Here is a 454,588-nt window from a genome sequence, read left to right on the forward strand (position 1 = left end):
TCACTTTGAAACGAATAATCCGCTCTTTTGTATCAGTGATACTTGGGTATTCCGCCGTGATTATGCCGTTGGTTTCTTTCAAGCTGGTTGGTTTTGGTTCATCACCAACACTTGTTAGGCTATCTTTGACATATGTCAGTCCTTTTGGTAGTTGGTCTGTGATAACCACTTTGTTTAAGACGCCATTTTCGACAGTGTTGCGGAAGCTAATTGTGTACTCGATTGCTTCCCCTAGTTTTGGTTTAGCGTTATTAACGGTTTTTGTTGCGGCTAGTTTGCCTGCGTTCGTTTCTGGTACCACAGGCACCTCTGGTTCTTCTGGTGGATTAACTGTGTCATCTACTTTGGCTTTGTTGAGAATTGTTTCGCCCGCTTTGGCTTCTTCGTTAACGATCACTTTGAAACGAATAATCCGCTCTTTTGTATCAGTGATACTTGGGTATTCCGCCGTGATTATGCCGTTGGTTTCTTTCAAGCTGGTTGGTTTTGGTTCATCACCAACACTTGTTAGGCTATCTTTGACATATGTCAGTCCTTTTGGTAGTTGGTCTGTGATAACCACTTTGTTTAAGACGCCATTTTCGACAGTGTTGCGGAAGCTAATTGTGTACTCGATAGTTTCGCCTAGTTTTGGTTTAGCGTTATTAACGGTTTTTGTTGCGGTTAGTTTGCCAGTTACTTGTTCGTCTGCAATTTTCGCTTCTACTATATTAGAAGTTTCGTTGACTTTTGCAGATGTTAAAATATCTACTGCCTCAACGGTTGCGCTATTAGGCACTAATTCATTTGCTTTTGCTCGTTCATTTATCCGCGCTTTAAATTCGTAAATTGTTTCAGCTGTATCAGCTTTGTAGCTACCTCCTTGTGTAGCAGTTGCACCATTGCCGACACGGACTATAATTTGTTTATTGGTTTCATCATATTCAGCTTGATCATCGCCTGAAGCATCCGTTTTTTCACCAGAATTTGGTCCACTAATAATTTTTAAAGAGCCTGGCAAATAATTTAAGCGACCATCTAGTGCATCCTTCGAGACTGAATTTATCGCTTCTGAATCAGCTTTTGTATTTTTTAGTGAGACACGATACGTGATTGTTTCACCAACTTTGTAAGTTTCTTTTGGTTCCACAATTTCTTTCTTAATTTCAAATTCAGGCGTTTCTGCGTTTACAGCAAAACCAATCGCATTCGTAGAATAATCGTCACCACTACTTGTTGTTCTAAAATTAATTTGGTTTTGTCCAGCATTTAAAACACCTTCGGGAATTGCCATACGATCGATATCAATATCTAAAAAATTAGGATGATCCGGCGCAAATTTTCCTGGATACTTATCTACCATATGTTCATCGTTATCTGTCACAGTTGCGTTCATAGCATTATTAACTGGATTGAGCGTGTTCGAAATATTTACCCAAGTTCCTGCGCTATTTTTAATTTGTGCGTTGTCTCCAGTCCAGTATTTATCTCCTTGAACAGTAAACCAGGTCACAATTGGATCAAGATTTCCTTGTTTTGCTGTTAAAAAGTTGCTCATAGTAAATTCATTATTGGTTCCAGCAGCATTACCACGTGCTCCATAGTAAATACTAAAAGCTCTTGACTTACTTGCCTGATCCTTTGTAACAACAAACAAACTCCAACCACTAAAGTTATAATATTGATATTGACCATTTAAACTACTTGTCATAGGAATATCTGCCAACGTATAACTCCCTGTCGCACTTTTATCCCCTTGTAAAATTGAAGTTACATCTGCATAATTAGAAAATCCAGTGTTATTGTACCCGAAACGTTGTCCTGGGTTTGTTGCATCTTGATCGATACGATGGTACCTTTGGGGCGAAACACGCTGTACGGTTCCATTTGGTGTTGTAAATTGAACTGGTGCACTAATTTCTTCATCAGAAAGATTTGTTCCGTAAGCAGGGCCTTTATATCTAGATGCACTCCAAAATAAGCCCGCCCAAGCAATCTCTTTTGCACCATTTAAATCAATATAAGCCCGACTAGAGTTATACGTATTTGGATCATTGTCAACATCTGCAAATTCTAAAGGAAAATTGTTAATTGCATAACCACTACTTGCTCCTCGTGTGTTTAAAAATGTTTGCGCAGCCGCCGTATTTTCATTCGCAATTTTTAAGTTGGTATTTCCCGTTGAAAAAAGTTCTCCTCTATGAACGCTTTGATAAATCGGTGTATTAAACCCCCGACCAGGTGTTGGTGGCACTAACGGACCAGTAGGTTGCGCCTTTAATGGAGGTTGCTCAGGACTTTCGGTAGCCTGCGTTAGTGCAGTCTCTTGAATACTTTCTGTCGCCTTTCCTGCTTCAGGCTTTGTTTCGTTACTAGTAGTTGCGGTCATTTCATTTGTAGAAGAGGCTGTTTCGTTTGCCTGATTTTCTACTTTTGTTTCTGAAGTTTCCTGTTTTTCCTTCGAAACCGACTCTTTATCTGCTAGCATACCTTTACTAGGTAAATCAATTACTAGTGTTCCTTTTTCATTATCTTCTATTAGTACGCTGACCAATAACTTGCTCGACGCTTTTGTAGTTATTTGCCCATTTATGGTAATCTTTCTTGTCGAATTTGGTTGAAGGTTAAGCAGTTTAATATCGGTTGTTTGATCTTTCTCATTTGTTTCAACCTTTGCTTGTTCTTCTAAAGACGTAGGTCCTCGCTCTTCGCTTAAAGTATCTAAAACAAATTTGATTGGACTATCATTGGTATTTTTTTGTTTTAAAATGAGATCTTTGATTGGTACATCTCGCGTATTTGTTACTTCGTAAGTGACCGTTTTAATATCTTCTTGAGACGATGTATCTTCTATTTTCCCTATTACTTTGAGCCCGTCTTTTTCAACAGTATTCTCAGCATCACTTGTTACTTCTTGAGCAAACGCGTTCATCATTGGTAACAAATTTAAAATAAACAGCATGGTAATCATAAGGTAACTCACAAAATTTTTAACTGCTTTATTCATTTACATTCTCCTTCGTTCTTTTCATTTACTTAAACAAATCATCTTCAAACAACTTTTACAATTACTAATTGTTTCTCAACATCCACCTCCATAAAATACTTTTCAACCTTCAATTCTTTCTTTATTTAGCTACAACAACTTTTTTTAACGTACGATTTTCCGTTTCTCCTTATAATCAAAAAGTAACACATTATATTAGCTAAAAAAAGAAAAAAACCCGATATTTCAACAAAAAATCGTGAATTAAATAACACGTTTTATATGAAGCAAATATATTGACTTTCCCTAAAAAAATACAAACATAGGTAAGTTCTAGCTTTAAGAGTAATTTTTTTATTGTTTTCCCTTTAATAACATTCGTTCTAAATTGTTTTAAAAACTAAAACTTTTTTCATGTAATTTTCATTACATTTACCAAAAAAAGAAACTAGCTTAGCTACATTTGCTATTGCTAGTTCCTTTTTTTAATTGTTTTACTTTTCCCCTAAAATTTCAATCCAACCATAATAATATTCAATATATTGGTTTTCCTCTTCTAGTTGTGTCAAGATATGCTCTCCGACAACGATGCCTGTTTCAAATCCTTGTTTTGCTAAACGCTTTTTTACTTCTTCGATATTATTCAAACGGGTATCTTGTGTATTGACTTTTAAAATAAAGCCTTTGTATTGGCTACTTGATTCTTTGACCCAAATCACTTTATCTAAACTTTTTTTATTCACATGATTTGCCAAACAAATCCCATACGTCAGTTCATTGGATTCACTTAAATCCCCGTAAATACCTAAAGTTGAAATGTGTTCCATGTAAACTTTCATCTCTTCTGGATCCTCAATATCAACAACAACAATTTTATCAAAAGGAATTGGTTCATCTGAAAAAACCAATGTTTCTAAATCAATTAACGCATGTAAATGTAATTTTCTTTTCTTGATTTCTTTGTATTTATGTTGAAGCCTTTTTATTTCTTGCCCCAGTTGTTCTTCTGTTGCTTCCATGGTGGCATAGAGATCGGTAGGTGTCTTTTTATATAAATTCAACATATCTTTGATAGGAATCCCCATTTTTCGATAAAAATCAATATCATATATTTTGAACAAATCTTCTAAATCAAAGGTTCGATATCCGTTTTCTTCATTGCGTGTTGTACTAATCAACCCTTGCTCGTCCCAATAACGAATCGTGGACTTAGGGATATTTAACAACTCAGAAACATCTTTTATTGTGTAATTTTTTTCCATACTGTTCCCTCCATCAAAAAGTTTAGCATTTCTACTGTTGACATTCAAGTTACTTGAACGTGTACAATGACTCTTTGTAACAGCTAAAACGGTATTGTTTAAGGAGGAAATTTCATGAAATTAATGAAAGAGTTTATTAAAGAAAATAAATGGATTGTTCTTGCGACAACTTTAACCATCTGTTTGCAAATCGCAGGAACCCTTGGCGTCCCTAAATTAGTTGGCAAGTTGATTGATGTGGGCATCGTTAGCGGTGACCAACAAGTAATTAAAACGATTGGCATACAAATGTTTCTTGTGGCATTCATTGGAACAATTGCCGCAATTATTTCTAGCTATTTGTCTGCTTTAGTAGCTGCTAAATTTGGTTTTCAAGTTAGAGGATTGTTCTTTAAAAAATTTCAACAATTCTCGATGAAAAATGTTGATAAATTTGGTTCAAATTCTTTGCTAACTAGAATGACCAACGATGTAGATAATGTTCAAACAATGATTGTGCTATTTTGCCAATTAATCTTTCCAGCGCCTATTATTAGTTTATTTGCCTTAGTGATGACATTTTCTTATTCAGTTTCACTCGCTTGGGTAACATTGGCTTCCATCGTATTTTACTTAGTCGTTGTTTATTTTTTAATGAAAAAAGGTACCCCTTTATCTTTAAAAATTCAACCAAAAATGGATCGAATTACTACGACTTTACGAGAGTTCTTTACTGGAATTAATATGATTCGTGCGTTCAATAATCAAGATTTTGAAGAGCAGCGAACCAATCAAACATTTAAAAATTATGCTGAACGCATGAGCAAAGTGAATCGAATCTTTGCTTGGATTACTCCCGTTGCCTTTTTATTAATGGGCGTTGTGTATGCCTCTATTTTGTGGTTTGGCGGTAATTTAGTGGCGGTAGGCACCCTACAAATTGGCACCGTTACAGCTGTGATTGAATATACGCTTCTAACTTTGGCCTACTTAATGATCGCGGCTATGGTATTAGTTGTCATTCCACGGTCCGTTGCTTCCTTGAATCGCTTGCAAGAAGTTTTGTCAGAAGAAATTGAAATTAGCGATCCTCACACTGAAGCAACCATTGCTTATCATCCTGAGAAAGCCTTGATTTGCTTCGATCACGTCACGTTTCAATACACAGAAACAGCTGATCCTGTTTTAGAAAGTGTTAGTTTTGTCATTCCTAAAGGAAAAACAACGGCGATTGTTGGTGCAACTGGCGCTGGTAAAAGTACTTTAGTTAAGTTACTTTTACGAATAAATGATGTCACAGCCGGCACGATTAGCTATTCTGGCACAGATATCCGCTCATTATCTCAGCAAACGATTCGCCAAGTCATCAGTTATGTGCCACAAAAAGCCTTTCTTTTCAGTGGGACAATCTTATCAAACTTATTAATGGGAAATGCCGAAGCAACTACAGAAGAAATAAGAACGGCACTAGAAATTTCACAATCTTCTGAATTTATCGATTCCTTACCACAAGGGATTGAAAGTTTCGTAGCACAAGGCGGGTCCAACTATTCTGGTGGTCAAAAACAAAGAATGTGTATTGCACGAGCCTTAATCAAACCGGCAGACGTTTATATTTTCGATGATAGCTTTTCCGCATTAGATTACAAAACTGATGCCGCTCTACGTGCCGCTTTACATGCACAAATGGCGGACAAAACTTTACTCATTGTTGCTCAACGGTTAAGTACAATCATGAACGCTGACAATATTATCGTCCTAGATGAAGGAAGGATTGTTGGTCAAGGCACCCACGCTGATTTACTTACCACTAATAGCTATTACCAAGACTTTGCTAAATCGCAAGGTATCTTACCCAAGTAATTAAAGAAAGGATGTGACTGCTTGAAAGAAAGTTTTCTTTTCAAGCCATACAATGAAAAAAACAATGAATCTTCAAAGCTTTAAACGTTTCTGGAAAATGATTAAACCTGAGCATCCAATCTTTTATGGTCTAATGATCTGCAGTTTAATTGGAAACTTATTAATTGTTGCCATGACCTATATTATGGCAATCGGGATTGATAACCTCTTAGAAGCTATCAAGCGTGTCGGGCTCAAAGGCATGACACTTTCTTTAGTTGAAGAAGCGCTCTTAGGTCCCGTCTTACTTTTAATTCTCTTTTCAATCATTAGTAGTATCACTTCTTTTATTCAGGAACGAGCAATGGCTTCTTTAAGCGAACGGGTTACTTTAAGAATTAGAAAAGAAGTGACAAAAAAGTTTAAAACTTTACCAATGGCCTTCTTTGACAATCACCAAGTGGGCGATATCATTAGTCGTTCAACAACTGGCTTAAACCAATTGTCACAAGTTCTTTTAACAGGCATCAACCAATTTTTCACTTCCGTCGTGACTATCCTTTTTGCAGGAATCATGTTGTTCTATATTGATGCAAAATTAACCATTTTAGTGTTGCTGCTAATTGGCGGCAGTACTTTCATGACGACAAAAATTGCGAATAAAAACAAGGTGTTTGCTGATCAAAGTCAAGCTGAATTAGGTCAATTAAATAATAAGATGGAAGAATATTTAGCAGGAAATTTGGTCACAAAAACCTTTAATCAACAGCAAAATGCTGAAAAAACAATTGATGCTGTTAATCAACAACATTATCGTGCCTTTAAAAAAGCACAGTTTCTAAATTTTGCGATTTATCCAGCTATTCGTTTTATTAATCAGTTGGCTTTTATTATTAGTGCTATCTTAGGCGCAATGCTCGTTTTATCTGGTGGTATTACGATTGGTTTCTTGCAAGCGTATTTGCAATATATCAACCAAATTTCTGAGCCGATTTCTACCGCTTCTTATGTCATTAACTCAATTCAAGCAGCGATGGCTTCCATTGATCGGATTTTTGTTATCTTAGATGAAGCTGATGAACAGCCAGAAGCAACTCATTTAGAAACTATTTCTTCTCCTAAAGGAGCCATTGAATTTAAAAATGTTCAATTTGGCTACACACCAGAAAAAATTTTAATGAAGAATGTTGATTTTTCTGTTCAACCGAAAAAAACAGTGGCCATTGTGGGACCCACCGGCGCTGGTAAAACAACATTAGTCAACTTATTAATGCGTTTCTATGAAATAAATCAAGGCGCCATTACTTTTGATGGGATTGATATTACGAAACTTTCTCGACAAAATCTAAGAAATTTATTTGGCATGGTTTTACAAAACACTTGGCTATTTGAAGGAACCGTAGCAGATAATATTGCCTATGGAAAAAAAGATGCTTCTCGTGAAGAAATAATTGAAGCAGCTAAAATTGCTCAATGTGATCATTTTATTCGGACCCTTCCTCAAGGATATGACACAATTATTTCTAGCGAAAATGGTGCATTATCACAAGGGCAACAACAGTTATTAACCATCGCCCGAATCATTTTAGCAAATCCGCCCGTTGTTATTCTCGATGAAGCAACTTCGAGTGTGGACACACGAACAGAAGCCCATATTCAAAAAGCGATGGAAACTGTCACAGAAAATCGAACAAGCTTCGTTATCGCTCATCGATTATCCACAATTGAAAATGCTGATTTAATTTTAGTGATGAAAAATGGCGATATTATTGAAAAAGGAACGCATCAGGAACTATTACAAGCTCCGACTCTTTACGCCAGCTTATATAATAGTCAATTTCAAACCACTTAAAAAGAACTGGAACAAGTCATTCTTCTTTTGACTCGTTCCAGTTCTTTTATTGCTTAGAAATATTGAATTCCCATTGCTTTTTTGACTTCTGTTAAGGTTTGTGCTGCCACTTTTTCAGCAGCAAGACTTCCTTTATGCAACATTTCCATAATCGCTTCTGGATTTTTAGCCAGCTCTTCACGACGTCGACGAATCGGTGCGAGTTCTTCTTCTAGGACATCAATTAAGTAACGTTTAATTTTCACATCTCCTAAACCGCCATGACGATAGTGCTCTTTTAATTCTTCAATATATTCTTTATTTTTCCCAAAAACATCCAAGTAAGTAAAGACCATATTTCCTTCAACTTGTCCTGGGTCCTCTATACGAATATGATTTGGATCGGTATACATACTCATTACTTTTTTCTGCACCACTTCAGCTGGATCTGAAAGATAAATACCATTGCCTAAAGACTTACTCATTTTTCCGTTGCCATCAATTCCTGGCAAGCGTCCCATGCCTTTTGGTGGTAACACAGCTTCCGGTCTAACTAAAACTTCACCGTACGTCTGATTAAAACTATGCACAATTTCTTGCGCTTGTTCCAACATTGGTTTTTGGTCTTCCCCAACCGGGACTAAATTCGCTTGAAAGGCAGTAATATCAGCTGCTTGTGAAACGGGATATATAAAGAATCCTGTCGGAACACCTTCCCCAAATTTTTTTTGCTCAATTTCTGCTTTGACCGTTGGATTCCGACGAACACGTGACGTGGTCACTAAATTTAGATAGTACATTGTTAATTCAGCTAACTGTGGAATTTGCGATTGGATAAAAATTGTTGTTTTCGTAGGGTCTAAACCAACTGCTAAATAGTCCAAAGCAACTTCTAAAACATTGGCTGAAACTTTTTCGGGATTTCTTGCATTATCTGTCAATGCTTGTAAATCTGCAATCATGACAAATAATTGATTTGTAGGGTCTGCTTGCATTTCTACTCGTTTTTTTAAGGAACCTACGTAATGTCCTAGGTGCAATTTACCAGTTGGACGATCACCTGTTAAGATAGTATTCATTGTCTACACACCTTTATCGTTTACTTTCATTTATTATTTTACCTTGTTTTAAAAAGAATGAATAGTAGGCAATAGAATATTTATTGATTCTAGATAATCGAAGAGACTAGAAAGATTGCAAGGTACAGCAATTCTTGTTCCAGCCTCTTCAAACAGTTTATTTATTTTGTGACTTTAATTGAAAATTGTACAGTCACTACCGGTAAAACTTTGCTTGTTACTTTGATTTGATAATTTCCTGCAGCAGTCGTTGCTTCTGTCCTAATCAGACCGTTTTCATCTACACTTACTGTATTGCCAGCATCTGGTGTAACCAACTCATACGTTACTTGCGAGCTCCAAGCATCCGTTTCTGTGTGCGGCGCTTGACCAATCACTTTAGATTGAATTTGATAATTTTCGCCTGATTTTATAGTGGCTGTTTCTGTAGCAAATTGAATTCTTTCAGGAATCGCATGAGTTTGCACGACTTGGAAGATTTTTCGTTCATCGGGATTCGCAATTCCTATTTTTTCTTCTACTGCAGCAGGGAACTGGTAAGTACCTGGCGGGCTACTTGGCGAATAATTACTAACATCGTCATCCCAAGAAATAACCTTCAATTTCGTTTCGCTACCATCATCTAATTTTGCAATTACTTCAGTTGGCAAATTCAGTTCGCCTCGCGAGGTGCCTGTTAGTCGATCCAGCGTAGGCAATTCCTTGAATCCAACAATATGTTTAGCGGTGACTTTTACATTGGCAATAATTGGCAGTGAAACACCTGCTGCTCGTCCTACAACAGTGAATGTTCCTTCTTTTTGATAAGAAGATGCTGGAACTTCTGACCAATTGACAGTCACTTCTCGTTGTGAACCATCCGAATAAAAAATAGTTGTTTTTTCTGGTAGATTAGGGGCTTGACCCGCTTCTGTCGTGACCTCAATCGACTCATGTTTGACTTCGAAAACATTCGATAAAACAATTTTAGGAGCTAAACTATCCTCTGCTAGTTGTTGACCAGTTGGCAAGGTCAATTTGCCTGCTAAAAAGTCTTGATAGGCCTTTTGTGCGCCTTCTTTTGAAAAAGCATCAAACCCAGCATTATCAGAATCATAACCAGGCAAACGACTGTCTGTAATCGCTAATAAGAAACTTAACTTGGCTGGAATTTTCTCACCACTTTGAATTAGCTTCCGTAGATAGTTACTAATATCGATAGAGATTGTATTTTGATTATTCATAATTGAGCTATTTGTAAAAGATTGTCGAGCAATAAATTCTTCATTTGGTACATTTAAATTATTTGGACCATTGTTCCAAGTAATGGTGTTACTCATCCAATTAGTATCTGTTCCATAAACATCTACTTGGAACTGCGTATTTTTCAAACGTTCATCATTTGTATTTCCAGCACCATTCCACGCATCATAACGCATCACATTTAGTTCTAAATTGGCACTTTTTAGTGATTGATAGTTCTTCAATTCTTGTGTATCAATTTCAACGTAAATCCGGCGATTATACCCCGCAGAACTAGCATTTTTTAATTTTAATGCGTAATTGCCCGTATAGTTTACTCCATAAGGATATTTATAAGCGTCTCCTGAACTAATGGCAGCGGTACCGCCTGCTATAGCAGAGTATGCTCGGTTACCATCACTCTTTTGAACATAGGCAGTTTGAGCTGTTTTTAGTTTAACGGTGTCTTTTCCTTCACCAAGTTCACCCTCAAAAGAGACCTTGGCTGTTACTTTGACAGCATCTATCGGTAAGCCGATAACTGTTGCTGCAACTTCAACTGTGCCTGCTGTATTAATTTTTTCTTGAGGGATTGCTTCCCATTGTAACTTAAATTCTTTTTTGCCTGTCGCAACCACTTCTTCATTAACGACTTCTTCGTACGTTAATTCAACTTGCTCTGGCAAATTAGGATACACACCTGTTGCCGAACTAATTTCTAACACTTGATTTTGATAACGAATACTTTTTTCAATTGTGGATGCTTGTTGCGCACCAATATCTAAAACTTTATTTTTCAAGCTATTTCCAAAGAAGTCTTCGGCCGCACTGTTCACTTCCGACAAGCCTTTACCAATCGCTGGAGAGGTTTCTTTTAATTGGAACATTTGTGCTCGCTGACGTAAGCGTTCTTTGGAAGTAAATTCAACCACATTATCTTTTGTTGGTTTCAATGTCGTAAATTCTTGCTCTGCCAACTCTTTCACTTTTTCAGGGTTATCTGTGATTTCTAATTGTGGTTTTTCAAAAATGTTTCCACTTGATACTAATTTTTCAACAGTTGCACCACTTTTTTCTGTAGCAATTTCTTTTGGCCAAATAACATTATTTTTGAAATATTTTTCTGGATTATCGACCATTTTACGTTCAATTGGTTGTGTCCCATTTGTTGGATAATTAGATAAGAATTTTAATTGTCCGGTACCTTCTTTGTATAAAATATTATTGTAAAAATTGGCTACTGTACCACTGTTGTCAGAACTATTTCCTTCACCAAATAATGACGTTGAAATACCGTCGCCAACATAAATCGTATTATTGTGGATAGTTGGCATTGCCGCTCCATCATTTTTCACCCAATAATGGAAAATGCTTTGTTCTTTATAATTGTAGCCACCAGCTCCTCCTGGATTGTCTTTACCTGTTCCTCGGTTACCACCGCCGTCATTAGCTGAGATATTGTAACGAATAACCGAATTTTTTTGATCAGACATAAGCAATAAAAAGCCGCCAGTATTATGATGTGAATAGTTATATTGATAAATAACATTGTTTGACTGCATGTCCACATCATAAGCTTCGGCATCGTTAAATCCATATTTGATTCCGTATACTTCGTTATATTGGAACAGTCCGTCATCTACAGACATTGCCCAAACGCCCGCGTAATTTTGTGTACCATAATCGGCATTGCACATTCGGACAGCAACATTTCCTTCGACGACACCGCCACTTTTGGCTTCTGACAAGACAATCCCGTCGCCAGCAATATCTTCTAAATAGTTATTACGAATCGTAATATTAGAAAACGTTTTGTAGAAAGTGTTGCCTCTTGAGGTATCTGAATCAGCTTTTGTTCGAATTCCTTCAAGTCCCACTCGTTGAATCACATTATTTTCAATCAAAATATTATTAAATCCAGTCGTTGTTCGATGATCATTGGCTGCTGTTACTACATTGCCATTCTCATCAAACCAACTTCCTAAAACAATAATTCCACCTACCGCTTTTAATCGTTTGGTTGCAGTATTCCCACTTAGATTCAAATAATATTCTGTTTGAACGTCATGAACATAGTTATTCCGTATCGTGACACTATTGAACGTTCGATTTTGTTCATATCCTAGGACTAATATCCCCGCTCTTTGAGCATCTCCTGGTTTCTTATAGCCTTCGAGATTATCTAGCTCTGGTGTATTTGTCACTTCTAAATTTGAAATATCCCAATATTCTTGGTTCACTAACTGCACGGCCCCTGAGATTGCACGTTTGAAAGTCCCTGTGCTGTAGGTGCCACCACCGTTAATAATCGGACGCCGTGTTGTTTCAAAAATGGTTTCTCCTTTGTCATTCGTATCATAAAAATCAATGACAATCTTTTGTGCCGCTGTCCCATTCCCTTTTGGATGCAACAATTGGTTATTCCAGGTACTTTGCGCATTCAGCAAAAGATGGTCGCCTGGCTGAAACTCCGTCTGATTCACTTTTTCAAAATCACGCCAAGCACTGGCTGGAGACTGCCCATCATTGGCATTATTTCCTCCTTCCCCATCCACATAGTAGGTCGTTCCATTTTGAGCGATACCTACTGAACGAAAAAGTAACGGTTGATCACTCACTGTTTCCCCATAAGCAGGAAGACTAAATAATTGAAGCTGGGAAAAAACAAGCAAAATAGAAAGGAAAATGGTTACACTTTTAAAATACGCTTTTTTTCTCATTTTCTGCTCCTTAACTGTTTTTATTTTGATAATTTTGAAAAAACTTTTCTCTGTCTTTCTCCAACAAGTCTACTTTGGTTGCTTGTTGATACGTAGCTAATTTCTCTTTGTAGCGTGTGTTGATATAGGCATTTTTGCCAAATTGTGGTGCTTCTTCAAACTGTAAAAGTTGCCCTCCTTCCTTATTAAAAATATAAAAGTATTGGTTTTCGTGGTATCCTTTCACCATGGTACCAACAGCTTTTTCACTAAGAATCTCCCCAACAGACAACGAATAAATATCCTCTTTTTGGATTTCTGCACTCTTCAATTGATACGATTCAATAACAAGATTAGGTAATTTATTTTGCCACTCCAATAACGTCTCCTCATAAGATAGGTTCGGAGAGATTGCTTCGGCTATTTTTTCTAATTCTGCTTGCTTACCTGAAAAAGTTGGAATTTCAATTGCTTCAACAAAGTAATCGGTCTTTTTATATTTATCATCCAATTGCTCAAAGGCCTGCCGCAATTCTTTTTGCGTTGGCTTTTCTTTCTCCATTAATTTCTCTTTTATTTGGTCCTGTAATTGTTGATCTTTTGCATCTAAAAATTGCCAGAGCGTTAAACTGCTCTTTTGGTCTTGCCATTCTTTTTTTTCTTGCCCAAATGTTTGTGAGTGGGCTATTTCTAACTCCGTTGCCAGCTGTTTAATCATTTTATGTTGTACTAAATCCTCCGTTGCAACCTTCAGTAGTTCCTGAGTGGGTGATTTTCCGTTATACGTTTTGCGCCAGAAATTTTTCCCAAACGAAGTTAAATTATTCTGATCAGAGAATTGCTTCGCTACACGATTCATATTTTTATCGCCATAAACAATTAATTCTTCGACTTGGATTGCTTCGTTATTAATTATACTTTGCTGGCTGGTAGTAAAAATAACGAGCACAAAAATAGCACCTATCAAAAAGCTACTTAAAATAATTATTTTTTTCTTCATTCGTTCGCTCCCTCCACTTTAATAAACAAGGCAAGAACAAAATAAGCAATCCCACCTTCATTCATTTTCCTGAAAATCGAGATTACTTATTATGTAAAAATTATTTATTCTTTTTTTGCTTTTCATGCAATTTCCCAGTATTTAAATAAATAATCCCTAGGAACAGGACAGGGGTTACAACAAACCCAAACTGTGGCTTCAAAAACATCATTGCAAACATTGAGAATAGTAAAAAAACATTTAGACAGCTGACATACCATTTCCGCAGTCCATAGTAAACAGAAATCCGAAACACATCTTTAAAAGAAGCTTGCGGGTTTCGTACTTGAAAATACCAAGCATTCAGCATAATAGCTAACCCAAAAATTAGCAGAAGGACCATCAACGGAATAAACCATTTACCAATCGTTGTTTTGGCAAAAAAGAATATATCTGTCACACTGATGATGCTACTTCCTAAGCCTAGCAAGCTGATAAGAAAGCCTCTTAACCCAAACTGACGAAACTTTTGAAAAAAAGTTTTAAATGGATCCAGCTCCTTTTCTTCTTTAAAAGTATCGATTAAACCTAAAAGTGCAATCATCCCTGCCCCCATCGGCAGCAACGTTACTACAAAAAGTGGGAGGTTTCGTGGATCAATGTCTAAGCTAATCACCGCTATGAAAAAAGGAATGTTCACTAAGAGAAGCCCTAGATTACCGATAAATAAAATGTAAAGCCAGCGAAAAATTTTCATATAGATATTATTATCAAAGGTTTGCTTAGTAAACATTCAAACTTCCTCCTAATTCTTCATTCCAGATGTAGCAATACCTTCAACAAAGTATTTTTGCATTGCTAAAAAGACAATCCCTACTGGTAAAATAGAAACCACTGATGCGGCCATGATTAAGGCATATTCAGCATCAAATAAACCGACGAACATTTTCAAACCTAACTGAATTGTTTTATTCTCAGTAGAAGATAAATAAATGAAAGGTCCCATATAGTCATTCCATGTATTCACAAAAGTAATAATCGTGAGACTAGCTAAAGCTGGTTTAGTTAATGGTAAAATAATTTTCCAATAAATTCCCCACTCACTTAACCCATCAATCCGCGCGCTTTCACATAGTGAATCTGGAATACTGCTGTAATATTGTTTCAGTAAAAAAACCCCAAATGCATTAAATGCTTGTAATAAAACAAGTGACCATAACGTGTCAGTCAAACCTAATTGACGCATCATAATAAATTGTGGAATCATATACGATTGCCAAGGAATAGCAATTGTTGCGATGTACGTAATAAAAAGTGTATCTCTTCCTCTAAAATTCATTTTTGAAAAGCCATATGCTGCAAAGCTTGAAGTAAATAGTTGAATAATCGTAATCACAATACTTAAAAATAACGTATTTTTAAAGAAAGTTAACAATGGAATGCGTTCCCAAATAACGGAATAGTTTTCTGGATGCCAACTTTTAGGAATCCATTGAATTGGAATGGTGAAAACTTCATTGTTTGTTTTAAATGATGCTGAAACCATCCAAATGAAAGGCACCAAAGTAATTAACGCAAGTAAAGTTAAGAGAATGATTACAAGGATCCCACCAGGTGTGACTTTTTCTGCTTTTTTCGTTTTTGCTTTTCGAGTATTTTCTTTTTTTGAAAAAGTTGCTTCCATCTTTTCTCCTCCTAAACTTTCTCTTGATGTTGATTCCATTTAAATTGGGCCACAGTAATCGCTAGGACGATGATGAATAAGACCATCGCAATGGCTGATGCATAACCAAAATTAAATTTGACAAAGGCTTCATTGTAAATTTCATAAACTAACACATTCGTTGCACGTCCTGGTCCACCACCAGTCATAACTTGAACTAAGTCAAACACTTTGAAACAGTTAATTACAAGCATGATAGTCACGAAAAAGGTCGTTGGTCGTAATGAAGGTAAGGTAACATTTAAAAATTGATTCCATTTACCCGCGCCATCCATTGACGCTGCTTCATATAATTCTCTTGGCACACTTTGTAAACCAGCTAAATACAAAATCATATAATACCCCATAAAGCGCCACACACTAACGATGATAATTGCTGGTAAAGCCCAAGTAGAACTAGATGTCCAGCCAGGAGGATTTTCAATAAATAATTTCAAAAATTGATTAATTGGTCCCATCGTTGGATGAAATAGCATATTCCAAACGACCGCAATCGCAACTAATGACGTTACATAAGGAAAGAAAAAAGCCGTTCTAAAAAATTTCATCCCTCTAATTTTACGATTCAACAAAATTGCTAGTCCTAATGAGCAAATCAATGTTAACGGAACAACACCAATCGTATAGATAAACGTTTGTTTTAACGAAATCCAAAACGTATCATCATGAATCATTTTGGTGAAATTTTTCATTCCGACAAATTCAGGAGTTGAAAAAGAATCCCAACTCATAAAAGCTAAAATCAGTGAACAGATAACCGGGATTAAAGTGAAGAGGAAAAAGCCAATAAAGTTTGGTGCGATAAAAGATAACGCAGTCCACGTATTTTTTCGTCTCAATTTATTTGCTGTTTTTGTTTTTGAAGTAATTTCCATAATTGTATTCTGTTAAGTGAACTTAACAGGCCCTCCTTCCAAACTCAAGCTACATTCTTTATTTAAAAAAATAAGCTGAAATTCATTGTAGGTTACTCATTTCAGCTTATTTTTTTCATCAATCTTTTGTGTTTTTGCAGGAAATAATAGTTAGTCTATCTCTGCTTTGACACGTTTTTCCATGTTAGCAATACCATCTTTTGGTTTTTCGTCGCCGACCATAATTAAATCATGTTCTTCTTGTAATACTTTATCAATTGCGGCACCGTTTTTATCAGATGGGAATTCTAAATTAATTGTATCTGGGTTAAAGGCTTTTTGTGAGACTTCATCTGAAGGCATTCCTTTTCTTGCAAAGTAGATTTTGTCAATTTCATCTGTTTTATAAGAAGGAACCACTCCTACTTCTGCTAAAAGTTTTGCACCTTCTTTACCTGAAGCAAAGTCTAAGAATTTTTGAGCAGCTTTTTGTTTTTTACTGTTTTTATTAATTGCAAAACTTGTCGGTGAGCCAAAGGTAGTTGCTTTGCCTTTTTCTTGTTGTGGTATTTCAGCAATTCCCCATTCGACATTTGTTTTGCCATCATCAATGTTGGTTAATAAAGTCCCCATGTACCAGCTACCCATGTACATCATCGCCGCTTTTGAATTTTCAAATTGTGATTGATACGTTACTTTTGTTGATTTTGCTGTTCCAAAATCCATTTGTGATTGATCTTTTTGCATTCTCAATGCGCGATCATAGTAAGTTTCCATATAATTGTATTTCGGTTCAATTAAATTGGCATTGTTTTGAGCAGCGGCAATTGCTTGAACCGTTGAGCGCCAAGTATGTTGATAGGCACCATATACTTGTTCTTCTGGTTTAGATAATTTTTTCGCTAACGCTTCATATTCATCCCAAGTTAAGTTATCGGGATAGGCAATTCCGGCTTCATCAAACATTTTTTTATTGTAATACAATACCCAGAAATCTGTACGGTAAGGCTGAGCATAGGTTTTACCATCGATTTCATACATCTCGTAACTTGCTTTGGCAGGTTCGATATCTAAATCTTTAACGTGATCGGTTAAATCCACCAATTGATTGCGTAGCGCGTAATTAGAATATGAAAGTAAGTTTTTCATGGTTAAAATATCCGTCGTATCTCCTGATGAAAGCATCGTTGTTACTTTTGTGTCATAATCATCTGAAGCAATGTCCACCGGTTCAATAGTGATATCAGGATTTTCCGCTTCAAAAGCTCTGAATAATTTCTCAAATTCTGGGGTCGTGTCATAATTCCAAGTAGTTACTGTTAATTTTGTTTTGCCATCTTCACTCTTTTCAGTTGCTTTCTTTTCACTTGAACCACCACATGCTGTTAAAGTTACTGCCGCCACCGCTAACAACGCTGCCGCTGTTAAGCCTTTTTTCCAAAATTTCATTTGTACTACCTCCGCTATTTATTATTTTTTAGGAGTTTTCCTCCATGAATTACCAAAAAGAATACCAGCTTTTCGCTAAACGAGTTAACGCTTCCAAATAAAAGTAGTCGCCCCAAATCATGCATTCATCGACTCCTGTATTTGTTTTTTTATCATAGACACCATGAAGCAATAGGCCGTTCGACTCTGGTCGTAAAACCGTTGTATACTTTTCCGCTAATGCTTGTAATAGTTCTAGCGCAACCTTTTCATAATAGCCATGTTTTTCATCATTTAATGGAAGCTGACGAGATAATTCTAGTAAGCCACATGCAGCAATTGCAGCAGATGAGCTATCACGTTCTTCTTCACTCCCTTCATTGAAAATTAAATCCCAGTAACAGATTTTGTCCTCTGGTAATTCTTGAATAAAGTAATCAGCAACATTTTTGGCTGTTTCCAGAAAACTACTATCTCCTGTATATAAATAACTTAACGTAAAGCCGTAAATTCCCCAGGCTTGGCCGCGAGCCCAACAAGAATCATCTGAGTATCCTTGCTGTGTCTTTCCGTACAAGGCTTCGCCTGTTTCCGTATCAAAATAATACGTATGGAACGTAGTGTGATTTTCTCGCACAATATATTTTTGTGTTTGTTTCGCATGATTGTAGGCAGCTTCATAATACTCTTGCTTGCCAGTCATTTTTGCTGCAAAGTATAATAATGGTAAGTTCATTAAACAATCAATAATCATTCTACCTCGTTGCTCTGGATCGTCTAAATTCCCCCAAGCTTGAATAATCTTGGCTTTTGGTGAATAACGTTTCATTAATAAGTCCGCAGCTTGCAAGGCCATTTCTTTTGAGGCCTCATGACCATTGACTTGATAATCTGCAATGGCTGTTAAAATATACAAAAAGCCTATATCATGTGTTTCCAGCTCAATTTGTTCATCCAAGCGATGTTGAAAAGAAGCCATCTGTGTGGTAATCACTTCATCGAACTCTGTTGAATTTGTTAATTCCTTTGCTAAAAATAACATTCCTGGCCAAAAGCTGGCCGTCCAGTCAATATTTTCTTCAGGATAATAAATTTGATTTAAACTTGCCGCGGGTGGAACTAATTCTTTAAATGTCTCTAAATTTCCTCGAACTTTGTTTAAAGCAAAACTGATTTGCTTCGGCAACCACTCAATCTGTCCATTTTCTGTCATTGTGTATTTCTCCCCCTAATTCCCCAAAATTACAACTTTTTCTTCAACTAAAAGCTGATTTTCTTTTAACCTAACTTTAACTGGCTCAATTTGCTCATTCGGTAGTACGCCTGTCACCAATGAAATTAAAAGATGTTTCCCTTTCGACAAGTTTGCTTTCAAATATGGCAACTCCGTTAATGGATAAAGTAAATTTGTATTCGGTTCTGTTCGAATAATCGCAGCTTCAGAAAAGCCGTTGATATTTTCTACTTTTGACACACCTTTTGCATTTTTTACCTCAGCCATTTGATCAGAAACACAAGTGACCTTTTCATCGAAGAGCGGGATTGAGAAGCCACCTTCATAAGCCACTAATGCACGTTGTGTCTCAATTTCGTGGATCCGTAAATGTTGGCCTTCTAATGGTACAATTGTCGTTTTGATTGCTACATCGGACCAAGGATGCCATTGATGAATGATACGATCATCAAGAATTTCGTACTGATCATCTAATCCTTTCGTGCGGAAATAGTGGTCGTCTTCAGCTAAAGCCAAGCAATTATCATAAGCACCTTCGTAATACCAATAATCACTCTTTATAGTACTGAAACCAAAATGGGAAGAATAAACAAATTTACTATATTTATCATGCGCATGAGCTTGATAATTAATAAATTGTCCCGCTGGAAACATTAAACCATGTGTCCCTGCATCATTTACTTGATAGTAGTTCCGACTTTCTGGTGAAGGTAAGTGTTTTTCTGGAAAACTAATAGGCTGTGTTTCTGCTTGCCAATAAGGATGATCTTTTGGAACCGCTAACAAAATGAATGTTTTAAAGGCCCAATAAGGTGAACCAGGACCATTATAGCCTTCGGCAAAGACCATATTTTGATAATCATAACCTACCGACAATAATCCATCTGTTGTAAAAATATCTTTGTTCATCCATTGATGAAGATGTCGGCTGATTAGACCTTTAATCTCACCCCACGGCAATGCTTCAACATCTGCAAAAACTAAAGCACTAAAAAATGACACTTGAGCAAAACGATACGTTAAGCTACGTCCAAAGGGAATCGCTTCTCCTGGCTGAGTAAACCAATATTTAAACTCTTGCGCGAACAAAGTTGCTCGTTCCTTCATAATAGCCACTCTTGCGGTATCTTCCGGGGCAAAACGACAATACAATAAACTATAATAATGAATAGCGAAAGAAACATAATAATCAACTTGTGTCTCGACTCCGTCATAATACCAACCATTACCGACATAAAAACGATCAATTACAGCCAAATCAACAGCGATCTGTTCTTTTGAATACGGCATTTCACAATGTTTCATCGCTAAATTCAGCAACACTCTAAAGAAATGCCAATTATTTGGCGGAATAATGTTTTCATTGGCTTGTATCAGCCAACTGTGTAAATTGTTTTGCTGTTCTTTTGTTAATTGGTCCCACGTTTTTTCTTTGTTTAACAAAAGAAATGTACTTAATGCTGCCATCTCAACAATCAATTGATCATAATCTTTTGTTTTTCCCCAATAAGATGAACTCTCAGGATCGGTTCCTTCGATAATTCCCGTTAGAAAGTCATTCAAATACTCACTTTCATTTTGCGTTACATAAGGACCTAGTCCCCATAATGGTCGTAAAAATGCCTCCGCATCACGTGTCCCTTTAGAATAAACCGTTCCGTGTGTCCCTAAATCCAGATGACCTTGATACTCTCGATCAAAAAACAATTCCAGTGGCGCTAATAAATCTTCAAATCCTTCTGCAACTTCTTCGTATGTTTCAAAAGGATTCTGTCTAATTCGTGGCTGAATCATGATTCTCCTCACTTTCAATTAATGTCCCTTTCAAAAAGCCGTAATATTCTCCGTAAACTGTCACTTCGTCACCAATCTTCAATTTTTTCTTTTGCTCATTAAAAACTTGATATTTACTAGAACCACTTTTCAAAATAAAACGATCACCTTTTTTTATTAAACTGGAACGACTGTCGCTCTCAACAATCTCCCCTTTCAAAGAAATATATTCATTTAAACGAACGTCACCATTTTGTAATTCTGTTTCTGAATAAGACTGTGCCGTTTCCTTTAGATTTTGAAGAGATTCTTCATCAAATTCTTTTTCACCGGATTTACAACCTGTTAAAGCAAGTAAAATTAGTAAAAAAAGTGAAAATCTTTTCACTAAACCACCTTCTCCATCGAATTAAAGCGCTTTCTTTGACTTTATAGTATATTTTTTTAGTCAAAAAATCAATAGTTTTTGCTAAAAAAAAGTAAAAAAAGCTTTTTCTTGCTTTTTTTTACTAAAAAGAAATATACTATATGCTATAATAGTACTTGAGAAGGAGGCATTTAGAATGGCAACTATCACAGATATCGCAAAAGTCGCGAATGTTTCAATTTCAACTGTATCGCGAGTTCTGAACTATGATCCAAACTTATCCGTTACAGAGGAAACCAAGCGAAAAATTTTTGAAGCAGCAGAAACCCTGAATTATACGAAATATAAAACTAAAAATAAAAACAAACAGCAGGAGCAACTGACACCTAACCTTTCCGTACAAACAGCTCCGCAAGAGCCTTCGATTGCCGTCGTTCAGTGGCGTTCAGATGACGAAGAACTAACGGATATTTACTATATGTCGATTCGTTTAGGCGCTGAAAAACGGGCCGAAGAGTTAGGTTACAATATTCTAAAAGTTTCTCAATTGGAACAACATAACCTTCAAGGGATTGATGGCATTTTGGCAATTGGCAAATTCACTCAAAAGACGTTACAAGAGTTGCAGCAACTGCATCCCAATCTTTGTGTAATTGGCAGTAATTTCCCACTGGAAGAATTTGATTCTGTAAATACTGATTTTTATCAAGCAACCGAGATTGCCTTAACCCATCTTTTGGAATTGGGCCACGAAAAAATTGCCTTTATTGGTGCCGAAGAAAGCGAAAACATGTATGGTTTCCGTCGCTATAAAACGCCGACAACCAATGCTTATCTTGACATTATGCAGCATTATCACTTGTTTAACGAAGATTATTTTATCTTAAAAGAAAATGGCATGTTGGATGTCAAAACGGGGGAACAATTGACAGAAGAAGCGTTAGAGAAATGGGGAAATGATTTACCTACTGCGATTCTTGCTTATAATGACGCCTTTGCAATCGGTGTGATACATACGTTAGCCGCACACGGTATAAAGGTTCCTGAAGAAATTAGTGTCATGGGGATCAATGATATCTCTATTTCTCAATATGTCTCACCACCGCTATCCTCTGTCCATGCCTTTACTGAAGAAATGGGCGAGACAGGCATTAATTTATTGCACAAACGAATTCAAATGCCTAGCATTCCTCGTAGAGTCCTGTTAAACACAGAATTGGTTGTCCGCCAATCAACAACTAGCCCACGCCAGAAATAAAAAATAAGGACCGCTCCTATAAAGGAACCGTCCTTATTTTTTATTTGTTTTGACCAAATAATTCAATTTGTGTTAATGCTGGAAATGGTGATGGTTCATCTGCTTGAATTAACTCTGTTAGTATCACCCACTCCGCTGCCCGTTTCGCAAAGGTAAAGCTCTGGCGTTGCTCAGTCTTAACAGTTTTAAAGACCTCATGTGTACCGTCGGAAAATTTTAAAGTCACTTGTTGCCAATAATTATCATGAGGAAAGTCCGCTCGTAATGTTAAGATCACTTTATCCAACAAGACTTCACGCCCAAATTCAATTTTTAATGCGGCATCTAATTGCTGATTAATCCCCCATGATTGATAAGGATACGGCCCATGATAAAGATTAGCAAAGGTACCGTCAATCGCATTGCAAGCAAAAAAAGTGGCATCATTTCGCGTTTCCACGTTGGCAGATGCATGAGGATACGCACCAGTAAAATGTTGTAAATCATGCGGATTTAACGCCCAATTACGATAACTCTTAATTTCTTCTTTAGTGGCAATACGCACACTTATATAAGGTTTCTTGGTTTCAAAACGATACGCTGCTCGCGCTTCGATAGCGTTTTCATTTTTTGTGATTGGAAACGTCCATTTTTGTTCTGGAACATAAATCAAACTGCTGTCAAGCGTAGCATCTAACTTCACCATTAAATAAGTATTGGGCGTATCTAAACAAACTTGAATCACATCGCCGTCTTGTAATTGACAATCCCGAGCAGCTAAACAAACAAAATCTTTTCCTGTAATAGTTAACTCTTTCAAAGAATCTGAATCATCTATCTTAGCTTTTCTAACTTCTTGTTCTTGATTTAAAATCGATAATGAAATACACGTCATATGCTTCCCTCCTAGTTTTACCTTTATTATATATTATTTTAGTAAATTAATCTATTTTTTACTAAAATAATAGCTGATTAAAGAATAAATGTTTAGATCAAAAAAATAAAAAGGCTTTTCTTAAAAGTCTTCTTTTGTTCAAACTGATTATCTTAAGAGTTAAAAAGTGGGATATAAGTTGAGCCGACCCTCAAAAGTTAGATTTCTAGGTCTAACTTTTTGGAGTCGGCTCAAGTCGAAATGACTAATGTCCCACTTTCAATAAAAAAGAATAAATTTATGGTTGTTTCTGATTATCTTCATGACTTATATTACAACAAACATTTTCACTTAACCAAGCTTATTTTAGATAAGTAAAGAATTATTATATATTATTTTGTTAACTTTTCAATAAATATCTTTTCATTTTTATTGATTTTAATAACAAACTCCTTATAAGACTCCACATCATTTGGAATAGTTAGTCCACATTTGATAATTTTGATATCTTCTCGCGGAAAAACATTTTTCTCATATGTTATTCCCTGATTCATTTTTAGCTGAACATTATTTTCTTTGCTTTCATCTGGATATAAGTAAAAGCCTTTTCTTGCCTCAAATCTAAACATATACGCAAGAACTTGTAAATAATCCTTATTTCCAATATTCCCTCTTGGTTTATATTTGGCATCAGCAATTACTCTATTAGCAGAATTTTTGCTAATAAAATCTGGATAAATCAAACCAATCTTCCTGGAGTTAGACGAAAATAGTCGTTGAGCTCCCTGACCACCTTTATTCATAGGATGATAAAAATCAGTATGAATCAAGGAATTTACATACTCTTCCCATAGCCAAGCACCGTCGAAAAGGACTCCATGAACTTGGCTCATTCCAGACCCAAGTTCATGTCTCTCTTCTTGTAAAATCAAGATACACAGTCTTTGTAAAGCTCGATACTCATGATAATATGCATGAATTATTGGTTTTTTCTTGTTCTGTTGGATAATCTTTCTCTTGTCTTGTATAGTATACTTTCCAGTTGCTGCAACAACAGAACTCACCTCGTCTTTTACCTTTCTAAGTAGCATATTTCCATAAGGCTTACGTTTAATAAACTCAATTGTATGTCGGAGTAGTTCCATCACGTAGTTATCATAAGAAAATTCACGCTGTTTATATGAAATATTCCCAATAAATGGTGTATTTTTCTTAATATGTCGTGAAATATTAATTGTTCCTTTAATATGGTCATCATTGTATTCGTTACAAGTATATTTTTTGAAAGTACCTTTCCTCATTGCTTTTTTTAAATAATATGGAAATAAGTATAATAATAAATTCAGCAAACGTTTCTCTTTATTTACATTTGTGCTAAGTTTTAATACATTAGGAAAATCCAGTACTTTTTCAAGCATATATTGTATGAAGTAATCTTGCTGATTAGAATTAAAACGAGACTCAATAACTAATCTCTCATTTCCATATCCTAAAAAACCCATTACATTAGTCATAGCGTAGTAATCATTGATACTCCGTAGTACCATCTGATCCTCTGTGATGTCTGTTGCTTCTTTCAATAATTCAGGAAATATAAATACTCCTTCTTTTTCAAGTTGTTCCAATGTTTTATCAGCAATTAGATTCACAATATTTTTTACAGGTGCAAAGTCTTCTTTCAGATTCATTGTATTATCTTTAACTGTCAATATGTTCATTTTTATCACCTATCGTTGACAAGTATCCATACGCTTGCGCAAATTTTTTCAAGATACGTTCTTCATCATATATCCCACGAATATAGTCTTGAAGTAATGGTGATAAATAGTCTGTCCATAATTGATCAAAGCTTATTTTTTTGATTTTCAAGAAATATGATGCTCCAATGTAATAATTTTCATTTAGTTCAGCTACTTCAGAAATTGCAGTATTCAGTGATTCCATCCGCTTAATGGATTCTTTCTTAAGTTCTTCACCTAAACTTTCCAACATTTCTAATCTATCTTCTGCTCTAATTTCAATAAAACGAAAGCGACGACGCATAGCAAAATCAAAGGTATCAACCGAGCGATCGATATCATTCATAGTTCCTATAATATATACATTATCAGGAATTGAAAATTTTTCATCCGGATTCTCATGTAGATTTGCATATTGGGTCGCAACTTCTCCCACACTTCCTCTATAACCAGGATCGATCGCAAAGAAAAGCTCACCAAAGATTTTAGAGACCTCTCCTCGATTAATTTCATCAATGATAAAGATAAAAGGTTTTAGTTCCTCGTGTTCGACAACTACTTTTTTTGCTTTAAAATTTCTTGCCTTTAAATCCCTAAATATTGCCAAATCGTAAGAGTACCCCTGCGTTCCATTCTGTTTATTGAAAAAAGCAGTAACATCTCTAACCTTATTAAAATTTTCCCCTGATTCAAGCATTTCAAGTAATTCATTTTTATTGAGTTTTAGGGACTTAACTGTTGGATTATCTGGAATAGAAATCTGAATATGCGTTTCATTAACATTCATGATATAAAATTTAGTCCCACGAGTGGTATTTAATTCCTCTATACCAAATTCAATATCTGACAGATAATCATTCAGAAGTTCCAAAGCTGATGCTTGTTTTGCAATTAACTCTATATTTTTCTTTGAGTTATTAAAGTTTTTTTGCGCTTTTTTTATAAACTTAGTAAAAATTCCATCTTCCAACTGAAAATTCATTGAACCATCTTCGTTTGGTTTAGGACGTAATCCTTCAACAAAATCAGAATAATCATAACTTGGATGGAATTGAACAAATTCAATTTGTTTTTTTTGCTCATCGTTCAATAACGTATAATCACAAAAATAACCATTACTTATAATATCTGTAGCAATTTCTTTAGCAAGATATGATTTACCTGTCCCTGGTGCACCACGAAAAATCACATTTTTTGATTCAATTAGAGCATTTGAATATGAGCTATGATAATCTTTAGATTTTTGCTTTACTTCAATAGATTCTATCTGTTGTTCATTTTCTATTTGTTCTTTTTCTTGATATATGAGCACAAATTTATCATCCTTCTTACCAAAACGTTTTAAACATTCCTGAACGAATAAAATAGTAGAAAAAATATTCCAAGAATAAAAAACAAACTTTTTTTCTTCAGAAACATTATAAATCAAATATTCAATGGAATTTCGATGTTGCTTAAATACATCAACACTCGGAAAAATACCACGAATTATTTCAGAATCCCATTTATACTGGCAAATCGGAAAACTTTCTTTTTCATCTGTAGATAGCCTTGTTAACTGACTTTCAAACACCTGACAAGCAATTCGAGGTAACGTTTGATTGGAGCTATTTCGCTCCTTTTTCTCACGTTTACGGATAATTTTTTTGCCATTCGCTTTTTGAAAATATACATCCAATGGTTTATAATTATCACCTATATATAAATTATTCATTGTAAATCTTTCATCAGTAGATATTACATTTTCTGAACTAATAACTAATTCAAACTTTTTTTGTTTCTGATTAATCATGAAATTTAATCTCCTCAAATAATTTTTTCACACAATAACAGACAAACGTAATGACTCTCTTTTACTTTCTTCTCTTACTTTACAAAATACATTATATCATGAAATATACGTTTAAATATGAACTATAATGTAAGTCAAATATTCCTATAAAACCTCACACAAAATCTTTTTTTAATACTAAACTAAATAGGAGGATAAACTTTATAAGTTTATCCTCCTACTTTAGTATTTTTTTAATAGGTCTATAATCCTTCCAAGATAATAATTTTTTTGCTCAATCCACAAATAATCACACTATGCTAAAAAATATCATCTTAGACAATAGTTACATTTCAATCAATACACATATTATTCTTATTTTTTCTGATCATCTTCATCCATTTTCAGAACCGCCATAAAGGCTTCTTGAGGAACTTCCACGGATCCAATTTGTTTCATCCGTTTCTTCCCTTCTTTTTGTTTCTCTAACAATTTACGTTTACGAGAAACATCGCCACCATAGCATTTAGCCAGTACGTTTTTGCGTAAGGCTTTAATATCTGAACGAGCCACAATTTTTTGACCAATCGCCGCTTGAACTGGGACTTCAAACTGTTGACGTGGAATTAGTTTTTTCAGTTTCTCAACAATCGCTTTACCACGCTCAAATGCGAAATCTCGGTGAACAATAAAGCTTAAAGCATCCACTTTTTCAGCATTTAATAGAATATCCATTTTTACTAGACGGCTGGTACGATAGCCAGCCATTTCGTAATCTAAGGATGCATAGCCTTTTGTACTTGATTTCAATTTATCGAAAAAGTCAAACACGATTTCAGATAACGGAATTTCATAAACTACGTTTACACGATAATCGTCTAAGTAATCCATTGTAATGAATTCGCCACGTTTACGTTGTGATAATTCCATTACTGCTCCTACATAATCGTTTGGCACCATGATTTGCGCTTTAACATAAGGTTCTTCCACAGATTCAATCGTTACTGGTTCTGGAAATTCAGCTGGGTTGTCAACAACAACGGTTGTTCCGTCAGTTTTATTAACGTGATAGATTACAGACGGTGCTGTTGTAATTAACTCTAAATTAAATTCTCGTTCCAAACGTTCCTGAACAACATCCATGTGCAGCAAACCTAAGAAACCACAACGGAAACCAAACCCTAAAGCTTGCGATGTTTCTGGTTCAAATTGTAACGCCGCATCATTTAATTGTAATTTTTCTAATGCTTCCCGTAAATCATTGTAGCGCGACGTATCAATTGGATATAAGCCACAATAAACCATTGGATTCATTTTGCGATAGCCTGGTAGTGCTTCTGCTGCTGGATTGTCGGCCAAAGTCACTGTATCCCCGACCCGTGTATCTTGAACCGTTTTAATGCTAGCGGTGATATAGCCCACATCACCAACCATTAAATAATCACGAGCAATTGGTTTCGGTGAAAAAACGCCGACTTCTGTTACATCAAACGTTTTACCGTTACTCATCATTTGGATTTTATCCCCAGGACGAACGACACCGTCAATTACACGGATGTTTAAAACGACCCCCCGATAACTATCGTAAATAGAGTCAAAAATCAAAGCCTTTAAAGGAGCCTCAATATCGCCTGATGGAGCTGGTACATACTCCACCACTTGTTCTAAAATATCTTCAATCCCAATCCCTGCTTTTGCACTTGCTAAAACAGCTTCCGATGCATCAATTCCAATTACGTCTTCAATCTCTGTCCGAACACGCTCTGGATCAGCGGCGGGTAAATCAATTTTATTAATAACAGGTAAAATTTCTAAGTCATTATCCAATGCCAAATAGACATTTGCTAGCGTTTGCGCTTCAATTCCTTGCGCCGCATCAACAACTAGAACAGCCCCTTCACAAGCTGCCAAGCTACGAGAAACTTCGTAGGTAAAATCGACGTGCCCTGGTGTGTCAATCAAATGGAAAGTATAGGTTTCACCATCTTTGGCTGTATAGTTTAATTCAATTGCGTTTAATTTGATGGTAATGCCGCGTTCTCTCTCTAAATCCATTGAATCAAGTAATTGATCTTGCATTTCTCGACTGCTAACTGTATTTGTTTTTTCCAAAATCCGGTCGGCTAAAGTTGACTTCCCATGGTCAATGTGGGCAATGATCGAGAAATTACGAATTTTCTCTTGTCTTGCTTTCATTTCTTTATTGTTCATTTTTTGCCTCATTTCTTTTAAGAAAAGCTAGCTCCCTGCTAGCTTCATCAATCAATTGTTATATTTTAGTTGCCTTTTTTATCAAATTATCATGTTTAAAGGTCTAGGATAATCAGCACTTTTCATTATACCAATTTTTGAAGAAGATTTAAAGCACTTCCCTTTTATTCTTTTGGTTTCGAAAGGCTAACAGAGTTTCGAAAAATTTGGTATACTAAAAACAGTAAATTTATTGGAGATGGAAAAATGGATGAACAAGAATTTCGAAAGCAACTGACTTTAAAGCCTGTTGAGGAAGAACACATTGATCAATTTAATGAACTTCTTTCCTATGTTTTTCAAGTGACTGAAGCAGATATTGAAGAAAGTGGTTTTGAAAACAAGCGGGCATTTATCAAATCAAAACAACCGATTTTAGAACTTTCAAAAGTATTTGGCTGGTTTCACGAAAATCAATTAATTTCACAAATTGCTATCTATCCATGCGAAGTCAATATCCATGGCGCTTTGTATAAAATGGGCGGCGTTACTGGTGTCGGTACCTATCCTGAATATGCCAACCACGGTTTAATGAAAGACTTGATTCAAACAGCATTAGAAGAAATGCGCCAAGATAAACAGTGGATTTCTTATCTTTTCCCTTACAACATCCCTTATTACCGACGTAAAGGTTGGGAAATTATGTCCGACAAGTTATCTTTTAAAATTCGGGATACGCAATTACCAAAAACCGTTCCTGTTCCAGGAATGATTGAACGGTTAGCTGTCGATCACCCAGATGTCTTTGATGTCTATGCGCGATTCGCTCGTCAAAATCATGGCGCGCTCATTCGTAGTGCCTTCAACTGGGAAGAATATTGGCGTTTCGAAAACGAGGAAGAACGGACTGCTGCTATCTATTATGGTGCCAATCAAGAACCTTTAGGAGTACTTTTCTATTGGGTGGCCGATGAGGTATTTCATATTAAGGAAATGTTTTACTTGAACCAAGAAGCCCGAAATGGCTTGTGGAATTTTATTACTGCGCATTTTTCGATGGTTTATTGGGTCAAGGGCGATATCTATAAAAACGAACCATTAGCCTTTCTTTTAGAAGACAGCCAAATTAAAGAAAGCATTGAGCCCTATTATATGGCGCGAATTGTTGATGTCAAAGCCTTTTTAGAAAACTTTCCTTTTGAAAGTACAGCTAAGCCATTCCATTTTGTCGTTAAAGATCCTGTTGCTGAGTGGAATAATGGTATTTTTGGCTTAATTTGGGATGAAAATGATCAAGTAACCATTACGGATGAACCTCTAGGCACCGCCGTTCACTTAGATATTCAAACACTAACTTGTTTAGTCATGAATTACCGACGCCCTTCGTACTTACATCGAATTGAGCGCATTGATACAGATAAAGAAACTTTAAATTCTTTGGAACGGATTTTTCCTGACCAAGAAGCTTATTTTAGTGATTATTTCTAAACCCTTGGATTGGAGACAGACAAATGACAAAAATTTATTTTGCAGGACCTTTATTTTCGCAAGCTGACTTACGTTATAATGACTATTTAGTCGAACAAATTCGACAATTGGATAAAACAATCGATCTTTATTTACCACAAGAAAATGCGGCGATTAACGACAAATCTGCTTATGCCGATAGCAAAATGATTGCCTTAGCAGATACAGAAAACGTCCTTGCTAGCGACTTATTGGTTGCTTTATTAGACGGACCAACCATTGATGCGGGCGTAGCTTCCGAAATTGGTGTTGCTTATGCCAAAGGAATCCCGGTGGTTGCCCTTTACACAGACAGCCGCCAACAAGGTGCTGATAATCACCAAAAGCTTGATGCTTTGAACGAAGTCGCTGAAAATCAATTCCATTATTTAAACCTTTATACAGTTGGTTTGATTAAATTGAATGGTCGGGTTGTTTCTTCAGAAGAGGACTTGTTGGAAGAAATTAAGCAACGATTGTCATAATAAAAAAAAAGAACGAGCGAATTCGCTCGTTCTTTTTTTTACACTTCTTCTATCGGTTCATTTTCAAAAACTAATTGATTGTCTAATAGACTAATCGTGACTTTTGTTTTTGGCATTACTCGGCCAGAAACAATTTCTTTTGCTAATGGTGTTTCGACTTCACGAGTAATGAAACGTTTTAACGGACGAGCTCCATAAGCTGGCTCATACCCATTTTCAGCAATCCATGTTTTAGCTTCATCAGTGATTTCCAACACAATTTCTTGTTGCTCTAAACGATGAGCAAGTTGTGCGGTCATTTTACCAATGATTCCTTTCACATTATCCAAGCTTAATGGTGTAAATAAAATAGTATCATCAATTCTGTTTAAGAACTCTGGTTTAAAGTGTCCTTTTAGAATATTCATGACTTGATTTTCAACTTCTTCTGGAATTGTTCCTTCAGGTGTCACACCTTCCAATAAAAGCTGAGAGCCGATGTTACTTGTCATAATTAAAACCGTATTTTTAAAATCAACGACTCGACCTTTAGAATCTGTCAAACGACCATCATCTAAAACTTGTAATAAGATATTAAAGACATCTGGGTGCGCTTTTTCAATTTCGTCTAATAAGACAATTGTATAAGGGTTTCGACGAACAGCTTCCGTTAACTGGCCACCTTCTTCATAACCAACATAGCCTGGAGGGGCACCAACCAAACGAGACACGGCATGTTTTTCCATGTATTCACTCATGTCAATCCGTACCATATGATCTTCAGAATCAAACAAATCTTCAGCTAAGGCTTTAGCAAGTTCTGTTTTACCAACACCAGTTGGTCCTAAGAAAAGGAACGAACCGAGTGGGCGATTTGGATCTTGTAAGCCTGCTCTTGAACGAATCACCGCATCACTAACAGCATCGACGGCTTCATCTTGACCAATCACACGTTTGTGTAATGTTTCATTCAGTTTCATTAATTTTTCTCGTTCGCCTTCAACTAATTTTGTCACAGGAATGCCGGTTAAACGACCGACCACTTGCGCAATTTCGTTTTCAGTAACCGATTCTTGTACCATTTTGACGTTATCTTTAGCGTTCTTTTCTTCCAATTCTTTCAATTCATGTTCTAATTGTGGAATTGTTCCATGACGCAAAACAGCAGCTCGTTCTAAATCATAATTATTTTCAGCATCTTCTAATTCGTGTTTTGCTTTATCAATCTCTGCACGTTTGTTGGAAACCGCATTAACTTCTTCTTTTTCCGTTTCCCATTGCATTTTCATTGAGTTGGCTTCTTCACGCAAATCTGCTAATTCTTCTTGCAAGTTGGCTAACCGTTTTTTACTTGCATCATCTGATTCTTTTTTCAAGGCCGCTTCTTCAATTTCTAGTTGCATTAACCGACGGGTTACTTGATCGAGCTCTGTTGGCATCGAATTCATTTCCACTCGAATCGTTGCGCTTGCTTCATCGACTAAGTCAATCGCTTTATCTGGTAAGAAACGATCAGTAATATAGCGATCGGATAAAGTAGCAGCAGCAACTAAAGCATTGTCATGAATATTCACGCCGTGGTGAATTTCAAATCGTTCTTTTAAGCCACGCAAAATAGAAATTGTATCTTCTACTGTTGGTTCTTTGACTAATACTTTTTGGAAACGACGTTCTAAGGCTTTATCTTTTTCCATATATTGGCGATATTCATCAAGCGTTGTGGCACCGATTAAATGCAATTCACCACGTGCTAGCATCGGTTTTAATAAATTTCCAGCGTCCATACTGCCTTCTGTTTTACCAGCTCCGACGATATTATGAATTTCATCAATGAATAAAATGATTTTGCCATCACTTTTTTTCACTTCTTTTAAAACAGCTTTTAACCGTTCTTCAAATTCGCCACGGAATTTTGCTCCCGCAATTAAGGCGCCCATATCTAAAGAAAAAATGGTTTTATCTTTTAAGTTTTCGGGGACATCTTTACGAACGATTCGTTGTGCTAATCCTTCAACAATCGCTGTTTTACCAACACCTGGTTCACCAATTAAGACTGGATTATTTTTAGTTTTTCTTGATAAAATCCGAATAACGTCACGAATTTCTTCGTCACGACCAATGATTGGATCTTGTTTTCCTGCTTTTACTTGTTGTACTAAGTCAACACCGTATTTTTCTAGTGCTTTATATTGTTCTTCCTGGTTTTGAGAAGTCACACGATCTCCTCCTCTCATCTCTTCAATATTTTTTCTTAACTCTTTTTCCGTAATGCCTTGTTGCATTAAATATTTTGTTAAACGATAATTTTTCAATTTCATTAAAGCTAAAAGTACAATTTCGGTTGATAAAAATTCATCTTGGAATTCTTCTCGAAGTGAATCAGCTTCTTGCAATAAATGGAACAAATTTTGACTTAAATTTTGACCATATTGCACATTACCGCCCGCCACACTTGGATATTCATCTAACGCGTTATCTACTTCTCGTTCAAATGCGTCAACATCTAAACCAGCATCTGTGTAAAAATTACGTCCAAAATGGTTTGGTTGAAGAAAAATTTTCCATAAATGTGCGATATCAATTTCTTGATGTTGCCGTGTCACCGCAACTTTTTGAGCTTCAGCAATCGCCTCTTGAAGCGTGGTTGTCATTTTTTCAATATTCATAAACGATCCCTCCCGTTTATTATTTTGTCTTTTTTATTTTAACATTCTTTACAATTATTATTATCCGACTTTTGATGGATTTCTTCAAAAGTTAAGGTATCTGTAAACCTTATAAATTTATTATACTCCATTGGTCAGTAAAGGTCAATAAATAATTTGACCTTTTTTGACCTTTTTGATAAAAAAAACCTAAAACAACTAAATATCACTGTTTTAGGGCTTTTTTCGCAATCACAACTAGTTTGACCAACTCTTTATTGCTTTGATTTATTAAAAATAAAGTTTTAACGTAAGATACTTTTTATCGGCATAGCTAACCAAAATAGCCAAACTGGTTATCGCTAAAAATAATTCGTACTCATAACCACTAAAACCACTTGCCAAACCAAAAGAAAAAATAGCTCCGACTAAAACTGCTATGAATCCTACTGATACCAAAGGAATTAAAAAGCCAATAATCATAAATAATCCACCAATTAATTCAATTGCTGCTACACCATAAACAAAAAGACTTGGCAAACCAATACTAGCAAAAAACGCTAAAGTATCTTCCAATGACGTTACTTTCATCACTCCATGAATTAGCATCGTCACCCCTAGCCAAATTCTAATCACTTGAATGCCTCGCTGTTGTTTATCCATACTTCTCCTCCTTTGTTTGCATTAAATAGTTAATGTAACTATTTAAGTTACATTATAAAGGATAAATCGAAAAAAGTATAGAAAAAAACAAACGTATTTAACAATACGTTTGTTTTTTAATCCTTCATTTTATAACATTATAAGAGAAAAGCGAGAAGAATCATCCTTCTTCTCGCTTTCTTTTTATCCTAAACCAACACGTTCAAAAATCGTGTCAACATTTTTTAAATGATAATGGTAATCAAAGGCATCATCTAGCTCTTCTTTTGATAAGACAGATGTAATTTTTTCATCCGCATCTAGCAACGGACGGAACGCCGTTTGATGATCCCATGCGTAAGCTGTTTTTGGTTGGACCAGATCATACGCTTCTTCACGTGTCATGCCATGATCAATCAATTTTAACAAGACACGTTGGCTATAAATTAGTCCATAGGTCGCATCCATGTTACGCTTCATATTTTCTGGGAAGACCGTTAAGTTTTTGACAATATTACCAAAACGATTCAACATGTAATTTAGCAAAATCGTCGTATCGGGAATAATAATCCGTTCAGCAGACGAGTGAGAAATATCTCGTTCATGCCATAAACTCACATTTTCAAAGGCAGTAATGACATGACCACGAATCACACGTGCCAAACCAGTCATATTTTCAGAACCAATTGGATTCCGTTTATGCGGCATTGCCGAAGATCCTTTTTGTCCTTTTGCAAAAAATTCTTCTACTTCACGTGTTTCTGATTTTTGTAGACCACGAATTTCTGTTGCAAATTTTTCAATACTTGTCGCAATTAATGCCATGGCAGAAACATACTCTGCATGTAAATCACGTGGTAAAACTTGTGTCGAAATCTCTTGAGCACGGATCCCCAAATGTTCGCAAACATATTCTTCAACAAATGGTGAAATATTGGCAAAGGTACCTACGGCTCCACTGATTTTACCTGCTTCGACACCTTTGGCTGCATGTTCAAAACGTTCAATGTTGCGTTTCATTTCAGAATACCACAACGCTAATTTCAAACCAAATGTAGTCGGTTCTGCATGAACGCCATGCGTTCTTCCCATCATGACCGTATGTTTATACTCTTTGGCTTTGGCTCCGACAATCTCCGTAAATGTTTGTAAATCTTTCCGTAAAATATCATTCGCCTGTTTCAATAGATAACCATAGGCAGTATCCACAACATCTGTGCTGGTTAACCCATAGTGTACCCATTTTCGCTCTTCACCAAGCGTTTCTGAAACGGCACGAGTAAAAGCGACAACATCATGACGTGTTTCTGCTTCAATTTCTAAAATACGTGCAACATCAAATGATGCATTTTCTCGGATTTTTTGTACATCTTCTTTAGGAATCTCGCCAAGTTCTGCCCAAGCTTCATCCGCCAAAATTTCAACTTCTAGCCATGCCTTGTAGCGGTTCTCATCTGTCCAAATTGCGCCCATTTCGGGTCTTGTATAACGATCAATCATTGTGCCTTATCCCCTCTTTACTCCTCAATTTTTGAAAAATAATTACGACCAAATCTTTGTTTCTTTAATTTCTTCCAGTGTTTCATCGATTTCTTTGGTTAATATAGTAATATGCCCCATCGCTCGTTGCGCTTTTGCTTCACTGTGCCCATAATAGTGGAAATGCCAATCTGGATGTTCATTAATAATGTCCATCGTTTCATAGGCTTCATTCCCAAGCACATTGACCGTAACCGCTTCTGACAACAGTTGAATCGTTGGCATTGGCCAATTACATAAACCACGAATATGCGTATCATATTGGCTAAAAGAACAAGCATCTATAGAAAAATTCCCAGCATCTTCTGGACGAGGTAAAATTTTATTTACATAAATCCCGCCTGTTTCTGTATAAAACATTTCAATTGAAAGGGTGCCGACTAAACCAACTGCTTTAGCAATCACCTTAGCAATTCGTTGCAACTCACCACTGACTTCTTCATCAATTTGGGCTGGTGCAATGGTTTCATGTAGCTTACGCTCTTTTTTAATTGTTTCCACAACTGGAAATGTCGCAAATTCGCCACGACCATTACCAGAAATCAGAACAGATAATTCTTTTTCGTAAGGAATCCAAGCTTCCAAGACACAGGTTCCTTCTCTCAGAAGATTCATGGATGGCGCTAAGTCTGAAGTACTATGTAGTACATAACGACCTTCCCCTCGCGTGTTCTTCAAGATACACGGGTAGCCAATGCCATCAATTGCTTCTTGAATATCAGTCGGACTAACAATCGTTGCATAAGGGGCAATCACAATATTATTATCTTCCAAGAAACTTTTTTCCATTAAGCGATCTTGCGTAATCGCTAAAATGTCTGTTCCTTGCGGTATATTCGCCAAATGTTGAATCGCTGTTAACGCATCAACATCTGCATGTTCAAATTCATACGTAATCACTTGGGCACGTTTTGCCAATTTCTCTAACGCTTCAGGATCATTATATGCTCCTAATAATTGCCAATCGGCAACTTGTGCAGCAGGACAATCAATTTGTGGATCTAGCACACCCACTCGAAACCCCATTTCTCTTGCACTAAGGGCCATCATTTTTGCTAAATGTCCGCCACCAATGATACCAATCACTTGACCAGGTAATAGTGGTTTATCCAAGTTCATCACAACTTTCCATCACAGTTTTATCCTTAAAATCCTTCTGCGGTTTCTCGTCGCAGTCTAGCCTTTAAGAGTGCTCTTTTTACATGATACAAGGAAAAAGGCTCAACTTCAAGTGCCAGCAGTGTTTCCATTAGGTTTTCTCATCAGAATTTATTAACATACTTTAGGATAAAACAGCGGTAACTTACTACTCGTCTCTTTGTAACCAAGCTTTTTTCTCTTTTTCTCTTCAAATTGATGAAAACATTAAATTTTTCTAAACGATGATGAGGTCAAAAAAGTATGAAAGAAAAGCCACCTGACCTTATCTATCATACTTTTTTGAAACTATTCGTTACTTTCTGAGGTTTCTTTTAAACCATTGAATAAAAGATTTAAAATAATTGCGGTAATGCTGCTCATGACAATTCCATTACCAGTAAACATGCTAACAGTTTCTGGTACTTTATTAAAGAGCGTCGGCATAATATTAAAGCCTAAACCAAAGCCAATCGAGATGGCAATAATTAATAAATTTTTGTCATTTGAGTAGTCAACTTTTGACAACATGCGCATTCCTTGGACAGCCACCATTCCAAACATAACCAGCATTCCGCCGCCTAAAACCGGCTCTGGGATAATTTGAGCCATCGCACCAATTTTTGGTAATAAGCCTAAAATAATTAAGAAAAAAGCAGAAAAATAAATTGGTCGACGTGTTTTGATCCCAGATAATTGAACTAACCCGACATTTTGAGAGAAACCTGTATAAGGAAACGTATTAAAAATCCCCCCTAAAATGACGGCTAAACCTTCTGCATGATACCCACGACGTAAATCATCTTCGCCAATTTTCTTCCCTGTAATGTCTCCTAAGGCAAAATAAACACCTGTTGATTCAACCATACTAACAATTGAAATAATAATCATCAACACAATAGAAGAAAGATCAAACGTTGGTTTGCCAAAATAAAATGGCTGTGGAAAATGAAACCACGTAGCTTGACCAACAGGAGATAAATCCACTAATCCCAGAAACGCAGCTAAAATTGTGCCGCCGACTAGGCCGATTAACACGGCAATTGACTTGATAAAGCCACGTCCCCAAACTTGCACAACAATGATTAAGGCAATTGTTACAAATGCGAGGAGCAAGTTTTTAGGATCACCAAAACTTTTGTCCGTTGCTAAGCCGCCACCCATTTTTTCAACAGCAACAGGAATTAAGGTCAAACCAATAACTGTAATGACTGTGCCGGTGACTAAAGGCGGAAATAGACGTTTAATTTTTGAGAAAAATCCTGCAATAAGAACGACAAAAATGCCCGAAGCAATAATTGAACCGTAAATTGCACCAACCCCTTTGTTCGTACCAATCATGATTAAAGGCGCAACTGCTTGAATGGCACAACCTAAAACGACTGGCAAGCCAATCCCAAAAAACTTATTCACCGTTAATTGTAAAAGTGTCGCAACGCCGCACATAAAAATATCGATTGAAATCAAATACGTCATTTGTTGCGAATCAAAATTCAAGCCGGTTCCGATTAATAAAGGTACGGCAACTGCTCCAGCATACATCGCTAATAAATGTTGCAATCCTAAAACGGCGGCTTTCCCATTTGGTGTTTCCGTCTGTTGTGGTGTATTCAATTGTTTTGTTTCCAAGATTATGCATCCTCCTCTAAAAACGTCACCGTTCCTTCACTTAATGAAGCAATACGTGCTAAAGAGACTACATTTAAGCCCATGTCTTCTAATAACTGACGACCATCTTGGAATGATTTTTCAATTACGATACCAATTCCTTCAACCTTTGCACCAGCCTGTTGGCATAATTCTACCAATCCTTTGGCAGCTTGTCCGTTAGCTAAAAAGTCATCAATAATCAACACTTTATCAGCATCAGATAAAAATTTTCTTGAAATGGAAATTTGACTTGTCACTTGTTTTGTAAATGAATAAACTGAAGCCGTTAAAAGCTCTTCATCCATGGTTAAACTTTTTGCCTTACGAGCGAAGATCATTGGCACGCCTAATTTTTGCGCTGCGTATAAGGCAGGAGCGATTCCTGATGCTTCAATTGTAATTACTTTGGTAATGCCTGCTTCTGCGAAAACCTCAGCAAAACGATTACCCATAGCCTCCATTAATTCTGGATCCACTTGGTGCGTAATAAAACTATCTACTTTTAAAACACCTTCACCTAATACACGGCCATCATTTTTAATACGTTCGACTAATTCCTTCACAATATGAACTCCTTTACTTATTTTTCGATAGATGCTTTGTTCTCATCCTGAGGAAAGGACGGTTCGTTAAAAACGAACGAAATAAAACAAAGTGCTATTTATATTCGTGTTCTAACAAAAGAAAAAAGCCCATTTTGCCAAAGCAAAAAAGGGCTATCCGCTCTTCTTCACTTATAGACCAGCATTTACGGTGCTGGGTAGAGACGGTCAACCGTATTTTGACCTTATACAAGCTTCTATGTTTCTCTAGGATAGTACAAAAATCTCTAACTTTCAATGGTTTAACAACTTTTTTTCATTAGAATTTTCAAATAATTGGTTCATTCTTCCATTGTTCCGTAAAAGCGAACATTAAATAGCCAAAAACGCTTTGGCAGGATCGGCTGCCAAAGCGTTTTTTATTCTTCATCGGTTGCTTTTTCTTGTTCACGATATTTTTTCATTTTTTTGCTGAATAATTCACCGTTACTAGGGGGCGTATATGTAATAGCATTCGCTCCGGCGATAATGGTTTCATGGATACTCGATTCAGTTGGTCCTCCTGTTGCAATAATCGGTAATTCTGGATACTTACCACGGAAATAGCGTACGGTGGCTGCAGTGTCTTTTCCTGCACTGATATTAATCATATCCACGCCAGCCGCAAGTTTTTCATCAATTGGTGTATGAATAGAAGTTACTGTGCTGATAATAGGAATATCGATTGCTTCATCCACCATTTTAATTGTTTCAATTGGTGTAGGACCATTCAAAACGACACCCATTGAGCCTTGTGCTTCTGCAAATAAACTCATATAAGCAGAACGCATGCCTTGCGTTAAACCGCCGCCGACTCCTGAAAAGACAGGAATATCCGCTGCTTCAATAATGCCTTTTGTAATCGCTGGATGCGGTGTAAAAGGATATACAGCAATCACTGCCTGTGCATCCGTATTGCGGATAATCGCAATATCTGTCGTAAAAATAATTGATTTTATTTTACGGCCAAAAATTTTAATGCCACTGGCTTGCCGAATAATCTCTGGCATTTTTACAATATCTTGTTTCAGCGGCGTCATAATTTCTGGAATCCACTTTTCGCTCATTGTCATCGTTCCTCCATGCTTAACGGTCGTATTTATTTAAATTGTATTCTTCAATTACATGAATGATCTTATCAGCGTATGTAGGATCCGTTGCGTATCCAGCATCTTGAAGCGCTTGTGCAGCCTCTTTATAATTTTTGGCTAACAAGACTTTTTCATATAAATTTGGATCCCAATCGACCCCATCAACAAATAACTTGGTATGATCTCGCATGGATTCTTCCCAATTGTCATAAACTCGAAAATCACCCTGAATCGTAATCCAGACCTCATTGACATACTCTTTTGTTTCTAAATTGACTTTTGGTTGATTGCCATATGCTTTAATCCCAAAAAGATTGTTATATTTCGATGCTAATTGACTTTGTCCAAAATTTGATTCTAAAACTGCTTGCCCCATAATAATACTTGGTAATACCCCGTAAGATTCTTGTAATTCACGTGCATACGGTGTGATTTCAGCAACAAATTCTTCTTTTGAGATGTTTTCATTTTGGCGATTGACTGACTCGCTTTGTCCCTTATCTGAATCAGAAAGGACAGATAACGAAAAGACAAAGGCCAAACCGACGACAACTACGCCTAAGAATAACTTTGGCAAATTCAGCTGCTTTTTTCTTTTTTTCTGATAGTTGCTCACTTCATTAATTCCCCACTTCATCTTTTATTTTCCGATAAAATGTTTCACTATCTTTCACTTTCGTGATTGATTTCATTTGTTACTATAACCGAATAATTGTATCATTTTCACAGAAAATTATCAACTTTCATCACTGCTTACGCTCGTGATTTCAGTACTTGATTCAGTGGTAGCAGTTGAAGAAACTGTACTACTTTCAGAAATTTTAGTGGATGATTTCACTGTTGTTTCAGTTGATGTGTGAACAGATTCTTCAACTGGCTTTTTGCCAAAAAAGACAAAAATTACCGCACCAAACATAATAATCACAGATAAAATCCCAGCAATTGTGTATTTCAAAAGACCATCCTTCCTATTCGTTATTCACCTACGTAAGTATCCATCAGATTTTCATTGACCCAATCTAATAATTCAACTTTTGAACCTTCCAATTGTCGTTGAATCGTAGCTGGTAACCGGAATGTAATAATGTCATCAAAACCCCATTCGCCATAGGCCAGCGTCACTTTCAAATCAATATAACCAGCAGCAATTTCTTGTTCCTGTTTATTGTTAGGAATCAATTCTACAACGCCCAAATCAGATTGTAGCCATTTTTTGGCAATTGTTGTTTTTAACCGTTTATATTCCGAAACAGCTAGGTTACGTTTTTCCGGAAATAAGATGGTTTGGCGGAGTATTTTTTGAGTCAGCATCCACTCATAATCCGTAAACAAATTCTTAATTTTTTGCATGACTTCATTGTCCAAACCAAATTGGCCTTCTTTCCAAGCTTGCCAATCGGCTGCTTGAATTTGATAAGCGGAGTAAAAATTTTCTTCTGTTTGGTACTGTTCAATAATTGCGTCAACAATAATATCTACATAAACTTGATGCATAATCATTCGCCTCCATTTTCTATTTTACTGAAATTCTCTAAAAAAAGCATCTTTTTATCTCTGGATTTTATCATATTTACAAAATTGTCCTTGTTTTCTAATTTCTCTTGTTTACAGTATAATAAATAATGAAGAAGATTTGAAGAAATTGCATAGATTAGGAGGACTTCTTTTGACAAAAAAATTATATCAATGGGGCATCGTAGGATTAGGTGGGATTGCCCACGAATTTGCTTCAACGTTTAAACAAGAAACTAGCCAACTTGCAGCTGTTGCTTCACGGACATTGTCTAAAGCAGAACAATTTGCCGCTGATTATTCAATCCCTAAAGCCTATGGTTCTTATGAAGAATTGCTAGCAGATGAAACAATCGATGTTGTCTATATAGCAGTGCCAAATAAACAACATGCTGAACACATTTTAAAAGCGCTCCAGGCCGGAAAACATGTGTTGTGTGAAAAAGCTATTACGATGAACGCGGCAGAATTAAAACAAGCCTTGGCAGTTGCAGAAAAAAATGACCTTATTTTAGCAGAAGCCATGACTATTTTTAACATGCCACTATACGACGAATTACGTCGCTTGATGGATGCTGGCAAATTTGGTCAGTTAAAAATGATTCAAGCACCATTTGGAAGTTACAAAGAACCCGATCCTAAAAATCGCTTTTTTAATCCTGACTTAGCAGGCGGCGCATTGTTAGATATTGGTACTTATGCGGTTTCGTTTGCTCGTTGGTTTCTCAGCTCACAGCCAGACGTTTTAGCTTCTAGCATGGTTCCTTTCTCTACTGGCGTTGATGAACAATCGGTGACATTGCTTCGGAATAAAGAAAATGAGTTGGCTACTATTTCATTAACATTCCAAGCAAAAATGCCAAAGCAAGGAATTGTTGCTTTTGAAGATGCCTATATTACCATTACAGATTATCCACGTGCAGATGAAGCGATTGTTCACTACAATGACGGTACGGTTGAGACCATCGTTTCTGGGTACTCAGCTGAAGCCATGAATTATGAAATCTACAATATGGTTGAAGCAATCAAAGGTACACAACCCAACCGCTCCTTATTTTTCACGACAGAAGTCATTGATATTTTGGACCAGATGCAAAAATTATGGCAGAATTAAAAAAAGAACTTCGGCTTTTGCTGAAGTTCTCTTTTTTATTTGTTCTCTATGGATAAATACGGTTTAACATACGTGGGAACGGAATCGCTTCACGAATGTGTTCATTACCAGTAATGAACGTAACAGCACGTTCTAAACCTAATCCGAAGCCAGAATGTGGCACAGAACCGTATTTACGTAAATCTAAATACCAGCTGTACTCTTCTTCTGATAAGCCAAACTCAGCTACTTTTTCTTTCAAATAATCATAATCAGTTGCACGCTCTGAACCACCGATAATTTCACCATAACCTTCTGGTGCAATTAAATCGGCACAAATTACAACATCTTCACGTGTTGGATGTGGTTTCATATAGAAGGCTTTAATTGCTTTTGGATAATTTAAAATGAATGTTGGAACGCCATAGTAATTTGAAATAAAGGTTTCATGTGGGCTACCAAAGTCTTCGCCCCATTCAATGTGATCATAATCATTGTTTGCTTCTTCTTTTTGTAATAACTCAATCGCATCATCGTAAGTAATACGTTTGAATGGCTCCGAAACATATTTTTCCAGTAACGCTGTATCACGTTCTAAAACATCCAATGGATATTGTTGATTTTTCAATACCGATTTAATTAAATGTTTTACGTAGGCTTCTTGAATATCTAGTGATTCTTCATGAGTTGTGTATGCCATTTCTGGTTCAATCATCCAGAATTCCGTTAAGTGACGACGAGTTTTGGATTTTTCCGCACGGAAAGTTGGTCCAAAAGTAAAGACTTTTCCAAATGCCATCGCACCAGCTTCTGCATATAATTGACCTGTTTGTGATAAGAATGCTGGTTGTCCGAAGTAATCTGTTTCAAATAATTCTGTTGTGCCTTCTGGTGCTGAGCCTGTTAAAATTGGGCTATCAATTTTAATGAATCCTTGTTCGTTAAAGAACTCGTAAGTAGCACGAATAATTTCGTTACGAACTAACATGATCGCATGTTGTTTGCTTGAACGTAACCATAAATGACGATGATCCATTAAGAAATCTGTGCCGTGTTCTTTCGGCGTAATTGGGTAATCTTCTGAAGCGCCAACGACTTCTAAATCAGTGATATCCATTTCATAGCCGAATTTAGAACGGCTATCTTCTTTGATAACACCAGTAACCATGACTGCTGTTTCTTGTGATAAATGTTTAATTTCTTGGAATTTTTCTGTACCAGCTTCTTCACCAAAGGCTTCAATGAAGTTTGGTTTGAACACGACACCTTGGAAAAAGGCTGTCCCGTCACGTAATTGTAAAAAGGCAATTTTCCCGCTTGAGCGTTTGTTAGCAATCCAAGCGCCAATTTTTACTGTTTCTCCAACATGTTTGTTTGAATCAATAATTTGAATTTGTTCCACGTTTGTCTCTCCGTTCATTTCTTAGTTTATTCTTTTAGGCGTTGTGCTGAATTCGTTTCTTTTCTATAAAGTCATTCATTCGCTCAATCGCTTTTTCTAACGTCATTAAATCTGTCGCATAGCTCATCCGCACATGTTCTGGTGCACCAAAGCCCTCTCCCGTTACCAGAGCAACATGCGCTTCTTGTAATAAATCTTCCACCCAGTTAGTCACGTTATCATACCCACAAATTTCTAACGTTTTTTTGACATTCGGGAATAGATAAAAGGCGCCTTCAGGTTTTATTAGCGAAACACCTGGCAAAGCTGCTACTTTTGGATAGATATGATTCAGGCGTTTTTCAAAGGCCTGACGCATGTCTTCAACTGTCGACTGTTCACCTGTTAAAGCCTCAATTGCCGCATATTGGCTAACTGCGACTGGATTACTGGTGGATTGTGAAGCGAGTTGTGTCATTGCTTGAATAATTTTTTCATCACCGACCGCAAAACCAATGCGCCAGCCTGTCATTGCATATGTTTTGGAAACACCATTAATAATGATTGTCTGTTGACGAATTGCTTCTGAGATGGTTGCAATTGGTGTGAACCGATGTCCATTGTACACCAAACGACCATAAATATCATCTGCAATAATGAGGATATTATGAGCAACTGCCCATTCACCAATTTGGCGTAATTCTTCTTCCGTATAAATAACACCAGTTGGGTTAGATGGTGAATTTAAAATGATTGCTTTTGTTTTGTCCGTTCGTACAGCTTCTAATTGTGCGACTGACACTTTAAATGATTGCTCTTGCGTGCTTGATACAAATACTGGCTTGCCTTCTGCTAATTTGACTTGTTCACCATAACTTACCCAATAAGGAACAGGGATAATCACTTCGTCCCCAACGTTCAAAATGGCTTGAAATAATAGATACAGCGCATATTTGGCACCATCTGTCACAATAACTTGCTTGGGTTGATAACGAAGTTGATATTCTCGTTCCACATAAGAGACAATTGCTTGCTTTAATTCAGGAATGCCGCCAGAAGGTGTGTAATAACTTGCTCTTCCATCCTCAATTGAAGCAATTGCTGCTTTTTGAATATTTTTCGGGGTTACAAAATCTGGTTCCCCAACCGTTAAGCTTAAAACATCTACACCTTTTGCTTTTAATGCTTTCGCCTTGGCGGCAGCTGCTAATGTAACAGAAGGAGTCAATTGCTGTGCTCGATTTGATACGTTCATACACCTTTCACTCCCACTTTCATCAAAACCTATCTAAATTAAATATCTTTGACAACGTTGATCTCTTCGCCTTTATCAAAGCTCATAAGATAATATGTTAGTACTCCTTGATCATTTTCGGTGACCACTTCCCATGCAGGGCGCTTATCATAAAGCCCTAACGTAGCTTTCATCACCGATTCATCGGGATGTGCTTTAGCAACAATGTCTGTTATTTGTTGTTCAGTTTGACCATCTTTTTGATTTAAGACCGTGACTTTTTCTCCCGATTTAGGGACAATCACGATAATCTCTGTGCCTTTATCATTTTTGCCGGTTAAAGTAAAATACGTATTTTTGCGTGTAAACCAGTAAAATTTATCAACTGTTTCTAAATTAGCAGAAGTTTTGGCAATTGCGGTTGCTTCTTTTTTGGCTTGGGCCATTGGTTGATTGGTTCGTACAAAAAAGATAATTATTGTTACAAGAATTGCTAAAAGGATTGCCAATAGGGTTAAAAGGACAGTAATCCGTTTCTTCTCTTTCTTTTCTTCTAATTCCTCCAAAAATCCTTCCATCCTCTCTAAACTTACTGGGTCTTATTATAGCAGAAAAATAGCGGCCTTTCACAAATATGACCTAAAAATAATCGATTATTTGTTTAAAAATTCCTTTAATTCTTCTAAAATTTCAGGCATGGGCGCTTCTTTTACTGAGAGTCCCTTGGGAAACGCTTTGATTAATCGTTTGCCATATTTTGCAGTGACTAAACGACGATCCAGAATCAGCAATGCCCCTCTGTCTTCTTCAGAACGGATTAAACGGCCCAGTGCTTGTCGCAAACGTAAGGCTGCTTTCGGTACCGCTTCTTGAGCAAATGGTTGTATCCCTTCTGCTTCTAAATACGCATATTTTGCTTGCACAAGTGGTCGTTTCGGGTTTTCAAAAGGTAAACGCGTGACTATCAATAACTGTAAAGCTGTTCCTGGTAAGTCCACACCTTCCCAAAAGCTATCGGCTCCTAGCAAGACATTCGGTTTTCCATTAGAAAACCGTTTAAGAATTTTTTCACGACTGCCGCTAATCCCTTGGGCGAGGACCTCTTGTCCTTTTTCCAATAATCTCGGCTGGACTTGATGATACACGGTGGACAATAATTCATGCGAAGTAAAAAGAACCAACATCGAACGTTCCTCTTGCGCCATCAATTTTTCAATGGTATCTGAAATGTATTGACCCATTTCATAGGAAGAGGCATTTTGAATGGCTACTGCTTCTTCCGGTACATAGACTCGCGCATTTTCTGCATAGTTATATGGCGTTGGCAGGGTTTTGAACGTCACCTCTGTTAAACCTAAGCGTTGCGGTAAATACTTTTTATTGTTGCCAAACTTCAATGTGCCGCTTGTATAAATAATTCGTTCATACCGCGGATACCACTTTGTTTCAGGAAGTAAACTAGCTTCTAAGTCATGAATTTCAATCAAGCCATGGTCTTCATTTTGTGGTAAATATTCTTTTACCCAACGTGGACGCCAATCATCAAGATAAATGGTAAAACAGTGGTGAATACGTTCAATTTCATCAAAAAATTGAAACAAGCGAACAAAAACGATGCGATCAGCCAAACTAAAGGTTTCCAACTGACTCATAATTGTTTGCTGTAACTTACTTTGAATAGTTAACAGCTCCTGCAGTAAAAGCTGGAGCGTTTGACTATGTTTTTCTCCCGCAGCAGATAAATAATCAATACGTTCTTTGGTTAAAAGCAACTCCTGATGGTCTATTCGCTTCTGCGTTTTACTAAATAAACGATGCAATTCAAAAAGAAAATCTTGCCATTCATCCACAAAATCCAATAAACCTTGCTGATAAATTTTTACAAGCCGCTGCTCTTCAGAAAACTGTTGAAAAATTTGCTGTAAAGCAACAAAAAGTTGTTCTTTTTCAATAAAATGCGTGACTTGTTTTTTTAGTATCACACTGTTTACTCGTTCGCTTGCCATCCGACTAGCGATGTCTGGTAAATGATGTGCTTCATCAATAATTAGCCACGGACTTTCAGGTAATAACGGTTGTTTTCTTAGCGACTCTTGCGCCAAAAATGCATGATTAACAATCAACACGTTACTTTGAGCGACTTTTTTATACAGATGTCTTAAAAAGTCAACTTCATAAAGTTCATCTTTTTTTGAAAGAAAATCCAATCCGCGATGTGTAACTTCTTTCCAGAATAAATGATTTAAATTCGTCAATTGTAGTTCATCTAAATCGCCCGTTTCTGTTTCTAGCAACCAGACGAGAACGCCCATTTGATAAAGAGCGTATTGTTTTTGCGGAGTTGGCTGATTCAACGTTGCCTTAAAGCGTTGTAAATCAAGATAGTGTCGATGGCTTTTAATAACAATGCCTCGTAATTTCCCTTGGCAGATTTGATTGGCTAACGGTAAATCTTTTTCCACTAATTGATTTTGTAAAACAATCGAAACTGTTGAAATGATGACTGGTTTTTCTGGCGTTGCTAAATAGCTCATCGGCAACAGATAGCCTAATGTTTTTCCCGTTCCAGTCGCTGCTTCAATAAATAAATCTTTTGTCGTTCCTTCTGTAAAATGATCATAGACTAAATTCATCATCCGACTCTGTTCCGCACGATAAGCGAAACGTTCGCCAAACAGTTTTTCTTTGGCTTTTTTAGTTTTGGGATACGTGCTAGTCTGATAGAACGTTTCTTCAAAAAGAGGAACTTCTTTTTTGCGTAAAGCAATGCCACTGACCACTTGATAAGCTGGATTTAATGGTGTGACTTGTTTTTTCATTTGTTCATACGTTTGTTGAATAAAAGTACTGGTTTCCCGCGCTGTCTGTTGACTTAATTCCGCAATTTTTTCCATAGTGACTAATGGTAAAGATTTCATTTTTTCTTGAATTAATAACAAAAGTTCGGCTGTAACCTGCGCATCACTATCTGCTTGATGGGGATTCTCATGAGACAAACCTAAGCTTTCCGACAAATCACTTAAACGGAAACTTTTTTCTGTCGGTAAAAAAATCTGTGCCAATTCCACTGTATCAATGGCTGGAATGGTAAGTGGCGGCGTGCCACACCGCACCAGTTCACGAGCTAAAAAATTATAATCAAAGTGGACGTTATGTGCCACAAAAATAGTATCTTCCAGATAATGATAAATTGTATGTGCTACATCTTCAAAATAAGGCGCTTTTTGAACTTGCGTATTACTAATCCCCGTTAAACTTTGAATTTGTTTTGGTACTACTTGATTGGGATTCACATCTGTCGCAAAGTTCGCAATAATCTTTCCATCTTGAACGAGAACGCATCCAAACTGAATGATCCGATCACTTGTAGGATCTGTTCCAGTCGTTTCAAGGTCAACTACTGCATACACTTGTTTGTCTTTCAATGACTTCACGCCTTTCATTCATCTTTGAAAATTATACTACAATTTATAGGATTTTCACTAGTATTTCAAAAATTCTCTTGAAATCTTTTCCAGAAATAATAAGAAAGAGCCTGAAACAAAAATCCAAAGTGATTTTTGTTTCAGGCTTAAAAGCTGATAAACTGAACGGTTTTGTCTTACCTTCTCCTAAATAAACGATTAATAACAGTCAAGGATTTTCTGCATATACTGGTTTAATTGCCCATAGCCTTCCAATTCTCTGATTACTGGGAGCGGACAACGAACCTTTTTATTAAATAGCGTCCGCTTTTCAACATATTCTGTAACTTCGTCTAAAAATTTATCTAATCCTTTTTCTAATTTCATACAACTTAACTGATTGCAAATTCGCACGTCTCCTGCCTTTTTCTTTTGAACTTGTTTAAATGATAGTGAGAATGCTTTTGCTTCAAACATTTGTGCTTCTAACTGTCTTTTTTCAATCGTTATTTTCGGTACTGCTTGATTTCCATCAGTATCCTCTAACTGGCGACTCATAAAGCGACGATAAATTTCCTCTTCTAATTCGTCCAATTGTCGTTGAAAGTCTGCAGGAATTGTCCGACTTGATGAATTTTCTTTCTCACTTTCCATAGAGGCAGCTTCTTTTTCTGGCTTCTGCTCCTCTTCTTTTTCGGCAGACTCATTCATTGAATTTAGCGAGCTTTTTTCTGTTTCTTGTAGAAAAGTAAATAAAGGTTTTGCCGCGGTGCTCTGCTGGTTTTCTTGTTTTTTTTCTGGCTGTGCTTCTTTAATTGGCGCTGGTTCAGATAACACTGGTTCTTTCGCTGGTTCTTCAAGTACTAGTTTGTTAACGGGAAGCACTGCTTCACTTGTTGCTACAGTTGTTTCACCTTCTTGATTTTCCAGATTATCAGGCGATAGATTGACGTCTGGTTGTTCCAGATTAGTATCCTCTGATACTTTCAGCGATGCCTGTTCTGCGGCTATTACAGGAGAAGCTCTTTTCAAATGGATCGTTTTTATTTGTCTAGAAATGACGGGATTTCTCGTTTGATTAACGGCTTCATTTAAGGAGGCTAAATTTTCTTTTAAAAGTGTCAACATTTCACGTAAGACAGCAATTTCACCAGCTAATTCCGTTAATTGATTTTCTTGCGGCACTACTTGCACATTGGTTTCATTCATACGGACTGTTTTTTTATTTTTAGTTGTTGGTATTTCATACATCCATTGCTTCAGTGCGGATCGTAAGTCACGAGTGGTCGGCTCAAAACTTCCAAAATAAACAGTGTAGTACATTAACTCCGTTTCAACATAAACATAAATCTTTTTAACAATTAACTCTTCAAACTGTTCTGATTCATCCCAACTTTCACATAAAGCCTCAAAAAATTGTTCCCCTTCTGCTAAATTTTGATACTCTTTCGCTAAATAAAGCTTGCGAATTAAGTAAAAATTATACGGTGTTTCAACATTATCTGCATAAATTTCTCGTCCTAAAAAATCTGGATTCGTTTCTTTACAAAGAAAGACCGTTTTCTCTTCTGGTTGTGTTTCAAGTGTTTTAGTCATGAGATTCACTTCCTTTTTCTCCGTTAATAACCATTTTTTAATGATAGATACTTTTAGTATACAGGAGAAATTCTTCTGATTTTCTCATATTTTTAAGAGACCATAGAAATTTTAGAGAAAAATCGACAGAAAAAAACGTGAGACAAACAGTCCTATTGACCATTTATCTCACGCAAAATACTTAAACTGACTATTTTGTCCTTGAAACATGCAACCAATTATTCTGCTGAATCAATTGGCAAAATCGTGTCTTTTTTCTCGCGACGTGCAATTGCTGGTAAAATCATTCCTAATAGAATTAAGACGATTGGTGTCACAATGTTAGAAGCTAATTGGAACAACCAGCCTTGAGGGTCTGAAGCATACTCAAATTTAGGCACCATTCCTAGGATACAAGCAAAGGCTGTAAATAGGAAACACCAAAGACCAAACACAAAACCAATTTTAGGATTTTTAACAAATTTATATTCTGAATTAAATTGTTTGTATGCTTTGTTTAGAAGCATATAGGCAAAGAAGACCCACAAGTAACGCATTGGCATAACTACAGAATTTAAGTTAGTTAGCCATTTAACCACTTCGTTCATGTCCTTCAACCCAAACATTGGTAAAGCGATAATAATACTTACTAAAATACCTGTTAATAAGTAACCATTAATTAACGTACCTTTTTTCGTACGTTTACGTAACCAACTTGGAACAAATTCTGGATCTGCTTCAGCTAAAAGAATTTTCAGTGGAGCATCAATTGAAAAGGCTAACGCAGCCACTTGACCCACTGTATTCGTTAACGCATAAACAATCATTAAGAGATTACCGACACCATAATACGCGCCTAATTTTTGGAAGGCACTATAGGCACCATTTGCCATTAAATCTTTAGGAATATTGTCACTTGAGAATAACATTCCCATTGCAAATGAACCTAAAACAGCCGATAAACCAACCATTGCTGCTAGGAAAATCATTCCTTTAGGGAACTCTTTGGCTGGATTTTTAGTTGCATTTACGTAAGGAGAAATTTTTTCAGCGCCACCTACCGCAAAAACTAACATTGATACGGTTGTAAAATAACTAAAGTCAAATTTAGGAATATAGGTGCTGACTTGTGACATGTTTGGCGTCGCAAATTCAACCGTTGAATTAATAAATGGTGCGCCTACCGCTAATAAAATGAATAAAATAGACATCACAAACATGGCGGTTCCAGCTAAACCACCAATAACTTTTAAGGTGGTTAACCCTTTTGTTGATAATAACAAGAAAACCAAGAAAATTATTAATGAAATAAATGATACCGTTACAATTGGCATCGTATTGACTAAGTTTCCATTCCCTTGAACTGCCCAACCTAAGGCAATTAAAATTGCTTGTGGTTTTTGTGCCAAGTAAGGAATGTGCACTACCCAATAAGTCCATGCTGCATAATAGGCTAGACGTTTAGTACTGGTATTTTGCACCCACGAACTAACCCCACCATTACTGTCTTTAAATGTTGAACCTAACTGTCCTACGATTAACGCATAGGGAATAAAATATAAAACTAAAATCAAAAGCCATGAAGTGACCACTGAAATCCCTTGTTGTGCATAATTATTCACAACATTTCCAAGACCCCAGACCATGTTAAAGGCAATTAACCCGACGGTGAACCATCGTAATTGCTTTTTGTCCATATAACCAATTCCTTTCTTATTAAAAAAATAAAGCTCTTCATTTATCATAAGCATTTTACTTTTTATGCACAAGCTCAACATAATTAAATAAAGATGGCTTTTTAATAAGTAATTAAAACGCTTCTAGCAATGATTTTCTAATTTATTTGATGACTAAAAAAGGCCGGTGAATAAGTTGCTTCACCAGCCTTTTTCTAAGAGATTTTTCTTTTATAACATATCAAATAATGATAATTGGTTTTCATCTGGCAAGTCTTTTAAGACACCATTTTCATTCATGTATTCAATTAACGTTTTAGAAACTTTGCCTCGTGTTGCCAAATCTTCTTTCGATAAGAACGGTTGCTCTTCTCGCGCAGCAACAATGGCTTTCGCTACGTTGAGGCCTAAACTTGGCACTGCTCGGAAAGGTGCAATCAAGGTATCCCCTTCAATCACAAAATTTTCAGCATCTGATTTGTACAAATCAATCATGCCAAATTTATAGCCCCGTTCCAACATTTCATTACATAATTCTAAAACCGTTAATAAGTTTTTCTCTTTAGTGGAGGCGTCCATCCCTTTGTCCGTAATTTCTTTCATTCGTGCTTTCACAGCTTCTTTCCCTTGTGACATTGCCACTAAGTCGAAGTCATCCGCCCGAACGGAGAAAAACGCACAGTAATATAAGATTGGGAAATAAACTTTAAAGTAAGCGACCCGCAACGCCATTAATACGTATGCTGCCGCATGGGCTTTCGGGAACATATATTTAATTTTAGAACAAGAATCAATATACCAGTCAGGGACGTTGTTTTCTTTCATCGCATTTAAATACGTATCCCGTAGTTCATCAGGAATCTTATTCCATTGTCCTTTACGTACCGTTTCCATAATCTTAAAGGCCATCCCACTGTCCAAACCAGCATGAATTAAATAAACCATGATATCATCCCGACAACCAATTACTTCAGCAAGATTGGCTTCGCCACGACGAATCAATTCTTCTGCATTCCCTAGCCACACATCGGTTCCGTGAGACAGTCCAGAAATTTGAAGTAATTCTGCAAAAGTTGATGGATGGGTCTGTTCTAACATACCTCGAACGAAACGTGTCCCAAATTCAGGAATTCCTAAAGTTCCTGTTTTAGAATAAATTTGCTCTGCATCCACACCTAGAACATCAGGTCCTTCAAAAATACGCATCACTTCTGGATCGTCTGTTGGGATGGTTTTTGGCTCAATCCCAGATAAATCTTGTAACATCCGAATCACGGTCGGATCATCATGTCCTAGAATATCAAGTTTTAAAATATTATCGTGAATGGAATGGAAATCAAAGTGCGTCGTTTTCCATTCTGCCTCTTGATCATCTGCAGGGTATTGGATTGGCGTAAAGTCATAAACATCCATGTAATCAGGAATTACAATAATACCGCCGGGATGCTGCCCAGTCGTCCGTTTAACCCCTGTTGAACCTTTGGCTAAGCGATCAATTTCAGCACCACGCAAATGTAAATTATGATCTCTTTCATATCCTTTAACAAAGCCATACGCTGTTTTGTCGGCTACTGTACCAATGGTTCCTGCCCGGTAAACATATTCTTCACCAAAAAGAACTTTCGTGTAGTTATGGGCTTCGGCTTGATAATCGCCAGAAAAGTTCAAATCGATATCGGGAACTTTGTCGCCATGGAATCCTAAGAACGTTTCAAAAGGAATGTCGTGACCATCTTTAAACAATCGAGCGCCACATTTTGGACAGGCTTTTTCAGGCATATCAAACCCTGAACCATAGGAACCATCTTCATAGAACTCAGAATATTGACACTCAGGACAATAATAATGTGGCGCTAAAGGATTTACTTCAGTAATCCCTGTCATTGTCGCAACAAAACTAGAACCGACAGAGCCCCGTGAACCGACTAAATAGCCGTCTTCATTACTTTTATGCACCAGTTTTTGAGAAATTAAATAAATAACCGAGAAACCATTCCCGTTAATCGAATTCAGTTCCTTTTCTAACCGTTTTTCGACAATTTCTGGTAAAGGATCGCCATACAATTCGCGCGCACGATTGTAGCTTAAATCAGTGATCTCTTGTTCAGACCCAGGAATTTTTGGCGTATACAAATCGTCTTTTACTGGAATAACTTCTTCACATAAATCAGCGACTTTGTTGGGATTTTCTACTACAATTCGCTTAGCGACGTCTTGTCCTAAAAATTGAAATTCCGTTAACATTTCATCGGTGGTTCGGAAATGAACCTTTGGTAAACTATGGCGATTTAACGGATTAGCGCCACCCATAGACCCGACTAAAATTTTCCGATAGATGGCATCTTCTTCATTTAAATAATGAACATTTCCAGTGGCGACAACCAGCTTGCCAAGTTCGTCACCGATTTTCACTAGATTACTAATAATTTCTTCTAAATCTGCTTCATTTTTCACCAATTCTTGTTCAATTAATGGCGCGTAAACTGGTTTGGGCATAACTTCAATATAATCGTAGAATTTGGCACGATTTTTTGCTTCTTCGACACCTTTTTGCATCATTGCTTCAAAAATTTCGCCGTTTGAACATGCGGAACCGATTAAAAGTCCTTCTCTTAACTTCGATAATTGCGAACGAGGAATCCGTGGTACTCGGAAAAAATAATCTACATTGGACATCGAAATCAATTTAAAAAGATTTTTTAATCCTGCTTGAGTTGTTGCTAAAATCGTTGCATGGAAAGGTCGAGCTCGTTTGTATGAATCACCTTCGCCAATATGACGATTCAAATCATCATGGAAATGCATATCATGATTCTCTTTCGCTTCTTTTAAGAAAATCCAGCACAAATGACCTGTTGATTCCGAGTCATAGATGGCGCGGTGATGTTGTTCTAAGTTGACGCCAAATTTTTTCGATAAGGTATTTAGACGATGGCTTTTGAAATGTGGATACAAGAATCTGGATAATTCTAATGTATCGATGACGGGATTAGCCGCTTCAGGTATTCCATGTTTGCCATAACTTGTATTTAAGAACCCCATATCAAAAGAAGCGTTGTGGGCCACTAAAATAGTTCCTTCTGAAAACTCTTTAAACATGCGTAAAACTTCTTCTTCGGACTTTGAGCCGCGCACCATTTCATCTGTAATCCCAGTTAAATTGATCGTCGTTTGAGATAATGGATGGCCAGGATCAATAAACTGCTCAAAAGTCTCAATGACATTTCCTTTGTGCATTTTGACTGCGGCCAATTCAATAATGGTATCATAAACAGCGGAAAGCCCCGTTGTTTCCACGTCAAAGACCACATAGGTAGCATCTGTTAATTCAATATGTTCTTCGTTGTAAGCAATAGGTACACCATCATCAACAATATTGGCTTCCACGCCGTATAAAATTTTAACGCCTGCTTTTTTACCTGCAGCATGGGCATCAGGAAACGCTTGGGCGCCGCCATGATCCGTAATTGCGATGGCCTTGTGCCCCCATTTCCCCGCTTGCGCCACCAAGTCACCGACTTTATTGGTCGCATCCATTGTACTCATGTTACTATGCATGTGTAATTCTACACGTTTTTCACCTTCTGGCGCGTAGTCTTTTCTTGGCGCATGGGCGACTTCCATCAAATCTTGAGCATTCATGACTAAATCACGCATGAAGGTATCTTCTTGTACACTACCACGAACACGAATCCAACTTTGTGGTTGAATCGCATCAAAAACTTGTTCATCTTTTTCCCCATTCGAAAATTTCTTCACCACGAAAGAGGAAGTATAATCAGTTATTTTCAAAATTAAAATTTTTCGTTTAGAACGCAATTCACGCACTTCTTTATCAAAAATAAAGCCTTCAATCGTTATCCGACGTTCTTCTTCCAGTATATTTCCCATTGGCATAATGGGTTCATCATTGGGAATATTCCGACCTAAACGAATTGGACCATCAAACGCAGGCGCTTGTTGTTGTTTTTCTTTTTTCATTTGTTCATGTTTAACAAGCGATTCAGCAGCTTGTTGTTGAAAGGCTGCGGCTTGTTCTAATTTTTGCTCTTCAAACTTTTTCAGCACTTCTGCAGCTTGCTGTTGATCCATTTTTGGTTCAATATGAAATTTAGGAAACCCGTAAGAGAAATAAAGTTCCTCAATAATTGGTAAATATTGTTGCTTCAAATAAGGAATAACTGCTTCATTATCAACAGGTAAGATAATTTTCCGATCTTCAAATTGTGGTGTCTGTGTTTTTAAGACTTTCTGAACTAACGGCGTATTGCATTGACTATTTAACAAGGCCAATTGCCAATAATCCGTTAATTGTTCCTCTGTAAATGTTGTCTGATTTGTGGTTATTTGAACGGAAACCTGCGCAATTTGTTGAAAAGCTAGTTCCAATTGTTGCATAAATGTTTGATATAGCATCACTGGCATCAATTCATCAAAACTTAAATGAAATTCCCATAAGCGACTTTGTTGGTGAACAATGACCTTGTCAATCCGGCCATTTTGAATTAAGGGATGTTCTTTCGCAGTGTCATCTAACTGAATTTGCGTCATCAGTTTATCAAATAAATCGCGTGCTTTTTCTGTCACAAAATGAACCTCCTTCTATCATTGAAAAAAGGCCCTCAGACAAATCTGTCAAGTGCCTTTTTTCGGTTTCTCTGCATTCGCTTCTCTATTAAGTATACTCGTTTTTTGTAAAAAAACAATCTTGTTTCTTTTCTAAAAAGAGCTAAGAAGAGCTTGAAGCAAAAATCACTTTAGATTTTTGCTTCAAGCTTAAACGCTGATAAGTGGCGGAAACAGTTTATCCTAATCATTCTGTCCGCCCTTTTCATTATTATTCCACTTCTGATGTTGTGTTCATCAAAATAGAAAGTGTACTTTCTAATTCTTCTTTGCGTACTTCCAACATTTCACCAGTACGTTTGATTTTGACTTCTACCACACCATCGACTGCTTTTTTCCCGACTGTGATACGGATTGGACAACCAATTAAATCAGCATCAGCAAATTTTACGCCTGCGCGCTCGTTGCGGTCATCAACTAATACTTCGTAGCCCGCTTCGGTCATCATTGCTTCAACTTCTTGTGATAGTTTTGTTTGGTACTCATCTTTCACATTCATTTGGACCACGTGTAAATCAAATGGCGCAATTCCTGTTGGCCAATTAATACCACGCTCGTCTGCATTTTGTTCAACGATTGCTGAAAGTAAACGACTAACGCCGATGCCATAGCAACCCATGATCACTGATTTTTCACGACCGTTTTCATCTAAAACTGTTGCGCCCATAGCATCACTGTAACGCGTTCCTAATTTAAAGATGTGACCAATTTCGATTCCTTTGGTAAAGGCTAAGACACCATTGCCATCAGGAGAAGGATCGCCTTCTTGAACAAAGCGTAAATCTTCGTAACTAATTGGTTGGAAATCACGATCTGGATTTACATTTGTCAAATGATAGCCATCTTCGTTAGCTCCAACAATGGCGTTGGCTAAATCTTGAACAGCTAAATCTGCATAAATTTTAACATCTTCGGAAACATTGACTGGACCAATTGAACCAAAGCCAGCTCCTAAGACACGGCGAGCATCTTCTTCTGTTGCTTCATCTAGGAAATCAGCGCCTAAGAAGTTTTTCAATTTGACATCATTGACATCATGATCGCCACGAACCAAGACCATTACTGGCTCTTCATCGGCAATAAATAGTACTGATTTAATAATTCGTTGTGGCTCAACTTCAAAGAAGTTTGCCACTTCGGCAATTGTACCCACTTCTGGTGTTGCAATTTTTTCTAAATCTAATTGTGTTTCATGTGATTTTTTCGGCGTATAAAGACTTGTTGCCATTTCTAAATTGGCAGCATAATCACTTTCTGTTGAATAACAAATAGTATCTTCCCCAATTTCAGAAATCGCCATAAATTCTTTAGAATCTTTACCACCCATGGCACCACCGTCCCCAATAATGGCACGGAATTCTAGTCCACAGCGTTCAAAAATGCGTGAGTAAGCTTTTTCGTAATCACGGTATGATTGATCTAAACTAGCTTCATCGGCATGGAAAGAATAGCCATCTTTCATGATAAATTCACGGCCTCTTAATAAGCCAGAACGAGGGCGTTTTTCATCACGATATTTTGTTTGAATTTGGTATAAATTCAAAGGTAATCGTTTGTAAGAATTGATTTCATCACGAATTAATTCTGTGAAGGTTTCTTCATGCGTTGGGCCTAAGATATAGTCACGGTCATTGCGATCTTTTAAGCGATACAAGTTAGGTCCATAAGTTTCATAACGGCCTGATTCTTTCCAAAGTTCTGCTGGTAATAACGCAGGCATTAACATTTCAACTGCATCAATTTTCTCAAATTCTTCTCGCATAATCGTTTTTAATTTTTCTAAAACACGATTGGCTAAAGGTAAATAAGAATAGATCCCTGCAGCGACTTGACGAATATAGCCTGCGCGCAACAGAATTTGATGACTTAAGACTTCTGCATCATTTGGTACTTCTCTTAACGTTGGAATTAACATTTTTGACTGTTTCATTAAAACTCTCCTCTATTTTAAAATCAACTATTTTTGATTTCTTTACACACTTTTTTACTTAAGCTTTCTCCTTAAAAGAAAAAGCGTTGAATATCGTTCCAAGTAACTAACACCATTAACACCATGACAAACCCAAAGCCAATTAACGTAATGATGCCTTCTTTTTCAGGACTAATTGGTTTTCCACGTACACCTTCAATAATGTTTAAGACAATTTTCCCGCCATCTAAAGCTGGGATCGGCAACAAATTAATAATCCCTAAGTTCATTGACAACATGGCCATTAAGAATACAACTGTACTTACTCCAGCATTGGATGCTTCTTCCGATAATTTAAACATCATGACTGGCCCACCTAGTTTGTTTAAACTAAAGCCTGTGAATAGTGAGCCGAGTGCTTTAAAAATCTGTGTCGTACTATTTAAAGTATCCTGAATACCGCCCATCAATTTTGACGGTAAATCGGTTTTCATATAAGGATAAACGCCGACTTTACCAATTGTTTGTTTTTCCACTTTTTGTTTTTCTGGTGTCACTGTTAGTTGCTCTTCTTTGCCGTTACGCTCAACTACGAACGTTAACGGCTTTTCGGGGTTCTTCTGCACAATGGTTGTAAAATCTTCGTATTTTTTGATTTTTTGATTATTAATCGATAAGACTTTATCGTTTTCTTTCAACCCAGCTTCTGCGGCTGGGCCATTAGGAATCACTTGTCCAATTTGATTCGTGTTTAAATCAGTAACGCCTCCTTGTAGAAAGACCGCTAACGTAAACAGAATAAACCCTAAGATAAAGTTATTCATGGGTCCCGCAAAGTTCGTTAAAATGCGTTGCGATAATTTCGCTGATTGAAATTGAACGTCAAGTGGCGCAATCCGCACCTCGGTTCCATCACTTTCAATAATCGTTGCATCATGGTCAACTTTATAAACGGTTTCTTCTTCCTCGTTTCCATTGACATAGCCCTTGATGAATAATTCTTTTTCAAGATCAAAATCAACGACTTCCATCGGAATACTATGAGGTAATTGTACTTTTTTACTTGTATTAATTTTAACCACATTACCCACGGCATTTAACTCAACAGATAGAGGCATACCTGGTGTGATTTCTGTCATGTCTTCGCCCATCCCAGCCATTCGCACATAGCCACCAATTGGCAATAAGCGAATCGTATAAGTGGTGCCATCTTTTCCACGATGCGCAAAAATCTTTGGTCCCATTCCGATTGCAAACTCACGAACTAAAATACCCGCTCGTTTTGCAAAATAAAAGTGGCCAAATTCATGTACGAGGACAAGAATACCGAAGACAATAATGAATGTGATAATTGTTTTCATAGATGTCCTTCTTCCTTCATTCACTGACGTTCAGTGCTTTTTATTATTACATGGGAAAGTCTCGTAAAACTTGCTCTGTTCCCTTCCCGATAAACCAGTGCAACTGTTTACTGAGAACAGTCGCCACTGTTAGTGAACAAATCTTTCCTTATGTAAGACAAGTTTTATTTTAGCATATTCACTCATAAATAACCATTGGACTTGACCACTTCGCCTAGATATTTTGTGTTTTTTTAGAAAACTCTATAAATGAGAGGAATTGATTACTACGACCAGTATTTATTTTAAAGACCTTCAACAATAGTAGCTAACTTTAGACCATAAACTTTTCCGACAGTTTGTCGTATTTTATCAACACGCTGATTGACATGTGCTACCATGAAAGTATTAATAGTAATTTTAGGGGGAATGAATCAATGTATGGAGAATTACATGGTAAAGTAGCCGTTGTCACTGGTGCAGCTACGGGTTTAGGATTATTTATTACTCTGCGTTATATCTTAGAGGGCATGAATGTTGTTGCTGACTATGTCGGTGAGCTGCCTAAAGAATTTGAAGATGTCCAAGCCAAGCACGCAGATCGCGTAAAATTCGTGAAGGCTGATGTCTCTAATGAAGAAGATATTAAAGCGTTAGCTGAAACCGCTTTAAAAGAGTTTGGTCATGTTGACATTTGGGTAAATAACGCCGGTGTGGAGGCTTCTTTTCCGACAATTGATATGCCATTAAAAGAATGGCAACGTGTCATTGATGTCAATTTAAACGGTGTCTTTTTGGGTTCTAGAGAGGCACTCCGAATATTTAGAGATCAAAAAATCAAAGGTTCAATCATTAATATGTCCTCCGTACACCAAAGAATTCCTTGGCCAACGTTCGCCCACTATGCGGCAAGTAAAGGCGCAACCGAAATGTTCACGAAAACAATCGCTTTGGAATATGCGGAATATGGTATTCGTGCCAACTGTATTGCACCTGGAGCGATTAACACACCTATTAATGCTGAAAAATTTTCCGATCCCGAACAGTTAAAACAAACAACGAGCATGGTTCCTATGGGCATTATTGGTAAACCAAATCAAGTAGCTGCTGCGGCCGCTTGGTTAGCTTCTGATGAATCCTCATACGTAACTGGAACAACACTCTTTGTAGATGGCGGGATGTCTCTATACCCTTCGTTCCAACACGGAGCTGGTTAAAAAGTAATCTGCAACAAAAATTCATAGAGAATTTTTGTTGCAGATTTTGTACTATCACACACAAAATCTATTCAGGAGGCTTACCATGAAACTAGTCAAAAATGTTCTTTTAATTTTAATTGGTTTAGTTATTATCGGGATTGGCGCATCCACTTTAAGAGTGGCAGGTTTAGGAGTTGATCCTTTCACTGCTATGAATATCGGACTTTCTTCGATGTTTGGTATGCAATTAGGTATTTTTCAAATTATTGTCAATGCGTTTATTCTATTCTATGTCTATTTAAAAAACAAAAAAGCCATTGGTCTGGGAACTATTTTAAATATGCTTTTAGTAGGGATTTTGATTCAACAGATTTCTACTTGGCTTCAACCTTACGCCGATAGTTTAGGAGGCTCAACAATTGGCAAACTACTTTCTTTATTCGTCGGAGTCCTGATTTTTACATTTGGCTGCGCCTTATACATGGCTACAGATCAGGGCGAGTCCCCCTATGATGCGATTGCGCCAACCATCTGTCAACAAATCAACAAACCTTACGCTTCTGTTCGAAAAGCACAAGATTTGTTGGTCCTATTAATTGGCTTTATTGCTGGTGGTCCAATTGGGATTGGTACAATTATTTGTGCATTTGGTGCTGGCCCACTCATTAGTTTCTGGAACAAGTTACTTCAACCTTTAGTAAAATAATTTTTTAACTAAAATATAAGAAAAAGCGATGACTCCATAGAGATTTTCTTCTCGAGTCATCGCTTTTTTATTTGTGCTTCTTTGAAGAAGCATGATTAGTATGTTTCTTGTTTGGCTTTCCGTTGTTGTTTTAGTTGATTATTTGTTGGTAGAGTGAAAAACTAGCCGACAGAGCCTTCCATCTCATAACTAATCAACCGATTCAACTCAACCGCATATTCCATCGGTAATTCTTTCGTAAATGGTTCAACAAAGCCCATAACAATCATTTCTGTCGCTTCGGCTTCAGATAAGCCGCGACTCATTAGATAATATAATTGTTCTTCAGAAATTTTTGAAACTTTGGCTTCGTGTTCTAAGGACACTTGGCTGTTATGGATTTCGTTAAACGGAATCGTATCTGATTTTGATTTTTCGTCCATGATAATCGTGTCGCATTCGATGTGGGAAATCGAGCCTGCGCTGTCTTTGCCAAAAGTAACTTGGCCACGGTAGTTAACCTCGCCGCCGTCTTTAGCAATTGATTTTGAAACAATTGAGCTAGAGGTATTCGGCGCATTGTGAATCATTTTGGCCCCAGTATCTTGGATTTGGTTAGCGCCAGCAAAGGCAATCGATAACATCGTGCCACGGGCACCTTTGCCATCTAAGTAAACGCTTGGGTATTTCATGGTTGTTTTAGCTCCTAGGTTCCCATCAATCCATTCGACAGTGGCACCTTCGTAAGCTTTAGCACGTTTGGTTACTAAGTTGTAGACGTTATCTGACCAGTTTTGAATAGTGGTATAACGACAATAAGCATCTTTTCTTGTAAAAATTTCTACGATGGCCGCATGCAAGCTGTTACTTGAATACGTGGGTGCCGTACATCCTTCAACATAGTGAACGCTGGCCCCTTCATCGACAATAATCAAGGTCCGTTCAAATTGGCCGGTATTTTCAGCGTTGATTCGGAAATATGTTTGTAATGGTACATCAACTCGAACGCCTTTTGGTACATAAATAAAGGTTCCACCTGACCAAACAGCTGAGTTTAAAGCGGCCAGTTTATTATCTGTTGGCGGCACAAGTTTTGAAAAATACTCTTTGAATAGGTCAGGATATTCTTTTAAAGCAGAGTCAGTATCTGTAAAAATGATGCCTAATTTTTCAAATTCTTCTTTCATGTTGTGGTAAACAACTTCTGATTCATATTGAGCAGAAGCCCCAGCTAGATAAGCACGCTCAGCTTCGGGAATCCCAATTTTTTCAAAGGTTTCTTTGATTTTATCAGGTACATCATCCCAATCGCGTGCGGGTTTGTCACTCGGTTTTTGGTAATATTTAATTTTACTAAAGTCAATATCTGACAGGTCTGGACCCCATTCTTGCATGGGCATTTTATTGAATTGTTCTAACGATTTTAAACGGAAGTCAAGCATCCATTCTGGTTCGCCTTTCACGCGAGAAATTTCGCGAACGACGTCTTCGGTTAGGCCGTCTCCGGTACTAAAGACTGGTTCCACATCGTCGTGAAAGCCAAATTTATATTCTTCTAATTCAGGTACTGTACTCAATTCGTCGTCACCCTTTCTTTATTTTTCACAATGTAAATGACCGGCTTCGCCTTGGCCGTTATTAGCAACAGCCTGCTCTAAGGCTTTCCAAGCCAGGGTTGCACATTTAATCCGAGCTGGAAATTTAGCTACGCCGCTTAACATTGCTGCATCGCCTAATTTTTCATCTTCGGCCACTTCATTTCCTTGAACAAGTTGAGAGAAATCCTCTGCTAAGGCCGTTGCTTCGGCGATTGTTTTTCCTAAGACCGCATCAGTCATCATACTAGCACTTGCTGTACTGATTGAACAGCCACTTCCTTGAAAGGCGATATCTTTAATCACACCGTCTTCAATGGCCACATCCAGTTCAATCACATCTCCACAAGTAGGATTATTCAGTTCAATTGTTTGGCTAGACGCATCTAGCGTTCCGTGGTGATGTGGGTGGCTAGAATGGTCCAAAATGACTTGGCGATATAAGTTATCTAATTTAGAAAGTGCCATGCTGGAAAAACTCCTTTGTCGCTTTAATCGCTTCAACTAAGCGATCTGCGTCTTCTTTGGTATTGTATAAATAAAAACTTGCCCGTGCGGTTGCTGGCACGCTCAAATAGTTTAATAACGGTTGCGCGCAATGGTGACCCGCTCTGACAGCGACCCCTTCCATATCTAACGCCGTAGCCACATCATGTGGATGTAAACCTTCAATATTAAAAGCAATCACACCTGTGTGGTCTTTTGGATTCTGTGGACCATAAATCGTCAAGCCCTCGATAGCTTGCAACTTCGGCAAAACATAGTGAACAAGGGCTGCTTCATGTTGATGAATGGCCTCTAAACCAATTTCTGTTAAATAATCAATGGCGGCACCTAAGGCAATTGCCCCAGCAATATTAGGTGTGCCAGCTTCAAATTTCCATGGAAGCTCTTTCCAAGTACTTTCTTGAAGATGAACAAAGTCAATCATTTCGCCACCAAATTCCACAGGTTCCATTTGTTCCAATAAATGACGTTTGCCATAAAGGATACCAATTCCAGTTGGTCCACACATTTTGTGACCACTAAATGCATAAAAATCAGCATCGATGGCTTGAACGTCCACAGGCATATGAGGAACTGCTTGCGCGCCGTCTACCACCATCACAGCGCCATTTTGATGAGCTAATTGTGTTAATTCTTCGATTGGATTAATGACCCCTAACACATTTGAAACATGAGCAATCGAAACAATTTTCGTTTTTTCTGTAATTTGTTGACGTGCACTTGCCATGTCTAAAAAGCCGTCTTCAGTGACGTCTATATACTTCAAAATGGCTCCTGTACGTTGGGCTAATTGTTGCCAGGGAATAATGTTTGAATGATGTTCCATGTAAGATATGACGATTTCATCCCCGGCTGTAACTGCCAAGTCACCATAACTTTTGGCAATCCAATTCAAACTGGTTGTTGTTCCTCGTGTAAATAAAACTTCCGCTGTTTCTTTGGCATGGATAAATTGGCGAACCTTTTCGCGGGAGGCCTCATAGTCCTTCGTTGCTCGTTCGGCTAACGTGTGCACCCCACGATGAACATTGGCATTATCGGTTTCATAATAATGTCGTAAAACATCTAACACCGCCGTTGGTTTTTGGGTTGTCGCAGCATTGTCTAAATAAACTAGCGGTTCATCATTAACTTCTTGAAACAAAATAGGAAACGATTGACGAATGGTTGCTGCATCCATCATGCGTTTAACTTCCCTTCAATTACTTCTACAAATTCATTTTGTACTTCTTTAACTGGAATTGCTGTAATGACAGAACCTAGGAAGCCACGAATCACCAAACGTTCCGCTTCTTCTTTACGCAAGCCGCGGCTCATTAAATAATACATTTCTTCTGGATCTACTCGACCAACGCTGGCTGCGTGTCCGGCAGTCACTTCATTTTCATCAATTAAAAGAATTGGATTGGCATCACCACGAGCTTTATCAGACAGCATTAAAACACGACTTTCTTGCTGTGCGTCGGCTCCTTTTGCTCCTTTTAAAATGTGGCCAATTCCGTTAAACGTTAAAGTACCACGTTCACGAATAACTCCATGTTGTAAAATATGACCAATTGAATGTGGCGCTTTGTTTGTCACTCGTGTGTCGATGCCTTGTGTTTGTTTACCTGCACTAATTGCAACAACTTTAACTTCTGAATGAGCGCCTTCGCCAACTAAATCAGAATCAAAATCAGCCACAACATCGCCATCATTCATGACGCCTAGAGCCCAATCAACAGAGGCATCCCGCATAATATAGCCACGACGATTCATATAAGTCGTTACAGTTTGCCCTAATTGATCCACGGCTGAGTATTTAACTTTTGCGCCATCTTTCGCAATCACTTCCACAACGATATTTCCAGAAGCTTTCTCTGCGTGATGACCAGTTGATTGAAAACGTTCTAAATAACTGAATTCACTATGATTATCTGCAACGATTAAAACATGTTTAAAGAAAGGTTGGTTGCTATCTGAATCCTGAATAAACAAAGATTCAATGGGCTCTTCAATCACTACGTTTTTAGGAACGTATAAGAAAACGCCACTATTCATGAAAGCTGCATGAGCTGCTGTCAGCTTATCTTCTTCTGGTAATACAGCTTTAGTCATATAGTATTCTTTAACTAATTCTGGGTGCTCTTGTAAAGCAGTAAAAATGTCTGTAAAAATTACCCCTTGTTCCGCTAATGAGGCTGGCAATTGCTCAAAAGCATGAAAAGATCCTTGTTGAACAATTAAAGGATTGTCTTTCATTTGATCAAAACTTGCGACATTTCCTTCAGAAGGCACATAACTTTCCATGTGAACATTTAATAAAGGCCAACGATGAAATTTCACACGATCAATATGTGGTAACTCACTTTCGTCAGCGTTTCTTAAAGCCGTTGTTCGCAATTCAGTCATCCAAGCTGGTTCTTCATGTTCTAGTGAAAAAGCGGTGACTTCGTCAAGATAATCCATTAGATTTACTTTTTTCATTTATCTTGTCCTCCTTACGCTTCTTCTTTGTAATCAATACCTAATTCTTGGCTGATACCAGCATAGCCTTCTGTTTCTAAACGTTTTGCCAAATCAGCCCCACCGGTTTTCACAACGCGGCCTTCCATCATGATATGAACAACATCTGGCGTGATATAGTTCAATAAGCGTTGATAATGGGTAATAATTAACGCACCAAAGTTCTCGCCGCGCATTTCATTAACCCCTTTAGAAACTACTTTTAACGCATCGATATCTAAGCCTGAATCAATTTCATCTAAAATGGCAAACGTTGGCTCTAACATCAATAATTGTAAAATTTCATTTCGTTTTTTCTCGCCGCCAGAAAAACCTTCGTTTAAGTAACGCTCAGCCATTTCTTCAGGCATATTTAATAATTCCATTTTGCTATCTAATTTTTTTAAGAACTGCATAACTGACATTTTGTTGTCTTCGTCACGTTTTGCATTGATTGCTGCACGCATGAATTCAGCATTGGTAATCCCTGGAATTTCACTTGGGTATTGCATTGCTAAGAATAAGCCTAAGCGAGCGCGTTCGTCTACTTCTAAATCTAAAACGTTGACGCCGTCAAACAGAATTTCTCCTTCTGTGACTTCGTAGTTAGGATTTCCCATAATTGCTGCTGATAAAGTAGATTTACCAGTTCCATTAGGTCCCATAATTGCATGGATTTCTCCAGTATTAATTGTTAAATCGACCCCTTTTAGAATCTTTTTATCTTCAATTGATACGTGTAAATTTTTGATTTCTAACACAGACATGTACAATTCCCTCCAACTTGTTTTAATCGTTTTTCCGTTCTCACTCATTTTAGCCTAATTGAGAATGAATCGCAAATTACAATTGCTAAAAATAACAACTCTTATCATCAAATTTTAGGATTCAATTTGTGAAGGAAAATTTTAAAAGGCTGATATTTCAAAGTTTCTCTATATTTTTAAGTGATCGTCCCTACACAAAGAAAAATATTCTGGTAGAATAAAAAAATTTATTCAAGAAAGCGTTTTCTTAAATAATTACTTTAGAATGACTTTCGCAAAGAGAGCCTTGAGATACGCCTTCCTCATCTATACAAAAAAATCCAGAGCATTTGCTTCTCTGGATTCAATAATTTTTATTAGTGATTGGTTTTATACTTCTAAAAGTTCTTGTTCTTTTTCAGCAGTAATCGCATCGATATTTTTGATGCTATCATCTGTTAATTTTTGAACATCTTTTTCAAATGAACGTAATTCATCTTCGGTGATGTCGCCATTTTTTTGAGCTTTTTTCAACTCATCCATTGCATCACGACGAACGTTACGGACAGCAACTTTTGAGTTTTCCGCTTCTTTTTTCACGTCTTTGGCTAATTCTTTCCGACGTTCTTCCGTTAATTGTGGAATCACTAAACGGATGACATTTCCATCATTGGTTGGGCTAATGCCGATATCACTCATTTGAATAGCTTTTTCAATGTCAGCGATAGAATTTTTGTCAAACGGTGTAATCATTAATACACGTGCTTCTGGGATATTGATACTTGCTAATTGGTTAACTGGTGTTGGTGCACCATAATATTCTACTTGAATACGGTCTAATAGACTTGCGTTCGCACGACCAGCACGAATTTGACCTAATTCACGGCGTAAGCTTTCTTCCGCTTTTGTCATTTTTTCTTTGGCTGTTGCTAAAACTTCTTTAGACATTCTTTATTTCCCCCTTACAGTTGTTCCGATATTTTCACCAAGGATGGCACGACGGATATTTCCTGCTTCATTTAGGTTAAAGACAACTAAAGGAATATCGTTATCCATACTTAATGAGCTTGCTGTTGAATCCATTACTTGTAGCCCTTTAGAAATAACATCTAAATGTGTTAGTTCTTCAAATTTTGTCGCTGTTTCATCCACACGTGGATCCGCAGAATAAACACCATCAACATTGTTCTTCGCCATTAAGATGACGTCCGCATCTACTTCTGCAGCTCGTAACGCAGCCGTTGTATCTGTCGAGAAGTAAGGATTTCCTGTTCCTCCGGCAAAAATAACAACGCGGCCTTTTTCTAAATGACGTTCTGCACGACGACGAATGTATGGTTCTGCAATTTGACGCATTTCAATTGATGTTTGAACACGTGTAGGCACACCAAGATTTTCTAATGTATCTTGCAATGCTAAGGCATTCATCACAGTAGCTAACATGCCCATATAATCAGCTTGTGCACGTTCCATGCCCATTTGAGCACCAATTTGTCCACGCCAAATGTTTCCGCCGCCAACCACGATGGCCATTTCGATACCTAATTCATGGACCTCTTTAATTTCTTGGACGATTTCTTTAATGACTGGTGGTTTAATGCCAAAACCGTCTTCTCCGGCTAGCGCTTCTCCACTTAACTTTAATACGACACGTTGATACTTAGGTTTAACCATCATAATTCCCTCCAAGATTCTCTAAAAATCATTCAATTCCTCATTTAGATGACTTTTCACCAAAATGATTTTTTAGACCAAGCAGTGCGATCCACTGGTTTTGCCTAAAAAAAGGGAGCGCATATCAAAGTTATGCGTTCCCAAATGGCTGAAAGACTGCCTTGAATCAAGCAGTAATCAATTTATGCAGCTTCCTTTGGGGATCGCTGTCTGTTTAGATACTTATGATTCACGGCTTTTCAACCGAGCGTTTGATGCTCTTAGTTTTTCATTTGGCTCATTACTTCATCCGCAAAGTTATCTTCACGTTTTTCGATACCTTCGCCAACTTCAAAACGTACGAATGATTTTACTTCGCCGCCTTTAGAAGCAACAAATTTTTCGACAGTCATATCTGGATCTTTAACAAATGGTTGGTCAACCAAAGCGATTTCTGCTTTGAATTTTTGTAGACGACCAACAACCATTTTTTCAACGATATTTGCTGGTTTACCTTCGTTTAATGCTTGTTCAGTTAACACAGCTTTTTCGTGTTCTAATTCTTCTTGAGGAATTTGAGATTCGTTGACATAGCGAGGGTTGATTGCCGCGATGTGCATAGCAACATCTTTCGCTACTTCTTCGTCAGTTGTGCCATCGATAACTGTTAATACAGCAATACGGCCACCCATGTGTAAGTAAGCGCCAAATGCAGCATTGTCAGCTTTTTCGACAACTTCAAAACGACGGAAGCTGATTTTTTCACCGATAACAGTTGTTGCTTCGATTAAATCAGATTCGATTGTGCCTTTTTCAGTTTTAATAGCCATTGCTTCTTCCATCGTAGCTGGTTTGTTTTCAGCAACTTTAGTCGCAATATCTTTAACTAAATCTTGGAACATTTCGTTTTTAGAAACGAAGTCAGTTTCTGAGTTTACTTCAACGATTGCTGCAACGTTACCTACAGTTGCTACGTTTGCTAAACCTTCAGCCGCAATGCGGTCATTTTTCTTCGCTGCTTTAGCCATACCATTTTCACGTAAAAAGTCTACGGCTTTTTCCATGTCGCCTTCTACTTTTACTAATGCTTTTTTAGCGTCCATCATTCCAACGCCAGTCATATCGCGTAATTCTTTTACCATTTTAGCTGTAACGTCTGCCATTATTTGTGTCCTCCTCGGATATTATCAATTCTTTTTAAAAAAGCTATCTCAAAGGAGAATCAGGCTTTTTGTCGCCTAGCCTTTGAGACAGCTCCGTAATCATTATTATTCAGCTGATTCGTTATTTCCTTCAACAACATCAACGATTTCTTCGATTGAAGTTGCTTCTGGTGTTTCTTCAACGAATAACTCTTCAGTTGCTTGGTCTTCCCCTTGGTTACCTTCGATGAAAGCGTCAGCCATTTTAGCAGTGATTAATTTCACAGCGCGGATTGCATCATCATTTGAAGGGATTACAACATCGATCTCATCAGGATCACAGTTTGTATCAACCATTGCAACGATTGGAATGTTTAATTTGTGTGCTTCTTGAACAGCAATGCGTTCTTTACGTGGGTCAACGATGTACATTACATCTGGAATTCTTGGCATATCAGCGATACCACCTAAGAATTTTTCTAAACGTTCACGTTCTTTGTTTAAACCAGCAACTTCTTTCTTAGGTAAAACTTCGAAAGTGCCGTCTTCTTCCATTGCATTGATTTTTTTCAAGCGAGCAATACGTTTTTGGATTGTATCCCAGTTAGTTAACGTACCACCTAACCAACGATGGTTTACATAGTATTGACCAGCGCGGATTGCTTCATCTTTGATTGCTTCTTGTGCTTGTTTTTTAGTTCCTACGAATAAAGCAACGCCGCCTTCTTCTGCAACGTTTTTCATGTAATCGTAAGCTGCATCTACTAATTTCACTGTTTTTTGTAAATCAATGATGTAGATACCGTTTCTTTCTGTGAAGATATATTTCTTCATTTTTGGGTTCCAGCGACGAGTTTGGTGACCAAAGTGTACGCCGGCTTCTAGTAATTGTTTCATAGAAATTACTGCCATGTTGTGTTTCCTCCAGTTTGGTTTTTATTTTCCTCTTCTTTTCGTCAACTCCTTGAAGAACTACCGTAGTAGCACCACTTCGCAGATGGAAAAGAATGTGGATTTCGTGTGTGAAAATCACACCTTTAACAGTATAAGATATTTTCAGAAAAATAGCAAGCCTTAAAACTAGAAATGTCGCTCCTACTGCGCTTGCCAAACAAGATGACATTCTTCGTTTCCTGTTTCATCGATGGTTCGCTTTTGTTGGACAAAGCCTTGTTTTTGATAAAAGGCGTACGCTGCTTGATTTTCCCTGTAAACAGCCAAAGATAAGATGTCCTGTTCTTCTTTTGCTACTTGCAGTAATTTCTGACCGATGCCCTTCCCTTGAAACACTTTTTTTATAAAAATTCCTGCGATATAGTTATCCATTAAGCCTAAAAACCCAATTATCTGACCCTCTTCTTCTGCTAAGATCAGTGTTGCTTTTGGTAACGCAGCGCGGACAAATGCCTTATTTTCTTGCCAATAAGTTGGTGCGACAAATGGATGAGCTTCTAGGTTCGTTTGCAGCCAAATAGTCATAATGGTTTCTAATTCTTTTTCTGTTAACTGGGTTGTCTTTTTGATAGTCAGCATTTTTTGACACTCGTTTCTGTTATTGATTATTTTCAAAATAAAACATTAACACGCCCGCTGCGATAGCGACATTCAATGATTCTGCTTGACCTTTCATTGGAATATAAAGATTTTTCGTGGTTTCTGCTAACAATTCTGGCGAAACCCCGCTACCTTCATTGCCTAAAATCAACGCATAATTTTCCACTGCCTCTTGTTCATAATAAGCAATCGCAGCTTCATTTAATTCTGTACCGAAAACTGGTAGTCCTTGCTTCTTGAATGCCTGAACCACTTCAGTCAACTCTCGTTGGAGAACCGGCAAATGATAGTGGCTTCCCTGCATTGAGCGCAACACTTTTGTATTGTAAATATCTGCTGTGCCCTTACCTAAAATCACGCCTGCTAAACCTGCTGCATCAGCTGTGCGAATCATCGTACCAACATTACCAGGGTCTTGGATATTATCTAAAAGTAACCAACCACCTTTAAAAGAAAGCGACTGCTCTTGTTGCGTTTCCAAGGTGACAATTGCCAAAATTCCTTGTGAAGTTGGCAGCTCCGACAAGCTATTTAAAACCTCATCACTAACAAAAATTAATTTTTCTGTTTCTTGTTCAGCTAACCAAGTTCCCCATTCTTGTTGACCTCTTTGGTTAAACAAAATCCACTGGACATCGGCATTGGCCTTCACAGCTTCTTCAACTAAATGAAATCCTTCTATTATATATTGGTTCAGTTCTTCTCGGTACTTCTTTTTGTGTAATTTTTTCCATTCTTTTAATTGGTTATTTTTCGTTGATGTAATTTCTTTCATAAGTCACCTCGCCTTTGTATTATAGCATGCTTCTAGCTTGCTTGGATACTTGCTAGAACCAAGAAAAATCGCTATCATAAAGAAAAAAGCAAAGGAAGTGTCTCTCATGGAAAAACTAAGAATGAATGTACAAGGACGTGTCCAAGGTGTTGGCTTCCGCTACATGACAAAAATGGTGGCAGATCAATTAGGTGTCACTGGTTCGGTGAAGAACGAAGACGACGGGTCCGTTTCAATCACAGCAATTGCACCTGAAGACATAATGGAAACATTTATCAAAAAAATCAAAGATTCCCCCAGTCCAGCGGGACGTGTAACGTATGTTGATATTCAAGAAGACCCTTTGTTAGAAGAAACGGAACAATTTAAAGTGATTCAATAAACTTACTTTCTAACGATTGATTTCTTTGGGAAGAAGCCTTGAACAGCAAGTAGTTCCTGCTTTTTATTGATTTTTGTAAGAGCTTCTTTTCGATTTTGATTGAAAAAGAGCGCTGTTTCAAGTATAGTTAACCATGTAAAAATTTTTTAGAAAAGGACCGAATTACATGCGTAAATTAAACCGATGGCTTTACGGCTCTGGCTTACTATTTTTAGTAATGTTTTTATCAGGCTGTGTGAAAACAGGAGCAGATGGACAACCAACTGGTGAAGGTTTTGTCTATAACTTCCTTGTTTTACCGATGAGTAATGCAATTACTTATCTTGTCGATAACTTTAATTGGAACTATGGTTGGGCGATTATTTTTATCACCATTATTGTACGGATCATTATTTTACCGTTAGGCTTACATCAATCGAAAAAAAGCTTTATCCAAACGGAAAAAATGCAAGCAATCAAACCCCAAGTGGATGTTGCACAAGCAAAAATGAAACAAGCAAGTACGCGTGAAGAACAAATGGCCGCACAAGCAGAACTACAAAAGATTTATAAAGAAAACAATGTGAGTATGGTTGGCGGAATTGGTTGTTTGCCTTTATTAATTCAAATGCCTATTTTCTCTTCTCTGTTCTTTGCTGCTCGTTATACAAAAGGTATTGCCACGGCAAGCTTCTTAGGAATGAATTTAGGGCAACCAAATATGATTTTAGTGGCATTAGCTGGTTTAGCCTATTTAGCTCAAGGTTATATTTCAATGATTGGTATTCCTGAAGAACAAAAGAAAACAATGAAATCAATGCTGATTGTTTCACCATTAATGATTGTTTTCATGTCCTTTAGCTCACCTGCAGGCGTAGCGCTTTACTGGGTAGTTGGTGGTATTTTCACATGTATTCAATCTGCCATCACAAATATCCTCTTACGTCCAAGAATTAAAAAACAAGTACAAGAAGAATTGAAAAATAACCCACCAAAACAAGTGGTTACTCCTATTAAGGATGTGACACCAAAAGAAACAAACAAAGTAACGCAAAAAACGAACCAACCAAAAGCAAACGGCAATAAAGGTCGTAATGCTGGAAAACAAAAACGTAAATAAAAAAAGGATCGCCTCTAAACGGCGATCCTTTTTTTACTTCAATTCTTTCCCAGTCATCTCTTCAATAGTTCGAATAGACTTTGGACCAAAGCCATGCAACGAAAGTAACGCTTTTCGGCCTCGTGCGTAGAGTTCATCCACACTGTCGATTTTTTCATTCGTTAGCGCACGAACAGCTGGCTTTGATAATTGTGTTAAAATTTGTTCAAACGTTGTTTCTAGCATGCTGTCGGTTCCTCCTTAGCGGTCGAAAAACAGCGCTTTTTATTTTACAATTAATAAATCTAAGCTAGCAATTGATAACGCCATTTTAGCAATTTGCATTAATTGTTTTAATCGGTTTTGTTTGACTTTTTCATCCTCAACCATAACCATCGTTTCATTGAAGTACGCATCAATTAACGGACGTAGATTTACTAGTGCTTCATAGTTTTCTGCAATCGTGCGTGTCGCAAATGCTTCAGATAAATCGTTAACTGCTTGATACAGTTCTTTTTCTGCCTTATTTTCAAACAGACTTGGATCAATCCCTTCTTCAGTATCACCTAAAAGTTCTTGACCTTTTTTCGCTAAATTAATAACACGCGTTAAGGCTTCCATTGATGGTTTAAAATCTTGATCTTCAAAACGGCTTTTTAAAATATTCGCTGAAGCAAATAATTTCGATAAATCGGCTTGCTCAGCAGACACCACTGCATCGATAATGTCATGGCGAACATTTTTCGTCATTAATAATTGACGTAAGCGAGCTTTCACAAATTCAACGACTTCTGCTTGTCCTTCGTTTAGTAAAACGCCATATTTCTCAACATCTTGATTCACTGCTTCATCAACTTCTGTTTGTAATTGAACTAATGGGAAGGTCCAGCCTTTATCTTCAATAATTCGGATAACGCCATAGGTTTGACGACGAAGTGCATAAGGATCGTTAGAACCTGTTGGAATCATACCAACTGAGAAGAATGAAAAGACGCTGTCAAGCTTATCGGCTAAGGCTAAAACAGCCCCGATTGCTGTTTCTGGCAATTCACCTTCACTGGAAGTTGGTAGATAATGTTCTCGAATCGCCGTTGCTACGGCTGGTTTTTCGCCTTGTAATAAGGCATATTTTTCTCCCATAATTCCTTGTAATTCTGGGAATTCACCAACCATATTTGTTACTAAGTCAAATTTATAAATTTCAGAGGCACGTTTTAAATCTTCCAATTCCTCCTCAGATAAGCCAACTTTTCGACCAATGATTTGTGCAATTAAAGCAACCCGTTGCATTTTTTCATAAATTGAGCCAATCTTTTCATGGAAAGTCACATTTTTTAGTTTTTCAACACATGCTTCAATCGTTAATTTTTTATCTTCATTGTAAAAGAATTCTGCATCTTCTAAACGAGCAATTAACACTTTTTCATTTCCTTTAATCACGTTTTCAAGGTGAACATTATCCCCATTGCGAACAGCGATAAAATGCGGCATTAATAAGCCTTGGTCGTTACGAACTTCAAAGTAACGTTGGTGTTCTTTCATAGAAGTCACTAATACTTCATCTGGAACAGATAAATATTTTTCATCAAAACTGCCTACAAATGCAGTTGGATATTCCACTAAATTCGTAACTTCTTCCAATAACTCTTCATCTAAAGCTAACTGCCAATTTTTTTCTGCAGCGAGAGCGTTCGCTTGATCAACAATCATTTGTTTCCGTTCATTCGGTTGAACCACTACAAATTGTTCTTTTAATTTTGCTTCATATTCATTAGCATGTTGGAACGTCACATCGTCTCCCAAGAAACGGTGGCCACGAGAAGTTTGCCCTGTTGTCACGTCTAACACTTTGAAAGGAATTACTTCATCATCAAGTAGTGCCACAATCCAGTGAATTGGACGAATATATTCGAAATCATAGTTTGCCCAGTGCATTGTTACCGGGAAAGTTAGACTTGTAATCACGTCATTTAATTTTGTTAATACCTCTTTGGCACTTTGGCCTTTGGTAAACTTCGTCACATAGACATATTCGACACCATTTAATTCTTTGAAAACAATGTCCTCAGTTGTGACTCCTTGGCCGCGTACAAAACCTTGTGCAGCTTTTGACCAATTTCCTTCAGCATCTAAAGCAATCTTTTTCGCTGGACCCTTTACTTCTTCTTCAACATCTGCTTGTTTTTCAGGAATCGCAGTTACTTTCACGGCTAAGCGACGAGGTGTGGCAAAGGATTGCACTGTTTCATAGTCTAAATGATGTTCATCTAAAAATTTGATTACTTTTTCTTCAAGTTGGATACGGCTTGGTGTGACAACATGTGCGGGCATTTCTTCTAAGCCAATTTCTAATAATAAATCTTTTGCCATGTTATTCTGCCTCCTTGGATACACTTTGATCTTTATTTAATAATGGGAACCCTAATTTTTCACGTTCAGCCACAAAAATTTTCGCTACGGAACGAGCCATATTCCGAATGCGGGCTAAATATCCTGCACGTTCCGTTACAGAGACAGCACCGCGAGCATCTAATAAATTGAATGTATGGCTACATTTTAAAATATAATCATAGGCTGGATGAACTAAACTTTCTTCAATACAGCGTTTAGCTTCTTTTTCAAATTTGTCAAAGTTTTCTAAAAGCATTTCTTGGTTACTAATTTCAAAGGAATATTTTGAATGTTCATATTCAGGTTGAACAAAAATTTCACCATATTTAACGCCTTGTGTCCATTCTAAATCATAGACACTTTCGACTTCTTGGATATATGATGCCAAGCGTTCTAACCCGTAAGTAATTTCAGAAGTGACAGGATGACATTGTAAGCCCCCGACTTGTTGGAAATACGTAAATTGGGTAATTTCCATGCCATCTAACCAAACTTCCCAACCTAAACCAGCACAACCCATTGAGGGATTTTCCCAGTTATCTTCTACAAAACGAATGTCATGTTCTAATGGATCAATTCCTAATAATTTCAAACTTTCTAGATAAAGTTCTTGGATATTTTCAGGAGAAGGCTTCATTACAACTTGGAATTGATGATGTTGGTATAGACGGTTCGGATTTTCACCATAGCGTCCATCAGCTGGACGACGAGAAGGTTCTACGTAGGCAGCATTCCATGGTTCAGGTCCAATGGCACGTAAAAACGTGTAAGGACTCATGGTGCCGGCTCCCTTTTCTGTATCATAGGCTTGCATTAACATACAGCCATTAGATGACCAAAATTTTTGCAAGGTTAAAATCATTTCTTGTACGGTTAACTTGTTTTTCATTGTTTTCCTCCTTGGAATATTTTTTATAGACATAGGGATTGGCTTTGCTTCGGGAATGTAAATTTAAAAAGGGATACAGAGAAACAATTTTGTAGAATGGGATAATTTTTATGCTGTTATAACGTTCCACATCTGCTCCATGTTTTTGGCTAAACAGTTTGTTTTAGCACAGAGGAGACAACGTTCCCTTTGGTCACCTTGTGCTGTTCCACATCTGCTCTGACACTTTGTGTCAGTCGCAGTGAGGAACATGCAAAAAGTCCCCATGCCTATTAATAGACATAGGGACGAATAATTATCGCGGTTCCACCCTACTTCCGATGTGTTCATCGGCAGCTTCGTTTGTCGTACTCCAAAGTGCCTTTCAAAAGTTCCGTGCTTCTGGCTCCCACTCTCCCAGATTCGCTTAACAGAGGGTTCTTTTTACTTCTCTTTTTCTTCGTACGTATTTAACTTCTCTATCATAATACGGTGTCTGAGGGAAGTTGTCAAATTTTTTTTAGAAAAACGTCTGCTTGTTTACGTTTATTTTTCTTCCTTCTTTCGTGGCGGAATTTTTAACGTATTTTCCCACGTTTTCATTTGATCAATAAATTTTTTACTTTTTAAGTGCAAACCAACATATTCATCGTATAACATATCAATCGTTTCTCGAATACTTTTCTTAGTTTCTTCTTTTACTTGAATGTTTTGGACTTTTTCATAGGAGACTTGCGCAAATAAGCGAATAAAATGAATCGCTCTAGGATCTGCATGGTAGCGCTGTTCATCTAAATGCCAATGTTTTTCACAAAGCACACCGCTATACTTTGAAGAGTAGTCAAATTTCCCTTGTGTTTCGCCACAAGCCACACAATGATGCCATTCTGGTCGTACACCAAACCGTTCTAACAATTGAATTTCAAAAATATTTGTAATGATTTCCGGATCTTTTTGCTCATTTAAAGCGGATAATGCCATGTGGGTAAATTGAAATAAGTTCGGATCATAGTGCTGATCTTCAATTGCTGCATCGACTAAGTTTAAAATATATGTTCCATATGCGTTAATAAATATGTCTTGTTGAATGTTTCGAAAAGGTTGAACTTCTTTGCTGCTATTGAGAAAAGATAAGCCTTCTTCTCTAAAGTTCCCGATGTAGACGGCTTCTGTAAATGGCAGAATCGCTGGCAAAAGAGGATTATTTTTTCGATGCGCGCCTTTCACAAAAAACATCAATTTCCCATAGGATTCTGTAAAAATTTTGACGAGTTTATCCTTCTCTTTAAAATCCTTCGTAAATAAAATAATGCCTTTGGTCTCCCCTAATGCCATTCAATTCACTTCCATTTCTTATGTAAATTAGTGTAGTGTTTGGAAAGTTCGTTTATACACTCACTTCCCAAACACTACTTTCTTAATATTCTTCTTTGCGATAACCAAAATCTTGTAAATAGATTTTTTTGTCACGCCAGTCTTTTTGGACTTTTACCCACAGCTCCAAATACACTTTGTCATCTAATAAATATTCAATATCTTGACGCGCCTTGGTACCAATTTGTTTCAGCATTTTTCCGCCTTTGCCAATAATGATACCTTTTTGACTGTCCCGTTCCACAATAATGGTTGCTTGGACATGGACTTTATCGTTTTCATCCCGTTTCATTGAGTCCACAACGACAGCGACAGAATGAGGAATCTCATCTCTTGTTAAAAGTAACACTTTTTCACGAATTAATTCGGAAACGATAAAATATTCTGGATGATCCGTAATTTGGTCATCAGGGAAATATTGTGGTCCTTCTGGCATTTGCTCAACGAGAACATCCATCAAATGCTCAAAATTATTTCCTTCAGTGGCAGAAATGGGAATAATTTCTTTAAAGTCCATTTGTTTCGAATAGTCTTCAATGATACTCAATAAATCATCTGGATGGACTTTGTCAATTTTATTAATAATCAAGTAGACTGGACTATTATTATTTTTCAATCGTTCAATAATAAAGTCGTCACCTTTCCCGCGTTTTTGATCAGCACTTACCATAAATAAAGTAGCATCTACTTCACGCATCGCATTATAGGCACTTTCCACCATGAAATCGCCTAAGCGGTGTTTAGGTTTGTGAATCCCTGGAGTATCGATAAAAACAATTTGTGCTTCAGGAATTGTATAAATTCCTTGAATCTTATTACGAGTTGTTTGTGCTTTGTCACTCATAATTGCAATTTTTTGGCCGACAATTCGATTTAACAATGTTGATTTTCCAACATTTGGTCTGCCGACAATGGCTACGAAACCAGATTTATGTTCAGTTGTCATTGTATTTCTCCTCTTATTTCCACATTTGAATGATTTGTAAAATTTTTGGTACAAATAGAATTAGTCCTACTAGCACTGCGAAACCGGCTGTTAATAAAACAGCTCCTGCGGCCATGTCTTTAACTTTTTTTCCGATTGGATGAAAGTGAAAATCCGTAAACATATCTACGACATTTTCAAAAATTGTGTTGATAATTTCTGCCAACCAGACAAGAAAAACAGCCAATAACAACCACAGCCATTCAGCAAGTGTTAAGGAAAACAAGAAACCAAACACAATGGCCGTGACACCAAACGCCACATGTTTGCGCATATTACGTTCTTCTCGAAAAACTGTTTTGATTCCTTGCCAGGCAAATTCTAATGAATTAATAAAATGTTTATTTTTTCCTGTTTGCTCATCTTTTAAGGCCATACGCATCTAAAATCTCTTTCTGTAAACCAAACATTTCTTTTTCATCTTCAGGTTCCATATGATCGTACCCATTCAAATGTAAAAAGCCATGTACTGCCAAAAAGCCCATTTCTCGCTCCAATGTGTGCCCATATTCAACTGCTTGTTCTGCTGCTCGCTCTGTTGAAATAATTAAATCACCTAGATTACGTGGTAGCTCTGCCAACTCTTCATCATCAAAAATAATTGGCAATTCGTCTTCCCCTTCATCCTCTAAAGCAAAACTGATGACATCTGTAGGCATATCTTTGCCCCGATAGTCACGATTAATCACTTGGATACCTGCGTTATCTGTAAAAGTCACCGACATCTCCGTATCTTCGGCAATTTCTAGAAAACCCGCTGCAAATTGCAGCAAGTTTTCGATTTCTTTGATTTCTTCTGTTGGTACTTTCTCGGTTTCATCAATGAAAGTAATATCCATTAGTCATCTCTCTTTTCTTGTTCATCTTTCATTTCTTCTGCTTCAGCTTTCATTTTTGGATACTTAATCCGTGAATGGAAGGTACTGCATAATCCATTAATTAATGATTTTTCAATGATGCGAATCTCTTTCATCGTTAACCCACATTCATCTAATTGGCCATCTGAAATTCTGTCTTGAATCACATTATGCACAAAGGCTTGAATTTTTTCGTTGGTGGGATGATCCATCGCCCGCACAGCAGCCTCACAAGTATCAGCAATACTCACAATCCCTGCTTCTCGTGTTTGTGGACGTGGTCCAGGATAACGGAAGTCGGATTCTTTAATTTCAGGATTGCGTTCTTTTGCTTTCACATAGAAAAATTTCATCAATGTTGTGCCATGATGTTGACGACAAATGTCAATCACCATTTGCGGCATATTGTACTCTTCTAAAATTTTGGCGCCATCAATTACGTGGCCAAAAATAATTTGTTTACTATCTTCTGGTAATAAAAAGTTATGTGGATTTTCTGCTCCAGCAGGTAAGTTTTCCACAAAGAAATTGGCGTGTTTAATTTTGCCAATGTCATGGTAATAACAAGCAACTCGTGTTAATAGCGACCGCCCGCCAATCTCAGCAACAGCGTTAGCGCTCAAACTAGCCACCATCATGCTATGATGATAGGTACCTGGCGCTTCTTCTAACAGTTGTTTTAACAACGGATGGTTCGGATTACTTAATTCATTCAAGACAATCATACTATCATCGGTCACTAATAATTCGATATATGGATGCAAGCCCATTGTTGCTAAAAATGAAAGTACCGTTCCTGCACTTGCACAAATTAAAGCTGTCCACGTTTTACCATCTGTTAAACTCATCCCTTGATAAATCATTAAGACAACCGCCATGAAAACAGGAAAGACCACTACCCACATTAAAGCTGGGAAAACTTGCTCACTCATCCGTTTCCGTTTAACAACTGTTGCTAGAAATCCTGAGAATAAGTACATAATCAGAATAACCGTCAACGAGTTTGTGCCAATAGAATTATAAAAGATAAATAACGCAAAAACGACTTGGAAAATGGCAGCGATTATCCCTGAACGACGATTCACAAAATGATTTAGAATCAGCGGTGCAAAGGCTGCTGGATAGAACAAGGGAATATACATCAACTGCTCTGTTTGGAAAATCTGGAAGAATTTCATTAAAATAACACTGATTAGCATAGCACCCGTGTAAAAGATAATAAACGAGCGTTGTCGCGAAGGCTCAGTCACTTGTTTTGTAAAGAAAATCAACACTTCAACTTGAAGTAAAATAGCTAATGCTAATGCCACCATCGGAAAAATAGAGGTATTTTGACTAGTCATTCCTAGTAGCTCAAGTTTTTCGACCGCTTTTGCATCAATTTGAGTACCTTCACGAACAATAATTTCGCCTTGATAAATCATTGCGGGTTGAACAGCATTCATCGCTTTTTGGCGTAGCTCTTCTGTTCGTTTTTCATTGGCAATATCGTTTACCACAATCCCTTGGTTAACAATGTAACGAATAACTTGTTGCATGGTACTCGTAATATCTAAGTATTGAATTTTACCGTTAGCTTCTTGGCGAATTTTATCTAAATCAGATTCTCGAACGTGATTTTGCATTGCGTCGTCCACCAACATCAAACTTTCTGAACGAACCTTATCCAATTGCTCAGAGGTTAATGTAAAGATTGTTTGATAAAAAACATTAGGAAAACTTTGATAAAACGTAACTTCATCTTGCGGTAAAGATTCAAACAATGATTTTAAGCTAGCTACTCGTTCTTCCACGGTCGGCGCAGGAATCGTTTCTTCCTTTTTGGCCTTCGCTTGCTTGTTGCTGTACTCTTTGTCTACTTTTTCATTCGCAGAATCAATCAATTTAAATAATTTATCAATACGATTATGTTGGACAGATGCCGTATCTTCTTGATAAATATATTCGGGTGTGACAGCTTCTGCTGCCAATTTTTTTCTTTGTTCTGTTTCGTAGGTATTCTCGATATTTTTATTTGCACGAATGGTTTTCTCGGCCAGTTGACCTTCTTTAATTTCTACTCTTTTCTGATGGACACTGCCAAACATAATCATAAATAAAAGAAGAGAAAAAACGGCTAATAAAATAGGTAAATAGGCTTTACCTAAACGATCCCCTAACTTTGTAAGTACTTTTTTCAAAAGGTACTTTCACTCCTTCCCTAACTGCTTAGGAATGCTTTTGTTGTTCTTTTTCATAGGCTTGAATAATTTGTGCTACAACCGGATGACGCACAACGTCACTGGCTTCAAAATTTACAAAGGCAATTTTTTCAATGTCTTTTAACGTACGCTCGGCGTTAACTAAACCACTTGTTACACCACGTGGCAAGTCAATCTGACTAGTATCTCCATTAACAATCATTTTTGAACTAAACCCTAAACGAGTTAAAAACATTTTCATTTGGGCAACCGTGGTATTTTGTGCTTCATCTAGAATGACAAAAGCATCATCCAATGTACGACCACGCATATAAGCAAGCGGGGCAATTTCAATAACGCCGCGTTCCATTAAACGATTTGTATGATCCATACCAAAAATTTGATACAAGGCATCGTAAACTGGACGTAAATAAGGATCGACTTTTTCTTTTAAGTCACCTGGTAAAAAGCCCAAGCTTTCGCCAGCTTCCACCGCTGGACGAGTTAAAATAATTTTTTGTACTTCGCCTTTTTTTAAGGCTGCTACTGCCATCACCACGGCTAAAAAGGTTTTTCCTGTCCCCGCAGGTCCCACCCCGAAAATGACGTCATGAGTTTTAACTGCATCGATATATTTTTTTTGACCAACATTCTTAATTCGGATGGCCCGACCATGATGGTCCTTCATAATTTCTTCTTCATACATGGCAATAAACGCCTCTAAATTTCCAGCTTTGGCCATTTTTAAAGCAGAAACGACATCTGGCGTATGCACTTTGATGCCTCGTTGAATTAATGTTTGTAGCGCTCTTAACACGGAAGCGACTAACTCTACCTCTGATGATTCGCCAATTAACTGAATAACTTCGCCACGACTATTAATCGTTACGTGAGTATTCTCTTCTAAAAATTTGATATGTTTATCATGTGTTCCTAAAAGCATGTGTGCATCATCAGAATCAGTAAGTATTAATTCCAAAGATTTTGACTGATTATCTGTCAAAAAACGTCCATCTCCTTTATTATATAGTCCTTTACAATGATACCACATTCTTATCTGTTTAAAAAGAAGTCGTACCTGATTTGACTTTGAAAGTCAAAAAAGAGAAAACCGTAAAAAGCTACCGGTTTTCTCTTTACATAAAAAAACTAGGACAGTATACTGTCCTAGTTTCGATAACGCTCTTAGTTTTCTTGTAATAATTCTTTCACAATTGCGTTAACTTGGTTGCCATCGGCTTTGCCTTTGACTTTCGGCATCATAGCGCCCATCACTTTACCAAAATCTTTTGGTGAAGTGGCGCCAGTTTGCGTCATTACCTCTTGAACTAGTTGACGAATTTCTTCCTCCGTTAGTTGTTGAGGCATATATTTTTCAACAATTGCTATTTCAACTTTTACTTTTTCAACAAGATCGTCGCGTCCCGCCTTTTCAAACTCTGATAAAGAATCTTTTCTCTGTTTCATCTCACGAGACAATACAGTGAGTTCTTCTTCTCCGTTCAATTCACGGCCCGCTTTAATCTGATCATTTTGAATGGCAGTCTTTAACATACGAAGTACGGCTAAAGTTTCTTTGTCTTTAGCTTTCATCGCTGTTTTAATGTCGTCATTCAATGTGGTTAGCAATGACATACCACCAACTCCAATTCATTCAAAACTAGAATTTTTTACGTTTTCTAGCTGCTTCAGATTTTTTCTTACGCTTTACACTTGGTTTTTCGTAGAATTCACGTTTACGTGATTCTTGTAAAGTACCCGCTTTTGAAACGGAACGTTTGAAGCGACGAAGAGCATCATCAAGAGATTCGTTTTTACGAACGACTGTTTTTGACATGTTATTCCCTCCCTCCGAGCTTAAAAAGTAACCGTTTTTCTTATTTGTGGGAAAAACCCACAAATTAAAATACTGTCCTTGTTATATTATAGCTAAAGCATAAATAACCGTCAACCACTCTACTGATAAAATACGAAATTTTTGTTTGATTTTTCGTCTTATTCGCTATTTTTCGCAACAATCGGCACAACGACCAAGTATTTCAAAGCGATGTCCTTCAATTGAACAACCTTTTAACTGTTCTTCGAAAAAATTCATCGGACACATGTGAATTTCTTCCGTTTTGCCACAAACCGTACAAATAAAGTGATGATGATGTTCCACCTCTTGGCAACAACGGAAGCGAAACTTTTGCTCGCCATTTAATTCTGTTTTTTCTAGCAATTCTAAGCGCTCAAAGTCATGCAAGTTACGATAAACCGTATCATAACTGACTCCTTTAAAGGTTTCATTCATAAATTCATACACTTCACGTGCAGAAACATACCGATTTCGCTTAATCAAATAGCTCATCAGTAATTCTCGTTTTTTAGTATATTTTAATCCACTGGCTTTCATGGTTTCTAAGGCTTGTTCAATATTGGTTTTTACTGGTGCCATCGCCATTTCCTCCCTCACCAACCTAAATCAGAATCATTACGAAATAGATTCTGGACTTATGGTATAATAAAATTATTAAAAATGCAAGAAAGGACTTACCCTCTATGACTATTTCTGAAGAAAAAAAATGTGTGACGATTTTTGTCATCTCAGATTCTGCTGGCGAGACCGCTTCAAAATTGGCGGCTGCTTCAATGGCCCAGTACCCCACTGTTGATTTTACTTTGATTAGACGAACATTCGTTAAAGACGAAGATAAACTGGTGCAAGCGTTAGAAGATGCCAAAAAAGCAGAAGCCATGGTACTTCATACTATCATTAATGATCATCTCGTGGCGATTGCTAATCAATTTTTCAATGAGCATCAATTGTTCCATTTTGACATTTTGACACCACCAGTTGCGGAAATCGAACGATTAACAGGTGTCGCACCTATGCGGGAACCAGGTGCCTTACACCATCTGAATGAAAATTATTTTAAACGAATTGAAGCAATGGAATTTGCTGTCAAATATGACGATGGCAAGGACCCACGAGGCTTTTTAGAAGCGGATGTGTTACTTCTTGGCGTTTCCCGAACTTCTAAAACACCGCTAAGTCTCTTTTTAGCCAACAAGAACTTAAAAGTTGCTAATTTGCCACTAATTCCTGAAGCACATTTACCGAAACAATTATTCGAAATGGACCCTAAAAAAATTGTTGGCTTAACCAACGATCCCAATGTTTTAAACGGGATTCGTAAAGAACGAATGCGCGCATATGGATTGCCTGAAAATACTTCTTATTCAGATATTGAAAAAATTCGGCGAGAACTGGCTTTTGCTAATGATCTTTATCAAAAATTAGGTTGTATCGTTATTGATGTCGCTTCTCTTTCAATTGAAGAAACTGCCTCAATGATTCTTAATGCTTTGAACTTAGAAGATCATAGTTATTATTCCACGGAAACATCCGAGGATTAAAAAAAACGAGAAAAAATCACTAGTGATTTTTTCTCGTTTTTTTAAAAGACTTGAACGCCTTCTTGATCAATATTGAAAATTTGGATGCTCGCTTTGGTAGATAATTTCTCCAAACTTTGAACAATTTCGTTGGTTCGTTCTTCTGGCGACAAGATTAGCACAGTTGGACCAGCACCGCTTAAGAAAGAGCCATAAGCACCTTTTTGCTGAGTTAAACGACGAATTTCTTTTAAGTGAGGAACCAATGAACGACGATACGTTTCATGCCATTTATCTTGTTCCATCATTTTGCCTGCTAAAGGTAAATCCCCGTTTAAAATTGCGGCAATCATAACATTGGCAATTGAGCTGGCCGCGACCGCTTCTTTATAAGTCAATTTTTCGGGCAAAACAGCGCGACTTTTTTCGGTAAATAACGGTTCCTCTGGAATAAATGCAATGACATCACACATTGGAAAGTGATGTTTGACATGGTAGACTTGGTTTTCTACATGGCTAGCCACCACGAAATCTCCTAAAATAGCTGGGGCCACATTATCCGGATGTCCTTCCATCTCTGTGGCCAAACGAACTTTTTCTTTAGGGGACAAATTTAAATGTGCTAGTCGGTTAGCTAATTCAATGCCTGCTACAATCACACTTGAGCTACTGCCTAGTCCTCTTGCAAGGGGAATGTCAGAAACCATCCGAATAACTTTTGGTGTTAATTCTGGTGCAATTTTCAATGCCGTTTGAATTAATAAATTCTCTTCATTAGTAGGAATCTCTTCTCCCAAAGTATGTTGAATTTCCCAAAATTCACTTTCACCTAAAACGTTGATTGTTAAATAAGCGGATAATGCAATGCCACATGAATCAAAGCCAGGTCCTAAGTTGGCACTAGTGGCAGGTACTCTTATTTTCATAGTGTTGCGACTCCTTTTCGTAAGTGCAGACGCATTTCTTCCACGTCACTCATTTTTGAAATAGCTACTTCTGTCTCCATTGCTGTATCAGGATCTTTCAGTCCGTTACCAGTAAAGACTGCCACGACGGTTTCACCTGCTTTGATTTTACCGCTTTTAACATGTTGAATAACTCCAGCTAATGAAGCAGCCGAACCAGGTTCAATGAAAACCCCATCTTGAGCAGCAATTTTTCGGTAAGCCGTTAAAATTTCTTGATCTGTCACGGCATCAATGAAACCACCGGATTCATCCCGTGCCTGTTCTGCTAGTTGCCAACTAGCAGGATTTCCAATCCGGATCGCTGTTGCCACGGTTTCAGGTTGCTCAATCACTTGGCCTTTCACGATCGCTGCGGCACCTTCTGCTTCAAAACCATGCATTCTTGGTAAAGTTGTTCCTTGTTTTTCATGCCATTCTTTAAAGCCTTTCCAGTAAGCGGAAATATTGCCGGCATTTCCAACTGGAATCGCTAAGACATCGGGCGCTTGACCTAATTGTTCACAAACTTCAAAAGCTGCTGTCTTTTGCCCTTCTAAGCGATAAGGATTCACTGAATTAACTAGCGCAACTGCCTCAGTTTTCGCAATCTCTCGCACCGCTTTTAATGCTTCATCAAAGTTACCTGGAATCGAAATAATGTCTGCCCCATACATAATAGCTTGCGCCAATTTTCCCAGTGCGATTTTCCCTTCTGGAATCACTACATACGCTTTAATACCTGCTCTTGTGGCATACGCAGCAGCGGCGGCACTAGTATTTCCTGTAGAAGCACAAACAATCGCTTTGGCACCTTCTTCTACCGCTTTTGCTACAGCCATCACCATCCCGCGATCTTTGAATGAGCCAGTGGGATTTAAGCCTTCGTATTTTCCATATAATTGAATACCTAATTCTTTGGATAAATTAGGTAAAGGAATCAGTGGCGTATTTCCTTCGGCTAAAGAAATCATTGGTGTTTTTTCTGTTACGGGCAAATACGCTTGATACTGTTTTAACAAACCTTCATACATGTTTACTCATCTCCTATAACCTTCATTACATTCAATAACTGAAAGGCTTCCGTATTTTGAATAGCTGTCACAACTTGTTGCATTTGTGCTTTTGATATCTGGTGTGTAATGGCAACAATTCTTGCTCGCTGTCCATCTGATTTCTGTTGAACTAATTGATCAAAGCTGACTTCTGCTTTAGTCATTAATTGCGTCAACTGCAAAAATTGTCCTGGTGTATCTGGAACATCTAATGAAAAATAGTACTGCCCAAATACATTTTCGGAACTCGTCAATTGGGTTTTATGTTGATACGAATTGAACATATGGCCAGTCGTTGCCAAGCGAATGTTTTTAGCAATCGTAATTAAATCACTGACCACACTGGTTGCTGTCGGTTTAGCGCCAGCTCCTGGACCGTAATACATTGATTCCCCCACGCCTGCACTTTTTATAAATACTGCATTGTACTCATTCCGAACAGATGCAATAGGGTGCTTTTGATTGACTAGCATAGGCGCCACTTCCACCGAGATACTATTCTCATTTTGTTCAGCAGAGCCAATCAATTTGATTTCATACCCCAGTTGTTTAGCCATAGCGACATCATCTAAAGACAATCCGCGAATTCCACGAATATCAACTTGTGGTAATGAAACATTCATCCCAAAAGCAAATTGACTTAAAATAACCATTTTATAGGCTGCATCGATTCCATCGACATCATTTGTCGGATCCGCTTCAGCAAATCCCAACGCTTGCGCTTCTGCTAAAGCTTCTTCATAACTTTTATCAGCAGAAACCATTTGCGTAAGCATATAATTCGTCGTACCGTTCACAATTCCTAAAACTTTTTGAATATTGTCTGCCGCTAAGCTATTAGCAATTGTTCTTAAAATAGGAATCCCGCCAGCAACACTTGCTTCATAATATAAATCACAATGATGTTTTTGGGCTAACGCTACTAATTCACTCCCATGTTGCGCCAGCAAATCTTTATTAGCAGTCACAATATGTTTACCATTTTCTAAAGCTTTCATGATATACGTTTTGGCTGGTTCAATGGTTCCCATTAATTCCACAACGATTTGAATCTCTTTATCTTCTAAAATATCATCAATTGAAGTTGTTAAAGAAAGACCGTATTCTTCCGCTTGCGCTTGTTTCGTTTCAAGATTTCGGACAAATGCTTTTTCAATGACTACATTCATTCCTGTCACTTGTGAAATTTTCTCTTGATGTTCTTTCAAGAGAGTTAAAACGCCAGTGCCTACAGTCCCTAATCCTAGTAACCCGATCTTTAAGGTATCCTTCATTTTTACCTCCATCAACAGCGCTATTCTAGTTACGCTATTTTTTCCTACTTTTTATCGGTGTTCAATATGCTCAAAGGTCTGATTTAAAATATCTATTACATGATGATCATCTAATGTATAAAAAATCGTTTTTCCTTCGCGACGTGCCTTGACAACCCGGCTATCTCTTAATAATTTTAGTTGATGAGAAACGGCGGACTGTTCCATTCCCAATTGTTCACTAATCGCCGTTACATTATGCTCGCCTTCTTTTAAAAGTAGCAAAATTCTTAAACGTGTTGGATCACTTAATACTTTATATAATTGACTTACTTGTTTGATTTCTTCCATTTGTTTCATTATAGTCGCCTCACTTTGCACTCATTATAACACAGAGTTTTTTAAAATAAGAACTGCGATTGTTCTTTCCTACGAAAAATATGGCACAAAGAAAGTTGGAAAAATGACAAACTTGTCGATTTTCCAACTTTCTTCATCTATTCGTGGTTGGCTTGCTGAACTGCATCCATCACGGCATAACGGAAGCCATTTTTTTCTAGAGCTACGACACCGCGAATCGTACTTCCTCCTGGAGAAGTCACTTCATCTTTCAATGCTCCTGGGTGTTTTTTCGTGTCTAAGGCTAAGGTCGCCGTTCCTTTTATCATTTGAGCGACAATTTCATAAGATAAGTCTCTTGGTAACCCTTCTAAGACTGCTGCATCTCCCAATGCTTCCATAAAGATATCAACAAAAGCTGGACTGCAACCAGCCACAGTACCAAAAGTTTCCAGTTGCGCTTCACGAATTTCTTTGACTAACCCTAAAGTAGCAAGAAGTTCCATTACCAGTTCCTTCGTTTGGCCTTCAATTGTTGGTGCCAAGGCTACGCCAATCACGCCTTGATTCACGCTAACTGGTGTATTAGGAATGGCATGAACAACTTTGGCTTCTTTATTGCCAAGGGCCATTTGTGCTTCTTCTATGGTATGACCTGTTGCAACAGAAATCAATAGACTTTCGTTGGAAAAATGAGGGGCTAATTCCTGAAGGACAGGTAACACGACCTTTGCTCCTGTCGCAATAAAAATAACCTTACATTCTTGGAAAAGTGCATAATCTGTGACAAGTTGAAAGCCCCACTCTTTTTGAAGTGCTTCTGCTGTTCCACTTGATCCGCCTTTCACATATAAATGTTCCTTCTTGACTGCCTCAGCTTTCAGTAACCCTTTAATCATGGCACCGCCCATACTGCCAGCACCGATAAAGCCAATTTTCATAGCATTCCCTCCTTAGTTAAATAAAGTGTTTGTGTCAAAAGTCAATTAGCTTTTGACACAAACACTAACATTCGTACTTTTTTCCGTACAGCCTGTTTCGTTTATTTTATTTTGTTAATTCATTAACGACTGCTTCAAACGCAGCAATTTTTTCAGAAGCTTCTGAACTACTTGTTGCTTTTGTTGCTAGATAGAATTTAATTTTTGGTTCTGTTCCTGATGGTCGGATAGCAATCCAACTGCCATCTTCTAAATGATATTTCAACACATCAGAAGGAGGCGTTTGTAATTGTTCTGTTTGACCATCTGCAAAAGTGCGTGTTAATTCTTTAAAATCTTCCGTTTGAGCAACTTGAATCCCGGCAAACTCAGTTGGCGCTTGTTCACGACATTTTGCCATTAAAGCTTTGATTTTACCGCTTCCTTCAATTCCGCTCATTGTTACGGAAATAGTTTTTTCTTCAAAGTAACCAAATTCTTCAAAGATATCTTGTAAGCCATCGTATAATGTTTTTCCTTGTTTTTTATAGAAAGCCGCTACTTCTGCTAATAAAACTAACGCTTGAATTGCATCTTTATCACGAACAAAAGGTTTCACTAAGTAACCATAACTTTCTTCAAAACCAAACATAAACGTTTGACTGTGGTCTTCTTCGTATTGTTGAATTTTTTCAGCAATAAATTTGAAACCTGTTAAAACATTAAACATCTTCGTATTATATTTCTCAGCAATCGCTGTAGCAAGTTCACTAGAAACGATTGATTTTAGAACCGCAGCATTTTGAGGCAACGTGCCTGCTTGTTGATGGGCTTCTAAAATATAATGAATCATAATTGAACCTAATTGATTTCCTGTTAATACTTGGTAGTCTCCGTTTGGCATCCGCACAGCGGCACCTAAACGATCAGCATCTGGATCTGTTGCAATCAATAAATCAGCGCCTTCTTTTTCCCCTAAACGAATCGCGTATTCAAAAGCTGAATGTTCTTCAGGGTTTGGTGACTTAACTGTAGTAAAGTCAGGATCAGCAACGGCTTGCTCAGGTACTAAAACAAATTTTTCAAAACCGGCTTGTTTTAATGCCTTTTCTCCTAACATTTTCCCAGTTCCATGTAAGGGAGTGTAAACTAATTTTAATTCTTTACCCATTTCGTTAATTAATTCTTGATTAATCGTAACTGTTTTAATTTCTTTCAAATACGCGTTATCGACTTCTTCACCAACAATGTTAATTAAACCGCTGTGGGCAACTTCTTCATCTGATAAGACATCAATTTTCAAAGGATTTTCGATACTACGAACATATTTAGTTAATGCATCTGCATCAGCTGGCGGCATTTGACCACCGTCTTCACCATAGACTTTGTAGCCATTATAGGCAGCTGGATTGTGAGAAGCCGTAATCATGATTCCCGCAAAAGCTTTAAAGTAGCGGACCGCAAAAGATAATTCTGGTGTTGGTCGTAAGCTTTCAAACACAAAAGAAGGAATATCATGTTTAGCTAATGTTTTAGCTGCTTCCATTGCAAATTCTGGAGACATATGACGTGAATCATAGGCAATAGCTACACCGCGACGTTTTGTTTCAGGATCTTGCGTATCCATAAAACGTGCAAGTCCTTCTGTTGCTTGACGAACCGTAAAGATATTCATCCGATTAATACCGGCGCCTAAAATCCCGCGCATCCCGGCAGTCCCAAATTCTAATGGTGCGTAAAATGCATCTTCACATTTTTCAGGGTCTGTATTTAAGTCCTTTAATTCATTTTTTAAATTTTCTGGAATATTTTCTTCATTTAACCATTGTTGGTAAACTTGTTCCCAAGACATGGAAAACACCTCATTTGTTTTTTTGTTTTTACTTTTTAAGTATAGCATTGGATATTCGTTTAGAAAAGGGAAGTTGTAGCGTTTTCTCTCAGCAAATGATTTTTATAAGAAAAATCTTACTTACTGTTCTATTTTTGTTTGTCTATTTTCAGAAAGCTGTCGTGTAATCCGTACCATTCGCTCACAAAAAAGAGGCATTTCTTCTGGTGAAATTCGGGAACAGTTCAAGCGAATACTTCCACGTTTTTCACTAAAAGCGACACTTGGTGCTACCAAAACACCTTCTCGTAAAAACACTTGCCAATCTTCTGGCTTAAGTGCCCCTTGACGCCAATGTGCCCATAAATAAAAGCCGCCCTTTACTGGCGAAACTTCCCATTCTGGCAACGATTTAAATACTTGATATACAGCTGTTGCTCGTTGTTCCACTTGTTTATTTAATAACGTAATTTTTTCAGAAAAAGAAGGATCTTCAATCGCCATTTTAGCGAGCATCTGCGGAAAAATACTCAACGAAACATCCATCATTTTTCTGGCTTCTGCAATTTGTTTCGTCACGGAGGCGGGCGCACTCAACCAACCAATTTTCGTGGTCGAACCTAAAATTTTTGACAACGAACCGATATACAAGACATTATCTGGATCTAATTTTTTTAAAGGAGGAATTTCTGTTTTCGGGATAAAACTTAGCTGCCCAAAAACATCATCTTCTAAAATAGGAACTTGATACGTTTGACAAACTTTCACGAGCTGTTCTCTTTTTCTCAAAGGCATCACTGTCCCAGTGGGATTTTGAAAGGAAGGATTAACCATAACCATTTTGATGCGATGTTGTCGGATTGTTTGTTCTAGCGCTTCAAGATCAATCCCTTCCTCTGTCATGGGCACACCAAATAAGCGCACACCAGCAGCTTGGAAAATTGGTAAGGCATAGAAGAAAGATGGATCTTCTACGGCAACACTATCTCCTTGTCTCAATAAAACTTGCAAAACTAAAAAAAGTGCTTGTTGCGCACCTGAAGTAAGCAATAAACTTTCACTTGGTAAATGAAGCTGATATTCCGTTGCTGTAATGGCTTGGATTTCTTTTCTTAACGGCAAATAACCTAATTCATCTTGTGCTTCCTCTTTTAAAAATTGTTTCCAATTTAATGCTGGAAAATCGAAACTGGGAATTAAATCTAACGGCAACTCGCCTGTATACATATCTAAGTCAGTCGGCAAATTTTGTTTAGCTCGTAACTCAATCTCTGCCACCAAGGGATGAACTTGTTTGAACACATTTTGTTCTAAATAACGATGCCAATCCGTTCGTGGCGTCATCATTACCCCCCATTTTCCTTCGTTGACAATCGTTCCACTCCCTCTTTTTCGCACAATCCAGCCTAAGTCCACCAGTTCGTCTAATGCATGAACAACGGTTGAACGATTGACAGACAAGTACTCTGCCAGTTTACGTTCCGAAGGGATTTTTTCGCCTGGTAATAATTCGCCTGTTTGAATCTTTTGAACAATCACTTCCATAATACTGCGATAAATGGGAACATTTTGTTCTTTTTTAAGTTGCCACATAGCAATCACCTCAACAATTGGATGAGTTAAAAGTAATCCAGTTTAATGCTTTTGTCAATCGAAAATACAAGAAAAGTGAGACAGCCGTTTTGACGAATGTCCCACTTTTCTGTTTTACTATTAACAGGTTTGTCTCAATGTTTGTGTAAAAATGCTTGGATGGTGTTATAAAAGATTCCTGCGAACATAAAGATTAACCAACTAAACCGCCAATCCCCTAAAACAAAACTAATAAATAGATAGAGTGCCACAACTAAGGGCCAATAAACGGATGCAATAATTGCACCGACAGGATTTCCCACAGGTCCTTCCTCTGTTTTTGTTTGTTGAGGGGCAAAATCAGGATGACCAACATGTTCTGAATAAAAATAAGTTTCATTCAACAATTTATTAAAACTTCCTTTAATTACTCCACCAAATATAAACAAGAAGACACCAACCGATACTAAAAAGAAGAGCCAACTAATCCCCATCGTTCCATTATAATATTGTCCGCCCATCATTTGATGCATGGAACGGCGCATCATCAGATGAAGGCCACTACTAAAGACAACAACTGGGATTAAACCCAAAATACAAAAAACGACGCCCGCTGCCATACAAAAAATAAATGATCGTTGAAAACTTTGTTCTCTTTGTGCAACTTCTTTTTTTAACTTAATCGGAATCAATCGTTGCCCCAGTTGTTTGTCCATTGCAACAAACCGATTACCAGCAACAATAAATAATGGAACGCCGATTGCCACACCTATGAAAAGACAAACTAAACCAAGACCGTTAGAAAGAACACCACGCATACCAACCAGCAAGCCAACACCCACCATGATTGCAACAACGCCAAGACCAATTTGAATCGCACCTTTACGTTGGACAGCTAAATAGTCAAGTCCTTCCTCCACTGAAATTTCTGGCAAACCGTTCATTGAATCGTTTGTTTCATCCACTTGTTTATTTTCTAAATTCAATTCTTCCATTAATTCATCAATAGTACCAAATTCAGAAATAATTGTACCAATTGCTTCATTTTCCGATTTTCCTTGGCTGAGCAAATCTTCATAACGATCCTCAGCATTTGCTAATAAGTCCGCCTTTAATTGTTTTGTTTCAGTTGTTTCAACAACGCCTGAAAATAAGCTATCAATAAATTCTTCTATAATTTTCATTTTCCCATCTCCTTTACAAATGCTTCGACGACGTCTTTTGTTACTTCCCATTCTAGTAACTTTTCCTCTAAATAACGCTCTCCTGCATGGGTTATTTGATAATAGGTCCGCTTTTTGCCATGCGTTACTTCTCCTGGAAATGATTCAATGTAGCCATTTTTCTCTAAACGTGTAAAAGCAGAATAAAGTGTCGTTTCTTTAATCGAATATTGTTCTTTAGAAATTTCACGAATGCGTTTAGAAATCGCATAACCATATGAAGCGCCGGATTGTAAGATTGAGAGAATAAAGGTATCGTTGTATCCTCGAATTGCATCACTACCAATCACATAAATTCCTCCCTCAAGTACTTCAACTATCGTACTACGTCTGTCGTTGTAATTATCTTAACACGATTACTACGATAGGTAAAGTAAAAAAAGCACGTAATGCAGAAATCATTTTAATTTCTGCACTACGTGCTGTCTTCTTTTCAGTCTATAGTTGAATGTTAAATGGTATCACCATTAAAAATAGAATTTTTTACAATCACATAATCAACTTTACGAATCGCTTCTAAATCACGACCTCCCGCGTATGAAATGGAAGATTGTAAATCTTGTTGCATTTCGACTAAAGTATCTGCCAACTTCCCTTTATGGCGTAACCAGATTTTTTTGCCTTCAACGTTTTTCTTTTCGCCTTTTTGGAATTCAGAGGCGCTACCAAAGTATTCTTTGTAAACAACACCATCTTCCACTTTTGTTTCACCTGGTGATTCTTCATGTCCAGCAAATAGTGAACCAATCATGACCATAGTTGCCCCAAAACGCACAGATTTTGCAATGTCTCCATGGGTCCGAATCCCACCATCTGCAATAATTGGTTTCCGAGCAGCTTTGGCACACCAACGTAAAGCCGCTAACTGCCAGCCACCTGTCCCAAAGCCAGTCTTAATTTTAGTAATACATACTTTTCCTGGTCCAATCCCCACTTTGGTGGCATCGGCTCCAGCGTTTTCTAATTCGCGAACGGCTTCTGGCGTTCCAACATTGCCCGCAATAACGAACGTTTCTGGTAAAAATTTTTTTAAGTGTTGAATCATATTAATCACCGCATTTGAATGACCATGGGCGATATCAATTGTCACGTAGTCAGGAACTAAACCTTCTCGGGCTAACGTTTCAACAAAAGCGTATTCCCCTTCTTTCACACCCACACTAATTGACGTGATTAAGCCCTTTTGTTGCATTTTTTTAATAAATGGCACTCGCGCCTCTTCATCAAACCGATGCATGATATAAAAATAACCATTTTCAGCAAGGGTTTCCGCAATCGTTTCATCAATAATTGTTTGCATGTTCGCTGGAACGACAGGCATTTTAAACGAATGTTTTCCTAAAGTTACTGTAGTATCACATTCAGAACGACTATTCACGATACATTTATTGGGAATTAATTGGACATCTTCATAATCAAAAACTTTCATACTTACTGCCTCCTAGTTATTTACAAAAATAACGTAAAAACCGAACATTCGGTCATTTAACGTTCGTGTTTACAAACACCATTGTTAATTTACACTATTTACCGCCACTTGTCAAAGGCGTTTTAACGAAAATTAATCTTTTTACCCTTCTTGAACGTTTGGTAAAATGGCCTGCAATAAAATAGCAACAATTGAGGCAGTTGCCACGGGTGAACTAAATAAATATTGTAAAAATTGTGGTAGAGTTTCCAAAAACTCTTTTGGTAACAATGTCAACGCTAACGTCATAATAATCGGAACGGCAATTACATACATCTCTTTTTCATGAATTGTTACATCACTCATGACTTTCATTCCGCTTACAGAAATGATGCCGCAAACAACCACAAAAACACCGCCGATAACTGGTGCCGGAATGGCCGAAATCAAGGTGGAAAGTTTTCCAGATAAGCCAAATAAGACAAACCACGCACCTGCAGCCACAAAAACCTTGCGACTAGCAACTCCAGTGATTGAAATAATCCCAGCATTTGTAGAGTAACTAGTTACTGGCGTGCCGCCAATAAATGAAGAAACTAAGCAACCTAAGCCTTCACCAATTACGCCGCGATTAATTTTTTCTTCGGTCAAAGGTTCAGCGACAACATGACTCACAGCAAACCAAGTGCCTGTTGTTTCCGCCATTAAAACCAGATAAATAACTAACATCGTGGCAATAGCTGACCAATCAAATTGGAAAGAAAAGTTAACTAATGGTAACTGAGGCAAACTAAACCAAGCCGCTTCACTAACGGCTGATAAATCAAGTACCCCTAATAATTGTGCCGCGATGCTCCCAAATAATAATGCCAAAATGACAGAAGAAACGCGGAAAATCCGCCCTTTTTTCAAAGCAGAACCTAAGAGCGCAAAGAAGATCAACGTACCCGCTGCTATAAATGCTAATAAAATATTTTGTCCTAATTCCCCTTTTGCGTGGTAAATATTATCCGATAAAGCGACTGGCATTAACGAAAGCCCCACCACAAAAATAATTGTTCCTCCCACAATTGGTGGAACAAATTTAGTGATTAAACGATTAAAGATACCAGTAAATCCTAATATAATAACAACAATTGCCCCCACTAAACTAGCACCTAAAACTGCGCCCCAGCCATTTCCTTGTTGGTTATTGGCAAAATAAATTCCTGCAATTGCCCCGATTGGAATAAATGAAGGGCCTTGCGCAACTGGTAATCTCATACAAAAATGAGATTGAATAATCGTGGCAAGTCCTGCTGCTATGAATGTTGCTTGGATTAAAGAAGACGTTTGTGCTGTGCTAATCCCAATAATTGAAGCAATGATCACAGGTACGACGTACACGTCCATTGCTAAGACATGCTGAATCCCTAACATAGTGGCCTGCCCAAAAGATACTGAATCTTCTGGCCCCACTGTTAAATGAAGATTATTTTGTTTCTTTTCACTCATTTTTTATACTCCTTTAGTTGCTGACATTAAATTTTTATCATGTACTTTTTCACCTTGTACCCAGACTTCTCGAATATTTTCTGGTCGTGCTAAATATAAGATTTTTTGGAAAATATCAAGCAATGATTCCCCTGGATTTTTAGGGATTCGTGCTTGTGACAAGCTTGTATTAATAATTTGAACATCCCAAGCATACCCTTTTTCTAATTTTCCAATTGGCAAACTTAGCGCTTGACCACCACCAACAGTAGCTAAATAAAACGCTTCATTTACGGTAATACGTGCTGTTTTAACACCTCGTACTTCTGGTTTTTTTGTAGCATCGACGCCATCTTCTAACATTCTAGAAGAAATAACCGCTTGCTTTAAATTGTCAAAAAGACTTGGTGAAAAACCACCTGAAAGATCACTACCTAAACCAACTTCTACTTGATGTTGATGTACTAATTTTGCAATCGGTGTTACTGCATTGCCAAAATAAGCATTAGAGATTGGGCAGTGCGCCACAGCCGTCCCTGTTTCATGGAATAAATTCATATCTGCTTCTTCTAAAAAGCCTGCATGTGCCATCACTGCTTTTTCTGTCAATAAACCAAAATCATTCAATGCTTGAGCATCATTTTTTCCAAAACGTTCTTGAACAAATTGATGTTCCCAATCACTCTCACTACAATGACTTTGAACATGGACTTGATATTTCGCTGCTAATTCTCCTAATCCTTTAAGTGCTTCCTCTGTACAACTTGGAATGAAACGCGGAGTTACAACGGGATACACGCCTTGTTTTGTTTGCTGCGCTAATGTTTGAATTTCTTGAATAAACCGTTCCGTTTCTTCTAATGCTTGTTGCGTTGTTTGATCACGATAGTATTCTGGATTCTCATTAAGATCATCCATTACAACTTTACCAATTAAGCCACGCTGCCCTTTTTCCGCACAAATCTCTGCCAAACGACGGCTAGCTTCATAATGAATGGTTGCAAAATAAAGGGCTGTTGTTGTCCCATTAGCTAACAATTGGGTTACCAATTCATCATAGACTTGTTGGGCAAATGTTAAATCTGCAAATTTGGACTCCAAAGGAAACGTGTACGTATTCAGCCATTCATACAATGGAATATCCAAGGCGGTCCCTGATTGTGCCCACTGAGGTGCATGGACATGTAAATCAACAAAGCCGGGTAAAAGATAAGAATCTTGGGGCAATTCTTGAAAACGTTGCGCCTCTTTTTGTTCTGCTAGCACAGTTTCATACGCTTCAGCATCTGGTTCAATTATTTCCTGAATTACTCCGGCCTCATCTATACAAAAAAGTGTTTCTTCATAAACTTTAATCTCTTGCAAATTTTTACTAGAAAAACCTGTTCCTTTTATTACAAAATGAAACATTTAATACTCCTCCTTACTATCACATGAAGATTATACATAAACTTTCGCTTAATAACTATAAAAATGTGATTTTTTTAAAAAAAATACGTGTTAAAACAAGCAAAAACCGAACATTCTAAGAATGATTTATTTTTTCTTTGAATAAACAAGAAAACTTTCTATTCTTAAGATTCTTCGGTATACTTGAAGAGAATCGTTAGAACTTTAGGAGGTCCTGAGATGATACAGATCGAACAAATTAGAACAGGTGTTATTCAAGAAAACTGTTATCTTGTTTATAATGAAGAAGCATTATTAATTATTGATCCAGGTGCAGAAGGAGCAAAACTAATTCAAAAAATTACCCGTTTAGGGAAGAAACCAGCCGCTATTTTATTAACACATACTCACTATGATCATATTGGTGCGGTAGAAGAATTGCGCCATCATTATCAAATCCCTGTTTATGTTAGTCCATTAGAACAAGCGTGGCTTTCCAATCCTATTTTGAATCTTTCAGGATTAGGCAGACATGATGATATAGCAAATATTATTGTTCAACCCGCCGAACATGAATTTAAACTAACCGATTATGAAATTGGCGGCATGAAATTTTCCGTAGTCCCAACACCTGGTCATTCAATTGGTAGCGTCAGCTTTGTCTTTGATGATTTTGTTGTTGTTGGGGATGCATTGTTTAAAGGTAGTATTGGTCGTACTGATTTACACACTGGTGATATGCAACAATTATTACACAGCATTACGACCTATCTATTCACTTTACCAGAAGAATTTCCTGTTTATCCAGGCCATGGTGATGCCACGACCATTCAACATGAAAAAGCCACAAACCCATTTTTTAATTAGAGATTTATTCACTATTTAAAGAAACTTAGGAGGAGTAGCAATGACTGAAGCAACGACACTTTATATTATTCGTCACGGAAAAACGATGTTTAATACGATTGGCCGTACCCAAGGCTGGTCAGATACCCCCTTAACCAAACAAGGAGAAGAAGGCATTTATCATTTAGGCTTAGGTCTTAGGGACATAGACTTTAAGGAAGCCTATAGTAGTGATAGTGGTCGTGCCATGCAAACCGCTCAGATTATTTTACAAGAACATCAAAACCACCAAAAGATTCCTTACCTAACCGATAAACGAATTCGTGAGTGGTGTTTTGGTTCTTTAGATGGTGGCTATGATGGTGAACTTTGGGGTGTGGTGCCACGCATTTTAGCTTTTAAAAGTTATGAGGACATGATGACCACGAAGATTACCTATCGTGACCTAGCAAATGCTATTATTGAAGCCGATACCGCTGACTGGGCGGAGCCTTATGAAGTTATCCGTGATCGTGTTTGGTCTGGTTTCGAAGATATCGCTCATCATCGAGAAAAAAATGGTGGCGGCAAAGTCATGGTGGTTTCCCATGGACTAACAATTTCCTTTTTACTTTCCTTAATTGATGCAAGTTTGCCTATGCAGATGGCGCTGGAGAATGGTAGCGTGACGACCTTAACTTACGAAAAAGGAACATTTACCATTCAAGGAATTAATGATATTTCTTATATTGAAAAGGGAAAAAAGATCGCTGAAAAGCGCCGTTTGTTGTAAAAAAAGAGAAGGTTATCTGTCAAAATGACAGATAACCTTCTCTTTTTATTTATTCTTTTAAACGTTCTACATTTTTTCTTGAGATTTGAATTTTTTCTAAGGTTTCCTTATAGTTTTTTGCTGCATAAGCAAAAAATAAAACATCAACTACATACAATTGTGCCACCAAGGAAACAGTAGCCGCACTTCTCAATGGCACGTCTTCCCCACTAGAGGTTTGAAGGACGATATCACTTTTTTCACCAATCACTGATTTTTCATCTTGTGTGATACTAACAATAGGAATCCCTTGCTGCTTCGCTAAATCAGCTAAAGTACTTGCTTCTTTATTCGTTCCAGAATTAGAAATAACAATAAAAACACTAGGCTTTTCTGTTGAGCCTAACATGGAAGCAAATAAATGATGATCCAATGTTGTAAATACCGTTCGGCCTAATCGCGTAAACTTTTGATAAATATCTTGAGCAACCAACGAAGAGGCGCCCAACCCATAGACAAAAATTACTTCTGTTTTTTCCAACAAATCAACGGCTTCATTCACTGCGACATCCTCTAATGTCTGACCGCTTCGCTCAACCACATGAACAAAGCGCGCCTGTAACTTTTGTTTAATATCAGCTGTTGATTCCCCTTTAGTAACTTCAGTGTACATTTGCTGCTTCATTTGGCCAAGATTTGCAGATAATAAAAGTTTCAACTCTGTGAAGCCATTCACATCCATAGAATGACAAAAGCGAATAATTGCCGCTGGACTTGATCCTGCTTGTTTCGCTAGCTCTTGCGCATTCATTGAAATAACTGTTTCTGTATTTTTTAAAATATATTCTGCGATTTTTCGTTCTGATTTTGGTAATTGTTGTAGACGATCTTGGATAGATAAAACAATATTTTGTTGCATAAACATCCCTCCTGATACACCATTTCCTACGCAATTAAATTTTAACAAAGAAAAAGGGAGAAGCCAAGTTCTCCTTTTTCTATTTATTATTTAGTTGTTTGCATATCTTTAGGAATCCCAAAGAATAACGTTGCTACAAACCCACCTGCGTAAGCGGCCAATAAACCTAATACATAAGCAAGCCATTGGTTGTTGGCAATTAATGGAATTAAAGCCACCCCACTTGGTCCAATAGCAATCGCACCAACATTACCGAAGGCACCGATTACTGCACCACCAATACCACCGCCGATACAAGCAGTAATGAATGGACGTCCTAATGGTAAAGTAACTCCGTAGATTAATGGTTCACCAATACCTAAAATTCCAACTGGCAAGGCACCTTTAATCATTTCAACTAATTTTTTATCTGATTTACAACGAATCCATAATGCTAAAGCTGCACCAACTTGTCCCGCACCAGCCATGGCCAGAATTGGTAATAACAAAGTCATCCCTGTTTGATTAATCATTTCAATGTGGATTGGCGTCAAAATTTGGTGTAAACCAAACATTACCATTGGCAAGAAGGTTAAACCAAGAGTAAAGCCAGCAACCATGCCACCTTTTTCTAAGACAACATTGATAATACCAACTAAGCCATTAGAAATAGCTCCGGCTACAGGCATGATTAAGAAAATAGTTGCTAAGCCAATCACTAAAAGTGAAATGGTTGGCGTTACGATAATATCAATTGATTCTGGGACAATTTTATGCAATTGTTTTTCTAACAATGATAATAACCATACGGCAAAAATAACACCGATAATTCCGCCTTGTCCTGCAGATAATGTTCCCCCAGTGAAAATATTACTGATTGGAGCATCCGGATTCATTCCTGTCAACATTGTGACTGCCCCAATAACACCACCCAACGCTGGCGTTGCACCAAAAACGCTGGCACTGTTAATCCCAGTGTAAAGAGCTAAATAAGCAAAAATCCCATTTTTAATGATATTTAAGACATCAATATATTGTTGCCATGAAGCTGAAATATCACCAGCAACAACTAAGTTAGACATAACAGCTGCAATCCCGCCAATAATACCAGCCCCAACAAAGGCAGGAATCATCGGAACAAAGATACTAGAAATGGCTTTTAACACTTTTTTAAATGGTGAAGTGTTATTTTGTTTCGCTTTTTGTTGTGCTTTCATTTGAGCGGCTTTTTCTTCTACTAAATCTTTTCCAGATTTGCCTGCTGAAGCATCAGTTGCGGTGTCATGATTAAATGGTTCTCCCAATTTGACACCTGCTTGATCTACCATTTCTTGTGCAACCTTGTTAACAGTCCCTGGACCAACAACTACTTGCAACGTATCATCTTCTACGACGCCCATAACGCCATCAATTTTTTTCAATCCTTCAATATCCACTTTGTCATAATCGCGGATATCCATACGAACACGAGTCATACAATGAATGACTTTGTCCACGTTTTCTTGACCACCAACTTCTTTATAAATCCCATCAGCAATGCGTTTAATTCTTTCTTCTGCCATGTTAAAACACCCTCCTAATTCCTTAATTTAATGTATTCTTGATAAATTGATTCCCGTCAATTAATTTTTGTGTTGCTTCTTCTTTAGTACTATCAGTTAAAATCATTACAATTGCTAACTTCACATTTTCTTCTGCTTCTACAAATTTTAGTTCGGCAACTTCATAACTACAACCCGTTGCTTCCATAATAATCCGTTTGGAACGCTCCACTAATTTTTCATTGGTTGGTTTTACATCAACCATTAAGTTATTGTAGACTTTCCCAATACCAATCATGGAAATAGTTGATAACATATTTAAAATTAATTTTTGAGCTGTCCCAGATTTCAAGCGAGTCGAACCTGTTAAAAATTCAGGTCCTGCATCTACTTCAATCGGCATTTGCGCATATTTACTAATTTCGGCATTTTTATTACATGCCACAGTTGCGGTAGCTGCTCCCACCGTTGTAGCATATTCTAAACCGCCAATTACATAAGGCGTCCGACCACTGGCTGCAATCCCAACAACAATGTCATTTGCTGATAATTTTAGATCAACTAAATCTTGACGACCTAGTTCTTTTGAATCTTCAGCACCTTCTACTGCGACAGTCATTGCTTTTTGACCACCAGCGATGAGGCCTTGAACCATCTCTGGCTCGACGCCAAAAGTTGGTACGCATTCGGCTGCATCTAAGACACCTAACCGACCACTCGTACCAGCGCCCATGTAGATCAAGCGGCCGCCTTGATTGAAGCTTTTGATGATGGCTTCTACCACTGGTTCAATGGCTGCTAATTCTTGACCCACTGCAATTGCAACTTTTTGGTCTTCTTGATTCATTTTTTGTAAAGCTTCTTTGACACTCATCTCATCTAAGCCCATTGTATTTTCATTTCTACGTTCAGTTGTTAAGTTTTCTAAATTCATTCTCTATCGTTCCTTCCGTGACTAGCGTAAATTGATTGCCTGCCTTGATTAACGGCAATATCGTTTGATCTTTTTCAATAATTCGTGTAATCGTATTGACTTTTTCATCTTTCGGCAAGTCCACAAGTGTGACTTGAATTTCTCCCATATAGCGACCATATTTTTCATTATCAATCGTTACGGTTCCCACTGGACGGGCTTCAGTCTGCTCTGACTCAATCGTTGCAATTTCATCTTTTCTGAACATTTCACTCGTTCTTGATAATTCACTTCGCAAAACATCTCTTGCAGCATCTAAACGATTGGTATGAGTCCCAAGTATTCGCTTCAAATAGCGGCTCTTGCTAGGTGCTACTTCTAACAGAAATTGATTGGTTTGGTAATAATAACCAAATTGAGCCATGGTTCGCTCACTAATTGTAGGATCACCAATATAAACAGCATCGACATAAGGATCAGCCATCAAACCGACGGCAGCGGCGAAAGGATTTTGCCCACGATGTTTTTCTAATGTTGGTAAACCAGCAAAAATTGGGCCTCTTGTTTGCCCATCTCCTGGCACAAAAGTAAAAACTTGTAAGCCTAATTCTTTAAGCCAGCGGTTCTTTTCATTAAAAAATGTTGTTCCAATGCCGGTTTCAGGTCTTGGATAATAATTATGCCAAGCTTCTAAGCGAGAAAAGTCCGCTTGGTGAGCCTTTAACTCAGCCACTTCTTCCAGTGTAATGGTACTAGCATTCAATCCTATATCAATCTTATGTGAAGCATGAGCCATTTGTTCTATCGTAATGCCATAGTCCATCCGAAGGCCAGTTACGCCCAACTCGATTAAAGGCTCTAATTCATCGAAAGAAAAACCCGCTCTTTTTAACGCTTCACCTGAAATATCTACCATAATTTTCATTTTTTCTGCCTTAGCAATTGCCCCTAAATCAGTCAAGCGTTGGCGGTAAAGGGAAGTATCATCTTCTGGAATGTGTAAAGAAGTGAAAATACCATCAAATCCAAGCGCTTTCATCTTTTTGATATAAATAATTGTATCGTTTGTAATCTCTTCACCAAGAAAAACTGAAATACCATACATCTTTTTAGCTCCTCTCTAATACGCTTTCATTATAACTTGTTTGAAATAAAATTTCAACTATTTTTCTAAATATTTTTTAATTCCAAAATAAAATTTTATTTCTGTTCAAAAAAAAACGAGCGTGGAACAAAAATCACCTTGGATTTTTGCTCCACGCTCAAAAACTGATAAACGGCGGGAACAGAACCAACTCCTTCGGAAATAAGCCGAAATTCTCCAAAAATCAAAGATCAATTTTCGGAAATTTCTTCTTATTTCTCGGAGCTAAACGGTTCTGTCCCGACCTCGTCTAATGCATTAATTGGCTGTGGCAGAGCCAACTGGTGTACCAGCTGTAACCACGCCAGTTTTCTCTAACGAAAATTGTGCTACTTTATCCATGTTGGTAATAATGACAACCATTTCAGTTCCTTTACCAGCTGCTTTAATTGCTTCTAAATCAGCAATTGCGACCACCGTATCTGCAGTCACTTGGTCGCCTTCTTTCACTTTAATAGTGAACGGTGCCCCGTTTAACTCCACCGTATCGATACCCATGTGTAATAAAATTTCAAGACCGTTTGTCATTTTTAAACCAATGGCATGTTTTGTTTGGAAAACGCTTAAAACTTCTCCTTCAATAGGTGCATAAATTTCACCATTTTCTGGAACTACTGCATAGCCATCTCCCATCATTTTTTGTGAAAAAACAGGATCATTCACTTCACTGATTGGGATAATGGTTCCATTGGCAACGGCATACATTGTATTATTTTCGACAACTTCATTCTTTTTCTTCAAAAATCCAAACATTTCTCTTCCCCCATTTTTTAAAGTATCACTAGTATAGAAAAAAGTTTCATGAATTACAAGTGGCACCTTTGTATAATTCTAAAATTTATTTTAAAATAAGAATTTGCATTGGCATTTACTTTGTCAGCGGGTATACTTATACTTGATGTATTTTGCATTTATTTCAGAAAGGAATGGTGACATGCTTTTTGCTAACCTATGGAAAGCAATTATTCTTGGTATTATCGAAGGAATTACCGAGTGGCTTCCAATTAGTAGTACCGGACATTTAATTTTAGTGGATGAGTTTATTAAACTCGATCTAAGTAAAGATTTTATGGAAATGTTCAACGTCGTTATCCAATTGGGAGCGATTATGGCGGTTGTTATTTTATACTTCCACAAATTGAATCCTTTCTCACCAAAGAAAAATGGCGAAGAGAAAAAAGATACTTGGATTCTTTGGTCTAAAGTCTTAGTCGCTTGTTTACCAGCGGCAGTTATTGGTCTAAAATTTGATGATTATTTAGATGCACATTTTTATAACTTTTTAACAGTATCGATTATGTTAATTGTTTATGGGATTGCTTTTATTATCATTGAAAAACGAAATAAAAATGTTGCACCGAAGTGTACTAATCTAAAAGACTTCACTTATAAAGCCGCTTTAATCGTTGGTGCTTTCCAAGTACTGGCATTAATTCCAGGAACTTCACGTTCAGGAGCGACCATTTTAGGGGCAATCTTAATTGGGGCCTCACGTTTTGTTGCAACAGAGTTTTCATTTTTCTTAGGAATTCCAGTAATGTTTGGAGCAAGTTTTTTAAAAATCTTTAAATTCTTGGCCAAAGGAAATACGTTTGGGTCAGAAGAAATCATTATTTTATTAACTGGCTCTATTGTTGCCTTCGTTGTTTCCATCATTGCGATTAAATTCTTATTGAATTACTTGAAGAAAAACGATTTTACAGTTTTCGGTTGGTATCGTGTAATTTTAGGTGCGATTTTAATTGGCTACTGGTTATTCTCATAAAAATAAAACCGTTGCTTTCACTGTTGAAAGCAACGGTTTTATTTTTTTAAATCGCCAAACGTTATTCGCTCAATCCCCTGTTCTTCAAACCACTGACGAACACGAGGATCACAAATCGTTGCTAATTCTTTGCAGCGTAAAGTGGTATAAGAAGAATTGTCTAACACAAATTGATCCAAATACCCAACATCAAAATGCATCTCAGCAATTGCCGATTCCGGCATCCGTAATAAACCAAAGTCATCTTTTAAAAAATTCTCCACTGATACGCCTTCGTGAATATAAGATAACGCCCCAGACTCTAACAAATGTGTCACCTGGAAATAACCTTGTTGCGGTGGATATTCTTTTTCCCCACTATATTTCAGGGTTGTATGAAGTCCGTACTCTTCTGCTAATTCTAAAAATACTTGATCAACCACTTCATCACCAATCGAATGGCAATCAAAATGTTCAGGATAATGTCCAGTTAGTTCCTTAAAGCGCGTCAATTGCGCAATCGTTTCAAGTCGTACTTCTTCATATACGAAGGTTACTTGCTTTTGTTGACGATAATAAGAAGAGCGATGAAAATTGCCTTGTTCATCTACCAGTGAAGGAATCATACATGGGTCCGCACAAGGTTTCCCTAATAAAAAATTCGTATGCTGACCTACAAATAATCCTGGATAATTTTTTGCTAACGCAACGGCATGTTCTGCTGTTGGTAAATTGGGCATCAAAAGTGTCGACGTCGTTAAACCATCGACATAACTTTTGATAATGCCATGATTAATCGCTTCTGACATCCCAAAATCATCAGCATCAATAATTACTTTAACCAACAGCTCCCCCCTCTTTTCTTTACGTATTTTTGATGACAATTCCGACAATAATATTAACAGCTGATTCACAATCATTAATCGTGCGCTCAAGCTGATCATAAACATCTTTCCACTTGATAACTTTTAATAAATCTTTTTCGTTAGTCATCAAATCTTTCATGGCGCTACTGTATAATTTATCGCCTTGAGATTCAATCGTATTCACTTCATCAATAAATGAAACTAACGTTTTAGAATTTTTAAATTTTGCAAATTCCTTCGTTGCTGATTTAACGCCTTCTGTCGCTTTAACAATATAAGCAGTTAATTCTAGCGCGGGCGCAATCATTTCTTCGACAACTAAATGATCAAGTAAATAAGACAAACTATTAATGCTATCGATAATGTTATCTAAGTGATCCGTAATATCGACAATATCTTCTCGATCAATCGGCGTAATAAAGGAAATATAGAGTTCATTTAAAATTTTGCGAACAATTTCATCATTCTCTTTTTCCAATTGATGAATCGCTTCTGATTTTTTTACTAAGTTTTCTAATGAATAATTGTCTACAATTTCTTGCAAAACCTTTGCCGCTTCATAAGCATTTGTTGCTAACTGGTTTAATTCTCCAAAATAATCAAATTGTTTTTTACGTGCCATGTTTTTCTCTCCTTAAAAAATTGCAATAAATAATTTTGACATCACATAAGCGATCAGCCCACATCCTGGGAAAGTTAAAATCCATGCTATCAGCATTTCTTTCACGATACGCCAGTCAACACTTGAGATTCGCTTAGAAGCACCTACTCCCATAATCGCTGTCGTTTTTGTATGAGTAGTTGAAACTGGAATCCCAAAAGCCGATGCTAAAAATAAACAAATAGCCGTGCTTAAATCTGCAGTGAAGCCTTGATAGCGTTCGAGTTTTACCATATCCATCCCGACTGATTTAATGATTCTCATGCCGCCCACAGAAGTTCCGATGCCCATTGTAATGGAACACAGAACCATAACCCATAACGGAATCACAAAACCGCCACCTGTTTTTTCGACTAAATTATTATAAAAAAGCACTAACATGAACACGCCCATAAATTTTTGCCCATCTTGCGCACCATGTAAAAAAGCATTAGCTCCCGCACCAAAGGCTTGCCCAACTGTAAAAAATTTGTTGGCTTTTCTTCTAGGCACAGCCGAGAAAGCTTTCACAACAAGTTTGGCAATTAAATAACCGCCGCCAAAGCCCATAACGGTAGAAACAACTAGACCAACAAGCACTTTGATCCATTCCGAGCCATTGACTGCACCCAAACCACCTAATGCCATTGCCGAACCAGTCAAGCCGGCAATTAACGCATGGCTTTCACTTGTGGGAATACCAAAATACCACGCAGCAACTGCCCAAACCACAATTGAAAAAAGCGAAGCAGCCAAAGCCACCTGTGAAGCGTTTCCATTTGCGTCAAAACTAACAATGTTGCTAATCGTTTCAGCTACTTGGGCATTAAAAAAGGTCATGACTAATGCACCTAAAAAGTTCATCACAACAGCCATCCAAATTGCGACATTCGGTTTTAACACCCGAGTCGAGACAGCGGTTGCAATTGCGTTCGGCGCATCCGTCCAACCGTTAACAAAAATTACACCCATTACCAAAGTAATCGTTACCAATAATGCAATACTCACAAAGACACCACCATTTTTCATTTATCTATTTTATCATAGCATGTTTTAAAAAAAATGTATGCTTTTTTCTTAAGGCTCTGGCAAATTTTCTTATTTTTTTCTTGAAATTGTCTGTTAAGGAAAAAAACTTGTCGTCTTTTATTGCAATGGAACAATGGATTAGGTATAATGATTACTGTTGAATTACATTGGCTGACCAGTGTAAAACCTAAATCATCGGAGGTGAAACAAATGCCAAATATCGAATCTGCAATCAAACGCGTACGTACAAGTGCTAACGCGAATGCGAAAAATTCATCTCAAACAAACGCAATGCGTACAGCAATCAAGAAATTTGAAGAAGCTGTAGCTGCTGGAGCTGATAACGTCGATGCTTTATACAACGAAGCTGTTAAAGCTGTTGATATGGCTGCAACTAAAGGTTTAATCCATAAAAACAAAGCTAACCGCGATAAAATTCGTTTAAGCAAATTAGCTAAATAATGTGAGATAGAAGTTAGCATTCATGTTAGCTTCTTTTTTCATCAAAAAATGTCCAAGTCTGTTTTCACAAAGACTTGGACATTTTTTTATAAAGGTGAATCAATCCACGGTAAATCCGTTGTGAGATGTTGACTAAATAATTTAGTCTCTTCTCGCAAAGCTAAACGTTGTTGTCGTCTCGTTTCATAATTGGAACAAATCAACTTTTCTTCTGCAGTTTCTGGGACGACTGCCGCTAATTGGAAGTCACTTTCGGGATTCATATGAGACGGAATGGCTACAAAAGTTGTAAAACAAGTCGCCGCTAAATAACGCTCTCCAGTTGTTAAATCTTCTCCTACAACTTTAACAAATACTTCCATCGATTTATGATGCACGCCAGAAACAAACGTTTCAACACACACTGAGTGATTTTCTTTTAAAGGTTTTAAAAAATTTAAGTTATCTAAAGATGCTGTAACTGCCCCTCTCCGACAATGTCGTGAAACGGAAATGGATGCGGCATCATCAATTAAAGACATTAATTTCCCACCAAATAGTGCACCAAAGGGATTTAAATCAAAGGGAAATACACGATGTGTTTGAATCACTCGTGATTCTCGACAAAATTTTTCTTTCGTCATTAACGATTCCTCTACTTTCATTTATAAACTTTTCCACGCTTTACTTTAGCTTACTTTACCATTTGATGCAATCCTTACTTTTTAGGAAACATTTAAAAAATAACAAATTTGCAAGTCCCATTTATTCATTTTTAGGAAAGTTGCTGTATAATAATAACGGTTAAAGAACTTTTAAGGAGATGGATACACATGAAAATTGCAATTGCTGGTGCTGGCGCTATGGGCAGCCGTTTAGGAATTATGTTGCATCAAGGCGGAAATGATGTAACTTTAATCGATCAATGGCCCGCGCACATTGAAGCTATTCGTAAAAATGGTTTAATCGCTGATTTTAATGGAGAAGAAGTTGTCGCGAACCTACCAATCTTCTCACCAGAAGAAATTGACCATCAAAATGAACAAGTAGATTTAATTATCGCTTTAACTAAAGCACAACAATTAGATGCAATGTTTAAAGCGATTCAACCAATGATTACTGAAAAAACGTATGTACTATGTTTATTAAATGGCTTAGGTCATGAAGATGTACTAGAAAAATATGTGCCAAAAGAAAACATATTGGTTGGCATTACCATGTGGACAGCTGGTTTAGAAGGACCGGGACGTGTTAAACTTTTAGGTGATGGCGAAATTGAATTAGAAAATATTGATCCTTCTGGTAAAGAATTTGCTTTAGAAGTCGTTGATGTCTTCCAAAAAGCTGGTTTAAATCCAAGCTATAGTAGCAATGTTCGCTACTCTATTTGGCGGAAAGCCTGTGTCAATGGCACGCTAAACGGTTTGTGTACAATCCTTGATTGTAATATTGCCGAATTTGGTGCACTACCTGTTAGTGAATCCCTTGTTAAAACATTAATCAGTGAATTTGCAGCAGTCGCAGAAAAAGAAGCCATTCATTTAGATCAAGCAGAAGTCTATACACATATTGCTCAAACTTATGATCCAAACGGTATTGGCTTGCACTATCCGTCTATGTATCAAGATTTAATTAAAAATCATCGTCTCACAGAAATTGATTACATCAATGGTGCCGTTTGGCGCAAAGGACAAAAATACAACGTAGCAACACCTTTCTGTGCCATGTTGACACAGCTTGTTCACGGAAAAGAAGAACTATTAGGAGCTAAATAATAAGAAAGTACCAGAGACAATCGTTGTATGACGATTGTCTCTGGTACTTTCTTATTTTGCTTGTGCAGTCAATTTTAAAATAAATAATTGGAATAGTAATTCTTTATCCATTTGGCCCGTTTTCATGCGGTAATCATTTTCAACTAATTCATCATAAAGTCTTTCTAATCGAGACAATTCAAATCGTCGGACTTGTTGTAACGCTAACTTGACTCGATAAGGATGAACCTTTAATGTATCAGCAATATTCGCTTGTTGATAGCCCATCTTAGCCAAAATTTTTGTTTGTAGAAAAAGGCGAATCTGATTCAATAAGATTGCATTTAACTTAATGGTTTCTTCTCCTTGTAAAAGTAAATCTTCATACAATTGAACAGCTTTTTCACTGTTTCCAGAAAGTACTTCGTTGGTTAAGTCAAAAACATTATGTTCCAAAGACTTAGGGACTAATTCTTGAACCGCACCTCGTGTAATTATCTTCGTTTCAAGGGCATATAAATACAGCTTCTGTAATTCTCCCATAATTTTTGATAAGTTCAAGTCTGTCAATTGAAGTAATAAATCAAAAGCATCGGAGCGAATAGTGTACCCTTCACTCTCAATCGTTTGAGAAATGTACTGACGAATAGCCTTTTCATCCATTGGATTGACGTCAACTACTGTGGCATTTTTTTTCAATGCTTTGGTAATTTTTTTGCGTTCATCTAATTTTTCATAAGAGGCCATAAAAACAAGAACAGTTGTTGGTGATGGACTTTCCAAATAATTCAATAAAAGATTGACATCATGTTCCACACCGTTTGTTTTTCTTTCGGCAGTTAAAAAGTAAGGATTTTCCACAAAGACAAGGCGATAATCACCAAAAAACGGAATTGTTTCCGCTTCAGCAATCGCTGCACTTAAAGGTGTTTCCTCCATATCAAATGAGAAAAAGTTAAATTGATCATCCTCTTCCGTCAACAATTCTTTCATCAATGTTGTTTTAAATAATTCAGTTAAATAAAGTTCTGTTCCTATTAATAAATACACTGGAGCGATTTTTTGCTCTCGCACTTCTTTCAAAGCTTTTTGTAACTCCATTGGCTCGCTCCTTTTCTCGTTTCTCTTGTTTATCCTATCATGTTACTTCTGGAAATACTAGTCTTGTTCTTTAACAAATTTGGCTTTAGAAAGCCCTTGCCAAGGTAACCATTGATAATAAATCATTCCTTGAAGATCGGTCCGATAATAATTTATTTTTTGCTCCTCCAGCGTCGCTAATGTCTCCTGATGAGGATGTTTAAAACGATTATTCAGTCCAGCTGAAATCAATGCTTCTCGCGGATTAAGCTGTTTGATAAATCTTTTAGTAGACGACGTTTTACTACCATGATGACCGACTTTCAAGATGTCGATTTTCAACTGGGGATAGCGAGCCAACACTTGTTCTTCTCCTTCGGCTTCCAAGTCACCAGTAAATAAAAAATGCCGTCCGCCTAATTGTGTGGAAAACACTATCGAGTCATTATTGCCCCCAATACTGCTCTTATTTGGTGATAAAATTTGAAAAGAAACGGGCCCATTAATTCGCTTGGGCGCTAAAATCGGCCGACAGTCTGTCCCGCTTTTTTGGAGTTGTTTCAAGACTTGGCGAAACGAAAAATTGGCTTCAGCTGCTCCTTTAGGGAAATAAAGAACAGAAATTGGAACCTTCTGCGCAATGGCTAATAAATCGCCAAAATGGTCTTCATGTGCGTGTGTGATGATCACTTCATCTAAACGTTTGACTCCTTGACTTTTGAGAAAAGGAATCACTGAATATTCCGCTCCTGATCGACTATTTTTCCGTTGCCGCCAAGCTTCTTTGTCAAAAGACAACCGACCACCTGTATCGATTAGTGTATTTTTTCTGTGAAAAGGCGCTTGGATAAACAAACTATCCCCTTGGCCTACATCGATCATTGCAACAATGCCAATTGGCGAAAGGTATTTACTATTTATCAAAACAATTAGTAGTCCGATTGAGAAAAGAATTTTTTTAGACTTGTCTGCTAAATAAATCATTGAAAGTCCGATTAGTAATAACAAACTAATTTGTATCCAAGAATTTAAATAGCCGATGGTCAGCTTCGGATTTAAGTGAACTAGCACCCACTCAAATAAGCCATTCATTGTTAAAAATAGTGGTTCGAGCAAGGCTGCTAAATAACGTGCTGGCATAATAATCACTAGAAAAAAGCTCAACGTCAAAAGCGGTAACAAGAACCGTTCAAAAATTGGTAACAAGAGAAATGTTAAGAAACTTCCTAACAAGGGCCATTCATAAAATGATTGGACTAAAATAGGTAAGGAAGCCACAGCCAATAGGAAAGAGCCTAAACAATTTTTAATGAAAGGCGAAGAATAACCAACCAATGTTTGCTCTAAAAACAGCAGAACAAAAGAAAGTAAGTAACTAAATTGACCGGCGACTGAAAAAAAGAGGGTTGGCTGAACAATCAAGTGCACTAAGAGAGTTAAACTCCAACAATCGAGGGCCGGAACCTGCCAATTAAACCGTCGATTGAACGTATTGAGGTTTGTTTGTAAAAGCGCCCGCATGACACTGACTGAGAATCCTGTTAAACCAGCATATATCAGTGAAAAACCGCATTGCCACAAAAAATAACTTTCTTGCGTTCGGCGAGCAATTCTTAGCATTAGCAAGCGAAATAAACGAAGGAAAAAAGAAACATGCATCCCTGACAAACTAAAAAGATGCAAAATGCCTAATGCTGAAAATTTATCGCTTATTTCAGCAAATTCTTCATTACGAAAACCTAAGAGCAACGCATTCATATACATTGCACTAGTCTCAGCAAAATTTTTCTGAATATGTACCATCGCCCACTTCCGCCAGCCGCTAATGATTTCTTTAAACCGCCAAGAAAAAAAAGGACGCGGTTGTCCTATCTCCTCAATGAATAAAATAGCTTCGATTCCTTGATTCTTTAAAAATAGTTGATAATTGAAGCCATTTTTGTTGGTTTGACCTTGGGGCGAGTCTAAAATACCTACAGCGGTTGCCTGAATGGTTGTGGTTAGTTGTTGCCATTGCTGTTTTTCTTTCACACTTTTTAATTGATAAAATGCCATCACTTTCTGCCTTTTGCCTTTTACGATACAATTGGCAGGAAATTTTACTTGATCACCATCGACTTGTATTTCATCTGGTAATATCGTTAGCTGTCCTGACAAGCGGACTTCTTTAGGCAACAAAGAGACTGGCTTTAACCACTGGAAAATCAATATGCCCCCTACTATTAAAAAACTGCACAAAAAACCTCCCAATATAACAGGAAAACTTTTTGTACAGACAATACGGATAACAGTGATAGAAAAAAGAAGAGCTCCTAATAGACTAGGTGCGAAAAAACACCACAGCCCACAACTAGTCAGCAGAGCTATGAAGAACCAATTATTCCTCAGCTGAGGAAGGATTGTCCTCAAGTGTGGCAAATTCTTCTCCCCATTGTAATTCGGCAAAATATTTTGGTACTAAAATCACTTTTTCAACCGTGGCTCCTACTTGTTCAATTAAATTTAGGGCGTACGCATCATTACGGTAATCCTTTAAATAATAAATCTTTTTAATCCCTGCTTGTAAAATCATCTTTGTACATTGCAAGCAAGGGAAATGTGTCACATAAATTTCTGCCCCTTCTGTAGGGACGCCAAACTTCGCACATTGTAAAATTGCATTCATTTCTGCGTGGATTGTTCGAACGCAATGATTATCAACAACATAGCATCCTTCATCAATACAATGCGTTCCGCCACTGACTGAACCATTGTAACCTCCTGCAATAATTCGTTTGTCGCGAACAATGGTTGCTCCGACAGTTAAACGTGTGCAAGTACTTCTTAATGATAATAAGACGCTTTGTCCCATAAAATATTGGTCCCATGGAATTCGTTCCATAATAAACCTCCTTTATTTTTAATGACTCCTGTGTTCGATTTGCCAAATCATTTAATCTTATTACAAATAGTATGTTATCCGCATCCCATAGTCAAGAATTCTCAGGAATTTTCTGTTAAAAGTTAGCCAGTCACTGTCAACATGTCTTTTAAACGATCTACTGTTTTCTCTCCAATACCGGGAACATTTTTCAGTTCCTCGACGGTTTTAAACGGTCCTTGTTCGTCACGAAATCGAATAATCTCTTGTGCTTTTTTCGCACCGATTCCTGAAATCGTTTGTAGCTCTGCTTCTGTTGCCGTATTAAGGTTGATCTTTTCCTCCTGATTTTGCTGAGCAGGTGCTGATTCCTGCAGCGTTTCTAATGACTGTGCCACTGATTCTCCTTTTTTGGGCACGTAAATAATCATTTGATCTTTTACTTTTTGAGCGTAATTGACCTGGGCAGTATCAGCTTCCTCGCTCATGCCTCCAGCTAAAGCTAAAGCATCCCAAATCCGCTGCTGATTTTTTAGTTGATAGATTCCTGGTACTTTCACTGCGCCTTTAATATCAACATAGATCATTGTTTCTGCCCTTTCTTTTGTGGCATCTGTGGCGACCTCTGTCGTAGTGGTCAAACTTGTTTCTTCCCACATTGTGGTGTCTACTTGTGGCTCCTTATTAACCATCAAATAAATGCCCACTAATAGAGTTATCAAAATGACCATGAACACGCCACTACCTAGCAATAGCCACTTTTTGGGTAACTGTTTCAACCAATCCATCGTTTGCCCTCCCTTCAAAATATAATTACGCATTTTTTAACAAAAAAATGCGCCTGGACCAAAAATCACTAGTAATTTTTGGTCCAGGCGTACTTTTATTTTAATTTCTCTAGATAGTTCAAGGTATCTTGAACCGTTTTTACTGGGACAATTTTCATTTTTGTCCCAATTTTTTTCGCAGCTTCTTGTGCTTCTTGATAATTCGATTTGATTTTCGGTTCAACTTTTTTCATTTCTGAAGTTATTTCATCATCGGGTGCAAAGAAAATTTCTGCACCGTTCTCACTGGCAGTTACAACTTTTTTATCAATGCCTCCGATTCTACCAACGATTCCTTGACTGTTCATCGTACCTGTTCCAGCAATTTCATGACCTTTACGTAAATCTTTATGACTTAATTGTTCATAGGTCTGCAAAGTAAACATTAACCCAGCCGATGGCCCACCAATATCACCCGCTTCAATAGATACTGGGATAGAAGAATCAATTTCTGTATGATCAGTCAAACCAATACCAATCCCCGCTTTTTTATCTGTTGGCAATTCAATTAATTTGCCGGTCGCTTCTTTTGTTTTGCCATCTTGAATAAATTGAACAGTGACTTTTTGATTCACTTTTTGTGCTTTAATGTAATTCATTAATTCTTCACTGCTTTTAAAAGATTTACCATCCACGCCTGTCACGGTATCGCCAACTTCAATTTTTCCTTTAAAACTTGAGTTGTCTTCCATCGCTAACACATAGACGCCTTTAAATTTCATCTCATATGGAACCTTCGCTAATTTTAAGGCTTGCTCAATTGCGGCGTTTTTTGAGGAATCCATATAGTATTGTTGAATTCGATTATATTCGCTATTACTACTATCTCCCATTAATTCTTTTTTAGACATAACTTCTTGAAAATCCGAAAAGTTTGCTTTTATGGCAGAAAAAATAGTGGCCGAACGAATGCCCACCGTTGTTAAATAAAAAGCACCAGACTGCGTATCTTTTTTTCCATCAACAGTTACAAACTCTTTTAAATTTTCTGTCGTTCCTGGTCCTTCAATATAATAAGGAATTGGGACGATAAACAAACCAATTAGCAGCAATGCCAATACCATTGGAATGAGTGATTTAAACGAAAATTTTTCTGTTTTTTTATTCATAATTTTAGCTCCAGTCATTCTTCTTTTGTTTTAACGCATGATAAATATTGGGAGGAAGATAGTCAGACACATCGCCCCCAAAACGTAAAACTTCTTTTAGTAAACTGGAACTTACATGTGCATATGGTTCTTCTGCTAATAGAAAAACCGTTTCAATTTCTGGCGCCAGATGTTGATTCATTTTAGCAATGTCTTTCTCGTACTCGTAGTCTTTGACGTTTCTAATGCCACGAATCAAAAAATTAGCCCCTAATGATTTTGCACTTTCCACAGTTAACTGGGTTTCTTGCATGATAACACGCACATTTGGCATTTCTTTAGTTGCTTCTTCAATTAAATATTTTTTCTCTTCTGGCGTAAATAATGTTTGCTTACTTGTATTTATAAAAACGCCAATGATGACTTCGTCAAATAACTTCGCACTGCGTTCAATCAAATTTAAATGACCATTTGTCATCGGATCAAAACTTCCGGGAAATAGAGCAATTTTACGCATCTTACGCCTCCTGACGATAAATCGTTACTTGAGTGATTCCGTAAACGGTTTCTCTTGTTTTTTCTAGTGTACCAATCGTTTCCGGTAATTTGACAGTTTTATCTGTTTCACAAACGATAACGGCTTCGTTTGTTAATAACTGCCGTTCTAACATCTTTTCTAATTGTGAAACAATTTCTTGTTTGGCATAGGGCGGATCCAATAAGACCAAATCAAATTGTAGCTTCTCTTCATAAAACTGTTCTAAGGCACGATTAGCATCCATTTTTCTAACTTCAAATTTTTCTGGTTCTTTTGTAATCGCAATATTTTCTTTAATTACTTTTAGTGCAGCAAAATTCTTTTCAATACAAATACTTTTGTCCATTCCACGAGAAACGGCTTCAATCGCTAACCCGCCACTTCCTGAATATAAATCCAGCGCCATTCCACCTTCGAAATATGGACCAATCATATTAAAAATAGATTCTTTTACTTTATCTGTTGTGGGCCTAGTATTGTCGCCATCTAACGCTTTCAGGCGCCGGCCACCATATTCTCCAGAAATAACACGCATTGTTTCGACTCCTTTATCAATCATTCTTTTATAATTCATTATAACAAAAAGAGTGAAAAATGTTTGAAATTTCTCATAACATTTCTCACTCTTTTGCATTAGACATTCTCTGCTAAGCGAATCTCTGTAGATAATTCCTCTACTACATAGCCGTCGTCTTCTTGTTCTTGATAAGCCGCTTTGGTACCAATTTTTTCAGCAAAATTCATTTCGACATCTGGTCGATACGATTTATCGACACTACGAACAAAATGTAACTGATTAATTTTTTCCATGTTACTTTCAATATTTTCTTCATTCATGTAAATCACCACATATTTCATTTTTCGTGAAACATAGTGAATCAGTCCATATCGGCGTAACTGTTTTAACGGTTTTAATGTGTATACCCAAACAATTAGGCAACGACGCTCTTGAAGCGTAAATTCTTTTTCTTCTTTAGCTTGCATGGCAGCTTCCTCCACAACCTGAATGTTTCTTTCCTCGTTCAAAGAAAGGATTTCCAGCATCTACTTTAATATCTTCAGAAATTAGTTGCGCAATCTTTAAACCAATTGTATCTAGCAACGTTTGAACGTTTGTCTCAGCAAAACGATAGTTTGCAACGATTTCATTTAAATCAAGCGCCCGCTTTGCTTTACGTAGGGCTCGTTGTTTCTCCCGAAAATCGGGTGCATGAATTCCATAAGCCTCTACTCGCTCAAAAGCTGACTTAGCTTCTAAAAATGCTTTTTGTAACTGAGCAACTTCCGTCGAAGCATACATAGCTTTTTTTGTTTCTTTATAGTTTTGAACAGCATCACTTTCTAAAAGTGCTGAAATTAAGCATTCTGTTTGATCTTCAATTGCAAATAAATGTTCTGTCACAATCATAACTTTTCACTACTCTCCGTGATTTGCCTATTTTCTGGTCGTTTCTCTAATAAGACTAACACACCTTCATTGGAAAAGGCAACGCCCAATTCTGTCGTTTCTGACTCAGCAAAATAGCTATCATATTGCGGGTCCGAAAACCATGACAAAATAGTAAAGGTACTATCATAAACAGGTTCTTGGAAAATACCTGTCGGTTCTCTCAACGAAAGTTTGCTCGTTTTAACTAAAAAAGAAAATTCGTCCTTAGTCAAATGAAAGGGATGAATGGCTGTATGTTCCTCTCTCGTTTGTAACAATTCTGCTTGTCGATTTGCCGACAAAATTGTTGGTGTATGATGAGCCAGCGTTTGATACAATGTTTGGGCATCTTTTTGACTTTGTGTGGAAACTGAAAAAGCAGCTTGCTTTTCTTGCTGTTTAACCAGATTCATGACATAAATCGCTTGGTTACTTTGAACAGGATCGAAGGTCATTGACTGCGTTATATCAACTGGCAAAGGAGAACCTTCATTTAATTGATACGGCATTTCCGTGAGCAACGTTTCTTTATTGACATAATTAACTGCCATCAAACCACCTGTCCGCTGATTAAAAAATAACACTGCAAAACTGCCATTATCAAAAGCAACCAATGGTCGATAGTTCATATCTTCTTCCATCAGCTCGACATCGTAAGCTTCATGATGAAAATTAAATGCAAAATTCGAATAAATCGTCATTAAATCAGACAAGTCAGCAAGCTTCATATCTATCTTAAACGGTTCTATCATTTTGTCATTGTTAAAGGCCTTAATTGCGATGACTTTATTTTCTCGAACGTTGACTTCTAAGTAATCATTCATCGTCAAACCGAACGTCCATAATTCATACGTACGACCTGTTTTAATTTTTTCTTTAGGATTGCCAAACTGGCGGATAAAGGTTTCCACATCTTTCCCTATGTATGCTGCGTAGCCAGAAGCTGGCAATTCTTCATGAGGAACAGCGGTGTGAGCGCTGGATAAGCGCCCACTTTGAGCTGTTTCGGTTGGTTTTTCAGCAGGGAAAAAAACTGGCTCTAAATATCCAATGAGTAGAACTGTTAAAAAAACAGCAGTAAAGGCCCAAAATCGCTTCATTTTTTCCCCTCTCATCTTATTTTTCTTTCACTTCTAATAACAAATCACCTGAGCTGATTGCTTCGCCTTCTTCAACATAAATGTGATCTACCGTGCCCGCAAAACGTGCTTCGATAGTCGTTTCCATTTTCATGGCTTCTGTAATCAGCAACGGCTGACCTTTTTCTACTTTATCGCCACGTTTGACCAATACTTGTAGAACAGAACCAGACATCGTTGCGCCGATTTGTTCTTTATTAGTTGGTTCCGCCTTTTGTTTTACTTGAACAGCAGACTTAATGGAGGCATCTTTAACTAAAACCTCACGACGTTGCCCATTCAAATTGAAGAACAAGACACGGTTTCCGTCAATATCAGGTTCGCCAATTTCATCTAAACGAATAATTAACGTTTTTCCTCGTTCAATTTGAACTTCCAATGTCTCTCCTTGACGAATACCATTAAAGAATGTTGGCGTATCTAATAAGGTTATATCTCCAAAGGTTTCGTATTTTTGACGATACTCTAAAAATACTTGTGGATACATTAAATAACTTAAAACTTCTTCCAATTTAGGTTGATACCCAATTTTTTCGGCTAATTCTTCTTGTACTTTCGCAAAATCAACAGGTGCTGCTAAGTCACCTGGCCGCTCTGTGAAGGCTGGTCGACCTTTTAGAATAATTCGTTGGAGCTCTTTCGGGAACCCACCAACTGGTTGACCTAAATCACCTTGGAAAAAAGTCACAACTGATTCAGGAAAACTTAGTTCTTCACCACGCGCATAAACATCTTGTTCTGTCAGATTATTTTGAACCATGAAGAGTGCCATGTCTCCCACGACTTTTGAAGATGGCGTCACTTTTACAATATCACCAAACATCAAATTCACTGTGTGATACATTTTTTTGATTTCATCCCAACGGTGCCCTAAGCCTACCGCTTTTGCTTGCTGCTGTAGATTAGAGTATTGACCACCAGGCATTTCATGCATATAGACTTCTGTTTGCGGGGCATTTAACCCATTTTCAAATGGTTGATAATACATGCGCACATCTTCCCAATAATGATTGATTTTCTGTGCATTATCAATGTTAATAGTTGGCGTCCGTTCACCATTGACTAAAGCATAATATAGACTGTTCATACTTGGCTGGCTAGTTGCGCCACTCATCGCACTCATTGCGACGTCAACAATATCAACGCCTGCTTTAGTAGCCGCTGAATAAGTGATGATCCCATTGCCACTAGTGTCGTGAGTGTGGAGATGAATTGGTAAATCCGTGGCTGCCTTTAATTCACTAATTAAACGATAAGCAGCTTGTGGCTTCAATAAGCCAGCCATATCTTTAATCGCAATGATTTGTGCACCTAAATTTTCCAATTCTTTAGCCATATCAAGGTAATATTGAACATTATATTTTGCTCGGGCTGGATCATTGATGTCCCCAGTATAACAAATTGCTGCTTCCGCAATTTTTCCGGTATCCCGAACGACTTGAATACTTTTTTCCATTTGAGGAATCCAGTTTAAGCTATCAAAAATTCGGAAAACATCGACTCCTTGGCGAGCGGATTCTTTAATAAATTCTTCAATAACATTATCAGGATAATTTTGATAGCCTACCGCATTAGATCCTCTGAACAGCATTTGTAAAAGTGTGTTTGGCATCAACTGACGAATTTTTCTTAAACGTTGCCATGGGTCTTCGGTTAAGAAGCGATAGGCAACATCGAACGTAGCGCCACCCCACATTTCACTAGAAAACAGCTCAGGCAGGGCTGCATCAGTTAGACCAGCAATTGCTTTAAAATCTTGTGTTCTCACACGAGTCGCTAATAAACTTTGGTGCGCATCACGGAACGTGGTATCTGTCATTAACACACTTTCTTGATTCTTAACCCAATCGATGACGGCGGTTGCTCCTTGAGCGTCTAGAATATTTTTAGCTGTGATCACTTTTTCTGGAACTTCAATATCTGTCGGCACGCGCGGGGCTTCAAAATATTTTTTCTCCGTTCGTTCAATGCCAGGGAACCCATTGACCGTTACTTCTCCAATGTATTTCATCGTTTTATTGCCACGATCGCGCATACGAGGAAATTCAAATAATTCAGGTGTATTATCAATAAAGGTTGTTTTGGCTTCGCCAGATTGAAACGATGGATAGCTCACAACATTTTGTAAAAACGGAATATTTGTTTTCACGCCACGAATCCGAAATTCTTTTAAGCAGCGTTGCATTTTACTGATTGCCTGTTCAAAAGAGAAACCATGCGTACAGACTTTAACCAATAAAGAATCAAAGTAGGGCGTCACAGCGTAGCCAGAATAAGCATTCCCTACATCTAAACGCACACCAAAACCACCTGGTGAACGATACGTATCGATTTTCCCTGTATCTGGCATAAACTGGTTCAGTGGATCTTCAGTCGTAATCCGACATTGAATAGCCGCGCCTTTTAATGTCAATTCGTTTTGTTTTGGCAAATGCATATCTTTATGCAAATCAAGCCCTTGCGCAATTTGTAATTGAGAGATCACAATATCAATATCTGTAATCATTTCTGTGATAGTATGTTCTACCTGAACACGAGGATTCACTTCAATAAAATAAAACTGATCCCCTTCTACTAAAAACTCAACCGTTCCCGCATTCACGTAGCCGACATGCGCCATTAACTGCACAGCAGCCGAACAAATGGCTGCTCGTTGTTCTTCATTCATTGATACACATGGTGCGACTTCTACCACTTTTTGGTGGCGCCGTTGAACGGAACAATCACGTTCAAATAAATGCAAGACATTCCCATGATGATCGCCTAAAATTTGTACTTCGATATGTTTAGGATTAGAAATATACTTTTCAACATAAACCTCGTCAGAACCAAAGGCTGCTTTCGCTTCGCTTTTGGCTCTTTCGTAACCTTCTCGTGCTTCCTTGGCATCGTGGGCAACGCGCATCCCGCGACCGCCGCCACCTAAAGCAGCTTTAATCATGATAGGAAAGCCATGCGTTTCACCAAAAGCTACGACCTCTTCCACCGTTGCTACTGGCCCATCTGAGCCTGGAATCGAAGCAATCCCCGCAGCTACAGCTGCTTCTTTCGCTTTAATTTTATCGCCAAAAATATCTAAATGATGTGTTTTAGGTCCAACAAAAATGATTCCTTCTTCTTCACAACGTTCGGCGAAGCGTAAGTTCTCTGATAAAAAGCCATAACCAGGATGAATGGCATCTGCTCCCGATTTTTTGGCAATTTGGATAATATTTTCAATGTCTAAATAGGCTTCAATTGGTTTTTTCCCTTTACCAACTAAATACGCTTCATCTGCTTTGAAACGATGAACAGAATACTCATCTTCTGCAGCATAAATCGCTACTGTCTGGATATCTAATTCTGTACAAGCTCTAAAAATTCGAATCGCAATTTCACCACGATTGGCAACTAATACCTTTTTCATAACGTCACTCCTACCATCAATTTCCTTCAAATTTATTGGTTCTGTTCTAAAGATAAATAGTACTCATTTTCTAATTTCTGACGTGTTTCATCTGCACTGATATTCAGGACAAAGGCCACAGCAATCGAAATAATCAGCAAACTATTCCCACCTTGACTCAAGAACGGGAAAGTAATTCCTGTTAATGGAATAATCCCAGTAATCCCACCAACATTAATAAAGACTTGAATTAATAACATTGTACCAATTCCAATACACATTAGTGAATTAAAAGGTTTCTTCGAGCGTACACCGACTAAAATAATTCGCGCAATCATAAACATCAACAATCCTAAAATCGCTAGACCGCCGATAATGCCTAACTCTTCTAAAGTAATCGCAAAGATAAAGTCCGTATGTGCTTCTGGTAAAAAGCCTTTTTTCTGAACACTATTCCCTAGACCTTTGCCAAACCAGCCGCCATTACTGATTGCATAATAAGAATTAGCTAACTGATGGCCTAAGTTCCGTTCATCTAAAAATGGATTTTTAAAAACAGCAAAACGATTATAAATATATTGATAACGCGCTGGGAAAATTTTTCCTTTAGACATAATTAATAACTGAATAGCCGTGATACTACCTAAAATGCCCAAGCCACCGACCAAGTAGGTATACATATAATTAATCCCACTTGCTAAAACCATCACGATGGTAATTAATGTTAGAATGGCCGCATTCCCGAAGTCAGGCTGGATTGCAACTAGAGCAATTAATACAAAAACGAGCATCAACGGGCGCCCGGCAGCTTGTTTAAATTGATCCATGCCTCCATTAATTGTCTTTTGTCGCCGTGCTAAAATATAAGACAAGTACCAGACAACCATGATTTTTAAATACTCAGCTGGTTGCATCGAAAATCCACCAATCTCAATCCAACCACGTGCGCCGTTAATTTCTTTCCCGATACCAGGAATCCGAACGGCTAAAACCATAACCGTAATTACTGCAATGGCAAACATGATAAAACTTCGATTCTGAAAAACGGATGTTTTCATCTTATAAATAAAAAACATTGCAACTAACCCTACTACCCAAAAGGCAACCTGGTTAATAACGAATGAGGTAGGTGAAAAACCTTTCATTACTTGTAATGCGGATGTGGAACTATATACCATAATCAATCCCACGATGCTTAAAATTAAATATGGAATAAAAATACTATAGTCTAGCAAATGCCGTTTCTTTACTTTGTTTGGCAAAGCTTAACCCTCCTTGCCAATCTCGTTTTTTTCTTGTGTTTCTTCATAAACATCTGTATATAATTGATTCAATTCGCGTTCTAAATCACTTAGTAAGCGATGTCCTTCATCATTAGTTAAAATCCCCAAACGGGTCGCATAGGTCACTTGTCTTGAAAAACCATACATTTGTGTATCCACCACTTCTTCAAATGCTTTACATTGAGAAATGCACAAACTGTTTTTTTGATTACGAATAAGCATTTTAATGCGTTCTGCATCGTCTTCTAATAATTGAATGGCAAATTTCTTTGAAATTCCTTCGTCCATTTGTACAGAACCTCCCTATCTTAATTAAATAATTATAACATAATTCTCAGTTAGATACATGATGATTTCAGAAAATTTCCTTTAAGAAATTTTCTAAAACCAAGCGATATATTAAGTAAGAAATCTCTTTATATAACAAGCTTATTTTATCAATACAACAACAAATACATTAAAAGACTTTTTTCTTATTTTCTGCTTTTAATTTTAAATAAAATAACAAACTATATCATTTTTTTGTCTCTTGATATTCTTTAATTACTTCTAAAAAGGCGGTGCCATATTTATCTAATTTATTTTGGCCGACCCCTTTTATTTGCAATAATTGAATCGTTGTTTGCGGTAATTTTTCACACATTTCTTTAAGTGTACTATCGGAAAAGACTACATATGGCGGCACGCCTGCCTCTTGAGCCATGTCCATACGTAATTCGCGTAATCGTTCAAACAAGGCATCATCCACTGCTACTTTTCGAACTTTTTGGTCTTCTTTTCGGAAGACTTTCCGTTCCCCTAAAAGCACCTGAACACCTTCTGTCGAGACTGATAACAACGGAAATTGCCCATCAGAAGGAATTAAATAACGTTCTGCTGTCAAATAATCAATCAGCTGTGTGACTTCTTTTTGCGTGCGACCTTTCATTAGTCCGTATGTTGGCAAACGATCAAAATGCCATTGATCAATTTTTTGATCTTTTGAGCCAGTCAAGACTTTACCAACTAAGCCCTTACCGAAACGTTCTCCCATACGTTTTACACAAGACAAGACTTTTTGGGCATCGACCGTAATATCGACTAATTCTCGATTATCCAGACAATTCGAGCAGCGACCGCAGTCCGTCCCTTCTTCACCAAAATAGCGTAAAATATATTTTTGTAAACACATTTGTGCATTCGCATATTGTGACATTTCCCGTAATTTCAAGTACTCTTTCTGCTTATAATCAATGGTCATTTCAGATTGTTCAATAAAGTATTGTTGAATTTGCAAGTCTTGTGGAGCAAACATTAATACAGCATCACTAGGCAGACCGTCACGACCAGCTCGGCCGGCTTCTTGGTAATAAGATTCAATATTCCCTGGTACTTGTGCGTGAATGACAAAACGAACATTACTCTTATTAATCCCCATACCAAAGGCATTTGTTGCTACCATCACTTGCACTTGATCATACAAGAATGCTTCTTGATTTTCACTACGTAACTGTTCACTCATGCCCCCATGATACATCCCAGCTGCAATTTTTTTACTTTCTAATAAATGATAAATTCGTTCAACTTCCTTCCGCGTGCTTGCATAAATAATACCTGATTGTCCAGTATTCATCTTTAAATATTCCAAAAGAAAAACGTCTCTATTTTGATCTTTCACGACTTGAAAAGATAAATTTTCTCGAGCGAATCCTGTTTTGATTTCATTTTCTGATGGAATTCTTAATTGCTTGACAATATCCTCCGCTACTTGTGGCGTTGCTGTTGCTGTTAGTGCAATCACAGTTGGTTGCTGTTGAAATTGATCGATAATCTCTGCTAAACGCAAATAGCTTGGACGAAAATCATGCCCCCATTGTGAAATACAGTGTGCCTCATCTACTGCCAATAAATCAATCGGTACATGTGTCAGCATCTGTTGAAAATCATAAGATTCTAATCGCTCTGGCGCAACATACAATAGCTTGACTTCTTTGTTAACCGCTAATTGAATACGATGATTCATTTCTTGATAGGAAATGGTACTATTGATATATGTAGCTGGAATCCCCATTAAATTCAGGGCATCTACTTGATCTTTCATTAAAGAAATTAATGGTGAAATCACCAATGTTAAATTATCCAGAAGTAAGGCTGGCAACTGATAACAAATCGATTTGCCTCCACCTGTTGGCATAATGCCTAAGACATTTTCTTGTCGCAATACATGACGAATAATCGTTTCTTGTCCTGGCCGAAAATCATCATAGCCAAATGTATCTTTTAATAATTCTTGTAATGCACTCATTTATTGCGCTCCAATCTTTGTTCTACAAGTCATTTTAACACGCTAATCTAACAGGAACAAGGTGTGTTAAAACAAGACACAATCGTGAAACACCAGTTAACGTGAAACATCAAAAAGAATGAAAAATTGTGAAAGCTTGCTATCAAAAGCTTTCAAAAATAGCGGCATTTGCTTGTTGTGGATAACGAGTAGTTATCCACACATAAAAAAATAACCTTATCTTAAAATACGCATTAATTCGTTTTTGCCATCAAAAAAACCAACTATTTTCGTAGTAAAACGAGCATAGTTGGTTTAAATGTTTATTTGTCGAAAAATTATTCAGCTTTTTTCTTTTTCTTGCTTGCTTTTTCGCGTTCGTTTTTGTTAAGAATTTGTTTTCTTAAACGGATGCTTTCTGGTGTTACTTCACAGTATTCATCTTCATTCAAGAATTCTAATGATTCTTCTAACGTTAATTTTTTCGGTTTTTTGATGACTGATGTTTGGTCTTTCGTTGCCGAACGAACGTTAGTCATTTGTTTAGCTTTTGTGATGTTCACAGTTAAATCGTTGTCGCGGTTGTTTTCCCCAACAATCATTCCTTCGTAAACTTCTGTCGTTGGTTCAACGAAAACTGTACCACGTTCTTCAATACTCATAATTGAGTAAGTCGTTGCTTTACCAGTATCGATTGAAACTAATGCACCTTGATGACGGCCACCAATCGTTCCTTGAATCATTGGTAAGTATTGATCGAAGGTGTGGTTCATAATACCATAACCACGAGTCATTGATAAGAATTCTGTTGAATAACCAATTAAGCCACGAGCTGGTGCTAAGAAGATTAAACGCATTTGTCCGTTACCGGCATTAATCATATCTTGCATTTCGCCTTTACGTAAACTTAGTGATTCAATCACGCTACCCATGTATTCTTCAGGTGTGTCAATTTGAACACGTTCAAATGGTTCACATTTAACCCCGTCAATTTCACGCTCAATAACTTCTGGACGAGAAACTTGTAATTCATAGCCTTCACGACGCATGTTTTCAATTAAAATTGATAAATGCAATTCGCCACGGCCTGATACAGTCCAAGAATCTGGGCCAATTGGATCAACACGTAAAGATACGTCTGTTTGTAATTCAGCCATTAAACGTTCTTCGATTTTACGAGCGGTGATGTATTTTCCTTCACGTCCCGCAAATGGAGAATTGTTAACTAAGAAAGTCATTTGTAAGGTTGGCTCATCAATGTGTAGAATTGGTAATGCTTCTTGATTGTGAACATCTACAACTGTTTCCCCAACGAAAATGTCTTCCATTCCAGAAACGGCAATTAAATCGCCCGCTTTTGCTTCATCAATTTCCACACGTTGTAAGCCAAAGAAACCTAAAATTTTCGTTACACGGAAATTTTTCACGCTGCCATCTAATTTCATCAACGCAACTTGGTCGCCGACTTTCATTGTGCCACGGAACACACGGCCAATCCCAATACGTCCAACGTAATCGTTGTAGTCTAGTAATGAGACTTGGAATTGAAGTGGTTCGTCTGAATTGTCAACTGGAGCTGGCACATGTTCAATAATTTTATCAAAAATTGGGGCCATTGTTGGCTCTTGATCTGCTGGATCATCTGATTCACTTGAAGTTCCGTTTAAAGCAGAAGCATAAACAACTGGGAAATCTAATTGATCGTCGTCTGCGCCTAATTCGATGAATAACTCTAAAACTTCATCTACTACGTGTTCAGGACGAGCAGAAGGTTTGTCAATTTTGTTAACAACCACGATTGGTGTTACTTTTTGTTCTAATGCTTTTTTCAATACGAAACGTGTTTGAGGCATTGTTCCTTCATACGCATCGACAACTAAAACAACACCATCTACCATTTTCATGATACGTTCTACTTCACCACCGAAGTCCGCGTGTCCTGGTGTATCTAGAATGTTGATACGTGTACCGTTATAATCTACGGCTGTATTTTTTGCTAAGATAGTAATTCCACGTTCACTTTCAAGTGCATTGGAATCCATTGCACGTTCTTGTAATTGTGTGTGTCCATCTAAAGTGTCAGATTGTTTTAAAAGTTCATCTACTAAGGTTGTTTTACCATGGTCAACGTGGGCGATAATTGCCACGTTACGAATATCATCTCTGTATTTCAATTTAATTGCTCCTTATCTATATACGCTTATGTTACTTAAGTCCATAAAAGCCGACTGCTTATTATAGCAAACTTTTTTCATTAAAAAAAGGCTTTCGCCTGCAAAAATAATGAAAGTTTTAGAAATTATTCGGCTTTTTCTGAAAACAAGGACATTTTTTTACAAATCTTTCTCTTTTAAAAGAGGAAGAGCCTTACCTTTCAGCAACGCTCTTCTTTGATTATTCCGATTCATTTAAATACCGGGTAAATACTTCATCATAGGTTTCAGGAGTTGCTGCAATAAAGTATTCACGACCCGCAAAAGTTAATGGTTTTCCTGTAATACCAGAGTATTTAAACCCAAATTCTTCCAAAAGTACTAAGCCTGCTGCATAATCCCAAGGACTTAGATTAGATAAATAGCCATGATGGTTGCCTTTTAACATGGCAATAATTTCCAAACCTGCACAACCGCTAATACGCACGCCCATACTTGCTTGTCCGATTTCCGTTGCGTGATGAATATTTTTTCCATGCATGTAAGCATTCATGCCCCATAATCCATCTGCCAAGGCTTTCATAGTAGGCGCTTTTAATAATTGATTATTCCGATAAACGCCAAGCCCTTTGCCGCCCCAATAAAGTTCTTCTCGCATCACATCATAGATAAAACCTAATTTACCAATGCCGTCTTCATAAACAGCTAACATAATACAAAAATTTTCTCTTTCCATCACGAAATTCATTGTGCCATCAATCGGATCGATGATCCACACGCGACCAGCAAAACTTTTTAAAGTATTGTAGCCTTTTTCTTCCCCTAAAATTTGATCTTCGGGAAAATTTGTTTGAATTTTATTCATTAAAAATTCTTGGGTTTGTTCATCCATATTTGTCACTAAATCAGTGCGGCCATTTTTCTGTTGAACGGTTAACTCTGATTCCAAGTTCATTCGAATCACATCGGCTGCTTCAAAAAGCCAACTTTGAATTGTTTGAACAAATTTTTGCGTTTCAGTCATCTAATCATCCCCCAGCTTTAATTTACCGCTTCCCTGTTTTTTAGCTTGTTGAAGCGTACGATATAACGAATATCCTGAAGCATTTTCAAATTCACGACCTAAGCGTTTTTCTTCGCCGATACTTTTAACGACCGTTTTAAATTGTTGATAAGTTGTTAAAAATTTGTCAACAGGCAAGCCTGTTTCGTTGGCTTGCTCAACTGCTGTCCACATATTAGTGACAATCACCATTTCCTCTGTCGTCCAATCTAAATCTAATGGATATTGATAGTCTTTCATGTCTTCACCTCATCTTCTCTAGTTTAGCATATTTTCATAAAAAAACATCTTATTTACGTCGATTTTTTAATGCATTAAAGAGAGGATACTCTGCTGTTCCTTTGCGATACAAACTTTGTTGCGAAGCATAAATACCGCTATTTCCTGAACACATAAAACTGATTAAGCAGACCATGAAAAAATAGACTGCCGCTTCACTACCAAATAGTTCAATGCCCATAATGAAACAAGCAATCGGCGTATTCGTGGCGCCAGAAAAAACACCAATAAATCCTAAACCTGCTAAAAAAGGAATTGACAGATGTAACAAAGGGGCCAAAGAACTCCCTAACGTAGCCCCAATTTCAAACAATGGCGTCACTTCTCCTCCTTGGAATCCGGCACCCAAGGATAACACCGTAAAGAATAATTTCCCAACAAAATCAAAAGGCTGCGCATTGCCTGCAAAAGCATCTTCTAGTAAAGGTAAACTCAAGCCTAAATAACGTTGGTTGTTTAAGACGAGCACAAACAGAACGACAATGGCAGCGCCAAGAAACGCACGAAGGTAGACATTAGCAAACCAATTTGCGTAGGTCTTTTTTAAAAAGACAATGGAACGACTAAAAACCCAACCTGCCAAACCAAAACAAATCGATGCCAAAAATAATTTTACAAATAGTTCAACCGACCAAGTCGGAATTTTGCCCATCGGATAATGCGTATGTGTTACACCAAAACTTTCAGTCACAAAATTAGCAAATAAGCCTGCAAAAAAACTTGGGAAAAGTGCCTCTGCACGAACTTTTCCAATCGCCAAAACTTCTAATCCGAAAACCGTTCCCGCTAATGGTGTGCCAAAAACAGAACTAAAACCTGCACTAATTCCGCTAATAATAATTACTTGTCGTTCCAAAGCGGACAGTTTAAAGACTTTTCCTACAGCATTCGCGATTGCGCCCCCCATTTGCACCGCCGTCCCTTCACGACCAACAGAACCACCAAATAAGTGCGTAGTAATCGTGCCAAACAATGTTAAAGGAATTAAGCGCAAGGGAATATCTTCTTCCCCGCCATTGCCTTGTTCAATCACTAAGTTATTTCCTCGGCTAGCATTTTTCCCAAAACGCGTATAGAAATACGTAAAAACGACACCGCTAATGGGGAGGATAAAGAGTAACCAAGGATTTGCTAAACGAACATCTGTTACATAGGTGAGACTCTTTAAGAAAAAGGCGGATAACGCCCCCATAAATAAACCAATAATTGCGGTAATGAGCAACCATTTTGCCATATAACCGCCGATTGATAGTAGTTGCTTTGTTTCTTTTTTCACTTTACATGCTCCTTTACAATTTTCTTATCGCCAATCCTAGCGTACAGAAAAAGCCTACCAAAGGGTACACTTCTCCCGTTTGGTAGGCGTCATTAATTTATTCGTCCAATAAATAGTTCGTGGTGAACACCATCACCATGTTGCTATTAAACTATTAAAAATAATACCACGCAACTCTGGAAAGTGCAATAAAAAATCAATTGCGTTCCGTTTTTATCCACGTGCTATTACCTTTGATAAACCGATAATAAGCCATCACCACACTAACGAATAAAATTAAGTACATGTAGGAAATAGTAAAAGGCAAAATAATCATCCCCAGTTTTGCAGGTACTTTTAGTTGAAAATTTTTCAACTCGCGATAATAGTTGATTGTAAAAAAAATGCCGAAAACTAACGAAATACTGACGGCCAAAACAAAACTAATGACAAGCGATAACGAAAAGCCTAACCTATACAAGTGTTGCAGTTGAAGCCCAGTTAAAACAAAAACGAGCATCCCCGCTACGAGATTAATAAAGGGTTGCGCTAAAAAATAATAGATTCCACACTTCTGCCTTAGCGTTAATGACTTTGATTTAATCACCCTGGGTAAATACGCTAAACAATCTAAATTTCCTTGAACCCAACGACTTCGTTGACGAATAAAACGTTTCACATCTCTCAGTGCTTCTTGAGCCATAAAGGCCTCGTCAATATAAGCAATCGATAACTCTTTCAGCATTAATTTAATGGTTAACTCATAGTCATCCAATAAAGCATTTCCCCAAGGCTGATAGCCTAAGTGTTCGGTAATCATTGATAATCGAAAAAACTGACCATTGCCACCAAGTCCGATGGTTTTTGTTGCTCGACGCGCCTTTTGAATAAAATTATTAATCGTAAAAAACTCAACATCTTGTGCAATAAACATAAAATTTGTGACATCTTTCATTTTGATTCTTGTTTGCGCAGCACAGACTGTTTTATCTGTGAAAACAGCAGTTAGCTCATTGACAATATTTTCACTAAAAAAACCATCTGCATCTACCACACCCACTAAAACTTGATCCCAAGAATAGTGTCCTTTTTCTGCATCTGTTAATACAATTTGGAAAGCGTGGTTCAAAGCGGCTCCTTTGCCTTTTTGCGCATTGGGAAATTGACGAGACAGAACTTGGATTGGACCAGCAATACTGTCCATCATTGCTTTGGTTTGGTCCGTTGATCCATCATCAATCGCAATTATTTTTTTCTTAATTGGTAAAGCAACCAGTTTTTTTAATGTTTCTCCGATGACTTTCTCCTCGTTTACACACGGTACAAGAAAGTAGCAGAAAAATTCTTCTGCTACTTCGACTTCTCTTCTTGTTTTTTTTCTTGTTCGAAAACTGAGAAATAAACTTGTAAATAAATAGGTTAAGAAGATGAACATAATTACTTTGTATAACTGATACAAATAAATCATGTAATTTGACCTCTTTTAAAAAAATAACGGTATAGAATGTAGGCAGTGACAATCGAAACTAGAATAACGCCAATTAAATCAACCACAAAAAAGGCGCCTGTTGAAATTACCCCAAGTTTTGGTAAAGCTGATTGGCTCATTAAATACCCCTTTCTCTCTATTTGTTTTTTACCAACACACCACCACGATGACCATCACACACCCCCTATAATAATACTTTGGAGGATTATAGTACACAGGTGGATTATAGTACGTAACTGGTGGAATATATCCTGGCCAATATGTTGGTGGTGGCGGATTATAAACCGGTATTTTTCGGTTTTCTCGAACAATTGCAATTGTTTGACCCGCATGATTTTGCGTCAGACTGACGCGTGTTGGCGTAGTATTTCGTGAATAACCAGCCGGCGCTTGAACTTCTCTAATTTCATATACCCGGTTGACAGATAGCCCACTAATAGTGACTGTACCATCCCAACCTGTTGTTACTCTTTGTGTATAGCCATTAGTTGTATCTTTCCATTCAAAAACAGCGCCCGCTAAACGTGCTTTTGTTTCAACATCTTGTTTAATAATTCTGATAGCACCATAGTTTGCTTTATTGTTTAACACTAACGTATACGTTTTTGTGCCTTGACCTCGTAAATCAATCCGATGGACCCTACTATCCAACGCATACCCAGTTGGCGCTTGTATCTCGGTGATTTCATAAATACGATCCGACGATAATCCTGGAATCAGTACTTCACCATTTCCATTTGCTGTAAATGTTGCCGTATAGTTATTGGTAGTATCGCGAAATCTGAATTTCGCTCCTGCTAAACGTTTTCTTGTATCCGTATCTTGCTTAATAATTTTGATGGCGCCTTTTTGTGCTTGATTATTTAAGACTAATGTATAGGTTTTACCACCTTGTCCACGTAAATCAACTTTATGAACACGTCTATCTATGATATAGCCATTCGGTGCTTTGATTTCTGTGACCTCATAGATACGATCACCGGCTAATCCAGTAATCAGTACTTCACCGTTCCTATTCGCTGTAAACGTTGCAGTATAATTATTGGTTGTATCTCGGAATTTAAATTGTGCGCCTGCTAAACGTTGTTTCGTATATCCATCTTGCTTAACAATTTTGATGGCGCCTTTTTGAGCTTGATTATTTTTGGTGAACGTGTAGGTTTTGCCAGCATAATTCGCAGGTAAAAGAATTTTATGCACCGTTCTGTCAAGTATATAACCATTTGGTGCTTTTATTTCTGTAATTTCATAAATCCGGTTGACGGAAAAATTATACAAAGTTGCTTCACCATTAGCATTAGCAGTTACTACGCCTGTATTCCCATTCACTGTGTCACGCCATCTAAATTGTGCGCCTGCTAAACGTTGTTTTGAGTAACCATCTTGTTTAATTAATTTTAAATTGCCACGTAGCGCAACATTTTCAATGGTATAATAACCAATCTTGTCAGCAAAATTAGTCGTTAAGATAACTCGGTAAGTCTTGTTATTTAAGATATAGCCGTTTGGTGCTTTAATTTCTGTAATTTCGTATACACGATTGACTGGCAAATTCGTTATCAGGGCTTGTCCGTTTTTGTCAGCTACAACTGTTCCTTCTTTTCCTGTCACCGTATCACGCCATTTGAACTCTGCACCTGCTAGACGTTTTCTTGAATCTTTGTCTACTTTGATTATTGCTAGACTACCTTCTTGCGCTGTATTTTCAATGGTATAATAACCAATTTTATCTGCAAAATTAGTCGTTAAGATAACTCGGTAAGTCTTGTTATTTAAGATATAGCCATTTGATGCTTTAATTTCCGTAATTTCGTATACACGATTGACTGGCAAATTCGTTATCAGGGCTTGTCCGTTTTTGTCAGCTACAACTGTTCCTTCTTTTCCTGTCACCGTATCACGCCATTTGAACTCTGCACCTGCTAGACGTTTTCTTGAATCTTTGTCTACTTTGATTATTGCTAGACTACCTTTTTGCGCTGTATTTTCAATGGTATAATAACCAATTTTATCAGCAAAATTAGTCGTTAAGATAACTCGGTAAGTCTTGTTATTTAAGATATAGCCGTTTGGTGCTTTAATTTCTGTAATTTCGTATACACGATTGACTGGCAAATTCGTTATCAGGGCTTGTCCGTTTTTGTCAGCTACAACTGTTCCTTCTTTTCCTGTCACCGTATCACGCCATTTGAACTCTGCACCTGCTAGACGTTTTCTTGAATCTTTGTCTACTTTGATTATTGCTAGACTACCTTTTTGCGCTGTATTTTCAATGGTATAATAACCAATTTTATCTGCAAAATTAGTCGTTAAGATAACTCGGTAAGTCTTGTTATTTAAGATATAGCCATTTGGTGCTTTAATTTCCGTAATTTCGTATACACGATTGACTGGCAAATCTGTTATCAGTGCTTGTCCATTTTTGTCGGCTACAACTGTTCCTTCTTTTCCCGTCACCGTATCACGCCATTTGAACTCTGCACCTGCTAGACGTTTTCTTGAATCTTTGTCTACTTTGATTATTGCTAGACTACCTTTTTGCGCTGTATTTTCAATGATTACTGTCACTACTTTATTTGCCTGTGCAGTTGTTAAAGTGACTTTATGCACGGTTTTGTCTAGTACATAACCTGTGGGTGCTTTCGTTTCTGTGATTTCATACGTACGATTGACGGATAAGTTGGGAATTGTGATGGTTCCATCGGTTCCAACTGTCACTGTTCCTGTTTTTCCTGTCACTGTATCTTTCCACTGAAATTCTGCGCCTGTTAAACGTTTTTTGCTTTCTTTGTCTTGTTTAACAATTTTGATGGTGCCTTTTTGCGCTACATTGTCAACAGTTACTGTCACTACTTTATTTGCCTGTGCAGTTGTTAAAGTGACTTTATGCACGGTTTTGTCTAGTACATAACCTGTGGGGGCTTTTGTTTCTGTAAGTTCATACGTACGATTAACTGCTAAATTGGGAATTGTGACCGTTCCGTCGGTTCCAACTGTCACTGTTCCTGTTTTTCCTGTCACTGTATCCTTCCACTGAAATTCTGCGCCTGTTAAACGTTTTTTGCTTTCTTTGTCTTGTTTGACAATTTTGATGGAGCCTTTTTGCGCTGTATTTTCAATGATTACTGTCACTACTTTATTGGCTTGTGCACTTGTTAGAGTGACTTTATGCACGGTTTTGTCTAGTACATAACCTGTGGGTGCTTTCGTTTCTGTGATTTCATACGTACGATTGACGGATAAGTTGGGAATTGTGATGGTTCCATCGGTTCCAACTGTCACTGTTCCTGTCTTTCCTGTCACTGTATCTTTCCACTGAAATTCTGCGCCTGTTAAACGTTTTTTACTGTCTTTGTCTTGTTTGACAATTTTGATGGAGCCTTTTTGCGCTACATTGTCAACAGTTACAGTCACTACTTTATTGGCTTGTGCAGTTGTTAAAGTGACTTTATGCACGGTTTTATCTAGTACATACCCCACTGGTGCTTTCGTTTCTGTGATTTCGTACGTACGATTGACGGATAAGTTGGGAATTGTGATGGTTCCATCGGTTCCAACTGTCACTGTTCCTGTCTTTCCTGTCACTGTATCTTTCCACTGAAATTCTGCGCCTGTTAAACGTTTTTTGCTTTCTTTATCTTGTTTAACAATTTTGATGGACCCAATTTGTACTTGCTGCTTATTCTTCACCCGATATGTTAAAGTGTAGTCGGCTTTTCCAGCAAATGAAATAGGATGTTTAGTTTCGTCTAATTCATAGCCATTAGGCGCCTTCGTTTCAACTAAATAATATTCTCCATCAGGTGATAAATTTGAAAATAACAGCTCGCCATTTTCATTCGTGACACCTTTTTCTATTAGATTATTTTTTTGGTCATACAACGAAAATTCAGCACCTGCTAAACGTTTCACCTCATTATTTTCATCTACTTTTTCTACTTTTAACTGGTTTTCTAAACGCGTATTTTCTTTTTTCAAGCGAATCGTCTGTGTTTGTTCTAACTTAATTTCAAATGGAACTGGCGTTGCATCTAACTTGTAACCAGTTGGTGCTTTTGTTTCAATGAATGCATACTGACCAGCTTCCAAACCAGCTAAACGAATTTGACCTGCTTGATTGGTGGTTAATGTTTCTTGAACAACTTGTTGTGTTTTTGTGTTCACGACTTTGAAAACAGCACCTTCTAAAACTTTAGCAGTTACTGCATCAATTTTTTCTAAAACGACACCCCCTCGACCTGTTCCATCACTACTCTCGTCTGCTGTGATGTAGGCAATATCATCATCTTCCCAAGCATCGAATCCCTCACTAGAAATACGCATATACGTGTAATTTGATAGCACGGCATCACTTGGAATATTTTCATTTGGAATCGTTTCTAAATAAATATAATAGGCATTTTTATTGGAAAGATAACTGCCCGTGGTCGTTGGTATTCCTTCAAATTTTTCTGCTTCATAATTAAATCCAGATTCAGAGGCATTTTTTTGGAAAAATTGACTGGCATCATAACTATATTCGTCATGTTCCAAATTCCGAATCATTTCACCATTTGTTTCTAAAATAGGCTGCTTGGTGAGATATGCAGCAATACTGTCAATAGCTAATGTTTGGTTTGGACCTACATTATCTAAAAATTTAAAGGTTGTTTTTTCTGAACCTGAAAGACCTGCTTGATTATAGTTAAAATAAATGACCCAGGCAATTCTTCCCTCTGAGGTAAATCCTAACGGGACTTTTCGAACCAGTTCAGTTGGCGGAACTTTCTCCACGTATTGCCCGATATTAATTTTGACAATTTTTTGTGAATCACCAAAAGTAAAAACGACTTGATCTTCAAAATCTTCTGATAAATTTTGATTATATCGTAGCTTCAGTTGCAAATCTGCTGAGTAATCTGTAAGCGTTTGTAAGGCTTTAATCGTCCAAGTACCATCATCGTTTGGAATCACTTGAAGTGCGTCTCCAATTTCAAAAGGTGTCATTGAATAGGAATATTTTTCGCTAGCCATCCTTAATGTCATCGTCTCTCCGCTTGCTAATTCAGAGATTCCTAATGACAAAGAAACTGTCGCCCAATCTTTTGTAGCAACAATTTCCGTTTTTTCCCCCGGATATTCAACAGCTATAGACCGGATTTGTGTGCCACTTTCATTATCCATTGCATAAGAAATAATACTTGTATTAGATCCTATAATAGTAAAGATAATTAAACAAATCGAAAATAACTTATTAATACTTTTTTTCATTCATCACAATCCTTTCAACACTAATATGTGTCTTTTTAGACACTAGCTCACTAAAAAAAATAGTCATAATTTCTTCATTATTCAAATCCAACAATTGTGAAATCAATTTAATATCCGATGCTTTGAAAACAACTTCTCCTTTTAATTTTTTGTAAATCGTTGAAGCGGATATTGGTTGCCCGTATGCAGTCATTTCATTTGCCAACCACTCAACATTTTTTCCTTTCATTTTCAATTTTGAGTGAATTAAATTTGATTCCATTTTACTCTCCCCCTTTTCAGTGTCTAATAAGACACTGAAAATTATATCATTTTGTGAAAAAAACGTCAATATCATTAAAAAACGCTGATTTTTCTATTATATTCGTTACTTTCATTTTGAAAAAAACATGTTTCTTTTGCGACACTTTTTGTGCTAGAATGTTTTTACGGAGGTGGTTTTTTTGAAAGAAAATTTTTTGAAGCAAAAAAGGATGGAGAAAAATCTTACATTAGAACAAGTTGGAAATTTTGTTGGTGTTGGAAAAAGTACCGTCAGGAAATGGGAAACTGGAATGATTGAAAATATGGGGAGGGATAAAATTGTCGCCTTATCTAAAATTTTAGATGTATCACCTCTTGAAATCTTAGGTATTCCTGAAACGGAAGAAACGCCATTTGTTGTCCCAACCAATATTATGAACATTTACAAACAGTTAACAACTGAAAATCAAGAAGCAGTCTTTCGATACGCTCAAAAGAAATTAACAGAACAAAATTACTTTTAATATTTATTTTAAATAGATGAATGCTAGACTTTTTAGTCAACGTCAAACAAAAAAAGCTTATCCTTACGGATAAGCTTTTTTTAGATTGACTGTTGACCAAAATACTGACGCCATTTGGTTTTCATGGCTGTCGTCATCGGCAACGCCGCTTCTTTGACAGCACAATATTTGTCAACAAAGGTTACAATGTAACTTTCTTTGTATTTTGGTGGTGCAATAGTTGCGCCCCACATATGTTTAATAATAATGTCTCGTTCTAAATCAGACAACTCTGTAATTTTTTCAGCATTTTTGGCTGCAATTCGTGGATGAACATAGGCATGAGAGCCTTCGTCAAACTTTGTTGTGCGCCAATCATAGTAAAACAAATCATGTAATAAACCAGCACGAGCTGTTGCACGAGCATTGCCGTTCCAACGCTTTGCTAATTTATAGCTATGATAGGAAACACTAATTGAATGTTCTAAACGAGTTGAATGCATATGTTGTGTGTATTCTGCTAATTTTTGGACTTCTTCGGTTGCTAATAAATCTTCTACATAAGAAAGATATTCTTCGTCTTCACGCCATTTTTCTGTCATATAATTGGGTGCCACCTTTTCTAATCCTTTTATAACTTGACTCGAGTATAGCACCCCAGCTATTTAATTACTATGAATTTCTCAATCTGTAACTTAACTTTAATATTTGCTTAATAAGTTTAGCGTTCAACGCAGTAAAATTTTCACAAAAACTTCTACATTTCTTCTGGTGCATGTAACCCTAGTAAACGTAAATCTTCTTTTAGAACAGTAGCTACTGCATAAACTAACGCTAAGCGTGCCTCTTTTTGAGCATCTTCATCCAAAATCCGAACATGGGCATAATATTTATTGAACGCTTGTGCTAAATGAATGCTATGTTTCGCAATAACAGATGGTTCATATTTTTCAGCAGCTTGCATCACAGTTTCAGGGAATTTTTGTAACAACTTCACGACTTCCCAGCTATCCTTGTCATTTAGTGCATAACGTTGTGTAGCGTCTGGTGTAAAGTTTGCTTTACGTAAAATACTCATCGCACGAGCATGTGTATATTGAACATATGGCCCAGTTTCGCCTTCAAAACGAACAACTTCATCTAATACAAAATCGAAATTATTTAGACGATCATTTTTAAGGTCATGGAAAATAACTGCACCTACACCTACTTGTTTCGCCACTTCTTCACGATTTGCTAAGTCTGGGTTTTTCTCGTTAATTTGATTTCCTGCTAAAGTAACTGCTTCATTCAATACTTCTTCTAATAAAACGATTTTCCCTTTACGTGTGGATAATTTTTTACCGCCTTGAGTAATTAAACCAAACGGAATGTGTTCCATATCATCTGACCATTCAAATCCTAGTTCTTTCAAGACTGCTTTTAATTGTTTGAAGTGATTGCTTTGTTCGTTGCCGACTACATAAAGTGATTTGGCAAAATCATACGTCCGTTTACGGTAAAGCGCAGCAGCTAAATCCCGTGTGATATATAACGTCGCACCATCTGATTTACGAATAAGTGCTGGATTTAAATTATATTCTGTCAAATCAACAATTTCTGCACCTTGATTTTCTGTTAATAAATGTTTTTCTTCTAATAAAGTAACAATTTCATCCATTTTATCATTATAAAAGGCTTCGCCATTATAAGAATCAAATTCAACTTCTAACATGGAATAGATTTTATCAAATTCTTTTAGAGACTCGCTACGGAACCATTTCCATAATTCATTAGCTTCTTGGTCTCCTTCTTCTAATTTTTTAAACCATGCACGTGCTTCGTCTTCTAATTCTGGTTTTTCTTCTGCTTCTTCATGAAATTGCACATATAAGCGCAATAATTCATTAATTGGTTGTTGGCGGACTGCTTCTTCAGAACCCCATTTTTTATAAGCTACAATTAACTTACCAAACTGTGTACCCCAGTCACCTAAGTGGTTAATCCGAATTGGCTGATACCCAATTTTTTCTAAAATAAAGGCAATTGAATTCCCGATTACCGTAGAACGTAAGTGCCCCATAGAAATTGGTTTAGCAATGTTTGGTGAAGACATATCAATAGGAACATTGCCATTATTGCCAAAGGTACTGTTTCCGTAGTTGTTTTTTTCTTTGACTACTTCGCCAATAACAGCTTGACTGACTGCTTCTTTATTCATGAAGAAGTTTAAATAAGGTCCCACCACTTCAATTTTTTCAAAATTTGTGCCATCAATTTTTTCTGCTAATTCTGCTGCAATTTGTTGTGGTGCTTTACGATAAATCTTAGCTAATGAAAAGGCTGGAAAAGCAACATCTCCATGATCAACAGATTTAGGATTTTCCAATAATTGTTCGATTTGATCCATCGTTAATTCTTCATTTAAAACATCATGTAACGCTTTTGCTACGATTTCTTTGTTGTTCATAAGAACCCTCCTGATTAATTTGTAAGTATAAAAAACAAAAACGTCTCTGACAAAACAAAATAATTTGTTTTGTCAGAGACGAGAATTTACCCGCGGTACCACTCTAATTGTCTATACTACTTGGATAGACCTGCTTCATCGATAACGGTGATTGCCGTCTGCTTTCAGCAGAATTCTAAAAGTGCGCTTCCTCATTCCGATCACTCTTGGCTCCCACCTTCCCAAGATCGCTAAGCTGACGTTGAAATAAGTACTCTCTTTATCATCGAATGTCATTGTTAAACTGGCTTCATTATAGCAAATTTTTGTCTAGCTGGCTAGCCTTCTTCACTAATTGTCATAAAACTAACGCCAGGTTCTGCATTTAAGTTATACGAAGCAAAGTGATTCTTTTCAGCTTCGATAAAGGCGGCAGCGCCAATCATCGCCGCGTTATCCCCACAAAGTTTTAATGGCGGAATAAGTAATGTCACTTCTGGTAATTGTTCACTGATTGCATGTCTCATTGCTTCTCGTAATCCTTGATTCGCAGCAACGCCCCCAGCGATTAGCAATTGCTTAACAGGATATTCTTGACAAGCACGAATGGTTTTAGTCACTAATACTTCTACCACACTCGCCTGAAAACTTGCGGCTAAATCCTTTGTAGACAGTACTTCACCACGTTGCTCTGCATTATGAACCGTGTTAATAAACGCACTTTTCAAACCACTAAAGCTAAAGTCATAGTTATCCTCTTTTAGCATCGCCCGTGGAAATTGGTAGGTATCTGTGCCTTCATGGGCCAAAGCATCAATCTCTTTGCCACTAGGATAAGGCAACCCTAACACACGTCCGACTTTATCATACGCTTCACCAGCTGCATCATCACGTGTTTCACCAACAATTTTGAAAGAGCCATCTTCTTTCATGTAGACCAATTCCGTATGTCCTCCACTAACGAGTAAGGCCATCAATGGAAATTCGAGCGGTGCCACAAAACGGGCAGCATAAATGTGCCCAGCCATATGATTGACTGGAATAAGTGGTAATTGGTGCGCCCAAGCAAATGCTTTTGCTGCAGAAAGTCCTATTAATAAAGCACCGACTAACCCAGGCCCATAGGTCACAGCAACGCCACTGAGTTCTTCTGGTGTGACTTTTGCTTCTGTTAATGCTTCTTCAATACAGATCGTCACTTGTTCAACATGATGACGACTCGCAACTTCCGGAACGACTCCGCCAAAACGTTGATGGCTCTTAATTTGCGAAGCTACGATATTGGAAAGAATTTTGTCGCCATCTTCAATGACAGCCACACTTGTTTCATCACAGCTACTTTCCACAGCTAATAATAATTTACGTTCTTTTGTAAAAATTGTCATTGGGCTTCCTTCCTTAATTTCGCACACATTACAAAGGCATTTTCTTGCGGTTCTTTATAATAATTTTTTCGAACAGCTACTTTCCGAAAACCTGTTTTCTCATAAAGTTTTTGAGCTAATGTATTCGATTCTCTGACCTCTAAGAAAATTTGTGTAATGTCACGACTTTTAACATATTCTTTAAAAGCTTTCATTAACTGACAACCAATTCCTTGGTGTTGTTTCTGACCATTCACAACAACGTGACTAATTTCTGCTTCATCTAAAATAAAATGATAGGCAATATAACCTAACCACTGGCCATTTTCAACTAAAAAAAGATATTCGCTATTTTCCTGAGCAAAATCTTCCGCGAATTGTGTTTCTGTCCAAGGGGAGCCAGTTGTATAAGAAGAATTACTAAAACGCCATAATTCTTCACCAATATTTGCTACAGATATTTCTTTTTTTGTTACTAACATTTTTTCTTCACTCTTCTTTTAAATCAATTATCATTTCTAGTGCGTCTTCATTATTTTCGTCATAATAGCCTTTTTTCACCGTTTGTGAGGCAAAGCCAATTTTTCGATATAAACGTTGGGCTTTAACATTACTCATTCGTACTTCTAGCGATAAGGTTTCACAACGATTTTTCTTGGCAAAAATTCGCGTTTCTTCTATTAAAGAACGACCTAAACCTAAGCCTTGGTATGCTGTATGGACAGCGACATTCGTAATGTGTGCATCCGTTCCTTGAATCCGACAACCAATAAAGCCAACTGTTTTTCCGTTAATTGCCGCTAACAAATAGAGATGCGGCGCTTTTGAGCCAAGTTCTGCCATGAAAGCAGACATCGTCCAAGGAAGTTCCCCAGCATAAACTTCACGTTCAATTGCTAGTAAATCCTTAATATCTTGGTAGGTGATTTCACGCAATTGAAATTCTTGCTGGTTCATTGCAATGGTTTTAGTTATATACCGTTGCCGTCTTTTTGTAAAGTATTTTGTCACAAAATTAAAGTTTTTCCACATAGCTTTCTCCATTAGGCGTGTGTGTCTTCAACCAATTTTCTTCCGCTTCTACTTTTTTCAAATACGCAGGTAAGAACCCATGAACATTTTCAACAGGTTCAGCCACACTACCTAACGCAGCCAAAACTGCAGCATTAGGAATTTGCCATTGCGGGACATCACAAATTTCTCCATGAGGAATGATTTGAGCTATTTCTTCAGTGAATTTTTCAACATCTTCACCAACAAAAAAAAGATTTGGTTCATTTTTTAGTTGTTCTAATAACTCCCGCAGGGAAATATGTTGGTCCGGTAACTCATTTTGCCACACGCCATTGACAAACCGATAAGCACCAGCATAGACGTTTTTACGACGCGCATCAAAAAGAGGCACAATTAAACCGGTTTGTCCAACACAATTGGCAGCTAACGTTTGTAGACTGGAAATGCCTACTAGCTCTTTCTTTAAAGTATAGGCCAATGTTTTGGCAGTCGTCACGCCTAAACGTAAGCCAGTGTATGATCCAGGTCCTTCTGCTACGACAAAACGATCAATTGCCGTTGGCGCCAAGTTCAATTGACTCATCAAATAGTCAATTGCCGGCATTAATGTTAAGCTATGATTTCTTTTAACCGTTGCTGTATAACTTCCCAGAATTTTTTGATTTTCACACACAGCAATACTCAATGTTTGGTTAGATGTATCTATTGCTAAAATTCGCACACGAATCCCTTTCCTTCTACAATTTAGTCGCTTCATTGTAGCACACTTTCCTTTTTCTAAAAAGGGAAAACGAGGTTTCTTTTTACAGAAACCTCGTTTCGTTCATTTTCTCTTTTTATTTAATGGTTGCTTCTAAGTAATCAATTAATGGTTTACTGATATCTGTTGCAGAACCATTTTCTCCTGAATTTTCAACCATAATCATTGTTAAGAATTTATTGTTACTACGATCTAACGTTAGAAGGAAACTGTTTTCTTTGCCATCTGTATCTTGTTTATCTTTTATTTCAGCTGTTCCTGTTTTAGCAGCCAATGAGAAGTTCGGATTGTACATATTATAAACATAACCTGAAGGATCTTCCACACTACCTAAAAGATCTGTGGCAATTGTATTCGCTGCGTTGGCGCTGATTACATTGTCTTTTTTCTTCGTTTCTTTTTCTAAAACTAGTTTTGGATAGACTAATGTTCCATTATTTTGGAAAACACTATACATGGTAGCTTGCTGGATTGGCGAAATTAACAATTGACCTTGACCGTAGCCCGTATCTGCTAAAAGAATTTCAGAATTAAATTTATCTTCATTTGAAATTTGAGCAGGCGTCATGGCAATTGGTAAATCTAGTTCCTCACCGAAAATGAATTTATTAAGACCCGCTCTAAATTTGTCTTCTCCCATCCGTAATGTTTGTTGGGCAAAATAAATATTATCTGAATTAACTAAAGCGGTACGCAGATTGACTGGACTTGCTTCTTTTACACGTGTCGCAAAATAGCCGCCCCAAGATTTATCTTTTTGCCATTTCAAACCATTAATTTCTAGCTCTTCATCTGGCTTCAATGTCCCTGCATCTAAACCAATGGCACCGGTAATTGTTTTAAAGGTAGAGCCTGGTGCATAGCCTGTCGCAAAACGTGCTGTGAATGGTAAATCTTTGTTGTTATTGTAAGCATCATATTCTTTTTGAGAAATGCCATTGGCCATTTTATTAGGATCATACGAAGGTGAACTAACCGTTGCTAATAAATCGCCTTTTTGAGGATCGGTAATGACCGCACTACCAGGGCGTTTGTCAAATATAGCAAAAGCTTGTTGTTGTACGCCACTGTCAATCGTTAATTTAATCGTTTGACCATCTTTTTTCTCTTTGGTTTGTAAAGCTTTTTTGACATTCTCTTTGTCATCTAAAATAACTAGTGAGCCACCATCTTGCCCTCTTAATTCTTTATCAAACGCTCGTTCTAAGCCAGTTTTACCAATTACGCCCGTACTACTTAACTCTGGATTTTTTTCAATATCTTCTGCAGTAATGGTGCCCGTATACCCGATTAATTGCGCAGCTGCTTCCCCCAGCGGATAATAACGTGACTCTGTATCTTTTGTCGCAGCCCCTGTTGGTAATTCTGTCACTGGTTCAGAAGCGACTGTGATTGGTACAAAGGAGTCTGCTTGGACCCACCCTTGGCTTAACTTTTGATTGATTTCATCAACAGAAACGCCGAACTTATCACTAAAAGCTTTGATATTGGCTGTTTTTTCTGCGCCAGAACCGAGTTTGCCAGGCACTACGCCCACTTCGTCAAACACTTTGTTAATTGCTAGCCCACTACCATTACGATCGACAATTTCTCCACGTTTGGCATTATCTACTTGAATCGAAATTTTATCATTTCCTGACATATCTGGAAAAATTAAAGACGGCTTCCAAGCGATTTGGTAGGTATCGCCTTTCTTGGCGATACTTGATTGATAAGACAAATCTTTCATTTCGCCTAAAGGCGTGCTCATCGATAATTTATAGGTAAATGTGTATTGATTGTCTTTCGCCTTTTTGACTTGAACATCACTAGCTTTGACTCCTTCTGCTTGAATCCCTGAATAAATTGCTTGGTATTTTTCAACAACAGATTTAGTATCATAGCCATTTTTCTTTAAGCTAGCTTCTTGAACAACGGACGGTAACTTATCAAATTCCTGTTTTGACAATACGTTTAAAAATGTAGTAGCTGTTTTCTTCGCTTCGGCTAATTCTTGTTTGGCTTGCCATTGACTATAAGCATAATACCCGCCACCGGCAGCAGCGATTAGAACCAAGGCAGAAACACCAAGAATAAGTGGTTTTTTTGAAGATTTTTTATTACGATTGCTTCGTTCCATTCAATAATCCCCTAACTATATAATATGTCTTTTCTTCTATTATACGTAACTTTTTTTAAAATGCTTGTGTTTCACCTATACTTTTTTTAATTTCTTAATAAAGTTTGATCAATTTTTTCCATTTCATCAGGCTTTCGTTGGATTTCTCTGCATTCATTGTGTGGTATACTAGCTTTAACAATTAGTTTTTTATTAGGAGGAATGAACATGGGACTTATTAAAGCAGCAACAAGTTCAGTTGGCGGTGGCTTGGCCGATCAATGGCTAGAGGTTATTGAACCTGATAATATGGGGGACACAACCGTCATGACAAAAGGTGTTTTTGTACGTAAAGATGATAAACGTGGTTCTAATCGTAAAGGAACGGACGATGTTTTAACAGATGGTTCTGTTGTACATGTCTATCCCAACATGATGATGCTTCTTGTCGATGGGGGCAAAATCATCGATTACACTGCTGAAGAAGGCTATTATACAGTCAAAAATGATTCTGCGCCTTCAATGTTTAACGGTTCTTTAAAAGATGCGATTGCAGAGACCTTCAGTCGTTTCAAATTTGGTGGCGTAACTCCACAAAAACAACAAGTTTTTTATATTAATTTGCAAGAAATTAAAGGCATTAAATTTGGAACACCTGCGCCATTAAACTATTTTGATAATTTTTATAATGCCGAACTTTTCTTACGTGCACACGGAAATTACTCAATTAAAATTACAGATCCTTTGCTATTTTATACTAATGCGATTCCTAAAAATCAAACGCAAGTAGATATTAATGATATTAATGAACAATATTTGGCAGAGTTCATTACAGCATTGCAAGCAGCAATCAATCAAATGTCTGCTGATGGGCAGCGTATTTCTTATGTTCCCTCAAAAAGTGTTGAATTAAGTAAATATATGCAAACTGCGCTTGACGAGGATTGGCGCACCAATCGCGGCATGGAAATTGTTTCTGTAGCAGTTGCGAGCATTTCTTATACAGATGATTCAACAAAATTAATCAACATGCGAAATGAAGGTGCTATGCTCAGCGATCCAGGTGTTCGCGAAGGCTATGTTCAAGGTTCCTTGGCTCGTGGTATGGAGGCTGCTGGTAAAAATGAAGGTGGCTCAATGAGCGGCTTTATGGGCGTTGGTATGGGCATGAATGCGAATGGCAACTACTTTGCGCAAGCATCTCAAACAAACCAACAACAAATGCAAGAAAAACAAAACCAGCAAAATGCACAAGGGGCTACAGACACTTGGACTTGCCCACAATGTGGGACTGAAAACACTGGGAAGTTTTGTTCAAACTGTGGTACACCAAAACCAACAAACGAAAAACCAAAATTAGAAATGAAATGTAGTGAATGTAGCGAAATTGTTGACTTAAGTAATGGTATTCCTAAGTTCTGTCCACATTGTGGTAAACCATTCCAAGGGGTTCCTTTATAAGCAAGTAGTGAACAATTAAAGAAAAGGGGCAGGCACAAGTCTACCCTTTTTCTTTGAATCAGATTCCTGTTATTTACTCACTCTATTAGAAAGGACGGTTGCAATGGAAACAACATTTACCCATAAATGCCCCAACTGTGGCGGCCCGCTCTTATTTAATCCCAAAGATCAAAAATTTCATTGTGAATATTGTTTAAATATTTACACGGAAGAAGAAGTAACTCGTTATGAGCAACAGCAACATGAGGCGCATTTAGAGAATCCCTCAACAACGACTGCCGAGGAAAATTTGACTTTCACTGCGGAAGAAGAATCCTCCGCTACGCAACAAACAGAGACCACTGAGAATGAAGCAACTGCAGATGCAGGCACAATGGAAATTTTTAATTGTCCAAGCTGTGGCGCTCAAATTGTCACCGATGCAACAACGGCAGCCACATACTGTTATTATTGCCATAATCCAGTTGTCTTGGCTGGTCGATTAAGTGGCGAATTTTTACCAGAAAACGTCTTACCCTTTACAATTGAAAAAGACGAAGCGATTGAAAAATTTCTCGCTTGGACCAAGAAAAAATGGTTCATTCCCCGAGATTTTTTCAGCAAAAATCAAATTGATAAATTAACTGGGGTTTACTTCCCCTATTGGGTCGTTGATGCAGAAGTCGACGGACAACTGCAAGCTACTGGCACAAGTATTCGCATTTGGCGCGTAGGTGATATTCAATACACCGAAACAAAACGTTTCAATGTGGGACGTTCAGGAAAATTATCGTTTAAAGAATTAGTTAAAAATGCCTTGTCAAAAAACGTCCAACAAAAAATGGTGGAAGGCGTTCAACCATTTTTAATTGATCAAGCAGTGCCTTTCAAAAGCCAATACCTAGCAGGTTTTCAAGCAGAAAAACGCGATATTGAATATGAAGCAATCAAAAAACACGTCCAACAAGAATTACAAGATTATTCGGAATCATTGTTACGGGACTCTGCTTCTGGTTATACTACGTTGACAAATGTTAGCACGGATATTTCTCTAAACCAAGAAAATAATCATTATATGCTTTTACCAATTTGGTTAGTCACCTATCGAAGTCAGGAACAATCAAAAAAAGTTTATTATTATGCCATGAATGGACAAACAGGTAAAGTAAGCGGTGTGCTTCCAATTAGTTACACTCGTTTAGGACTAGTAACGTTAGGCATTTTCGCTGGACTCTTAGCACTCTTTTTATTAGGAGGTTATTTCCTATGAAAAAACGACTTTTACCTATTTTTTTCCTAATACTTCTTACCTTTGGCCTTGCCCTACCCGTTTCGGCGGCTGAAAATTCAATTGATGATGGCGCACAATTACTGACACCTGATCAAATCAACCAACTAAAGCAAGAGATACAACCTTTAGAAGAAAAAACAAAAGCCTCTGTCTTTATTGTGACCACAAATAATAATACCTATGGCGATGAACAAGAATATGCAGATCATTATCTTTTAAATAAAGTTGGCAAGGACCAAAATGCGATTCTTTTTCTCATTGATATGGACTTACGGAAAGTCTACATCTCTACTTCTGGAAACATGATTGATTATATGACGGGTGCACGAATTGATGATACCTTAGATAAAGTAATGGATGGGATGAGTCAAGGAAATTATTTCGCGGCTGCTCAAACCTTTGTTCAGGAAACTCAAACATTTGTTGATAAAGGGGTTCCTGGGGGGCACTATCGTGTGGATAGCGAAACAGGTAAAATCACCCGTTATAAAGTCATTACCCCGCTGGAAATGGTAATTGCTTTTGCTGCTGCTCTGATACTCAGTTTGGTCTTCTTAGGCATTAATATTTCTAAATATCAATTAAAATTTTCAAGTTATCAATATCCCTTTAGGGAAAAAACAACTTTAAACTTAACCTCCCGCACAGATCAGTTAACCAACTCTTTCATCACTACGCGTCGTATTCCTAAAAACAATGGCGGCAGTGGCGGAATGGGCGGTGGTGGTAGCACCACCCACTCAACTGGCGGCGGCACATTCGGTGGCGGCGGTCGAAGTTTTTAGATTTTTTATCTTTTTTAATTATTTGATAAAAATAATGGTGTTATTTTTATCAAATAATGATAAAATAAGTATACTGTGGTGTGTTATTTTTACACAGGACGGTATACTTATTTTCATTTAAACTAAGTGATTTGTAGTTCAAAGTTATTTAATTGGGGATTGTTTTCAACTATTTAGTAAGCGCTACAAATCATTAACTAAACTATGGGAGGGAAAGTGAAAATGAAAAAAAATGATTCAAATGAAGGAAAAGTAAAAAAACCATTTTATAAGAAAATTTGGTTTTGGGTTGTAGTAGTTATTGTGCTGGGGATTGCTGGTAGTGGTCTTGGCAAAGAGGATAAAAAAGCAAGCAATGATACCAAAGAAGTGAAAACAGAAGCCTCTTCTTCAAAAGCTACGAATAGTTCAAAAAATGATACAAAAAAAGAAAGCTCTGAAAAGAAATCAGAAGATAAATCGAAAGATAACTCTGATTTAAAAGCAACTTACGATAAAATTAATGTCGGTGATATTATGAACAGCGGCGAAGGCGGTTCTACAGAAGATGAAGTAAAAGCAATTTTAGGTGAACCAGCCTCTTCTTCTACAACAGATATCCAAGGCATCTCTACCACTACTCTATCTTGGACAAATGTCAAGGGTGGTGATCTTCTTGCATCTATTACTGTTTCATTCTCTGATGGCAAAGCAGCGAGCAAATCTGTAAGTGGCTTGAAGGTTGCAAAACATGATAAAGTTACTGCAGACCAAGTAAATAACATTGCTACTGATGGTTCATATTCTGAAGAACAAGCTAGAAAAGATTTAGGAGACCCAACAGGGATTACTTCTACAAATATCAATGGTGAAAAAAATGATACTTTAATCTGGATGAAAAACTTAGATGGTGATTTAGGTGCTACTGTTACGGTTTCTTTTTCTAATGGAAATGCAATTTCTAAATCAAGTTCAGGATTAAAATAAGAAAAACTTGTCATTGTAAAATATTAACAACGAAGTCAGGACAGAAGTGTTTAACTCCGAGAACCACGTAGGTAAGGATTAAGATATCCCGAACACTTGTGTGAGAAAGCCACTTTCGGCTTATTTCCGAAAGTGTTGCTTCTGTTCCCGCCGTTTATCAGTTTTTGAGCGTGGGACAAAAATCCAAAGTGATTTTTGTCCCACGCTCGTTTTCTATTTTAGTTGTAATTTTTTTCTTATTGAACAAAAATCTGTGAGCTGAAATTATAAAACCTATGAACATCATGGTATTTTATTGAAATACACTAGTATGCTTGCTTAGATACTCGAATAAAAGAAACGTTTTTCACAATACATATATCAAAAATAATATATTTTTTTCTTCTTGGTATTTTCCCATAATTCTTGATAAGGTATTTCATGGATATCACGAAAATAAGCTACTTCAAAATTTTCAAAATCAGTTGACTGGCAGTTGCCTGTTAAAACACCAATTCCTGCTTTGCCATGACACGTTCCCATAAAAACATCCACGAGCGAATCACCTACCATAATTACTTCTGTCGCCTTCAATTGACATGACTGACAAAAGGCTTGGAGCATGTCCGCATCTGGTTTCGGTAAGTAACGATCTCCTGTCGCAATAAAATCAAACATTTCTGTTAAACCAAGATATTCCATAATCAACATAGTCGCTGGCAAAGTATCTGAAGTTGCTAATCCAATTTTATAGTTCTTCCGTTTCAGCTCAAGAAATAACTGTTTTAAATCACCAATTGGTTCAATCTTTTTCAGATTTTTTCGTAAATAATCATAAAAAAATTGCTCCAGCCATCGACTGCTGATTCCCTGTTCGACTAATTCCTCAAATTGCGCCAATTCCTGATAAAGTTCCTGATAAAGGACTTCATCAAGTAAATGTTTTTGCAAAAAACGTTGCTCCTGAATAGCTAATATCTTTTTTATTTCTGCTGAATGATGAGGGGCTAACATACTTAGTGTTTCAAAACAAGCTTGCAAACCTGCTTGCCAAAGAGTGTCAAAACGAATACACGTACCATCTTTATCAAATAAAATTCCTCGATTTTCCATGAAAGAACACCTCAAAACGTTTGCTTTGCTTCCTATTTGTTTCTTCAAGTATACTAATCATTTATTTGATTTTGATATTCTTTTTGTATCATTTGTGTAAAAAAATATAAAAAAACAACGAATTTAGAAAAATTCGTTGCTTTTTTATTAATCAATCACTTTTTTCACTTTGAATTCTTTTGTTTCAGCAGATGGTTCTGTTTGATCAGCTAATTCAAATAAAATATGGGTACCATTTTCTTCATCTTCAACGATAATCAGTTTTCCTGGAATCTTTCGAGTATCTTTCGCAATTTGGGCTTCTTTAATTAATTCTTTTTGATCTCTTTTTGAAGCAAGGGCATTTCCTAAATTAAAAAAGACAGTTTCTTCCATAATTAACCACTCACTTTCTCTACTTTTCTTAAGTTAATTATAGCATATCCCTAGAAAAAGTGGCAGCTTGTGTCCTTTTACTTTCATTTAAGCATCAATAATCAAGGAATAAGCATAAGGACTTTCATAAATTCCTGAAGCATAATAATTGAGCCTCTTTTTAAATAGCGGGCCGTCAATTACCAACGTATGGTACTCCCCGTTTTCTCCGCAAATATCTAATTGATGCTCTTTAAGGTACGTGATAAATGTTTCATCTAACGGTTCTCCTAAAAATTTTATTGGAATACCTGCCTCTTTGCTGACCGTTTTGATAATTGCTGTGTACCCTTTTGCCAAGAATTCTTTCACAAGTGCTTCGCGATTCTCCTGCCAAAGAGGTAATTGTGGCTCAAGCCCAGCACTTAATGCAACTTGGCGATCCCAAGCACCATTTTGTTCAATATCTATATCGCCAAAACAAACCGTTTCTGCACCTAATTTTTTGGTTTCCTGCAGTGCCTCAACCACTTTTTCTGTGTAATTTGTTTCATTGTTATGTGATATAACAAGTGGTAAATCTAACGCTTCGGCTGCTGCTTCTAAGACGGAGATTGGTATGCCGTGAAACCAAGAACGATTAATTTCATCACTTAATGTTGTCACTAACGCAACTGGCTGATTTCCTGCTTGTACCAATCGATCCATCGCCAATAAACAATCTTTACCAGAGCTATAACTTAAACAAAATTTTTTCATAAACGTTCCCTCTTTTCTCTATGACTATACCTCAAAACAATACATCCGTATACATATTTATTATTTAAGTATAACTAATACTGAATAGTTATTTGAATCAAAACATGGTATAAAATAGAGGTAAAGCAAGCTTTATTCACTTCTTTATATCTCTTTTCAACGGATGATCAGCTGGCGGAAACCAGCTGATCTTTTTTTCAAAAAACACAGCTATCTTTTGCAGTTTTCTTTTCCTCATGTTATAAAGAGATAGTAGGAAGCATTTATTCACTTCTTTACAAATCTATCTTAATCTTAGACAGTCGGCGGAAAACGGCTGTCTATTTATCTGGAAAAATTATGAACTCGTCAGCTAGTGGTCAGTTGACGAGTTTTATGTTATAATAATTAGAACACGAAAAATATTTTTAAACGAACCATTCAATTGTTTTGATGATTTTATTCAAAACTGGCGTGTCTAGAGAGATACAAGGATGTATTAGAGGTAGGGAATACATCGCTTAAATGAAAAATACTTGAATACTAGAAATAGTCTGATCCAACTTTAAAATAATAATATTGATTCGTTAGATAGCCTTCTCTTTAAAGAGAAGGCTATTGTCAATTAAAGAGTAAAACCACCGTATTCTTGTCAGTATACGGTGGTTTTACTTCTTCATATATTACATATAATCAACAAATTTGCTTCTGAACTTAACATGTAAATGAGCCCCTATGATAAATATTACTAATGTTGTTAGCCAAAAAACAATAAGCTGGGGCTTATCTTCAAAAAACCATCTTTTATAGAAAAATGTATCTCGAAATCCATTAATAATATATGCGTAAGGATTCAACATAAGAATTTTTGATAACCAAGACGGTAAATTCTTTGTACTCAAATCCCAAAAGACCCCTGACATATACATTAATACTTGGATAATAGAATTCAAGAAAATTTGATAATCCCTAATTAATGCAGCAATCGTTGAATTAATCAGACTAAAGCTATATAAAAAGATAATCATCGCTACAATATAGTAAGGTAGCTGAATCCAATAAATAGAAATCTTTTCGCCTGTCGAGATTGACACAATTGCTGCTAACGTAGTGAATGCAAAATAACTTGGTAACTCAGAAAATATTTTAACCATTGGCAAAATACTTATTGGAAACTTCATTCTAGAGACCATGCCAACTTGCATATAAACAGAACTAGAAGCTTGTTTTGTTACTGTACTTAAAAAAATCCATGTACTTAATCCTACCATCAACCAAGCGATATAGGATACTCCTCCTTTTACGGTTCGAGCACCACCAAGGGCAATCCCAAAAGCAAAATAATAGACACCTAACTGAATTAAAGGACTTAAAATTTGCCATAAATTTCCTAAGATGTGGCTTTGATATAATGCTTTATTACTGTATTTAGCAATTCGTTGTGCAACGCCTAAGTATGAAAACTGTTCAGCTAAAATTAATTTTACCTCGCGCATTATTCAGTCACCTCTTTCAATTTCAACACTTGTCCAGGATAAATAGGTACCTCAATGATTTCTGGATTCAAAGTTTGAAGTTGTTCTATAGTGAGTCCGTGATTTTCAGCAATCAAACTGACTGAATCTCCAACTTCCACAGTATACGTTGACACAGCTTGTTCGCTATTATTATTTTCTGGTACGTTCGTTGGGCTAGGCTGAACTTCCTCCTGCTGCCTAGATTCTTTTGTTGAAGCTGGTTTAGTTTTAGTCGTTTTCACAGCGTTTGTATCCTTCCCTGCTACTTTCTCAGGAACAAATATACGTTGAATTGTTTCCGCTGGATGAATGAAAGCTGTTGTTAATGAAATACCTTTTACAAAGGTAAGACTTACATAAAAAATCATACAAAGTAGCAAAATTAACAAGCTCTTCGTACCAAGAGTCATTTTATCTCCAATTTTATTTTTAGTAGTAAATTTAATGACTTCTTTAGTCGTCCGGCGACTGCCTACTTGTTGATTGGCTTTTTCAAGAATTGTTTCTTGAAGTTGTTCCAAAGAAAAATTTCTCTGTTTGGCCTTGCCATCTCTCTGATACGATTCTTTTTGCGGTTCAGTGAAATGATTATAACGGTGCAAGAAAGCACGATATTCCTTTAAAATATGCTTAGTTTCACCAAATGCACGTAGGTCACCATAATGCATCCAAGCTACACGATCACAAATTTGCTCTACTTGTTGAATAGAATGAGAGACAAAAAAGATAGTTTTGCCTTGCTCTTTAAATGCAAGCATTTTTTTTAAGCCTTTATTATAGAAGGTTTGATCTCCTACAGATAACGCTTCATCGATCACTAAAATATCTGGATTTTGATGAACCGCAATTGAAAAACCAAGCTTAGCACGCATACCGCTAGAATAAGTTTTAACAGGCTGGTCGATAAAAACGCCTAATTCTGAGAATTCAATAATATCATCGATTTTGGCATCAATTTCTTTATTCTTTTCCCCCAACATTAAACATTTCATTCGAATGTTTTCTCGTCCTGTTAAATTATTATTTAGTCCTGCACCAATCGAAATAATTGAAACTTCACCATTTATTTCAAGTTCTCCTGACGTTTGAGGAGTGATGCCTGAAATAATATTTGATAAAGTGGATTTGCCTGAACCATTTAAACCAATAATACCAATTGTTTCTCCAGAATATACGTCGAGGCTAACACCTTTTAACGCCCAAAATGTGGGAACTTTGTTTTGAAAAATACTAAAAAGTGTCTTCAATTTGTCAATACGTGTTTGCGCTAAACTGTATTCTTTGGTAAGTAATTTTGTTCTAACTTTCAGTTCTTTTTCCATTTGTTCCTCCGAGTCTAACCGTTCACTAGTTGGCCATTTCACCAAATTCTTTAGCGACTGCCTTCAAAGCTGCTCCGAAAACTTGGTCCATATCATAGTATTGGTAATTGGCTAACCGTCCACCAAAAATAACTTTTTCTTGAGCGTTTGCTTTTTCTTTGTATTTTCTAAACAAAAGTGAATTTTTCTCATCATTAACAGGATAATAGGCTTCTTTTGAACGATCCCAATCTTGTGGGTATTCTTTCGTCAAAATCGTTTTGTTTTCATCGGCCTGTTGATCAAAATGTCGCCATTCCATTATCCGTGTATAGGGGGTTTCCGCATCTGTGTAATTAATTACGGCATTGCCTTGTGCATTGTTTGAATCTACTGTTTCATTTTCAAAACGTACTGAACGATATTCTAATTCGCCATAAGAATAATCAAAGAATGCATCAATCATCCCTGTATAAACAATTTTTGGAAACTCTGATAAGTAAGTTTCTTTCTCTGCCAAAAAGTCTTTATTCAATTGAATATCAATTAATTCACTCTCTAACAATTTATCAAACATAGCTGTGTAACCGTCGACAGGTACGCCTTGATAGCGATGGTTAAAGTAATTATTATCAAAAGTAAAACGAGTTGGCAAACGGCGAATAATAAAACTTGGTAATTCCGTAGCCTTACGTCCCCACTGTTTTTCTGTATAGCCTTTAATTAATTTTTCATAGATATCCGTTCCTATCAAACGAATCGCTTGTTCTTCTAAATTTTTTGGAGCTCCTTTAATTCCAGCTGCCTCCCGCTGCTCTGAAATTTTTGCTTGTGCTTCAGCTGGTGTTTTTACCCCCCACATTTGGTAGAACGTGTTCATATTGAATGGTAGGTTGTAGAGCTCCCCTTTGTAATTAGCAACTACTTGATTGATGTAGCCATTGAATTCCGTCAATTGATTGACATAAGACCATACTTCTTTATTGTCAGTATGAAAAATATGGGCACCATAGTCATGGACATTAATCCCGTTTTCTTTATGTGTATACATATTGCCACCAATATGAGCACGTTTCTCAATAACTAATACTTTTTTTCCTCGTTTAGCTGCTTCACAAGCAAACGTTGCCCCAAAAGGTCCCGAACCAACAATTAAATAGTCATAATTTTTCGTATTGTATTTCATTTACTAACTTCTCCTAACAAAGTTACTTTCAATTTATTTCAAACACCAAATGCATTATTTATTTTTTCACTAGAGTAGCTAATACTTTTTTCCCAACGCCTTCTTTTGTGTAAGAATATAAGTTGATTTTTTCGTTATCTTTTTCTATTTTATAAACTACAAGTGATTTCAAATTTTTTCCCTTTAAAATCACAATATTATCATTTGTAGTGGAAACATCATAAATACGTTTGCCATCCAATGTCCACACATTATCTTTAACAACTAATGTTTTCCAATCCCAATTAGCTGTTACTTGATACTCTCCATTTGTAATCAAAGGTTGTTCTGAGTTAGTACTTTTGGAAATAGTTGTCTCTTGGTTTTCTGAATATTTTTTACTGATGTAATATCCTGACCAAAAACCACAACCGATACCAATTGCTAAAGACACAATTATTGTGATTATTTTCTTCATGTCACACACTCCCCTGTTTATTTAAAAGTTAAACTTGCTTCCCACATATTTGCACCTAAAATTCTCACTTCTGGTTTTAATAAAAATCCAGAAAATTCATAAACTTTTGCAATAATTAAATAAATTAATGCTTCATAGTCTTGAGCAGAGGCTTGTTCAACATTGATAAAGAAACCTGGATGTTTTTCAGATACTTTTACTCCGCCAATTCTAGTACCAACTAAGCCAGCTTGTTGAATTAATCGAGGCGCCCGTCCCCAAGTAAAAGTTGACCCATGATTTGGATGTGTTAGTGGGTGCATCCTTTCTCTAATTTCGACAGTTCCTACCATGTCATTTACCATATTTTCTAAATTACCTTCTGAAATCTGTAATTTAGTTTCTAGAATAATCCACTCAGGATGATCCATAAATGAACTATAGCGATGACTAAATTGAACATCTTCTTTATTTAAAACTTTAATTTCTCCATTTTCATCTACGATCGTAGCTTCAAGAAACATACTATTAATATCCTTAACTGTCCCAGCATTCATATAAACTGCGCCACCAATGGTTCCTGGAATATTATCTGCCCATTCTAAACCGCATTTCAAGTGTTCTAATAGATAATAAGATGTTTCAATTAAGCTTGCACCTGCCGAAACTGTTAAAACATTCCCCGTAATTTTACGATAATTCAAGGCAGTCATATTTAAAGTAATCCCACGGATACCACCATCACGGACTAAAATATTTGAACCTTTACCGATAACAGTTAAAGGAATCTGATTATTTTTAGCATATTTTACAATTAAAGCAACTTCTTCTATCGTTTTTGGAAAAATTAAAAGGTCTGCTGGACCACCAACAAAATTCGAAGCATATTCTTTTAATTCACGACCTACAAATAACTCTAAATCTGGTAATTCTTCTAAAAGATCTTGTTTCCACGAACGAATTCTCTCATTTTGCACAATTTTCATAATTAATTGTTTTCTTGTTAAAAGATTCTCGGGAATTGCTAATGCTTTTTTTTCTGTGCCTTGTTTCGGTTTAGGCTTAGGTTTTTGTATCGGATGCAAATACATAACATGTTCGATTTTTTCATCTTTCACATATTTACCGACGATTCTAAAAGGACTGAACGTTTCCTTTCCCTTAAACTTTTCACGATTAAATCTTGTAGTGACTTCACGATGATTATTCATAAAAATTAATTCTTTATCTGTTAGCTTCCAAAAGCTTTCATTAGGATTGGAATTTTTTATCGTACCATTTGGCGATAAAACAATTGCTGCGGAAATCGGAACAGTTGTTTTAGCTCGATAAAAATCCAAAGGTTTATTGATAATATATCGCCTAAATTCATCATATACTTCGTCTTCATCTGGGCTAAATTTACTTGTCAACGCATCGGTTAACCACTTATCTGAAATCTCTTTTTCTCTAGCAATCTTTCCAGCGGTCTTTTGATAGTCAAGTGCTAAACTAATATTTTTATTTTCTTCAATTTCTTGTTTTGTGTTTTGCTCATAGACACGTCTAGTTTCGCCAAGCTCAAACAGGTTCATCAAGCTATTAAAGCGGTCAATTCCACGTTGTTCATTATAAAAAATTGAAAACGGTTTTTGGAAAATAGTCGCAAAAACAGTGCCATGAAACGAATCAGTAATAATATATTTTGCTTCTCGATAAACAGATAAGAAATTTTCTGGTGTATCTTCAGAAACATATTCTACTGTATTAGGAAACGTTTTTTTCGCTAGTTCACGTCCTTTTAAAGGATTAGGCAGGACCACTAATTTCAGTCCCAATTTTTCTGCGATCGCTAGTGCTACACGAACTTTTTCCTTGTTAATATCCAAGAAAAAGACAGCCATATAATCTCCTGATTCTTGTCGTTTAAACGTAGCTTGATCAGCTAAAGAATCATATTCACTTCTTTCAACAAGATAGGTTGGATCCAAAGCCTGAATAACTTCTTCTTGAAAAATATCTTTCATAATTTGTACAGAAAAATCTTCTCTCATAGAAACATGATTAAACTGTGTAATATCTTTTTTGCGGTTTGCAACCCATTTAGGATCATATTTACTTGTATCTGCTTTTCCTAATGAAACAGAATAAGCAATTGTTTTATTACGAGGATAAACAAAATCTAAGAAATCATCGTCGTCTACCCAACCATTCCAGGGATTCCACATTTGATCAGAGCCTAAAATAAAGGTATCTAGATTTTCTAAATCGTTCAATGTCGGTAACGTTTCTTTTGTTAATTGTTCAGTATAGGGCATATTATTTTTCTTAAAAAAATTATACGCTAAAGGCATCCATGCTCGAAAGTTACTTCTGTTTTTATAACCTAGTGGTCCATCAATCATAACCGTCTCGTACCCTTTATTCTGTACATATTTGTTTAGAGCATAGTATGTTAAGATTGATCCATAATTTTGGTTATACCACCAGCCCATAATTGCTGCTTTTTTCATTTTTCCGCTCCTACTTTCTCTGTTACTTAATCAAATAAATAATTATTTATTAACGCTAATTGTAAATGAATACTTTCCATTATCGTAAGGCCGTGTATACCAATTGTATTTTCAGAATCAATCATTAATTCTAATTTTTTCAAGGTAAAACCATTAGATAAGGGGTAAATTTTCTCATACATTTTTTTATTTGCTTCAGAAGCAATCACCGTAATGTTTTCTAATTCATAGTTTGACTGTTCCATCTTATCTTTTATTCGGTTTGAAAAATCCATTTCTACGAAATCAAACATTAACTGGCGATCTATTCTACCATCCGCGCTGTTTACCCAAGGCTCTCGATCAATTACTGGATCTACACTAACTGTTTTGTAATTACCTGTAATACCTAATAATAACGCTCCCGTTCCGCCTCTAGAGTTTCCATAGAAGATTATATCTTGATGCTTCAGTCCAAATTCTGTTTTCTTTGCTTCAATTAAATCCAAAATTTCTTGCTCAAATAATGTGTAATAGGATCCTGACACAAAGCCAACATCAGCTATTCTAAGAATGATGGTATTTTTTCGAACAGATTGAGACAGGGTATTCCATTGTCTCAATCCAAAATATCTTTCTTTGGCGCCAGAGTGTCCCACTCCATCCGCAGGAACAAAAAGTACTACCATCTTCTTACTTAGTAATTCATTAAATTCTGGGATTTGGATACTATAATGAATATTTCCAAATTTTTCCAGACCAATAGACAGAGTATCTAGAGCAACAAAATTAAGTTGATCATTTAAAATTCCATCAACTGTATAACCTTGTAATGCTTTCGCCTTTATCAATTCTTTCTCTTCAGGATGATTATCTAAAAAATTCCATAAATCGTTCATTTTTAATCTCCTTTAAAATCTTTCTATTTCAACAACCCTTTTGCTTTTTTAAGACTTTTTGATACAGCTTTTTTAATTGTTGTAGGTTCATTTCCTTCAATTTTATTGATAGGTGTTAATTCGTTACCAATACTTGTCATTGTATCTTGGATATAGCCTTGGTTTTGTCGAACAACACTAAAATGTGTTTCCCCTTCTCGAGAAGTCAAAATTCGAACATTGTAATCAAATGCTGCATATTTTTGAGTATAGCCCGCCCAAATTGTAAAAACATTGTCTACGAAAGTATAATACATATTTTCTTGTAGTAAGGTATAGCCTTTTTCCCACTCGGCTTGTAAAACAATCGATTTTAAAGTAGTACCTTCTTTTTTAATTAATAAAGATACTAATAAACTATCATGAATTATTTTTGTATTGTCACCCATATAAACGAAATCAATCACTCCGCTGGCATTGCTTGTATCGTTATCTGCAATAATAATTGAAAACATTTCAATTGCCGTCCCATTCCCCTGGGTCTTCTCTTGTCCAAAAATTACTTTACCTCCACGCTCTTGAATATGAACATTCGGAATAATAAAGGTTTTTTTCATCCCAAAATCTTTATAAATATTTTGATATATTTCTAGATTGTATTGTAAAATATTTTGGATTCGTGTGATACGCTCTACTTGTTCTGGATCATTAGAATATTTTTCTTTTTTCACTAAGTCTAGCCCTAGTTGTTGGATGTATTTCTCTTTTAATTCTTGATAGAAACGTTCTTTAAATGCTTGATCAACACGATTCATGTCAAAAATAAACCAGTTTAATGTATTAATAATTTTTAACCGATATGCTTCAATTCGATTTGGAGCATGTTGTTTTAAGTACTCCAACATTTTGTCATGTAAATTGAACTCATCACGATAATTCATTCCATACGTAGACATCAAGCCATCTTGTCTAACGATTCGTGTCAGCAAATATTTGTTTAGTGCAACAATTTTTTCGGTACCTAATAATGCTGTATAAGTGAAATAAGCATCCTCGCCAACAAATTGTTCTAAGTTTACCAAGTTATTTTCTTTGATGTATTCTAATAAAAATAATTTATCATATAAATAAGGGGTTACTTCATCCAATGAAATTTCTTCACCAGACATACGTCCGCCATTAGTTAGTAATGGATTGTGAACAACGTGCACTTCTCCATTTGGTAACTTTTCTTTCATGCCAAATAACAGAATATCTGTTGCACTATCATATGCACGATAATAAGCGTCTTGTAATAAATTCGCTTCAAAATGATCATCTGCATCCAGAAATTGCAAATACCGTCCTCGTGCCATCGAAATGCCCACATTTCTTGCGTGTCCAGGATTACTTTTGCCAATAGAAATCCCCGTAATTCTCGGATCTTTTACTGCAAATTCGTTAATAATATCCATGGTATTATCTGTAGAGCCATTCTCTACTAAAATGATTTCAATCTCACGTAAAGACTGCTCACAAACAGTTTCTAATGTTTGTCTTAAATATTTTGAAGCATTGTGAATCGGCATGACAACACTAACTTTATACAGATTTTTCAAGTAGTCCTCATAATAAGCTGCTGGATCATTTGCAATTTGATAAAATTGTTTGATGTATTCAAAATCGATATCATTCAGCTGGTCTGTTTCTAAAGCTTGTCTAAAATCTACTGCCACCTTTTGAATCACTTCATAAACCGACTCATCACGTAAATGGGTTAATTTTTCAATCGCCCAAAAGTATTTTTCGAACATTTGTTTATAAAAATAACCTTTGTAGCGTTCAAATTTATTTTGTTCAATTAAATTTGAACGAATTAGTTTAAATTGTTGAAACAAGAAAGGAACCTTTGTTGCCACATTATTTACTGTCGAATTTGGGTTGTCTTGTCTATAAAAATACAAACAATCTTTAATAAAAATAACATTCTGAGATGCTGAATTGATTTTCCAAAATAGACCAGTGTCCCCATAACTTTTAATTTCCTCATCCCAAGTTACGTTTTCTTTCTCAATCATACTTTTTTTATAAATGGCATTCCATGGATAAACTTGTACAATTAAATCCGTCGTTTTTAAGTCAATCAATTGATTGTATTTATCGGGATATTGCCATAATATATCTCGCTCAACCTCTTCTTCAGAAGAAAATTCAACCCAATTACAACGGACAACATCTGCATGATGACTTTTAGCCGTATTGTATAAACGCTCATAGGCATGCAATGCTACATAATCGTCACTTTCAAATTCAGCAATATACTCACCTTTTGCTTCTGAAACACCCAAGTTAAAGGCTTTTCCAATTCCCCCATTTTTAACATTGAAAACGCGAAAACGTGGATCATCTTGTGCAATTTCTTCAATAATTTTTTGACTATTATCAGTAGAGCCATCATTAATAATTAAGAATTCAATTTCTTTCAATGTTTGGTTTTTCAAACTCATTAATGCCTCTTCTAAATAGGTTTCTACGTTATAGACGGGTACAATGACTGACACTTTCACATTTTCCATAAAACAAATTTCCCTCACTTATCATTTATAGTTGTATACTCAAAATATCCTGATTTAAACGGACAAAATTTAAGCAAAAAACTTACTAAAATCTTTAACCCCAATTTCTAAATAATTATCAAAAACTATCGTAAATCTACTTTCTTTATTTGAAAATTTTTCTGGCAACTCTACCTGATAACTAGTTTCACTAATTTTTTTAAACGCCAGCCTCTGTCTTGTTTCAAAAGGATTTTTCAGCTCTTTTATTTCAAATCCTGTAATTTTTTGGTGTGTATACACATTTAAAGAAAGCGTATTGCCTTCACGTTGCGTTGCTTCTGCATAAGCATTCATGCGAACTGCTGGGAATCGTTTCAATAATCTGGGATAATAATAACTTCTCTCTGTTTTTGAAACATAACCAAAGCGATTGACTAACACCCAACGAATGGACTGACATTGAATAAACCAATACAAACCATCAATATCGTTAGTTTGTAAAAATGTCCAAATGATTTGGCGCACATCACTTCTAAAATACGGGCTAGGATCAAAATTTAATTCACCTAAATACTGATCCATCTGTACTTTAAAATCTTGTAATCGCCTTTTACTGAATGGATACCCAGTATCCCTCCGAATACAAAAGTCATAAATTAGCCATTCTAAACGGCGTGCTAACATCCGTTCTTTAGACAAATCATCTGGAAACTGTTGATTGATATAACTTAACGCACGCAACCAAGAAAGCATAAATGTCCGATTAATTGATTTGCTTAAACTTTCGTTATCTGCATCTCGATTTAAATAAGTCGTTAACCTTTCCCCTTGTGTAATGGTTTTTGAAAATCGCATGGCTTCATAAAAGAACAGCACATCATCAGCCACCCGTTGATTAACAAAGTGTAAATTATTATTGTGTATCAGTGAAGTTCTTAACATGATAGCTTGCGGTCCTAACCAACCATAAAATTCAGCTGGCAATTCTTGGATAGACCGATTTTTAAATGACCCATCCACATAATATGGCTTACTTTTTAACATTAAGTGGCCGTCCGTACTCTGTATTAGACCAGAAACAGCAAAATCATCGTGAGAGTCATCTAGTAGGTCTGATAAATATTTCAATGCATTTAAATCATACCAATCATCTGCATCTAAGAAGACACTATACTCACCACGTGCATTTACAATCCCTACGTTTCTTGGTCCGTGAGCTCCTCCAGTGTTTTCAAGCAGCTGATAAATTTCAATATTCGGATATCTTTCAAGATATGGCTCTATTACTTTTAACGAATGATCTGTGGAACAATCATCAATAAACATCACTTGCAATTGCTCAATCCCAATGGTTTGTTGAACAAGAGAATCCATCATCTTTTTAAGATATGGTGCATTATTGTAATTAGCAATAATGATTGAGACTTTAGGATTTTTTGATATTTTTTCTGAAGAGGACAGCTTAAATTGACTTAACTCCTTTTTCCACGTTTCAGTATCTAACATATATTGATACTCTTCATATTCTTTTTGGACTTCTTTTTGTTTTTCCAACCTACACCCTCCGGCTTTTTATCTCTTTAAAATTTCTGAAATCAGCTGTCTAGTGGCATCCTGATTTTCAAGGCAAAATTCACGAAAAAACTGCACATATAAACGTTGTTCCTGTTCCGTTTTAGAAAACAATACGTTTTTTACAGACGTTACTAGGCTATCCGTATCTGTCACAATTTTCCCAGGCAAAATTGCTGTTGGGTCAAAATAGAATCCCCTTGTACTATTTTGATACTTTTCCTTATCATACATAAAAAATAGCATCGGTTTTTTTGTTAATGCAAAATCAAACATAACCGATGAATAATCTGTAATTAATAAGTCAGCGATTAAATAAAGTTGATTGATATCTGGATAAGAAGAAACATCGATTACACGTGAACCAAATGCACTTATATCAAAACTTTCTGCAATTAAATAATGTAATCGTGTAAGTATTACAATAGAAGAATCAATTTCTAAAAGTTGTTCAACTGGCAAATGATTGGTAAAACGATAGGCTCCTTTTCGGATAGACTCATCATCGCGCCAGGTTGGCGCATAGAGAATAATTTTTTTGTTAGCTGCAAGACCTAGCTGATTGCGAACAGAAAAAGCTATTTTGTCCTTATTTTCACAAACTAACAAATCATTTCTTGGATAACCTATTTCTAATATTTCCCCTTCATAATGAAAGGCTTGTCGAAACACTCTTGTACTGTATGCATTAGGTGAGATGAGATAATCCCAACGCTTTGCTTCTTGAATGACTTCTAGTTTATAGCTCTCTGTTTCATGCTCTGGCATTTTGACTGTTTCAATATCTAACCCCAGTTTCTTTAGAGGGGTCCCATGCCACGTCTGTATATAGATTGTTGTTTGATTCTTATACATCCAGGCTGGCATCCGTGTGTTAAAAACCCAATACTGAGCTCTTGGCATCAACCATAGCCATCTCCAACTTAATCGTTTGACGAAAGGAACATTCTCTTCCACAAAAGGTATCTCATATCCTTTTTTGACTGCCCAAATACATTGATATTCAGGACAGTTATCTCTTATGTACTCAAAAATTGCACGTGGATTATCACTATACTGTTTTCCATGAAAACTTTCAAAAATAAATAACTTCTTTTTAGGTAGTTTACCTAAAAAGAAAAAACAAGCTTTTATGGCTTGATGTATACTATTCTCTAAAAATTTTTTCATTGAATTAATCCTTTACATTAGATTATCAAAAATATAATCCTAATCTATAATTTTGTATGAAGAACGCGTTCACAAATCTCTAAATTATCTTCTCTTTACTTGCTTAAATTTATGAATAACTCTCACCACGATTGAACAAGCATGTAAAATACATTATTTTGTTTTTCTTCTTTTAAGTATAAATTTATCTATGCTAAACGTCAATGGCTTTATTGAAATAAACATTCCAGTGTTATTCGATTGTTATAATTTAATTTTTAACAATCGAATTTCCCTATAAATGTTCAGATATTTAACATCCGATCACCTATTTAATTTTTAGAAACTTTAGCCGCCTTTATACAATTACTCTTAGAAATTAAATAACTCACAAGTTACCTAAACTAACCCTATAAACAGCAAAAATCCAGAAGAGAGACTCTTCTGGATTTTTGCTTATTTGACGATACTTTTTTAAATTTTGTTAATCAATTTAAAATAATCCACATAAGTGCATAATTGGGAAAACAAATAATAAACTATCAAAACGATCTAAAATACCACCATGTCCTGGCAAGATGTTACCAGAGTCTTTCACGCCATAATGACGTTTGATAGAAGATTCAACCAAATCACCGAATTGCCCTACTATAGAAAATAGAACCGTCAATATGAGCATCACCGGCATCGGATAAGGAAATAGCCCTTTATTAGCTGTGAAAACTAAAAACAACGCTGCTACAACGACGGCTGATAAAATACCACCAAGTGCACCTTCTATTGTCTTGTTGGGTGAAACATCGGGCATCAATTTATGACGACCAAATCGGCGTCCAAATAGATATGCACCAATATCCGTTGCCCAGACAATGAATAAAGCAAATAACAAGACTTCAAAACCTGCGGAACGGGCACTAATAAAGTTCTGGAACCCCATCCCTACATATAAACTGACAATAACTGGAAAGCCAGCTTCTTCAATCGTATATGTATTTTTAGAAATTACCGAAGCACCTAACAACAACATTACAGTGACATAAAATAAAATGAAATTTGTTTGCATTTCCGGCAAAAAGTTTAACCACTTAATTGTCGGGATAACTAAAAAAACGGCCCCTAATGCTGATAAAACACCTTCAAAACTTAATAACGTTAATCCTTTCATACGGAATAACTCGTACACGCCGACTACTGCCAAAGCAACAGCGGCAATCTCAATTGCAAAACCACCATACCAGATAATTGGAATAAAGATGATTAATGCGACGATAGCTGTGATGACACGTTGTCTCACTGCGGATCGCTCCCTTCTGTTTCTGTAGTTTCTTTTAGACCACCAAAACGACGATTACGATTTTGGAAAGAAGCAATCGCGGTTTCTAAAGTGTCTCCTGAAAAATCAGGCCATAATGCTTTTGTAAAAAACAACTCGCTATAAGCAATTTGCCATAGCAAGAAATTACTAATTCTCTCTTCCCCACTTGTTCGAATCAACAATTCTGGATCACGAAGTTCCGTGGGTAAAAAGCCAGTCATTAAGTGATCTGCGATTGTTTCTTCTGTAATCTCATCTGCCGTATATGTTTTTTCTGAAACCTCTGCAGCAATCTGTTTCATGGCAGTTAGTAGCTCCGCACGCGCCCCATAATTTAAAGCAAAGTTCAAAACCATGCCCGTATTGTCCTTGGTTTGCTCAATGGCGCGCTTAACAGCATCTTGCGTATGGCTTGGTAGAAACTCTTGGTAGCCCATTACATTGACTTTAACATTTTCCTTAATTAATTCAGGCACGAATGTATCAAAAAAATCAACAGGCAATTGCATTAAGAAATTGACTTCATCTGTTGGTCTCTTCCAATTTTCCGTTGAAAATGCATAAAGTGTTAAAACTTTAACGCCTAAATGACTAGCATGCTTCGTTATTTTTTTAACCGTATCCATGCCTTCTTTATGTCCAGCAATTCTCGGCAGTCTTCGATTCTGTGCCCACCGGCCATTTCCGTCCATAATAATGGCAATGTGCTGCGGAATTTGGCCTTCTTTATCAAAAGCGTACTGGCTTGCTTCTTCTACATATTTATTTTTTTGCGGAAAAAAACGTAACATCTTTTTCCCTCCATTCCAAAAAATCTATCTTAATTATTATAACAATAACTAATGCAAATGCCTATGCATAGTCCCTGAATTTTCCTGATAATTAAGAAATTCCTTGTAACTTTATCATTTATAGTCCTTTTTTAAAAGAAAAAAACTTAGACTTGGCAAGTAAATCAACATGATGTATCTGCCTAGCTTTAAAATTTTAAATAAACAACGGGACAGGAGCAGCTTCTTCGGAAATAAGCTGAACGTCCTTGAGAGACAAAAAGCATCTTTCAGAACTTTCTTCTTATTTCTTGAAGCTTAACACGCCTGTCCCGACCTCAAGTTTTTATTCTATTGTCTTTTTCTTTTTATTCATTGACTGGAACAATGGCACCGTTCCATTTTTTCGTAATCCAATCTTGGACTTCTTTGCTACGTAACACTTTGACTAATTTTTTTACATTTTCGTTGTTTTCGTCTTCTTTACGAACCGCAATAATATTGGCATAAGGTGAACTTTCTTTTTCTAAGGCAATCGCATCTTTTTTCGGATTTAATCCTTGATCCACGGCAAAGTTTGAGTTAATTAAAACCGCAGCCCCTTCTTCATTGTCATAAAGAGTGGTCATGATTGCTGGATCACTTTCATGATTGAATTTCAACTTTTTAGTATTTTTATCAATATCATCGAAAGTAGCAGTTGTCCGGTCTACCCCTTCTTTCAGCGTGATTAAACCAGCATCTTCTAAAATCGTTAAAACACGTGGCCAATCTGAAACGGAAGAGCTAACGTAAATCGTTGAATCATCAGGAATTTCTTGTAACGATTTGTATTTTTTCGAGTAAAGCCCAACTGGTTCTAAATGAATCGCACCTGCATTCACAAAGTCATAATCATTTTCTTTAACCGCTTCATTAAAGAACGGCACATGTTGGAAATAGTTGGCATCGATATCACCACTTTCCAACGCCTTGTTAGGTAGCACGTAATCTGTATAAGTCGTCACTTCTAATTTTACGCCTTCTTTTTCTAATAAAGGTTTTACATGTTCTAAAATCTCTGCATGCGGAACTGGTGAAGCCCCAACTTTCAAGACCGAGTCATCACTCTTTTTATTGCCGCAAGCCCCTAAAATTAAGACAGCTACTGCTACAGTAATTACTGACCATAATGTACGTTTTTTCATCTTATTCCCTCCATTTATCGTTTATCTATTTTTTTAGCGACTGTATCCCCAAGCCATTGAATCGCAAAGACAATAATTAAGATACAAATCGTTGCTACTAAGGTAACTGTATTTTGACCACGTTGGAAGCCATCTTGATACGCCAAACTTCCTAAACCGCCCGCTCCAATAGCAGCCGCCATTGCAGTGTAGCCCACTAAAGAAATGGTTGTAACGGTTAAGCCAGAAACAAGTGCTGGCAGACTTTCTGGTAATAGCACTTTCCAAATTATTTGGAAACGATTGGCCCCCATTGCTTTGGCTGCTTCAATCACGCCTTTATCGACTTCACGAAAAGCAATTTCGACCATGCGAGCATAAAAAGGTGCTGCGGAAATAATCAATGCTGGTAAGGAGCCTTTGACACCAGACATACTCCCTAAAATAATTTTTGTAAAAGGAATTAACAGAACGATTAAGATAATAAACGGAATCGAACGGAAAATATTTACAAAAATGGCCACTAGCCAATACAGTAATCGGCTCAAAATCCCTTTTCTGCCTGACGTTTCAAAAAGTAGTAGTCCTAAAATCAGCCCTAAAATGGCGACCACTATGATTGAAATCCCTGTCATATAAAGTGTTTCAATCGTTTTTTCTTGTAGTTTACTTATATCAATTTGGGAAAAATCAAAGAAACTTGCTAAGCCACGATTATTCATTTCCAATCACCTCTGTTTCTACACGAAGTTTACGTAATCCTTCAATGGCTGCTAGAATATTTTGCTCTTCGCCTAATAATTGAATATAAAGAGAACCCACTGCACCCTGCTTTGTTTGCTGAATGTTCCCTTGAATAATACTAACTTCTACTTGATATTCTTGGACAATATGCGAGATAATTGGCAATTTCGCTTGTTCACCGTGGAAAAGCAAGCGAACAATTTTCCCATTCGGATATTGTTCCAACATTTCTTCAACAACCAGTTCCGTTTCTTCAATGTTTTTATCCGCTTCTTGTTGGATAAAGCGTTTCGCAATTTCTGTTTGAGGCTTTTTGAAAATATCGATTACTTTACCTTCTTCAACAATTTCACCATATTCCATCACGGCTACGCGATTACAAATTTTACGAATCACGTGCATTTCATGGGTAATTAATACAACCGTTAAATTTAATTCTTGGTTGATTTTTAGTAGTAATTCTAGCACTTCATCGGTTGTCTGCGGATCCAAAGCACTCGTTGCTTCATCACAAAGCAAAATATCAGGATTGTTAGCTAAGGCACGGGCAATCCCCACTCGTTGCTTTTGCCCACCAGAGAGTTGACTTGGGTAGGCATTTTCCCGTCCTTCTAATCCAACCAACTTGATTAACTCTTCTGCGCGGCTTTTCCGATTTTGTTTTGGAACGCCAGCAATTTCCAATGGGAGCATGATATTTTCTAGGACCGTCCGTGACCATAATAAATTAAAATGTTGAAAGATCATCCCAATTTTTTTACGGAAGTTTCGTAGTTCTTTATTTGGCAACAATGCAATATCTTGTCCTTGAATTTCTACTTCACCTTCTGTAGGTGTTTCAAGTCCATTCAATAGGCGAACCAACGTACTTTTTCCTGCACCTGAATAGCCAATAATGCCATAAATATCACCTGATTCAACCGTTAAATCAATATCTTTTAAAGCCGTGACTTTACCCGCTTTACCGGAAAACTCTTTTTTTACATGACGTAATTCAATTAATGCCATTTTGTTCTCCTCTTCTTTCTGTTCTACTTTCTTATTTTGAAGGTTTCGCACTTTTTATGAAACGAATTTGCTTAATAAAAACAAAAAAACTTCCATCCTTTTGCTATTACAGCAAAAAGGACGAAAGTTTGTCATTTCGTGATACCACCTTAATTCGCTATTATTTCTCAATAATAACCTCATACGGTACTTGATTCTTCGCATACCGTTGGCTGTAACGGGCGCCCCGTAGTAAGTTCACTGCTTCGCTCACTTACTCTGCTCAAAGACCATCTTCCATCTTAAATCTGTTACCCATTCTCAGCAAACAGGGCTCTCTTCAAACGTCCTTAACATGTACTCTTCTTTTCAAAGCTTTCTTTTGATTAGATTGAGAAAATTATAGCAATAAACATTGGCCTTGTCAACGTAAGACTAAAGATTTTCAAATTCTGTTGGTTCAACATCTGCTAAAACAGCAATCCAGGCATTTTCTTCATCTAATGCACTTGGCTCTTGATCAGCCGCTTCATTAATCGCAACTACCTTACCAGATAATGGACTACTGAATTCACTGACTGCTTTTTCTGCTTCTAATTCAATTAAAGAGTCACCTTTAGCTAATGTTTGTCCGACTTTTGGAAACGTTGCAAAAGTAATCTTTCCTAAATCCTCTTGGGCTTCGGCGGTTAAACCAATTTTATAACCTGCTTCTGTTGGTAAGATCCATAATTGATCAATTTGTTTCATTTCACTCATTTTCCAAGCACTCCTTCGTAATCTGCTTCTTTAAAACCATTCGTTAGAAATGTATTGTCTTTTAAGAGAATTGGACGCTTAATCAACATGCCATCCGCAGCTAAACGCTGACTTGCTTCTTCAATAGAAAAACTGTCAACAAGATCTTTTAAGCCTTGTTCTCTATATAAAACCCCACTTGTGTTAAAAAAACGACGAACAGGCAAGCCGGTCTCTTTCATCCATTTTGCTAATTGTTCACTACTAGGCGGTGTTGCTTTAATATCAATTGCTTGGTATTTAACGCCTTGTTGATCTAACCACGCTTTCGCTTTTTTACAAGTTGAGCATTTAGGATATTCATAAAGTGTGTACATTTCTACCCCTTCTTTCTTCTTTCTTTAACGACCACTTCTGGTACGAACCGTTTCTTGTTGGTAACGCATGGACATAATTAAGCCCACCCCAATCATGTTACCTAAAATGGAAGAACCACCTTGACTAATAAACGGTAATGGAATCCCAGTTAATGGTAGTAAACCAATATTCGCTCCAATGTTTTCAAAAACATGGAACAAAATCATCATGATAATTCCTGTGGCAATGTAGGCATAGAATTCATTATTTGTATCAAAACAAACGCGAATCATGCGGTAGATTAAAATAAAATACAACAAAATAATGAAACAGCCACCAATAAAGCCAAAGTTTTCACCAACAACTGTAAAAATCATATCTGACTCACGAACAGGGACATACACATCACTCACGTTAAAGCCTTTTCCGAAAAGGCCTCCAGAACCAATTGCTGTTAATGCTAGCGCTGGTTGGAATGAGCGATCTGGATCTGTATGGAAAGGATTTAGCCATAAATCAATCCGATCAAATTTATAGGCTTCGACCCCTAACTTAGACAATAAATCTCTACCTGTTTCTGTTGTAATCAAGTAAATAGTTCCAGCCCCCACTAGAGCAGCTAAAATAAAAACTGGCACAATAATTTTCCAAGTAATGCCAGACATTAAGAAAACTCCCCCAAAAATGGCTAAGAAAACTAACATCGTCCCGAAGTCTTTTTGTAAAAGGACTAAAACAATTACCGGAATCGCCACTAATAGCATTTTAGCGATTAGCCAAAAGTCGCTTTTGAGTGTTCGGTCCACATATTTAACATTATGCATGGTCACTATATAGGCCAACATCAAAATAAACGCAATCTTCATCAATTCCGATGGTTGGAATGTGGTGCCACCAAAGCGAATCCAGTTTTTAGAACCTGTTTGCTCTGCTAGCACGGGGTCATAGAATTTCAGTAGTAATCCCATTAATACTAATCCAAGTGCATAAAAAACGGGCGTTAACCGCCAGAGTAATTTTGAGCTAAAATGCATAATAATGACAATACTTAATCCTCCGACTAAATACCACAGTCCTTGTTTCATTAACAAGCTACCAATTTTAGGTTTGCTTGGATCATTGTAAAGCGCTACGTAAAGCGATAGCATACCAATTAGTGATAAAAGAAAAACTGGTAATATCACGCCGTAATCAATTCGACTATCTAAATTTGTTTTCTCTTTTCTATTCATTCGTCATCCCTTTTCCTTTGTTCATACGTTTTTTATTATATCTTTCTCACAGAAGAAAAGAAAGGAATTCTACTATATTTGAGAAAAACTTTAGAGAATTGGTCCTTCACTAGCAATTTTTTCTTTTTCTTCAATCCTATTTGGCTTTTATTTAAAATTTTTTACATCAGTGATAATGAGAAAGTTTACTATAAACATTCAGTAACAAAAAACAGTCGCAACTAAAACACGTTGCGACTGTTTTTATTCGCTTTTTCTTTGTTTCGTTTGTTGTAGCTCTTTATTAATTCGGACAATTTCGTTGCCAAAATTTTGCCAGTCACTGGCTCGCGGGGGCGCTAACCAAATTAAACATTTTACTGAAAATAACGTTTTTGGTAAATAATCCGAAACTACTAAATCAGTATCTGGTCGAATCGCTGAATGAAAGTGAATGCTGAAAGATTCGAATATTTTGATTTGTTCTTTGATAAACTGAGTATATTTTTCTCCTTGCGTAAAATTCACATAAAGATTGATCGTGCTTTTTTCATTCCTTTGGTCATAAAGACGGGATAACACTAATAGCAAATCAAAAAATAAAGAAAGCTTACTAAACTCAAACGCCGAGCAATCCAACGCAAATAAAAACTGACGACAGCTATTAAAAACAATTGGGTAGCGTTCCTGAAAAAATTCTAAATCCATAATTCGTAAGGTGATATCGATGAACGGCGTAATAAAACGATGTTGATAAATAATCGGAACAATTTCTTGATAAAATTCTTCGTCCGAAATTGTAAACGGCATATAAGAAAAGAATAATGTTTTCGTAGCCGTAATTGCCTCATTGTGAGAACTCAGCAAATGTTCCGAAATGAGTTCACTTTGATAGACCGATAAATTGCCGATAATTCCTTGAATTTCTGCGTTTTTCTCTGCATGAGTCGCCTTCATCACTTCGTTGATCCAACTTTGAATTTCTTGATAAATCGAACTTTCTTCATCAAAAGCGAATGGATTTTCTTCTTGGGATAAAAAATAATTAGCTTTTCTTTGCGTTCGTTCTAACGCCACCAATACATAATGTTTAAATAAATGAAAATTAGTGATATTTTCATAAGAGCCTTTCAATTGAGCCAATAATTGGTTCACTGCGCGAAGATCTGTTTGATTATATAATTCTTCAGAATCTTTGTAAATTCGGTAATAGAGCATAGTAAAATATTGTCTAATCGCCATTTCATTGCCGCTAAGTTGTAAATTTTTGGATAACTTAATACCGTATTGACCTAATTCTTTCCGGATATGGTCAACAATTTTGTATACAACCGTTCGACTCATCCCGTGCTTTTCACCGTATTTTTTGATTGAGGTAAACTGATGAAAGAAAATCGTTTTTAATAGATTAAATTCTAACGAGTCTTTTAAATAATATTCTTCAATAATACTTGAAGAAATACGAAGGCTTTGAGATAACAAAATTTCATTATTTTTTTCACTGATTTCCATCTCATTAATCAGACCAAAGCGTTGCAAATCTGCATTGATTTCTGTTATGTTCCGTTCTAGCAAATAAGGAGAAATAGCTAATTGCTTACATAAACGATCTTTTCGTTCAGAAAATGAATATTGTTGCTCTAACTTTCTAATAATCGCTAATTTTAAATTTTCCCGATCATCTAATAACAAGAATTCCATTTAAACTCTCCTTGTTCCATACAAAAGTGAGCCTGACAGGAAGCTTAAAGTGGTGCCAAATTGAGAGGACCCACTTGCCGCTCCTCCAGTAATTTCCACTGGGGCTATCGTATCTATTTTTTTCAACAACTCATCATTTAACAGCACCTTTTTATTTACTCGTTCCTGTTCAATTTTATTTTTCTTTTTCTCCTGTTTTGTTTGTTGCTCCTTGTCCTGTCTCGAGGCAATAATTGGTCTTTCTGGGCCAATCATTGCTTGACTATAAGGAAGCTCTGCAAGCATATTCCCCTCTGCAGCAAAATTAGTAGGGTTGACATACACCTTCGCAATAGAAAGGTATGACTCGTAACGGAAGGTTACAAAATAAAGGCCTACTTTTTGAGTATTTACATTATTTTCTATAATTACATTTTCTAAATTTAAAGGGCGACCCTCTTTATCTTTTAGAAAAACGACATTGTCTAAGGGTGACCATGCTTGATTAACTCCTAAAAACGTGTCTTTTAATTTAAGTTCCGTTTGATTTTCTTTGACCGTAATGGTTGCTGTTTCAATTTTGCCATCCACTTCATAAGTCACGGTGTATTTGCCTGGTGTTGTCGCTTCGTTTGCATAGCTATTCACTGAAGCAATCAACATTCCTGAAGAAAGAAATAAGGCTGTGCCGATACTACCATAATAAATAGTTCGCTGGTTCATCTCGTTTATTATTCCTCCAAACTATTTCATAAAAATAACTATCTTAACAGAAAAACCTGCTAATAGGTGTTCTTAAAATAAAAGTCACTTGTAAAACTTCCTATTTTCCAAGGAAACAGCTACCCTCATTCATGCACTTATTCATCTTTTAAGCGTGGAACAAAAGTTACTTTAAACTTTTGCCCCACGCTCATTTAATTATTTTCGTTTCTTCTTGATGACTATACCACTAATAATCACAATAAGTAACACAACAAGTCCTAGCACACGATATAGACCATTAGTTTGTTCTCCCGTTTTTGGATAACGTCCTTGCTTGTCAGGTTTCACAATATGTGTGACATACTGACTACTTTTTATCGTGGTTTGATTCGTTGAGGAACTAGTCTGGTTGTTCTCATTTTTATCTGGTAGTGATGTAGGATTACGATCAATCACATGAACAGTTGCTACTGTCGTCAATTGACGAGGTGTTTCGTTTGAAAACATTGAGAAAAGTCGTGACTGCACAGCTGGTTTGGTTTCATTAACTGGCTCAGTGGTATAGGAAATCTGGTACTCTCCTGTTTTCTTTGTATCAACTTCCCCTTTTACTTGAACCTTATCAAAGGATATAGCATGACCGTCACGATCTGTCGCTGAAACGAAATTATCTTCTGGTTTCCATTTATCACCAACATAAATCGTTGTATCTTTAACCTCTAACTTAGATTGGTCGGGTTTGACAGTCACATTAGCTGTTTCTTCTTTACCTTCGTAACTGTATACGATTGGATAAACGCCTACTTTGCTAGTATCAACTTGACCTGAAACAGTGATTTTTTCGAATGGGACATCTTGGCCTGTTTTATCTGTCGCTGAAACAAAGTTCTCTTCTGGTTTCCATGAATCGCCGACATAAATCGTTGTATCCTTGACTTGTAAACGACTATCATCACGGACATGAACGATTGCTTTCGCTTCTTTTGTGCCATTTTTATAGACAATTTCATAATCGCCTATTTTATCAACATTCACTGTTCCCTGAACGTCAATTTTTTTAAACGGAACGTCTTGACCTGTTTTGTCAGTCGCGGAAACGAAGTTATCTTCTGGTTTCCATTTATCACCCACATAAATTGTTGTATCTTTGACCTCTAACTTAGACTGGTCGGCTTTGACGGTCACATGGGCTGTTTCTTCTTTACCTTCGTAACTGTAAATGATTGGGTAAATGCCCGCTTTGGTGTTATCAACTTGACCTGAAACAGTGATTTTTTCGAAGGGAACGTCTTGACCTGTTTTGTCTGTCGCGGAAACGAAGTTATCTTCTGCTTCCCATTTATCACCCACATAAATTGTTGTATCTTTGACCTCTAACTGACTGTCATCACGGACATGAACGATTGCTTTCGCTTCTTTTGTGCCATTTTTATAGACAATTTCATAATCGCCTATTTTATCAACATTCACTGTTCCCTGAACGTCAATTTTTTCAAACGGGACATCTTGACCTGTTTTGTCTGTTGCTGAAACGAAATTATCTTCAGGTTTCCATTTATCGCCGACATAAATCGTTGTATCTTTAACCTCTAACTTAGATTGGTCGGGTTTGACGGTCACATGGGCTGTTTCTTCTTTACCTTCGTAACTGTATACGATTGGATAAACGCCTGCTTTGGTGTTATCAACTTGACCTGAAACAGTGATTTTTTCGAAGGGAACGTCTTGACCTGTTTTATCTGTTGCTGAAACGAAATTATCTTCAGGTTTCCATTTATCGCCGACATAAATCGTTGTATCTTTGACTTGTAAGCGACTGTGATCAATTGTTTTAGTTAATGGAATTTTTAGTTGATTGTCTCCTTTGACCAGCTTAATGGCTTTTCCTGTCAAATACTCTTCATCCACGGAATATTCCTGCGGTACATTCGTTACTCGCAAAGTATAATCACCTGTCATGATGGCATCAAAGGAGTATTGACCTTTTTCATCTGTTGTAAATTCGGTTGCTGTATGCGTGACATTATCAATTAGTTCAAAAGAAACCTTCGCAATTGCTTGGTTTTCATCCTCTATGTTATGCGTATAGAATGTGGCAGTTGCTAAATAAACAATACCTTCCGCATCACCTTCTGAGAATTTCAATGTGATTGGCGCAGTGGTGACTTTTTTCTTGCTAGCAGACATCTGGTTCAATGTTTCAGAGTCGATTGTTGTTTCTGTATAGATTTGGCCAGCGTTTGCAGAGACAGTATTGTATTCAATCGTAATGTTTTCTGTCAATGTATAGTCTTTAAAAATGACTTTCGCACCGTTTGTAGTCTTCTCTAATGAATAAGCGTCTTCTGGCACGCCTTTCACGGTAATAGAATTCAAATCGATTTGAGCATTGGTTGTGCCTTTTGGTGTTAATTCAATCGTTGGATTTTTCACACGATGTGTTTTATTATCAATATTTTTTGTTGTTACTGTCGTTTTTGTTACATTTTTTAATGTTGGATTCGCCGCTTGTGTTGCACTCAAAATGTCTAACGCTTCATTTTGAACAGAAACCGAAGCAGACCCTTCATTATTATTCGATTGTGGTTCTTTAGCTGTCCCTGTTATATAAAGAGTTGGCACGTCGATCCAGCCATTGGCGTTTTTATACTCAATAATGTAACGTTTGTTGGTTTTTCCAAAATCAAACGTGTAACTATTGGTATTTTCGTCAAAAGTAATCGTTGGGTATCCAGGACTGTCTGGTGACATTGGTTTATCAAAATAATAGCCACGATCCCAGTATTGTGGATAAATTGAATCTACCTGATCGTTTGAAACATCATAAATGTCAAAAAGAACATCGGCGCCAGCTGGAATTTTTGTACGGACGCTTAGTGAGTCAAAAGAATCATTTCGTGCATTGACAAGGAATTGATTTTTACTACTTTGAAGTGTTCGTTCAGAACCACGCTTGCTATTAGTAGTTACTGTCGTATCAACTGGAGTTAAACCTTCAGCACTCATTGTTATCGGTATCGTATCGACTGGGATACTTTTATCTTTTGGCAAACTATCGGGCACATAATTAAAACCAATTGGAATTTGGATTTCGTTGGTTATTGGCGTAGTGAACTTAATAACTGAACCATCTGACGTTGGCGTTACTGTATAATCCGTTCCTAACTTGTAATAAAAATAAATTTCTTTTGTAGCTCGTAATGAAAGATAATTAGGATGCTTTACTTTAATTTCTAAATTTTGAATCGGTGTCTCTTTGCTTCCCATAACTGAGACAGTTGTTCTTGATGAATAGGCACCATTTTGATCATAATTACCCCAAGCAGTTTCAGCATTCAAAGGATTAACAACACTAATTGGTTCAATATATTGATCGGATACTAATTGAATGGCTTTATTGGGACCAATTACAGGTGTACTTAATGATAGATTAATGTCCTTCTTGTCAAAATCCATTGTTAAATCAGAAATATTTATTCTTAAATAGCTATCTTTTGTGGCCGTTAAGGTAAGCTTGCCACCTTCAGTTTTAATATCAAAATAGTCTTCCAATTTTACATTTTCATATAAAGGACCATACGCCGTAAATTTAGGATTCTTAATTTCTTGACCATTTGTACTCTCTAATACGATTTGTTGACCCACTTTTGTTTCTGTTAATGTGCCATAAATTGTTACATAATATTTCCCTTTGCTTTGAAAACTGATATAGGACATACTACGCATTTCACGATCAGCAATTACTTTACTTGTTTGACTCGTCTTAGCAGTAAAATCGGTTGTTTGTTTAGTTCCTGTCGTACTTTTCAAAGAAATTGACCCAATTTTTGTTGTTGGATACTGCTGCGAATATAAGTAGTTATAGTCCGAAGCACTCTCTAAATAAATTGTCCGATTAATCGATAAGGAATAGGCTTTTTGTTGATTCATGTTTGGAACAGTTACAGCAATCCGCCCGAGTGAATTATCGCTTAATGTATAATCTTTGCCAGGTGTTAACAAGGTTTGCGTTTCTGGTAAAATTTGACCATTAATATCGACATCGTAACTGAAAACTTGAGGTTCCAAGTTATCTTGTTTTCCAAAGACAGCGCCTGGCGTCTCTGTTGTTAATAATTCTAATGTTTGATTGCCAGTTAATGTCCGGTCTAAATTATAAAAAATTTCGCCATCTAACCCCGTCGTTCTGGTTCGTTCGTTATATTGAATTGGTTCCACTTGTTCATATAAATCAAACGAGTAGGTTTTTTTATTTTTTCCTGGAGTTTCAATTTTGACTAATGGTTCCGCCTCTGTTGTTAGATAACTTTTTAGTTCTACTTTAAAGGAAGTATCTGAAACTCGTTGATTAAACGTAATACTTAATGTTTTGGTCGCCGCATCGACTGCCCAAGTTGCGCCAATGCCTGTCACTTCTCCGCTGACAGTTGAATAACCTAAATGTTCTGGTAATTGAACTGTATAAACTGATCCAGGTGCATAACCTGTGTTTCCAACAGCAAATTGGAACGTAGCGGTTACCGGTGTTGTATTTAATTCGCGGTGAACCTCTGTTTGGCTGTATTCTGTTCCACCAATCGGCGCAAGACTCATACTGTCAAGTAGTTCATCTGTAATTGGCGCTTGAACATCTGGTAGGGCTTTTTCATTAAGTGAGGTATCCTTGTCCTCCGTTGTTTGTTGTTCAGATGGTGTAGCAGCATCACTGGAAGCTGTTGTGCTCGCCTCTGTGGTTTGCGATTCAGTTGTTGCAGTTGGTTGATTCATTTCTGAAGTATTCGTTGTTGCTAAAGGTAAAGATGGTGTTGAGTTCGATAACTCTGCCTCTTTTTTTGCTGTATCAGTGGTCTCTGTTTGTGCTTCTGTCGTTGTTACAGCATAGGCATTTGCGGCAAACCCGAAATTTTGTGCGAGAAGTATACTCAACATCACAAAAGAAAAAGTTTTTTTCTTCATACTAATCCCCTTTCAATAAAATTCATATAACCTAATAATAGCTTGTTAAAAATGAAACAATTGATTAATTTTTTTTGAATCTTCGAAAAAAAAAAACATCTTTTCATAAAAAAATACTTGGAAAATCAGCCACAATCACTGTTTTTCCAAGTATTTTTTTATTAATATTTGTAAATTATCGTTTTTTTTGGCGAAAAACGACCACGAAATAAACTGCAATAAACAATAACACTAAGAGCGAGTTACTATTTTTAATGAAAGTTAAAAATTGACTTGTTTGCATTGAAATGCCTTTGCCGCCAGTCAATTCTAATAAAAATTGTGTCGTGCCACCTTTGCCTACTACAGTGACTAACATAAGCGCCATCAAAATAAATTGATGGAATAAACTCCCTTTTGTTTGTGTTGTATATTTGATAAGGATGCGGCTATCTTTTGGCAAATCTGTCTCTTGATAATATCGCCTAGCTAAAAAGCTGTTCAATGTGCTTTTGAAAAAACTCAAGAGAAACAGGCCTAAAATAGTCCACGAGGTAAGAAGTAATATTCCCAAACTTCCCGCCAGACCAATCATTGGTATGTTGTTTGACCATTGTTTCGTTTTACTAGCTGCAATCATTGCAAAAATCATCCCTAAAACATAAGGTAAATAGAGATAGATGCCCATATGAGCTCTGCCATAAACCCCTGCAACATAAATGGAACCAAATAAAAATAAATAGTTCCCGACAATCCCGTTAATCAAGGTCGCAAGATTCATTTCTAATGATACTTTATACGCACCGCGTTTGCCATAATGACTAACGAAAAGGACAGCCACCACAAAGAAACAGCAGGCGCCAACAATCGCATAATCAAATTCCACCGCATTCGTTAATAAGCGACCACTTCTTAATAAAAGTAATAACACAAAAAAGATAACAAACAGAATTAATTCTTTTCGTGAAACTTCTGCTGATTCTTCTTCTAGCTCGTTTAATGAAACAGGATAGCTCTTGATTGCTACTAAAGCAACCAGAAAATAGAGCGCGTACACCAATAACGGCAGTCCAATCTCAGTCGCTTTAAAAAATAAAGCGCCAAATAAAACAGCGGTCAATAAGACTGTCGTTAAAAGATTGCTATGACTGATTTTTTGACCTTCTTCTTTTAAGAAAAAGCGAATTGATTGATTACTTGGTGGCAACAACGCCCCACTAAGTCCTAACAACATTCCTGAAATACTATAAAGCGGGAAAGAATAAGCGCCGGCGATCCCAATTAAGGATCCTGCCAAACCTAACAATAGAGAAATCTTTAGTAGACCTAGACTAGTCAAAGACAAATTAATTCCTCGAACTAGAAAAATGCCTGTCATACGCAATGTATAAAATAAGACAAATGGTAAAATTGTTAGAAGGTTGTGTCCATCACTCAATTGAATGTAAAGTAAATAAGGCACAACAATAATCGTATTACTTAGTAAACTTAATGCTGTATTACCAAGACTTTCAATTTTTTTATTCATTTTGACCTCTTCTTTTATCTTTCATTTTCTATTATTTTTAGGGTAGCATTGTTTACTTTTTTTGTCCATAAAATAACAGATGCAGCAATTTTCTAATGTTTATTTTCCACTGTTACGTATAATAGTTAATGACGACTGCTTGGACTTTCTCTGTTCCGTCATTTATATACGTGTGTACTTGATTAGCATCAAAATACATAGCAGCGTCTTTTGGAAGAAGATATCTCTGACCGCCCACTTCAAGAGCTAATGATCCTTGAATAACCATGACATATTCTGTCGAACGTTTTGAATGCCCAACAGCTTGATACTTTTTCCCTGGATCTAATTCAAACTGAAAGAGTTCAAAGTTTCTTTCCTGGTTGTCCGAGTAGTAATTAAAGACTCGATAGGAGTGATCTTCAGAATGTTGTGTTACCGTCTCAGTTTTTTTAACCACGGGATTTTCTTTAACATAGTCATCTTCTAATAAATACGTATATGGAACATTGAGTCCATTACTTATTTTCCAAATTGTATTTATGGTAGGATTGGTGGTTCCTTTTTCAATCTGCGAAAGCATCCCTTTACTCACTCCGGTTATCCCAGCTAGTTCATCTAACGTAAGTTTTTTTTCTTGTCTAATTTTTTTTAAATTATTGCCAATAATTGTATTAATCTCCAAAATAGTTGCTCCTTCTGCTTCTTTTTATCATCCAAAAGTTTAATATATTGAACAAAAGTATTCTTTATTGTATTATACAATATATATCTTAGTTGTTCAAAAGGAGTGGTTAATAATGAAAACGCTCATTCGCTCGTTGTGTCTCATTATCGAAGGTCTAGATTTTCATACACACGTGTTTAAATTTTATACAGAAAGAAGGAAAAAAAGAGAATGAACCACCAATTAGATGCACGCACTGGCATTCGTGAAGCCTTGCCAACGGTTTTTGGCTATATTGGTATTGGCATTGCTTTTGGTATCGTAGGACAAGCAGCAGGTTTTTCCCCTCTTATTGTTAGTGCGATGTCGTTTTTTATTTTTGCAGGATCTGCTCAGTTTGTAACAGTTAGTATGTTGACTGGCGGCAGCCCTATCTTATCTATTGTGTTAGCGACTTTCTTAGTAAATGCGCGTATGATTCTTATGGGAATGACCATTGCGCCTTACTTTAAAGCCGAATCTCTCGGTAAAAATCTCTGGTTGGGAACCTTACTGACGGATGAAAGTTTTGCACTAGGAATGAATAAATTAAACCACACCAAAGGACGTTTAAGTTTTGAGTGGTTTAATGCTGCCAATTTGATTTCCTATGCGACTTGGGTTTTTTCGACGATCATCGGTGCCTATCTAGGGCGCTTTATTGCAAACCCTCAAGCATTAGGTCTTGAGTTTGCGGTTGTGGCTATGTTCATTGGTTTACTCTATCTGCAGATAATTAGTGATCGTTCCATGAAAATCGCTTTACAACTCATCATGGTCCTGATTACTTTTGGGTTGATGTCTATTGGTCTAATTTTTATTCCCAGTAATTTAATTGTCTTAGTTGTCACGTTAATCGGTTGTGGAATAGGAGTGATGATAAAACATGCCTTCTTCTGAGTATCTCTTTTTAACAATTTTAGGCTGTACCGTTGCAACCTGGCTTTCAAGAATACTGCCATTTTTACTTTTAAAAAAAATCAGTCTGCCACAGAAATTATTAGAATATCTAAGTTTTGTTCCCATTGTGATTATGTCCGCCTTATGGTTTAGTAGCTTATTTGAACAAAGAATAGGGCATTTACCAAGCCTCAATCTTCCTTATTTATTCGCTTCATTTCCTACCATTTTAGCCGCAATACTTACTAAAAACTTATTGCTTATTGTACTGGTAGGCATTGCTTCATTTGCACTAATCCAAAATTTTATCTAAAAAAACAGACAGGCACTACCAGATGGTAGTGCCTGTCTGTTTTTTTAGATGCCAGCTGCAGGGATCGAACCTGTGACCTACGCGTTACGAGTGCGTTGCTCTACCAACTGAGCTAAGCTGGCCTGAAACAAATCTATTATAGGACTTTCTACTTTATTTGTAAAGTCTGCTTGTTATTTATTTATGCAAAATCTCTTTAAAATAAGCCAAATAGCGACTTTACAAACTTTTTTCTGAAAATGTGGTATAATAGAGATATCAAGAAAGGATGGTTTTTTGTATGTCAAATTTTAATGGTATGGTTACTCCTGTTGTTCCATCGGATGCTGGTAAGGATTTCGCCGTTGACACCCATGTTACTTTTCTTGTTCACGGACAGCCACAAACAGGCGTTGTTACGAAACAATTAAAAAATGCCGCTGTCGTCGAAATTGACGAAACGCAAAAAAACAATCACTTAATGGTGCACAGCAATGGTGTGATTGTTATTAATTACAAACAATTGAAAAAGATTTAATTCTTCAAGCGTGGGAAATTTCCCCCGCTCTTTTTTATGTACAGAATTGGAATACTTTCCAATTCGTCGGAAACTATAATGCTGTAATAAACGCAAAAAAACCAAAAATAATTCCAGGAACATTAGCAAAAATAATGGACTTATCACGTGTTTCTCCATCGTCTCCATATAGCCCGTGAATCGTCCAAAAAATACAATTAATCATTGCCACTAATGGTTGCGTCGGATTGCCTTTTTCCCCATGTAAATTTCCATAAATTTGTGGAATATATGAAACATACATCAAAACTGACATCACACTAGCAATCACAGCGATAGCGTGTAAGACTTTTTTATTCTTTTTCATAGCTACTCCTTTGTTTTTTTATTTTTTATTATACACCTAGAAAAGTTCTTTAAGCAAAAGAAAACCGTTAGTAACCATAATCGGTTACCTAACGGTTTTTTGTTATTATTTTGTTCCGAATAAACGGTCACCAGCATCCCCTAAACCAGGAACGATATAGCCGTCTTCGTTTAAGCGCTCATCTAAAGCTGCTGTATAAATATCTACATCTGGGTGCGCTTCTTGTAAAGCTTTCACACCTTCTGGAACGGCCACTAGACATACAAATTTAATGTTGCTAGCACCACGTTCTTTTAAGGAATCGATGGCCATAATTGCGGAACCACCTGTTGCTAGCATTGGGTCAACAACAAATAATTGACGACTTGCAATGTCTTCAGGTAATTTCACGAAGTATTCATGTGGTTGCAATGTTTCTTCATCACGGTAAAGTCCAACGTGTCCAACTTTCGCTGCTGGAATTAATTCTAAAATCCCATCAACCATGCCAATGCCGGCACGTAAAATAGGAATAATTGCTACTTTTTTCCCTGAAAGTGTTTTTTGTGTTGATTTACCCATCGGTGTTTCGATGACAACATCCTCTAAAGGCATATCCCGTGATACTTCATAAGCCATTAACATAGCAATTTCGTTGACAACTTCGCGGAAAACCTTTGTCCCACAGTTCTTTTCGCGAATCATTGTTAGTTTGTGTTGAATTAGCGGATGATCAATTACTTGAAATTTTCCCATATCTATTCTCCTTCATTATTTTATTCTTTCTTATTGTAAAACAAAAGAGCCTAGGACACAAGTTGAATTCCTTAAATCCTAAGCTCCGACTCTTATTTGTACAGAGAATCGCGCTTCAGCTATCCCTGATGTTAGTTATATAATGGATATTTTTTAGTTAGCGCTGCTACAGCTGCTTTGACTTCATCATGAACTGCTGTATTTTCTGGATCTTTTAAAACTTGGACGATTAATTTAGCAACTTCTACCGCATCTTCTTCTTTAAAACCACGTGAAGTAATCGCAGGCGTTCCAATACGGATACCACTTGTTTTAAATGGACTTAATTGTTCAAACGGAATTGAATTTTTATTGACAGTAATATTTACACTATCTAAAATAGCTTCTGCTTCTTTTCCATTTAAACCAAAACCTGTCACTTCAATCAGTAATAAGTGGTTGTCTGTTGCCCCACTAATTAAACGAGCTTCTGGCGCTTGATTGAAAACTTTCGTCATCGCTTGTGCATTTGCAATCACTTGCTGACTATATTCAGCAAAACTTGGATCCAAAGCTTCTTTAAAAGCTGCGGCTTTTCCAGCAATCACATGTTCCAATGGGCCACCTTGAATGCCTGGGAAAATACTACTATTTACTTTTTTCGCCAATTCTTCGCTATTTGTCAAAATTAAACCGCCACGAGGACCACGCAATGTTTTATGGGTCGTACTTGTTACGATATCAGCATACGGAACTGGATTTGGGTGCAACCCTGAAGCTACCAAGCCTGCAATATGCGCCATATCAACCATTAACTTGGCATCTACTTCATCAGCGATTTCACGGAAACGTTTGAAATCAATCGTTCGTGAATACGCACTTGCGCCAGCAACAATTAATTTTGGACGATGTTCTCTTGCTAAAATTCGCACGACATCGTAATCGATTACTTCTGTTGAAGGATCCACTCCATAACTGACAAAATTATAGGTTTTGCCACTAAAGTTAACGGGCGAACCATGTGTTAAGTGACCACCAGCTGATAAATCCATCCCCAAAATGGTATCACCTGGTTCAACCAATGAAAGGTATGCCGCTGTATTGGCTTGAGAACCTGAATGGGCTTGTACATTCGCGAATTTTGCACCAAATAATTCTTTGGCACGATCGATAGCTAAATTTTCTACGATATCGATAAATTCACAACCACCATAGTACCGTTTATCAGGGTAACCTTCTGCGTATTTATTCGTTAAAATACTTCCTTGGGCAGCCATAACTGCTTTTGACACGACATTCTCAGATGCGATTAGTTCCAAGTTATTTTCTTGGCGCTCTTCTTCTCTTGCAATTGCATTCCATAAATCTGGGTCATACGTTTTGTAATCCATTCAAACAACACTCCATTTTGTTTTCTTTTGTCTGATTGTATCATACTTCTGTGTCAGCTTCGTTACAAATACCTCTTATTTTTCAAAAAATTTTTGATTAGCTGATTTTTTCAAGCGATTCATGTAAGCAGTGCCTAAACCAGTTTCTGCAAATCCTTGCGCAAAAATCGTGGTAGCTCCTTGCTCATCTAACGCTCTTAACCCTGCAAATAGTTCTTTTGTGGCATTTTCAACCGTTTCTGCACCATAAGAATAAACAAACGCATTTTCTGTATCTAGTTGTGCTGCCTGTTCATCACTTAAAAATAAGCCGATTTTTTCCTGTTGTTCTTTTGCTTGCTGAATCGCCGCTTGCCATTCTGCTGTTTGACCGCTTATAATCCAAACTTCCGCATCAGGAGAATAGTGTTTGTATTTCATCCCTGGCGCTTTGGGTGCTGCAGTTTCACTAATCAAATGTGTATCGATTTTCACTTGGGGAATAATGCTTTCCAACTGCTCTTTGGTAATTGCTCCTGGTCGTAAAATAACTGGCACACCATCTTCCGCCGTTAAATCCAAGACCGTTGATTCCACCCCAATCTGCGTTGGGCCATCATCTAATATGGCAGCAATTTTCCCCTGCAAATCATGATAAACATGCTCTGCAGATGTTGGACTAGGCTTGCCAGAAGTGTTCGCACTTGGTCCGACCAATGGAACATTGGCTTGTTCAATCAAAGCTAAGGTCGCTTGGTTATCTGGCATACGAAAAGCGACTGTCTCTAAACCACCTGTTACTGTTTTAGAAAATGTATCGCTAGGCACATTAAAAATTAAAGTTAATGGTCCCGGCCAAAAGGCAGACACCAATTTTGTAGCGACTTCTGGTAAGGTCGCTACGTATTTTTTGACCATCTCAACGTTGTTCACATGAACGATCAATGGATTATCACTGGGGCGGCCTTTTACTTGGTAAACTTTTTTTACTGCCGCTTCATTTAAGGCATCGGCACCTAAGCCATAAACAGTTTCTGTTGGAAAAGCCACTAGCTCGCCTGCTTGAATGGCTGCTGCTGCTTGGGCTATTTCTTGTTTGGTTAATTTTTTTGTTTCCATTGCAAATCGCTCCTTCTAGAAAAGTGGCGACGAAGAACCTTAGTTACTCGGCTATCGCGAGGCGATCGTTGCCAGATAAATCTTTTTCAATTTTAATTGTTTTTTGTGGATAGGCGGCGCTCAATAATTCTTGGAGGGCCGCGCCTTGTTGAAACCCTATTTCAAAATAAATTTTACCGTCTGCTTTAAGCATCGTTTGACTTTCATGAATTAATTGTTGGTATAAAGCCAAACCGTTATTTTCAGCGAATAAAGCGGTTTTAGGTTCATACGTTCGGACACTTGCATCCATTAAATGCCATTCTTGTTCACTAATATAGGGCGGATTAGAAATAAGCAGATCAATTTTTTCAGAAGCAACTGGCTGTAAGCCATTCCCATGATAAAATTCGATGCCAGCACCTAATGCTTGCGCGTTTTGTTTAGCGACAGTCAACGCTTTCTCTGAAAGATCAATGGCAATAACTCGCCAGTTGGGCCGTGCCAGTTTCAAGCTAATCGCAATGGCACCTGTCCCTGTTCCGACATCCACGACCGTCAAAGGAGTATCTGGATTGGCTTTTAAGCAACGCTCGACTAATTCTTCTGTTTCTGGTCTAGGAATCAAAGTATGTTCATTAACAATAAAGGAATGTCCATAAAATTCAGCTTGTCCTAGTAAATATTGTGCTGGGTAATCTGTCAATAATTGGGCTAAATCCGTTTTTAATTGTTTCTCTTCTTCTTTGGGCATTTCTTCTTGCATATGCAGGAGCCACTGCGTTTTATCCCAACCTTTACGTTCTAAAAAAACATAGCGAATAGCATAGCCTTCTTTGCCTTGCGCCTCTAAAAAAGAAGAAGCCCAGTTAAGGACTTCAAAGTAACGTTTAGCCATTTTGCATCTCTTCTAATTTCGATGTTTGATCATATAAGACTAATGCATCAATGATTTCATCTAATTTGCCAGCAAGAATCTGGTCTAGTTTTTGGATGGTTAAACCGATACGATGATCCGTTACTCGATTTTGCGGGAAGTTATACGTTCTGATTCGTTCTGAACGATCTCCGGTCCCCACCGCCGATTTACGGTTAGCATCATATTCACTTTGTGCTTCTTGTTGAATTTGGTCATACACACGAGCACGCAAAACTTTCATTGCTTTTTCACGGTTTTTTAGCTGTGAACGTTCATCTTGCATTGCGACTACGATTCCTGTTGGTAAATGGGTTAATCGAACAGCCGAAGCGGTTTTATTGACGTGCTGTCCACCAGCGCCACTTGCATGATAAATATCGACACGGATATCTTTATCAGCTAATTCGATTTCGACTTCTTCCGCTTCCGGCATAACTACAACGGTTGCTGTCGATGTATGAATCCGTCCTTGTGATTCTGTTGAAGGAACTCGTTGCACGCGGTGAGCGCCACTTTCATATTTTAATTTTGAAAAGACGTTATCTCCTGAAATCATCATAATTACTTCTTTATATCCACCGATTCCAGTGACGTTCGCTTCTAAAACTTCCGCTTTCCACCCTTGTGCTTCTGCATATTTTTGGTACATATTAAATAAGTCGCCAGCAAAAAGTGCGGCTTCATCGCCACCGGCTGCACCACGGATTTCCATGATGATGTTTTTATCATCATTTGGATCTTTTGGTAATAATAAAATTTTAATGCGGTCTTCTAACACTTCTTTTTCTTTTTTCAAATCAGAAAGTTCTTCTTTCGCCATTTCGGCCATTTCCGCATCTAAGTTTTCACTTAAAAGTTCTTCGGCATCGCTAATCCCTTCAACAACTTGTTTATATCGGCGATAAACCTCAACCGTCTCACGTGTATTAGCTTCTTCCTTCGATAATTCCATGAAACGTTTTGTATCACTAATGACTGCTGGGTCACTTAATAATTCGCCCAATTCCTCATAGCGATCTTCAATAGATTGTAATTGATCGTACATAGTGTCTCTCCTTACTGTTCTTCATTCACTGTTTTTGGATGAAAATAATGTTTGCGACAAACAGGATAGTAGGCTTCATTCCCACCAATTTGGACTTGATCCCCTTCATAAACGGGTTTGCCATCAATATAGTGCAAGTTCATAGTTGCTTTTTTATGACAGAACCAGCAAATCGTTTTTAATTCTTCTAATTTGTCTGCATATAAAAGTAAATACTTTGAGCCTTCAAATAATTCATTTCTAAAATCATTCTTTAGCCCAAATGCCATTACTGGAATATCTAATTCGTCAACAATTCGTGCAAATTCAATGACATGATGCTTGTTTAAAAATTGACATTCATCGACTAATACGCAAAAAGGTTTGTAAGACAAATCATTAATCAAGTCAAAGACATTGGTTTCTTCAAAAATTGGAATAGCATCTCTGCGTAATCCGATGCGACTGGATACTTTCCCGACACCATCACGTGTATCTAGTCCACTGGTCATCAAAACAACTGGTTTGTCTTGTTCTTCGTAATTGTGTGCTACTTTTAAGATTTCAATGGTTTTACCACTGTTCATTGCGCCATACTTGAAAAATAATTGAGCCATGTTCACTACACCTTTCCGTTAGTTCCTTACGTATTTTACTATATTTTTAGCAAAAAAGCAGTATTTTTAGCTAAAATGGTCGTGCATTTTTCTGAAAAAAACAGAATCTACGCCAAAGTCATTTTAGCAGGGCTGTTTATACTCCAACTAATGATCCTGCTAGTATGCAATAAAAAAGCCCGAAATTGTAGTTATTTGACTACAATTTCAGACTTTTTAATGCTAGTTATTTTTGAGCAGAGGCAAATTCTGCTGATTGCGTACCTGCTTGACGACCATAAATGATAATATCGGCGATGGCATTGCCTCCGATACGGTTTTGACCATGTAAGCCACCTGTTAATTCACCAGCAGCATATAGACCTTTAATTGGTGTGCCATCTTCACGTAAAACTTCTGTTTTCGTGTTGATTTTCACGCCACCCATTGTGTGGTGAATCCCTGGTGCAATTTTAATTGCGTAGTAAGGCGCTGTGCTTAAGTCAGCTTCCATGCCAGTTGTCCGGCCAAATTGTTTGTCATCTTTGGCATTAACATCTTGGTTCCAAGTATCAATCGTTGCTTTCAATGTATCGGCAGGCATGCCAATTTTTTCAGCTAATTCTTCAATCGTTTCACCTTTTTCCACGAAACCTTTTTGATCATAGAAATCAATGGCTTTTGCACGGTCGCGAACGCCTTGGTCAAAGACTAAATAAGCTGATTTTTCTGGTAAGGCATTGATTGCTGCAGAAACTTTGTCGCGTGTATCTAACTCATTAACAAAACGTTCTCCTTTTTGAGAAGCCAAGATTGCGCCTTCTCCACGAACTGCTTCACCAATTAAGAAAGCATCGCTTTGTTGAACAGTTGGGTGAATTTGAATTTCTTTCATATCCACTAACGCACCGCCAACTTTTTGAATCATTTGGATACCGTCACCTGTTGTGCCTTCTTGGTTCGTTGTAACATAGTTTTTCAATTCTGGTTTGTATTGTGTAATTAATTTTTCGTTGGCACCGAAACCACCTGTTGTGACAACGACTGCTTTTGCTTTAACTGTTTTTTCTTTATCATCTTTCATTTTCACTTTTACGCCATCAATTTGACCGTTTTCTTCAACTAAGTCTGTCACGTCAGCATCAACAAACAATGGAATTTTTTCTTCGCGAACGTTACGTACTAAACCGTCAACTAGATAGCCCCCAATTGCTGATCCGTCAGCAGGTCGGTGTGTGCGTTTTTCGCTCATTCCACCTGTAATCGTTAAATTGCTCAATGTAATTCCTTTTGTATCTAACCAATCAATTGCTTCAGCTGAATGATCAACAAAATAACGTAGTAATTCTTGATCGTTGGTTCCTTTACCGCCTTTTAGTGTTTCTTCAAAGAATTTATCGTTGCTATCTTTAATGCCTTCTTTTTCTTGGAATTTTGTTTGTGAAGCATTCATTCCTGAAGACGATTTAATTGTATTCCCACCTGCAACAGGCATTTTTTCTAAAATAACTGGATTCATGCCAGCTTCTTTGGCTTGTAATGCAGCGGTCATCCCCGCACCACCTGAACCAACAATAACAACATCATAACTGTCTTTTAGTTCACTTGGATCTGTATAACCATTAGCAGAGGCACCAGATGTTGCTTCTGTTTTTTCAGAAGACGCTTTTGTTTTACCAGCGGCTTTTTCTTGATCGCTTGTACAACCTGTTGCTGCACCTAATAATAACCCTAGGGAAAGAACTCCCATTAACACTTTTTTCATTGTTTTCCCACCTTATAAACTATTGATTTCTACCAACACAATTTCTTATTTTTCATTTGAATAAAAATAACAGTTTGTTACATAAAGTGAACACATTCACATATCAACCGAAATAAAAAAGCTACCACTACTTTTTAAAGTTGTATCGTTAGACAAACTGACCAATTAGCAATAAGTTGTTTGGGGAACAACCTATTTTTCTATTCTTTCATAAAATATCATGTTCTCGCTTGTTTGTGGATGTTTTCCAATTATTTCTAACGAATTTCTTATTTTTATTTGTCATTTCAAGGATTTTCTGGCAGAATTATTCGTTTGAGGCGAAAAGTTTTGGTATACTTAGTTTAATTAGAATTGGGAGGTTATCTAGTGAACCATACACGTTTGCTGTGGCTGGCACAGCGAAAAAGCGATCGATTTATTCGCAAAAATTTTTCATCTATTCAAATCATCGTCGCTTATTACATATTAATGACGGTTATTTCTTATTTATTGTTTTGCCTCCCTATTTTCAGAGAACCTGACTCGCGTGTTCCTTTTATTGATTTATTTTTCTTAGCAATCAGTACAGTCAGTGTTACTGGACTCACCACAGTCGATATTAATTCGGTTTTTAATGATCGTGGGATCGTCTTATTGGAAGTTCTTTTCCAAGTTGGTGGCTTAGGGATTATGATGATTTCAACGGTCTTTTTTATTTTATCAAAACGGCGAATCACATTAAAGCAACGTCAGTTAATTATGACTGACATGAATCAGCCGCGACTGAGCGGAATTGTTCGACTGATCCGCACCACTTTTTTGATTTTAATTTGGTTCCAAGTAATCTTCGGCTCGCTCTTTTCGCTTTATTTTTATATAAGTGGTTATTATACGAACTGGCGAGATGCGATATTTTATGGATTTTATCAAGCTATTTCTGCAGTGACTAATTCCGGCTTTGATATTTCAGGTGATTCAATTATTCCTTTTGCTCATGATTATCTCTTTTTACTGGCAATTATGTTCTTGATTTTTATCGGCGGGATTGGATTTCCCGTTTTACTGGAAATTCATGAGTGGTTACATTTTAAGAAAAAGAACTTTCGTAAGAAGAAACGAGGCTTGCCTTTCCGCTTCTCATTGTTTAGTAAAATTGCTTTGCTAGCGTTTATTGTTCTGTTTATTGGTGGGACTATTTTGATTTACTTATTAGAAAAAGATCACCTATTTTTGACAATGAATGAAAGTGGCCGTTGGGTAAGTTCGATGTTTTATTCGATGACTACACGAAACGCTGGCCTCCAAATTAATGATTTAGGGGACTTCCAAATTACAACGTTGATTATTTTCTCTGTGTTAATGTTTATTGGTTGTAGTCCTAGCTCTGTTGGTGGTGGTGTTCGAACAACGACTGTTGCGATTATTGGCTTGTATTTGTTAGCCTTTTTAAAAAGTGAAGATGATATTAGCGTCTTTAGCCGTAAAATAGATGACGATGATGTCAAAAAATCGATTGTCGTCTTCATGTTATCTTTGATTATGTGCTTTTTCGCTGTCGTCTTTTTGTCAGCCACTGAAAATCTGCCCTTGATTTCAATCATTGTGGAAGTCGCTTCTGCCTTTGGGACAACCGGTCTTTCTTTGGGCATTACAGACGATTTAACAACAGTAGGTAAATTAATGATTGCCTTATTAATGTTTATTGGACGTATTGGTATGCTTTATACCTTAATGATTTTTGTACCAAAAGAAACACGTGACTTAGGCTACGAATACCCTTCAGAAAAAATTATTATTGGATAAAAAAACAAAGCCTCTCAAGTAAGAGGCTTTGTTTTTTTATTTTTTCATATGTGTGACTAGTTTGTTATAACTTTCAGAGCGTTCAATTGCATCTTCTTTAGTTTTATCAAGTAAATGTTCGACTACTTCTTGATTCTCTTTAATTGTATGCAACGCAGAGTAACGTGTTTGTTTTTCAAGGAAATCACGCATTTTGTCAAAATCTGTTTTCTTGTAGTCAATGACCATCGGATCTTTGCCTTTCTTAACTAACTCTGGATTATAGCGATAAAGTGGCCAATAGCCAGATTCAACGGCTTCTTTGGCTTGATCTAACGTCCGAACCATTCCACCTTTGACCCCGTGATTAATACATGGGGTATAACCAATGATAATTGATGGGCCTGGGTACCGCTCCGCTTCGTCAATTGCTTTAATCGTTTGCATTGAGTTTGCGCCTAAAGCCACTTGTGCAACATAGACATTCCCATAAGTGATTGCCATCATCCCTAAATCTTTTTTAGAGGTATGTTTCCCACCCGCTGAGAATTTGGCAATGGCTGAAGCTGGTGTAGCTTTAGATGTTTGTCCGCCTGTATTGGCATACACTTCGTTATCCATAACAAAAATATTAACATCTTCCCCACTAGCAAGAACATGATCAATGCCGCTAAACCCGATATCATAGGCCCAGCCATCGCCGCCGACAATCCATTGACTCGTTTTCACTAGTAAATCTTTTTGTTCGTAAATTTTTGTTAAAAGTGGATCTTCATCGGCTTCTTCACTTAATGCTGCCGCTAGTTTGGTTGCTCGCTGTTGTGTTCCTTCCCCTTCAGCCATGTGTTCCAACCAATCGTTTAACAAGGCTTGAAGTGAATCTGATCCGACGTTTTTAGCAAGACTTTCTTCAACCAGACTAGCTAAATGTTGACGTTTCGTTCGATTGGCAATATACATACCATAACCATATTCCGCATTATCTTCAAACAGCGAATTACTCCAAGCTGGTCCTTGGCCACATTCGTTCGTTGTATAAGGCGTCACCGGTGACGAACCACCCCAAATTGATGAACAGCCTGTTGCGTTAGCAATCATCATTCGATCACCAAATAGTTGCGTCAACAACTTAATATAAGGTGTTTCGCCACAGCCTTCACAAGCACCTGAAAATTCCATCAATGGCTGGTTAAATTGGGAACCTTTAACAGAAAGTTTTTTGACTGGGTTGGCTTTTTGTTTAAGAGTCATCGCAAAGGCCCAATTCATCGCTTGCTCTTTCTGAGTTTCATAAGGTTTCATTAAAATCGCCTTGTCTTTCACGGGACATGCCTGAACACAAAGACCACAACCTGTACAGTCTTCTAAAGAAACTTGGATACGATACATCAACCCATCTGTGCCACGCATTTCGCGCATGGCAAAACCTGCAGGTGCTTCTTTCAGTTCTTCTTCATCCGCTAAAAACGGTCGAATAGCCGCATGTGGACAAACAAAGGCACATTCATTACACATCGTACACTTATCCATTTGCCACTCAGGCACTTCTAACGCAATGCCACGTTTTTCATAAGCCGCAGTGCCCATAGGAATGGCACCGCCCTTCATTCCGTTTTCAATCAAATCTGAAACGGTCAGCTGATCCCCTTCTTGACGATTGATTGGTTCTAAAATATTTGTCACAAAAGCTGGAGCTTCCGACTCTTGATTTTCTGGCTCTAAAACAATGGTTGCCCAATCTTCTGGAACTACAATTTCTTGCAGCGATTCAAAGGTAGCATCAATCGCTTGGTAATTTTTTTCAACAATTTCCATTGATTTTTTTCCATAAGTCTTTTTCACTTCTTCTTTAAGTAACGGTAAATATTGCTCTTTCGTTAAAATATCTGTTACTTCAAAAAAGGCAGTAGACATCACTGTATTGATCCGACGGCCTAAGCCTACTTTGCGAGCTAACTCAACCGCATTGATAATATAAAATTTGATTTGGTGCTCCCCAATATATTTTTTTAACTTAGCCGGTAATAAACGATGAATCTTTTCTTGATCCCAAATAGTATTCAGTAAAAACGTTCCGCCATCTTTTAAACCTTTTAACAGGTCGTATTTATGCAAATAGGAAGCATTATGACAAGCGATGAAATCTGCTTGTTCAATTAAATACGTGGAAGTAATTGGCTCTTTACCAAAACGCAGATGCGAAACGGTTAAACCGCCTGATTTTTTAGAATCATAACTAAAGTAAGCTTGTGCATAAAGGTCGGTATGATCTCCGATAATTTTAATCGCTTGCTTGTTTGCTCCCACAGTTCCGTCAGAACCAAAGCCCCAAAATTTTGCTTGGAAGGTAGTATCTGGCGTTAAATCTAAAGTAGGTTCTTCTGGCAATGATTGATAGGTTACATCATCAACGATCCCTACCGTAAAACGTTGTTTTAATTCTTTAAATGGCAATAACAAATGATCATAGATCGCTTTAATTTGATTAGGCGCTACGTCTTTAGAGCCTAACCCATAACGTCCACCAATCACAATTGGTCGATTTTCATGTTGATAGAGAGCGCTTTGAACATCTAGCAATAACGGTTCCCCTTCGGCTCCCGATTCTTTTGTTCGATCTAAAACCGCAACCTTTTCTACTGTAGCTGGTAATTTTTCAAGAAGGTTTTCGGTAGGAAATGGACGATATAAATGAATATTGATAAAACCAACTTTGCGTCCTTGTTGATTGAGATAGTCGACTGTTTGTTTGATTACTGGCGAAGCCGACCCCATTGAAATAATGACTTCTGTTGCATCTTCAACCCCGTAATAATCGGTTAAATCATACGTTGTTCCACGAAGATTGTTAATTTTTTTCATGTATTTTTGAACAATTTTTGGCATTTCTTCGTAATTTTTATTGACTGTTTCTCTTTGTTGAAAATGAATGTCAGGATTTTGAGCGGTCCCTGAAACAGTGGGATGATTAGGATTCATGCCTCCCATTCTAAAACGAGTTACAGCTTCCTGATTCACCATTTCTTTCAGGTCATCATAATCAATCACTTCGATTTTTTGTAGTTCATGGCTCGTTCTAAAACCATCAAAAAAGTTTACAAAAGGTAAACTACCTTCTAAGCTAGCTAAATGAGCAACTGCCGACAAATCCATCACTTCTTGAACACTCGATTCTGCTAACATACAAAAACCTGTTTGGCGGGTAGCCATCACATCGCCATGATCACCAAAAATACTCAACGCACTTGTCGTTACTGCCCGAGCCGCCACGTGGAACACAGAAGGCAGCAATTCTCCTGCGATTTTATACATATTGGGAATCATCAACAGTAAACCTTGTGAAGCAGTATAAGTAGTGGTTAACGCACCTGTTTTTAACGAACCATGAACTACTCCCGCTGCCCCAGCTTCTGATTGCATTTCAATAACTTGAACTTTTTGACCATAAATATTTTTTAAACCACTTTCCGCCCATTCATCTACCAACTCAGCCATTGTTGAACTTGGTGTGATAGGATAAATAGCGGCAACTTCTGTAAACGCATATGAAATATAAGCCGCTGCGGTGTTTCCATCCATTGTTTTTTTCATTTTTTCACCTTTTATCTTTCCTAAACATTGCTTGTGACTGTTGTTTTTTGTGTTTTGACATACTGATCAATTGCATTAGCTGCGATTTTCCCAGCGCCCATCGCTAAAATAACGGTGGCAGCACCTGTGACTATATCGCCCCCAGCAAAAACGCCAGGTATTGAGGTTGCTCCTGTTTTAGGATCAGCTTGAATGTAACCCCATTGGTTTAGTTCTATTTCTGGATATGTTGATAACAAGACTCGATTTGCCCCTTGGCCAATTGCCTCGATTACTGCATCAGCAGGAATGGTAAACGTGCTGTCTGGAACCGGTTCTGGCCGTCGTCTTCCAGACACATCTGGTTCACCTAAAACCATTTTGACACATTCAACACCAGCTAGATTTCCTTGTTGGTCATCCAAATAAGCAATTGGATTCGTTAACCAATAATAGTTAATTCCTTCTTCAAGGGAATGGTGGTATTCTTCAATTCTTGCTGGTAATTCTTCTAACGAACGACGATACACAATATTCACATTTTCAGCGCCTAATCGTTTGGCTGAACGAGCGGCATCCATTGCAACATTCCCGCCGCCAATCACAACAACATTTTTAGCACGTTTAATCGGTGTATCATATTCTGGAAACTCATAGCTATGCATTAAATTGATTCGTGTAAAAAATTCACTAGAAGAATAAACCCCATTTAAACTAGTTCCTGGGATTCCCATAAAGTTTGGTGCCCCTGCACCAACCGATAGATAACAGGCATCAAACTCTGACATTATTTCTTCCATCGTAATCGTTTTACCTACTACCACATTGGTTTCTATTGTTACACCTAAGGCTTCAATACTCGCAATTTCCTGTTTAACAATTTTTTTCGGTAAGCGAAATTCAGGTATGCCATAGGTTAATACACCGCCAGCTTCGTGAAGCGCTTCAAAAATAATTACTTCGTAGCCGAGCTTTGCCAAATCCCCCGCAACTGTTAACCCAGAAGGACCAGAACCGACCACTGCGACTTTCCCTTTTGTTGGTTCCGCTGTTTTCTTAGGAAACATGTGATTTTCTAATGCCCAATCGGCAACTAAACGTTCTAATTTGCCAATTGCCACTGGTTCAAAGTTTTTGGCTTTCCCTAATTTACAAACTTGTTCACATTGTTTCTCTTGCGGACAAACGCGTCCACAAATAGCAGGTAAATTCGTATATTTACTTAAAATATCGGCTGCTTGTTCCATGTTTCCTTCACGAATAGCTAAAATAAATCCAGGAATATCAATCATCACGGGGCATTTAGCAATACAAGGTGCATTTTTACATTGTAAACAACGAACCGCTTCTTCTTGCCCTTCTGCTAATGTATAGCCTAAGCAAACCTCTTCAAAATTATTCTTTCTGATAGTAGGTGCTTGTTCCGCAATCGGTGTTTTTATACGACTTTTTCTAGCCATTTTTCTCCACCTGCTCTTTCAAACGATCTGTAAAGCAAACTGCTTCTTCTTCCTGATATTGCTTCATTCGATTAATGAATTCATCCCAATTTACTTCATTGCCTTTAAACTCAGGTCCATCAACACAGGCAAATTTCATGGTACCATCAACAGTGACCCGACAACCGCCACACATGCCTGTTCCGTCAATCATAATAGGATTCAAGGAAACATAAATTGGTAATTGATGTTTTTCAGCTGTCAAGGTACAAAATTTCATCATGATGCTGGGCCCAATCGCCCAACTGCACGCTACAGATTCACGTGCAATAACTTCTTCCATCGCTTCTGTTACTAAGCCCTTTTTACCTAATGAACCATCATCCGTTGTAATGATTAGATTATCTGAATAACGACGGCATTCTTCTTGTAACAGAACTAACTCAGCTGTTCGTGCTCCCAAAATCGTAATCACTCGGTTGCCTGCTTCTTTTAAAGCCTTGATAATTGGATAAATAGCCGCGATACCAACCCCGCCACCGACAACCATCACCGTTCCATATTGCTTCACTTCTGTGGGCATACCTAAAGGTCCAGTGATATCCAACAAAGAGTCTGAAGTTTTAAGTTGGGAAAGTGCAGCTGTTGTCTTACCGATTACTTGGAAAATAATTCGAATACCGCCTGCTTGTGGATTTGTCTCCGCAATCGTTAAGGGGATCCGTTCTCCTTTTTCGTCAATTCTTAAAATAACAAACTGTCCAGCCTGAGCATGTGTCGCTATTCTTGGCGCTTCCAGCCAAAAATCAAATGTATTACTAGATAATTGAGTCGATTGAAGAATATTAAACATTGAAATACCTACCTTCATCGTTCCTTTTCATTCTGACTCCTACTTTCTTAAACCCTTAGGCAACGCTATCAGATAAAGTTGTGGCGACACTTTTAACAAATGTTTTTAGCATTTCGATGTCTTCTTCTTCTGCATTGTTTTCAATTTCAACTGTTTCAGCTACTTTTTTAGCACCAGCTTTTTCAAAAGCTCCTACAAAATCATGCGCTGATTTACAGAAAAATTCACCATATTCACGATCACCGGAGCCAACAACACCAAATGGCTTACCTGCTAAATCCTTCTCAGTTAATTCATCAAAGAAATCTTCAAATTCAAAAGGCAGTTCCCCATCACCATAAGTATACGTTGCGATAATACAAGCATCTGCATCATCAAAGAAGTCTACATCAACTTCTGAACATTCTTCACGTTCTACTTCAACTCCAGCTTCTTGAAACTGTTCTTCCAAAATCTCGGAAATTTCTTCTGTGTTTCCAGTCATACTTGCATAAACAATTTTTACTAGTGCCATCTTCATTCATTTCCTTTCTTTTTCCTAAATATTTCAATGCATTCAAATGCAATTGTAACCCCTTACATTAATTCTTAAAAAAATAACTTTTACAAATGATTTTATTCACAAACTAATCTAACTAAGTATGTACTCTTCCCCTTTCGAGATAGAGTATTTTTTACTACGTCTTTACTATACCACATTCCAAACCTTTTTAACAATATTTTTAAGGTAAAAAAAATATTATTTAGGTTCTTTTTTATAAAACGTTTTTCCTTCTTCCAATCATAAAAATTGCTTCTAAAACCGCTCCCCCTAATGCACGAGCTTTGTCGGAGATCGTCAAGCAATCGACTTTCTCAACTGGTCGAGGATCTACATCTGCACACTTCAACCCTTGATAACATGTTACCTTTTCTGAAATCAATCCTCTCAAAGTCCCTGTCAGAGGCGAATAAACTGGAACCTGATCGATTAAAAATAATGCTTCCCCTTTCAACACGAGATCCCCTATGTTTTTAAGGTGGGTAACTTGTCCTGAAGCAGGGGCATGGACAACTCGTTCCGCACTTTTTCCGCCAATTTCACCTGGAATACCTGTATTAGGTAAAGCTGTTCCTTCAAAGTATAAACGTCCCAACCTATGGCCACGCATTGTCTCAATCACAACATCGACATCTTGCGGTGCTGAAAAGCCTGGTCCTAAAGCAATCGTAATCGGTGCCATTCCTCGATGCGTACCTAAATTTTTCTTAGCCAAAATCGCATCGATAACAATCAGTGGTTTCAATTGTTGAATAGCACTTGCTGTTTGATCGACAAAAACAGGCAGCTTATTTTGCTGCCAACATTTCGCGCAATCCTTTAATGAAGTAATTCGAACAGCAACCAAATCTTCCACACTTTGTTCTTTCTGGAAAATAGCATCACAAACTGAAACAGTCCGCCGAATGGCCAGAGGACATTCTGTTTCTAATACTAGTATTTTAAAGCCAACGTGCCATAATTTTTGGATAACACCTGTCGCTAGATCGCCCCCTCCGCGAACAATCACTAATTTTTCTTGGATGTTTTGACTGATTTCTCCCATAAAATAAGTCCTTTCTCTAATTCCATATTGCAAGCAATAATTTTGTCTAATTTTTCAAAACAGCTTTTGGGTAACTGAAGACAGACATTCATCGCTTGAACGAACTCTCTTCGCGTATGGGTTTGATTTAAACACAAAATTCGTTTGCCTTGGCTCTCTTTAAACAATCCTTTTGGATGAGCAATGAGTTGAGCTAACAATGTTTCTGTGATTGGTTCTTGTTGTTGCGCATCGGTTAATTCCAAAAAAAGCGGCAACCGATGAATGGTCGTTTCATCTATCTTTTGACCAATCACAGAAATCGGAAGCACACCAATTGTGGTGGTTGTTTCTTTTAATATCACGGGTTCATAAGAAGACCAGCCTTTCAAAGGTCGTTGTTTGGACCCATCCGCTTCTAAAAAAACTTTCGTGAAGTGCTGAAACAATGTTTGAAACGAGGTCATTGCAGGCATCGTTAGTTTTGTTTGGTTGTTGATAGCGGTTCCTGCTAAAGTGATTCCGCAGATATTCGGCGTTATTTTTTCAAAATGGTTTGTATAAAAATAATCATACAATTGACGTTGGGGAAACCCAATTTTTGTGGTTGTACTAACCAGAACAGCTTCTTTTCGATATGTTTTTGCTAGCGCCCACATTAAGCTTGTTTTCCCACCACTACCAACAATTGACACAATCTCCTTTCCTTGTAAATCAAAACACTTTTTTAAGGACTCCACAGTTGGTACCTCCTTTCCCCAAGGTCATTTTTCACAGAAAAAATAGAGGCTACGCGTACTTTTGCTTCTTCTAAAAAACATACACTGTGAGTTATTTCCGCTTCATTAATGAGTAAACCGATCCCACAGCCATCCGTCAATGATGGTGGCAAAGTAAAGACGCGAACAGCCACCTTTCTTGTCAACAGTACTTGTTCTGCCTGAACAGCATAATGTGTATTCGGAAAGGTTAGCAAATACTCCATCTTTTCACCTTCTTTTTTGTTAAAGCGTAATTACTTTAGCCGCTTGATTCATCGTTTCAACAATTTCATACATATTAGTAATAGAGCCGATAGCTAAGGTGTCTGTTAAATGATAAAAATCTAAACAGGCCCCACACGTTTTAATCGTGGTTCCCTTCTCCGCTAATTGTTGCAAATCAGCTAAGGTGTTCGCTGCTTGATTCGTTAAAAACGCCCCTCGATTAAAGAATAATAGCTGTGTAGGAACAGTTTCTGCTTCTGATAATGATTGAAGATAACTTTTCATTAGTAGTCGTCCTAGCTGCTCGTCTCCAGTACCTAATTGATCGGAGCCAATCGTAATTACTAAATCTGTTGCTGACTGACTTGTTTGTTGAGTCGCTTCTTCAGGTACCGTAATTTTGACAGAGAAAACCGTGGCTTCTATCTGCTTCGCAGTCAAAGTGGCTTGTTTTTTAGTAGCTAATTTTTTTAAATTTTCAATGGCTACTTCGTTATCGACTAAAACCTCGATAGTGCCTCCAGCCAAACCTAGCTCCGCCAAGGCTTTTTTCGTTTCAATCACAGGTATTGGGCAAGGTTTTCCCAATGCATCTACTAATTTCATATTTGGCCCTTCTCTCTATAAAAGTACTACTGCTTGTTGTTCTTTTGGCAGAACCTCGCCAATAATTTTGGCAACAGGGTCCTCTTTTTGAATAGCTGCTAAACAGGCTGCCGCTTCATCAGCAGCGACACTAATTAACAGTCCGCCAGATGTTTGTGGATCAAACAAAAGTTCTTGCATTTCCATAGAAATTTTTGAATAATCGATTGTCGTTCCGATTGTTTGGCGGTTTCTTTGCCCAGCTGCAGTAACTAAACATTCTGCGGCGTAGGCCAACGCTCCTGTAATGGTTGGTAATGTTTCTGTATCAATCAGTAATGTTACCTGATTATCAGCCATTTCTTTTGCATGAATTAATAGACCAAACCCAGTCACGTCAGTACAAGCATGTACTGCGTAGGATCGAGCATTCGCAGCGGCATATTTATTTAAACGTTCCATCGAATCTTGTGCGATTTTTTGTTCCGTCTGCTTCGCCAATTGCCCCCGAACAGCCGCTTGAATAATTCCTACACCTAATGCTTTAGTTAAAATCAAGACATCCCCCACCTGTGGCGCATTATTATGCCACAAATTTTCTGGATGAACTTCTCCGGTTACCGCTAGACCATACTTGGGTTCATGATCATAAATCGAATGGCCTCCCGCCAGTAAAGCACCCGCTTCCTTTAATTTTAAGCTGCCACCCAAGAGCATTTGTTCCAACCATTCTTTTGACATCTTTTGTGGAAAACAAACAAGATTTAACGCATAGAGGACTGTACCGCCCATGGCATAGACATCACTTAAAGCATTAGCGACCGCAATTTTTCCAAATGATAACGGATCATTGACCATTGGTGAAAAAAAATCTACCGTTGAAATCAAAGCTTTTTCAGACGTTATTTGGTAAACAGCGGCGTCGTCGGCATGTTCAAATCCGACGAGTAGCCGCTCATTTGCCGGTGTTTCGGGTAAGTGTTGCAACAATTGGTTCAGTACACGGGATTCAATTTTTGCCCCACAGCCACCTGATGTACATTGTGATAAAAAATCCATGCTGTCCGCTCCTTCTCAAATTAGTAGTTCTTGTAAAGCGTGAATTGTCCAAGTAATTTCTTCAGGCGTTGTCTGCCAACCAAAGCTAAAACGTAAGGTGCCAGTTGCTAAAGTCCCAGCTGTTTGATGGGCTAATGGTGCACAATGCAAACCTGCGCGCGTCATAATGCCATATTGTTCTGCTAGTTGCTGTGCCACTATTGTTTCTTCCTGATTCCACAGTGTGATAGAAACAACAGGGACAGTTTGTGCCACGTCCTTGGTTCCTAAAATTGTGACAGGTAACCCTGATAAACCATTTAAAAAATTCTGCATTAAGGTTCGTTCGTGCTTTTGAATCGCTGCTAAACCAATTTTATTCAACTCTTTAACAGAACTATTTAAGCTTAGAATACCTAAACTGTTTAACGTACCAGCTTCAAATTTATCTGGTAAAAAAGAGGGTTGATCAAAGGAATTAGAATGGCTACCAGTGCCGCCCGTTATCAGTGGCTTAACCGCTTCAGCCCCTCGCTCACTAAAAGCTAACCCACCAATACCTGCTAATCCATATAAGCTTTTATGTCCAGTAAAGGCTAACACATCAATGGCCATCTGGGTCATTTTTATTGGTAAAAATCCCGCCGTTTGAGCCGCATCCAAAACAGTTAGTAAGCCTTTCTGTTGAGCCCATTGAAAACATTCTTCAATGGGTAAAATGGTGCCTAAGACATTGGATGCGTGTGTCATCACCAAGGCTTTTGTATTCGTGCGCCAGGCTCGCTGAATATCTTCTACATCTAACAGGCCAGTTTTTTGACAAGCAACATACGTCACTGAAATGCCTCGTTCTTTCTCAAGCAAGTGAAGAGGTCTAGCTACTGCATGATGTTCTAACATAGTCGTAATCACATGGTCGCCAGGTTGTAAAATCCCCGCTAATGCAAGATTTAAGGAAGTTGTTGCGTTATTCGTAAACGTAATCTGAGCCGCACTGGGTGCCTGAAAAAAGTCTGCTAACAATTGACGTGTCTCTAAAAGAGGAAGCCCCTCTCTAAGCAAAGGGGCATTTCTTCCGTAATTCATGAACTGATTTTCTGCTAAATAGGCAGTCAAAGCCTCAATGGTTGCTGGAAATTTTTTATAGGAAGTCGCTGCATAATTTAAATAAACCAAGTCCTTCATACGTTTTTCCTCTCTAACTATTGGTTTCTTGAATTAATTTTTGGTACTCTTCTGGCGTGTCGATATCTTTTAAACGGCCAGGAGTCGCTATTCTCAACATCTGAACTGCTTCTGGAAAGCGTTCATAAATCATGCGTCCGCCTGTTTCACCAGTCAATGTTAATAGTTCTTGTCGAAATTGATTACCGAATAACACTGGACTACTAGGACAACCATCTTTTTGTAATGGCACTACAATTTTATTTCTCTGACATTTATCTAACACGGGTTGTAGCATTTTAGGTGTTAACAATGGTTGATCACTAGGTAAGTATAAATAGCCAGCTCCCCGAGCTTGTTCGGTTCCTAAACGAATACTGCTACTTTGCCCTTCTTGCCATTGATGATTGAGAATCAACTGAATGTTCTTAGGTAAAGGAAACGCTGGCTGATTCTCAGGCGAAACAACTAAAATCCGTTCTAATACGTCTAATTGATTCACTAAGGTTAACGTGTGCTCTAAAAATGTTTTTCCTTGATATTTTAAGAACAATTTATTTTGGCCCATCCGTTGTGAATTGCCCGATGCTAGAATAATGACACTAACGAGTGACATGAGTTGTCTCCTTTTATCTTTTTTTCTTTTGATAAGGGGTATTTTCTAAAGGCAGACTTGGTCGGAGCTGACCATCCAAGGCAAAATATGCGCCTGCTACAGCTGGTGCGGTAGGGATCGTTGCTAACTCACCTACGCCTTTAATTCCATAGGCTAAACCTTCGTGAAGATTGTCAGCATGAACCAAAATTGTTTCGATTGGTGGTACTTGAGTGGCATTCACTAATCCTAGCGTTGCATATTTTGCTTTAACATAGCCTTCTTCTAAGGCAAATTTTTCAGTTAAAGCATACCCCATGCCCATTGCAATCCCACCTTCAATTTGACCTTCAGCAGCTCGTGGATTCACCACTTGCCCCATATCATACGCAGCCACAAATTTAGCTACTTTTCCTTTGTCATCTAGAATAGCTACTTCAGCAGCATAACCATAACCAGCATGACTAACTGGACTTTTTTTATCATTAATTAATGGATCCGTTTTCGCTGAATATTCCCCATAAAATTCTTCGCCTTCCAAATCGCTTAAAGCACGTCCCATATCAAGCTCATACCGTAATTGCATTGCCGCTCTTCTAGTTGCTTCTCCTGTGAAGAGTGACTGCCTCGAAGCCGTTGTCGTTCCTGAATTCGGTGTTCTTCTTGTATCAGGGGCTTCCGCAACAATCATTTCTGGTGGTAAATTTAATGTTTCACAGGCAATTTGCGTCGTAACGGTTGCCATCCCTTGACCGATACAAGCAGCACTTGTGCGGACATGTATTTTTCCTTCTTCAACAGAAATAATACAACGCCCTGTATCAGGTAGCCCCACACCCACGCCACTATTTTTAAAGAAACTAGAAATTCCAGCAACTTCCGCTTGTTCATAGACGTCTTTAACCGCTAACAAGGCTTCTTTTAACGCCGCATTTTTCGAGACCAATTGTCCATTCGGTAAAGTATCTCCTGGGGCGACGGCATTTTTAAAGCGTATTTCCCATGGTGATAGTCCGACTTTTTCTGCTAACAAGTTTAAATTACTTTCAATTGCAAAAGCCGTTTGGCAAACACCAAATCCGCGAAATGCACCTGCTGGCGGATTATTAGTATATACAGCAAACCCTTCCACATCAATCGTTTGATACTTGTAGGGACCTGCCGCATGTGTACAAGCCCGTTGCAATACCGGTCCTCCTAAAGAAGCATAGGCCCCAGTATCCGCATAAATCACTGCTTTCATTGCAGTTAAATTGCCTTCTTCATCACAGCCGGTCGTAAAGTCCATTTCCATGCCATGGCGTTTGGGATGAACCATCAAACTTTCTTCACGGCTTAGCAGTACTTTTACTGGTTTCTTCAATAACCAAGCGGCTAAGGATGCATGATGCTGAACACTCATGTCTTCTTTTCCACCAAAACCACCACCAACAAGTTTTGATTGAACATGAATTTTTTCCTTGTCTAGTCCTAACATCCGAGCCACTTCCCGTTGTTCATCATAGATACTTTGACCCGCACTAAAGAGTAAAATGCCCTCACCTTCAGGCTGTGCAATCGCACACTCGGGTTCCATAAAGGCATGTTCGTTAATTGGTACGGAATAATGTTCTGTCACTACAAACGCAGAATTTACTAATACTTCCTCTGCATTGCCACGTACCAAGTGTTCATGAGACAAGATATTGCCCTTTTCATGAATAGCTGGTGCACCTTCTGCTAAAGCAGCATCACAAGAAGTAAGCGGTATCATTTCTTCGTAATCAACTTCCACTAAATTTTTTATCTCTGGTAAGGTTTCTTTTCTTTTTGAAACAACGAGTGCCACTGCATCCCCAACATACCGTGTTATTTCACCTTCTGGAATCATTACATCCCAATCGGAAATAAATTCTAAATGACCAATTTTATTATTTCCTGGAACGTCTTTAGCTGTGAACACAGCCACACAGTCAGGATGCGCCAATGCTTGGGTACTATCGATTGATAGAACTTTTGCGCGAGGATAGGCACTCCGCAAAGCAGATGCATGAAGCATTCCTTCTATGTCAATGTCATCTACATAAATCCCTGTTCCTAAGGTTTTCTCCACTGCATCGACCCGTTGGAAGTCTTCCCCTAATTTACCATTTGAATGTTCTCCTGGAATGCTCGCTTCTTCACAAAACATTTTAGCAGCTAACTGAATGGCTTCTATTATTTTCACATATCCTGTACAACGACAAATGTTTCCTCGTATAGCTTTCTGAATGTCTTCTTTTGCGGGTTCGGGTTTCTTGTTCAATAATCCTTGTGCCGAAATAACCATCCCAGGGATGCAATACCCGCACTGAACTGCACCCGTTTTTGCAAACGCATAAGCATAGACATCTTTTTGCCGTTGGCTTAAACCTTCGATTGTCGTGACTTCTTTACCAGCTAATTTTTCTAGAGTAAACAAACATGCTTTGGAAGCCTTTCCATTTACTAACACCGTACATGCACCGCAAGAGCCTTGGTTACAGCCATCTTTTGTTCCAGTTAGACCCAGATCCTCCCGCAAAAAGTCCATTAATTTTTTGTTTGTTTCACAGGTTTCACTTTGACCATTTACAATAATTGAATACATTTCTTGCACCTCGATTTCTGATATAGTTTAGTGTTCAATCACCTAGATTATACCACAAATCTTCGTTCTAAAAATTATTTTTTAGCAAAAAAAGTTTTTTATTTAACTTAAAGGTCCTCATTATTGATAGCGCTGTTGAATTAATTCTCCCGCGATGCTAATCGCTAACTCTTCTGGTGTTTCGGCTGCAATGTCTAAGCCAATTGGCATGAAAATTCTTTCAATTTCATTCATTGTATAACCGACCTCTTTTAACCGTCGAACTTGTGAAGCAATTTTGTGTTTGCTCCCCATCACACCAATATATTTGGCTGGTGTTTCCAATAACTGTTTGGCAACGATGAAATCAAAATTGTGTCCTCTGGTAATTACTATACCATAATCGTCCGCCGTTATTTCAATAAACGCAGCTAAATTTTCTAAAGGAATCACCCGTAGTTCCTCAGCTTGTGGAAAAGCTTGTGCCGTCAAAAATTCTGGACGATCGTCCACTACAACGCAATAAAACGATAAATAGTTTAAAATAGGTACCAATGCGCGTGCGACATGTCCACTTCCAAAAATATATACTTTCCCTACTTGGAGGATTGCTTCTGTTAAAAAAGTTGTTTCCTCTTTTTGCACACAATGGATACCTTTAGGTAGCAAACTTAATTCCCCCTCCCAAGAAGTGGAACCAATCAATTCGCCTGTTTCACTATAAAAGGATACTTTTCCTAAATTGTTTTGATCTAGTTCAGTCATTAACCAACCTTGTTGGTTATTTTGAAAATGCGTTTCTATGGATTCACACAACTCCTTTAAAAATGGCGTTTCCCATGAAAGATAATGGAAAAAAATCGTGACATTCCCGCCACAGACCATACCTAAATCAGCAATATTATTCGGGGCTAAAATAAATTGACGTTGTGCATTTTCTTTCTCAAGAAGTAGCTTTTTTGCCACTTGTTCAGCCTGAAATTCAACCGCCCCACCACCAACAGTTCCGGCTATTCTACCTTCGGCGGAAACCAGCATTCTAGCCCCTTGACTTCGTGGTGTAGATCCTGAACTTGTACCAATCGTTAATAACATCGTGTCTTGCTTTTCCAATATTGCCTGTTTCAAACGCTGAAATACTTCTCTCATTTCAGTTCCTCCGATACTACATCCTGTTCTTTAAAGATTTCTTCAAAGCATGCCTCTACCTGTTGATACACTTTTTTCTCAAATAAAAGATATTGATCAATCAATTCTTTTCCTTGGTCCGTAACAATTGACCCGCCACCATTACAACCACCAACACTTTTGATAATTAATGGAAAAGATAGCTCTTCTTCAGCTACCCGCACAATCCGCCATGCCTTATTATAAGACATTTTCATCTCTTTTGCCGCTAAGTTTAGTGACCCAGTTTGCTGAATTTTTTGTAAAACTTCGACAACGCCAGGACCAAAAAAGTTCCGATCTGTTTTTAATTTTAAGTTTAGGGAATACGTAAACATCTTCTCCTCCTTTATTCGTTCATTTTTTTATAGATAACGTAAGGGAAAAAGGATACGAAAGCTTACTCACTTTCGTATCAAAAAAAGCAATCTTCACTCAAGTGCTACGCGCTTTTTTGGTTTTAAAATGACATTTAAAAGGACTGCTACCAAAGTGGTTAAGATAACTTCCGAATTACCGAAAATCGTTGTTACCCAAGTTGGAAAACCAGCTAAGCTTCCAGTAGACAATGTGACACCAATTCCAAATGCTAGAGCTGTTCCGACAACCCCAGTATTTCGAGGAGTCATTTCCTGCGAAGCAATCATCCGAATACCTGTCATAGAAATAGAAGCAAAAACTGAAATCGTTGCACCACCAATTACCGCGTAAGGAATCGTAGTTAATAACGCAGCTACTTTCGGAACAAAACCAGCAATTAATAATATAACTGAAGCGAAAACCAGAACATACTTATTAATCACTTTTGTTACCGTAACCAGACCAACATTTTGTCCAAAAGTTGCTACTGGGATTGATCCAAATAAACTGCCAATAAAGTTAGTGAATCCACTCCCCATAATTCCGCCAGATAATTCTTCGTCCGTTGCATCCCGATCCATTGCCCCAACCGTTGTTGCTGTAAATTGACCGATGGCTTGAACAGCATCAACAATAAACATCACCACAAGCGTAAAGATTGGTACCAGTTGAAAATCCAGTCCAAAATGAAACGGGGTAATTACCTGAACGATTTTAGCATTTTGAACTGGCTCAAAACTAACCATCCCTAAAGCTAAAGAAATCAAATAGCCAATAACCATTCCGTTTAAAATTGCTGATAACTTCAAAAATCCTTTTGCAAAATAATTGAAGTAAAAGACAATCGCAAAGGTTAATAATGCAACTAACCAATTCCGGGCTGAACCAAAATCAGCACTACCAGCTCCTCCTGCCATATACTTAATCGCAACTGGAAACAGGGATAGTCCAATACTTAAAATAACCGTTCCCGTTACTAAAGGCGGAAACAACACACGGATTTTTTTAATGAACAAACCAACAATAATAACAAGAATACTGCCAACTAATTGGGAACCAAAAATTGCTGCAATTCCAAAATCAGCTCCGATGGCCATCAAAATCGGTACATACGCAAAACTTGCCCCCATCATAACTGGTAACCGTGAACCTACTTTTCCAAAAATAGGGAAAAGTTGAATTAACGTTGCAACTGCTGAAAAAATCAATGATGTTTGAATCAAAATAGTCGTATCACTAGGACTTAATTGGCAAACTTTGGCAATCATAATTCCCGGTGTGACAATCCCTACTACTGCTGCGACAACGTGTTGCAATCCCATCGGAATTGCTTCAGAAATTGATAGTTTCGCATCATATTCAAATAATGCTTGCTCTTTTTTTTCATTCATAGGATCGTTTCCTTCTTCTTTTTATTCTAAAAGGATTGTTCCCCTTAATCAGTAAAGAATGCAATCCTTTTTCCCTCAGAAACATCTTAAAAATTATCCTTTGACAGCAACTGCTTCAATTTCAAATAAACCATCTTTTGGCAACTTGGCTACTTCTACACAAGAACGTGCAGGCAAAACTTCTGAAAAGTAATTCCCATAGATTTCGTTAATTTTGCTAAAATCAGACATATGTTGTAAAAACACCGTTGTTTTCACAACATTATCATAGGTCATCTCGACCTCTTTTAAAATCGAACCTAAATTGATAAAAGCTTGTTTTGCTTGTTCTTCCACTGTAGTCTTCATTTCGCCCGATTGCGGATCTAATCCTAGTTGTCCAGAAATGTACAACGTATTTCCCGCTAAGACAGAATGTGAATAAGGCCCTACAGCAGCTGGTGCCTGTGCAGAATTAATCATTTTGTTTGTCATCGTTTTCCTCCATTCTATGATTCTTTATTTTCAATTAAAGTCCCTGTTTTTCCAGATAATCCTTCTTTGGCTTTTTCTAATAACGTAATCAATGTTTTTCGACCTGGCTTAGATTCAGCAAACTTAATCGCTGCTTCAACTTTTGGTAACATTGAACCTGGAGCAAACTGACCTTCTTGCGCATATTGTTTCATTTTTTCTGTTGAAACATTCCCTAAGGCTTCTTGATTTTCTTTACCAAAATTAATACAAACTTTTTCAACTGCTGTTAAAATCACGAGCAGATCAGCATCTACTTGTTCAGCCAGTCGTTCACTACAAAAATCTTTGTCGATGACTGCATTTACACCTTTTAGTCGGTTCCCTTCTTGAATGACTGGGATGCCACCACCGCCGCCAGCAATGACTGTTTGGCCAGCATCAACCAATGTTTGAATCGTGAGAAGTTCGACAATATTTTTTGGTTTAGGAGAAGCGACGACTTGGCGATAACCACGGCCAGCATCTTCCATCACTTGTATATTTTTTTCTTTGACTAATTGTTCTGCTTCTTCTTTTGTCATGAAGCGGCCAATTGGTTTCGTTGGTTTTTTGAACGCCGGATCATTTTCATCCACGACCACTTGAGTGACTATGGTGGTGACGGCTTTACTTATATTTCGCTGACGCAACTCTTCTTGTAGCGCATTCTCTAAATCATAGCCAATGTAACTTTGACTCATGGCTACGCACATGGATAACGGAACAACTGGATATTGTGGATTATTAAAGGAAAATTCTTCCATAGCTAATTGAATCATCCCCACTTGAGGACCATTGCCATGAGATAAAATAACTTCATATCCTGCTTCAATCAAATCTGCAATCGCTTTGGAGGTCTGTTTTACGGCAGTCATCTGCTCCGTCAAATTATTTCCTAAAGCATTGCCACCTAAAGCTACTACGACGCGTTTGCCCATTGCTTCACCTCATTTTCTGTTTTATAAAAAGGACGATGCTTTTTCTTTTTCACAACGAGTTTTCGTATTAACTGTCTGTTGTCGTTGCATGAAGTCAACGCACATGACTAAGCGTTCTTGACTCGAGACAATCACACATTCATGAATAGACTTGGGAAGGTCTTATTTGTTCATGTTGAAGAGGCAACTTCTAATGATTCATTGTGTAAAGAAAAAGCATCTGTCTTCATGCCAAATTCATTATTTTACTTCTCTTGGTGTCGCTTTATCCGCTAAGTCTGTTAAGGTTTTTTGCGGATTTTTTACTTTACTTAAGAAAATCATAGCCGCAATAACATACGGTTTGTAGCTAGCTTCTTTGTAAAGTTCGACCCGATAACGATCGAAAACAGAAGCTTCCACTTCACCTTCTTCACAACTAACGCCAGTAATATCAGCTGGTAGACAATGCATATACAAAGCTTTGCCGTCTTTTGTTGTTTTCATCAATTCTTCTGTACATTCCCAATCTTTGTGCTTTTTATTTTGAGAAAGTAATTCTTGTTCTAATTGATCAATTCCTGCTTGGTCACCATTGCCATATAATTCAGTTCGCTTTTCCATTGCTGCAAAAGGTGCCCAGCTTTTCGGATAAACAACATCCGCATCTTTGAATGCTTCTGCCATACTATTCGTTTTAGTAAAGTTTCCACCAAATTCTGCTGCATTTTTCTTCGCAACTTCTTCTACTTCTGGCATAATTTCATAACCTTCTGGATGTGCTAAGACGACATCCATTCCTAAACGGGTCATTAGACCAACAATTCCTTGAGGAACAGATAATGGTTTTCCATAAGATGGTGAATACGCCCAAGTCATGGCAACTTTTTTCCCTTTCAGGTTTTCAATACCACCAAATTCATGAATTAAATGCAACGCATCCGCCATTGCTTGCGTCGGATGGTCAATATCACATTGTAAATTCACTAACGTTGGGCGTTGTTCTAATACCCCATCTTTATATCCTTCTTGGACAGATTCTGATACTTCGTGCATGTAAGCATTGCCTTTACCAATGTACATGTCATCACGAATACCAATGATATCAGCCATAAAAGAAATCATGTTTGCTGTCTCACGAACAGTTTCTCCGTGAGAAATTTGACTTTTTCCTTCGTCTAAATCTTGAACTTCTAAGCCCAAAAGATTACACGCTGAAGCGAAACTAAAACGTGTTCTTGTAGAGTTGTCGCGGAATAAAGAAATCCCCAAGCCACTATCAAAGATTTTAGTTGAAATATTATTTTCTCTTAAATAGCGTAATGTATCGGCAACTGTGAAAACAGCTTCTAATTCATCTCTTGTTTTTTCCCAAGTTAGGAAAAAGTCATTTTCGTACATTTTTTCAAATTCTAATTTATCTAATTTCTCAATATATTCTTTAAACGTTTCCATTCCATCTGCTCCTTTTTTCTTGTCTAATAATCCTTTACTTAACCACAATAGACCGTTGGTAATGCCGCATAAACGGCTGCACAACGAACCAAATCATCTTTCCAAGTTTTTTCATTTGGTGCATGTGCTTGTGCTTCGGCCCCTGGCCCGAAACCAATACAAGGAATACCATTACGTCCCATAATTGAAACGCCATTTGTTGAGAAGGTCCACTTATCTAACAATGGGCGTTCTTCACGCATTTCCACTGTTTCTACAGAGCCTTTCCGTGTTTCTCCATAGAGATTTTTATGCGTTTCCATCAAGGCTTTTGTTACATCATGATTTTCTGGAATTACCCACGTTGGGAAATAACATTCAATTTCATAAGTTAAATCCGTATAAGAAGGACGATCATAGTTGTACATTGAAACCGTCACATCATCTCCATATTTTTTAACAGCTGGTAAATTGCGAATTTCTTCTAAACAACTTTCCCAAGTTTCTCCAGCAGTCATTCGACGGTCTAGTGAAACGGTACAGCCATCCGCAACAGCACACCGACTTGGTGAAGAATGGAAAATTTGCGAAACAGTCACCGTACCACGTCCTAAGAAACGGGCTTCTTGCCACTCTGGATTGTACTTAGGATCTAACATACGAACTAAACCACGAATCGCTGTGCTTTCTGTATCTCCATTGTTGTTTAAGGCACGAACATCTTGTAAGATATCCGCCATTTTGTAAATGGCATTATCTCCACGTTCTGGTGCTGAGCCATGACACGAAACGCCTTTGACATCAACTTTAATTTCCATTCGGCCTCGTTGACCACGATAAATCCCACCATCTGTTGGCTCTGTTGAAACAACAAATTCTGGACGGATACCGTCTTCTTTGATAATGTACTGCCAACATAAGCCGTCACAGTCTTCTTCTTGGACAGTAACTGTTACTAAAGCAGTGTATTTTTCTGATAATAGACCTAAATCTTTCATGATTTTAGCGCCATAAATAGCCGAAACAATCCCGCCCTCTTGGTCAGACGTACCGCGACCACCGATCTCAGTTTCTGTTTCATAGCCATCGTAAGGATCAAATTTCCAGTTACTCATTTCACCAATTCCGACAGTATCCATGTGCCCATCAAAAGCAATTAATTTTTCACCAGACCCCATATAACCAAGTAAATTTCCTTGAGGATCAATGTCAATTTTATCGAAACCTAATTTTTCCATTTCGGCTTTTGCTCGCGCAATTTTGTTGCCTTCTTCTGCACTTTCTCCTGGAATTTTGACAAGGTCTCTTAAAAATTTGACCATATCTTCTCTGTAACCTTCTGCTGCTGCATTTACTGCATTAAAATCCATTCCTTTTACCTCCATAAAATTTTTTTATAATTGTCTGGATCAGTGTCCCCTTCGGTAGAAAACATTAAAACGTTTGACGTCTCATCCAGTTGCAATGCCTCACGTAATTCTTGATAGTCGGGATCTTGCATCACTGTAGCTACTAAGCCCATTGCTACTGCCCCAGATTCGCCTGATACAACTTGCGGATCCCCTTTTAATGGCGCGCCCAACATACGCATTCCTTTTTCAGAAACCCAATCTGGTGCTGAAACAAAGAAGGATGTATGATTTTTTAGAATATCAAAAGAAATCGTATTAGGTTCTCCACATGCTAGGCCAGCCATAATTGTCTGTAAATCACCATCGACAAAGCGAATTTCTCCGTCTTTTTTAATTGCTGATTGATATAAACAGTCAGCCGCCTGTGCCTCAACTACGACCATAATCGGTGGGTTTTCTGGAAAAGCATTAGCAAAATAACCAATCACCGCCCCAGCTAAACTGCCGACACCAGCTTGAACAAAAACATGACTAGGTCGTTCAGAGCCAAATTTTCTTAATTGTTGAGAGGCTTCTAACGCCATCGTTCCGTATCCTTGCATAATCCAAGTCGGAATTTTTTCATATCCGTCCCAAGCGGTGTCTTGAACCATGACACCGTTTTCAGTTTCTTCGGCCATTTTATTAGCCATTCGCACACATTCATCGTAATTAACTTCTTCGATTGTGACGGTTGCGCCTTCTTTTTCAATATTTTCTTTTCTCGTCTGTGTTGAACCCTTCGGCATGAGTACAACTGATTTTTGGCCTAATTTATTCGCAGCCCAAGCGACTCCTCGTCCATGGTTACCATCAGTTGCTGTAAAAAACGTAGCTTGTCCAAAAGCTGATCGTAATTGATCAGAAGTTAATTCATCATATGTTAGTTCCGAAACATCTTTCTTTAATTTTTCGGCAATATAGTTAGCCATGGCAAACGAACCACCTAATACTTTAAAAGCATTTAAACCAAAGCGATAAGATTCATCTTTAACAAAGAAATCATTTAACCCCAGATACGCGGCCATATGATTCAATTCTGCTAATGGTGTTTCTGAATACTGTGGAAAACTTTTGTGAAAAGCCAAAGCTTTCTCAATTTTTTCTTTAGACATCAGAGGTAAGTACTTATCCTCCGTCTTCGGCATTTCATTTGCTGTCCATTTAATTTTTTCCAAAAATACTTCTCCTCCTTCTATTTTTAAGTTGCTTTACGAAAAACAAATTTTCCTTGATTTGCCAAGATGACTTGCCCAGCTTCAGCAACTTTTTGACCTCTTAAATAAACCATTCGAGCCTGTCCTTGTGTTTCAAATCCTTCATACGGCGTATAATCGACATTTTGTAACTGCGTTCTCGCAGCAATCACGCCGGTTGTTCTGGGATCCCAAACAACTAAATCGGCATCACTGCCTTCTTGCACCACACCTTTTTGTGGATACATCGAGAATTGTTTAGCAATATTTTCAGAAAGCAGAGCAACCATTTTTTCCAAGGTGATTCGGCCCTTCGCCACACCTTCCGTGTAAATTAATTCTGGTCTCGTTTCAACACCTGGCATCCCATTGGGAATTTTACTAAAATCATCTTTGCCAACTGTTTTTTGTCCGTAAAAATTAAAACTGCAGTGATCTGTCGATATTGTATTGATTGCCCCCTCTTTAATCCCTTGCCACAAAGCCCGTTGATCCTCTCGTTTGCGTAGTGGCGGTGAGCAGACATATTTTGCTGCTTCAAAATTAGGCGCATCATACAAGTGATCATCTAGTAAAAGATATTGAGGGCAAGTTTCTACATAGACTGATTGTCCTCTTTGACGAGCCCGTTCCACCGCTTCTAATGATCGTTTTGTGCTTAAATGCACAATATTAACCGGCAAATCAGCCATTTCCGCTATCATCAAATATCTTGCTACCGCTTCTGCTTCAACAGCCGCCGGTCTTGATAACGGATGATAGTGCGGGGTTAGCTTTCCTTGAGAAACATATGATTGGATTAATTCATCTACTAAATCACCATTTTCACAATGAACGCCTAACATTCCATTAACTTTTTTTATTTCCTTCATCGCTTCAAAAATTTCCGCATCTGTGGTCCGCAAATTATCATAAGCCATATACATTTTGAAGGAAGTAATACCTGCAGCAATCATTTCCTGAATTTCAGCAGCTATCGTTGGTTTCCATTCAATCATGGACATATGGTAAGTATAATCACATGAACTCTTGCCTTCAGCCAATTGATTCCAAGTAGCTAAACAGTCTTTCAATGAGCCGCCTTTATTAGGTGTAGCCATATCAATAACCGTAGTCGTACCTTTGGCCACCGCCGCTTGGCTTCCAGTGGTAAAGTTATCCGCCGTACTTAACGAACCTTTGCCATTATTTAATTCCAGATGCGTATGCGCATCAATAAAGCCTGGTAATACATAACACCCCGTAACATCCTCAATCTGAGAATTTTCTACTGGTAAATTTGCCCCCATCTCTACAATTTGCTCGCCGTCAATTCGAATATCCAATTGACGACGATTATATGCAGATACGACGGTTCCACCTTTGAGCAGAATAGACATTTATTTATCCCCCAGTCGTAAATTTCCTTTTATGCTTGCATACAATAAGCATATTCTTCAATCATAGTTACCATTAATGCAATTAAATCTTCTGGTACATCTAATCCTTGATCTGTTAATTGAATTGTTGACACCGTTCCCCATAGACGCAGTAAACAAATTTTATCCACAGGATTTTGAACATAGAAACCTGAATTAGTACTGTCATAAAAATCAGCTTCACTGTTAAATAAGGTAAATTTGTCTTTGTAAGGGGCACTTGCATAAGGGCAAAATGTTTCACAGTTACCACATTCGTTACACATCCGATCAACATGGACAATTTGTGGTTTTCCTTCGACATACACAACAATATTTGCTCGGTTTGGACAGACATCCATACAAGATTCACAAATTGTGGAGCATTCTAAGCAACGACTAGCTTGACTACAAGACATCTCGTCTGTCACAAGGATACCCCGTTTGTTTCTAACAAATGCGACATCACTATTTAAATTATCTTTTTCATAGTGATGATTGTGGACAAGACAAATATTATTGGCCGCTTTGGTTGCATCAGCGATTGCTTCAACAATTGTGGCTGGTCCTAAATTAGCGTCACCAATGACATAGACGCCTGGTATATTTGTTTCCAATGTTTCTTGATTTGAAACGACTTTCCCATAGTTGTCCGTGTGAATGCCTAATGCTTGGTAAAACTCTGTATCTACTTTTTCACCAACAGCGGCAATCACTGTATCAGCAGGAATATCAATCATTTCTCCTGTACCAATCGGACGACGGCGTCCAGAAGCATCTCGTTCACCTAGGACCATTTTTTCACAAGTTAATTGTTGATTTTCATGTTTAATTGGCGAAAGTAATTCTAAAAAGTCAACGCCATCTTCTAAGGCTAAATAAAGTTCTTCTTCATCTGCTGGCATATTGCGTTTATTCCGACGATAAACCACTGAGACTTTTTTAACACCAGGTAATGTTGTGGCTGCACGAGCACAGTCCATAGCTGTATTTCCGCCACCAACGACGACAATCTGTTCTCCGTAAGGATTAATCGTTGGATTTTCTCGGTTTGCTTTTAAAAATTCTAACGAGTTCAATGCCCGACCAGATTCTAAACGAAGGACCCCATGTTTCCATGCACCAATGGCATAAATAACATTCGTATAGCCTTGGTTTTTCAATTCCGCCAATGATGGCGCCTCTTGTCCTGTAAGGAATTCAGCTCCCATAAATTCCGCTAACTGAACGTCTTTTTGAACAGATTCCATAGAAATTCGAAATTCTGGTACAATCTGGCTACAAACGCCCCCAATTGTCTTGGATTTTTCAAACACAGTAACAGGCATGCCTTCACGTGCTAATAAATACCCAGCAGAGATCCCTGCAGGACCTCCACCCACAACAGCTGTTTTAGGTGCATTTTCTTTTGGCTGTGGCTTTTCTAGTGTCGTCAATAATTCATCATAAGCATGTTCAGCTGCTTCTAACTTCACTTCCCGAATATGAATAGATTCTTCATAAAATTGACGTGTACATTTAGTCATACAAGGATGTGCACAAATGGTTCCAGTAATAAAAGGCAATGGATTTTTATCGACAATTACTTTCAAGGCCTTTAAATAATTGCCTTCACTGACATAACGAAGGTAAGCAGGAATATCCTGATTGATTGGACAACCACCGTCACTTCGACAAGGAGCAATATAACAATCTGTTAACGGAACTGTTTTTCTTAGTTTGGTATTTTCTGGTAATTTAATTGATTTTTGGTAACGCGCTTGTGTTTTAGCTTTCTCAACAACTTGGGCTAATTTATCCAAGTTGACATGAACCATCTGAGGATATTCTGCTGCGCTTAATACATTAGCAACTTGATTCATTCGTTGATAGCCACCAGGTTTCAATAGCGTCGTTGCCATAGTGATTGGCCAAATCCCAGCATCAAATATTTCTTTACTATTGAAAATATCTGCACCGCCAGAATAAGAAATTTGTAGTTTCCCATCAAATGCTTCTGATAATTTTTGTGCCAATGAAATACTAAGAGGAAATAGCGAACGTCCTGACATGTACATTTCATCACCAGGTAATTCATTTGCTGCAATCGTTACCGGGAAAGTGTTCGTAATTTTAACTCCGAAGCTTAGATTTTTACTATTAGCTAATAATTGCAGACGTTGTAACATCGGTACTGCTTCTTCAAATTGTAAATCTTCTTTAAAATGGTGATCGTCAAAAACCATATAATCAAACCCTAGCTCATCCATCGTTTGACGCGCATATTCATAACCTAACATGGTTGGATTACATTTAATAAAGGAATGGAGCCCTTTTTCACTTAATAAATAGGCCGCAATTCGTTCAATTTCATCTGATGGACAGCCGTGTAAAGTCGACAGCGTAATAGAATGACAGACTTTAGGACTAATTGCTTCGATATATAAGTCATCTACTTTTTTAAAATAAGATAGATATTTTTTGGCAGCTGCTTGGCATTCCGCCCAAATCGGCGTTCCTTCTACGTTCTGCATTTCGTTAATATAACGATCAATTTTTGGTGATTGAATCCCTGCCAAATCATAGCCAACACTCATATTAAAAATGAAACCATTCGGGTCACCTAGCTCCAACTCTTTACTCAGTAACTTCAAAACGAACCATGCTTTGACGTATTCATCATAAGCTTGGGGGACGCGCAATTCTGTGGACCACTCAACGTTGTAACATTCATCCGCTGCTGCGATACATGGTTTACTCACTGGTAAATCTTCTCCATCCAGTATCTGGACTGTCTTAACTTCAAAAAAACGAGAACCTGTTAAATAGGCCGCAATAATATTTTGTGCTAATTGTGTATGAGGACCTGCTGCTGGACCACAAGGGGTTTCCATTTTTTCTCCAAATAACGGAATCGTTTTTGTAGGATCCGCATGATAAAATTTACGAATGCCAAAAATTGTGCCATCTTGTTGATACTCACTAAAAATCCAATTTAATAAAGCCTCAATTGAGATGGGATGCATAATATCACTCATTAACGTCACTCCTTTTATTTATAATGAAAGCTATTGATTTACTCGTTTCCAGAAAGATTGTGCTTGCGTTTGCGCATCATGCCAAACTTTCTCTTCATCAATTCCTTGAACTTCACGATTACGCATCCGAATTTCTCCATTAATCACCGTGTCAGTAACCATCCCACCATTCATGCCGAATAAAATGTGCATGTTATAATTCTCTTTTGTCATTGGTGTCGGGCCATGATAATCAACAATAATGACGTCTGCTGCTGCATCAGGTTCTAAAACGCCTAGCTTTGTTTTAAAATAGCGATTAGCCATTTGCGGATTATTATCAAACAGCATTGTGGGAATTTCTGCCCAACCCGCATTTGGATCAGCTAAATGATGTTTGTGGATAACATTTCCTACCTTATAAGATTCCGTCACATCATTCGTATAACCATCTGTGCCAAGACCCATCAAAATACCATACTCATTAAACATGCGCATCGCAGGCGGGCAGCCGACCGCATTCCCCATATTCGACTCTGGATTCGTGACCACCATTGTGTCTGTATCTCTTAGTAATTCCATCTCATGAGGTCCAATATGGATGCAATGGCCTGCCATTGTCTGTTTTCCTAAAATTCCTAAATCAAATAATCGGTTCACAATCGGCTTCCCATATTTTTTCAAAGAATCATGAACATCGGCTAAATCCTCTGCAATATGAATATGATAACCAATCCCATCTGGCGTATTGGCTGCACATAATTCTAAAGAAGCATCTGATAAAGTAAATGCTGCATGCATCCCCATCATCGCTTTTTGCATATCATCATTTCTTAAGGAACTGGCTTTAATAAAGGCGGCATTTTCTTGAACTGCTTCCCGCATTTTCTGCTCACCATCGCGATCAGAAACTTCATAACAAAGGCAGGTTCGAATCCCTAACTCGTCCGCTGCATTAGATAATTGGGTTAAACTCCCTGTAATTTCTCCGTAACTAGCATGATGATCAAAGACAGTTGTAACGCCGTTGCGAATACTATCTAAATAAGCAACCTTACCACTTTGATAAGTGTCTTCTAATGTCAAGGCACGATCAATTCGCCACCATTGATCTACCAAAATATCCATGAAATTTTTAGGATGATAATTCGTTAAACTTAACCCACGTGCAAAGGTACTATAAATATGATTGTGCATGTTAATAAAGCCTGGCATAATCACTCCACCTTTAGCATCAATAAATGTCGCTTCTGGATAAGCTTGTTTTAATTCTTCTGTCGTTCCGACTTGTTTCACAACTTGACCATCAATCGCCACACACCCATTTTCAAAAAAATGATTCTGCGCATCCCGAGTGATTAAACGCCCATTTCCAATTAATAACATGTATTCTCCTCCTATTTTCCAACCTATTCCCCACATGTAGCAAACGCTTACAAATCAATCGCTCAATCATTCACGAATATAGCTTGTCTAGCTTTTCTAATCTATATTTCCTACGAAAAGCATTTGAAGCGCTTGCATTTTTTTACTAACGAACTCATTAACTTGATTAAAGTATATCACCTTACCTTAAAAAAAACAATGCTACCTAAAAAATATTTTTTAGAATTTTGACAGCCGTTATCTTGTATTATTATTTTTATCATGCTATCATTATTTTTCAGAACAGGTAGTACGCGACATTAAAGGATTTAGCCCTGCCTATTCCATTTAAAAATATTATGTTAAATTTGACACAATCTTATAAAAACTGTTTGTGCCAGGCACATTAGAAAGGAGCTTATTTATGTTATCCGACGAAAAACTTACTTTTTTAACACAAATTGCTAAAGGTTTAGCTGGTCAATTTGGGGAAAACTGCGAAGTCGTTATCCACCAAATCAATGAAGACAATATTAACAATTCTATTGTTTCCATCGAAAATGGTCATGTCTCTTCTCGTCATCTGGGCGATGGACCTTCTCAAGTAGTCTTAGAAGCCTTAAAAAAAGACCCTAGTGAGTTGAATGATCATATTAACTATCTGACCCGCACCCATGATGGTCGTATTTTAAAATCTAGTACAATGTATTTTAAAGATGAGAATGGTCAACTCGATGGTATTTTTGCTATTAACTACGACATCACTACATTGATTGCTGCAGAGTCGAACTTAAAATCTTTGATTTCCACTGCAGAACCTGAAGAAGATAAAGACCCTGATTACATTCCTCAGGATGTTAATGAGTTGTTAGACGATTTAATTCATGAATCAGTCAAATTAGTTGGCAAGCCGGTCCCATTAATGACGAAGGACGATAAAATCAAGTGTATTCAATTTTTAAACAATAAAGGCGCCTTCTTAGTCACTAAATCTGGAGACAAAGTTTCTAACTTCTTCAATATTTCTAAATATACGCTATACAGTTATATTGATGCGAAATAAAAATGGAAATCGATGGACGATTTGTTGTTAAGACAAGTCGTCTATTCTCTTTTTTCCTTCACTATTCTACTTTTTCTAAAAGACTTTTTAAATAATAGTAAGAAAAAGTAAAAGGAATTAATTTTTTATTTTAGTTATGGTATGATAGATTGAGTTTAATTTAAAATAACGAAAAATTAAAGATATAGAAATTGGGGGACAACAAATGGGGATTCGAAGTCATTTAGCAATTGCTGCAGGAAAAACTTCGCAATGGGTTTTACAAACATTTTTTAAAGGCGGCAGTAGCTACCCAGGGAAATTAGCCCTAAAAATCGATCCTAAAATTTTAGATACATTGGCAAAAGACTATGAAATTGTCGTAGTCACTGGAACGAACGGTAAAACATTGACAACTGCTTTAACTGTTAACATTTTACGCCAAGAATTTGATGAGGTATTAACAAATCCAACGGGTGCTAACATGGAGCAAGGAATTGTCTCTACTTTTTTAAATGCCAAGGCGAAAAAAGGACAAAAGAAATTTGCGGTGTTAGAAATTGATGAAGCAAGTTTAAGCCGTGTCACTAAATATATTCAACCAAAATTATTTGTTTTTACGAATATTTTCCGCGACCAAATGGATCGCTATGGTGAAATTTATACGACCTATCGCTTAATTATGGAAGGCGCCGCTGCTGCTCCTGAAGCAACTATTTTGTGCAATGGTGATTCGCCAATTTTTAATTCAAAAGAAACTGTAAATCCTCGCAAATACTATGGATTTAATCATTTACCACCGAAAGAGCAATTGGCTCATTACAATACAGATGGGGTTTTATGTCCAAAATGTAATCATATTCTTCATTATAAAATGATTACGTATGCTAATTTAGGTGATTACTATTGCCCAAATTGTGGCTTCAAACGCCCTGAATTGGATGTACAGTTAACGGAAATGGTCCGGATGGATAACACATCTGCTGATTTTGTGATTGATGGCGAAGAATATGGCATTGCTGTTGGCGGGATGTATAATGTTTATAATGCGCTAGCAGCCACAGCGGTAGCAGAATATTATCAGGTGGCACCAGATAAAATCCGAGCAGGCTTAGCTTATGATGAAAAAGTTTTTGGGCGTCAAGAAACTATTAAAGTTGGCGATAAAGAATGTACGTTAGTTTTAGTAAAAAATCCCGTTGGTTTAAATCAGGTCATTGATATGATGGGCTTAGCCCCTTACTCTTTCTCGCTGGTTTCATTATTAAATGCCAATTATGCAGATGGAATTGATGTCAGTTGGATTTGGGATGGTAATCATGAAGCCTTTGCTGATATGGACATTCCAAAAGTAATTGCTGGCGGTGATCGCCATGAAGATATGGCCTTGCGTTTAAAAGTTGCGGGTATTCCTGAAGAAAAATTACTAGAAATTCCTGATTTGGAGCAAGTAATTTCAGAAATTAAAACGTTGCCGACAGATCATGTCTATATTTTGGCAACCTATACTGCTGTTTTGCAATTAAGAAAATCATTAACAGCCCAAGGGTATATTCAAGGGGGAATGAATGGTGTCTAAAGAATTAGTCGTTTGTCATTTATATGGCAACTTATTAAATACTTACGGAGATAACGGAAATTTATTGATGCTTAAATATTTAACCGAAAAAATGGGCGTTACCTTCCGATCAGAAATTATCAGTATCTACGAACCGTTTGATCCCGAAAAATATGATTTAGTCTTTGTTGGTGGCGGTCAAGACTTTGAGCAACTGATCATCTCAGAAGACATTCAGAATAAAAAAGAAGCTTTGACTTCTTATATTGAAAATGACGGCGTCTTGTTAGCTATCTGTGGTGGTTATCAACTTCTAGGACATTACTATGTCGGCGCACAAGGCGAAAAAATTAAAGGAATCGGTGCGTTAGATCATTACACTTTGAGCCAAGACAACAATCGTTTCATTGGTGATATCGAAATTTATAATGAAGAATTTGATGAAACGTATTATGGTTTTGAAAATCATAATGGCATGACTTTTTTAGGCGAAGGTGAACGACCTTTAGGAACAGTCAAACAAGGCAAAGGCAATAACGGTCAAGATAATGGCGAAGGCGTTGTCTATAAAAATGTGTTTGGCTCCTACTTCCACGGTCCAATCTTAGCACGCAACAAAAATCTAGGGATTCGGTTAATTCGGACCGCTTTAGAGAAAAAATATGGTGAACCGATCGCTATTCCTGAAACGCTTTATAAATAAAAGAAGAATCTAGTTCCTACATATAGGACTAGATTCTTTTTCATTTCTCCGACAACTATTTACATCTTTACAAAATATAGTAAGATAAAGAGGTGCATTTAAAATCGAGAATTTCTCGGACTGGTTCGGAAACTTCCCAGAATAAAAAACTAAGTATCTCTCAATACTAACTCAAGTCATAGCTTTTTTAACAAGAGTTATCATTTGCAGTTAACGAAAAAGGAGGATTGGAAAAAATGCAAAAAGTAATTATTGATTGTGATCCCGGAATCGATGACACGCTTGCACTCTTGTATGCACTTGCTTCACCAGAGCTAGATGTCCAAGCGATTACCGTTGTTTGTGGAAATGTCCCTGTGGAGATTGGCGTGGAAAATGTTTTTAAATGTTTGGAAAAAGTTAATCGCTTAGATATTCCTGTCTACCAAGGGGCTGCTAGCCCTTTAAAACGGCCATTTGTTAGTGCACAAGATACACATGGCATGGATGGTTTAGGTGAAACATATTTCCCCAGAACTAGCAAAATCCAAGCACAAGCACTTTCCGCTGCTGACTATTTAGCACAAACCTTTCAACAAGCTACCGATTGCTCAATCATTGCCCTTGGTCCTTTAACAAATATTGCTTTGGCTTTAAAAAAAGAACCTCTTCTGGGGCGAAATCTTCAACGTTTTGTCTCAATGGGTGGTACCTTTAAAAGCCACGGCAATTGCTCTCCTGTTGCAGAATTTAATTATTGGTGTGATCCTGATGCAGCAGCTTGGGTTTTTGAGAAATTAGGTGCAAAAATCGAAATGGTCGGCTTAGATGTCACACGAGAAATTGTTTTTACACCAACAATTCTCAATTATTGTCAACGACTCAACCCCAAAATGGGGAATTACCTCGCTGAGATTACTCAATTTTATTTTGATTTTCATTGGAAATATGAACGTATTTTAGGGTGTGTTATCAACGATCCCTTAGCGGTTGCTTATTTTATTGATCCTGCGCTCTGCCAAGGCTTTTCCAGTTACGGACAAATTGTTCCTGACGGCATTGCTATGGGGCAATCAATGATCGATCAGTATCATTTCCAGCAGCAACCAGCTAATTGTCATGTCTTGACTACGGTTGATAGTCAACAGTTTTTCGTGAAGTTTCTATCCATTCTTTTAAATGTACAAATAGATGAGATCGAAAGAGATTTCAAAAATTTAAGGATGGGATAACCATGAAAAAAATAACACCACGAATCATTACAATTATCGCTTTTAGTGTTGCTTTAAATTACCTTGGCAGTACCGTTGCGTTGCTCCTTCGCTTACCAATCTATCTTGATAGCGTGGGAACTATTTTTACAGGTGCGTTATTAGGCCCACTCTTTGGCGCACTGACAGGTATTTTAACAAGTCTACTAACTGGATTGACAACGGATATCTTTTCTCTGTATTATTCACCTGTCCAACTCTGCACAGGAATTTTAGCAGGTTTGCTCCTTCATCAGCAGTTAAAAGTAACCAAATTACCATTTAAAACGTTGTGGTTAACGATACCAGGAACAGTGATTTCTTCCTTAATCACAGTTTGTTTATTTGGTGGAATTACTTCTGCTGGCTCCAGCATAATTGTCCAATTTTTATATGGTTTAGGCTTAAATCAGCTAGCAAGCGTCCTGTTGGTTCAATTGATAACAGATTACGGGGATCGTCTGCTATCGGTCATCATCGTCACAGCTGTTATCGCTGCCTTACCTAAACGTTCCTTTATAACAAAATAAACTGTTTTAATGCCAAAAAATGAGGAAATCATCTGTTGATGATCTCCTCATTTTTTTAGCGACTGCCAGGTTCTGAAGCTATAATCGTTAAATCACCTTCAAAACGCCAGCTCGGAATATCTGTTGGAAAGATAAAGCTATCGCCTTTTTTCAAATCAAAAGTAGCCACATCTGCTTTTGTAGCATCTTCTGTAATCAATCGACCCACACCTTCAATAACTGTTGCTAATGTATAAGGTGCTTGTTTTTTAACTTTTAGAATCCCACTGACACGCCACTCATAAACATTAAAGAAATCTGTTTTTACATAAGTAACAATGCTTGATTGTCCTTGATTTTCTTGTTGAATAGAGAGGTCAGGATCCTTTGCCGGAACGGTTGTCACATCAATGGATTGTTGAATATGCAATTCCCGGGTCTTTCCTTGATCATCTGTTCGATCATAATCATAAACCCGATACGTAGTATCACTGCTTTGTTGCGTTTCTAAAATTAAAATACCCGAGCCGATGGCATGAATAGTGCCGCTTGGTACATAATAAAAATCGCCTTTTTTCACTGGTACTTTTCTTAAAAGATCGTCCCAACGACCTTCTTCAATCATTTCTGCAAGTTCTTCTTTTGTTTTCGCGTGATGTCCATAAATGATTTCAGCGCCAGGTTCTGCATCAATAATGTACCAACATTCAGTTTTGCCTAGCTCGCCTTCATGTTTTTGGCCATATGCATCATCAGGATGAACTTGCACGGATAAATCATCTTCAGCATCTAAAATTTTCGTTAATAATGGAAAGACAGCGCCACCTGCATGGCCGAATAACTCTTGATGGTCTGCCCACAATTCATCTAATTTTTTTCCTTTAAATTCGCCATTTAAAACAGTACTAACGCCATGTGGATGTGCACTGATTGCCCAATCTTCACCAATTTTATCGCTCGGTAAATCGAAACCAAATAGCGTGTGTAGACGATTGCCGCCCCAAATTTTTTCTTGAAAAACAGGTTGTAAAAATAATGGTTCTTGCATTGACTGTGACCTCCCAAATTGAATTCGCTCTCATTATATCACTAAAAACTAGTCATTTCATCTGAAACTGATGATTTCTCTTTTAAATAGGTTGCCAACAACTGATCTCTTTCTTCGATATAAGTGTTCCGGTGGTCCTCTGGATGGACTCGATTAGATAAAAAGATAAACGCTGATTGTCGTTGCACATCAATTAGCAAAAAAGTGCCTGTATAGCCTGTATGGAATAATAATGGCCGTTGCGTAGCTACATCATATTTAAAATCCCAGCCTAGAGAACGTGGTTTATCTGCAGCTGGCACTTGGTTAACTAGTAACAAATCAATTGTCTCTTTTTTCAAGAATTGGTGATTGTGATAACTGCCTCGATTTAAATACATTCGAACAAATTTTGTTAAATCATAGACATTGCTAAACAAGCCAGCATTCCCTGCATGTTCCCGTAAAACGAATGCCTTAGGATCATGGGTTGCACCTCGAATCAACCCTCTTTGTTCATGTAATTCTGTTGGCACACAGTTTAAAGGATTCTTTGGTAGAAACGTACTTTCGTTCATCCCTAAAGGAAGCAATACTCGCTCAGATAAAATTTCTATCATTGATTGTTGGAACATTTCTTCTAACATAAAGCCTAATAAAATAGTCCCTGCATCTGTATAGACGACTTTTTTACCTATTGCTTTGCCTGCGTGAAATGAATGATTGTAGGCGTCTTTTAATTCTTGGGCATTCAGCTGATCACGATTAGGAATATAGCCTTGTAAATCTGCCGTATGTGTCAACAAATGCCGGATTGTAATATTAGAATCTTGAAAAGAGGGATAATAAGTTTGTAATGATTGATCTAGAATAATTTTTCCTTCTTCCACTAATTGCAAAATAACGGTGGTGGTGCCGACTACTTTGGTTAAAGAAGCCACATCAAACAGCATGGCCGAGGTTAATTGTTCTTTGGTGGGTTTTATTTGTGCGAGTCCCCAACAATTGCTCTCCTCTTTTTCACCTTCAATGAAACAAAAACTAGCGCCCGAAAAAACACCTTTTTTCATCATTTTTTGAATTTTCCACTTTGTTTTTTCGTACATTTTTTCACCTTCTATTTTTAATATTAAAGGAAAAGTCTAGAATAAGTTCCGAACAAAAGTAGCGTTAAACTTTTATTCCGACTTTATTCCAGACTTGCTAAAACAAGCTTATTTTGTCTGTCTAAGCGTTTATTTTAAGACAAACCACCATTCCAAGCCAATTGGATCAAACACAGTGACAATTGCTTTTTTCTGGTCAATAAAGAACTCTTGATTTTTTGCCGTTAATTGTTGCTCTATTGCTAAAATATGGTCTTGATCAGAGAGCTTAATGGTAAAGAAATCTAAACCTAAGTGTGGATCAGGTAATTGATCCACTTCACTTGTTTCAGGTTTTTGGAATCCAATAGTTGCTTTGCCATCTTCTAAAACAAATTGATCTTTTTCATTGCGTTTTAAACCCAGAACTTCCTCATAGTATGCTTTTATTTCTTTTTGATTGTTTGTTTTTAATTGCACATGCGCTAAATATGAGCCAGCGGCTAACCCTTGATGTGGCTCTAAGTCCTCACTGATAAGATCTTTAAGCACAATTGGTTGCTTTTCAGAAGTCGAATTTGCTGTTGCTTCATCGTGGAAAATCTCAAATTGATTGCCTTCAAGATCAGTAATGAACATGCTTTGACGTGTGCCAATTTGGAAACTTTCATCAATTGGGTAGTCTTGCTCAAGCACTCGTTGAGCAATTTGTAAAAATTCTTTTTCCGTAGGAACTTTAATTGAAAAATAAGCCATTTGCTTTTCTTCATTATGAAAATCTTCGGCTTTTCTAGTTTCTTCTAAAATTAATAATTGCGTTCCTGCTTCACGTGTACCCCAGATAGACAGGTTATTTTCTTCTGACTTTAAAACAAAACCCATTACTTTTTTATAAAAGTCGACCATTTCACCAACTTTTTTCGCACGAATGGCAATTGTTTTTAATGTCGCAGCTTTTTCTAATTGAAATTCAGTCATTTTTTCTGTTACCTCCATTTTCTTCTCTCCCATTTTATACATCTCTTGCTATTTCATCAAGTAATATCCTGTTTTTCTCAAAAGAAAATAGAAATTTTTCAATTTCGCTAACTTTTTGTCAAAAAAATAAGGCTTTAGGAACCAGTCTTTACGACTATGGTTCCTGAAGCCTCATTATGAATTACTATTTTTTTGCTTCGCCTTTTAGGCTACTTCTTCTGAAAACTGACTGTTATATAAGTCAGCATAAAAACCGTTTTTCGCCATTAATTCATCGTGGGTTCCTGTTTCTACAATTGAACCTTCTGCCATAACGATAATCGTATCGGCATCACGGATAGTTGACAAGCGATGAGCAACTACAAAGCTGGTCCGATTTTCCAATAAACGATTCATTGCTGCTTGAATCAGTATTTCTGTTCGAGTGTCCACACTTGAGGTGGCTTCATCCAAAATTAAAACGTCTGGATTTGCTAAGAATGCTCGAGCAATTGTAATTAATTGTCGTTGACCTTGAGAAATATTGCTGGCTTCTTCATTTAGAATCGTTTGATAGCCTTCTGGTAATTTTCTGACAAAATCATCCACATGGGCTGCTTTCGCCGCACGGATCACTTCTTCTTCGCTCGCTTGCTCATTACCATAATGAATATTGTCATAGATACTTCCAGTGAACAACCAAGTATCTTGAAGAACCATTGAAAAGTGTGCTCGCAACTCTTCGCGAGATAAATCGCGCGTATCAACGCCATCATATTTGATGCTGCCGCTACTAATATCATAGAAGCGTTCCAATAAGTTAATTAGGGTTGTTTTCCCAGCACCTGTTGGGCCCACGATTGCGACCATTTCCCCAGGTTTAACATTTAAATTGAAATCTTTCATTAATAATTTCTCTGGTGAATAGCCAAAAGCAACATGTTCAAAAGAAACACGATAAGGACTATCTGTTTCCACTGGTACGCCAGAAGGTTCATCCACCATTTCTTCTTCATCTAATACTTCAAAGACACGTTCTGCCGAAGCCACCGTAGCTTGGATTGTATTCATTAAATTAGCGATTTGAGTAATCGGTTGTGAAAATTGATTGGTATATTGAAGAAATGCTTGGACATCCCCTAAATCCATCATACCATTCGCTACTTTTACGCCACCAAGGACTGCAACAAACACATAGCCTAGATTTTTGATAAAGTTCATTAAAGGCATAATGATCGCTGAAATAAATTGTGCTTTGCGACCAGCATGATATAATTTTTCATTTTCTTTTTCAAATACTTCTTGATCACTTTCTTCGTGGTTGAAACTTTTTACTACTACGTGACCACCGTAGGTTTCTTCGACTTGGTTATTCAATAATCCTAAGCTTTTTTGTTGAGCCGCAAAATGTTTTTGCGAGCGAGGCGCCACAACCATCACAACAATTAAACTTAATGGCACTGTTGCTAAGGCAATTAGTGTTAACTGCCAGCTAATGGTCAGCATCATCCAAAGTACACCCACAAATGTCACGATACTGGTAATTAATTGGGTTAAGTTTTGTTGTAAAGTACTCGCAATATTATCCATGTCGTTAATTGCCCGCGACATGATGTCCCCGTTACTATGAGTATCATAATAGGAAATTGGAACTTTGTTCATTTTCGCTTCTAATTCTTGACGTAATTCATAAACTGTTCGCTGTGAAACACGTGTCATAATTACTTGCTGCAAGAAATTAAAGACAGCAGAAATAAGGTACATGGCAATAACAATTAATAAAATTTGACCGATTTTGTCAAAATCAATTGGAAAAGATGTTATTTTTAAGCCTTGTTTCATTTCAGCAGCGCCTTTCATGACGCCTTTAAAAATTTCAGTTGTTGCCTGTCCTAATACTTTTGGTGTTTGAATTTGGAAAACGACGGCTGCGATTGCTAATACTAAGACTGCAATAATTGACAGCATTCGTTTAGACATGTACCGAAATAAACGTTTCACTGTTTTCCAGAAATTTTTTGGTTTTGGCCCTTTTGCGCCAATGTTGCGTCCTGGTCCACCGCCCATTGGTCCGCCTTTTGGTCGACTACTCATGCAAGGTCCTCCTCTCTCAATTGAGAATGTACAATTTCTTGATACGTTTGGTTATTCGCTAATAACTCTTCATGCGTTCCTTTACCAACTAATTTCCCTTCGTCTAATACTAAAATTGTCGATGCTTCCATAACCGTACTTACACGTTGGGCTACTAAAACGACAATTGCATCCGTCATCTGCTCTTTTAAGGCTTTTCTTAAATTAGCATCTGTTTTGAAATCCAATGCAGAAAAGGAATCATCAAAAACATAGACATCTGCTGGTTTTACTAAAGCACGAGCAATAGCCAACCGCTGGCGTTGTCCGCCAGAGAAATTACCGCCGCCTTGTTCGACATGACTATCCAAACCTTCTGCCAATTCTGAAACAAACGCCTTCGCCTGCGCGATTTCTAAGGCTTGCCAAATTTCTTCATCGGTCGCATTTGGGGCGCCGTATTGCATATTTTCACGAATCGTTCCTGTAAATAAAACAGCCTTTTGCGGTACAAAGCCAATCATTTCTCGTAAATTATGCTGTGACGTATCTTTAATGTTTTTACCATTTAGCAAAATCTTGCCAGATTCAACATCATAAAAACGTGGTAAAAGATTAACCAGCGTTGTTTTCCCAGAACCTGTCCCACCAATAATTGCGACCGTCTCCCCAGATTTTGCTGAAAAATCTATATCTTCCAGTGCTAAGTTTTCAGCATGCTGGTAACGATAATTAACATGTTCAAACGCCAATGTTGCTTTGTCGCCTTTTAGAGAGAGTAGTTCTGGATTGGGTACATCTTTGATTTCTGAATCAGTATTTAGCACCTCATTAATCCGATCAGCAGAAGCTTGCGCCCGCGGTACCATGACAAAAATCATGGATAGCATCATGAAACTCATCAGAATTTGCATGGCATAAGTCATAAAGGCGATTAAGTTCCCTACTTCTAGTTGCATTTCCGCAATATAATGACCGCCAAACCAGGTGATTGCAATATTGGTACCACTCATAATGAGTGTCATTAAAGGAATCATCAAAGCGACAATCGTATTCACTTTAATCGCCGTTTGTGTATAATCCTTATTGGCTTCATCAAAACGTTGTTCTTCATAGTTTGCTTTGCCAAAGGCCCGAATCACACGAACCCCTGTCAGTCCTTCACGAAAAACTAAATTTAAACGGTCGGTTTTCTTTTGCATGCTCTTAAATAACGGAACCGCTAAAAACATGATACCTCCCACTAAAACAGCCATAATTGGTAAAACATATAGAAAAATTTTCGTTAATTGTGGGTCCTTGTTATACGCCATAAAACTTGCACCAATTAACGTTAAAGGTGCGTTAATCATTAAACGTAAAAACATTTGCATAACCATTTGAATCTGATTGACATCATTGGTTGTTCGTGTAATTAGCGAAGCTGTCCCAAATTTGTCAAATTCATTATTAGAAAAATTTTCAACTTTTCGATAAATATCAGTCCGTAATTTTTTACCTAAACTTTGTGATTCTTTGGTGGCAAAAAAGGTATTTCCAATAGAAGCGACAATGCTAATCAAAGAAAAGCCTAACATGACAACTCCTGTACTCCAAATATAGTTAATATCTCCTTTAGCGACACCGTCATTAATGATATTAGATGTTAATGTGGGCAGATATAAATCTGCGATAATTTGCACGATCATAAATAAAACCGCTGCAAAGACCGACCATAACGACATCCGTTTGACTAGTTTAATCAACTAACTTCTCCTCCTTTTTGCTACTTATAAGCGCCATTTTTCAACCAATTTAATTTCATTTTTAATTGTTTGACTGCTTCAGTTGAATCATAGGCGGGATTTTCTCTTTGTTGACGATACCCGTCAACAATTGTTGAGAAAACGGCATGCATCGCCGTCTGCATGAACCATGTGAATTCTTTTGGCGTTTCAATGGTTAATTTCGAACGATCGATTATTTGATAAAGATGTTCTGCATAGGCAGCATGGCCTTTTCTTCCTCTATGCTTATGACAGTGCTGTTTCCTATTTTTTTCCTCTTCACCAGTCGCTAAATTATCTGTCACCCGACGTGAAGCACGATAGTCCATGTTGACAAATAAATTCCGATAGAAAGAAGCATTCTCTCCAGTTAGCACTTCGACAATCATTTTGGAGAAATAGACATCCATGGCTTCGATTAAATCGCCATCTTCCGCAATAATTTGTTTCTCTAAATCTCGTTCACTATTTTTTCTTAATGTCGCAAAGTAATAAAAATACAAATCTTCTTTGTTCTCAAAATATTGATAAAAGCTACCGCGAGGAATTTCCGCTAATTTAACAATATTTGCAATTGACGCTTCTTGTAAAGAATGGCGCGAAAATTCAATTTGCGCAGCATCTAATAAGCGTTGTTGCTTTTCTTCTGGCAAATGAAAAAACGTATTCGTAGGCATATTTGTGTTCCTCCCTTTTATGACACATTGTCATATGACACCATGTCATTATAGCACTCTCTATTCAGAATGCAAGTTTTTTACAAAAAAAATCAAGCACCTAGCAAGACAAAATTGATGTTAGATTCTGTCTCACCAGTTGCTTGATTAATAATAGTGTTTGATGCATTCTTGTAACAAGCCAGCGACCTCTTTTATAGGTCCATTGGCATCTATTCGTTGATAATTAGGATATTGTTCCAATTGGTTTTTGATAAGAATTTCTTGATCATAAAGGTTTAAACGTTCTTCAATAATTTTAGGATCAGATTCTCGTTGTTTTAAACGTTGATAAATATTTTCTTTTGAAACGTCAAAAAAAACTGGAATGACGGACTTGCCGAAACGCTCAAAGACCGCTTGAAAGCCTGGAAAAGTTAACGCATTATAGGCTGGATGCTCTTTCGTTGTTTCAACGATGGCAGCTACACCGACACCGTAATAGTTTCCATGGTAAAAATCATACTCCACTAACTGATTGGTTTCAATCAAGGCTTGAAAACTTGCTTTTGTTTCAAAATAGTAATCCACGCCATCCACTTCATCCAATCGCTTTTTCCTCGTAGTATGCGAGATAACTTTATAGTTTTTCGGAAAAACCTTACTTGTAATTGCGGTCTTGCCAGAACCACTCGGACCCATAATAACAAAAAATGGATGTTGTAATTGCTTAATCATTAGAAACGCTCCTCTCAGTTGTTTCTATTATAACGTATTGTGCACTATTTTGAAAAATTGACAAAAAAGAGCTTGGGCCAAAAATCACTTTGGATTTTTGGCCCAAGCTTAAAAATTAATAAACGGCGGGAACAGAAGCAACAACCTACTACGCTTATCTTGTTTTGTTTAATTACAATAACTAGTCTAAGTTTTGTCCATTAGTTTCAATAACTTGTTTGTACCAATTAAACGATTTTTTTTCATAACGGTTTTTAGTACCATTTCCTTCATCGTCTAAATCAACGTAAATAAACCCATACCGTTTACTCATTTCACCTGTGGAAGCACTGACTAAATCGATACAGCCCCACGGCGTATAGCCCATTAAATCGACGCCGTCTGCAACTGCTTCTGCCATTGCTTCAATATGACGACGTAAATAATCAATCCGATAGTCGTCTTCCACATAGAAATTTTCGTCTACTTTATCAATTGCACCTAAGCCGTTTTCCACAATAAATAAAGGTTTTTGATAACGATTATATAATTCATTTAGGGCAATTCGTAACCCTTCGGGATCAATTTGCCAACCCCATTCACTTGCTTCTAAGAAGGGATTTTTAACGCCGCCTAAAAGATTCCCATTTGCTGTATCGTTGGTAGTACCAGTAACATCGACAGCAGTCGACATATAATAACTAAAGCCAATGTAATCCACTGGGTATTCTTTTAATAATTCTAAATCTCCTTCTTCAATAACTAAGTCTTTCACAGCATATTTTTGATACATGCGTTCTGCGTATGCTGGATATTCACCACGAACTTGAACATCTGTACAATAATAATTAAACTCTTGGTTTTCAATCATTGTAGCAACTTGATTGACTGGATTCGAATCAATGCCATACGTTGTTGCATAAATAATCATACATCCAATTTGTAATTCTGGATTTAATTCATGGCCAATTTTTACAGCTTTACTACTTGCAACAAATTGATTATGCCATGCTTGGAAAATGTTTTGATAATCATTGGCTCCATTGCTTTTCACCAATCCTTGACTAAGTGCTGGGAAATGGAACGCTGAATTAATTTCATTGAATGTCATCCAATAGTTAACTTTTTGGTGGTAACGTGTTAAAACAGTTTCCGCAAAACGTTCATAAAAGTCAACTAATTGGCGATTTTTCCACCCGCCGTATTCTTTCGCTAAATGCAGTGGCATTTCATAATGAGAAATCGTAATTACTGGTTCAATGTTATAGCTTAAACATTCATCGATAACCGCATCATAAAATTTCAAGCCGGCTTCATTCGGTTGTGTTTCATCTCCTTGTGGAAAAATACGCGACCACGCAATTGAAAATCGATAACATTTGAAGCCCATTTTAGCAAACAACGCAATGTCCTCTTTAAAGCGATCATAGTGATCAATTCCTGTATGATTAGGGTAGCGATATTTCGTTTCGTCAATCGTCCAATCAAACGCTTCATCTCCTAAAATAGCGAAACGTTGTTTTCCTCCCGGCATCGCATCTGCCACAGATAACCCTTTACCATCGGCTAAGTAAGCCCCTTCTAATTGATTGGCTGCGGTCGCACCGCCCCATAAAAATCCTTTTGGAAATTTTGTCGTTGTTGTCATACTTGTTCCTCCTCCAATTGTCTTTTATTTAATAATGGCTAAAAAGTCTTCACCATGTAACACGTCTGTTTGGTTCATATCCAAAACATCTAAATAATCATTCGTATTCGTTACCACAATCGGTGTAACTACTGGATAACCAGCTTCTTTAATGGCAGCAATATCAAAAGTAACCAGCAAATCTCCTTTTTTAACAGAATCACCTTGTTTCACTGATAATTCAAAGCCTTTACCATCTAATTCGACCGTATCCATGCCAATATGCATTAATAATTCAACGCCCTCTGTTGTCGTCAAGCCAACAGCATGTCCTGTCGGAAATAATGTGGTGATTTCACCATCTGCGGGTGCATACAGTTTGCCTTCAGTCGGCTCAATTGCAACACCTTTTCCTAAAGCACCTGAAGCAAAAACAGGGTCTTGTACTTTTTCTAGCGGTAAAATTTCACCTTGAAGTGGACTTGCTAAAATAATTTTGTCTTCTTGATTCGTTTTTACAGGTGCCACCACCTTATCAGTTGCTGTTTTTTCAGTTGCTGTTTCTGGATTAGGTTGATCTTCAAAACGTAAGACAAACGTTAAGACAAACGCAATGATAAAGGCAATTCCGGCACCAATTGCACCAGTAATCATCGGTGCAGTATCTTTTGTCTCTGCAGGAATAAAGCCAGGCAAGCTCAACATACTAACCAAGCCAAACGTAAAGTTTTTCACGTGATTCATAGCCACAAATGCACCACCGATACCGCCACCAATACAAGCTGCAATAAATGGTTTTTTCAATGGTAAAGTCACGCCATATACAGTTGGTTCAGTAATTCCAAAAATAGTCGTAATACTTGAAGACAAAGCCAAACCTTTTAGTTTCACATTTTTTGTTAGGAAAAAGACAGCTAAAGCAGCCCCGCCTTGTGCAATAACGGCTGGTAATAACATCGGTACCATCGTATCGCCACCTTGTGTTAAGTTTAACATCATAATTGGTACAAAGCCCCAATGCATACCAAACATTACCAAGACTTGCCACAACGAACCCATTAATAACCCTGCGATAATTGGACTAAAAGCGTAAATTGCGTTGTATCCTTGTCCCAACCAATCGCCGATGACCGTCCCGATAGGACCAATAGCTAAGAAGGTAACAGGTGCCATAATAAGGAAAACAGCTAACGGAACGCAGATAATTTGTAGAAAACTCGGAATTACTTTTTTGAAGAAACGTTCTACATAACTTTGTGCAAAAACAGCCAAAATAATTGGTAAAACCGAAGAAGTATAGCCACTTGGCCCAATAATCACTGGAAGACCAGCAAAGCTAATTGTTTTGCCTGCTAAAGCAGTAATGCTGGGATGAACCAAGGCCATCGCCAAAGCAACCGCTAAAAAGGGATTAGTATTGAATTTTTTAGCAGCCGTAAACGCTAACATAATTGGTAAGAAAGTAAATAAACCATCTGCAATCGAAAAGAGAACAAGATATACGCCTGAAGTGTCAGCTAACCAGCCCATAGTTACAGCCAATGTTAAGAAGCCTTTTAGAACCCCAGCGCCGGCCATTGCACCTAAAAACGGTGTAAAAATAGAAGAAATAATATCAATTAAACGGTTAAAGATATTTCCGCCACTTTCTTTTTCTCTATTATCAGAATCATTACCTAGTCCACTGTTGGCCATCAAATCCTTATAGACATCACTAACGTGACTGCCAATAACCACTTGATATTGTCCTGCACTTTGAACTACCTGAATAACATCTGGGTCAGCATTCAATGCAGCTGTATCTGCTTTATTTTCATCTTTTAATTTAAAACGTAAGCGTGTAGCACAGTGAACAACACTATTAACGTTGCCTTCGCCCCCAACAGCTTTTAACACACGTGCTGCAATTTCTTGATTTTTACTCATCTCTAGATCCTCATTTCCATTAATTTTTAATATCAAAAAAACCTACATTGAAAAAGAGCCAGATCCTTCTCTTCACAGCTGCGCAGTCTGCGAAAATCGTTATCGGTTTTTTCAATCTAGGTTTTGCCTGCATTATCAGTAACAATCCGCGATTATTGGTTGTTATGCTTTTTTATCATTGACCACTCTTTGGATATGAATGGTTAAATAAATCATTTCCGCTTGATCAATTGGTCGATCATAGCTTTTTAATAAATACTCATTAATACGTTGGACCGCTTGAAACGCCTTAGGATACTTTCCTTGGACCAATGCAAAAAGAAATTCGTCCTCCTCATCATGCGCTTCTTGTTTTAAATAACGTTGCGCAAAATATTGAAGATGTGTAACAATTCGTTGATAGTTCAATGAATCTTCATCAAACACCTGTCCAAAGTAGCGACTAATAATCGTTAAAATATCACGAACCATCTTGGTTGCTTCCATGGTAACTTCCATATTGCCATTTCCTTGTTCAGCATTCACAATATGAAAAGCAATGAAGCCCGCTTCATTTTCTGAAAATTGAACCCCTAGCTTTTCAGCAATAATCGCTAATGCTTGCTTTGCGATTTCAAATTCTTTAGGATAAAATTTGCGTGTTTCGAATACAAGAGGATTCGGAATATCAATTCCTTCTTTGGCTCGAAGTAACGCATAGTGAATATGATCCGTTAAAGTTAAATAAATATTTGATGAAAGCTCAATCGCTAGCGTTGTTTCTGCTAAATCAACGATTTGTTTGACGACTTCTACTTCTTTGGTGGGGACGTCTTCAAACAGCTGCTGGAATTGCCCTGCCATAGCGGAGTCCTTTAACACGAATTCCTTTTCAACATAATCTGGATTGATCGTGTCTCCAATCTTCTTTTGAAAGGCTAAGCCGCGTCCCATATAAACAATTTCTTCGCCTTGCTCATTTCTTGAAAGCACGACATTATTATTTAAAACTTTTTCAATCCTCATGATGAATGCAACCTCACTTTTTTATAAAAAAAGCCCAGAATCCCTCCACTGATTGTGTTAATGGAAGACTCTGGTTTTGCCTGCAAAGCAGTAACAATCCTTATTTACAAAGTAATAATAGCATGCTTTTTTTTAATATGCAAGCCTTTCCAAAAAAATATTTTTATTTATTTTTTACTCTGTTGATCCATTTTAAAAAAAAGTTTACTAAAAGTAAAAAAAAGACTTGCTTTCTCTTACTTTTTATTAGTAAAATAGAGATGTTGAATTTTTAAACTATTTATTTTAAGGAGATTACACAATGTCAAAATTATTAGTTGTTAAAGCACATCCATTAACAAAAGAAGAATCACGCTCAGTTCGTGCGTTAGAAACATTTTTAGCTTCATACCGTGAAACAAATCCATCAGACGAAATCGAAATTTTAGATGTTTATGCCCCAGAAACAAACATGCCGGAAATCGATGAAGAATTATTATCTGCTTGGGGTGCACTTCGCGCTGGCGCAGCATTTGAAACATTAAGCGAAAACCAACAACAAAAAGTGGCTCGTTTTAATGAATTAACTGATCAATTTTTATCTGCAGACAAAGTAGTAATTGCTAATCCAATGTGGAACTTAAACGTACCAACACGCTTAAAAGCTTGGGTAGATACAATCAACGTTGCTGGAAAAACATTCCAATATACTGCAGAAGGACCAAAACCTCTAACAAGTGGTAAAAAAGCCTTACACATCCAATCAAATGGCGGCTTCTACGAAGGAAAAGATTTTGCTTCTCAATACATTAAAGCGATTCTAAACTTTATTGGCGTTGATCAAGTCGACGGATTATTCATCGAAGGAATCGATCATTTCCCTGATCGCGCGGAAGAACTTTTAAATACTGCCATGACCAAAGCAACTGAATACGGTAAAACATTCTAAATTTTCCGAGTGATTTACATCAAAAAGAGACAAGCAGTTCGTTCACTGCTTGTCTCTTTTGTTACGTAGATTCTTGTTGATCTGGCTTATCTTCATCATACAAACCGGAAACGATTTGGTACCATTCAAAAATGTGTGTAATTATCACCTTAGCTGCGGCATAAACAGGAATTCCTAAAATCACCCCGACAATCCCAAATAGTTTACCAGACGTTAATAAAACAACCAAAATGGTGACTGGATGAATGGATAACTGACTGCCTAGGACAAGTGGTGAAATAAACCGACCTTCGACCGTTTGCTCAATGGCAAAAACAATCAAGACTTTAATTAACAAAGCTGGCCCACTGACAATTCCTAAAAAGACTGCTGGAATCATGGCTAAAAATGACCCTAAATAAGGGATTAAATTTAAAAAGCCTGCTGCAATACCTAAAGTGACTGCATAATCTAAGCCAATGACAGAAAAACCAATCATAAACATAATTGCCACTGCGAAAGCGACAGTTAATTGTCCTCTAATATAAGAAGAGACTTGATCATTGACTTCTGCAAGAACTTTTAAGGTTGGTTTACGCATCTTCACTGGTAAAAACTTCATTAAATATGGCGCTAAGTTTTTGCCATCTTTCAGTAAATAAAATAGAATAAACGGCATCGTAATGATGGCGACAAAGATCGTAGCCACCGCCCCAAAGAAATTACCAATTCCTTGTACTGTGAACGTTGAGACGTTTTTAATGATGGTACCTAACGAACTGACAACTTTATCGCCTGCCGCTTCAAGTTGTTCTCTAAATTGCGCAAAAAGTGGATCACTTAATATTTCCTGCGATTTTTGATCAATTGTATCAATATATTGAGGAAAATGATTCACAAAGCTGACAGATTGCTCACGAATTTTAGGAACGATTACAATACCACCCCAAATGAGTAGTGCCACAATTAAAATAAATAGGCCGATAATACTCCAGACACGTGAGATTTGTTTTTTCTCTAAATAATCGACAATTGGATTTAATAAATAATATAAAATCCCCGCCATAATTACTGGTAAGCCGACAACGCCGAAAAACTGCCAGACGGGCTTAAATAAATAAGAAACTTTCGTAAAAGTTAGAATAATTAACAGCACCAATAAGACAATCAGTAAGGCTGTTACTACTTGATTATTTAAAAACCAACGCCAAAACCAAGACAGGCGTTTATCAGTCGTTTGTTTTTTATCCATTGATTCACGCTCCATTTACTAAATAATCAATTGTTGTTCCAATGGTTATCTTTGGTAACTGATGGGGCGTTAAATAAACACCATTTCGGATAACATCATCCTCATCGGTTGGTGCATCAGCAAAGATTAAAGTGCTGTGAGCGATACTTTGCAAGTTACTATTGGCAAAAGAACCCACTTTTGTGATTGTATAGTTTGTATCGCCAATTTTCAGATGATCTCCTTCTGCCAAGGTAACTTGGTCTTTTTCTGGGAATGATTGAATAACTGCATGTTGCTTCAAGGTATCGGTAGCAGTTTCTCCAAAAAGAATAATCATTTTTTCTGAATCATCGATTGCATGTTTGCCTATTTCTGTTACGGTTGCTTGCATCTTCCATCCCACTCCTTCATTATCTTACTTCTATTATTATAGCATAGAATAAAATAGATATTCAGGAAAAAGAAAAGGCGGTGAACAATCGTCAATTGACTTTTGTTCACCGCCTTAAAATAAGTTTTTATTTAAAGAAGTTCATAATATGAGTCCAAATTTTTTCATCAAAGACATCCATTGGATTCCCATTTCCAATCAAACCATAACCAATCATTGTTCCCACAACAAATAAGATAATGACTAACGAAATGACCACTAGAATTTTCAATAATGTTACTAAAATATAACGAAATGAACTCATACGTTTGACTCCTTTAGATTACTGTCGTTGCTTGTTTTTCTTCAATTTTTTCATCATTGACACGTTCAACGTTCGCGCCTAATTTTTGAAGTTTTTTATGGAACTCATAATAGCCACGATCTAAATATTTCAAATTAGAGACACGTGTAATGCCATTTGCACGTAACCCTACTAAAATCAATGCGGCAGCTGCCCGTAAATCAGTGGCTTCCACTGCTGCTCCTTGTAACTCGTTGCCGCCATTAATAACGGCAATGTTGCCGTCAATTTTTAAGTCAGCGTTCATTCGACGCATTTCCTCTAAGTGTTGGTAACGATTTTCAAAGACTGTTTCTGTCACGATGCTTGTTCCTTCAGCAAACATTTGGATCGCTGTCATTTGTGCTTGCATGTCTGTTGGGAAACCAGGATGCGGCATTGTCTTAACATCTGTTGGTTTTAGATGTTTTGGTCCAATTACACGGATGCCATTTTCTTCTTCTTCAATGATTGCACCCATTTCAGTTAATTTAGAAATTAGCGGACGATTATGTTCAGAAATTGCTTCTTCAATTAAAACATTGCCCTCAGTCATTGCTGCAGCTACCATGAACGTACCTGCTTCAATTCGATCTTGAACGATTGAATGCTCTACGGCATGTAATTTATCGACGCCTTCGATACGCATCGTTTCTGTTCCAGCACCGATAACATTGGCACCCATTTTGTTTAAAATGTTTGCTAAGTCAACGATTTCAGGTTCACGAGCAACGTTTTCAATGATGGTTGTTCCTTTCGCACGAACAGCAGCCATCATAATGTTTTGCGTAGCGCCGACACTTGGGAAGTCTAAGTAAATAGTGTTACCGATTAGTTCATCCGCAATTGCTTCAATATAACCATTTTTTTGGATGATTTTTGCACCTAATGCTTGGAAGCCTTTTAAGTGTAAATCAATTGGTCGTTTCCCAATGGCACAGCCACCTGGCATTGCCACTTTGGCATGACCATTACGAGCCAATAAAGGTCCCATTACAACGATAGAAGCACGCATTTTACTAACGTACTCATAGTTTGCTTCGATCCCTAAAGGTTGTGTTGCGTCTATTGTTACTTCATTCGCGTCTTCATCAAAATCAATGGCTACATTCAAATGCTTAATTACTTGATTCATTGTAAATACATCAGATAAAATTGGTACATTTTTTAAAGTAGTAACGCCTTCTTCAGCTAAAAGAGTAGCTGCTAAAATTGGTAAAACAGCGTTTTTGGCGCCTTCAATTTTTACAGTTCCTTCTAATTTTGTATTACCACCATGAACAATAATTTGTTCCATTTTGTTCCCCCCAAAAAAATGAGAATAGGTATTCCTATTCAAAATCTTTACTATTATACCATTATTCAACTAAAAATTGTACCTTTTTTTATTTTTCAATTTTTAAGGAAAATACACAATGAAAAGATTTCGACAAAGCGCAATCAATTCTAAAGCAAACGAGCTAACTGTGTATCCGATAGCGATGGCGAAAAATACCATCAGCATTCTAATTTGCGGTGTAAATTGGGTTTTGAAAAATTGCTCAATACGCAATGATTGCAACGCCCAAAAACTTATGTAAATGAACATAAGATGACTAACGATTCGAACAATAGCATCTACTCCATAGTATTGCATAAGGAGCCTCCTTTTTTCTAACGTAGGAACATTTTATCACAAAATAATAAAAACCGATAATTAATCCACTTGAAATGCCAAAATTTGACACTATTTATTAAAAAATACGAAGAAATAGAGTTTAAGGCAACTGACTCAATAGCAAGCGCCTTAAACTCTACAAAAGTGACTGAATCCTTCAGCCTTTTTTACCCATGTTTCGATACGTTGATCCGGTTGATTGCTCGATGCAAAGCAACAGTCGCACGACGTAGTTGATCGCGGTCGTCTTTTGCTTTGGCTTCTTCAATTAAACGTTCTGCACGTTGTTTTGCTCGTTCAGCACGAGGCACATCGATATCTCGTTCACGTTCGGCACTATCGGCAATAATAGAAACGACATTATCACGGACTTCCATGATACCACCATTTACAGCTACCCAGTCAACATGTGTATCTGAATCGGTCCGTTTGATGCGGACTTCATCAATCGCTAGCGGAACGATGATTGGCGCATGTTTTGGTAAAATACCAATTTCACCATCTGTTGTTTTCGCCACAACGATTTTTGCATGGTGGTCATAAACTAGACCATTTGGCGTTACTACATTCACAGTAAGACTATCCATTGTGTTTGCCGCCTTTCTAGTAGTTTAATTGTTTCGCTTTTTCGATGGCATCTTCAATTTTACCGACACTACGGAAGGCTTCTTCTGGCAGATTATCATGTTTACCTTCAAGAATTTCTTTAAAGCCACGAACTGTTTCCGCAACTGGTACATAAGAACCAGGTTGACCTGTAAATTGTTCAGCAACGTTAAAGTTTTGAGATAAGAAGAATTGAACACGGCGTGCGCGACCAACAAGTACTTTTTCGTCATCTGATAATTCGTCCATCCCTAAAATAGCGATGATATCTTGTAATTCACGGTAACGTTGTAAAATATGTTGCACTTCGGTAGCCACTTCGTAGTGTTCTTCTCCAACAATTTCAGGAGCCAAGGCACTAGAAGATGAAGCTAACGGATCTACCGCTGGATAAATCCCTTGTTCGGTTAATTTACGTTCCAAGTTAGTTGTTGCATCCAAATGGGCAAACGCTGTTGCTGGCGCTGGATCGGTATAGTCATCGGCTGGAACATAGATTGCTTGAATAGAGGTAATTGATCCTTTTTTCGTTGAAGTAATCCGTTCTTGTAATTGTCCCATTTCAGTCGCTAAGGTTGGTTGATAACCAACGGCTGACGGCATCCGACCTAAAAGGGCAGAAACTTCTGAACCGGCTTGGGTGAAACGGAAAATGTTATCAATAAATAATAGCACGTCTTGTCCTTCCACATCACGGAAATATTCAGCAATCGTTAACCCAGTTAAGGCCACACGCATCCGTGCACCTGGTGGTTCGTTCATTTGACCAAAAACCATGGCTGTTTTTTCAATAACGCCTGAATCTTTCATTTCATAGTACAGGTCGTTCCCTTCACGTGTCCGTTCACCAACACCAGTAAAGACGGAAATCCCTCCATGTTCTTGGGCAATATTATGAATTAATTCTTGAATTAAGACGGTTTTACCAACACCGGCACCACCGAAAAGTCCGACTTTACCACCTTTTAGATAAGGTGCTAATAAGTCAATAACTTTAATCCCTGTTTCTAAAATTTCATTACTGGTACTTAATTCATCAAATGCTGGCGCTTTTTTATGAATCCCACTACGTTCAGCATCTGCAGGGAATGGCGCTTCTAAGTCAATTGTGTCTCCTAAAACGTTAAACACACGACCCAATGTATCTTTACCAACAGGAACTGAAATTGATTTTCCTGTATCGATAACTTCCATTCCACGTTGTAAACCATCTGTCGATTCCATGGCGATAGAACGAATCACTCCATCACCTAGTTCTAAAGCGACTTCAAGTACTACTTTTTGTTTTGCTTCGCCATTTTTATAAACGACTAAAGCGTTGTTAATATCGGGTAAGGATTGATCTAATGAAAATTCCACGTCAACAACGGGACCGATTACTTGAACAATCTTTCCTGAACTCATAATTTCTTTCCTCCAGTCTTCATAAAGTCACACGCTTTGAACGTTTTTATAAACGTTCAAACGTAAGACTAGATTATTCTAGTGCAGCTGCACCAGCAACAATTTCTGTAATTTCTTGGGTAATCGCCCCTTGACGAGCACGGTTATAAGAAATTGTTAAATCGCTAATAATATTTTGCGCATTGTCAGTGGCTGTTTTCATGGCGGTCATCCCAGCAGCATGTTCTGCTGTTTTCGCATCAATGATCGCCCCATAAATTAAGCTTTCTGCATATTGTGGTAATAATTGATCCAAGATTGCTTCAGGTGAAGGCTCTAAAAGATATTCTTGTTCGTAAGAGGTCGCCTCTGATGGATCTAAATCAGTAATTGGCAACATTTTTTCCACACGAAACTGACTCGTTAGTGAGTTAACGTGGTGATTATAACAAACATACAATTCATCAAACACTTCGTTTTGGTACATAGTCGTTGCCGTTGTCACAATCTTACGGACTTCTTCAAACGTTGGTTGATCCGTTAAGCCTCTTAGCTCATAGGAAACATCGATTCCGCGTGCTTTAAAGAAATCCGCCCCTGTACCACCAATGGCGATTAAGGCATATTCTTTATTAGAATCATGGTCTTCTTGAATCATACTCATGGTTTGTTTTAAGATTGAGCTATTGTAGCCACCAACTAACCCTTTGTCAGAAGTGATAACGATATAGCCTGTTTTTTTGACAGGTCGTTGTGCTAACATCACATGATAGTTCCCTTCACTAAGAGAAGATTGTTCTGTTTCACGTAATTCACTTAACTGAGCAGCTACTAAATGCGTAACGACGCTACGAATTTTTGAAGAATATTCTTGAAAGCTTTTAGAGGCGCCTTCTGACTTGGTCAATTTGGCTGCAGAAACCATTTGCATCGCTTTGGTAATTTGGCTTGTCTTTTTTGTTGATGCAATGCGTTGTTTGATTTCATTTAATGAAGCACCCAATGTCGCTCACCTCTCTTATGCGTTATCGATTTTTTCTAAAGCTTCTTTGGCTGAATCTCCGCTATTGTTTGCCGCTGCAAACATTTCAGAAAACTCTGTAATCGCTGCATCTAATGCATCAGTATCTGGTAAGTCTTTCGTAGTACGAATGGTTTCCAATAAGTCTGCATGTTTGCCATCAAAATAATCGAATAAATCTTGTTCAAAGTGTAAAATTTTATCTACGCTCACGCTATCTAAAAAGCCGTGTGTTAACGCATATAAAATTAAGACTTGTTTTTCTACAGGCAGTGGCGCATGTAGTTTTTGTTTTAAAATTTCTACCGTACGACGACCACGGTTTAATTTAGCTTGTGTTGCCGCATCTAAATCAGAGCCAAATTGTGTAAAGGCTTCTAACTCACGGTAACTAGCTAAGTCTAAACGAAGCGTTCCGGCAACTTTTTTCATTGCTTTGATTTGCGCTGATCCTCCGACACGAGAAACAGATAACCCAGCATCAACGGCTGGACGAGTGCCTGCATAGAACAAGTCGCTTTCTAAGAAAATTTGTCCATCAGTGATTGAAATAACGTTTGTTGGAATATAAGCAGAAATATCGCCTGCTTGTGTTTCAACGAATGGTAAGGCTGTCATTGAACCGCCACCTAATTCATCACTTAATTTAGCTGCACGTTCTAACAAACGTGAGTGTAAATAGAAGACATCCCCTGGATAAGCTTCACGACCTGGTGGACGGCGTAATAGTAGAGAAAGTTCACGATAAGCCACGGCTTGTTTTGATAAGTCATCAAAAATAATTAAGACATGTTTGCCGTTATACATGAATTCTTCACCCATTGCAGTTCCTGCATATGGTGCAATGTAAAGTAATGGTGCTGGTTGTGAAGCCCCTGCAGTCACAACGATTGTATAATCTAAGGCACCAAATTTACGAAGTGTTTCTACTTGGTTACGAACAGTAGATTCTTTTTGACCAATCGCTACATAAATACAAATTACATCTTGTCCTTTTTGGTTAATAATTGTATCAATTGCAATCGATGTTTTCCCTGTTTTACGGTCTCCAATAACTAATTCCCGTTGTCCACGACCAATTGGTACGAGGGCATCAATGGCTTTTAAGCCAGTTTGCATTGGTTCAGCAACAGATTGACGTTGCATAACACCGGGAGCTGTTGCTTCCACAGGACGTGTTTTGTCTGTTTTAATTTCGCCTAAACCATCTAATGGTTGACCTAATGGATTAACAACACGGCCAATCAAAGCTTCCCCAACGGGTACTTCCATGATTTTGCCTGTGCGTTGTACTTTATCTCCTTCACGAATGGTTTCAAAATCGCCAAGGATAATAATCCCTACATCATTTGTTTCTAAGTTTTGTGCCATTCCGTATGAACCGTTTGAAAACTCAACAAGTTCTCCACTCATGGCATTTTCTAAACCGTGGGCGCGGGCAATTCCGTCACCGACGTAAGTGACTGTTCCAACTTCTTCAACAGCAAGCTGTTGTTGATAGTTTTCGATTTGTTCTTTAATCAAGGCACTGATTTCTTCTGCTTTGATAGCCATTCAATTCACCTCTTTGTAGTCCTAAAGATTATTTTAATAACTTCTGCTGCATATGTTCTAATTGTTTGCGGATGCTGCCATCGATTACTTGATGGTTTGCTTCAATAACCACTCCGCCGACAATTGACGGGTCAATTAAATTGACTAAATGCGCTTGTTCATACCCTAATAATTGGGCAGCTTTTTCTTCCATTGCTTGATGTTGTTCTTTTGATAAAGGAATGGCTGTTGTCACTGAACCCAAAATTAGTCCTTGGTGCTCATCATAACGTCGTTCATATTCATCAATCATCAAGAGCAGATCGTACATGCGACGATATTCGTAAACCACTCGCAAAAAGTTTTGCATCATTTCACTAAAACCTGTTACTAGTTTTTCCATGATGCTGTCTTTTTCATAAGGCTCTAAGCGATCATCACTTAAAATATCGCCAATACCAGGTACTTGGTGATAGACTTCGCGAAGCGTCAATAATTCTTGATAAATTGCTTCAGCTTGGTTCTTTTCAACTGCCAACTCAAACAAAGCCTTGCCGTAGCGTTTACCAACTGTATATTTATCTAGTTTCATTTGCTTTACCTAAACTTTCAATATAAGAATCAATCAATGCTTCATGTGCATCTGGTGTTAATTCTTTATTTAAAATTTTGGCTGCAATTTGAAGAGAAAGATCTGCCACTTCATTTTTTACTGAAGACAATGCTTCTTCACGTTCTTGAGAAATATCTGTCCGAGCTTTTTCGCGTAAGCGAGTAACTTCCGCAGTTGTTTCTTTTAATGTTTTTTGGCGAGTCTGTTCTCCACTTTCTTTCGCGTTTTTAATAATTTCAGCTGCTTCTGATCTGGAAGAAAGTAATTGTTGTTGACGTTCTTTTTCCATTTTCGCTGCTGCTACGCGAGATTGTTCTGCAGAGTCTAAATCGTTGGCAATTTTTTCTTCACGTTGTGTCAAAATATCTACGATTGCTCCCCATGCATATTTCTTTAATAAGAGCATCAAGATTAAAAATGCACCACTGACAACAATCATCGTGCCTAGTGTGGTACTAGGAGCCGTTTCACCGACTACCAATGTAGTAAGTAGCATGAAGTCTCAACTTCCTTTCCTGCAAAAATCGATTTAGCTTCTTCAACTGCTTTATCACCAGCTATTGAAAAGGCTAAAGATAGAAGAAAGCAGTGACGGTCCCGATAATAATCAGCGTCCTGCCTCCATTTTATTGCTTATCTGAATAAAAGTAATAAAGAAACAACGACACCTAAAATTGGCACAGCTTCGATTAAAGCGACCCCGATAAACATTGTTGTTCTTAATTGACCAGACATTTCTGGTTGACGAGTCATTGACTCGATTGTTTTTGAAATAACTTGTCCGTTACCGATAGCGGCTCCGATAGCTGAACCGAAAATTGCAATTGCTGCTGCGATAAAATTTAATCCTTCCATTGTGTAAAATCCTCCTAAAAGATAATTTTTGTCCTTCGTATTTCTTGATTATTCTTCTGTTTCAATTTTGTGTGACATATAAACCATTGAAAGTGTCACAAAGATAAACGCTTGGATACATCCAATAAAGATTGAGAATGCTACCCAAATCATTTCTAGCGGAATTGCTAGTGGGATAACCCATAATCCGACGCTTGCTACGGTTCCAGCAATCAAGCCCAAGAGAACTTCGCCGGCAAAAATGTTTCCGTACAAACGCAAGCCTAATGTTAATAGATTCGTGAATTCTTCCATTAATTTTACCGGTAGTAAGAAACCAACGGGTCTTAAATAACTATTAACTAGATAGCCTTTAAAACCAAAGCGTTTCATACCAAAGAAGTGTGTTAAGACAATCATCATCATCGCTAACGTTAAGGTTACGATTGGATCGGCGGTTGGACTTTTCCAAACGCTGAGATCGTCGCCCACAACGATTTTTGTAACGAGACCCAAGATGTTTGAAACAAGCACAAACATGAAAAGGGTAAACGCCATTAAATGAAAATTGCTCACTTCTTTACGAGGTAAATTGTCTGTAATGATTCCACGAATAAAATCTACTAACCATTCGATGACCGTTTGTTTGCCTTTAGGTCGTAGCTTCATATTTCTCGTACAAGCATAGACAAAGGCGAAAACAATGATACACGTCAACAGCACCATCAAAACAATGGTTCCATCAAACCAAATTGGTCCGATATTGAAGAGTAATTTCTTCTCTTCCAAATCAATTCACCTCTTTTCCAACAATCTTTCAGAAGTTTCATCCTACTCCTGAGTGATAATCCCTGGCAAAGCTATCGTACCACCACTTGTTGATAATTTACAAATAGTTTACTTTTAAAATTTCATGTGTTGAAAATTGGTTGGAAAACCTTTTCCATAAACCAATCTAATGCAGGGTGGTACTGCTTTCCGAAGCGATTAAAAAATGAATCATTTACATTCATTTACTCAACACTTACCAGATTTTACACCTAATCCGAAGAAAGGCAAGCAAATATGCGAAAAAGAATAAATTTACATTTTTAACGTCGGTTATTTTTTAATGTTCGGCTGATTTGTCGGTCAACTTCCTTACGTTTCAAGTCTTCACGCTTGTCGTACTGCTTTTTCCCTTTAGCTAAACCAATCAAAACTTTGGCATAGCCGTCTTTAATATAGACCTTTAAAGGTACTAATGTGATACCTGTATTTTTGGTTTCGCCGATTAACTTATTAATTTGTTTTTTGTGTAATAATAATTTTCTGGTACGTAATGGGTCATGATTAAAAATATTGCCTTGTTCATATGGACTAATATGAACGTTATACAAAAAGGCTTCTCCGTTTCGAATTCGCGCAAAACCATCTTTTAAATTGATACGACCATTTCGAATAGATTTGATTTCTGTTCCTTGTAAAACAAGCCCAGCTTCAACCGTATCGATAATTGAATAATCATGTCTAGCTTTGCGGTTTTGTGCGATTAATTTTCCTTCCCCTTTTGGCATAAGCGACCTCCTCTACTTCTTCTTTTTCCCTTTTTTATTTTTTTGTTTCATTGCTTCTTTATAAAAAGGTTGTTTTTTACCTTTGCCTTTTTTCTTATTTTTCTTTTTCTTACCATCAAATGATTCATCTTTTTTATTTCTTCGTTGATTATTTGAACGAGTTGAAGAATTGGCTTTACCTTTTTTACGTCCTTTTGGTCCTTCGACTGGCGCGACTTCCTCAGCTGAAATCAATTCAAAATCAACTTCTCTTGTTTCTGGATCAGCTTTTTCAACACGGATTTGAACTTTCTGACCAATTTTCAAAGTCATTCCCGTCCGTTCACCAACTAACGCCATATGATTTTCAATAAAGTGGAAATAATCTTGTTTTAAGTTGTTCACGTGAATCAAGCCTTCTATTGTATTAGGCAGTTCCACAAAGATACCAAATTTTGTGACTGAGCTGATAATCCCGTCATACGTTTCTCCCACTTTATCTACCATAAATTCGGCTTTCTTCATGGCGTCCACTTCACGCTCTGCATCAACTGCGCGACGTTCCATACTTGAACTATGGTTGGCAATTTCTGGTAATGCTTCGTTCCATTTTTCTTGATTTTTTTCAGATTGATCTTGGCTATAGCTGCGAATCAAACGATGCACAATTAAATCTGGATAACGACGTATTGGTGAAGTGAAATGCGTATAATATTCAGCAGCCAACCCATAGTGTCCGTAGTTGTCTTCTGAGTATTTCGCTTGTTGCATACTTCTTAGCAACATCGTATTGATAACCACTTCTTCTGGCTTATTTTCAACTTGCTCTAAAACTTTTTGTAAATCTTTCGGTGAAATGTTTTCTTTTGTTCCTTTAACAAGAATGCCAAGTACTGCAGCAAAATCAAAGAAACGTTGCATTTTTTCTTCTTTTGGTTGTTCATGAATCCGATAAATAAATGGCAGTTTTAAGTCATGATAATGACGCGCCACAGTTTCATTCGCTGCCAACATAAAGGATTCAATTAATCGTTCACCCACGCCACGCGTGCGTAAAAGAATATCTTGGGGATGACCATTTTCATCAACTAGGACTTTGGCTTCACGATCTTCAAAAGAAATCGCACCACGGCGCATACGCATCTCTTCTAATATATGGTGCAGCTCGCCCATCTCTTTAAACATGGGAACTAGCTCTTTGTAGCGTTCTAACGTTTCAGGTTTTTGCTCTTCTAAAATTTCATTGACTGCTGTATAGGTCATTCGCTCCGTTGTTTGGATTACACTTTGGAAAATTTCATGCGAAATAACTTCTCCTTCTGGTGTAATTTCCATCTCACAACTCATGGTTAAACGTGGAACATGTGGGTTTAGCGAACAAATCCCATTCGATAATCGCTGCGGAATCATTGGCACAACTCGGTCTGTCAAATAGACACTTGTACCACGTTCATACGCTTCCATATCCAATTGGCTTCCTTCAGTTACATAATAAGAAACATCTGCAATATGCACCCCTAAAAAGAAATTGCCATTTGCTAACTTTTGTACCGTTACCGCATCATCTAAATCTTTTGCATCTTCTCCATCAATCGTCACAATCAACTGATCACGTAAATCCCGACGACCGACTAAATCGCTTTCTGCAATAGTTTCTGGTACTTGGTCCGCTTCAGCTAAAACTTCGTCAGGAAATGCTGTGGGAATTCCATGAGCCACCACGATTGATAAAATATCCATTCCTGGATCATTTTTATGACCAATCACTTGTTTGACTAGTCCTTCCATACTCGTTGGATATTCTTGATCTGGATAATAGGTAATTTCAGCAATGACAATGCTACCATCTACTGGCTTAATCCCTTCAGGTGCAATTGATACAGTATACTGATTCAATTTCTTATCTTTGGGAATCATGTAGCCATACAGTCCCATTTCTGCCATTTCTTCTTCACTATATGCCACAAATTCTCCGACAACTTGGCTCACTGCTCGCTCTTTAATTTCTTTGACTTTACCTTCTGCGCCGCGATCTGAAAAAGGATCCGCATGTTGGATCACATCGATTAAAACCGTGTCCCCATCCATTGCAAAGTTCGTTGCCTCTTTAGGAATATAAACATCTGGTTCTTCAGGATCGATGGTCACGAAACCAAAGCCTCGTTCATTTGCACGAAACGTTCCTTCTATTAATAAGTCTTTCATTGGTAACAGGACTTTGCCTTTTTTGTTGAAACTAACTGACTTTTCTCGTTCCATTTGTGCAATGGTTTGCACTAAAATTTTAAAATCTGAACTTTTTTCTAAATTCAAGCCTTGTGCAATTTCTTCCATTGAAAAGCTTTTCTTTTTTTGGCTTTCCATGAAATGTAAAATTTGCTCTTTAATTGTTTGTTTTGTCATTATTTCTCCTCATTCCAAGGTAGTGTTGCTAAAAATTGCACCACATCTTGCTCTAATTGTTTGTGTTCTCCACTCACCGTAATGACATGTCCGCTGTTTGGGTACCATTGTAAGGTCACACGTGCTTGTGTTAGCGCTTGGGCCGTTTGATAGACGCCCATTGGCTCAATCATTTCATCTTTGCCAGCTTGCGCTAAGAAAAGAGGTGCGTGGATTTTGTTTAGTTTGTCAGCCGTCTGACTAGCAATCGTTTCAATCGCTCCTAATTGTTGTTTGACTCGTTGCTCAATCGATTGCAACCGGCTTTGTTGTTCCTCTGCAGGAACTTCTGCGATTTTCATCACATTTTCTGCGTATAATACGAAATTTTCTGGGACTTTATTTTCGACAGGGTAGATAGGTGAACAGAAAAATCCACCACCAATTAATCCTGTTAATTGTTCCGTTAATGCATGCATACTGAAAATCCCGCCCATTGATAAACCAAAAATGGCAATTTCTTGGTAACCTCTTTCTCTCAAAAAAGCGACTGCTTCTTGTGTATCTTGCCACCATTGTTCCGTTGTTTGATCTAAAATATCTTCAGGAACTAGCGTGCCATGTCCTGAAAAATTAGGCGAATAGACAGTATAATTTTCTTTTTCTAAACGTCTGCTTAACATCCGTACATCATTACTGCTGCCAGAATAAGCGTGTAATAAAAGGACCGCCCGTTTTCCTTTTTCTGAAAATAACGGCTTCGGTAAATTGATTTTTTTTGCCACTTCGCTCACCTCAGCTTCATTCTATCATATTCTCAAAAGAAAACCTTCCGAAATGATAAGTTTCAAAGACTTTTTCAGAAAGAAAAAGAACAGAAAAATAAGTGTCCGCACTCATCTCTCTGTTCTAAACTTGTCATTTTAAAAGATTACGTACTTATTTTGAAGATAAGAACGCCAAAACAAATAATAAAATCATCCAAATTGCGCCAAGAACTGCTGTTGAGCGTTGCATAACAGCTTCAAAACCGCGCGCTTTTTGCTTCCCAAATAATTTATCTGCACCGCCAGTGAAGGCACTTGCTGCACTGTTTTGTTTGCTTGGTTGCATCATAACAGTAATGACGATTAAAACAGATAAAATGATGACCAACGTTAAGATTAGATTATACATGCGTTAATTCTCCTTTTTATACAAATATGCGAAATTCATCTACTTTAATGTAGCATATTTTATCTGTAAACACCAGTGAAATTTAATGTCTTTCCCTATTTGTCTCTAATAGCAACAGCCGCAAGTAGGAATCAGATTTCTACTTGCGGCTGTTGCTAGTTTCTTCTTTATTTTCTCAACACGTCTCCGTATTCAGGTTTAGTATCAAATTCTTTTTTGGCAAATGGACATAGCGGAATAATTTTTTTATGCTCTTTTCTCGCTTTTTCAACACCGGCTAAAACAAGTTTTTCAGCTAATTTTTGTCCACGATAAGTTGGATCAACAAACGTATGATCAATAATCATCATGCTTTCGCCAGCATCTGACCAAGTCATTTCACCAATTTCTTGGTTTTCATCGTTATATAGAGCAAAACGATCGTTTTCTTCTTTAATTTGCATATTCGTTCCCTGCTTTCCGAATATATTTTAGAGCACCACTTGGACATGAATCTACCACAATCATGTCATTTTCAACACTTCCGTTATCTGGAATAATCCATGGTTTCCGACCAACTTCAAAGACTTCTGGATTTCCACGAACACAATTACCAATATGTTCACAAATATCTTTATTATAAAAGATATCAATTCCTTCCCCCGTATATTTACGGTAGCCTTCTTTTAATAGTTGTTCTTCCGTGACTGGTTGCCCATCTATTTGGTTTCCTTTCATTGCACAATCTCTCCCCTGTAACTTATTAATATTAAAAACGTACCTTTATTTTACCACTAAGCTGGACATTCAGGCAATTAATTGTTCCACCTTACTTGCCAATTCGACGAGCACGCAAAGCAGATAAGATTGACACAGTGTCCACGACTTCTTGTAGCATAGCCCCGATTAGCGCCGGAATGATCCCGGTACTAGCAATTAGCATTAGTAAAACGCAGATAAAAATTCCGATTAATACAGATTGTTTGGCAACTTTCATGGTATCTTGGGCAATTTCGACCGCTTGGCTGACTTTACTTAAGTCATCTTTTAAAATAACAACGTCAGCAGTTTCACTAGCCGCAGTAGCTCCATGAGCGCCCATAGCAATACCTACGTCTGCAACAGCAAGCGAAGGTGCATCATTTACACCATCTCCTACCATGATGACTGGATGGTTTTCTTTGGGCAATTCTTTTAGAATAGTTAACTTATCTTGTGGTAAACATTCCCCATGTACTTCGGTAATTCCTACTTCTGCAGCAATCGTTTCTGCGACGGATTCTTGATCCCCCGTCAGCATTAAAATTCGTTGAAGATGTAATTGGTGTAATTTTTCCATAGTCTCTTTTGCTTCTGGTCGTACTGTGTCTGTAAAAGTAATTCGGCCTAAATATGTGCCATTACGTGAAATATGAATGGTCGTTTTATCAATTTTTTCAGTTGTTTGAGACTCTTGTGTCACAAAATTCTTTTTACCTACCCGTATCTCAGCACCATCCACAAATGCCTTCACGCCAGCACCAGAAACTTCCGCTAGATCTGTAATATTTTTTAATGGGACATCTTGCTTTCTGGCATAAGCAACAATTGATCTAGCTAAAATGTGACTTGATTCTTGTTCCACGCTTGCTGCCAATCCCACTAATTCAGCAGCAGTTATTTCAGCATTGATTGGTTGGACTTGATCAACAGAAAGTTGTCCTTGCGTAATCGTGCCTGTTTTATCAAACGCAATCGTTTTTGCAGAAGCTATTTTTTCGACCATCGTTCCCGATTTAATAACGACCCCATGACGACTTGAACGACCCATCCCTGCCACTAAAGCAATTGGGGCAGATAGAATTAAAGGACACGGCGAAGCAACAACTAAGACTTCCGCAAAACGTGTCGGACTTTTTGAAACAAACCAAGCAACACCTGCAATTAGGTAGGCAACTAGTGTAAAAGGTACCGCATAGCGGTCTGCTAAACGTACAAAATGAGCTGGTCGTGCCGCAGATTCTTTCACTAAGTTCACAATTGTTTGATATTGACTGTCGGCTACAGTTTTTTCAGCAACCATTTTCAAAGAGCCATCACCATTCACGGAACCCGACATTAATTCATCCCCAGGATTTTTTTCAATTGGTTTTGATTCTCCTGTTAATGAAGATTCATCGACTGTTGATGTCCCGGTTTTTACCAAGCCATCAACTGGAACTAGTTCCCCTGGTTTTACTACTAATTCATCGCCAACATTGATTTCCTCAACAGAAACATCTTCTAAATTTTCGCCATTCAAGCGATGAGCTTTTTGTGGCGAGTTATCCAATAATGACTTCAGCTCTTGGTTAGCTTTTCCAGCGGCATAGTCTTCTAATGAATCACCACCAGTCAACATAATTAAAATCATCAAACTGGCCCAGTATTCTCCCACAGCTAAGGTTGCAACGATAGCGGTAATCGCTAAAATATCGACACCATATTTTCCTTCACGTAAGGTTTGAATCATTTCCCAGAACATCATTAACGCCATTACAGAACCTGTTATTAAAATAATGCCATACGCCCAATTCGGCTGATGTAAAATAAATTCAAATAATAATGCCAAAACTCCTGTTATAATTGTAATCCCCAATTTTGTTACATGCTTCATCTCTTTTTCTCTCCCATCATTCACTTTACATTATTGAGCGTACCTTTTCTGTTTTGAAAAAGAAAGTGAAAACGCCTAAATGAAAACGACTTTCATTATCATAGGATAGTTGCTGTAGCAACGTTTACTTTCTGAAAAGTAGTTATGTAAAAAAAACACAGACCATCGTTCATTCGCCGATGGTCTGTGTTTTTATTTCCAAAAATCATCAAAAATTGTAATGGGTAAATGCCGTTTATGTTGTCCTTTTTTATACCAGTTTTCAATTGTTTGTTGATCTGTTTCCGAGACTTTTTTGCCTTCCAAATAGTCATCAATGGCATCATACGTGACACCTAAGGCAACTTCATCTGCAACTAACGGTTTGTCATCTTCTAGATCAGCTGTTGGTATTTTTAGATACAAGGCTTCTGGTGCCCCAAGTTCTTTCAGCAAAGCTTTTCCTTGGCGCTTATTTAAACGAAATAACGGTAAAATATCCGCTCCGCCATCGCCATATTTGGTGAAGAAAGCTGTGACATTTTCGGCTGCGTGGTCTGTGCCAATTACTGCGCCAGCATTTTCGCCAGCTACTGCATATTGTGTAATCATACGTTGACGTGCTTTCATGTTCCCTTTATTAAAATCGCTAATTTGAACGCCAGCGTTTTCTAGCGAACCAACCATTGCATCCACTGCTGGTTTAATATCCACTCGTAAAGAAACATCTGGCTGGATAAAGGCTAGCGCGGCTTGTGCATCAGCTTCATCTGCTTGCTCACCGTATGGAAGGCGAATCGCAATAAATTGATACGACATATCTCCTGTTTCTTCGCGCATTTCAGTCATCGCTAATTGTGCTAAGCGCCCAGCTAATGTTGAATCTTGTCCGCCACTAATTCCCAAGACAAAGGTTTTTAAAAAAGGATGTTTAGTTAAATAAGCTTTCAGAAAATCAATACTTTTACGAACTTCTTCTTTTGGATCAATTGTCGGTAAAACACCTAACTCTTGAATGATTTTTTCTTGAAGTGTTGTCATTTCTAGGCCTCCTTATTCACCGTTTCCGTTAAATGTTTAACGTCTTTACGCACTTTTTCCAATAAATTCATTTTGTGGTTCCAACAATCTGTTGAAAGGTCCACTGGATATTTCTGCGGATTCAAGTCCCGCTTGTATTCTTCCCAAAGTGAATCTAAATTTTCTTTTGCATATTGTTTAATTTCATCTAAAGTTGGTAATTCATACACACGTTTTCCTTCAACGAAAATATCTTGGAGTACTGGCCGTGCTTCAAAATCACGGACATACTTATTAATAAAGGTATGAACGGGATGGAACATATAAATTTCTTCTTCTTGGCGAGGATCTTCGTTCCAAAGTGTCACATAGTCCCCTTCTGACTTTTTATCAGATTTACGTGTAATGCGCCAGACTTGTTTTTTTCCTGGTGTTGTCACTTTTTCAGCATTGCTAGATAGTTTAATGGTATCTTTCATTTGACCATCTTCACCTTCAATTGAAACTAATTTAAACACCGCTCCTAAAGCCGGTTGATCATAGGCGGTAATCAGCTTGGTACCCACGCCCCATACATCAATTTTTGATTTTTGCATTTTTAGATTCAAAATCGTATTTTCATCTAAATCATTCGATGCATAAATTTTTGCTTCAGTAAAGCCAGCTTCGTCCAGTTGTTCACGAACTCGTTTAGAAATATAAGCCATATCGCCACTATCAATCCGCACACCTAGGAAATTAATTTTATCACCCATTTCTCGAGCTACTCGAATTGCGCTTGGCACTCCCGCTTTCAAAGTATCATACGTATCAACAAGGAAAACGCAATCCCGATGTGTTTTGGCATACGCCATGAATGCTTCATAATCATTTCCATACGACTGAACCAATGAATGGGCATGAGTCCCACTAACCGGAATACCAAAAATTTTACCAGCACGAACATTACTTGTCGCGTCCGCCCCACCAATATAGGCGGCTCTTGTGCCCCAAATGGCAGCATCTAATTCTTGTGCCCGGCGTGTTCCAAATTCCAATAAAGGATCATCGCCTATCACGGATTTAATTCGAGCCGCTTTTGTCGCAATTAATGTTTGGAAATTCACCATATTTAGCAAGGCAGTTTCTACCAATTGACATTGTGCCAAAGGACCTTCAATTTGAATTAACGGTTCGTTATTAAAAACCAAATCCCCTTCTAAAGCAGAGCGTACAGTACATTTAAATTCAAAATTTGCTAAATACGTCAAGAAATCTTCTGGATATTCTTCAACTTCTCGGAGATATGCAATATCAGATTCTGTGAACGTTAAATTTTCGAGATAATTGACCAAACGTTCTAAGCCTGCAAAAATTGCGTAGCCATGATTAAAGGGCATCTCTCTAAAGTAACATTCAAAAACAGCATGTAAATCTGCTCTCCCTAATTCCCAGTATGTTTGCATCATATTGATTTGATACATATCTGTATGCAATGTCAAACTATCATCTGCATATGTATAGTCCATCGTTTTCTACCTCTATTCTTTGTATTAAAAACTTGTTTATATTATAACAAAAAAATTTTTTTTAGCCTAAAATCTGCTTAGACCTCTTTTTCTTTAAAAATGAAAAATTTACTGAAGAAATAATTTAAAATCACTACTACAACTTGTGTAATCATTTTCGCCCAAAACGATGAAAAATGAATGCCATCAATTAGGAGAATCATTAAACCCATATCAGCCACAAAAGATAAAATTCGGTACCAATAAAATAAGCCCATTTCTTTAAAAAAACCAGCTATGCTTTCATGCTTACTTGCGAATACCCAATATTTATTCGTGAAAAAGGCAAATAGAACAGATAAAAACCAACTAATTGTGTTACTTATCTTGTAATCCAGCCCTAACACATTTTGACAAACAAAAAATACAACTAAGTTGACGACAGTCGTTGCACCACCAAAAAATAAATAAGCCAGTACTTCTCGGTATTTACGAAATAATTCTTTCAATTTTCACGCATCCTTTCAACTAATCATTTTATCAAACTTCGGCAAGAAAACCTATCTATTTTGTGTAAAGACACAATTCTCTTGCTAATTTTACTATTTATTAAGTATTTATGAAAAACATAGTAAGAGAAGAGGAGAAGTTCATCCATGGATGAACTTCTCCTCTTCTCTTCGTCTAATAATATATGACTCCATCAACCAATAAGTTAAATCAGCATTAGTCCTTTAGCTTAGGAAGTGCTATCGTTTGTCCTTCGGTTAATACAGAATACGTTAAGTCATTTGTCTGCTTGAGGGCGGTTAAGGAATAGCCCGTTTTTTTAGCAATTTTTGCGAGTGTCTCTCCTCTTTTTACTTCATAATACTCAGTAGACTCTGTTTTTGAGTCATTCGCTTTACCATTTGATTGCTCTGCTGTCTTCAAAGCATTAGTCACCGATTTACTGATTATTAGTGATTGAAGTAACGCTTGTTCTTTCGGTTCTAGAGAAGTCGCCGCTGTATGCTGAGGAATCGTGATTTTTTGGCCAATATAAAACATTTCTTGAGTCTTTGAATTTTGTTTTAAAATGGCTGTTGCTGACACACCAAACGTCTGGCTAATGGTGGCGAGAGAATCTCCTTTGCTTACTTCATAGACGACTGCTTCTTTTTTTAGCTGTGCCTTGACTGCTTCCTTATCAAACGAAGGTTTCTTTTCTTCTGCCAAATTAGTCACTACTGGTTGCTTCTTTTCTTGATCGTATTCAGTTAATTGATAGGTTTCAATCAACGCGTTTAATTTTTTATCGTAATATGTATCCGTTGCATAACCACCTGTTAAAAATTTTGTTGCCTGCTGATAATTCGTCGTGTTTGCTTTCAAAACGCCGTGATAAAACGTTGGATTACCCGCCAGCCCATTGATGATTAATTTACTATAGTCTGTTAAAGACTCTTTATAGGAAGGATACTGACGAAAATCGGCATGAGTGGTGGTCATCTTCCCTTTACCATCATCTTCTTGTGTGGGAAAGCTGACACTTTGACCTTGATAAGCGCCTTTAATGCCAAACAAATTATAATTTGGCGGCGCGGCTAACGCACTATTGCCCGAGCCACTCTCTAAAATAGCTTGAGCTATCATGACAGAAGCGTATAGATCATGTCGCTGACCAATAACTCGTGCTTCTTCACCGATTTTTCTAATAAACTCAGAAGTAGAAGCATTCTCTTGGACAACAAAATTTGCCTCGGCTTGTTGTTGAATTCCTGCTTGCTTTTCCTTTTCTTGACTATTGTCTACCTCTGAATGTACCAACGGCTCTTTGGTCTTTTCAGTTAATGTAGAATTTTGTGGTTCCTGATTATGAGGTGACTTCTCAGTGAGCGCTTTATGCTCTTCAGATACTGGTTGCTCATTTTGTAACGATTCGGTTGGTTTAGTACTAGCAATTGTCTTTTCTTGTGGCGGTAAACTATTTTCAGATTCTAATGGTTCCACATTATTTTCCTGATGGTCACTGCTGTCATTTTGTGTTGAACTTTCTTGTTGTTCAGACGAACTTATTATTGTTTCGTTCAGCGTTGAAGAAGTAAGGGTTCCTTGGTCTTGATTGGCTTGGTCCGCTCTTTTTTCTTCCAGCGATAGCTGTCGACTTTCGTTCCTCGTTTCGGTCTCCTCTTGAGCGATTAATGGTTCTGAATTGTAGTAACTGGCGCCCGCATAAGCCCCTAAGACTCCAAGACATACCAACTTCAAATATCTTGCCTTTCTTTTTTTCATCGCATTTCTCCTTCATTTACCTCTTTATTTCTGCTAATAATTGCTCTATCTGTTGGTACATTCCTGTTGATTCATTCTTGATGGTCAGCATTTGTTCACAATAAGCTTGGTACTCTCTTGCCACTTGCTTCATGCGTGTTAAAGTTGCTAAACGTTGTTCCATTTCTTCATGAACTGTTGCAACTTGTTGGTTAGCTTGGGCAATTGTTTCTTTTGCTTGACGTTTGGCTTCTAATAACACTTCACCAATTTCTTTTTGAGAAAGCGTAACGGCTGTGTCTAAATTCTCTTCACTGGTCTGTCTCTGTTGCATCTTTGCTTCAGACAATTGTTTCTGTAAAGAAGTGATAGTTGTTTCTTTATCACTTAATGTTTCTTTAACATGTTTAAGTTGAACATCTTTTTCGACTACTTGTTTTTGTAATGCTTCCACTTCATTGGTTTGCATTAATAATTGCTCCGTTAGCTTTTTAATGGATTGCTGATATAGTTGATTTTCTTCTTCTAGTTTTTCAACAAAAGAAAATGATTCTTCTGACAGTTCAGTCGGCACTTGTTGCTGGACCTGCTTAACTTTTGCAGCTTGCTCTTTTGCATAAACAACCTCGTCATCAAAGATTGCTTCTTCTGTTACCGTTGGTTGTGCTTTCATCGATTGTTCATTTTCAAAATCCGGCATCTTCTCATACTCCTCATCTTCATTGTTTTTAGTCAAAAATTGCCACATCTGTTTCTCCTCCTTCGTACCTTTTACACCGTTAACATATAGCCTTTTGAGCGAATTGTTTTGATATATTGTGGTTTGTTCACATCTTGTTCAATTTTTTTACGCAAATGGAAAATCACATTAGCGACACGATATTTTCGTTCATTCGCAGTATCTTTCCAGACATTTTTGTAGAGTTCTTCATATGTAATTGTTTGTCCTGCGTGTTTGTATAAATACTCTATTGTGAAAAATTCCAATTTTGTTAAAAGAATTTCTTCTCCACTTCCCAAGCAAACACTCAAATTTGGCGCAATTAAATACAATCTCTCAGAAAGATTCTTAGTAACTGTTTGTTCCTCGTTTGCACTAACTAATTTAGGATAAAAACGTCTTTTTACACGTTGCAATAAATTACTCATGCTTAACATGCATTCTTGACGATCATAAGAATGATCAAAAACGCCATCTGCACCTAATTGTAAATAAATAATTCGATTGACTTTACTAATTACTTCTGTCCGAGAAAATAACCAAATCGGTAAATCTGACTGCTTGCGAATCGTCATTAATAACTCACAACAAGTATTTACTTGCTGGTGGTCAGTAACTTCAATCACTAATCCATCAATATGGTGCAAATGAAGAAGTATATTTGTTCCTTGGATGATCTGACATTCTACTTGATTACTAACAAACCAATTTTGACAGTATTCTTTTGTTTCAATTGTCAAAGGAACGACACCAATTGTATATTTTTCCATTTTTCCACCTCAATCTTCCTAATATTCCCCTTCAAAATATAATAATTTTTATTTATATTCTATTAATAAATAAAAATTACCAACTACTAGTTTTCAAAAAATGATTGTTATTACTAAATTTTATCGAATAAAAACAAGGCTGTCTAGCTAAAACGAAGCCTTTAAATTATCATCTTTTTTGTTAAATGAGTAAATATTTGAGAAAATACTATAAGCAAAGATATTATTTAGATTATTTATTCTTTATGTAAAAAAAGCTTACGATTTTTCAATCGTAAGCTTTTAGAATACTTTTTTTATTTTTACATCATACCGCCCATGCCCATTGATGGATCCATCATAGGAGCTGGTGCAGCTGGTTCTGGTTTGTCTGCAACAACTGCTTCAGTTGTTAATAATAAAGCTGACACAGAAGCTGCATTTTGTAATGCAGAACGAGTTACTTTTGTTGGGTCAACAATACCGGCTTCAACCATGTTTACCCATTCACCGTTAGCTGCATTGAATCCGATACCTAAGTCAACATTTTTTAGTTTGTCAACAATCACTGAACCTTCATAACCAGCATTTTCAGCGATTTGACGGATTGGTTCTTCTAATGCACGAACGACAATCTTGATTCCTGTTGCCACATCGCCTTCAGCTTCTAGCGCAGCGACTTTACCAATTACATTGACAAGTGCGGTACCACCACCAGAAACCATGCCTTCTTCTACAGCGGCACGTGTTGCGTTTAATGCATCTTCAATTCGTAATTTTAATTCTTTTAATTCTGTTTCAGTTGCAGCACCGACTTTAACGACAGCAACCCCGCCAGCTAATTTAGCTAAACGTTCTTGTAATTTTTCACGATCAAAATCAGACGTTGTTTCGCCGATTTGGTTTTTAATTAAATGAACGCGGGCATCAATGGCTTCTTTTGAACCAGCACCTTCAACAATTGTTGTGTTATCTTTGTCGACAACTACTTTGCTAGCATTTCCTAAGTTTTCAATGGTTGTGTCTTTTAACTCTAACCCTAAGTCGTCAGTGATTACTGTACCACCTGTTAAAATAGCAATATCTTCAAGCATCGCTTTGCGGCGGTCACCAAATCCTGGCGCTTTTACTGCGACAACATTAAATGTACCACGGATTTTGTTCAATACTAATGTTGGTAGAGCTTCCCCATCAACATCATCCGCAATGATCAATAGTGGACGGCTTTGTTGTAGAATTTGTTCTAATAAAGGTAAGATATCTTGAATATTTGAGATTTTTTTGTCGGTAATTAAGATATATGGATTTTCTAAAACAGCTTCCATTTTATCGTTGTCAGTAACCATGTATTGAGATAAATAACCGCGGTCGAATTGCATTCCTTCAACCACATCTAATTCTGTTTCAATCCCTTTTGATTCTTCAATGGTAATTACGCCGTCGTTACCAACTTTTTCCATTGCATCAGCAATTAATTGGCCGACTTTTTCAGAACCTGATGAAACAGCAGCGACTTGTGCAATCGCTTCTTTTGAATCAACTACAGATGAAATATTGTGTAATTCTTCTACTGCTGTTTTTGTTGCTAATTCAATCCCACGGCGAATACCTAATGGGTTAGCTCCAGCAGTTACGTTTTTTAAGCCTTCACGAACAATGGCTTGTGTCAAAACAGTCGCTGTTGTTGTTCCGTCACCAGCAATATCATTCGTTTTAGAAGCAACTTCTGAAACTAATTTTGCGCCCATGTTTTCAAAATGATCTTCTAATTCAATTTCCTTAGCAATTGTTACTCCATCGTTAGTAATCAATGGTGAACCAAATGATTTTTCTAAAACAACGTTACGACCTTTAGGGCCTAATGTCACTTTCACTGTATCTGCTAATACATCTACTCCGCGTAGCATTGCTGCACGTGCATCTTCTGCAAATTTAATCTCTTTTGCCATGATTTCTTCACCTCATAATTTTTTTCTTCTATTATATTATTCTGTAAAAGTTGTTTATTATTCAACAGTGGCAATAATGTCTTTGGCTGATACAATTAAGTATTCTACGCCTTCGTATTTCACTTCTGTTCCTGAATATTTTTCAAACATTACTGTGTCACCAATTTTTACTTCCATCGGAACTTTTGTGCCATTTTCAAGCACACGACCTTCACCTACTGCGATAACTTCACCTGTTTGTGGTTTTTCTTTTGCAACGGATGCAAGAACAATTCCTCCAACAGTTTTTTCTTCTTCTTTCGCGACTCTAATTACGACGCGATCGCCTAATGGTTTTAACACAATAAATCCCTCCAAATAAAAAGTTTTCGCTTATTTTAGCACTCGATACACAAGAGTGCTAACTCACACTATTTATAATACTCATTTCACTCTAAAAATGCAAGTCTTTTCTCTCTTTTTCTTGTCAATTATAAGATACGCATTTTTTATTGCGTATTCTTTTTTCATGGAATGTTTTTCCAATCCTTTAATTCATGGTAAAATAAATTGACTACGATTGGAGGCGAATAAAATGAAACAACGTTTACTTACAGCACTAATAGCAACCTTCGTTTATTTTGTGATAGCGAATTTAGGAAATCTTGTTTTCAGTGTCACAGAAGGAATTGTTTCGACACTTTGGGAATCTCTTTTCTTTTTCTTATTCGTTTTTCTTTTATTAGGATATCGCAATAATCGTAAAAAATAATTATAGAAAGGATTAACCATGACCTTAAGAAAATCAAGTTTATTTATTTTAGTCACATACATTATCGCTTTCTTCGGGCCGTTACTTTTTTCGGGTATTTCCCCCAATGCAGCGATTAATGTGACAACTGCTCTCTACATTATTGGCGCCCTTGTAATGATTGGCATCTTTTTAAAAACAACAGAACCTTCTCCTTTAGAGGAAACAGCAACCTTGAAATCACCTATTTTTATTTTTTTACTAGGTGTTAGTGGGATTTTCATTGCCATGCTGATTCAAGGGGTTACTTTTGCCATTGAAGTAGCCATCACAGGAGAACAAGCTACTTCTCAAAATACGCAAGCTATTGTGGCGGTGATTTTGGCAAATCCTTTATTTATTTTGGCAACTACTATCGGTGGTCCGATTATGGAAGAATTCGTCTTTCGTTATGCATTTATCCATTTAATCCAGCCTTTTACAAATTTCTGGATTGCGGCTACTGTTAGTTCGGCGATTTTTTCACTCGCACATGCCGATGGTCACTTTTTTGTTTATTTCTTTATGGGATTTTTCTTTGCTCTTTTGTACAAGCAAACTGGAAAAATTTGGACCTCAATTATTGCCCATTGTGGCATGAATACGATTGTGATTATTGTTCAACTACTTTTGCATAATGGTGCAATTCAATAAGAAAAGGGCCTTCGTCTAAACGACTAGGCCCTTTTCTTTTGCTTATTCTTCTTCGTCAATCAATTCGTTGTCATGATGTAAGAAATAAATCAATGTTTGTAATTCGTTGGTTAAGTCAACATTTTGAATTAATACTTCAGGTGGCGCTACTAAACGCGCAGCCGTAAAGTTTAGAATTCCTTTAACCCCTGCTTCGGCAAGTTTGTTCACAACTTCTTGTGCTTTGCGAGCTGGAATAGTTAAAATAGCTACTTCGATTTGTTGAACACGGATTTGTTCCATCATATCTTCCATTGGATAAACCGGAATACCGTCAACAATGCGTCCCACAATATCTTCATTCACATCAAATGCGCAACTTACACGAATACTGTTGCTTTGATGGAATTTGTACTTTAATAAAGCACTTCCTAAATTACCAACCCCGATTAATGCGACATTGGTTAACTCATCTTCATTCAATGTTTTTGCAAAAAAGTTCATTAAGTTTTCAACATCATAGCCGTACCCACGTTTACCTAATTCACCAAAATATGAAAAGTCACGACGAATAGTCGCACTGTCTACTTGTACCGCTTCACTTAATTCAGTTGATGAGACTTTATTTTTTCCTGTATCATGTAACATTCTTAAGTAGCGATAATATAAAGGAAGGCGTCGCGCCGTTGCTTTTGGAATAACTTGATCTTTCACAATTGGACCTCCAATACTTTCACTTAAATCTTATCCATTAACATAATAGCAGTTTTTCACAATAAAAAGCAATTCTATGGCTCAAAAATAGCATTTTTCTTCAAAAGTTTGTGATAAAAGGTATAAACCTTCACAAAGCATTTTTTGATACGTGCTATTTTAGCAGATTTTATGCTACACTAAGGGCAATGAATTTAGAAATGAGGACTACTGATGATTTTATTACAAGCAAATCAAGTTGCCCGGCATTTTGGCTCGGAAACATTGTTTGAAAACATACATTTAGAAATTGCAACAAAAAGTCGGATTGCCTTAGTTGGTCGTAATGGTGCTGGAAAATCGACTTTTTTAAAAATCATTGCAGGCATTGATGCTCCCGATAGCGGAACCATTGCCAAAAATAAAACTGCTACGTTAGGTTATTTAGCTCAAAATACCGGCTTAGAATCAGATAAAACCGTTTGGGAAGAAATGACAAAAGCCTTTGCTGACATCCTAGAAATGGAACAGCGTATGCGAGAATTAGAAACCAAAATTAGTGAAATGGAGCCAACCACTTCCGTTTATGAAGGAATTTTAAAAGAGTACGATCAATTGCAACATACGTTTTCTGAAAAAAATGGCTACGGCTATGAAAATGAAATTCGCTCAGTCCTTCACGGCTTTGGCTTTGATGAATCCTTTTACACGAAAGATATTCAAACCTTATCTGGTGGTCAAAAAACCCGGCTTGCATTAGCGAGAATGCTTTTACAAAAACCAGATATTTTAATTCTGGACGAGCCTACAAACCACTTAGATATCGAGACGCTTTCTTGGCTGGAATCTTATTTGCCAAGCTATGCCGGCGCCCTATTGATTGTTTCCCACGATCGTTATTTTTTAGATAAGGTAGTTAATGAAGTTTATGAACTGAGCCGCAAAAAAATGACTCACTACAAAGGAAACTATTCCAAATACTTAGAGTTAAAAGCAGAACAATTAGCCAGTGAATGGAAAGCGTATGAAAAGCAACAAGAAGAAATCAATAAGTTAGAAGATTTCGTTGCCAAAAATCTGGTTCGTGCATCTACAACGAAACGTGCACAAAGTCGCCGAAAAGTATTAGAAAAAATGGACCGTTTAGACCGACCTCAAGGAGATGAAAAATCGGCGCATTTTCTTTTCGATAGTGAAAAAGTCTCGGGAAATGTTGTTTTACAAGTCGAAGATGCCGCCATTGGTTACGACCAAGAACATATTTTATCCGAACCTATTCACTTGGATATTCGTCGCAAAGAAGCCATTGCCTTAGTCGGACCGAACGGAATTGGTAAATCCACTCTCTTGAAATCAATTATTGACCGCATTCCTTTCATTAAAGGAAGTAAAACTTTTGGCACCAATGTTTCTGTAGGTTACTATGACCAAGAGCAAGCCAATTTACATGGCAATAAAACGGTCTTAGCGGAATTATGGGATGAACACCCAACCACACCTGAAAAAGAGATTCGAAGTATTTTAGGCGGCTTTCTCTTCAGTGGAGATGATGTTGAAAAAACGATTCCTTTATTAAGCGGTGGCGAAAAAGCCCGTGTGGCATTAGCAAAATTAGCGATGGATCGTGACAATTTCTTGATTCTCGATGAGCCAACCAACCACTTGGATATCGATAATAAAGAAGTTTTAGAAAATGCGCTGATTGATTATGAAGGAACCATCCTCTTCGTTTCCCATGACCGTTACTTTATCAATCGAATTGCAACAAAAGTTGTTGAGCTTTCTGAAAAAGGCAGCAAACTTTATTTAGGCGACTATGATTATTATTTAGAAAAGAAACAAGAGGAAGAAGAAATCGCTGCCCTCTTAGCTAATGAAGAAGCGGCGAAAAAACCCGAACCAGTTACAGCCAAAAATACCTTTTATCAAAACAAGGAGCAACAAAAATTACTCCGTACTTTGCAGAGAAAAATAACACAAGTCGAAGAAAATCTTGCTCAGTTAGATACGACAATTGCACAATTAGAAGCACAAATGAGTCAACCAGACATTCTAGAAAATCATGTTGAATTGCTGGCTTTAAACCAACAATTAGATGACGCTCGTCAGCAACAAGATGAACTACTTGAGCAATGGGAAAATTTCAGTTTAGAATTAGAAGAAATGGAAAATAACAATTAACGGAGGGATTCACTATGGCTTCCAAAAAAATCAGTTTAACGAAGCCCAAATATCAACAAATCGCCGTTGATGTTGCGGAAAAAATTGCAGAAGGCAAATTACATGTTGGAGATAAAATCCATGCCCGTTCCACCCTAGCTAACCAATACCAAGTGTCGCCAGAAACAGCTCGCAAAGCCATTATCGTTTTAGTCGATTTAGAAATCGTTAAAGCCAAACACGGCAGCGGCTTCTATGTGGCATCAAAAGAAAAAGCGCAGGACTTTGTGACACAATATCAAGACGTTCAAACGATTGCTGAAATTAAAGAAGAATTGCTAGATAGCGTAGCGAAACAAAAAGAAGAACTTACTCATTTTTCTAGCATTCTAGATACTCTTGTTGAACAAACAAAGCGTTTTGATTCTTTCAATCCAATGAATCCTTATTCATTAGTTTTAACAGAAGAAGCTGCTTATCTTGAGGCGACGATTAGCGAAATGAATTTTTGGCAAAACACTTCGGCAACGATTATCGCTATCAAACACAAAGAAGAGCTTTTGGTCTCACCTGGTCCATATGCAAAGATTTCGTTGAACGACACACTTTATTTTGTTGGACATGACGAATCAACCTTACAACGTGTCCAAAATTTCTTTTATCCTTAAACAAAAAAGTGACTACTTATCTTGCGGTAAATAGTCACTTTTTTTATTTATTATTTCTATTTTTCATAAAAAACCACTATAAAACCTAGTTAAAATACTGTTTTTCTTCATTTTCAGAAAGATTTTCATCTAATTTGACAAAGTGACAACTTTATAGTAGTCTGATGTAGTCACTTTTTTTAATGAGGAGGAACAATGATTTGCCAAAAGTAAAAGTAAATCACCTTACCAAGATTTTTGGTAAGAAAACCAAACCGGCACTTGAAATGATTCGTGCCAACAAAAGCAAAACAGAAATTTTAGAAAAAACGGGTGCCACAGTCGGTGTTTATGATGTAAATTTCGAAGTTGAAGAAGGCGAAATTTTCGTTATTATGGGGTTATCAGGAAGTGGGAAATCAACATTAATTCGTTTATTAAATCGTTTGATTGAACCAACTTCAGGAAATATTTATATTGATGGACAAGATATTTCTTCTTTAGATAAAGAAGGATTACGTGAAGTACGTCGAAATAAAATGAGCATGGTTTTCCAAAACTTTGGTCTTTTCCCCCATCGAACTATCTTAGAAAATACGGAATATGGTTTAGAAATTCGTGGTGTTCCTAAAGAAGAACGCCAAGCAAAAGCTGAAAAAGCCTTAGAAAATTCTAGCTTAATTGCTTTTAAAGACCAATTACCAAGTCAATTATCTGGTGGGATGCAACAACGTGTCGGCCTTGCTCGTGCCTTGGCTAACGATCCAGAAATTTTATTAATGGACGAAGCGTTCTCTGCTCTTGATCCGTTAATTCGTCGTGAAATGCAAGACGAACTATTAGATTTACAAGAAAATGTCAAAAAAACCATTATCTTTATCACACATGATTTGAATGAAGCTTTACGAATCGGCGACCGGATTGCTTTGATGAAAGATGGTCAAATTATGCAAATTGGGACTGGAGAAGAAATTTTAACCAACCCAGCCAACGAATATGTGCGAACCTTCGTGGAAGATGTGGATCGTTCAAAAGTCTTAACTGCCCAAAATATTATGGTACCTGCTTTAACTACTAACATTGAAATTGATGGCCCAACTGTTGCTTTAAAACGGATGCGTCAAGAAGAAGTGAGTATGTTACTTGCCGTGGATAAAAAACGCCAACTAAAAGGCGTTGTACGCGCAGAAAAAGCTTTAGAAGCGCGTAAAAACGGGACTTCTCTTGTAGAATGTGTGGATCCAGAAATTCAAACAATCGACAAAGATATGTTAGTGAATGATATTTTTCCACTGATTTATGATGCACAAACACCTCTTGCCGTGACTGATAACGGCAAACTATTAGGCGTGGTCATCCGTGGTAGCGTACTTGAAGCACTTGCAGAAACAGAGGTGAACGAACATGAATAAGTATCAATTACCTGTCGCGTCTTGGGTTGAAAGTTTTACTGATTGGTTAACTTCAACATTTGCTGGATTATTCAGCTTTTTACAAACAATTGGTCAAAGTGTAATGGACAACATTACTGCCTTACTAACAGCCGTACCACCACTTGTGCTGATTGTGCTATTAACGATTGCTGCTTTCTTTATTTCTAATAAAAAAATCGGCTTAAGTTTATTCACGTTTATCGGCTTAATGTTTATCTATAATCAAAACTTATGGAACGATTTAATGAGTACCGTTACGTTAGTTTTACTTTCTAGTGTTATTTCCATTATCATTGGTGTGCCACTAGGGATTTTAATGGCGAAAAGCGAAAAAGCCAAGAGTATTATTACACCGATTTTGGACTTCATGCAAACAATGCCTGGTTTCGTTTACTTGATTCCAGCCGTTGCATTCTTCGGAATTGGTATGGTTCCTGGGGTCTTCGCCTCTGTTATCTTCGCTTTACCACCAACCGTTCGCTTTACGAACTTAGGAATTCGACAAGTGCCAAATGAACTTGTTGAAGCAGCTGATTCTTACGGTAGTACTGGCTGGCAAAAATTATTCAAATTAGAATTACCTTTAGCCAAAAACACGATTATGGCTGGTGTTAACCAAACAACCATGCTAGCCCTATCAATGGTAGTTATTGCTTCAATGATTGGTGCGCCTGGATTAGGACGTGGCGTCCTTTCCGCTTTACAACGTGCGCAAGTCGGGAACGGTTTCGTAAATGGTGTGGCTTTAGTTATTTTAGCGATTATCATTGACCGTTTTACTCAACATTTAAATAATAAAAAAGCAGCCCCTAAAGCAGCTGGTGCCACCTCTAAAAAGAAAAAATATGGGATTATTGCAGCGGTTGTTGTAATTGTCGCTGGCTTAGTTGGTGCTTCAATTTTTACAACAACAAATGATAAGCAAATTTCCCTTTCTTATGTGGAATGGGATACCGAAGTAGCCTCCACACATGTGGTTGCCGAAGTCTTAAAAGATATGGGGTATGATGTTAAAACGACTCCTTTAGATAACGCAATCATGTGGGAATCTGTAGCTAAAGGTGAAACAGATGCCATGGTTGGTGCGTGGCTGCCAGGAACTCACGCAGAGCAATATAAACAATATAAAGATAAATTAGACGACCTTGGTGAAAACCTTAAAGGCGCGAAGCTAGGAATTGTCGTCCCTTCTTATATGGATGTTGATTCTATCGAAGATTTATCTGATCAAGCTGGGAAAAAGATTACTGGAATTGAACCTGGTGCTGGTGTTGTTGCAGCAGCAGAGAAAACTAAAGAAGCTTATCCTAATTTGAAAGATTGGTCTGTTGAAACTTCTTCATCAGGTGCCATGACTGTCGCCTTAGGACAAGCAATTAAAAACAACGAAGACATCGTTATTACTGGCTGGTCTCCTCACTGGATGTTTGCAAAATATGATTTAAAATATTTAGCTGATCCAAAAGGCACTATGGGCGGCGAAGAAGCGATTCACACAATGGCTCGCCAAGGCCTAAAAGAAGATCAACCAGAAGCTTACAAAGTGTTAGATAATTTCCATTGGACAACTAAGGATATGGAATCTGTCATGTTAGAAATTAACGAAGGCAAAGACCCACAAGAAGCTGCACGTGATTGGGTTGATTCACATAAAGACCAAGTAGCAGAATGGAAAAAATAATTCTTAACAAATGACTTCCCCATCTATTAAAAGAGGACGTTGAACAAATTGTTCAACGCCCTCTTTTTTCGCCAAAAAAACCACTCAGTTGGGTAGACTGAGTGGAAAGGAGTTATTTTTACTTGAGGAGTAAAAATGAAAAGTGTTTATGTTGGGTGTTTTGTTGGTATGCTTATATATTAACGAGAACCTGTGAATAATTTGTGACGAAAACCTTGGAAATTTGCTACGAATTACTTAAAAAAGTTTAAATGTGTCTCACCCTAGTTAATCAATACAGCGATTATTTCTTTTTAGCATTTTGGATGGCTTTAAATAATGTTGAAAATTGTCCTTTGAAAGACATCACATCATCAAAGATATCAACACCATCGTTTAACATTTTGACGGTAACCCAGCCAAGCGCTTCCGTAATTGCTACTGCAACTGAAGCATTGACCATGCCACCAGTCACAGTTCCGACAACAGGAATCACTTTTAGAATATTTCCGACTGCGCTCTTACCTAAACTAACCACTACTAATTCTTTGGTTAAACTTTTCCCTAAGCTTTCAGACCAAGACTGACCAAAAATTTTATGCAGCCGTGACATCATAGTTAATTGAACAGGTACCAGTAAAAAAGCATCCGAAAATGGAATTGGTGAAAACCCAATAATTGCTGCTGACAATGCAGCAAAATGAATCGTTTGATGACTTTTCTTTTTCACCTCAGGTGAAACACCAGCCAAAAATTCATCAAATACTTTGTCGAGTTGTGTTTGACTGTTCGTCACTAATTGTTCTGCTTTACCTTTAGAAGTTGCGAAAGCATTCATTATGGCCGTAGACGTTTTTTGTGGAAATTTTTTCAAGACATCTTGAAAAAAAGAACGAAATTCTGGGTCTTCGATTTCTTCATTCAATTGCTTAGTTTCTTGTTCTGCTAATTCTTGTTTTTCAATCTCTTCAAAAAGTTCTTGTTTCTTTTTGTTTTTATGTTTTTTTCTTCTCATCTCATTAACTCCTTTATCTATCAATATGTAGAAACAAAGTATAGCATAGCCCCTGATTGATTCTCTTTTAGATGATTTGAAAAGCCAGAACTTATCTGTTTTTTAAACAAATAGAAATGTTCTAGCTTTTCTCAAAAAATCAGCTATTTTGTTTGTTCTTCACCGCAATAAACCGTCAAGTGTTTAGGCAAAATCTTCAGCGTAATTGGTAAAGCAGCTCCTTCATCACCATCCACATTAGTGGTTAATTCTTCTTGGTTTTCTAAGGAGATTGTTCCTTCTTTAAAGGTTAGATAAGCTAAATTATCAGTGGACTGGTCGACGCCTTTTAACAAATCTGGAACGGCTTTTACTGCATCCCACAATGATTGATCTTTTAAATAAACTAAATGAAGTTTGCCATCATCCACTTGGGCTTCTGGTAATAATGTTTCAAACCCACCGATTGAATTCGTTAAGCCAACTAAAACGGTACTACTTTCAATGGTTTGTTCTTTTTGATCCAATCTTAAATGAAAAGGATACGTTTGAGCATTCGCTAAATGTTTGGCACCTGAAATAAAATAAGCGAGTTTTCCTAACTTCGTTTTTTGTTCAACGTCCACGTCGTTAATTGACTCTGGAATCGTCCCAATCGCAACGACATTCATAAAGTAGTCGTCATTGATTTTCCCCACATCTAAAGCACTGGTTTTTTCTAAATCTAATTGTTGAATCGCTTCTTCAGGGTCCATCGGTAAATTCAAGGCTCGCGCTAAATCGTTCACCGTTCCTAAAGGAAAAAAGCCAAATTTTGGGCGGTAAGCTTGTTCTGCCAACCCGCTAATTCCTTCATTAACGGTTCCATCTCCCCCCATTACGAAAACACTGTCGAAGTGACTTTCCGCAGCTTCACGGGCAAATTGTTCTGCATTGCCGCCTTTTTCTGTTTGTTTCACTACAACTTCATCAAATAACTGCTTTAATTTTTCTTCTGCTAACGTTTCAAATTCTTTGGCTTTTTCACCACCAGAACTGGGGTTAACAATTAAAACTGCTTTTTTCACTGGCACCACTCCTCATTGATATCTAAATCGTTTGATTCCTTACAATTATTATAAAAGATATTTTTAATTCTGGCGAAAAATATGCTGACACTTGCTTAACAAACAAGCATTCCTGCTCCTCACTACTTTTCAAAACGTTCTTTAAAGCAATAGGCAAAATAATAGAACAATTTCCAAAAATCTTGCCAAACTTTTGGATCCATCCCCGTCAATTCATGAATTCGTTTCAAACGGTAATTCAATGTATTTCGATGGATATGTAATACTTGTGAGGTTTCATTGATGTTTAAGTTATGATTGGCGAAAAAAATAACGGTTTCATAGTATTCATCATAAATCGTCTGGATGGTTTCAAAAAAATCCAATTCAATATGAAAAGGAAAATTAAAAATTCCTTGAATGAAAAAATCTTCTGCTTGGTAAAACTTAGCCTTTTCTAATTGAAGAAACGATAGAAGTAAATACGTGTTTTGTGCCTCTTGGACCATTTGTTGAATCGTGGCTTTTTCCGAACTTATCACAAGGTATTCTGTTACTGGCTTTGTTATCTGAGGTGGTTCAGAAGTAATCACCAGATAACAATTTTCCCATTCAAATATTTCATGGCCAGGATAATAACTGGATAATAAGCGCTTATCCTTGGTCAGTACACAATGATTCTGGTCATCTAATTGAAGGTTATATAGTTCCAACGCTTCAAGTTTTAAGGCTTCTGAGTAAGCAGAATCAACATGCATTAAGTGCTGGATAAACTGATTTTTTTGTTTCTTCTTTTTTTCGCGTTCTTGTTGTGTATTTAATTCTTCTGTCAGTAAAAGAACAATCGAGCGCACAAGCTTGGTAAATTTGCGCACCTCGTCTGGTTCTCCTGAAATGCCTACGACACCTAAAATGTGATTATTCAAAATAATCGGTTCATTGGTGCCTTTTTTCTCTAAAGAAGTATCTTTATAAATTTCAATATTTTTTCGTTCATTGATGGCTCTTTCTGCACCACGATGGCGCTCCCCAATTCGAGCAGAATCTCCACTCGCAATAATTTTTCCTCGTTCATCCATAATATTGATGTTATAAGGAATATCTGCCATCAACTTTTCAACAATTTTATTTGCTTGGATTTTGTCTAATTTTAACATTGCTATCGCCAACTTTCTAAAAAGCGAGTAGCGTTTGGGACATAAGCCGCAATGACTTATGTCCCAAACGCTTAATTCTTCAGATCAACGACTGAACATTTTTATTTCAGCTTTCATTACTGATGATACCATGGTTAGTTCTTAGTCACAAGGCACCAGCTGTAATGTACGAGCAATATTTTCAACGGTTCTTTCTAAGTTAACTGGTCCATTTTTCAATGCTGCTTCCAATGGTTCGGCTTTGGCCAAAATTCCAAAAATAGCCGTCATCCCTTCTTCATAGAGGACATCCACATCTTTGCCGATATAGCCAGCACAAGCGAAAACCGGTTTTTGATACTTCTTGGCCAAACGCGAGACGCCATAAGGGGCTTTGCCGAATTTTGTTTGAAAATCCATCCCGCCTTCACCAGTAAAGACATAATCAGCGGCTTTTATTTTTTCTTCTAATTGATTCACTTCTACGACAATATCAATCCCTGGGCGTAACTGAGCTTTTGTGAATGCTAGTAACCCTGCACCCAAACCACCAGCAGCTCCTGCGCCTGGCATCATCTCAACATCAATGCCGACCTCTTTTTTGATAATCGCTGCATAATGGGCTAAGTTTTTATCTAATTGAGCCACCATTTCTTCTGTCGCACCTTTTTGCGGGCCAAAGACATGAGACGCCCCTGTTGGCCCTGTTAGTGGGTTATTCACATCACTTGCTACTAGAACTTCGGTAGCAAAAATGCGTTGATCAAACTGTGTTAAATCGATCTGCGCCAGTTTATCTAATGCACCACCGCCACGTGTCAATTCTTGCCCTTCCTTGTCTAACAAACGCGCACCAAGTGCCTGAATCATACCTGCACCCCCATCATTTGTCACGCTACCACCAATGCCGATAATGATTTTTTTTGCCCCATGATTGAGCGCATGTTGAATCATTTCTCCTGTACCATAAGTAGAAGTGATCAAGGGATTACGTTCTGCTGCTTTGACCAATTCAATTCCGTTGGCTTTCGCCATTTCAATGACCACCGTTTCTTGGTCACCTAATAAGCCGTAATAGGTTTCAACGATTTGATCAGGAAGCGGTCCTGCCACACGCACTGGTACTCTTGTGCCTCCTGTTGCATCCACTAAGGAATCCACCGTTCCTTCCCCGCCGTCTGCCATCGGGACGTGTTGAATGTCTGCATCTTTAAATACAGCTAAAATCCCTTTTTCCATTGCCAGACAGGCTTCTTTTGCACTCATACTTTCTTTAAATGAGTCTGGAGCCAAAACAAATTTTTTCGTCATCTTTTCGCGCCTACTTTCCAACTAGTTTAAAATAAAGCCATATAAAATGGTTGCAACAATCGTCATTACCCCACCGACACACATTTCATAAGGAATCACTCGAATTCTTTCTTTAATCGTCATATTCATACTTTGTGCCGTAATATGGAAATAATTGCCTTGAGGAACACTATCAATCACAGTTGCCCCAGTATGCACCATGACTGCTGCTGAAAGTGAAGATGTGCCCATATCTAAAATCGCTGGTCCAAAAGAACCTGTCGCTAAAATAACCGCTGTGGATGTTGAACCAACTGCTAAGCCCATTAAAATACCAGAAATCGGTGCCAAGAAGGTTCCAGAAATTCCCATAACAGAAATTAAGTGGACAATTTGTGTTGATAAATCAGAAACAGAAATTAATCCAGCAATTGCACCCGCACCAATTAAAATTAAAACGGTATCGGTTACTCTCTTCAAGCCAGAAGACGCATAAAAGGCCAGTTGTTTTGTTTGCCCAATCGCAATTGTCCCAACAACTGAGGCGAACGGCAAAATATACAGAGCATCAATATTCAAACTTTTGATGAAAGAAATATTTAAAACGGCGCCAATCGGATTAAGTAATAATAAGACAATCGCTAACACTGGCGCAATTAACGCCTTTTTCAAAGGTAATAATTCTTTTGTTTGTTCCTCTACAAGATCCGTTTCTTTGACCATTGATCCTTTGCTTCTCATGATATTTGCAAGAACGACAGCTGTAATTAAGCCAAATACGGCTGGAATAAAACCAGCAATCATAACGTCACTTAAAGGTAAATTAAAGCCGTTCGCCGCTGCAATAGTATTTGGATTAGGCGAAATAATATTGCCCGCTTTGCCGCCACCTGATAAGGCAATCAATAATGATAACTTACTGATACCCGTACTTTTCCCAACGGATAGAGCAATCGGGGCAACAATCAACACTGCAACAGGAATGAATACGCCCACAGCTGTAATTACCATTGTAGATAATGCCAAAGATAAAATAGCTTTTTTCTCGCCAAGCTTTTGTACAATGGCGTTGGCAATTGATTCTGCCGCACCAGATTCCATCATCACACCCGCCAACATGCCGGCTGCTAAGACACGGATTGCGGTTCCCATAATACTTTGTGTTCCGTTTAATAGAACAGCGACTGTATCTGACAGGGAAGCGCCTCCAATAAGACAACCAACAATTGCACCAAAAAACAAGGAATACACAGGATTAAATTTTTTCAAAATTAATACTATCGCTACAACTAATCCTAAAATTGCAGCAACCCAAGATATTGTAATATCTGGCATTCAAAATCAGCTCCTTAAATTGTTTACGCTTTCATTCTATCAAAGTCCTTTCTTTTTAAAATTGTAAATTTAACAGGATTTATTGTTCAAATGCACAAAAAAACCGTTCTTAAAGAACAGTTTTTTGAAATCTTTTTCTATCTTTCTCAATAATGACCACCAATCCAACGAACAAAAGAACACTCACAATTAACAATACTGCCGTTTTATTATATCCATGAAATAGCGCTTCGCCTCCACATGCGTAAAGTATTGAGGAAGGAATTACACCAATGAATATAGCGGCTATTAAATTTTTTAATGGCAACTGCATAGTATCTGCAGCAAAATTAATCACAGAAGAAGGAATAATTGGAATCATGTAGCCCACCATAATCCCAATTTTTGGATGCTTCATCCGTCGAATGGACTGGACCCAATGATTGGTCTCCGTTTTTTTATCTAAAAATTTTATATGATGCATCAAAAAGATTGCAACCAAATTTCCCATACTATTCCCTAAAACGTTAATGAGTGTGCCGCTGAAGGGACCAAAACTCAATCCTGCAATCACACCAATTACTGAGGTCGGAATCCCTGGTACTGCACACATGATCGCGGTCAAAAAAACCAACAATAGCGCTGCTGAAAAACCATGTGAACGAATTCGCTCTAATAATTGTGTCTTACTGGCTTTAGGATTCAAAAATAATTGAATATCTGTTTGATATTCTAGATACAAACGGTAACCTACCAGCAGGATTAAAATAAGCCCGCTACTGATTAGTAGTATTCGGATTGTTTTCCTCTTCATTTTCTTTGCTCCTTTTATGCTTTATACAAAGTGTAGCACAGGATTCTTTGTGCCTCAATTAGAAGCTTGTATGAATAAAAGCCGCCCCTAAAAGTTAGACTAAAAATCTAACTTTTAGGGGCGATTCGAAAGTTACGAAGATACTTTTTTTATTTCCGATACATCTTAAACTCCAAGAACAGATCGTTATAAATTCCTAAGTATTCTTGACCTAAATCTTGGTAAACTTCTAAATGTTTGATGGTTTCATCATCTGGATAAAATTGTTTATCTTCAGCAACTTCTTTTGGTAATAGTTTTTTAGCTTCTTTATTTGGTGTGGAATAACCAATATATTCTGCGTTTTGTGCTGCATTTTCTGGTCGTAACATAAAGTTCATAAATGCATAGGCGCCGTCTTTATTTTTGGCTGTCTTAGGCATCACAATGTTATCAAACCAGAGATTAGAGCCTTCACTGGGAATCACATAATGTAGATGTTCATTGTTTTCTAGCATTTCAGCAGCTTCACCAGAGAAAGTTACAGCAACTGCACTTTCTTCATTAGCCATGTACATTTTGATTTCATCGGCAACAATTGCTTTGACATTGTTCGTTAATCGGTTTAACTTATCGGTAGCCTGACGTAATTGTTGGTCGTTTTTACTGTTTAACGAAAAGCCTAAACTATTCAAAGATAATCCTAACACTTCGCGAGCGCCATCAATCAGCATGACATTATTTTTTAATTCCGGGCGCCATAAATCATCCCAATGTTGGATCTGACGGCCGTCAATAAATTTATCATTATAAATAATCCCCAACGTGCCCCAGAAGTATGGAACGGAAAACTTATTTTTGGGATCGAAGGATTGATCTAAAAAGCGTGCATCAATGTTTTCTAAGCCTTTTAATTTGCTGTGATCAAGTGGTAAAAGCATCTTCGCTTTCATCATTTTTTGAATCATATATTCAGAAGGAATGGCAATATCATAGGCTGTGCCACCTTGCTGAATTTTTGTATACATAGCTTCATTAGAATCAAAGGTTTCGTAATTGACTTTATAGCCTGTTTCTTTTTCAAATTTCTTAATCAAGGCTGGATCTATATAGTCCCCCCAATTGTAAATGGTCAAGGTATCTGCTCCTGCCATGCCACTTGCTTTCTCCAATTGGCGCACGCCAAAAAACAAGATGACAATAATAGCGATAATTCCAATAAAAAGTGACTGTAATTTTTTCATTTTAACTTGGCCACCTCACTTTGTTCCCGACGCATTTTCTTTAAACGTTTTGGCGTATTGTCTTTACTGATAAAGTAATAACCGACAACTAGAATCATTGAGAATAGGAATACTAACGCACTTAAGGCATTGATTTCTAAACTAATTCCCTGACGTGCTCGTGAATAAATTTCAACAGATAATGTTGAAAAACCATTGCCTGTCACAAAGAATGTTACGGCAAAATCGTCCAACGAATAAGTAAAGGCCATAAAGTAGCCAGCAATAATTCCTGGCGCTAAAAAAGGCAAAATAATATTTTTAATCACTTGAACATTATTGGCCCCTAAATCCCGTGCCGCATCTACCATAGAATCGTTCATCTCTTGTAGTTTTGGTAAAACCATTAAAACAACAATTGGAATACTAAAGGCAATATGCGACAATAACACACTTGTAAAACCTAAACTGATAAACCCTACTGCCGTGAAGAAAATTAAGAAACTGGCTCCAATAATAACATCTGGTGAAACGAGTAAAATGTTATTAAAGCTAAGCAACGTGTTCCGGTTTTTACGACGTTTTGTATAATAAATCCCCATCGCGCCAAATGTTCCAATGATGGTTGCTATTAAAGCCGATAAGAAAGCTAGCAAAAACGTATTCAGAACAATGGTTAACAAGCGTGTGTCTTCGAAAACGTTCCGATAATTATCTAACGTAAAACCAGTAAACTGATTCATCGTTTGCGTGTCGTTAAACGAATAAAAAATCAAATAAAAGATTGGTGCGTACAGTAGCGCAAAGACAACGAATAAATACACATAAGACCATTTAAACTTTTTCTTTTGCATTATTTGCCACGCCCTTTCTTCTTCTCACCCGTCAGCAACATCACAATAAACATGGCAACAATTAAAATCACACCTATTGTTGAACCCATGCCCCAGTTTTGCGTTACTAAGAAGTGTTCCTCAATCGCCGTTCCCAACGTAATCACCCGATTGCCGCCAATTAAACGCGTTAACATAAAGAGCGAGAGCGAAGGAATAAAGACAGCTTGAACGCCACTTTTCACACCGTTTAGGGAGAGAGGAAAAATGACACGGCGGAATGTTTCCGCACTGCTAGCTCCTAAGTCCCGACTAGCACTAATCAATGAAGGATTCATCTCTTCTAAGGCATTAAAAATCGGCATAATCATAAATGGAATTTCAATATACGTTGCGACAAATAAAAAACTGAAATCTGTAAACAGAATTTGGTGCGTACCCAAACCCATAAAACTCATAAACTGATTGATACTCCCATGAATACTGAAAATCCCAATAAAGGCATAAGCTTTTAATAATAAATTCACCCATGTTGGTAAAATAACGAGCATTAACCACAACTGTTTATGCTTGAGCTTTGTCAAAAAATAAGCCGTAGGATAACTTACTAATAACGTAAAAATGGTAATCAGAAAAGCATACCAAACCGAATTAATGGTCATACTTAAATACGTTCCTGATGTAAAATACGTTTGGTAATTCGCCAAAGTAAACTGGCCATTCATATCGAAAAATGATTGATAAATAATCATTAGCACTGGCGCAATGACGAATAAAAGTAACCACATTACATAGGGAATCGAATAAATTCGACGCATTGTTTTCATTTTATTTTCCCCTTTCGTTTACTCGTCGTAACTTTCTAAACGGGCATCAAAGTCTTCTTCTGATTCATTGAAACGCATCACGTGAATATCTTCTGGCTCAAAAGAGAGCCCTACTTGAGCACCTTCTTTGGCTTTTCGAGTGGAATGCACCATCCATTCGTTTCCTTGTTCATCAAAACAAATAATTTCATAATGAACGCCGCGGAATAACTGTGTATCCACCGTTACGGTTAGCTTGCCTTTTTCAAGCGTGGTAATCGTTAAATCTTCTGGACGTAAAACGACTTCTACAGGTTCATTTTTCCGCATGCCACCATCGACACATTCAAACTTTTTGCCCACAAATGAAACTAAATTATCTTCCAGCATCACACCGTCCACAATATTACTTTCCCCCACAAAGTCAGCAACAAAGTGATTAATCGGTTCATCATAAATATCGACTGGTGTGCCACTTTGCACGATATGACCTTTATTCATGACAAAAATTTCATCACTCATCGCTAATGCTTCTTCTTGATCATGGGTCACAAAAATAAAAGTAATTCCTAAACGTTGTTGTAAATCACGTAGTTCATATTGCATCGCTGTGCGTAATTTCAAATCTAAAGCGGATAACGGCTCATCTAAAAGCAATACTTTTGGCTCATTGACAATCGCTCGTGCAATTGCGACCCGCTGACGCTGGCCCCCAGACATTTCACTAATTTCACGTGTTTCGTAGCCCGGTAATTGAACCAAACGTAATGCCTCTTTCACTTTTTTTTCAATTTCTGCTTTGGATAGTTTTTTGATTTTTAAACCAAACGCAACATTATCAAAAACATTCATGTGAGGAAACAAAGCATAATCCTGAAACACGGTATTGACTTGGCGTTTATTGGCAGGTACATCATTTATTCTTTTACCATCAAAATAAACATCGCCAGAAGTCACGTCATTGAATCCCGCAATAATACGCAAAATCGTTGTTTTGCCACATCCTGAAGGTCCTAATAACGTATAAAATTTTCCTTCTTCAATTTCAAAGCTGACATTTTTTAATACTGGTTCATCGTCAAATTGTTTGACAACATTTTCAAATGAAATCACATGGTTTCTCACTGGATAAACTCCTCCATTTCGTCCTTTATAAATACGATTCTGTCGCCACAATTAACGCACGACTTTTTCCTCGACTATTGTTGCTAATTTGGTGAGGTTCTGTTGCTTGGTAATACATGGTTTGACCTTTTTTAGCAATATACGTGGCTTCCCCTAATGTCAAACGAATGGAGCCATCAATCACATAAATAAATGTTTCTGATAGAGAAGGTTCAAACGTTTTGTATTCGCCATTTTTATCAAAAGTAATAATGACAGGTTCCATTTCTTTTTCATTTGAGGCTGGAATTAACCATTTTAGTTCATAGCCATGTTCTTCATCATAATAGAGGGTACTTTCTTCTTCATTGTAGACAATTTTCTGTTCAAGCGGTTGCTGACTAAAAAACTGCTCTGGCGTCACGCCTAGTACTTCTAAAATTGAGAAAAATGTTTCCATTGATGGTGAGCTTAAATCCCGCTCCAATTGGGAAATATAGCCTTTGGATAAATCCGTTCTTTCGCCTAATTCTTCTTGCGTTAAATTTTTCTGAATGCGTAAATTTCTCAACTTCTCACCAATTTCCATGGCACACCTCGTTTCTATTTTCAGCTAATCTTTTCAACAAAAGTTTTGTAATACTAAACTTACAGTTTAGTTTTACCTTTTTTAGTATACGAACTTTTTGAAAAATTTCAACCATTTTTCTTTATTTTTCTAGTCTAATTGTCACACAATCTTTCTTTTCTGTATAACTTACTGTTTATAAGAAGAAAAATGATACGAAAAAATCAGAATATGATAAAATAAGACGAGTTGCTTTTTTACATAATTGGAAGGAGAGTTTTTATATGAATTCATTTCAAGCATTTACGTTAAGAGAACAAGATACATCTGTTATTGGTCAACTAGAAACCATTACTTTAGACGATTTATCAGAAGGCACTGTAGTAATCAAAGCAGCCTACTCCTCAGTTAACTTTAAAGACTCTTTAGCTTCAAAAAAAGACGGCGGTGTGATTCGCAATTATCCAATGATTCCAGGAATTGATGTCAGTGGCACTGTTGTCACATCGGAAGATCCTCGTTTCAAAGAAGGCGATAAAGTGATCGTAACAGGCTATCAATTAGGGGTTAGTCATACTGGTGGTTATTCTGAATATGTGCGTGTTCCTGGCGATTGGGTAGTTCCACTTCCTGAAAAAATGAGTCTCAAAGAAGCAATGATTTTCGGAACTGCTGGCTTTACAGCCGGATTATCTGTCACAGCTTTAGAAGACGATGGCTTACGCGACGACAAAGAAGCCCCCATTATTGTAACTGGTGCGACAGGCGGTGTTGCGACATTGTCTATTGCGATGTTGCATCAATTAGGCTACACTTCAATCACTGCATTAACTAGAAAGCCAGATTCTTTTGAGCTTTTAAAAGAGTTAGGTGTTAGTGAATGCTTATTAGTAGAAGATTTCTTAGCAACTCCTGTTAAAGCATTGATGAAACAGCGTTTTGCTTTTGCAATTGATACCACTGGTGGGGAAATTACTTCTGCTGTTTTACCACAACTTCGTTATGATGGCCGTTCAGCCATTTGTGGCCGCGCTGCTGGAATTACATTAGAGACAACCGTTTTACCCTTTATTTTACGGGGCGTTCATTTATTGGGCATTGATTCGGTTAATGTTGGTATGGACAAACGAAAAATAGTTTGGCAACGTCTTGCCACTGATTTAGACATCACTGAAAAAGCTGTGTATCAAGAGATTACTTTAGAAGAACTTCCCCCTGTTTTTGAAGCATTACAAGCAGGCCAACATATTGGACGGACCATTGTCCGAATTTCTTAAGGAGGCGTTTTGATTATGGATGTTTTAGTTACTGCTGGTGGAACGTCAGAACCGATTGATAATGTTCGTTCGATTACCAATCATTCTTCTGGCGGACTAGGAAAAGCAATTGCTGAAAGTTTTTTAGCTGCTGGACACACCGTAACCTACGTAACAACCAAACATGCATTACGTCCAACCCAACAATTGGACTTATCAATTAAAGAAATAGAAACAACGGTTGAATTAGCTACTACGTTAGAACAACTCTTTGCTGAAAAGCAATTTGATGCGATTGTTCACGCAATGGCAGTCAGTGATTTTACGACGGAAACCGCGCAAACGGAAGAACAATTTATTGATTCTTTTGCTCAACAATTAAGCGAACAAACATTGCCAAAGACCAAAGAAGCCTTGGTAACTATCGTTCAAAACACATTGAATCAGATTGCTGATATTCCTCAAACAGCAACAAAAATTTCATCTGATACGGACCGATTATTAATTTTTCTAAAGAAAAATCCTAAAGTCATCCAAATGATTCGTGACAAGCAACCCCAAACTGTTTTAGTGGGCTTTAAATTACTTGTCGACGTTTCACAAGAAGAACTTGTCCAGGTTGCACAAGCCGCTTTGGTTAAAAATCGGTGTGACTTTGTCTTAGCCAATGACTTGATGAACGTTCATGAAACAGAACACGAAGGATTATTAATTAACGAAACGGGCATTGTCCAAGAAGCTTGTTCAAAACAAGGGATTGGTTCAATGATCGTTAAAAATGTTGAAAAGAAATGGAGAGAACAACAATGAAAACTATTTTATTAGGCGTCTCTGGCAGCATTTCTGCATATAAAGCAGCAGATATTACAAGTCAACTAGCTAAGCTTGGCTACAATGTGGAAATTTTAATGACTAAAAGCAGCACAGCGTTCATCACTCCGCTGACGTTACAATCACTTTCTAAGAATCCAGTGCATACGGATGTCATGATGGAAATTGATCCCAGTAAAATTAATCACATTGAGTTAGCTAAAAAAGCGGATTTATTTTTAGTAGCACCTGCTTCGGCCAATACAATTGGGAAATTAGCCCATGGGATTGCCGACGACTTATTATCAACAGTTGCTTTGGCACTTTATCCTGAAACACCAAAAATTATTGCGCCCGCGATGAATACGTATATGTACCAAAACCCCATTGTCCAACGAAATATTGGCATTTTAAAAGAAGTCGGCTATCAAGAAATAATCCCACGTGAAGCTCTATTAGCTTGTGGCGATTATGGTCGTGGCGCACTTGCCACTGTTGAAGATATCCTTCAAACAGTGATGAAAATTTTAGCATCTGATAACAAGGAGTAATTTATGAATAACACGAAAAAATTTACGTTAACAGCAATGTTCTTAGCTATCTTACTTTTACTGGCTTTAACCCCGCTAGGATTTATCACATTAGGTCCTTTAAATTCGACCACGATGCATATTCCTGTAATTATTGGTTCCATTGTTTTAGGGCCAAAAATCGGTAGTATGTTGGGCGGCACGTTTGGGATCATTAGCTTAATTAAAAATACGACAGCACCAACACCTTTGTCGTTTGTTTTTTCTCCATTTATTCCCGTGATCGGTACCGATCACGGTAGTTGGAAGGCTCTTTTAATTGTGCTAATTCCGCGGATTTTAATTGGGGTCGTTCCTTATTTCGCTTACAAATGGCTAAATAAATTAACGAAGGAAAAAGCGCAACCTGTCTCCTTATTTGTGGCTGGTGTTTTAGGCTCAGCAACGAATACCATTTTAGTCATGAACATGATTTATTTTCTTTTTAATTCAGCTTATGCTGAAATTATTGGTAAAGCTGGAACTGCTGTTTACCTAGCTATTATTGCGACGATTTTCAGTTCTGGTGTGCCAGAAGCTCTTGTTGCTGGTGTAGCTGCTTCAGCAATTGCTAGCGTTTTGCTTCGCTTAATGAAACGGAATGCAACGCAAAAACTATAGAAAAAAACACAGGGACTAAAAATCAAGTTTGATTTTTAGTCCCTGTGTTTTTTATTTATTTTTTTTGTTTTCGTAATTTATAGGCATATTCACTGGCTTTAAATAATAATTTATTAACCGGTAAATCGAATTCCCCAATAAATTCATTAATCGTTGGGTTGAAGTTCGCTTTAAACTTAATTAAGCCATCATTTAAACTACCTTCTAAGCCGCCCATATTACAGCTTTCGCAGCCACGGTTAAAACATTCTTGAATGGCATCTCGCCAAGTCACATATGTTGGCATGTAGCGTTTATAACGATCATCTAAGCCAGCATAAAGGATTTCACTTGTTGGACCAAATGTCACAGCCAAAGCGCCAGCAACCGTGACGATTTCACCAGCTTCTGCGATATTTTCTTCTAATTCTTTTAGTTCCCGAGTCAAGGAAGCATCTAATTCTTCTAAATTATGGCGCTTTTTCACTTGATTTTCTTTCAAATTACTCAAGTCTTTTTGATTTTTGTCATAGCGTTGTCGCGTGCTATCTAAGCGTTCCTTTAAATTGACTTGCGCCAGCATAATAAAGGAGTCTTCTGGGTAAATGTTCAACAGCTTCTTAAAGTAATCACTATTCCGCAAAGAAATATGTTGGCGTTCCATGGTTGATTGAATGACTTTTTCAAATTCATCAACAAAGTCAACATGCCCTTGCTGCACAACGACCCCTTTTTTTTCAGCTGTTTTAATCATTTTCTTGGTACTTTTTGACAATTGTTCCTCACTAAAATCTTCACGATAAATATTCGCTTGGAAGCGGGGCTGGATGGTGGCCCCCATATCCATTGTCAGTCCTTGATATTTGGCCCCTGCTTTTTTCAAGGTCTCAATAATAGCTGTCGCTTCAGCATGCGGTTGATGTTCTTCTCCCAAATGAAAATCTTGATAGTGAACCGCTGGATCCATTTTTATAAATAAAGCTCGTTTTTTCTTGCCAAATTTTTTCAATTCAGCCATAAAGTAGCTGACCAAACGTTCATTTGTATAGTCCATTACTGGACCTCTTGGTGTATATAACATCGTAAAACCGGCTGGTAATGGTTTGATTAAAACTAAACTTGATGCGACTAATGTATCCTTTTCATAAACCCCAACAATTTCAGAACCCCAGTTATCCTTGACTTTTGCCCATGAAGATGACTGTAGTAAATTACATAATGGGTGATTTTTAACAAATGTATCGTGTACTTCTGCCGGAATACCGATTTTAAATGTGTACATGTTCAAACTCCTCTGCTGTGACTTTCCAATAGTCCGTTTATCTTACACTATCATAGTGTATTCCAACAGACTAGTAAAGTTTTACATGAAAATTTTTAGAAAAAATGTAGATCTTATTCTTTATGTAAAAAAGACGAGGTAGAAACAGTTCATTCTATCACTTAGCTCACTAATAGCAACGACACTTTTCTTCACTGCCATTCAAAGGATGAATCATTTCTATCCACATCTTTTCAATTAAATACGTGTTTCAAATTTTAATGACTTGTTGATAAAATACATGATTGGTGCTGAAATCGTCATAATAATCGCTTCACTTAATGCTAACCAACCATAAGTTGTCCAAAATGCTTGACCGCCACTTGGTACTAGCATAAAGGCAATAAAAAACATACTTACAGTAAAAAATAGACTATTTAGACACATTCTAACAGGAATACTTGGTACCTTTTTTTGTAAAAAAGCTGTTAAGCTCAACGCAAATAATGTTTGCGCTCCACCAAACAGAGCATCCATTACACCGAAACCAAAAAATAAGTTAAAAAAGATAACGCCGCCTAAAACACCCCACATCAATTTGCGATTGAAAACGACTAGGTGATTCAAACTTTCTGAAATTCTAAATTGAATCATACCAGAAGAAACTGGCCGAACCAATAAAGAGAGGACAATATATAAGCCCATAATGATACCATTGGCTAAGACTGTTCTTAGCTTTCGATTGGCTTGAAACGAATTTTGCATACTTTTTCCTTCTTTCTCCGAGTTTTTTTACAAGGGATGGTTGATGAACCTTGGTTACAATTGCAACAGTTCACATTCTAATATGGAACGTCAAAATAGTCAATGAAAGCCCTGTTTTACTTTGCACTTATTTGCAGTTTTCACCTCTCATGCATTATTTCGTGCCTTTTTCTAGTCATTTTTTACTTTTTTAAGCAATCTTTATTCGCAGAAGTTCCTCCCTCTGGTATAATGGACAATAGCGATTCAAAGGAGGAGCTCAATGAACATTCACTACTATCTTATTATCAACGAGCAGGCAAGTAGCGGCAATGGCCGAAAAGTCGCTAGAAAAGTGATTCAACAACTCAAGCAACAAGAACTTAAATATACGGCTCTTTACACTGATTACGCTGGACATGAAAAAGAATTGACGAAGGAACTTGCAGAAACAACTTTACTTCCTTGGTCTGAAGACTTAGACGTTTCAACTTTTCCAATCCTAGTCGTGCTAGGCGGCGATGGCACACTACATAATGTCATTAATTCATTACTTCCATATGATTCAGCTATTCCTTTAAGCTATATTCCATGCGGCTCTGGAAATGATTTTGCACGAGGGGTGGGATTATCAAGAAATATTGATAAAGCATTGCATCAAATCCTGCGCACCAGACGACCAAAAGAAATTCAAACGATTCATTATGTAGAAGCCAACCAAGAAGAAATCGGCTTAGCCACCAATAATGTTGGCTTAGGGTTAGATGCGGCAATCGTGGAAAAAACCAACGAATCGTCATCAAAAAAAGCCTTAAATAAATTTAAGCTTGGCTCGCTTTCCTATATTTCTTCAATCATTCATGTCTTTTTTAAACAAAAAGGCTTTCCAATTTTAGTTGAAATGAATGGTAAACAATACACATTTAATCGTGCTTTCCTATGTACGGTCACAAATCATCCTTATTTTGGCGGGGGCGTATCAATTATGCCGACGGCCAATCCTCGCAAAGCAGTCGTGGACTTAGTTGTCGTGGAACGAATCAATATTTTTAAAATTTTGTGGCTTATTTTCCTATTGCTTCGCCAAAAACAAGGGAAATCTAAGCATTTTCATCATTTTCAATCAAGCAAAATTCGAATTGTTTCGACGATTCCACAAACCATTCACGCAGATGGCGAGATTTTAGGCAAACGAAGTATTGATATGGTTTATACCACACAAAAACGTTTGTTTTGGTTTTAACTGAGTCCCTTAAGGTTGAAAAAGAGTGCCATAAGTCAAAACGACTTATGGCACTCTTTCCTTTTCTCACATAAATTGATAAGGCGTCGTATCCTTCATTCCAATCATTGGATCAACAGCATTTGTTTGAATAATTTCGACTGTTAGTCGTGGTTCTTTTGATAATGATTCTTCGACAACTTTTGTCGCTTTATTTGCTGTTTCTGGGGTTGACTCTTCCCCTTCATCAGCAAATAGTGAAACTTCTTGTACCGTTGTGTCAACTAATTGCTCGTCTGTTTCTTTGATCTGATTGGCTTTCGTTGATTGCTGTTCAGTTTCATAAGAGACAGCTTTTGTTTCCTTTTCAGTAAATGGATGGTCTGCCGTTAAACCTTCTTCATAGGCTTCTAACTGAGTTCTAGTCGTTAAGGTCATTTGTTCTGCGTTCACGATTCGTTCTTTTAGCATCGTCATGCGACTAGCCGATTCGTTTTTGACACATGTTTCAAAAGCAGAAACCTCACCTAGTAGAATTAATAATTCTTTACTACGTGTCACTGCTGTATACAGCAAATTTCGTTGCAGCATTCGGCTATACTGATGAACCATTGGCAGTAACACCATGCGGAATTCACTACCTTGCGCTTTATGAATCGAACAACAATACGATAGCGTAATTTTATTCCATTCATTTCTTTTATACGTTACTTCATTATTATCAAACTGTAAAACCAACTCGTCCACTTTGTCCTCTGAGTCTTTGGCTAAAGTAATTCCGACGATTTCTCCCATATCTCCATTGAACACATTTAATTCTGGCGTATTGACTAGTTGCAAAACTTTGTCCCCAATCCGATAGACGGTGTCATTCCATTTGACTTCTTTTTTCTTACCATCATTTGGATTGAAGATTTCTTGCATCATCTTATTCAAGGCATCAATGCCAGCTGCGCCACGATACATTGGCGCTAAAACTTGGATATCTTGTGGCGTAAACCCTTTTGCTTTTGCCTTTGTGACGATTTGTCGAATGTATTCTTCAATATGACCAATATCACTTGCAAAGAACGAGCGATCCTTTTGATTTTTTTGAAAATCAGTAGGCAACTTTCCTTCTTTAATTTCATGGGCAAGAGGAATAATACTTGAACCGTCTCCTTGACGATAAATTTCGTTTAGCTCACATTTGGGAATTTCGTTAATTTGCAATAAGTCATGTAAGACTTGACCTGGACCGACAGACGGTAGCTGATCCTTATCACCAACAAAAATCACTTGCATGTTTGTCGGAATAGCTTTTAATAACGTATTGGCTAACCAAGTATCCACCATGGACATTTCATCTACAATTAGCAAACCACCTTCTAATTCTTTGGCGGTTAAACTCGGATTTTTTTCACGACCTGTCAAGCCTAACAAACGATGGATGGTACTTGCAGGTAAACCTGTCGTTTCGTTCATACGTTTCGCTGCTCGCCCAGTTGGCGCCGCTAGCAAGATTGGAAACATCTCCTGCGTATAGTCTTTGAGATCTAATGAAAGACCATTTAGTTCCGCAAACAACGAGACAATCCCATTAATAACAGTTGTTTTCCCTGTTCCGGGCCCTCCAGTTAAAATAAATAACGGTGATTTAATCGCTTCTTCAATCGCTGCTTGTTGCGAGTCTCCATACTGGATATTTAAACGTTTCTCAATTATTCGGATATTTTTTTGGACTTCTTCTTCCTCGTAATGAATTTCTTTTTTACGAGAAAGTAAACGCTGAATCGAAGTACCAATGCCCCATTCAGAAAAATAGAGACTGTTCTCAAAAAGTTTAGTCTCTTCTTGTTGGATTTTTCCATGTTCGACTAACGTAATGATTTCATTGGCCACTTGATCAGGTGAGATTTCCACTGGGCGACTTGCTTCCAAGGTCCGAATCGCTTCTTCTAATAAAACATCTGCTTGAACATACGTATTGCCTGAGCGAATGGAGTGCTCAAACACTTCATGTAAAATCGCCGCTCGAATTCGAACAGCAGAATCCGCCTGAATGCCGATTTGTTCAGCAATATTGTCCGCTCGTTTAAATCCGACTCCCTCAATATCTTCAACTAACTGATAGGGATTTTCTTGAATCACAGAAAGGGTTTCTTCTTGATAGGTTTGATAAATTGAAAAAGCTAACTGACTACCGAAGCCGTATCGATTTAGTCCCACAATCACTTGCTCCATCCCGTGATTCAAGCGAATTGTTTCGACGATTACTTGACGTTTTTTTTCATTTAAAACAGTAACTTCTTCCAAAACACTCGGGTCATCAATAATTCGGTCAATCGCACTTTCCCCTAATACTTCAACAATTTTTTCAGCTGTTCGTTTACCAATGCCAGGAAATTTATCACTTGATAAATAGTTAACCACCCCACTAGCCGAAGTCGGTCTTTCTTGCTGATAACTATCCACCTGAAACTGTCTGCCATAACGAGGATGGTCCACAAAATGACCAAAGAAACGATAGGGTTCCTCTTCTTGAACTTGGCCAAAACTTCCAGTTACTACAATTTCTTTTTCTAAATAATCTGTATTTGTATCGGTCACATTTACAAGAACGACTTTATAAAAATTACTGGGATTTTCAAAAAAGATTGCTTGTACAGTCCCAACAATAAAGGCTTTTTCTTCGTCCTCACCAAAAAGTGTTACCACTACAAGCCCTCCTTTCTGTTGTGCGCTTATTGTGCCTTTTCTTTAGCTAAAAAAGACGTATCATTCCATAACGTTAAGTCGTACGGCATGTTCCTTGATGCCTCTTTTGTTTCAAGGATTGAGAGGCTATTGTTTAACAGCCCGCCCATTGTCCGTAATTCTGATAATGGTTTACCAGCCATCGCTTGGATTGCCGCCGTCAGCGCTGCTCCGTGTCCGACAAATAGAACTGGACCTTCGTGCTGTTTCGCCGCTTCAGCAACTGTTTCTGAAATCCGTTGAATCGCTTGCTCGATTGGTTCACCATCAAAAATTGTTGGATTATACAAATCTAAACGATGCCGTAAATGATCTAATTCTTCTCCATAAAAATTACGCATTTCTTCAATATATTGTCCTTCTAAACGACCTAAACCTAATTCTTTTAAGCTATCTGTATAAACAATTTCAACTGGACGATTCAATTCTTGTTGAATTCCCCGCGCAGTATTTTTAGCACGTAACAGCGGACTAGAATAAATTTTTTCAAACGGAATATCTTGTAAATATTGGCCTAATTGTTTAATTTCATCATAACTAGTTGGTAATAACGGCGAATCTCCTGTCATTCCTTGAAATCGTTTCTGTTGATTCCATTCAGTTTTTCCATGTCGTGTAAAATATAATTTCATGTAACTTCTCCAAACTTCTTTATCTCTTCATATGTCTTTCTAGTTTATCACTTCCCTGCGAAAATATCCATGGAAGTTTCTAGTAATCCAAGCAAAATAAGCCTAGAACAAAAATCTAAATTGTTTTTTGTTCTAGGCTTGGAAATTGGCCAACAGTAAAAATAAAACCACTTTCTTCTGACATTTTTGAAAAAAGCGCTACTGTCTTAACTTTTTTTAATCCAATTTATCATTTTCATAATGATGCGTCAGTTCTAAGTTCGGAAAATTTTGCTGACGTAAGGCTTCATAAACAATTAGTGCGGCAGTGTTAGAAAGATTCAATGAGCGCACATGTTCATCATTCATAGGAATTCGGATACACTTTTCTTCGTTTTCTCGCATAAACGTTTCTGGTAAGCCCGTTGTTTCTTTTCCAAAAAGGAAATAATGGTCCTCGCCATCATTATAATTGACCTCGCTGTACGTTTGGTGAGCAAATTTGGTTACTAAATGCAAGTGTTTGCCTGCCACATGGGCTAAAAAGGCAGCCAAATCTTTATGATACGTAATATTTACATCATTCCAATAATCTAATCCGGCACGTTTTAAGTGTTTATCATCTGTTGAAAATCCTAAAGGTTCAATTAAATGCAACGGTGTATTCGTCGCTGCACATGTCCGTGCAATATTTCCAGTATTTGCTGGAATTTGTGGTTCAAATAAAACAATATGGTTCGTCAACTATCTTCAGCTCCTCAAATATCAATCGTGTTCATTTTAGCATAAATTCAAAATAAATAGCGCCCACAATACTTATTTTCAAAAAAAACCGCATGACGCGATGATGTCAGGCGGCAGCTATTCTAACCAATAAAAAAAACGTACCGTCTCGGTGTCTAGCACGGCGAGTCGTTACGTTAGTGAAGGTCTCTTCACTAACTTTTATCAGAACAGGACCCTGATAAAAACCAATGAAAAAACAACTTGTAAGTAATATAACACCAATGTCACTTTATTGCAAGACTTTTTTAGGATTTTCTTCACAAAAAAGTCTATCTTTTACGACCTACTAACAAGCGGACGTCAATCGTGATTTTTTCCAATGGTCGCTGTTGTAGCTCGGCTTTAACTTCTTGAGAAACTTGCCACTCTAATGGCGACATTTCTAATAAATCCAACCGTCTTTCCTCGGGAATGTCAAAGCAATAAGTTATTCGTTCATCTACTTCCACAGCTAATTCCTCGGCAAAACGTTGGACTACTTTTTGATTGGAATAACTTTGTTTCTTTTCGTCATTGGGATAAAAAGCCGCTCGTAATTCCTTTAAGTAATTCTCTTCAGGAATAATTTTAATCACAGTCCCATCAGCTTTTAGTACTCGCCGAAATTCTTGATAATGTGAAGGAGAAAAAATATTCAAAATCGTATCAAGCCCTTCATTCGCAAATGGCAAATTCGTTAAATCCGCCACACACCAAAACGCATCAATTGGCTGATTACTTGCTAAATAGATTCCTTCCTTTGATAAATCAAACCCGATTTTCAGTCCAGATAAGCCTGCTTGACTTAACTCAGCTAGAAAACTCCCTTCACCACAACCAACATCGACTACTGTTTTATTTTGAGGAAGATAGTGCATAATTTTGTTTAAAACAGGCGCGTACATGCCACTTTGAATCATTTTTCCTCGAGAAGTAAACATTTTTTTATTATATTCTGTCTGAACGCCATGATTTAGAAAGTATAGCGTACCTTTCTTGGATAAATCAAATTGATGCCTCTGTTGACAAATCAGACCAACCCCTTCTACATGCATTGGTTCATGACAAGTTGGACAGCGAAAAACGGCTGCTTCTTTTTTCAATAATTGTTGTGCTCGTTCAATTTTCTTTAACATTTAAAACTCCTTACGTTCATTAAATGAACATTTTCTCTTATAAAAAGTTGCACTCTTTTTTTCAGGGCTATGGTAGTAAGCAGAATTATGGTACAATGCCTGTGAAGAAAAAGCAAGGAGCGATAAGAAATGATTAAAGAATTCTGTGCCGAAAATTTCACTAAGATTCCCCAAGCCATTCAAAAAGGTGCGAATCGCATCGAATTATGCGATAACTTAGCCGTGGGTGGAACGACGCCAAGTACTGGTGTTATTGAAGAAGTCTTAGCATACGCTGGCGAACATTCTGTACCAGTGATGACAATCATTCGTCCTCGTGGCGGCAATTTTGTCTATAATGATATTGAATTAAAAATTATGCATACCGATTTAATCGAAGCAAAGAAATTAGGAACCGACGGCATTGTTATTGGCTGTTTAACTGAGGACGGTTGGTTAGATGAAGAAGCTTTGGACTTATTCATTGAAACAGCTGAAGGCTTGCAAATCACTTTCCATATGGCTTTTGATGCCTTGTCGAAAGAAAACCAATTTAAGGCGATCGACTGGTTAGCTGAGCGTGGTGTGACACGTATTTTAACTCATGGCGGGCCAGCTGGTACCCCTATCGAAGACAACTTTGATCATTTAAAAGAATTAATTGCCTACGCAGATCAACGGATTCTTATTTTACCAGGTGGCGGTATTTCCACAGAAAACGTTCAAACTGTGATGGACACTTTAAAAGTCACAGAAGTCCATGGCACAAAAATTGTTTAATTTCTTGTATCTAAAAAAGTGAGGTAGCCGTCGTATTAACGGCTATCTCACTTTTTTGATTTCAAGCAAACCAACGAATCCTTTTACCTCAGTCTCATGATAAATAAGTGCAATTTTTTAAACAAAATAACGCATAAACATGCTGGCAATATTAAAATAAATTAATACACTGGTTAAATCACTTAAGGTAGTAATAAACGGGCCACTGGCAACTGCGGGATCAAACCCTAATTTATCCATTAACATTGGGATTAAACTCCCTGCCAAATTCGCCACAGTAATTGCACAGAGCATTGCCATCCCAATCACAAATCCAAGCGGAAGATTATGTTGCCACACGCCAACCACAATCATAATGGTTAAACCTGTCACAGCCCCCGTAACTAGTCCCGTGAGTACTTCACTTAAGATTAAGCGACCAAAATTACTATCCTTTTCATCTTTCATAGCCAAACGGCGTACCGCGACCGCCAATGATTGTGTCCCGGCATTGCCGGCTGTTCCGGTAATTAAAGAAATAAAAACGGCTAAAATACTCGCTTCGCTAACTAACGACTCATAATTACTGATTAACGAGGCCGTAGACATCCCTAAAAACAGCAGCGTAATTAACCAAGGTAATCGTTTAGAAGCGGCTTTTAAAGGGTTCTCACTAACTTCTTCAACGTCGACCCCGGCTAAACCAGAGTAGTCGCTAGCGGCTTCATCATCGATAACATCAATAATATCATCAACTGTTACAATCCCCAACAAATGATCATCATAATCTGTAACTGGCACAGCTAAGAAGTCATAGTCACGAATTGTTTGCGCGACATCTTCTTGGTCATCGCCAACATGAACTGAAATAACCCGTTCATTCAAAATATCAGCAATCAAGGTATCATCATCATTAACAATTAAATCCCGCAACGAAATAACGCCGACTAAATGATTTTCTTGGTCGACTACGTAAACGTAATAGATTGTTTCCGCCATGTCCGCTTGATTCTTTAAGACGTACATCGCAGAACGCACTGTTTGATTCGCCACAATCGAAACAAATTCGGTGGTCATAATCGCCCCAGCAGTTTCATCTTCGTAATGAAGTAACTCTTTAATTTCGCCTGCTTCTTCACTACTTAACAAACTAAGATATTTCGCCTTTTGACTCTTATCTAACATATTTAGTAAATCCACCGCATTATCGGTATACATCTCAGCTAACATATCGGCTGCATAACTTGGACGCATTTCAGCTAAATAATCTTTCATATTCTCATTATCTTCTTCGATAACATCAAACATATCCGCTAGTTCTTTCGGAGATAGGTAATTGTATAAATGTTGTCGGTCTTTTTCATCTAACGATTGGTAAAATTGTCCTTGTTCATAAATGTGTAACGCTAAAAATAGCTCACGAAATTCGTTCATTTGTTGATTTTTTAGCGTTTCTAAAAGAAGGGCAAATTGCTCTTCCATTTCTTGGCCTTCATTCATCTTACACTTTCCCCTCCTGCCTCTTTATTATTATAACGTATCATCTACACTTTTCATATCCTCCGCTAGTGGGGAAATCAGATGAACCGTTTCTTTGGTAAAAGGATGAGTAAAAATTAGTTCCATGCAATGCAACGCTTGCCGCTCAATTCCTTGATCCATCTTTCCATGATACATCTCATCCCCTAACAATGAACAGCCAATTGCTTCAAAATGTACCCGAATTTGATGTGTTCGTCCTGTATGGAGCTGAATGCGCACAGCTGCTGCTTGGGCTCCTCTTTTTGCGAGCCAATATTCTGTACTAGCAAATTGACCTGTTTCGATAACTTGGCGTTTTAATAAAGAGGACAAGTCGCGCCCAATTGGCTTTTCAATCAATTGATGCTCGCTTAACTGCTCAATCGCTCCACCAACAAGGGCATAATAAATTTTTGTCACCTTTTTTTCTCGTAATTCTTGGTCAATTAAAGCATGAGCAAAGCCGTGTTTCGCAAATAACATCAGCCCAGAAGTATCTCGATCTAAACGAGTCACGACATGAATAACTTGATTCACGTAATTTTGACGCTTGTAATAGCCCTTAACACGATTCGCCATCGTTCCTGAAGGATGATACTGAGCAGGTATCGAGGCAATGCCAGCAGGCTTATTAACTACTAAAAAATGATCATCTTCAAACACAATTTCAATCGGTTCATCATCTGTTAATAATGTCTCATGTTCCGCTTCATCTGGAATCGTCATTTTAACGACATCGCCAGTTTGTAAAGGATAGATGGCATTTTGAACGGTCCCATTCACTTGAATTTTACCACCCTGAAATTTCACCTTTGCTAATAACCCTTTTGAAACACCTTGTTCCTTTAAAAAATATTTCACTTGTTGTGTTGTTTCTTTGTCATATGTCCATTGAAATTCCATCGTTTAATTAATCCTCACCAATAAAGGCATCTTTCACTCGATGCCAAAAATGCATGTGCCGATAAGAGGCAAAATGAATCCGTTCGTCTGCAATTCGATAGCAGACAGAAGCGATATTTTCTTGATAAATATCTAATTGGTCCACCGTGACAAAATAATCATCACTTTCCTGTAATTTAATCTCCAGCCACTCCGTATGTGCGATTACAATCGGTGACCCCAATGTTCGAAAGACACGATTGTTTAAGGAGGCGATTTCGGTTAACTGAAACGCATTAATGCTAGGATGCAAAACAGCCCCACCAATACTTTTATTATACGCAGTAGAGCCGGTTGGGGTCGAAATCGACAACCCGTCACCACGAAATCGTTCAAACAGTTCGTCTTTAATAAACACATCGCCTACCATCGTCCGGTTTCCTCGTTTAATTGTCGATTCATTTAATGCTAAAAAATGTTTATCTGGTTTCCCATCTCTAAACCGAATCCGCACATCTAATAATGGATAACTCGTACTTTTTTCACGATGAATACACAAACTCTCAACTAGTTCTTTTAATTCATAATCACGCCAATCTGTATAGAAACCCAAGTGTCCGGTATGTACACCTAAGAAACTTACTTCGTTTAACAGATGATTAAATCGATGAAAAGCGGAAAGAAGCGTACCATCTCCGCCGACTGAAATCACAAGTTCAGGTTGACGATTGTCTATTTGAATTTGGTTTTGCTCTAATAGTGTTGTCAGTTGTTTTGTGACTTGTTTCGATTTTTCTTCCGAGTTATGAACAATCGCCACTTTCATAAGCAGACTCCTTTACTGATTTTCTGGTGTTTCGTTTTTAATTTGCTTATAGTATTCGTTTTCTAGCAATCCACGGCCATGAGAGAAATAATGTTGTGCTTCTTGAATTTCTTCACGAATAGATGACATTTCTTCATCTAATAAATAGGCTGCCTCTGCCGCTCGCTGAAGGCGTTCTTTCATTTCTTCAGGAAAGACACCTTGATATTTATAATTCAAAGAATGTTCAATCGTTGCCCAAAAATTCATGGAGAGTGTCCGAATTTGTATTTCGGCCAAAATAATCTTTTCCCCGGTGACTAATTGCACAGGATATTCCACTACCACATGGTACGAACGATAACCACTTTCTTTTTTATTTTCAATGTAGTCACGTTCTTCCACAATTTTTAAGTCTTTACGATTTCTTAAAAGTGCGACTACCTGGTAAATGTCTTCCACAAATTGGCACATAATCCGCAAACCAGCAATGTCTTGCATTTCTTCTTCAATCCGATTTAAAGGAATATGCCGAATAGCCGTCTTTGTCAAAATACTATCTACTGGTTTCACACGTCCTGTAACGAATTCAATTGGTATGTGTTTATCTTGCTCCCGAAATTGTTTACGAATACCTCGTAGTTTTACTTTTAATTCGCTGACCGCCTGTTCATATGGCGCTAAAAACAGCTCCCACTCTCGTTCCATGGTAGATCCCTCAATTTCCTTGAATTTCATTCACTGATTATTTTACCACAGTCCTCCCTAAAATAGGGTGTTATTCGCTATTTGATTTCCAAACGCCTTTCATTAGAAAAATTTTTCACAGAGAAGACCACTTTTCTTGACGGAAACCTATATAATATGTGAAAATTGGAGTGATTTAAGAAAGAGAGAGAACCCCATGAGTGAGCACTTAGAAATTGAATTTAAAACATTAGTTAGTCCGCAAGATTTCAAACGATTAATCGACCATTTTGCTATTCAAAAAACGGACTTTTTTACGCAAACAAATCATTATTTTGATACGGACGATTTTCAATTAAAAGCACAACGAATGGGCTTAAGAATTCGCGTATTAGCAGATCGTGGTGAGTTAACCTTAAAAGTTCCTGCGCCAGAAGGATTATTAGAAATCAATGACCCTTTATCGCTTGAGACGGCGAACCACTTTATCAAAAGGAATCACCTCCCTACTGAGGGGGCTGTGGCGAAGAAATTACAAGAATTAGGTATTGAAATCGCCTCGATCCATTTAATTGGTTCATTAAAAACAGCACGTGCAGAAAAACAAATTCCTCAAGGACTACTTGCGTTAGACGAAAGTTGGTATAACCAACAGCACGATTTTGAATTAGAGTTAGAAGTTACTGAAGCTGAAAGCGGCAAGCAAGCGTTTCAAACATTAATGGCTGATTTGAACATTCCCATTACGCTTGCACCTAACAAGATTCAACGCATGATGCGGACCACTGCCCCTTAGTATTCGAAGCACTGACGTTCTGGCACCTGTATTTGAAAAAGCATGGCATTGGAGGAAGTATGAATGGTTGAAATTTATTTGTTCGTCAATCCTTTAGGCGGCGTCTGTTTAGAAATTGAAAAAGAAATTATACAATTGTCTGTTAACGACAAGAAGAAAATACAATTGCGCTTTATTCCTTTATTAAATATGAAAACGATCAATGAATTTTTGAGTCGTCAACATATTCCGATTAATGACATTAAACGACGGAATCGAATTTTTGAAGATTTATACTCAGCCGCTCTTGACTATAAAGCAGCACAGTTACAAGGCCGAAAAAAAGGCCGACAATTGTTGATTGGCTTACAAAAAGCAGTAGCTGAAGACGGTCTAGCTTACTCTCCTGAGTTATCAGAAGAACTACTTCTAGCGGCTGGCGGGGATATTGATATGTATCGTAAAGACCGACAATCCGATTTTGTCAAAGAATCTTTCCAAACCGACCAAAAAGTTGCTCGAGAAATGGGGATTAAACAACATCCTACCGCAGTCGTTTACAACTATACTTGCGAGAACGATTTCGGCATTTTAGTCGAAAATTTTGAAAACATGGATGAAATTAAACAACTTTGTCGTGTCCATCCACATAACGAACCGTTGCTGGACCAAGGTGACGCAACCTTTGAATTTAAACGTCGCTCCAATTATCATTTTCCAAATGGACATTTACATTTATTATAAAAAAGATGCTGCGAGAAAAGCGGTTAACTGATTATCTTAAGAGTTAAAAAGTGGGCTATAAGTCATTTCGACTTATAGCCCACTTTTTTTTTGTCTATAATTTTTCAACCAAAGCTTCTAATTCCGTTAAACGTTCTTCAAAAACTTTCATTGCATCTTCGATATACGCGGCTTGTGTCATATCCACGCCCGCTTTTTTCATCACTTCAATTGGGAAGTCACTACTTCCTGCTTTCAAGTAGTTAAGGTACTTCTCTAAAGCTCCTTCTTCTCCAGCTAAAATATGTTTAGACAATGCCGAAGCGGCTGAGAAGCCAGTTGCATATTGATAAACATAGTAATTGTAATAAAAATGTGGAATTCTCGCCCATTCGTAACTGATTTCTTCGTCTCTAACTACTTCTGGTCCATAATATTTAGCATTGAGCTCGCCATAATACTCACTCAAATATTCACTTGTTAATGGCGTGCCTTTAGCATCTTCCGTGTGAATAAAATGTTCAAATTCCGCAAATTGGGTTTGACGGAAAATGGTTCCCTTAAAGCCGTCTAAATAGTGATTTAAGACATACGCACGTACTTTAGGATCTGTTTCTGTTTGTAATAAATATTCTGTTAAAATATTTTCATTTGTGGTTGAAGCAATCTCAGCTAAGAAAATTGAATAGTCGCCATAAACATACGGCTGATTATTTCTTGTATAGTAACTATGAACACTATGGCCCATCTCATGGACTAATGTAAATAGTTGATCCAAACTATCATGCCAATTCATTAAAATGTATGGGGCTGTGTCATAAGCTCCTGAAGAATATGCGCCACTTCGTTTTCCTTGATTTTCAATCACATCAATCCAGCGACTTGAAAAAGCTTCTTTAACAATAGATAAATAGTCTTCACCTAGTGGTTTTAAAGCCTCAATTGCTTTTTCTTTTGCTTCTTCATAGCTGTAACGAATTGGTGCTTCACCTAGCAAAGGCGCATACAAGTCGTACATGTGTAATTCTTCTACGTTTAATAATTTTTTTCTTAATTTTACATAACGATGTAGCAAAGGTAAATGTTTATTTACTACAGCTACTAATGTTTCGTGAACACTTTCAGGGATATGATTACTTGCTAAAGATGCTGCCCGAGCAGAATCATAATTTCTAATTTTTGCTTTATAATTATGCGTTTTAACATGTGCACCTAAAGTTGAGGCTAAGGTATTTCTAAATTGTTTGTACACTTTGTACAAACCTTTAAATGCTGCTTCACGAACAGATGGATCGACACTTTCCATTAACTGACCATAAACGCCATGAGAAAGTTGAATCGTTTCGCCTTCAGCATTTTGCACAGTTGGAAATTCTAAGTCTGCATTATTTAAAATTGAAAATGTATTACTTGAGGCACCAAAAATTTCACTAGCCCCCGCCAGTAAAGCTTCTTGTTCCATCGATAAAACATGGGGACGTTCATCTAAAATATTTTGAATATAGTGACGATAAACAGCTAATTTGGGCTGCTCTTCAAAATATCCCCAGATTTGTTCATCACTTAATGTTAAAACCTCTGGGTCAAACCAAGAAACAGCTTCACTAACTTGTGCATATAAAGAACTAGCTCTGGCATATAAAGCTTGGTAAGCTGTATTTGTAGTGTCTTGATCATTTTTTAAATGAGAATAGACATATAATGTTTCCACTTTTCGATAGACATCTAAAACGTATTCTAACGCAGCTAGAAAAGCTTCTGCACCATTCCCTAAGGTTCCTTTAAATGATTCTGCTTGATTTAGCTCTTCTGTCAACTGATTATACGCAACATCAAAAGCAGCATCATCTTTAAAAATTTTGGTTAAATCCCAAGTCAATGGAGTTGGAACTTCATCACGTGTTGGTAATTGTTTAATTTCGCTCATAGTTTACTCTCCTTTAAGAAACGTTTTACTCATTATACTATCATAATTTAACACGTGTGACTAAAAAAATGTTGTTTTTTCACTTTTTTTAGCCAATGAATGAGCTTTTCAGGATCTTCTCTTAGGAAAATACTAGTTATTAGGTACTTATTGTTTACTTTAATTAACACATAACATTCTTGTAACCATCTCAATAAGCTATTCCCCACGATTTTAAAAAGCTTTTTTAAGCCAATATTCGGCAGTGGCTGCCAAACAAAGTTCCCTTCTTCAAAAAAAATAGCTTCCAAGATACGCCATAGTTCCTGTTTGGTCACTAAACGCTCTTCTTCGGTTTTTAGTGCTTCCCAAACAAGCATTTTTAAATGAATATCTTCTTCAGAAGAAGGTAATAGCTTCAATCCAGGATAGTAAAACCAAGGAGGTAACTGGAGAAGGTGACAACCTTTCGTGTATAAAAAGCTCTGTGTTCTAAGCAACTGAGCATTTCTGTAACCAAGTTGTTGCGTCAATTTTTGATAATAATCATGCATCAATTGACCAGTGTGCCGTCTATCTGGCAGTAAATTTAAATTAGCGGTCGGTAGTCGGAAGATTTCTAGTAATTTTTTTTCGTAAAAATCCCATGATTGTTTTCTTCTATAAAATTGTTGACATTGACTCTCTTCAATATGACAAAGTAACTCTATTCGTTCTTGTTTCTTATTGGCCGTCCATAAATAAAATCCCAAGGACTCCGAAAAGTAAAGAAATTGTTTCGTTAATTGCGTGAGCTTGTCTTTAGGTACTAATCGTTCACCTAAAATCCAAACAACTTGATAGCCATGAGTTTGATAAGTCTCCGTCCGTTCCACCAAACGTTTAATTGGCAATGGACTACATTGAATTTCAATGGCTATCTTCCCAATGAGTAAATCTGGGCGTTGCTTCAAGTTGGGTAAGTATGCCTCAACTTGAAAGGACAGCTTTTCGCGTAAACACTTTTCCGCAAAAAGCTGCTTCAAGCGGAGGTGTTCTTCTGTTTCAGCTTCTGCTTCGTACCAACAACTATTCTTTTTGCGATGAGCAAAATGGGGTATTTTAATGGGGCCTGCCTTCAAAATGACCGATTGATGACACATTGGACACACAAAAGCTTGTTCGCTTCGTATCTGTGTTAATTCATCAATCGAGCAATCGATTAAAGAAAATAATTCTTGGTTGTCTGCCGTTAAAGCTGTTAACATGATTTTCACCTCTCATAAATAAACTACGCAAAGTTTCTTAATTTTCATCAAAAAAAAAGCAAAAACTCGAAAGTTTTTGCTTTTTTGCTTAATCATTAAAGTAATAACGTGTTAATTCCAACGCACTGCGTTCCATAATACAAGTGCCATATTCGACTAAAGTATCCTGAGTGACAGTTGTTTTATGAGCAAATTCTAAAATCTGTGCAATTTCATTGTCAACATTTGTTTTTTCTAATTCATCGGTTAAGAACAAAACTTGTAAGTAATAACGATCGTTGTACGTGTATAAGTTAGTCAAAACAGATTGCATGAAGACTTCTTTGGATAATTGGATCATCGCTTCAAAATTATCTAATTCAAAGATTACATTTCTGTTTGTTTCATCTGTGGCTTCCATCTCATCAAGTTCATCGGCGGCTGATTTGTCTGCTTCAATTTGTTTGCGAATTAATTCGCTAACATCTGCATTGACTTCGCTCAGACCTTCTAAGGAAGACAAGTCGTCCATAGCGACATTTTTACTAATAAACAGTTCTAAACCATCATTTTTAGGCAAGACTTGGAAAGTGACTGCTTCACTACCTTGGAATTCATCTTCGACATCAACTTCTTCTAAAATACTATAAAAGAAATTTTCAACATCTTTGTGGTTTCCTAGTAAGTCAAGAAAAGTAATCCCTCTATCCGCCAGGTCTTCGTTGCCAATTAACACACGAATCGTATTTTCATTAATATGTTCCATTTCCATAGCGCTACACCTCTCTTTGCTTCAATCAGGAAACTTCTTACGTTCATTGTAGCGAAAACTACACAAAAGTAAAGTGGAAAGTCTATAAATCCTCGAAAACTAGCGAACGTTTTATAAACTTTGAACTTTTTTAACGATTGGTTTTTCGCTCCTTCTACCTCTTCATCTTAACGCAGTCTCTCCAAAAAAGATACTATTTTTCCTTGACCACGTTCTGCCAAATCAAATGAATACAAGTTCTAAATATGTATTAAAAAGCCAGAGATAAAAATCCCTGGCCCTAAATTCATATGAATCGTTCTTTATTACAATTAACAAATAAAGAACAAAATTTTATATTTTTTATAAACCTGCCATTAATTGTGCTTGGCGCAATTCCAGTTGTCGAACATCTCTTGGTAAGAATCGGCGAATTTCATCTTCGTTAAAACCGACTTGTAATCTTTTCTCATCAATCATAATTGGCCGACGCAACAATCCAGGGTTTTCTTGAACCAACTCTAATAAATCTTGAAGTGGAAGCTCGTCCAAATCCATATTTAATTTTTGGAAAACTTTAGAGCGAGTAGAGATAATCTCTTCTGTTCCATCTTCTGTCATGATTAAAATTGCTTTTAATTCCTCAATATTTAAAGGTTCAGAAAAAATATTTCTTTCTTTAAAAGGAATTTCGTGCTCTTGCAACCAGGCTCTAGCCTTACGACATGACGTGCAACTTGGGGAAGTATAAAGTGTCAACATTGTGCATCACTCCTTTTCGCGAATCATCGCGTTTCTGAAACAGGGAACTGTACTGTTCCTCTATTTAAAACCAGTATACCTAATTTCTAATAAAAATACTAGGGGTTTTTAAACATTTTTTATTAACTTTGTTTATTTTTCCTTCATTACATCCGTGTAAAATTAGGGTTAATTTTTATGAAATTTTATGGATATTCGTTATGATTCTGTAAAAAAGTAATACAGTTTTCTATTTTTATGGTTGCTGTTATAATTTACTTCTCTTGGTGATTTTTCAAGAAGTTCCCATGTATTTTTTTCTAATAAAATGTATAATAGAACTATTCACTATCTTAAGTCTAAAGTCAGGTGGTTATTTAATGAAAACAATTTTTTCTGGTATTCAGCCCAGTGGTACTCCGACAATCGGAAATTACATTGGTGCAATGAAACAATTTATCGAATTACAAAATGAATACAATTGTTATTTTTGTATTGTGGATGAACATGCCATTACCGTTCCCCAAGAACCGCAAAAGCTACGTCAACAAATTCGTAGCTTAGCAGCTCTTTACCTAGCGGTTGGTTTAGACCCACAAAAAGCAACAATTTTCATACAGTCTGAAGTGAGTGCCCATGCAGAAGCTGGTTGGATCATTCAGTGCAATACTTCTATTGGTGAGTTAGAGCGAATGACACAATTTAAAGATAAATCGCAAAAAAATGGTCGTGCTGGCGTAAGCGCTGGTCTTTTAACATACCCTCCATTAATGGTTGGTGATATCGTGTTGTACAATGCTGACTTAGTGCCAGTCGGAGATGATCAAAAACAACATTTAGAATTAACACGTGATTTTGTGGAACGCTTCAATAAACGTTATGCCCAAAAAAATCAAGAAATTTTAACGATGCCTGAAGTAAAAATCGCTGAGCAAGGTAGTCGAATTATGAGCTTACAGGAACCAACGAAAAAGATGAGTAAGTCTGATACAAATGTGAAGGGCTTTATTTCAATGCTTGATGAGCCAGCAGTGATTCGCAAAAAAATCCGCTCTGCTGTAACTGATTCAACTGGTGTAATTGAATATAATAAAGAAGAAAAGCCTGGTATTACTAACTTACTAAATATTTATTCTGCTGCGACAGGTCAAACTGTTGAGGAACTTGTTCAAGCATACGAAGGCAAAGGCTATGGAGACTTCAAAGCAGATTTAGCAGAAGCAGTAGTTGCCTTATTAGAACCTATTCAAGTGCGCTACCAAGAGCTTCTAGCTTCAGAAGAATTAGATATGATTTTAGATGAGGGCGCAGAAAACGCTCGCCTGGTAGCCAACAAAACACTTCAACGAATGAAAAATGCTGTTGGTTTGGGAAGAAAAGTTCGGCGCTAACTAAACATAATAAAAACCCGCGAAGTTTTATTCGCGGGTTTTTTTATGTTCTAAATTGAGCATCGTACAGCCGACGATAGTGACCTCTTTGCGCGTACAAAGTTTCATGTGTTCCATCTTCTAAAATTCCTTGGTCACTCACTACGATTATTCGATCAGCATGTTTAATCGTTGCCAGTCTGTGGGCAATAATTAATGTTGTTCGCCCGTCAGCTAACGAGTTTAATGACTCTTGAATCACTTGCTCTGTTTCTGTATCTAATGCAGAAGTCGCTTCATCTAGAATTAAAATCGGCGGGTTCTTCAAGAACATTCGCGCAATTGCCACTCGCTGCTTTTGACCGCCCGATAATTTCACGCCACGTTCGCCAATAATTGTGTCCAAGCCATCTGGCATTAGCTGAATTACATGTTCTAAATGTGCTAATTTCACCGCTTGTTGAATGTCTATTTCTGTAGCATTTAAATTCCCATAAGCAATATTTTCTCGTAATGTTCCAGGGAATAAAAACACATCTTGTTGAACAATTCCAATCTGCTTACGTAATGAAGCCAAGGTCATTTGCTGGATATTTCTACCGTCAATCGTAATTTCACCACTACTGACTTCATAAAAACGAGGCAACAGATTGCACAAGGTCGTTTTTCCTGAACCACTTTGTCCAACGAAAGCAACGGTTTCACCAGGTTGAATTTTTAAATTGATATGGTCTAAAACTTTTGTGCCATCTTCATAAGCAAATGAAACATCTTTATAGGCAATCGTTCCTTCTAAATGCGAAACAGCAACAGCTCCTGGCAAATCTTTGATGGACGGTTGTTTGTCCATTTCTTCCGTAAAACGTTTAAAGCCAGCAAATCCTTTGGGATAGCTTTCAATCATATTGTTGACTTTTTCAATCGGCCGAATAAAAATATTGGCTAATAAAATAAATCCTACAAACTGTCCTTCTGTAATTTCTCCTTTAATTGTATAATACGCACCAAAAATTAATGAAAATAAATTTATCAGACGAATTAATAAGTAATTATAGGCGGAACTGACACCCATCACTTTATAAAAATATAATTTCGATTTTCGATACATTTGATTTAAATAATTAAACTGTTTTCGTTCAAATGGTTCATTTGCAAAAGATTGCGTGACACGTATCCCACTTACTGACGCTTCAATCCCAGCATTAAATTCACCTAAATTATCGTAAATATCCGTATTCGCTTTTGTCATTTTCTTATTAAAATAACCTAGCGCAATCGTGATAAATGGCAATAAAATAAACGTAGCGATGGCTAATTTCACGTGAATGGTTAACATTAATAGAAAAGAACCTGCTAACGTCATAATCGTAATAAAGACGTCTTCTGGACCATGATGCGCCACTTCCGAAATTTCAAAAAGATCAGTGGTCAAACGGCTCATTAATTTCCCTGTTTTTTGATTATCATAATACTCAAACGGTTGTGTTTGCAGATGTTGATATAATTCTTCACGCATATCTGTTTCAATATTCACGCCTAACATATGACCAAAATAAACCACAATAAATTGTAAAAACGTATTGATTATATAAAATGCAAATAAGCCCGCACTAGCTAATGCAATGAGGCGAAAATCTCCTTTTGGCATAATCTTATCAATTACTTGGTTGACTGCTACTGGAAAAGCCAACTCTAACAGCCCCGCAAAAACGGCACACCCAAAATCCAAAATAAATAATCGACGATAAGGCCGATAATACCCAAAAAAACGCTTTAACATAACTCCCTAACTCTCCCCCTTCATTCTCATTCATTATACGGAAAAAGACTGTCTCTTGCAAAATTCTAACTTCTATCAGAACACGTGTTATTTAAGTAACTTTGACTCAAAATCATTTTCACAAACTTTTCATTATCAGAATATTTTTTCATTTATCGTTTCCATTTTTTCGGTAAAAATAACTATAATTGTCTTTTCCCACAAGGCTTTGATTTCTGTACAAAACCTTGAAATACAGTGAAAAATACTCTATTTATTTGTGAAAATATCGGCTACAATATAACATATGAAAAGTTTTGTAAAAAAGTTAAGAGGTGCACTTGTTAAATGAGAACCATTGTTTTTGATGTTGATGACACGCTGTACGATCAGCAACAACCCTTTCGAAATGCGATGACTAAAATTTTCCCAAACGTTGCGACAGAGGATATGCATGAATTGTATCTTCGTTTTAGACACCACAGCGATGAAACGTTTCCGAAAGTTTTAGCCAATGAATGGTCCCTAGATTTCATGCGGTTTTTCCGGATGAATGAAACATTAAAGGATCTAAACTATCCAGGAATTTCACAAGAAGAAGGAAAAATTTTCCAACAAGTTTATGAAGAAGAATTGGATAATATTACGATGCATCCAGAAGTTACTAAGCTTCTTGATACTTTACAAGAGAAAGAAATTCCGATGGGGATTATTACAAATGGTCCAACAGACCATCAATTTAAAAAAGTTAAACAATTGAATCTTGAAAAATGGGTTCCAAGCCAAAATATCATTATTTCTCAAAGTACGGGTTTTCAAAAACCTGAAAAGGAAATTTTTGATTTAGCCTGTAATCAATTTTGTATGGAACCTGAACATACTTTATATGTTGGTGATAGTTATGACAATGATATTGTAGGCGCACGTAATGGTGGCTGGCATTCTCTTTGGTTTAACCACCGCTCTCGTGAACTACCAAGTTGCCAACCTGCATCACACCTTGCAGAAGTCACTTGTTTCACCGAACTTTGTCCGACTGTGGAGAAATTATTTAATCTTTAAAAAAAGCCGCTCTTCAAATTGAAGAACGGCTTTTTTTTATTTATTTTTTTGTTTTTTCAGACGTAAAATGATGAACAGGCAGATTATCAGTAAAAGGATCAATAAACCGATTAAGAGATAAATAAGTTTAGATTCCGTTTTTTTGACGGTTACATCTTTCTCATTAAATGTTTCTGCTTCCTCTTTTGAGATCGTAAATTCTTTCGTAAATTGCCATTTTTTTCCTGAGCCTTCCACAGTCATTGCCAATACATACGTTCCAGCTTCCATTTCATTTTCTTCATAAGGAATAGGGAAATTAAAAATTGAATTGGGCGCCATTTGCATATCTTCTTGTTCTTTCTCTAAAATAACGTTATTTGTTTTCTTATTTTTAACATTTGCCGTTACTTTCATTGATTGAAGATAGGCTGCTTCATGGTTTAGCAGTGTTGCAGAAATAACACTGCGCGCATTTCTTTGCGTCGGTTCAACTTTCTCTAAAGACAATTCTGGTTGTACAACTGTTTCATTTTCTCGAAGTAAAACAGCTACTGTATAGGCATAGCGATTTTCAATTGCTAAGCCGTTTGTATTTTCTTTTTGCTTGTCTTTCGTTTCATCGACTTTTTCACTAAACGTGATCCCGCCCGCTAGTTGCCCTGAAAACTCTTCTTTAGGCATCTTCACTCGCAATTCAACTACTTTTTCACTTTTAGCAGGCAATTCAACACTCTCACCGCCGTCTTTCAGTTGAATGATTTCTGATAAATCTGCTGGTGCAGATTTATCTAAAGCTGTCAACGACTCGCCATATTCAATCACTCCGTTGCTGTTTGTTGTGGCCGACTTCACACTAACATCAATCACTAAATTTTCATCTGTACTATTGGCCGCTCGAACTTTCAAAATTTGTTCTTGGTTTGGTTTCATCATTAAATCAAAATATGTTTTTGTTTTATCTATTTGGTTTTCTGGAATTTCTGTTTCAACACTAAATCGTAATTCTGCTGCTGAGGTTTCAATCCCAAAAGCAAAGAAATAAAAACTTAGGATCATCAGAATAAAATATCTATTTTTCATTTCGCTCTACACTCCATTTCTATGTAAAGGAGAAAGGCTGAGTTCCCCTCTTCCTTTCTCCAAAAAGGTTCTTTTTATACTGGCGTATTAGCTAATGTCCAAGTAATTGTTGTTTTGTAGGCATCGTTTAATTTAACTGATTTACCTGGCACTTTTAATTGAACATCTTTCATTACTTGACGGCCGTCAACTTCAGCAATTGAACTAGCATTGCCGTATAAGTATGACCATTTTCCGGCACCTTGATCTGTTGCGGCTACCATCACGTTATGACTTTCACCCACTGTACCAAAAGTTACGCTCGCTAAACTTGTTGGTGCAGCGCTTTGTCCTGCTGTCACAGCTGAAGCATTCTGAAAGACAATTTCAGTTCCTTCAAGCGTCTGACCTTTTGTAGCAGAAGTAAATGCAGAATTTTGTTTTGCAGATAAAGTCCAGCCTTCTAAAGTTCCACGATTATCTGTAATTTGAGCAAATAATGGGCCCGTTTTTTCAACATTATTTTTATCTTTTAAAACTTGTGCTGATGCAAAATAGATTTCATCTTTTGTGCTGATGATATTTTCACCAAAGTTTAAACTTGAAGCATAGTCCAAGGTTAAGGGACCTGTAGAACCTTCATCAACTGGTTTGTCAGGATTTACTGGGTCGATAGGTGTCACAGGATCTTTGCCGTCTTTGTCTTCTGGATCCACTACAGGATTTTTGCTGTTGGGATCTTTTTCATCTGGTGCTTTAAATTTTACAATAGCATCTGTGTCGCGATTAGCCACTTCCTCTGCTTGAACTGGTAGTGTGCCTACCGCGATGGTTGCTAAAATTAAGCTGCTTGCGATGGTCATTTTTTTCATGTTAGTGCTCCTTCTCTTCTATTGTTATAGTTTCAATAATTATACGCTTGGTAAATCAGCGATTGTCCATGTTAAAACAGTTTTGTATTGAACAGCATCTTTTGGTGTTGCTCCTGGTACAGTTAATGTGATTGCTGTATTTTTATCTACGCTTTCACCGTCAACTTCCACTTTTTCAATCCCACCGAACGCACTAAGCCAAGTTCCAGAACCTTGACCTTCAGCGGCAGACATCACATTTGATGAATCGCCAGCTACTAAAGTTACTTCATGCGCAGTTGGTGTGACTGCTTTGGAATTAGACACTGCTTTGTTTTGACTTAATTTAATTTCTGAACCGTCTAAAACTTTATTTAATGTTTCTTTTGTCGCTGTTAATTGTGTTTCTTGTTTAACTGTTAAGGCCCAACCGGCATTCGTTCCGCGTTTGTCGGAAATTTGTACATAATTTGGTTTAGGATTAGTCAAATCAGGACCAGAACCGTCTGCCAAGAAAAAGTATTGTGGATTTGCATAATATTTTTCATCTTTATTTGAAATTTTATTTTTGCCAAAGTCTAAACTAGAAGCATAATCGATACTTAGTGGACCAGTTGTTCCTTCATTTGGCTTATTACCAGTGTCTGGTGTCGTTGGGTCAAAGGGTTCAACAGGTTTTTCGGTATCTGGATTCACTGGATCGACTGGTTTGTTGATAGAGGTATCCGGCGTAAATTCTACGATGGCATTTGATTCATAGTTTTTTTCTTCTGCATTCACTTCTGGTGCAATAGCCACGCCTAAAGTGATAGCGGGGATTGTTGATAAGATAATTTTTTTCATTTTATTGTTCCTTCTTTCTTTTTTTTTAAAATAAAACTAGCCATAAAGATGACTATTATTCCGAGATAATTAAACATTTGTTGCTGTTTAGTACCAGTTCGAGGTAAGAAGCCTGAGCCTTTTTGATCAACCGTTTTACTTGTTGAATGCTTCAATGATTCTCCACTCACTGCTGGTATTGCTTCCGACTGCTTGGGGAAACGCTGTGGTATCTTACCATCTGGTTTTTCTTTGTTGGCTGGTGGTTCATACTCGCCATAAAAAGAAACTTCTGCATTTGTCGGATAGGCATTTGTTTCAGCAAATACATCAACTGATGAAATCAATCCTAATAGCAATACACCGCTAACTATTTTTTTGATAAGACTCACCCCCTATTTTGCACTGCCATCAGGTACGTCCATCAAGTGCCAAGTTAGTTTTGCTTCGTATTCTTCTGCTTTGGCCGTCCCTCCAGGAACAGATAATAACAACTCTTGGTCATTTTCTTTCCATTGATCAGAAATATTTGTTTCTTGATGTCCATTGACTTGGTTGTGAACAAGAATCGATTGGCCTTCTGGAATGTCCTGTAAGCGATGGTTGGTTCTAAATTTTAAAATATTCGGCAACGTAGCACCTGATTCAGATTTGAAATCAGAAGTAACGGTTAGTGCAAGCGACCAATTATTCCCTGTTTGACGAGTATCCCGTATCACTAATGGTTGATCCATGGAAACAATTGGATATTGGGTCGTGCTACTAGCGATTTGCAGCTCATTCCCAAAGGAAATCGCTGTGGGTACCGTTTTGAACCTGACAGAGCCAACCACAGTGACTGTTAGCGCTAATTCATCAATCTTGTAGCCTTTATCATAGACTTCCACGACCAACTGCTGTTTTCCATAAGTTAGTTCTGGTAATAACAAGGCTTTTTCCTTAAATGTTTTAGAATTAGTGGTTGTTTCATCTGCTAATTTCTGGATTTCTTGGCCCTCTTTTTTGACAATAAATTGTAATCTATTCCCAGCATCGACATCTTGCCAATAAAAAGACAGGGCTGTTTTTTGAAAGTCATCAATATCGATTGTTTTTTCCATCGACTTTTCTATACGCTCTTTTGACCAAGATAGTTTCGTTTCACTTAAGAAAACTTCTTTGACAGGTTGGACGACTGTTCCAGAAAAGTTCCCTAAGTATGCTTTATCTGTTGATTCCCAGATATAAGAAACGCCTTCATGAGCTTTGGGTAAATTCCATTCAAACAGTCCTTTTGTGGCATCGTAACTTCCATAAGGGCTAATCGTCAGCGGTGGAAATAGTTGACCATCACGAGATACCACCTTATTTTTTAATTGCAGTGGTTTCCCAGCAATATAATCGACAGAAGATAAGATAATCATTTGATTAGATACATCTAGCCCTGTAATGGCCGTTAAGCCTTTTAACGGACTGATATCTGAAATTTGATTTTCTCCCACATCTAAAACTGTTAGATTGAGTGTTTTCTCTAACGATGCCAAGGAAGAAATTTGATTGTTTCTTGCATACAGTATACGCAGATTAGGAACAGTGCTTAAAGCTTCCAGACTAGTAATCGTTTGATTCATAATACTCAACTCTTCTAGACGTGGTTTATTCGCCAAGGGCGCAATTGTTTTTAATTGATTATTTTCCACATAAAGACGGAGTAGGTTATTTGCTTCCGTAAGCCCATCTAAAGTAGCAATCTGATTATTGGCAGCCCAAATGGTTTCTAAATTACGAAGAGAACGAAGCGGGTCGAAAGAAGTCACTCGATTATTCGGCGTAATTTTTGACGGATGATCTGTCGTATTTTGGATACTTAAATTTTTTAAAGCAGGCATTCCTTCAAGTCCATTTAATGTCGTTAATTGATTGTTCTCAACATACAAGCCTTCTAAACTAATTAATCCTGCTTGACCTAACGGACTAAGATCAGCTATTTTATTGTTTCTCATATATAAAAAACGTAATAGCTTAAATTCACCTTTAGCAAAAGGACTCAAATCTGTTACATTGAGCGAATCTTGAAAAGATAATTCTTCTAAGTTTCTTAGGTATTGAACTCCTTCCACATTAGAAACAACGACATTTTCTAAAATAACTTTATTCAGTTTATCCAATTCTGCTTGGGTGACAGTATTAGAGGTCCGAGATTTGCTTAACTGTTTTCTGATATTTTCCGCAAAGGCTGGATCAGGAAATAGTGTACTGATAGGCGTCGCTTTATCTAAGACAGCACCTGCGTATAATTGGGGCATCATCAGTTGTGCTTCCGTTATCGCTAGTGCTTCATTTGGCGGCTCTTCACTTGTTTCAACAGTCGTTAACTCTTCTGATTGGGGAATCTCCGAACTACTGGTTGCTGAATTTTGCTCTTCTGCCGATGAAGTTTCTGGAATCTTTTCTTCTGAAACAGATGAAACATTTTCTTCACTGGAGGATGCGATTGTTTCGGTCGTTTCGGCGAAAGTTGTTACAGGAAGTAGCAAACTATTAGCCAAAAGTAAGGCACTAACTGCGGAGATGCACATTTTTTTCATAAACTTCACCTCCTGATATTTTCTTAATTATAGTGAATATCAACTGAAAATGGGTTCAATTACGACAAACTGTCCAAATTAATTTGTATAGACAAGACAAAGAGCGCCAAATAGGGTTTTATACCCCTATTTGGCGCTCTTTGTCGCTAAACACAACCAGAATGTATTATGACAAATTCTCAATTATGCCTAGTTTTCTTTTATTTCTTTTAAACTATCCTCTATTTTTTCCAATTGCCCAGCAAAAAATTCTTGTTTGGCTTTTGGTAAAAACAATGTGATAGATAAGAGGATTTGTTCTTTAAAGATTGACCAATCTGCGAATATTTCTTCATTGGTTAAAATCATTTCTATTTTTTCTGCTATTTTTTTCCAGAGGATCATTCGCCAGTTATTTTCACCCACTTCATATTCTTTAAACATGCTTAATACATGAAGAATATGGGGAACATTTTGGCTGACAATCGCCGCAAATAAAAAATCAATAATTACTTGCTCGATAATTTCTAGCGAGCGAATATCAATAATTTCCCGCTCATTGACAGATTGTAGTACACGAAAAAGTAACGAAGTTGGAAACGGCTGCAAGCCAACATTTTTTTGTAATGCTAAAAATTTCAAATTAAAAATAGTATACACATCGGCATTAATTAATCGTTCCAGAATCTGATTTTCTAATGCAATAATTTCCTCTTTTGTCACAACCGTTTGAGGGTTAAAAAGATATTCCAACGCCAACATCGAATACATTACTTCTTGCTTTCCTAAAGCAAAAGACGATTTATCATAATACGCCCGATAATCTGCAACGATTCGACTACTTTCTTGAAAATTTTTACTAAAGATTGCTTGATTAAACTGCTCCTTAGCTAAAACTGTTTTGGACATTGGCGTTAATTTTTCTGTCATTTCCATCGGCGAAATAGACAAGATTTCGACAATAATGGCTAAATCCGAAATACGCAATTCACTATTTCCTTGGACAAAGCGTTGATAACTTCGACTAGAAACACCATTTTCATCAAAGACACGCAGAGGAATATTTTTTCCTTTACGAATCCGTTCAATTTCTTCACCTAGCGGCCGATATTCCATATATTCTTTTTGTTTCAAACGAATTATTCCATTTCTCTTTAAATAAGATAGCAACTAAGTTGAACGGCTATTCTCCAATGCTTAAAATTGTGCGAATATCTTCTTCCGTCATTTTCGCTAATTGCTCTTCATTTCCTTGAATCACTTTTTGGAACAGCTCGCGTTTTTCTTGCTGTAAGGAATTCATTTTTTCTTCAACCGTTCCTTCTGCAATCATCCGCCACACTTCAACAACCTTTTTTTGTCCCATGCGGTGTGCCCGACCAGCCGCTTGTTCTTCGACTGCGGGATTCCACCATAAATCGTATAAAATAACTGTATCTGCACCAGTTAAATTTAGTCCGGTTCCCCCTGCTTTCAATGAAATTAAGAAAACATCTTTTTCTCCTTCATTGAAGGCATTCGCCATCGTTAACCGATCTTGAGGCTTCGTACTTCCTCGTAAATAGAACGTCTCTAAACCTAATTCATTCAATTCTTTTTCTAAGATAGAAAGCATGCTTGTGAACTGAGAAAATAATAGGACACGACGATTGTTTTCTTTGGCAGCCACTAAAAAGTCTTTGACTTGTTCCACTTTGCCAGAACCTCCCGTGTAATCCTCAATAAACAAACGCGGATCGCAACAGATTTGTCGTAAACGGGTCAAGCCTGCTAAAATACTCATGCGATTTTTCTTGAAGGTCGCCTGATCCATTTGACTAACATCTGCTTGCATTTGTTTTAGATAGGCCAAATAAACCGTTTTTTGTTCTTCTGTTAAGACACTGTACATATTATTTTCAATTTTTTCTGGTAAGTCTGCGAGCACCGTTTTCTTGTCTCGTCGTAAAATGAATGGTTGAATCATTTTGGCAATTTCTTCCGGCTTAATTTCTCGAAAGGCTTTTTTGCCTGGGAACAATCCCGGTAAGATCATTTGAAAAATTGACCACAGTTCATCTAAATTATTTTCAATTGGTGTGCCACTTAATGCAAAACGTTGTGGTACTTTTAAACTTTTTAAGGCTTGCGCCGTTTTAGTCCCACTATTTTTAACCATTTGGGCCTCATCTAAAATCAAATAGCCGACACGCATTTCCTGATAAAGCTGAACATCTTGTCGCATACTTGCATAAGAAGTAATCAGAATATCTTCGGTGCTATTTTGTAAAAGCGCTGCTCGTTCTTGGCGGTTGCCAGAAACCACTTGAACATTTAAGGTTGGCGCAAAACGTTTGACTTCGGCTAACCAGTTATAGGTTAAACTTGCAGGTGCGACAATCAAAGCTGTCCCTTTCAAGCGCTCTTCTTCTTTTTCCGAAAGTAAATAGGTAATGGTTTGCAGTGTCTTCCCTAAACCCATTTCATCAGCTAAAATACCGCCAAATTGATAATGGCTAAGCATTTTCAGCCATTTATAACCTGTTTCTTGGTAATGGCGTAACGTTGCTTGTAAGGATTTGGGGACTTGCGCTTCAAAGTTTTCTGGATGCGTTAAATCCGTGACCATTTTTTTAAAGGAATCTGAAAAATGTGCTCGCTCGTTGTCTTCTAATAAACTTTCGATCATGAGGCCTTGGTTTTTGGGCACATGAATGACATTGTCTTCTTGATGCATATTTTTTCGCAGCTTCGTTAAAATTGCACTTGTATGGAAAAATTCCTCTGAGTCAAAAGCAAGAATTTCACCACTTTTTAACGTATAAAAAGCATCATTACGTAGCAGACTAGTCAATACTGCATCGATTTCGGTTTCATCAATGCCAGTGACATCAAACCGAATATCCAACCAAGAATCCCCTTCCGCAACTTCAATCGTTGGTTGATGATGCTGGGCATCTAAATACAATTCCCGTAATTTCCGTCCCATCCGAACTTCTCCTAATTGACGGAAAGCTGGAACCTCGGCTTTAAAGAAATAATACAAGGACTCTCCAGCAGGTAAGACTTTTTCAAAGCCTGTGGTTGTTTGCTGATAGGCAAACTGTTGAAATTGCTGCTTAATTGCTGTTTCTTTTGCTTTATCTCGAACGATTTCTTGATTGACTTCAGGTAATTGAGCATATTTCGGGTTTGTCGAGAAAATGACTTCTCCATAGTGATAGTCAATCCGAGCGTTAATCCGACCTTTAATTTTCTTAAAAATAAAGACTGCTTTTAAAGGATGGTGGACGACTAATTCTTCAACTGATTCTTCAACAGACACTCGACCAATTTTTTCCAATAATGGTAACACTTCACTAAATAAATCAGAAACTGTTTCTTTTTCATAAATAATTGACGGCTCTTCCAAGCGTTTCATTAATTGAAGTAACGTGGTGTAGATGGCTTCCTGCTCTTCTGTTAGTAAATAAACCGTTTGATCCGCAATCGCCCAGTGATAGTGGGCTAGAAACGTTGTAATAGGATTCTGAATAGTTAATTTGAAGCTTTGTTCCTCGGTTTTTTGCACTGTAAACGTAAGTGGCAAACTGGTTTCTTTGAACGTTAGATAGCGATACTTATGAGTTTGATTGGTCAATATAAACTGACCCGTTCGATTCATTTTTTCAACTAACGATTGACTGCGATCAATTGGTAATAATAGATAACGTTTGTCGATTTTCCCTTTAACTTGAATACCGTTTGCACCTAATAATTGGCTGGTATGATAAATTGCCGCAAGTTCTGTTAAAATTTCTTGAATCTCCATTGAAAAAGAATCATGTAGCAAGGTAAATTGGTGTTGTTTATTCACCATAAAGGTCATTTCTTTTTCATATGCTTGTAAAAAATCACCAATATTTTTCACAATATATGTTTTAGGTTTGGTGCCTTCCAAACCAATTTTTAAAGAAAGACCAATCGTTGATAATTCTGGATAGTAATTATTCGTTTCGATCACATCTAAATGAAATTCTAAACGTAAAGGCTGCAAGGGAACTTCGGCAGAAGCTTTGCTTAATTTGGCAAAGCCTTTGGTAAACATTTCAGCTGTTGATCGATTTGTTTTCTCAAAACTGACTGTTTGATTCGCTTGAATAATTCTTGACACGCCTCGTTGTTTCAGTGCCAGTTCAACTGCCACTGTATGTTTGCAATAGCCATGTTCCATCCAATATTGACATTCACAAACATCTTGTTCTTTGGCGGTACCATCCAATTCAACAAGATAAAGTTCTTCCCCTAAAACCTCAGACAACCAGATCCTTTTTTCTGGATTTTGAACGATAGATAAGACCCGGCCTTCTTGCATATATTCGCGTCCTTGTTCAACGATTCGCTCTGGAATACTCCATTTCATCGACTCACCTCCTCTTCTACTAAGCTAGCTGATAGTGAACGGTACTTTGACCATTCCCATTGCTTTTTATTTGTAATTGTTGTGGAATTCGTGCTTTTAATTCGCCAATATGACTAATAATCCCAATCATGCGGCCTTCATTTTCAATCGTTTCTAACGCCTCCATTGCCATTTCCAATGCTTCTTCATCTAAGGAACCAAAGCCTTCATCAATAAACAACGCATCAATTAAGACTCCGCCTGCTTGTTCTTGAATCACTTCTGCTAAAGAAAGTGCCAAAGCTAACGCTGCTATAAAACTTTCCCCGCCTGATAACGTGTGAGCGCTGCGTACCGTCCCTGAATTGTCATCATAAATATTGATTTCTAGCCCCGTTTGATTCCGATAACTGCCTGCTTCGTGATTCAATTCAAATTGATAACGACTATTGGTCAGGCGGTCTAAACGCTGATTAGCGACTGTCAGCACTCTTTCTAAATACGTTTGTAACATATACCGTTCAAAACTAATTTTTTTAGGATTATTGCCATTCACCGTATCTGCCAACTGTTGTAGTGCAGTAACTTCCTCAAACTTGTCTTCAATTGTTGTTCTTTGCACATTAATTTCTTGAACCAACTGTTGGTTGTTCAGCATTTTTTCATGCAGTTGATAGTATTTTTTTTCTTGTTCTTCAATTTGTTGTGTTATTTGTTCAATTTCTGTGGTGATTAAAGATAATTCTGGGAACGTATCACTAGATAATTTTTTTTCAATTTCAGCGAGTTGGATAGTCAGTTGGGTTTGCTCTTGTTCAAATAAAGCAATTTGTTCTTGCTGACTTTCTAGTGTCGGTACCTCTTTCAACCACTCCGTCAATTGGTCCTCTGTCACGCCTTGTTCCGTTAAAACTGCCTTTAACTGACTCTCAAGTTGTGCGACTGTTTGTTGAAGTGTTTGTTGTTCTTTCTCCAAATGCGTCAACGTACTTTCAAGGATCATTTCTTCTTTCTTCAAGGTTTCTCCTTGTGTCGTCACGTTTTCTTTTTGACGTTCAAATGCAGAGAGTTCTTCTTGAAGCAAAGCTTGTCGTTTAGTCATTTCTTCGTATGTGACGGTTGCATCCAATAATTGGCTAGCAATCATTTGCTGCTGGATAGTGATTCTTTCCAGACTTTGTTGCATTGTTTCTACTTGTTGTCGGAGCACTTCAAAGCGTTGAGAATTTTCAGCTACTTGTTCTTCTAGTTCCGCCAGACGGTCCTTTTCGACTGAAATTTCCGTTAGTTTTTGTGCTATTTGTTGTTTTTCTTTAGCTAATTGCGACTCAACTTCCGCAATTTCTGCAGGTGTTACTTGTGAAAAAGTCAGTCCTGTTAACGGCAACTGCAAGTCAGCAAACTGCGCTGCTAATTGTTCTTGTTCCTCAGTATACGCAGCTTCCTGTTCTTGTAATTGGCTTTCTTTCTGTTGTTTTTCCGCCCCTAATGCAGAGAGCGTTTCAGTAAATCGTTGAACCGTTTTTTCAACTTCCGTTAATTCCCGTTCCGCTTGATCAATCTCTTCTAAGGAAACTTCTTGATGAGTTTGTTGCTTTGGATGTTCTAAAGAGCCACAAACTGGGCAAGGTTCCCCCTCTTCAAGTAACAAGCTTAATCGTTGGATTTGTAAAGAGGCCCATTGACTTTTCTTTGTCTGCAACTTCGCTTCTTCGGCGCTTTTTTGTTGCTGTTCAACAGCAAACCGTTGTGTCAACTCGTGCAATTCCACTTGGTTTTGACTAATTTTTTGCCAAGCTTTTTGATTTTTTTGCCAACGTTCTACAAAATTTTGCCAATGATCTGCTACACTAGAACATTCAAAATTTGCTTTTTCAAGTGTTCCTTCTTGTTCAATAAATTGTTTGGCTGTCGCCACTTTATCCGCTAATGTTGTTTTTTCCTGTTGGCAAGATTCATACTCTTTTTGAATGGCTTGATAATTGGCTTGTTCTGCTATTTTTCGTTGAGCTAACTGTTCATATTCTTGGTATTGTGGTAATTGACGTTGAATCGTTTGAAGACGTTCTTGTTTTTCAGCAATCAATGGTTGTTGTTCTTCCAACTCACTCATGATTGCTTGCCAATCTGTCAATGCTTGTTGCGTTTCCATAAGAGCTTGTTGTTTGGACTTTGTTTCTTGCTCTTTTTGTTGTTTTTCGCTTCGTTTTTCAAAGACTTTTTCAGCTAAAGGTTGCTGTTTTTGGCTCCATTTTAATTGCTGAATCTGTTCCTTTAACCGCTCAATGACGGTTTCCTGTTCAGCTTGTTTTGCTTTCTTTTCCAGTAATTCTTCTTTTTGCTGTTGCAAGTTTTGTCGTTCTTCAATAGCATAACGAACTTGCTCTTTTGCTTGTTTGGCTTGTTTTAAGGTTGCAATTTGTTCTCTTTCAACTAATAGTTGTTGCTGAGCCTCTTGTTGTTGGCTTTCTAATAATTGAAGTTTTTCAAAAAGTGTCATTGTCGGTTCAGGTTCTTCTGACCAATGCAACTGTTCTGTTTTCAGTTCAATTTTTTGCTGGGTTTCTTGAATCTCTTGATTGGCAATTTTTAAGCGTTCTTTTAAATTTTCGCTGAACAACTGATACAATTCTGTTCCGAATAAATTGCGCAAAACCTTTTCTTTTTCATCACTTTTAGCAATTAAAAAAGTCCGAAACTCTCCTTGTGGTAACAATACAATTTGAGCAAATTGATTGGCATTCAAATGCAATAATTCTTGAATGAGTTCGTCCACTTCGCGTCTTTTAGAATAGGCTCGTAGTTCTTTCCCTTGAGCATCTTTGACAATTAAAGAAATTTTGGCACTTTGTTTACGGACTCCTGTGCCACGTTTTTTAAAAAGTTCTTGTTCGGGAAGGCGGTTCAGTTCATAGAGATACTCGTTATGTTTAAAAAGCAAAGTAACTTCAGTGGCTTCTGAGGGGTCAGCAAATGTGGAACGCATTTCTTTGCCTAAACGTAATTTTCCAGAACTTTCACCAAACAAAGCATAGCTCATTCCATCAAAAATCGTTGTTTTCCCAGACCCTGTTTTTCCACTAATTAGAAAAAGTGAAGAATCTTCAAACTTCGTAAAATCAATGGTTTCATTAATATACGGTCCGAAGTTTTTCAATGTTAAAGATAATGGTTTCATCCTGTTACTTCCCTCTTTCTAATTGATTAAGTGTACTCAGTTCTTCTTGGACCCATTGTGCTTGTTGTTCTGTCAAGGCCTCTCCTGTCACATCGTTAAAAAAGTCATGCAGATGTTCTTCTGGTGAACGTTGTTCTATTTGTACCACTTTTTTCTGATTTCCGTTGCTTGTTTCTCGACCATTCAAACGTTCCAGCCCAATAATTTTGGGGTAAATTTTTCGCAATTGATTCATCATGTTGGGAATGATCGCTCGGTCGGTTAATTGGACATGTAAATAATTTTCCCGATTCACTTCTTGATAAAAAGCGGGATCCGTTAACTGCTGAAACGAGCCCGTCAATTGTTGAATGTCTCGCAATGGTTTCAAAGTACGGAATTGAAAATGAACTTCAGTTTCTGTTTCAACAAGCCAAACACCCTTTTCTTGTGTCATTTCTGATAAAGAAAATTTTACAGGCGAGCCACTGTATCGAGCATTAGGTGCCTGCAACGCATTTTTTCCATGTAAGTGGCCCAACGCGACATAATCAAAAGGCTCTAACAAAACCGTCGGAACAACATCCAAACCACCCACTGTTAATTTTGTTTCAGAATCAGTTTTTTCACTGCCAGCGACAAAAAAATGACTAACTAACACCTGTTTTTTATTGGGGAGAAAAGATTCTTGCATTTTCGCGACAACTTTTTCCATCGCCGCCTGAATCGTTCGAATCGTTTCATCTTCAAAATATAAGCGAGCCGCAATCGGTTCAAAATAAGGCAACAAATAAAATTGGGTATTGTCGATTTCAATTGGTTGAAAGGCTTGTTCTAAACGCGTATTCAAATGAAATTGCGTTTGGTTAAACCAAGGGCCTCCTGTTTCTAAACGAGTGCTGCTATCATGGTTTCCCGAAATAGCTAACACGGGGAAATGCTCTTTGAGATTCATTTGAATCATCATTTCATTAAAAATCTCGACTGCTTCAACTGCTGGAACAGAGCGATCATACAAATCTCCAGCGATCACAACAGCATCCACTTGCTCTTCTTTCGCAATTGCTAAGATTTGTTTAAAGGCTTCCCTTTGTTCTGCCAATAAATCAAAACCATGTAATTTTTTGCCAATATGCCAATCTGCTGTATGTAAAAATTTCATTTTTTCACCGCCTAAAAAAGTCCTTCTTATTATTATAACAAATTTCTGGTATTTTTTAAGAAAATCGGACAGAAGAATTAGATTTTTAACAAACTTTTTTCTTAACGCAAGAAAAAAGACAGGGAGCATCATCTTTTGATGAGACTACCTGCCAGTAACATTCCTATTCTATAGCGGTTTGTTTTATTCTTTTTCTGTTGATTCATATTTAAAAGTTGGATCAATTTCTTTATCTAACTGATCAAATGCTTCTTGCATCCGACGTTCTACTTCAGCTAAACCGTCTTTATCCATTTTTTTAATATCGCTAATATCGATTGGCTCCCCAAAACGAACCGTTACTTTTTTACGTTTAAACAACTCTTTTAAAGTTAACGGACCTTGATAAACAGATGGCACGATAGGTACTCGCCCCATTTTAGCAATCAAGGCTACCCCACCTTTTAATTCTGAGGAATGACGCGTGCCACTAGGGAACATAATCAAACTTAAATCAGAATTTTTTAAAATTTTGACAGGTGTTTTAATCGCGCTGGGACCGGGCTTCTCACGATCCACCGGAAACGCATTCGCATGTTTTAAAATGAAACGTAAAACAGGATTTTTAAACAACTCTTTTTTTGCCATAAAGCTAAACTTCTTAGGACTGCCAGCAACAGCTAAATACAGCGGTTCCCACCATGTTCGATGCGGCGCAACTAAGACATAGTTTTGGTCTTTTGGTAATTTTTCTTTATTTTCATAATGTGCATTTCCATTAATCACAAATAAAATGACGCGAACCACGCCACGCATAAATGTAAAAAACATAATTTTCTTCCTTTCTTCTCTCCGCTTTCTAGTATGCCGAAAGCTCTACCTTTTGACAAGCTTTTTTTACGTCTATCAATCAGAGAAATAACATGTTCCTACTAATCTAGGGAACAGATTTTGTCATACGGGTTTAAAAGTAGTATAATACATGAACAATCAGATGAAAAGTTGGAGGTTCTTAATCTATGTTATTATCCGGCGAACGGATTGATCAATTATATGCGGATGATATTCAAATTATTCAAAGCAAAGAAGTCTTTTCTTTTTCCATTGATGCAGTCTTATTGGCTAATTTTCCGCAACTACCAAAAAAAGGCAAGATTGTCGATTTGTGTGCTGGCAATGGCGCGGTCGGCCTCTTCGTTAGTCGGAAAACAGCTGCAAAGATCGACCAAATCGAATTACAACCTCGTTTGGCAGATATGGGTCAACGAAGTATTCTATTAAATAAATTGGAAAAACAAGTAACGATGTATGAACGTGATTTAAAACAAGCGACAGAAGTCATCAAAAAAGATTCTGTGGATTTAGTACTATGTAATCCCCCATACTTTAAAGAACGACCAACTAGCCAAAAAAATCCAAACCCGCATTTAGCGATTGCCCGTCATGAAATTCACACGTCTCTTCAAGAAGTGGTCACTGTGTCAGCGGATTTATTAAAAACAAATGGTCGCCTCGCAATGGTTCATCGACCTGATCGTTTCCTTGATATTTTACATGCCATGGAAAACGCCAATATTGCGCCGAAAAAAGCTCGGTTTGTTTATCCGAAGCCAGGCAAAGAAGCCAATGTTTTACTAATTGAAGGCATTAAACAAGGCAAAAAAGACGGTTTTCGTGTGTTACCACCTCTTTTTACATACAATGAAAAGAACGAATACGAAGCTGAAATGAAGGCTATGCTGTATGGAGAATAAGAAATCCCATTATTTTTATGTTTTACTTTGCCAAGATGGTTCCTTTTACGGTGGCTATACAACTGAGCCAGAACGTCGATTAACCGAACATAATAGCGGAACTGGTGCAAAATATACACGATTAGCCAAACGACGGCCAGTCAAAATGATTCATACAGAGAAATTTGAAACACGTAGCGCGGCCACTAAAGCCGAAGCCGCCTTTAAAAAATTAACGCGCAAACAAAAAGAGCAGTATTTAAAAACCTTTCATTAAATGACAACAAGCAAAAAGAAACAGCCATCATTTCATCAATGAAATGATGGCTGTTTCTTTCTCTTTTTAAACTAAGTTCTCGACAAAATGAATAACCATTTCGGCTGATTTTTTCCCAGCTTCATCGATGAATTCGTCAAAGCTTTGAGTTGCTTCGCCATCTGCTGTATCACTCATTGCCCGTACAACTAAGAATGGAATATTGAACTGTGAAGCCGCTTGGCCAATTGCTGCGCCTTCCATTTCGCAAGCTAAGGCTTCAGGAAACTCTTTCTTAATTTTGGCGATTTTCTCAGCGCTATCCACAAAAGTATCTCCAGTAACAATCAATCCTTTACGAATAGCTAAACCTGTTTTTTCAGCAGCTTTCGCAATTTCCATCCGCAAGTATTCACTTGTTTCAAAATACAAAGGCACACCACCAGGCAATTGTCCATAGGCATAACCAAAACCAGTGACATCAACATCAAAGTAAGCTAATTTGTCTGCAATGACTAAATCGCCGACTTTTAGTCCTTCACCGATACCACCAGCAGAACCTGTATTAATCACCATATTTACGCCATATTGATGAATCAATAAAGTCGTGGTCACAGCTGAGGCCACTTTACCAATTCCTGAACGAACCACAATCACCTCATGTCTTCCTAACGAACCAGAAACAAATAAAGCGCCTGCTCGTTCCCATGACATCGTGTCTGTCAATTTTTCTTTTAGAATTTTGACCTCTTGATCCATTGCTCCAATAATTCCAATTTTCATAGTGATTCCTCTTTTCTATAAATTCAAAACGATATATGCCACAACGGCTAATAAAATCGCTACAATAATAATTGCCTTGTTTAACCAAGTACTCCGTTCTCGACGCTTCGAGTATTCTCCTACTCGTGACTTGTTGATCGGTTTTTGTTTTTTCTTTTCTTTACGATAAAACGTCGAAATTTCTTTTTCTTTTCGCTTATACGCTTTTTCCGCCAGCTTCTGCTCTTCTTGCTGACGACGTTCCGCTTCTTTTTCTTCTGCTTCTCTGCGTTTGCGAAGCTCTGTCCGAGTGACTAACGGACCTTTGCTCATTGCGTGTCCTCCTTAAACTGTCTCTGCAGTAAATACAATTCCCAGTATTGTATAGCAAAAAGTGTTTTGGCATCACAAATCGTGCCTTTTGCCACCTCTGCTTTGGCTTCAGCTATTGTTAGCTCGTAAAGTTCCAAGATTTCATCTTCATCTTGAGGACGCGGATTTTCGACTTTCTGCAAATCCGTTGCCAAATAGAGAGCCAATTTTTCATTAGCAAATCCTGGTGACAGATACATTGAATTTATGTAGGTGAGCTGACCCGCACGATACCCAGTTTCTTCTTCCAATTCCCGCATAGCCGTCGTTTCCAGTTGATTTTCTTCTCCAGGATCAATTTTTCCCGCTGGAATTTCTAAAATCACTTGTTCCAAGGGTTTTCTAAATTGTTTAACTAAGACGATTTTTCCTTCTGCGGTTAACGGAATCATAGCTACTGCGCCTGAATGAAAAACCAATTCGCGTTTAGCAGTGCCGCCTGTCGGTAAAGCCACGTCATCCAAAAAAACATCAATAATCTTTCCTTTAAAAATTTCTCGACGTTGAAGTGTTTTTTCTTCGAAGTCCTCATAATTTAACATATCTTTCACCAACCTTTCTTGTTTATCATACCCTAAAATGATAAAAATCGCACCCCTTCTTCTCTAGTTAAACCCTTTTCAAAGAAAAAAATTTATTGCTTTAGAAAAAAATTACATTTTCGAAAAAAAATAGACATAAAAAATTCACAACTTCCTTGTATTATTTAAGCATACCAACAAACAACCCTAACAAAACACTTTTTCATTTTTAACTCCTTTCCCGTCCTACCCCCAATTAGGACGGGTCTTTTTTTGCGTTTTATACTTTTTTTCTTAGGATTTCACTAAATCATAAAATACATCTTCCGCTGTATGTCTTTTCTCTCACAGAGTATGCTAAAATAACTATTGTAACGAGAGCTGACTCTTTCGAGGATTAAATAGATAGGAGGAACTATATAAATGAACAAATTAAATACAAAATTACTGATTGGCTATATTCTTTTAGGAGCCTTAATCATTGCTGTCGCTAGAGAATATGGCTTCTTCGCTTTTGTGATTCTGGTAGGCTTTTTAGTATTCGTTCTCTATCGAAAAAAGAAAAATGCCGCCGACAAGAGCGATCAAATGCCTTACTTAACAAAAGATAAAGAAGCCCATTATCGTGAGTTGGGGTTATCTCCACAAGAAATTGATTTTTTCAGAAGTACAATGAGCACAGCCAAAAAACAAATCATACAATTACAAGAAAACATGAATCGTTCAACTAAATTACGGGCGATTGACTTACGTAATGATACAACGAAGGTTTCTAAAGCTCTGTTTAAAGAGTTAGTGAAAGAACCTAAAAAGTTACACTTAGCCAATCACTTTCTCTATACACATTTACCAAATATCGTTGACTTAACAAGTAAACATTTAGAAATCGAACAACACGAAGTAAAAAACAAACAAACGTATGAAAAATTAGAAGAAAGCGCACAAATCATTGACCAATTGTCAAAATTAGTTAAAAATGATTATGAGGAAATCGTTTCCGATGACTTAGACGATTTAGATGTCGAAATGTCGATCGCTAAAAGCAGCTTGTCGCAAAAAGCTGCAACTGAGGAATCACCTCAAGTAAACGAAGACCAGCAATAATCATTAGGGAGGAAAAAAAATGACTGAGCAACAACCCAAAGAAACAACATCTGTAACCAATACATTGGACGATTTATTAAGTAATCCATTTTCATCAATGGATGAACTAACACCAACGCAACAAAATGAACTATCTGAGTTAAAAGAACAGCAAGCAGCTCCTCGTTTAATTGATAAATTACCACAAGAACGTCAAGCCCAAGCAAAAGAATTAGCTTCAAAAATTGATGTCCAAGATTCACAAGCAGTAATTACCTATGGTTCAAATGCCCAAATCAAACTCGGCGAATTTTCGCAAGCGATGTTAAACCACGTTCAAGCACAAGACATTGGTCCTGTTGGTGATTCACTGACCGATCTAATGTTTCGTTTAAATGAAGCCAATCCCAATGAATTACGTGCTGGCGAAGGCAACTTTATTCAAAAAATGTTAGGTAAAGTCAAACAATCCGTTTACGAAATTACCGCCAAATATCAAAAAATTGGTGCGCAAATTGACAAAATTGCTGTCAAATTAACCCATGAAAAAGATGGTCTTTTAAAAGATAATGCCATGTTAGATCAATTGTATCAAAAAAATAAAGATTATTTTGATGCCTTAAACATCTATATTGCCGCTGGGGAATTAAAAGCAGAAGAACTACGGACGCAAATTATCCCTGAAGCCATGAAAAAAGCGGAAGAATCTGGAGATCAAATGGATGTCCAAATTGTTAATGATTATAACCAATTCCTAGACCGTTTAGAAAAAAGAACCCATGATTTACGCTTGGCTCGTCAAATTACGATTCAACAAGCCCCGCAAATTCGTTTAATCCAAAATACTAACCAAGCTTTGGCTGAGAAAATTCAATCATCGGTGAATACGGCGATTCCGTTATGGAAAAACCAAGTAGTCATCGCCTTAACCTTACTCCGTCAAAAAGATGCTGTGACTGCTCAACGTCAAGTCTCTGAAACCACCAATGACTTACTGAAGAAAAATTCAGAAATGCTAAAAATTTCTGCAATTGAAACAGCAAAAGAAAACGAACGTGGCCTAGTCGATATTGAAACATTACAAAAAACACAAAATGATTTAATTGAAACTATCCAAGAAACATTACGTATTCAACAAGAAGGAAAAGAAAAACGCCAAGCTGCCGAGATCGAACTTGGCCATATGGAAGAAGATTTGAAAAATAAATTATTAGAATTAACACAATAAACAACGTTTAGAACAAACTTCTTATAGTACAAGCCTGGGACAAAAATCACTTTGGATTTTTGTCCCAGGCTTGCTTTTCTTTTTACGCTTGAATATTGTATTTCAGCCACTTAATGATACAATAAAAGAAAACCATGTTTCTTTTTGAAAGGAGGAGCAATTGTGCCACAATTTGCTTCTAAAGCCGAAGAAAAAAATTATTATGAACGCCAAGCTAGCTTAGCAGAGTTTTTAACTTGGTATCATCAACAAGAATTACCTGAATATGAAAAACCCTCTTTAACCGTTGATATGGTTCTTCTTTGTTACAACAAGGAAGCTGATCAATTAAAAGTCTTACTGATTCAACGTAAAGGTCACCCCTTTAGAAACTCATGGGCGCTTCCTGGCGGTTTTGTTAATCGTAACGAATCTACTGAAGATAGTGTTTTAAGAGAAACAAAAGAGGAAACTGGTGTGGTGATTTCTCAAGAAAATATTGAACAATTACACAGCTTTAGTCGCCCAGATCGAGATCCTCGTGGCTGGGTCGTGACAGTCAGCTATTTAGCTTTTATTGGTGAAGAACCTTTAATTGCTGGCGACGATGCCAAAGAAGTCCATTGGTTCAATCTTGAACGGCATGGTCAACACATCACGTTATCTCATGAAGATGTGGAAATTACTTTAGACTTGAAAACAGCGTCCTCTCTTGGTAAAGATACATTAGCCTTCGACCATAGTGAAATTATAATTAAGGCGTTTAATCGTGTTGTTGATAAAATGGAACATGAACCGCAAGTGCTTCAAGTCTTAGGAAAAGATTTCACCATTACGGAAGCCCGTAAAGTTTTTGCGAAGTTCCTCGGCGTTGATTATCGCAGCATTGACCATTCAAATTTTAAAAAAGCCATGACACAATATTTTGAAGAGTTAGGTGAACGTCCCGTTGGCATTGGCCGCCCTTCAAAAATTTACCAATTGAAAACAACAACAGGTTTCTAAGAGGAGGGAATATTTTTTGACTGTTTACTTAAGAAAAGCAGAACCTTCTGATTTGCCTGACATCCTTGCTATCATTGAAGATGGACGCCGCACCTTACAAAAAAGTGGCATTCCCCAATGGCAAAACGGCGATGGCCCGAATCAAGAAATTTTAGCAAAAGATATCGACCAGCAAACTTGCTATATTTTAATGGTTGAGGATGCCTTGGCAGGCGTTGGTGTTTTATGTTCGGAGATTGATCCTGCTTATGAAGCGATTTTTAATGGTTCTTGGCAACCTCATTCTCAAACTACGTATACGGCAATTCATCGTGTTGCTTTAAAAAGTTCCTTTCAAGGTCAAGGACTGGCCTTGGTGCTTTTGCGCTCACTGGTTACAGCCGCTCGTTTGCAAGGTGCTACTGATATTCGAATTGATACACATCCACAAAATCTCGCTATGCAGCACCTGATTAAAAAAGCTGGCTTTGTTTATCAAGGTGACGTGATTTTAGAGGTTAACGATGGCGAACGTTATGCTTATCAGATGATATTGAAATAAAAAAGTTAGGGATAACTGCCAGATTGACAGCTATCCCTAACTTTTTACATCTTATGAACACTATGAGCGCTTTGAATGCCCTCACAGGCTTCTTTACAAGCTTGATTAATTAATAAATAAGAGGATTCTTTTTGGCGGATTCCTAATTGATATTTCAATTCATCTGTCACTTGGCAAGATTCACTTAATGCCTCTAACCAGAAAAATACTCCTTCTTTATACGTATCTAATCCTTCTAGCAAGATTTTCGTTGCTTCTTTATCATAATACGGCTCTAAATTTTTACGAAACATCATTTCTTCTGTAAAAAAACGATTCACATTATTTCGGCAAAACATATAAGTGTCACGGCCTCTCCGATGTGCAGCCTGATTACAACCGTATTCTTGAACTTCTTTAGAGATGGCTTTGAAAATTTCGTTGTATACTTCAATTCTTTGCATAATTGACAAAATGGTATCTGTATAACTAAACATAACTCCTTGCTCCCTTCCCCTTCTAAGTAACAAAAATTTGCTTGTTACTTTCATTATAAAGGGAATGTTGGGTTTATATCAAATGATACGCTGTTTCCTTGCTAAAATCCTTCGTTTTTTCCTTAGAAGAATAATAAGTAAGCGGATTATTTAATCTGTTATGTTCGGATTTTCTACACTTGGAAAATAAATTATTTTATAAAGCCATTTTCCGTTTTAACTGATGGCAACGGGCCGGTCTGTGTATTACCAGGAACACCAATATACGTATTGCCGTTGATGGAAGTCATTTCGTTTTCCTCAGCTGCTTCATCTTGAACGGTATAATCACTTTGATATAAAAATTCACCGTTCGTATGGAAGACATAGCCGTCTTGATCTCGTTCATCTGGCTTTTCTAAATTTAAAGACACACGTAATTGATGACGGACATTTTCAATACTATCTGGATATAGTTCAACCATACTGCGCCCTTCATTACTAAAAGTGCGCCAGTCAAAAGAAAGCTGTTGTTTATCATAATTGGTCCAAGTCAAACCTTCTTTGACTAAATGAGTCAATTCATTGGAATCCACATCAGTTTGAATGTTTCCATTTAACGAATCAATAATGTCCATTATTTTCATGATTGATTGACCAGATTTCAACTTGTCTTCAACTGCTTGAATAATTTCTTGTTGTCGGAATCCACGCATAATATCGTTATCGCTATGTCTTTCACGGGCATAAGATAAAGCTTTCGTACCATCTAAATGCTGTTTCCCTGCATCAAAATGAATGGATCCTGGCCCGTCTTTGGTGACACCATCAAACGCCTGCTTGACATTGACATCTATGCCGCCAACTGCATCAATTAACTTAATAAAAGATAAAAAGTTAAACACAACGTAATGATTGATTGGAATATTCAATAATTTCTCAACTGTGTTAACAGAAGCTGTTGGTCCATCGTAGGTATAGGCGGCTTCAATTCGCTGCATCCCTTGGTAATTTTTCGCATCAATTTGCACAAAACTATCCCGTGGCAAACTTAAATAGGTTATTTTCTTCGTCTTGTTATTCACGGTAATCACCATCATAGCATCAGTCCTAGTTGTGCCTAATTTCCGTTCAATTGTATTGTCTAGCCCCATAATCAAAAACGATTGACTATCTTTATTTTGCGCTTCATTATAATCATTTTTTATGGGAACATAGCCTTTATCAATTGTTTTCTTTAAATAGCTACCCGCTACAGCAAAGTATGCTGAGCCGACTGTGACAAAAACCAAAATGATGACTAAACTAATTAAGCTGATTTTTCGCTTCCTACTCATTGGCTGTACTTCCTCTCTCTTAAAAAGTCTCCACCATCATTACTACTCCTCTAAGCAGACAAGAGACAAGTCTATCTTACCAGTCCCTTTCAAAACTAAACATAGCAGAATTTATATAGGGGTATAACCTAGAGGAAACAAAAAAGAGGGGCTTGTTTGTTAAAAAGCCTCTCTTTTTTGTTATTTTTTTTCGTGTTCTTTTTTGAACAATTCCACCATTTTTTGCTGTGGTTTTGGAAAAACATAGTCTGAAAATTGTTGTGCTGCCACCCATCGCTGCGACTCTAGTGTGGCTAATTCGCCTGTATTTCGGCCATAAAAGACTAAGATATGCCATTTTAAATGACTGAAAATATGAACGACTTCGCCTAAGGCACGTTTTTGCCAGACAACTGTTTCATAGTCCGTAAAAAAGTTGACAGGTTCTTCAGCGACCAAAGGCTCTGTTACAGGCTCTAACTCTAAAGTTAATTGTTTTTCCGTTTCTACTGGTTGCGCCAGTTTTTGCAATTGTTGAAATTGTTTTTTGCTAATTTCTTCAATCGGAAACAGCCACATATTAGCTAACAAACCGGTTTCAGGTCGTTGTTCTAATAAAAATTCTTGCTTTTTATTTTCAATAATAGTGCCGACATAATACACATCTTTCGGCTTAACTTTTTTTGATTTGACTGGATAAGCGGTCATTTTATCTGCCTGATAGGCGGCACAATATTGCTGAAGCGGACAACTTTCACACTTAGGGGAAGTTGGGGTGCAGACGGCTGAGCCTAGATCCATTAAAGCTTGATTAAAATCCCCTGGACGCTCACGATCGATGATTTTAAGCATCGCCGCTTCAAATACTTTACGACTACTCGCTTTTGCAATATCTGCATCAATTTCAAATAAACGGCTCACTACCCGCATGACGTTACCGTCAATTGCTGGTTCGGGGAGATTAAAGGCAATACTGCCAATCGCACCAGCCGTATAGGGGCCGATTCCTTTTAAACTCCGAATATCTTCGATTGTGTCAGGCATTTTCCCACCAAATTCTGAAACAATCTGTTGCGCTGCCACTTTTAAATTACGCGCTCGTGAATAGTAACCTAACCCTTCCCAAGCTTTCAACAACTTATCATCTGGCGCTTCCGCTAAATCTTGAATCGTCGGAAACCATTCCATAAATCGATAAAAATAATCAATGACTGTATCTACGCGAGTTTGTTGTAGCATAATTTCAGAAATCCAAATACGATATGCATCTGTATTCGCTCGCCAAGGTAAATTGCGTTTTTCTCGTTCATACCAAGCTAAAAAATCTTCCTGGAATGAACTAACTTTTTCGGGACTCCACGCCTCCCAAGGCTCTTTATTCGTCATGTTCTACTTCCTTTTCGCTAATAAATTGCTGAATCAAATCATAGTCAAACCCTTTTTGGAATAAGCTTTGTTTTACTTTTTGGACTTTTTTAGAAAAATCAAATCGCTGATTAGCACGCCATAAACGTTCGCCTTCCTTGTTTAACGCTTGTTGTTCTTGTTCTTCGTCCTTTTCAAAAGCTAAAGATTCCAAAGCTAGATCAATGATTTCATTTGTAAAGCCCTTTTGCATCAGATGCAGACGCGTTTTCTGAAGTGCATCTTTAAAACTTTTAGTTCGATAGCGTTTCATGGCTTTTTCTGCAGTTGCTGTGGCAACATTAAGTTGTTCATCTAACGTATAAAAGGTCAAGCCATGCTGAATATCTTCTTCACTAATGCCTTTTTGCTTTAATTGTTGTGCCACATTTCGTGGTCCTTTATCACTGGTTCGCATAGCTGTCCGTACGTAACTTTCACTAAAAATTGCATCATCCAACAACCGCAGCTCTTCTAAACGTTGAACGATTTTTACTCGATCTTCAGGTTCAATTTCTTTCTCTTTTAAATAAGTAAAAATCTCTTTCTTTGAACGTAATTGATAGCTTAAATAATTCATCGCCATTTGTAACCCGACATCATAAGAACTGGCTTTTTTTATTTCTTCTATTAAAGTATCTGATAACTCTTGGCCTTTTAGCAGACGCTGCCGTACTAAAATATCTTCCGAGACACGCAGTTTTTCGCCTGAAGATAGCCAAAGTAGATAAAATTCACCTTTATCTTTACTAATTCGTGTGATTGTTGTCATCTTATTCTCCTGCCCCTCTAAATCAGAACATATATTCTACTATACCATAGAATCCTTGGAAGCCAAATAAATAAAAATGTGCTAAAATGGGAGGAAGTGAAAAATGTGAGATGACTAAAGGATGAAAGAATATGACCCAACAACTAGTAAAAAAAGGCCAACAAATTTCTTTAAAAATTAAACGATTAGGAATTAATGGCGAAGGTATCGGCTATTATAAAAAATTAATTATTTTCGTTCCTGGGGCGCTACCGAAAGAAGAAGTGACTGCCACGATCACAAATGTTACACCCAAATTTGCTGAAGGAACCCTTCAATCTGTCAAAAAAGCTGCTAAAGATCGCGTGGTCCCTCCTTGTCCTGTCTATGAAACATGTGGCGGCTGCCAACTACAACATTTAGCCTACAAAGCACAATTAGACTTTAAAAAAGATTTATTAAAGCAGGCGCTTAACAAATTTAAACCAGCCAATTATCAAAACTATGAACTACGAAAAACAATTGGGATGGAGAATCCTTGGAATTATCGAAATAAAGCCCAATTCCAATTACGCCAAATCGATGGTCAAGTAGAAGCTGGTCTCTATCAAGCTGATTCACATCAATTAGTACCGATTGATAACTGTTTGGTCCAACAGCCTGCGACAACCAAGGTGATGAATACATTAGTTGATTTATTGAATAACTTTCAATTGCCAATTTATGATGAACGTAAAAATAGTGGTATCTTTCGAACATTAATGGTTCGAGTGGGCATCCAAACTGGCGAAGTCCAAGTAGTGTTCATTACACAATCGCAGAAATTTCCACAAAAAGAAAAAATGGTTCGCGCAATTAATGAACAATTACCAGAAGTTGTTTCTATTATGCAAAATGTCCAAAATAAAAAAACCTCTCTAGTAATGGGTGATGATACCCTTCACTTATGGGGCAAAGAAAGCATTGAAGAACACATTAACGACGTTGTCTTTGATTTATCGCCGCGAGCATTTTTCCAATTGAATCCAGAACAAACGGAAGTTTTATATAATGAAGGAATCAAGGCCTTAGATTTACAACCAAACGAAACTGTTGTTGATGCTTATTGTGGCGTCGGGACCATTGGCTTAAGTTTAGCGAAACAAGCGCATCAAGTTCGTGGTATGGATACCATTCCCGCCGCAATTGACGATGCTAGATTCAATGCAAAACGACTTGGTGTTACGAACACACATTATGCTGTTGGAACAGCTGAAGACTTATTACCTAAATGGTTCAAAGAAGGCTTTAAACCTGATGCCATTGTAGTTGATCCCCCACGGACTGGTTTGGATCGTAAATTATTAACGGCCCTTTTGAAACAACCACCTAAGAAAATGGTGTATATTTCTTGTAATGTATCCACGTTAGCACGTGATTTAGTTCAATTAGCCAAAGTATATCAAGTAGACTATTTACAATCTGTTGATATGTTTCCACAAACCGCTCGTTGTGAAGTTGTCGTAAAATTAACGAGAAAATAAAAAAAGGAGCGTGGGACAAAAATCACTTTGGATTTTTGCTCCACGCTCAAAAACTGATAAACGGCGGGAACAGAACCAACACTACGCGTTGCTCCGATCTCAACAACTTCTAAGAGCTAAAGCTCTAAGAGTTGAAGGTCCTTCGGAAATAAACGGTTCTGTCCCGACCTCCTTTAACTAATTAAACAATTATTTACTTAATTAGCTATTTTTTCGTCCGAAGAAGAATGAAACCACAGCAACTAAAATTACTGCCCCAATAATTGATGGCACAATTGCCATACCTGCTACGTGAGGACCCCAGCTACCTAAGATTTTTTCTCCGATAAATGAACCAACTAAACCGGCAACGATATTCGCAATCCAACCCATTGATTGACCTTTGCTTGTAAGCGCGCCAGCGATAGCACCGATAACAGCACCAACGATTAAAACCCATAAAGTATGCATAAATAATTCCTCCTAAATGCTTTATCTAGCGAATAATTCGCTATGTTACTATTATGGACTACTTTTATTAGATAACAAAATAGTTTGCTTGTTTCCATGAAAAAAAAGCAATAATTTCTGATAATTTCATTAAAAAAGCTCAGAACAGGAGAAAGAAGTGCACTGTTCTGAGCTTTTATTTAAGAAATTGTTGGTCGTTTTACTCGTTCATGTGCGACATCCGCTGCTTGAATCTCTTTATTATTAAAAGGTGTTAAGCGGAATGCCAATTGGAATTCTTCAAACGTAGTCCGGTATTTTTCTAATTGCCACTGGCCACAAGAGTAGCTACCTAGGGCGTTTTGTTTGTAATCGATATTTAAAACAACATACTCACTTTCTTGTAATTCATTGGTATGCTTAGCAACATCTAGCGTTTGTTCTTCAAAATAAGAAACACTAAAATTATATGAATCAGCCGCTGTTGCTACTACCCCTTGGCCGCGATCATCCGTGAATGCGGACCATTTAGTCGCCATGTGGTTACCATTGGCTTGTGGAACAACATAATTAGTGAACATTTCCGCCACTGTAGCCTCATAAACGCCAAGTAAACCAGCTTCTTGTGAATCTACATAGTTTTCTCTCGGCCCTTTACCGAAATATTTTACTTCTGATAGAGACTTGTCTAAATGGAGAGTCACACCCAAACGTGGTAACATATCTGGCGCATTTTCAATTTTACCAGCAGGACTACCTTTTAAGTCGAAGAAAATTTCGCCATTTGGTGCAATTAAATACTGATAGGTACATTGATAATGCCAAGCACTGTTAGTCGTTCCGTTAATTGTTTTTACGATGACTTGGATAAAATCATCAACTTTTTTCCACTCAAAAGAACGGACAATTTCATGCTCTAAATGTAAGAAATATTTCTTCTTCATTTCATCAATAATTTCCATATCATTACTGATCGGTGCCCGCCAAAATGTAAATTTCGGCCCTTTATGCAATAATTTTTTACCATCTCGTGTCACATTCGTTAAGGCACCCTTCACTTTATCAAAATTAATTGAAAAGTTTGGTCCTTCAATGTATAAATGAGGGCCAATTTCCTTTGCCATTAGCAAGCCAACTGGTGTGATCTCAATCCCTGGTGTTGTAATTGGCAATTCAAACTGTGCGGTAGCTAATTCATGACCAGCAGATGCATAGGCGGTCGTTTCTTTCAATTGATATGAAAGAGTTAAATAATAGGCGGCTCCTGCCTTTTTAGGAAAATCTAAATGATAAGGTAAGTGCAGTCTTCCTTCTTCTCTAGCAGCAATTGCTGGCACTGCTACTGTCCCTGATTGAATCACTGTTTGATCTTCAGTAATTGTATAAACCAGCTTAAAGATAGCCAAGTTTTCAAAGTCAAAACGACTCAATAATGAGAATTCACCTGACAGAACGTCAATAGCGCTAGTTGTAATGGGTTCAATGACTTTTTTGTATTCATACAAGCTAGGAGATGGCGTACGGTCAGGCATCAACATCCCATCAATACAAAAATCTTTGTTACTTGGATCATCGCCGAAATCGCCGCCATAACGATAATAAACTTCACCGTTATCTGTTATCGATTCAATGCCATGGTCAAACCATTCCCAAATAAAGCCACCTTGTAATTTATCATGAGCATAAAATAGCTCTTGGTATTCTTTTAAATTCCCAGGGCCATTCCCCATCGCATGACAATATTCACATAAAATATGCGGTTTTTTTGAATTTTCAATAATCGTATTCATCAGTAATTCTCTAGTTGGGTGTTCCAACCAAGTATACATTGTAGAATAGACATCCGTGACCTCTGCCTCAAAATCACCTTCATAATGGACCAAACGTGTTGGATCCATTTCTTTGGCAATGCGGGCCATTTCAATAAAGTTATGACCAAACGCAGATTCATTCCCTAACGACCAAAAGAGAATTGATGGATGGTTTTTATCCCGTTGAATCATCCGTACCATCCGAGAAACATAAGCCGTTTCCCATTCTGGATCGTTGCTAATCCAATCATATTCTCCGGTTAATTCAAAGCCGTGACATTCCAAATCAGTTTCATCAATCACATACATTCCATATTCATCGCATAAATCATAGAAATAAGCAGATGCTGGATAATGACTGGTTCGAATGGCATTAATATTAAATTGTTTCATTAAACGAATATCTTTTTCAATTTCTTCACGACTAACCACTCGACCATTTTTCGGATTATAATCATGACGATTCATTCCTTTTAGTTTAATGGCCACACCATTGACTAAGAAAGTCTCACCAGATACATGAATATTTCTGAAACCAACTTTTTGCGGAATAACTTCGACGACTTCCCCTTCAGAAAAAACAGTGATAAATAGTTGATACAAGTATGGTTTTTCAGCTGACCAAGCAGTGACAGACGGTAAACTTGCTGAAAATTCAACTGTACCTTGATTTCCTGCGACAGTCTCTTTAAGAACCGTTTTTCCCTGCTGATCCATCAACTCCAATTGAACTTGTTGTCCTTTGTCTTGCCAAAATTTACCCGTAATTGCCAAGTGGCCATTTTGATACGAATCATCTAAATCGGAAATAATAAAGAAATCTTCCAGCCCATTTTCTGGTACACCGAGTAATTCAACATCACGAAAAATACCACTTAACCACCACATATCTTGATCCTCTAAATACGTACCATCTGACCATTGATAGACTCGCACCGTTAAATCATTTGTTTCACCAATTTTAGCGTAAGGCGTAATGTCAAATTCTGCTTCATTTCGTGCACCTTTACTGTAGCCAACTTCATGGCCGTTCACCCAAACATGATAAGCTGAATCTACGCCACAAAAACGTAAAATGATTTTTTTATCGTGAAATGTTTCATCTATAGCAAATGTCCGTTTGTAAATACCTGTTGGGTTTTCCGTTGGTACATACGGCGGATTAATGGGAAAATTGTACCATAAATCAGAGTAATGCATTTTGCCATATCCTTGGACTTGCCAATTTCCAGGAACAGTGATTTGATCCATTTGGCTTGTATCAAAGTCCGTCGCAAAAAAGTTTTCTGGGCTGTATTCTGGCGCTTCTAAAAAGAGAAAATGCCAGCGTCCGTTTAAATTTTTGTATGCTTGTGTATATTTATTTTCATTTAATAACGCTGTTTCTTTCGAAGGAAAGCTCGAAAAATGTGCTCGTCCAGGCAACCGATTAATACTATCTACTTTATAATTTTCCCAAGTCTTCATAATCCATTTCTCCTTTACCAACTTCATTTTTTTCTTTTGTTTCATATCGTTTCCAACAAATCCAAGCAAAGCCCATAAAGACAATTAACCCAATAATGTTATACGCCAACATGCCCAGTGGACTAGCGGTTCCTTTCGGTAACGTGCCATTGATTTCTTCCATGATTAATTTTGGATCCGGCACAGTTGACATAAAGAATACAAAGATAAAAATGGCTAATAAGAAAATTCCCGCAATTAAGCCAAAGGTTCGATTACCAAAGCGGAAACTTCTCGGCATTGTTTCTTTTTTCCAACGAAGCCCAATATAGGCGATTAACAAGAACAAGACAGGCACTAATGACGTAGAAGCTGTCATATTAATTAACGTTTCTAAAAAGCTATCCATATTTCCAATTCCTAATGCTGGAATGGCAACTAAAATCGTCACAATAATTCCTTGAACTAACAAAGCATTGGTTGGATTTCCCTCTTCGTTGGTTTTCACTAGCCACTTACCGAAGACCCCATCAGGAATTTCTGAGAAAAATACTTTAACTGGTGCTGCCGTCCACAGAGCCAAAGAACCAAGACTTCCGACAAATAAGATAATTCCTACTAAGCGCACCATCATTGCTGCGGGAATATGGAAATACGTACCTAAAATTTTAAAAATATCAAAAATACCATTTGAAAAATTTCCTTTTAAGACGTCCGTTGGCACTACCAAACCTACAGCAACGGCACCAAGAATATACATGATACCGACCGCAATCGTTGCACCAATCATCGTGCGGACAAACGTTTTATTGCCGCCTTTAACATCCTTAATATATACACCGATACTTTCACCACCGCCAACAGCTTGTAAAATCCACGCCATCGTCATGAAAAAAGTCCAATTAAAAGTTGGCATAATTGACGTCGTGGTAAACTCTTGTGCTGGCTCATTGCCAAAACCAAACACGACGACAAAGGCTAAAACCACAAAAGCTACGCCCATAAATAAACGAGCACCACCCGCTAAGCTAGTCACTTTCGAAATCCACGAAACCCCTTTAATACAAACCCATGTCATTAACCAAAATAACAGAATAGAAATCACTGCAATTATTTTAGTACTATGGTTTCCTTGAAAAACGTTTTGACCTAAAAAAGCGTATGAACCATAAATCAATGTATTCGGTAGCAATGAACAGAAGAAAAACAAGTTGACAAAGAAATACGACCAAGCGCCTAAAAATGCCCATTTAGGTCCTAGCACAGATTCCAACCAACTGTGAACACCTGATTCATTTTCAGAATTAGCAGAAGCAAATTCTGCAATCATTAGAATAAATGGTAAAAAGTAAAAAATAGAGCCGAATAAATAGCCTGGAATAGTTGCTAGGCCAATCTGAATACTGTTGTTAACAATGCTGGGAAAGGCAAAAACCGCTGAAAAAGTCATGAGCATCAATGCGACAGAACCTAATCGTTCCCGTGAATGTGTTGCCATTTTACTACATCCTCTCTTTATCAAATTAATTAGTACTCACACATTGTAAAACGCTTACAGTTTTTTGAAAATAAAAAATGTTGCCTATTTCTTGTAAAGATGTTGACTTTTAGAAAGCCTTTACATACTCTTATAAAGAGGTGATAGCATGCAAAATGTTTTTACAAATAATGTCAGCATCCTGATTAATGATCAACCTATTAGCCAAGAATTTCATCTTTATGAAGCTGGCTATGAAAAATGCCGTCCGACAAAACCAACTGAGTTTGCCCCCATTAATTATTGGGTTTTGCATTATTGTAGCGATGGTGAAGGTTATTTTTCAACACCCTTTATGGAAAAACAACACATTACCGCTGGCGATTTGTTTATGATTCCAGCCAATTGTCGCAATATTTATTATCCTAATCGGCAAAATCCTTGGACCTATCATTGGGTCGGTTTTGTTGGAGATCTTTCGTCTCAGTATTTAGAAAAAATAGGCCTGACTACCGAAAATTGTATTTTAAAAGGAACTGTTGATAAGAAATTAGAAAGTTTATTTAAAAATATTTACCAAGAAGCGAAGAAACATAATCATTTTGGCAGTTTAAGTGAAAGCTTTCAATTGTTGAATTATCTAGAGCATCATTCCGTTACACAGCACGAAAATCAAAGCCAACAATTATTTAACCAAATTAAAATGGCTATTCACGAAAATTTTTCAAACAATCTTTCAATTAGTCAATTAGCTTCTGAGTATAACATTGATCGTAGCTATTTATTTAAGCTATTTCAGCGTTATGAACAAACAAATCCTAGTATTTATGTACAAAACTTAAAATTGCAAAAAGCCTGTTCTCTGTTAAGAAAAAGTTCCTTAACCATCACGGAAATCAGTTTTGAAGCAGGTTTTTCTTCACCTTCTTATTTTTCAAAATTTTTCTTCCAGAAAAAAGAGATGACACCTCGACAATATCGTCAACAGTTTTTGACTTAAAATAAATTGTCATTATTCTTAAATCTGTATTTTTATCCTTTTAAAAGATTGACGAAGTTTTCGCTATGCAGCATACTTGTCAATCTTTTATATAATGACTAATTTACTCGAAACTACCATTAAGCGAATACAGTACTTCTTTAACCAACACCTTTGAAATATTTTGACACTAATGTAATAGTCTCTACGGATCGTATTTTTGATAGATTAATAGTTTAAAATTTATATTTTTTATCACCTAGTATATATTCTTAAACTTTTCTTAATATTTAATTGTTACAAAAATATTTCAAAAATGTTACAATAGGTAACGAAAGGAATGATTAAAATGAAAAAAATGTTTTTAGGACTCTTTTGTTTTGTTTCGATTACCACACTATCAGTTTCTAATGTATGGGCAGAAGATTCGGCTAATGAAGCTTCTGTGGAAAAGTCAACAGTTACTTCTTTAACTCAAGAAACTTCAGCAACAACAATTAATGCTTCAACTGATTCAACAGCACTTACAGCTGAAAGCGAGGAACTTCCATCGCTTCGTCAAACACTTCTTAATTACGTAGGTATGTATGGTTTAACAGAAACCTTGATAAATCGTTTATCTGATGACGAACTGGACTACGCAAAAAAAGTTTCGTTTCATTTTGTAAACCAAGACATCAGTGGAACAGCGAGAATGATTACTAAATTATATGGTGAGAAACCTATCCCGGAGGACTCCTACTCTACAGATTACTCAACATTAACGATTGATGACTTAAAAAATTATTTACCTCAAATTCGACTTTCGTTAATTTATGTATATGATTTAAATAGTGATGTTGTAAATAATTTAAGCGATCAAACACTCGTCGATTTAATTAATCAAGTCAAGGTAGACTACGCTAACCAAAATTACCCATCTGATGTCCGTGGTGATTATGGTTTAGCAGCAATGGCAGATAAAATAAAAGCAAACCATTATACGTCAATTAATCAAAGTGCTGAAAGTGTTTCTTCGGATACTACTAATACAGAATCTACATTACAAACAACTACGAGCAGTTCTAAGAAAGCTACTACATCAAGTTCAACCGAGCACAAAAAGGGGATATTTCCCAGTACTGGCGAAAAAAAATCAGTTTTATTTACTATCATTGGAATCATCTTACTATCTTTAGTTAGTATATTCATTATAAAAAATAAAAAGAAATAGACCTACTATTCAATCATTATTTAAATAATTTGCTTTTTATCAAATAATATTGGTAACGAGAACTTATAGAAATTATCAAATCCAGAGGTTAAGATCCTCTGGATTTTCTCTTTAGCTATGAATACTTATCTTTATTAAACGAAAAGATTATTTTGACAATCAATTCACTAACTTTACCACCATTTAAAAGCTTAATAAAAAAGAACCCTTGCAACACAAGGGTTCTCGAACATTCAAAAGTTGAATGAATTATTTTACTGTTACTGAAGCGCCAACTTCTTCTAAAGCAGCTTTTAAAGCTTCTGCTTCTTCTTTAGAAACGGCTTCTTTAACTGGTGCAGGAGCGCCATCAACTACAGCTTTAGCTTCTTTCAAGCCTAAGCCAGTTGCTTCACGAACTGCTTTGATAACTTTAACTTTTTGATCGCCAGCTGCTGTTAATTCAACAGTGAATTCAGTTTGTTCTTCTGCTGCTCCACCTGCTGCTGGTCCAGCTACTGCTACAGGAGCTGCTGCTGATACGTCAAATTTTTCTTCGATAGCTTTAACTAATTCGCTTAGTTCTAAGATAGTTGCTGTTTCTAACTCAGCAACGATGTTTTCAATGTTTAATGCCATTTTGAATTTCCTCCATTTAAATTAAAATTGTTTGTTTTTTATTTGTTCGAATTAGACTGCAATTAAGCAACTTCTTCGTTTTTCTCTGCCACTGCTTTGACAGCGTAAGCCACGTTGCGGACTGGCGCTTGTAATACAGATAATAGCATAGATAGTAAACCTTCGCGGTTTGGTAGTTTTGCCAACGCAGTAATTTGTTCCACTGAAGAAACTTTTCCTTCGATGACGCCACCTTTGATTTCTAATGCTTTTGCATCTTTAGCAAATTCGTCGATGATTTTAGCTGGTGCTACTACATCGTCGTTGCTGAATGCGACAGCAGTTGGGCCTGTAAAGACTTCGTCTAAGCCGTCTAAACCAACTTTTTTAGCTGCACGAGAAAGGATTGAGTTTTTGATGACTTTCATTTCTACGCCTGCATCACGTAATTGTTTACGTAAGTTAGTGACTTCTTCAACTGTTAAACCACGGTAGTCCACGATTACAACTGATGCTGCTGATTCAAATTTCTCAGCGGCTGCTTGAACTAGGGTTTCTTTTTTAGCGATTGCTGCTTCACTCATTTATTTCACCTCCTGATTTTGATGGTGGAGTTGGACTTGGTTTACGTTATGTAAAGTAGAAGAATCAAATGAAACTTCGCTCACTTCGTTCGCCAAGTATTGTTTTACATCGGCTTTTTTTCAAAAAGTCGTGTAAAACAACAAAACTCCATGCCACCGTAGACATAGAGGGACCGAATTGTATATAACTCAACAATTGTCCTCGGTAGGAAATTAAGACTTGCGTCACCTACTGTCTTCGGTACAGTTAATTATTAACCTCACTCACTTTACCATAGGGTAAGTGAGTGAGTCAAGAATTTTTTAATTATTTTCTTTCAAATTAGAAAGAAGCTTGGTCAACGTGGATTCCAGGTCCAAATGTTGTTGTTACTGAAATGTTTTTGATGTATTGACCTTTAGCAGTTGATGGTTTAGCTTTCAATAATACGTCGTTAATTGTGTTGAAGTTTTCAACCAATTTTTCGTTATCAAATGAAACTTTACCGATTGGTACGTGGATGTTACCAGCTTTGTCAACGCGGTAAGTTACTTTACCAGCTTTAACTTCTTCAACAGCTTTTGTAACGTCCATTGTTACAGTACCAGTTTTAGGGTTTGGCATTAAACCTTTTGGTCCTAAGACACGGCCTAATTTACCAACTGTAGCCATCATGTCAGGAGTCGCAACAACCACGTCAAAGTCGAACCATCCACCTTGGATTTTTGCAACCATGTCGTCGTCGCCTACGAAATCTGCACCAGCAGCTTCAGCTTCTTTAGCTTTCTCGCCTTTAGCGAATACTAAAACAGTTTGTGTTTTACCAGTTCCGTTTGGAAGCACAACTGCTCCACGGATTTGTTGGTCTGCTTTTTTAGGGTCAACGTTCAATTTGTAAGCAACTTCAACTGTTGCGTCAAATTTCGCGATGTTTGTATCTTTTGCTAAAGCTACTGCTTCTTCAACTGAGTAAGCTTTTGTAGCATCAACTTTTTTCAATGCTTCTTGCATTTTTTTGCTCTTTTTAGCCATTTTGTTTCCTCCTTGATTGTGGTTATAACGGTTGTACCTCCCACGTCTTTCATATCTTTAAATATGAAACGAACTGAGAAGCTACTTCTTTGAGTAAGTGTGGAATAAAAATTATTCTACGATGATACCCATGCTTCGTGCAGTTCCTGCAACCATGCGCATTGCTGCTTCAACGTCAGCGGCGTTTAGGTCTGCCATTTTAAGTTCAGCGATTTCTTTCACTTGATCGCTTGAAACTGTTGCAACTTTAGTTTTGTTTGGTTCACCTGAACCTTTTTCGATTTTTGCAGCTTTTTTCAATAAGACTGCAGCAGGTGGTGTTTTAGTAATGAATGTAAATGAACGATCTTCATATACAGAGATTACTACTGGAATAATCAAGCCTGCTTGGTCAGCTGTACGAGCATTGAATTCTTTAGTGAATCCCATGATGTTGATACCTGCTTGACCTAACGCTGGACCTACTGGTGGAGCTGGTGTTGCTTTCCCCGCAGGAATTTGTAATTTAACGATTTTTTCTACTTTTTTAGCCACGAAAATACCTCCTTAAGTTCTCGTGCGTGGTTAATGGGGTTGAGATTTCCCCTCCCACTCAACGTACATTTAAAACATACCCTATTACTATACAGGATTCCCTTTACTTTTTCAAGATGTTTTTATGATTTCAAGACAATTTTTTTATCTGTTATTTTCTTCATGAAATGTGCATCATGCTCAATCACTAGCATTGCAGGCTTCACAGATAAGATTAGCGCTTCTAATTGTTGATGATTAAACACATCCAAGTAATTAAGGGGTTCATCCCAAATATAAAGTTCAGCTGATTGAGACAATGATTTGGCTACTTCGACTTTTTTCCGTTGCCCCATACTCATTTGTTCAATTCGATTAGTGAAAACGGCGCGCTCCATCCCAAGTTTTCGTAAGTTATTTAAAAATTGAGTGTAATCTAACTGATTTTTCTCTGCAAATTCGGATAAAGTTCCTTGATTGTCTTCATAATCTTGGCGCACATAAGAAATGGTTAATTGGTGAGCCAAAGTGGCTTCGCCTTCTGAATCTCCAGAAAAATTCCCCAACAAATACTGAATCAAGCTCGATTTTCCTGAGCCATTTTTTCCTGTTATTCCAACAATTTCTCCCGCGTTTATTGAAAAAGAAAGTGGCGCAAATAGCCAATTTTTCTCGTAGCCTAGACGAAGCTCTTCCACCGTCAATAATGTTTTGTGATGCGTTGGCTGATAATCCATTGACAAAGGATCAGTATACTCAAGATCTTTTAATAGTTTTTCTTTTTCTGCTAATTGTGTTTCGGCGCGTTGTTGAATGTGTTTCGAGCGCTTCATTACACGCGCTGCCCGGGCACCAATGGCTCCTGTATCAAAAATCGCCCCGCTCCCTTTTTCCTTAGCGTTGCCGTACTTATCACCTTCACGGTTCATCGACCATTCCGCTTTTTTACGAGCGGTTTCTTTCAAGCGATTGACTTCTTTTTTGATTTTTTCATTTTCTGCTAGTTCAAAAGCATCTCTTAATTTTTTTTGCTCTTCATAAATAGAAAAATTCCCTTGATACAGCGTCAATTGACTTTTTTCAATCGCCAAAATATGATCAACCACTTCATCAACAAATGCCCGATCGTGGCTGACTAAAATAAACCCGTGTTTCTTTTTCTTCAAATATTCAGCCACTTGTTGTCTGCCAGCTAGATCTAAGTGATTTGTTGGCTCGTCAATTAAAGGAAAGGCATTTTCTTCAATAAAAAGAAGACCTAATAAAACTTTCGTCTTTTCGCCGCCTGATAAAGAAGAAAAGGGCCGCCATAAAACTTCAGGATCAACGTTTAAAAGCGTTAATTCTCGTTCTAATTCCCACTGTTCAAAAGAAGTCACCTCTTGTAAGACATAATAAGTGAGCTGTTGTTCTTCTGCAACTGTTTGTGGAAAATAGACGAAATCGACTTGATGAAGAATCTCTCCTTGGTAATCCAACTGCTTTTGTAACAATCTTAATAAGGTTGTTTTCCCACGGCCATTGCGGCCAATCAATCCTAATTTCCAATTGGTATCCATCGTGATATTTGCCTGATCAAAAAGCAATACTTCTTGATTATCATAGGCAAAAGATAGTTGTTTTAGTTCAATTTTCGACATAAATATACCTCCATAAAGCAAAATTGATGCAGCTTTACGGAAATCAGCGGCATCAATCCAAGGTATACAAAAAGACCCGTGGCTGAATTCTTTAAGCTAATTTCCGAAAATCCGCACACTCCACCCGTTATAATCAGGCAAAGTTATACAGTTTCTCTAAAAAATTAACTTAAATTTTCAACGCACGAATCCCTCTTTTCGTCTTTTATTATCTAGAATTTAGCATCTCTTCACTGATTTGTCAACGAAGGCCCCTTGCTTTCATTCTGATAAAAATTTAAATTATTCGCTAAAACACAAGCGATTGCCTAGTTCCCCGCCATTTTTTGTGTTAGACTTCCAATGAAAACATATTCTAATGAAGAAGGTGCTGAAATGGAAGAGTTACGCTTTAATAGTGTTTTTGATATTATCGGACCCGTTATGATTGGTCCAAGCAGTTCTCATACAGCTGGAGCGGCAAGAATTGGAAAAGTGGTTCGCAGTATTTTTGGACAGCAACCTGATAGCGTTGACATTTATTTATATGAGTCTTTTGCTAAAACTTATCGTGGTCACGGAACAGATATCGCCTTAGTTGGCGGCCTTTTAGGCATGGAACCAGATGATGAGCAACTAGCCAATTCTTTGGAAATTGCCTATGAACAAGGAATGGAAGTTTGTTTTATTCCTAAAAGTGAAAAAGCAGACCACCCTAATTCCGTTAAAATTGTGGTTTCTTCTGGCGACCGAAAACTATCTGTGACAGGAATTTCAATTGGTGGTGGAAACATTCAAATTTCTGAATTAAATGGCTTCAAATTGTCTTTAAGTATGGGCACGCCAACATTTATCGTTGTCCATCAAGATGTTCCTGGCATGATTGCTAAGGTGACCAACATCCTTTCAGCTAGCGATATCAATATTAGTACAATGACCGTTACCCGAGAATCTAAAGGGGAAAAAGCGATTATGATTATTGAAGTTGATCAAGCCGAAGTCGGTGACATTGTCATGCAATTAGCTGAAATCCCTCATATATATAGCGTTAACTATTTTGACTAAATGAACGTAAAGGAGTAATACGATGTTTTATTCAATTGAAGATTTGGTAGCTCAAGCGAAAGATTACCCTTCTGTGAGCGAATTAATGATTGCAACAGAAATGGCTCATGGCGGGTATTCTCGTGAACGAATTATTGAAACAATGGAAAAAAATCTAGCCGTTATGAAACAATCCGTCGCTGAAGGAATCGCTGGTGTTACCTCAGTAACAGGGCTAACTGGTGGCGATGCAACCCGCTTAAATGATTACATACATTCAGGCAACTTTTTAAGTGGTGAGACCATTTTACAAGCCGTGCGAAATGCGATTGCTGTTAATGAAGTTAATGCAAAAATGGGCTTGATTTGTGCTACACCAACCGCAGGCAGTGCCGGAGTAGTTTCTGGCGTCTTGTTGGCAGTTATTGATCGCTTAAAGTTAACGCATCAGCAACAATTGGATTTTCTATTTACAGCTGGGGCTTTTGGCTTAGTGATTGCCAACAATGCCTCAATCAGCGGTGCCGAAGGTGGTTGTCAAGCTGAAGTCGGTTCTGCTAGTGCAATGGCAAGTGCCGCTTTAGTTGCGGCTTCTGGCGGTACGCCTGATCAATCTGCTCAAGCTGTGGCTATTACGATAAAAAATATGATGGGCCTCATTTGTGATCCTGTTGCGGGACTTGTTGAAGTCCCTTGCGTGAAGCGAAATGCATTAGGTTCTTCTCAAGCCTTCATCTCAGCTGACATGGCTTTAGCGGGGATTCGAAGTGTCATTCCACCAGATGAAGTCATCCACGCAATGTACCAAGTGGGTCGCCAAATGCCACAAATTTTCAAGGAAACCGCTGAAGGCGGTCTTGCGGTGACACCAACTGCACAACGTTTAAGCAAAGAAATTCTAGAGAAACAAAAATAGAAATAACTATAGAAAGAAGCTTACAGAAAAAAACGTCCATTCGTTTTTTCCGTAAGCTTCTTCTTTAATAACTTGTTCCGCCTAAACCAACCACAGCGACAATTCCATTCATGACATCTTTCATCGTTTCACCTACAAATGAAACAGTTCTACCATCAACGCGTTTAATCATTGGTAACATTTCAATACGATCTGCTTGTGCTGTCGTCACACATTGCAATTTTACAGTTGCAGGTGTTTGCAAGGCATATCGGGGTAATTCAGACAACGCAAAGGAAGTTAACACTTGACTTGTAGTCGCTACGATAGCTTCCCGAACTTGTTGCATGGGTCTATTTTTGATTGCATAACGTCCCAGAGATTCTTTGGTGGAAACAAAGGGAACTTTGGACATCATTTTTTCTTGAAAAAGTTGTTCCTCTAAGCCTGATTCACCGATAATTAAACCAACAGGGACACCTAATTCGCTAGCGTAAGCTGCATTAATTGTCGTTTCATTCATCGCTAAGTCGTTTATTTTTAAATCATAAGCAACACTAGCGCTATACCCATGATCCATATTCCCTTTTTGTTTACCAATACCGGCATGATAACCTAAGAAAAAGACCACATCATAGCTACTATCCAAGCCACTCATCATATAATCCATGCGAGGAAAGCCGCTCACTAAGGAAATTCGTTCATCCATTTCTGCCAAGCGCGCATAAGCTAAATTCAATCCACGGCTATGCGAATCGGCAATAGTAATTTCTGTAATTTGTTCATTTTTGGCACTCTGTTGAATCCCTTCAATCAACCAAGCCACATGTTGGTGATATAATTCTCGGAATAAAACGGTGTCTTCTTTTTCCATATCAAATGTCGCAATACCTGCTAATCCTTCAATATCGCATGACACATAAATCTTCATTTGTTCCACTCCTTTGACAATGGCTGAACCAGTGCTTGAATTTTGTCAGCATCTAAATTTTTGATTAATTGAATGACTAATTCTTTCGCCGCTTGGTAATCTTGAAAGTCCACATAGCAATGGGGTGTGTGAGCGTAACGGACAGGAATTCCTACAACAATCGTCGGGGCTCCTTGAACTTGTGTAATCGCCATGCCATTGGTTCCACCACCACTTCGAACAGAAACTTGAACAGGAATTTTGTGTATTTTAGCAATCTCTAGTGCATACTCTTGAAATTCTGGATTCGTAATCATAGAAACATCAAAATAGCGTAACATCGGTCCTTTTCCCATTGCTGATTGAATCATCTCTGGCGTTTCTGCCGTATCATCAGCCGGGCAGCCTTCGAAAACAATAGCTAAATCAGGATTGACTTGCTTTGCGGCAATAAGTGCTCCTCTTTCGCCAACTTCTTCTTGTGCAGTTACTGTCGCAACTAACTTGAATGGAAGTGTCTCTTCTTTCAACTCCTCCATGACATCCACTAAGCAAGCACAGCCAATGCGACAATCAAAAGCTTTTCCTAAAAAAAGATCTGTCTGTTCGTTGTAACAGCACGTCACATCTGGAATGACCGGTGCACCAAGATCGATTTTGTACGTTTCAATTACTTCTTCTTTTGAGGTAGCGCCAATGTCGATCGACAAATCAGCAATGGTTAATGGCCGCTGACGTTCCTCTGGTGTCATAAAATGAGGGGGCCGACTAGTAACTACGCCTGGCAGATAGGTACCTTCCCGGTTACGAATCCGAACTTTTTGTGCAGAAATCGTATTAGGGACCCAGCCACCTAACGGAAGAAAACGCAACAAGCCGTTTTCTTTAATTGCTTGAATCATAAAACCCACTTCGTCACTATGAGCATCAAAAAGCACTATTGGACCTTCACTTATATTATTTTTCTTCTCAAGATATAAATTTTTAATGGCATCTAGCCGTTGAATAGTAAAATCTGCAGTTGCGTGTTGAAGGATTCTAACGACTTCTGTTTCAAAACCTGAAACACCATTAGCATTTGAAAGTTCCTGAATTAATTGAACAGCTTGACTTTTTTTCATTTTTTCCCAACCTTTACTTGTCACTGATAGAGACTGATTTGTAATAGCCTGAACCTAATGGACCATAGACTAAATTTTGGACAGAATCGTCCACTAAGCGTGCTTCTGTTAATTGATAAAGAGGAACTAGGGGTGCTTCTTCCGCAACCAATTGATCCGCTTTTTGTAATGTTTTCCAACGTTCTTCATATTTATTTGCATAAGTTACGTTTGCTTCTTGAAGCAACTGATCAAAGGTCTTATTAGACCATTTACCAAAATTATTGGAATTTTTTGATTGCAGTAAGTTTAAGAAATCGATTGGATCAGCATATACTGGCGTCCAGCCACCAACCACAATGTCGAAATCTCCGCTGCGACTTTTTTCTAAACGATTATTAAAAGGAACTGGTGAAACATTGACTGTTAAATTTTCTAAATTATCTGCTAAAGCTCCTTGAACATACTCACTGATTTTTTTAGCATTTTCTGTATCCGAACTCAAAATGGTTAGCTCCGCTTTTTCAATTCCTAATTCTTTTTTAGCCGTTTGCCATAACTCTTTCGCTTTTTCTGGTTCACTAGGATTTAAATCTCCTAATTCCTCTGCAAAATCTTTTTGCGTTTCTTGATTAGTGAAACCTGTTGGCACGAAGCCAAGTGCTTTTTTTGAGCCATCATTTAAAACATTTTTAGCTAAACGTTCAGAATTCAATGATAATGCTATCGCTCGACGTGCATTCTTATTTGCCAAAAGATCTTTTTGCGTATTTAATTGGATATAATACGTTCCAGGAATTTCACGAATTTTCAAAGCTGCATTGTCTTGTTCTTGTGCAACAATTTCTCCAGAAATTTTTACAACATCTAATTCTTTCCCTTCGAAAAGATTTTTCCCAGTATTGACTTCTTTAACTACTTGGACATCCACCTTATCCAATGAAACATTCGCTTGATCCCAATAATTTTTATTCTTCACATAGGACCAAGTATTATTCGTGCCATCCCAACCTTCTAATGTGAAGGCGCCATTGTAAAGTGTTGACTCAGCTGATGTACCATAGTTTTTGCCCGTTTTTTCGACAAATGCTTCATTTAAAGGATAAAAAGCTGGTACCGCCAATAATTGTTGAAAATAACTCATAGGATAGCTTAGCTCTACTTCCAAGGTATGGTCATCAATGGCTGTTACTCCTAACTCTTCTTTAGATTTGCCACCGTCAACAATAGCACGATAATTTTTTAGCCCTTCAAAGTAATACGCTTGCGGGGAAGCTGTTTTTGGGTCCACTGTGCGCTTCCAAGAGTATTCAAAATCATTGGCTGTGATTGGCTCGCCGTTACTCCATTTTGCATCTTTTCGAATCGTAAAAGTATAGCTTAAACCATCATTGGAGGGCTGTACTTTTTCAGTTGCCAATGCTGGTTTCGCTTCTCCTTTTTCGTCAAAGGAGAAAAGTCCCTCCCCTACTTGGCTCATTACATCTGCTGCTGTATTATCCATTGCCAACGACACGTCTGCCGTTGATAATTCCGAATCAATCCCGACCCGTAATACCTGTTGTTCTTGCTTTTTGGTTTCTTTCCCAACACTTCCACAGCCCGAGAGAAGTAAAACCATGATTGCTGTCAAAGACAGCCTTTGCTTTGTTGCCCTTTTCATAAAAACACCTCATTTTTTTATTTTTTGATACCTTTTTCCCACAAAATTATTTATAATCTGATAAAGGAGGTTTGCTCATGAACTTAGATTACTTAAAAGAAACGTATCATTTAACGAAAACAGAAAGTCAGATTTTGTATTATTTGGATCAACAAAGTACGAATGCGGCCGATTTGAGTATTCGGGAAGTTGCCAAACACTGCTTTTCTTCGCCTAGTTCCATCATTCGTTTAGCCAAAAAATTAAATTTATCAGGTTATAATGAACTTATTTACAAATTAAAAGAAGCCCATTTTTCTCAGCCAATCCCTTTTGAAACAGCGCCTTCATTTGAAACAACCAACGAGTTTTGTCAACTGCTTGCCAAACACAAGAGTCATTTATTTGTTATTTTAGGTCATGACTTTTCACGACATTTGGCGGCTTACATTAGTGAAGTTTTCAATTTTCATGGCATCCCCAGTATCACAACAGCCTATACTCATTCGATAAATAGTCAAAATAATCAGAATTTTCTTTTTATCATTCTTTCACATTCTGGTGAAGAAAAATACCTAAAAGAAACAGCTCTGCTTGCGAAAGAGAAAAAACATCCTATCATTTCTTTTGTTGGCGCCAAAAATTCAACTCTTGGTCGACTGGCAGATCTCGTTTTTTCAACTGACTCTTACAGCCCGTTTTCAACAAGTGTCGCTCAGCCACAAATGTTTTTTGGCCAAACATTAATCACCTTTGAAGCCTTGATTTGTGCTTATTTAAATCATGAGGATTCCATTCCAATATCTCCTAAAAATAAATAATTTTATTTATTATAGCTGAAAAAAGCTATTTCGCTAGCCAAAGTATAGAAAAAGGCACATGTTCCATTTTTTATGGAACATGTGCCTTTTTGCTATTTTTTACTCGGCCATAGAAATTCGATTAGCAATTGATCTATTTCAGGATTTTCATGTAATTGACTATGTTGTGCATTTTCTCCTTTAATAATCTGGCTAGTGACTTGAGTTCCTCGCTGTCTTAGCAAGGCGTTGACTGCTAAGGCACTAGATAACGGCACCGTTCCATCACTTAAATCTGTTGCACTTAATTGACCACCAATTAATAAAATGGGCAGTTTTTCTGGAACAACATTAATCATCTCTTGATAATCCAAATAGCGGCTACTTTTTTCTGTGGGGCCGTTTTCTAGTTCCGTTTCGATGGTTTGCTGTTGACTCGTATCAATAAAATCATTGAAAGGTGCTCCAATGCTGACGAATTTTTCAATTTTAGGTAACGATGCGTCTTGCCCATAGGTTCCTAAATAACGTAAACCACTAACACCACCCATAGAGTGCCCGACAATATTGGCTTTGTTCACTTGATAATTTTTTTGTAAATAGAGTAATGTGTTTTTTATCCATTCTGTTTGATTCCATTCATTGTTTTTATTATCTTCAAATAGAACTTGAACACTGGGATTCGTCGCTTTGCCACTTAAAGCTCCTCGCTCTTTAACCACGGTCCCATCAGGTTTAACGAGTAGCACTAATTCTTGAGTTGTGGCACCTTGTTTCTCCAAGCGATGCAGTAACGAGCCAAACGAATTTTTAGTTCCTGCGTAACCATGAAAAAAAAGCGTTGGTGTTGTTGTGCCGTTTAACTCAACAGTTGCTTCTTTTGTGGCGGCTTGGTTGTCATCCTTCGTAGTTGCCCCAATTTGGCAAGCACTTAATAATAGAACAAGACCCATTAGCAAAGAAAAATAACGATATTTTTGGGCATGTTTCATTTTTTTCATTCCTTTCTGCGATGAACTAAAAAAGGGCTTGGAAAAGAAGTCAGTTGACTGCTTTTCCAGACCCTACAATCTGTATCAATCAGCTGAACAATAGTTTGTCAGCTTGTTTATTAATCAATGTTATCGACTTGTTCAAAGTCTAATTCTGTACTTGTTTCACGACCAAACATATCGATGTTTACTTTTAATTTTTGTTTTTCTTCATCGATTTCTGTCACAACACCTTCAAGACCAGAAAAGGCACCTTCGATAATTTTCACTGTATCGCCTAGCGCTACTTCTAAGTCTGATTGACGGGTGCTCATGCCAATTGAACGTAAAATGTGGTTAATTTCTTCTTGTAATAAAGGAGCGGGTTTACTCCCAGCACCATGTGAGCCTACAAAACCAGTTACGCCTGGCGTGTTACGAACAATATACCAAGAATCATCGGTCATAATCATTTCCACTAACACATAACCAGGGAAAGTTTTATGAACGATTTCTTTTTCTTTACCATTTTTGACTTCTTTTTCTGTTTCTTCTGGTACAACGACACGAAAAATATAATCGCCCATCCCCATGCTTTGTGCACGTGATTCAATGTTTGCTTTTACTTTATTTTCATAGCCTGAATAGGTGTGCAATACGTACCAATTTCTTTCAAAAGTTTCCATTACTGATTCGGCTCCTTTAAATGTTTTAGTTTATTTTTTTCGAGCAAATAAAAAAAGCTCAGTTTCCCGAAGCTTTTTCTCGAATACTATTATAGCACCCCTCGTCGGGAAATACTAGAATTAATTATTTTAAAATCCAGCCAAATGCCGTTTGGATAACAGTATCCATGATAAAGAACAATGCTGCAAATAAAATAGATGTTTCAATTACAACTAATGTATCTTTACGCAATTGTTTTTTTGTTGGCCAAGTTACTTGCTTCATCTCATCAGCAACGCTGCGGAAAAATTTCATGTTGATACCCTCCTCTAAATCTATTTCGTTTCTTTATGTAACGTGTATTGATTACAATATTTACAGAATTTATTGATTTCTAAGCGTTCGCCACGTTTACCTTCACTAACGGATTTAGAATAGTTGCGAGAGCCACAAACGGAACAAGCAAGAGCTGCTTTCTTTGTTGCCATGTTCTTCGACCTCCTCTATTCACAAATTTACTTCTTAACAGTACCATTATTCGAAAAAGTTGTCAAAGTTTAATTTACTTTTTAAAGAAGCGCTGTGCCGATTCTTACGTAATTTTTTACCATTATCGCGAATACGTGCTTGATTTCTTTTATAAAATATCTGATTTTTCTTTATTTTCTATTTATTTTAACAAAATTGCTTTTATTCTGAGGTCTCAGCTATTGTTTTCTGCTAAGTTATGATATGATAAATTTATTAAAAATGAACCCTTAGGAGGCCTGTTTATGTTATTAAAATCTGTAGTTATTAAAAAAGATAATTTAACAACCGTCAATGAATCTTGTACTCTAGAAGAAGCTCTTTCTATTTTAGAAGACTCAGGTTACCGTTGTGTCCCAATTTTAGACGAATCTGGAAAAATTTTCCGAGGAAATATTTATAAAATGCATATTTACCGCCATAAAGCAAACGGTGGTGATATGAGTTTACCTGTTACCTATTTGTTAAAAAATGCTACAAAATTTATTTATGTCAACACTTCATTTTTCAAGGTATTTTTTACTATTAAAGAACTGCCTTACATTGCTGTTTTAGATGAAAATAATTATTTTTACGGCATTTTAACACACAGCACCTTATTAAATATTTTAGCGCAATCTTGGAATGTAAAACAAGGGAGCTATGTTTTAACAATTGCTTCAGTTGGTCAACAAGGCGACTTAGCAGCCATTTCAAAAATCATTGCTAAATATAGCAGCATCGCCAGCTGTATTACATTGGATGTTGATAGTGAAGAATTTGTTCGTCGCACACTTATTACTTTACCAGCCGGCACAACTGCCGAAACGTGTACAGCCATTGTAGAACATTTAGAGCGGAAAAACTTTAAAGTTGTAGAATTGGAAAATTTAGAAGACGAGTAAAATTTACGAATTACCGAACGAAAACTATTAGTAATATAAGTAAAAAACAACAATATAGTTCCTTTTATGGGAACTGTATCGTTGTTTTTTATTTTCTACTAAAATATCTCTATAATTTAGAGAACTGATGAATCTAAAATTGATTTTTTACAACTCATCAGTCCTTATTGGCAAAGAGCCTCTATAGTCCGTTGATGTAAATGATTTTTTTATTCCGTTTATAGAAACAATGTCATTAATTCGTGCCAAACCATTTGCCGATAAAAGATAGAAGAATGGTAAATACTGAATTAAATATCTAGATCGTCCACCTTCAAATAAAAGCAAATATAGAAATGCTCCTATAATCGTTAATTTTATTATTAATAGTGTACCTCCTTGAATGTCCTTAACAAAAAAAGATAACAACATTCCTAGTAAAACTACAATCCACAGTATTTGCATGACAAACCGAAGATTATTTGTACGTTTTCCTTGTTGATAGTAGGTATCTCTAAGCTTCGTTTGAAATTCACTTTTCGAAGGTTTTGTAGGATTTTGTGGTGTACCATCTCGTCCCCAACCAAAATCGCCACGATCAGTATTATTAAAATGTTTTACTAGAAGAAATTTAGTGTAACCTACCATCCCATAATCTTCCAACCGTTTCTTTATAGTTTCAGTTGTATATTTCTTTTTCTTTTCTAATGTAGGAAGGCTATTCACTTTTCTTGTATCTTTCTCACTATATCCTCCAGATCCAGTCAAACCCATCATTACAAAGTGCGTCCACGGTTTTTGCATCTCAGCATCATAATTAACGATTGTTTGCTGCTTCTGAAAAATTGAAAAACATCCCACAGTTATTATAAAGAAAAACATCGCTACAAAAAATGATAAAACATTTTTTTTATAAAGCTTTCCGGTAGTGAGTAATTTAATTCCCATAATAATAGTCCATGCTATTAAGAATACAATAGAGGAGGGCTTTAAAAGATAACAAATACCTAGAAGAATACCTATAAATATTAAATTCCATACGCCACTATTTTTTATCTCGATTTGTTTAGCATATAAAAGTAGCACAGCTGATATAACAGGAATCATTATTACATCAGTATATGGTACTAAAATCCATGGTGAAAACATCAATGAAAAAGAAGCCAAGTAGAAAGTTAAATATGCAACTTTTTTATTAAACAAATACTTAGCTGCTTTAAATAAGATAACAAATCCTATATCCATAAAAATTATATTCCACAACTGCCAGACAAACCAAGACGATCCCCAAGTATGATTAAACAGATTCATCACCTTAGAAATTCCATACATCAAAAAAAAGAAAAAAGAATTATTAGGATTTATTGATAGGTAATTACTGATAACTTCTTTATTTTCAGGCAAAGCACTTACACCATTAAAAATAGCTGATACATCCCAACCAATAGGAGCGGAAATATTAGTTAAGATAAACACTTGTAAACAAAAGCCAAAAATAAAATAAATGCCTGTAATTAATCCTATATTTTCCAAAAATATTTTTTTTACACCAAACAGATATTTATCAATCCACTTTTTAGCATGTTTACTAAAAAGAAGTACTACTATCGCAAGTATTGCTATTAACAGTATCAAAAAAAAATGGTTTGTAAGAGTACTGATTTTTAAGTTATCTGAGCGGAAAGCACCTATTAATGTTATCGAAATAAAAAATAAAAAAAGCCCATTTATGGCTGAAGGTAGCCATTTTTTATAAATAAAATTCATTATAATCTCCCTATGATCATAATACAAGTATACTTAATTTTCATTCGAAAAATTAAAGAGTCTTTAGACTTCTTCACCAATAATTCGAACTTCCGTTTGTAATTCAACATCAAATTTTTCTTTAATCACTTCTTGGATATGTGCAATTAATTCCACATAATCTGTTGCGGTTGCATGATCGATGTTAACAATAAATCCCGCATGCTTTTCGGAAATTTGAGCACCGCCCCATTTTAAGCCTTGTAAGCCAGCGTCTTGGATTAATTTCCCTGTAAAGTGACCAACAGGGCGTTTAAAGACACTGCCACAAGAGGGATACTCTAGCGGTTGCTTCAGTTCACGAAGTTCCGTTAATTCATCCATTTGGGCTTTAATTTCTGCATGGTTTCCTTTTTCTAAAGCAAACGTTGCTTGCAAGACAATACAATGTAATTCTTGAATTTCACTATGACGATAACGGAAATTCAGGTCTTCTTTCGTCATTGTTTGGATAGTTCCATCTGCCAACAGCACTTCTGCAGATTGGAAAACATCTTTAATTTCCCCGCCGTATGCTCCAGCATTCATATAAACAGCACCACCGACACTTCCCGGAATGCCACAAGCAAATTCAAAACCAGTTAAATCAGCTGCTAAGGCTTCGTAGGTTGTATCAATCAGCTTGGCACCAGCATCCACAATCATGGTGGTACCGGCTACTTTGATTTCTTTCATTTCTGTTAGCATAATCACGACATCGCGAATACCGCCATCACGAACAATCAAGTTGCTAGCATTGCCTAATACTAACCATGAAAGTCCTTGTTCTCGGCAATACGCCACAATCTCTTCAACTTCTTTTTTTGTTTTGGGTAAGGCCAACACATCAGCTGGGCCGCCTGTTTTGGTAAAGGTTACGTTTTTTAATGGTTCATCTACTAATAAAGTAATTTCGTTTAATGTTTCTAACATAGCTTTAGTGTTCACGAAAGTTAGTCCTTTCTTTTCAAAATATCTGTCTTATTCTAGCATGATAGAAAGAAAGTTGCTAGTCCTCTTTAAAGAACATGCCGTTGTTGTTGGCGTAGCATTTCTTCACATAACGCATGACTTTCATAGACTTTTTCTTGTTTTAACTCTTGCTCTTGCGGTTTTTGAATGGCCTGAATGAAAGCAGTAACCATTTGGTAAAAACCTCTTTTTTCCAATGTTGGCGTCCAATCTCCCATCTCTTTTACTTGGTATTCTTCTTCTGTTTGGATGGTCAAATGCGTTAAATTTTCCAAGCGATAAGTACCTGTGGGGCTGGTGACTTCAAAAGTTTCAGTATTGGCCCCAGAGTGTAAATCCATGGAACAAACAATCGTTGTCTGTTCGGTTTCTAATTGTAAAATTGCTCGTTTTAAATAACCGTTTTCTTCCACTAATTTTGACTGCACCACGTGGAGCGGTCCTTCCGCTAAATAAACTGCGGTATCAACGACATGTAAAAATAAATCATACATCATAAAACTTGTTTCTCTCGTTGTATTGATGCGGTTCTTTTTAATAAAAATTGTTTGTTTTTCAGGAATATTTTTCAATACTTCCGTATAAGGGGCAAAACGACGATTGAAGCCAACCATCAGGCGCAGATTTTTTGCTGCTGCCAATGCTTGTAATTCTTTGACTTCAGCAAGCTCTTCACTTAAAGGTTTGTCCACAAAGACGTGAATACCAGCCTGTAATAATTGGCGAACGACTGCACCATGCACTTTTGTGGCTACATGGACAAAACAAGCATCAATCTTCGCTTCAATCAATTCTTCTACGGTCTCAACGGTTTCTGTAAAGCCATACTGATCAGCGATTTTTTGTCGTGTTTCTGGGTTCCTAGTTGCTAATACAAACTCTGCCAAGTGGCGGCATTCACTATAAGTTGGCAAATACGCTTTTTGTGCAATGTTTCCTAAACCAATGACTCCAATTTTCATTCGTTTGTCCTCATTTCTGCTCTTTTTACTATTTTATCATAGACTACTTCTTTCCAAAAATCAGTCATTTTCTCTTTTTCTTTTCAAGTATTTAAAACTTCTTTAAAAAGTATTAGAATAGAAGAAAGCACCAAGCGACCTTTTCTTTGGTTCTGGTTTGCACTGAAACGAGCAGAAGCGTTTCTTATTTGAAAGGAGTTTCAACAATGAAATGTATTTCTTGGAATGTCAACGGCTTACGAGCGGTTGTTAAAAAGAATTTTATGGATGTTTTTAATGAATTAGATGCAGATTTTTTCTGTTTACAAGAAACAAAATTACAAGCTGGGCAAATTGAGTTAGAACTTCCTGGCTATCATCAGTATTGGAATTACGCCGAAAAAAAAGGCTATTCTGGCACAGCAATTTTCGCTAAAGAAGAAGCGTTAAGTGTTCGCTATGGCTTAGGTATCGAGACTCACGATCAAGAAGGCCGCGTGATCACTTTAGAATATCCAGAATTTTTCATGGTCACTTGCTACACACCAAACTCACAAGCTGAACTAAAGCGTTTAGCTTATCGAATGACATGGGAAGATGCTTTTCGTGCCTATTTAAACGAATTAAATCAAGAAAAACCCGTAATTCTTTGCGGTGATTTAAACGTAGCTCATCAAAAGATTGATTTAAAAAATTGGAAAACCAATCAAAAAAATGCGGGGTTCACGCCTGAAGAACGGCAAAAATTTACTGAGTTATTAGACAGTGGCTTCACTGATACATTCCGTTATTTTTATCCAGAAGCTGAAGGCATCTACTCATGGTGGAGTTATCGCTTTAACGCACGAAAAAATAACGCAGGTTGGCGGATTGACTATTTCGTTGTGTCAGAATCCTTGAATGAACGTTTAGTCAGTGCTAAAATCCATACAGATATTCTTGGTAGTGATCATTGTCCAGTGGAAGTTGTACTTGATTTTTAAGTGTTACTCAACGCGTTGAAAGGAGTTTTTTTAATGAACTTTTACGCTTTTGACTTTGAAACAGCTAGTTATGATAAACATAGTGCCTGTTCCATTGCAATTGTTAAAGTAGAAAATAGTCGGATTGTGGATGAATTTTACACGTTAATCAAACCAGAAACACCTTTTTTCTGGCGAAATACGCAAATTCACGGCATTCATGAATCAGATGTTGTCAATGCGCCCAAATTCCCTGAAGTATGGCAACAAATTCAGCATTGTTTTCAACCAAATCGGTTAATGGTCGCTCACAATGCAAGTTTTGATTGTAGTGTTTTGGCTGGCTGTTTAGATTACTATGGCTTAGAACAACCTAATTACCTTTCTTTATGTACAGTCAAAACGAGTCGCAAACTGTTTCCTGAATTTCCTAATCATAAATTAAATACCGTTTGTGAAAACCTCAATATCACTTTAAATAATCATCATGATGCTTTAGAAGATAGCCGAGCTTGTGCCGAAATTCTTTTACAGCAAGAACAACGATTTGGGGTTGAACCTTTAAAAAAATTAGTATTGGTGAAATAATCCAGTTCTTGTTTCCAGCAAGGGCGTTATCTCTTTCAGTGGCTAGTTGGCAGGAGATAACGTCTTTTCTTTTACATAACTTTTCCTCTAGACCAAAAATTTTTCAGAAAGGACGCGATGATGTATTCGATTCTTTACTTATTCACAGACTCTCTCAAAAATGCGTGGCGCTCAAAAAACCAATTTAGTACGTTGATTCTTATCTTTATTATTAGTTTTCTGACTTTTTCTGCTCTATTATTGACTTTGTTGTTTTCTCGATGGCTTTCACAAATGATTCTTCTTGATAATTATGCAGTGATTCCTCCCTTGAAAATTTTCAGAGGTTTGGCTGGAATCAGCGCTGGAACACTCTTTTTCTTCCTGATTAGTTATATTTGCCGAACTTTCTTCCTAACTTTTTTAGAGCAAAAAAACGACTTACTGATCTTAGTTCTTTTAGGTACGACAAAATTACAAATTTTAATTAGCTATGCCTTACAACCCCTCTATTATTTGATTTTTGTTTTGCCTTTAGCTGCTTTTCTAGCCAATAAGCTCATTCAACAGTTTATCCATGATTTTTTCAGCGAGGTACCTGGTTTAATGCATATCGATAGCTACATGCAAGGTATCTTTTTACCACTAACAGGAAGCCTGTTGTTCATTTGCTGTTGTGTCTTTTTAATTCTTTTTAGGAAACTCAATCGCTTAATCAAAAAAGGTACTTGACTAACTATGCGAAAAAAGTGAGAAATACGTCATCTCGACGTATTTCTCACTTTTTTGAATGACTTAGGTTCTTTAGGTTAATTACTTTTTTCCGCCTCTTTTAAGCCAAGGCTTCAATAATTTCGGTCATTGTTTTTGAACCAAAAATCATTTGTTCGCCATCAATTAGCATTGCTGGAACGCTCATAATTTTCTTTTCTTTTTTCAACTCTGGAAATAGACTAATGTCCACCATTTCTGCTTCTACATGAGGATTAATTGATGCAATCCGTTGGCAAGCCGCCACGACATCGGGACAGAAATGACATGTTAGTGAAACAAAGATTTCTATTTTTCTTTTTGGCAATGCAAGTATGTTCTTTTGCAGACTTGCTTCTAACGGCTGCCCCTCGCTGCCGACATTATAAACCGCCAAAACCAACGAGTTTACTTCATGGCCACTAGGAATACCACTAAATTTAATTCCTGTATAGTTTCCTGCCGCATCTAAGAGCACAACGCTAGGCATTTTTTCAATCCCATACAGCAATTCTTTGGCTGGCTCAGTATCTTTCAAAATCGTTTCTAAAGTAATCTTCTGATCCAGACTTGCAAATTCTGTTAAGAATGACTGAAGTTCCAATGATTTTTCATCACTTGCATCCAAAAACTGAAGCAATGTCACTTTTTTGGTTAGTTTAGCGAAAATACCGCTTAATTGTTGGCGCATACTTTCTGGGAACCACTGATGCTTACCAGTAACTTTCGCTGGCTGTTTTTCTTTTGGTTGCTGACTGTTTGTTTCAGGGGCAGATTGATTAGCTAATCGTTCAGTCATTCGCTTCGTTACAATCGGTTGGCCCGCCTGTGTTTTTTGTTCTGTCACGTAACGTTGCGCATGAGTGGCGGCAATTGCACCGTCTGCAACCGCCGTCACAATTTGACGTAATTCTTTTATTCGTAAATCTCCTGCTGCATAAACTCCGGGAATATTGGTTTCCATATTTTCAGTTGTTGGCACATACCCACGGTCTAAGGCAATTTTCCCTTCAAAAATTTCTGTACTTGGTTTATTTCCAGCAAAAACAAACAGACCAAATGTACTGTCTTTTGGCGCTTCATAAACCGTTTCTTCTCCCGTCTGGTTATTGACAAACACAGCTTTTCGGACAAAATCATCTCCCGTAATTTCTTTCACTTCTGTGTTATAAACAATCTTAATTTTCGGGTGATTTTTGGCCGCCTCCGCAGTTAATTTTGCACATGTAAAATCAGGTTCTCGGATAATCATCGTTACTGATTTACCGTAACGTGTCAAATAAACGGCCTCTTCCGCTGCTGCATAACCGCCACCAATCACAAAAATATCTAGGCCTTGGAAAAACTCCCCATCACAAGTAGAACAATAGGCCACGCCGCGTCCTGTAAATTCACTTTCACCAGGGAAACCAATTTTACGAGCAGAAGCCCCTGTCGCAATCAATACTGCATATGCTTGGTAGGTTTGACTCGCCGATTGAACAATTTTTATCGTTTGACTAAAATCAACATCAATAATCTCGTCGTTTGTAAAAGCTACACCGAAGTCTTGTGCTTGAATGCGCATTTCTTCCATTAGTTCTGGACCTGTTGTGTGACGAATCGCTGGATAGTTCACAATTTCAGAAGTCGTCGTTACCTGTCCGCCAATTTTGTCTTTTTCAATAATTAAGGTATCCATCATTGCGCGACCTGCATAGATACCTGCAGATAAAGCAGCTGAGCCGCCACCAATAATAATCAAATCGTAGATTTCTTCTGTCACTTGCTTCTCCTCTTTCTTCTGTGTTTCAGAAAAAGAGCTGAACAAAACATTTTCTCTGTTTTATCCAACTCTTTGACCTCTATTTACAAAGTGAATTTAAATTTTACCAACTAAATCTAAGCTTGGCGCAATTGTTTCTTCTCCTGGTTGCCAATTGGCTGGACAAACTTTATCACCATGTTCTGCTACAAATTGAGAAGCTTCTAATTTACGAACAAGTTCTTCAGCATTACGACCAATACCCATGTCGTTGATTTCATAAGATTTGATGTCCCCTTCTGGACTCACAATAAATGAAGCACGGTAAGCCATTCCAGAAGCTTCGTCTAAAACGCCAAAGAAACGAGCAAGTTGACCGTTGGGATCGGCTAACATTGGATATTTAATTTTTCCAATTGTTTCTGTAGCGTCAGCCCATGCTTTATGCACATAATGACTATCTTCTGAAACAGAGTAAACCTCACAATTTAATTCCTGTAAATGCGAATAATGCTCTTGCATATCCCCTAATTCCGTAGGACACACGAAAGAAAAATCAGCTGGATAAAAGAAGAAAATACTCCATTTTCCTAAAATATCTTCTGTTGATACTCGTGTAAATTCACCATCGTGATAGGCATCACATTCAAAGTCAAAAAGTTTTTGATTAATTAAATTCATTGTCGTTCCTCCTCTGTTTTTTTACTCTTTAAGGATAACAGTTTATAATTATTCCGTCAATAGAATAATTATAAACAAACGAGGTTTTATTAACGCATAATACTGTCCTATTGAGAATTTTCTGATTATCATTCTCAATTAGAAATAGCGAGATAACTTTTTAAATAACATAAAAAAGAAAGCGAATCATTAAAAGAACTTGCTTTTTAATGATTCGCTTTCTTTTTGTGAAGACATTCTTTAACTATCTAAAATAATCGTTTCTTTCTCTTTGGTAATTAAAATAACTCCATCACCAAGAGGAACTAAAGTAGAAGTTAAATCAGGGTGCGCCATGACTACATCTAAAAATTGGTTTAATTTACGATGAATCGCTCGATTTTTTTTCGGTACTTCCTCAGCAGGGTCTAAAATTGTCCCAGCTTGAAATACATCATCCACCATCAAAACGCCGCCAACTGGTAGCAACCGTAAACATTCAGGTAAAAATTCAATGTATTTTGATTTGGCACTATCCATAAAAATAAAGTCATAAGGTCCTTCCAACGTTGGTAGAATCTCAGCTGCTTGTCCTTCTAAAAGAGTGACCTTTTCTTCTAAGTCCAGGCGTTGGTAAGTTTTCTTCGCTTTTTTTATCATTACGTCAAAACGATCAATCGTGGTCACGTGACCATCTTCACCGACAAATTGGGCCATCAAGCTTGAAGAAAAACCAATTGCTGCCCCGATTTCTAAAATATTTTTGGGCTTTAGTTGTCCTAGCAAAAATTGTAGAAAAACTACTGTTTCGTGTGGAATAATCGGCACCCCTGCTTCATTAGCTTCCGCCTCCACTACACCTAATTCTCCGGGAAGTTTCTTTTGTTTTGTACGCATATACTCAACCAATTCTGGTTTAACGACTGGTCGATGCATCATTTCGTTTCTCATCACTTTCGCTCCTTTTCGTCCCTTTATTATACGAAGTCCTTGTTCCTCTGTAAAGGATTGAAATAGGATTCTTATTATTTGTTTGAAAATAACATACACAGGCTTAACTTCCTAGCTAAGTGCGGATTGCTCCTTGTAAGCACATTTTTTCTTTGTTTCCGCTATTTTTTATTAAGTTTTATTCAGAAAACGTCAAAAAATAGCCCTCAAGAACATACCTATTGATTTTTTCTCGTTATTTCTTATAAAAATATTTCTACATATGTTAATATTTCCCCTTAAATCACTATTAATTCTTGCTAATTCAAGCCCCAAAACAAGCCTATAACCTTGCTAAAATAAGAAACGTCAAATTTTACTACTTTGTCTGTAAAAATTTGATATCACAAAAGAAAGGAAATCTTGTATACTCTTTACAGATAGTGATTTATAGTGAAGCACATAACCAAATTCCCGAACTTGACTTGGTTCAAGTACATATGCAGGCGAGCTATTTGATAGTTCCCTGATAAAAATCGTTTCGACGATTTTGCACATAGCACTACCTTTCTAAAAGCTAAATATTATTTTTTAGCTAGAAAAAAGACAACCGTTTGAAACGGCTGTCTTTTTTTTAATAAATTAACCCAAGCAAATCTTCTTTTTCGATGTTGCCAAAGTATTTTTTAACGTCAATTTGATCAATGGCTTCTTCTAAAGAAGCTTTATCATATTTCACGCCGGTTAAAATATCTTCAACATCTTTAATTTCACCAAGCCCAAAGAAGTCCCCAAAGATTTTAATTTCTTGAATGGCACCATCCGCCACATTCATTTTCATTTCAATTGAACCAATTGGAAAACGATGGCGACGTTCTAAGTTAAATGCTGGTGATTTACCATAATTCCAATCCCAATTGCGATAGTATTGCTCTGAAATTTTGTTAATAGCCGCCCAGTCTTGATCAGTTAATTCATACGTTTTAACTTGGTCGATCGAATCTACGCCGAAAATTTTCAAAAGAATTTCTTGGCGGAATTCTTCCGTTGTCATCTCTTGTTTATCTTCAGATAAAAATGGTTTAATGTTTGTTACCCGTGAACGAACAGACTTGATACCTTTAGATTCGATTTTATCTTTCCGTACTTTCAATGTATTTACAACTTCATCAATATCACTATCAAACATTAAGGTTCCATGTGCAAACATGCGGCCGTTGGTAGCGTACATCGCATTTCCTGAAAACTTCATATCATTAATCACTAGGTCATTGCGCCCTTTTAATTCGGCACCTTCAACGCCTAAGTCGTGCAATGCTTGAATAATTGGTTGGGTAACTTTCGCAAAATCACGGAAAGAGTTGCCGTCATCTGGCATAATAAAACTAAAATTCAAATTACCATGATCATGATAAACGGCGCCGCCGCCACTTAAGCGACGAACAACATGAATGCCGTGCTCATCTACATATTCTTTGTTAATTTCTTCAATTGTATTTTGGTTACGGCCAATAATGATTGACGGCTCGTTAATGTAAAATAAAAGAATGGGCTCATCTAAAGGCATTTCTGTTAACAAATATGTTTCAATTGCTAAGTTCACTCGTGGGTCATTATTTTCATTCGGTACAAAAATCACAATCGGTTCTCTCCCTTGGTATAGTTACTTTTTTAAATCTCAACTGTTAAATCTGGTTGGGCTAATGTCACTGGAATTTCCGTTCCAGCATAGTTTTGCGCTTCTTCACGTAGTTGTTCCAATGACCCATGTTGTGGTAAATGGGTCAACATCAATTGTTTGACTTGTGCTGCTTTGGCAATTTCACCCGCTTCTCTTGACGTAAAGTGTGCATGATGTCGTTCATTACCTTCAAATAAGTACGTATCCGCTAAGAATAAATCCGCGTCTTTTGCAAAGTCTTCAAAACTTGCTAAGTAACCAGAGTCTCCTGTAAAGACAAAGACTTTGCCGGTCGCTTTTTCAACAATCCGCATCGCGTAACAAGTGACAGGATGAATCGTTTCCATGAAAGTAATCAAAAATGGTCCTACTGCCAACTCTTCTGCTTCAAAATACTCTTTCCCTTCGGAAACGTTAGGAAGCGTTAGTTCTTTGAAATGCATTTGATCTTGTGTATGGCCATATATTGGCAAAATAGGAGTCGGTTCCAGCGTTGGATAAAGCTGACGATAATATTGTAAAACGCCTAAATCTGCGATATGGTCATGATGATAATGCGACAGAATGACAGCATCTAATTTCAATGGATCTAGATAGTTTTCTAAACGCACTAATGTCGTACTGCCTGCATCAATAAGCAAATGAAAGCCTTCAGATTCTAACAAATAGGAACTCGTTCCTTCTCCTTTGTATGGATAAGCACCTAAACAGCCTAAGACAGTCAATTTCATGTGTGGACAACCTCCTTCAATACGATACTTCCATGTTACCATAAAATAACGGAAAAACGAGGTTAAAACGCTTAAATTTTCACAAAAATACCAAAGAAAAAACCTGAACCCTTTGTCGAGATGACGAAGGATTCAAGCTTCTATTTTATTCTTCGGCTAAACCTTTTTCTTCTAAGGCAGTTTGATAAAAACTAGCTAACGCTACATAGTTATAAGGAATCACCCATAATAGACCGATACCAATAGCTAAAAAGCCCACAATATACCAACCAATAAAAGAAAATTGTAAACATAAATATTGCCAAAAACGATTTTTCATTAAATATAACGCCTGTTTTAACGCCATCATAATTGGCAGTTCTGGATTATCAAAACGTAGCCACACAGCAAATTGAAAAACGCCACTCACAAATAAACCAATTAAAAAGATTAAGATAGAGGCGACGCCAAACGCTAGGAAAAAGGAAAAATCATTTAAGAAAAAGGCTTGGACTTCCTCTGGTGTAACTGTATTAAACATCAATTTGAAATACAAGGTTGTCCCTGCCCCAAATAGAATTGGTAACAAAAATAACAAACCAATTACACGTTCAAGTACTTTTTGAAGTAGGTTGACCACAAATAGCGGACCATAATATTTTCCTTGAAAAACACTCATTAAAATATTGACCCGCACCTTTTCACCACGCAACACCTTCAAGGCTGCGTAATATAGCGCATAACTTAACGCGAATAAAACAAAAATTTGCAGTAATACTGCGGCAAAACTACTTTGAAAAACTTGATTTTCACCAGAAAATAAATTTTGCACAATCGATGTTAAGAAGCTCTGTAAAACCACTCCTAAGAAAGTTAACCAAGCCATGATTCCCCATTGCCCATCAAGGGCTCTGCGAGCATTGGCACGATGTTGCGAATTTGTTACTAAACTTTTCATTCATTCCATCCTTTCTGAAACTAATAACTAGTCAATTTAGCGACTGTTTCTTTATCTAGACGTTTCACCACTTCTGTGACTAATTTGACTGTGTTGAAATAATCATCTTCATGAATAACTGAGGTATGTGAATGCAGATATCTAACAGGCACCGTGATGGCTAATGATGGAATCCCGTTGCGCGTTAAATGCATGCGGCCAGCATCCGTACCTCCCCCTGTAATCACTGTATATTGGAAGGGAATGTTATTTTCTTCCGCCACTTGAATAACAAAATCACGTAATTTTTTATGCGGAATCATTGATGCATCATAAATCAAAATTTGTGGCCCTTCACCTAAAACAGAGTCGGCTTCTTTAGGTGTCATTCCTGGTGTGTCACCAGCTGTTCCTGTGTCTAAAGCAAACGCTATGTCTGGATTCACAAGATGCGTACTTGTTTGCGCACCGCGTAGCCCCACTTCTTCTTGCACATCACTGCCTGCAAATAAAATATTGGGGTGCCCTTCTGTCGCTAAATTTTCTAAAACTTTTAATGAAACGGCCGTACCAATTCGGTTATCCCACGCTTTTGCCAATAAAAATTTTGTATCATTCATGCGACGATAGTCAATATATGGTGTCACCATATCCCCTGGATGAATCCCCCATTCTGCAACTTGTTGATCGCTACTTGCACCAATATCAATAAACATATCTGCAATCTCATAGGGTTTGTTACGAACTTCCGCTGTTAACACATGCGGTGGTTTAGACCCAATGACACCATGGTAAACCTTACCAGTCGTGGTTTTAATCTGAACTTGTTGGGCCAACATCACTTGCCCCCACCAACCGCCAACGGTTTGAAATTTTAAAAAGCCTTTTTCTGTGATTTGGGTAACCATGAAACCGACTTCATCCATATGCCCAGAAATGTAGACTTTTGGTCCTTCTTTATCACCAACATTTTTTGCAATAATACTGCCAAGACCATCATATAAAAATTTATCCGCATACGGTGCTGCATACTTTTTAAATAACGAATGTACTTCGTCTTCATTCCCAGCAATCCCTTTAGCACTTGTTAAATCAATTAACATTTTTTCTTCTTTTGCATCCATAAAAATAACTCCCCTCAAAAACCAATTTTATCCATTATACCACGAACTAAAAAAATACTTACAAAAAATAAATTGAGCAACGTTCTCCACTAAAAGTAAACGAAAAAACAGCCTGCACGCTCGTTATTCAACGGCAGGTACAGGCTATTTTCATTGTTACGAAGCGTTTCTAGTCCGCTTCAGATAATTGGTACTTGATCCATCTTGCCTTCTTAAAATTGAGGTAAGACCAATGGATTTTGTTGTTGCCAATCTGTCTGATAAAAACGATCATCAATTTGATACGCTAACTTTTTAGACGCAGGTTGTTTCATAAATTCATCTACTTGACGATCAACAGCGAGCCAACCACGCCAACCTAAATGAATCGTGTCCGCCATAAAGTAGCGTTCATTACTACATGTTGAGAAGTCAGCAATGTTAGTAAACCCTTGCTCTTGAAGTTGATATTTCAGCTTGCGTGCTACTTGTTGCAACATATCTTGTGACAAGCCCGTATAGTCCGACCAACGTTTGTTAACAGGTGGGATTACAAATAAAACATCGACATTTTTTTCTGCTAACTGTTCTAACGCAGCTTGGAAATCACCATATTCTGGAGAAAAACGATAATCCCATTTCTTTTGTGAATGAGCTAATTTCGGTAAAACTGGTTTAATCCGTTGGCGATAAAAACCGTTACTAATTTCAAATTTATTATTATTAATGGCTTTTGCCGCAATTTTTCCAGCTAGCTGATCTAATTCATTAAAATTATAAGTAGCAGGTAATTGTTTCATATCTTTTTCAACAATTGGTTCTCTGCTAACCATGCCAATTTGGCTAAACAATTCATCTTCACGATTCAAGAAACGGAGATTCATTATAAAATAATCTCGTTGAGAGCGTTGGGGAAGTTGCCCTGCCTGCAGATTTGCCAAGGTTTCCATTAAGACTTTGTCTTTTTGAACAACTGGAAATTTGGTCAAACGTTGTGCTAGATATTGGTCACCGCTGGTTAATTCGGTTAAATTAGCTAACCATTGATAGGTTTGTAATTGTGAATAGTGTGCACCAAAACTATCATTAGGTACACCCTTTTTGACAAACCATTGCGGAGATAAAATAAAGACCGCTTTCTTATTGGCAATCGCATCGCCCATCGAATGAATGACCATTGCTTGGGTTAATGACTGTGTGCCCGCTTCTCCTAGTAAAAACGGTCGGTAGTTCCGTTGATACTTTTCAGAGAGCACACTAGGGTGGAAAGCACTAAATCGACTTAATTCAGAAGAGCCAAAAAAAGGAACATATTTACCAGAAGCCACTGCTTTGTTTTTAATCACATTGCCTTTTAAAACGTTCGGTGCCATTGACGTTGATGCTTCCTTCAACGTTTTTTCGGAAGTTAAATTGATTCTGAACGGTGCAAAAAAGAACACTGCAACCAAGACCGCTGAACAAAGCACTGGACCTAAGATTCTGATTAGTCGTTTTTTTCTAGACATTATTGTAAAGCTTCCACTTGTTGAATGATTTGTTTTGGTGTTCCCCATACTTCACGGTCAAAGTCTGATACAGGAACTTGGATTCCTAATTGTCCTTCAATTTCTACTAATAATTGAACCGTCGCTAAAGAGTCCAATAATCCTTCTTCAAATAATTTAATGTCTTGATTGTTCACAACTTCGTCTGTTCCTGTAATATCTTCTAAAATGTTTAATACTGTTTCTTGAATGTTCATTGTAAATTGCCCCTTTATATTTTTATTTATTTAAACCATAGTTTGTCTAAAAATCCTGAGAAAATCAGGAAGCTGACACAAACCGCTTGGAAAGTTAAAAAGACTGCAAATGCATGTGTAAATTTGTTTGATGGTATCTTGTCTTTATGTTTTTTCTTAAAACGTAGCCAAGCATCTGTTACACAAATTAGTGTTGCATGGTAGAGCCCATAAGCGATGTAGAACCACGTTAATCCATGCCAAATGCCCATGATTAAGAACAACGCAAAGTAACCAATATTAGAAGTCACAATCCGACTTTTAAAGACTTTCTTTTTCATTAAGAAAAACATTAAGCGCATGTAAATGTAATCACGGAACCAAAAAGATAAGGTCATGTGCCAACGATTCCAGAATTCTTTAATATTCCAACTTAGGAACGGTTTGTTAAAGTTCATTGGTGTATCATAGCCCATTAAATAACTTGTGCCAACGGCCAGTAAACTATAGCCTGCGAAATCAAAGAATAGATACAAACTGTAATTATACATATAGCCGACTGTCCACCAGGATAAACCACCTTGTGCCAAGGCCATTTTTTCCACATGTGGTAAAAAGACACCACCAAGATAATGACTGATAATAAACTTATATAAAAATCCTAGAAATAAATAAAAAATTCCTTTTTCTAAAAAGTCTAAATATTTCTCCGCACTCGGCGGGTTTTTCAAATCTTTTTCAAAGCGCCGATAACGATCGATAGGTCCTGAAGAAATAGTCGGGAAAAACAAGAGAAACTGAATGTAACGGAACGGATGATATTCTTTCATTACACCATCCCGTAAATCCATGACCACTTGGACCGCTTTAAAGGTTAAATAAGAAATCCCTAAAAAGCCAAGTAAGGTTGTTTTGCCTGTCATGAATGGAGAAACTTTCACCCAAACAAGCGGTAATATAGCTAAAAAGACAGCCAGATAAAAGACCCAACCTGCATTTTTATTTTTTCGATAAGCCGCATAGCCCCACGTTAGTAACGTTTGATAAATAACATATACAATCAGAGCGACTCCTTGTTGCCAAAATTCGCCACCAAAACTGATATATAGAAAGACCAGTGTCACGAGTGTTTGGTACCAAGGCCAACGTGTCCCTTTAATGGCTAAAGTTAAAATCATCGGCAACAAGGCCGCAATTAGCAGAACAAAGTAATACGGTGCATTATAGGGAATCATATGAGGAAAATTCATCATGTGGCATTCACCTCATTCATCAACCCTTTCCGATCAATTTTGCCATTACTTGTCAAAGGTAATTGTTCAACATATACAAATTTTTGCGGAATCATATAGTCCATTGTCAACGTGGCTAATTCTTGTTTAATTGCCTTAGTTAATTGAAAATCACTTGAAAATTCATGTGCTTGCGGAACGACATAGGCAATTAATTGTTGGACTTTATTTCCTTGATATTTCGGCACAACGACTGCTTGTTTCACGTAGGAAACATTCGTTAAGTGATGATCCACTTCTTCTAACTCAATGCGGTAGCCATGCAATTTAATTTGAAAATCTAAGCGTCCCTCATACTGCAATAGGTTATCGACTAACTTTCCAGCATCGCCTGTGCGATAAGCTGGTACGCCATCTAATTGGAAAAAAGCTTCAGCTGTTTTCGCAGGATTATTTAGATAGCCTTTGGAAACACTTGGTCCAGCAATGACGATTTCACCAATTTCACCTGCAGGTAATTTTGACATGCCTTCCATAATATAAATTTGCGTATCTTCTTTCACATACCCGATTGGTAAACGTTGGACACTTTTTAAAACTTCTTGAGTGATTTCAATGGCACTAATCGCTACAGTCGCTTCTGTCGGCCCATAGGTATTATAAATATGCGCAGTTGGGAAACGAGCGGCTAATTTCTCAGCCGTTGGTTTTGGTAATTCTTCTCCGCAGAATAAAAACGTGCGCAGTGCTGGTAGATGTTCACCATCGAAGCTTGGTTCCATTAGACACAATTCAATAAAAGACGGTGTTGAAACCCAGACGTCGATTGTTAATTGTGGCAAACGCGTAAATAATTGTTTAAAATCGTTAATGATTTCATTGGGTAACGGAGTTAATGAGCCGCCTAACGCCAATGCGGGATAAATAGACATCACCGATAAATCAAACGAATAAGGTGCCTGTGCTAAAAAGCGGGCCCCTTCTTCTAAACCAAAATCTTGCAACAACCAATTCGTAAAGCTAACTAAATTATCATGGCTGATTTGCACACCCTTTGGTACGCCAGTTGTCCCTGAAGTGAAAATGATATAGTAATTACTTGCTCCTGTGACAGGCGTCAACGCAGGCGCATGTCGAGGTGCATGCATCATCATTTCTGTTAATTCTTCCGCCGTAATTACTGGCACTTCGGTGGCTAACTCAGGCCATTCATGCACAGCAATCACTGCGGTTGGTTTGGCTACGTTTAGAATTAGTTCAATGCGTTCTTTTGGTGTATGTGCATCAATGGGGATATAGCTAAAACCAGCTTTCGATGCGCCTAGAAAACTCACAATCATTTCAAAATCTAATTCTCCGTATACGACAATCGCTGACTTATCCGTTTTCAGCTCAGCTAAATAAGCGGCTAGATTGTCTGACTTTTCTTTTAACTCTCCATACGTAGAGACTTTTTCTTCGGTTAAATAAACAGGCCGTTGGGGTTCTTTACGTGCCCATTCATCAATCGTTTGAATCATATTAATTACTTTTTCCATGTATAGCCGCCTCCTTAAAACTCGTTATAAATGAAGGTTCCTCCATTGATATTCTTGTAATGATAAAGATAAATTAATGCAATGACAATGAAAGAATAAAATAACGTTTTACCGATGAATTTAAGACTTTCGTTATTGAGAATTTTCTGAAAAGTTGTTTTCATTATCATTCACCTCCTAAGGTTAATCGCTATCCATTATTTTATGCTATATTTCAGCAAAGTCCATTGAAATTTCTTACAATTTAATAAAAAAACTAACAATTTCGTCACTTCTTAAATTTTCATGATTTTCATAAACGGAACTCTCATAATTTTTTCGCATAAAGAAACTGTAAAAACCGCTTCACAACGGCTTTTACAGTTTTTTAAAAATGGATGTGTCGAATCATCCGCGCATAAATGGCAGACGTTAAAATATAAAAAATTAGATAAACAATTATTAAGATTCCACAAGAAAGATATACTAACAAATATCCTGGACTCTTAATAAATTGGCTTAGCAAATAAATGGCAAAGGTAGTATGCAAAATCCCAATGACCATCGGCGGAAAGAAAATCAAACTATTCTGTCGATAAATTTGCTTAGTTATCGCTTTACTAGAAACACCCATCCGTTTTAAAGTCACGTAATCTTGACGCTCACTTACAGCTGAAAAGAGTTGTCGTAACATCAAAATACTGCCCGTAATAAACAACGCTAAAATTGCCACAAACATGGAGACATATAAAGTCAAGCCGTTAATTTTTCGTTCATAGCGTAAAGAGGCGTAGCGATCATTCATATTTAGCCGCCAAGTTTCTGTGACATCATCTTGCGTATTCTTTACCTCTTCGTTAGGCATTTGTTTGGCAAAACCACTCAACTGCTGGTTATTTTTTTCATACTTATACAAAATTGGCGCTTGCCATTCTGTGGCAATCTGTTTATTTACGGCTTCATAAAGTTTTTCACGGCTTTTCGTGTCAACATTTACGGCGTTAATCTGATACTGAATGGAATTTTTTGTCACTTTCTGATAAAGGGCATCGGAAACGACAATCGTTGGTAAGGAATATTGCAATAAAAAATTACCTAGATAGTTAGGCAGCACTTGTTGCAGTTGTGCCTTCTCTCCTTCAACAAATTGCAGTTTCGATTCATAACGAGACATACCACTTAAAATATTGGTAAAGCTATCCATATAGATAACACTTTGGTCATTTTTTAAATGTAAATCGTTTAAATAAGGATTAATTTTTTGATAGTTGCGGTAGTTGGAGAAGGATAAAACATTAACTGCTTCAATCGTTTCTTGTTCCTCTTGCGCTTGACCAATTCGCAAACTGCGTTCAATTCCAGTAATTTTATAAGAAAGTATCACTTCATTTTTTATTTTGGTGTCCTTCGCTTCATCGAGAACTTTCTTCAATTTAGGATAGCTTTCCTGTGAAACTAAAAAGTCCACGGGACCATCACTGTTGACCGTGTGCATACTAATCGTATACACAAAAACCATCACGCCAATCCCACTCAAGGCTGTCGCAATTAATAAGGTCAAACCAGTGAGTGTTTTGCTACTTTTAAATAAGTAGCGTTTGGCATTGCCTAAAGTAATCATGCGTAAATCTTGGTAATACCATTTTTTTCTATGATTAAATAAGCGAATGATAAAATACATGGTATAACGGAAAAATAAATAAGTTCCCACCACACATAGACCCAAAATGATAAAAGGCGTCAATGTAATAATCATCGGAATCGAGATATCCAATGAATCATTTAATTGTTTATACACAATACCTGTCGCTAAATTACGAAAATCAAACGCGATAAAATAACCGGCCAGTAAACAAATAGGACCTAAAATACCTAGAAACTGCCGCCGTTTCGTTAAACGACTATAATTAATTTGACCAATTTTTTCTTGGTGCATAAGCTGCGACAATGGATAACGATAAATCATCCAAATACTTCTTAAGCAGACAATCAGAATCATAAATGCAAAAGCTACACCGGTTTCAATAACGGAACGCCAAGAAATATAGAAGAAACTGGGCACTTCTAAAAACATAACTTTGGCTAAAATCATTGAAAACAACTTGGTGAAAATCACTCCTAAAATAATCCCATTAATTAGTGAAACAAAGCCTAAAACTAAATTTTCCACTAAAAAAATTAGTGAAACTTGGCTCTTTCTCAAGCCAATTAATCGATACAAGCCAATTTCTTGGCTACGTTTTCCTATAAAAAAACGATTTGCTGCCAACATAAAGCCCAAAATAATAATGGTGACTAAGGTACTACCGAGTCCTAAAGATCGCTTAATTTCGATATCACGGCCTGCACCTGCGACAAGAGGCTGGTTGTAAGCAATCGCACGGAAACAATAATAAACGACCGCTGCAAAAGTCATACTAATGTAATAAACCAGATAATTAGGTACATGAGCTTTTAAATTTTTTAATGATAGTTTAAAAATCATTTGCGCGCCCGCCTCCACCAATCGTTGCTTGCATATCTATCACACGATTAAAAAATTCCTTACGTGATCCTTGACGAACAACTTCTGAGAAAATCGCACCGTCTTTAATGAATAAGATGCGATTGCAAAAACTGGCCGTGTACGGGTCATGTGTCACCATCAAAATTGTGGCATCATCATGTAGATTAATTTCAGCTAAATATTTCAACAATTCTGTTGCTGATTTTGAATCCAGCGAGCCAGTTGGTTCATCTGCAAAAATAATTTTAGGGTTCGTAATCAAAGCACGAGCAGCTGCTACCCGTTGTTTTTGTCCCACAGATATCTCTGGTGGATAAGCAGATAAAAGCTCCTGAATCCCCAAAATCGAAGTCACATGTAACAAACGTTTATCCATTTCTTCTAATGAAACTTTTTCTACAGCTAAAGGCAACAGAATATTGTCCTTCACATTTAACGTATCAATTAGGTTAAACGATTGAAAAATAAACCCCATTTCGTTTCTCCGAAAATCACTTAATTGATTATCTCGCATTTTTAAAATATCTTGTCCGGCGATACGCACGATTCCTGCGGTTGGCAAAATAATCGAGGATAAGACATTCAACAGTGTCGATTTCCCAGCACCGCTGGGACCCATAATCCCCACAAATTCGCCTTCATCAACGGTAAACGAAATATTATCTAATACTTCTGTTTTATTATTTAAACGACCATATGTCTTGCTGACATGGTTTACTTCTACAATTTTTTTCATTTTTCTCGCTCCAACGTTTTGTTATTACTCTTATTTTACCAAGAAAAAATCTGAATGAACATCGTTTTATCTTACAATATCGTTCGGTAGTCAAAGAATAATTGGCATTTCGTGAATAAATCCGCAAACAATTATTATTTAATAATTGTTATTTTTTAGTGTTGCTTTTAGCAATTTGGCAAAAAACTCTTTGCTGTTTTTTAATTTGGACAAAGAATTTTTTTCACACAAAAAAATTTGCTCAATCCTTTTCTTCATTTGTTTTCATATTTTTTCAAAACAGCGCAAGCACAATATATAGTGTTTGTCTAGTGATATTTTACTAAAAATACGCAATATATCGATTGAATTTAGCCGACCTTTGTATTAGGATAGTTACTAACGAGATATAAGGAGCTGGATAAAATGATGAAGATTACTGATGAAAAAGCCGAGGATGTTAATCTCTCAACAATTAAAGTCGTCAAACGAGATGGTCGTTTAGTGACTTTCGATGATCAAAAAATATACGATGCTTTGATCAAAGCTGAACAAAAAATACATGACCAAGTCACTCCTTTGACACATCAAAAAGTCCAATCGATTGTTGCCGATGTCAATCGAGAAATTGCCGAACGTTTTACCAATAACGTAAAAATTTATGAAATTCAAAATATTGTGGAACATACTCTGCTATCCAACAATGAATATGCCTTAGCCGAAGAATACATTCATTACAGAACCCAACGTGATTTTGAGCGTAGTAAAGCAACTGATATTAATGTATCTATCGGCAAATTAATTAATAAAGATCAGACTGTCGTGAACGAAAATGCCAACAAAGACAGTGACGTTTTTAATACGCAACGTGATCTAACCGCTGGGATTGTTGGAAAATCAATTGGTTTAAAGATGTTGCCTTCACACGTGGCTAATGCCCATCAAAAAGGCGACATTCATTACCACGATTTAGATTATCATCCATATACGCCCATGACAAACTGCTGTTTAATTGATTTTAAAGGCATGCTAAACAATGGCTTTAAAATTGGGAACGCTGATGTCGAATCACCAAAATCAATTCAAACGGCCACTGCACAAATTTCTCAAATTATTGCCAATGTAGCTTCCAGTCAATATGGTGGTTGCTCTGCCGATCGGATTGATGAATTATTAGCGCCTTTTGCGGAACGTAATTATGAAAAACATTTAGCAGATGCGCAAGAATGGATTGAAGGAGAAGAACGCCAAAAAGCATTCGCTCAGAAGAAAACGAAAAAAGATATTTTTGATGCCATGCAAAGTCTTGAGTATGAAATTAATACCTTATTTACTTCCAATGGACAAACCCCTTTTACTTCTCTGGGATTTGGTTTAGGTACCAACTGGTTTGAGCGAGAAATTCAACGGGCGATTTTACAAATCCGAATTAATGGTTTAGGGATTGAAAAACGAACAGCTATTTTCCCAAAACTGATTTTCACAATTAAACGCGGCGTCAATGCGCAACCTACTGATCCAAACTACGATATTAAACAACTGGCACTGGAATGCGCAACGAAACGCATGTATCCTGATGTTTTAAACTATGATAAAATCGTTGAACTAACAGGTAGTTTTAAGGTACCAATGGGCTGTCGTTCCTTTTTACAAGGCTGGAAAGACGAACAAGGTGAAGAAGTAAATGTTGGCCGAATGAATTTAGGCGTTGTGACCTTGAACTTACCAAGAATCGCTTTAGAAGCGCAAGGAAGCCAAGAAAAGTTCTGGAAAATTTTAAATGAACGTTTAGCGATCGTTAAAGATGCTTTGGTTTATCGGGTTGAACGTGTTAAAGAAGCTAAACCAGCGAATGCACCGATTTTATACATGTATGGTGCATTTGGAAAACGTTTAGCTACACAGGATGCGGTAGATGAACTGTTTAAAAACAAACGTGCCACGGTTTCACTTGGCTATATTGGCTTGTATGAAGTGGCTTCTGCCTTTTACGGCGGTGTTTGGGAGGACAATAAAGAGGCCAAAAACTTTACACTGGATATTTTAAAAGAACTGAAAAAAAATGCCGACAACTGGGGCAATGAATACGGCTATCATTTTAGTGTCTACTCTACACCGAGCGAAAGCTTGACTGACCGTTTTTGCCGTTTAGATACTGAAAAATTTGGCATCGTCGAAAATATTACAGATAAAGAATATTACACAAATAGTTTCCATTATGATGTACGCAAAAATCCAACGCCTTTTGAAAAACTTGATTTTGAAAAGGATTATCCAAAATACTGTTCTGGTGGTTTTATCCACTACTGTGAATACCCCATGTTACAGCAAAATCCCAAAGCACTTGAAGCTGTCTGGGATTACGCTTATGACAAAGTTGGCTATTTAGGAACCAATACGCCAATTGATCATTGTTATGCCTGTGGTTTTGAAGGGGACTTCCATCCAACTGAACGTGGCTTTGAATGTCCAGAATGTGGCAATCATGATCCTAAGACTTGTGATGTCGTTAAACGGACTTGTGGTTATTTAGGTAACCCGCAAGCTCGCCCAATGGTACATGGTCGTCACAAAGAAATTTCCTCTCGTGTGAAACATTTAAAAAATTAAACTCGATTATTCTATAGAAAGAAGTTTTGCTGATGCGTAATCCGAAACCACAAGAATGGAAAACCGAAGACTACAGCCAAAAAAAGATTGCCGATTACAAAGCGTTCAACTTTGTTGATGGCGAAGGTGTACGCAATAGTTTATATGTGAGTGGCTGTCTCTTTGCTTGTGAAGGTTGTTTTAACAAAGCTGTCCAAAATTTCAATTACGGTACGCCGTTTACAGAATCTTTAATGAATCAAATTATTGAAGATTTGTCCCATGACTATGTCCAAGGTTTGACTCTTTTGGGTGGTGAACCTTTTCTGAATACAGATGTTTGTCTTAGTGTAGTCAAACGTGTGCGGGAAACATTTGGCTCAGCCAAAGATATCTGGTCTTGGTCTGGGTATACCTTTGAAGAACTACTTTTAGAAACGCCTGATAAGCTTGAACTACTCCATTCAATTGACATTTTAGTTGATGGGCGCTTTGAACTGGCAAAACGTAATTTAAATTTACAATTTCGTGGCAGTAGTAATCAACGGATTATTGATGTACCCAAATCACTTGCTGCTGGCAAAGCTGTTATTTGGGAAAAATGTCATGACGCCGAAACGTCTTATGAACAAATCAAAAAATCAATTTAAAAAAGTTAGCCCTTTAGCCATCTCTTGAGGATGTGTCTAAAGGGCTAACTTTTTTCCCATAAAGGTAAAACAATGTTTTCATACGCTAGTGGATCTAAATTCGTTAAAGTAATGCCTAATAAACGGATTCCTTGTTCTAAACCTAAAATATCTTCCCAAATTAAATTCGCTTGATAGAAAAGTTCTTCTTTTTTAAAAATATATTCAGGTAATGTCACACGTTTCGTAATCGTCGTATAGTCAGTATAACGAACTTTCAGGACTACTGTTTTGCCATGCTTTTGCACTCGTTGCAATGCACGCTCAACACCTGCTGCTAATTGTCTCAATTGAGCCGTAACCTGCTCTTCCGTCGTTAAAGGGGTGCCGTAAGTATGTTCCTTGCCTACCGACTTACGATCTCTAGTCACTTGAACTGGCGCATCATGGATACCACGGACTTTACGATACAATGAATAACCCATTTTACCGAATAACCGAATCAACGTCATCTCATCTTGCTTGTATAAATCTGCTCCAGTAAAAATCCCTAGTTCATGCATTTTAGGCACTGTTTTTTTCCCGATTCCGTGGAAATCTTCAATCGGTAATGCTTTCAAAAAATCTTCGGCCTCTTCTGGTAAGACAACCGTCAGGCCCTTTGGTTTCTGAAAATCTGATGCTAACTTGGCTAAAAACTTATTGTAACTAACACCTGCCGAGCAAGTTAACTGCAATTCATGCCAAATATCATATTGGATCATTTTCGCAATTTTAATAGCCGACTTACTGTTGACCTTATTTTCAGTTACATCTAAATACGCTTCGTCAATAGATACTGGTTCAATCACATCTGTATAGCGGCGAAAAATTTCACGGATTTCTTGAGAAATTTCACTATATTTCTGATAATTACCTGGCTTAAAAATGGCACTTGGACATAGTTCATACGCCTTTTGAGCACTCATAGCCGAGTGAATACCGTACTGTCGAGCAATATAATTCGCTGTGGTCACCACTCCTTTGCCCCCAGTATCACTTGGATGGCGCGCAATAACTAACGGATGTCCTACTAGCTCTGGATGATCTCGTTCTTCAACTGAAGCAAAAAACGCATCCATATCTATATGTATAATTTTTCTCGACGTATCTTTTTTTAAGGGAAAACGTAATTCGCTCATCATTTTGATTCGCCTCCTCCCTCCATTATATACGAACGTCCGTTCTTTTTCAAATTGAAACTTCTTTATTTCAACCAGAAAAAGCTAAAAATCCGTGAAGTTATAAACACAGATTTCCAGCTTTTTAATTAAACAACCAATTGTTTTTGTTGATTATAGTAGCCTTTATAGGCAAGATAAGTTGCAATCACTGAACCAATACTTGTTGCTGATAGCAACATAAAAGTCACCATAATCTGATATTTTATCGCATGGACAGGATCAACGCCCGCAAAAATCAAGCCTGACATCATCCCAGGCAAACTAACAATTCCGACAGTTTTGGCAGAATCAATCGTCGGCGCCATCCCGGTTTTCACACTTTGTTGGATAATTGGTAAAGAGGCGAGTTTGATAGTTGCACCTAATGCTAGTTTCTCCATTACCGCTTGCCGTTGGTTTTGAAAAAGAGTATCTAAATTGCGATAGCATAAACCAATTGCCACCATCGAATTGCTGGCAATCATCCCACTGATAGGAATGATTTGAGAAGGAACAAATTTGATAGAACCAGAAAAAATCAAAATACCAATGGTAATTCCTGTACTACAACCAATTGCAATGAAAGAAATCAAAAAGCCCTTTTGTAATTGCTGGCTGCGTTTTTTTGCATTAAAGGCTGCGTTGGAAACAATCACCAAAACCATGATGAGCGTTAAAATCAGGTTATTGACTTGAAAAACATATTTTAATAAATAGCCGACTGCGACTAATTGAATGACTGCTCGAATCACACTAATAATAATATCTTTGGTAAAACCTAATTTTTCTTTAGTACTAATAATTAATGCGACCACTACTAGCATGGCTGAAAAAAATAAGGATAAATTATTAACTGCTAAATCCATCTGTCGGCGCCACCTTTCCTGCTACAATACGAATCACTTGCTGTGCTTGCTGAATTTCTTCGGTATCATGCGTGACACGAACCAGCGTGACTCCTTGCTCTTTGTTTAATTGGTTTAACAATTGATTGACAATCTGTTTGCTTTCTTCATCTAATCCCGTTGTAACTTCGTCTAATAATAAAACATCTGGTACAAAAATAATGTTTCGTAGCAAAGCAACCCGTTGTCGCTCACCACCAGAGAGTTCGGCTATTTTCTTTTCAAGATAAGCAGCGGGCAATTTCACTTGTTGGAGTAATGCCACGACTTTTTCCTGATTAAACGCTTCTTGTCTGACGGTAAATGGAAATAACAAATTATCATACACGGTTTCACCAAATAAAGTTGGCTGCTGAAAACAATAAGAAACCTTTTGGCGGTATGTTTCGATTGGCATTGTAGTAATTGGCGCTTCTTGATAAAAAATTTCGCCTTCTGTAGGACTTAATAATGAAGATAAAATTTTTAAAAATGTACTTTTCCCGCTACCTGAAGGACCAACAATTGTTGTATTGCTGCCTGTTTCAAATGACAAATCAATATCAGAAAGAATGCTACGACCATTTACTTGATAAGACACGCCTTCTGCTCGCAATAAATTACTCATGTTTCTCTCCTTTTTTAAATGGAATGATATTCTTTATATACTTCTTGTTTTTTTACATTTCTCAATTTGGCCACTTCTTTGATCGCCTCTTTGGAACTCCGTCCCTCTTCCTCCATTAAAACTTGTACATGTTCTTTGAGGGAAATAGCTGGCATTGCTGCTATTGTCTCTTTCTCACCAGTAAATCCGCTAACTAATAAACAACACTCGCCTTTTAGCGTATTTTCTGCTAAATATTCTGTTAGTTCTCCTAAGGTACCACGCAAATACTCTTCGTGAAGTTTCGTTAATTCTCGACAAATCACAGCGGGGCGTTCTTGACCATAGACTTCAGCAAACGTTGCTACCGTTTTAGCAATCCGATAGGGGGACTCATAAAAAATCTGTGTCGGCCGTTCTTCTTTTAATGCTGATAACACGTCTTTCTGTTCTTTTTTCTTTCTTGGTAAAAAACCATAAAACGTAAATGGCTGTGGTAAAAGACCCGAGGCAATCAAGGCGGTCATTCCTGCCGTAGGTCCTGGCAAGGCAATCACTGCCAGTTCTTCTTCAAGACATGCTGTAACCAATTCATGACCAGGATCACTAATTGAAGGCATACCTGCATCGCTAACTTGGGCAATCGTTTCACCATTCAGCAATCGTGTAATCAGTTGAGGAATTCGCTCTTTGTAATTATGTTCGTGTAAACTAATTTGTGGTGTTGTAATCTCAAAATGATTTAGCAATTTTTGTGTGTTTCTTGTGTCCTCACTAGCAATCACCGTTGCTTCTTTCAATATGTTTAAACAACGAATACTCATATCTTCTAAATTGCCGATCGGTGTTGGGACAAGATACAATTTTCCTTTTGTTGTTTGCTTATCAAAACTTTTCTGTTTTTGCATAGCGCATCCCTCATTTTCCTTTTTCGTTCTATAAATAGATAAAGGTTTGATTTGACAATCGATTGACTGTCAAACCAAACCTTTCCTTTTTATTTGCAGTGTTCCACTAGACTTAACGCGTACGTTCCCCATAAATAACATCAAGACAAAAGGCACATTCTTCATCATTTTCACGTCTTGAACCATATAAAATATTGCAGACATGGAAGCCCTCTTCATAAAGTTTTTCCAAATTCATACGTGATTTTGATAGCTCTTGTTTTTCAGTTTCAGTTGTATTTCCTGCTAACTTATTCAGTTCTTGGAGATGCTCCCGTAAGCGTTGGTTTTCGATTTCCAACGTGGTATTTTTTTCTACCAACTCATGGAGTGCTGCTTTAATTTCTCTTAATTGTGTCACTGAACTGTCTAAATCAGTTTCCAACGAATTTAATCCATCATAGAGCGAACGTTTATCCATTTTGATCACCTTTTTCAGCAGCAACTTTCGCAGTAGCTTCTTTGATTTCTTCGTAATCATAATCCGCTGCGATTTCACGACCATGCAGACGAACTTTGACAATCCGACTTAATAGATTCAACCCGACGACTTTGCCTTTGCCATCTGGTGTTATTACTTCTTTTCCATAATCTGGTAATTCTTTTTTAGCGGCTTCATATTCGTCGTTTTCGTATTTCAAACAACACATTAAGCGGCCACATAATCCCGAAATTTTGACAGGATTTAAAGATAACCCTTGATCTTTAGCCATTTTGATTGAAACTGGCATAAAATCTCCTAGAAATGTTGAGCAACATAGTTGTCTGCCACAAGGGCCAATGCCACCTAATATTTTCGCTTCATCTCGGACACCAATTTGACGTAACTCAATTCGCGTCCGGAAAATAGCCGCTAAGTCTTTGACTAATTCACGAAAATCAATTCGCCCATCTGCCGTAAAGTAAAAAATCATTTTGCTACGATCGAAGGTATATTCTACTCGCACTAATTTCATTTTTAAGTCATGAGCTCGAATTTTTTCATTGGCAATGCTTTTGGCAGCTTCTGCATCAGCCAAATTTTTTTGTTCTTTTTCTAAATCATTGGCTGTTGCTTTATTTAAAATGGGTTTTAGGTCCTCTGGTAAATCGTCTGAATCGACTGTTTTTTTAGGAATAGCAACAGTAGCTAATTGTTTTGACTGTTGAGATTCAACGAGTACTTTCTCATTATAAATATACTCAGATTTTCCAGGAGCAAAATAATAGATATGACCGGCTTCACGGAAGCGAACTCCTACTACTTCTACCATTTTATTCCTCCTAATCTAGTTCAAGTGAACGTCGCTTCAATCGGTTAAGGAACTTGCTGAAACAACTAAGTTCCTACTATATTATGAAACTGAATGCCACTTGGCACTTTTTTCCTTTATGATTTAGGGTGAATCATTTGGATAACTAATTGTTCACAAACATTTTGCCAACTAACATTGGCAGTCCATTTTTGGCGTGCTTTCAAAATTAGCGCCAACCGTTCCGCCTGCTCTTCCGTTACTTTTTTGGCTTGCTGTGTCGCAACACTTTCTTCCAATAATTGACGGTAATAAACCATGAGCAAGTCAAAGCTAAGCGCTTGTTGTTCTTTTTCCTTAAATACTTTGACCATTTTCTTCTGAACGTAGATAAATGCCTGTAAATCATTACTTTTTAGATAATTAAACCATTGCAAAATGATTTCCCTAGCTTCATTAAACCATTCATCTTGAGAGATTTCAACTGCTTTCTCAAAACTATTTGTCAGCTCAGCTAAAAGGGTTGCAGTCTTTTCACCAATCCCCTGTTTGATTAAGCGATCAATTAATGTTTTTTTGACTAATGGTTGAAAATGTAAGGTTTGGCATCGTGATTGAATCGTTGGTAAAATTCGAGAAAGCGAAGTGGTTTCTAAAATAGCTAAAATTTGTCCTTCTGGTTCTTCTAAAAATTTTAAGAGACTATTGGCTGCGCCGGTACTCATTTTATCTGCTTCTTGAATTAAGAAAACTTTTTTAGCAGTCTCGACCCCACTTTTAGAAAACTCCGCTTTTAATTCACGGATTTGGTTCACTTTGATGGTTTGCCCATCTGGCGCAATTCTTAAAACATCTGGATGTTCATTTTCATTAATCCGCACACAATTATGGCATTCGTTACAAGGCTGTTGATTTACTAAATTCGTACAAAAGACATGTTTCGCCATCCATAAGCCAAATTCTTGTTTTCCAGTTCCTGTATCTCCTTCAAAAAGATAAGCATGGGCAAGACGACCATGCTCAAAACTTTTTTGGAGTTGCTTGTACAGCAAAGGTTGCATTTGCTGTAGCTGTTGTGCTTCATTCATCTTAATATTGATGGAATCCTTCAACTGGTAAGACGAAGCAAGTAGCGCCGCCTACTTCAACTTCCACAGGATAAGGAATTTGGCCATCCATTGTGATATCTAAAGTCACAGGTGTTGAAACATATTGTTTTCTTGATTGACATGTTTCTTTAATTAAAGCTAATGTTTCGTCGACACGTTCATCATCAATCCCAATAATAAATGTGCTGTTTCCCGCTTTTAAGAACCCACCTGTTGAGGATAATTTTGTAGCACGAATATTGGCATCAATAAATTCGTTGGCTAATCGGTTACTATCTTTGTCTTGTACAATGGCTAAAATAATCTTCATGGTCTACACCTTCCTATAATTAAAAGTTTTCTGGATAACGTTCAATAATCGCCTGATACGTTGCTTCTACGACAAGTTCTAAACTCATCCGTGCATCAATCTTTTTGATACGTTGTGGATTTTCTTCTGCTAATTTCAAATATTCATGACGAACACGTTGATGAAATTCTAATCCTTCTGAATCTAAGCGATCAATTTGCTGTGTTCGATTTTCTTGAATCCGCCGTAAGCCAGTATCTGAGTCAACGTCTAAATAAATTGTAAAATCTGGTGAGACACCTTCTGTCGCAAACGCATTAATTGAAGCAATGGGGGCAATCCCAATTCTACGCCCAGCGCCTTGGTAGGCTAATGAGCTGTCAACAAAACGATCACATAGGACTAAATGACCCGCTTCCAAAGCTGGCAAGATTTTTTCCACTAAATGTTGACGACGAGCAGCTGCGTAAAGTAAAGCTTCTGTTCGCTCATCCATTCTGTCATTTCTTGGATCTAAAATAACTGTTCGAATCTTTTCGGCAATCGGTATGCCGCCTGGTTCTCTTGTAGTGACAATTTTTCGTTTTGACTCTTTAGCTAATCTTTCAGAAACTTCCTTCAAAACACTGGTTTTACCAGCACCATCTGGACCTTCAAATGTGATAAAAATACCCTGCACGTGCGAAAACTCCAATCAATTTTTACTTGTATCTATTATACTTCATCTTGCTCTATCAGTCTAATTGAAATCCTTATGTCCTATTTAAAGTGATGCATCCGCTGAAAAAAAGAAACTGAAAAAGAAGTACGGAAAAGCTTGAACTGCGACATTTTCTCACAGAAACGACCTACTTCGATTTCAACTTCTTTTTCCAACGATGTTTCTTTTAAATTTCTCGACGTCCTTCGACTGCTTTTAGCAAGGTTATTTCGTCTGCATATTCAATATCGCTGCCGACAGACAAGCCGTGTGCCAAACGAGTAACGGTGATTCCGGCTGGTTTAATGAGCCGTGATAAATACATCGCCGTCGCTTCTCCTTCAGTGGTAGCGTTGGTTGCTATAATGACCTCTTTCACTTCATCATCGTGCAATCGTTTGATCAAAGAGGCAATATTAATATCTTCTGGTCCTGTTCCTTCCATCGGTGAAAGCACCCCGTGGAGTACGTGATACAAGCCTTGATATTCACGCATTTTTTCCATTGCCATAACGTCTTTTGGTTCTTCCACTACTAAAATAATACTACGGTCACGATTTTTATCTTGGCAAATTTCACAAGGATCTTCTTCAGTAATATTTCCGCAAATACTACAGAAATGGAGATCTCTCTTGACACTAATTAGCGCTTTTGCAAAAGCATTAGCATCTTCTTCTTTCATATCAATTGTATAAAAAGCAAGCCGTGTCGCTGTTTTTTGACCAATTCCTGGTAATTTCATATAACTTTCAATCAATTTTGCAATCGGTTCTGGATAATTCATGAGGCTTCTACAGTCCTTTCTTAGCAAGGCGTTTCTGTTATTACTGAGCGAGTTACAACAGATTTTGCGTCACTGAATATCTTATCACGCCCTGTCAAAAAAGCAACTGACAATTACTGCTTTCTAATACAAAAACAAGTCGTTAGTTACGAGCACTAAACGACTTGTTTTTGTATTAACCAATCCAGGTTTCGTGTGTATAGGCCATTTCCCAAAAAGCGTATTCCATCTCACTGCTGATAACAAAAGCGGTGATCATAGCTGCTTGTTCTTGTGGTGAACTTTCTTCATATAATTGGTCTAACAGTTGACGTTCCTCTTGGACGTGTTGGTACGCTTCCTCCCCAGCATAGGTTTCAATCCAACGTTGGTACAGTGGTTCTGGTGAGTGTTGTTTGACTAACTGTGCACCAATTTCTTGATAGAGCCAAGAACAAGGCAACATACTTGCTGCGGCCGTCTTAGGCGTTCCTTCAATAAGTTGGCGATACATATGAGAAACATAGTGATAAGCGGTTGGTGCAATCGGTGTCGCTGCAACTTCTTCTTCCGTAATCGCTAGTTCTTCAAAAAAAGTTTCACGAATAGCTAATTCGCCCAACGCGAGATTTTCCGCATTTGTTAAGAGTAATTTTTTCAATCGAGGTTGTTGCGTTTGTGCCGCAATCAAGCGATAAAGTTGACTAAAATGTTTTAAATAGTAATGATCTTGAATTAAATAGTAGCGAAAAATCATTGGACTCAAGGTTCCTTCATGTAACTCTGTGATAAAAGGATGCTGAAAACTCCCTTGCCAAGAAGCTTGCGCTTGTTCTTTGGCTTGTTCTGTAAATGTCATAGGTTTCTCCTTTACGTTAGAAAAATAAACAAATTGGTAAAAATGATGATCAAAATAGCAAGCCCAAGACTGACTTTTGCTGACACAAAATGCTCTTTTCGACTTCTAGTGGCTCCTTCTTCATAGCCATGGGCAGACATTGCTTCCGTATATTTATCTCGCCAAGAAACAGCAACGAGCAGTGTTTTAACATAAAGCATCGGCGACCAAAAATGAAACGTTTTGCCACGGAGTAGGCTTGCTTCTTTTAAATCATTAATTTCTCTTTTCACTTCCGGTAAGGCGTGAACCACCACTAAAATTCCATAAACAAAGTTTGGTGCTAGCCCCTTTTGTTCCAATAACAACAATAATTCTTCAAAATCAACGCCTACAGCAAAAGCTAGTCCTAAACCGGCAAAGGCATACGTTCGACTAAACAAAAGCCAGGCTTGTTGACTACTCGTACCATGCAAATAAATAGACCAAAACGTCCCGATTGCTGGTAAAAGTGGCAAGAAAAATAACCAAAGCAGTAAGCGGGATTTTCGCTGGCCTATTAAAAAAATGACACAACCCATAAAAACCGCCAAATTTGTCAAAATTGACTGAGAAAAAGATAATTCAAAGGTCAAAATAAGAATCAAAGAAGCATAAATTGCTGCATTTGTTTGCTTTATTTGCATGTGGTTCCCTCCTGCCAGATAATCAGTTGTTGCTGCAGCAATTCTATTCGGTAATTGCTCACGCCAGAGAGAGGTTCTAGCCGATGCGTGACGATTAGAAAATCTTGTTGCGCACTTTTTTCTTTGATCCATTCAACAAAATAATTGCATGCTCGCTCATCTAATCCAGCAAAAGGTTCATCTAAAAGTAAACAGTCCAAATCTAAGCTCAGCAAACTAATTAATTGCACCATCTTTTTTTGCCCTTCACTTAGTTGAAAAACACTGTGCTCTAGTTTTTCTTTTAAACCTAAAAAAGTTAAGGCTTCCTCTTGTTTTCTTCTTTTTTCTGCTGTCATGTTCTGACCAAACAAAAGCTCTTCTCGTAAAGTCAACGTGACAAACTGACGATTGGCTTGTTGCACCGCTAATGTCATGTGTTGATACAATTTTTTTGAAGCCCGCAAGCGGCGGCCCGCCAAGAACATTTTTCCTTGATATTTTTGTCTCTGAACGATGGCTTTTAATAAGGTGGATTTTCCCGCCCCATTTGGCCCCGTCAACGTGGTAATTCCTTTAAACAAAAGCGCTTCTTTTTCTTCAAGTAGCACTCGTTTTCCCTGAGACAAACGAAAATTTTTCAATTGGAGCATTGGTTGTTTTACCACAGAAGTTGTAAGCTGAAATGTCTGCGGTTTTGTTTTGATAAACGTCAACGGTTGTTTTTCAAACTGGCCGTTTTTCAACGTGACGACTTGGTCCACAACATCAGCGTAATCGTTGAAATCGTGGTCGCACACCAAAATCGTTTTGCCTGCTTGATGGAGTCTTGCTAAAATTTGAATAAATTGTTTTCGAGAGGTTGGATCAATACTTGCAAAAGGTTCATCTAATAAAAGAATATCTGGGTTCATTGCTAGCAGAACTGTCAACGCCGCTTTTTGTTTTTCACCACCAGATAACGTCGCTAATTCTCGTGTGAATAAGGTTTGAGTCTGAACAAGTTGAAGCGCTGTTTGGATTTTTCGGTTCATTTCTTCAGGCGAGATTCCTAAATTTTCTAAAGCAAAAATCAGTTCTCGTTCCAAGGTTTTCATTGTAAATTGTTGACTGGGGTTTTGAAACAGCATGCCAATTTTTTGCGCCTTTTCACGAGTTGATAATTGTCGGCGTTCCATTCCTTCAATCAAAATTTCTCCTTGGTAATCAAGCGGAGCAAATCCGGCAATCAATCGTAAGAGCGTTGATTTTCCACTACCACTATCGCCAATTAATAAGGAAAACGTTCCTTGAGGAATTGCTAAATTTGTCTTTTCAAACAAGGGTTGTTCTCGTGAAAAGGACACAGCTTTTAATTGGATACTATTCATTTTGCCTTCACAGCTAACCCTTGCGCAGACTGATACATTCGTAAAATAACTTTCGTTAAGAAAATACCAAAGAAACAAATAGAAACGAACCGAACGCTAATTAAAGCAATGTTCATCCCCAGACCGTAATTGCCATAACCAAACTTAAAGTATTCATACACATAACTAAAAATAGTCGTCCCAATCGCACTATAAAATAACGTTAGTGTATCGTACCGTTTGTAGCGTGTCACAAAAAAGCCACTTTCACTACCTAGGCCTTGAATCACACCAGAAATTAATACACTAGGTCCGAAATACGAACCATAAAGCATTTCTGCCAAAGCGGCTAAAACTTCCGCCAAAACAGCACTTCCCGCTCGTGGAATCAGCATCGCTGCAATTGGTGCCACCATGGTCCACATTCCAAATAAAAGCTCATTGGCAAATGGACTCAGTCCTAATGGTAACAGCGCAGCATTCAATAACGCATAGAGGAACCCTGCCCCCATAAAAACACCGCCAAACAAAAAGGCTAAAAAAGCGAGTAAGACGACTTGTTGCAATGACCATTTTTTCAATAAAAAAACTCCTTTCTCTTAACAAAAAGCAAAAGGAGTGACTTAAATAAACCCTGATAAAAGAAAACACACTCATCCTAGGACAGAATGAGTGCGTGAAAAATCAAAGTAAATCGGCATTTCCCTGCGACAGTACTAACTGCATCAGGTTCAATGGGTATCATCTCAGCCATAACAGCACCCCAAATGTTTTTTATTAAAATGTACTTTTACTATAGCATAGAATAATTATAAAAACTAGTCTTGGCACTTTTTTCTTTCATCAAAAGCTGAAGAAATCAAACAATTTTGTAAGATAACTGTTAGGCAAATAAATGGTTGGTTTTTCTGGACTTTGTTATATTGTTCTTTATGAAAGAGAGGCGTTTATACTATGGGTAAAACATTAACTGGCTTTCACTTGAAAGTCATTGGGGTTATTTCAATGGTCTTTGACCATCTATTGCAATTTTTTAGTTTTTTAGGCGTGCCTGGTTGGTTCGGATGGATTGGACGAATTGCTGCACCTATTTTCTTATTTGAAAGTTCTGAAGGCTTCATTCACACAAGCAATCGGCGAAAATACATGTTCCGGTTATTGTTAGGCTTCTGGATTATGGGGATTCTGAACGGCATTTTAAATGCGTATTTTTCAACAGGTGGCTTAATTATCAATAATATTTTTGGGACGTTATTTTTAGGTACGGTCTACATGCAGTCTATGGACTATTTTAAACAAAAACAAATTGGTAAAGGGCTTCTTTGGTTTATTGTGCCTTTATTAATCAGTGCCCTACCTCTCGTTGTTTTTAGTTCTCCAGACATATTAAGCAACCCTGCTATCTTAATTGGTTTCCAACTTTTCAATCTGATTGTGCCATCACTAATGATGACAGAAGGTGGGTTTTTATTTGTTCTCTTGGCCGTAGCTTTTTATTTATTCCATGGCAAAAAGTGGTTACAAATTTCAGCAATTGGCGTTGTTGCGTTGATTTCAGCAGCCAGCTATAATTTCCAAGAACTATTCGGGGTGAACCACCAATGGATGATGATTTTAGCAGCGATTCCAATTGTTCTTTATAATGGTGAAAAAGGCCGTGGCATGCGGAATTTCTTTTATATTTTCTATCCAGCTCACATTGCTATTTTTGCAATTATTAGTTTCTTCATGCAACGTTAATTATTTTCTGCTTGACGATTGCCTAAAAACTGTTTACAATGCAACATGTAAACAAATCGTACAGATAACACGCAAGTTGCGTGTCGAGAGAGAGGCGGTTTCTATTCTTATAGAAACTGCTTCTATTTTTTTACGAAAAAATGAAAACTATAGAGGTGATTAAATGGAACAAAAAAACGTACGATTATTCCCTGCCGTTTTAGCGACAGGAATTATGTCTTTTGCTGGCGTATTAATTGAAACAGCAATGAATGTAACCTTTCCGACATTAACAAAGGAATTTGGTGTTTCCACCGGTACCGTGCAGTGGGTGACAACGATTTATTTATTAGTTATTTCTATCATGGTGCCCTTATCCAATTATTTATTAAAAACCTATTCGTTAAGACGCTTATTTATTGTTGCGAATCTTTTCTTTTTGATTGGTTTAGCGATTGATGTCTATTCGCCATCTTTCAGTATCTTGTTATTAGGCCGACTCTTCCAAGGGGCTAGCACTGGGATTGCTTTACCACTGATGTTTCATATTATTTTGAACTTTACCCCGCTGGAAAAACGAGGAACGATGATGGGGGTAGGCACATTGACCACTTCAATTGCTCCAGCCATTGGTCCAACGTATGGTGGAATCTTAACATCTTCCCTGTCTTGGCACGCCATCTTTTTATTCTTAATTCCTGTTTTACTACTTTCTTTGTTTATGGGATTATCTGCTATTCCAGAAATACCTGTTAAAAAAACCACCACTCTTGATTTGGTTAGTTTAATTGGTATTGCCCTGTTATTTAGTGGTTTGTTGATGTTTTTAAGTAAAATTGGCACATTGTTTGGCTGGCTTTCACTTCTGGCAGCCGTTATTGGCTTTGTTATTTTTTATAAACGAGCAACGACCGCTGAACAGCCACTAGTACGTTTGACAATTTTAAAAAATCCCGCCTTTGTTTTATTTTTATGTGGCTTTTTAGTTTGTCAATTCTTATTGTTAGGTATTTCCTTTGTCTTACCAAACTTTGTTCAAATCGTCCTTGGAAAAAATGCGTTTGTAGCTGGGCTAGTCATGCTGCCAGGTGCTACAGTCGGGGCCATTTTGGCACCACTTTCTGGACGAGTGTTGGATCAATACGGCGCTAAAAAACCTATATTATTTGGCTTAAGTTTGGCGACAATCGGTTGGCTAGCTTTAACAATTTTACTAGAGATGCCTGTTTTATTAGGATTCGTCGCTGGACATGTTACCTATATGATTGGTCTAGGTTTTGCATACAGTAATATGATGACGACTGGTATGAGCTTGTTAGAGGAGAAAGATTTTGGCGACGGCAATACGTTATTTAATACACTTCAACAATTTTCTGGCGCTATTGCGACGGCCATTGTAGCGACGATTATTAATATCGCTCAAGACCACGCAGATAATTTTGCTCAGGGGACAACGATGGGCTCCCTCATTTCTCTGATTTTCTTGTTAACCTTATTAGTAATTGTTTTAATTGCTTGCTGGAATTATTTCCGCAAAAAAGCTTAAAAAAAGCAGCTGGTCAGTTCCATAGTAACCAGCTGCTTTTTTTAGTTTTCTAAAGATAGTTGTTTTTTTGTTCTTCTTGCTTCCGAATATAAAGTACGAACAAGACAGCAATTAACACGATAAAACCACCAAAAATCGGTGTATATGTTACTGATAAATGATCTGTGACCACCCCACCTGTCATTGAGCCGACGGTAATCCCAATATTAAAGGCTGCAATATTAAAAGCTGAGGCCAAAGTGATATCTTTTGGAACATACTTTTCCGCTAATTCTACAACATATAGTTGTAACCCAGGTACATTCATAAAGGCAAATAGACCCAACATCAAACTTGCTAATAAGCCTAGAAGACTGTTATCCATTAAAACAGTAATGAATAAAAAGACTAAGGACAGAATTAATAAGCTAAACATTTTTACTAACGAATCTAAAGGTTTTTTATTTGCCCAGTGACCACCTACTGTATTGCCAATTGCGACCATTACGCCATAAACAACTAAAATAATCACTACCGCGTTGGCTGAAAAGCCTAAATTTTCCAATAACGGTGACAAGTACGTATATGCAGCAAACGTTCCACCATAACCAAAAGCAGTAATTAGAAAAGAGAAAACGAGGGGTTTGTTCGTAAAAATCCGCGTGATTCCTTTTAAGTCAACCTTCCCTGGTATCGGTAAATTTTTGGGAACTAAAAAATAACTAGCAATCAGTCCCACCAAGCCAATACTGGCTATAAAAAGAAAGGACATATGCCAAGCTGTTTGTTGCCCAATAAACGTCCCTAAAGGTACGCCAGTCACTGTTGCAACCGTTAACCCCGTAAACATAATAGCAATGGCACTGGCTCGACGTGATGGCGGCACAACATCTGCGGCGATGACAGTCGAAACAGACATGAAAATGCCATGCGCCAATGCAGAAAGTATCCGCCCTACCAATAAAATAATAAACGTTGGCGCAAACGCAGCAATTAAATTCCCACTAATGAAAAGAAGCATAATCCCCAGCATTAATGAGCGACGATTCCATTTTCCTGTCAAAATTGTTAATAACGGCGCCCCAATCGTCACACCTAAAGCGTACAAAGAAACAGTCAAACCTGCTTGGGAAAGACTAATATGAAAACTTTTAACAATCATTGGTAATAAACCCACACTAATAAATTCTGTTGAACCGATTGCGAAAGCATTGATAGCTAATGCAAAGAGCGTTAAATTTGGTGAAATTTTCTTTTCCATTCTCTTCCTCCTAAAAAACATTTGAATTTCAACAAAAATTACTATATACTAAGATTGAAATTTTGATAAGTACCTACTTTTTTGTATCATAGGTACCTTTTAGTAACTTTTGGTTATTATCAACCTATTAAGGAGGAATGTTTTTTGGAAACTCGTACATATGCGATTGGTGTCGAAGCAACGATGGATGTTATTGGCGGTAAATGGAAACCAATTATTCTGTGTAATTTACGGCACGGCGCCATGCGCCCCAGCGATTTAAAACGCGGTATTACTGGCATTAGTCAAAAAATGCTGACACAACAATTACGGGAACTCGAAGAAGACAACATTATCGAGCGGAAAGTTTACAACCAAGTTCCACCAAAAGTCGAATATTATTTAAGCGATTATGGTCAAAGCCTCTCTGCTGTCTTAGATAACTTATGTAATTGGGGAGAATCCCACGTGGCTCATTTGCAAGAACAAGGCCAAGAAATTTATTTAAAATGTGAAGATTAGTGAACAAAACGTTTATAAACTATATTAAGAGGGAGCTTTAAGCTATTTAAAGCCTGGGGAAAAATCATTTTAGATTTTTCCCCAGGCTCTTCTTATGCTTTAATAACTTGAATATCTTGCGTTAATTGGGCCCAATGATTAGTAGGTCCGTGACCATGTCCAACAGAAATTGCTTGGCTAATGGCCCCTTGTATAAACTGTTTGCCAATCACAATCGCCGCTTCTAACGGCGTACCTTTTGCTAATTCGGCTGCGATACACGCTGAAAAAGTATCTCCTGTTCCATGAGTATTTTTCGTTACAATTCGTGGTGCACTTAGCCAAAAGCTCGAACCGTCTTCCATTAACACATAATCAGCCGCTTGTTGATTTGTGCTATGTCCGCCTTTCATAATAATATTTTTTGTGCCCAATTGCTGTAATTTTTTTGCTGCGGTCTGCATTTCTTGTTCTGTCTTGATGGTCGTCTCTAGTAAAACTTCCGCTTCTGGTAAATTAGGTGTCACGACCGTTGCTAATGGCAACAGTTTCTCTTTAATCGTTTGAACTGCCTCGGCTTCTAACAAATGATGTCCACCTTTAGCCACCATTACAGGATCGACAATCAACGGACCAAAATCAACTTTCTGCAAATTGCGAACAACAGCTTCGACACGCTCACTATCTGCTAACATCCCCGTTTTCGCTGCCCCAATTTTAAAATCAGCCGCCAGTGATTGAAATTGTGCATCAATAAATGAACTAGGAATCGGTAAGCTATCTTGCACGCCATACGTATTTTGTGCCGTCAATGCAATGACAATATTTAAGCCAAATGCCTGCCGTGCTTGAAATGTTTTTAAATCTGCTTGCATGCCAGCTCCCCCACCAGAATCAGAACCAGCAATCGTGACTACTTGTGGGGTCAAATTATATTCGGTCATTTTCTCGCCTCCAACATTCGCTCCGTTACACGCATCAACCCTTGGACTTTCTCGGTTATCTGTTCAGCCAGCATAATTTCACTGACCAGTGAAACACCAGCCACTCCCGTTCCCATAAGTTGTTCTATATTTTCTTCTTTGATCCCACCAATCGCCACAACAGGAATCGTGACTGCTGCGGCAATTTCAGAAAGTGTCTGCAAAGAAGTTAACGGACTGTCCTTAGTCGTTGTGGGGAAAATTGCGCCCACGCCTAAATAATCGGCGCCCTCGTTTTCCGCTTCAACTCCTCGTGCCACCGTTTTGGCTGAAACACCTACGATTTTTGTGGACCCAACCAGTTTTCGCACAAGAGCAACCGGTAATTCATCATCCCCTATATGCACACCTGCCGCATCCACTGCCAAGCAAATATCGACACGATCATTAATAATCAACGGAATCTGATACGCATCTGTTACCGCTTTAACTTTCACTGCTAATTCGTAAAAGCGCCGTGTTGACACTTCCTTTTCGCGCAATTGGACCAAAGTCACTCCACTGCGACAAGCAGTTTCAATTCGGTTTAAAAATTCAGTATCACTAAAATCATACCGTCCTGTCACCAAATAAACTTTCAATTGCTCTCTCATAGCACTCGTCCTTTCACCGCCTCAAACCAATCCTTCTCCTTCATTAAAAGAGATAACTGATTTAACGTATTTTGGCGAAAATCGGCCAGCCCTTGGCTCTTAGTCTTGGCTTTTTCTCCGCAAAGATTAAAATAGCTCACTGCGGCTACTGCCGCAGTCATTGGCGCGTTGCCTTCACCTAATAAAGCGGCAACTAATGCGCCGACTAAATCGCCCGTGCCAGTGAAACAATCCAACTCAGGCACGCCATTTTGTAAGACAATCACTTGCTCTTGGTTAACCAAAACATCTTGAATCCCTGTTGCTAAAAATACCGTCTGGGGAAACTTTTGTGTTTGTTGACGTAAAGCCTGAATCAGTTCCTCAATTGCTTCTTCACTTTGATCCAAAGGGCTGCCATCCACTCCTCGGCCGTGACTCACCAACTGGCAAAAAGTCCGCATTTCTGAAAGATTCCCTTTCACAACGGTTGGCTGATTGTGCACCAGCTTTTCCCCAACTTCACTCCGAATATCACTGGCGCCATAACCGACTAAATCGACTACGGTCGGTTTATTCACTTGCCGAGCATAATCACTAGCTGCTAACAAGCTTTGCTCTCGTTCTTGTGATAAATGGCCTAAATTCAAAACCAAAGCACTGGTTTGCTGAAACAACTGCGGAAATTCCCGGGGATCATCTGCCATAATGGGCTTAGCATCAATATAAAGTAATGCATTCGCCATAGACTCACACGTAATTTCATTCGTAATGCACTGAATTAATGGTGCCGTTGTCAGTGGAAAAATCGTTTCAAACTTAACGCTTGTTTTCATAAAAGTACCCTCCTAAAAATAATTCCTGTGTTTGTTTAAATACCCGAGTTTCTTTCAGTTTTACTAAGACAAGCCAAGCAATCACTGAACCAATCAGTGTGGCACCAATAAATCGTGGTGTATAAATGAACCAATAAAAATTCTGCTTACTGCCAGTAAACCAAACCATTACAGGATAGGACAATAACGAGCCAATGATGCCTGTCCCAAAAATTTCTCCTAGCATCGACCAGCCTAATTTTTGTCCCCATTGATAAAATAAACCAGCAAAAAACGCGCCAAAAACGGCACCTGTTAACGCTAATGGCGGAATACCTAAGAATGTCATACGGATTAAGCCGCAGACAAGTGCCATGAGCGTTCCGTAAAGAGGACCTAATAAAACTCCGGCAATAATGTTCATGACACTGGACATAGGGGCCATTCCCTCAATTCGCATTAACGGCGATAATACGACGTCCATCGCAATCATTAAAGCTAGTAACGTAACTCTGTGGATTCGATTTTTTTCCACGTAAAAAAACTCCTTTCTGCGAGAAGCAAAAGGAGGCGCGACTGAAAAAGACAGAAAAACCCAACCACAAATAAACGTAGTTGGGTGCAATAATCGGTCAAAATTTCAAGACATTTCCCTGCGCCAGTCCTAACTGTTTCAGGTTCCATGGGTATAATCTCAGCTAATAGCACCCCAAATGTTTCTCTTCAATTGGCTTTAGTATAGCATAGTTTTTTGGAAGCGACTACTAAAATTGCCAAAGAGTTTTCCCACAAAAACAGAAAAAACATCATGCCCAAAAAGTTCGATTTTTTGGGCATGACGTTTTTCATACTTTCGTTTGTCTTATTTTTTAGAATCCTGGCATTCCTTTGGTGTATTTGCCTAAAGTTGCTTCGGTTTCTTTTTCAATTTTTACTAACGCGTCGTTGACAGCCATAATGACTAAATCTTGTAGCATATCAACGTCTTCAGGATCAACCACGTCTTCTTTAATGATCAAATCTTTCATTGTGCGATCACCAGTAAATGTCGCTGTCACAAGTTGATTGGTGGCTTCACCGATAAATTCTTTTTCATTTAGTGCTTCTTGCGCTTTGGCCATTTCTTTTTGCATTTTTTGTACTTGTTTCATCATGCCTTGCATGTTGCCCATTCCTCGCATCATAATTCCTCGACTCCTTCATATTAATCATCTAGTACTTCGACAAGCTCTTCACCAAACATAGCGATTGCTTCATCTACTACTGGATTTTCTTGTGAATGTTCATTTGTTACAGGCGGTTCGTCCGCTAGACGAGCCATTTCATTTTCAGGTTCAGAATGATTCAAACTGCCCTGATTTTGGTTAATAAAACTTTGTCTTAGTTTTGGCCAGCTTTCTCTAGTAATGCAGACCATCTCTGGTGTATAGTCCATCAAACGGCTTAAATTATTATTGAAAGCTAACTGCATCTCTTCATCGTCTGTTGCACGAGCACAAACAATCTCATAGTCAAATGCCACCACGATGCCCTTAGGACTCGCTGCGACAGGTTCACTAGCCTTGAGCATCGCTCGTTGAGTCACAGATAATGTTTGCAGTAAGTCTTCCCAGACATTTTTCACATTCATTAAATGTGTTCTAGTCGCTTCGTTTAGGACTTGATATACGCGTTCTGTGGGTACACGGAACGAACTTTTTGGCGCTTGTGGTCGTGCTTGTTGACGTGGCGCATCTGCTTCTTTGGCAGCTACACCGTGTTTCTTTAATTCAGCCAGTTCTTTCTTCAGTTGCCCGATTTGATTTTGTAAATCTGCTAATTCTGGATTTCCCTCTGCACTACCATCTTGATTAGCTGTTTCTGGCGTGTTGTGTTTATTGGGTTGCACCGTTTTAGCTAATTTGACAGTGGCTACTTCCAGATAGATATTCGCATTGTTGGTAAAGCGGATCTCATTTTGTGTGTCACTTAAAATTTGGATTAGTTGGTAGATTTTTTCAGCAGGTGTTTGTGTAGCTAGTTCCTTAAATGCTTCTGTCAAAGTGCCTGCTTTTTCTGCTAATAACTTCGGTGCTTGCTGATACATCAGTAAATCTCGACAATATAATAACAAATCTTCTAAGAAACGGCGCGCTTCTTTGCCTTCGCCTAAAATACTTTCCAAGCCTTCTAATGCTCGTTCAACATCACCAGCGACACAACACTGAATATAATGATCCATCATTTCATAGGTTAGGCTGCCTGTCACTTGCATTGCATCTTCCAGTGTTACTTTTTCATCACTAAAGGAAATCGTTTGATCCAAGATACTCAAGGCATCTCGCATCCCACCTTCCGCAGCACGCCCAATCACATAAAGGGCTTGTTCCTCATAATCGAGAGCCATTTCCTGCATGATATGGGCCATATGATCGACGATATCTTGCGTACTAATTCGCTTAAAATCAAAGCGTTGCGTCCGTGAGATAATCGTTAACGGAATCTTGTGTGGTTCAGTCGTTGCTAAGATAAAAATAACATTTTGTGGCGGTTCTTCCAAGGTTTTTAAAAGTGCATTGAACGCGCCTGTTGATAGCATATGAACTTCATCAATAATATAAACTTTGTACTCGGCTTGTGTCGGTGCATACTTTGCTTTATCACGAATATCACGGATTTCTTCCACGCCATTATTACTCGCCGCATCAATTTCAATGACATCATTTAAACGACCTTCCGTAATGGCTACACAGGTTTCACAAACATTACAAGGTTCACCATCTTGACTATGTTTACAGTTAATCGCTTTAGCAAAAATTTTTGCGGCACTGGTTTTACCTGTACCACGAGGGCCAGTAAATAAATAGGCATGAGATGTTTTCTTTTGCACTATCGCATTTTTCAGTGTCTGAGTAATTGCTTTTTGTCCTACTACGTCATCGAAACGTTGTGAACGCCAGACCCGATAAAGTGCTTGATAAGCCATTTTTTACCCTCCCTTATTTTTCATTCTTATCTATTATACGTGATTTTTAGTCATTCGGCATCTTTTTTCTTTTAATGAGTCACTGGCGCAACCATTGCTAAAAAAGCCGCTTTTCCTTCACTTGTTTCTGCAAACGCACTGGCTTCTTTTAATCGCTGTTGATACGCTGAAGCGACAGTTTCAAGTGCCTGCGTTTTCTGGTTGTTCCAAGTCGTTAAACCTTGGACTTCTGCTAACGTTAACGAAGGCTTTGCTTGAGGTCGACTAAAAATTAAGTCCATGACATATAAAAGTTCTTTTCGTCGGGCAACGATTTGTATCTCATCCGTTGGCAGTTTTAGCATTTGCCATTGCTCAAAAATATCATTTGCGGCTTGGGCAACTTCTGACGCATTCGGTCCCTCTAGGCGAAATGTCGCAACTGGCCAATTCACCATTCCTGCGTTGATTAAAGGATAGTTAGCTAACTCAACATATTCTGAAATGCTCGCTTCGGCTAATGGAAATTGTTGCAAACCCGTTTGATAATAGACATGCTCATTTTGTTCAAAGTCAGCATCAATCCCAGCAAAATAATGAGGAAAGACCTCAACAATTTTCAACAATTGCTGAAAAGTCTTAATTGAACGTTTCGCTGACTGATGTTTTTCAAACGCAATCACACCTTGTTGCTGATATTGTGCCTGTTTTACAAAGGAAAACCCCCAGCTTTCGCCATCTAAGTTCATTCGAATCACTCGATGGTTCGTAGTCGCAGGAAATTGCTGACTTCCCTGGTAGCCTTCTGTTGCCATGCACCATTCACAGCGGGGATAGCTTTGTGCAGAGAGCGTTGCTTTTGACGCCTCACTGTGGACCTTATTTGCTAAAAAATCACCATAGACTGTTGAAAAAACAACAGGTTCTTCCTGTTCAATGACCGTACCGTTTTTTTGACAAAGTTGGTAAAAATACTCGGTAGCCTCTTGTGGCTCTTTGGCATAATGTTGTGCAAAAAAAGCATTAACCACAGAAGGTGGCGGTGTTAACAAATCCATCAATTGCACCATGAACTGTTCTTTTTGTTGCTCTGTTTTTACAAGTTGGTTGGCACTCGCAACTTGACACAATTGTTCCGCCAAATCGGCGGCGGGTGTTGCCACAGGCCGTATGTCTACTTCGCCTAATTCTTGTTCACCAATCATTGATAATAAACGGTTCTGAAGATATAAGCGATCCAATTCCATCCAACCACCTGCTTGAATAGCAAGTGTGGTAAAATCGGCAATCATTTGACTCGTGGTCATCGATTCATTCCTCCTATTACTTTTCTTGATATCCATGTGGATGAGCTTGATGCCATTGCCAAGCGGTGGCGATAATGTCCTTGACCTCAGTTACTTCTGGTTGCCAGCCTAAAACTCGTTTGGCTTTTTCACTAGAAGCAATTAACGTACTAGGATCCCCTGCTCGGCGTGGCGCGATTGTCGCAGGAATTTCTTGACCTGTCACTTCGCGAGCAGCATCTAACATTTCTTTAACAGAATAACCGTTGTTGCTACCCAGGTTAAAGACGTCACTTTCGCCGCCATTTTTCAAATATTCTAAAGCCAAAATATGTGCTGCAATCAAGTCTTCAATGTAAACATAATCTCGAATGCACGTGCCATCTGGTGTATCATAATCATCCCCAAAAATACTTAGCTCTGCTCGTTGGCCCAATGCCACTTGTAAAATAATTGGCACAATATGCGTTTCTGGCGTGTGATCCTCACCAATTGAGGCATCTTTTTTTGCTCCCGCAACATTAAAATAACGCAAAGCAACATATTTCATTCCATAAGCTTTGTCACACCATTTCATGATTTTTTCCATCATTAATTTACTTTCCCCATACGGATTTTTAGGATTCGTTGGGATTTCTTCTGTAATAGGCATTGCTTTTGGTTCGCCATAAGTGGCCGCTGTGGAAGAAAAAACAATATGTTTCACTCCGAATTCTTGCATGACTTCCAAGGCAATTTGAGTGCCGTGAACATTGTTATTGAAATACATTAACGGTTTCTCCACGGATTCTCCTACTAAAGAATTGGCCGCAAAGTGCAACACCCCTTCAATTGATTCTTTTTCAAAGACGCTACGTAAAAAAGCTTTATCACGAATATCGCCTTCATAGAAAGTCGCTTGTTCATGAACTGCTGAACGATGCCCCGTTAATAAATTATCAACAACAATAACGGCATATCCTTTTGAAATTAATTGATCGACGGCATGTGAGCCGATGTAGCCTGCGCCGCCTAATACTAAAATAGACATAAATACGCTCCTTTTACTCCCTAATTTCTTTTTCTATTGTACCATTAAATAAGGTTTACTTCTGAATTATTTCATTTTGTAAACAGGATTTAATTTGGCCATTTCTCCTTATTCATTTTTCCTATAAAAATACAGAAAAGATTTGGTAAATTTTAACAAATCTCTAAATTAGTCGTAGAGTTTATGAAAAATCATTGTAACTATTGGATTTTTTTGCTTTTTTCCGTCATAATAGAAACAAATACAATTTGAAAGAAGGAATGAACGATGAAAAAATTTGTATCAGGTATGTTAGTCGGTACTGCTATCACAGTTGCTGCTTTAGCCGGTGTGGCTACAACTATTAAAAAAACAGTCATTGATCCAATTGAAGAAAAAGAAGATATGATTGAAGAAAACCGTAAAAAAGCGATGCGTAAACGTATTGCACGTTAAAAAATAGCTGTGACGTTGAGATAAAAAATCTAACGCCAAGAAATCAACAGGAGCGCTTCTGGCTCGGTTGATTCTCTTAAGCATAACAAGTGGTCATCCATCGCTTTGATGGATGACCACTTGTTATGCTTTCTTTTTTACCAAAGGAGCTGACTATTTTTCTTAACTATTAAAAATAGTAGCAGCAATCCGATCCATATCGCGCATATTCCAAGGATCCACACCAGGACGAGCTGCAGCGGCTGTTAACCAATGAATACCTTCTGTTGGAATACCACAACTAAAAAGGCCTGTCGCCACCTGTCCATCTTTTGTGATGACTTGATTCGTGGCAGGCACAATCAAGAGTGCACCTGTTTTGACTATTTGACCATCGGCTAATGCCAGTTGATGGAGCGTAGCTAGCTTATCGGCTAACAACTGCCTCGTTAAAGGATTCAAACTTTTTTCATTATTGACTTTGGGAATGCGCGCTTCAATTAAAAAGTGACTATTATACCGATTTTCCGGAAACAAATTAGCATAAGTAATAAATTGACCCGCTTTCATTTCGACACGCATTTCTGGCCCCAGAATCGTAACTAATCCCAGTTCAACTAACGCCTGTAGCTCTTCTGTTCTTTCAACAGAAGGTCCCACTGACAAAAAGGTATTCAACGGGGTAAACCAATGCCACAACCACTTTTGACTCTCGTCATTCGTTAATAACCCCTCATCCAAAACAAAGCGAATCTGATCTCTTAAATCTTTTAAACTGTCTAAAGCAGTGGTCAAAGGACCGCTAAGATTGCCTTTCTCTGCTTCTTGAATATCCCATTTTAAATACTCTAGTAAAAACGAACGAAAACTTTCATGAGTGGTTTTCTTTGTTTCAGGATGTTCTAACGCTTGCCAATCAAACCAATCTTGTTTTTCAAAGTGGGCTAAGCTTTCCGGCGCTCCCTTGGTTTGAATAAACAGCTGTTGAAAGGCCTCTTTAGAAAGATGCGGATATTTTTCTTCGATTAAGCAAGTGTAATACACATATTCCACTTCTTTTTTTAAATACCCAAAAAACTCTGCGCCTGTAACCTGTCCTTTTTTACGACATTCAGCTAAATACGTTTCGGTTAAAAAAACAGGCTGATAGGTTTCCCCGTAGCCTTTTTGATTAATCCCTCGAGGATGAGAAGGAAAACCGCGACCAGAACCAGCAATAATAATAGGCTCTCTTCCAGAAGGTTCATAACGTAAGCGGCCATTTTGACGAGAAAAAACACCCCCGCGGCCAATCGTCAAGGCAGATAAATAGTCAAAAAATGCCAAACCTAAGCCTTTTAACACAACGGGTTGTTTTGCAGGTATATTGGCAAGTGCCAATAAAGCATCCGCCGCATTTTTAGGAGAAGAATAAAACAAACGATGCTCCTTGGCGTAGTCCGCAAGCTCTTGTTCAACAGTCGTTAATTCATTTTCTTGGTGACCCAAAGCTAAAATTACTTTGTCTGCCGTAAACTCAATGGATTGAGTATACACATAATAGTTATCCTCTCCTGCCCGCACAGCAGTTACTGGCTCTTTAAAAAACGTCAGCGATGTTTGTTCGTTACACCTCGTGGCTAAATACGTATAAAACCATTTTTGGTACATGCCATAAAAAGCCCTCGAGCAGTGATCATTCGGTCCAAGGCGATGACATTCTTTCAACAACTCAAGATAATTATAGGGTTGTTGCTGTTGAATGTACTGCGCAGCTTCTGTTTGGGTCCATTCATAGAGAGTGGGGCCCTTGACAATTGGTCCTTCGCCACTAAAAGATTCATCTGTAAATAAAGTGACTTGACTAATCACGGTGTTCATTAATAAATAATTAGGTTGCTCTGCTCGCCAAATTTTCCCACCTGGACCGTATGGATCAAACAACGTGAGCTGAACATTTATTTCCGTTTTACGAGCCCATTCAATGACTCGTTCTGCAGCTGATAAGCCTCTGGGTCCAGCACCTACAATTGCAATTTTCATCCAATCACCTACTCTATTTTTCTAATAATTCTTTTAAGACAACCGCTTGATTATGCACTGTATCTTTCGCCCCATAGACCAGCGTGACTACTGGCTGATTTTTTACAATCGTCTGTAACTGCTTAAACGCTGTGGCAGTTGGCTCATGTTTCAATTCTTCTTGGTATTTTTGTTTAAACTCGGGATATTTATTTGCTTCATGATTAAACCATTTCCGTAGCTCTGTACTTGGGGCCACTTCTTTGAGCCATTCATCTAACTTTTCAGATTCCTTGGATTTTCCTCGTGGCCAAATACGGTCAACTAAAACACGGTAGCCATCTTGCTCTGTCGGTGCTTCATATGCTCGCTTGATTTGAATCATCTGCCTTCACCTCTTCTCTTTATTGTAGCTCAAAAAGTGAGGACTGACAAAAAGCAACATCTCTATTAAGCTTTCCTATACAAAAAGAGTTGGTCTCAATGAAGACCAACTCTTTTTGTTATTAACTATTTCTCTTTTTCACTTTCCCAGTCCAGCCATCATAGCCGCCTTTTAAAATATAAATATCAGTATAGCCATTTTTGCGTAATAAATTAGCTGCTCGGATACTTAAAGCTTTCTTCTGATCATAAAGATAAACAGGTTGATCCTTACGAAGAGAACCAATTGTTGTTTTTAACATGCTGTATGGCATGCTGCGCGCCCCTAAAATATGCCCAGCATCAAATGTATCTTTCTCACGAACATCAATCACTTGTGCTTTACGCATTGTTTCTTTAAATTCTTCTTCCGTCAGCATTTTTGCTGAACGTTTCACCATAATTTTCAAATATAATTCATTGAATACCATCGCTAGTACAATAACTAGCAAAATGCCATTGATTACCCATAAAATACTCATTCTAAAAAGCCCTCTCTATTTCTCTTTTGAAAATTGTAATGCTAGTGAAGCGGCACCAATCACGCCGGCCTCATTACCTAGCTCTGCTAATTTGATTTTTGTACTATTTCGAACTTGCGGGAAGGTAAATTCTTGGAAATATTTTTCGACACGACTACGTAAAAATTCTCCTGCTGCAGAAACACCTCCACCGATAACCACGCTATCTGGATTTAACGTGTTACCTAAGTTTCCTGTGGCTAAGCCTAAATAGAAACAAACACGATCCACAACCATTAAAGCAAAATGATCGCCTTTTTCAGCAAATTCAAAAACATCTTTACTCGAAACATCTTGTCCATCATCAATCGCTTGTTTCAGTTCAGAGTCACCTGCAAACTCTTCTGATAAATGACGTGCAACACGAACGACACCAGTGGCACTAGAAACAGTTTCTAAACAGCCACGTTTCCCACAGGTACAGTCAAAGCCGTTAGGATCAACCGTCACATGCCCAACTTCACCAGCGCAGCCAGCAACACCGTGGAGCAATTCTCCCGCTGCAACAATGCCTCCGCCGACACCTGTTCCTAAAGTAATAAAAATCACGTCGGGATTGTTTTCCCCCGCGCCTTTCCAACGCTCACCTAAAGCGGCAACATTGGCATCATTATCTAAGGCAAACGGAATTCCTAAAGCAGATTCGATTTGTTCTTTGACAGGCTGTACAGTCGTCCAGTTTAAATTATAGGCACCTACAACAGTTCCTTTTTCAATGTCGACACTTCCTGGTGTTCCCATACCAATTCCCACAAAATCTTCTTTTTTCATATTATAAAGATCTATACGGTGACGAATACTTTCAATAATTGATGGCACAATATGCTTGCCATCTTCTAAAATATTCGTTTCAATACTCCATTTTTGTTGAACAACGCCATCGGTTGTTAAAATAGCAAATTTGATGGTCGTTCCACCTAAATCAATCCCAATAATCTTCTTATCCATTTAGTCGATTCCTTTCTGCTTCCCTCTAGATTCTTCTATTCGATGCTCTCTTTGCAAAATATGCCGGGCCTGTAAATACGTATCTCGGTCTACCAATTGACCTTCATACAATTTTTTTAATTCAATCATCATTAACTCAATATCATAAATCCGTGCACCGACATAAATATACATCCCAAACTGTTTAAAAAGTTGTTGTACATCATATAACGTTTCCATACGAAAACACTTCCTTATTATACAGGTAAACCGTATTTTTTAAAACCCAATAACAGACAAATTACGACAAGAAAAATAAAAATTAACGTGGCCATAATTCGCTCGTGCTTATTAAATGCTTCTTCACGATTTGGAACAGCAAAAGCCGTCGCGACTAATAGTCCACCGATTAGACCGCCAACATGACCCATCATATCTACAGAGCTACTAAACAAGTTAAATAACAAATTAATCACAATAAACATTGAATAGCGTTGCACCATATACATAATCGCTGGATTGTCTCTAAAATGGCGTCCTAAAATAACAAATGCGCCGAACAAACCAAAAAGCGCTGTACTAGCACCCGCTGAGACACTGTTGGGTGTCCCAAAGGCAAAACTGGCGATATTTCCAGCAATCCCACTCAATAAATAAATTCCCAAATAGCGCCAATGCCCATAAATTGCCTCAACCTGTGCGCCGATATAATAAAGAGTAACCATATTCAAAATAATATGCATAAATCCAATGTGAAGAAACATTGGCGTGATAAACCGCCAGTATTCATGATTTTGAGCTACCAGTGGACGAACCATTGCTCCCCAATTAACTAAGTTTAAAATATTTTCTGATCCTCCAGTTAATTCCAATCCAAGGAAAACAATGATTGAAATACCTAAAAGGGCATACGTAATGAACGGCTGATTTTTTAGCCGTTTCAATTTCATTTCTGTTTGATAATTCATTCCATTCCTCCTATTGTATAAATAATTGTTCGATTGGCTGATCAAACGCTTCTGGTTGCCATTGCTCATGGAGTTGTTCACTAAAAACTAAACTACATGAATGGCCCGAAAAATGTTCCAAATAACGATCATAAAAACCACCGCCGAAGCCTATTCGATAGCCAGCACGATTGAAAACAATCCCTGGCACAATCAATAAATCAATCGCTGTAGCTGTTATTTCTGCCGCTGTTAACGGAGGTTCTTCCACGCCAAATGCACTGGTATCATAAACCGTCTCTGGAAAGACTTGATAAAAGTGCATTTTGCCTCCTTTAAATGTTCGCGGCACCGCCACTTGCTTGCTCTCTTGCATGGCCCGTTCGAAAATTGGCTGTGTTGATAATTCTAGCGGTAACGACCGAATCATTCCGATCGTTTGTGCTTGTTGCCATTGCTGACTAGCAAACAACTGTTCATAGAGACTTGATTCTTTATGTTGTTTAATTTCTGGATGTTGTTTTAGCCATTCCAGGGCAGTTAAGCCCACTTTTCTCAACTTGTTTTTCTCCATGTACACCTTCAACCCCTTTTCTGTTAAGTTTATAGAAAGTGTTCTTAAAAAACAAGCTGATTCCCCTTTTCTCTTTGAAAAATCCCTTTATTTTTCTAACGTTTTTGACGCTTCTTTAAAAAAGTCAACAACCAAATCCATTGTTTCTCCTTTCACTAAATGCCGCTCACCGATTTCCGTTATAAATTGCGTATTTCTCGCATACGTTTTCCCAGACACTAATTGTTCAAAATCAGCCATGTCTTCATAGGGAATTTTTTCATCTTCCGTTCCATGCCAAAACAGCATCGGTCGTTCTTGTAGTCTTTCTGGCGTTTGTGATAAATCGTATTGATGCACCCAACTTAGCAACAGTGGCAAGTCTTTAGGTACAAAAATAGCAAATTCTTTCGCCCGTTGAATCACTCGCTGAATATAGCGCGCCGGATAGGGTGTTCCCATTAAGCAAGCAGCAGCTTGAATCTCAGGATGTTGGGTCATAAGAGCGCTGGTAGTAATACCGCCCATGGATACACCACCCACGCCAATCCAATTTTCTTTAATCAACCCTAATTTATGAAAATGATGGATAATTACTGGAAATTCAATTAAATTATATTGAATGCTACTCCAAAATGTAATCGAAGGAATCGTGGAAATAGGTCCTGTTTTTCTTTCTCCATGGTTCATGGCATCTGGTAAAATGACCCGAAACCCCTCGTGTGCTAATTTTCTTGCTTGTGTTAAAGATAATTCTTTAGCTGATTGCCAACCATGATAGTAAACAATTAAAGGTAATGCTTCGTTTTTTTGCTCTTCTGTTGTCACTTCTAATGCTGGAATTTTTGCTATGTAGCGATGTCTAATACTGATTTTCATTCATGATTCCTCCATTATAAAATATCTTCTCTTATTTTACCGTTTTTTGATAAAACCTGCTCTTTATATGATTTATCAAAAAAATCACAAAATATGCGAATTCGCATTTTCCTATTTTATTACTTTCCGTTATAATCATTTTATTAAATACAAAGGGGTGTTTTTATGGTTAAAATTGAGGAAAAAGGTAAAGTAACATTTGGACAAGCTTTTAAAGATTATTTTCGTGGATATGTTGATTTTAAAGGTCGGACCACACGTGCTGGTTATTGGTGGATGACATTGGTATTAAGCATTTTAGCACTTATTTTTTATATTGCCATTGTCGGCAAAGCTGTGTCAGCAATTTTAGCAGCTGAATATTTTGAAACCTATGATTTTGGGAACTTATTACCGTTGATGCTTTTTGCACTTGTTTTATGGTTAGCTTTATTATTACCAACGTGGGCAATGTGTGTCCGTCGTTATCGTGATGCTGGGATGACAGGTTGGGGCGTGCTTGTTTTATATCTACTTTCTATTGCCTGTAGCTATACACAAGTTTTCTCTGTTATGTCAACACTGAAATATGATGTTCAAACAGATACTGTGATAACAGGTGGCAGTCCCGTCTTCTTATTTTTCACTCTTGTGATTAGTCTGTTTTTCTTCTTACTAACAGTCTTACCGACAGATAAACTAACAACAACTAGCCAAAATAGCGTCTTACGCTTCTTCTTCCGTTACAAAGAAGTGAAGTAAGGAAAAGTTTTAAGCCTTTCTTTTAAAAGAAGGGCTTTTTTCTTATTTTAAAATCTTTATGATAAAATAAGAACTAGTCTAGCTAAAAAAATGGAAGGAGAAAATATGGCTACTTTTAAACGGATTCTGAATCTAGAAAATTATATTTTTACTTTTTTTATTTTATTTGTCTTTTACGGCGCAATTAACTCTCCCTATTCGCTGGTAAAAATTCTTTGGGAAAAGCCTAAGCACTTGCTTGTTTTACTTCCTCTATTAATTATTCTATTGTTGATTATTTATAAAAACAAAAAATTTCTTTACACTAAGATTCAAGCGCTCTGGCACTTAATAAAAACCCATGATCGTGTGGTTATTATTGGTAGTTTGATCAGTTTATTTTTACTACAACTTTTACTCCTGACGCAGATTACTGTGCCGATTGGCTGGGATGTTTTTGACAACTTTCATAGTATTACCACTGAAAATAAGGATTATTCAAAAATCGTACTTTCTTTAAACCCCAATAACGAATTTTTCTTTTTCATGATGTATTACCTTAATAAATTTTTGCGTTTCATTGATGTAACAGGGAGCTGGAGCAATACTTGGTTTAGTTGGCAAGTGGTTAATTGCTTGTTTATTAATAGCAGTTTATTTCTCTTTTATCATGCCTCTAAGCGTGTCTTTAATCCATTAACGGCCTTCGTTGCTTACAGTTTATTTTTTCTTTCTTTCGGATTGTCTCCATGGTTACTCACGCCTTATACAGATACGGCCGTCTTATTGTTCATCAACCTAGTCTTTTTTGCATATAGCCTTTTTGACCAAGTTTCCCCTCCCTTCGTAAAATATTGTTTATTACTGTTTATTGGGATTGGCCTAGCTTGGTGTTTTTTAATGAAACCTTCGTCTATTATCTTTTTTATTGCATTTAGTTGTATCAAAGTGCTGCAACTTCTTTTAGTAAATCGGAACAAACAGTCTATCGTAAAATTAACCGTGGTTGCTCTCTTTTTACTGACTGGTTTCGCCAGCGCATATTATAGTTTTCAATTTTTTGTGGAAAAACAAACGATTACGGAAATCGATAAAGAACAAGCCAAACCTTGGACACTTTTTGTAATGATGGGTTTGACGGGAACTGGCGGTTACAATGATGCAGATACACAAGCAGTAAATCAGTTGCCTACACAAGAAGCCAAAAAAGCTTATACCATAAAAATGATTCAAGACCGTTTAAAAAATAAAGGATTCTTCGGTTATCTCCGTTTTCTGGCTCAAAAAAATCGTCATAATACTGCCAATGGTGATTTTGACTGGGGTTGGGATGGCGGTGATTTAATCCCAGAAACACCTTCTAAAAATCGTTGGCAAGAACACTTGCGGTCACTGTATTATCCGCAAAATCCCAAAAGTAACTATCTACGAATTTATATGCATTTTTTCTATTTACTCACATTACTAGGTCTATTGTTCAGTATCCCTCTAAAAGATTCAAAAAATAACTACGCGATTTTAAAATTAGCTTTCATTGGAGCTATTCTGTATTTATTGCTCTTTGAAGGCGGCCGCTCTCGCTATCTAATCCAGTTTATGCCGTTTTGGTACTTGTTATCAGCGAGTGGTTGGCTGGGGTTGAGAGAGAAAATCAATGCAAAAACCATCTGTGAATTAGAATAAGTAGTCACTATGTATTATATAAATAGAAAAAAATAGAGCGGATTTACCGCTCTATTTTTTCTAACATATCACTAGGTTCTTTTTTACTACTTTTTAACATCCTGTTCTAGTACCCAAGACATTAATTCTTTTAATAAAAATGCTTTTTTAGATTTGCTTTGTGTGACATTTTTAATTTCCATCACTGTATATGATTTTCCTTTAAGACTACTTGGAATTGTTTCCCCAGTCTGATATGCACTAGCAGTCTCCAATAACATAACTTTATCCCCAATTTTAATATCAGTCGCTTGTGCATCATCTAAAAATGCTTTTTCGTCGATCCAACCAATATTATCCATGTAATAATATGCACCCTTTTTCCCAGTCACTTTTACTTCTTTATTGATATAATCAGCACTGACACCAAATCTTGTCACCCCTTTAAACCAAGGGAATTGGTCAACAGTGAAACCAGCTCTTTTAACAACCATTGTTTTATTGATAGTCTCAACTTCTTCAAACCCTTTAAAGTCTGTCCAGCCTTTTGTTTGAGGACTATATAAGTAACTTCCCATTTGCTGTGTCAAATCAATAACTCTTCCAGCAAAACTATCAATGCCATTGATTTTAATGTAACCTTTCTTTCCCCAAGGTAATGTATCCACAGTATATTTTACATCTTTTTTCACCATAACTCTTTTATTAATCTCTACCATTTCTTCTTCTCCCTCTGGTTTTGTATTTTGATTTGGATTCCATCCAGTATAATAGCGACTTAAGTCAATGAAAGTAACACCCGTTAAACTGTTAAACGTACTCAATGGATGAGTAGTTACTACAGTTCCATTGTTAGGATATACTCCATCTAATCCGCCAAATGTCGAACCAAAATTAGCTTCACCTGTAATTACTGTATTTCCATCAATACCTAGAACGATACCAGTATGTCCAGCACCTTGTGTATAGTAATTGTTATTCCATGGTGTTATTGAAAATAAAGAAAATGCCTTTGGAATGTTACTCTTTACTAATTTTCCTTTATTTGCATTTAACACAAAATCTACCGTTTGATAACCATTCCCGCTTTGTGTTGGCAAAGTTAAATTAGTACAATTCTTTAAGAACCATGTAGTAAATAGAGTACAATTTGAATGTGATGATGGCGAACCACCATAAGTTCCATAATAGACACCTGGATAAGACGGCAAATTAGTATCTAAATACTTCTGCATAAATGTTTTTGCTTGATTTTTTGTTAAACCTGTTGCCATTGTTGTTCCTCCTATAAGTTATTCCGTGCGTCCACGGAGAACATATGTTCATGAACCTAGTATAGTTGAATTGACCTGTTTCGTTTTGTCAAATTTCGTACCAGCCTAGTCGATAAGCAATTTCATGGATAAATTCTGTATCTCGTCGAGCAATTGTAGACTCGCTCAAAAACGTTTCACAAGCAACAAATTCATTCTTTTTATATAGATAACCATTTTTATATTTCACTAAAAAGATATCCTGTACATCCCTTGTAGAATCAGCTAAGATATCTTCTACCGTTTGTAAAAATAATTTATGAAATGCAATTTGACTGATAGTTATTTTTTCAGTTGGTTGCTCTACAGGGTATTCTAAAAAAGGATTACGATTCATTAACATAACATCCTCGTACTCTTGTAATTTTTTTTCAATATGTTGATAATCCCATAATAATTGTCGAATATGTTTTTTTATTCCAGCTTTCATTGTACCTCTCCTCTAACCACTTAATATTTTATTTGTATAACTTTTACAGATAATAGAAATAGTATGTTCATCCTCCATGTATTCCTTTTATCCATCTACTCTTATTTTTGATCACATTCATTTTCAAAATCTAACTTATTCGTTTCTACCCCTCCTTTTTTTCCCATTTATCAATAACTGTCCACCTCCTAGATTATTTTATATACAAAAATAGACCACTCCTTAAGCGATCTATAATGACAAAACTTATTCTTTTTCTTAGATTTAAGCGATTCTGTTTTTCCACTTAAATATACTTAACTTGATTTAAAGATATTGAACATTCTATTTTTTAAAACTTAGCTATATAAACAAGCATCTATAGCATTGATAATTCATTTTTAGCGATTCTTCATACTACTAATTTATCATGTTGACTATACTAAAATTTCCCAATAAATTCCCAATATGAAGTTACTTCTACTTATCTTCCAAAAATACAATTTTACTACGTAACTTGTGTTCACTGAATTCATTTATTTATATCCTACTTTATACTCACCTATACTATCCTTACCTATACTATCCTGTGTAGCCATTTGGTAGCCAAATTAGTAACCAGCTTCTGCCATTTTTAAACTCTTATTTACAAAAAATATAGTCAATGATTCTATTTAAAAATAAAAGGAGCCTAACATTCTTTCAAGAAAGAATGTTAGGCTCCTTTTATTCAGACAATTTCAGCCACTCTTTGCGATTGCAATAGGACATAGTTTTTACAAAGACAAAATGATAAAGCAAACCGTAAGCTAGCCCCAACATATTTAACAAAATTCTTAAGTAAAGACTTGTTTCTAGCCCAAATATCATAGAAGCTGCCATGATAGCACCAACACAATTGAAAATCGTTTTACTTTTATAAGATGTGCATAAGCCTAAACAAAGTCCTCCTAAAATACCAAGTAGGTTCGTTGGTATATAAAATAACAAGATAGCCGATACTAGAGAACCAATAACGACCCCTATTATTCGTTCTTTTGCTCGTTCAGACAATTTAAACGTCTCATACCCAGAAAATAATGACGAACTAGCAAATGTTGCCCACATAAAGCGGTCAATCTGAAGGTGCGTTCCTATAAAAAGTAATAAGCTAATGCCTAAAGCGTAATAACCAAACCAAATATTTCTTTGATTAAAAAAACCATTTTCTGTAACCATCTGTATAAAAGTAATCTCTTGATCCAATTTTTTATGTTTCACATGATAAACAAAAGCTAAAAGTAGATAAGCAAACACTAATACAAAGAAAGTTTGTTCTAATTGCTGAAACGATTGATAGTGAACCGTGCCAACTAAATATAAGTAGGAGAACGTATACAAGCCAGGATTACCCATTTTAGGGTTTTTACCAGTTAAGAAAAACAATGCCAGCAAGCAGATAAAATGAAGGCCCAATTGTAAAAATGATACAGAAATCAGTGAAATTAATGGACTAACACCTAGAATTGTTAACACGATTCCTAAACTAAGCAAGGCCTGTTTTTCCCTGTAGCCATATGAGACGAAACGGATACTCAACAGCAAACAAAATAATACAATTGAAAAAGGCGCTACAGCTTTTCCAAAGAAAAAAGTAATCGTCGACACCCATAAAATCGCAAACGAAACTAATAAGATATCCCTTATTAACAAGGCGCGCCAAAAATATCTCCGCTGTTTTTTAGTATCCGCTTGATGAATTTTTTGTTTTAAAATAAATGGATCTAACTGCAATAATTGATAAAAAGTCACCTAAAATCATCTCCTAAAAATCGACTCTTCTCAATTCATTATTCCAACTTTTCCTTCTATGAAATCAGAAGAAAAGTAGTTGTGACGAACATTTTACTACAACTTTTTTTCTGAATCAATACATGCTTTATTTCTTAATTCAATACCTCTCCCGATACGATTTGCTTACTTCATAAAAAATAAGCCTAGAAAAAATCAAAACGATTAATTCTAGACTCAAACTTAAATAACTGTTGAACAAAAGCTAGCGCTTTTTTACATAAACTTTTCCAACAGATCCATTTCTTTTTCTAATTCTTTTTCATCATACTTGTCATACTTACCAGCTTCGTGTGCAATTTTTTTAATCTCATGAATGGCTTTTTTTTCAACAATCCATTTCTTCATACTATGTTTTTTTGTATCCTCATCTAGCGAGGCCAACTCTTCTAAACTTGCATCCAATTTGTTCAAAACGTCGGCAATTTTTACTAATGCTTGCGCTTCTTTTTCTTCATAATTTGACATAATAGACACCTCTTCTTAAGTATTTTTCTACTTTAAGTGTACGTCTCTGTCGTTTTATTTGCAACTAATAACTCAACTGCTTCTCAGTACGGAGGATAAGGGATTCGAACCCTTGCACGATGTTACTCGCCTAACGGTTTTCGAGACCGTCCCCTTCAGCCAAACTTGGGTAATCCTCCCTCTACATTCCATCTACAAATGAACATGTAATGAATCAAAAGATAAAAAGCCTAGACCCTTACACAACAAGGATTCTAGGCTCTATCTAAATAAATTATTTAGTTTCACGGTGTAAAGTAACTTTTCTTTCACGTGGGCAATATTTTTGTTTTTCTAAACGATCAGGATTGTTACGTTTATTTTTATTTGTTAAGTAGTTACGTTCTTTACAAGAAGTACACTCTAAAGTGATGTTTACGCGCATGTTTTCCCCTCCTACTAATAATTGATCTTTCCAAGAGATTTCTTAGACTTGAATATCATACCATTTTTTTTGTCATTTGACTACCCTTTTGGGCAAATTTGTAAAGTAGTTCTACTTTACAAATTTTATTTTTTGTACATTTCCATATACGCTTCTAAAACTTCTTTGGCAATCGTTTGGTTTGGTTTGGATTCTTCATCATTTAAGTGTGGTAAAACAACGCTAATTGCAATTTCAGGGTTTTCGTACGGCGCATAAGCCACCAAGTTACTATTAACCGTTGTATGAACAACTCCGTTAGCATCCGTTGCTTGCGTTTCGGCGGTCCCTGTTTTAGCAGCAATCGAAAACTTGTCTGATTTTAAACCCGGTGCCGTAGTAAATTGACTAGTTCCATTTACCACATTATAGAAACCTTGTTGAAGAATTCCTATCTGGTCTTCAGAAATATTCACTTTATTCAAAACTTTCGGTTCGATTTCTTTTAAAATTTTTCCTAAAGCTCCATTTTCATCATTGCCATAGATTCCTTCTACTACATGGGGTTGCACGCGGATGCCATTATTTGCGACAGTGGAAACGTACTGTGCTAATTGTAACGGTGTGTAGTTATCATATTGTCCAAATGATAAATCTAATAGATTTCCGCCTTTAGGCGCTTCAGCAGGATCTTTGAAATCTTTATTTACATATCCAGGACTTTCACCAGGTAAATCGATGCCTGTCTTAATCCCCATTCCATATTCAGCATAAGCATTTCTTAGCTCTTTGAAAACTTTATCATCGCCAATTTCATACGGAAAGACCATATTAGGATAGTAATTTACACCCATTAGTTTAAACACAACTTTCATCATGTAAGCATTAGAAGAGTACTCTAATGCTTGCTCAGCAGTTAATTGCATTTGTGCATTACGACCACCACTATTCCACCAAGAAGCTTTTGGATTTGTACCAGCTAAAATAATTGGTTCATCTAATAGAGTATCATTTCCTTGTAATACTTTCGCCTCATAACCAGCTGTTAAAGTACCTGCTTTCACAACAGATCCAGGTACCTCAAAGTTTAAAATAGGCCCTAAAGGATTAGGTGTGACTTCTCCTGTCTGTAAATCATGACTAACTCCGGACATCGCTAAAATAGCACCTGTTTGAGGGTTCATAGCAACGACATATGCATTTTCTGAGTATGGTCCAATGGTTTTGACTATTTGTGAATAGTTTCGTTGTAAAATTTCATCAACTTTGTTTTGGAAATTTGAATCAATCGTTAATTTTAAGTTGGAGCCTTTTTCCCCTTTGGAAATTGGGGTTTGTGAAACAATCTTTCCGTTATTGTCTAAAACGACTTCTGATTTTGCTTTTTTACCTTGTAGTACGTCTTCATATTGTTTTTCTAAATAGCTAGTCCCGACACGGTCATTTCGTGCATAGCCTTTTTTCAAATATTCATCGACTTCTTCGGCTGGCAATCCTTGTTTTTCAGTTGAAACGGTGCCCAACAGGCTACGTAATGCGCCACTTTGAGAATAATCACGCGTCCAATCAGTCCCTGTTGAAACACCAGATATTTCCGCTGTGTGTTCACCAATTGTCGCAATTTCACCTTCTGTTACCCCTTCATTCTTGATGAAGACCGTGTTCATTTGTGACGCTGCATTCATTCGTTTAAAAATCGTCACTGCTTGTAAGGTTCGGTCATCAAATGCAATTTCTTCAGGGGTGACTTTTTCAACTGCTTTGGCATATAATGTGCCTTCGTCCGTAATTTTGTTGCCTTTTTCATCTTCTTTATCTTGATCGGTTAAACGGCCTTGGGCTGCTTTTAAATTTTCAGGATTCGCTAACCAATAATCTTTTTTATCACGATCCGTTAAGTTTGGATCAACTGGAACGTTAATAAGTTCGTTAACTTTATTCGCAATCGGTAAAATATCTTTTCCTTCAATATTTTTTCCTCGTGTGTAAGTGATTGCTAAATTGGCTTTGTTAGAAACCAAGACTTTTCCTTGTGAATCATAAATTTGTCCTCGAGGGGATGGTGTCGTGATTTGTAGTGAAGAATTGGCAGTGATTTTTTTGTTAAACTCTTCTCCTTCTACAATCTGTAAATACCCTAAACGGACAATTAATGAAACAAATAAAGTGAATATCACAAAAAATAATAAGTTCAATCGAAAAGGAATATGTGGCTTTCTACCTCGTTGACTCTTTGCTGCGGCATCTGTTTTTTTTATTTTATCTATAAATGAGTTTTTCTTCATACCTCTAGTCCCTTCACTAAAAAGTTTCGCATTCTCATTGTAACAAAAATTAGTCAAAAAATCAGGATTATTCCTAGCTCTAAGGAAATATTTAATTATTTTGTTGTTGAAAAAAGTCAAAAGGACTTCTGAATTCAGAAGTCCTTTTGACTTTTTCTCTTTTTTTAACGGCTGTAATTGTGAACTTCAGCAGCCATGCTGTCAATGAAAATTGATAAATCTTCGACAGACGTTTCTTTGCTTCCATAACGACGGACGTTCACCGTTGCGTCTTCCATTTCTTTGTCCCCGACCACTAATTGATAAGGTACTTTTTGTGTTTGAGAGGCCCGAATTTTGTAGCCCATTTTTTCGTTACGATCATCGACTTCAACACGTAAGCCTTGTGCTTGTAAACGTTCTTTGATTTCATAAGCATACTCAGAATGCGCTTCTACAGAAACTGGGATAATAGTTGCTTGAATTGGTGCTAACCAAGTAGGGAAAGCACCTTTGTAAACTTCTGTTAAGTAAGCCACAAATCGTTCCATTGTTGAGACAATACCACGGTGGATAACAACTGGGCGATGTGTATTTTCACCATCTTCGCCAACATAAGTTAAGTCAAAACGTTCTGGTAATAAGAAGTCTAATTGGATGGTTGATAATGTTTCTTCCATTCCTAAAGCTGTTTTTACTTGAACATCTAACTTCGGACCGTAAAAGGCAGCTTCGCCTTCTGCTTCAAAGTAATCTAATTCTAATTCATCCATGGCAGCTTTTAACATCGCTTGCGCTTTTTCCCACATCGCATCATCATCAAAATATTTGTCTGTATTATTTGGATCACGATAGCTTAAGCGGAAACGATAATCCGTAATGTTAAAGTCAGCATAGACTGCCACCATTAACTCCAAAGTACGTTTAAATTCGTCTTTAATTTGGTCAGGACGAACAAAAGTATGGCCATCGTTTAAAGTCATTTCACGAACACGTTGTAACCCTGATAATGCGCCAGATTTTTCATAGCGGTGCATCATCCCTAATTCAGCGATTCGAATTGGCAATTCGCGGTAACTATGAATGTCATTTTTATAAACCATCATATGGTGTGGACAGTTCATTGGACGTAATACTAGCATTTCGCCATCGCCCATATCCATTGGTGGGAACATATCTTCATGGTAATGATCCCAGTGACCAGATGTTTTGTATAATTCCACATCTGCCATAATTGGTGTATACACATGTTGGTAACCTAAGCTAATTTCTTTGTCCACAATATAACGTTCAATTGTACGACGAATGGTTGCGCCTTTTGGTAACCAGAAAGGTAACCCTGAACCAACTTCTTGTGAAACCATAAATAAATCTAATTCTTTTCCTAATTTACGGTGGTCACGTTCTTTGGCTTCCTCGCGCATTTTGATAAATTCTTTTAAATCTTTTTTATCGAAAAAGGCAGTGCCGTAAATCCGTTGCATCATATGATTGTCAGAGTTTCCGCGCCAATAAGCACCAGCTACTGAAAGTAGTTTAAAGACTTGAATCCGTCCTGTTGAAGGGACGTGAACACCACGACATAAATCAACAAAATCGCCTTGATCATAGACAGTGATGATTTCATCTTCTGGTAAATCTGTAATTAATTCAACTTTGTAAGGATCATCAGCAAATAATTCTAACGCTTCTGCACGTGAGATTTCTTTACGAACGATTGGGTTATTTTCCTTCACAATTTTCATCATTTCGGCTTCAATTGCAGGTAAATCTTCCGCTGTCACAGGGGATTCTCCATTATCTGTATCATAATAGAACCCAGAATCAATCGCAGGACCTACGCCAAATTTAATGTTAGGGAAAAGACGACGTAAGGCATTAGCCATTAAATGAGCTGATGAATGACGTAAAATTCCTAAAGCATCTTCATGATCAGGTGTCACGATTTCAAGCGAACCATCTTCTACGATAGGACGATCTAAATCGATTAAAACACCATTGAATTTACCAGCTAAAGCTTTTTTGGCTAAACTGTTGCTAATACTTTTAGCAACATCAAATGTTGTAACCCCAGAATCAAACGGTTTAACAGCGCCATCTGGAAAAGTAATGTGAATAGACATAATAAAATTCTCTCCTTTTAATTTTTTTGATTTGAAGCGTTTCATTGTGTTCCTGTTTTTCACAATGAAACGAAACAGCCACCTGTTCCCCTTGTTAAAAAACAAAAAGTCCTAGTATTCTAACGAATACTAGGACGAAAATATCGTGGTTCCACCTAATTTTGAACACAAATAATCTGTGTTCCTCTAGCGTGTTAACGGTGCGACCGCCTTTGTTTCAACAAAGGTTTCGAAAGTGGTCATCCCTTGTGCCAATCTGGAAAATTTTCAGCCAAGATTTTCCTCTCTAATAGATCGCGGGCAAGTTCAGTTGTCTTTCTCATCAATCATTTATGCACTTATTTAACCACTTATTTTCAGAAAAAGCAAGTGATTCAACAGAAATTCTCTGAAAACTTATTTTTTCCATTCGCCGCCTTGTGCATAGCGGTCTTTTTTCAATTCATTGACAATCACATGGATATTCTCTTTTGGTGCACCAGCGTTTTTTGACACAGCTTCTGTAATATCTTTGACCATATTAGTTAACTGTTCTTCTGTGCGGCCTTCAATTAATTCTACATGTACAAATGGCATCTTCGTTCCCCCAATTTAAATTGCTTGTTCTGTTTGTATCATAGAGCGGGTTATGACGCTTGTCAATAAAAAATTGGGGACGTCAGTCGTTACGCTGACGTCTCCAATTTTTACTTTTCAGATACACAGCTGGACCAAAGTACGGTCTTGCCTAATATCTCTTTTTATACTTCTTCGCCGTAATCTACAGGTTTATCAAATTCACCTGGTGCATCATCATAGATATGTCCATAAATAATTACCGGCATTCCGTCATAGGATACATCAAAGATTTTTGAAACTTCTGTTCCTGGCGTATTGATACAGCCATTACTACCAGCATCGGTTTTAAAGGCTTCTTTATCGCCATACTTATCCAATTTATGGTCGGAGTCATGAATCCCGATTTGTGTGACAACGCCCCCTTGACTTAATAACGGCATCCAATATTTTACTGGCACACTGTATCGAGAACCATCAAGCATTTGACCTTCTAAATTCACATCGGTTGTCCGATATAAAATTGTATGGAATCCTGGTACTGTTGCGGTTCCTTTGTTATATCTGCCAGTAATGACATCTGTGGTGACTATTTTTTTGCCATCAATGAAACAATACATTTTTTGATCTTTTAAATCAATTTCAATGTAATTATTGGCAATTTTACTATTTTCTTTGGTATCGCCAACCAACGGAGCAGTGATTGCATTCCTTTGTTCTTGGCTATTCAGCGCGTTTACTAGTAGTTCTTGCGTTTTGGCCCCATCAATCGACCAGCCATAACTTCCGTTGTTTTTAAAACGACGTGTCGTGCCGTGAACATCTGTAAATAAAACTGGTTGATTAGCAGAACCATATGTTGTTTCTAATTGTGTCACCCAAGTAGTTAGTTTTTCTTTGTTGATTGTGCCATCATCATTCAGCACGTTTTGAATTTGTGTTTTATCAAAGGCTACTTTTTCACCATTAATATCAACTGTAATTGTTTTATTTAACTTGTTATTGAGCGTTGTCAATGTTGCCTTTAACGTTTGATCCTCTTTTGTAATTTCAGGGGCTTTATAAAAATCTTTGGCATTATATTGATAGTTGCCTTTTCCCGCTTCAACATCCGCAATAATCTGCTGGTTTAAGCGCTGTGTGTCCACTACTGTGCCTTGTTCTTCGGGAACAATTTCAAAAGTGCCATTGCCTCGACGGATACTCGCATTTTTGCTTGGTTTCCCCTCTGGAAAACTCAAAGTTGCTAATTTGGCTTCTAGTTCTTTTTTGAATGCCTCGTTTAACGGTAGCTTCACCTTGCTACTGTGTAAATGGTCTTTTAAAAATTTTTGATCCAATTGGTATTTTTTAGGAAGTTGAATTTTTTCTTCTTTTGTCCCCGTTTGAACCACAACTTCTTCGGTTTGATTAACTTGCGCTAATTTTTCTTCTGCAGCATTTACATTTAACCAGCCTACAGAAACTCCATTTACTTTTGTGGTTGGTAAAAAGTGACTTTGAAAATAAACATAACTGCCCCCAGCAACCAGAGCTAGTCCAACCAAAGAAGTAATAATTACTTTCTTTTTATTATTTTTTCCTGATTTTTGACGACGTGTATTACGCATTTGCATTTCTTCTTTTTTCATTTGTTCATCCTTTATATCAATAATTTTAGGTTTATTTCTTAGAGACTAGGCAACAAACAACTGCGGTGATCTACAATCAAAAAAGGTTCCCTTTCTCTCGCAGATTAATTTTTTCAATTATACACTATTTTTATGTTGTTTTCAGCTTATTTTCCTTGTAAATCCTTTAATCTTAAAGAATTTGTATACTCTGTGACTTTTTTTGCTTCTTGTAAATGATACGTAAACTGGGCCATTTTAGCAAAATCCTGAGCGACGACGTCAAAAAAGGCTTGTGTCTTTATTAAGCTGTTCCAACAAGCTTCTTTACTAGAAAAATCCAGCAACGATGCTAATTGATCCATCGTGTCAGGAGTGACATAATTTTTCAGATACTTAAATTGTTTCCCAACAGAAATTGGCTCCGGTTCCTGCCAAGCCGCTTGCCAAGAAAGCAAGCGCAACAGTTCCTGCTGACAATATTCATAGAGATGTGTGACAGCGTAAAATAGTTCATTCCGACAAAGCCCCTTAACTACATACGTACTAACCCACCAAAATTCATTGCAACAATCGTTAAATTGCTGCTGATCCGGAACTGTTACTGTATAATTTTTATCAGATGCTACAGGTAAAGGCGGCAAATTTTCATCTTTGTCTAACAAGATAATTGCTAAAGAATCGCCTTCATGCCAATTGTCTTTTTCTGCGAGAGGACACAACGTTAAATCGATACGTTGGCCATCTTCAAATAACATTAAAAATGTTTCCCGCGTCTTCGGTTCTGTGGGAAATAAGGTCATTTCCTTGGGACGTTGCATAATTAATGGTTGACCAAATTTTGCTATCCACGTTGCTGTTTCAAAAAACTCAGCACATGGTTCTACAATATAAACAATGTCGAAATCTTGAAAACTATCTTTTGGCGCTTTCACATTCGTGCGAGAACCCACCATTCCCACAGCTCGAATGTGTTCTTCTTGTTTTGCTACATCCATAATAAGTTGAAACATTTCTTCTTCTGTACGCATTCACTCGCTCCCTCTCTTCAAAAGTTTCTATTAAAACATAGATTTTTTTATAAGTCTTTTGTTTTCTATCGCTTTTTCTATGGTACTTCGTATACACTAACATTACAAGGAGGGATGTTTCATGCATTGGTTAAAAATAACAAGTTTATCCATTGTCAGTTTTGGCTTTTGTATTCTTTTGATTTTAGGTCTACTTATTTTTACTGGCAAAAATACGCAACCCACCGATAAACCAGATGCTATTTTAATTTTAGGGGCCCGTGTTTTAGGGACGTCTAAAGAAACCGCACTGCCCAGCCGTGTTTTGCAAGCTCGGTTAGATGTGGCTATCCCCTATATTAAACAACACCCCGAGACACCCGTTATTGTTAGCGGAGGGCAAGGAGCAGATGAGCCGGCTACGGAAGCCGCGGTTATGAAACAATACTTGCTAAATAAAGGTGTTCCAGAAAAACAGATTCTCTTAGAAAATCGTGCCACACGCACCAAAGAAAATATTGTCAATTCACAAAAACTCCTTTCTTTTAAACGGCTAGTGATTGTTACTAGTGACTTTCACATGTACCGCTCGCAACTTTTAGCCAAGCGAGCAGGCATCTCAAATGTTTCAGGCATCACTGCGGCTTCTTCTTTTCCAAAAGATATCAAAAATTTTGGTCGAGAGCTGCTTTCTTTAGGCTATGCCTTACTCTTTGATTGGTAAAAGAGCGTCCTTCGCAAGACCATTTTGCGAAGGACGCTTTTATATTCTGTGGATTTGCTCACTTTTGTTCTCTTCTTCTTGTGTTTAAATTATAAAAATGATAACATATCTTTGTTAGCGCTTACAAACAATATTTATTTTATAGGAGGAGAAAGTTATGGGGCATCAATTGAGCACTCATTTTTTTAACAAGAAAACAGGGATTATTTCAACTTTTTTAAGTTTGATCCTTTTAGTCGGTGGGTTATTGTTTGCACTACCTGCATTTGAAGTACAAGCAGCATCAACTGTTACACCTAAAACAGTCATGTATGTAGAAGTAAACAACCACGATTTTAACAATGTGGGAAAATATACTTTAGCTGGAACCAATCAACCTGCTTTTGATATGGGGATTATTTTTGCAGCCAATATTAATTATGATACGGTCAATAAAAAACCTTACTTATATCTAAATGAACGGGTCCAACAAACTTTAAACGAAGCTGAAACACAAATTCGTCCAGTTCAAGCACGCGGCACTAAAGTCCTATTGTCTATTTTAGGCAACCATGAAGGTGCTGGCTTTGCTAATTTCCCAACTTACGAAAGTGCGGATGCCTTTGCAGCTCAATTAGAACAAGTCGTTAATACGTATCATTTAGATGGTATTGATTTTGATGATGAGTATGCTGAATACGGAAAAAATGGGACGCCTCAACCAAATAATTCTTCGTTCATTTGGTTACTTCAAGCCTTAAGAAATCGCTTAGGCAATGATAAATTAATTACTTTTTATAATATTGGACCAGCGGCTGCGAACTCTTCAGCTAATCCTCAAATGAGTTCTTTAATTGATTATGCTTGGAACCCTTATTATAGTACCTGGAATCCACCACAAATTGCAGGTATGCCTGCTTCTCGTTTAGGTGCTTCTGCCGTTGAAGTTGGTGTCAATCAAAATCTAGCTGCACAATATGCTAAACGTACAAAAGCGGAGCAATATGGTATTTATCTAATGTATAACCTCCCAGGAAAAGATTCATCTGCGTATATCTCGGCGGCGACACAAGAACTTTATGGTCGAAAAACGAACTATTCACCAACTGTTCCAACACCTTAATATTATCTCGTGTCTACAAGCGCCAACATGTAAAGATTTAAAAGCCAGCTTACTACAAGCTGGCTTTTTGGTATCTTGAGCGAATAGTTTTACACAAAAAAAGACCCGCCCTTTGGGTAAGGACGGGAAAGGAGTTAAAAATGAAAAAGTGTTTTGTGTTGTTAAGGTTGTTTGTTGATATGCTTATATCTTACAAACTAAATGTGAAGATTTTGTGATCATTTCATTCTTATTTTGCTACTTTTATAGGAATTAAATAGATTGCCACTAGACTATCTTTAGTTGCCTCGTGCATCCGTTATTCTGACTGCTCCTTGTGGTGATACTCTGTAAAAACCGACAGTCCCTGTCCCTCCATTTGCAACCATCTGTTTCGATTGGGCTCTAAAAAAGAAGTCATTTCCATTCATACCCAAAAATCCAAGGTTCGTATCATTATTTTCTGCATCAGTCAGTGTCTTTCTAATATATGTCTCTGCTTTTTCTTGTGTATCGATGATTTTTGCCTCTTCATTTTGGTCTTGATTTTCCTCTTCAGAAAAACGATAGTAATACTCTTCCGCAGGATAATTTCCACTATCTTGAGTAATTAACAATCGCGGTTTCGTCTTATCCGATTGGTCGCCGTTAGGATTTTCAACACCAATTCTATATAATAATAGCGCAGCACCAGTAGGCCCCCACCTAATACTTAAGCTTGTAATTGGTCGCGACTCATCAGTAGGTGAATCCTTCGTAATCATTCCTCCGGTATTTGTACTACCATCAGGATGAATGATCAAACTCTCTCCTTTACCATTTTTCCATGTTCCAACTAAAGTAGTAAAATCGCCAGCATTAATCGCTGTAGTATCTAAATCAGCTACAGTTAGCTGACTGTTGTCTTCATCAGCTGTGGACTCTTCATTTTTCACTGATTCGTTAGACTCGACACTGTGGCTCGCTTGTTCGTTTGTCTTATCAATTGTTTCACTCATTTTTTCATTCGTCTCTTCAACTTTAGAGGATGCCTCCGTTGAAGCGGTTACTTTCTTTTCTTTTGGTTCCCGACAAGCAGTTAATGATAAAACCGCTAGCCCGACAAAAAACGCGAACATTCCCTTTTTCACGCCTATTCACCCCGTTCAATGATCTATCTTACTAGACTATTGTACTATTAATTCAACTGTTTAGACAAATATTTATGGAACAGACAAAAGTTGAACCTGTCATTGAATGCTTTGTGTCACATGGACTTATCAATCAACTTTCTTTTTTCTATATATTATATGAAAAAAAGTGAGCCATCAGTCAAAATGACCGATGGCTCACTTTCTAAATCTTAAAACAAACGAACAAATGGATTATTCAGGTAAATCTACATTATGATGGACTTTCTGAACATCTTCTAAATCTTCTAAAACGTCTAACATTTTTTCAAAGTTCGCTAAATCGTCGCCTTCTAATGTTACTTCGTTTTGTGGAACCATTTCTAACTCAGTAACCGTGAATTCTTCAATGCCTTTTTCTTTTAACGCTTCTTGTGCATGGTGGAAATCTTCTGGTTCTGTGTAAACGATAATTTGACCGTCTTCTTCAACAACATCGCGAACATCAATGTCTTTTTCCATTAAGTATTCTAAAATTTCATCCGCATCGTCACCAGCAAAGCCAATGATACCTGTATTATCAAACATGTAGGAAACAGCACCGCTGACACCCATGTTTCCGCCGTTTTTACCAAATGCGGCCCGCACATCTGCTGCTGTTCGGTTCACGTTGTTTGTTAAAGCATCAACAATGACCATTGAACCATTTGGCCCAAATCCTTCATAGCGTAATTCAGAATATTGTTCATCTGCTGAACCTTTTGCTTTTTCAATAGCGCGATCAATAATATGTTTTGGTACATTATATGTTTTGGCGCGTTCGATTACAAACCGTAATTTTTGGTTTGCATGAGGATCAGGGTCTCCTGACTTCGCTGCTACGTAAATTTCAATCCCGAATTTTGCATAAACACGGCTATTGTTTGCGTCTTTGGCAGCTTTTTTCTCTTTAATATTTGCCCATTTACGGCCCATATTCTCACTTCGCTTTCTCTGATTTGTTGTTAGTATCTTATCCCTTGTTTATTATACTGGGGAAACTGATTTTTGTTAAGTATTTTTTAGGTATCTGGCGAAAATCGTAAGGGAAACCGACCAAAATTTTGTTCTTTTAAAGAAGAATCTCCCATCTGGTATAGTTGATTGGCGCGAATATCTAACGAAAGCATTGCGCGGTTTTCTTTAGATACTTTGGAAATTACCGGCAATTGAATCTGTGCTTTGGTTTCTTTTAGATAAGCTTGTCCCTTTGGCGTAAATCCTAGCACATGGAGATAACTGTTTTGCCAAACAGTTTCAACTTCTTCTTTGGTCATATTTAACAATATATAGGTTGCTAATCGTTGCAATCTTGTCCAAGTATAACGCTTCGTCTTCATACGTTCCATTAATTCGTGAAAAGAACCTGCTGCTTGGATTTGATCTTTTAGTCGATATTCAAGTCCTTCCGTCATTTGGTAAATGGCTTGTAATTCTTCTAACGAGGATTGAACAATTTTATACTTTAGGAAGGGCCAGTAGTTTTCCCATGAAATCATTGCCTGTGTTTGTAAATGTTGTGCGGTTATAGAAGGCACCGTTGGCAGCACTTGCGTTATTTCTTGTTGAAAAACACTTTGCCTAATCGCCGTGGCGCTAGCAACTTTCCCGGAAATCGTTGCATCATGAAAGCCCGCTTGTTTTCTAGCAATTGGGTAGAGCGTCATCGGGGTTGGATACGTGGCATTCTCTTTTGCATAACTCATCCCCAAAATATGATTAGGCGAAGAAAAATCGAACCTGCTTTCAGGATATACTTGACGAAAAACAGCAGTCATTTTTTGTGGATAACTCAATTGTTTGTCTGTCAATGCGTGGAACGTTTGATCAATTAAGGATTGATTTTCTTGGACAAACTGGCCGAAAGCCGCATAATCAATTGCGCTTGTAATATCTGTTCCAAAACATAAGCTCTCACATTGCAACGCCTGCAATAACTTTATACCGCCTTTGGCAAAGTAATCCGCAGACTGTACCGACCAAGCTGTCGGCAATTCAATGACTAAATCCACACCATTTTGCAAAGCTTCTTCTGCTCTGGCCCACTTATCTAGTAAGGCTGGTTCTCCTCTTTGTAAAAAATTTCCACTCATTATAGCAATCACTACTTCAGCTCCGCTTTGTTGGCGAGCTTGTTGGGCATGATAGCGATGTCCATTATGAAAGGGATTATATTCCACGATAATGCCACAGGCTTTCACTCTAGCCACCTCCGTTATAAAAAAATGGACTTATCAGCAAAGAGACAAACGTTTTTAAGCGCTGTCCCAAGCTCATAAGCCAAATCTTATTAATCTCTTTGACAAACAAAGAACCAGCGTTCACTTGTTTCAGTTGGTGCTTCATCTGTAAAGTCTGCATAAACTTTGACATTCATGAAACCAGCACTTTCTAACATTCGTAAATAGTTATCTAACGAATAGGTTCGTTCTTGATGCAATTCATCATACCGAACAAAGTGCTCATCTGTTTCCTGTTCTTTCACAAAAAATGTTAAGAAATGTTCGATGCTGTGTTCTTTTTCACCAGCGTAACTATCCCATAGAAAAGCAAATTCTTCTGTTTGATAATGATAGCTATATTCTGGAAAAACTGAATCAATTTTGTAAGTAGAATGAACATCAAAAATGAACGTTCCTTCCTCTTCTAACGCTTGATAAACTTCATCGAACACTTGTTGTACTTCTTGGCGATTAGCCATATAGCACAGTGAATCAGAAAAACAAGTGATGGCTTGGTATTGTCCCACTTCAGATAAATCTAGCATATTTCCCTGAACAAATTGAACCGGCACTTCTTCTTCAAAGGCCCGTTCACTAGCAATCATCAACATTTCTTCTGATAAGTCTAAGGCCGTCACATCGTAACCACTTTTCGCGAAATCAACTGCTAAAGCGCCTGTACCACAAGCCATTTCAAGAATTTGTTGGGTTCCTTGTGGGAGATGACGATTGGAAAAATCCAACCATTTTTGGTATAGGCTTTCGTCCATCACTTCGTCATAGACGAAAGCAAACGTTTCATAGGCCATTTTAGTCGACCCAAGCGCTTAGATCAACCATTGGGGCATCTGACCATAATTTTTCTAAGTTGTAAAAGGCACGTTCTGAAGATTGGAATACATGGACAATAACATCGCCTAAATCGATTAAAATCCATTTTCCGCCTTCTTTACCTTCCACACGCTTGACTTCTACCTGATTTTTGGCTTCTTGTTCGTTAATTTCATCAACAATCGCATTGATTTGACGTTCACTATTGGCTTGGCAAATTAAAAAATAATCTGCTAATAATGAAATCTCTCTTACGTCTAATGCGACAATTTCTTCTGCTCGTTTTGAATCTGCTGCTTTGACAGCAATTTCTAAAATTTTCTGGCTATCTATGATAGTTCCCTCCTAGTAATTCTTTCTTCTTTTATTTTTGATTAACGACCCATTGATTGTAGGTCTCTAACGTTTTTGGATAAATTTTATGTTCTTGTTCAATCAAATGTAACAAGGTATGTTTCGTTTCATAAGCAACCGCTGCATCTAAGTCAACAAGGGCAATTTCACGGGCTTCTTTCACACCTGGAAAATCACGTCCTGGTTCAATGTAATCTGCGACATAAATAATTTTATCTAGCAAGCTCATCTTAGCAGCCCCAGTTGTATGCACACGAATTGCCTGCAAGATTTCTTCGTCATCAATGGCTAATTCCCGTTGAACAATATCCGCCCCAACTAAGCCATGCCAAATTTCATTGCCATAGTTTAATAAAGCCAAATCAAAACCATCTCGGCGAATAATCAACTCGAATTCATCGTTTGGACGTTCTTTGGCGTAATCATGCGTCAAAGCAGCAATACTGGCTTTCGCTTCATCGGCACCATATTTCGCTGCCAAGGCCACAGCTGTTTCCTCGACTCCTAACACATGGCGAAAACGACGTTCACTCATTTGCATTTGAACTTTTTGCATTAATAATTCACGTTGTGCAGCATCATAATTTGTTATCCAGCTCATCTTGATACAGTCCCTTCTCTTGAATATAGTTTATCACATTCTCTGGAAGAAGATAGCGTGTTGAGCAACCACTTTTGACTTTTTGTCTAATCAAAGTGGAACTAATCGCCATCTGCGGAACATCGACCCAAATAATTGGATAGGTAGATTCCGTTGGATAATTAGGACGCCGAATGCCGACAAATTGAACTAAATGGAGTAAGTCATCAATCCGATGCCATTTGGGCAAGTATTCCACCATATCTCCACCAATTATAAAATAATAATCAGTATCTGGATTGGCTTCTTTTAAAGCTTTCATCGTATCATACGTGTAACTTTTGCCTTTGCGAATTAATTCAATTGGCTCAATATCTAAGCAGGGATTATCAGCCACCGCTAGTTCTAACATCGCTAACCGATGTTCACTGCTAATTGTTTTCTTTTCGTCTACATGTGGTGGTAAGTACGTAGGCATTAAGTAAACTTTGTCCAAACCTAGTTGATTTTGAACTTGATCGGCCATGACAAGATGTGCTAAATGAACGGGATTAAAATTACCACCTAACAAGCCGACTTGCTTTCTTGTTTGAAAACGTAACGGTTCCTCTTGCAAGAGAACGTCCGCTCCTTGACGCGCTTGTCTTTTTTCTCCCATTGTTCATCCCTCCAATATTAAATCTCTTTGACTGCTGCTGAAATTTTTTGATATTTTTCTTTACTTGATGGCTTGAATAAGACCAACACGCGACCAATAATTTGTACCACATCGCAATGAATGGCTGCTGTTAGTTCTTCTGCAACCTCTTCTGCTACTTCATCTGTATTTTGTAATAACGTGATTTTAATCAATTCACGTTTTTCCAACGCTTCATCAATTTGTGTAATCATTGCGTCATTCAAACCACCTTTGCCTACTTGAAAAATAGGTTGTAAATGGTGTGCCTGACTACGTAAATAACGTTTTTGTTTTCCTCTAAGTTTCAAATTGTTTGCCTTCTCTCTAAAATTTAAATTAATGCTTTTCTACGTAAAACATCGACACCTTTAGGCGCCCAACCAGCGACTACACCAGGTTCTGTGACAGTAATCCAACCTAGACCAGCAAACACAATATCCGTTTTTTCTTTCACGGAAAATTCAAAGCGCACTAATTCAGGAAACTCAGCGACTTCATCGGCACGTGGGGGCTGCAATAAGCCACCAACATGTTTTTCATAAAAAGCATCGGCGGTTGCTGTTTTTGTTCGGTGTAAATTTAAGTCATTGGAAACGTAGGCAATGAAGGAACTTTTAGCACCTTGGACATAATCAAAGCGAGCCAAGCCACCTAAAAACAAGGTTTGTTCAGCATTTAATTGGTAAACTTTCGGTTTGATTTCTTTTTGCGGTGCAATAATTTTCAAGTCTTTTTTACCTAGGTAATGTGCCATTTGATGACGGTGAATAATTCCGGGCGTATCGATTAAGAAGTGGCCATCGTCTAATGGAATTTCAATTTTATCTAGCGTTGTTCCAGGAAATTGTGATGTCGTAATCACATCTTGAACACCCACTGTTTGTTGAATGATTTGATTGATTAATGTTGATTTTCCAACATTGGTCACACCTACGACATAAACGTCTCGGCCTTCACGATATTTTTCGATCGTATCTAATAACTCTTGCATTTCTTCTGGTTTCTTGCCACTTGTTAGTAAAACATCAACAGGGCGTAATCCTGCTTCATGGGCCCGTTCTCTCATCCATTGAACCATTTTAGGTTTTTTTAATGATTTAGGCAAAATATCCACTTTATTGCCAACTAACAACACAGGATTATCTCCGATAAAACGATGTAGTCCTGGAATAAGAGAGCCATTAAAGTCAAAAATATCCACTACGTTCACAATCAGTGCATCTTCTGTTCCTAAACCATTCAATAAACGTAAAAAGTCATCATCTGTTAATTGGACATCTTGAATGTCATTATAATGTCTTAAGCGAAAACAACGTTGGCAATAAACTTCCCCTGTTTCCATTCCTTTTTCGAAAGCTGTTTTTGGTGTATAGCCTAATTCATGAGGATTTTCCGTTTGGATAATCGCACCACAGCCAATACAATGAATTGCCTCTGTCATTCTAATCCGCCTCTCCATGTCATTTCTGGATGTTTTTTTGATAAGTATTTCATAATTTTCCGTTCAAAGAACCGATTGATTCTAGTATTCCAGCCATCTGTATCGACAATCGGTTGAACTAAAACATTGCGTATACCCGCTGCGTTAGCTCCCCGAATATCTGTCATAATCTGATCGCCGACCATTAACATTTCAGATGGCTTCAAGCCTAATTTTTTTTCTGCTAATTTGAAGCCACGTGCGGTTGGTTTCAAGGCACGTGCTACATAATCTAAGTCAAACTTTTCAACAACGCGTTTAATCCGGCTGTCTTTGTTGTTTGAAACAACGAGGACAGTAATTCCTGCATTTTTCATTTCTAATAACCAAGTTTTTAATTCTTCTGTTCCATCGGGATTATTCCAAGCAATTAACGTATTATCTAAGTCAGTTAGTACTGCCTTAATCCCCAGTTTTTTTAATTGTGCGGGGGTAATTTTATAAATCGCATCAATCATCCATGTCGGTTTATATTTTGAAAACATCGTGACTCCTCTCACTGACACTATGTAGTTTCTTCGATTTTAAGAGACTGAAACATAACTAAACAATTATGCTTCAGTCTCTACCTATTGTATTATACTGCATTTTACTGAAAATTTCTATAAAGGACGGTCGTTCCTTGTAAAAGAACAAGTAAAATAAAAGAAAAAATAAAAAAAGCCACCCATCAACCCCTGAAAAGTTCGTTGATGAGTAGTAACTTCTAATATTTGCGAAAACGTTGGTATCTTTTTTCTAGTAACGTTTCCGTATCTAATTTAGCTAATTCAGTTAATTTTGAAATGAACGCTTTTTGTAACATGCGATTAATTTTTGCTTGTTCCAGAGGCTGACCGTTCATAACTTCTGGAATTACTTTATCTACAATAGCTAATTCCTTCAGCTCTGTCGCTGTGATTTTCATCAATTCTGCTGCTTCTTTCGCACGACTGCCATCTTTCCACAAAATAGAGGCGAAACCTTCTGGCGAAAGAACCGCATAAATCGTGTGTTCCAACATCCAAACTTCATCTGCGACTGCTAAAGCTAAAGCACCGCCACTACCGCCCTCACCAATGATGACTGAAATGATTGGCACTTTCAAATCAGACATCTCTAACAGGTTTTGCGCAATGGCTTCCCCTTCTCCCCGCTCTTCGGCACCAATCCCACAATAGGCACCAGCAGTGTTCACAAAGGTAATGACTGGGCGATTAAATTTTTCCGCTTGTTTCATTAAACGTAACGCTTTGCGATAACCTTCAGGATTAGGTGAACCAAAATTACGTTCAATATTTTCTGGTAGATTTCGGCCTTTTTGGATACCTACCACTGTAACTGGTTTCCCTTGCAAAGTAGCAACACCACCGACTACAGCTAAATCATCGGCAAAGTAACGATCCCCATGAAATTCTAAAAAGTCCTCAAAAATTGCTTCTATATATTCTAAAGTTGTCAAACGATCTTGGGCTCTTGCCAAGGTAACAACATCATTGGCTGTTTTCTTTTCCATGTTAGCGCCACCCTTCCAAAGAATGTAAACGTAACAAGTCGCTCAATCGTTGACGCAAAAGATTTCTTGGCACAATCTGATCTACAAAACCATGTTCTAAAAGAAACTCGGCCTTTTGAAAATCATCTGGCAACTCTTGACGAATCGTTTGTTCAATTACACGGCGGCCAGCAAAACCGATTAAACTCTGAGGCTCTGCCAAAATAATATCGCCATCCATCGCAAAACTTGCTGTAACACCGCCAGTCGTTGGATCAGTCAATACCGTAAGATACAGCAAGCCTGCTTTGTTATGCCGTTGCAAAGCGGCCGAAATTTTCGCCATTTGCATCAATGAAAAAATTCCTTCTTGCATACGGGCACCACCAGATGCAGTGAAAATCACTACTGGTAAATGCTTTTCTGTCGCCCGCTCAAACAAGCGTGTGATTTTTTCACCAACAATCGTTCCCATACTGCCCATGATAAAATTAGCGTCCATGATTCCAATTGCAACAGCTTGTCCTTCAATTGTTGCTTCTCCCGTTAAGACAGCTTCATCTAGCCCAGTTTTTTCTTGCATTTTTTCAATTTTTTCAAGATAACCAGGAAAATTTAGTGGATCTTTTGTCACTAATTCACTGTCCCAATTGTGGAAACTTTTTTCATCAACGGTTATCGCTAATCGTTCCCATGCACCAATCCGAAAACTATAGCCACAATGCGGACAGATTTTTTCTGCACCCATTTCTTTTGTATACAGTGTTCGCTTACAAGAAGGGCATTTTGCCCACATATTATCTGGAACAGAAGGCTTCTTTGATGCATCATTTGCATCAGCACGATTTGGATTAATGCGAATGTAATTTTTCTTTTTAAATAATGCCATTTGCTTACTCCTCGTATTTTAGCGGCAAGAGCACAGCTCTTGCGGCGTTCTTTCTTTAATGATTGCTTTCTGGCTCCCAATTTGGTAGAAATGTTTCTTGTAAAAAGCTTGTGTCATAGTCACCTGTCAAAACATTGTCATGTGTAATTAAATCTAATTGGAATTCGGCATTCGTAATAATACCTTCTGTTACAATTTCATTTAAAGCCCTTTGCATTTTCATCAAGGCATCAAAACGATTTTCACCATGTACGATGACTTTTGCAATCATTGAATCATAATAAGGCGGAATTGAATACCCTGAATACATAGCGCTGTCTACACGCAAGCCCATTCCACCACTAGGCAACAAGAGATTTTGAATTTTACCTGGTGAAGGAGCAAAATTAAAGGCAGGATTTTCAGCGTTAATTCGGCACTCAATCGCATGCCCAGTCAGGATAACATCCTCTTGGGTATAGCCTAAAGGTTCACCTGAAGCAATTTCTAATTGTGCTTTGACTAAATCAATCCCTGTTACCATTTCCGTAACTGGATGTTCGACTTGGATGCGGGTATTCATTTCCATGAAATAAAAGTCGCCAGCTGGATCCATCAAAAATTCAATGGTTCCGGCATTTTCATAATGCACAGCTTGTGCCGCTCGAACGGCCGTTTCGCCTAACATCTGACGCTTTTCTTCAGAAATAGCAATCGATGGTGATTCTTCTAACACTTTTTGATTATTTCTTTGTAGTGAGCAATCACGTTCCCCTAAGTGAATCACATGCCCATATTGATCACCTAGAATTTGCACTTCGATATGACGTGCTGGATAAATAATTTTTTCTAAATACATATCATCATTACCAAATGCGGCTTTGGCTTCTTGCTGCGCTGAAGTAAAGTGTTTCGGTAACTCTTCTTTTGAAAGAACTTTTCGGATTCCTTTTCCGCCACCACCAGCAGCTGCCTTTAACATCACTGGGTAACCAATTTCTTCAGCAATCGTCAACGCTTCTTCGACAGAATCAATGACGCCATCACTCCCAGGAATAACAGGTACCTTGGCTTTTTGCATCAGTTGACGTGCGTTTATTTTATTGCCCATTGCATCAATCGTTTCTGCTTTAGGACCGATAAAAGTAATGTTACATTCTTCGCACATTGAAGCAAATTGACTATTTTCAGATAAGAAACCAAACCCTGGATGAATCGCTTCAGCATTGGTAACAATTGCTGCACTTAAAACAGCTTGAACATTTAAATAAGAATCAGTTGCTTTCGCCGGTCCAATACAAATGGCTTCATCTGCTAACTGTGTGTGTAACGCTTCTTGATCCGCTTCAGAGTAAACAGCAACTGTTTGAACGCCTAATTCGCGACAGGCACGAATAATACGAACAGCGATTTCTCCGCGGTTTGCGATTAATACTTTCGAAAACATTTTTCACCTATCCAATCATAAAGGTTAATTCAGCCTCGGCAACTTTTTTTCCATTAACTTTTGCCACACCTTTACCCATTCCAGCAGAAGCGCGGACTTTTAAAAGTTCAACCTCTAAAATTAATGTGTCGCCTGGTGTTACCTTTTGTCTAAATTTTGCTTTATCTAATCCACCAAAGTATGCCGTTTTCCCTTTGAATTCAGGCATTGAAAGTAATGCCACGGCGCCTGCTTGAGCCAACGATTCAATAATTAAAACTCCTGGCAAAACAGGATTCCCAGGAAAATGACCTTGAAAAACTTGCTCATTAACCGTTACATTCTTTTTCGCTACAACGCGTTCCCCGGGAATGACTTCTTCAACACTATCTAATAATAAAAAGGGATAGCGATGTGGTAAAATTTCTTGAATTTCTGTAATTGTTAATTTCATGTTTTATTCTCCTTTAGCAACTCGGAATAGCGGCTGACCAAATTCAACCACATCTTCATTGTTGACTAATATTTCAGTAATCACACCGTCAACTGTCGCCGTAATTTCATTCATTAATTTCATCGCTTCAACGATACACACAACGTCACCCGTTTTAACAGTGTCTCCTACTTTGACAAAGTTCTCTTTATCTGGTGCTGGTTGTAAATAAACGATTCCTACAATAGGTGACGTAATTTCTTCTGTCTTTTCATTGGTTGTCGGTGTATTAGTTGGCGTTTCTTCAACGACAGAAACTGTTTCAACAGGCACTGACACACCACTAGCGGCTACTGGTGTTTCTTGTGGTTGCGCCACTGGTTCTACGGCACTTCGCCCAGAAACTGTATTTTTATTCATATATAATTCAAACGAGCCTTCTCGTAAATCAAATTCGGTTAAAGTTGATTGATCAAATTGTGTTAATAATGCTTTTACTTCTTCTAACTGCATGTTAATCCTCCCAGCGTTTTAAGCAAATAACTGCATTGTGGCCACCAAAGCCTAGCGAGTTACTTAAAGCATAATCAAATTTATGCTCTTTGCTTTCGTTTAAAACAACGTTCACCGTAATTGCTTCATCTTGATTTTCCACATTAATGGTTGGCGGAATAAATTGATGTTGTAAAGCATTTAGGGTAGCAATTCCTTCAATTCCACCAGCGGCGCCTAAGAGATGTCCCGTCATACTCTTTGTACTACTTACATACGCCGTTTTTGCGGCATCACCTAAAGCCAATTCAATTGCTTTAGATTCTGCACTGTCATTGGCTTGTGTGCTTGTTCCATGGGCGTTAATATAGCCAATTTTTTCTGGAGAAATCCCCGCTTCTTCCATTGCTAGTACCATGGCTTTCGCTGCGCCGCTCCCATCTGGTGTTGGTGATGTCATATGATAGGCATCGCAATTAGCACCATAGCCAACCACTTCACCTAAAATAGTTGCGCCTCGTTCTAGAGCATGATCTAATGATTCTAAAATAAAGACACCCGCTCCTTCTCCCATCACAAATCCACTACGTTCTTTATCAAAGGGAATTGAGGCTTTTTCTGGATCAGTCGCCTTTGTTAAAGCGGTCAAGGAAGCAAATCCTGAAATACCAATTTCTGTAATAGGCGCTTCTGCTCCACCAGCAATAATGACATCAGAGTAGCCATGTTTGATATTGCGGAACGCTTCCCCAATTGAATGAGTTGCACTAGCACAAGCTGTCACTGTTGAAGTACAAATTCCTTTGGCACCAACACGTAAAGCAATATTTCCCGCCACCATGTTTCCAATCGCCATTGGAATAAATAACGGTGCCACACGTTCAGGTCCTTTGTCGTGCATCCGAATTACTTGATTTTGAATTGTTTCCAAACCACCAATCCCGGAACCCACCATGACGCCAAACCGATCCACATCTAGTTGACTGGTATCCAAGCCACTCATAACCATTGCTTCTAAGGCCGCATAAATGCCAAATAACGAAAACTTATCCATGCGTTTGCCATCTTTTTTAACAAAATATTTTTCCATTGGAAAGTCTTTCACTTCAGCTGCTAAGGTGACACCTGTTTCACTAACATCAAATTTACTAATCGGTCCGATACCATTTTTCCCTGTTTTCAAACTTTCTAAAAAAGTCTCAGGTTCATTGCCAATCGGCGAGGTGACACCGTAACCGGTAATAACTACTCGATTCATCCTTTTGACTCCTTTCGTTTATCCGTGCATGACTAAGCCGCCATCAACATTCACGACTTGCCCAGTAATATAGGGACTTTTAGCTAAGAAAATCGCTGTAGCTGCGACATCTTCGACTTGCCCAAACGTTTGTAAGGGAATTTGCGCATTCATTTGTGTTTTAACTTTTTCCGATAAAACATCCGTCATTTCTGTTTGGATAAACCCTGGTGCAATCGCATTGCAGGTAATACCGCGCGGCGCAACTTCTCGTGCCACCGATTTAGTAAAACCAACGACACCCGCTTTACTCGCAGCGTAGTTTGCTTGACCAACATTTCCCATTAAACCAGAAACGCTAGCCATATTAATAATCCGACCACTTCGTTGTTTCATCATACGTTTAACCGCTTGTTGGGTCATGTTAAAAGTTCCTACCAAGTTAATATCTAAACAGGCATTAAAATCCTCTTTTGTCATTCGTAATAATAATTTATCATTCGTAATCCCAGCGTTATTCACCAGAATATCAATCGAGCCTAATTGGTCAACGGTTGCTTGAATCATCTCACCTGCTGCATCAAAATCAGAAATATCTCCAGAAAGGCCAATACATTTTACCCCAAAGGCTTCAATTTCTTGTCGTTGTTCTGGCGTAATCTCACTCCGACCGTTTAAAACAATATTGGCGCCCTCTTTCGCAAAAGCCAATGCAACTGCTTTGCCAATCCCACGAGTGCTTCCAGTAATAAATACGTTTTTCCCTGTTAATTCCATTTTTTACCTCCCAGTAAGTGCTGTTAACGTTTCTGTTAATGTTGCAACATCTTCCACACGGTGCATTTCAATTGTTTTGTCAATTTTTTTAACAAAACCAGTTAATGTTTTCCCTGGACCAACTTCAATCATCGTTCCTACGTTCATAGCCTTCATCGTTTCGATACTGTCTTCAAAACGTACCGCAGACATGACTTGCTTTTCCAATAACGCTTGAATTGCCTCTTGGGGCATAATTTCGGCAGTCGTATTACTAATGACAGGAATTTGCATCGTTTGAAAGTTCAATTTTGCTAAATCCTGAGCCAATTTTTTTGATGCTGGTTGTAACAGCGCCGTATGGAAAGGGCCACTCACATTTAACGGAATCATTCGCTTCACACCAGCTTCTTTGAGAAGTGTCATCGCTTGATCAACAGCAGCAACCTCACCACCAATCACGATTTGTTGTGGTGTATTATAATTTGCTGGAGCCACAATTCCGAAAGCACTGGCTTCTTGGCAGGCTTTCTCAATTACTTCACGCTCAGCATTCATGACAGCAACCATTTTGCCAGTTCCTTGTGGTGCTGCTTCTGTCATGTACTGACCGCGCTTTTGGACCAAGGCCACTGCTTCTGAAAAGCGCAAAGCCCCGCTGGCAACCAAAGCGCTATATTCCCCTAAGCTTAAACCCGCTACGACATCAGGCGTTAGTCCTTTTTGTTGCAAAAGACGGTAAAATGCGACACTGACTGTTAAAATAGCAGGTTGCGTATATTCTGTTTCATTTAAACGTTCATTTTCAGTAAAACAAAGTTCTGCCATCTCATAACCTAAGATATGACTTGCTTCATCGAAGGTTTCCCGAACAATCGTTTCTTGGTGATATAATTCTTCACCCATCCCTTGATACTGGGCTCCTTGTCCACTAAATAAAATCGCTGTTTTCATACGACACCTCATTTTTTGTTAAAATTATTCACTTAGCCCCAACGCTGATTCATCTTATGTACAATCGCTTTGCATTCAGACATGAGTGAATCAATGATTTCTTGGGCTGTTTCTTCTTTTTTTATTAACCCGGCAATTTGTCCCGCCATGACGGAACCGTAATCCATATCCCCGTCAACGACAGCTTTGCGCAAAGCGCCCTGACCAATTTTTTCAAACATTTCTAAATCAGGCACTTCTTTTTGGAGTTCTTGCTTTTCTAATTGATTATATTGAGCGGTTAATTTATTTTTTAAAGTACGCACTGGATGGCCAAAATGTTGACAGGTAATTACTGCATCTAAATCACGTGCCTTTAAAACTTTCTGTTTATAATCTGGATGAACGTTGCATTCTTTGGCAATTAAAAAACGTGTGCCTAACTGGACTGCTTCAGCACCTAACATAAAGGCCGCAGCCATACCACGACCATCACCAATCCCACCTGCTGCAATCACAGGAATTGACACAGCGTCAACGATTTGCGGTAAGCCACTCATAGTGGTTAACTTGCCAATATGTCCACCAGCTTCCATTCCTTCAAAAATGACAGCATCGGCACCAATTTTTTCCATTCTTTTTGCTAAAGCAACAGAAGGAACTACTGGGATTACTTTAATGTTATGTTCTTTAAAACGAGCCATGTATTTGGCTGGATTGCCTGCACCTGTCGTTACGACAGGAACCTGTTCTTCACAAACCAAATCGACAATTTCATCGGCAAAAGGTGAAAGTAACATGATATTGACACCAAAGGGTTGCTCCGTTAATTCTTTAACTTTTTTAATTTCTTTTTTTACGACTTCTTTTGGGGCATTGCCGCCAGCAATAATCCCTAATCCACCAGCGTTTGACACGGCACTTGCTAATGAAGCATCGGCTACCCAAGCCATACCGCCTTGAAAAATGGGATAATTGATTCCAAGCAACTCACATAACTGTTGATTCATTGATTTTATACGTCCTTTAGTTCTAAGATAAGTACACTTCATTCAAGTAAAAAAGGATTTTTCCGGCTTATTTACTTGTTTTTTTAGGGACTGGGTCATTTAGCAATTAAATGTCCCAGCCCCCTATTTTCATGTATTAGTTTGCTTGTTGTTTTTCTACATATGTTACTAAATCTTGAACGGTTTGGATGCCATCTTCTGTTTCGATTTTCACATCAAATTCATCTTCGATTTCGTTAATGATTTGGAATAAATCTAAGCTATCCGCGTCTAATTCTTCTTGAATGTTTGTAGTTAATTGTACCTCTTCAGCATCTTTTCCTAATTCTTCTACGATAATTGCTTGAATTTTTTCAAATACCATGTGTATATTCCTCCAAAATAGTCATTTTCTTCATTTATATGTGAACAGTTTTTTACAGCGTTAGGAGCAGTGAGCCCCATGTTAAGCCGCCGCCAAATCCTGTTAGCACCACGCGTTGTTGGGAACCTAAAATTAAGGTCCCATTTTCAACTGCTTCATCCAACAAAATAGGAATACTAGCAGCTGAGGTATTGCCATATTTATCCATATTCGTTAAAAACTTCTCGCGGGAAATCTTCGTCTTACGTGCAATTTTATCGATAATGCGCACATTTGCTTGATGTAATAGAAGATAATCCACGGTTTCGTCCGTCACGAGTGATAAAATATTTTGTGAAACATCTTTAATCGCAAAATCAAAAATACTACGTCCTTCCATCTGTAGCGTCTTACTAGCCTGCTCATGCCCCTGATAAAAAGGACTTTCGTTGATCGTGTAGCCTGACGTTAAAGCCGCCCACCGTTGTCCATCTGCTTGTAATTTTTCATTTAGAAAATGCGGTGTCTCAGCCGCTTCAATCAAGACGCCAGCAGCCCCATCACCGAAAAGCACCGCTGTGGAGCGATCGGTCCAATCCAACATTTTGGAAAATGTTTCGCCACCAATTACTAGACCTGTTTGATAACGACCACTTAAGACTAGTTTTTCTGCCATGCTTAAGGCATAGACAAAACCAGAACACGCTGCACTGATGTCAAAAGCAAAGGCCTCAGTGGCGCCAATTGCGCCTTGCACTTGGCAAGCAACAGAAGGCATATTGAAATCTGGTGTCACTGTTGCAACTAAAATAAAGTCAATCTCACTTGCTTGCTTTCCAGATTTTTCCAATAACTGTTTTGCGACCTGATGACATAAATCAGACGTATTTTCTTGCGTAACGATGCGACGTTCACTAATGCCTGTTCGCGAATGTATCCATTCATCAGAGGTATCCATCATTTCACTCAGTTGGTGATTCGTGACACAATTCTCTGGAACATAACGGCTTGTACAACTAATTCGTGCATAATTCTTCATGGGGATCCTCACTTTTTATTTGTATTCTTGCAAGAAATCATGAAGATTTTTTAGTGCTCTTAACAGCGCTTGTTCTTCTTCTTGCTCCATGCCTTTCAAAATGTTTTTAACCATTTCACGATGAAAATGCTGATGGACTCTAAAAAGTAATTTTCCTTTTTTAGTTAAGCCAAGCTTTACTACACGTCGATCATCTTCACTACGCAAACGTTCAACATAGCCTTTTTTAACTAAGTTGTTAATCGCTACAGTAAGTGTTCCGACAGTAATTGAAAGTTCCTTGGCTACTTCTGAAGACGTTTTTTTCTTGTACATACCAATTGCTTCGATTGTGTGCATCTCCGTAATGGATAAATCATTAAATTGTGATTTTTTCAATTCAGATTCTTCAATCGTTAAGATGTCATTAAAGACACTGACTAAGTAATCGTTGACTGTTTCTAAATTAGGTTCCATTCTGTGCACCATCCATATACTTTGATTATCAAAACATTTGATGTTCAAACTATATCGTAAATAAGCAAAGAATGCAAGAGAATTTTCTATATTTTTAATGAAATATTCTTCAAATATTTCAAAAAAGGCGCATTTTCAAGGGACGAGGCTTTTAAAAAAAGGATCAATTACTTTGATACCCAAACTATTTTCACAGAAAAAGGAAAGAAGTGCAACTAAAAAGCATCACTGGCACTCCCCTGATTGAGAAGTGCCAGTGATTTTTGTTATATAATTCTTAAACTCCCACTAAGCTATTGCTACAACTTGACTGGATAATACGAGAAGAGAGTGAACCAGAAGCTTTGGTGCTTCTACTCCACTCCCTTATTAAAATGTAGGACGATTAATTATTGAATTAAGTCGTAAATTTCCATTGCTACAATATCGATGTTATCGAATTGATAGCTTTGGTGCGTATCAGATTCTGTTAATTCAAATGTTTCTGTTGATTTATCAAAACTTACAATACATTTCTCTACGCCTTCACGTTCAAAGCGGCGTACTTGTACTTCATTATCTGCTGCTTCGATCATTGCTTCCAGTCTCTTAATAATCGCCACAAGTTGTGAATGTTTCATCAGTGGGCCTCCTTTTGCAAACTAGTTCTGTACCATTGTAACAAAACATTGCCTAACTTGCATGATTTTTCGTCATTTTTTTTGATTTTTTTGTTGTTCTTTAATTTTTATTCGTTGGTTGCTTGCCATCTGTCCACCAAAGCTTAATTAAGGCCTGTGTGCCATCATTTTCAAACCCTTTATCTGCAAGGCTTTCATATAATTCTGTCGCTTTTTGCGTCGCTGGCAATGGAAGGTCAAGTTTTTTTGCTTCATCTAACGCAATCTTTAAATCTTTGATAAAATGTTTAACAAAAAAGCCTGGCGTATAATCTTCTTTTAAAATACGTGGTCCATAATTACTTAACGACCAGTTTGCAGCACTGCCACCACCGACTGTTTCCAGAACTTTTTCTAAAGTTAATCCTGTCGCATTTGCGTAAACGAGCATTTCAGTCAAACCGGTCATTGTGCCTGCAATCATTAACTGATTCGCCATCTTAGTGTGTTGCCCTTTTCCAGCTGAGCCGTGTAGCATAAACGTTTTACCAAATGTTTTGAAAATTGGTAAGACGGTGTCATAACTTTCTTGATCGCCACCAACCATAATTGTTAAAGTACCATTTTTAGCACCTAAGTCACCACCAGAAACTGGCGCATCCAACGCATGAGCACCCACTTCTGCTGCTTTTTTGGCAATCTTTTCAGCCAAGGTCGGCGTACTTGTGGTTAAATCTACTACTATTTTACCTGTAAGATCTGCTTGAAAAATCCCTGTTTCATTAAAATACACGCCTTCAACATCTGAAGGAAAGCCAACCATTGTAAAAATGATATCACTCGCTTCCGCAATTGCTTTTGGCGTATCATACCAGACTGCTCCTTCAGCAACTAAATCATCTGTTTTACTTTTTGTTCGATTGTAAACATTGACAGATAAATTGTTTTTCATCATGTTACGAATAATTGATTTCCCCATGACACCCGTTCCAATAAAGCCGATTTTAGACATAGTAGCTTCCTCCGTTCTTAAAATAAAAAACTTTCCTCCTTCAGTATAAACGAAGGAGGAAAGTTTTGCAGTTTATTTTCTTAAAGATGTAAATTTTACTTTAATTTTTTTAATTGAGTCCGCATTTTCTTTTTCCATTTGAAGTTGATCAAAGTAAATCAATGTATCTTGATAAAATTCAATCATTTTGTTGCCAAAGTTTGTAGAAGAAATTTCAAATAATTTTTCATCTAAAATAGTTTGGTCCATTTTAATATTTGCTTGTATATAGTCAATCAATGTTGTGGCAAAATCACTGTCTGTCTTAAAAGTTTTGCCTAAGCTTTCATGATCAAATAAATTATTTAAATAGGCGTTCCCTTCTGCAACACATTGAACGCCAGCGGCCATCGCTTCTGTATAAGTTAAGCCTTGTGTTTCCGACGTTGAGGCGCTGACAAAATAGTCAGCAGCTTTATAATAAATGGCGACTTCTTCATTTGGCACTTCACCCGTAAATTGAACGTATTCACTGACTTCTAGTTCTTCTGCTAATTCTTTTAAATCCTCTAAATAGGGACCATTTCCAACTATTACTAAACGAGTTTGTGGTAATTTTTCAATAATTTGTGGTAATCCTTGAATAATTGCTTGAATATTTTTTTCATAAGAAATTCGACTTAACGATAACAACATAATCTGTTGCTCTTCAATACCTAGTTGTTGACGCATTCCAGCGATCATTTCTTCAGTAATATCGGGACGTAAAAACTTATCAATTTCGATCCCTGTTGGAATAATTCTCATTGGTGCGGTCACTCCATAATCCCGTAATTTTTCAATTACACGTTCACTGGGACAAACAACACCTGTCGTATGATTTGTAAACACTCTTGAAAAGAATTTAACATGTGATGGACGGACAACTTTTCCTTTAGCAATATAATGTAAGTAATCTTCATACATCGTATGATACGTATGGATGACAGGAATTTTCATTTTTTTCCCAACCATTTTCCCTAAAATACCCGCACCAAATTCAGTATGTGTATGAATTAAATCTAATTCCAATTCTTTGGCAATTAAATAGGCGTACCACATGCCGCGAACCACTACTCGGCGATCTTTAAAAGATACGAATGGCACACTAGGCATTCGTATGACATCTTCTTCAAAATCAGTCGCGTTAGGATCGGTTGTCGTAAAAATATACACTTCATGGCCGTGCTTTTCTAATTCATCTTTTAAGGTCTTAATAGAAGTCGCTACCCCACTCACTTGCGGGAAATACGTATCAGTAAAAAAACCAATTTTCACTCTCATTACCTCCATTTCATCTAACAATAACTGCCTTCAATATTTGTTAAGATAAGACTGTTTCGTAGACTTCTTTTAACTCGTAACCAATTTGCTTGATACTTCTTTGCTCTGCTACTTGATAGCCTGCTTCTCTAGTGCTAGGTATTTTCCCTTCTAATAAGCCTTCAATATATTTTTTAAATTCTTCAATAGAATGACCCATATAACAATTTTCATTAGCTACTAGCCAGCCTTGATAAACTGGAATATCACGCACTAAAACTTGTTGCTGACTAGCTAATGCTTCTAAGACAACAATTCCTTCCGTTTCTTCACGCGAAGGGAAAAAGAAGAGATTCGCTGCCGCATAGGCCCCTTCGATGACATCTCCTTTAATATAACCTGGGAAAATAACATTTTCTGGATGATCTTCTTTAACTAATTGTCGAATATTTTTTGGGATAGAATACATTGGTGTATCACCAAACCAAATAAATTGATACTCTGGTAACTGTCGCGCAACTTCAATAAAATCAGTGATTCCTTTACGTTCAAAAAATAATCCCACACAAATAATTACTTTTTTCTCTTCATCTATTTTAAAATATTCTCGGAATTTTTGTTCCTTTTCTTCTGAAGGATAAAAGCGTGATAAATCAATACCATTTGAGATTGCCGAAATAGGCACTTTAATGCCATATCCTTCTAGCAATGTTTTAGAATACGGTGTTGGTGTAATTAAATGATCCGCTTTGGAATACAAACTGATAAGATATTTTTTTACTAATGGTGCCAGTTGATTAGACCCAATAAAGGAATTACGAAAATCTTCTTCTGTCGAATGGGCATGATAAATAACTTTTTTTCCTAGTTTGCGTGCTTTTCTGACCATACGATGGCTATTTACGCCATATGTATTAATATGCAATATATCATAGTCACTGCAATCAGCATCTAATGTATATTCTATTCCAACTTCAGAGAGCGCTCGTTTCTGGTGATCTAATGCTCGACCAATACCTGATTTGGCTAAGATTTTCTCACCTTCAAAATATAACAATATTTTCAAACCCGCTCCTCCTTTTCTGCTTTACTAACTATAATAAACACATTATACCATAGCTAAAATTTGATGTATTCATTCTTCGGTAGGATCCTTTTAATCTTATAAATGTTTTTAAAGTCCCTTCTTCAAGCTTATCAAAAAATAGTGAATAAAACAAAAAAAGCAAAAACCAAGTTGGTTTTTGCTTTTGCTCAACTCCGGCAGTAGGACTCGAACCTACGACATCATGAT

At 37.4% G+C, this 454,588-nt stretch carries 418 protein-coding genes, 3 tRNA genes, 5 riboswitches and 3 other annotated features (2 of these 429 running past the window's edge); of the genes, 73 read left to right on the top strand and 348 right to left on the bottom strand.

Going from position 1 to position 454,588, the window contains the following annotated elements; translation table 11 throughout:
* Both IGJ46_RS08780 and IGJ46_RS08785 read right to left on the bottom strand, forming a co-directional pair.
* Positions 1 to 2,986, bottom strand: the 5' portion of a protein-coding gene (locus IGJ46_RS08780; protein ID WP_218391187.1) for an isopeptide-forming domain-containing fimbrial protein. It extends 1,532 nt beyond the left edge of the window; 2,986 of the gene's 4,518 nt are visible here — the first part of the coding sequence; its start codon is at positions 2,984 to 2,986; its stop codon lies off the left edge, out of view.
* Between the two features lie 473 nt (positions 2,987 to 3,459).
* Positions 3,460 to 4,275 carry a MerR family transcriptional regulator gene (locus tag IGJ46_RS08785; RefSeq protein WP_002402574.1) on the bottom strand — a complete coding sequence of 272 codons (816 nt, stop codon included), beginning with the start codon at positions 4,273 to 4,275 and terminating at the stop codon, positions 3,460 to 3,462.
* Positions 4,276 to 4,341: 66 nt separating this feature from the next.
* Between IGJ46_RS08785 and IGJ46_RS08790 the strand changes: the two genes are divergently transcribed.
* Both IGJ46_RS08790 and IGJ46_RS08795 read left to right on the top strand, forming a co-directional pair.
* On the top strand, positions 4,342 to 6,069 hold the full coding sequence (locus IGJ46_RS08790; RefSeq protein WP_218391188.1) for an ABC transporter ATP-binding protein: 1,728 nt from the start codon (positions 4,342 to 4,344) through the stop codon (positions 6,067 to 6,069).
* Between the two features lie 52 nt (positions 6,070 to 6,121).
* A complete protein-coding gene (locus tag IGJ46_RS08795; protein WP_002389946.1) occupies positions 6,122 to 7,900 on the top strand; it encodes an ABC transporter ATP-binding protein in 1,779 nt (592 codons plus the stop codon).
* 53 nt (positions 7,901 to 7,953) lie between these two features.
* Here IGJ46_RS08795 and trpS (IGJ46_RS08800) read toward each other — a convergent pair whose 3' ends face one another.
* The 10 genes from trpS (IGJ46_RS08800) to IGJ46_RS08845 all read right to left on the bottom strand — a co-directional run bounded on the left by trpS (IGJ46_RS08800) (position 7,954) and on the right by IGJ46_RS08845 (position 21,257).
* A complete protein-coding gene (gene trpS / locus IGJ46_RS08800) occupies positions 7,954 to 8,958 on the bottom strand; it encodes a tryptophan--tRNA ligase (RefSeq protein ID WP_002379621.1) in 1,005 nt (334 codons plus the stop codon).
* A 161-nt stretch (positions 8,959 to 9,119) separates the two neighbouring features.
* The gene (locus IGJ46_RS08805) at positions 9,120 to 12,899 is read right to left on the bottom strand and encodes an Ig-like domain-containing protein (protein WP_218391196.1); all 3,780 of its coding nucleotides are present in this window, start codon (positions 12,897 to 12,899) and stop codon (positions 9,120 to 9,122) included.
* Between the two features lie 10 nt (positions 12,900 to 12,909).
* On the bottom strand, positions 12,910 to 13,878 hold the full coding sequence (locus IGJ46_RS08810; protein ID WP_430613760.1) for a hypothetical protein: 969 nt from the start codon (positions 13,876 to 13,878) through the stop codon (positions 12,910 to 12,912).
* 100 nt (positions 13,879 to 13,978) lie between these two features.
* Positions 13,979 to 14,650 (bottom strand): hypothetical protein, encoded by a 672-nt coding sequence (locus tag IGJ46_RS08815; RefSeq protein WP_002389246.1) that lies wholly within the window; start codon positions 14,648 to 14,650, stop codon positions 13,979 to 13,981.
* 12 nt (positions 14,651 to 14,662) lie between these two features.
* On the bottom strand, positions 14,663 to 15,580 hold the full coding sequence (locus tag IGJ46_RS08820; RefSeq protein ID WP_002383582.1) for a carbohydrate ABC transporter permease: 918 nt from the start codon (positions 15,578 to 15,580) through the stop codon (positions 14,663 to 14,665).
* A complete protein-coding gene (locus IGJ46_RS08825) occupies positions 15,553 to 16,455 on the bottom strand; it encodes a carbohydrate ABC transporter permease (protein ID WP_002356840.1) in 903 nt (300 codons plus the stop codon). The genes IGJ46_RS08820 and IGJ46_RS08825 overlap by 28 nt, the downstream gene beginning before the upstream one ends.
* Before the next feature lie 150 nt (positions 16,456 to 16,605).
* A complete protein-coding gene (locus IGJ46_RS08830) occupies positions 16,606 to 17,883 on the bottom strand; it encodes an ABC transporter substrate-binding protein (protein ID WP_002359868.1) in 1,278 nt (425 codons plus the stop codon).
* Positions 17,884 to 17,932: 49 nt separating this feature from the next.
* On the bottom strand, positions 17,933 to 19,075 hold the full coding sequence (locus IGJ46_RS08835; RefSeq protein ID WP_002356837.1) for a glycoside hydrolase family 88 protein: 1,143 nt from the start codon (positions 19,073 to 19,075) through the stop codon (positions 17,933 to 17,935).
* Positions 19,076 to 19,090: 15 nt separating this feature from the next.
* On the bottom strand, positions 19,091 to 20,890 hold the full coding sequence (locus IGJ46_RS08840) for a DUF2264 domain-containing protein (protein ID WP_002359866.1): 1,800 nt from the start codon (positions 20,888 to 20,890) through the stop codon (positions 19,091 to 19,093).
* Complete coding sequence (locus IGJ46_RS08845) at positions 20,871 to 21,257, bottom strand: hypothetical protein (protein WP_002356835.1); 387 nt, start codon at positions 21,255 to 21,257, stop codon at positions 20,871 to 20,873. Before IGJ46_RS08845 ends, IGJ46_RS08840 begins: the two co-directional genes overlap by 20 nt.
* Before the next feature lie 175 nt (positions 21,258 to 21,432).
* Between IGJ46_RS08845 and IGJ46_RS08850 the strand changes: the two genes are divergently transcribed.
* Positions 21,433 to 22,494: a LacI family DNA-binding transcriptional regulator gene (locus tag IGJ46_RS08850; RefSeq protein WP_002356832.1), complete on the top strand. Its 1,062-nt coding sequence runs from the start codon at positions 21,433 to 21,435 to the stop codon at positions 22,492 to 22,494.
* A 40-nt stretch (positions 22,495 to 22,534) separates the two neighbouring features.
* On the opposite strand, the gene IGJ46_RS08855 is transcribed toward IGJ46_RS08850, so the two are convergent.
* From IGJ46_RS08855 to lepA, 4 genes are all read right to left on the bottom strand, one after another.
* Entirely contained in the window at positions 22,535 to 23,368 is an 834-nt protein-coding gene (locus IGJ46_RS08855) for a hypothetical protein (protein WP_002388277.1), read from the bottom strand.
* A 371-nt stretch (positions 23,369 to 23,739) separates the two neighbouring features.
* Entirely contained in the window at positions 23,740 to 25,035 is a 1,296-nt protein-coding gene (locus IGJ46_RS08860) for a 5-methylcytosine restriction system specificity protein McrC (RefSeq protein ID WP_306297583.1), read from the bottom strand.
* A 10-nt stretch (positions 25,036 to 25,045) separates the two neighbouring features.
* Positions 25,046 to 26,878, bottom strand: a complete 1,833-nt coding sequence (locus tag IGJ46_RS08865) for an AAA family ATPase (protein ID WP_086318067.1) — start codon at positions 26,876 to 26,878, stop codon at positions 25,046 to 25,048.
* A 354-nt stretch (positions 26,879 to 27,232) separates the two neighbouring features.
* Complete coding sequence (gene lepA / locus IGJ46_RS08870) at positions 27,233 to 29,068, bottom strand: translation elongation factor 4 (protein ID WP_002362155.1); 1,836 nt, start codon at positions 29,066 to 29,068, stop codon at positions 27,233 to 27,235.
* A gap of 246 nt (positions 29,069 to 29,314) precedes the next feature.
* On the opposite strand from lepA, the gene IGJ46_RS08875 reads away from it, so the two are divergent.
* Positions 29,315 to 30,535 (top strand): GNAT family N-acetyltransferase, encoded by a 1,221-nt coding sequence (locus IGJ46_RS08875; protein WP_218391199.1) that lies wholly within the window; start codon positions 29,315 to 29,317, stop codon positions 30,533 to 30,535.
* Between the two features lie 23 nt (positions 30,536 to 30,558).
* The gene (locus IGJ46_RS08880; protein WP_002385777.1) at positions 30,559 to 31,038 is read left to right on the top strand and encodes a nucleoside 2-deoxyribosyltransferase; all 480 of its coding nucleotides are present in this window, start codon (positions 30,559 to 30,561) and stop codon (positions 31,036 to 31,038) included.
* 38 nt (positions 31,039 to 31,076) lie between these two features.
* Here the strand turns inward: IGJ46_RS08880 and clpB are convergent, their stop codons facing one another.
* From clpB to IGJ46_RS08930, 10 genes are all read right to left on the bottom strand, one after another.
* Positions 31,077 to 33,683, bottom strand: coding sequence for an ATP-dependent chaperone ClpB (gene clpB, locus IGJ46_RS08885; protein WP_002356811.1), 2,607 nt, complete (start codon positions 33,681 to 33,683; stop codon positions 31,077 to 31,079).
* 270 nt (positions 33,684 to 33,953) lie between these two features.
* The gene (locus tag IGJ46_RS08890) at positions 33,954 to 34,325 is read right to left on the bottom strand and encodes a DoxX family protein (protein WP_002359784.1); all 372 of its coding nucleotides are present in this window, start codon (positions 34,323 to 34,325) and stop codon (positions 33,954 to 33,956) included.
* A gap of 183 nt (positions 34,326 to 34,508) precedes the next feature.
* Positions 34,509 to 35,804: an adenylosuccinate lyase gene (purB, locus tag IGJ46_RS08895; RefSeq protein ID WP_002356808.1), complete on the bottom strand. Its 1,296-nt coding sequence runs from the start codon at positions 35,802 to 35,804 to the stop codon at positions 34,509 to 34,511.
* Between the two features lie 42 nt (positions 35,805 to 35,846).
* Positions 35,847 to 36,962 carry a 5-(carboxyamino)imidazole ribonucleotide synthase gene (purK, locus tag IGJ46_RS08900; protein WP_002404127.1) on the bottom strand — a complete coding sequence of 372 codons (1,116 nt, stop codon included), beginning with the start codon at positions 36,960 to 36,962 and terminating at the stop codon, positions 35,847 to 35,849.
* A gap of 327 nt (positions 36,963 to 37,289) precedes the next feature.
* A complete protein-coding gene (locus IGJ46_RS08905) occupies positions 37,290 to 38,609 on the bottom strand; it encodes a nucleobase:cation symporter-2 family protein (RefSeq protein ID WP_002382793.1) in 1,320 nt (439 codons plus the stop codon).
* A gap of 2 nt (positions 38,610 to 38,611) precedes the next feature.
* Positions 38,612 to 39,193: a xanthine phosphoribosyltransferase gene (locus IGJ46_RS08910; RefSeq protein ID WP_002356804.1), complete on the bottom strand. Its 582-nt coding sequence runs from the start codon at positions 39,191 to 39,193 to the stop codon at positions 38,612 to 38,614.
* Positions 39,194 to 39,347: 154 nt separating this feature from the next.
* Positions 39,348 to 39,445, bottom strand: a riboswitch (purine riboswitch).
* A gap of 146 nt (positions 39,446 to 39,591) precedes the next feature.
* The gene (locus IGJ46_RS08915; RefSeq protein WP_002356802.1) at positions 39,592 to 40,278 is read right to left on the bottom strand and encodes a hydrolase; all 687 of its coding nucleotides are present in this window, start codon (positions 40,276 to 40,278) and stop codon (positions 39,592 to 39,594) included.
* A 19-nt stretch (positions 40,279 to 40,297) separates the two neighbouring features.
* Positions 40,298 to 40,939 (bottom strand): glycoside hydrolase family 73 protein, encoded by a 642-nt coding sequence (locus IGJ46_RS08920; RefSeq protein ID WP_002366997.1) that lies wholly within the window; start codon positions 40,937 to 40,939, stop codon positions 40,298 to 40,300.
* A gap of 99 nt (positions 40,940 to 41,038) precedes the next feature.
* Entirely contained in the window at positions 41,039 to 41,218 is a 180-nt protein-coding gene (locus IGJ46_RS08925; RefSeq protein ID WP_002384259.1) for a hypothetical protein, read from the bottom strand.
* Between the two features lie 59 nt (positions 41,219 to 41,277).
* Positions 41,278 to 41,802, bottom strand: a complete 525-nt coding sequence (locus IGJ46_RS08930; RefSeq protein WP_002382789.1) for a hypothetical protein — start codon at positions 41,800 to 41,802, stop codon at positions 41,278 to 41,280.
* Positions 41,803 to 41,968: 166 nt separating this feature from the next.
* Here IGJ46_RS08930 and IGJ46_RS08935 point away from each other — a divergent pair, with 166 nt between their 5' ends.
* Positions 41,969 to 42,928 carry a Gfo/Idh/MocA family protein gene (locus tag IGJ46_RS08935; protein WP_002382786.1) on the top strand — a complete coding sequence of 320 codons (960 nt, stop codon included), beginning with the start codon at positions 41,969 to 41,971 and terminating at the stop codon, positions 42,926 to 42,928.
* A gap of 46 nt (positions 42,929 to 42,974) precedes the next feature.
* Here IGJ46_RS08935 and asnS read toward each other — a convergent pair whose 3' ends face one another.
* From asnS to rseP, 9 genes are all read right to left on the bottom strand, one after another.
* Entirely contained in the window at positions 42,975 to 44,327 is a 1,353-nt protein-coding gene (asnS, locus tag IGJ46_RS08940; RefSeq protein WP_002376912.1) for an asparagine--tRNA ligase, read from the bottom strand.
* A gap of 16 nt (positions 44,328 to 44,343) precedes the next feature.
* Positions 44,344 to 45,543: a pyridoxal phosphate-dependent aminotransferase gene (locus IGJ46_RS08945; RefSeq protein WP_002359774.1), complete on the bottom strand. Its 1,200-nt coding sequence runs from the start codon at positions 45,541 to 45,543 to the stop codon at positions 44,344 to 44,346.
* Between the two features lie 38 nt (positions 45,544 to 45,581).
* Positions 45,582 to 46,100 carry a DUF5590 domain-containing protein gene (locus tag IGJ46_RS08950; RefSeq protein ID WP_002388294.1) on the bottom strand — a complete coding sequence of 173 codons (519 nt, stop codon included), beginning with the start codon at positions 46,098 to 46,100 and terminating at the stop codon, positions 45,582 to 45,584.
* A 75-nt stretch (positions 46,101 to 46,175) separates the two neighbouring features.
* Positions 46,176 to 48,965: an ATP-dependent DNA helicase DinG gene (locus IGJ46_RS08955; RefSeq protein WP_002362165.1), complete on the bottom strand. Its 2,790-nt coding sequence runs from the start codon at positions 48,963 to 48,965 to the stop codon at positions 46,176 to 46,178.
* A 180-nt stretch (positions 48,966 to 49,145) separates the two neighbouring features.
* Positions 49,146 to 50,522 (bottom strand): hypothetical protein, encoded by a 1,377-nt coding sequence (locus IGJ46_RS08960; protein ID WP_218391201.1) that lies wholly within the window; start codon positions 50,520 to 50,522, stop codon positions 49,146 to 49,148.
* A 218-nt stretch (positions 50,523 to 50,740) separates the two neighbouring features.
* Positions 50,741 to 52,198, bottom strand: coding sequence for an amino acid permease (locus IGJ46_RS08965; RefSeq protein ID WP_002356790.1), 1,458 nt, complete (start codon positions 52,196 to 52,198; stop codon positions 50,741 to 50,743).
* Between the two features lie 210 nt (positions 52,199 to 52,408).
* The gene (locus IGJ46_RS08970) at positions 52,409 to 56,764 is read right to left on the bottom strand and encodes a PolC-type DNA polymerase III (protein ID WP_002381593.1); all 4,356 of its coding nucleotides are present in this window, start codon (positions 56,762 to 56,764) and stop codon (positions 52,409 to 52,411) included.
* A 250-nt stretch (positions 56,765 to 57,014) separates the two neighbouring features.
* Positions 57,015 to 58,733, bottom strand: a complete 1,719-nt coding sequence (locus IGJ46_RS08975) for a proline--tRNA ligase (protein ID WP_002359769.1) — start codon at positions 58,731 to 58,733, stop codon at positions 57,015 to 57,017.
* A 71-nt stretch (positions 58,734 to 58,804) separates the two neighbouring features.
* Positions 58,805 to 60,073 carry an RIP metalloprotease RseP gene (rseP, locus tag IGJ46_RS08980; RefSeq protein WP_002362168.1) on the bottom strand — a complete coding sequence of 423 codons (1,269 nt, stop codon included), beginning with the start codon at positions 60,071 to 60,073 and terminating at the stop codon, positions 58,805 to 58,807.
* Positions 60,074 to 60,489: 416 nt separating this feature from the next.
* Between rseP and IGJ46_RS08985 the strand changes: the two genes are divergently transcribed.
* Both IGJ46_RS08985 and IGJ46_RS08990 read left to right on the top strand, forming a co-directional pair.
* Positions 60,490 to 61,269, top strand: a complete 780-nt coding sequence (locus IGJ46_RS08985) for an SDR family oxidoreductase (protein ID WP_002359767.1) — start codon at positions 60,490 to 60,492, stop codon at positions 61,267 to 61,269.
* Between the two features lie 85 nt (positions 61,270 to 61,354).
* Positions 61,355 to 61,957, top strand: a complete 603-nt coding sequence (locus IGJ46_RS08990; RefSeq protein WP_002393123.1) for a YczE/YyaS/YitT family protein — start codon at positions 61,355 to 61,357, stop codon at positions 61,955 to 61,957.
* Positions 61,958 to 62,118: 161 nt separating this feature from the next.
* Here the strand turns inward: IGJ46_RS08990 and sufB are convergent, their stop codons facing one another.
* The 11 genes from sufB to IGJ46_RS09045 form a co-directional block, all read right to left on the bottom strand.
* The gene (gene sufB / locus IGJ46_RS08995) at positions 62,119 to 63,513 is read right to left on the bottom strand and encodes a Fe-S cluster assembly protein SufB (RefSeq protein WP_002356769.1); all 1,395 of its coding nucleotides are present in this window, start codon (positions 63,511 to 63,513) and stop codon (positions 62,119 to 62,121) included.
* Positions 63,514 to 63,531: 18 nt separating this feature from the next.
* Positions 63,532 to 63,999 carry a Fe-S cluster assembly sulfur transfer protein SufU gene (gene sufU, locus IGJ46_RS09000; RefSeq protein ID WP_002356768.1) on the bottom strand — a complete coding sequence of 156 codons (468 nt, stop codon included), beginning with the start codon at positions 63,997 to 63,999 and terminating at the stop codon, positions 63,532 to 63,534.
* On the bottom strand, positions 63,986 to 65,221 hold the full coding sequence (locus tag IGJ46_RS09005) for a cysteine desulfurase (protein WP_305733579.1): 1,236 nt from the start codon (positions 65,219 to 65,221) through the stop codon (positions 63,986 to 63,988). The genes sufU and IGJ46_RS09005 overlap by 14 nt, the downstream gene beginning before the upstream one ends.
* Positions 65,218 to 66,504 carry a Fe-S cluster assembly protein SufD gene (gene sufD, locus IGJ46_RS09010; RefSeq protein ID WP_002364433.1) on the bottom strand — a complete coding sequence of 429 codons (1,287 nt, stop codon included), beginning with the start codon at positions 66,502 to 66,504 and terminating at the stop codon, positions 65,218 to 65,220. The genes IGJ46_RS09005 and sufD overlap by 4 nt, the downstream gene beginning before the upstream one ends.
* Before the next feature lie 14 nt (positions 66,505 to 66,518).
* The gene (sufC, locus tag IGJ46_RS09015; RefSeq protein WP_002356763.1) at positions 66,519 to 67,289 is read right to left on the bottom strand and encodes a Fe-S cluster assembly ATPase SufC; all 771 of its coding nucleotides are present in this window, start codon (positions 67,287 to 67,289) and stop codon (positions 66,519 to 66,521) included.
* Between the two features lie 369 nt (positions 67,290 to 67,658).
* Positions 67,659 to 68,216, bottom strand: coding sequence for a ribosome recycling factor (gene frr / locus IGJ46_RS09020; protein ID WP_002356762.1), 558 nt, complete (start codon positions 68,214 to 68,216; stop codon positions 67,659 to 67,661).
* A gap of 3 nt (positions 68,217 to 68,219) precedes the next feature.
* The gene (gene pyrH, locus IGJ46_RS09025; RefSeq protein ID WP_002356761.1) at positions 68,220 to 68,942 is read right to left on the bottom strand and encodes a UMP kinase; all 723 of its coding nucleotides are present in this window, start codon (positions 68,940 to 68,942) and stop codon (positions 68,220 to 68,222) included.
* A gap of 260 nt (positions 68,943 to 69,202) precedes the next feature.
* On the bottom strand, positions 69,203 to 70,084 hold the full coding sequence (gene tsf, locus IGJ46_RS09030; protein ID WP_002356760.1) for a translation elongation factor Ts: 882 nt from the start codon (positions 70,082 to 70,084) through the stop codon (positions 69,203 to 69,205).
* A 105-nt stretch (positions 70,085 to 70,189) separates the two neighbouring features.
* On the bottom strand, positions 70,190 to 70,975 hold the full coding sequence (gene rpsB / locus IGJ46_RS09035) for a 30S ribosomal protein S2 (protein WP_002356759.1): 786 nt from the start codon (positions 70,973 to 70,975) through the stop codon (positions 70,190 to 70,192).
* A gap of 183 nt (positions 70,976 to 71,158) precedes the next feature.
* Positions 71,159 to 71,596: a GNAT family N-acetyltransferase gene (locus IGJ46_RS09040; RefSeq protein WP_002378544.1), complete on the bottom strand. Its 438-nt coding sequence runs from the start codon at positions 71,594 to 71,596 to the stop codon at positions 71,159 to 71,161.
* A gap of 19 nt (positions 71,597 to 71,615) precedes the next feature.
* Positions 71,616 to 72,392 carry a TrmH family RNA methyltransferase gene (locus IGJ46_RS09045; RefSeq protein ID WP_002356757.1) on the bottom strand — a complete coding sequence of 259 codons (777 nt, stop codon included), beginning with the start codon at positions 72,390 to 72,392 and terminating at the stop codon, positions 71,616 to 71,618.
* A 106-nt stretch (positions 72,393 to 72,498) separates the two neighbouring features.
* On the opposite strand from IGJ46_RS09045, the gene IGJ46_RS09050 reads away from it, so the two are divergent.
* Positions 72,499 to 72,774, top strand: a complete 276-nt coding sequence (locus IGJ46_RS09050) for an acylphosphatase (protein ID WP_002356756.1) — start codon at positions 72,499 to 72,501, stop codon at positions 72,772 to 72,774.
* A 166-nt stretch (positions 72,775 to 72,940) separates the two neighbouring features.
* On the top strand, positions 72,941 to 73,873 hold the full coding sequence (yidC, locus tag IGJ46_RS09055) for a membrane protein insertase YidC (protein ID WP_002356755.1): 933 nt from the start codon (positions 72,941 to 72,943) through the stop codon (positions 73,871 to 73,873).
* A gap of 33 nt (positions 73,874 to 73,906) precedes the next feature.
* On the opposite strand, the gene IGJ46_RS09060 is transcribed toward yidC, so the two are convergent.
* From IGJ46_RS09060 to IGJ46_RS09115, 12 genes are all read right to left on the bottom strand, one after another.
* Positions 73,907 to 74,098, bottom strand: coding sequence for a DNA-directed RNA polymerase subunit alpha C-terminal domain-containing protein (locus IGJ46_RS09060; protein WP_002356753.1), 192 nt, complete (start codon positions 74,096 to 74,098; stop codon positions 73,907 to 73,909).
* A 39-nt stretch (positions 74,099 to 74,137) separates the two neighbouring features.
* Entirely contained in the window at positions 74,138 to 76,222 is a 2,085-nt protein-coding gene (gene glyS / locus IGJ46_RS09065) for a glycine--tRNA ligase subunit beta (protein WP_002370425.1), read from the bottom strand.
* Between the two features lies 1 nt (position 76,223).
* The gene (gene glyQ, locus IGJ46_RS09070; protein WP_002379669.1) at positions 76,224 to 77,132 is read right to left on the bottom strand and encodes a glycine--tRNA ligase subunit alpha; all 909 of its coding nucleotides are present in this window, start codon (positions 77,130 to 77,132) and stop codon (positions 76,224 to 76,226) included.
* A gap of 525 nt (positions 77,133 to 77,657) precedes the next feature.
* The gene (recO, locus tag IGJ46_RS09075; protein ID WP_002356748.1) at positions 77,658 to 78,446 is read right to left on the bottom strand and encodes a DNA repair protein RecO; all 789 of its coding nucleotides are present in this window, start codon (positions 78,444 to 78,446) and stop codon (positions 77,658 to 77,660) included.
* 82 nt (positions 78,447 to 78,528) lie between these two features.
* Complete coding sequence (gene era, locus IGJ46_RS09080) at positions 78,529 to 79,431, bottom strand: GTPase Era (protein ID WP_002359745.1); 903 nt, start codon at positions 79,429 to 79,431, stop codon at positions 78,529 to 78,531.
* Positions 79,432 to 79,444: 13 nt separating this feature from the next.
* Positions 79,445 to 79,846: a diacylglycerol kinase family protein gene (locus IGJ46_RS09085; protein WP_002382764.1), complete on the bottom strand. Its 402-nt coding sequence runs from the start codon at positions 79,844 to 79,846 to the stop codon at positions 79,445 to 79,447.
* Complete coding sequence (gene ybeY / locus IGJ46_RS09090; RefSeq protein ID WP_002356745.1) at positions 79,830 to 80,309, bottom strand: rRNA maturation RNase YbeY; 480 nt, start codon at positions 80,307 to 80,309, stop codon at positions 79,830 to 79,832. The genes IGJ46_RS09085 and ybeY overlap by 17 nt, the downstream gene beginning before the upstream one ends.
* Positions 80,309 to 82,507 (bottom strand): HD family phosphohydrolase, encoded by a 2,199-nt coding sequence (locus tag IGJ46_RS09095; protein WP_002356744.1) that lies wholly within the window; start codon positions 82,505 to 82,507, stop codon positions 80,309 to 80,311. Before IGJ46_RS09095 ends, ybeY begins: the two co-directional genes overlap by 1 nt.
* A gap of 28 nt (positions 82,508 to 82,535) precedes the next feature.
* Positions 82,536 to 83,450, bottom strand: a complete 915-nt coding sequence (locus IGJ46_RS09100) for a PhoH family protein (protein WP_369810298.1) — start codon at positions 83,448 to 83,450, stop codon at positions 82,536 to 82,538.
* A 242-nt stretch (positions 83,451 to 83,692) separates the two neighbouring features.
* Positions 83,693 to 84,142, bottom strand: coding sequence for a GatB/YqeY domain-containing protein (locus IGJ46_RS09105; protein WP_002356741.1), 450 nt, complete (start codon positions 84,140 to 84,142; stop codon positions 83,693 to 83,695).
* A gap of 25 nt (positions 84,143 to 84,167) precedes the next feature.
* On the bottom strand, positions 84,168 to 84,344 hold the full coding sequence (rpsU, locus tag IGJ46_RS09110) for a 30S ribosomal protein S21 (protein WP_002356740.1): 177 nt from the start codon (positions 84,342 to 84,344) through the stop codon (positions 84,168 to 84,170).
* Positions 84,345 to 84,509: 165 nt separating this feature from the next.
* Positions 84,510 to 84,950 carry a Fur family transcriptional regulator gene (locus IGJ46_RS09115; protein WP_002387080.1) on the bottom strand — a complete coding sequence of 147 codons (441 nt, stop codon included), beginning with the start codon at positions 84,948 to 84,950 and terminating at the stop codon, positions 84,510 to 84,512.
* A gap of 98 nt (positions 84,951 to 85,048) precedes the next feature.
* Between IGJ46_RS09115 and IGJ46_RS09120 the strand changes: the two genes are divergently transcribed.
* Positions 85,049 to 85,906 carry a pyruvate, water dikinase regulatory protein gene (locus tag IGJ46_RS09120; RefSeq protein ID WP_002382760.1) on the top strand — a complete coding sequence of 286 codons (858 nt, stop codon included), beginning with the start codon at positions 85,049 to 85,051 and terminating at the stop codon, positions 85,904 to 85,906.
* Positions 85,907 to 85,947: 41 nt separating this feature from the next.
* Here the strand turns inward: IGJ46_RS09120 and thrB are convergent, their stop codons facing one another.
* The 12 genes from thrB to guaD all read right to left on the bottom strand — a co-directional run bounded on the left by thrB (position 85,948) and on the right by guaD (position 99,313).
* On the bottom strand, positions 85,948 to 86,811 hold the full coding sequence (gene thrB, locus IGJ46_RS09125; protein ID WP_002359743.1) for a homoserine kinase: 864 nt from the start codon (positions 86,809 to 86,811) through the stop codon (positions 85,948 to 85,950).
* Positions 86,808 to 87,863 (bottom strand): threonine synthase, encoded by a 1,056-nt coding sequence (gene thrC / locus IGJ46_RS09130; RefSeq protein WP_002356733.1) that lies wholly within the window; start codon positions 87,861 to 87,863, stop codon positions 86,808 to 86,810. Before thrC ends, thrB begins: the two co-directional genes overlap by 4 nt.
* A 2-nt stretch (positions 87,864 to 87,865) precedes the next feature.
* On the bottom strand, positions 87,866 to 89,158 hold the full coding sequence (locus tag IGJ46_RS09135) for a homoserine dehydrogenase (RefSeq protein WP_002372186.1): 1,293 nt from the start codon (positions 89,156 to 89,158) through the stop codon (positions 87,866 to 87,868).
* 51 nt (positions 89,159 to 89,209) lie between these two features.
* A complete protein-coding gene (locus IGJ46_RS09140) occupies positions 89,210 to 89,518 on the bottom strand; it encodes an ArsR/SmtB family transcription factor (RefSeq protein WP_002356730.1) in 309 nt (102 codons plus the stop codon).
* 116 nt (positions 89,519 to 89,634) lie between these two features.
* Positions 89,635 to 90,417, bottom strand: a complete 783-nt coding sequence (proC, locus tag IGJ46_RS09145) for a pyrroline-5-carboxylate reductase (RefSeq protein WP_002370432.1) — start codon at positions 90,415 to 90,417, stop codon at positions 89,635 to 89,637.
* Positions 90,418 to 90,523: 106 nt separating this feature from the next.
* A complete protein-coding gene (locus tag IGJ46_RS09150; protein WP_002356727.1) occupies positions 90,524 to 92,248 on the bottom strand; it encodes a phospho-sugar mutase in 1,725 nt (574 codons plus the stop codon).
* Between the two features lie 120 nt (positions 92,249 to 92,368).
* Positions 92,369 to 93,820 carry a PLP-dependent aminotransferase family protein gene (locus tag IGJ46_RS09155; protein WP_002356726.1) on the bottom strand — a complete coding sequence of 484 codons (1,452 nt, stop codon included), beginning with the start codon at positions 93,818 to 93,820 and terminating at the stop codon, positions 92,369 to 92,371.
* Positions 93,821 to 93,954: 134 nt separating this feature from the next.
* Positions 93,955 to 94,983, bottom strand: coding sequence for a permease prefix domain 1-containing protein (locus tag IGJ46_RS09160; RefSeq protein WP_033626428.1), 1,029 nt, complete (start codon positions 94,981 to 94,983; stop codon positions 93,955 to 93,957).
* The gene (locus IGJ46_RS09165; protein WP_002356722.1) at positions 94,980 to 95,312 is read right to left on the bottom strand and encodes a PadR family transcriptional regulator; all 333 of its coding nucleotides are present in this window, start codon (positions 95,310 to 95,312) and stop codon (positions 94,980 to 94,982) included. The genes IGJ46_RS09160 and IGJ46_RS09165 overlap by 4 nt, the downstream gene beginning before the upstream one ends.
* A gap of 161 nt (positions 95,313 to 95,473) precedes the next feature.
* On the bottom strand, positions 95,474 to 96,451 hold the full coding sequence (gene guaC, locus IGJ46_RS09170) for a GMP reductase (RefSeq protein ID WP_002362677.1): 978 nt from the start codon (positions 96,449 to 96,451) through the stop codon (positions 95,474 to 95,476).
* A 141-nt stretch (positions 96,452 to 96,592) separates the two neighbouring features.
* Positions 96,593 to 97,924, bottom strand: a complete 1,332-nt coding sequence (locus IGJ46_RS09175; RefSeq protein ID WP_002359736.1) for a nucleobase:cation symporter-2 family protein — start codon at positions 97,922 to 97,924, stop codon at positions 96,593 to 96,595.
* 3 nt (positions 97,925 to 97,927) lie between these two features.
* Entirely contained in the window at positions 97,928 to 99,313 is a 1,386-nt protein-coding gene (gene guaD, locus IGJ46_RS09180) for a guanine deaminase (protein ID WP_002378547.1), read from the bottom strand.
* Positions 99,314 to 99,532: 219 nt separating this feature from the next.
* Here guaD and IGJ46_RS09185 point away from each other — a divergent pair, with 219 nt between their 5' ends.
* Positions 99,533 to 100,159 carry an MBL fold metallo-hydrolase gene (locus IGJ46_RS09185; protein WP_218391203.1) on the top strand — a complete coding sequence of 209 codons (627 nt, stop codon included), beginning with the start codon at positions 99,533 to 99,535 and terminating at the stop codon, positions 100,157 to 100,159.
* 40 nt (positions 100,160 to 100,199) lie between these two features.
* A complete protein-coding gene (locus IGJ46_RS09190) occupies positions 100,200 to 100,910 on the top strand; it encodes a histidine phosphatase family protein (RefSeq protein WP_010712674.1) in 711 nt (236 codons plus the stop codon).
* 49 nt (positions 100,911 to 100,959) lie between these two features.
* On the opposite strand, the gene IGJ46_RS09195 is transcribed toward IGJ46_RS09190, so the two are convergent.
* The 5 genes from IGJ46_RS09195 to IGJ46_RS09215 all read right to left on the bottom strand — a co-directional run bounded on the left by IGJ46_RS09195 (position 100,960) and on the right by IGJ46_RS09215 (position 106,204).
* Positions 100,960 to 101,808: a MurR/RpiR family transcriptional regulator gene (locus IGJ46_RS09195; protein ID WP_002385762.1), complete on the bottom strand. Its 849-nt coding sequence runs from the start codon at positions 101,806 to 101,808 to the stop codon at positions 100,960 to 100,962.
* 86 nt (positions 101,809 to 101,894) lie between these two features.
* Positions 101,895 to 103,349 carry a PTS transporter subunit EIIC gene (locus IGJ46_RS09200; RefSeq protein WP_002356713.1) on the bottom strand — a complete coding sequence of 485 codons (1,455 nt, stop codon included), beginning with the start codon at positions 103,347 to 103,349 and terminating at the stop codon, positions 101,895 to 101,897.
* A gap of 22 nt (positions 103,350 to 103,371) precedes the next feature.
* Positions 103,372 to 104,262 (bottom strand): N-acetylmuramic acid 6-phosphate etherase, encoded by an 891-nt coding sequence (gene murQ / locus IGJ46_RS09205; RefSeq protein WP_002381571.1) that lies wholly within the window; start codon positions 104,260 to 104,262, stop codon positions 103,372 to 103,374.
* Positions 104,237 to 105,346 (bottom strand): DUF871 domain-containing protein, encoded by a 1,110-nt coding sequence (locus IGJ46_RS09210; RefSeq protein ID WP_002376713.1) that lies wholly within the window; start codon positions 105,344 to 105,346, stop codon positions 104,237 to 104,239. The genes murQ and IGJ46_RS09210 overlap by 26 nt, the downstream gene beginning before the upstream one ends.
* A 297-nt stretch (positions 105,347 to 105,643) precedes the next feature.
* A complete protein-coding gene (locus IGJ46_RS09215; RefSeq protein ID WP_002385759.1) occupies positions 105,644 to 106,204 on the bottom strand; it encodes a PTS sugar transporter subunit IIA in 561 nt (186 codons plus the stop codon).
* Positions 106,205 to 106,319: 115 nt separating this feature from the next.
* Between IGJ46_RS09215 and IGJ46_RS09220 the strand changes: the two genes are divergently transcribed.
* On the top strand, positions 106,320 to 107,150 hold the full coding sequence (locus IGJ46_RS09220; RefSeq protein WP_002356708.1) for an undecaprenyl-diphosphate phosphatase: 831 nt from the start codon (positions 106,320 to 106,322) through the stop codon (positions 107,148 to 107,150).
* Positions 107,151 to 107,188: 38 nt separating this feature from the next.
* Here the strand turns inward: IGJ46_RS09220 and IGJ46_RS09225 are convergent, their stop codons facing one another.
* The 3 genes from IGJ46_RS09225 to IGJ46_RS09235 are packed head-to-tail and all read right to left on the bottom strand — an operon-like array spanning position 107,189 to position 109,664.
* Positions 107,189 to 107,974 (bottom strand): ChbG/HpnK family deacetylase, encoded by a 786-nt coding sequence (locus tag IGJ46_RS09225; protein WP_002372196.1) that lies wholly within the window; start codon positions 107,972 to 107,974, stop codon positions 107,189 to 107,191.
* A 19-nt stretch (positions 107,975 to 107,993) separates the two neighbouring features.
* Entirely contained in the window at positions 107,994 to 108,617 is a 624-nt protein-coding gene (locus IGJ46_RS09230) for a DUF47 domain-containing protein (RefSeq protein ID WP_218391206.1), read from the bottom strand.
* 12 nt (positions 108,618 to 108,629) lie between these two features.
* On the bottom strand, positions 108,630 to 109,664 hold the full coding sequence (locus IGJ46_RS09235; protein WP_002356704.1) for an inorganic phosphate transporter: 1,035 nt from the start codon (positions 109,662 to 109,664) through the stop codon (positions 108,630 to 108,632).
* 210 nt (positions 109,665 to 109,874) lie between these two features.
* Here IGJ46_RS09235 and rpsT point away from each other — a divergent pair, with 210 nt between their 5' ends.
* Positions 109,875 to 110,126: a 30S ribosomal protein S20 gene (gene rpsT / locus IGJ46_RS09240; protein WP_002356703.1), complete on the top strand. Its 252-nt coding sequence runs from the start codon at positions 109,875 to 109,877 to the stop codon at positions 110,124 to 110,126.
* Between the two features lie 86 nt (positions 110,127 to 110,212).
* On the opposite strand, the gene IGJ46_RS09245 is transcribed toward rpsT, so the two are convergent.
* A complete protein-coding gene (locus IGJ46_RS09245; protein WP_002382741.1) occupies positions 110,213 to 110,770 on the bottom strand; it encodes an acyl-CoA thioesterase in 558 nt (185 codons plus the stop codon).
* 168 nt (positions 110,771 to 110,938) lie between these two features.
* Between IGJ46_RS09245 and IGJ46_RS09250 the strand changes: the two genes are divergently transcribed.
* Positions 110,939 to 111,880 (top strand): ketopantoate reductase family protein, encoded by a 942-nt coding sequence (locus IGJ46_RS09250; RefSeq protein WP_002397139.1) that lies wholly within the window; start codon positions 110,939 to 110,941, stop codon positions 111,878 to 111,880.
* 51 nt (positions 111,881 to 111,931) lie between these two features.
* Here IGJ46_RS09250 and holA read toward each other — a convergent pair whose 3' ends face one another.
* From holA to IGJ46_RS09360, 22 genes are all read right to left on the bottom strand, one after another.
* Positions 111,932 to 112,960 (bottom strand): DNA polymerase III subunit delta, encoded by a 1,029-nt coding sequence (gene holA / locus IGJ46_RS09255; RefSeq protein WP_048737975.1) that lies wholly within the window; start codon positions 112,958 to 112,960, stop codon positions 111,932 to 111,934.
* Positions 112,961 to 113,017: 57 nt separating this feature from the next.
* On the bottom strand, positions 113,018 to 115,282 hold the full coding sequence (locus tag IGJ46_RS09260; RefSeq protein WP_218391579.1) for a DNA internalization-related competence protein ComEC/Rec2: 2,265 nt from the start codon (positions 115,280 to 115,282) through the stop codon (positions 113,018 to 113,020).
* A 34-nt stretch (positions 115,283 to 115,316) separates the two neighbouring features.
* On the bottom strand, positions 115,317 to 115,820 hold the full coding sequence (locus tag IGJ46_RS09265) for a ComE operon protein 2 (RefSeq protein ID WP_218391207.1): 504 nt from the start codon (positions 115,818 to 115,820) through the stop codon (positions 115,317 to 115,319).
* Between the two features lie 122 nt (positions 115,821 to 115,942).
* On the bottom strand, positions 115,943 to 116,620 hold the full coding sequence (locus IGJ46_RS09270) for a helix-hairpin-helix domain-containing protein (RefSeq protein WP_430613769.1): 678 nt from the start codon (positions 116,618 to 116,620) through the stop codon (positions 115,943 to 115,945).
* Positions 116,621 to 116,682: 62 nt separating this feature from the next.
* Positions 116,683 to 117,753, bottom strand: coding sequence for a SepM family pheromone-processing serine protease (locus tag IGJ46_RS09275; RefSeq protein ID WP_218391209.1), 1,071 nt, complete (start codon positions 117,751 to 117,753; stop codon positions 116,683 to 116,685).
* Positions 117,740 to 118,231, bottom strand: coding sequence for a pantetheine-phosphate adenylyltransferase (gene coaD / locus IGJ46_RS09280; RefSeq protein WP_002356693.1), 492 nt, complete (start codon positions 118,229 to 118,231; stop codon positions 117,740 to 117,742). The genes IGJ46_RS09275 and coaD overlap by 14 nt, the downstream gene beginning before the upstream one ends.
* A gap of 1 nt (position 118,232) precedes the next feature.
* Positions 118,233 to 118,826, bottom strand: coding sequence for a 16S rRNA (guanine(966)-N(2))-methyltransferase RsmD (rsmD, locus tag IGJ46_RS09285; protein ID WP_077932795.1), 594 nt, complete (start codon positions 118,824 to 118,826; stop codon positions 118,233 to 118,235).
* Positions 118,827 to 118,885: 59 nt separating this feature from the next.
* Positions 118,886 to 119,236: a YlbG family protein gene (locus IGJ46_RS09290; protein ID WP_002359714.1), complete on the bottom strand. Its 351-nt coding sequence runs from the start codon at positions 119,234 to 119,236 to the stop codon at positions 118,886 to 118,888.
* Positions 119,226 to 119,660, bottom strand: a complete 435-nt coding sequence (locus IGJ46_RS09295) for a YlbF family regulator (protein WP_002400862.1) — start codon at positions 119,658 to 119,660, stop codon at positions 119,226 to 119,228. The genes IGJ46_RS09290 and IGJ46_RS09295 overlap by 11 nt, the downstream gene beginning before the upstream one ends.
* Positions 119,657 to 120,781 carry a CAP-associated domain-containing protein gene (locus IGJ46_RS09300; RefSeq protein ID WP_075320304.1) on the bottom strand — a complete coding sequence of 375 codons (1,125 nt, stop codon included), beginning with the start codon at positions 120,779 to 120,781 and terminating at the stop codon, positions 119,657 to 119,659. Before IGJ46_RS09300 ends, IGJ46_RS09295 begins: the two co-directional genes overlap by 4 nt.
* Before the next feature lie 16 nt (positions 120,782 to 120,797).
* Complete coding sequence (locus IGJ46_RS09305; protein ID WP_218391210.1) at positions 120,798 to 124,226, bottom strand: pyruvate carboxylase; 3,429 nt, start codon at positions 124,224 to 124,226, stop codon at positions 120,798 to 120,800.
* 32 nt (positions 124,227 to 124,258) lie between these two features.
* Positions 124,259 to 125,467, bottom strand: a complete 1,209-nt coding sequence (locus IGJ46_RS09310; RefSeq protein ID WP_002356686.1) for an FtsW/RodA/SpoVE family cell cycle protein — start codon at positions 125,465 to 125,467, stop codon at positions 124,259 to 124,261.
* A gap of 3 nt (positions 125,468 to 125,470) precedes the next feature.
* Positions 125,471 to 125,776 carry a YlaN family protein gene (locus IGJ46_RS09315; protein WP_002356684.1) on the bottom strand — a complete coding sequence of 102 codons (306 nt, stop codon included), beginning with the start codon at positions 125,774 to 125,776 and terminating at the stop codon, positions 125,471 to 125,473.
* 226 nt (positions 125,777 to 126,002) lie between these two features.
* Positions 126,003 to 127,772, bottom strand: coding sequence for a DNA helicase RecQ (gene recQ / locus IGJ46_RS09320; protein WP_002356683.1), 1,770 nt, complete (start codon positions 127,770 to 127,772; stop codon positions 126,003 to 126,005).
* A 317-nt stretch (positions 127,773 to 128,089) separates the two neighbouring features.
* On the bottom strand, positions 128,090 to 129,925 hold the full coding sequence (gene typA / locus IGJ46_RS09325; RefSeq protein ID WP_002356682.1) for a translational GTPase TypA: 1,836 nt from the start codon (positions 129,923 to 129,925) through the stop codon (positions 128,090 to 128,092).
* 220 nt (positions 129,926 to 130,145) lie between these two features.
* Positions 130,146 to 130,928, bottom strand: a complete 783-nt coding sequence (locus IGJ46_RS09330) for an inositol monophosphatase family protein (protein ID WP_002379684.1) — start codon at positions 130,926 to 130,928, stop codon at positions 130,146 to 130,148.
* Positions 130,929 to 131,207, bottom strand: a complete 279-nt coding sequence (locus tag IGJ46_RS09335; protein WP_002356679.1) for a UPF0223 family protein — start codon at positions 131,205 to 131,207, stop codon at positions 130,929 to 130,931.
* Positions 131,208 to 131,256: 49 nt separating this feature from the next.
* Entirely contained in the window at positions 131,257 to 132,522 is a 1,266-nt protein-coding gene (locus IGJ46_RS09340; RefSeq protein ID WP_002362212.1) for a voltage-gated chloride channel family protein, read from the bottom strand.
* Positions 132,523 to 132,598: 76 nt separating this feature from the next.
* A riboswitch (Fluoride riboswitch) is annotated at positions 132,599 to 132,668 on the bottom strand.
* Between the two features lie 50 nt (positions 132,669 to 132,718).
* Positions 132,719 to 133,969, bottom strand: a complete 1,251-nt coding sequence (locus IGJ46_RS09345) for a glycosyltransferase family 2 protein (protein WP_218391211.1) — start codon at positions 133,967 to 133,969, stop codon at positions 132,719 to 132,721.
* Positions 133,966 to 134,109 carry a hypothetical protein gene (locus IGJ46_RS09350; protein ID WP_002356674.1) on the bottom strand — a complete coding sequence of 48 codons (144 nt, stop codon included), beginning with the start codon at positions 134,107 to 134,109 and terminating at the stop codon, positions 133,966 to 133,968. Before IGJ46_RS09350 ends, IGJ46_RS09345 begins: the two co-directional genes overlap by 4 nt.
* A 28-nt stretch (positions 134,110 to 134,137) precedes the next feature.
* On the bottom strand, positions 134,138 to 139,240 hold the full coding sequence (locus IGJ46_RS09355; RefSeq protein WP_430613773.1) for a SpaA isopeptide-forming pilin-related protein: 5,103 nt from the start codon (positions 139,238 to 139,240) through the stop codon (positions 134,138 to 134,140).
* Positions 139,224 to 139,577, bottom strand: coding sequence for a hypothetical protein (locus tag IGJ46_RS09360; RefSeq protein ID WP_002359704.1), 354 nt, complete (start codon positions 139,575 to 139,577; stop codon positions 139,224 to 139,226). The genes IGJ46_RS09355 and IGJ46_RS09360 overlap by 17 nt, the downstream gene beginning before the upstream one ends.
* A 97-nt stretch (positions 139,578 to 139,674) precedes the next feature.
* On the opposite strand from IGJ46_RS09360, the gene IGJ46_RS09365 reads away from it, so the two are divergent.
* Complete coding sequence (locus IGJ46_RS09365; protein ID WP_002356667.1) at positions 139,675 to 140,007, top strand: helix-turn-helix domain-containing protein; 333 nt, start codon at positions 139,675 to 139,677, stop codon at positions 140,005 to 140,007.
* 80 nt (positions 140,008 to 140,087) lie between these two features.
* On the opposite strand, the gene IGJ46_RS09370 is transcribed toward IGJ46_RS09365, so the two are convergent.
* The 7 genes from IGJ46_RS09370 to IGJ46_RS09400 all read right to left on the bottom strand — a co-directional run bounded on the left by IGJ46_RS09370 (position 140,088) and on the right by IGJ46_RS09400 (position 147,671).
* Positions 140,088 to 140,588: an HD domain-containing protein gene (locus IGJ46_RS09370; RefSeq protein WP_002356666.1), complete on the bottom strand. Its 501-nt coding sequence runs from the start codon at positions 140,586 to 140,588 to the stop codon at positions 140,088 to 140,090.
* Positions 140,589 to 140,743: 155 nt separating this feature from the next.
* Positions 140,744 to 142,435, bottom strand: a complete 1,692-nt coding sequence (gene argS / locus IGJ46_RS09375; RefSeq protein ID WP_002372206.1) for an arginine--tRNA ligase — start codon at positions 142,433 to 142,435, stop codon at positions 140,744 to 140,746.
* Between the two features lie 71 nt (positions 142,436 to 142,506).
* Positions 142,507 to 142,710, bottom strand: a binding site (T-box leader).
* Between the two features lie 42 nt (positions 142,711 to 142,752).
* Positions 142,753 to 143,799, bottom strand: a complete 1,047-nt coding sequence (gene tsaD, locus IGJ46_RS09380) for a tRNA (adenosine(37)-N6)-threonylcarbamoyltransferase complex transferase subunit TsaD (RefSeq protein WP_002378561.1) — start codon at positions 143,797 to 143,799, stop codon at positions 142,753 to 142,755.
* Positions 143,796 to 144,260, bottom strand: a complete 465-nt coding sequence (rimI, locus tag IGJ46_RS09385; protein ID WP_002359702.1) for a ribosomal protein S18-alanine N-acetyltransferase — start codon at positions 144,258 to 144,260, stop codon at positions 143,796 to 143,798. Before rimI (IGJ46_RS09385) ends, tsaD begins: the two co-directional genes overlap by 4 nt.
* A 7-nt stretch (positions 144,261 to 144,267) precedes the next feature.
* Complete coding sequence (rimI, locus tag IGJ46_RS09390) at positions 144,268 to 144,822, bottom strand: ribosomal protein S18-alanine N-acetyltransferase (RefSeq protein ID WP_002384199.1); 555 nt, start codon at positions 144,820 to 144,822, stop codon at positions 144,268 to 144,270.
* Positions 144,794 to 145,513, bottom strand: a complete 720-nt coding sequence (gene tsaB, locus IGJ46_RS09395) for a tRNA (adenosine(37)-N6)-threonylcarbamoyltransferase complex dimerization subunit type 1 TsaB (RefSeq protein WP_002356660.1) — start codon at positions 145,511 to 145,513, stop codon at positions 144,794 to 144,796. The genes rimI (IGJ46_RS09390) and tsaB overlap by 29 nt, the downstream gene beginning before the upstream one ends.
* A gap of 115 nt (positions 145,514 to 145,628) precedes the next feature.
* Positions 145,629 to 147,671, bottom strand: coding sequence for a penicillin-binding transpeptidase domain-containing protein (locus tag IGJ46_RS09400; protein ID WP_002380610.1), 2,043 nt, complete (start codon positions 147,669 to 147,671; stop codon positions 145,629 to 145,631).
* A 207-nt stretch (positions 147,672 to 147,878) separates the two neighbouring features.
* Here IGJ46_RS09400 and IGJ46_RS09405 point away from each other — a divergent pair, with 207 nt between their 5' ends.
* The 4 genes from IGJ46_RS09405 (at position 147,879) to IGJ46_RS09420 (ending at position 152,132) form a co-directional block, all read left to right on the top strand.
* Complete coding sequence (locus IGJ46_RS09405) at positions 147,879 to 149,111, top strand: SPFH domain-containing protein (RefSeq protein WP_218391213.1); 1,233 nt, start codon at positions 147,879 to 147,881, stop codon at positions 149,109 to 149,111.
* A gap of 103 nt (positions 149,112 to 149,214) precedes the next feature.
* Positions 149,215 to 150,360 (top strand): TFIIB-type zinc ribbon-containing protein, encoded by a 1,146-nt coding sequence (locus IGJ46_RS09410; protein ID WP_218391214.1) that lies wholly within the window; start codon positions 149,215 to 149,217, stop codon positions 150,358 to 150,360.
* Positions 150,357 to 151,166: a TPM domain-containing protein gene (locus IGJ46_RS09415; protein ID WP_218391216.1), complete on the top strand. Its 810-nt coding sequence runs from the start codon at positions 150,357 to 150,359 to the stop codon at positions 151,164 to 151,166. The genes IGJ46_RS09410 and IGJ46_RS09415 overlap by 4 nt, the downstream gene beginning before the upstream one ends.
* 222 nt (positions 151,167 to 151,388) lie before the next feature.
* Complete coding sequence (locus IGJ46_RS09420; protein ID WP_002378566.1) at positions 151,389 to 152,132, top strand: DUF3862 domain-containing protein; 744 nt, start codon at positions 151,389 to 151,391, stop codon at positions 152,130 to 152,132.
* Positions 152,133 to 152,492: 360 nt separating this feature from the next.
* Here IGJ46_RS09420 and IGJ46_RS09425 read toward each other — a convergent pair whose 3' ends face one another.
* From IGJ46_RS09425 to IGJ46_RS09545, 25 genes are all read right to left on the bottom strand, one after another.
* On the bottom strand, positions 152,493 to 153,224 hold the full coding sequence (locus tag IGJ46_RS09425) for an HAD family hydrolase (protein ID WP_002362629.1): 732 nt from the start codon (positions 153,222 to 153,224) through the stop codon (positions 152,493 to 152,495).
* Positions 153,225 to 153,371: 147 nt separating this feature from the next.
* Positions 153,372 to 153,599, bottom strand: a complete 228-nt coding sequence (locus IGJ46_RS09430) for a hypothetical protein (RefSeq protein WP_002362220.1) — start codon at positions 153,597 to 153,599, stop codon at positions 153,372 to 153,374.
* An 87-nt stretch (positions 153,600 to 153,686) separates the two neighbouring features.
* Positions 153,687 to 154,337 carry a diphthine--ammonia ligase gene (locus IGJ46_RS09435; protein WP_002362628.1) on the bottom strand — a complete coding sequence of 217 codons (651 nt, stop codon included), beginning with the start codon at positions 154,335 to 154,337 and terminating at the stop codon, positions 153,687 to 153,689.
* A gap of 662 nt (positions 154,338 to 154,999) precedes the next feature.
* Complete coding sequence (locus tag IGJ46_RS09440; protein ID WP_142666599.1) at positions 155,000 to 155,812, bottom strand: ABC transporter permease; 813 nt, start codon at positions 155,810 to 155,812, stop codon at positions 155,000 to 155,002.
* Positions 155,812 to 157,197 (bottom strand): ATP-binding cassette domain-containing protein, encoded by a 1,386-nt coding sequence (locus IGJ46_RS09445; protein WP_002397124.1) that lies wholly within the window; start codon positions 157,195 to 157,197, stop codon positions 155,812 to 155,814. The genes IGJ46_RS09440 and IGJ46_RS09445 overlap by 1 nt, the downstream gene beginning before the upstream one ends.
* Complete coding sequence (gene glf, locus IGJ46_RS09450; RefSeq protein WP_002359687.1) at positions 157,181 to 158,320, bottom strand: UDP-galactopyranose mutase; 1,140 nt, start codon at positions 158,318 to 158,320, stop codon at positions 157,181 to 157,183. The genes IGJ46_RS09445 and glf overlap by 17 nt, the downstream gene beginning before the upstream one ends.
* Before the next feature lie 58 nt (positions 158,321 to 158,378).
* Entirely contained in the window at positions 158,379 to 158,777 is a 399-nt protein-coding gene (gene cpsH, locus IGJ46_RS09455) for a lipoprotein CpsH (protein WP_002387128.1), read from the bottom strand.
* A gap of 17 nt (positions 158,778 to 158,794) precedes the next feature.
* Entirely contained in the window at positions 158,795 to 161,248 is a 2,454-nt protein-coding gene (gene murB, locus IGJ46_RS09460) for a UDP-N-acetylmuramate dehydrogenase (RefSeq protein ID WP_002359685.1), read from the bottom strand.
* Between the two features lie 26 nt (positions 161,249 to 161,274).
* Complete coding sequence (gene cpsF, locus IGJ46_RS09465; protein WP_002367100.1) at positions 161,275 to 162,126, bottom strand: casular polysaccharide biosynthesis protein CpsF; 852 nt, start codon at positions 162,124 to 162,126, stop codon at positions 161,275 to 161,277.
* 23 nt (positions 162,127 to 162,149) lie between these two features.
* Entirely contained in the window at positions 162,150 to 164,660 is a 2,511-nt protein-coding gene (locus IGJ46_RS09470) for a glycosyltransferase family 2 protein (RefSeq protein WP_002387129.1), read from the bottom strand.
* Between the two features lie 69 nt (positions 164,661 to 164,729).
* The gene (locus IGJ46_RS09475) at positions 164,730 to 166,196 is read right to left on the bottom strand and encodes a glycosyltransferase family A protein (protein WP_002359682.1); all 1,467 of its coding nucleotides are present in this window, start codon (positions 166,194 to 166,196) and stop codon (positions 164,730 to 164,732) included.
* 18 nt (positions 166,197 to 166,214) lie between these two features.
* Positions 166,215 to 167,384, bottom strand: a complete 1,170-nt coding sequence (locus IGJ46_RS09480; protein ID WP_002367103.1) for a CDP-glycerol glycerophosphotransferase family protein — start codon at positions 167,382 to 167,384, stop codon at positions 166,215 to 166,217.
* Between the two features lie 472 nt (positions 167,385 to 167,856).
* Positions 167,857 to 168,657, bottom strand: a complete 801-nt coding sequence (locus tag IGJ46_RS09485; RefSeq protein WP_002380622.1) for a phosphatidate cytidylyltransferase — start codon at positions 168,655 to 168,657, stop codon at positions 167,857 to 167,859.
* Positions 168,654 to 169,469: an isoprenyl transferase gene (locus IGJ46_RS09490; protein WP_002356646.1), complete on the bottom strand. Its 816-nt coding sequence runs from the start codon at positions 169,467 to 169,469 to the stop codon at positions 168,654 to 168,656. The genes IGJ46_RS09485 and IGJ46_RS09490 overlap by 4 nt, the downstream gene beginning before the upstream one ends.
* 347 nt (positions 169,470 to 169,816) lie before the next feature.
* Positions 169,817 to 170,635 (bottom strand): MetQ/NlpA family ABC transporter substrate-binding protein, encoded by an 819-nt coding sequence (locus IGJ46_RS09495; protein ID WP_002362228.1) that lies wholly within the window; start codon positions 170,633 to 170,635, stop codon positions 169,817 to 169,819.
* Between the two features lie 14 nt (positions 170,636 to 170,649).
* Entirely contained in the window at positions 170,650 to 171,336 is a 687-nt protein-coding gene (locus IGJ46_RS09500) for a methionine ABC transporter permease (protein ID WP_002356640.1), read from the bottom strand.
* Entirely contained in the window at positions 171,329 to 172,366 is a 1,038-nt protein-coding gene (locus IGJ46_RS09505; RefSeq protein ID WP_002364465.1) for a methionine ABC transporter ATP-binding protein, read from the bottom strand. Before IGJ46_RS09505 ends, IGJ46_RS09500 begins: the two co-directional genes overlap by 8 nt.
* Positions 172,367 to 172,479: 113 nt before the next feature.
* Positions 172,480 to 172,727: a binding site (T-box leader), on the bottom strand.
* A 53-nt stretch (positions 172,728 to 172,780) separates the two neighbouring features.
* A complete protein-coding gene (locus IGJ46_RS09510) occupies positions 172,781 to 173,095 on the bottom strand; it encodes a glycine cleavage system protein H (RefSeq protein WP_011109554.1) in 315 nt (104 codons plus the stop codon).
* A 5-nt stretch (positions 173,096 to 173,100) separates the two neighbouring features.
* Positions 173,101 to 173,460 (bottom strand): arsenate reductase family protein, encoded by a 360-nt coding sequence (locus IGJ46_RS09515; protein WP_002359675.1) that lies wholly within the window; start codon positions 173,458 to 173,460, stop codon positions 173,101 to 173,103.
* A 24-nt stretch (positions 173,461 to 173,484) separates the two neighbouring features.
* Positions 173,485 to 174,672, bottom strand: a complete 1,188-nt coding sequence (locus IGJ46_RS09520) for an FtsW/RodA/SpoVE family cell cycle protein (protein ID WP_002356636.1) — start codon at positions 174,670 to 174,672, stop codon at positions 173,485 to 173,487.
* 243 nt (positions 174,673 to 174,915) lie between these two features.
* Entirely contained in the window at positions 174,916 to 176,352 is a 1,437-nt protein-coding gene (locus tag IGJ46_RS09525; protein WP_002356635.1) for a helix-turn-helix domain-containing protein, read from the bottom strand.
* The gene (locus IGJ46_RS09530) at positions 176,353 to 177,054 is read right to left on the bottom strand and encodes a bacterial Ig-like domain-containing protein (RefSeq protein WP_002356634.1); all 702 of its coding nucleotides are present in this window, start codon (positions 177,052 to 177,054) and stop codon (positions 176,353 to 176,355) included.
* Between the two features lie 198 nt (positions 177,055 to 177,252).
* Positions 177,253 to 181,992 (bottom strand): bacterial Ig-like domain-containing protein, encoded by a 4,740-nt coding sequence (locus tag IGJ46_RS09535; RefSeq protein WP_218391217.1) that lies wholly within the window; start codon positions 181,990 to 181,992, stop codon positions 177,253 to 177,255.
* Positions 181,993 to 182,167: 175 nt separating this feature from the next.
* A complete protein-coding gene (locus IGJ46_RS09540; protein WP_218391218.1) occupies positions 182,168 to 183,499 on the bottom strand; it encodes a hypothetical protein in 1,332 nt (443 codons plus the stop codon).
* 112 nt (positions 183,500 to 183,611) lie between these two features.
* On the bottom strand, positions 183,612 to 184,163 hold the full coding sequence (locus tag IGJ46_RS09545) for a helix-turn-helix domain-containing protein (protein ID WP_002356629.1): 552 nt from the start codon (positions 184,161 to 184,163) through the stop codon (positions 183,612 to 183,614).
* A gap of 213 nt (positions 184,164 to 184,376) precedes the next feature.
* Here IGJ46_RS09545 and IGJ46_RS09550 point away from each other — a divergent pair, with 213 nt between their 5' ends.
* The gene (locus IGJ46_RS09550; RefSeq protein WP_002356628.1) at positions 184,377 to 185,084 is read left to right on the top strand and encodes an AzlC family ABC transporter permease; all 708 of its coding nucleotides are present in this window, start codon (positions 184,377 to 184,379) and stop codon (positions 185,082 to 185,084) included.
* Positions 185,071 to 185,397: an AzlD domain-containing protein gene (locus tag IGJ46_RS09555; RefSeq protein WP_002362235.1), complete on the top strand. Its 327-nt coding sequence runs from the start codon at positions 185,071 to 185,073 to the stop codon at positions 185,395 to 185,397. Before IGJ46_RS09550 ends, IGJ46_RS09555 begins: the two co-directional genes overlap by 14 nt.
* Positions 185,398 to 185,446: 49 nt before the next feature.
* On the opposite strand, the gene IGJ46_RS09560 is transcribed toward IGJ46_RS09555, so the two are convergent.
* A tRNA-Thr gene (locus tag IGJ46_RS09560) sits at positions 185,447 to 185,519 on the bottom strand.
* Positions 185,520 to 185,677: 158 nt separating this feature from the next.
* Here IGJ46_RS09560 and IGJ46_RS09565 point away from each other — a divergent pair.
* Positions 185,678 to 185,914: a hypothetical protein gene (locus IGJ46_RS09565; protein ID WP_002381528.1), complete on the top strand. Its 237-nt coding sequence runs from the start codon at positions 185,678 to 185,680 to the stop codon at positions 185,912 to 185,914.
* A gap of 73 nt (positions 185,915 to 185,987) precedes the next feature.
* Here IGJ46_RS09565 and IGJ46_RS09570 read toward each other — a convergent pair whose 3' ends face one another.
* The 8 genes from IGJ46_RS09570 to IGJ46_RS09605 all read right to left on the bottom strand — a co-directional run bounded on the left by IGJ46_RS09570 (position 185,988) and on the right by IGJ46_RS09605 (position 193,746).
* The gene (locus IGJ46_RS09570; RefSeq protein ID WP_002356625.1) at positions 185,988 to 186,260 is read right to left on the bottom strand and encodes a membrane protein; all 273 of its coding nucleotides are present in this window, start codon (positions 186,258 to 186,260) and stop codon (positions 185,988 to 185,990) included.
* A 105-nt stretch (positions 186,261 to 186,365) separates the two neighbouring features.
* The gene (upp, locus tag IGJ46_RS09575) at positions 186,366 to 186,995 is read right to left on the bottom strand and encodes a uracil phosphoribosyltransferase (protein WP_002356624.1); all 630 of its coding nucleotides are present in this window, start codon (positions 186,993 to 186,995) and stop codon (positions 186,366 to 186,368) included.
* A 131-nt stretch (positions 186,996 to 187,126) separates the two neighbouring features.
* On the bottom strand, positions 187,127 to 188,365 hold the full coding sequence (gene glyA / locus IGJ46_RS09580; RefSeq protein WP_218391219.1) for a serine hydroxymethyltransferase: 1,239 nt from the start codon (positions 188,363 to 188,365) through the stop codon (positions 187,127 to 187,129).
* Between the two features lie 75 nt (positions 188,366 to 188,440).
* A complete protein-coding gene (locus tag IGJ46_RS09585) occupies positions 188,441 to 189,463 on the bottom strand; it encodes an L-threonylcarbamoyladenylate synthase (protein ID WP_002356622.1) in 1,023 nt (340 codons plus the stop codon).
* A gap of 43 nt (positions 189,464 to 189,506) precedes the next feature.
* The gene (prmC, locus tag IGJ46_RS09590; RefSeq protein ID WP_070415724.1) at positions 189,507 to 190,340 is read right to left on the bottom strand and encodes a peptide chain release factor N(5)-glutamine methyltransferase; all 834 of its coding nucleotides are present in this window, start codon (positions 190,338 to 190,340) and stop codon (positions 189,507 to 189,509) included.
* Complete coding sequence (prfA, locus tag IGJ46_RS09595) at positions 190,333 to 191,406, bottom strand: peptide chain release factor 1 (protein ID WP_002356619.1); 1,074 nt, start codon at positions 191,404 to 191,406, stop codon at positions 190,333 to 190,335. The genes prmC and prfA overlap by 8 nt, the downstream gene beginning before the upstream one ends.
* Before the next feature lie 11 nt (positions 191,407 to 191,417).
* Positions 191,418 to 192,002, bottom strand: a complete 585-nt coding sequence (locus tag IGJ46_RS09600; RefSeq protein WP_002356618.1) for a thymidine kinase — start codon at positions 192,000 to 192,002, stop codon at positions 191,418 to 191,420.
* Positions 192,003 to 192,228: 226 nt separating this feature from the next.
* The gene (locus IGJ46_RS09605; RefSeq protein ID WP_002356617.1) at positions 192,229 to 193,746 is read right to left on the bottom strand and encodes a flavocytochrome c; all 1,518 of its coding nucleotides are present in this window, start codon (positions 193,744 to 193,746) and stop codon (positions 192,229 to 192,231) included.
* A gap of 369 nt (positions 193,747 to 194,115) precedes the next feature.
* On the opposite strand from IGJ46_RS09605, the gene IGJ46_RS09610 reads away from it, so the two are divergent.
* A complete protein-coding gene (locus tag IGJ46_RS09610) occupies positions 194,116 to 195,531 on the top strand; it encodes a TrkH family potassium uptake protein (protein ID WP_165548609.1) in 1,416 nt (471 codons plus the stop codon).
* Between the two features lie 36 nt (positions 195,532 to 195,567).
* Here IGJ46_RS09610 and nifJ read toward each other — a convergent pair whose 3' ends face one another.
* The 23 genes from nifJ to ssnA form a co-directional block, all read right to left on the bottom strand.
* Positions 195,568 to 199,101, bottom strand: a complete 3,534-nt coding sequence (gene nifJ, locus IGJ46_RS09615) for a pyruvate:ferredoxin (flavodoxin) oxidoreductase (protein WP_218391220.1) — start codon at positions 199,099 to 199,101, stop codon at positions 195,568 to 195,570.
* 20 nt (positions 199,102 to 199,121) lie between these two features.
* Complete coding sequence (gene gltA, locus IGJ46_RS09620) at positions 199,122 to 200,540, bottom strand: NADPH-dependent glutamate synthase (protein ID WP_430613781.1); 1,419 nt, start codon at positions 200,538 to 200,540, stop codon at positions 199,122 to 199,124.
* Positions 200,533 to 201,390: a sulfide/dihydroorotate dehydrogenase-like FAD/NAD-binding protein gene (locus tag IGJ46_RS09625; protein WP_025186357.1), complete on the bottom strand. Its 858-nt coding sequence runs from the start codon at positions 201,388 to 201,390 to the stop codon at positions 200,533 to 200,535. Before IGJ46_RS09625 ends, gltA begins: the two co-directional genes overlap by 8 nt.
* Before the next feature lie 37 nt (positions 201,391 to 201,427).
* A complete protein-coding gene (locus IGJ46_RS09630; RefSeq protein ID WP_002382673.1) occupies positions 201,428 to 201,892 on the bottom strand; it encodes a flavodoxin in 465 nt (154 codons plus the stop codon).
* A 235-nt stretch (positions 201,893 to 202,127) separates the two neighbouring features.
* Positions 202,128 to 202,958: a selenium-dependent molybdenum cofactor biosynthesis protein YqeB gene (gene yqeB, locus IGJ46_RS09635; RefSeq protein WP_162783269.1), complete on the bottom strand. Its 831-nt coding sequence runs from the start codon at positions 202,956 to 202,958 to the stop codon at positions 202,128 to 202,130.
* Positions 202,922 to 203,677 (bottom strand): selenium cofactor biosynthesis protein YqeC, encoded by a 756-nt coding sequence (gene yqeC / locus IGJ46_RS09640; RefSeq protein ID WP_002362599.1) that lies wholly within the window; start codon positions 203,675 to 203,677, stop codon positions 202,922 to 202,924. Before yqeC ends, yqeB begins: the two co-directional genes overlap by 37 nt.
* The gene (locus tag IGJ46_RS09645) at positions 203,665 to 203,922 is read right to left on the bottom strand and encodes a DUF3343 domain-containing protein (protein WP_002367121.1); all 258 of its coding nucleotides are present in this window, start codon (positions 203,920 to 203,922) and stop codon (positions 203,665 to 203,667) included. Before IGJ46_RS09645 ends, yqeC begins: the two co-directional genes overlap by 13 nt.
* Before the next feature lie 19 nt (positions 203,923 to 203,941).
* Positions 203,942 to 204,529 carry a sulfurtransferase-like selenium metabolism protein YedF gene (yedF, locus tag IGJ46_RS09650; RefSeq protein WP_156210114.1) on the bottom strand — a complete coding sequence of 196 codons (588 nt, stop codon included), beginning with the start codon at positions 204,527 to 204,529 and terminating at the stop codon, positions 203,942 to 203,944.
* 15 nt (positions 204,530 to 204,544) lie between these two features.
* Entirely contained in the window at positions 204,545 to 205,567 is a 1,023-nt protein-coding gene (gene selD / locus IGJ46_RS09655) for a selenide, water dikinase SelD (protein WP_430613783.1), read from the bottom strand.
* 15 nt (positions 205,568 to 205,582) lie between these two features.
* Positions 205,583 to 206,731: a selenocysteine lyase SclA gene (gene sclA / locus IGJ46_RS09660; protein WP_002409647.1), complete on the bottom strand. Its 1,149-nt coding sequence runs from the start codon at positions 206,729 to 206,731 to the stop codon at positions 205,583 to 205,585.
* Between the two features lie 13 nt (positions 206,732 to 206,744).
* Positions 206,745 to 207,326 carry a molybdenum cofactor cytidylyltransferase gene (gene mocA / locus IGJ46_RS09665; RefSeq protein WP_002372229.1) on the bottom strand — a complete coding sequence of 194 codons (582 nt, stop codon included), beginning with the start codon at positions 207,324 to 207,326 and terminating at the stop codon, positions 206,745 to 206,747.
* A 13-nt stretch (positions 207,327 to 207,339) separates the two neighbouring features.
* A complete protein-coding gene (gene xdh / locus IGJ46_RS09670) occupies positions 207,340 to 209,913 on the bottom strand; it encodes a selenium-dependent xanthine dehydrogenase (RefSeq protein WP_430613786.1) in 2,574 nt (857 codons plus the stop codon).
* A 120-nt stretch (positions 209,914 to 210,033) separates the two neighbouring features.
* Entirely contained in the window at positions 210,034 to 211,041 is a 1,008-nt protein-coding gene (locus tag IGJ46_RS09675; protein WP_218391223.1) for an XdhC family protein, read from the bottom strand.
* Positions 211,038 to 211,397, bottom strand: coding sequence for a winged helix-turn-helix domain-containing protein (locus tag IGJ46_RS09680; protein WP_002356595.1), 360 nt, complete (start codon positions 211,395 to 211,397; stop codon positions 211,038 to 211,040). Before IGJ46_RS09680 ends, IGJ46_RS09675 begins: the two co-directional genes overlap by 4 nt.
* Positions 211,398 to 211,490: 93 nt before the next feature.
* Positions 211,491 to 212,810 (bottom strand): nucleobase:cation symporter-2 family protein, encoded by a 1,320-nt coding sequence (locus IGJ46_RS09685; protein WP_002356594.1) that lies wholly within the window; start codon positions 212,808 to 212,810, stop codon positions 211,491 to 211,493.
* Between the two features lie 93 nt (positions 212,811 to 212,903).
* On the bottom strand, positions 212,904 to 213,284 hold the full coding sequence (locus IGJ46_RS09690; RefSeq protein ID WP_002362244.1) for a RidA family protein: 381 nt from the start codon (positions 213,282 to 213,284) through the stop codon (positions 212,904 to 212,906).
* Between the two features lie 14 nt (positions 213,285 to 213,298).
* Positions 213,299 to 214,243, bottom strand: a complete 945-nt coding sequence (gene arcC, locus IGJ46_RS09695; RefSeq protein WP_002362589.1) for a carbamate kinase — start codon at positions 214,241 to 214,243, stop codon at positions 213,299 to 213,301.
* Between the two features lie 240 nt (positions 214,244 to 214,483).
* Positions 214,484 to 215,677, bottom strand: a complete 1,194-nt coding sequence (ygeW, locus tag IGJ46_RS09700; protein ID WP_002359643.1) for a knotted carbamoyltransferase YgeW — start codon at positions 215,675 to 215,677, stop codon at positions 214,484 to 214,486.
* A gap of 38 nt (positions 215,678 to 215,715) precedes the next feature.
* Positions 215,716 to 217,041, bottom strand: coding sequence for a YgeY family selenium metabolism-linked hydrolase (locus IGJ46_RS09705; protein WP_002362247.1), 1,326 nt, complete (start codon positions 217,039 to 217,041; stop codon positions 215,716 to 215,718).
* Complete coding sequence (gene dpaL, locus IGJ46_RS09710; RefSeq protein WP_002356589.1) at positions 217,032 to 218,225, bottom strand: diaminopropionate ammonia-lyase; 1,194 nt, start codon at positions 218,223 to 218,225, stop codon at positions 217,032 to 217,034. The genes IGJ46_RS09705 and dpaL overlap by 10 nt, the downstream gene beginning before the upstream one ends.
* A gap of 23 nt (positions 218,226 to 218,248) precedes the next feature.
* Positions 218,249 to 219,622 carry a dihydropyrimidinase gene (gene hydA / locus IGJ46_RS09715; protein WP_002387141.1) on the bottom strand — a complete coding sequence of 458 codons (1,374 nt, stop codon included), beginning with the start codon at positions 219,620 to 219,622 and terminating at the stop codon, positions 218,249 to 218,251.
* A gap of 29 nt (positions 219,623 to 219,651) precedes the next feature.
* On the bottom strand, positions 219,652 to 222,657 hold the full coding sequence (ygfK, locus tag IGJ46_RS09720) for a putative selenate reductase subunit YgfK (RefSeq protein ID WP_218391224.1): 3,006 nt from the start codon (positions 222,655 to 222,657) through the stop codon (positions 219,652 to 219,654).
* Between the two features lie 30 nt (positions 222,658 to 222,687).
* Entirely contained in the window at positions 222,688 to 224,022 is a 1,335-nt protein-coding gene (gene ssnA, locus IGJ46_RS09725; RefSeq protein WP_142956546.1) for a putative aminohydrolase SsnA, read from the bottom strand.
* A gap of 403 nt (positions 224,023 to 224,425) precedes the next feature.
* Here ssnA and IGJ46_RS09730 point away from each other — a divergent pair, with 403 nt between their 5' ends.
* The 5 genes from IGJ46_RS09730 (at position 224,426) to IGJ46_RS09750 (ending at position 229,063) form a co-directional block, all read left to right on the top strand.
* Entirely contained in the window at positions 224,426 to 225,064 is a 639-nt protein-coding gene (locus tag IGJ46_RS09730; protein ID WP_002381503.1) for a helix-turn-helix transcriptional regulator, read from the top strand.
* Between the two features lie 205 nt (positions 225,065 to 225,269).
* Complete coding sequence (locus IGJ46_RS09735) at positions 225,270 to 226,622, top strand: Mur ligase family protein (RefSeq protein WP_002362254.1); 1,353 nt, start codon at positions 225,270 to 225,272, stop codon at positions 226,620 to 226,622.
* Positions 226,612 to 227,304, top strand: coding sequence for a type 1 glutamine amidotransferase (locus IGJ46_RS09740; RefSeq protein WP_002356583.1), 693 nt, complete (start codon positions 226,612 to 226,614; stop codon positions 227,302 to 227,304). Before IGJ46_RS09735 ends, IGJ46_RS09740 begins: the two co-directional genes overlap by 11 nt.
* A 114-nt stretch (positions 227,305 to 227,418) precedes the next feature.
* A riboswitch (PreQ1 riboswitch) is annotated at positions 227,419 to 227,463 on the top strand.
* A 77-nt stretch (positions 227,464 to 227,540) separates the two neighbouring features.
* A complete protein-coding gene (locus IGJ46_RS09745) occupies positions 227,541 to 228,515 on the top strand; it encodes a nucleoside hydrolase (RefSeq protein WP_010777863.1) in 975 nt (324 codons plus the stop codon).
* Positions 228,516 to 228,517: 2 nt separating this feature from the next.
* Entirely contained in the window at positions 228,518 to 229,063 is a 546-nt protein-coding gene (locus tag IGJ46_RS09750; RefSeq protein ID WP_002362580.1) for an ECF transporter S component, read from the top strand.
* Between the two features lie 55 nt (positions 229,064 to 229,118).
* Here the strand turns inward: IGJ46_RS09750 and manA are convergent, their stop codons facing one another.
* The 10 genes from manA to licT form a co-directional block, all read right to left on the bottom strand.
* Entirely contained in the window at positions 229,119 to 230,090 is a 972-nt protein-coding gene (gene manA, locus IGJ46_RS09755) for a mannose-6-phosphate isomerase, class I (RefSeq protein ID WP_002359619.1), read from the bottom strand.
* A 41-nt stretch (positions 230,091 to 230,131) separates the two neighbouring features.
* The gene (locus IGJ46_RS09760; protein WP_002404058.1) at positions 230,132 to 231,175 is read right to left on the bottom strand and encodes a serine hydrolase domain-containing protein; all 1,044 of its coding nucleotides are present in this window, start codon (positions 231,173 to 231,175) and stop codon (positions 230,132 to 230,134) included.
* Between the two features lie 129 nt (positions 231,176 to 231,304).
* The gene (locus IGJ46_RS09765; protein WP_002356578.1) at positions 231,305 to 232,174 is read right to left on the bottom strand and encodes a VOC family protein; all 870 of its coding nucleotides are present in this window, start codon (positions 232,172 to 232,174) and stop codon (positions 231,305 to 231,307) included.
* Positions 232,175 to 232,336: 162 nt separating this feature from the next.
* Entirely contained in the window at positions 232,337 to 234,205 is a 1,869-nt protein-coding gene (locus IGJ46_RS09770) for an ABC transporter ATP-binding protein (RefSeq protein WP_002362258.1), read from the bottom strand.
* Positions 234,202 to 235,929 (bottom strand): ABC transporter ATP-binding protein, encoded by a 1,728-nt coding sequence (locus tag IGJ46_RS09775; RefSeq protein ID WP_002356575.1) that lies wholly within the window; start codon positions 235,927 to 235,929, stop codon positions 234,202 to 234,204. The genes IGJ46_RS09770 and IGJ46_RS09775 overlap by 4 nt, the downstream gene beginning before the upstream one ends.
* A gap of 20 nt (positions 235,930 to 235,949) precedes the next feature.
* Complete coding sequence (locus IGJ46_RS09780; protein WP_016627201.1) at positions 235,950 to 236,627, bottom strand: TetR/AcrR family transcriptional regulator; 678 nt, start codon at positions 236,625 to 236,627, stop codon at positions 235,950 to 235,952.
* Positions 236,628 to 236,774: 147 nt separating this feature from the next.
* Entirely contained in the window at positions 236,775 to 237,344 is a 570-nt protein-coding gene (locus IGJ46_RS09785) for a guanylate kinase (protein ID WP_016627202.1), read from the bottom strand.
* Between the two features lie 181 nt (positions 237,345 to 237,525).
* Entirely contained in the window at positions 237,526 to 238,971 is a 1,446-nt protein-coding gene (locus tag IGJ46_RS09790; protein WP_010821044.1) for a glycoside hydrolase family 1 protein, read from the bottom strand.
* 24 nt (positions 238,972 to 238,995) lie between these two features.
* Positions 238,996 to 240,876 (bottom strand): beta-glucoside-specific PTS transporter subunit IIABC, encoded by a 1,881-nt coding sequence (locus tag IGJ46_RS09795; protein WP_010821045.1) that lies wholly within the window; start codon positions 240,874 to 240,876, stop codon positions 238,996 to 238,998.
* A 162-nt stretch (positions 240,877 to 241,038) separates the two neighbouring features.
* Positions 241,039 to 241,881 carry a BglG family transcription antiterminator LicT gene (licT, locus tag IGJ46_RS09800; protein ID WP_002359608.1) on the bottom strand — a complete coding sequence of 281 codons (843 nt, stop codon included), beginning with the start codon at positions 241,879 to 241,881 and terminating at the stop codon, positions 241,039 to 241,041.
* Positions 241,882 to 242,182: 301 nt separating this feature from the next.
* Here licT and IGJ46_RS09805 point away from each other — a divergent pair, with 301 nt between their 5' ends.
* On the top strand, positions 242,183 to 242,809 hold the full coding sequence (locus tag IGJ46_RS09805) for an FMN-dependent NADH-azoreductase (protein ID WP_002367152.1): 627 nt from the start codon (positions 242,183 to 242,185) through the stop codon (positions 242,807 to 242,809).
* A 61-nt stretch (positions 242,810 to 242,870) separates the two neighbouring features.
* Here IGJ46_RS09805 and IGJ46_RS09810 read toward each other — a convergent pair whose 3' ends face one another.
* The 28 genes from IGJ46_RS09810 to groES form a co-directional block, all read right to left on the bottom strand.
* On the bottom strand, positions 242,871 to 244,040 hold the full coding sequence (locus IGJ46_RS09810; protein ID WP_002381494.1) for an AI-2E family transporter: 1,170 nt from the start codon (positions 244,038 to 244,040) through the stop codon (positions 242,871 to 242,873).
* Between the two features lie 4 nt (positions 244,041 to 244,044).
* Positions 244,045 to 244,413 carry a PTS glucitol/sorbitol transporter subunit IIA gene (locus IGJ46_RS09815; RefSeq protein WP_002356567.1) on the bottom strand — a complete coding sequence of 123 codons (369 nt, stop codon included), beginning with the start codon at positions 244,411 to 244,413 and terminating at the stop codon, positions 244,045 to 244,047.
* Positions 244,414 to 244,540: 127 nt separating this feature from the next.
* Positions 244,541 to 244,717 (bottom strand): DNA-directed RNA polymerase subunit beta, encoded by a 177-nt coding sequence (locus IGJ46_RS09820; RefSeq protein WP_002356564.1) that lies wholly within the window; start codon positions 244,715 to 244,717, stop codon positions 244,541 to 244,543.
* A gap of 13 nt (positions 244,718 to 244,730) precedes the next feature.
* Entirely contained in the window at positions 244,731 to 246,032 is a 1,302-nt protein-coding gene (gene murA / locus IGJ46_RS09825; RefSeq protein WP_002356562.1) for a UDP-N-acetylglucosamine 1-carboxyvinyltransferase, read from the bottom strand.
* Between the two features lie 102 nt (positions 246,033 to 246,134).
* Positions 246,135 to 246,371, bottom strand: a complete 237-nt coding sequence (locus tag IGJ46_RS09830) for a DUF1146 family protein (RefSeq protein WP_002356560.1) — start codon at positions 246,369 to 246,371, stop codon at positions 246,135 to 246,137.
* A 188-nt stretch (positions 246,372 to 246,559) separates the two neighbouring features.
* On the bottom strand, positions 246,560 to 246,979 hold the full coding sequence (locus tag IGJ46_RS09835) for a F0F1 ATP synthase subunit epsilon (RefSeq protein ID WP_002356559.1): 420 nt from the start codon (positions 246,977 to 246,979) through the stop codon (positions 246,560 to 246,562).
* Between the two features lie 16 nt (positions 246,980 to 246,995).
* Entirely contained in the window at positions 246,996 to 248,402 is a 1,407-nt protein-coding gene (gene atpD / locus IGJ46_RS09840; RefSeq protein ID WP_002356558.1) for a F0F1 ATP synthase subunit beta, read from the bottom strand.
* 73 nt (positions 248,403 to 248,475) lie between these two features.
* Positions 248,476 to 249,384 carry a F0F1 ATP synthase subunit gamma gene (locus IGJ46_RS09845; protein WP_002359606.1) on the bottom strand — a complete coding sequence of 303 codons (909 nt, stop codon included), beginning with the start codon at positions 249,382 to 249,384 and terminating at the stop codon, positions 248,476 to 248,478.
* Between the two features lie 15 nt (positions 249,385 to 249,399).
* Positions 249,400 to 250,956: a F0F1 ATP synthase subunit alpha gene (gene atpA, locus IGJ46_RS09850; protein WP_002356555.1), complete on the bottom strand. Its 1,557-nt coding sequence runs from the start codon at positions 250,954 to 250,956 to the stop codon at positions 249,400 to 249,402.
* A gap of 28 nt (positions 250,957 to 250,984) precedes the next feature.
* Positions 250,985 to 251,527, bottom strand: a complete 543-nt coding sequence (gene atpH / locus IGJ46_RS09855) for an ATP synthase F1 subunit delta (RefSeq protein ID WP_002356554.1) — start codon at positions 251,525 to 251,527, stop codon at positions 250,985 to 250,987.
* On the bottom strand, positions 251,514 to 252,044 hold the full coding sequence (atpF, locus tag IGJ46_RS09860; protein ID WP_002365031.1) for a F0F1 ATP synthase subunit B: 531 nt from the start codon (positions 252,042 to 252,044) through the stop codon (positions 251,514 to 251,516). Before atpF ends, atpH begins: the two co-directional genes overlap by 14 nt.
* A 137-nt stretch (positions 252,045 to 252,181) precedes the next feature.
* Positions 252,182 to 252,403: an ATP synthase F0 subunit C gene (gene atpE / locus IGJ46_RS09865; protein ID WP_002356552.1), complete on the bottom strand. Its 222-nt coding sequence runs from the start codon at positions 252,401 to 252,403 to the stop codon at positions 252,182 to 252,184.
* 48 nt (positions 252,404 to 252,451) lie between these two features.
* Entirely contained in the window at positions 252,452 to 253,171 is a 720-nt protein-coding gene (gene atpB, locus IGJ46_RS09870; protein WP_002356551.1) for a F0F1 ATP synthase subunit A, read from the bottom strand.
* A 302-nt stretch (positions 253,172 to 253,473) separates the two neighbouring features.
* Complete coding sequence (smpB, locus tag IGJ46_RS09875; protein WP_002356550.1) at positions 253,474 to 253,938, bottom strand: SsrA-binding protein SmpB; 465 nt, start codon at positions 253,936 to 253,938, stop codon at positions 253,474 to 253,476.
* Positions 253,939 to 253,950: 12 nt separating this feature from the next.
* Complete coding sequence (gene rnr / locus IGJ46_RS09880; protein WP_002356549.1) at positions 253,951 to 256,320, bottom strand: ribonuclease R; 2,370 nt, start codon at positions 256,318 to 256,320, stop codon at positions 253,951 to 253,953.
* Positions 256,320 to 257,093 (bottom strand): alpha/beta hydrolase, encoded by a 774-nt coding sequence (locus IGJ46_RS09885; RefSeq protein ID WP_002384145.1) that lies wholly within the window; start codon positions 257,091 to 257,093, stop codon positions 256,320 to 256,322. Before IGJ46_RS09885 ends, rnr begins: the two co-directional genes overlap by 1 nt.
* A 145-nt stretch (positions 257,094 to 257,238) precedes the next feature.
* Complete coding sequence (secG, locus tag IGJ46_RS09890) at positions 257,239 to 257,475, bottom strand: preprotein translocase subunit SecG (RefSeq protein WP_002356546.1); 237 nt, start codon at positions 257,473 to 257,475, stop codon at positions 257,239 to 257,241.
* A gap of 167 nt (positions 257,476 to 257,642) precedes the next feature.
* Positions 257,643 to 257,918, bottom strand: a complete 276-nt coding sequence (locus IGJ46_RS09895; RefSeq protein ID WP_163402218.1) for a GNAT family N-acetyltransferase — start codon at positions 257,916 to 257,918, stop codon at positions 257,643 to 257,645.
* On the bottom strand, positions 257,908 to 258,192 hold the full coding sequence (locus tag IGJ46_RS09900) for a (4Fe-4S)-binding protein (protein ID WP_002356543.1): 285 nt from the start codon (positions 258,190 to 258,192) through the stop codon (positions 257,908 to 257,910). Before IGJ46_RS09900 ends, IGJ46_RS09895 begins: the two co-directional genes overlap by 11 nt.
* A gap of 91 nt (positions 258,193 to 258,283) precedes the next feature.
* On the bottom strand, positions 258,284 to 260,113 hold the full coding sequence (locus IGJ46_RS09905) for a heavy metal translocating P-type ATPase (RefSeq protein ID WP_218391225.1): 1,830 nt from the start codon (positions 260,111 to 260,113) through the stop codon (positions 258,284 to 258,286).
* 168 nt (positions 260,114 to 260,281) lie between these two features.
* Entirely contained in the window at positions 260,282 to 261,109 is an 828-nt protein-coding gene (gene nadE / locus IGJ46_RS09910; RefSeq protein WP_002356540.1) for an ammonia-dependent NAD(+) synthetase, read from the bottom strand.
* A 2-nt stretch (positions 261,110 to 261,111) separates the two neighbouring features.
* Entirely contained in the window at positions 261,112 to 262,596 is a 1,485-nt protein-coding gene (locus tag IGJ46_RS09915) for a nicotinate phosphoribosyltransferase (protein ID WP_002356538.1), read from the bottom strand.
* Positions 262,597 to 262,673: 77 nt separating this feature from the next.
* Entirely contained in the window at positions 262,674 to 263,084 is a 411-nt protein-coding gene (locus tag IGJ46_RS09920) for a GtrA family protein (protein WP_002356537.1), read from the bottom strand.
* 217 nt (positions 263,085 to 263,301) lie between these two features.
* Positions 263,302 to 264,849 (bottom strand): glucosaminidase domain-containing protein, encoded by a 1,548-nt coding sequence (locus IGJ46_RS09925; protein ID WP_218391226.1) that lies wholly within the window; start codon positions 264,847 to 264,849, stop codon positions 263,302 to 263,304.
* A 16-nt stretch (positions 264,850 to 264,865) separates the two neighbouring features.
* On the bottom strand, positions 264,866 to 265,576 hold the full coding sequence (locus tag IGJ46_RS09930; RefSeq protein ID WP_218391227.1) for a hypothetical protein: 711 nt from the start codon (positions 265,574 to 265,576) through the stop codon (positions 264,866 to 264,868).
* Positions 265,577 to 265,599: 23 nt separating this feature from the next.
* Positions 265,600 to 266,319, bottom strand: coding sequence for a response regulator transcription factor (locus IGJ46_RS09935; protein ID WP_002368880.1), 720 nt, complete (start codon positions 266,317 to 266,319; stop codon positions 265,600 to 265,602).
* A gap of 302 nt (positions 266,320 to 266,621) precedes the next feature.
* Positions 266,622 to 268,247, bottom strand: coding sequence for a chaperonin GroEL (gene groL, locus IGJ46_RS09940; protein ID WP_002362559.1), 1,626 nt, complete (start codon positions 268,245 to 268,247; stop codon positions 266,622 to 266,624).
* Positions 268,248 to 268,304: 57 nt separating this feature from the next.
* On the bottom strand, positions 268,305 to 268,589 hold the full coding sequence (gene groES, locus IGJ46_RS09945) for a co-chaperone GroES (RefSeq protein WP_002356531.1): 285 nt from the start codon (positions 268,587 to 268,589) through the stop codon (positions 268,305 to 268,307).
* A gap of 232 nt (positions 268,590 to 268,821) precedes the next feature.
* Between groES and IGJ46_RS09950 the strand changes: the two genes are divergently transcribed.
* Both IGJ46_RS09950 and IGJ46_RS09955 read left to right on the top strand, forming a co-directional pair.
* A complete protein-coding gene (locus IGJ46_RS09950; RefSeq protein WP_002356530.1) occupies positions 268,822 to 268,998 on the top strand; it encodes a hypothetical protein in 177 nt (58 codons plus the stop codon).
* Between the two features lie 18 nt (positions 268,999 to 269,016).
* Complete coding sequence (locus IGJ46_RS09955) at positions 269,017 to 269,670, top strand: CPBP family intramembrane glutamic endopeptidase (protein ID WP_002356529.1); 654 nt, start codon at positions 269,017 to 269,019, stop codon at positions 269,668 to 269,670.
* Positions 269,671 to 269,712: 42 nt separating this feature from the next.
* On the opposite strand, the gene IGJ46_RS09960 is transcribed toward IGJ46_RS09955, so the two are convergent.
* Positions 269,713 to 270,363, bottom strand: coding sequence for a redox-sensing transcriptional repressor Rex (locus tag IGJ46_RS09960; protein WP_002356528.1), 651 nt, complete (start codon positions 270,361 to 270,363; stop codon positions 269,713 to 269,715).
* Between the two features lie 213 nt (positions 270,364 to 270,576).
* Between IGJ46_RS09960 and IGJ46_RS09965 the strand changes: the two genes are divergently transcribed.
* From IGJ46_RS09965 to IGJ46_RS09980, 4 genes are all read left to right on the top strand, one after another.
* On the top strand, positions 270,577 to 272,523 hold the full coding sequence (locus tag IGJ46_RS09965; RefSeq protein ID WP_002365037.1) for an ABC-F family ATP-binding cassette domain-containing protein: 1,947 nt from the start codon (positions 270,577 to 270,579) through the stop codon (positions 272,521 to 272,523).
* A 14-nt stretch (positions 272,524 to 272,537) separates the two neighbouring features.
* The gene (locus IGJ46_RS09970; RefSeq protein WP_002356525.1) at positions 272,538 to 273,170 is read left to right on the top strand and encodes a GntR family transcriptional regulator; all 633 of its coding nucleotides are present in this window, start codon (positions 272,538 to 272,540) and stop codon (positions 273,168 to 273,170) included.
* A gap of 200 nt (positions 273,171 to 273,370) precedes the next feature.
* Positions 273,371 to 274,561 carry a quaternary amine ABC transporter ATP-binding protein gene (locus tag IGJ46_RS09975; protein WP_002388977.1) on the top strand — a complete coding sequence of 397 codons (1,191 nt, stop codon included), beginning with the start codon at positions 273,371 to 273,373 and terminating at the stop codon, positions 274,559 to 274,561.
* A complete protein-coding gene (locus tag IGJ46_RS09980) occupies positions 274,554 to 276,263 on the top strand; it encodes an ABC transporter permease/substrate binding protein (RefSeq protein WP_002356521.1) in 1,710 nt (569 codons plus the stop codon). The genes IGJ46_RS09975 and IGJ46_RS09980 overlap by 8 nt, the downstream gene beginning before the upstream one ends.
* Before the next feature lie 283 nt (positions 276,264 to 276,546).
* Here IGJ46_RS09980 and IGJ46_RS09985 read toward each other — a convergent pair whose 3' ends face one another.
* The 11 genes from IGJ46_RS09985 to IGJ46_RS10035 form a co-directional block, all read right to left on the bottom strand.
* The gene (locus IGJ46_RS09985; RefSeq protein WP_218391228.1) at positions 276,547 to 277,281 is read right to left on the bottom strand and encodes a YcjF family protein; all 735 of its coding nucleotides are present in this window, start codon (positions 277,279 to 277,281) and stop codon (positions 276,547 to 276,549) included.
* A 119-nt stretch (positions 277,282 to 277,400) separates the two neighbouring features.
* A complete protein-coding gene (locus IGJ46_RS09990; RefSeq protein WP_218391229.1) occupies positions 277,401 to 278,303 on the bottom strand; it encodes a diacylglycerol/lipid kinase family protein in 903 nt (300 codons plus the stop codon).
* Positions 278,304 to 278,425: 122 nt separating this feature from the next.
* Positions 278,426 to 279,439, bottom strand: coding sequence for a CdaR family transcriptional regulator (locus tag IGJ46_RS09995; protein ID WP_002379728.1), 1,014 nt, complete (start codon positions 279,437 to 279,439; stop codon positions 278,426 to 278,428).
* A gap of 141 nt (positions 279,440 to 279,580) precedes the next feature.
* On the bottom strand, positions 279,581 to 280,729 hold the full coding sequence (locus tag IGJ46_RS10000; RefSeq protein ID WP_002356517.1) for a glycerate kinase: 1,149 nt from the start codon (positions 280,727 to 280,729) through the stop codon (positions 279,581 to 279,583).
* Between the two features lie 21 nt (positions 280,730 to 280,750).
* Positions 280,751 to 282,043 (bottom strand): GntP family permease, encoded by a 1,293-nt coding sequence (locus IGJ46_RS10005; protein WP_002370504.1) that lies wholly within the window; start codon positions 282,041 to 282,043, stop codon positions 280,751 to 280,753.
* A 109-nt stretch (positions 282,044 to 282,152) separates the two neighbouring features.
* The gene (locus IGJ46_RS10010) at positions 282,153 to 282,836 is read right to left on the bottom strand and encodes a TVP38/TMEM64 family protein (RefSeq protein WP_002362276.1); all 684 of its coding nucleotides are present in this window, start codon (positions 282,834 to 282,836) and stop codon (positions 282,153 to 282,155) included.
* Positions 282,837 to 282,985: 149 nt separating this feature from the next.
* Positions 282,986 to 284,059 carry an ABC transporter substrate-binding protein gene (locus IGJ46_RS10015; RefSeq protein WP_218391231.1) on the bottom strand — a complete coding sequence of 358 codons (1,074 nt, stop codon included), beginning with the start codon at positions 284,057 to 284,059 and terminating at the stop codon, positions 282,986 to 282,988.
* Positions 284,056 to 284,892 (bottom strand): ABC transporter permease, encoded by an 837-nt coding sequence (locus tag IGJ46_RS10020; protein WP_002356512.1) that lies wholly within the window; start codon positions 284,890 to 284,892, stop codon positions 284,056 to 284,058. Before IGJ46_RS10020 ends, IGJ46_RS10015 begins: the two co-directional genes overlap by 4 nt.
* A complete protein-coding gene (locus IGJ46_RS10025; RefSeq protein WP_002356510.1) occupies positions 284,892 to 285,698 on the bottom strand; it encodes an ABC transporter permease in 807 nt (268 codons plus the stop codon). Before IGJ46_RS10025 ends, IGJ46_RS10020 begins: the two co-directional genes overlap by 1 nt.
* 18 nt (positions 285,699 to 285,716) lie before the next feature.
* Complete coding sequence (locus tag IGJ46_RS10030; protein WP_002356508.1) at positions 285,717 to 286,802, bottom strand: ABC transporter ATP-binding protein; 1,086 nt, start codon at positions 286,800 to 286,802, stop codon at positions 285,717 to 285,719.
* Between the two features lie 25 nt (positions 286,803 to 286,827).
* Positions 286,828 to 287,370 (bottom strand): helix-turn-helix domain-containing protein, encoded by a 543-nt coding sequence (locus tag IGJ46_RS10035; protein ID WP_218391233.1) that lies wholly within the window; start codon positions 287,368 to 287,370, stop codon positions 286,828 to 286,830.
* Positions 287,371 to 287,633: 263 nt separating this feature from the next.
* Here IGJ46_RS10035 and IGJ46_RS10040 point away from each other — a divergent pair, with 263 nt between their 5' ends.
* Genes IGJ46_RS10040 through IGJ46_RS10055 form a run of 4 tightly spaced genes read left to right on the top strand, consistent with a single transcriptional unit; the run spans position 287,634 to position 290,605 of the window.
* Complete coding sequence (locus IGJ46_RS10040; RefSeq protein WP_002356506.1) at positions 287,634 to 288,626, top strand: YhdH/YhfP family quinone oxidoreductase; 993 nt, start codon at positions 287,634 to 287,636, stop codon at positions 288,624 to 288,626.
* 15 nt (positions 288,627 to 288,641) lie between these two features.
* A complete protein-coding gene (gene coaB, locus IGJ46_RS10045; RefSeq protein WP_002359575.1) occupies positions 288,642 to 289,415 on the top strand; it encodes a phosphopantothenate--cysteine ligase in 774 nt (257 codons plus the stop codon).
* Positions 289,412 to 289,966, top strand: coding sequence for a phosphopantothenoylcysteine decarboxylase (gene coaC, locus IGJ46_RS10050; RefSeq protein ID WP_002359573.1), 555 nt, complete (start codon positions 289,412 to 289,414; stop codon positions 289,964 to 289,966). Before coaB ends, coaC begins: the two co-directional genes overlap by 4 nt.
* A 3-nt stretch (positions 289,967 to 289,969) precedes the next feature.
* A complete protein-coding gene (locus tag IGJ46_RS10055; protein WP_002356501.1) occupies positions 289,970 to 290,605 on the top strand; it encodes an ECF transporter S component in 636 nt (211 codons plus the stop codon).
* Between the two features lie 55 nt (positions 290,606 to 290,660).
* Here the strand turns inward: IGJ46_RS10055 and IGJ46_RS10060 are convergent, their stop codons facing one another.
* Positions 290,661 to 291,866: an aminoacyltransferase gene (locus IGJ46_RS10060; protein ID WP_002385715.1), complete on the bottom strand. Its 1,206-nt coding sequence runs from the start codon at positions 291,864 to 291,866 to the stop codon at positions 290,661 to 290,663.
* Positions 291,867 to 292,103: 237 nt separating this feature from the next.
* Positions 292,104 to 292,610, bottom strand: a complete 507-nt coding sequence (locus IGJ46_RS10065; RefSeq protein ID WP_002356499.1) for a QueT transporter family protein — start codon at positions 292,608 to 292,610, stop codon at positions 292,104 to 292,106.
* A gap of 262 nt (positions 292,611 to 292,872) precedes the next feature.
* Here IGJ46_RS10065 and IGJ46_RS10070 point away from each other — a divergent pair, with 262 nt between their 5' ends.
* Entirely contained in the window at positions 292,873 to 293,832 is a 960-nt protein-coding gene (locus IGJ46_RS10070) for a diacylglycerol/lipid kinase family protein (RefSeq protein ID WP_002356498.1), read from the top strand.
* A 66-nt stretch (positions 293,833 to 293,898) separates the two neighbouring features.
* Here the strand turns inward: IGJ46_RS10070 and recD2 are convergent, their stop codons facing one another.
* The 4 genes from recD2 to IGJ46_RS10090 all read right to left on the bottom strand — a co-directional run bounded on the left by recD2 (position 293,899) and on the right by IGJ46_RS10090 (position 299,059).
* On the bottom strand, positions 293,899 to 296,508 hold the full coding sequence (gene recD2 / locus IGJ46_RS10075) for an SF1B family DNA helicase RecD2 (protein ID WP_218391235.1): 2,610 nt from the start codon (positions 296,506 to 296,508) through the stop codon (positions 293,899 to 293,901).
* Between the two features lie 26 nt (positions 296,509 to 296,534).
* Positions 296,535 to 297,179 carry a histidine phosphatase family protein gene (locus tag IGJ46_RS10080; protein ID WP_010818510.1) on the bottom strand — a complete coding sequence of 215 codons (645 nt, stop codon included), beginning with the start codon at positions 297,177 to 297,179 and terminating at the stop codon, positions 296,535 to 296,537.
* A 216-nt stretch (positions 297,180 to 297,395) separates the two neighbouring features.
* Entirely contained in the window at positions 297,396 to 297,902 is a 507-nt protein-coding gene (gene trmL / locus IGJ46_RS10085; RefSeq protein WP_002356493.1) for a tRNA (uridine(34)/cytosine(34)/5-carboxymethylaminomethyluridine(34)-2'-O)-methyltransferase TrmL, read from the bottom strand.
* A 311-nt stretch (positions 297,903 to 298,213) separates the two neighbouring features.
* A complete protein-coding gene (locus IGJ46_RS10090; protein ID WP_002362280.1) occupies positions 298,214 to 299,059 on the bottom strand; it encodes a methyltransferase domain-containing protein in 846 nt (281 codons plus the stop codon).
* A 129-nt stretch (positions 299,060 to 299,188) separates the two neighbouring features.
* Here IGJ46_RS10090 and cutC point away from each other — a divergent pair, with 129 nt between their 5' ends.
* Positions 299,189 to 299,818 carry a copper homeostasis protein CutC gene (cutC, locus tag IGJ46_RS10095; RefSeq protein ID WP_002359565.1) on the top strand — a complete coding sequence of 210 codons (630 nt, stop codon included), beginning with the start codon at positions 299,189 to 299,191 and terminating at the stop codon, positions 299,816 to 299,818.
* Positions 299,819 to 299,935: 117 nt separating this feature from the next.
* On the opposite strand, the gene mgtE is transcribed toward cutC, so the two are convergent.
* The 4 genes from mgtE to IGJ46_RS10115 are packed head-to-tail and all read right to left on the bottom strand — an operon-like array spanning position 299,936 to position 303,713.
* A complete protein-coding gene (mgtE, locus tag IGJ46_RS10100) occupies positions 299,936 to 301,297 on the bottom strand; it encodes a magnesium transporter (RefSeq protein WP_002362548.1) in 1,362 nt (453 codons plus the stop codon).
* Between the two features lie 30 nt (positions 301,298 to 301,327).
* Positions 301,328 to 302,221, bottom strand: a complete 894-nt coding sequence (locus IGJ46_RS10105; protein ID WP_002356487.1) for an RluA family pseudouridine synthase — start codon at positions 302,219 to 302,221, stop codon at positions 301,328 to 301,330.
* 7 nt (positions 302,222 to 302,228) lie between these two features.
* The gene (locus IGJ46_RS10110; protein ID WP_002356486.1) at positions 302,229 to 303,026 is read right to left on the bottom strand and encodes an NAD kinase; all 798 of its coding nucleotides are present in this window, start codon (positions 303,024 to 303,026) and stop codon (positions 302,229 to 302,231) included.
* Between the two features lie 12 nt (positions 303,027 to 303,038).
* On the bottom strand, positions 303,039 to 303,713 hold the full coding sequence (locus IGJ46_RS10115; RefSeq protein ID WP_002356484.1) for a GTP pyrophosphokinase: 675 nt from the start codon (positions 303,711 to 303,713) through the stop codon (positions 303,039 to 303,041).
* A 196-nt stretch (positions 303,714 to 303,909) separates the two neighbouring features.
* Between IGJ46_RS10115 and IGJ46_RS10120 the strand changes: the two genes are divergently transcribed.
* Both IGJ46_RS10120 and IGJ46_RS10125 read left to right on the top strand, forming a co-directional pair.
* The gene (locus tag IGJ46_RS10120) at positions 303,910 to 304,488 is read left to right on the top strand and encodes a CYTH domain-containing protein (RefSeq protein ID WP_002356483.1); all 579 of its coding nucleotides are present in this window, start codon (positions 303,910 to 303,912) and stop codon (positions 304,486 to 304,488) included.
* A 63-nt stretch (positions 304,489 to 304,551) separates the two neighbouring features.
* Positions 304,552 to 305,211, top strand: a complete 660-nt coding sequence (locus IGJ46_RS10125; RefSeq protein ID WP_002356482.1) for a ClpXP adapter SpxH family protein — start codon at positions 304,552 to 304,554, stop codon at positions 305,209 to 305,211.
* Positions 305,212 to 305,305: 94 nt separating this feature from the next.
* On the opposite strand, the gene pepF is transcribed toward IGJ46_RS10125, so the two are convergent.
* From pepF to spxA, 4 genes are all read right to left on the bottom strand, one after another.
* A complete protein-coding gene (pepF, locus tag IGJ46_RS10130; protein WP_002380671.1) occupies positions 305,306 to 307,117 on the bottom strand; it encodes an oligoendopeptidase F in 1,812 nt (603 codons plus the stop codon).
* Between the two features lie 47 nt (positions 307,118 to 307,164).
* Positions 307,165 to 308,343 (bottom strand): competence protein CoiA, encoded by a 1,179-nt coding sequence (locus IGJ46_RS10135; RefSeq protein ID WP_010709860.1) that lies wholly within the window; start codon positions 308,341 to 308,343, stop codon positions 307,165 to 307,167.
* An 88-nt stretch (positions 308,344 to 308,431) separates the two neighbouring features.
* Entirely contained in the window at positions 308,432 to 309,094 is a 663-nt protein-coding gene (locus IGJ46_RS10140; protein WP_218391237.1) for an adaptor protein MecA, read from the bottom strand.
* Between the two features lie 342 nt (positions 309,095 to 309,436).
* The gene (spxA, locus tag IGJ46_RS10145; protein WP_002356477.1) at positions 309,437 to 309,835 is read right to left on the bottom strand and encodes a transcriptional regulator SpxA; all 399 of its coding nucleotides are present in this window, start codon (positions 309,833 to 309,835) and stop codon (positions 309,437 to 309,439) included.
* Between the two features lie 359 nt (positions 309,836 to 310,194).
* Between spxA and trpS (IGJ46_RS10150) the strand changes: the two genes are divergently transcribed.
* The gene (gene trpS / locus IGJ46_RS10150; RefSeq protein WP_002356476.1) at positions 310,195 to 311,205 is read left to right on the top strand and encodes a tryptophan--tRNA ligase; all 1,011 of its coding nucleotides are present in this window, start codon (positions 310,195 to 310,197) and stop codon (positions 311,203 to 311,205) included.
* A 43-nt stretch (positions 311,206 to 311,248) separates the two neighbouring features.
* On the opposite strand, the gene IGJ46_RS10155 is transcribed toward trpS (IGJ46_RS10150), so the two are convergent.
* A complete protein-coding gene (locus IGJ46_RS10155) occupies positions 311,249 to 312,964 on the bottom strand; it encodes an ABC transporter ATP-binding protein (RefSeq protein WP_002394119.1) in 1,716 nt (571 codons plus the stop codon).
* 327 nt (positions 312,965 to 313,291) lie between these two features.
* Between IGJ46_RS10155 and IGJ46_RS10160 the strand changes: the two genes are divergently transcribed.
* Positions 313,292 to 314,005, top strand: a complete 714-nt coding sequence (locus tag IGJ46_RS10160; protein WP_002356474.1) for an HAD family hydrolase — start codon at positions 313,292 to 313,294, stop codon at positions 314,003 to 314,005.
* 36 nt (positions 314,006 to 314,041) lie between these two features.
* Here the strand turns inward: IGJ46_RS10160 and elrE are convergent, their stop codons facing one another.
* From elrE to IGJ46_RS10210, 10 genes are all read right to left on the bottom strand, one after another.
* Positions 314,042 to 315,067, bottom strand: coding sequence for a transmembrane protein ElrE (elrE, locus tag IGJ46_RS10165; protein ID WP_142956535.1), 1,026 nt, complete (start codon positions 315,065 to 315,067; stop codon positions 314,042 to 314,044).
* A gap of 74 nt (positions 315,068 to 315,141) precedes the next feature.
* Complete coding sequence (gene elrD, locus IGJ46_RS10170; RefSeq protein ID WP_002362542.1) at positions 315,142 to 315,918, bottom strand: WxL domain-containing protein ElrD; 777 nt, start codon at positions 315,916 to 315,918, stop codon at positions 315,142 to 315,144.
* A gap of 39 nt (positions 315,919 to 315,957) precedes the next feature.
* Positions 315,958 to 316,740: a WxL domain-containing protein ElrC gene (gene elrC, locus IGJ46_RS10175; RefSeq protein WP_002362540.1), complete on the bottom strand. Its 783-nt coding sequence runs from the start codon at positions 316,738 to 316,740 to the stop codon at positions 315,958 to 315,960.
* Positions 316,737 to 317,111, bottom strand: coding sequence for an LPXTG anchor domain-containing protein ElrB (elrB, locus tag IGJ46_RS10180; RefSeq protein WP_104846388.1), 375 nt, complete (start codon positions 317,109 to 317,111; stop codon positions 316,737 to 316,739). The genes elrC and elrB overlap by 4 nt, the downstream gene beginning before the upstream one ends.
* 3 nt (positions 317,112 to 317,114) lie before the next feature.
* Complete coding sequence (gene elrA / locus IGJ46_RS10185) at positions 317,115 to 319,286, bottom strand: enterococcal leucine-rich protein ElrA (protein ID WP_142956534.1); 2,172 nt, start codon at positions 319,284 to 319,286, stop codon at positions 317,115 to 317,117.
* 189 nt (positions 319,287 to 319,475) lie between these two features.
* Positions 319,476 to 320,381, bottom strand: coding sequence for an Rgg family transcriptional regulator ElrR (gene elrR, locus IGJ46_RS10190; RefSeq protein ID WP_002384093.1), 906 nt, complete (start codon positions 320,379 to 320,381; stop codon positions 319,476 to 319,478).
* 67 nt (positions 320,382 to 320,448) lie between these two features.
* The gene (locus tag IGJ46_RS10195) at positions 320,449 to 323,646 is read right to left on the bottom strand and encodes a DEAD/DEAH box helicase (protein ID WP_002356465.1); all 3,198 of its coding nucleotides are present in this window, start codon (positions 323,644 to 323,646) and stop codon (positions 320,449 to 320,451) included.
* 19 nt (positions 323,647 to 323,665) lie between these two features.
* Positions 323,666 to 326,803: an SbcC/MukB-like Walker B domain-containing protein gene (locus IGJ46_RS10200; protein ID WP_142956533.1), complete on the bottom strand. Its 3,138-nt coding sequence runs from the start codon at positions 326,801 to 326,803 to the stop codon at positions 323,666 to 323,668.
* Between the two features lie 4 nt (positions 326,804 to 326,807).
* A complete protein-coding gene (locus IGJ46_RS10205; protein WP_185931566.1) occupies positions 326,808 to 328,076 on the bottom strand; it encodes an exonuclease SbcCD subunit D in 1,269 nt (422 codons plus the stop codon).
* Positions 328,077 to 328,127: 51 nt separating this feature from the next.
* Positions 328,128 to 328,754 carry a lysophospholipid acyltransferase family protein gene (locus tag IGJ46_RS10210; protein WP_002356461.1) on the bottom strand — a complete coding sequence of 209 codons (627 nt, stop codon included), beginning with the start codon at positions 328,752 to 328,754 and terminating at the stop codon, positions 328,128 to 328,130.
* A 188-nt stretch (positions 328,755 to 328,942) separates the two neighbouring features.
* Between IGJ46_RS10210 and IGJ46_RS10215 the strand changes: the two genes are divergently transcribed.
* Both IGJ46_RS10215 and IGJ46_RS10220 read left to right on the top strand, forming a co-directional pair.
* Positions 328,943 to 329,677 (top strand): tRNA1(Val) (adenine(37)-N6)-methyltransferase, encoded by a 735-nt coding sequence (locus IGJ46_RS10215; RefSeq protein WP_002356457.1) that lies wholly within the window; start codon positions 328,943 to 328,945, stop codon positions 329,675 to 329,677.
* Positions 329,667 to 329,933: a GIY-YIG nuclease family protein gene (locus tag IGJ46_RS10220; RefSeq protein ID WP_002356455.1), complete on the top strand. Its 267-nt coding sequence runs from the start codon at positions 329,667 to 329,669 to the stop codon at positions 329,931 to 329,933. Before IGJ46_RS10215 ends, IGJ46_RS10220 begins: the two co-directional genes overlap by 11 nt.
* A gap of 66 nt (positions 329,934 to 329,999) precedes the next feature.
* Here the strand turns inward: IGJ46_RS10220 and IGJ46_RS10225 are convergent, their stop codons facing one another.
* The 3 genes from IGJ46_RS10225 to IGJ46_RS10235 are packed head-to-tail and all read right to left on the bottom strand — an operon-like array spanning position 330,000 to position 331,588.
* Positions 330,000 to 330,695 carry a 5'-methylthioadenosine/adenosylhomocysteine nucleosidase gene (locus IGJ46_RS10225; RefSeq protein WP_002356454.1) on the bottom strand — a complete coding sequence of 232 codons (696 nt, stop codon included), beginning with the start codon at positions 330,693 to 330,695 and terminating at the stop codon, positions 330,000 to 330,002.
* Positions 330,696 to 330,710: 15 nt separating this feature from the next.
* Positions 330,711 to 331,007, bottom strand: coding sequence for a cell wall synthase accessory phosphoprotein MacP (gene macP, locus IGJ46_RS10230; protein ID WP_002356451.1), 297 nt, complete (start codon positions 331,005 to 331,007; stop codon positions 330,711 to 330,713).
* Complete coding sequence (locus tag IGJ46_RS10235; protein ID WP_002356449.1) at positions 331,004 to 331,588, bottom strand: NUDIX hydrolase; 585 nt, start codon at positions 331,586 to 331,588, stop codon at positions 331,004 to 331,006. The genes macP and IGJ46_RS10235 overlap by 4 nt, the downstream gene beginning before the upstream one ends.
* A 402-nt stretch (positions 331,589 to 331,990) precedes the next feature.
* Between IGJ46_RS10235 and IGJ46_RS10240 the strand changes: the two genes are divergently transcribed.
* From IGJ46_RS10240 to IGJ46_RS10255, 4 genes are all read left to right on the top strand, one after another.
* Positions 331,991 to 332,671, top strand: coding sequence for a 5-bromo-4-chloroindolyl phosphate hydrolysis family protein (locus tag IGJ46_RS10240; protein ID WP_002356448.1), 681 nt, complete (start codon positions 331,991 to 331,993; stop codon positions 332,669 to 332,671).
* Positions 332,672 to 332,690: 19 nt separating this feature from the next.
* On the top strand, positions 332,691 to 333,878 hold the full coding sequence (locus IGJ46_RS10245; protein WP_002356447.1) for a toxic anion resistance protein: 1,188 nt from the start codon (positions 332,691 to 332,693) through the stop codon (positions 333,876 to 333,878).
* Positions 333,879 to 334,022: 144 nt separating this feature from the next.
* Entirely contained in the window at positions 334,023 to 334,862 is an 840-nt protein-coding gene (locus IGJ46_RS10250) for an NUDIX domain-containing protein (protein ID WP_016633773.1), read from the top strand.
* A gap of 16 nt (positions 334,863 to 334,878) precedes the next feature.
* Entirely contained in the window at positions 334,879 to 335,403 is a 525-nt protein-coding gene (locus tag IGJ46_RS10255) for a GNAT family N-acetyltransferase (RefSeq protein ID WP_218391238.1), read from the top strand.
* Between the two features lie 44 nt (positions 335,404 to 335,447).
* Here IGJ46_RS10255 and IGJ46_RS10260 read toward each other — a convergent pair whose 3' ends face one another.
* The 4 genes from IGJ46_RS10260 to recX form a co-directional block, all read right to left on the bottom strand.
* Complete coding sequence (locus IGJ46_RS10260) at positions 335,448 to 335,933, bottom strand: hypothetical protein (protein WP_002356444.1); 486 nt, start codon at positions 335,931 to 335,933, stop codon at positions 335,448 to 335,450.
* Positions 335,934 to 336,070: 137 nt separating this feature from the next.
* Positions 336,071 to 337,195 carry an LCP family protein gene (locus IGJ46_RS10265; protein WP_002356443.1) on the bottom strand — a complete coding sequence of 375 codons (1,125 nt, stop codon included), beginning with the start codon at positions 337,193 to 337,195 and terminating at the stop codon, positions 336,071 to 336,073.
* Between the two features lie 180 nt (positions 337,196 to 337,375).
* Positions 337,376 to 338,560, bottom strand: a complete 1,185-nt coding sequence (gene mutY, locus IGJ46_RS10270) for an A/G-specific adenine glycosylase (protein WP_375343118.1) — start codon at positions 338,558 to 338,560, stop codon at positions 337,376 to 337,378.
* A complete protein-coding gene (recX, locus tag IGJ46_RS10275; protein WP_002359467.1) occupies positions 338,550 to 339,350 on the bottom strand; it encodes a recombination regulator RecX in 801 nt (266 codons plus the stop codon). The genes mutY and recX overlap by 11 nt, the downstream gene beginning before the upstream one ends.
* A gap of 131 nt (positions 339,351 to 339,481) precedes the next feature.
* On the opposite strand from recX, the gene rlmD reads away from it, so the two are divergent.
* Positions 339,482 to 340,852 carry a 23S rRNA (uracil(1939)-C(5))-methyltransferase RlmD gene (gene rlmD, locus IGJ46_RS10280; RefSeq protein WP_002356436.1) on the top strand — a complete coding sequence of 457 codons (1,371 nt, stop codon included), beginning with the start codon at positions 339,482 to 339,484 and terminating at the stop codon, positions 340,850 to 340,852.
* Positions 340,853 to 341,053: 201 nt separating this feature from the next.
* On the opposite strand, the gene IGJ46_RS10285 is transcribed toward rlmD, so the two are convergent.
* The 3 genes from IGJ46_RS10285 to IGJ46_RS10295 all read right to left on the bottom strand — a co-directional run bounded on the left by IGJ46_RS10285 (position 341,054) and on the right by IGJ46_RS10295 (position 346,036).
* Positions 341,054 to 341,302 carry a GlsB/YeaQ/YmgE family stress response membrane protein gene (locus IGJ46_RS10285; protein ID WP_002356434.1) on the bottom strand — a complete coding sequence of 83 codons (249 nt, stop codon included), beginning with the start codon at positions 341,300 to 341,302 and terminating at the stop codon, positions 341,054 to 341,056.
* 179 nt (positions 341,303 to 341,481) lie between these two features.
* On the bottom strand, positions 341,482 to 344,604 hold the full coding sequence (gene ebgA, locus IGJ46_RS10290) for a beta-galactosidase subunit alpha (protein WP_218391240.1): 3,123 nt from the start codon (positions 344,602 to 344,604) through the stop codon (positions 341,482 to 341,484).
* Entirely contained in the window at positions 344,537 to 346,036 is a 1,500-nt protein-coding gene (locus tag IGJ46_RS10295; RefSeq protein ID WP_002359464.1) for an amino acid permease, read from the bottom strand. Before IGJ46_RS10295 ends, ebgA begins: the two co-directional genes overlap by 68 nt.
* Positions 346,037 to 346,184: 148 nt before the next feature.
* Between IGJ46_RS10295 and IGJ46_RS10300 the strand changes: the two genes are divergently transcribed.
* Both IGJ46_RS10300 and IGJ46_RS10305 read left to right on the top strand, forming a co-directional pair.
* The gene (locus IGJ46_RS10300; RefSeq protein ID WP_002356429.1) at positions 346,185 to 347,015 is read left to right on the top strand and encodes an AraC family transcriptional regulator; all 831 of its coding nucleotides are present in this window, start codon (positions 346,185 to 346,187) and stop codon (positions 347,013 to 347,015) included.
* A gap of 319 nt (positions 347,016 to 347,334) precedes the next feature.
* The gene (locus IGJ46_RS10305; protein ID WP_218391241.1) at positions 347,335 to 348,207 is read left to right on the top strand and encodes an LPXTG cell wall anchor domain-containing protein; all 873 of its coding nucleotides are present in this window, start codon (positions 347,335 to 347,337) and stop codon (positions 348,205 to 348,207) included.
* 249 nt (positions 348,208 to 348,456) lie between these two features.
* Here IGJ46_RS10305 and rplL read toward each other — a convergent pair whose 3' ends face one another.
* From rplL to lsa(A), 5 genes are all read right to left on the bottom strand, one after another.
* Positions 348,457 to 348,825: a 50S ribosomal protein L7/L12 gene (rplL, locus tag IGJ46_RS10310; protein ID WP_002356427.1), complete on the bottom strand. Its 369-nt coding sequence runs from the start codon at positions 348,823 to 348,825 to the stop codon at positions 348,457 to 348,459.
* 62 nt (positions 348,826 to 348,887) lie between these two features.
* Positions 348,888 to 349,388 (bottom strand): 50S ribosomal protein L10, encoded by a 501-nt coding sequence (rplJ, locus tag IGJ46_RS10315; RefSeq protein ID WP_002356426.1) that lies wholly within the window; start codon positions 349,386 to 349,388, stop codon positions 348,888 to 348,890.
* Between the two features lie 130 nt (positions 349,389 to 349,518).
* Positions 349,519 to 349,648 (bottom strand) — a sequence feature (ribosomal protein L10 leader region).
* A gap of 62 nt (positions 349,649 to 349,710) precedes the next feature.
* Positions 349,711 to 350,400 carry a 50S ribosomal protein L1 gene (gene rplA / locus IGJ46_RS10320; protein WP_002356425.1) on the bottom strand — a complete coding sequence of 230 codons (690 nt, stop codon included), beginning with the start codon at positions 350,398 to 350,400 and terminating at the stop codon, positions 349,711 to 349,713.
* A gap of 111 nt (positions 350,401 to 350,511) precedes the next feature.
* Entirely contained in the window at positions 350,512 to 350,934 is a 423-nt protein-coding gene (gene rplK / locus IGJ46_RS10325; protein ID WP_002356424.1) for a 50S ribosomal protein L11, read from the bottom strand.
* Positions 350,935 to 351,056: 122 nt separating this feature from the next.
* Positions 351,057 to 352,553 carry an ABC-F type ribosomal protection protein Lsa(A) gene (lsa(A), locus tag IGJ46_RS10330; RefSeq protein WP_174114141.1) on the bottom strand — a complete coding sequence of 499 codons (1,497 nt, stop codon included), beginning with the start codon at positions 352,551 to 352,553 and terminating at the stop codon, positions 351,057 to 351,059.
* Positions 352,554 to 352,928: 375 nt separating this feature from the next.
* Here lsa(A) and sdaAB point away from each other — a divergent pair, with 375 nt between their 5' ends.
* Together sdaAB and sdaAA are read left to right on the top strand one after the other, a co-directional pair.
* The gene (sdaAB, locus tag IGJ46_RS10335) at positions 352,929 to 353,597 is read left to right on the top strand and encodes an L-serine ammonia-lyase, iron-sulfur-dependent subunit beta (protein ID WP_002414070.1); all 669 of its coding nucleotides are present in this window, start codon (positions 352,929 to 352,931) and stop codon (positions 353,595 to 353,597) included.
* Between the two features lie 22 nt (positions 353,598 to 353,619).
* The gene (sdaAA, locus tag IGJ46_RS10340; RefSeq protein WP_002362308.1) at positions 353,620 to 354,492 is read left to right on the top strand and encodes an L-serine ammonia-lyase, iron-sulfur-dependent, subunit alpha; all 873 of its coding nucleotides are present in this window, start codon (positions 353,620 to 353,622) and stop codon (positions 354,490 to 354,492) included.
* A gap of 64 nt (positions 354,493 to 354,556) precedes the next feature.
* On the opposite strand, the gene IGJ46_RS10345 is transcribed toward sdaAA, so the two are convergent.
* From IGJ46_RS10345 to IGJ46_RS10355, 3 genes are read right to left on the bottom strand one after another with little or no spacing between them, the layout of a single operon-like run.
* Positions 354,557 to 355,402: a M55 family metallopeptidase gene (locus tag IGJ46_RS10345; RefSeq protein ID WP_218391242.1), complete on the bottom strand. Its 846-nt coding sequence runs from the start codon at positions 355,400 to 355,402 to the stop codon at positions 354,557 to 354,559.
* A complete protein-coding gene (locus IGJ46_RS10350) occupies positions 355,399 to 356,502 on the bottom strand; it encodes a M42 family metallopeptidase (protein ID WP_010816170.1) in 1,104 nt (367 codons plus the stop codon). The genes IGJ46_RS10345 and IGJ46_RS10350 overlap by 4 nt, the downstream gene beginning before the upstream one ends.
* Positions 356,503 to 356,515: 13 nt before the next feature.
* Positions 356,516 to 358,144, bottom strand: coding sequence for a peptide ABC transporter substrate-binding protein (locus IGJ46_RS10355; RefSeq protein ID WP_430613800.1), 1,629 nt, complete (start codon positions 358,142 to 358,144; stop codon positions 356,516 to 356,518).
* 77 nt (positions 358,145 to 358,221) lie between these two features.
* Between IGJ46_RS10355 and IGJ46_RS10360 the strand changes: the two genes are divergently transcribed.
* Positions 358,222 to 358,944 (top strand): MurR/RpiR family transcriptional regulator, encoded by a 723-nt coding sequence (locus IGJ46_RS10360; protein WP_002374063.1) that lies wholly within the window; start codon positions 358,222 to 358,224, stop codon positions 358,942 to 358,944.
* Between the two features lie 92 nt (positions 358,945 to 359,036).
* Here IGJ46_RS10360 and IGJ46_RS10365 read toward each other — a convergent pair whose 3' ends face one another.
* The 4 genes from IGJ46_RS10365 to rpmG (IGJ46_RS10380) all read right to left on the bottom strand — a co-directional run bounded on the left by IGJ46_RS10365 (position 359,037) and on the right by rpmG (IGJ46_RS10380) (position 361,048).
* A complete protein-coding gene (locus tag IGJ46_RS10365; protein WP_218391244.1) occupies positions 359,037 to 359,924 on the bottom strand; it encodes an alpha/beta hydrolase in 888 nt (295 codons plus the stop codon).
* A 110-nt stretch (positions 359,925 to 360,034) separates the two neighbouring features.
* Complete coding sequence (nusG, locus tag IGJ46_RS10370) at positions 360,035 to 360,580, bottom strand: transcription termination/antitermination protein NusG (protein ID WP_002384070.1); 546 nt, start codon at positions 360,578 to 360,580, stop codon at positions 360,035 to 360,037.
* A 124-nt stretch (positions 360,581 to 360,704) separates the two neighbouring features.
* Complete coding sequence (secE, locus tag IGJ46_RS10375; protein WP_002356409.1) at positions 360,705 to 360,875, bottom strand: preprotein translocase subunit SecE; 171 nt, start codon at positions 360,873 to 360,875, stop codon at positions 360,705 to 360,707.
* A gap of 20 nt (positions 360,876 to 360,895) precedes the next feature.
* Positions 360,896 to 361,048, bottom strand: coding sequence for a 50S ribosomal protein L33 (gene rpmG, locus IGJ46_RS10380; protein ID WP_002356408.1), 153 nt, complete (start codon positions 361,046 to 361,048; stop codon positions 360,896 to 360,898).
* Between the two features lie 285 nt (positions 361,049 to 361,333).
* On the opposite strand from rpmG (IGJ46_RS10380), the gene cbpA reads away from it, so the two are divergent.
* Positions 361,334 to 361,972 carry a cyclic di-AMP binding protein CbpA gene (gene cbpA / locus IGJ46_RS10385; protein WP_002365057.1) on the top strand — a complete coding sequence of 213 codons (639 nt, stop codon included), beginning with the start codon at positions 361,334 to 361,336 and terminating at the stop codon, positions 361,970 to 361,972.
* A gap of 147 nt (positions 361,973 to 362,119) precedes the next feature.
* Here cbpA and IGJ46_RS10390 read toward each other — a convergent pair whose 3' ends face one another.
* The 3 genes from IGJ46_RS10390 to IGJ46_RS10400 form a co-directional block, all read right to left on the bottom strand.
* Positions 362,120 to 363,718: a glycosyltransferase family 39 protein gene (locus IGJ46_RS10390; protein WP_002365058.1), complete on the bottom strand. Its 1,599-nt coding sequence runs from the start codon at positions 363,716 to 363,718 to the stop codon at positions 362,120 to 362,122.
* 63 nt (positions 363,719 to 363,781) lie between these two features.
* Positions 363,782 to 364,669 carry a UDP-N-acetylmuramate dehydrogenase gene (murB, locus tag IGJ46_RS10395; RefSeq protein ID WP_002387193.1) on the bottom strand — a complete coding sequence of 296 codons (888 nt, stop codon included), beginning with the start codon at positions 364,667 to 364,669 and terminating at the stop codon, positions 363,782 to 363,784.
* A gap of 86 nt (positions 364,670 to 364,755) precedes the next feature.
* Positions 364,756 to 365,670: a Gfo/Idh/MocA family protein gene (locus IGJ46_RS10400; protein ID WP_142956521.1), complete on the bottom strand. Its 915-nt coding sequence runs from the start codon at positions 365,668 to 365,670 to the stop codon at positions 364,756 to 364,758.
* A gap of 206 nt (positions 365,671 to 365,876) precedes the next feature.
* Here IGJ46_RS10400 and IGJ46_RS10405 point away from each other — a divergent pair, with 206 nt between their 5' ends.
* The 3 genes from IGJ46_RS10405 (at position 365,877) to IGJ46_RS10415 (ending at position 367,910) form a co-directional block, all read left to right on the top strand.
* Positions 365,877 to 366,632: an exodeoxyribonuclease III gene (locus IGJ46_RS10405; protein ID WP_142956520.1), complete on the top strand. Its 756-nt coding sequence runs from the start codon at positions 365,877 to 365,879 to the stop codon at positions 366,630 to 366,632.
* A 33-nt stretch (positions 366,633 to 366,665) separates the two neighbouring features.
* Positions 366,666 to 367,199: a 3'-5' exonuclease gene (locus IGJ46_RS10410; protein WP_010823130.1), complete on the top strand. Its 534-nt coding sequence runs from the start codon at positions 366,666 to 366,668 to the stop codon at positions 367,197 to 367,199.
* 120 nt (positions 367,200 to 367,319) lie between these two features.
* A complete protein-coding gene (locus IGJ46_RS10415; RefSeq protein ID WP_010708899.1) occupies positions 367,320 to 367,910 on the top strand; it encodes a hypothetical protein in 591 nt (196 codons plus the stop codon).
* 100 nt (positions 367,911 to 368,010) lie between these two features.
* Here IGJ46_RS10415 and IGJ46_RS10420 read toward each other — a convergent pair whose 3' ends face one another.
* From IGJ46_RS10420 to IGJ46_RS10485, 14 genes are all read right to left on the bottom strand, one after another.
* Complete coding sequence (locus IGJ46_RS10420) at positions 368,011 to 369,693, bottom strand: FAD-dependent oxidoreductase (protein ID WP_142956519.1); 1,683 nt, start codon at positions 369,691 to 369,693, stop codon at positions 368,011 to 368,013.
* A gap of 96 nt (positions 369,694 to 369,789) precedes the next feature.
* On the bottom strand, positions 369,790 to 370,353 hold the full coding sequence (gene ahpC / locus IGJ46_RS10425) for an alkyl hydroperoxide reductase subunit C (RefSeq protein ID WP_142956518.1): 564 nt from the start codon (positions 370,351 to 370,353) through the stop codon (positions 369,790 to 369,792).
* Positions 370,354 to 370,593: 240 nt separating this feature from the next.
* On the bottom strand, positions 370,594 to 371,283 hold the full coding sequence (locus tag IGJ46_RS10430; protein ID WP_010712765.1) for an O-methyltransferase: 690 nt from the start codon (positions 371,281 to 371,283) through the stop codon (positions 370,594 to 370,596).
* 613 nt (positions 371,284 to 371,896) lie between these two features.
* Positions 371,897 to 372,901: a lipoate--protein ligase gene (locus tag IGJ46_RS10435; RefSeq protein WP_002356394.1), complete on the bottom strand. Its 1,005-nt coding sequence runs from the start codon at positions 372,899 to 372,901 to the stop codon at positions 371,897 to 371,899.
* Between the two features lie 32 nt (positions 372,902 to 372,933).
* Positions 372,934 to 373,674, bottom strand: a complete 741-nt coding sequence (locus IGJ46_RS10440) for an MBL fold metallo-hydrolase (protein ID WP_002356393.1) — start codon at positions 373,672 to 373,674, stop codon at positions 372,934 to 372,936.
* A gap of 145 nt (positions 373,675 to 373,819) precedes the next feature.
* Positions 373,820 to 374,611: a DUF975 family protein gene (locus tag IGJ46_RS10445; RefSeq protein WP_002376501.1), complete on the bottom strand. Its 792-nt coding sequence runs from the start codon at positions 374,609 to 374,611 to the stop codon at positions 373,820 to 373,822.
* Positions 374,612 to 374,631: 20 nt separating this feature from the next.
* Positions 374,632 to 375,714, bottom strand: coding sequence for a M42 family metallopeptidase (locus IGJ46_RS10450; RefSeq protein WP_218391245.1), 1,083 nt, complete (start codon positions 375,712 to 375,714; stop codon positions 374,632 to 374,634).
* A 212-nt stretch (positions 375,715 to 375,926) separates the two neighbouring features.
* A complete protein-coding gene (gene dltD / locus IGJ46_RS10455; RefSeq protein ID WP_002356390.1) occupies positions 375,927 to 377,201 on the bottom strand; it encodes a D-alanyl-lipoteichoic acid biosynthesis protein DltD in 1,275 nt (424 codons plus the stop codon).
* The gene (gene dltC / locus IGJ46_RS10460) at positions 377,201 to 377,437 is read right to left on the bottom strand and encodes a D-alanine--poly(phosphoribitol) ligase subunit DltC (RefSeq protein ID WP_010710673.1); all 237 of its coding nucleotides are present in this window, start codon (positions 377,435 to 377,437) and stop codon (positions 377,201 to 377,203) included. Before dltC ends, dltD begins: the two co-directional genes overlap by 1 nt.
* A 26-nt stretch (positions 377,438 to 377,463) precedes the next feature.
* Positions 377,464 to 378,669: a D-alanyl-lipoteichoic acid biosynthesis protein DltB gene (gene dltB / locus IGJ46_RS10465; RefSeq protein ID WP_002382500.1), complete on the bottom strand. Its 1,206-nt coding sequence runs from the start codon at positions 378,667 to 378,669 to the stop codon at positions 377,464 to 377,466.
* The gene (gene dltA / locus IGJ46_RS10470; RefSeq protein ID WP_002368807.1) at positions 378,666 to 380,186 is read right to left on the bottom strand and encodes a D-alanine--poly(phosphoribitol) ligase subunit DltA; all 1,521 of its coding nucleotides are present in this window, start codon (positions 380,184 to 380,186) and stop codon (positions 378,666 to 378,668) included. The genes dltB and dltA overlap by 4 nt, the downstream gene beginning before the upstream one ends.
* Before the next feature lie 14 nt (positions 380,187 to 380,200).
* Positions 380,201 to 380,350 carry a teichoic acid D-Ala incorporation-associated protein DltX gene (locus tag IGJ46_RS10475; protein ID WP_002356384.1) on the bottom strand — a complete coding sequence of 50 codons (150 nt, stop codon included), beginning with the start codon at positions 380,348 to 380,350 and terminating at the stop codon, positions 380,201 to 380,203.
* 203 nt (positions 380,351 to 380,553) lie between these two features.
* Entirely contained in the window at positions 380,554 to 382,650 is a 2,097-nt protein-coding gene (locus IGJ46_RS10480) for an ABC transporter permease (RefSeq protein WP_016633788.1), read from the bottom strand.
* Positions 382,640 to 383,407, bottom strand: a complete 768-nt coding sequence (locus IGJ46_RS10485; RefSeq protein ID WP_002356382.1) for an ABC transporter ATP-binding protein — start codon at positions 383,405 to 383,407, stop codon at positions 382,640 to 382,642. Before IGJ46_RS10485 ends, IGJ46_RS10480 begins: the two co-directional genes overlap by 11 nt.
* A 405-nt stretch (positions 383,408 to 383,812) precedes the next feature.
* On the opposite strand from IGJ46_RS10485, the gene nrdD reads away from it, so the two are divergent.
* Both nrdD and nrdG read left to right on the top strand, forming a co-directional pair.
* A complete protein-coding gene (nrdD, locus tag IGJ46_RS10490) occupies positions 383,813 to 385,996 on the top strand; it encodes an anaerobic ribonucleoside-triphosphate reductase (RefSeq protein ID WP_430613807.1) in 2,184 nt (727 codons plus the stop codon).
* A 32-nt stretch (positions 385,997 to 386,028) separates the two neighbouring features.
* The gene (nrdG, locus tag IGJ46_RS10495; RefSeq protein WP_002356379.1) at positions 386,029 to 386,625 is read left to right on the top strand and encodes an anaerobic ribonucleoside-triphosphate reductase activating protein; all 597 of its coding nucleotides are present in this window, start codon (positions 386,029 to 386,031) and stop codon (positions 386,623 to 386,625) included.
* Positions 386,626 to 386,669: 44 nt separating this feature from the next.
* Here the strand turns inward: nrdG and dinB are convergent, their stop codons facing one another.
* The 14 genes from dinB to IGJ46_RS10565 form a co-directional block, all read right to left on the bottom strand.
* Positions 386,670 to 387,785 (bottom strand): DNA polymerase IV, encoded by a 1,116-nt coding sequence (dinB, locus tag IGJ46_RS10500; RefSeq protein ID WP_289853167.1) that lies wholly within the window; start codon positions 387,783 to 387,785, stop codon positions 386,670 to 386,672.
* A 128-nt stretch (positions 387,786 to 387,913) separates the two neighbouring features.
* Positions 387,914 to 388,672: an ABC transporter permease gene (locus IGJ46_RS10505; protein ID WP_002365066.1), complete on the bottom strand. Its 759-nt coding sequence runs from the start codon at positions 388,670 to 388,672 to the stop codon at positions 387,914 to 387,916.
* Positions 388,656 to 389,318: an ABC transporter ATP-binding protein gene (locus tag IGJ46_RS10510; RefSeq protein ID WP_002356375.1), complete on the bottom strand. Its 663-nt coding sequence runs from the start codon at positions 389,316 to 389,318 to the stop codon at positions 388,656 to 388,658. The genes IGJ46_RS10505 and IGJ46_RS10510 overlap by 17 nt, the downstream gene beginning before the upstream one ends.
* A 14-nt stretch (positions 389,319 to 389,332) precedes the next feature.
* Complete coding sequence (gene rsmI, locus IGJ46_RS10515) at positions 389,333 to 390,205, bottom strand: 16S rRNA (cytidine(1402)-2'-O)-methyltransferase (protein ID WP_002359438.1); 873 nt, start codon at positions 390,203 to 390,205, stop codon at positions 389,333 to 389,335.
* 112 nt (positions 390,206 to 390,317) lie between these two features.
* Entirely contained in the window at positions 390,318 to 390,665 is a 348-nt protein-coding gene (locus IGJ46_RS10520; protein WP_002356372.1) for a DNA replication initiation control protein YabA, read from the bottom strand.
* Complete coding sequence (locus IGJ46_RS10525; protein WP_002356371.1) at positions 390,658 to 391,497, bottom strand: PSP1 domain-containing protein; 840 nt, start codon at positions 391,495 to 391,497, stop codon at positions 390,658 to 390,660. Before IGJ46_RS10525 ends, IGJ46_RS10520 begins: the two co-directional genes overlap by 8 nt.
* 116 nt (positions 391,498 to 391,613) lie before the next feature.
* A complete protein-coding gene (gene holB, locus IGJ46_RS10530) occupies positions 391,614 to 392,564 on the bottom strand; it encodes a DNA polymerase III subunit delta' (protein ID WP_002384059.1) in 951 nt (316 codons plus the stop codon).
* A 1-nt stretch (position 392,565) separates the two neighbouring features.
* Positions 392,566 to 392,895 carry a cyclic-di-AMP receptor gene (locus IGJ46_RS10535; RefSeq protein ID WP_002356367.1) on the bottom strand — a complete coding sequence of 110 codons (330 nt, stop codon included), beginning with the start codon at positions 392,893 to 392,895 and terminating at the stop codon, positions 392,566 to 392,568.
* 19 nt (positions 392,896 to 392,914) lie between these two features.
* On the bottom strand, positions 392,915 to 393,553 hold the full coding sequence (gene tmk / locus IGJ46_RS10540) for a dTMP kinase (protein WP_002356366.1): 639 nt from the start codon (positions 393,551 to 393,553) through the stop codon (positions 392,915 to 392,917).
* Positions 393,554 to 393,761: 208 nt separating this feature from the next.
* Positions 393,762 to 394,358, bottom strand: coding sequence for a recombination mediator RecR (recR, locus tag IGJ46_RS10545; RefSeq protein ID WP_002356363.1), 597 nt, complete (start codon positions 394,356 to 394,358; stop codon positions 393,762 to 393,764).
* A gap of 175 nt (positions 394,359 to 394,533) precedes the next feature.
* Positions 394,534 to 395,196, bottom strand: coding sequence for a thiaminase II (gene tenA, locus IGJ46_RS10550; protein WP_002372337.1), 663 nt, complete (start codon positions 395,194 to 395,196; stop codon positions 394,534 to 394,536).
* Between the two features lie 11 nt (positions 395,197 to 395,207).
* The gene (locus IGJ46_RS10555; RefSeq protein WP_430613811.1) at positions 395,208 to 395,861 is read right to left on the bottom strand and encodes a CbiQ family ECF transporter T component; all 654 of its coding nucleotides are present in this window, start codon (positions 395,859 to 395,861) and stop codon (positions 395,208 to 395,210) included.
* The gene (locus tag IGJ46_RS10560) at positions 395,852 to 397,210 is read right to left on the bottom strand and encodes an ABC transporter ATP-binding protein (protein ID WP_002379779.1); all 1,359 of its coding nucleotides are present in this window, start codon (positions 397,208 to 397,210) and stop codon (positions 395,852 to 395,854) included. The genes IGJ46_RS10555 and IGJ46_RS10560 overlap by 10 nt, the downstream gene beginning before the upstream one ends.
* Positions 397,207 to 397,770, bottom strand: coding sequence for an ECF transporter S component (locus tag IGJ46_RS10565; RefSeq protein WP_002359429.1), 564 nt, complete (start codon positions 397,768 to 397,770; stop codon positions 397,207 to 397,209). The genes IGJ46_RS10560 and IGJ46_RS10565 overlap by 4 nt, the downstream gene beginning before the upstream one ends.
* A 104-nt stretch (positions 397,771 to 397,874) precedes the next feature.
* A riboswitch (TPP riboswitch) is annotated at positions 397,875 to 397,965 on the bottom strand.
* A 178-nt stretch (positions 397,966 to 398,143) separates the two neighbouring features.
* On the opposite strand from IGJ46_RS10565, the gene IGJ46_RS10570 reads away from it, so the two are divergent.
* Together IGJ46_RS10570 and IGJ46_RS10575 are read left to right on the top strand one after the other, a co-directional pair.
* Positions 398,144 to 398,929, top strand: a complete 786-nt coding sequence (locus IGJ46_RS10570; protein ID WP_002362333.1) for a TraX family protein — start codon at positions 398,144 to 398,146, stop codon at positions 398,927 to 398,929.
* Between the two features lie 163 nt (positions 398,930 to 399,092).
* Positions 399,093 to 400,454: an MFS transporter gene (locus IGJ46_RS10575; RefSeq protein ID WP_002362334.1), complete on the top strand. Its 1,362-nt coding sequence runs from the start codon at positions 399,093 to 399,095 to the stop codon at positions 400,452 to 400,454.
* Between the two features lie 49 nt (positions 400,455 to 400,503).
* Here the strand turns inward: IGJ46_RS10575 and IGJ46_RS10580 are convergent, their stop codons facing one another.
* Positions 400,504 to 401,694: an MFS transporter gene (locus IGJ46_RS10580; RefSeq protein ID WP_002356350.1), complete on the bottom strand. Its 1,191-nt coding sequence runs from the start codon at positions 401,692 to 401,694 to the stop codon at positions 400,504 to 400,506.
* Between the two features lie 144 nt (positions 401,695 to 401,838).
* Here IGJ46_RS10580 and IGJ46_RS10585 point away from each other — a divergent pair, with 144 nt between their 5' ends.
* Entirely contained in the window at positions 401,839 to 402,195 is a 357-nt protein-coding gene (locus IGJ46_RS10585) for a winged helix-turn-helix transcriptional regulator (RefSeq protein ID WP_002356348.1), read from the top strand.
* A gap of 92 nt (positions 402,196 to 402,287) precedes the next feature.
* Here the strand turns inward: IGJ46_RS10585 and thiD are convergent, their stop codons facing one another.
* The 8 genes from thiD to galE all read right to left on the bottom strand — a co-directional run bounded on the left by thiD (position 402,288) and on the right by galE (position 409,804).
* Entirely contained in the window at positions 402,288 to 403,118 is an 831-nt protein-coding gene (gene thiD / locus IGJ46_RS10590; RefSeq protein ID WP_002365070.1) for a bifunctional hydroxymethylpyrimidine kinase/phosphomethylpyrimidine kinase, read from the bottom strand.
* The gene (gene thiE / locus IGJ46_RS10595) at positions 403,115 to 403,750 is read right to left on the bottom strand and encodes a thiamine phosphate synthase (RefSeq protein ID WP_002356344.1); all 636 of its coding nucleotides are present in this window, start codon (positions 403,748 to 403,750) and stop codon (positions 403,115 to 403,117) included. Before thiE ends, thiD begins: the two co-directional genes overlap by 4 nt.
* Positions 403,747 to 404,565 carry a hydroxyethylthiazole kinase gene (locus tag IGJ46_RS10600; protein ID WP_002362338.1) on the bottom strand — a complete coding sequence of 273 codons (819 nt, stop codon included), beginning with the start codon at positions 404,563 to 404,565 and terminating at the stop codon, positions 403,747 to 403,749. The genes thiE and IGJ46_RS10600 overlap by 4 nt, the downstream gene beginning before the upstream one ends.
* Entirely contained in the window at positions 404,549 to 405,037 is a 489-nt protein-coding gene (gene thiW / locus IGJ46_RS10605) for an energy coupling factor transporter S component ThiW (RefSeq protein ID WP_002356342.1), read from the bottom strand. The genes IGJ46_RS10600 and thiW overlap by 17 nt, the downstream gene beginning before the upstream one ends.
* A 140-nt stretch (positions 405,038 to 405,177) precedes the next feature.
* A riboswitch (TPP riboswitch) is annotated at positions 405,178 to 405,266 on the bottom strand.
* Between the two features lie 147 nt (positions 405,267 to 405,413).
* Positions 405,414 to 405,728, bottom strand: coding sequence for a YbaB/EbfC family nucleoid-associated protein (locus IGJ46_RS10610; protein ID WP_002384048.1), 315 nt, complete (start codon positions 405,726 to 405,728; stop codon positions 405,414 to 405,416).
* Positions 405,729 to 405,748: 20 nt separating this feature from the next.
* Complete coding sequence (gene dnaX / locus IGJ46_RS10615) at positions 405,749 to 407,509, bottom strand: DNA polymerase III subunit gamma/tau (RefSeq protein WP_002356340.1); 1,761 nt, start codon at positions 407,507 to 407,509, stop codon at positions 405,749 to 405,751.
* Between the two features lie 71 nt (positions 407,510 to 407,580).
* Positions 407,581 to 408,831, bottom strand: a complete 1,251-nt coding sequence (locus IGJ46_RS10620; protein ID WP_002380784.1) for a UDP-glucose--hexose-1-phosphate uridylyltransferase — start codon at positions 408,829 to 408,831, stop codon at positions 407,581 to 407,583.
* Entirely contained in the window at positions 408,812 to 409,804 is a 993-nt protein-coding gene (galE, locus tag IGJ46_RS10625; RefSeq protein ID WP_010717709.1) for a UDP-glucose 4-epimerase GalE, read from the bottom strand. Before galE ends, IGJ46_RS10620 begins: the two co-directional genes overlap by 20 nt.
* Before the next feature lie 267 nt (positions 409,805 to 410,071).
* Between galE and IGJ46_RS10630 the strand changes: the two genes are divergently transcribed.
* Positions 410,072 to 410,239: a DUF3042 family protein gene (locus IGJ46_RS10630; protein WP_002356337.1), complete on the top strand. Its 168-nt coding sequence runs from the start codon at positions 410,072 to 410,074 to the stop codon at positions 410,237 to 410,239.
* Positions 410,240 to 410,401: 162 nt separating this feature from the next.
* On the opposite strand, the gene IGJ46_RS10635 is transcribed toward IGJ46_RS10630, so the two are convergent.
* The 8 genes from IGJ46_RS10635 to IGJ46_RS10670 all read right to left on the bottom strand — a co-directional run bounded on the left by IGJ46_RS10635 (position 410,402) and on the right by IGJ46_RS10670 (position 416,469).
* Positions 410,402 to 412,240 (bottom strand): FAD/NAD(P)-binding protein, encoded by a 1,839-nt coding sequence (locus IGJ46_RS10635; protein WP_002370550.1) that lies wholly within the window; start codon positions 412,238 to 412,240, stop codon positions 410,402 to 410,404.
* Positions 412,241 to 412,253: 13 nt separating this feature from the next.
* Complete coding sequence (locus IGJ46_RS10640) at positions 412,254 to 412,604, bottom strand: DUF488 domain-containing protein (RefSeq protein ID WP_002359411.1); 351 nt, start codon at positions 412,602 to 412,604, stop codon at positions 412,254 to 412,256.
* Between the two features lie 121 nt (positions 412,605 to 412,725).
* Positions 412,726 to 413,124 carry a rhodanese-like domain-containing protein gene (locus IGJ46_RS10645; protein WP_002356334.1) on the bottom strand — a complete coding sequence of 133 codons (399 nt, stop codon included), beginning with the start codon at positions 413,122 to 413,124 and terminating at the stop codon, positions 412,726 to 412,728.
* Positions 413,125 to 413,139: 15 nt separating this feature from the next.
* Positions 413,140 to 414,111, bottom strand: coding sequence for an ROK family glucokinase (locus IGJ46_RS10650; protein ID WP_002356333.1), 972 nt, complete (start codon positions 414,109 to 414,111; stop codon positions 413,140 to 413,142).
* Positions 414,112 to 414,330 (bottom strand): YqgQ family protein, encoded by a 219-nt coding sequence (locus IGJ46_RS10655; RefSeq protein WP_002356332.1) that lies wholly within the window; start codon positions 414,328 to 414,330, stop codon positions 414,112 to 414,114.
* A gap of 17 nt (positions 414,331 to 414,347) precedes the next feature.
* The gene (locus IGJ46_RS10660) at positions 414,348 to 415,058 is read right to left on the bottom strand and encodes a rhomboid family intramembrane serine protease (RefSeq protein ID WP_002362481.1); all 711 of its coding nucleotides are present in this window, start codon (positions 415,056 to 415,058) and stop codon (positions 414,348 to 414,350) included.
* A 10-nt stretch (positions 415,059 to 415,068) separates the two neighbouring features.
* The gene (locus tag IGJ46_RS10665; RefSeq protein ID WP_002384041.1) at positions 415,069 to 415,611 is read right to left on the bottom strand and encodes a 5-formyltetrahydrofolate cyclo-ligase; all 543 of its coding nucleotides are present in this window, start codon (positions 415,609 to 415,611) and stop codon (positions 415,069 to 415,071) included.
* An 87-nt stretch (positions 415,612 to 415,698) separates the two neighbouring features.
* A complete protein-coding gene (locus tag IGJ46_RS10670; RefSeq protein WP_002356329.1) occupies positions 415,699 to 416,469 on the bottom strand; it encodes an alpha/beta fold hydrolase in 771 nt (256 codons plus the stop codon).
* A 165-nt stretch (positions 416,470 to 416,634) separates the two neighbouring features.
* Between IGJ46_RS10670 and IGJ46_RS10675 the strand changes: the two genes are divergently transcribed.
* On the top strand, positions 416,635 to 417,210 hold the full coding sequence (locus IGJ46_RS10675) for a DUF805 domain-containing protein (protein ID WP_002356327.1): 576 nt from the start codon (positions 416,635 to 416,637) through the stop codon (positions 417,208 to 417,210).
* Positions 417,211 to 417,300: 90 nt separating this feature from the next.
* Positions 417,301 to 418,872 (top strand): hypothetical protein, encoded by a 1,572-nt coding sequence (locus IGJ46_RS10680; RefSeq protein ID WP_218391247.1) that lies wholly within the window; start codon positions 417,301 to 417,303, stop codon positions 418,870 to 418,872.
* An 86-nt stretch (positions 418,873 to 418,958) separates the two neighbouring features.
* Here IGJ46_RS10680 and IGJ46_RS10685 read toward each other — a convergent pair whose 3' ends face one another.
* From IGJ46_RS10685 to IGJ46_RS10735, 11 genes are all read right to left on the bottom strand, one after another.
* On the bottom strand, positions 418,959 to 420,125 hold the full coding sequence (locus tag IGJ46_RS10685; RefSeq protein WP_002370554.1) for a CHAP domain-containing protein: 1,167 nt from the start codon (positions 420,123 to 420,125) through the stop codon (positions 418,959 to 418,961).
* An 88-nt stretch (positions 420,126 to 420,213) separates the two neighbouring features.
* On the bottom strand, positions 420,214 to 420,594 hold the full coding sequence (locus tag IGJ46_RS10690; RefSeq protein WP_104842443.1) for a transcriptional regulator: 381 nt from the start codon (positions 420,592 to 420,594) through the stop codon (positions 420,214 to 420,216).
* A gap of 705 nt (positions 420,595 to 421,299) precedes the next feature.
* Positions 421,300 to 422,364: an FUSC family protein gene (locus IGJ46_RS10695; protein ID WP_002410106.1), complete on the bottom strand. Its 1,065-nt coding sequence runs from the start codon at positions 422,362 to 422,364 to the stop codon at positions 421,300 to 421,302.
* 255 nt (positions 422,365 to 422,619) lie between these two features.
* A complete protein-coding gene (locus IGJ46_RS10700) occupies positions 422,620 to 422,871 on the bottom strand; it encodes a hypothetical protein (protein WP_002389274.1) in 252 nt (83 codons plus the stop codon).
* Positions 422,872 to 422,960: 89 nt separating this feature from the next.
* Positions 422,961 to 423,050, bottom strand: a tRNA-Ser gene (locus tag IGJ46_RS10705).
* 95 nt (positions 423,051 to 423,145) lie between these two features.
* Entirely contained in the window at positions 423,146 to 423,295 is a 150-nt protein-coding gene (gene rpmG / locus IGJ46_RS10710) for a 50S ribosomal protein L33 (RefSeq protein WP_002356321.1), read from the bottom strand.
* Positions 423,296 to 423,420: 125 nt separating this feature from the next.
* Positions 423,421 to 425,559, bottom strand: a complete 2,139-nt coding sequence (locus IGJ46_RS10715; RefSeq protein ID WP_033658912.1) for a penicillin-binding transpeptidase domain-containing protein — start codon at positions 425,557 to 425,559, stop codon at positions 423,421 to 423,423.
* Positions 425,560 to 425,723: 164 nt separating this feature from the next.
* Positions 425,724 to 427,661 (bottom strand): threonine--tRNA ligase, encoded by a 1,938-nt coding sequence (thrS, locus tag IGJ46_RS10720; RefSeq protein WP_002359397.1) that lies wholly within the window; start codon positions 427,659 to 427,661, stop codon positions 425,724 to 425,726.
* A 396-nt stretch (positions 427,662 to 428,057) separates the two neighbouring features.
* Positions 428,058 to 428,237, bottom strand: a complete 180-nt coding sequence (locus tag IGJ46_RS10725) for a 2-hydroxymuconate tautomerase (RefSeq protein WP_002356318.1) — start codon at positions 428,235 to 428,237, stop codon at positions 428,058 to 428,060.
* Positions 428,238 to 428,401: 164 nt separating this feature from the next.
* Positions 428,402 to 429,847, bottom strand: a complete 1,446-nt coding sequence (locus IGJ46_RS10730) for a L,D-transpeptidase family protein (RefSeq protein WP_218391249.1) — start codon at positions 429,845 to 429,847, stop codon at positions 428,402 to 428,404.
* 146 nt (positions 429,848 to 429,993) lie between these two features.
* Entirely contained in the window at positions 429,994 to 430,857 is an 864-nt protein-coding gene (locus tag IGJ46_RS10735) for an aminoglycoside 6-adenylyltransferase (protein ID WP_002381386.1), read from the bottom strand.
* Positions 430,858 to 430,978: 121 nt separating this feature from the next.
* Here IGJ46_RS10735 and IGJ46_RS10740 point away from each other — a divergent pair, with 121 nt between their 5' ends.
* Both IGJ46_RS10740 and IGJ46_RS10745 read left to right on the top strand, forming a co-directional pair.
* Positions 430,979 to 431,560 carry a YdcF family protein gene (locus tag IGJ46_RS10740; protein ID WP_002359392.1) on the top strand — a complete coding sequence of 194 codons (582 nt, stop codon included), beginning with the start codon at positions 430,979 to 430,981 and terminating at the stop codon, positions 431,558 to 431,560.
* 157 nt (positions 431,561 to 431,717) lie between these two features.
* Positions 431,718 to 432,662: an endo-beta-N-acetylglucosaminidase gene (locus tag IGJ46_RS10745; protein ID WP_002382461.1), complete on the top strand. Its 945-nt coding sequence runs from the start codon at positions 431,718 to 431,720 to the stop codon at positions 432,660 to 432,662.
* Positions 432,663 to 432,940: 278 nt separating this feature from the next.
* Here the strand turns inward: IGJ46_RS10745 and IGJ46_RS10750 are convergent, their stop codons facing one another.
* From IGJ46_RS10750 to IGJ46_RS10880, 27 genes are all read right to left on the bottom strand, one after another.
* Positions 432,941 to 433,771 carry a DUF6287 domain-containing protein gene (locus IGJ46_RS10750; RefSeq protein WP_218391251.1) on the bottom strand — a complete coding sequence of 277 codons (831 nt, stop codon included), beginning with the start codon at positions 433,769 to 433,771 and terminating at the stop codon, positions 432,941 to 432,943.
* A 234-nt stretch (positions 433,772 to 434,005) separates the two neighbouring features.
* Positions 434,006 to 434,725 carry a YebC/PmpR family DNA-binding transcriptional regulator gene (locus IGJ46_RS10755; protein WP_002356305.1) on the bottom strand — a complete coding sequence of 240 codons (720 nt, stop codon included), beginning with the start codon at positions 434,723 to 434,725 and terminating at the stop codon, positions 434,006 to 434,008.
* Positions 434,726 to 434,811: 86 nt separating this feature from the next.
* A complete protein-coding gene (locus tag IGJ46_RS10760; protein ID WP_016627258.1) occupies positions 434,812 to 435,999 on the bottom strand; it encodes a nucleotidyltransferase in 1,188 nt (395 codons plus the stop codon).
* An 80-nt stretch (positions 436,000 to 436,079) separates the two neighbouring features.
* The gene (locus tag IGJ46_RS10765) at positions 436,080 to 436,820 is read right to left on the bottom strand and encodes a class I SAM-dependent DNA methyltransferase (RefSeq protein ID WP_002356302.1); all 741 of its coding nucleotides are present in this window, start codon (positions 436,818 to 436,820) and stop codon (positions 436,080 to 436,082) included.
* Between the two features lies 1 nt (position 436,821).
* The gene (rsfS, locus tag IGJ46_RS10770) at positions 436,822 to 437,160 is read right to left on the bottom strand and encodes a ribosome silencing factor (protein WP_033072556.1); all 339 of its coding nucleotides are present in this window, start codon (positions 437,158 to 437,160) and stop codon (positions 436,822 to 436,824) included.
* Between the two features lie 46 nt (positions 437,161 to 437,206).
* Entirely contained in the window at positions 437,207 to 437,797 is a 591-nt protein-coding gene (gene yqeK / locus IGJ46_RS10775; RefSeq protein ID WP_002356300.1) for a bis(5'-nucleosyl)-tetraphosphatase (symmetrical) YqeK, read from the bottom strand.
* Positions 437,775 to 438,434 carry a nicotinate-nucleotide adenylyltransferase gene (locus tag IGJ46_RS10780; protein ID WP_002365150.1) on the bottom strand — a complete coding sequence of 220 codons (660 nt, stop codon included), beginning with the start codon at positions 438,432 to 438,434 and terminating at the stop codon, positions 437,775 to 437,777. The genes yqeK and IGJ46_RS10780 overlap by 23 nt, the downstream gene beginning before the upstream one ends.
* Before the next feature lie 17 nt (positions 438,435 to 438,451).
* Positions 438,452 to 438,763: a ribosome assembly RNA-binding protein YhbY gene (yhbY, locus tag IGJ46_RS10785; RefSeq protein ID WP_002356298.1), complete on the bottom strand. Its 312-nt coding sequence runs from the start codon at positions 438,761 to 438,763 to the stop codon at positions 438,452 to 438,454.
* 23 nt (positions 438,764 to 438,786) lie between these two features.
* Positions 438,787 to 439,896 carry a ribosome biogenesis GTPase YqeH gene (yqeH, locus tag IGJ46_RS10790; RefSeq protein WP_002396504.1) on the bottom strand — a complete coding sequence of 370 codons (1,110 nt, stop codon included), beginning with the start codon at positions 439,894 to 439,896 and terminating at the stop codon, positions 438,787 to 438,789.
* Complete coding sequence (locus IGJ46_RS10795) at positions 439,893 to 440,420, bottom strand: YqeG family HAD IIIA-type phosphatase (protein ID WP_002356296.1); 528 nt, start codon at positions 440,418 to 440,420, stop codon at positions 439,893 to 439,895. The genes yqeH and IGJ46_RS10795 overlap by 4 nt, the downstream gene beginning before the upstream one ends.
* Positions 440,421 to 440,641: 221 nt before the next feature.
* Positions 440,642 to 441,430 (bottom strand): acetyl-CoA carboxylase carboxyl transferase subunit alpha, encoded by a 789-nt coding sequence (locus tag IGJ46_RS10800; protein WP_002362363.1) that lies wholly within the window; start codon positions 441,428 to 441,430, stop codon positions 440,642 to 440,644.
* Between the two features lies 1 nt (position 441,431).
* The gene (accD, locus tag IGJ46_RS10805; protein WP_002356293.1) at positions 441,432 to 442,298 is read right to left on the bottom strand and encodes an acetyl-CoA carboxylase, carboxyltransferase subunit beta; all 867 of its coding nucleotides are present in this window, start codon (positions 442,296 to 442,298) and stop codon (positions 441,432 to 441,434) included.
* Positions 442,299 to 442,353: 55 nt separating this feature from the next.
* The gene (locus IGJ46_RS10810) at positions 442,354 to 443,724 is read right to left on the bottom strand and encodes an acetyl-CoA carboxylase biotin carboxylase subunit (RefSeq protein ID WP_002356288.1); all 1,371 of its coding nucleotides are present in this window, start codon (positions 443,722 to 443,724) and stop codon (positions 442,354 to 442,356) included.
* A gap of 7 nt (positions 443,725 to 443,731) precedes the next feature.
* Positions 443,732 to 444,157, bottom strand: coding sequence for a 3-hydroxyacyl-ACP dehydratase FabZ (gene fabZ / locus IGJ46_RS10815; protein WP_002356286.1), 426 nt, complete (start codon positions 444,155 to 444,157; stop codon positions 443,732 to 443,734).
* A 3-nt stretch (positions 444,158 to 444,160) separates the two neighbouring features.
* The gene (gene accB, locus IGJ46_RS10820; RefSeq protein WP_002356285.1) at positions 444,161 to 444,649 is read right to left on the bottom strand and encodes an acetyl-CoA carboxylase biotin carboxyl carrier protein; all 489 of its coding nucleotides are present in this window, start codon (positions 444,647 to 444,649) and stop codon (positions 444,161 to 444,163) included.
* Between the two features lies 1 nt (position 444,650).
* Complete coding sequence (gene fabF, locus IGJ46_RS10825) at positions 444,651 to 445,886, bottom strand: beta-ketoacyl-ACP synthase II (RefSeq protein WP_002413621.1); 1,236 nt, start codon at positions 445,884 to 445,886, stop codon at positions 444,651 to 444,653.
* A gap of 18 nt (positions 445,887 to 445,904) precedes the next feature.
* Positions 445,905 to 446,642, bottom strand: a complete 738-nt coding sequence (fabG, locus tag IGJ46_RS10830; RefSeq protein WP_002356283.1) for a 3-oxoacyl-[acyl-carrier-protein] reductase — start codon at positions 446,640 to 446,642, stop codon at positions 445,905 to 445,907.
* 3 nt (positions 446,643 to 446,645) lie between these two features.
* Positions 446,646 to 447,575, bottom strand: a complete 930-nt coding sequence (fabD, locus tag IGJ46_RS10835; RefSeq protein WP_002413622.1) for an ACP S-malonyltransferase — start codon at positions 447,573 to 447,575, stop codon at positions 446,646 to 446,648.
* Positions 447,576 to 447,607: 32 nt separating this feature from the next.
* Positions 447,608 to 448,564: an enoyl-[acyl-carrier-protein] reductase FabK gene (fabK, locus tag IGJ46_RS10840; RefSeq protein ID WP_002356279.1), complete on the bottom strand. Its 957-nt coding sequence runs from the start codon at positions 448,562 to 448,564 to the stop codon at positions 447,608 to 447,610.
* Between the two features lie 136 nt (positions 448,565 to 448,700).
* Positions 448,701 to 448,928: an acyl carrier protein gene (locus tag IGJ46_RS10845; protein WP_002356278.1), complete on the bottom strand. Its 228-nt coding sequence runs from the start codon at positions 448,926 to 448,928 to the stop codon at positions 448,701 to 448,703.
* Positions 448,929 to 448,980: 52 nt separating this feature from the next.
* Positions 448,981 to 449,946: a beta-ketoacyl-ACP synthase III gene (locus IGJ46_RS10850; protein ID WP_002359378.1), complete on the bottom strand. Its 966-nt coding sequence runs from the start codon at positions 449,944 to 449,946 to the stop codon at positions 448,981 to 448,983.
* Between the two features lie 15 nt (positions 449,947 to 449,961).
* Positions 449,962 to 450,402: a fatty acid biosynthesis transcriptional regulator FabT gene (fabT, locus tag IGJ46_RS10855; RefSeq protein WP_002362455.1), complete on the bottom strand. Its 441-nt coding sequence runs from the start codon at positions 450,400 to 450,402 to the stop codon at positions 449,962 to 449,964.
* A 389-nt stretch (positions 450,403 to 450,791) separates the two neighbouring features.
* Complete coding sequence (locus IGJ46_RS10860) at positions 450,792 to 451,022, bottom strand: YkuJ family protein (RefSeq protein WP_002379802.1); 231 nt, start codon at positions 451,020 to 451,022, stop codon at positions 450,792 to 450,794.
* Positions 451,023 to 451,122: 100 nt separating this feature from the next.
* Positions 451,123 to 452,013, bottom strand: coding sequence for an NAD(P)-dependent oxidoreductase (locus IGJ46_RS10865; RefSeq protein ID WP_002356274.1), 891 nt, complete (start codon positions 452,011 to 452,013; stop codon positions 451,123 to 451,125).
* A 72-nt stretch (positions 452,014 to 452,085) separates the two neighbouring features.
* Entirely contained in the window at positions 452,086 to 453,309 is a 1,224-nt protein-coding gene (bgsB, locus tag IGJ46_RS10870) for a cell wall glycolipid biosynthesis glucosyltransferase BgsB (RefSeq protein ID WP_218391253.1), read from the bottom strand.
* Positions 453,310 to 453,355: 46 nt separating this feature from the next.
* The gene (bgsA, locus tag IGJ46_RS10875) at positions 453,356 to 454,360 is read right to left on the bottom strand and encodes a cell wall glycolipid biosynthesis glucosyltransferase BgsA (RefSeq protein WP_002359375.1); all 1,005 of its coding nucleotides are present in this window, start codon (positions 454,358 to 454,360) and stop codon (positions 453,356 to 453,358) included.
* Between the two features lie 192 nt (positions 454,361 to 454,552).
* Positions 454,553 to 454,588 (bottom strand) — tRNA-Asn (locus IGJ46_RS10880) (it continues 38 nt past the right edge of the window).

This window comes from Enterococcus sp. AZ120 (genome assembly GCF_050546165.1).
In the GTDB taxonomy this organism is placed as follows: Bacteria; Bacillota; Bacilli; order Lactobacillales; family Enterococcaceae; genus Enterococcus; species Enterococcus faecalis.

Coding starts and splice junctions, on each gene's coding strand:
- IGJ46_RS08790 (WP_218391188.1), top strand. CDS start 4,342: ATGAAATTAATGAAAGAGTTTATTAAAGAAAATAAATGGATTGTTCTT.
- IGJ46_RS08795 (WP_002389946.1), top strand. CDS start 6,122: ATGAAAAAAACAATGAATCTTCAAAGCTTTAAACGTTTCTGGAAAATG.
- trpS (WP_002379621.1), bottom strand. CDS start 8,958: ATGAATACTATCTTAACAGGTGATCGTCCAACTGGTAAATTGCACCTA.
- IGJ46_RS08805 (WP_218391196.1), bottom strand. CDS start 12,899: ATGAGAAAAAAAGCGTATTTTAAAAGTGTAACCATTTTCCTTTCTATT.
- IGJ46_RS08810 (WP_430613760.1), bottom strand. CDS start 13,878: ATGAAGAAAAAAATAATTATTTTAAGTAGCTTTTTGATAGGTGCTATT.
- IGJ46_RS08815 (WP_002389246.1), bottom strand. CDS start 14,650: ATGTTTACTAAGCAAACCTTTGATAATAATATCTATATGAAAATTTTT.
- IGJ46_RS08820 (WP_002383582.1), bottom strand. CDS start 15,580: ATGGAATCAACATCAAGAGAAAGTTTAGGAGGAGAAAAGATGGAAGCA.
- IGJ46_RS08825 (WP_002356840.1), bottom strand. CDS start 16,455: ATGGAAATTACTTCAAAAACAAAAACAGCAAATAAATTGAGACGAAAA.
- IGJ46_RS08830 (WP_002359868.1), bottom strand. CDS start 17,883: ATGAAATTTTGGAAAAAAGGCTTAACAGCGGCAGCGTTGTTAGCGGTG.
- IGJ46_RS08835 (WP_002356837.1), bottom strand. CDS start 19,075: ATGACAGAAAATGGACAGATTGAGTGGTTGCCGAAGCAAATCAGTTTT.
- IGJ46_RS08840 (WP_002359866.1), bottom strand. CDS start 20,890: ATGATTCAGCCACGAATTAGACAGAATCCTTTTGAAACATACGAAGAA.
- IGJ46_RS08850 (WP_002356832.1), top strand. CDS start 21,433: ATGGCAACTATCACAGATATCGCAAAAGTCGCGAATGTTTCAATTTCA.
- IGJ46_RS08855 (WP_002388277.1), bottom strand. CDS start 23,368: ATGACGTGTATTTCATTATCGATTTTAAATCAAGAACAAGAAGTTAGA.
- IGJ46_RS08860 (WP_306297583.1), bottom strand. CDS start 25,035: ATGAATCTGAAAGAAGACTTTGCACCTGTAAAAAATATTGTGAATCTA.
- IGJ46_RS08865 (WP_086318067.1), bottom strand. CDS start 26,878: ATGATTAATCAGAAACAAAAAAAGTTTGAATTAGTTATTAGTTCAGAA.
- lepA (WP_002362155.1), bottom strand. CDS start 29,068: ATGAACAATAAAGAAATGAAAGCAAGACAAGAGAAAATTCGTAATTTC.
- IGJ46_RS08875 (WP_218391199.1), top strand. CDS start 29,315: ATGGATGAACAAGAATTTCGAAAGCAACTGACTTTAAAGCCTGTTGAG.
- IGJ46_RS08880 (WP_002385777.1), top strand. CDS start 30,559: ATGACAAAAATTTATTTTGCAGGACCTTTATTTTCGCAAGCTGACTTA.
- clpB (WP_002356811.1), bottom strand. CDS start 33,683: ATGAATATTGAAAAAATGACAACCACGCTTCAAGAGGCGATTGCTGAA.
- IGJ46_RS08890 (WP_002359784.1), bottom strand. CDS start 34,325: ATGGATAAACAACAGCGAGGCATTCAAGTGATTAGAATTTGGCTAGGG.
- purB (WP_002356808.1), bottom strand. CDS start 35,804: ATGATTGATCGTTATACAAGACCCGAAATGGGCGCAATTTGGACAGAT.
- purK (WP_002404127.1), bottom strand. CDS start 36,962: ATGAACTTGGATAAACCACTATTACCTGGTCAAGTGATTGGTATCATT.
- IGJ46_RS08915 (WP_002356802.1), bottom strand. CDS start 40,278: ATGAGCGAAAAGTGGATTCCAGAAATTATGACGCCGCTGAAACAAGAT.
- IGJ46_RS08920 (WP_002366997.1), bottom strand. CDS start 40,939: ATGAAGTGGGGAATTAATGAAGTGAGCAACTATCAGAAAAAAAGAAAA.
- IGJ46_RS08925 (WP_002384259.1), bottom strand. CDS start 41,218: ATGTTTGGTGCGGTAATTTTTGTCTTTTTTGGCAAAAAGCCAGTTGAA.
- IGJ46_RS08930 (WP_002382789.1), bottom strand. CDS start 41,802: ATGATTATGCATCAAGTTTATGTAGATATTATTGTTGACGCAATTATT.
- asnS (WP_002376912.1), bottom strand. CDS start 44,327: ATGAACGGAGAGACAAACGTGGAACAAATTCAAATTATTGATTCAAAC.
- IGJ46_RS08945 (WP_002359774.1), bottom strand. CDS start 45,543: ATGAACGTATCAAATCGAGCACAGCAATTGACTCCTTCTGTTACATTA.
- IGJ46_RS08950 (WP_002388294.1), bottom strand. CDS start 46,100: ATGGAAGGATTTTTGGAGGAATTAGAAGAAAAGAAAGAGAAGAAACGG.
- IGJ46_RS08955 (WP_002362165.1), bottom strand. CDS start 48,965: ATGAAAGGCGTGAAGTCATTGAAAGACAAACAAGTGTATGCAGTAGTT.
- IGJ46_RS08960 (WP_218391201.1), bottom strand. CDS start 50,522: ATGACTAAAACACTTGAAACACAACCAGAAGAGAAAACGGTCTTTCTT.
- IGJ46_RS08965 (WP_002356790.1), bottom strand. CDS start 52,198: ATGGACAAAAAGCAATTACGATGGTTCACCGTCGGGTTAATTGCCTTT.
- IGJ46_RS08975 (WP_002359769.1), bottom strand. CDS start 58,733: ATGAAACAGTCAAAAATGTTAATTCCAACGTTAAGAGAAGTACCAAAT.
- rseP (WP_002362168.1), bottom strand. CDS start 60,073: ATGAAAACAATTATCACATTCATTATTGTCTTCGGTATTCTTGTCCTC.
- IGJ46_RS08985 (WP_002359767.1), top strand. CDS start 60,490: ATGTATGGAGAATTACATGGTAAAGTAGCCGTTGTCACTGGTGCAGCT.
- IGJ46_RS08990 (WP_002393123.1), top strand. CDS start 61,355: ATGAAACTAGTCAAAAATGTTCTTTTAATTTTAATTGGTTTAGTTATT.
- sufU (WP_002356768.1), bottom strand. CDS start 63,999: ATGGCACTTTCTAAATTAGATAACTTATATCGCCAAGTCATTTTGGAC.
- IGJ46_RS09005 (WP_305733579.1), bottom strand. CDS start 65,221: ATGATGGATGCAGCAACCATTCGTCAATCGTTTCCTATTTTGTTTCAA.
- sufD (WP_002364433.1), bottom strand. CDS start 66,504: ATGAAAAAAGTAAATCTAATGGATTATCTTGACGAAGTCACCGCTTTT.
- sufC (WP_002356763.1), bottom strand. CDS start 67,289: ATGTCTGTGTTAGAAATCAAAAATTTACACGTATCAATTGAAGATAAA.
- frr (WP_002356762.1), bottom strand. CDS start 68,216: ATGTCTAAAGAAGTTTTAGCAACAGCCAAAGAAAAAATGACAAAAGCG.
- pyrH (WP_002356761.1), bottom strand. CDS start 68,942: ATGGTTAAACCTAAGTATCAACGTGTCGTATTAAAGTTAAGTGGAGAA.
- tsf (WP_002356760.1), bottom strand. CDS start 70,084: ATGGCAGACGTTACAGCTAAAATGGTAAAAGAATTACGCGATATGACT.
- rpsB (WP_002356759.1), bottom strand. CDS start 70,975: ATGGCAGTAATTTCTATGAAACAATTACTAGAAGCCGGCGTACACTTT.
- IGJ46_RS09040 (WP_002378544.1), bottom strand. CDS start 71,596: ATGCTGACTATCAAAAAGACAACCCAGTTAACAGAAAAAGAATTAGAA.
- IGJ46_RS09045 (WP_002356757.1), bottom strand. CDS start 72,392: ATGAAAGAAATTACATCAACGAAAAATAACCAATTAAAAGAATGGAAA.
- IGJ46_RS09050 (WP_002356756.1), top strand. CDS start 72,499: ATGGAAAAACTAAGAATGAATGTACAAGGACGTGTCCAAGGTGTTGGC.
- yidC (WP_002356755.1), top strand. CDS start 72,941: ATGCGTAAATTAAACCGATGGCTTTACGGCTCTGGCTTACTATTTTTA.
- IGJ46_RS09060 (WP_002356753.1), bottom strand. CDS start 74,098: ATGCTAGAAACAACGTTTGAACAAATTTTAACACAATTATCAAAGCCA.
- glyS (WP_002370425.1), bottom strand. CDS start 76,222: ATGGCAAAAGATTTATTATTAGAAATTGGCTTAGAAGAAATGCCCGCA.
- glyQ (WP_002379669.1), bottom strand. CDS start 77,132: ATGAAAAACAAGTTAACCGTACAAGAAATGATTTTAACCTTGCAAAAA.
- recO (WP_002356748.1), bottom strand. CDS start 78,446: ATGGCATTAGGGGAGACCAAAGGCATTATTTTATTTACGAAGGATTTT.
- era (WP_002359745.1), bottom strand. CDS start 79,431: ATGACAACTGAACATAAATCTGGTTTCGTAGCCATTGTCGGCAGACCA.
- IGJ46_RS09085 (WP_002382764.1), bottom strand. CDS start 79,846: ATGGCCTTAAAAGATGAGCAAACAGGAAAAAATAAACATTTTATTAAT.
- ybeY (WP_002356745.1), bottom strand. CDS start 80,309: ATGGATATTACTTTCATTGATGAAACCGAGAAAGTACCAACAGAAGAA.
- IGJ46_RS09100 (WP_369810298.1), bottom strand. CDS start 83,450: ATGCTTTTAGGAACACATGATAAACATATCAAATTTTTAGAAGAGAAT.
- IGJ46_RS09105 (WP_002356741.1), bottom strand. CDS start 84,142: ATGTCATTGCTAACCACATTGAATGACGACATTAAAACAGCGATGAAA.
- rpsU (WP_002356740.1), bottom strand. CDS start 84,344: ATGTCAAAAACAGTCGTTCGTAAAAACGAATCTCTTGATGATGCTCTT.
- IGJ46_RS09115 (WP_002387080.1), bottom strand. CDS start 84,950: ATGGCGATGGCACCAGTAAAAACCAATATTGAACAAGCCTTAGAAACC.
- IGJ46_RS09120 (WP_002382760.1), top strand. CDS start 85,049: ATGACTATTTCTGAAGAAAAAAAATGTGTGACGATTTTTGTCATCTCA.
- thrB (WP_002359743.1), bottom strand. CDS start 86,811: ATGAAAATAAGAGTACCTGCCACTAGTGCCAACTTAGGACCTGGCTTT.
- thrC (WP_002356733.1), bottom strand. CDS start 87,863: ATGTATGAAGGTTTGTTAAAACAGTATCAAGCGTATTTGCCCGTAACA.
- IGJ46_RS09135 (WP_002372186.1), bottom strand. CDS start 89,158: ATGAAGGATACCTTAAAGATCGGGTTACTAGGATTAGGGACTGTAGGC.
- proC (WP_002370432.1), bottom strand. CDS start 90,417: ATGAAAATTGGCTTTATCGGTGCTGGCAGTATGGGCGGTGCCATGATT.
- IGJ46_RS09150 (WP_002356727.1), bottom strand. CDS start 92,248: ATGTCTTGGGAACAAGTTTACCAACAATGGTTAAATGAAGAAAATATT.
- IGJ46_RS09155 (WP_002356726.1), bottom strand. CDS start 93,820: ATGTGGCAACTTAAAAAAGAACAAAATGTTCCCATTTATCGCAGTATT.
- IGJ46_RS09160 (WP_033626428.1), bottom strand. CDS start 94,983: ATGAAAATTATAGAAGAATTTATTGATAGCTTATTTTCAGGCGTTGTT.
- guaC (WP_002362677.1), bottom strand. CDS start 96,451: ATGAAAGTTTTTGATTATGAAGATGTCCAATTAATTCCCAATAAATGT.
- IGJ46_RS09175 (WP_002359736.1), bottom strand. CDS start 97,924: ATGAGTGAAAAGAAACAAAATAATCTTCATTTAACAGTGGGGCCAGAA.
- guaD (WP_002378547.1), bottom strand. CDS start 99,313: ATGTTTCATTTTGTAATAAAAGGAACAGGTTTTTCTAGTAAAAATTTG.
- IGJ46_RS09185 (WP_218391203.1), top strand. CDS start 99,533: ATGATACAGATCGAACAAATTAGAACAGGTGTTATTCAAGAAAACTGT.
- IGJ46_RS09190 (WP_010712674.1), top strand. CDS start 100,200: ATGACTGAAGCAACGACACTTTATATTATTCGTCACGGAAAAACGATG.
- IGJ46_RS09195 (WP_002385762.1), bottom strand. CDS start 101,808: ATGCAACAAAATATTGTTTTATCTATCCAAGATCGTCTACAACAATTA.
- IGJ46_RS09200 (WP_002356713.1), bottom strand. CDS start 103,349: ATGGCAGAAGAAAGAATTAAACGCATTGCTGATGGGATTTATAAAGAA.
- murQ (WP_002381571.1), bottom strand. CDS start 104,262: ATGAATTTAGAAAACTTAACAACTGAACGTAGAAATGAAAATACAATG.
- IGJ46_RS09210 (WP_002376713.1), bottom strand. CDS start 105,346: ATGTATGGTATTTCAGTTTTTCTTGGTGAAGAGATTACAAACGATACA.
- IGJ46_RS09220 (WP_002356708.1), top strand. CDS start 106,320: ATGCTTTTTGCTAACCTATGGAAAGCAATTATTCTTGGTATTATCGAA.
- IGJ46_RS09230 (WP_218391206.1), bottom strand. CDS start 108,617: ATGGCACGTAAAAAACAATTTGATTATTTTGGAGAATTAAACCAGTTA.
- IGJ46_RS09235 (WP_002356704.1), bottom strand. CDS start 109,664: ATGAAAAATGGTGGTGTCTTTGTGAGTATTGCATTATTGGTAACGATT.
- rpsT (WP_002356703.1), top strand. CDS start 109,875: ATGCCAAATATCGAATCTGCAATCAAACGCGTACGTACAAGTGCTAAC.
- IGJ46_RS09245 (WP_002382741.1), bottom strand. CDS start 110,770: ATGAAAGTAGAGGAATCGTTAATGACGAAAGAAAAATTTTGTCGAGAA.
- IGJ46_RS09250 (WP_002397139.1), top strand. CDS start 110,939: ATGAAAATTGCAATTGCTGGTGCTGGCGCTATGGGCAGCCGTTTAGGA.
- holA (WP_048737975.1), bottom strand. CDS start 112,960: ATGGAGTTACAAAAAGCTTTGAAAGAAGTGCGAGAGCAAAAAATCGCT.
- IGJ46_RS09265 (WP_218391207.1), bottom strand. CDS start 115,820: ATGGAACGAATTCCATGGGACCAATATTTTATGGGACAAAGCGTCTTA.
- IGJ46_RS09270 (WP_430613769.1), bottom strand. CDS start 116,620: ATGCGTAATTATATTTTGAAGGGAGGGCAAACGATGGATTGGTTGAAA.
- IGJ46_RS09275 (WP_218391209.1), bottom strand. CDS start 117,753: ATGACTGGAGCTAAAATTATGAATAAAAAAACAGAAAAATTTTCGTTT.
- coaD (WP_002356693.1), bottom strand. CDS start 118,231: ATGCGTAAAATTGCTCTATTTCCCGGAAGTTTTGATCCGATGACAAAT.
- rsmD (WP_077932795.1), bottom strand. CDS start 118,826: ATGAATTATAAAAGAATGATTGATAAAGGAGTCGAAACAATGCGTGTT.
- IGJ46_RS09290 (WP_002359714.1), bottom strand. CDS start 119,236: ATGCAAGCTAAAGAAGAAAAAGAATTTACGCTTCAAGAGCGTCGTTGC.
- IGJ46_RS09295 (WP_002400862.1), bottom strand. CDS start 119,660: ATGATTGTGACAGAACATTTATTTGCAATTGAAGATCAAACAGAATGC.
- IGJ46_RS09300 (WP_075320304.1), bottom strand. CDS start 120,781: ATGAAGCGATTTTGGGCCTTTACTGCTGTTTTTTTAACAGTTCTACTC.
- IGJ46_RS09305 (WP_218391210.1), bottom strand. CDS start 124,226: ATGAAAAAGGTATTAGTTGCCAATCGTGGTGAAATTGCGATTCGAATT.
- IGJ46_RS09315 (WP_002356684.1), bottom strand. CDS start 125,776: ATGGACGAAGGAATTTCAAAGAAATTTGCCATTCAATTATTAGAAGAC.
- recQ (WP_002356683.1), bottom strand. CDS start 127,772: ATGAGTGCATTACAAGAATTATTAAAAGATACATTTGGCTATGATGAT.
- IGJ46_RS09330 (WP_002379684.1), bottom strand. CDS start 130,928: ATGACTGAAACGCAAAAATTTGTTCAAACAATTCAAAGTTGGCTTTTT.
- IGJ46_RS09335 (WP_002356679.1), bottom strand. CDS start 131,207: ATGAAAGACTATCAATATCCATTAGATTTAGATTGGACGACAGAGGAA.
- IGJ46_RS09345 (WP_218391211.1), bottom strand. CDS start 133,969: ATGATTTATTTGTATCAGTTATACAAAGTAATTATGTTCATCTTCTTA.
- IGJ46_RS09350 (WP_002356674.1), bottom strand. CDS start 134,109: ATGAGCCAATCAGCTTTACCAAAACTTGGGGTAATTTCAACAGGCGCC.
- IGJ46_RS09355 (WP_430613773.1), bottom strand. CDS start 139,240: ATGAAAAAAAGTATTAATAAGTTATTTTCGATTTGTTTAATTATCTTT.
- IGJ46_RS09360 (WP_002359704.1), bottom strand. CDS start 139,577: ATGATATTGACGTTTTTTTCACAAAATGATATAATTTTCAGTGTCTTA.
- IGJ46_RS09370 (WP_002356666.1), bottom strand. CDS start 140,588: ATGACAGAAAAATGGCGTGAAGACGAAGAATATCTTTCTTATGTAGAA.
- argS (WP_002372206.1), bottom strand. CDS start 142,435: ATGAACAACAAAGAAATCGTAGCAAAAGCGTTACATGATGTTTTAAAT.
- tsaD (WP_002378561.1), bottom strand. CDS start 143,799: ATGACAATTTTTACAAAAGAACGTAAATTATTATTAGCTGTGGAAAGT.
- rimI (WP_002359702.1), bottom strand. CDS start 144,260: ATGTTAGTAACAAAAAAAGAAATATCTGTAGCAAATATTGGTGAAGAA.
- rimI (WP_002384199.1), bottom strand. CDS start 144,822: ATGGAGAAAGCTATGTGGAAAAACTTTAATTTTGTGACAAAATACTTT.
- IGJ46_RS09400 (WP_002380610.1), bottom strand. CDS start 147,671: ATGGAACGAAGCAATCGTAATAAAAAATCTTCAAAAAAACCACTTATT.
- IGJ46_RS09405 (WP_218391213.1), top strand. CDS start 147,879: ATGGGACTTATTAAAGCAGCAACAAGTTCAGTTGGCGGTGGCTTGGCC.
- IGJ46_RS09410 (WP_218391214.1), top strand. CDS start 149,215: ATGGAAACAACATTTACCCATAAATGCCCCAACTGTGGCGGCCCGCTC.
- IGJ46_RS09415 (WP_218391216.1), top strand. CDS start 150,357: ATGAAAAAACGACTTTTACCTATTTTTTTCCTAATACTTCTTACCTTT.
- IGJ46_RS09420 (WP_002378566.1), top strand. CDS start 151,389: ATGAAAAAAAATGATTCAAATGAAGGAAAAGTAAAAAAACCATTTTAT.
- IGJ46_RS09425 (WP_002362629.1), bottom strand. CDS start 153,224: ATGGAAAATCGAGGAATTTTATTTGATAAAGATGGTACGTGTATTCGT.
- IGJ46_RS09430 (WP_002362220.1), bottom strand. CDS start 153,599: ATGGAAGAAACTGTCTTTTTTAATTTAGGAAATGCCCTTGCTTCAAAA.
- IGJ46_RS09435 (WP_002362628.1), bottom strand. CDS start 154,337: ATGAAAAAATTTTGTTTAAGTTATAGCTCTGGTAAAGATTGTTTATTG.
- IGJ46_RS09440 (WP_142666599.1), bottom strand. CDS start 155,812: ATGCGCGAGGTAAAATTAATTTTAGCTGAACAGTTTTCATACTTAGGC.
- glf (WP_002359687.1), bottom strand. CDS start 158,320: ATGAAATACAATACGAAAAATTATGACTATTTAATTGTTGGTTCGGGA.
- cpsH (WP_002387128.1), bottom strand. CDS start 158,777: ATGAAGAAAATAATCACAATAATTGTGTCTTTAGCAATTGGTATCGGT.
- murB (WP_002359685.1), bottom strand. CDS start 161,248: ATGAAAAAAGCAGCAATTATGGGCTGGTGGTATAACCAAAATTATGGA.
- cpsF (WP_002367100.1), bottom strand. CDS start 162,126: ATGAACGATTTATGGAATTTTTTAGATAATCATCCTGAAGAGAAAGAA.
- IGJ46_RS09470 (WP_002387129.1), bottom strand. CDS start 164,660: ATGGAAAATGTGAAAGTGTCAGTCATTGTACCCGTCTATAACGTAGAA.
- IGJ46_RS09480 (WP_002367103.1), bottom strand. CDS start 167,384: ATGAAAAAATTTTTAGAGAATAGTATACATCAAGCCATAAAAGCTTGT.
- IGJ46_RS09490 (WP_002356646.1), bottom strand. CDS start 169,469: ATGTTACGTTTTTTTCCGCAAAAAAATAAATATGTAGAAGAAGCAAGC.
- IGJ46_RS09495 (WP_002362228.1), bottom strand. CDS start 170,635: ATGAAAAAACGTACATTATGGTCAGTAATTACTGTAGCAGTAGCTGTC.
- IGJ46_RS09500 (WP_002356640.1), bottom strand. CDS start 171,336: ATGAATAATCGTGGCTTAGCAAGTTTCTTTGATTTTTCCCAAATTGAT.
- IGJ46_RS09505 (WP_002364465.1), bottom strand. CDS start 172,366: ATGGCATTAATTGAATTACGTCATGTAAAAAAAGAGTTTTCCGGTAAA.
- IGJ46_RS09510 (WP_011109554.1), bottom strand. CDS start 173,095: ATGAAACAAATTGATCAATTATGGATCTTACCAACAGAAGCAGGTTAT.
- IGJ46_RS09515 (WP_002359675.1), bottom strand. CDS start 173,460: ATGTACACACTTTATGAATATCCTAAATGCTCAACTTGTAAAAAAGCG.
- IGJ46_RS09520 (WP_002356636.1), bottom strand. CDS start 174,672: ATGAATAGAAAAGAGAAAACAAATTTAGATAGTCGAATTGATTACGGC.
- IGJ46_RS09525 (WP_002356635.1), bottom strand. CDS start 176,352: ATGGAATTCTTGTTATTAGATGATCGGGAAAATTTAAAATTAGCGATT.
- IGJ46_RS09530 (WP_002356634.1), bottom strand. CDS start 177,054: ATGAACCAGCGAACTATTTATTATGGTAGTATCGGCACAGCCTTATTT.
- IGJ46_RS09535 (WP_218391217.1), bottom strand. CDS start 181,992: ATGAAGAAAAAAACTTTTTCTTTTGTGATGTTGAGTATACTTCTCGCA.
- IGJ46_RS09540 (WP_218391218.1), bottom strand. CDS start 183,499: ATGAATAAAAAAATTGAAAGTCTTGGTAATACAGCATTAAGTTTACTA.
- IGJ46_RS09550 (WP_002356628.1), top strand. CDS start 184,377: ATGAACCACCAATTAGATGCACGCACTGGCATTCGTGAAGCCTTGCCA.
- IGJ46_RS09555 (WP_002362235.1), top strand. CDS start 185,071: ATGCCTTCTTCTGAGTATCTCTTTTTAACAATTTTAGGCTGTACCGTT.
- IGJ46_RS09565 (WP_002381528.1), top strand. CDS start 185,678: ATGTCAAATTTTAATGGTATGGTTACTCCTGTTGTTCCATCGGATGCT.
- IGJ46_RS09570 (WP_002356625.1), bottom strand. CDS start 186,260: ATGAAAAAGAATAAAAAAGTCTTACACGCTATCGCTGTGATTGCTAGT.
- upp (WP_002356624.1), bottom strand. CDS start 186,995: ATGGGAAAATTTCAAGTAATTGATCATCCGCTAATTCAACACAAACTA.
- glyA (WP_218391219.1), bottom strand. CDS start 188,365: ATGGATTACAAAACGTATGACCCAGATTTATGGAATGCAATTGCAAGA.
- IGJ46_RS09585 (WP_002356622.1), bottom strand. CDS start 189,463: ATGGAAACAAAAAAATTAACCAAACAAGAAATAGCCCAAGCAGCAGCA.
- prmC (WP_070415724.1), bottom strand. CDS start 190,340: ATGGCTAAACGTTACTTTGAAGTCCTTAACTGGGCTTCTTCTTTTTTA.
- prfA (WP_002356619.1), bottom strand. CDS start 191,406: ATGTACGATCAATTACAATCTATTGAAGATCGCTATGAGGAATTGGGC.
- IGJ46_RS09600 (WP_002356618.1), bottom strand. CDS start 192,002: ATGGCTCAATTATTTTTCAAGTATGGCGCAATGAACAGTGGTAAAACC.
- IGJ46_RS09605 (WP_002356617.1), bottom strand. CDS start 193,746: ATGAAAAAAGTGTTAATGGGAGTTCTTTCCCTAGGGTTATTATTAGGT.
- nifJ (WP_218391220.1), bottom strand. CDS start 199,101: ATGAAAAAAACAATGGATGGAAACACCGCAGCGGCTTATATTTCATAT.
- gltA (WP_430613781.1), bottom strand. CDS start 200,540: ATGGCTAGAAAAAGTCGTATAAAAACACCGATTGCGGAACAAGCACCT.
- IGJ46_RS09625 (WP_025186357.1), bottom strand. CDS start 201,390: ATGAAGGTAGGTATTTCAATGTTTAATATTCTTCAATCGACTCAATTA.
- IGJ46_RS09630 (WP_002382673.1), bottom strand. CDS start 201,892: ATGAAGATGGCACTAGTAAAAATTGTTTATGCAAGTATGACTGGAAAC.
- yqeB (WP_162783269.1), bottom strand. CDS start 202,958: ATGGGAGAAATCAGTCAAAACATCCAAGAAAAATTAGTGATTGTTCGC.
- IGJ46_RS09645 (WP_002367121.1), bottom strand. CDS start 203,922: ATGGAGTATTTGCTAACCTTTCCGAATACACATTATGCTGTTCAGGCA.
- yedF (WP_156210114.1), bottom strand. CDS start 204,529: ATGAAATTAGTAGATGCATTGGGAAAACCTTGCCCAATACCTGTGATT.
- selD (WP_430613783.1), bottom strand. CDS start 205,567: ATGGATTTTTTATCACAATGTACATCAGGTGGCTGTGGGGCAAAAATT.
- sclA (WP_002409647.1), bottom strand. CDS start 206,731: ATGAAGGACTTGGTTTATTTAAATTATGCAGCGACTTCCTATAAAAAA.
- mocA (WP_002372229.1), bottom strand. CDS start 207,326: ATGTCACTCGTTAGTGTCATTATTCTAGCATCGGGCAATTCACAACGG.
- xdh (WP_430613786.1), bottom strand. CDS start 209,913: ATGTATTCAATTATTGTAAATGGTCAAAGTGAAACCTGTGAAACAAAC.
- IGJ46_RS09675 (WP_218391223.1), bottom strand. CDS start 211,041: ATGAGAGAAGTATTTCAGCGTTTGAAACAGGCAATATTGGAAAAGCAA.
- IGJ46_RS09680 (WP_002356595.1), bottom strand. CDS start 211,397: ATGTTTACGTATTCCCTAAACTTAAAATTAAAAACAGATCGGAACTTT.
- IGJ46_RS09685 (WP_002356594.1), bottom strand. CDS start 212,810: ATGAATGAAAAAAAAGAGCAAGCATTATTTGAATATGATGCGAAACTA.
- IGJ46_RS09690 (WP_002362244.1), bottom strand. CDS start 213,284: ATGACAAACAAAATGATTAATTCTGCACAGGCACCAGCTGCTGTAGGG.
- arcC (WP_002362589.1), bottom strand. CDS start 214,243: ATGGGCAAACGCGTCGTAGTAGCTTTAGGTGGCAATGCTTTAGGAAAT.
- ygeW (WP_002359643.1), bottom strand. CDS start 215,677: ATGGAAACGTTTAAAGAATATATTGAGAAATTAGATAAATTAGAATTT.
- IGJ46_RS09705 (WP_002362247.1), bottom strand. CDS start 217,041: ATGGAGGTAAAAGGAATGGATTTTAATGCAGTAAATGCAGCAGCAGAA.
- hydA (WP_002387141.1), bottom strand. CDS start 219,622: ATGTCTATTCTGCTCAAAGGTGGAACCGTCGTATCTGCATATAATCGT.
- ygfK (WP_218391224.1), bottom strand. CDS start 222,657: ATGAGTGATATTATGCATCCCATCTCAATTGAGGCTTTATTAAATTGG.
- ssnA (WP_142956546.1), bottom strand. CDS start 224,022: ATGTTATTAATTGGAAATGGGCGTTTAATCACTCGGGATGCGCAGAAT.
- IGJ46_RS09730 (WP_002381503.1), top strand. CDS start 224,426: ATGTTATCCGACGAAAAACTTACTTTTTTAACACAAATTGCTAAAGGT.
- IGJ46_RS09735 (WP_002362254.1), top strand. CDS start 225,270: ATGGGGATTCGAAGTCATTTAGCAATTGCTGCAGGAAAAACTTCGCAA.
- IGJ46_RS09740 (WP_002356583.1), top strand. CDS start 226,612: ATGGTGTCTAAAGAATTAGTCGTTTGTCATTTATATGGCAACTTATTA.
- IGJ46_RS09745 (WP_010777863.1), top strand. CDS start 227,541: ATGCAAAAAGTAATTATTGATTGTGATCCCGGAATCGATGACACGCTT.
- IGJ46_RS09750 (WP_002362580.1), top strand. CDS start 228,518: ATGAAAAAAATAACACCACGAATCATTACAATTATCGCTTTTAGTGTT.
- manA (WP_002359619.1), bottom strand. CDS start 230,090: ATGCAAGAACCATTATTTTTACAACCTGTTTTTCAAGAAAAAATTTGG.
- IGJ46_RS09760 (WP_002404058.1), bottom strand. CDS start 231,175: ATGTACGAAAAAACAAAGTGGAAAATTCAAAAAATGATGAAAAAAGGT.
- IGJ46_RS09765 (WP_002356578.1), bottom strand. CDS start 232,174: ATGTATAAAATGGGAGAGAAGAAAATGGAGGTAACAGAAAAAATGACT.
- IGJ46_RS09770 (WP_002362258.1), bottom strand. CDS start 234,205: ATGAGTAGTCGACCAAAAGGCGGACCAATGGGCGGTGGACCAGGACGC.
- IGJ46_RS09780 (WP_016627201.1), bottom strand. CDS start 236,627: ATGCCTACGAATACGTTTTTTCATTTGCCAGAAGAAAAGCAACAACGC.
- IGJ46_RS09785 (WP_016627202.1), bottom strand. CDS start 237,344: ATGATTAAGCAATTACAACATCCATTTTTTGTTATTATGGGTCCGAGT.
- IGJ46_RS09790 (WP_010821044.1), bottom strand. CDS start 238,971: ATGACAACAACGACAAAATTTCCAAAAGGATTTTTATGGGGCGGTGCG.
- IGJ46_RS09795 (WP_010821045.1), bottom strand. CDS start 240,876: ATGAGTAAAAATCAAGAAATTGCAGCACGTGTGTTAAAAGCTGTTGGG.
- licT (WP_002359608.1), bottom strand. CDS start 241,881: ATGAGGATTGAAAAAGTTTTAAATAATAATGTCGTGCTTTCAAGAAAT.
- IGJ46_RS09805 (WP_002367152.1), top strand. CDS start 242,183: ATGTCAAAATTATTAGTTGTTAAAGCACATCCATTAACAAAAGAAGAA.
- IGJ46_RS09810 (WP_002381494.1), bottom strand. CDS start 244,040: ATGGATAAAAAACAAACGACTGATAAACGCCTGTCTTGGTTTTGGCGT.
- IGJ46_RS09815 (WP_002356567.1), bottom strand. CDS start 244,413: ATGCAAGCAACCGTAACAGAAATAGGCAAACATGCAATCGATGATTCA.
- IGJ46_RS09820 (WP_002356564.1), bottom strand. CDS start 244,717: ATGAGTTCATTTCGTTATATTTTAGTAACATTATTGAAAATTCTAGTG.
- murA (WP_002356562.1), bottom strand. CDS start 246,032: ATGGAACAAATTATTGTTCATGGTGGTAATACAAAATTAGAAGGAACT.
- IGJ46_RS09830 (WP_002356560.1), bottom strand. CDS start 246,371: ATGCAATACTATGGAGTAGATGCTATTGTTCGAATCGTTAGTCATCTT.
- IGJ46_RS09835 (WP_002356559.1), bottom strand. CDS start 246,979: ATGGATAGTCTTACTGTGAATGTAGTAACGCCAAATGGTCTAGTTTAT.
- atpD (WP_002356558.1), bottom strand. CDS start 248,402: ATGAGTTCAGGAAAGATTGTTCAAGTAATCGGTCCCGTTGTTGACGTG.
- atpA (WP_002356555.1), bottom strand. CDS start 250,956: ATGGCTATCAAAGCAGAAGAAATCAGTGCCTTGATTAAAGAACAAATC.
- atpH (WP_002356554.1), bottom strand. CDS start 251,527: ATGAAACTAGATAAATATACAGTTGGTAAACGCTACGGCAAGGCTTTG.
- atpF (WP_002365031.1), bottom strand. CDS start 252,044: ATGCTACTTACTACATTGGTAGTCGGTGAAACGGCTCCTAGTACCACA.
- atpE (WP_002356552.1), bottom strand. CDS start 252,403: ATGGAAGGATTAAATTTTATCGCAGCAGCAATTGCAATTTTCGGTTCA.
- smpB (WP_002356550.1), bottom strand. CDS start 253,938: ATGCCAAAAGGGGAAGGAAAATTAATCGCACAAAACCGCAAAGCTAGA.
- rnr (WP_002356549.1), bottom strand. CDS start 256,320: ATGACAAAACAAACAATTAAAGAGCAAATTTTACATTTCATGGAAAGC.
- secG (WP_002356546.1), bottom strand. CDS start 257,475: ATGTATAATCTAATCTTAACGTTGGTCATCATTTTATCTGTTTTAATC.
- IGJ46_RS09895 (WP_163402218.1), bottom strand. CDS start 257,918: ATGCAAATTAAAGAAGAAAACGATCGTTTTGCTCTATATAACGATGAA.
- IGJ46_RS09900 (WP_002356543.1), bottom strand. CDS start 258,192: ATGAAAGGAAACCAAATAGATGGGCAACCAGTCACGGAAGAACAACTA.
- nadE (WP_002356540.1), bottom strand. CDS start 261,109: ATGACAACACTTCAAGAAAAAATCATTCAAGAGTTAGGTGTTTTACCG.
- IGJ46_RS09915 (WP_002356538.1), bottom strand. CDS start 262,596: ATGGACTATACATATGCAGATGATAGTTTGACATTGCATACAGATATG.
- IGJ46_RS09925 (WP_218391226.1), bottom strand. CDS start 264,849: ATGAAAAAAAGAAAGGCAAGATATTTGAAGTTGGTATGTCTTGGAGTC.
- IGJ46_RS09930 (WP_218391227.1), bottom strand. CDS start 265,576: ATGTGGCAATTTTTGACTAAAAACAATGAAGATGAGGAGTATGAGAAG.
- IGJ46_RS09935 (WP_002368880.1), bottom strand. CDS start 266,319: ATGGAAAAATATACAATTGGTGTCGTTCCTTTGACAATTGAAACAAAA.
- groL (WP_002362559.1), bottom strand. CDS start 268,247: ATGGCAAAAGAGATTAAATTTGCAGAAGATGCACGTGCAGCAATGCTA.
- IGJ46_RS09950 (WP_002356530.1), top strand. CDS start 268,822: ATGAAACAACGTTTACTTACAGCACTAATAGCAACCTTCGTTTATTTT.
- IGJ46_RS09955 (WP_002356529.1), top strand. CDS start 269,017: ATGACCTTAAGAAAATCAAGTTTATTTATTTTAGTCACATACATTATC.
- IGJ46_RS09965 (WP_002365037.1), top strand. CDS start 270,577: ATGATTTTATTACAAGCAAATCAAGTTGCCCGGCATTTTGGCTCGGAA.
- IGJ46_RS09970 (WP_002356525.1), top strand. CDS start 272,538: ATGGCTTCCAAAAAAATCAGTTTAACGAAGCCCAAATATCAACAAATC.
- IGJ46_RS09980 (WP_002356521.1), top strand. CDS start 274,554: ATGAATAAGTATCAATTACCTGTCGCGTCTTGGGTTGAAAGTTTTACT.
- IGJ46_RS09995 (WP_002379728.1), bottom strand. CDS start 279,439: ATGTTAAAATTAGACAAAATCCAAGCAAATAAAATTGTTGAAAAGTTG.
- IGJ46_RS10000 (WP_002356517.1), bottom strand. CDS start 280,729: ATGACGAAAAAATTTGTTTTGGCTCCAGACTCATTTAAAGAAAGTATG.
- IGJ46_RS10005 (WP_002370504.1), bottom strand. CDS start 282,043: ATGCCAGATATTACAATATCTTGGGTTGCTGCAATTTTAGGATTAGTT.
- IGJ46_RS10010 (WP_002362276.1), bottom strand. CDS start 282,836: ATGAAGAGGAAAACAATCCGAATACTACTAATCAGTAGCGGGCTTATT.
- IGJ46_RS10015 (WP_218391231.1), bottom strand. CDS start 284,059: ATGAAAAAATTACAGTCACTTTTTATTGGAATTATCGCTATTATTGTC.
- IGJ46_RS10020 (WP_002356512.1), bottom strand. CDS start 284,892: ATGCAAAAGAAAAAGTTTAAATGGTCTTATGTGTATTTATTCGTTGTC.
- IGJ46_RS10025 (WP_002356510.1), bottom strand. CDS start 285,698: ATGAAAACAATGCGTCGAATTTATTCGATTCCCTATGTAATGTGGTTA.
- IGJ46_RS10035 (WP_218391233.1), bottom strand. CDS start 287,370: ATGGAAATTGGTGAGAAGTTGAGAAATTTACGCATTCAGAAAAATTTA.
- IGJ46_RS10040 (WP_002356506.1), top strand. CDS start 287,634: ATGAATTCATTTCAAGCATTTACGTTAAGAGAACAAGATACATCTGTT.
- coaB (WP_002359575.1), top strand. CDS start 288,642: ATGGATGTTTTAGTTACTGCTGGTGGAACGTCAGAACCGATTGATAAT.
- coaC (WP_002359573.1), top strand. CDS start 289,412: ATGAAAACTATTTTATTAGGCGTCTCTGGCAGCATTTCTGCATATAAA.
- IGJ46_RS10055 (WP_002356501.1), top strand. CDS start 289,970: ATGAATAACACGAAAAAATTTACGTTAACAGCAATGTTCTTAGCTATC.
- IGJ46_RS10060 (WP_002385715.1), bottom strand. CDS start 291,866: ATGTACACATTTAAAATCGGTATTCCGGCAGAAGTACACGATACATTT.
- IGJ46_RS10065 (WP_002356499.1), bottom strand. CDS start 292,610: ATGCAAAATTCGTTTCAAGCCAATCGAAAGCTAAGAACAGTCTTAGCC.
- IGJ46_RS10070 (WP_002356498.1), top strand. CDS start 292,873: ATGAACATTCACTACTATCTTATTATCAACGAGCAGGCAAGTAGCGGC.
- IGJ46_RS10080 (WP_010818510.1), bottom strand. CDS start 297,179: ATGAAATTATATTTTACACGACATGGAAAAACTGAATGGAATCAACAG.
- IGJ46_RS10090 (WP_002362280.1), bottom strand. CDS start 299,059: ATGTTAAAGAAAATTGAACGAGCACAACAATTATTGAAAAAAGAAGCA.
- cutC (WP_002359565.1), top strand. CDS start 299,189: ATGATTAAAGAATTCTGTGCCGAAAATTTCACTAAGATTCCCCAAGCC.
- mgtE (WP_002362548.1), bottom strand. CDS start 301,297: ATGAATGAAGGCCAAGAAATGGAAGAGCAATTTGCCCTTCTTTTAGAA.
- IGJ46_RS10105 (WP_002356487.1), bottom strand. CDS start 302,221: ATGGAATTTCAATGGACATATGACAAAGAAACAACACAACAAGTGAAA.
- IGJ46_RS10110 (WP_002356486.1), bottom strand. CDS start 303,026: ATGAAAGTGGCGATTGTTCATAACTCGGAAGAAAAATCGAAACAAGTC.
- IGJ46_RS10115 (WP_002356484.1), bottom strand. CDS start 303,713: ATGGAACGAGAGTGGGAGCTGTTTTTAGCGCCATATGAACAGGCGGTC.
- IGJ46_RS10120 (WP_002356483.1), top strand. CDS start 303,910: ATGAGTGAGCACTTAGAAATTGAATTTAAAACATTAGTTAGTCCGCAA.
- IGJ46_RS10125 (WP_002356482.1), top strand. CDS start 304,552: ATGGTTGAAATTTATTTGTTCGTCAATCCTTTAGGCGGCGTCTGTTTA.
- pepF (WP_002380671.1), bottom strand. CDS start 307,117: ATGAGCGAAATTAAACAATTACCAACACGTGATGAAGTTCCAACTCCA.
- IGJ46_RS10135 (WP_010709860.1), bottom strand. CDS start 308,343: ATGTTAACAGCTTTAACGGCAGACAACCAAGAATTATTTTCTTTAATC.
- IGJ46_RS10140 (WP_218391237.1), bottom strand. CDS start 309,094: ATGGAAATGGAACATATTAATGAAAATACGATTCGTGTGTTAATTGGC.
- spxA (WP_002356477.1), bottom strand. CDS start 309,835: ATGTTGACACTTTATACTTCCCCAAGTTGCACGTCATGTCGTAAGGCT.
- trpS (WP_002356476.1), top strand. CDS start 310,195: ATGAAAACAATTTTTTCTGGTATTCAGCCCAGTGGTACTCCGACAATC.
- IGJ46_RS10155 (WP_002394119.1), bottom strand. CDS start 312,964: ATGTTAAAGCGTTTTTTTGGGTATTATCGGCCTTATCGTCGATTATTT.
- IGJ46_RS10160 (WP_002356474.1), top strand. CDS start 313,292: ATGAGAACCATTGTTTTTGATGTTGATGACACGCTGTACGATCAGCAA.
- elrE (WP_142956535.1), bottom strand. CDS start 315,067: ATGAAAAATAGATATTTTATTCTGATGATCCTAAGTTTTTATTTCTTT.
- elrD (WP_002362542.1), bottom strand. CDS start 315,918: ATGAAAAAAATGACCATCGCAAGCAGCTTAATTTTAGCAACCATCGCG.
- elrC (WP_002362540.1), bottom strand. CDS start 316,740: ATGAAAAAAATTATCTTATCAACAATCCCCGCTATCACTTTAGGCGTG.
- elrA (WP_142956534.1), bottom strand. CDS start 319,286: ATGAAAAAAATGTGCATCTCCGCAGTTAGTGCCTTACTTTTGGCTAAT.
- elrR (WP_002384093.1), bottom strand. CDS start 320,381: ATGGAATATCGGCCGCTAGGTGAAGAAATTGAACGGATTCGTAAAGGA.
- IGJ46_RS10195 (WP_002356465.1), bottom strand. CDS start 323,646: ATGAAATGGAGTATTCCAGAGCGAATCGTTGAACAAGGACGCGAATAT.
- IGJ46_RS10200 (WP_142956533.1), bottom strand. CDS start 326,803: ATGAAACCATTATCTTTAACATTGAAAAACTTCGGACCGTATATTAAT.
- IGJ46_RS10205 (WP_185931566.1), bottom strand. CDS start 328,076: ATGATGCTCCCTGTCTTTTTTCTTGCGTTAAGAAAAAAGTTTGTTAAA.
- IGJ46_RS10210 (WP_002356461.1), bottom strand. CDS start 328,754: ATGTTTTTTACATTTATGCGTGGCGTGGTTCGCGTCATTTTATTTGTG.
- IGJ46_RS10215 (WP_002356457.1), top strand. CDS start 328,943: ATGTTATTATCCGGCGAACGGATTGATCAATTATATGCGGATGATATT.
- IGJ46_RS10220 (WP_002356455.1), top strand. CDS start 329,667: ATGGAGAATAAGAAATCCCATTATTTTTATGTTTTACTTTGCCAAGAT.
- IGJ46_RS10225 (WP_002356454.1), bottom strand. CDS start 330,695: ATGAAAATTGGAATTATTGGAGCAATGGATCAAGAGGTCAAAATTCTA.
- macP (WP_002356451.1), bottom strand. CDS start 331,007: ATGAGCAAAGGTCCGTTAGTCACTCGGACAGAGCTTCGCAAACGCAGA.
- IGJ46_RS10235 (WP_002356449.1), bottom strand. CDS start 331,588: ATGTTAAATTATGAGGACTTCGAAGAAAAAACACTTCAACGTCGAGAA.
- IGJ46_RS10240 (WP_002356448.1), top strand. CDS start 331,991: ATGAACAAATTAAATACAAAATTACTGATTGGCTATATTCTTTTAGGA.
- IGJ46_RS10245 (WP_002356447.1), top strand. CDS start 332,691: ATGACTGAGCAACAACCCAAAGAAACAACATCTGTAACCAATACATTG.
- IGJ46_RS10260 (WP_002356444.1), bottom strand. CDS start 335,933: ATGAAAGTAACAAGCAAATTTTTGTTACTTAGAAGGGGAAGGGAGCAA.
- IGJ46_RS10265 (WP_002356443.1), bottom strand. CDS start 337,195: ATGAGTAGGAAGCGAAAAATCAGCTTAATTAGTTTAGTCATCATTTTG.
- mutY (WP_375343118.1), bottom strand. CDS start 338,560: ATGACGAATAAAGAGCCTTGGGAGGCGTGGAGTCCCGAAAAAGTTAGT.
- recX (WP_002359467.1), bottom strand. CDS start 339,350: ATGACAACAATCACACGAATTAGTAAAGATAAAGGTGAATTTTATCTA.
- rlmD (WP_002356436.1), top strand. CDS start 339,482: ATGACCCAACAACTAGTAAAAAAAGGCCAACAAATTTCTTTAAAAATT.
- IGJ46_RS10285 (WP_002356434.1), bottom strand. CDS start 341,302: ATGCATACTTTATGGGTTTTAATCGTTGGTGCTGTTATCGGTGCTATC.
- ebgA (WP_218391240.1), bottom strand. CDS start 344,604: ATGAAACAAAAGAAAAAAATGAAGTTGGTAAAGGAGAAATGGATTATG.
- IGJ46_RS10295 (WP_002359464.1), bottom strand. CDS start 346,036: ATGGCAACACATTCACGGGAACGATTAGGTTCTGTCGCATTGATGCTC.
- IGJ46_RS10300 (WP_002356429.1), top strand. CDS start 346,185: ATGCAAAATGTTTTTACAAATAATGTCAGCATCCTGATTAATGATCAA.
- IGJ46_RS10305 (WP_218391241.1), top strand. CDS start 347,335: ATGATTAAAATGAAAAAAATGTTTTTAGGACTCTTTTGTTTTGTTTCG.
- rplL (WP_002356427.1), bottom strand. CDS start 348,825: ATGGCATTAAACATTGAAAACATCGTTGCTGAGTTAGAAACAGCAACT.
- rplJ (WP_002356426.1), bottom strand. CDS start 349,388: ATGAGTGAAGCAGCAATCGCTAAAAAAGAAACCCTAGTTCAAGCAGCC.
- rplA (WP_002356425.1), bottom strand. CDS start 350,400: ATGGCTAAAAAGAGCAAAAAAATGCAAGAAGCATTGAAAAAAGTTGAT.
- sdaAB (WP_002414070.1), top strand. CDS start 352,929: ATGGAAGAGTTACGCTTTAATAGTGTTTTTGATATTATCGGACCCGTT.
- sdaAA (WP_002362308.1), top strand. CDS start 353,620: ATGTTTTATTCAATTGAAGATTTGGTAGCTCAAGCGAAAGATTACCCT.
- IGJ46_RS10345 (WP_218391242.1), bottom strand. CDS start 355,402: ATGAAGATTTATGTGTCATGCGATATTGAAGGATTAGCAGGTATTGCG.
- IGJ46_RS10350 (WP_010816170.1), bottom strand. CDS start 356,502: ATGAAAAAAAGTCAAGCTGTTCAATTAATTCAGGAACTTTCAAATGCT.
- IGJ46_RS10355 (WP_430613800.1), bottom strand. CDS start 358,144: ATGAAAAGGGCAACAAAGCAAAGGCTGTCTTTGACAGCAATCATGGTT.
- IGJ46_RS10360 (WP_002374063.1), top strand. CDS start 358,222: ATGAACTTAGATTACTTAAAAGAAACGTATCATTTAACGAAAACAGAA.
- IGJ46_RS10365 (WP_218391244.1), bottom strand. CDS start 359,924: ATGAAAAAAATGAAACATGCCCAAAAATATCGTTATTTTTCTTTGCTA.
- nusG (WP_002384070.1), bottom strand. CDS start 360,580: ATGGAAACTTTTGAAAGAAATTGGTACGTATTGCACACCTATTCAGGC.
- secE (WP_002356409.1), bottom strand. CDS start 360,875: ATGAAATTTTTCCGCAGCGTTGCTGATGAGATGAAGCAAGTAACTTGG.
- rpmG (WP_002356408.1), bottom strand. CDS start 361,048: ATGGCAACAAAGAAAGCAGCTCTTGCTTGTTCCGTTTGTGGCTCTCGC.
- cbpA (WP_002365057.1), top strand. CDS start 361,334: ATGTTATTAAAATCTGTAGTTATTAAAAAAGATAATTTAACAACCGTC.
- IGJ46_RS10390 (WP_002365058.1), bottom strand. CDS start 363,718: ATGAATTTTATTTATAAAAAATGGCTACCTTCAGCCATAAATGGGCTT.
- murB (WP_002387193.1), bottom strand. CDS start 364,669: ATGTTAGAAACATTAAACGAAATTACTTTATTAGTAGATGAACCATTA.
- IGJ46_RS10400 (WP_142956521.1), bottom strand. CDS start 365,670: ATGAAAATTGGAGTCATTGGTTTAGGAAACATTGCACAAAAAGCGTAT.
- IGJ46_RS10405 (WP_142956520.1), top strand. CDS start 365,877: ATGAAATGTATTTCTTGGAATGTCAACGGCTTACGAGCGGTTGTTAAA.
- IGJ46_RS10410 (WP_010823130.1), top strand. CDS start 366,666: ATGAACTTTTACGCTTTTGACTTTGAAACAGCTAGTTATGATAAACAT.
- IGJ46_RS10415 (WP_010708899.1), top strand. CDS start 367,320: ATGTATTCGATTCTTTACTTATTCACAGACTCTCTCAAAAATGCGTGG.
- ahpC (WP_142956518.1), bottom strand. CDS start 370,353: ATGAATTTAATTAATCAAAAACTTTTTGACTTTGAATGTGATGCCTAT.
- IGJ46_RS10430 (WP_010712765.1), bottom strand. CDS start 371,283: ATGAGAAACGAAATGATGCATCGACCAGTCGTTAAACCAGAATTGGTT.
- IGJ46_RS10440 (WP_002356393.1), bottom strand. CDS start 373,674: ATGAAATTGACTGTCTTAGGCTGTTTAGGTGCTTATCCATACAAAGGA.
- IGJ46_RS10445 (WP_002376501.1), bottom strand. CDS start 374,611: ATGAAAAGTTTAGTAACAAATTCGCAACATCGTGCCAATGCTCGCAGA.
- IGJ46_RS10450 (WP_218391245.1), bottom strand. CDS start 375,714: ATGGATGCAAAAGAAGAAAAAATGTTAATTGATTTAACAAGTGCTAAA.
- dltD (WP_002356390.1), bottom strand. CDS start 377,201: ATGTCTAGAAAAAAACGACTAATCAGAATCTTAGGTCCAGTGCTTTGT.
- dltC (WP_010710673.1), bottom strand. CDS start 377,437: ATGAACATTCAAGAAACAGTATTAAACATTTTAGAAGATATTACAGGA.
- dltB (WP_002382500.1), bottom strand. CDS start 378,669: ATGATGAATTTTCCTCATATGATTCCCTATAATGCACCGTATTACTTT.
- dltA (WP_002368807.1), bottom strand. CDS start 380,186: ATGGAAAAAGTAATTAATATGATTCAAACGATTGATGAATGGGCACGT.
- IGJ46_RS10475 (WP_002356384.1), bottom strand. CDS start 380,350: ATGAAAACAACTTTTCAGAAAATTCTCAATAACGAAAGTCTTAAATTC.
- IGJ46_RS10480 (WP_016633788.1), bottom strand. CDS start 382,650: ATGATTTTTAAACTATCATTAAAAAATTTAAAAGCTCATGTACCTAAT.
- IGJ46_RS10485 (WP_002356382.1), bottom strand. CDS start 383,407: ATGAAAAAAATTGTAGAAGTAAACCATGTCAGCAAGACATATGGTCGT.
- nrdD (WP_430613807.1), top strand. CDS start 383,813: ATGATGAAGATTACTGATGAAAAAGCCGAGGATGTTAATCTCTCAACA.
- nrdG (WP_002356379.1), top strand. CDS start 386,029: ATGCGTAATCCGAAACCACAAGAATGGAAAACCGAAGACTACAGCCAA.
- dinB (WP_289853167.1), bottom strand. CDS start 387,785: ATGAGCGAATTACGTTTTCCCTTAAAAAAAGATACGTCGAGAAAAATT.
- IGJ46_RS10505 (WP_002365066.1), bottom strand. CDS start 388,672: ATGGATTTAGCAGTTAATAATTTATCCTTATTTTTTTCAGCCATGCTA.
- IGJ46_RS10510 (WP_002356375.1), bottom strand. CDS start 389,318: ATGAGTAATTTATTGCGAGCAGAAGGCGTGTCTTATCAAGTAAATGGT.
- rsmI (WP_002359438.1), bottom strand. CDS start 390,205: ATGCAAAAACAGAAAAGTTTTGATAAGCAAACAACAAAAGGAAAATTG.
- IGJ46_RS10520 (WP_002356372.1), bottom strand. CDS start 390,665: ATGGATAAACGTTCGCTCTATGATGGATTAAATTCGTTGGAAACTGAT.
- IGJ46_RS10525 (WP_002356371.1), bottom strand. CDS start 391,497: ATGGTAGAAGTAGTAGGAGTTCGCTTCCGTGAAGCCGGTCATATCTAT.
- holB (WP_002384059.1), bottom strand. CDS start 392,564: ATGAATGAAGCACAACAGCTACAGCAAATGCAACCTTTGCTGTACAAG.
- IGJ46_RS10535 (WP_002356367.1), bottom strand. CDS start 392,895: ATGAAGATTATTTTAGCCATTGTACAAGACAAAGATAGTAACCGATTA.
- recR (WP_002356363.1), bottom strand. CDS start 394,358: ATGAATTATCCAGAACCGATTGCAAAATTGATTGAAAGTTATATGAAA.
- tenA (WP_002372337.1), bottom strand. CDS start 395,196: ATGACATTTACAGAACAAGCCAAAGAACAAGCGCAAGCTTCTTGGCAA.
- IGJ46_RS10555 (WP_430613811.1), bottom strand. CDS start 395,861: ATGCAAATAAAGCAAACAAATGCAGCAATTTATGCTTCTTTGATTCTT.
- IGJ46_RS10560 (WP_002379779.1), bottom strand. CDS start 397,210: ATGAATAGTATCCAATTAAAAGCTGTGTCCTTTTCACGAGAACAACCC.
- IGJ46_RS10570 (WP_002362333.1), top strand. CDS start 398,144: ATGGGTAAAACATTAACTGGCTTTCACTTGAAAGTCATTGGGGTTATT.
- IGJ46_RS10575 (WP_002362334.1), top strand. CDS start 399,093: ATGGAACAAAAAAACGTACGATTATTCCCTGCCGTTTTAGCGACAGGA.
- IGJ46_RS10580 (WP_002356350.1), bottom strand. CDS start 401,694: ATGGAAAAGAAAATTTCACCAAATTTAACGCTCTTTGCATTAGCTATC.
- thiD (WP_002365070.1), bottom strand. CDS start 403,118: ATGACCGAATATAATTTGACCCCACAAGTAGTCACGATTGCTGGTTCT.
- thiE (WP_002356344.1), bottom strand. CDS start 403,750: ATGAGAGAGCAATTGAAAGTTTATTTGGTGACAGGACGGTATGATTTT.
- IGJ46_RS10600 (WP_002362338.1), bottom strand. CDS start 404,565: ATGAAAACAAGCGTTAAGTTTGAAACGATTTTTCCACTGACAACGGCA.
- thiW (WP_002356342.1), bottom strand. CDS start 405,037: ATGATTGCGATGGACGTCGTATTATCGCCGTTAATGCGAATTGAGGGA.
- IGJ46_RS10610 (WP_002384048.1), bottom strand. CDS start 405,728: ATGATGCGAGGAATGGGCAACATGCAAGGCATGATGAAACAAGTACAA.
- dnaX (WP_002356340.1), bottom strand. CDS start 407,509: ATGGCTTATCAAGCACTTTATCGGGTCTGGCGTTCACAACGTTTCGAT.
- IGJ46_RS10620 (WP_002380784.1), bottom strand. CDS start 408,831: ATGGATATCAAGAAAAGTAATAGGAGGAATGAATCGATGACCACGAGT.
- galE (WP_010717709.1), bottom strand. CDS start 409,804: ATGTCTATTTTAGTATTAGGCGGCGCAGGCTACATCGGCTCACATGCC.
- IGJ46_RS10630 (WP_002356337.1), top strand. CDS start 410,072: ATGAAAAAATTTGTATCAGGTATGTTAGTCGGTACTGCTATCACAGTT.
- IGJ46_RS10635 (WP_002370550.1), bottom strand. CDS start 412,240: ATGAAAATTGCAATTGTAGGTGCTGGACCCAGAGGCTTATCAGCTGCA.
- IGJ46_RS10640 (WP_002359411.1), bottom strand. CDS start 412,604: ATGATTCAAATCAAGCGAGCATATGAAGCACCGACAGAGCAAGATGGC.
- IGJ46_RS10645 (WP_002356334.1), bottom strand. CDS start 413,124: ATGAGTATTTTATGGGTAATCAATGGCATTTTGCTAGTTATTGTACTA.
- IGJ46_RS10650 (WP_002356333.1), bottom strand. CDS start 414,111: ATGGATAAGAAGATTATTGGGATTGATTTAGGTGGAACGACCATCAAA.
- IGJ46_RS10655 (WP_002356332.1), bottom strand. CDS start 414,330: ATGGAAACGTTATATGATGTACAACAACTTTTTAAACAGTTTGGGATG.
- IGJ46_RS10660 (WP_002362481.1), bottom strand. CDS start 415,058: ATGAATTATCAAACAGAAATGAAATTGAAACGGCTAAAAAATCAGCCG.
- IGJ46_RS10665 (WP_002384041.1), bottom strand. CDS start 415,611: ATGGAGAAAAACAAGTTGAGAAAAGTGGGCTTAACTGCCCTGGAATGG.
- IGJ46_RS10670 (WP_002356329.1), bottom strand. CDS start 416,469: ATGAAAATCAGTATTAGACATCGCTACATAGCAAAAATTCCAGCATTA.
- IGJ46_RS10675 (WP_002356327.1), top strand. CDS start 416,635: ATGGTTAAAATTGAGGAAAAAGGTAAAGTAACATTTGGACAAGCTTTT.
- IGJ46_RS10680 (WP_218391247.1), top strand. CDS start 417,301: ATGGAAGGAGAAAATATGGCTACTTTTAAACGGATTCTGAATCTAGAA.
- IGJ46_RS10685 (WP_002370554.1), bottom strand. CDS start 420,125: ATGGCAACAGGTTTAACAAAAAATCAAGCAAAAACATTTATGCAGAAG.
- IGJ46_RS10690 (WP_104842443.1), bottom strand. CDS start 420,594: ATGAAAGCTGGAATAAAAAAACATATTCGACAATTATTATGGGATTAT.
- IGJ46_RS10700 (WP_002389274.1), bottom strand. CDS start 422,871: ATGTCAAATTATGAAGAAAAAGAAGCGCAAGCATTAGTAAAAATTGCC.
- rpmG (WP_002356321.1), bottom strand. CDS start 423,295: ATGCGCGTAAACATCACTTTAGAGTGTACTTCTTGTAAAGAACGTAAC.
- IGJ46_RS10715 (WP_033658912.1), bottom strand. CDS start 425,559: ATGAAGAAAAACTCATTTATAGATAAAATAAAAAAAACAGATGCCGCA.
- thrS (WP_002359397.1), bottom strand. CDS start 427,661: ATGTCTATTCACATTACTTTTCCAGATGGCGCTGTTAAACCGTTTGAT.
- IGJ46_RS10725 (WP_002356318.1), bottom strand. CDS start 428,237: ATGCCATTTGTACATGTAGAATTAATTGAAGGCCGCACAGAAGAACAG.
- IGJ46_RS10730 (WP_218391249.1), bottom strand. CDS start 429,847: ATGAAAAAAGAAGAAATGCAAATGCGTAATACACGTCGTCAAAAATCA.
- IGJ46_RS10735 (WP_002381386.1), bottom strand. CDS start 430,857: ATGCGTACAGAAGAAGAAATGTTTCAACTTATTATGGATGTAGCAAAA.
- IGJ46_RS10740 (WP_002359392.1), top strand. CDS start 430,979: ATGCATTGGTTAAAAATAACAAGTTTATCCATTGTCAGTTTTGGCTTT.
- IGJ46_RS10745 (WP_002382461.1), top strand. CDS start 431,718: ATGGGGCATCAATTGAGCACTCATTTTTTTAACAAGAAAACAGGGATT.
- IGJ46_RS10755 (WP_002356305.1), bottom strand. CDS start 434,725: ATGGGCCGTAAATGGGCAAATATTAAAGAGAAAAAAGCTGCCAAAGAC.
- IGJ46_RS10765 (WP_002356302.1), bottom strand. CDS start 436,820: ATGGCCTATGAAACGTTTGCTTTCGTCTATGACGAAGTGATGGACGAA.
- yqeK (WP_002356300.1), bottom strand. CDS start 437,797: ATGAGCTGGATAACAAATTATGATGCTGCACAACGTGAATTATTAATG.
- IGJ46_RS10780 (WP_002365150.1), bottom strand. CDS start 438,434: ATGGGAGAAAAAAGACAAGCGCGTCAAGGAGCGGACGTTCTCTTGCAA.
- yqeH (WP_002396504.1), bottom strand. CDS start 439,896: ATGACAGAGGCAATTCATTGTATTGGCTGTGGTGCGATTATCCAAACG.
- IGJ46_RS10795 (WP_002356296.1), bottom strand. CDS start 440,420: ATGTTTTCAAAATATAAACCGACATGGATGATTGATGCGATTTATAAA.
- IGJ46_RS10800 (WP_002362363.1), bottom strand. CDS start 441,430: ATGGAAAAGAAAACAGCCAATGATGTTGTTACCTTGGCAAGAGCCCAA.
- accD (WP_002356293.1), bottom strand. CDS start 442,298: ATGGCATTATTTAAAAAGAAAAATTACATTCGCATTAATCCAAATCGT.
- IGJ46_RS10810 (WP_002356288.1), bottom strand. CDS start 443,724: ATGTTTTCGAAAGTATTAATCGCAAACCGCGGAGAAATCGCTGTTCGT.
- fabZ (WP_002356286.1), bottom strand. CDS start 444,157: ATGAAATTAACAATTACAGAAATTCAAGAAATTTTACCACATCGCTAT.
- accB (WP_002356285.1), bottom strand. CDS start 444,649: ATGCAGTTAGAAGAAGTAAAAGCATTATTAACACAATTTGATCAATCA.
- fabF (WP_002413621.1), bottom strand. CDS start 445,886: ATGAATCGAGTAGTTATTACCGGTTACGGTGTCACCTCGCCGATTGGC.
- fabG (WP_002356283.1), bottom strand. CDS start 446,642: ATGGAATTAACAGGGAAAAACGTATTTATTACTGGAAGCACTCGTGGG.
- fabD (WP_002413622.1), bottom strand. CDS start 447,575: ATGAAAACAGCGATTTTATTTAGTGGACAAGGAGCCCAGTATCAAGGG.
- fabK (WP_002356279.1), bottom strand. CDS start 448,564: ATGAATCAACAGTTATGTGAGTTGCTTGGAATCAATTATCCCATTTTT.
- IGJ46_RS10845 (WP_002356278.1), bottom strand. CDS start 448,928: ATGGTATTTGAAAAAATTCAAGCAATTATCGTAGAAGAATTAGGAAAA.
- IGJ46_RS10850 (WP_002359378.1), bottom strand. CDS start 449,946: ATGAAGAATTATGCACGAATTAGTTGTACAAGCCGTTATGTTCCAGAG.
- fabT (WP_002362455.1), bottom strand. CDS start 450,402: ATGGAACCTAATTTAGAAACAGTCAACGATTACTTAGTCAGTGTCTTT.
- IGJ46_RS10860 (WP_002379802.1), bottom strand. CDS start 451,022: ATGAAACATTCACAACTTGTGGCGATTATTAAGAGACTGGAAGCAATG.
- IGJ46_RS10865 (WP_002356274.1), bottom strand. CDS start 452,013: ATGTCTAAAATCGGCTTTATTGGAACGGGTGTCATGGGGAAATCAATT.